We start from the raw sequence: 459,696 nt of genomic DNA, 5'->3' as shown, positions 1-459,696 counted from the left end.
GTGGTGGCACCTTCGGTGCTGGTCATGTGAGTCTCCTAGCTGCGGTAGTAGTCGGCGAGCGCGGTGGCATCGAATGCTCCGCGATCGGTGACGACACTGGTGACGAATTCGGGGGGCGTGGCATCGAATGCCGGGTACCAGGCGTCGGTGACCAGGACGGATGCCGTCCGCCGGCCAAGCACTTCGAGTACCTCTGAGTGGTCGCGTTGCTCAATCACGATGTCCGCACCGGTGGGCGCGCCCCGATCCGGCGACTGGACGAGCGCGTAGTAGGGGACACCGAAGGCCTTCGCCGCCACGGCCAGGCCAAGCGTGCCGACCTTGTTGACGACATGCCCATCCATGCTGACCCGGTCGGCGGCGGTGACGAGGGCATCGATCCGGCCGATGCCGGTTTCGGGTTGCCGCGCGCCGTCGGGCTCAGGTTGCCGCGCACCGTCGGTCTCGGGATTCCGCGTGTCACCGCCGTCGGCTCCGGGATTCGACTGCCGCTCGCGCTCAGCGCGTCCGGCGGCGAGCGCGGCGGCCCCCATTCCGTCAGTGATCAGGGTGACCTGTTCGCCCATTTCACGCAGTGTGTGCGAGGTGAGCCGGGCACCCTGCAGGTAGGGACGGGTCTCGGTGGCGACCCAGCTGTAGCGTCGTCCGGCGCGGGCTGCCGCCTTGACCAGCTCGATCAGGTAGGAGTCCATCCAGCAGTGCGTCAGGATTCTCGAGCCGTCCGGGATCAGGTCGACCGCGGCCTCCGCCAGCGCCCTGCTGCGGGCACGATAGCGCTCGTCGCCGAGTCGGCACGCGCGTTCGGCGAGCGCGACCAGCTCCGCCGTCGTCGTTGCACCGTCGAGGCTGTCGAGGACGAAACGCACGGCCTCCTTGGGATGGTTATTGGTCGGCCGGGCGTTCGCCAGCAGCTCCCCGGCCTCGACCAGGCGTGACCGGGCGTCATCCAGCGGAAGGTCGGCTGCCTGCCGGGCGGCGAGCGCCATCCCCGCGTAGGCGGCGTACAGCGGGCCCGAACTCTGGGTGACCATGTCGCGGATGGCGGCGGCGACCTCGGCGGGATTTGCGCAATCGACCCAGTGCAACTGCTCGGGGAATACCCGGCGATCGAGGATCTGAACTGTGTTCCCGCGCAGCCGAATCGACTGGTCAAGGGTGGCCGTTGGTTCCGGCGCGTTCATCGTTGTGTGTCCACCTTTTCTGCCGAAGCCTTTTCTGCCGGGTCTTTGTCTGCCGGGGTCTTTTCTGCCGCGACCCTTGCGGGAAACATCGCTGTTCGGCCACGTGCCATCACCAGAACGATGAGGGTAATCACATACGGGGCGGCATCGGCGAGCTGCTGCGGGGCGCCGATGCCCTGCAGGCGAAAGCCGAACGCCTCCGCAGCGCCGAAGCCCAGGCAGGCCACGGCGACTCGAAGTGGCCGGTTGACCGCGATCATCACGGCGGCGACGGCGATCCAGCCGCGGCCGGCCGTCATGTTCTCGGTGAACAGACTGACATTTCCCAGCGACAGCTGAGCGCCGGCGAGGCCGCACAGGGCCCCCGCGGCGATAATTGCCGCGATCCGATAGCGCTCGACGCTTAAGCCTAGGGCGGCAACCGCTTCCGGGTGCTCCCCTACCCCGCGCAGCCGCAGGCCGGCAGGCGTCCGGCCAAGCCACCAGGCGACAGCGACGGCGGTCAGCAGGGCAAGGGGTACCAGAGCTGAGTTGCGGCCAAATACCTCGCCGAGGATTGGCACGTCGGCCAGGAATGTCAAGGTGCCCAGGCCGGCAAGGCCCTGTGGGGCGAAGGAGCCGTTGACGTCGAACAACACGCGGATAAGGAAGCCGGTCACACCCAGCGCAAACAGGTTGGTGCCGATCGCGATCACGATCGGATCCGCCTTCCAGCGCGCCGAGCCCACCGCCAGCACGACGGCGAACAACGCGGTGGACAGCACCGCGATCAATACACCAAGCCAGGCACTCCCGGTGTAGTAGCTTCCGGCCACCGCAGCGAAGGCACCCCACAGCATCTGGCCTTCGAGCGCGATGTTGAACACTCCCGCCTGCGCACACAGCGCGCCGCCGAGCGCGGCGTACAGCACCGGCGCGGTGGCGAGCAGAACGGCGGCAACGAAAGCCCAGTTGAACAGGTCCATCAGACATCTCTCCGCATCCGGGCACGGCGCGCCTCGACGACTGTGCGCAGCGCCAACACCGTGACGACGACGGCTTGCAGGACATCCGACAGCTGCCTGGGCACATCGGCCTCTCGCTCCATCCCGCTGCCACCAACCTGCAGGATGGTGAAAACCGCGGCGGTCAGCGGCAGCAGAGCCGGCCGCCCGGCCGCGAGCAGCGCCGCAGCCACCCCGGCGAAGGTGTATCCGGGCGAGATGAGCGCGCCATCGATGAAGCGGTACGGCGGGGCGGCAACGATCATTGCCCCGACGAGCCCCGCCACCGCTCCGGCGACTGCCAGCGAGCCGGTGGCCAGCCGCGAGACGCCTATGCCGCCGTAGGCGCCGAACCGGGCGTTGCTGCCGAGCACCCGCAGCTCATATCCAAGCGCGCTGCGACTGTCGAAAAGCCAGAATGCCACCAGCAGCACGATGATCAGGATCAGGCCGATGTTGGTGTAGCCGAGATCGCCGATCCCAGGCAGTCGCGCGGCTTCCGGAAGCCGGGCGGTCTGCGCCTGGCCGGAGCCAGCCTCACCGATCTGAAAGCGCACCAGATAGGAGGTCAGCGCCACGGCCGGCGTGGAGAGCAGCAGGGTCGTGATGATGATCGGGATGCCGAGCTTACTGCTGAGCGGACCCGCCACCGCTGCCAGCAGGCCACCCGCGACGGCGCCCGCCAGCAGGGCGATCGGGATGACCAGCCAGGCCGGCAAAGGAGCGTAGAGGCCGATCGCCGCCGCAGTGATGCCGCCGAACACCAGCTGGCCGTTGCCGCCGAGATTGTATTCACCCATCCGCAATGGCAGGGCGAATGCGAGGGCCATGCCGCAGATCAGCGTGAAAACGGAGATCGTGTAATCGAGGTTCTCCACCGCCAGCGCGCCGCGAACCATTGCCGGGTACGCCACGAACGGCGAGATGCCCGCGCACAGCATGATCACCGAGCCGATCAGCACGGCCAACAGCACCGCGCCCAGCGGAACCAGGCTAGGGTGCCGAATCAGCTGCCGGAACACGGATCTACCCAGCACAGATTTCGACGGCAACGCTTCTTCGGCGATAGCGTCAGTTTCTTTCAGCTCAGGCATCGACCGCACCCGCCATCGCGCCGCCAATGGAATGGAACGTGGCCTCGGCGCGAGGAAACTCTGCCACGATCTTTCCTTCGAACATCACCAGAATCCGATCGGCAAGCGCGAGTAGCTCGCTGATTTCATGCGAAACCAGCAGAATGCCGCCGGTCGAGTTTCGGTAGTCGATCAGCCGGCGGTGAATCGATTCGATTGCGCCCACATCCACGCCCTGGGTCGGCTGTTCGGCGATCAGTAGCCGTGCCTGGTGTCCGAGCTCCCGCGCAACGACGACTTTCTGCGCGTTGCCGCCGGAAAGCGCCCCGACAGTTGTCTGCTCCGATGGAGTCTTCACCCCGAAGTCGGCGATCAGCTGGCCGGCCCGGCGCGCGAGGTTGCGGCGCGACATCCAGCCCTTACCGAAGAAGCCTTTGCCGGCAATTGGTGGTTGACGATGGTGGCCGAGCGCGAGGTTCTCGGCAACGCTCAGCTCGACCGCGCTGCCTTCGCCGCGCCGGTCTTCGGGGATGACGGCCAGGCCGAGCCCGCGGCGGCGGCGCACCGACTCGGTAGCTACCGAATTTCCGGAAAGCCTGATCGAGCCCGTGACGCTCCGCCGCGGCAAGGTGCCGAGGATGGCCTGGACGAGCTCGTGCTGACCGTTGCCGGAGACGCCGGCAATGCCAACGATTTCACCTGCATGCACGGCGAACGAGGCGGCATCGACCTTGCGCCGCCCACCGATATTTACAGTGAGGTCCGCGACCTCGAGCACCCGCTCCCCACGGTCGCCGCCACCCGGATTCAGCGCAGGGCTGGCGACTCGCCCGGTCATCGCCTCGACCAGTTCTGCCGCGGACGTATCCGCAGTGCGGAACCGGCCGGACACCCTGCCGTCGCGCAGCACTGTGACCTCGTCGCTGACGTCGAGCACTTCGGGGATCTTGTGCGTGACCAGGACGATCGAGCTGCCCTGGTTCGCGGCCCGGCGGATCACCTCGAACAGCGAAGTCACCTCGCCAGGAGTCAGTGACGCGGTCGGCTCGTCAAGGATCAGGACGTCGCTGTTCCGGTGCAGTGCCTTAAGGATCTCGACGCGTTGCCGGACCCCGACCGGCAGGCTGCCCACCCGAGCCGCCGGTTCGACGGCGAGTCCGTACTGGTCGGCGAGCTCGCGGACTCGCCGCTCGGCGGCGGCCGAGTCGAGCTGGCCGAAGCGGCGCGGTTCCGCGCCGAACACCACGTTCTCGGCTACTGTCAGCGAGTCGAAAAGCCGGAAATGCTGATGCACCATGCTTAAGCCCACAGCCATTGCCTGCTGCGGGTTATCGAAACTGACAGCCGAGCCATTCCGTAGGATCTGCCCGCTGTCGGGACGATGAATCCCGTACAGAATCGACATCAGGGTTGACTTGCCGGCCCCGTTCTCGCCCATCAGGGCATGGATGGATCCCCGTCGGAGGGTCAGGTCGACGTTCTGGTTTGCGATGACCGGCCCGAAGGCCTTGCTGATCCCCGCAAGCTCAACTGCTGGGTGGGTCATCCGGCTGTAACAGGGTCTTTCACAGTGATCTTCCCCGCAATAATGTCATCGCGAACCTGCTTCACCTTCTCGATAACGTCCGGGTGATCTGCGATAAGGCACTTCGAATCCGCTACGCCCTCTTCCAGGCCGGTCAGCCCGACGCCGTTCTCTGCAAGGCCGTAAACCTTCACGTCACCGGACTTACCGGCGAGGATGTCCTTGACCGAGTTCTCCAGGGCGACATCCACCCGCTTGATGGAGTTGTCCACGACGTTTCCGGGGGAATCGAGGCACTGGTTTGTGTCGACGCCAAAGGCCTTGACCTTATTTGCCTCTGCCGCCTCGAAGATGCCGTAGTTTCCGCCGGATGCGGCGGCGTTGAGGTAGTCGGCTCCGCTGTCGGCAACGACCTGGGCCTGGGCCTTGGCGCGGGCCTGATCGCCGAACGGGTTGTCGCCGCCGACGTACTGTACGGAAGATTTCACGTCCTTGTTAACGCTCTTGGCGCCATCGAGGAACGGCGTCACCCAGCGGTTCACGAACGGGGTGTCGACCGAGGCAACCGCGCCGACCTTGTCAGCCTTTGTCAGCAGGCCAGCCTCCACGCCGGCGAGGTAATTGGATTCGTACTCCTTGAAACTTGCGCAGGTCAGGTTCTCGGCCGGCTTCTCCGGGCAGGCGTCCACCAGGAGGAATTGCTGGTCTGGGCTGTCCTGCGCTGAGGTATCGAACTGGTCCTGGACGCTGAAGCTGACGCCGATCACGATGTCTGCCTTGGCCCGGACTGCCGCGTCGATGTTCTGCTGGACGCTAGCCGGGTCTTTGCTTTCGTAAACCTTCACGTCGGCGTTGTTGGCCTTGCCGGCAGCTTCCGCTCCGGTCTTGGCCAGCTGGAGAAAGTTGTTGGAACCGATGGCTGTCGGGGTGATCAGGACGATCGACTTCTCTTTGGCTTCGCCAGCTGTCTCGGATGAACTGCTGCAGCCGGAGGTGACGAGCGCCAGGGCGGCTACCGCCGTAACGAGCGCAGCGCGGGTTGAAAACATCATTTTCCTTCAGCGAGACTTGAGAAGCGCACTGCGAAGTTATCGCGCTCCGAGAAAGGTTTTGGGCACAATAATCGTCTGGTATCCATCAGCCGGAGAACCTCAGCAGCGTCACATACTGAAACATTTGTCCCTATCGTGAGACGCAATTGCCATTTTCTTCCCAGGATTAGGCACAATTTGGCTGTGTCCAAGCATCTTCAGGCGCCAGAGCCGTCTCAGCAGCCGAAACATCCCGCCTCCCCTGCCGACTTCACGGCGGCGTGCGCAGGGCTCGCCGCCGTGCTGGCAGCGGATGTCGAATCCCGCGAGCTGGCCGGACTCGCCCCGCATGCCGAGGTGGAGTTGTTTCGCGATGCCGGCATTCTTCCGGCCCTGATTCCTGCCGAACGCGGTGGCATCGGGCTCGGATGGCGCGAGCTGCTGACCGCCATCCGCCCGATCTTGCGGGTCGATGCATCGGTAGGCCACGCGCTCGCTTACCACTACGTGAACTCCTGGCGGATCAACCTGAATCGGAATGCCGATTCGATCGCGGCGCTCGAGCAGGAAACAGCTGCCCGGCAGCTGTTCTGGGGTGGAGCCGGCAACCCACGTGACGCCGGGCTCACCCTGATGCCGGACGGTCGAAACTTTTTGGTCTCCGGTCGCAAATTCTTCGCCACCGGAGCCGAGGTGGCCGACCGGATTACCGCCAGCGGAACCCGAGCCGACACCGGCGAGAAGCTGGCGATCGTCATCGACGGCAGGGGGTCCGGCGTCAGCCATCCGGGCGACTGGGACAACATCGGTCAACGACTTTCCGCATCCGGATCGGTGATCTTCGACAACGCCATCGTGGCTCCGGAGTGCGTGCTCGGCAGCAATGAGCAGACCGGCGACCCGCAGAGCCCGCGCGGTTCGCTATCGATCCTCTTATTCCAGGCAGTGCTGTGCCACCTGCACGTGGCGATCGCGGAAGGCGCCCTGGAGTCCGCCGCTGAATACACCCGAACCAAGACCCGGCCATGGGCGACGTCTGGGGTGGACCTGGCAACCGAGGATCCCTACATCCGGACGACCCACGGTGAGCTCGTTTCCCAGGTGCGCGCCGCGGATGCGCTGACCTGGCGGGCAACCGAACGGCTGATTGCCGCGATGGAGACGGGCTGGGAGTTGAGCGACGACGCTCGAGGTGAGGCGGCAATTGAGATTGCCGCGGCGAAGGTGTCGTCCACCCGCGCAGTGCTGGAGGCGACATCCAAGGCTTTCGAGCTGACCGGAGCACGGGCAACGGCCCGAAGCGCGCAGTTCGACAGGTTCTGGCGGAACGCCCGGACGATCACATTGCACGACCCGGTGGCCTATAAGGCGCAGGAGGTCGGCATCTACGAGCTGACCGGCGTCTACCCGACGCCGAGCGCCTATAGCTAGCAGACTCGGTCGACAGCTGGTTCGCAGCGCCGACAGTTGGTTGAGCGCGTTGACAGCTGGTTCGCAGCACTGAAGAACGCGAGCTTTGTGCTCGGGAGCGGGAAAGAGCGCGAACGCGATGCAAGAACGCGCGCACATTCAGACCCGTTCTTACACCCAGCTCGCGATCCTCGGCCCGACGTTCGTGCTGCCTGGGACGCATAAGCGGCCCCTGTTCGGGGTACGCGGTTGCTGACCAGGCAGCGCTTGCTGCCACCCTCTTACCGCGTGCACAGGAGTCTCAATGTCCAGCTACCATCCGGAGAAAGACCCGCAGAACCCTGATCAGCCGGGATCCGAACAACCGTCAGAGGACAAGGCAGATTCCGCGAATCCCGACCCCGCTAACGACAACATCACCGGACTTGAACCCGGTGGGGGCGTTCCACCGGGCGAGACTCCCCCAGCGGAAGATCAAATGAGTTCGGACCAATGACACACGAACCGCCTAATTGACCCGGCCTGGGCACGAGCACAGATCCCAGCAACACATCAAGCTGTCCTAGCGTCAGCGTGTCCTGCGGCAAGCTGCCTGCATCAGGCCGCCATGGCGAGGCCCGGAACGACATTTGCAGCAGCTAACCGGTCGGTAACCCGGATAATCTCACCATACGAACACATCCGTCCGGCTTTTCACCGCCAGCTCCCGCAAATGTCGGCCCGGCAGCGGGTTAGCCCCGGGTTAGCGACCAGCCCAGACGAGCTGCCGATAGGTGCCGTCCCGCAGATGTCTCCCGGGGAGGTGCGGAGATAATGAATAAATGAGGTTTCGTTTGAAGTCCTGGCCCACCCGAGCCGGAGTGTCAGTGATCGGTGCTGTAATCGGCCTGCTGGGCGGTGTTGCCTACATGGGGGTCTTGGCGATCCAGTCGATCGTCCACGCGCCGGAGGCCAAGCTGTACACCTCAGACGCCGTCCTCGCTATCGTATTCGCCGGCATCGTCGGTGCGGTCTATGGTGCGATTACCGGCCAGGTTGTCCTCGAAGGTTTGAGGTGGGCAGCCCTTCGCGAATTAGGGCTCGGACGTGGCCTCTTGGGCAACGGCGTGATTGCTGCCGTCATCGTCGGGCTGATGTGGGCCGTCCTCGCAATGACGCTCGCTCCGCCTCCGATTGTGGCGGTCGTCGCCACCGCGGTAGCTGCGGGTGCCATTGCTGTCGGAATCGGCCGCGCGATGGTCTCTCCGCTTCACGGTCCCCTGAACCGGAAGTCATTAGCAGGAGCTACACGCCAGTAACTGCGAACCAACCTCCGAACAGGACATTTGCAGCCGCTTACCGGCTGGTAACCCGCATATTCTCACCAGGCGAACACATTCGGCCCGCTTTTCAACGCCGGCTCCTGCAAATGTCAGCCAAGCCCCGGCTCGACCGGCCCAGCCCAGCGCCCAGCGTTAGCGGAGCGCGGCGATTTCGTCGTAGGTCGGAAAGTTCTTCGCGATGCCGCTGCCGGTGAAGTGGCCTACCCAGCCCTCTTCCTCGTGGAAGAAACGCACCGAGATGTATTCCGGCCGGGTGCCCATATCGAACCAGTGCGTGGTGTTTGCCGGGACGGAAATCAGGTCGCCGGCCTCACAGAACACCGCGCTGACAGTGCCATTGCCCCGAAGGTAGAAGATGCCGGAGCCCCGGGCGAAGAACCGATCCTCGTCGTCGTCGTGCTGGTGCTCGTCCAGGAACTTGGTCCGCGCCGCGGCAGCCTGCTCTTCGTATTCAGGATTTCCCTCGGACTGCAGCTTGAGCACGTCGACGAGCGTGTAACCCTCGTTCGCGTTAACGGCGTCGATCTCGGCTTGGTACGCAGCGAGAACTTCCTCCTGGCTCGGGTCGGCGCTCAGTTCCTTGAGTTCCCAGCGTGAGAAACGTGCGCCGAGGCTGGCCAGGTGGGCCGTGATCTCGGCCGCATCGGTTGTGCGCAGCACTGTCGTGCCCGGGTCGGAGTCGGGCCAAACTGTCAACAAGGTCACGGTGCGGTCTTCCTCTAGGTCGGATTGGATCTGCCTCATTGTGCATCACCTACGGAAGTTCCTGCCCGAAATTGGTCGTTGGTTTACGCGCTGGCCGCGAAGTCACGCGGATTTCAGGGCCTTGCGAAGTAACAATTCGTCATGAACTCACGCCGTGCTGGTTCGTCGGCTTAGGGTTAGGCCGCTATTGCCTCACGAGCCACCGGGAAGGAAATGATGAGCGCACCAAGGCAGCTCAGCACTGAAACGGTTGCCGACTACTTGCGGGTCGTGCCCGAGCTGGCTTGCAGGATCGATCCCGAAGCACTGACGTCAATCGACGAGGTCGGTGACGGCAACCTGAACCTGGTGTTCATCGTGCGGGATAGCGCTGGCAGTTCGCTCGTGCTCAAGCAGTCACTGCCGCACGTGCGCACCGACCCCAGTTGGGAGATGACTCGCGAGCGGTCAGCGCGTGAGGCGCGGGTGCTTTCGGTGCACCAGCGTCTGGACGCCGAACACGTGCCGGCACTGCTGCATTTCGACCATGCCAACTATGTACTGGCGCTTGAGGATCTCTCGGATCACGCCGTCTGGCGGGCCGAATTGAACGAGGGTCGCATTCATCCCCAAGCCGCGACCGAGATCGGGCGCTACGTCGCGCGTACCGCCTTCGGCAGCTCTGTTTTCGGCCTGGATACTGCGGAACACAAGAAACAAATTGCTCAGGGCATAAACCCCGAGCTCAGCCAGATCACCGAAGATCTGGTGTTCACCGAACCCTTCATCGAGCATCCGCACAACAGCGTGCTGCCCGGCAATGCCCCGGACGTCGCCGCATTACGGGCAGACACTCTGGCCATCCGGGCGATCGGTGAGGCGAAGCTCGCGTTCATGACCCGGGCCGAATCGCTGCTGCACGGCGACCTGCATACCGGATCGGTCTTCGTGCGCGCCTGCGACGGCAAGCCGGCGTCCGTGCGCGCTTTCGACAGCGAATTCGGTGCCTATGGTCCGACCGGCTTTGATCTTGGCGCACTCTGGGCGAATCTGCTGATCGCCGCCGCCCGGGCAGCCGCCCTTGGCGATTCAGACCGGGCTGCCCGGCTGACCCAGCTGCCCGTGGACCTGATGGACGCCTTCGAGGATGAGTTCAGCTCGCTGTGGCCGGATCGGGTGGATCCGCGGGTGTGGTCACACGATACGCTCCGGCAGTTTCTCGACCGGGTACGCACGGATGCCGCCGTCTTCGCCGGGGCTAAGGCTATCCGCCGTATCGTTGGCTTCGCCAAAGTGGCCGACATCGAGACGCTTGACGAGCGCCGGCGGGAGGTCGCAGCACGGGGCGTTCTGCGCGCGGCGAGGGAGCTTCTGGTCTCCGGTTCGGCGGATGGAATCAGCCGCACGGATGCCGGCGAAGAGGTGGCAATGAAGACTACCCGAAGCCTCGAGATCCTGCTGGAGTGCGCGGATGGCGAATCTCGCGGGACAGCTGCTCGCTGAGCGCGAAGCCGGCGATGGCGGTGATCGCCGCCAGCCTCAGCACAATGAACACTGCGACTGCCCACAGCGGGCCGCCCTTGTTCTCCACGACGTCGCCGTGCTGGTAGAGCGAGAGGCAGATCACGAAGAAGACCTCGATGAGCATCCACGGCAGGTGCAACCGCCAGTCCCGCACGGCGATGCAGGCCAGCGGAACGAACCATAAGGACAGCTGTGGCGGCAGCGACGGAAGCACCAGGAACGTACCGGCGAACAGCAGCAACAAGATCGGCGCGATTCCCCACTGCCGATGGCTTGCCAGTGCGAGCGCCGTGGTCAGGACCAGGGTCGCCGCGATGCCGATTCCGGCAAGTACCAGCCCGATATTCGGCAACGCCGAGATGTGCAACGGAATGAGTGTCCAGACCAGCGAGCCCGGCCCGACCGGGTCGTCCAGCATGCCGGACAGTCGCTGGAAACGATCCGGCGTCAGCAGGAAGCCAATTGCGAGTACGACTGTCGCGGAACCAGCGAGCATTAGTGCCTGTCCGCCGCGTTTAGACCATTGTTTCGCGCTGTGGATGACTATTGCCAAGGCGAAAAGCATCGCCAAGGGTGAAAACAGGGCTGCCAGTCCGATCAATAGTCCGCCAAGCATCGGGCTGCGTCCGCGCCGGGTCGCGCCCAGCCAGAAGATCAGCCCCCACAGCGATAGCGCGATCGCGACGATGGTGAAGGACTGCGGCAGGGCGAGCGGCAGAACGGCGCTGAGCCCGAACGTGGCGAGCTGCCAGCGCCTGTCATCGCCAAGAATCCGAGCGGTTGCCAGCACCGCGAATCCAAGTCCCAGCGCGATGACGAACATCGCGATGACGAAGAACCACCGGCTCTGCGCCGTCAGGCTGCCATCGGGCACCAGGGTGGCCAGGGCCCGGAACAGCAACTCATGACCAGGAGCACCGAATCCGGCCGCCGCACCACTGGCCGTGCCCGAAGCAGGCGATGTGATCACCTGCTCGGAGCTGACCGGGGCGACCAGGAGCTTGTACTGGTCAATCAGCGGGGTCGAGCAGACCCGGGTGAACTTCTTCGCCTCAACCCAGCCGTTGCCGTAACACGGCGCCTGCACGAAAAGGCCGATGCCGAACATGGCCGCCGAGCTCAGCAGGAAGATCTGCGCGCTCTGAAACCAGGTCCTGCTGTAGCTGGCCGCCCGGCTGCCCAGCACGCCGCCGATGACGGGAGACGCCCAGCGCGCGATCGGATCGCGTTGGCTGGGCGGGGTCGGCATCCTCCCAGCCTACCGACCCGGCGTCGGGTCAGCTGTCGTCGGACCGACCCGAAACTGAGCGGTGAGCCCACGCCGACCTACCTCGCAAGCACCGGAAACCGGAGGCTACGTTAGGCGGTTAGCTGTTGCCCCCGGGAAAGACCTCGGTCCGATCAGGATTCGGATTCAGCTCCTTCTTGGGCGGCTCCGGTGGATCTTCGTCCTTCGGCGGCTCCGGCTTCTTCTCGGGCTCCGGATCCTCCTTGGTCGGTTCCGGCTCGGGCTCAGGTTCCTTCGTCGGCTCCTTGGTAGGTTCCTTCGTCGGCTCCTTAGTGGGTTCCCTGGTCGCCTCGGGCTCGGGCTTGGGCTTCGCGGTCTGCTTGGGCTTTGGCGGTTGCGGAGCAGGGAGCGGCCGCTCGGAGGTCTTCACCGTCGGTAGCTTGCCCCGCTCGGGGAACTGCTCGATCTTTTCGCCCTTGAGCGCGTCTTGCATGTACGCGGTCCAGACCTGCACCGGGAACGAACCTCCGGTGATCTCGCTTCGGCCACCCCAGGAGCCCAGGTCGACGTTACCGCCGTCCTTCTTCCGGTAGATCGAAACCGCGGTCGACAGCTGAGGCGTATAACCGGTGAACCACGCCGACTTGTTGTCGTTCGAGGTTCCGGTCTTGCCTGCAGCCGGCCGGCCCAGGTTCCGGGCGTAACCACCGGATCCCGAACTGATGACGTGGCGCAGCGCGAAGCTGGTCTCGGCCATCACCGCCTTGTCGAACTTCCGCTCGCCCTCGACTTCCTTCTTGTAGACCTCGTCGCCCTCGGGGGACTGCACGGAGCGCACGGTGAAGGTTTCGTGCCGCACGCCTTCTGCGGCGAACGTTCCATAGGCGGTCGCCATATCGATGGTGTGCGGGCTGGCCGAGCCGAGCACATTGCTGTCGACGTTCTCGATCTCGGTCGACTCCGGAATTCCGGCCCGGCGGGCGACATCGGTGGTCTTTTCCGGGCCAACCTGAACGTTCAATTGCCCGTAGACGGTGTTCACCGAGCTCTGCGTCGCCTTGAGCACGCTGATCGGGCCATAGCTCGCGTTGCCGAAGTTGTGCAGGCCGCCCTTCCAGTCACCGACCGGAAGGCCATTGGCTCCGTTGTACACATCGTTCAACCGCACGCCGTTCTCCAGCGCCGCCACCAGGGTGAACGGCTTGAACGTCGAGCCTGCCTCTGCCCGGTCGTACGTCGCATTGTTCGACTGCTGCTTCAGGTAGTCCTTGCCGCCGTACATGGCAATCAGCGCGCCGTCCTTGGGATCGACCGAGGCGATTCCGACGTGCACGTTCTTCGGAACGTCGTCCGGCATCTCCTTGACGGCATCCGTCGCTGCCTTCATCGCCTTCTTGTTGAACGTCGTGGTGATCTTGTAGCCGTTGCGATGAATCTCGTCTTCGGACAGCCCGCCGTGCTTCACCAGCTCCTTGAGCACAATGTCGAGCATGTAGCCCTTTTGGCCTGAGAACTGGTTGCTCTTCTTGGCCTTGTCCACCTTCGGGAATTTGGCCTCGGCCCGCTCGTCCGCCGTGATGAAACCCTCTTTTTGCATGCCGTCGAGCACATAGCCGAAGCGGGCTTCGTACGCCTCCGGCTCGTCGGCGGGATCAGCCGCACCGGGACGCTGGATCATGGCGGCAAGCAGCGCGCTTTCGGAGACGTCGAGCTCCGAAGCCGGCTTGTCGAAGTAGACCTGTGACGCCGTTTCAATACCGTAGCTCTGTCGGCCGAAGTAGATCGTGTTCAGGTAGTTGGCCAGGATCTCGTCCTTGCTCAGCTTCTGATCGATCTTCAACGAGATGAACATCTCCTTCACCTTGCGGGTCAGGGTGTGGTCATCGTTGAGGTAGTAGTTCTTCACGTACTGCTGGGTGATTGTGGAACCGCCACCGGCGTATTCGCCACTGACCACGCCGACCACTGCCCGGCCGAGACCGGTAATCGAAATTCCACGGTTCTCGTAGAACGACTGGTCCTCCGCCGCAATGGTCGCCTGCTGCATCTCCTCGGAGATGGCATCGATCTTTACGCTTTCCCGGTTCTGCTCAGAGAACTTGCCGATCACGCTCTTGCCATCGTCGTAGTAGACGGTGGACGTCTGGGCCTTCGCCAGCGGGTTGCCCGTCGGCACTTCCGTCACCGCGTAGCCGATGCAGAACGCGGCCACAACCAGTACGACGGCGCCGAAGATGCCCCAAAGCCACAGCCGCAGTGACGGCAGCCAGCGGGTCCAGCCCGGCACGCCTGCGCGCGGGTAGTTCAGCCAGTTTGCGCGTTGCTCGCCGCGCGCGGCTGCAGCCTTCTTCAACTGCTTGCGGGGGTTGGCGCGCCGAGGCGCCGGTCCGGCGTGATGACTCGTGCGCCGTGCCGATCGATTGCCTGTGCTCACTAACGAAATCCTCTGATGTTGGGTCGGCCCTGATGCCTGCGGTCCGCGACGGTCATTGGCGATCATCACGGGCCATAGCGTGGGCCGGAAGCCAAACCGTTCTTCATCGCCAGGCACTCACAAGCCTGGCCGGGCCGGAACGTCCGACCACGGATCCTAACGTTGTGATAACAGGATAAATGCCGGGACGACGAAAGTCCTAACCTTTGAAATCGCTGACAACGACGTAGCCGGTCAATCTGTGGTGCTTACGGCGGGGTGCAGAGTTGAATAGCTCCGGGGCGCACGGACGTCTGTTGGCCTATGTCCATCAGAGCGGAACAAAGCGCGCGGCGCACGACCTGATCATTGCGGCAACCGCCATGACAACCGGGCGGGTCATCGAAGGCGACTGACCGTGGCGCTCGCTTCGACGACTTACCGTGGCGTCGACTGCCTGGTGCTGGCTTAAGGCTGGGATCCGGCTATGTTCACCAGCCAACTCACGCCGAACTTGTCGACGCACATCCCGAAACTGTCGCCCCACGGAGCTGGGCCGAGCGGCATCGTGACGTTGCCACCGTCGGAGAGCTTGTCCCAGAAACCGCGCAGTTCGGCTTCGTCCTCACCACTGAGCGAGACGGAGTAGTTGCTCCCGGGCGTGTAGTCCATGCCTTGGGGAGTGTCTGACGCCATCAGCACCATGCCGCTATCGGTGGTCAGCATGGAATGCATGATCTTGTCCTGCTCAGCCGGGTCATCGCTGGCCTGAAACTCGCCAAAGGTGCTGCTGGTCAGCTCGCCGCCGAAAACCGACTGATAGAAGGCCATCGCTTGTTTTGCCTCGTCCCGAAAACCGAGATAAGGGTTTAGACGTGTCGCCATGATCCAATCTCCTCGCTCTCCGCCAGTGCTGGTTATAGCAATGCTGGTTTAGATTATCGACCAGCACCGGCCCCAGCGCCAGACTTCCCGGCGGAAAACAGCGGTACGACTTCCGCACGCTGCATGCAACGCCGACCGCCTCTCCGCCGGTGCCGTTGATAGCGAACTGCCGGCTGACCCGACACCGCAGGTCAGTGGCTGCGAGCCAACGAACGTCCGTCGTTAAGTAAGAACGGCAGTGATTGAGTCTGCGTGCCAGTTCCCCCATCCGCCGGGTTAGGCTGCTGGTGTGCTGAAGACGTGGCTGACCCAGACGCTGGACCTGAGTGTCCCAATCATTTCCGCCCCGATGGCTTCCCGGGCCGGCGGCGAACTCGCTCACGCGGTGTCTGCCGCGGGAGGGCTCGGCATGCTTGGCGCCGGCCGGGTCGTCAGTCCGGAATGGATCGCGGAGAATGCAACCATTGCCCGGTATGGCCCGATCGCCAGTAGCACCGACGGCGACGGTGTTCCCTCGAGCCCTGGCACCCGGACCGAGGCTGCTCTCTCGAACCGGAACGCCGGGACCGGCGGCGAAATCACGCCGCTCAGGTTCGGCATCGGCCTGATGACCTGGGCGATCGACGAGGACCGGGCGCTGCTGGACGCAAGCCTGGCCACCGGTCCCGCCCTGATCTCCCTGTCGTTCGGAGATCCGTCGCCATATGTGGAGGATGTGCATTCCGTCGGCTCACTCGCCGCGATGCAGGTGAATACGCTCGCCGACCTCCGGCTGGCCGAGACGGCAGGAATCGATCTGATCATCGTCCAGGGCGCCGAGGCTGGCGGACACACCGGGCAGCGAGCAACACTGCCGTTATTGCAGGACGTGCTGGAGAGCACCGAGCTGCCGGTGGTAGCGGCCGGCGGCATCAGCACCGGACGAGGACTCGCGGCAGTGCTGGCCGCGGGCGCTCACGGCGCGATGATCGGGACCGCGCTGCTGGCCAGCCCGGAGGTTACGATGCCGGAAGGACTGCGGGAACGGATCCTGGCCGCCGAGAGCGATGACACCGTCTACACCAGTGTCTTCGACCTGGCGCAGCGGCAGCCATGGCCCTCCCGCTGGGGCGGCCGGGCATTGCGCAATGAGTTCACCGACCGTTGGCACGGTCGCGGCAGTGAACTGGCGGATGACGCCGACGCAGCCGGCGAAGTGCGAGCGGCGAATAGCTCCGGCGATCCCGGCAACGCCAGTGTCTACGCCGGCGAGGCAGTGGGCGCGGTCCGGGAATCCCTGCCGGCCGGCGAGGTCATTCAGCGGATTAATGCCGAAGCAGAAGCCCGGCTCCGCTCACTCCTGTAGTCCCGGCCCACCCAGGCGAAACGGTCCGGTTTCTGCTTCCCGGTCCGTCATTTGACACAGAACTAGGGCAGAAAGCGGACCGTTTCGCGGTGAGCCGTACGGCGGGCAACTGCTAGCGCTGTTCCTCGGGGTGCTCGGGCGCAGGGTGCTCGGAAGACGCCGGAGCCCGGGCGGCATCCCCAGGCTGCTCGGCAGCGGCATCCGTTGCCGCGGCATCGCCGGCATCCGGGGCCTGCGCCTCGGCTGGCTCTGCAGGTGCCGGGGCAGGTGCCTGCGCAGGGGCAGGTGCCTGCGCCGGGGCAGCCGACCGTGACACAGGAGTTGTCGGTGCGTCGAGGCCGCTCGGAATCGGTGGCATGGCCGGAGGTTCGATAACGTCTTCCAGCGGCGTGTGCTTGGGATTTCGGATGTCCTCAAGCACCGATTCGACCGCATTCGTCGCATCGACCAACGGTTCCGGCGGAGCCGGGCGGCCAACGCCCGAACGCTGCGCCCGGCGTCCGGGAGCCCGCGCGCTCTCATCGTCGCCGGAATCGCCGGAATCGCCGAAGTCGCCGGATTCACTACCCGAATCGCCGGATGTCCTACCGGTAAACATTCCGGACAGACCTGCGCCGCCCGCCGCATTCGCGCCCATTGCGCCGCCGATGCCCTTAATCGCCTCACTGATCTCGGATGGGATGATCCACAGCTTGTTGGACGACCCTTCGGCGAGCTTCGGCAGAGTCTGCAGGTATTGGTAAGCGAGCAGCTTCGGATCGGCATCGCCGGCGTGAATTGCCTGGAACACCTTCTGGATAGCCTGAGATTCGCCATCGGCTCGCAGAATTGCGGCCTTGGATTGCGCGTCCGCATTCAGGATGGCGGCCTTGGCCGCGCCTTCCGCGCTCAGGATGGCTGCCTGTCGTTCGCCCTCTGCGGTCAGAATTTGGGACTGCTTCGTGCCCTCTGCCGTCAGGATCGCCGCACGCCGGTCTCGCTCTGCGCGCATCTGCTTTTCCATCGAATCCTGGATCGAGTGCGGCGGATCGATTGCCTTCAGCTCGACGCGGGAAACCCTGATCCCCCAGCGGCCGGTCGCATCGTCGAGCACGCCGCGAAGCTGGCCGTTGATCTGATCACGGGAGGTGAGCGCCTCCTCCAGGTTCAGGCCACCGACGACGTTACGCAGCGTCGTCGTAGTCAGCTGTTCGACGGCATGAATGTAGTTCGCAATCTCGTAGGTTGCCGCCCGGGCGTCGTTGACCTGGAAGTACACCACTGTGTCGATCGACACCACGAGGTTGTCTTCCGTGATCACCGGCTGCGGCGGAAATGAGACAACCTGTTCACGCAGGTCCAGCAGCGGCAACACCCGGTCGACGAACGGGATGACGACGGAAAGGCCGGGATTCAACGTCCGCTGGTACCGGCCGAAACGTTCGACCACCCCGGCGCGGGCCTGCGGAACGATGCGCAGCGAGCGCGCCAGGATGATGACGACGAACAGCACGACGAGGCCGACGCCTATGGCCGCCCCTAATCCGAAATCCATAAATGCTTCCAATCATTTGTGCCTGCGTTTTGCATCCACTCTTCGCTGAAGGTGATTTCCGCGACGAGGAGTGGATAAGAATCGTGCTAAACGACTTCGTCCCGGCTGACCACCGCCGTCGCGCCATCGATTCGTGCGACGTACACCTTTTCATCCGGTTCGATCACGTCGTCGGACTCCAGCACCCTGGCCGTCCAGACGTCGCCGCCGATCCTGACCAGGCCGGCCGACGAGGTGACCGATTCGATCGCAATTGCCGATGCACCCAGCAACGCGTCAGCATTGGTTCGCTGCAGTGCGGGCCCCTTCCGAAGGTGCTTCAGCGCGACCGGCCGCACCGCGAAGATCATCCCGATAGCGACCACGCCGGCTACCCCAATTTCGACCGGAAGCGGCGCGCCCATCACATCTGCGAGCAAGCCGCCGATCGCGCCGACGGCAAGCATCGCGAACAACAGGTCAAGGGTGACGAGTTCGATGCCGCCGAGAACGACAATCATCGCTAGCCATACGGCCCAGCTGTTGTCGCTCATCCATTCGAGCATCAATACCTCCGACTCAAGGTTCGCTTCGGTTCTTTTATCATGCCCGAATACACATTCGCGATGTGAGTTGGCAGACAATCGGCCGCCGATTGGTATTGAGCCGAAACATTCGAGCGTTGTAGCAAGTTGGGACTGCCGGTCGCCTGGTTTAATCCCCAGGACCGCAACAGGATTGCCCGAAACGTCCGTTAGGAGCTCGCAAAATGGCACGCACAGTCGCTGATCAACTCGTCGAACAACTGCGAAACGCCGGGGTGCGCCGCATCTACGGCATCGTGGGCGACAGCCTCAACCCGGTGGTTGACGCCGTCCGCCGCACCGGCGGTTCGGCCAAGGGCGGCATCGACTGGATCCACGTGCGGCACGAGGAGGCAGCGGCATTCGCCGCGGCGGCGGATGCCCAGCTCACCGGAGAGCTCGCGGTGTGCGCCGGCTCCTGCGGACCGGGCAACCTGCACCTGATCAACGGACTCTACGACGCCCACCGATCAGGCGCCCGGGTACTGGCGATCGCCTCGCACATTCCAAGCACCGAGATCGGCTCCGGCTATTTCCAGGAAACCCACCCTGATCGCCTGTTCAACGAATGCTCGCTCTATACCGAGTTGGTATCGACGGCGGCACAGGCGCCGCGCGTGATGCGATCCGCGATGCAGGCCGCCATCACCCAGGGTGGCGTCGCCGTCGTAACTCTGCCCGGCGATATAGCCGAGTTGGCCGCCATCGGGCCGACGCCTGCGCTCGCATTGCCGGCTACTCCCGCTGTCGTGCCTCCCGAGTCGGAGGTCCGGCGACTGGCCGACGCCATCAACGCGGCCGGCAAGGTCGCGATCTTCGCCGGCCAGGGGGTCGCGGGAGCTCACGATGAGGTGGTTGCGCTGGCAGAGAAGATCGGCGCCCCGATCGGCCACTCCCTTCGTGGCAAGGAGCACATTCAGTACGACAATCCCTTTGACGTCGGGATGACCGGCCTGCTCGGCTACGGGGCGGCGCACGCGGGAATCCACGATGCCGACCTGCTGATCCTGCTCGGCACCGATTTCCCGTATTCGCAGTTCCTGCCGAACGACGTCCGCACCGCCCAGGTCGACATCGATCCGTCGAAACTAGGCCGGCGCACCAAGGTAGAGCTCCCGCTGCAGGGCGACGTGGGCGCGACGCTGCGGGCGCTGACACCGCTCGTCGAGACGAAGACTGACCGAGGCTACCTGCGCAAATGGCTGAAGAAGCACGATGAGCTGATGACGAAGGTGGTCGGCGCGTACACAAAGGATGTCGAGAAGACGACGCCGATCCACCCCGAGTACGTTGCGTCGATCCTGGACCAGGTGGCCGACGACGACGCTGTCTTCACCACCGACACCGGGATGTCGAACGTTTGGACCGCGCGCTACATCAACCCAACCGGTAAGCGCCGATTCATTGCCTCGATGTTGCACGGCTCGATGGCGAACGCGCTGCCGCACGCGATCGGCGCGCAATTCGCAGATCGTCAGCGGCAGGTGATCTCGGTATCCGGCGATGGCGGATTGTCGATGCTGCTCGGCGAGCTACTCACCATTTCCATGTACAAGCTGCCGGTCAAAGTCGTGGTGTTCAACAACTCGACCCTCGGCATGGTGAAGGCCGAGATGCTGGTCGATGGCCTGCAGGACTTCGGCGTCGACGTCCCGATGGTCGACTATGCCGCACTGGCTGGATCGCTGGGAATTCACACCCAGCGGGTGGAACATCCGCGCGACATCCGGCAGGCGCTCGAGTCGGCCTTCACCGTCGACGGTCCCGCCCTGGTCGACGTAGTCACCGATCCCCGGGCGCTGTCTATCCCGCCGACGCTGACCGGTGAGCAGCTCAAGGGCTTCGCGCTGGCAATGAGCAAGGTGGTGCTCAGTGGCGGCGTCGGCGAGGCGGTTCAGATGGCGCGTTCGAACCTGCGCAACATCCCGCGGCCGTAACCCCCGGAGGAACGCGAGCGCTATGCAGGATAGCGCCTGAATTCGCGCGCGATCCTGCATCAAGTTCGCGTCCTCGCCGGGGAGGCGACACAATGTTCGCGTTCCTGCCCCTAGACTTCGCGTTCTACCCGGATGTCGGCGAGCCTCAGGTGCCGCAACTTCTCAGGATTTCGGATGGCGTAGCCCTCGCGGATCAATCCGTCATCAACATCGAAGAACACGACACTATCGATCGCGGAGCCATTGTGGGCGACGACGGCGCTTTGGCCATTGACGTGGCCCAGCGACATCTCCAGATCGGCGACATCCGGCTTTGCCAACACGCCGAACAGCCACCGGATGATGTTGTCTGCGCCGAGCAACGGACGAAGTGCCGCCTTGCGGATGCCGCCGCCATCGGTGATCAGGGTGACGTCCGGCGCCATCAGGCTCAACAGCTCATCGACCGAACCGTTCTGCACGGCTTCGAGAAATCGGACCGTCACCTCGTGGTGTGTCTTCGGACTGACCGGATACCGCGGCGCCCGCTCATGGACGTGGTTCTTCGCCCGATGGGCGAGCTGTCGCACCGCACTTTCACTACGATCCAACGCCTCTGCAATGTCGCCGTATGGGAGGCCGAAGACCTCCTTCAGCACAAATGCCGCGCGTTCCGCCGGCGATAGCGCCGCGAGCACCACCAGCAAAGCCATCGACACGTCGTCGGCGAGTTCCACCTGATGTTCTGCCTCGGCCGCGACGGCGGGCTCCGGCAGCCATGGCCCGATGTATTCCTCACGCCGGCGGGCTTGGTCGCGCACCCGATTCAGTGCCAGCCGGGTCACGGTCTGCAGGAGGTAGGCTCGCGGCATCCGCACCGTGTCAATGTCGACGCCGGACCATCGCAGCCACGCATCCTGCACAACGTCTTCGGCATCATGCACGCTGCCCAGCACCCGATAAGCGGCGCCTACCAGGTCGCCACGGTGGGCGGCGAAGAGCTCCACGTGCCGGCGGGTTCCGCCGGTGTCGGTCGCGTTGTTCCCGGCGGTGTCGGTCCTGTCGTCGTCGAACTCGGCCGCTTCGTGGGTCATCTCATCACCTGTCCGCCAGATCGCAGCTTGCCTTGAAACCCTGGCTTGTTAATCCCATTGCAAAATTAAACCTCGAGCGCTGATTCTCCAGCGCGATCAGCGCGGTCAGCTCGACAACCTGAGCTTCGCTCAGCTCAGCCTGCAGGCGAGAGACCATCTCATCGGTGACCGTGGGCGGACTCTGCGTCATGGCACTCGCGTATTCCATCACCCGGCGCTCGGCATCAGTGTAGACAGCCGACTCTCGCCAATTTGGCACCTCACGGAGTTTAACCGGGTCAACGCCCTGATTGAGATGTTCCCAGACGCCGAAATCCATGCACCAGCTACAGCCAATGTCACCCGCTGACACCATCGTCGCCAGCGCCGTCTGGGTTGGCGTCAAAGATCTCCATCGGCCGACGGTCAGTTCGGTGACGATCATCGTGGTCAGCACCCTGGAGTTATGCATCGAGACCTGCAATGGCTGGAGGACGGCTCCGTACTTGCGGGAACTGAACCATTCCAGCAGTCGGACCTTCGCCGTTCGCGGATGGCTTATCGATACTCGTGGCATTGCCGTCTCCTGTTCACGTGCCATCCGGGATGGACGGCCTATGCCGAGTAGACACGGCCACGGCATAGTTTGTGACATGGCTAATGCGTGCCGCCCGCCGTCGCCCCAGGAAGAACGCGAGCGCTGTGCAGGATAGCGCCTGAATTCAGGCGCGGTCCTGCATCAAGTCCGCGTTCTTGCCGGGGAGGCCACACAATGTTCGCGTCCTCGCTGGGCCCTCGGGCCAAGGCCGGCGCTGCTTAGCCCTTCAGTTCGGGAAAGTCCGAGTCGGAGAACTCGTGGCCGAAGCCCTCGCCGACCGCAGGCTCCGCTCCGCCGTCGGGTCCGATCGAGGAGACGGGTTCCTCAACCGGCGGTGCATGCAATTCGTGCTCGCGGGCCCGCAGTTCCACCCGGCGAATCTTTCCGGAAATTGTCTTCGGCAGCTCGGCGAACTCCAGGCGTCGAATCCGCTTGTACGCAGCCAGGTTCTCCCGGCAGAACCCAAGGATCTTGCGCGCGGTATCTGCCGTCGGCTCGAAGCCGTTTGCCAGCACGACATACGCCTTCGGCACAGCCAGTCGCACCGGATCCGGCGACGGGACCACGGCCGCCTCGGCAACGGCCTCGTGTTCGATCAGCACGCTTTCCAACTCGAACGGCGAGAGCCGGTAGTCCGAGGCCTTGAAAACGTCGTCGGCCCGGCCTACATAGGTGATGTAGCCTTGCGAATCCCGGGCGGCGACATCCCCGGTGTGGTAGAAACCATCGCGCATCGATCGCTGGGTCAGCTCCGGGGCATCGTGATAGCCGACCATCAACCCGAGTGGCCGCTTGCTCAGATCGAGGCAGATCTCGCCCTCGTCGCCGACTTCGCCTGTGGCCGGATCCACCAGCACCACCGGATATCCGGGCATCGGCCGTCCCATCGATCCAGCTTTGACCTGCTGGCCGGGGGAATTCGCGATCTGCACAGTTGTCTCGGTCTGGCCGAAGCCATCCCGGATGGTGACGCCCCACGCCTGCTGCACCCGCTCGATCACCTCGGGGTTGAGCGGTTCACCTGCGCCGACCACCTTCTGCGGCGGCGTGCCGAGCTGACTGAGATCCGCCTGGATCAGCATCCGCCACACGGTGGGCGGCGCACAGAAACTCGTCACTCCGGCGCGTTCCATCTGGGTCATCAGCGCGGAGGCGTCGAACCGCTCATAGTTGTAGAGGAATACGCAGGCCTCGGCGATCCACGGGGTGAAGAAGTTCGACCAGGCATGCTTGGCCCAGCCCGGCGAGGCCACATTCAAGTGAACGTCACCCGGCTCGAGCCCAATCCAGTACATGGTTGAAAGATGGCCGACCGGATACGAGACGTGGGTGTGTTCGACGAGTTTCGCCTGGGCCGTGGTTCCCGAGGTGAAGTACAGCAACAGCGCGTCATCCGCCCTGGTGGCCGCATCCGGCGTGAACTCCAGGGAGGCGCTATCGGCGTCCGCGTAGTTGTGCGCGCCGGACGGTACGGTGTCCGCGCCCACCACGATCAACGAGTAGTCACCGGGAACGTCGTCGAATTTTCCCGCGTCCGGGGCTCCGACAACGGCGAACTTCGCCTTGCCACGGGAAATCCGGTCGCTGAGGTCGGCAGGGCCGAGCATAGTTGTCGTGGGTATCAGCACGGCGCCGAGCTTGGTGCCGGCCAGCATTGTCTCCCAGAGCTCGACCTGGTTACCGAGCATCACGACGATCCGGTCGCCCCGTGAGACGCCAGCTGCCCGCATCCAGTTTGCTACCTGATTCGACCGGGAAGAGAGCTCGGCGAAGCTGCGCTTCGTCTCGCTGCCGTCCTGTTCGACGATCCACAGCGCAGGTGAGTCGTTATCGACGGCTATCTGGTCGAACCAGTCCAGGGCGAAGTTGAACTCCTCGAACTCTGGCCAGCTGAACTCGGCGACCGCCTTGTCATAGTCCTGTCGGTTTGCAACCAGGGCATCCCGAGCAGCCCGGAACTCGTCAGTCACGCTCATCGTGGTCTCCTCACAGCGCGTCGGAAGGATAGTGCTGCTAAGGCTATCGACTCCGTTGTGCCGCCGCTCAGCGCGGGCAATACCGACTCCTACCCTTGGCGCAAACATCTCGTGCCGACCCTCGCCAAAGGACGGGCTGCGATTCGCTCCTCATCCAGACGCTGACCCCGCACGCCGGATGACCGGGCCAGCCGCAGCAGGGTAAGCCCGGGGTCAGTCAGGGACGGGGTCAGTCAGGGACGGCTCACCCCTGGGTCGCCCACCACTCCCGGAGCCGGTCCGCGGCGGCGTCTTCGCCCAGCGGCCCGTGCTCCATCCTCAGGCTCAACAGGTACTTATATGCCTGGCCGACCACCGGGCCGGGTGGAACATCCAGTAGCTCCATGATCTGCCGGCCATCCAGGTCCGGACGGACGGCGTCGAGTTCCTCGCGCTCCTTCAGCAGCACGATCCGCTGCTCCAGGTCGTCATAGGCGAAGGCCAGCCGCTCGGCCTTCCGGCGGTTCCGGGTCGTCACATCGGATCGGGTCAGCGCGTGCAGCCGGCTCAGCAGCGGCCCCGCGTCGGTCACGTAACGTCGCACGGCGGAATCCGACCAGCCGGCGTCACCGTAGCCATAGAACCGCAGGTGCAGCTCGACCAGCCGGGCGACCGCCTTGGTGGTTTCCTTATCGAATCGGAGCGCCTTCATCCGCTTCGCGGTCAGCTTTGCCCCGACCACATCGTGATGGTGGAAGGTCACCGCACCGCCTGGCTCGAACCGTCGGGTGGCCGGCTTCCCCACATCGTGCATCAGCGCGGCGAAACGCAGCACAAAATCCGGCCCGACGATGGCGCCCGGGTCGGTCTTCGCCTCGGCGGTGCTTTCGTAACCGATCGCCTGATCGAGCACGGTCAGCGAGTGCTGATAGACATCCTTGTGCCGATGGTGCTCATCCCGTTCCAGCCTGAGCGCCGACACCTCCGGCAGGACCCGGTCGGCCAGTCCGGTGTCGACCAGCACCTCGATGCCGCGGCGGGCGCCCTTCGCGCAGATCAGCTTGACCAGTTCTTCTCGCACTCGCTCGGCGGAGATGATCTCGATCCGCCCACTCATGGCGGAGATGGCAGCGAGCACGTCCGGATGCAGCTCAAAGCCGAGCTGCGCGGAGAATCGGGCCGCGCGCATCATCCGCAGCGGGTCATCCGAGAACGAACTCTCGGCCGTTCCTGGCGTGCGGATGACGCCACTGGTCAGGTCGTCAAACCCGCCATGCGGATCGACAAAGGTCAGATCCGGCAGCCGAACCGCCATCGCACCGATGGTGAAGTCACGGCGGGAGAGGTCTCCTTCAAGACTGTTACCGAATGCCACGGTCGGTTTCCGCGAATCGGGCTCGTAGGCCTCTGCCCGGTACGTCGTGATTTCGATGATGTCGTCGCCCTTGCGCAGGCCGATCGTGCCGAACTCCCGGCCGATGTCCCAGTGGGTATCGGCCCAGCCCTTGATGACGGACAGCGTCTCGTCCGGCCGCGCATCGGTTGTCAGGTCGAGATCGGGAACCTTCCGGCCGAGGAATGCATCCCGGACCGAGCCGCCGACAAGGGCGAGTTCAAACCCGGCGGCGGCGTACCGGCGGCCAAGCTCTCCGACGACGGGATCGAGCTCCAGGAGCCGGTCGGCGAGACGCGATTGCGCGAGCTTGGGGTCGGGCACGGCCATCGGCGCGCTATCGTCAGAAATGGTGCACTCCGGATCTTGTCTCTCTCGCAGCCTTGGGCGGCTGCTACCCAGGGCGGAACCTGTCTGCATCTACCGTAATGCCCCTGTTGGGGGCGGCCAAGTTACTACAAATGCATCGCCACGGTACTTCGATCCTGCATTCACTCAGGCAAGCCGTTTACAGTAAAAGAATGTCTGCCCCATTGCCGAAGCCGGGACCGCAACGTTCCCGCGTACCAACCGTGGAGGAAACCTCCGCCGGTGGCATAGTCGTAGACTTCAGCTCGCCGCAGCACACCGTCGCGGTGATCGCGCGCTTCAATCGGGCCGGCCGGATCGAGTGGTGTCTGCCCAAGGGCCACCTGGAAGGCAAGGAGTCAGCTGCCGAGGCGGCGGTGCGCGAAATCGCCGAAGAGACCGGGATCACCGGAGACATCGTCGGCAACCTTGGGAGCGTTGACTACTGGTTCTCGGTGGCGGGCTTCCGGATCCATAAAGTGGTGCACCATTATCTGCTGCGCGCCACCGGTGGCCGGCTGACGATAGAGAATGACCCCGACGCGGAAGCGATCGATGTCGCCTGGATCCCGATGGACGAGCTCCCCGCGCGACTGTCCTTCGCCAACGAGCGCCGGATGGTGCTGGCGGCAAAATCCCAGCTGGCAGGACTTCAGTGAACCCAACGCGCCCGCAGCGGATGGTCCGGATGTTCCTGCTGCTGATCATCGGCAGTGCGCTCACTTTCGCTGGCGTTCCCGCCCTTTCCTCTGCCCAGGCCGGGACAACCGCGCCGACCAGAACCGCGACTACCCCGGCCACCCAGACCAACAACACCGCCGCGCAACCCACCGCCACCAAACCGGCCACGAGCTACCTCGAACTCGGTTCGGTCAGTGCCGGAATCAATCCGGACACGAAGCTGGAGGTTTCCGGCCGGATCGTCAACAACAGCGACAGTGACCTGGACAAGCCGCGCCTACGCCTGTTGATGAAGAAGGATCTGCTGCGCAGCCGGGACCAGTTGGCCGACTGGGCTGCCGAAGGCTCGGCCGGTTCGATCATCGCCTCATCGCATCCCAAGCCTGAGAAGGATGAGAAGAAGCCGGAAAAGGGGACGCCTGAGGTTCCTGACAAGATCAAGGCCCACTCAACGCACGACTTCCGGTTCAGCATTGACGCCGACAAGCTCGGACTCCCTACCTTCAACCCGGATTCCAGCTGGGGGCCGAGAGGCATTGCCGTGCAGCTGAGTGGCGATCCCGGTTCGGATCAGGGGTTGCGCAGCTACGCCCCGGGATTCACCACCTGGTACCCGGATCCGAATCTTGTGCCCAGCAAGATCACCACACTCCTTCCGGTTGCCGGGCCTACAGAAGTCGAATCGGACGGCCTGCTGAGTGCCGACAGCCTCGAGGCGGCCGCCGGCCCGGACGGCCCGCTGCAGAATCTCCTCGATGGCACCGGAGCCTCAGATGTCACCTGGTCGATTGATCCGCAGCTGATTCGCTCGATCCAGCAACGGCTCGCCGAGGCAGAGCAGGCCGGCCAAACCGAGGATGGCGAGGCACCGCAAAGTCCCTCGGCCGAAGCCTCCGAGCAGGCAGCCGGCGAATCCGCCGTCGAAGACCTGCCCCAGCTACGCCGCTGGTATACGACGTTTCTCGAACAGAGCAAGAACCGATCATTGATTGCCACGCCCTGGGCGGACCCCGACCTGCGCGCGCTCTCGCACAGCCGACTCGCGGACATTCTCAAACCGGCCGCAAACGAAGGCGACAGCCTCAAGGATGTCTTCCCGGGCATCAGGAGCGACGTGGCGTGGCCGTCGCCGGGCACCGCCGACACCGAGACCCTGGTATCCCTGAGAAAGGCCGGATATCAGAATGTGATCGTCAGCGATGAGCAGCAGCAGTCCCCAGAGAGTTTCACTCCTACCGGTCGTGCCTCGATAGACATTCCGGGCCGGAACATCGACTCGTTGATCACCGACACGACACTGTCCGACCTGCTCGGCCAGCTTGACCCAGACGCACCCAGGGGCGACTCCGCTCAACACCAGTCACCCGTGACCCCCGCCCAGCAGATTTCCCGGATTGCCGCCGAAACCGCGGCCATCTCCAACGAAAGAACATCAGATTCGCGCAGCGTGCTGATGGCGGCTCCTCGTGGATTCTCCGCCGATCCGGCGGTGATCCGGCAGCTTGTCACCACGCTTGAGGATGCGCCATGGATCGAGACGCAAGGCATCGACGACCTGACAGATCTCAACGCGGAGGTCAGCGGAAGCTACGACAGTTCGGCCGACGGCAAATCGCTGCCGGTATCCACCCTGAATGACCTGTCCGAGATCCGGGACGAAGTCAGCAACTACAACTCCGCGCTCGATGATCCGGTCGCCGCGGACACCGAATTCAGGCGCCGGCTGCTGGGATTCAGTGCGACACACTGGGTCGGCAATCCGGAGTGGCCGGCCAAGGTGACAGAGTTCTCGACCGCGACAGCGAAGGCAGCTGGCAGTATCCGGGCGGTCACGGGCAGCACAGTCACCCTGATCACCGGAGACAAGACCGAGATTCCAATTCAGGTGGAGAACGGTTCCGATCGCGAAGCGAACATCAAGGTGGCGCTGGAGGCCCAGACCGGCCAGTTACGGGGCGGGACATCCCAGACGATGGCGATCCAGCCGGGCGGTTCGGCCAGGGTCACTGTTCCGGTGCGCGGAGTGGCGAACGGTGATGTCAAGGTCTGGATCTCGGTTCTGTCGCAAACCGGGAAGGTGGTGGCCGGGCCGGCGGAACAGACTGTGCGGGTGCGCGCCGACTGGGAGAACATCGGCACCGCAATCGTCGGCGGTTTGCTCGCCATCGTTTTGATCGCCGGCATCACGAAGACGGTTATGGGCGGACGGCGCAAGGTTCCCGAAACCCAGCTCGCGGCCGCGGTCGCCGAGTCCGAGAAACGGCTCGACACGGCAGAACTGAAGATCATCGCAGAACGCAAGGACAACGAGTGAGTGGTAAGACAGCAAGTTTCGGCCGCTCATCACTGATCATGACCGCAGGCACCCTGGTGTCGCGAATACTCGGCTTCGTTAAGGCGATCGTTCTCGCCGCCGCCATCGGCTCGACGATCGGCGGCTCGGCGGACGCCTTCGATGTCGCTAACAAGATCCCGAACAACATCTACATGCTGATCGCCGGTGGCGTGCTCAATGCCGTACTGGTACCGCAGATCGTCCGGGCGTCCAAACAGTCTGATGGCGGCAAGAACTACACCGACCGGCTGCTTACCCTTTCGATTTCCGGCCTGCTCATAGTCACATTGATTCTGACCGCGCTCTCCGGGCTCATGGTCAGGGTCTACGCAAGCTCCGGCTGGAGCCAGGATCAAATTGCGCTGGCCACCGCATTCGCCTACTGGTGCATTCCGCAGGTCTTCTTCTACGGCTTGTACACGCTGCTCGGGCAGGTGCTCAACGCCAAGGGCTCCTTCGGTCCATACATGTGGGCACCGGTGATCAACAACATCGTGTCGATCGCCGGCCTTGTCGCCTTCATCGCGCTGTTCGGCCGCGGTGACCAGGGCCAGCACCCGGTTGGCAGCTGGGACGACGGAAAGATCTCGCTGATCGCCGGCACCGCGACCCTCGGCGTCGTGGCGCAGGCCCTGATCCTGATCTGGCCGCTGATGCGCTCCGGGTTCCGTTTCATGCCGAGATTCGGCTTCCGCGGCGTCGGTCTGAGCAGAGCATCAAAGGTTGCGGGGTGGACGTTCGCCGCCGTGCTCATCGGCCAGATCGGCTTCATCGTCACCTCTCAGGTCGCGTCGTCGGCGACATCCCAATCCGGCGAGTCCTCGGCGTCCAATGCGGCGTACACCCTGGGTTTCCTGGTATTCATGCTCCCGCATTCCCTGGCGGCGGTGTCCATCGCGACGGCGCTGTTCACGCCGATGAGCCACGACGCGGCGAGCGGGGACCTCGACGCGGTCCGGCGGAATTTTTCGGCCGGACTGCGAACGGTGGCCGTGGTCAACGTCTTTGCCACGGCGGCGCTCCTGGTGCTCGCCGGGCAGGTGGGGCTGATCCTCGCCGGCGGCACCAGGGAACAGGGCGCGTCCATCGGGATGGTCATCGTCGCCATGGTCCTGGGACTCGTGCCGTTTAGCGCCAACTATCTGATCCAACGGGTCTTCTATGCCTTCGAAGACGCCCGGACGCCTTTCCTGGTACAAATCCCGGTCGTCGTGCTGACCGCTGCCGGTGTGCTGGCCTCGGCAACACTGCCTAAGCAATGGATCGTCGTCGGCATCGGGCTGGCGATGAGCCTCGCCAATACGATTGGCGCGGTGCTTGCCGCCGGACAGCTGCGCCGCCGGCTGGGCTCCATCGACGGCGACCGAATTCTCTCCGCCCACGTCAAACTGGCCTTCGCTGCGGTCTTGTCGTCGGCAGCCGGCGTCCTCTCCCTCTGGCCGCTCGCCGAATTCTCCTGGAGCGGGCGGGCGGGATCGTTCGTCACAGTCCTCATCGTCGGAACCGTGATGGCAATCGTGTACTTCGTTTTCTGCCACGTCTTCCGGGTCAGCGAAGTCCGTGACGTACTCGCAGCTGTTGTGGGCCGTCGCGGCCGTCAAGTTCGTTAGGCTAGAAGCGTTGTACCTGCGTTATTCAAGACAGTGACCGGCAGCAAAATAAAACTATGGAGGTGATTGCCCTGGCTGGCATCACACGGGGCTCGATTATTGGTGGGCGTTACGTCATCTCCGAAATCGAACATCCCTGGATCAGTGAGGACCCGGCCCGCGGCAACGTTTCCACCGCCATCGACGGCATTCTGGACCGTCCGGTACGCCTTTACACCGCAGAGGCAGCACAAAGCGCAGACATTCTGGACGCCGCCAGGCGAGTCGCTTTGCTGAGCGAGCCACGTAGCCCTCGCATCCTCGATGTCGGGTCGGAAGGTGAGCTGACCTATGTCGTGGTTGAGGAAACCGGTGGCCGGCCACTTTCCGACATCCTGTCCCACGGCCCGCTCAGGCCGGAGCAGGCACGCGCCCTCGTCGGCGAGGTCGCCGAAACGCTGGCAAGTTCCTCATCCCGGGGCCTGCACCATGGCCGGCTCCGGCCGTCCAATGTCGATATCGACGACAAGGGCCGGGTGTACGTGCGGGGCATCGGCATCGATACCGCCGCGGCCGATGGCGACGCGCTGGAAGGCGCCCCTGCCAGGCAGCAGGACGCGCTGAGCCTGGTCTCACTGCTCTATGCCGCGTGTACCGGCTACTGGCCCGCCGAACAAGGCATCGACGGCCTCGAAGCGGCTCCGGTGCAAGGGGACGCCATCGCCCCGCCAGGTGATGTGACCCCAGGCATCCCGAATGACATCGACAGTCTTGCCGCCGCCGTTTTCGGCCGTGTCGAGGACGGTCCGCGTACGCCGGCCGAGGTAGCCAGTTATCTGGGGCCTTGGCAGAACGATGAGCTGGAAGCCGTCTTCTCAAAGGGCATCGCCGCCGCCGGCGTCCCGTTCAGGCCGAACCCGATCGAGGAGATTCCTGGCCTGTACGTCGCCGCTGAGGAGGCAGCCAAGGCTGAGGCTGCGGGTCTGGCCGAGCCGCCGCCCAAACAAACTCCGGCGCAGATCAGCGCGATCATCCGGAACGCGGCGAGTAAAACCGGGGATCGGGTATCCGGCTTCACCTCGCGGCCCGGCGCCAAGGGGCTAGCAGCCGGTATTGCCGCCGATCAGGGCGCCGATGCCGAGGACCTGGATGATGCCCTCGCCATGCGGTCGCCGTCCCGCTTCCCGCTAGCCTCCGGCCCGAGCTACCACTCGACCGAACCCGGTGGTTTCTACCAGGCCGAGGACGACAGCGGCGTTCCACCTGACGCCCCGGCCCCCGCTGTCACCCCTCGTCCCGCCAGGCCGCAATCCAAATCGGCTGCACCGTCGGCCGCGACTAATGCCGCAAAGACAGCTGCACCGTCCGCCGCAAGGCCGGCCGGATCTCAAGCACGCGGCAAGACTCCCGCTCAGCCAGTTGCGCCTCCGGTGGCACCGGCAAAGGGTAAGGGCGCGAAGAACGGCCAGCCGGTCAGTCCTGATACCAACCCGATCAAGCGTGCGGTGAAATCGGGCAACCCGGCACGGGCCGCCGCGGCAAAAGCAGCGCTCACCGCAGGATTGGGACCGGAAGAGACCACCTCGGTGCTCCCCGCTGTCGGCGCGCGGTCAGTCGGCTCCGGCGATGGAGTTCCCGGGAAACCGAGTTCCGCCGCAATGAGCGAGGGCGGTAAGCCGAGACGCCTCGCTCCCTCCAGGATCGGTGCCCTGGTTGTTGGCGCGCTCGTGATAGTCGGTGTCGTCATCGCGTTGATCAACCTCTCCTCCATCGGCGGGGACGAGGAACCGACGGCGCAGTCACCGACAGCATCACCGACGGCGAAACCCGCTGAAACGAAGGAGCCTGACGAAGACAAGGCCGAGCCGGAGAAGACCTCGCCCGTGTTCAAGAAGGCAACCTCGATCGACCCCGGTGGCGACGGCAAGGAGTACGAGGAACGGGCCAAGAGCGTGCTGCTGGATAAGAAGGGGGCCTGGAGCACCGAGACGTACAGCTCGGCGGAGTTCGGCGGTCTCAAGAAGGGCCTGGGCCTGTCTCTGTCCCTTGAGGAGAAGACCAAGGTCAGCGCGGTCAAGCTGAAATCCAATACCAAGAGCGGATCCTTCGAGATCCGGGCCTCGGATGACGGCGAATACAAGGGATCGGAGGTCGTCGGCAAGGGTAAGTTCAAGGATGGCACCGTCGAGATTGAATTCGACGAGCCGATCGAAACCGAGCACCTGATTGTGTGGATCACAAAGCTAGGCAAGTCAGAGGGCGGCTACAGCGCCGAGATCTCCGAAGTCGAGCCGATCGGCGTGGGCTGACACCGACGTCAGATTGCTCACAGTCTTGCCGTTTAGCGCACCGGCCGGGAACACAAAACGCACCAGCACAGTTGAGAGTATTACAAGGCAGCTTACGCCGACACCGATCAGCGCAAGAGCACAAACCTAAGGAAGTTTAGTGACCGACAACGCAACAGATGCCAGCGCCATCATTCACGACGTGGTCATCGTCGGATCCGGCCCTGCGGGATACACGGCCGCGATCTACACCGCGCGTGCCAACCTCAAGCCACTGGTCATCGCCGGCTCGGTGACCGCCGGTGGCGAGTTGATGAACACCACCGATGTCGAGAACTTCCCCGGTTTCCCTAAGGGCATTATGGGCCCCGACCTGATGGAAAACATGCGCGAACAGGCGGAGAAGTTCGGCGCCGAGGTGATCTATGACGACGTCAGCGAGTTGACCCTCGATGACTCGGTCAAGACGATCACCACCGCGCTCGGCACCACCGTGCGTGCCCGTTCCGTTATCCTCTCGACCGGCTCGGCGTACCGCGAACTCGGACTGCCTCGTGAAAAGGAGCTTTCCGGCCACGGCGTCAGCTGGTGCGCCACCTGCGACGGCTTCTTCTTCCGCGACCAGAACATCGTCGTGGTGGGCGGCGGCGACTCCGCCCTTGAAGAGGCAACGTTCCTGACCAAGTTCGCTTCCAAGGTCACGGTGATTCACCGCCGGAGCGAACTGCGCGCCTCGAAGGTCATGCAGGATCGTGCCTTCGCCGATGAAAAGATCGAGTTCCTGTTCGACCACGAAGTCGCCGAGATCCATGGTCAGTCGAAGGTCGAGGGCCTCGGAGTACGCAACACGCTGACCGGCGAGCTGTCCACGCTGGACGCTACCGGAATGTTTGTGGCAATTGGTTCCGATCCCCGAGTTTCGATATTCGCGGATCAGCTCACGCTGCGCGACGACGGCTATCTTTCCGTCGAGGGTCGCAGCTCGAAGACCGGGCTGCCCGGCGTTTTCGCTGCCGGCGACGTCATCGACCCGGTTTACCGGCAGGCCGTCACGGCCGCGGGTTCGGGATGCGTCGCCGCACTCGACGCGGAACACTACCTGGCTTCGCTCGTCTAGCCTCAGCCGGGTTACGACTAGACAAGATAACTCCACCAAAAGTAAGGAAAGCGATTATGTCTCAGGAAGTTACCGACAGCACCTTCGACGCCGAGGTTCTGCAGTCCGACAAGCCCGTCCTGGTCGACTTCTGGGCACCATGGTGCGGCCCCTGCCGCCAGGTCAGCCCCGTGGTCGATGAAATCGGTGTCGAGAACGCCGAGAAGCTGCATGTCGTCAAGGTCAACACGGACGAGAACATGCAGACCGCCGCCAAGTACGGAATCACGTCGATCCCGGCGCTGTACGTCTTCAACAAGGGCGAGGTGGTCAAGACGATCATCGGCGCGCGACCGAAGCCAGCCCTGTTGTCCGAACTCACCGAGTTCATCGCTTAGTCCTCGCCTGGGCCGGCTCTGCCCGGCGGTGATGGCCGAACTTCCGTGGAAAGACCGATCCAATGCGCACCAACGCCGAACGTCCCATCGCACTCATCCTGCGGCGCGGAGACCGCAGTTCGGCGCTGCCCTCGATTCGCGAGCAGCTGATTCGTTCCGGGTCGCAGATATCGCACCTTTCCCCGGCCGATGTCGACAACCCAGAGCTGTTCGATGATCACGTCGACGCGGCCGTGCGCGCCTTCCAGCAGGACCGGGGGCTGCTCGTCGACGGCGTGATCGGGCCGCAAACGGTACGCGCGTTGGACAGCGCACACTGGGCGCTTGGCGACCGGATTCTGCGCTTCGATCCGGTTCGCATCCTGCAAGGGGATGACGTGGTATCCCTGCAAAAGCGACTCCGTGACCTCGGCGTGTTCACCGGGCAGGTGGACGGAATGCTCGGCGTGGAAACGGAAGCTGCCTTGCGCGAGCTGCAACGTGGGCTGGGACTTACGGCGGACGGCGTCTGCGGGCCGGCCACGCTTCGCGGAATCTCGAAGCTGGGGCGTGCAGTTACCGGCGGAAATCCATTCGCGATGCACGAGGCCGAACGCGTGGTGAGTGCCGGCTCTTCGCTGGCCGGCAAAGTGATCGTCATCGAGTCCGGCGGCGAAAAGCCGAGCGCAGGCAACGGACTGCTGGAATCCAACGTTGCCGCCGACGTCGCCCGTCGGTTGGAGGGTCGACTCTCTGCCGTCGGCGCCGCCGCAATTGCCACTACCGATGCGAGTGCGATGTCCGCGGCGTTATCCGAAGACGTCGTCGCAGACATCTACCTCTCCATCCGCTGCGATGCGAGTCCGAGTGCCGAGCCGAACGGCTTCGCCACGTTCTACTACGGCAAGGACAACGACGCCGCGGATGCTTCACCGATCGGCGCCTCGCTGGCCGGGCTGATCCAGCGCGAAGTGATCGCCCGCACCGATCTGCTCGACTGCCGCTCGCACGCCCGGTCCTGGGATGTGCTGCGCAGGGTTCCGATGCCGGCGGTCCAGCTGGCGGTCGGCTACCTCTCCAATCCAGGCGACGCGCGTCGGCTTGCCGACCCTGCCTTCCGCGACACCGTTGCCGAAGCCGTTCTCGCTGCCATCCAGCGGCTGTACCTACCCGAAGATGATGATCGCCCCACCGGGACGCTCCGCGTCGATGAGGTGCTTGCCTACACCCGGCGTAAGTAGCCTCAGTGGGCGATGAGCTGTTGTTCGTCCGCTTTGCCGCTGCGACGCCTTGCCAGCCGTGCCGCTCCAGCGTCGCCGCCCAGGGCCGCCAGTACTCCACCCGCATAGGCCACGAGATCGACAGCTGAAAATGTCGTGCCAAGCACAAGCCGAAACGGTGCCCACCACGAGGCAAGCGCTGCGGGCAGGAGGGAGAGCTGAGCCAGTTCGATCAGCACACAGGCCAGAAGGGCGACCGACCCGACCCGAAGAATCGCGGCCCGTGGCCAGGCGAAGGCCAGAATCAGATAGACCAGGACGGCGTACAACCCATCGGCGACCAAACCTGCCGCGGTACCGGATCCGAGCAGGTGAACGGCCAGGCCTGCCGCCGTCACCAGTAGGCCAGTGGCGAACAGCATGGGTCGCCGCATCCCTCTGCCGTGCGCTTCGCCGCTCATCACTGCACTCTAACCTGTGGACTCTGTGCCCGGCATCGGCGGCAAGAAGCGGTAGACCCGCAGGCCGACTAGATGTTGCTGCTCAGAAGGTTGTTCACGGTCGCGAGTGCGCAGCCGGAAGACGGTCAGTGCACGGACGGTGTCTGAAGGACGCGGATGGCGGTGTCCACCCACGCCGAGACGAATGCCGAACGCTCGAAATTGCCTGGGGTCTTCTCGATGAGGGCGTAGAGGATAGGCCACTGGGTCAGAGCACTGATCAGTACCGTCGCGACAGCATCCGGATCCGACACGCTGGACACTCCGCCTGCCACCTGGCCCCTGATCCAGTCGGCCATCTCCGTGTAGACGTTCGATAACACACCATTCCAGAGTCGCTCCACGAGGTCTGGGTGGTGACCGAGGTCGCGAAGGAACACGCGAAGGATTGCCTTGTCCGCGGTCATCGATTCGATCACGCTCGATGCGATGACCTGCAAAGCCTCTCTGAGATCGGGCGGTAGCTCGCGGACAGTTGTGCTGCTGTTCTCGGCCAGGGATTCGAGATAGGCGTCAACCCCGGCTTCGAGTACGGCGTCCTTGCTGGTGAAGTGCTTGTAGAGGGCACCCGATCCACCGGTCAGCCCGGCGGCGATCTGGATGTCCGCCACCGACGTGCCGTCATAGCCGCGCTCAGCGAACAGGTGCATGGCGGCAGCGACTAGCGTGTCTCGTCTTGTTCCCATAAAGTGAGAGAGTAATCACTCTCATAAGACATGGCAAGAAACGGAACATCATGCAGCAGCGTGCGCTAATCATCGTCCTTGCGGTGCTCGGCGCGGTCGCGGTCTGCTCGGGGCTGTACGGGATCATTCTCGGCCCAGCGTTGGCACCGGGTGGCTCGTCGACGTCTTCCAGCGTGGACAGCGAGTACCGCTTCGTCAACGTGTTCTGGCTCGGAGCCGGCGCTGCCTTGTGGTGGTCGATATTCCGCCTCCGTGAACGAAGGGATGTGACGCGGACGATGCTCGCCCTAGCTTTCATCGGCGGATTGGCCCGGCTCCTCTCGGTCTTCGTCGTGGGATGGCCCAACCCGGTGTTCGTTGCCAGCATGGTCCTTGAGCTTGTGGTGGTCCCCTTAATCCTCTGGTGGCACGCGCGCGTTGTGGGCGTCAATGAAACCCGTGAGCCCATCTGTGCATCGCAACGCGCCGCTATCCCCGGAGGGTCGTCGCCGACTGGTTGAACGCTGTCGTTCGCGGCCAATTGCACACATTACCGATGCGAATCACACCCCAACCCGGGAGCTGCCGCGCCTTGTTTTTAGGCCCGCACAAAGGGTTTGGTCGTCATTCCATACCTTTAATACGTCCTAGTTTTCGCGGCTGGTTGCGACTTTCAACCTTTTGGCATGTTACGGTCGATATGTTGTGTTCTGGGGTATTCCCATAGGAGGTTGGATCGGTGGCACCAAATGACGGCACTCAGCTTGATCCCTGGGCTGGCTCATACGCGGCACGCGCAGTCGGTTTGGTGTCATCGGAGGTACGCGCGTTGTTCAGCGTTGCCTCCCGACCGGATGTAGTCAACCTGGGGGGTGGATCTCCCTATGTGAGCGCCCTGCCACTCGACGATATTGCCGAACTGTGCGCTCGGCTCGTCCGGGAGCGTGGCGCGGAAGCGCTGCAGTACGGCACCGGGCAAGGGACCGAGGAACTGCGGGAACAAATTTCGCTGGTGATGGAGCGCGAAGGCATAGTCGCCCATCCCGACGATCTCGTCGTGACCACCGGATCCCAGCAGGCGCTCGACCTGGTCAGCAAGGTCTTTCTCGATCCGGGAGATGTCGTCGTCGCAGAAGGGCCGAGCTACGTTGGCGCCCTCGGCACCTTCACCTCTTACCAAGCGGATGTAGTGCATGTCGAGATGGACGACGACGGCCTCATTCCCGAGCAGCTGGAAGAAACTCTGCGCCGATTGGCCGTTGAGCGACGGCGGCCAAAACTGCTCTACCTGATTCCGAACTTTCAGAATCCTTCGGGTGTCACACTGAGCGGGCCACGCCGGATTCAGATTCTCGAAATAGCCCGCCGACATAAGCTGCTGGTTATCGAAGACAATCCGTACGGGCTGATTTCGTTCGACTCGGAGCCGTTGCCGGCGCTACGCTCGCACGACGAAGACGGCGTAATCTATCTCGGCTCATTCTCGAAGACCCTTGCCTCGGGCCTCCGAGTCGGTTGGGCTGCCGCTCCCCCCGCGATCCGCGAGAAGCTGGTTTCAGCCAGTGAATCAACAGTTCTCAGTCCCAGCATGTTCAACCAGCTCGTGGTCTCAACCTACCTGGCAAACAACGACTGGGACGGCCAGATAAAGGTGTTCCGCGAACTGTATCGTGAACGGCGCGACGCACTATTGCAGGCCCTTGCAGACTTCGTACCGCAGGCAAGGTGGACGCGGCCAGCTGGAGGGTTCTTTGTCTGGATGACACTGCCGACCGGGATGAACTCCAAGCTCATGCTGCCCCGAGCTGTTTCTGAGCGAGTGGCCTATACACCGGGCACCGGATTCTTCGCGGATGGCAGGGGCTCCGGCCACCTGCGGCTGGCGTACAGTGGACCTACTCCGGATCGGATTCGGGAAGGGGTACGCCGCCTGGCAACAGTGATTGACGCCGAGCAGGAGATGCTAACCACCTTCACGGGCGAAGTCCCGATTATTGCCGGTTGATCGACTGCCTAACCGAAAGGGCACCATGCCTGCTGAACCGCATGTCGTGATCATCGCCGGGGGATCGTCCCATGAACGGGAAGTCTCGCAGCGCTCCGGCCGCCGGATTGCCGACGCCCTTCGGCACACCGGTGCGCACGTCGAGACGATCGACGTGGAGACCGGTATGCTCGAACACCTTCGCGACTCGAAACCCGACCTGGTCTGGCCAACCCTGCACGGCGTAATGGGTGAAGACGGTACTATCGCTGATCTGCTCAATCTACTGCGTTTGCCTTACATCGGTTCAAAACCTAGATCAGCCGCGCTGAGTTGGAATAAGAGCTTGGCCAAGAATGCGGTCGAGGCTGCCGGGGTCGCTGTACTGCCCGATGTTGTGCTGCCGAAGAGCAGCTTCCGAGAGCTCGGTGCGACGGCGATCCTTGGAGCCTTGACGTCGGCAATGCCGCTTCCACTTAGTGTGAAGCCGGTGATGGCAGGTTCGTCGCAGGGTTTTACCCTGGTGACGTCCGATCTCGAGCTCACACCGGCAATGGTTACCTGTTTTGGCTACGGCGAAGCTGCCCTGATCGAACCGGCCGTGTCAGGAACCGAAATTTCGGTCGGCGTGCTTGACCTCGGCGACGGCCCGGCCACCTTGCCGGCCGTCGAGATCGAGGCAGTCGGCGGTTCTTATGACTACGATGCCCGCTACACTGCCGGGGCCAGCCGGTTTCATATTCCGGCCCGTGTTTCACGTGAAACATTGTCCACGGTAGCGTTAGCCGCACTCGCTGCATTCCGGGCGCTGGATCTGCGCCATATCGCCCGAATCGACTTCATCGTGGATACGGACGGCCGGGCCTGGTTCCTGGAGGCGGACACCGCCCCTGGAATGACCGAGACCTCCATCCTTCCGCGGGCAATTCTGCAAAACAGCGAGCCTGCTTCGTCTCCCACTCAGGTATTGGCTCCGGTGTATCGCCAGCTGGTGGACACCGTGCTGGCGACTAGCGTCCGTTCCTGAACCTCCGGACCGCACGGCACCCGAGCAAGCGATAGGGCCAGAATGCAGACGCATTCCGGCCCTCCTCGGGTTAGCCGCATCACGGCGGGATACCTACTCCGCGCTGGCCGCAGCCTGCAGGCTCAGCTCGTCCAGTATCCGATGCAGGTCGTCCATGCTGGCGAACTCCACACTCAGCTTGCCCTTCTTCGCGCCAAGGCTGATCTGGACCCTGGTATCCAGCCGGTCACCGAGCCGCACAGCCAGGTCATCCAGCTCAGGATGACGGGTGCCAGCTCTGGGTTTGTTTCGCCGAGCCGGTTCCTCTCTGGACGCCAGCAGCACTTCTTCCTCGGTCGCCCTCACGGATAGGCCCTCAGCGACGATTCGCTGGGCCAGAACCTCCATCGCCGCACCATCGGCGAGACCGAGCAGCGCACGGGCATGGCCCGAGGACAGTACACCAGCCGCAACTCGACGCTGAACCAGTGGCGGCAGCTTCATGAGCCGCAGGGTGTTGCTGATCTGCGGCCTGGAACGGCCGATCCGCTCGGACAACTCGGCCTGAGTACAACCGAAGTCATCCAGTAACTGCTGGTATGCCGCTGCCTCTTCCAAGGGATTCAGCTCGCTGCGGTGCAAGTTCTCCAGCAGAGCATCACGGAGCAGGTTCTCGTCGTCGGTCTCGCGGATTATCGCCGGGATCGTCTCCAACCCCGCCGCCACCGTGGCGCGCCATCGGCGCTCACCCATAATCAGTTCGTACTTTGTCTCACTGGCGGCACTTGGCCGAACCACAATTGGCTGCAGCACGCCGATCTCCTTGATCGAGTGCACCAACTCACTGAGCGCGTCTTCCCCGAACACCTGCCGAGGCTGGCGCGGGTTCGGGACAATGTCCGAGACATTCAGCTCTGCGAACTCGGCCCCGGGAACTGCAACCAGGTCCGCGTCCGATGTTTCACGTGAAACATCGTCTGAATGCCCGTTAGACGATCCGGCGACCGCCTTGCGACTCGCTCCGTCCCCATTCGACGAGCCGAAGAACATATCCGACGGCCGGTCCTTCGGAGCGCCAGCTGGAATCAGCGCGCCCAGGCCCTTCCCGAGGGCCTTTCTCTTTTCACTCACTCTTCGCGCCTCTTTCTGCGATCTCTTCTGCGGCTTCAAGATATGACAGCGCGCCGCTGGATGCCTGATCGTAGGTGATCACCGTCTGCCCGTAGCTGGGCGCCTCGGAGATGCGCACCGAGCGCGGAATAGCGGCATTCAACACTTGCTCGGGAAAATGCTCCCTGACGTCCTCGGCGACCTGCGACGCGAGATTCGTTCGCCCGTCGAACATGGTCAGCAGGATCGTCGATACCGCGAGCTCCGGGTTCAAGTGCTTCTGAATCAATTCAATATTCGACAGCAATTGGCTTAAGCCCTCCAACGCGTAGTACTCGCACTGAATTGGAATAAGGACTTCGCCGGCGGCAACGAACGCGTTGACCGTAAGCAATCCCAGGCTAGGCGGGCAGTCAATGAAAACGTAATCGACACGCTCATCCTGCTCTTCGCATTCTCGCAAGTAGCGGTTCAACGCACGCGCCAATCGCTGTTCCCTGGCCACCAGGGAAACCAGCTCGATCTCGGCGCCAGCCAGGTGGATGGTCGCCGGGGCGCAGCGGAGGTTCGACAGATCCGGACAATCCTGGACGACGTCCTTTAGTTCATAATCGTTGATTACCACGTCGTAGACGCTGTCGACCTCGGCGTGATGTGGGACGCCAAGCGCAGTGGACGCGTTCCCCTGGGGATCGATGTCGATTACCAGTACCCGCAATCCGGCCTTCGCCAGTCCCGCAGCGATGTTCACGGTCGTTGTGGTCTTTCCGACGCCACCCTTTTGATTCGCAACGGTGAAGATCCTCGTGTTCACCGGCCGCGGAAAGCTGCTGCCTTGTAACCGACGCAGTCTCCGGTTGTCCCGGGCGATTTCGGCACCTAACGGCGTGGTTTCATCTAGATCAGGCAAGGAGCTCTCTCCGATTGAGTGTAAATCCCGTGCTGGGAAGTTGGCCGGTTCGGCTTCTGCCATAGTTTCGCGTGCTTTTGTTGAGCCGGTAGCTGCCGCCGGTTCCGCGGAGCTGGTCGGTGAGTTGCCCGTCGGGACGGTCGCGCGCTCTGGCATCTTCACCGAAGCAGCTACTTCAGCCGCGGATGTTTCACGTGAAACATCTTCCGGATGAACGGTCTCTGCCGGGACTGCCACTGCTTCCGATCGAGGCCGGGTCCAGCCAAGAGGGGCCGGACTCACAACTGCCCGATCACCGGGCCATCCAACTGAACCGCGCACCTTCACCCTTTTCTTAATGAACCAGGAACCTTGCCACCATTCTGCCCGACGATGACCTCAACCACCCGAGTGGGTACCTCAAGCAGTCCCGCGCCAACAGTAACAATCTTTTTCTCCGATGCGCCGAATGACCGTAACGCCTGTCCTGCCTTACGAATCTCTTCTTCGGCAGCCTGACCCTTGATCGCCAATAGCCGGCCGCGGGGGCCAAGTAACGGAAGCGTCCATGGCACCAGCCCGGACAGGGCGGCGACGGCACGTGCCGTGGCGACTGAGAATCGTCGCGTTCCTGCAAGCTCTTCCGATCGGGCACGGACGACTTCGACGTTGTGCAAGCCGAGATCGGCCACAACCATCTCCAGCCACTGCACCCGTCGAGCGAGTGGCTCTACCAAGGTGAATGCGGTATCCGGCCTACGGATCGCCATCGCAATCCCAGGCAGACCGGCCCCCGAGCCCACGTCCACTACTGTGTCATCCGCATCGACCAGGTCTGCGACAACAGCGCAGTTCAGAATGTGCCGGTCCCATAGCCGGGGTACCTCCCGTGGACCGATAAGTCCCCACTCGACGCCGGTGGTCGACAGATGACTGGCATACTCACGCGCAGTTGATATCGCATCACGATAGACTTCGCCGGCTACTGTCGGCTCACCTTGGAGCTCTGCAGCGTCCACGTCAGGCAGGGTAGACCACGACGTGTCGATTGTCGCCCTGGCCATCTGATTCGCTCCGAAGCCCGGCATCGGCGACCGCATCGTGAACTACTTTTCGTTCAAAGGCATTCATCGGCCGACAGGCTACCGACTCGGCTCCCGCCTGGACATCGGCAATCGCCTTGTTCGCTATCGTTTCCAGCTGAGTCTTCTGCTCCTGCCGGAAGCCGGCGACATCCAACATCAGACGGCTGCGTTCTCCGGTTGTGGTTTGCACCGTTAGCCGGGTCAGCTCCTGCAACGCGTCGACAACTTCACCCGAACGTCCGACCAACCGGGAAAGATCAGAGTTCTGCTCTTCGGACACAATCGCTACCTGGGCTCGGCCCCCGACGACATCAATATCGATATCGCCATCGATATCGGCAATGTCGAGCAGTTCCTCAAGGTAATCAGCCGCGATCTCGCCCTCTTCCTCAAGAGTCGCCGCAGTCGTCTCGCCATCCACCGCGTCTGGTTCGACGTCTGGTTCCAGCTCCGCTGCCGAGGGCTTGCCTGGTTCTGCCAATGCTGAATCTGTCATGGGGACTCCTTCTGAGGCTTATTCTGCTTCTTGGGCGAGCTCGTCGGCTTGGACTGATTGCCTTTTGGCTTATTTTGCGGCGCTTTGTTCTGGTTAGGCGCCTTTTGACCGGGCTTGTCCGCGCTTGGTCTGCTCTGGTTCGGAGTAGTCGGCGCCGTTTTCGGCTTTACCCGATCTTTTCGCACCGGCTGCTGACGCTGTCCCCGGGGCTGCTCAGGCTCGTCATCGGCTTCGAGCTTTTTCATGCCCGGCAGCGGAGACTTGCCCTTCTTCACCCGGCGCTCCATAAGTGCCTTCTCGGCGGGAGAACCGGGCGATGGCATCCGCTGAATTACGTAGAACTGCTGACCCATGGTCCACAGGTTTGAAACCAGCCAGTAGATGAGCACACCGACCGGGAAGTTGACGCCACCCACCGCGAATACGATCGGGAATAGGTAGAGCATCATCTTCTGCTGCTTCATGAACGGGTTGTTCATTGCGGCTTCAGACATGTTCTTCGCCATGATCTGCTTCTGCGTGATGAACTGCGATGCAGACATCAGCAGGATCATGATGACGGTCAGGATCTTCACGTTGAGGTCAGGGCTGCTCAGGAAGGTTGCGGACAGCTGAGCGCCGAAGATGGTCGAGCTCTCAATTTGTCCAGCGATATCAGCCGTGATCGGGCCGAGTGGATCCAGCTTGCCCGTGGCGATATCGGGCAATGTGTGCAGTACCCGGAACAACGAGAAGAAGATCGGCATCTGGGCCAGGATCGGCAGACAGGACGAGAAGGGGCTTGTGCCGTGTTTCTTGAACAGCGCCATCTGCTCCTGAGCCATTGCCTGCCGGGAGAAGGAGTCAGTCTTTCCCTTGTATTTGGCCTGCAGCTTCTGCACCTCTGGCTGGACGAGCTGCATAGCCCGCTGGGCCTTGATCTGGCGAACGAACAGCGGGATCAGCACGATCCGGATTACGAGCACAAGACCCACGATGGACAGCGACCAGGTCCACCCGGAAGCGGCGTCCATGCCAACATACTTCAGTCCCTCGTGGAAGAAGAACAGTATGTATGCCACTACCCACTTGATCGGGAAGAGAATTGTGTCGAGCCATTCCATCAAATACTCCTAGTGCCGTACGGCGGGCGAACGGTCAGGGGTGAAAAGGACATCCTCTTGGAGTCCTTATGGTCGTTCCGGCACATCGCCGAAGCCCGAATTTCTCCGGGATCGGCAGGCTGTAAGCCTGGTTCGCCGGATGCGGCCGCGATCCGTCTGGACACCAGCTCTGCCTCGGAGCCGTGGACGTGGTCGACGCCACCCTTGCTCCAGGGATTGCACCGCAGCAGACGCCACGCTGTCATGAAAAATCCTTTAAACACTCCATGCACGGCAAACGCGTCGAGCGCATAGGCCGAGCAGGACGGGTAGTACCGGCATACGTTGCCGTAGAGCGGAGATATCACCGTGCGGTATGCCATCAGCAACCAGACGAAAGGGTACCTCGGCGCCCGAAGCAGTCGATTGATCACTGCCGGTCCTCTGCGTTGGCCGAACTTCCCGATTCCGACTGGATCCGCCCGAACCGCTTGAGGCCGCCGAGAACCTCGACCTCGAGATCACCGAATGCCGCATCCGCAGCGCCCGGAAGGGCACGGATAACCAACATTGCTCCTCCAGGTAGTTGATCACGATGTCTGGCTACTATCGCCCGCAATCTACGTTTAACGAGATTGCGGGCGACGGCGTTCCCAACGGCCTTTGATACAACGAAGCCCACGCGCTCGGCGTGGGTCTCGGTGTCGATATACAGATGCACGACAAGGCGCTTGGCTCCAAACCGCTTTCCCTTCCGGAAAACAAGTGAGAAGTCCTGGCTGCGCCTCAAACGGTGTTCTCGCGGGAGCACCTTTCGAACTTATGCAGAAAGTTCGGTGCGACCCTTGCGACGACGTGCGGCCAGGATGGCGCGGCCGGCGCGAGTCCTCATCCGAAGACGGAAGCCGTGCGTCTTGGCGCGACGGCGATTGTTGGGCTGGAAAGTCCGCTTGCTCACTGTGTAACTCCGCTTTTTCGATTGGCCGTGAGGCCGAGGTCATCGGTAATACTGCTGGTCGTACGAGTCAATCACCACGCCACAATCTCCACGAATCTCTACGCAAGCAGGCATCTGACCGCACCGGTCCATGCGAAAAAACCAATCCGCACAGACCTAACAACGGTACGGGGCGGACAGGTATCGGGTCAAATAGCGCCGGGCAAACTCCGCGGCTCTTCGAACCAGCCTACACACTCCACAGAACTTTCCACAGAGGTGGATAGCCAGCCGACCTGTATCGAACTGGCGTTATACACAAACTGTGGAAAACTGTGTGGACATGATCCCGTACCTCATCGACTTCCGAGAGTGAACCACATGCCAGCAGACGACGAATCGATCGACCTGCCCAAGGTCTGGTCAAATGTCCTCACCCGGCTTCTTGCCGATGACAGTATTTCCCGCCAGCAAAAGGGATTCCTGTCCAACGCGAAACCCCGCGGGCTGGTCGGACGGGAAATGGTCGTTCTGCTGGCTCAGAACGAACTCACCAAGTCGACCCTGGAACGCCAGCTCCGCGACCACCTCGGTTCGGCATTCTCCGAGGAACTCGGCTTTCCGGTTTCTTTCGCCATCGCCGTCGAACCCGGCCTCGATGCAGACGAGTTGCCCGCATCTGAGCCAGAACCGGCAAGGCCGACCAGGCCGGAACAGTCCGAAGTACAGCTACCGCCATCAAGGATCCGGCAGGAATCGACCCAAAGCACCGATCCTGCGGCGACACCCACCCGGCTGAACAACAAGTACACCTTCGACACATTCGTTATCGGGGCATCCAACCGCTTTGCGAACGCGGCAGCTGTCGCCGTCGCGGAGGCGCCGGCCAAGGCGTACAACCCGCTCTTCATCTACGGAGAATCAGGTCTCGGTAAAACACACCTGCTGCATGCGATCGGCCACTACGCAATGACGTTGTATCCCGGCATCCGGGTCCGGTATGTGAACTCCGAAGAATTCGTCAACGACTTCATCAACACCATCGGTGACAACAAGACGTCTGCGGCCCTTCGGCCGGCCTTCCAGCGCCGCTACCGGGAAGTCGACATTCTGATGATCGACGATATCCAGTTCCTACAGGGCAAAGACGCAACCATCGAAGAGTTCTTTCACACCTTCAACGCGTTGCACAACGAAGAGAAACAGGTCGTCATCACCTCGGATCTGCCACCCAAGCAGCTGCAGGGGTTCGAAGAGCGGCTCAGGTCACGCTTCGAATGGGGTCTGCTCACTGACGTGCAACCGCCGGACCTCGAAACCCGGATCGCCATCCTCCGTAAGAAGGCAGCCGCTGAGCGTCTCGACGTTCCCCCGGAGGTGCTCGAATACATCGCCAGCCGGATCTCTTCGAACATCCGGGAGCTCGAAGGCGCCTTGATCCGGGTTACCGCTTTCGCCAACCTCAACCGACAACAGGTCGACGTTTCATTGGCAGAAATAGTGCTCAAGGACCTGATCTCGGATGAGAACACCCCTGAGATCACCGCGACCGCGATCATGGGGCAGACCGCGGCCTATTTCAGCCTCACCCTCGATGACCTCTGCGGGGCGTCAAGATCCAGGACACTTACGACCGCCCGGCAGATTGCGATGTACCTCTGCCGTGAACTCACCGATTTGTCCCTGCCGAAGATCGGCCAGGAATTCGGCGGCCGGGATCACACCACGGTGATGCACGCGAACAAGAAGATCAGGGACCAGATGGCTGAACGCAGGGCCATTTTTACTCAAGTCACCGAATTAACCAACCGCATCAAACAACAACATAAGGCCTAAACCCAACTGTTCACATGTGTGGATAACTCTGTGGGTATCCTCTGGATAGATAGCTCCCCGCTATGGACAGCGAGCTAACAGCCGGTGGACGGTTGTGGGCGGAGCAGTGGTCATCCACAGCCACCACCGCGGTGTCCTGCCACCATCCACGCCCTCATCAACACAGCTGGATAGCGGTTTTTTCCCCGGGAGAATGCGGATCTTGAAGCTCCGTCCACAGAATCCACAAGTGCTATTACAACTACGACCTAGCTATAGATTTGTTATTCACAACGCACAAGTTACGCCGAGCTGCTCTCCCCCGGCATTGAGCGTGGGCTGAACTACAAGAGTCTGCCGGTGAGACACTTTTATCTAGCGCTTCCCAACGGCTACAGTCATGCAAGTAGTGTGGCTCCAGACCAGCCATCCCAAACCTGAAAGTCAAAGAAATCCGAGAAGAGGAAAAACGTGAAGCTGCGCGTTGACCGTGATGTGCTCGCAGAAGCTGTTACCTGGGCTGCACGGTCCTTGCCGCAGAGGCCCCCAATGCCAGTGCTGTCTGGTCTCATGCTCGAGGCAGACGTGCAGGGAACTGTGACACTGGCAAGCTTCGACTACGAGGTTTCTGCCAAGGTCGAGTTGGCTGCCGAAGTCAGTGAGGCAGGCAAAGTCCTGGTCTCTGGCCGGTTGCTGGCCGACATCTCCAAGAGCCTGCCTTCGGCTCCGGTCGAGCTGGAAACCAATGGCAGCAAGGTCGAAGTCACTTGTGGTTCGAGCCACTTCACCCTGATGACCATGCCGGTCGATGAATACCCCGCCCTGCCGGAACTCCCCGCTGCATCCGGCATCGTCGATAGTGCCGTGTTCGCAGAAGCAGTCAGCCAGGTCACCATGGCAACCAGCCGGGATGACACGCTGCCGATTCTCACCGGCGTCCGGGTTGAGATCGAGGGCGAAAAGATGACGCTGTTGGCAACTGATCGCTACCGGCTCGCGGTTAGGGAACTCACCTGGCGTCCTTCACGTCCCGATCTGTCTGCCGTCGCCTTGGTCCGAGGACGCACGCTGTCTGATGTCGCGAAGACACTCGGCGGGGACGTCACCGTCGCACTGAGCGAAAACGGTGGACGGGAACTGATCGGATTTTCCTCTGCCGGACGCCAGTCCACATCGCTTCTGGTCGACGGTGACTACCCGAAGGTTCGCTCACTCTTCCCTGAGTCGGTGCCGATCTTCGCCGTCGTTGCGACAGCGCAGCTACTCGAAGCGGTTCGACGGGTGGCCCTGGTAGCCGAGCGGAATACGCCGATCCGGTTCAAGTTCTCGCAGGGAAATCTGACTCTGGAAGCGGGGGCGGGCGATGATGCCCAGGCCTCGGAAGCGGTGGAATCCACCTTGCACGGCGAGGATATCTCGGTCGGATTCAACCCCTCTTTCATCATCGAAGGACTCGGTGCCCTTGGCGCCGACTTCGTTCGGTTCTCCTTCACCACCCCGATGAAACCGGTGGTGATCTCAGGCCAGAAGGCAGCCGAAGGCGAGGATGACATTGGGTATCGCTACCTGATCATGCCGATCCGGATCTGAGTTATATCCGGGTTTCATTCGCCGGCGTGATGCCTGCGGGTGGCAAACCGCAATCCACTTAAAGTGTCCCAAGGATGTGACCGACGACCTTTCGAGGAGATTGAAAATGCAGCTGGGACTGATTGGCCTTGGAAAAATGGGCTTCAATATGCGGGAGCGCCTGAAAAAGGGCGGCATTGAGGTCATTGGATACGACCAAGATCCGGAGATCAGCGATGTGTCGTCGCTCGATCAGCTGATCGAGCGCCTTGAAGGCCCACGGGCGATCTGGGTAATGGTTCCGGCCGGAAATGTCACGTCCTCGGTGATCGAGGAACTCGGGGAGAAGCTCGATCAGGGTGATTTGGTGATCGATGGCGGCAACTCACGGTTCACCGATGATGCCAAGCACGCCGAGCGCCTGGCTGAACTGGGCATCGACTTCATCGATGTGGGTGTCTCCGGCGGCATTTGGGGTCTGGATAACGGTTACGGACTGATGGTCGGCGGCGAAGCAGAAACAGTGCAGCGACTGATGCCGGTATTCGATGTGCTGCGTCCTGAAGGTCCGCGGGAACTCGGCTTCGTGCACGCCGGAGATGTTGGTGCCGGCCACTACGCGAAGATGGTGCATAACGGCATCGAGTATGGTCTGATGCAGGCCTATGCCGAAGGTTTCGAACTGCTTGATTCCAAGGACATCGTCAAGGATGTCACCGGAACCCTGAAGGCCTGGACCCACGGAACCGTTGTTCGATCCTGGCTGTTGGACCTGCTGGTCAAGGCACTTGAGGAAGATCCGGGCCTCGACGACATCGCCGGCTACGTGGAAGACTCGGGCGAAGGGCGCTGGACCGTGATCGAAGCTCTGGACAGCGCTGTTCCCGCTCCCGCGATTACAGCGGCGATCTTTGCCCGGTTCGCCTCCCGGCAGGACGACTCTCCCGCTATGCGCGCCGTCGCGGCGCTGCGTCATCAGTTCGGTGGCCACGCGGTAAAACCCGCCGAATAGGTTCGCACACGATTGGGATTAGTGAAGGGATGACGACGTGCGATGTATGTTTCACAACTCGCGCTGGGTGATTTCCGGTCCTATTCCGCCGTCGATCTGAAGCTCGCGCCCGGCACGACAATTTTCGTCGGAGCAAATGGTCTCGGCAAAACCAATCTGGTCGAGGCTATCGGGTATCTGGCGACGCTGGGCTCGCACCGAGTGTCTTCGGATGTGCCGCTAGTGCGAGCTGAACAAGAGGCAGCCATTATTCGGGCGCAGGTGTTCCGGGGTGAAAGGACGGCTGTCCTTGAAGTTCAGATCAACGTCAAGGGAAGTAATAAGGCCCGGATCAACCGGAATGTGGTTAAGCCACGTGAGTTGTTAGGCATGTTGACCACGGTCTTGTTCGCGCCCGAGGACCTTGCACTCGTCAAAGGTGATCCCGGTGAGCGACGCCGTTTTCTCGATGATCTACTCGTCGCGCGGTCGCCGAGGTTCGCCGCTGTACGCAGCGACTACGAGCGGGTGCTCAAACAGCGAAACGCACTATTGAAGAGCGCGCGGATTGGCGGCAGCTCGGAATCGAAGTCAGCAACACTCGACGTTTGGGATCACCACCTATCCCAGGCCGGCGCCCAGTTACTGGCCGGAAGACTCCGTCTCGTCGACGAACTACGGCCGCATGTCGCTTCCGCCTACGCCCACGTATCCGGCGAGTCGGCTCCGCAGCGCCGGCTTACAGATATCCGGTATAGGAAAAGTACTGAGAGCGGGCCGGCTGATCAGGCAGGTTCCAACCCTGGCGATCCACCGGCAGAAGCTACGCAGACTGCTGAATATCTCGCCGTGGAACTGGCGGAGGCATACAGGCTTGGCCGGCAACAGGAGATCGATCGCGGCAACTCACTCTTTGGACCGCACCGGGACGATCTGGAACTTCAGCTCGGGAACATCCCGGCCAAGGGGTACGCAAGTCATGGTGAGTCCTGGTCATATGCGCTCGCCCTTCGGCTGGCAAGTTTTGAATTGCACAAGGCCGATGCCTTCGGCAAGGAGAACTGGCCGGTTCTGATCCTGGACGACGTGTTTGCAGAGTTGGATGTGCACCGGCGGGCCCGGCTCGCCGGCATGGTGGCGACTGCCGAGCAGGTCCTGATCACGGCAGCCGTCGAGGACGACATTCCGGCTGTGCTTGCCGGTGAACGGGTTCAGGTTCAGTACGGAGCTGTCGGCCCGTGAGTGACACATTTGGACGGCGAGGCAGGAAAAAATCCGATCCGAGCGCGGAGGCGGATTCGTCTCGAGCCGGTTCGCCGACGTCCGGTTCGCCGGCGTCCGAGCCGCCAGAGTCCGAGTCGCAGTCATGGCCGAAGGTTGCCGGACCCAAGTTGCCTACGGAACCTATCGCCGAGATTGAGGCGGACCCTGCCAGTCTGGCGCTGAATCGGGCACGTGCCGCGGCCAAGGAAAAGGGTCTGCGTCCGGGCCGGGCAGGCAAGAAGATTTCCCGGAACTATGGGAGGACTATTCCCGGCAGATCCGGTCCGGGACCGGACGAGCGGGATCCGCAGGCGATGCAGGGCATTATGCAGCGACTGATCGCCGAGCGTGGCTGGTCGACATCTGTCAATGTCGGTTCGGTGATGGGGCGATGGCCGGAAATCGTTGGCCGGCAGGTTGCCGAGCACAGCAAGCCGGTTTCCTTCGATAAACAGGTCCTGATTGTGGCTGCCGATTCAACCGCCTGGGCTACCCAGTTGCGGCTCATGGTGCCGGCGTTGCTGAAGCGCCTTGCCGAGGAACTCGGGGATGGTGTCGTGGAGCAGGTGAAAATTCAGGGCCCAGCGGCGCCCAGTTGGAAACGTGGAAGGTATCGGGTGCACAACACCAGGGGACCTCGCGACACCTACGGTTGATCGGCGAAGTCGCATCCGGCTAATCGCCGCAGAGAGGCGATGAACGCCCTCCGTGCACGATCCAGTCCGTCAATAGGTCCCAAAACGTCAGAAATCTGGGTTTCCGGGCCGCAGAGGACGCATTGAGCTGATCCATTAGGTAGGATGGAACAGGTTCATTTGGTGACTTTAAAGCCTCTCACTGGTTCTTTACCGTGCGAGGGCGTGCGAGGTTGCCCTTATTTTGTCCTGCTTGAGGGCAGGTTTACCGCGAGGAGCACGGCCACATATGGCAGCCGACGAGAACAAGCCGCATTACGACGCAAGTGACATCACAGTTCTCGAAGGATTAGAAGCCGTAAGAAAGCGGCCCGGTATGTACATCGGGTCCACCGGTGAGCGGGGCCTGCACCACCTGGTTTATGAAATCGTCGACAACTCGGTAGATGAGGCGCTGGCCGGCTACTGCTCGCATATCCAGGTCGTCCTCCAGGCAGATGGCGGAGTACGGGTCAGCGATGACGGCCGAGGTATCCCGGTCGCGATGCATCCGGTGGAGAAGATGCCGACCGTCGAAGTCGTTCTGACAAAGCTGCATGCCGGCGGCAAGTTCGGCGGCGGAGGCTATGCCGTTTCCGGCGGGTTGCATGGCGTGGGAAGCTCGGTAGTCAACGCCCTGTCCACCGACCTGCGCGTTCTGATCAAGCGCGATGGTTATGTCTGGGAGCAGGAGTATCAGGTCGGTGCCCCGAGCACGGAGCTCAAGCGCGGCGAAGCCACCCCCGAGACCGGAACTACCGTGACGTTCTGGGCGGACAATACGATTTTTGAAAGCGTTGAGTACACCTTCGAAACCCTGCGGGCCCGGTTCCAGCAGATGGCCTTCCTTAACAAGGGCCTGCGAATCACGCTGACCGACGAGCGGGCGGGTAAGGCAGATGAGGATGAGGACGAGCTGAGCCTCGGTGTGTCCACCGCTGACGAGGCGGGAAACGATGAGGCCCGGGCCGAGCTGAAGCGCAATGTCAGCTACATGTATGAGCATGGCTTGCTCGATTACGTCGCCCACCTGAACAAGTCGAAGAAGGTCGAACTGATCAATGACGAGATCATTGCCTTCGAATCGGAAGACGTTGAGAAGAAGATCGCCGTAGAGATCGCGATGCAGTGGACATCGGCCTATTCGGAATCGGTGCACACCTACGCCAACACGATCAATACCCATGAGGGCGGAACGCACGAAGAGGGTTTCCGCACCGCGCTCACCTCGCTGATAAATACCTACGCCCGTGATCAGAAGCTGCTACGGGAGAAGGATGACAATCTGACGGGTGATGACATCCGTGAGGGGCTAACCGCCGTGATCAGCATCAAGCTCGGCGAGCCCCAGTTCGAGGGGCAGACCAAAACAAAGCTCGGTAACACCGAGGCCAAGGGCTATGTGCAGAAAGTGGTCCGCGACGAGCTGGGACACTGGCTCGAATCCAATCCGGGCCAGGCCCGTGAGGTTGTGCGTAAGGGGATGCAGGCCTCCCAGGCGCGGCTCGCCGCCCGGAAGGCCCGTGAGGCCACGCGTCGTAAAGGACTGATGGAGTCCGGTGGAATGCCGGGCAAGCTCAAGGATTGCCAGTCGAAGGACCCTTCCATCTCAGAGGTGTTCATCGTCGAGGGTGATTCCGCCGGCGGCTCGGCCGTGCAGGGCCGGAACCCGGAGACCCAGGCCATCCTGCCGCTGCGCGGAAAGATCCTGAATGTGGAAAGGGCAAGGCTGGACCGGGCGCTTGGCAACAATGAGGTGCAGGCGTTGATCACCGCCTTCGGAACCGGCATCGGTGAGGAATTCGACCTGGCGAAACTGCGCTATCACAAGATCGTGCTGATGGCCGATGCCGACGTCGACGGTCAGCACATTTCGACACTGCTGTTGACCCTGATTTTCCGCTACATGAAGCCGCTGATTGAACACGGTTTCGTCTATCTGGCGACTCCTCCGCTCTACCGGTTGAAGTGGTCGAATGCGCCGCACGATTACGCCTATTCGGATCGGGAACGCGATGCCTTGCTGACGGAAGGACGCGCCGCCGGCCGCCGGCTGCCGAAGGACCAGGCAATTCAGCGCTACAAGGGCCTCGGTGAAATGAACTACCACGAGTTGTGGGACACCACTATGGACCCGGAACATCGCCTGCTCAAGCAGGTCACCCTGGACGACGCGGCGTCGGCCGACGACATTTTCTCCGTGCTGATGGGTGAAGATGTCGAGGCGCGCAGGAACTTCATTCAGCGCAATGCCAAGGACGTTCGGTTCCTGGATATCTGATCTGCCAGGCCCGTCCATGGGCCAGCAACGCCATTTCAACAAACCAGCACTTTAAGAAGAGGATCGTGTGAGCGAGCAAACCCCACCTGAGGGCACCGAAGAGACCGTGCCGGGCTCGGCTGACGGTGTGATAGCGGCGACGGATCGGGTCGACCAGGTCGACCTGCAGCTGGAGATGCAGCGGTCGTACCTTGACTATGCGATGAGCGTTATCGTCGGCCGCGCGCTACCGGACGTTCGGGACGGTATGAAGCCGGTGCACCGACGGGTGCTGTACGCAATGTTCGATGGTGGCTACAGGCCGGAACGCTCGTTCAACAAATGTTCCCGCGTCGTCGGTGACGTAATGGGCCAATACCATCCGCATGGCGACACGGCGATCTATGACGCCATGGTGCGTCTCGTGCAGCCGTGGTCGATGCGCTACCCGTTGATCGACGGCCAGGGAAACTTCGGCGGGGCAGGCAACGACTCGGCCGCCGCGCCGCGGTACACCGAGTGCAAGATGGCGCCGCTGGCGATGGAAATGGTGCGGGACATTGAAGAAGACACCGTCGATTTCCAGGACAATTACGACGGCCGCAACCAGGAACCGGTCTACCTGCCGAGCCGCTTCCCCAACCTGCTGGTCAACGGGTCTGCCGGTATTGCCGTCGGTATGGCGACGAACATTCCGCCGCACAACCTGCGCGAGGTTGCGGCAGGCGCGCAGTGGATCCTGGCCAACCCGGATGCGACAAAGTCCGAAACGCTTGAAGAACTTCTGACCATCGTCAAAGGCCCGGATTTCCCTTCCGGCGCGCTGATCCTGGGCCGCCGGGGAATTGAAGATGCCTACCGGACCGGGCGTGGTTCGATCACCCAGCGGGCCGTCGTGAACGTGGAGGAAATCCAGGGGCGTACCTGCCTCGTCGTCACCGAGCTGCCTTACCAGGTGAATCCGGACGCCCTGGCCGCGAAGATTGCGGATTACGTCAAGGACGGCAAGGTTGCCGGCATTGCAGATCTGCGGGATGAAACCTCGGGACGTACCGGCCAGCGGCTGGTAATCGTGCTCAAGCGCGACGCTGTTGCCAAGGTTGTTCTGAATAACTTGTACAAGCACACCCAGCTACAGGAGAACTTCTCCGCGAACATGCTGGCGCTCGTCGACAACGTTCCGCGCACGCTCAGCTTGGATGCTTTCCTGAAGCTGTGGGTCGAACACCAGATCATTGTCATCGTGCGGCGTACCCGGTTCCGGCTGCGCAAGGCCGAAGAACGCGCGCACATCTTGCGTGGTTACCTCAGGGCCCTGGACGCGCTCGACGAGGTCATCGCCCTGATCCGCCGCTCGCCGAGTTCGGAAGAGGCACGCAGCGGACTGATGGAACTGCTCGCCGTCGATGAAATCCAGGCGAACGCCATCCTCGATCTGCAGCTTCGCCGACTTGCCGCTCTGGAACGGATGAAGATCCAGGAAGAAGCCGGCAAGATTGAAAAACTGATCGCTGAGTACAACCACATTCTGGCAACTCCTGGCCGGCAGCGCGAGATCGTCAGCGAGGAACTGCAGGAAATCGTCGACCGCTATGGCGACGACCGGCGAAGCGAGATCCTGCTCGGCTACGACGGCGACGTGTCGATGGAGGATCTGATTCCGCAGGAGCAGGTCGTCGTCACGATCACCCGGGGTGGATACGCCAAGCGGACGCGCAGCGACAACTACCGGCAGCAGCATCGCGGTGGCAAGGGAATCAAGGGTGCCAGCCTGCGCGGGACCGACCTGGTGGAGCACTTCTTTGTAACCACTACGCACCACTGGCTGTTGTTCTTCACCAACAAGGGGCGGGTCTACCGGGCCAAGGCATATGAACTGCCCGATGGTAGCCGGGAGTCGAAGGGCCAGCATGTTGCGAACCTGCTGGCGTTCCAGCCCGGCGAGGAAATTGCCCAGGTGCTGGCGCTCACCGACTATCAGCAGTCGCCGTACCTCGTTCTGGCCACGAAGGCAGGTTTGGTCAAGAAGACCCGGCTGACCGAATACGACTCGAACCGTACCGGCGGGGTTATCGCGATCAATCTGCGCGAAACCGCCGACGGCAGCCCGGACGAATTGGTTTCGGCACGTTTGGTCTCGGAGACGGATGATGTGCTTCTGGTATCCCGGAAGGGACAGTCGGTTCGGTTCACCGCCTCGGATGGCGCACTGCGGCCGATGGGTCGTGCGACATCGGGTGTCACCGGGATGAAATTCCGGGATGGCGACGAACTGCTCGCCCTCGACGTGGTCACCGACGATTCGTTTGTGTTTGTCGTCACCGAAGGCGGATTCGCCAAGCGCACTCCGGTCAGCGAATATCGCGTCCAGGGGCGTGGCGGACTGGGAATCAAGGTCGCCAAGCTTGTCGAGCAGCGAGGCGATCTGGTCGGTGGGCTGATCGTGTCGGAGGACGACGAAGTGCTCGTGGTGATGGAACGCGGTAAGGTAGTGCGATCTGCGGTGACTGAAGTTCCTGCCAAGGGACGTGACACCATGGGCGTCGTCTTTGCCAAGCCGGACAAGAATGACCGGATTATCGCCGTCGCACGCGGAGCCGACAACGTGGTGGCCGCTGAAATTGAGACTCAGGCGATTGACAGCGAAAACGGCGACGACGAAGGCGGGAACCTGAGCCCGGATGCGATAGCGTCTGCAGATAGCCCGGTTGACGACACGGTGGAGAACGGTGACCAAACTGTCGAATCGGACGCCGGAACGAACAATGAGACACCAATTGACGGAGGAAGCCAGTGAGTAAGCCATCTGGTGCATCGCGACCGGCCGCTGGCACCACCAACCAGCGTGGCCCTGCCAAGCCGGCAACTGCCCAGCTGCCGAAGGCCAAGCAGTCGACCGCAGCCGCTCGCGCCAGCCAGGCTGAGAATCAGCTCAGCCAGGCGGTCAACGGGAAGCCGGGATCGAAGAGTGCCCCGCAACGCACCAAAGCGCCTGCTCCGCCACAGAACTCACAGCGTCCAGGGACGGCAAAAGCTTCGGTCGGAGGTTTAGGCGTGGAGACGAAGACGAAGTCGACCGGTCCCCGGAAGATCCGGCTCACCGTCAGCCGGGTCGACCCGTGGTCCGTTATGAAGCTGTCGTTCCTGATGTCGGTCGGCATCGGCATCGCGATCGTCGTCGCGGCGATCGTGTTGTGGCTGGTGCTGGATGCGACCGGAGTTTTCGACAAGATCGGCAGCACCCTCGCGGAGATTGCCGGCAGTGAGAACCCGATCAACGTGGTCGAGGCGTTCGCCCTGAGCCGGGTGGTCTCCATTGCGACGGTGATTGCGATTGTCGATGTCATCCTGATTACCGCCTTGTCGACGCTGGTGGCGTTCATCTACAACCTTGGCTCCACCTTGGTCGGTGGCTTCGCCCTGACGCTGACCGACGAATAGTGTGTGCTTGGGGATGATCGATGACCGGTCTCCGATTGGTAATCACGACGAGGATTAGGTAGAGTTTTTCCTCGGGTCATCCCGCACTTCGGGCCTATAGCTCAGACGGTTAGAGCGCTTCCCTGATAAGGAAGAGGTCACTGGTTCAAGTCCAGTTAGGCCCACGGTTGATCTTCTATCTAGTTGGAGAAAACCATGAAGAAACTAGCTCTTGTGGCGTCGCTTGCGGTCGTCGGTCTTACGGTTGTCTGGCAGAAACGCAAGGCACATCGGGTGGATCACGCATTGTGGGCGGATGCGACTGACACGGTAGAATAGCAGTACCTTCGGGGGTATGGCGCAATTGGTAGCGCACCTGCTTTGCAAGCAGGGGGTTAGGGGTTCGAGTCCCCTTACCTCCACCGATGGGAGAAGGGTCAGGGCAGCAGTATCGCCTTGGCTCTTCTTCTATTTATTGGGTAGAGCGGCTCGAACCCTTTAGGTGGGCCCCCGCTGTGAGCGCCAGCGAGCAGTAGGGGATCGAGTCCCCCTTCTCCCACTTACCGAGGAGAGCGGCTCGAACCCCCCCGCTCAACGCGGTAGTCTCAGCGAGGATAGCCGTGGTCGTGCTGAACGCTGTTTACGACTCCACCCACAGCCAGAGATCAGGGTTGGGTTTGTGAGGGCGCCAGGGCCTGGAGTCTCCAACCTCCTCACTGAGATCGAGTTCGGCCCACTCATCCGGACTTAGCTCCCACGCTTCAATCTCTAATCGTTCCCCATGCTCTGGCGTCCTGTAGGGCGTGCGCCGGCCTGCGCGGCGCCGGGCCATGATTTCGAGTGGACCGCCTTTCGCGCCGCTCGGCACACGAAGGCGTGCGAACTCACCTGCTAGGTCGGCTCCGTCATAGACGTGGACCAGCCGTACCGTGCGGGGCCGCTCCCAGCCATAGTGTTCGCTGCTGCCGAGTCTCATCTGGCGGTGCGCCGGGCCCGCATCAGAACGACCGAGTCCATTTGGTCACCAAGGCTTCCGAAGATGATCTTGTCGCGACCGTAGGCGTAAACCTGGGTGCCGCGTGCCTTCCATCGCGCCTCGCTGGGTGCGCCGAGCAGCGCGACGACGTCGCAGGGTGTGGCCCTGGAGAGGTCGATGCCGTCGATCAGCGTCCTTGACAGCTCGCTGTCTGCGCTGGGGTGGATCACAACGCGGACGAGCTTGTCATTGAGGAAGCGGGCATCGAATCCCTCGCGAGGCGACTTGTGCATCTCGTGCCGTCGGCTCTTGCCCTCGCGAAAGGTCTCGACCTCGAGGGGTAGGGCGGTGAGTGCGAGTACGCGCGCCACGCGGTCATCATCGATCGGATGCCCGAGGGCCGCACGGATCAGGTCCACAGCACCGGTAGGTACGGGGGACGCTTCGTATTCGGCCTGGTGCCGTTGCAGTGCCTCGGCGAGCCTCCGATCCCGGTCCCGGTCGGCTGACGCCTGAGCTGATTGCCGTTGGGCTCGCTCCTCGTCGGCTCTGGCGCGAGCCTCGTCGTGGAGTGCTCTCGCCCTGCGGAGCCGCTCAGTTTCCTTTGTCTCGGTCAACGGGGGTGCCGTCACCGGCGTGAGGACGGCCTGCTCGAGATGTAAAGAGCGCAACAGTTCGAGGGCTGGCTCGCTGACCAGTAGTCCGCCTGCACTCATTTCGTTTACATAATCGTCACCGTCGCTGCGCGACCCGATGGGGACTAGTCGCTCCCATCGGTCGGGCAGTTCGTGCTCGTGGAGCATCAGATCCCATTGGGGATTCCAGGAGACGTGAACCGGCTCCAACCGGAAGCCGGTCAGTGGTGAAGCGCGCAACGCATCCGCCAGTCGCCCGGTGACAATCCAGTGGCCGGCCAGGTCGAGCAGGTCGTCACCGAGCCAGCCCTGGAACTCGACGTGTATCCCGTCACCGGCAGCTGGCCCAGACGTTGGCGTGGTCAGGACCGCCGATGCCTCGCCCTCAATGTGTGTATACACCGAACACCTCCCAGCTGAGCCTAGCTAGCTACCGACCGAACTGCCACCACGCGCCACACCGTGGGCCACGAAGGCCACGTGAACGGGGTCCCTTTCGGCGATATTGGGTAGAGCGGTTCGAACCCCTTAGGTGGGCCCCCGCTGTGAGCGCTAGCGAGCAGTAGGGGATCGAGTCCCCCTCTTCTGTGGCAACGACAGGCCAGACCTGTTTGGTTCTACGCGGCGCGGGACGTGCTGCCCGTGCCGTTATTCCGACGACTCTCCGTTGATGGCCGGTCGACAGGCGAGGCGAACGATACTAGCTGCTTCTTTCGAGCTTTGCCCAGCTAGAGCGCGCGCAGCCACTCGACAAGGTCCTTCAACGGCACGGCAGGGTGATGGCGCTTGACGAGCCGGGCCGCATTGATGAGTCCGTCCTCGTCGCGGAGACGCCGCACTTCATCGACATCCTCGAGTGACGACAGTGTGGCGGTGGTACCCCCGTAGTCTGCAACGTAGCGGTGCCGGAGACGCATTGCTGGAGCCAGCACAAAGGCGCCGACCGCAAAAATGAATGCGACAATCACCAGTATCCAGCCAGGTGCCATATCGCCGAGGATCAGGAGCCACACCCCGACGCAGAATGCGATGATGCCAAGGACGAGGCCCGCCCACTGGGCGAAGGAACTGGGGACATCCTTCAGCCGGGGCTGCGCTCGGTCGCTCTCGGTCATGCTCGCACTCTAATCCACTCGCATCTCTCTCGGGAAGAAATCGGAGATGAAGCCGGCCACGGGTCGTTCGCATCATTGCGTGGAAGAGCACTTGGCACGCATACGATCCAATCGCCACGCATCTCGGAGTCGCGCCGCCCGTGGACTCCAGGCACGTCGGGATAGTCGGTGGTAGCTGGGAGCATAGGGATATGGAATTTGCGGAGCAAAGCGAACCCGAGGTACTCGTCGTCGCTGATGCGGCAGCGTGGCGGGAGTGGCTTGACGATCACGAGGGCGTCTCGGACGGCATCTGGTTGCGCTTGGCGAAGAAGGGCGTGGTTACCCCGACATCATTGACGTACGCCGAGGCGCTGGAGGAAGCCCTGTGCAGTGGCTGGATTGATGGCCAGCGCAAGAGCCACGACGAGACGACGTTTCGCCAGCGTTTCACGCCGCGGCGTGCCCGCTCGATGTGGTCGAAGCGGAACGTGGACCATGTCGCCCGGTTACTTGAGCAGGGGCGGATGCGTGCGCGGGGGCTGAGCGAGGTCGAAGCGGCCGAAGGCGACGGCCGGTGGGACCGTGCCTACGCGGGAGCGGCGTCAGCTGCGGTTCCCGATGATCTGGTTGCGGCGCTCGAGGCCAGAGCCGGGGCGTGGCAACGATTTACAGCACTCGGTGGGCAGGAGCGTTACGCGATACTGCATCAGTTGATGACCGCACCCAATGACCAGACCCGCGCTCGACGGCTCGAACGTTTCGTCGAACAACTCAGCGACAGCGAGCAAGGCTGACCCATTCGGTGCCCTCCCCGTCGGGTAGCCGCACCTTCGATCAGCTCATCGATCCGGCACAAGCTGTACGGCTCAGTGCTGGTGCCACGTGAATGCTTCAAACGGCGGGTCCAGCTCGGCCCGGGTCATCCGGTTGGCTGCCGTGGACAGCGTGTAGGTGCCCAGCCCTAGGACGACGTCGAGTGCGGAGCGCGAGGTATATCCGGCGCCGAGGAATGCGGCCAGCTCCTGATCGGAGACATCCCCATTTTTGTCCATTACCTGCAGGGTGAACTGGCGCATCGCCTCCAGTCGCCCATCGGATAGCGGCGCGGCCTTCCGCAGTGCCGAAATCAGCTCGGGATCGGTCCCGGACTTGGCCAGCATCGCCGAGTGCATCGCCACGCAGTAGTGGCATTCAACGCGAGTAGCGATGGTGAGAATCAGCACCTCGCGTTCAAGCCGGCTCAGCGAGCACTTGTTGAAGATGCCATTCAGGGTGAGGAAGCCCTCGAGCAGTTCGGGTGATTCGGCCATCAGGCCAACCGGCCTTGGCACGAAGCCAAAGCTCTTCTCGGCGGCCTGGACACGACCCCGAGCCTGCTCGGGCGCGTTCTCGGATGTGTACGGGGTGAAGACAGCGGCAGTGGACATGGAGACTCCTAATTAGACAACCGAGTTGACTAGTTAACTCTGAGCCGCCGTCGGCCCGAAGTCAACCCCTGTCGCCTTTCCAGCGTTTGGCACAATCTGGGTTATGGTGCTCGCGGTAACTCGCACCGGCTGGCTTGATAGGAGCATGACCATGATCCCCTCTCGCACGGGTTACGAGCTGCCGTTCCTGCTGCTGGGCGCATTCCGGCGAATGATTGATGAACTGCACCGCGAGCTCGCCAATGCGGGCCACCCCGACCTGAGGCCTGTGCACGCCGTCGCCATGCAGACGATCGCGGACTCCGGCAGTCAGGTTAACGAGATGGCAGCAAGCGTGGGAGTCAGCAAGCAGGCGATGGCTAAGACGGTCGCGAAGCTTGAGGAATTGGGATACGTCCGGCGGACAGTCAATCGCGCAGATCGTCGGGCGCGGGTCGTGAGCCTGACCGAACGGGGAACGAACGCTCTCGCATGTTCCGGGGAGATCCTGGTTTCGCTGGCCCAGGCGTACGCGGACAGCGTCGGCGAGGCAGACCTGCTGACTACCACCGATGTACTCCGGAAGGTTCGAGGCGATGCTCCCGCCTTCGAACAACTGATCCGCTGGTTTGGTGATGACTGACCGGAACGAGTTGGGGGGCCGCCGCGTTTGTCCTTGTCAGCACGGATTCGCTTCGCGGGGCAGACACTAGCAGGTGCCTGATGCCAGGCGTACCTTCTGGTCGGGCACCGTGCGGTCGCGTTGCGCGCAATGATCGCCCCTGGCGAGTAGAAGCCCTGGCGCCTGTATCGGGGTGACAGCTGAATCGGCTGCATGGCCGAGAGGACCGGGTGGATGCACCGGGGAGCGTGACTCACCTGATTTTGCACGAGCACCTACTGCACTCCTCCCGGCTCGCAGTCGGCCTCTCATTGCACTTTCAGTTTCGCTAGGTATTATTGCGTTTATTGCGTTTATCACAATAAGAGAAGGATTCGGTGCAACCATGGCTTCGCAGTCCGCTTCCCCGGTGTTCCCGCAGAACAATGATTCCGAGATTGCTCGAGACGCGCTGGTTAGACTCCGTGAGTTCTACAACCGTCACTCCGATGATGAAGGCCCGATAGATCTCGCCGTCGAGGGTGGCGAACATGTCACAGTTCCAAAAGGGGCCGTTGAGATGATGATGCGAGTTCTTGCGAAGATGGCTGCCGGCGAAGGTGTAACGATAGTACCTAGTCATGCTGAGCTGACGACGCAGCAAGCTGCGAACATGCTAAATGTATCGCGTCCGCATCTGATCAAGCTCCTCCAGCAAGGCAAGATAGATTTCAAAATGGTGGGAACGCACAGACGCGTACGCGCAGATTCGTTGCGGAAGTATCTCCGCGCGGATGACTCTAAGCGGCGGGATGCCGCCGATGAACTAACGGCATTGAGTCAGGAGATGGGTCTTCTGTAAGTGTCGTTCAACGTAATCTACGACGCTAACGTCCTGTATCCAAACGTGCTGCGCGACCTGTTGATTCGGGTCGCGCAGGCCGGCTTGGTGCAGGCACGTTGGACTGACGAGATACTAGATGAGACATTTCGAAGTCTTAAATTGAACCGTCCGGACCTCGACAGCAGTAGGTTGGACCGAACACGCCGTCTTATGTGTGAGTCTGTCCGAGACTGCTTGGTGTCCGACTACAGCGCGTTGGAACGACTGTTTGATCTTCCCGATCCGGATGACAGGCATGTCGTTGCTGCTGCAGTCAAGTCACACTCCCAGATCATCGTGACGTATAACCTAAGAGACTTTCCGCAGAGCGCACTAGACATATGGGGCCTTGAGGCCAAACATCCTGACGCGTTCCTTATTGACCAGTTTCATCTGGACTCGCTGACACTACATACCGCTGTCTCACGCATCGCAGATTCCACGAAGTCACCCCCTTTGGATGTTGGCGACATACTGGACAGGCTAGAGGATCTGGACCTCATCGAGACAGCATCGGCACTCCGTCGGTAGCCGCGAACAACCTGATCTCCTGTTGGCTTTGTTCCCTTTCGGGGGCTGTCGACAATTGCTGAGGCTGACCGGCCAGTAACCCAAGGGATCTCACCGTCTGGACTGATTTCAGCAGCGTTTTCGGGCCAGCCTCAGCAATTGTCGTCGGCAATCGCAATCGCAGCCGCAGTCGCCGTAACGATTTGATCGACCCACCCCGGAAGCACTGAACCCGGAAGCACTGCACACGGAAGCACTGAGCCGAGAAACAGCTGAGGCGGGACCGGCGAACTGAATCGCCGATCCCGCCTCAGGTGTTGTGAAAGGTTACTTCTTACCCTTGTCACCCGCGATGTTCGTCACCGTGGTCGCGTTCTTGTTCGTCGCCGGAATGGAAGCCTCTTTCGGCGCGCTCGTCGCCGTATTAGGCTTCACTGCTGAAGTGTCAGCCGAGTCGTCGATCGTCTCACCGGCCTTGTGCTTGGACGGGCTACCGGCCTCGCTGAGCTTGTCCTTGGCGGCTGCCGCGGTCTCCTTGACCTTGTCAGCAGCGTTTCCTGCTGCGTCCTTGGCCGCTTCGGCAGCCTGCTTTGCCTTATCGGCAGGGGACGTGCCGGTTGAACTCACCGGCCGGGCATCCGCGGGACGGTTGCTCAGCGGCGTCGACCAGGGGTCTTCGACCGGCTGTGACTTCTTCCAGGCCACGACAGCCGCGGCGATGCCACCTGCGATCAGGCTGAACCACACCCACTTACCCTTGCCGCCGGAACGGGAGGTCTTCTTCTCGAGCCGCTTGCCAGCCTTGGCGACAGCCTTCTGGGCCTTCTTGATCGCCTTGCTGTCGCCAGTGAGGTTGGCGGCGACGAGTTCGAGCTGTTCGGGGATGGTGAATCGCGAGACGGCTGTTCCGGCCGCAGCTGCCGCCGTGCCGACCTTTTCGGAAAGCCGCGGAAGGTAGTCGCCCGTAATTTTCTGTCCGGCTGCTTCGATCCTCGGCCCGGACCGATCTACAACATCCTGAATCCGGGGGGCGGCGTAGGCGATGCCGGCCTCGACCCGCGGAGCGGCTGCCTTAACGCCCTTCTCCAGGCGGGGAGCCGCCCATTCCTTGACACCACGAGCCGTTTCCCGCGCGCTATCGACGGTTCCGTCCAGGCGGTCCTGGATGCGTGCCTGCTGCTTACGTGCCTCAGCTTCTAAAGTCTTGACTTTTTTCTTTGACATGCCAACCTCCATCGTGGTGGTGCTTGTGGTAACCATCCTGCCTGTTATGCACTCTAGCGGTACAACGGGGTAGCGAAAAGTCTGGTTCCGCGAGGTCAATTCCCGCCATTTCGCCCCAGAAGCGGGACGAGATGAAGACCGAAGTCTATGCGATCGAAGTGTGTTCACGGTTGGCGTATGCGAAAATTGAACAATGACTGCACAAGCGACGCAAACCGCAATCTTGCACACCAACCACGGCGACATCAAGGTTGACCTCTATGGCAACCATGCGCCGAAGACCGTTCGGAACTTCGTCGAGCTGGCGAAGGGCGAGAAAGAATGGGTCAACCCGCAGACCGGGACGCCGACCACTGACAAGTTCTACGAGAACATGATCTTCCACCGGATCATCCCGAACTTCATGATCCAGGGCGGCTGCCCAAACGGGGACGGGCGCGGCGGACCGGGTTACGTTTTCGACGACGAGATCCACCCGGAACTTGGCTTCACCGAGCCCTACGTTTTCGCGATGGCGAATGCCGGCAAGCAGATGGGCCACGGCACCAACGGCTCGCAGTTCTTCATCACCACCGGCCCGACCGAATGGCTGCAGGGCAAGCACACCATCTTCGGCGGTGTGAGCGACGATGAGTCGCGCAAGATCGTTGACGAGCTCAACGACGTCAAGACCGGGGCCGGCGACCGCCCGGTGGAAGACGTGCGACTGATCAGTGTCGACATCGAGGACGCTGCATGACCTCAGGGCCCTATGGGTCACAGGGCACACCCGCGGAGGCCAATCCGCCGGTGTGCCCTCGTCATACTGACCGGATTTCCTACGTTCGCTGCCAACGGTGCGAACGCCCGACCTGCCCCGAGTGCCAGCGGCCGGCAGCGGTCGGCATCCTGTGCGTGAGTTGCGTCGCGGAGCAAGCCGCGCACTCTCGCGAGGCGAAGACCGTCTTCGGCGCGCAGGTGCGCCAGGGCCGTCCGATTGTCACCCTGAGCATCATCGCGATCACGCTCGCCGTGTTCCTGCTGCAGTTCATTCCGGGCATCGATATCACCGATCGCCTGTTGTACGCGCCGGCGTTGACCTTGGTCGAGCCCTGGCGGTTGCTGACGGTGTCGCTGGTGCACTCCACCGGCTTCATTCTGCACGTTGGCCTCAACATGTACGGTCTATGGCTGTTCGGTCAATACCTGGAACCTGCGCTGGGACGTTGGCGTTTCCTCATCCTCTACCTGGTCAGCGCGATAGGCGGCTCAGTCGGCGTGATGGCGCTGGCCGACCCGAACGTCGCCGGCTCGTGGTATCAGCCTGTGGTCGGCGCATCCGGAGCGATTTTCGGGTTGTTCGGCGCAATGTTCGTCATTCAGCGCAGACTCGGCGGACCGGTTAGGCAGATCCTGGTGCTGATCGCGATCAACGCCGTGATCGGATTTGTGGTCCCGGGGATAGCCTGGCAGGCCCACCTGGGCGGCCTGATCACCGGTGCCTTGGCCGCGGCGGTGCTCGCCTACGCTCCGCGGAAAAACCGCACCGCCTTCCAGATCGGCGGAATCGCCGCGGTGTTCCTCCTGCTCGGCGCGGCGATAGCGGCGAAGACCGCCCTGGTTCCAGTCACCGCCCCGCTGATCCTCGGCCTATAACTTCTTCCGAGTTATCCACAGGATTCGTCCACATGGGGAGAAGTTACACACATGTAATTCCACAGCTGTGAATAACTTTTGGCCCGGGTTTCGGACCGGCACTCCGGGACATGCCGCCCGGGGGGCGTAGCGTCACACCGGCTTGGCACCGTCTTCCGCTAGCGCTTTCGATCGATGAAAAGCTCGATGCCGTCGAGAATTCGTTCGAGCCCGAACCTGAAGGACAGCTCTGGGTCGCTGACCGCGTCATAAGCCTCGCCGGCGCTCTGGCCCACCCGTCCGGAGATCGGGTAATGCGTGCCCGCCATTATCCGCTCCAGGATCGGGCTGTTGATCTCCCACCACTGACGATCCGAGATGCCGGACTGTTCCTGAGTGCGACGTGCGTCGATGTCGGCCCTGGCGGCGGTAGCGGCGAAACCGGTGACCAGTGTGACGATCTGGTCCATGTCGATGTCGCCCAGGCCGATCCCCTCGATCGCTGCCAGCTGCCATTCGTATCGGTCTGAGATGTGCGGTCCGATCCACGGCCGGGCCAGGTTCGCCTGCAGCAGCCACGGATGCCGGTGGAACTCATCCCAGTCCAGCCGGGCGATCGCCGTTAGGCGCTCTCGAACGGAGCCTTGGTGTGGCGACAGGGTCTGCTCACCGATTACCTGATCGACCATCAAGCCGATCAACTCAGCCCTGCCCGGGACGTAGGTGTAGAGCGTCATGACCCCCAGCCGAAGTTCCTCGGCAACCTTGCGCATGGAAAACGTGTCAAGGCCTTCGGCGTCCGCAATCGCGATTGCCGCCGTTACTATCTCATCGACCGACACCTTTTGCTTTGGTCCGCGCGAGCCCTGACGGCCCCCGAGCAGCTTGCGCCATAGCAGGGTCAGGGTGCGGTCGGTCTGCTCGGGAAGCGTGGCGTCGTCTGGCATCTTTCAAGTCTACTTCGTTCGGTGTACGATGATCCGTATCCTCTAATTCCGTAAGGGCTACGAAGTAAGGAGAATCATGTCACCCTCCTATGCCGTGGACGCGCTCGGTCTGCAAAAAAGATACGGCGACGTGCAGGCGCTGGACGGCTTCGATCTCGCCATCCGCGCGGGGTCCATTCATGGCCTGCTCGGCCCGAACGGCGCCGGGAAGAGTACTGGCGTGAAGGCGCTCACCACCCTGATCGAGCTCGACGGGGGACGCGCCACGGTTGCCGGGCACGACGTGCGAACGGAGGCGCCGCAGGTGCGCCGGAACATCGGGCTGGTCGGGCAGAGCGCCGCCCTCGACGAGGTCCTGACCGGGCGGGAGAACCTGGTGATGTTCGGTCGGCTGCTCGACCTGGGGAAGCGGGACGCCCAGCGCCGCGCCGACGAGCTACTGGAGACGTTCGACCTCACGGATGCGTCGGGTCGGCCAGTGTCCACCTACTCCGGCGGGATGCGCCGCAGGCTCGACATCGCCGTCGGCCTGATCCTGGCGGCTGCGGTGCTCTTCCTGGACGAACCCACGACCGGCCTGGACCCCCGGGCGCGCAACGAGGTCTGGGCCAGCATCCGAGCCGTGGCCGCCAGTGGAACTACAGTCCTGCTGACCACGCAGTACCTTGACGAGGCCGACCAACTCGCCGATCGGATCTCTGTGATGAACCACGGGAAGGTGGTTGCCGACGACCCGCCCGAGGTGCTCAAGAAGCAGCTGGGCGGCGATCGGGTGGTGATAGCGCTGGCGGACAGCGAACAGCTGGAGCGGACCGCCGCGGCGATGTCGGGTGGGCTGAGCTCTCCGGTCTCGATCGACACGGAGTCCCGCACGCTCACCGTCGAGGTTCCCTCCGGTACCGCGGCGCTGGCGGCCGTGGTGCGTGTTCTGGATGCGCAGCATGTCCAACCGGAGGACGTTTTACTGCGCCGGCCAACGCTCGACGAGGTCTTCCTCGCGCTGACGGACAAGCTGACGGACAAGGAGACACGGTGATGACAGCACGCACAATCGACGGATCCCGGCCGCTGGCCACGCTCCGCCAGGGCTGGATCATCACTCAACGGGACCTGCTGCACTGGGTGCGGCAGCCTTGGACTCCGATCTTCGGCCTGATGTTCTCCATCATGTTGCTGCTGATGTTCGGCTTTCTATTCGGCGGCGCGATCGAGGTTCCCGGCGGCGGCGGGTACATCAGCTTCCTGCTGCCCGGCATGTTCGCGCTTGCGATGATGTTCGGGCTGGAGGCCACAATGTCCGCCGTTGCGGCCGACGCGCGGAAGGGGATCACGGACCGATTCCGATCGATGCCGATGAGCAGCGCCGCCGTCGCACTGGGGCGTGCCGGGGCCGACATGGCGAACTCGGTGCTCGAACTGACCGTGCTGCTTGTCGGTGGCCTGTTGATCGGCTGGCAGGTCACCGGCGGCCCGGGCGGGGCGGCGCTCGCCATCGTCCTGCTGCTATGGCTCCGCTTCGCCTTGTTGTGGGTCGGGATCTTCCTCGGGTTGGTCCTGCGTGGAGAGGGCGCCACGATGGCGGTGCAGGTGCTTGTCTGGCCGATCGGCTTCTTGTCCAACGTCTTCGTTGCGCCGGCAACCATGCCGGCCTGGCTCGCTCCGGTCGCGGAGTGGAACCCGATCTCGGCCACGGCGCTGGCGGCGCGGCAGCTCTTCGGCAACCCCACCGGATCCGACGGTAGCTGGGCCGCGGAAAACGCCGTCCTGCTCGCCGTGGCCTGGCCGCTGGTGATCACGCTGGTGTTCATTCCCATGACTGCCCGTGCCTATCGGCGGCTGCGCAGCTAGCGATGCGTGTTGCCGGCCAAAGCGCCGGTGCAGCAAAGAAGTAGGGGCCTCGCTCTGTGAACTGGTCACTGCGCGAGGCCCCTACTTAGATCGTCTTTACTGCCGCTCCAGGTCGTTACCGCCAGCGGGTGGACATGCCAAAGCCAACGATAATGATGGCGAAGCCGGCCAGCAGGTTCCAGTTACCCCAGCTTTCGACCGGGAAGGCGCCCTGTGAAACGTAGAAGGTAATGATCCAGGCGAGTCCGAGTAACAGGATGCCGAGCATTACCGGCAGGAACCACCGGGCGTTAGGCTTGGTAGACGTGGAGGCGGTCGGCGCTGTATACGCTGACTTCTTCCTCGTTTTGGACTCAGGCACGTCCGACTCCTCACACTGTACGTAAACGGACTTCCCCTGATTCTACTGGCAAAAGGGCAATCGAGCGAAAGGGAGCGGGTGGCAAAACTCTGGAAGCTTCCTGCATCGCGCCTCGGAGTGATGTCGGTCCTCGTCCTCTGTGGCCTGATGTTGGTCACCAGCATCAGGCTTTCCGCCGGAACCGAGCTGCGATCAGAGGATACCGATTTCGCCGACCTCATCCGCGGCCAGTCCCAGCAGGCCAATGAACTCAGCGCTGAGATAGGCGATCTGCAGGCGGAAGTCGACGCACTGACTGCGAAGGAAGCCGTCCGCGATGATGACGTCGCCACCGCGCAGCAACAGTCGGCAGAGCTGGAGACGGCGTCAGGGTTGAGCGACGCCTCCGGGCCCGGGTTGACCGTCACACTGGATGATGCGCCGCGTGAGCGCGCCCAGCCCGACGGTGTCTCGCCCAATGATCTGGTCATTCATCAACAGGATGTGCAGTCCGTGGTGAACGCCTTGTGGGCCGGTGGGGCCGAGGCCGTTTCGATTCAGGGCCAGCGACTCATCACGACATCAGCCGTGCGTTGCGTCGGCAATACCCTACGACTGAATGGCCGGGTATATTCACCGCCCTATAAGATTAGCGCCGTGGGCAGCCAGGGCAGTCTGAGAAGCGCGCTGGACGCTTCACGGGAGATCGACATCTACCTGCAGTACGTAGATCTGGTAGGGCTTGGATGGTCTGTGCAGAATCACTCCGATTTGAAAATGCAACCGTATGAAGGCGGACTCGAATTGCGCTATGCGAAGGTCGCCGGGTAAATGACGGAGCAGGACGCGTTCCCCACACGTCGCCAGCTGCGCGAGCAGGAAAAGGCCCGGCTGGCTAGTCAGGCCGATTCCAGTTCCCCGGCACCGGAGCAATCGCCGCCCGGATCCGATTCTCAGCCACCCGAATGGCCGATGCACGACGTGCCCCAGCCGCCGTCAGCCAGGCCTGCCGGGGGGCCCTCGCAACGGATTCCGACCGATACGCCACAGGGCTATCCGGTCGAGCCCAGTTCACGGGTCAGGGCCCAACCGCGTATGGACGAGTATCAGGAAGCCGACAGCCAGGCTCCTGGCTACCCCGCGCATCCGCCCGAGACCGCGCCGGCAGCGCAGGACTCGGGCACGGGTGAGCTGCCGTTACTTGAGCTGTTTTCCGACCACGGCTCAGGTACAGACGACCGCGGCTCACGTTCCGACGATCCGCGCGAGTCCGACTATTCGGACCAGGGATCGGGCGGGTCCGGCGTTGGACCACCGCCAGCCAAAGCCGGTAGGCGGCAGCCGGAGCCACTTGGCTTCGTGCGTGGCACCATCCGAGGTTTCGGCGAACTCTGCATAACCCTGGGCGTCGTGCTCCTGATGTTCGTGGCCTGGCAGCTTGTCTGGACGGATCTCGACGCTAACCGGGAGAACGAAGAAATTGCCCGCAACCTGACCGACGACTGGTCCGGTGGTGAGGAGCCTAAACCTCCGTCAGATCCGGACACTCCCGTGATAGGTGACGTGCCGGCGGAAAACACGGCGTTCGGCATCGTCTACATCCCCCGCTTCGGCGACGACTACTACCGCACGATGGCGGAGGGCGTTTCACTGGAGCCGGTGCTGAACCGGATGGGCCTCGGCCGATACCCCGATAGCGCCCTCCCCGGCGAGGTCGGCAATTTCGCCGTCGCCGGCCATCGGGTCACCTTTGGCAAGCCGCTGAATCAGATTGCGGAGTTCCGGCCCGGCGACGATATCGTCGTGCAGACCAAGGAAGGCTATTACACCTACACGTTCAGGAACTTCGACATCGTGACCCCGGATAAGGTGGAGGTCCTCGAGGACGTGCCAGCGATGCCTGACGTTAAGGCAAAGGACCGGATCATGACGCTGACCGCATGCAATCCGATGTTCTCCGCCCGGGAACGTTACATTGCCTACGCCGAGATGACGGACTGGCGTCCTGCCGCAGATGGCCCGCCGGACACAATCGCGGACAGTAAGGCATACAAGAAGAACAACAAGGAGGGCAGCTGATGTACGCCTGGCTGTGGAACCATTTGCCGGGCCGTTGGCCTGTCCGTGTCCTGCTCTGTGCGGTTCTCTTCGTGGCCGCGACTCTCGCCCTGATGGAGTGGGTGTTCCCGGAAATCGCGCCCTATATGCCCTTCAACGATGCAACGCTCGATGACGCCGGAGCTTCCTGATGGCCGAGACAACTCAACCAGACGTCCATTTTGCCGAGGCGAGCGAATCGTCGTCTGCCGACGGGCCGCGCATTCTGGTGATCGATAACTATGACAGCTTCGTGTACACGCTGGTCGGATACCTGCAGCAACTCGGTGCCAGGACGACCGTGGTTCGAAACGATGTCTTCGCTCCCGATGAACTCGAATCGAGCATCGCCGACATCGACGGTGTGCTGCTCTCACCGGGACCTGGCGTCCCGGCGGATTCCGGGATATGTCCCGACCTGATTCGGCTGTGCGCTGCGAGGTCGCTGACGCTGATGGGCGTGTGCCTCGGCCACCAGGCGATCGCCGAGGCTTACGGCGCTACCGTGACGCATTCTCCCGAGCTTATGCACGGAAAGACGAGTCTGGTCGTGCACGAGGACGCCGGACTGTTCGCCGGTCAGCCGAATCCGTTCACCGCAACTCGGTATCACTCGCTGGCCGTGGTTGACCAGACCATTGATGAAGACGAGTTCATCGTGACGGCCCGCACCGAGGGCGGTGTCGTGATGGGCATCCAGCACCGCAGGGCGCCACTGCATGGTGTGCAGTTCCACCCGGAGTCGGTTCTCACCGAGGGCGGATACCGGATGCTCGCCAACTGGTTGGAAACCGCCGGGTCGACTACGGCAGTGCAGACATCGGAGGGCATGACGCCGTTGGTGCGTGGATCGGTCACCGTGTCCTGACGGTTGTTATCCGGCAGACGGTCGGCGAAACATCGCACAGCGGTTAGGCCTCTCCTCTTTCGACCCCCTTCACGACCCATCGTGCAGCTATGGTGGGTTCCGCCTAAGTCGAAGCCGCCAGATCTGCCCGAAAGGTTCCCGGCTTTAGCCCGCGTGGGCTGAATGGACAGCAGTTATGGTGTCGATGTGGCCGACAGCCCAGTCTCCCAGCGGCTCCAGCGCAGCCAAGAGCTGCACGCCGGCGGGTGTAAGCGAGTACTCCACGCGGGGCGGGACCTCGTTGAAGCTTCTGCGATTGACTACTCCGTGCTCTTCAAGCTCACGCAGCTGCTGCGTCAGGACCTTCTGCGAGACGCGTGCCAGATTGCGGTGCAGCGCATTGAACCGTTGGGGACTTTCATGCAACTCCCAGAGGATCAACGGCTTCCATTTTCCGCCCACCACGTCCATTGCGGCATCGAGTCCGCAAGTGAAGGGCCCGTAGTCTGTGCTGTCCATTACTTCCTTTCAGGTAAGTACGTACTTTTAAGTAGGTACTTCCCATGTAGATCATATGCCTCAAGACTAGGGCTATGACGAACGCACAACAAGCAACCAAGGCAGCAGGGGTCAGGGAATGGTCAGGTCTCGCCGTTCTTGCGCTGCCCACGCTGCTGCTATCCCTTGACATCACTGTGCTCCACCTCGGTGTTCCCCACATCAGCGCTGCGCTGGAGCCGACCAGTACGCAGCTTCTATGGATTGTCGACATCTACGGGTTCGTCATCGCAGGGCTTCTTGTCACCATGGGGTCACTCGGCGACCGGATAGGACGACGCAAGCTTCTGTTGATTGGCGCTGTTGCTTTTGGCGCTGCGTCAGTGGCTGCGGCTTTTTCAACCACGGCGGAGATGCTGATTGTCAGCCGCGCACTCATGGGTATCGCCGGTGCCACGCTGATGCCCTCGACGTTGGCGCTCATCAGCAACATGTTCCGTGATGGTCAGCAGCGTGGCCTTGCGATAGGCATCTGGGCTACCATGTTCTCCGCTGGAATTGCCCTCGGGCCTATTGTGGGTGGCGCGATGCTGGAGCACTTCTGGTGGGGATCGGTGTTCCTACTGGGCGTGCCTGTCATGATCCTGCTGATTGCTGCCGGTCCTGCGCTGCTGCCCGAGTTCCGAGACGCGACGGCGGGCCTCCCGGACGTGCCGAGCGTCCTGCTGGCCATAGGCACCATGTTTGCCGTCACTTTCGGAATCAAGGAGGCGGCGAGCCATGGCCTCACCTGGGTTGCAGCAGGTTCGGTTGTTCTTGGCCTCATGCTGGGCGTTGCCTTTGTTCGGCGTCAGGACCGGGTTGCGAATCCGCTGCTGGACCTCGGATTGTTCGGGAACCGGTACTTCAGGGTGGCGTTGGCCGTACTCTTCATCAGTACGGCTGCGGTGGGCGGAATTTACCTGTTCCTGACCCAGTACTTCCAGCTTGTCGCCGGCCGATCGCCGCTAGTCTCGGGTCTGCTGCTCCTTCCCGCTGCAGTGGCTTTGATTATCGCCTCGCTTGCAGCGCCGATCCTGGCACGGCGGTTCCCACCAGGGCTTGTGGTGTCCGCCGCCCTCGCGATATCGGCTGCGGGATACGTTGTCGTTGCCCAGGTCGACGGCAATGCCGACATGCCGCTCGCGGTTCTTGGCTTCGTTCTGGTCTACGCAGGAGGAGGACCGGTCACTGCACTGGGTACGAATCTTGTGCTGGGTGCTGCTCCCCCGGAGAAGGCCGGTGCGGCATCCGCCCTCAGCGAGACGAGCACGGAGCTGGGGGTGAGCCTCGGGGTGGCGGTGTTGGGAAGTGTAGGCGCCATCATTTACCGACTCGGAATGTCCGGGGCACCTTCAGAGCAGATACGCGAAACGCTGGCCGGCGCGATCAGCCAGGGCACTCCGGCGATTGTTTCTGACGCCATCACCGCTTTCAGCAACGGGTTCAACGCTGCGGCGTGGATCTGCGCTGGCCTGCTGGCTTTCAGCTCACTCCTGGCGGCTTTGTCCCTGGGTCGAACCAGGGGGTCCGGCGGCGACACCGACACCCCGGTGGGTGCGCAGATAACGACCCTCTGAGCGCGACGGCCGCCGGCGGGCTCGCTGCTGAAGGTCGCCGAACCGCTACGCCGACCCTGCAAAAGGCGAGCCCCCGCGCCCCCGCTATCGACCGGGTCAGCTGCTGGCGGCCTTTACGAAGTCGGCACAGCGCTCGCCGATCATCATCGTCGTGATGTTCGGATTCACAGTCGTCAGCTCCGGCATCACCGAAGCATCCGCTACCCGCAGACCGGTTACTCCCTTGACTCGCAGCTCCGGGTCGAGCGGCGAATGGGAGTCATCGGCAGCTCCCATCCGCACGCTGCCAGCGGGGTGATACACAGTGTTGTGAGTTTTGCGGATGTAGTCTGTGATCTCCTCATCCGACTGCACCTCCGGCCCGGGGTAGAGCTCCTGGCCTGCCCAGTCGGCCATCGCGGGCTGGCTCACAATCTCCCTGGCCAGCTTGATTCCGGCAACCATGACGCGCATATCGTGCGGATCGGTGAAGTAGCGCGGATCGACCCTAGGCTTGTCCCTGGAATCAATGCTGCGCAGGCGGACGGTACCGCGGGATCTGGCGTGAGTCACATTAGGGGTCAGGCAAAAACCGTTCTCCGTGGATGGATATCCCTGCCGGACAGTGTGCATGTCGAAGGGTACCGAACCGTAATGGAACATCAGGTCCGGTCGGTCCAGCCCCTCCTCTGTTGTGGAGAAGATGCCGATTTCCCACCACTGCGTGGAGATCTGCGTCATCGGCTGCTTCGCTTCCCACTGGATGACGCCCTCGGGGTGGTCCTGAAGATTCGAGCCGACACCCGGCGAGTCGACCAGAACGTCGATGCCAATCTCCTGCAGGTGCTCGGCCGGACCGATTCCGGAAAGCATCAGCAACTTCGGGGAATCGATGGCGCCGGCAGAGAGCACGACTTCGCGGTTGGCTGCAATGGTGCGGGTGTGAAACAGGTCCCGGTCCAGCACGTCGACGCCTGTGCAGCGCTGGTTAGCGTCGAAATTCAGCTTTTTAGCCCGGATGCCGGTGAGCAGGGTGAAATTCGGCCTCTCCAGGATCGGATGGAGGTAGCTGACGGACGATGATGACCGCACTCCGTCCTCGCGGACATTGATCTGAAAGAAGTTGGCACCCTTGGTGATGGTGTTGCCGTCGTTGAACTGCACTCGCGGGATGCCGATCGACTCGCAGGCATCGAGCAGGGCGACACCGCAGTTGTCCACGGGCGGTACCTGCCGGAGGTGGACCGGACCGTCGTGCCCGTGGTCATCGCCGGCCTGATCGTTGTTCTCCAGTCGCTTGAAGACCGGGAAGCAGTTTTCCGCCTCCCAGCCGACCGCACCCATTGCCGCCCACTCGTCGAGGTCTTCCCTGGGGGCCCAGAAGGCGATGCAGGAGTTGTGCGAGGAGCAGCCACCAAGCACCTTGGCACGTGCATGGCGCATGAACGAGTTTCCGTTTTCCTGCGGCTCGACCTGGTAGTCCCAGTCGTAACCTGATTCCAGCAGTTCCATCCAGCGGCTGACCTGCAGGATGGCGTCGTCGTCGACGTCCGATGGACCGGCTTCGATCAGGGCAACGCTGACATCCGGGTCCTCGCTCAGCCGGGCGGCCACGGCGGCGCCTGCAGAGCCGCCGCCAATTACCACGTAGTCATAGTTTTCTGGCATCGGTAATTCTTCCTTTCCTCATGTTCAGGACGGATGCGCGGGTTAGTCTGCGTGCGGGGGAAACCAGTTTGTGACCGCTGGGCGCAGGTTCTGGTAAATGTGCTTCGCTTCCTGATACTCCGCGAGTCCCGACGGGCCCAGTTCGCGACCGACGCCGGACTGGCCGAATCCGCCCCACTCGGCCTGCGGCAGATATGGGTGGTAGTCGTTGATCCAGATCGTGCCGTGGCGCAGCCGGCCGGCGACGCGCTGGCACTTTCCGGCGTCCTGACTCCAGACCGCGCCGGCGAGGCCGTAGTTCGTGTCGTTGGCGATCTCGATGGCTTCCTCCTCGGTGCGGAAGGTCTCTACGGTGACGACCGGCCCGAAGCCCTCTTCGACGACCGGTGTGCTACCCCGGCGTACGTTGTCCAGCACGGTGGGCAGGTAGTAGTAGCCGGATTCCAGCTCTCCCTTGCCCCACTCGCCGCCGCAACGCAGTTCGGCGCCCTCCGCGATCGCCTGCTTGACGTACGCCGTGACCTTGTCCCGATGTGCCGCAGAGATCAACGGGCCCGTTTCGGCCTGTTCGTCGAACGGACCGCCGAGCCGGATCTGGCTGGCCCGACGGGTGAGTTCGTCGACGAACCGGTCGTGGATGGATTCCTCGACAAGCAGTCGCGCGCCCGCCGAGCAGACCTGACCGGAGTCCACGAAAGCTGCGTTGAGGGCGTTGTCCAGCGCTGCTTCGAAGTCCGCATCGGCGAAAACGACATTCGGGTTCTTGCCGCCGAGCTCCAGGGCGACCTTCTTGACGGTGGCGGCTGCGCTCGCTGCGATCGTCTTGCCACTGGCGAGCCCACCGGTGAAGGAGACCAGGTCGACATCAGGATGTTCGGAGAGCGGTGCCCCGGCGACGGCGCCTGCGCCGAGCACGAGGTTCGCGACACCTGCGGGAAGGCCGGCCTGGGTGAGCAGATCCATTGTCAGAATGGCGGTGTGTGGGGTGAGTTCGCTGGGTTTCAGCATGAAGGTATTTCCGGCGGCCAGGGCAGGCGCGATCTTCCAGGCGGCCTGTAGCAGCGGATAGTTCCACGGAGTGATCAGTCCACAGACGCCGACCGGTTCGTAAACTATGCGGCTGAGCACATCGTTGCTGCCGGCATCCACCAATCGTCCGGCGTCCTGTCCGGCGAGTTTGCCGAAGTAGCTGAAGCAGTTTGCGATGTCGTCCATGTCGATTTGGCTTTCGACAAAACGCTTTCCGGTATCCAGTGATTCGGCGCGGGCAAACTCATCCTTGCGCTCGCGCAGGAGCTCGGCGACTTTCAATAGCAGGTCGCCGCGCTCCGGTCCCGGGGTGGCAGACCAGCTGCCCGCGTCGAACGCATGGCGTGCCGCCGCAATCGCCCGGTGGACATCCTCGGTCCCGGCCTCAGAGACGGTGGCGACGAACTCGCCGTTCGCCGGGCAGTGGATGTCACGGGTTCCGCCTGCGGTCGCAGGCACCCACTCGCCATCGATGAACAGACTTGCTGGTGAGCTCATTGCTCCTCCTTCTTTGTGGAACTGGGAGATTCAGTGCTCGAGGCTGGCCTCGGGGTCGTCGTCGGCACCGCTCGTCGACTGGGATTCCCGGCCAAGATGCAGGAAGTGCAGGTGGCGTTCGTGCTGATCGAGGATGTCGCCGATGACCTGCTCCTTCGAGTAGCCGGTTATGTCATAGCCTTGCGTTCCTTCGGCCAGGTAAACCTCAACGCGGTAGTACTTGTCTTCGCTGCGCTGGGTTCGGGTGGCGAAGGATGGCGTTTCGAACTCCCCGGGCCACAGTTTGTAGGCAAAGTCATCTTCGTCGCCCATTGAAACCGCGAGGTCGAGGTGGGTCAGACCACACGATTCGAGCACACCCTCGGTGTACTTCACTTCCGCACCTTGCTCGCGCAACTCTTCGGCAACATCGGATAGGGCCGGCCGGCATACATCGTCGATAAACCGCTCGGTCTGGCGTTTGCCCGGGTAGGACATCGACCGCGCCAGCCGTTGGCGCCAGGTGCGCTGGCTGTTGCGGTCGGATGGTGTTGTGCGCTCGGACAATGATCCCGGCAGAGTGCCACGCAGACTATCGAGCTTTCGCCCTTCGATCCGCAGCGCCTTGTATAGGCCGTACATGATGAAGAACATGACGAAGGAGAACGGCAAGCCCATGATGATGGTGGCGTTCTGCAGGGTGGTCACACCACCGACGATGAGCATTCCCAGGGTGAGCAGGCCGGTAGCGGCAGCCCAAAAGATACGCAACCACTTGGCGCCGTCATCCGCGTTCGAGCGCAGCCGTGAAGTGAAGTTCGACATCACCAGGGCACCTGAATCGGCAGAGGTCACATAGAAGAGCAGTCCGGTGAATGTGGCAACGGATGCACTGAACGGCACGCCGGGGTATTGATCGAGCATCGAGTAGAAGGCGCGTTCAGGCTGGTTCATGGCGACTTCACCGAACGCGGTGCCCGCTGCGCCGCCGTTCATCGCGATATCGAGTGCACTGTTTCCGAAGATCGAGATCCAGATCAGGATGAAGAGGAACGGAATGATCAGTACGCAGGCGACGAACTGGCGTATTGTGCGGCCGCGGGAAATTCGGGCCAGGAACAGGCCGACGAACGGCGCCCAGGCGATCCACCAGGCCCAGAAGAACAGAGTCCAGCTATTGAGCCACTCCGTGGGCTGATCGAATGCGAATGTGTTCATCGTCATGTCAGTGAAGTTGGCGACGTAGTCGCCGATGTTCATCACGATGCCGTTGAGCAGGAATAGTGTGTTGCCACTGAACAGAATGAACAGCATGAGCGCGATGGCAAGCACCACGTTCAGCTCGGAGAGTCTGCGAATGCCTTTCTCAACACCGGAGACCACCGAAACTGTCGCCATGATGACAGCGACCGCGATGAGTGCAATCTGAACGCCCACGTTCTCCGGGATGTCCAGCAGGAAGCTGAGGCCGTAGTTGAGCTGCACGACGCCGATGCCGAGCGACGTGGCGATACCGAAGATGGTTCCGAGGACGGCGGCGATGTCGACAGTGTCACCCAGCTTTCCCCAGACCCGCTTGCCGAAGATGGGGTAGAGCGCGGAACGGATGCTCAGGGGAAGGTTGTGACGGTAAGCAAAGTAGGCCAGGGCCATTCCCATCAGTGCGTACATCGCCCATCCGGTGATCCCGTAGTGGAACAGGGTCCAGACCACGGCCTGACGCGCGGCGGCAACACTTTCGCCGTCGCCGGTGGGCGGCGCGAGATACTGGCTCACCGGTTCGGATACCGAGAAGAACATCAGGTCGATGCCGATACCGGCGGCGAAGAGCATCGAGGCCCAGGTGAACATGCTGAACTGCGGCTTGGACTGTTCGGGACCGAGCTTGACCCGGCCGAATCGGGATACCGCGATGAAAACCACGAACACGACGAAGATTGTCGCGGCCAGGAAGTAGTACCAACCGAACCCGCCGGAGATCCACCCAACTGCTGCCGAGATCGCCAGGTCGGCAGACGATGGTGAGATGATCGCCCAGAGCGCGACCGCAACGATGACCGTGGCCGAGCCGAAGAAGACTGTCCGGTTTAGTGTCGACGCCTTCGCCAACGGGTTCTTGGCGGAGGGCGACGTGGGCCCGGCAGATCCGGAATCGATGGTTTTACTCATTTTGTCCTTACGGCTCGGGCCAATGAACGCGATCTCTGATTGCATCGGGGCGTTCTGCGACCTTCGACTATACAACGTCGGTCCGGTCTTGGCGGGCCTGAGCGAAGGGCGCCGTGCTGTATTAGTCCCTCAATAACAGCAGTGAAATCGCCGTCTGACTAGGGGGATAGCAGACTCAGCGTCCGGAGCCGGCGGACAAGCCGACTCGCGATCAGCAGCGAACAGCGCCTCAGTCTTCGGGCGGCACCGGGAGGGTGGGTACCGGAATTGTTGGTGTCTCCGTCTGTGTCGGTTCCGGCTCAGAAGGGCTTGGCTCCGGTTCCGGCTTGACAGCGATCTCGATGGTGATCGTGGTGTGCTGATCGACGGCCTCGCCACCTTCGGTGCTCTGACCGATTACGCTGCCCTCTTCGGCCTTCTCGTCTTCCACGTCCTTGGTCTTGCACTTCAGCTGGTAGTCATCGGATTCCAGGATCTTGCAGGCATCGGACTTGCTACCTTCGCCGGTAACGTTGGGCACCTCGATCTGGCCGTTGGACAGCACCAGGTCCACCTGCTCGTCCGGATCGACCTTTGAGCCCTTCTTCGGGTCGGTGCGGATTACGTTGCCCTTGTCCACATCCGGGCTGAAGTCCTCATTGTTCTTTCCCGCGGTCAATCCAGCCTGTGCGATCAGTTGCCGGGCGTACGTTTCGGTCTGCCCGTTCACGTCCGGAACTTCGATGCTTTCCGGGCCGGTCGACACGAAGAGGGTAACTGTCGATCCTTCGGCAACGGTCGTACCGGCCTCAGGGTCGGTGGCCGCCACGTTGCCTTCGACCACCTCGTCATCGTTGCGTTCCTTCTGAACGACCTTGAGGCTTCTGCCTTCCAGGATTTGTTCCGCCTGGCTGGCGGGAACGTTCACCATGTTGTCGAGCTTAAATGTCACGGGCTCCGGCTCGGCCGTGCTGAGCGCGACCAGCCAGTAGCCGAGTGCGCCAAGCAGCGCGGCGATGAGCACGCAGGCGAGTACGATCATGCCCGTTTTGCGGGTCTTCTTCTTTTTCTCCTCGACGGGCGGCTCGTCATCGCCGGGATTCGCTCCGGCCTCGCCCAACATCATCCGGTCGAAGGTTGTCTCGGCCGGATCGGACTCGGCGGTGCCGTTTGCGCCGTTTGCTGTTTGCATCGGATAGACCGCGGTCGGCTGCTGCGGGAAGGCCTGGGTGGCTCCTGCCGCCCCGGCTGCAGCCGCAGCTCCCGCGGCCCCGCCGACGAGGCCTGCCGCGCCCATGGCGACGGTGGCATCGTCATCCGGGCCGGAAAGGCTCAGCGGACGGCCGTCCCGGGCAGCGAGCACGTCATCGCGGAACTGCGCGGCATCCTGGTAGCGTTCGTCCCGCTCTTTCTTCAGGGCGTGCATCACGACGGCGTCCAATGCCTCGTTGATCGCCGGATTGATCGACGAGGGAGGCTCAGGAACTTCCCGCACGTGCTGATAGGCGACAGATACGGGAGAATCACCGGTGAACGGGGGTTGCCCGGTCAATAGCTCGTACATCAGGCAGCCGGCTGAATAAAGGTCGCTTCGCGCATCGACGAGCTCGCCACGGGCCTGCTCGGGCGAAAGGTACTGAGCGGTCCCGACTACCGCCTGGGTCTGTGTCATCGTGGCGCCGGAATCCGCCAGCGCGCGAGCGATGCCGAAGTCCATCACCTTCACATCGCCATTCGGCGTCAGCATGACGTTTGCCGGTTTGATGTCGCGGTGCACGATGCCCGCCCGGTGGCTGTACTGCAGGGCAGACAGCACGCCTGCCGAAATATCCAGGGCCTCGCGGATCGTCGCGCCGCCCTCGCGCTTGATGATTTCACGCAGGGTTTTGCCCTTGACGTACTCCATCACGATGAACGGCACGTGGATGTCCTCGCCGCCGGCCTCGTGAACGACCTCTTCGCCAGAATCGTAGACCGCGACAATTGTCGGGTGATTCAGCGCAGCTGCAGATTGTGCCTCACGGCGTAACCGAGCCTGGAAAGACGGATCACGGGCAAGGTCGGAACGCAACAGCTTGATGGCGACGGTTCGGCCGAGCCTGGTGTCGAGCCCCTCGTGAACCTCGGCCATGCCTCCACGGCCGAGGATGGATCGAATTTCGTAGCGTCCAGCTAGTACGCGACGATCGTTCATAGTTTCTCCGAATGGGAATTGTTCGTGGTGCCGGCTCCGGTGTTCTCAGCCGTCGTGTCGTTCAGCGAGCCCTCGCCACCACCGTTGCCATTGCCATTCCGGCCGCTGTTATCGCGGCCATTGCCGTTGCCCTCGCCGCCGTCATCGTTATCCGTCTCACCCTCGGTATCCTCCGGAGTGGTCGGCTGCTCGGAGGTCTCGGTTTCGGACGGGTCGGGTTCATTGCCTCGTGATACCTCGACGGTGACGGTTTCGCCCTCGGTAAAGGTGTAGCCGTCGCCTCCGGGGCGGATGCCATCCACGAGACCGAAGTCCCGGTCGCTCTCAACCTGGACCTGCCTGACCTGAAGGCCCTTGGCGATCAGGTCCTGGGCAACCTCGTCGCCGGCCCGGCCGATGTAGTCGTCCGGGTTAATGGTGACGGTCTCATCCGCGGGCTCGGAAGTCTCGGTTTGCTCCGGTTCCTCCGTGGTCTCCTGCGGTGGTGGCGGAGACGAAGGCGATTCCTCTTCCGTTGTCTCGGTCCTGGTCACCACCGTCGTCGGCGCCGACGATGTCTCGGTCGGCGGCGGGGCGGTGGGCTTGAAAACGGTGTTGGCAAGCAGGATGCCGAGCAGTACGAGTAGCAGCAGGATGCCGATCACGATGGCCGCGATCTTGCCCTTCGACATCTTTTTCTTCTCGTCGACCTGCTCGGCGTCTGGGTCGCCGTCGCCATAGACGTCGGAGGCCGCGTATTCCCCGCCGGCTCCGACGACGTCATCGAAATTCTGCGTGTGCCGGCCGCCTGCCGCAGCGCCGGCGGCAGCCCCGGCTCCGAAGGCAGCGGCGGGCACGACGGTGGTGGCCTGCGTCGGACCGCTGTCCATCACGGTCGTGGCCTGGGTCGCACCGCCATCCGTGATCATCTCGGGCACGGCTGACTCCGCGGCGGCGACATCGTTTCGTCGCAGCGCATCAGCGGCGGCGGCCAGACTCCTGGCCTCTTGCGGACGGTCGGTGGGCTTCTTGGCCAGCAGGCAGTCCACCAGGCGTCGCACCGGCTCCGGAACGGAGTCGGGCAGCGGCGGATGGGCTTCGTTGACCTGGGCCATCGCGATGGCGACCTGGCTGTCGCCGGTGAACGGACGTTCCCCGACTAGCGCCTCGTAGGCGATGACACCGAGGGCATAGATGTCCGATGACGGTGCCGCCGGCTTGCCGGTGGCCTGTTCCGGCGCCAGGTACTGCGCGGTTCCCATCACCTGTCCGGTCTTCGTCAGCGGAACCTGATCGGTGACCCGGGCAATGCCGAAGTCGGTGATCTTCACCCGCTCATCCGGCGTAATCAGGATGTTTCCGGGCTTCACGTCGCGATGCACGACTCCGGCCTGATGGGCAGCGTGCAAGGCGAGAGCAGCCTGCGAGACGTAATCCAGCGTGCGGTCGACGCTTAGCTGCGGGTCGCGATCGAGGATGGCGGACAGCGGCTCGCCGGGCACGTACTCCATCACGAGGTACGGCGAATTGTCCTCTTCGCCATAGTCGTAGACGCCCGCGATCCCGGGGTTCGACAGGGCGCCCATATTGCGGGCTTCGGCGCGGAAACGCTCGAGGAAGCTCGGGTCGCCGGTGTATTCCTCTTTGAGGATCTTGGCGGCGACGACTCGAGAAAGAACGACGTCGTCGCCCTTCCACACCTCGCCCATGCCGCCGACGGCGATTCTTTCGGTCAGCTTGTACCGGTTGCCCAGTACTACGCCACTTGCTGGCCTCATTTGTTCAACACCGCCTTGGTAATTGCTGTGGCCACTGGACCGGCGACCTGGGCTCCGGATGCGTCGCTCCCGGCATTACCGCCACTTTCGACGACGACCGCCACCGCGACCTTTGGGTCATTCGCCGGAGCGAACGACGTGAACCAGGCGTGCGGTGCAGCCCCCTCCACGTTCTGCGAGGTGCCGGTCTTGCCGGCGACATCGATACCGGGAATCTTCGCGCTGCGTCCGGTGCCGGAATTCACCACGGACTGCATCATCTCGGTGAGCTGGGCGGCCGTGTCCTCGGAAATCGGCTTGGACAGCTCCGAGGCGCTCGGCTTCTCGATCACGCTCAGTGACTTCTGGGTAGTCACCTGCTTGACCAGGTTCGGCTTCATCAGGGTGCCATTGTTGGCGATTGCCGCGGACACCATCGCGATCTGCAATGGCGTGGCACGCACATCGAACTGGCCGATCGCGCTCTGCGCCGTCTGCGGGGCATTGGGATCATCAGGAAAAGTGCTTTCCGAGACGTTCAACGGAATGTCCAGATCTGTCTCGAAGCCGAACTTCTGTGCCTGCTCGCGGAGCTTGTCCGCGCCGACGTCCATGCCGAGCTGGGCGAACGCGGTGTTGCAGGAGATAGTGAGTGCCTGCATCATCGAGACCTTATCGTTGGGCCCGCAGGCCCGTTTGTTGGAGTTCCGGATCACCGAGGTCGTTTGCGGCAGGTCCAGGGCGGCGGACCCGTTCAGCTCGGAATTCGTGTTGAAGTCACCTGACTCCAGCGCGGTGGCAGCGGTGACAAGCTTGAATGTCGAACCCGGCGGATACAGGTTGCCGGCGATGGCGCGGTTGAAGTACGGCTTGTCCTCGTCGGTGCTCAGCGCCTCGTAGGCAGCCTTGGAGTCCTCGCCGTTATGGGTCGCGATCTTGTTCGGATCGAAGCCGGGCTTGGAGACCATTGCCAGGATCTGCCCGGTCGAAGGATCAATGGCGACCGCTGCGCCCTTCTGACCGCCGAGGGCGTCCCAGGCCGCTTTCTGCGCCTTGGCGTTGATGGTCAGTTCGACCGCCGCGCCAGCCGGCTGTTCGCCGGTGAACAGGTCTGACATCGTTTGGTAGAACAGCGCGTCGTCGGTGCCGGCCAGCAAGTCGTTCTCGGCCTTTTCCAGGCCGGTCGCCCCCTGCAGGATCGAGTAGTACCCGGTGATCGCCGAGTACATCTCGGGGTCGATGCCCTTGCCGCCATAGGTGCGCAGGTACTTGTAGTTGTCGTCGCTGGCGACGGACTGCACGATTGGCTCGCCATCGACCAGGATCGGTCCGCGGTCCCGTCCCAGCTCCTCGTAGAGGGTGCGGGAATTGAATGAGTTGCTGCGCAGGTCGTCAGCGGTGATGAACTGGGTGTACGTCGTCGACGCCAGCAGCAGGGTAAACAGGACGAACGTCACCACGGCGAGATGACGTAATGGCTTATTCAAGGACGTTCACCGCCTGACGTTGGTAGATCGTCGGAGCTGCCGCCCCGACGATTCGGCCTGGCCACACCCTGTGTGCGGCCGCCCTGCGAACGTGCTGCCTTGTGCTGGTAGCCGGCCAGTTCCGCATCGCTGAATTCCTCGCGGCGCCTGGGATCGGTGTCGCCGTCGTTCAGCGCGGTATCGTCCTCCAGGTTTGCCGCGGCACGGCGTTCCTCATCCGGGATGACTCGCAGCACACCGGTCTCGAACTCCGCCGCTGGACGGCGAGCGTTGTCCGAGATCCTCAGCAGCAGGCCGACGATGATCCAGTTGGCCAACAGCGACGATCCGCCGGCGGCGAGGAACGGCGTGGTCAGACCGGTGAGCGGGATCAGCCGGGTGACGCCGCCGACCACAATGAAGCACTGCAGGCCGATCGTGAAGCAGATGCCTGCCGCGAGCAGCTTGCCGAAACCGTCACGAACGCCGAGGGCGATCCGCAAACCGCGTTCGACGAACACAACGTAGAGCATCAGGATGGCGAAAAGGCCCACCAGGCCGAGCTCTTCGCCAAGGGACGGAATGATGAAGTCCGAGTCGGCGAACGGCACGATGTCCGGACGGCCGAGGCCGAGCCCGGTTCCGGTGAGTCCGCCGTGAGCCATGCCGAACAGGCCCTGGACCAACTGGTAGCTGCCGCCGAACTCCTTGTTGTACTGCTCGGGATCGAGAGCGTTCAACCAGCCGTCGATCCGCTGCCCGACGTGGGTGAACAGTTGAGAGGCAAGCACCGCACCGCCGGCGAACAGCAGCAGGCCGATGATGATCCAGCTCTTGCGTTCGGTGGCCACGTACAGCATCGCGACGAACAATCCGAAGAACAACAGGGAGGTGCCCAGGTCGCGCTGGAAAACGAGCACGCCGACGCTGGCGAGCCACGCGATCATGATCGGCCCCATGTCCCGGGCGCGGGGCAGTTGCAGGCCGAGGAACTTCGGCCCGGCGAGTGACAGGGTGTCCCGGTAGCTGACCAGGTAGCCGGCAAAGAAGATGGCGAGCAGAATCTTCGCGATCTCACCCGGCTGGAACGAGAGCGGGCCGACGCCGATCCAGATCCTGGCGCCGTTGATCGTCTTACCAAGGCCGGGAATGAGCGGCAGCAACAAGAAGACGATGGCGGCAAGGCCTGAGGTGAATGTGTAGCGGCGAAGCATCCGATGATCGCGCAAGAACATCACGATGCCGATCGCGACGGCGATGCCGAGCGTCATCCAGATCAGTTGCTTTGCCGCGGTGGCCTCGAAACCGAACCGCTCCTTGGCGATGTCGATCCTGAAAATCATCGCAATGCCGATGCCGTTGAGCATGATTGCGATTGGCACTATGACTGGATCTGCGTACTTTGCCTTCCAGCGCACGGCGATATGCAGCAGGACGGCGAGCAGTATCAGCCAACCGCCGTAGTAGCTCACGTTTGCCGGCACGGTGCCTTCGGTGCCGATGCCGACCAGCGCGTAAGCCCCGACCGAAATGATCAGAGCCATGCAGGTGAGCAGGAGCTCGACGCCGCGGCGGGTCTTAGGACCGCGGGGTCGCGAATCGCGATCCGCCCTGGCCTCATTTGCCCGGTCGCGGGCGGTGCTGCGCTTCTTCGTTAGTGACGACATCACGGTTTCCTCACCCCCCCGGTTGGCCTCTCCCCTGGCGTCATCGACGCTGTCGGGGTGGCGGTCGGGCCCTCGAGGCCGGGTGCCGGTGGATTGTCGGAATTGTTCTTCAGGCTTTCGACTACCTGCCGGGCGGCGTCGAGCGAATCGGCGGGAATCGTCTGCGAAACGCGCTGCTGCGAGTACGTCGGCAACGAGGTGACTGAAACCTCCTGCTCCTCGTACAGGTGGCTGAGCCGGATCGGGCCCAGGTCCTGGGAGACGCCCTGGTAGATGGCGACCTTGCCCTGATGGCTGCCGACGAAGTACTGGCTTTGGGTGTAAGCGTAGGAACCCCAGCCAACCGCGATGGCAAGCGCGACCACGATGCCGATCACAAGCGGCGGCAACCAGCGTCGACGGCGCGGATGCTCGTCGTCCCAGTCGGCCAGATCGTCATCGTCGACGTCGTCATCATGCGGCTTCTTGCCCCGCCGACCGGCCTTCCCGGACCCGGATTCCCGGCCGTCCTTGTCGTCGGCGGGATGACTGCTGTCGTCTTCGGCAGAGAGCTCGACCGGGAGATCGGAGATCGCTCCGGCCGCGGCCTTGGTCTCTGGTACCTCGCCGGTGTGCACCCGGTGGGAGTACGAGGGGTTGATCCGCACTGAACCAACAAGTTCGTGCCGCTCGGTGGCATCGTTTGCATCGGCGACCACGTCGGCCAGGATGACGGTGACGTTGTCCGCGCCGCCGCCTTCCAGTGCCAGGTCCACCAGGCGGTCCGCGCACGCGCCGAGATCCGCGATCTCATGCAGTGCGTTTTCGATGTTTGCGTCCGAGGTGAATCCGGAAAGACCGTCCGAGCACAGCAGCCAGCGGTCGCCGACTTTTGCCTCCCGGATAGACAGGTCGAGTTCGGGCGAGGATCCGACATCGCCGAGCACGCGCATCACGACCGACCGTTGTGGATGCCGTTCTGCCTCTTCCGGTGTGATCCGTCCCTCGTCGACCAACAGCTGTACGAAGGTGTGATCGTGGGTGACCTGGGCCAGTTCGCCGTCGCGCAGCACGTAGGCGCGCGAATCGCCGATGTGCGCCAGCGCGAATCGTCCATCCGCGCGAAGCAACGCCGTCACCGTGGTGCCCATGCCGGCAAGTTCGGGCTGGGCCGCGACCCGCTCGGAGAGTCGGTCGTTCGCGTCCAGGATGGCCAGCCGAAGGTGTTCCAGTGCCTCAAGGCCGTGATCGTCGGAGTCGAGGTGTTCAAGTTCCGCGACGGTGACCGCGCTGGCGACATCACCGCCGGCATGGCCACCCATGCCGTCCGCGACCAGCAGTAGATTTGGGCCGGCGTAACCGGAATCCTGATTGTTGGAGCGCACCGAACCCGTGTGGGAGCGCGCCACGAACTTCAGGGCCGGTGGCGGCGAATTCTGCTGCTCTGGACTCAAGACCTAAGCTCCAGGACGGTCTGGCCGATCCTGATAGGCACGCCGGGAGCGACCGGCACATTGTGCGTGACCGGCGTATTGTTCAGCGTCGTGCCGTTGGTCGAGCCGAGGTCCTCAAGGAACCATTGACCGTGCTGCGGGTAAATCCGGGCATGGCGCGACGAGGAGAAATCGTCGCTGAGAACGAGGGTGCACTCGGGTGCCCGGCCGATCAGGATCGGAACGGTTCCGAGTGCCACGACGGCGCCCTTGAGCGAGCCCTCCGTGACGACTAGCGTGTTGGGCGGCAATTGGCGGTGCGGCGGAGCGGCAGCTGCGGGTGGTGCCGGCTGCGGACTCCGCGGTGCGGGCGCCTCTGCCGGTGCCTCGGCCGACGGGCGTGGTTTGCGGGGGGCTCGTGCGGAGAAGAGGTCCCGGCGGAGCACCGCGGCTACGGACAGCACGAATACCCACATCAGGACAAGAAGTCCCAAGCGGAGTGCGGTTACGGTCAGTTCGCCCATAGTTTTACGTTGGCTTCGCAGTGCCGTTGAGAGTGAAGACGACATCGGTGCGGCCGGCGCTGACCACGGTTCCTTCGGTCAGTGCGACCTTGGTGATCCGCTGGCCATGGATGAATGTGCCGTTGGTTGAACCGAGGTCGACGGCGGTGGCATGTGTGCCTTCGAGCCGAATCTCGAAATGCCTGCGGGAAACTCCCGGGTCGTCCAGCACGATGTCGGCGTCGGTGCCGGAGCGGCCAAAAACGGTGATTGATTTGGTCAGCGGGTGCTGAACGCCGTCAATGTCGACGGCAGCCTGTGGCGTCGCCTGATGTGTCGTGGCAGGAGCCGGGGTGCCACCCGGGTATCCGGTGCCAGGGGGTGTGACGCCGCGGCGCACCGGGTTGCCGGGACGTTGCCGGCCGGCGGCATAAGCGCCCGCCCCGGCGGCTGCTGCGCCGGAGTGGCTTTGCTGTCCGTGTGGATCCGGAATGATCGGGTGCGATCGGGATTGCGGATCGTAGCCGCCGCGATTGGCGGGCTGGGCCGCGGAGGAACCATCGGGGCGCTGAGTTGTCGAGCGCACCCGGTACATGCCGGTGTCGAGGTCGCCGACCTCTTCGAAGTGCACGGTGACCGGGCCGACGAAACTGTAGCCCTGGCTTGCGGCGTGCTCGCCCACGACCTGTCGGAGTTCGCCGGAAAGCGCGTCGGATAGATCCTGGAACCGGTCGAAGTCGTTCTGGGAAAGTTCGATCGTGAAAGAGTTGGCGGTCAGCGTCCTGCCCCGGGAGACGACGGCCGCTCGGGAATCGGTCTCGCGGCGAAGGGCACCGGCGAGCTCGACAGGCTGAACTTCGGAACGGAAGGCTTTGGCAAAGGCGCCATTGACTGCACGCTCGATGCCCTTCTCAAAGCGATCTAGTACGCCCATGGTTCGCCTCCTTCCCAAGCGGATAGCCGTGGTCGTGCTGCACGCTTTTACGGCAGCAATCAGCGACCAGACTGTGTCTGCGGAACTTCAGTCTCATGGATGAAAGTTCTACTATCAACTTCAAACCCTACTTGGCAAGGCTGAGAAATCCCGCAGCGACCGCCAGAATCGGGCGAAATTGTGGTCGCGGATGAGGCGTGGATCACGGCAGGCGAGGCCCTAAACGCAGCTTTGCTGCTGCTTGTATTGCTTCGCTCGTCAGGGCCGATGTGACCTAAGACCGCACGGTGATGCGCCGATTTTCTACTCCACCCCGAAAGATGCTAATGTTCAATCTGCTCGCGCGAGTGGCGGAATTGGCAGACGCGCTGGCTTCAGGTGCCAGTGCTCGAAAGGGCGTGGGGGTTCAAGTCCCCCCTCGCGCACAACAGGGTAGGTTGCTATCTACCTTGAGCGGGTAAACGAAACTCCTCATCGGCTTTAAGTCGGTGGGGAGTTTTTCGTGTGCCGGGCCGGGCCCGACTTCGCTTGTTGCCCGCGGACTTCGCCTGTTGCCCGCGGACTTCGCCGACAAATGCTGCCGCTAGGACGCGCCGAGGCCGGATTTACGCTCGCATGGTGAGATGTCGAAGGTTACCGGCCAGTTAGCTGCTGCATTTGTCGCTCGCTCGCGTCAAGGCCCGACCCGGTAACGCAATCGACGCAGGGACAGCAGCTAGGCAGCTGGAACCGTGCCAAAGGCTCATATCAAGGCCCGTTCGATCGTTTGCGGGTGAGAACAGGAAGCCATCATGATGTCAGTCCAGTGTTGTAGGACAATGCGCGAGGATAGTCCTATGAGTTCGTCAGCGACGGCGTTGCAGTGCCTGACTCCTCGAATGTCGCTCGCCCGTTGCAGAAGCTTTAGTTGTCAACCGCCTATTTGGCCGCTTGCCGGAACGGCGAGTGTGGAGGCGTCCTGCGTCGGGAGCAATTGTATTCCTCAGACTGTTTCGGAAGGGAAGAAGGTTGGGGAAGCGAATGGGAAGATGTCCAAGGATTAGATAGAGGTGCTCCGCGGGCAGGATCGTCCTGTCTGGTTGTGTTCTCATCGAGCATGATGGTGCTCGATCTCGTAGTGATGGGGTGGAAAAGAGTGGTGAGCGAGGCAGTGGAACCGGATCCCGGTGCATTGATCGGCCGGGAGGTTGCCTGGCGACGGCGGGCAGCTGGAATGTCCATGCGAGAGCTCGCATCGAGGGCCAGTATGAGCCAGCCGTTCCTCAGCCAGGTCGAGCGGGGTATCAGCACACCGTCTATGACGTCGGTGTACCGCCTTGCGCAAGCGCTGGGTATCGCCCCTGGTGATCTATTGCCAGCGCCTAAGCCTGAGGTAAGCGTCGTACGAGCGGGTGAAGGGCGACGATTGCCGATTAGCGAGAGCTCGGGTACCGCCGGGATACGGGCACTGCTGCTGGCTGATGCACTTCCGCTGACCGTTCTCGAGTACACCATCACTCCGGAGGAGCATATTGAGGACTGGTATCAGACCGCGGGGGAGAGTGGTCTCTTTGTACTGGAGGGGGGAATCGTCGTTCAGATCAAAGAAGGTTCGCGGTTCGTCCTAGAAGCGGGCGACTTCGTTCATCTTCCTGCGGGGATCTATGACCGATGGGCCCTTGTCGGCGAGGAGCCAGCCCGGGTTCTGTTCGTGATCAGTACATCGTCCCACGGCCCCAGGAGAAGTCAGCACTCGACACCGGCGGAGTAATGGGTCCGCCGTCTCAAGGGTAAGGCCCAATCGTCGCTGAATTCGGCCGAAGCGCTCGCGCATCTTGATAGCTGGTACTTATAATGTGGTTGACATCACTTATAAGTCGCTATAGATTGACTCGTGTGGAAAACAATTTCCACGATGCAAAATCACTCTGAGCTTGTTGTCGAGGGCCCCGATCTAAGGGGGGCACCGGCCTTACGTGAGAGAGGCATTCAGCGATGAGAAGATTTATCTTTCGGCGTCCAAAAGCAGCTGGCGCGAGTCCCGTAGCGCCCGAGGATGAGAAGTACCCCTTCTGGCAGACGCTCGCATACGGCACTCAGCACATCCTCGCTATGTACGGGGGTGTTATCGCCCCTCCGATCATCGTCGGTACGGCAGCCGGCCTATCGGCCGGCGAGATCGCACTTTTGCTCACTGCGGGCCTCTTCGTTTCTGGAGCATCGACGATGCTCCAGACGTTAGGGGTGTGGAAGTTCGGCTCGCGCCTTCCTGTCGTTCAGGGGATCTCCTTCATCAGTGTGTCGACGATGGTGGTGATCGTTTCAGATCAGGGACTGCCAACCCTCTTTGGGGCCATCATTGTTGCTGGGGCTGCAGCATTTTTGGTGGCGCCTCTCTTTGGTGCGGTGATCCGGTTTTTTCCGCCGGTCGTCACCGGGTCGATCATCATCGTTATCGGTATCTCGCTCTTGCCCATCGCTCTTACCTGGATTCAGGGTGGAGTAGGTGCGGAGAACTTCGGCAGCATGTCGAATCTCGGGCTGGCAGGCTTCACCTTCGTAGTCATCATGCTACTGAGCAGGCTTTTTCAGGGAGCCATCTCGCGGTTGTCCATCCTTCTCGGCATTATCATCGGCACCGCTCTGGCTGCCGTGATGGGACAGGCTGACTTTAGTACCGTTGGCGATGGGCCGGTCTTCGCCGTTCCGGGACTGATGCCATTCGGGGCACCGGAGTTCAGCTTCGGCGCCATTGTGTCAATGTTCATCGTCTGCCTCATCATCATGATCGAGACTGCAACCGCAGGGATCATTACTGTCGGCGAGATCATTGGCGCCAAGGTGGACGCGAAACGAATCACCGCTGGCCTCCGGGCTGACATGATTTCAACGACCGTTGCACCGATCTTCGGCACGTTCCCACTCGGCGCTTTCGCTCAGAACGTCGGTCTCGTTGCGCTAACCGGCATTAGGAGTCGGTATGCCGTGGCAGCCGGCGGAGGCGTGATGCTGCTCCTTGGGTTGCTGCCGATCGTGGGCCGCGTCGTGGCCGCCATCCCTTATCCGGTGCTCGGTGGTGCTGGCATCGTACTCTTCGGCACGGTTGCGGCCAGCGGCATCCGGAGTCTTGCCACCGTCCGCTTTGATGGCAACCTGAACCTCGTGATCGTTGCCGTCACCGTGGGAGTGGGCATTATCCCCCAACTCGCTCCCGATTTCTGGAGCAGCGCACCCGGCTGGCTCGCGGTCGTTCTGCACTCGGGTATAACCGCCGCAGCGGTACTGGCCATCTTGCTCAACCTCTTCTTTAACGAATGGTCGTGGGGCAAGCGTAAGGATCCGTCGATCACGGCCGCGGGTGTAGAGGCCGCCGTCGAGGCTCAAGGGAAGACCAATTGACGAGACCCTCGTCCGACAGAACAACACATATTAGGAGATATCGACATGGCTATATTTGAAACAGCGGAGGCGCCACAGCCTGACGCAAGGCCAGATGAGGCTCGATCGTTCGACATGGGTCACATGGACTATGGCAAGTCGGACGTGAGGTTGGTGCGTGTCCACCGCGACGGTAGTCGTCATCGCATTAGTGATGTCCGCGTGGACGTCCTCTTAGAGGGCCGGATCCGACAGGGATACCTTTATGGCGACAACACTGACTGGATGTCTACCGACACGATCCGCAATAGCGTCTATTACATCGCAGACCAAGGCTTTGAATCCAGCATTGAGGAATTCGGCAAGGACCTTGTGCGCCACTACTGCGCGACAGGCCCTCTGACGGATCGGGCCACAGTTTCAATCACCGAGAAACTATGGGACCGAATCCCTGAGGGAACCGATGGACACGACCACGCCTTCGTGAGGGCCGCTGGCCTGCGGACTGCCTCCGTTTCAGGGGATGGAGAGACGTTTCAGATCAACGCCGGCATCACCGACCTGCAGGTGCTCAAGACAACCCAGTCGGGGTGGGAGAACTACCTGAAAAACGATCTGACGACTTTGGCAGAAACAAGCGACAGGATCCTGGCAACCACAGCAACCGCGGAGTGGACTTACTCCCAGAGCTCGGAGGTTGACTTCGACGCGACGTGGACGGGCGTGCGTGAGCAGCTACTTCACACGTTTGGTGATCACTACAGCCCGGGGGCGCAAAATGACATCTATCTCATGGGACGAGCCGTCCTCAAGAAGTACGACGTGATTTCAAAAATCCACATCTCGCTGCCCAACCAACACCACGTTGAGTATGACATGACGCGGTTTGGCCGCAGCAATGAGAAGCGGGTCTACCACGCGACCGCAGAACCTTCCGGCCTGCTGCAAGGGGAGGTTGTCCGTGCCTGAAACCCTGCTGGCCGACACAGACTCCGAGCATCCTGTGTCACTGTCGGTCGATGAGATCAACACGCTGGCCGAGGAGGACTTTGTCCACTTCTTCGGCGACATCTACGAGCACGCGCCATGGATCATGGCGGCGGTGGCCACGTTGCGGCCGTTCGCCTCCCGTGCAGACATGTATATAGCCTCTGCGATGGTGCTGGACGATGCGTCCGAGAAGGACCAGCGGGCGCTCCTGGGAGAACATCCAGAGCTGGCCCGGCCGGACCTCAACGAAGGATCCCTCACAGTCGAGTCGGCTCGCGAGCAGGAGGGCGCGGGCCTGGCCATGCTCGACGGCTCGCTCAAGGGCGAGCTCAACGAGATCGCTCAACGCTACACCCAGCGGCACGGTTTCCCAGGGGTGGTTTGCGTGCGCGAGCACCCCAACACCGCGTCGATCATCGCCGAACTCAACCGCCGCGTGGACCGTCAGACTGCCAAGGAGGTGCAGACTGGTGTAGCCGAAATCAAGAAGATCGCTCGGCACCGCATTATCAGTCGGGTCAGTGAGAAGCCGGGCGGACCCGGGTACCTGACCACTCACGTGCTTGATACCGCCTACGGGACGCCAGGCGCCGGGATGGGGTACGACGTCGCCTACGTCCGTCATGATCGCCGGTGCCCGGTGGCGAGCGGCCGCACCAATAGCGACGGGCGATCAGAGAGCGCCCTCCTCTCAGGGGCCGACTTCATTCCAGGGGAATACGAGATCGTATTCAGAGTTGGCGAGTACTTCTCCGGCTGTGCTGGCTCATCGGGAGGCCGCTACCTCGGCGACGTCCCGATCCGGGTGATCGTGGACGAACCCGATCAGCACTACCACGTGCCGCTGATCGTCTCCAACTGGGGCTACACCACTTACCGGGGCTCATGATGGTGGGGAGAACCTTTACTATCCGGCGGGCACAGGTTGTACACCCAGGTTTCGTGGAACTGGCAGACCTACAGGTCGAGGACGGCATCATTGCCGCCATCGGACCCGAACTTACGGGCGCTGGCGAGGAGATCGACGGTGAGGGACAACACCTGCTCCCGGGCGTCTTTGACTGCCATGTGCACTTCAACGACCCCGGCCGTGCCCACTGGGAGGGATGGCCCACCGGAAGCGCCGCCGCCGCCATGGGCGGCACGACGACAGTACTGGACATGCCCTTCAACTCGTTACCCCCCACGGTCGATCGCGCCTCCTTCGAAGCCAAACTCGCTGCCGCGCGCGGTCGCAGTCTCGTCGACTTCGGGCTCTTCGGCGGATTACACGGTGGCAACCTGGCTCACCTGGAAGAGCTGTCCGATCTCGGTGTCGCCGGATTCAAAGCCTTCATGTGCGACACCGGACTAGACGAATTTCCCGGGGTAACGGAGGATGAACTTTATAACGGAATGCTCACATGCGCGCGACTCGGGCGGCCTGTTCTTGTGCACGCTGAGACGCATCCGGGACCACACGAGAACACAATCGACGGCACGTTGACAGAACAGGTCCGGGGTTATCTTGGCGCCCGTCCCGCCAGCACGGAGACGAAAGCCGTCCGGCGAGCAATCGAGATGGCCGAGGCTACCGGGGCCCGCCTCCACGTCGTTCACCTCTCCACTGGGGAGGGCGCTGCACTGGTCGCCGAGGCGCGGAGGCGCGGAGTGGATGTCAGCGCGGAAACCTGCCCGCACTATTTGACCTTCACCGCGGAAGACGTCGAGCGCCTCGGCGCGCTGGCCAAATGCGCTCCACCGATACGCGACCAGGACAACCGCGAGGCGCTCTGGTCAGCAGTAACCGAGGGCATCATCACCATGGTGGGCTCCGATCACTCTCCAGCAGGCCCGGCGGAGAAACTCGAAGTGCCCTTTGCCGAATCTTGGGGTGGCATCGCGGGATGCCAGTCACTCTTACCCGTCATGCTTACCGAGGGAATGCATGGGCGAGATCTTAGCCTTCCCACCATAGCTAGGCTCCTCGCTTCGGCCCCAGCCGAGCGCTTCGGATTTCCGGCTAAAGCGGGCCTCCGCGTGGGTGCTGACGCTGACCTCGTTCTGGTCAGGCTGAGTGACAAATTTGAACTCTCCGTGGAGGCCCTGCAATACCAGCACCAGATAAGCCCCTACACCGGTCGCACATTCACCGGCAAAATCGCCCGGAGCTGGCGTCGAGGAACCCCGCTCGTGGTCGAGGGGCATCTCATGCCCACCGCCTCGGACGGCAAGTTCCATGCCGCAAGCACTCCCACGCCCCCTGCCCAGCAACGATGTAAGGAGGTAACAGCTGAAACAACCAGCAGAGGCGATGACTCCACGGCCGACACCTGATAGTGAGACGACAAGAAAGTGTCGTCAACGCCGATTCCTCGGGGCCGCCGCACCTGGAGTCGTACGGCTGCAGAGCAAGGGCGCGACTGCCGGGAAGCAAGCCCATCGTCAGTGCCAGTCCCGAAGAGCGCTGGTACGTTCGCCCGACCCTCCTGCACGACAACACCTACAACCTCCCATATACCCGGCACCGAGCGAGCGGCATCTTGCGTCGGTCAGCCAGCGATCAGGGACATCACCGACGTCCCCAACCGGACGTCCAAGCGACAAGGACACACATGAGTCACTACGTAGATGAGAGCGCCCCCGCGTTCACCTTGCTGACTGACCTGGCATCCCGCCAGCTCGGCGCCAGCGTTGTCAGCGCAAACGACGAACTCTTCGCCCAGCGGGAGAACCTCATTAACCCTTGGGCACCATCGTTTGATCAAGCCGACTTCGGTCACAAGGGCAAGGTCTACGACGGGTGGGAAACCCGCCGTAGACGGCAACCGGGCAACGACTGGGCGATCGTACGTTTAGGCACACCAGGCGTAATCCGCGGGGTCGTCGTCGACACTGCATGGTTCCGGGGCAACTACCCGCCTTTTATCTCAATCGAGGCTCTCGCCTCGGATGCCTACCTGTCCGCGGAAGAGCTTGCGACGGCAAAGTGGTCGACGCTGGTGGCCAAATCGACCTCGGTGGGCGACAGTAAAAACTACTTCCAGGTCTCCGACCAACGCTGGTGGAGTCACGTGCGGCTGTCGATCTATCCGGACGGCGGCGTTGCCCGTCTCCGCGTCCACGGCGAAGTCGTGGCCGACCCTCGGTTTCTCAGCGGCACCGTCGACCTGATAGCTGCTGAGAACGGAGGACGCCTTGTGCGCACCTCTGACGCCTTTTATTCGTCCCCGGCGCAGGTCATAATGCCCGGACGAGCCCAAAACATGGGCGACGGCTGGGAAAACGCCCGACGTCGCGAGGATGGCAACGACTTCGCGGTTTTCGCTCTCGGCCATCGCGGCACCATCCGCCACCTCGAAGTCGACACTCAATACTTCGTTGGCAACGCCCCAGGTTGGGCTCGGGTTTCGGCAGCCGACGTTAGCGACGGTGATCTCGACAGTGCCGTCTGGACGGACGTGCTTGCCAAGCGTGCCGTACTACCAGACACCCGCCAGCGCTTCTTGGCTGAGCAATCCATGGAAGCTACACATGTCCGGCTCGACGTTTACCCCGACGGTGGCCTGAGCCGCTTTCGGCTCTGGGGCGAGGTGAGCGATGACGCCCGCGCCGCTGCCGCGGACTGCTGGCGGGCTCACAGCAGTTGAAAGGTATCCCTGGTTTCAGGTAGCTAACGCAACATTGTTGACTAGTCGTCGGTTTAGTTTTTCGGCTCGGGTGTTGAAACCCAAAGATTGACGGGCCGGATGCCGGGACAGTCCATTCACTCAACGATCAGCACGGGTATCTGTCTGCAGATGACCTGTCCATCGGCTCAACCCTCAGGTTTGGGCTATCGCATCCATCTACCGCATTCGGCAAGTGGCAGCTATTCCCGGTGGTGCCGATGATGCCCGTCTCGCCCCGGTCCTGCAGCACAACCCACTCGCCATCGTGATTTTTCGCGTAGCTAATAGTTCCGTCGGTTGTCTGATGGGTGGAGACCACGGTCCATACGTTGATTGCGTCCATGCCACCACGGTGGTGTAATGCCCTTATGCATGTAAACCCTTACGGCGAAGGAGCCGTCAAACTCGGCGTTGTTCTGGCGAACGCGGCACCGACGTCGATGTCGAAGATCAGGTCGTACTGTCAGGAAGCGGGTCTGTTGCTGCCCAACGATTCGATAGATGGCGTTTCCTATGTCAGGGAATTCATCGACGAGTGGGCAACACTTGCAGATATCGCCGAGCCTGAGGGCAGAGCCAATACGCTCAACGCCCTGCTCGCGCTGCATACCCAGACACCAAGCATCACGAACCACGCCGGGGACGGTTGGCATCTGCACTTTCGTTCGCTGGAGCTGCCGAGCCCCCGCGTCATCACCGCCTTCATCAGCGCCGGCACCGCCCTGCACTTCGTCAACCGTGGAATACAACGGCTCAGCCGCTGCGCCGACCTGACCTGCCGCAAGGTGTTTGCCGATTTCTCTCGTCCCGGGTCCCAGCGGTACTGCTCCAACCCATGCGCCAACCGCGACGCTGTCAGGCGTCATCGGTCGCGGCAAGCCCTCGGGCAGGCCCGGTAGACGTAGCCGAGTCCCGGCCGCCGAGTCGCCACAGGTCGCCATCATCGGCGCTACTCGCACGGTCGGCCGACGACACCTAGTCGGTCCGCCCAAAGAGGGGTGGGGGCCTTTGCGAGTTGGTACTGAGGTCTGACGGCAATCAGTTCGTGGGCTGATCACCGCCGGCGCGCACCGAAATAGCGTTAGTTGTATGAACACACGCAGCACGCTCATGAAGGCCCTACCACTCACACTGATCATCGCCGCCGCGGGCGCATCGCTCACAGGATGCGATGTCGCCGACTCACTGCAGGAGCGCGGCAACGGACACACCAAGTCGTATGAGTTCGAAACCGGCGCCGAGGGAAAACAGGCCAAGGCTCTTCCCGCCTGGGTGCCTGACGACGCGAAGCAGATCAAGCAAGTCAAGCGGACCACCGGCAATGAACGCATCATCGTCCTGACCGGCGACCCGAAGGCACTTCCGGAAAGCTGCACCGAGCTTGCCAAGGATGACGCGCCGAAACAGGTCGACGATTCGCTCGACCACGCCACGCTGAAGGCTGACTGGTGGGAACCTGGCACCGAGACGAAGGCCACGGTCGCCTGTGACGACTGGTCGATCGCCATCGATGGCGACACGATTCGGGCCTTCGTCCCTGAGCTGAACGTCGTCGAGATCGAAGACCAGCCCACCGTCTACAAGTAGTACTCCGAAATGCCGGAGAGACGCACACGCACCCAGGCTCTTGTCGGGTAAGGACTCATGACTATTGCACACCAGACGCCCGAGGTAACATCGGGCGCAACTTCACCAGCTCGCATCGTTACCCTCGACGTCCTACGCGGATTCGCCCTGTGCGGAATCCTGTTGGCGAACATCGGCCAGATCACGTTGATGGGTATCGATGTGGCCGAGTACGAGCCGCAAGCGCCGAGCCGTTGGCTTGGGCTGCTGGTCGATGAACGATTCTTCCCGATCTTCTCCCTGCTCTTCGGCGTCGGATTCGCCATGATCCTGGACTCGGCGAAGCGGCGGGGCGTGTCCCCGCGGCTTGTGCTACTACGTCGATTGCTGATGCTGGGCGTCCTCGGTGTGGCTCATCATCTTCTCCAGCCGGGAGAAGCCCTCTTGCCCTATTCCATAGTTGGCATCGTCGTTCTACTCCCGGCCTCATGGCTGCCGAGGATCTGGATTCTGCTGGCCGGTGCCGGTTTGCTTATCGCAAGCGTGGTGGCGGGCGGCGGACTGATCAGTATTCCGGGACTTTTCCTGCTCGGCCTGGCAATCCAGCGGTACGGCGTGATCGGCCGGATAACCGGGAACCGGCGGCTCGCGGCGACCTGCGCCGTCATATCGCTTGCCATCTCGGTACCGCTGTTCCTGGGCCAAGCCACGGCGGAGAACTTGGGCAATGAGACCCTCGCCGGCGCTGCCGGGCTGGCAATCGCGCTCACCTACTGCCTGTTGATTGCTCTGCTGATGCACACTCCGGTAGCAGCCTTCCTTACGCGTGCCCTCGCTCCGCTTGGGCGGCTTGCGCTGACCAACTACATCGCGGCGACCCTGCTCGTTTTGCTCAGCACGACATTCATCGACTACCGAAACTCGTACCCCTGGGGCGCGTATTTCGGCACGGCGGCGGTGATCATCGTCGTCCAGTGGGCGTTCAGCTCGATCTGGCTTCGCTTTTTCAGGTACGGACCACTGGAATGGGCGTGGCGCACCGTCACCTGGTGCCGGCTGGTGCCGATTCGGAATCCCGCCAGCGCCTAGTCCGGAAGCGAAACGGTCCGCAATCTCCTTAAGTAGGCATACCGCGCCGGCATTGTGGACCGTTTCGGGTGAATGCGCCGCCTCAGGCCTCGCTTCAGGCATAGAACGACGGTCGCGCCGGCGCATCGATCGATTGGATGCCGCCCCCCTCGAGGGCCGCGATCCCAGCCTCGCACGCGCGCGAGACGAGATAGCCATCCCACGCGTTCGGACCGTCAACGAGCGTGCCGGCGCGCACCGCGTCGACCCAGCGCTGCACTTCGGCATCGTAGGCGTCGGCGAAACGCGTCACGAAGCTGGTGTGCTCGGCGGTTGAGACCCGGCCGCCCTGCCAGAGCTGCAGGCCCGATGGCTGGCCGATATGGGCGATGCCGCTCTCGAAGACCGCTTCCGCCGCGACCTGGTAGCCGAATTGCACGCTGACATTCATCTCCACGTCGACAAGCACGCCGTTCTCGAGCTCCATCAGGACAAGAATCGGCTCGCGCAGCCTTTCGGGAGCGAGAGTGTTGCGCCGCGGGAACTTCACCTCGACCGTCTTGATCGGTGAGCCCGCCAGCCAGGGCACCACGTCGAACTCGTGCACGACCGAATCGGTGATCAGCATTCGCTGCAGATAGCTCTCCGGCACCGAGGGGTTCCGGTGTATGCAGTGCAGCATGAGCAGTTCTCCCGCGTCGCCCGCCGCGATCACGTCGCGGAGCGCTCGGTACTCCGGGTCGAAGCGGCGCATAAAGCCGACCTGGATGTGAGGCCGATCGAGCTTCTGTTCCTGCTCCAACACGGCCCAGGACGATGTGGAGTCCTGGGTCAGCGGCTTCTCGCACAGGATCGGAAGCCGTGCGTCGAGCGCGGGCTCGAGCACCGGGAAATGGAACTGGCCAGGCGTAGCGACGAGCACGGCATCGACCGTACCGGCGTCGATCGCGTCCTCGATGCGGGTGAAGGTAGCGGTGCCCGGCGCAGACTCCGCCGCCGCTGCCGCGCGGTCCGGGTTGGGCTCGATGATGGCCGAGACGGCGGCGCCGCTGGTCCGGTGGGTGATGCGCGCAATGTGGTCGGCACCCATGGCCCCGGCCCCGACGACACCCACCCGGAGTTCGTTACTCATCCTGCGTTCTCCCGTTCGTTTTAGAGTTCTTGTCCGTCACCGGATGCGTGCGAGGTGCGTGCAGCCGAAGATGTGCTCGCGGGTGCGGCGGGCGATCGGCAAGGGCCGGTCCAGTTCGCAGCCGTACATGTCCTGCTCGATGATCGCGAATATGTCGGTATCGATCTTCGCCGTCTCCTCGATGACGGGTGCCAGCTCGGGCACACCGTGCGGCGGCTCGATCATGATGCCCTGTGCGACTGCGGTAGCGAACGGCACGTCGTTCTTCAGCACGTCGAACAGCAGCGAGGGATCCACCTGCTTGAGATGCAGGTACCCGATTCGTTCCGGACGCTGTTCGATGAGCTTCACGCTGTCGCCGCCGTAGTAGGCGAAATGGCCGGTGTCCAGGCAGAGGTTGGTGTATCGCGGGTCGGTCTCATCGAGAAAGCGCAGCACCTCGCGGGTGGTGCCGATGTGGCTGTCGGCGTGGGAGTGGAACTGCTGCTTCACGCCGAACTCCTCCAGTAGTGCCTTGCCGAGCCGATCGTGGCCGGCGGCTAGCTTCGCCCATTGCTCGTCGGTGAGGGTGCGGGACTCCAGCACCTCGCTCGTCGCGTCGCTACGCCACAGGTCGGGGATCACCACGAGGTGCTCGGCGCCGAGCTTGGCGGCGAGGCCGGCGACGGCGAGCGCCTGGTCCCACGCGCGCTGCCACTGGTCCTCACCCTTGTGGAAGCCGGTGAACACTGTGCCGGCCGATAGCTTGAGACCCCGGGAGCCGAGCTCATCCTCCAGCTGATGCGGATCGGTGGGCAAGTACCCGTAGGGACCGAGTTCGATCCACGAGTACCCTGCGTCAACGACTTCGTCGAGAAAGCGCTGCCACGGAACCTGCTTCGGGTCATCCGGGAACCACACCCCCCAGGAGTCGGGGGCAGTACCGATGCGCAGCCCCGGCTTGCCCGCGGCGGGGCGATTGACGGCGGTGTCTGTCATGGTGTCCTTATCTCTCAATCGGCCGAGAACCTGTCACCCGGCCGAGAATCTCTCAATCAGCCGAGAACCTGTCACCTGGCCGAGAATCTGTCAGTTCAGCCGAGGAGCGGCTTCTGCCGGGATCGCTGTTCGAGGTACTCGCTGCGCGCCCGCTGCGTCGATGGCAGGGTCGATGCCTCCGCGACGGGCACGTCCCACCACCCTTCGCCGTCGGGGGCGTAGATCAGTGGATCGCTGTCGATCTGGATCAGGGTCGACGTATCCGATGCCTTCGCGCGGGCGACCGCGGCCTTCAGGTCGTCGATCGCATTTGGCCCTGACGCCACCTCGATGACGTCCATTCCGTAGCTGCGGGCATTCATCGCCAGATCCACCGGCAGCAACTCGTCGCCCTGGAAGTTGCGGGCCAATGGATCGTAGGCGCGGTACTTCGTGCCGAAGCGCTCGGTTCCCACCGCCTCGGACAGGTGCCCGATCGACGCATAGCCATGGTTCTGAATCAGCACCACGGTGAGCTTGATCCCTTCGGCCACGGCTGTCACGAGCTCGGAATTGAGCATCAGGTACGAACCGTCGCCGACCATCACGATGACGTCGCGGCTGGATCCGTCAGCCAGGGCCCCGCGCTTTGCACCGAGACCGCCGGCGATCTCGTAGCCCATGCAGGAGTAGGCGTACTCGACGTGGTAACCGAGCGGGTCGCGCACCCGCCACAGCTTGTGCAGGTCGCCGGGCAGCGAACCCGCGGCCTGCACGATCACGTCCTCCGGTGCGCTGATCTGCTGCACCGCTCCGATGATCTCTGGCTGACCGGGCACGGCGAGCCCGGATGGCGCGAATGCCGCGTCGACGGCCGCGTCCCAGTCTGCCTTCTCACCTGCGATGCGCTCCGCATAACCGGGCTCGACGCGATGACCGGAGAGTTCCCCGGTGAGTGCTGTCAAGGCCTCGCGCGCGTCTGCGATCACGGGCAGCTGCGTGCCGTGTTTGTAGGCGTCGAACGAGGCGACGTTGACGTTGACGAACGCGATGTCGGGATGCTGGAACGCCGTGCGCGATGCGGTGGTGAAGTCGCTGTAGCGCGTGCCGATCCCGATTACCAGATCGGCATCGGCGGCCAGCCGGTTCGCCGCCGTGCTGCCGGTTGCTCCGACGCCTCCGACGTTCTGCGGGTGATCCCACGCCAGCGATCCGCCGCCCGCCTGCGTGGTGCCGACCGGAATGCCGGTGGCCTCGGCGAAGGTGCGCAGCTGATCCTCGGCCGATGAGTAGAGCACACCGCCGCCGGCGATGATGAACGGTCGCTTCGCCCCGCGGATCGCGGCCACCGCACGAGACAGCGGTCCGTGCTCGGGAAGCGGACGACGGATGTGCCACTCCCGCTCGTGCAGGAACTCCGCGGGCACGTCGAGTGCCTCGGCCTGCACGTCCTCGGGAAGCGCGATCGTGACCGCCCCGGTCTCCGCCGGGTCGGTCAGCACGCGCATCGCGGCGAGTGCGATCGAGAACAGCTGCTCCGGGCGCTGCACCCTGTCGAAGAAGCGAGAGAGTGGGCGGAAGGCGTCGTTCACGGTGATGCCGATATCGTGCGGCAGTTCCAGTTGTTGCAGCACGGGATCGGCCACGCGGGTGGCGAATGTATCGCTCGGCAGCAGCAGTGCCGGCAGCCGGTTGGCGGTGGCCAGGGCCGCACCGGTGAGCATGTTGCTGGCGCCCGGCCCGACGGACGCAGTGGATGCGAAGGTGGCGCGGCGCCGGTGCATCCGGGCGTAGCCGACCGACTGGTGCACCATCGCTTGCTCGTTGCGAGCCTGGTGGTACGGCATCAGCTCGGGGTCGGTGATGTTGGCCTGCTTCAGCGCCTGACCTATCCCCGCCACATTGCCGTGCCCGAAGATGCCGAACATGCCGGGAATAGTGCGTTCGCGCACGTCGCCGTCGACTGTCCACTGGCGGGCCAGGAACTCGACGAGCGCCTGCGCGACTGTCATCCGACTCGTCGTGGTCATCGGCTGGTACCTTCCTGGTCGCTGCCATCCTCTAAGCCGACGTAGGGCAGCCGCGGGTCGACCGCCTCGTCGGTCCAGAGGTCGCGCACCCAGCCGTGCGCCGGGTCGTCGCTGATCAGCCAGGCCCGCTCCGCGCCGGGCCCTGCCATCACGTTGAGGTAGTAGAGGTCATACCCGGGTGCGGCAACGGCTGGTCCATGGAAACCGTAGGGCACGAGTGCGACGTCCCCGGTGCGCACCATCGCGTGTATGTCGATGTCACCCGCGGGCGACGAGTACGTGCTGAACATCCCGAAGGCGGCGTCCGGGTCGGGCGCTGTCGCTCCGCGGGTGGGCTCGGCCTCGAAATAGTAGATCTCCTCGAGCTGTGACTCGTGGCCGGGCACCTGTTCGTCGTGTTTGTGAGGCGGATAGGACGACCAGTTGCCGTGCGGCGTGATTACCTCGCACACGATGAGTCGCGCGGCATCGAGCGTGCCGGGCGTGCCGAAGTTGTGCACCTGACGGCTGGACGTGCCGGCACCGCGCAGTTCCACCGGCGTCTCGGCGGCGGCAATGTGGCGAGTCGGACGAAGGTCGGACGTCGGTGATGTTGCCACGGCGACGCGGCCGGTGCCCGTTATCCTTGCTGTCGCCGCCGCCGAGAGGTAGAGCACGTCGGTGGGGCCGTCGAAAACGCTGGCCCGGCCCGCGAGCTCGGTGACGATCTCGGTGCCCGCCTCGGCGTGCGTCACCGTGAATGAGCCCGCAAGCGGCACGATGATCCGCTCGACACCGTTCGTGTCCAGGGCCACCTGGTCACCGGAGGCGAGTCGGGCGACCCGGAGGCCGGTGTGCTCCCAGCCGGGAAGCGAGCCGTCAATCACGCTCTCCCAACCGTCCTGGGCGAGCGATCCACGCTCGTGGAACCAGCGGGTCATTCCTGTCCCTCCTTCGGGGTAGTTCGGACTGGGACGTTCTAGAAATGTACGAGCCTCGCCGCTGTATTCACGGCGCTCGCAACATCGTCGTCCGGCGGATACAGCAGCGTGCGTCCCACGGTAAGCCCGCGCACGCCGGGAAGCGCCAGGGCGTCCTCCCAGGAGGCGAAGGTCTCGTCGGGCTCGGTACCGGAATCGCCGCCGAGCAGGAGGGTCGGCATCGTCGTCGCGGCCATGACGCGCGCCATGTTCTTGACGACGGGCAGCTTCATCCAGGTGTAGGCACTTGATGCCCCGAGCCCGGACGCGATCGCGACAGACTGGATGACCGCGTCGGTCGACAGATCGTTGGCGATGCGCCCGCCCTGCCAGTAACTCATGAACGGCTCGAGCATGATGGGCAGGCCGGCACGGGCCGACTCAGTCACTGCCCGTGCCGTCGCCTCCAACGTCGGTGCGGTCGCGGCGTCATCGAGCCCCACCCGGATGAGTGTCTTCGCGAAGTCGATGCCAGACGCGATCATGGTGTCGACGTCGTATCCCGTGTAACGGTCGTCGAGCTCGAATGACGCACCGCGGAGGCCGCCGCGGTTCATCGAGCCGACGATGATCTTGTCGTTCAACAGACCGAGAGCGGCGAGGTCGTCGATGATGTCGGGCGTGCCGAGCACGCCGTCGACGCCAGGACATCGCAAAGCGACGGCGAGTCGGTCGAGCAGGTCGTAGCGGTCGGCCATTGCCGTCGAGTTCGATCCGACAGCGAGGGCACCGCGGGCGGGATGGTCGGCCGCGATGATGAACAGCCGCCCGTCGCCCCGCAGTATCTCGCGGCGAGTCCGGGTCGCGAGCGCCTTCGCGATCTCCTCGGGCCGTGACGCACGAAGCGTCCGGAGTTGTTCGAAGTCTGCGGGCGCCAAGGTGCGGTGCGCTCCTGGCCGGGTGCCGGCGGTGGTCATCTCAAGCGCCCAAACCGATGAGTTCGTCGACTTCGGCCGAAGTCGGCATCGCCGTCGAACATTCACGCCGCGATGCCACTATGGCTCCTGCTATGTTCGCGAAACGCAGCGTGCGTTCCAGATCCCAGCCGTTCAGCAGGCCGTGGCACAATGCGCCGCCGAAGGCATCACCGGCGCCCAGGCCGTTGATGACGTCGACTGAGTGCTGTGGCACCTCAACTGTCTCGTCTGCGGTCTTGGCGAGCACGCCTTTCGGCCCCTGCTTCACGATCGCGAGCCGGACGCCGCGCTCCAGTATGGCGTCGGCCGCGCGCTCCGGCTCGGCCTCCCCGACCGCGACCTCGCATTCCTCGCGGTTACCGACGGCGACCGTTGCGTGCTCCAGTACCTTGGCGATCTGCGTTGCCGCCTCGGCGGGAGTCGCCCAGAACATCGGCCGGTAGTCGAGGTCGATGACTGTGTCACCGGCTGCGCCCGCACGGGCGGCGAGCGCGGCGTGATGGCTTCCACGGCTCGGCTCCTGGCTGAGGCCAGTGACCGTGAACCAGAGAATGCGCGCCGTGCGTACTGCCTCGGCGTCGATCTGGGCTTCCGAAATCTCCAGGTCGGGCGCCTTGGGCTCGCGGTAGAAGTACAGCGGGAAATCATCCGGTGGGAAGATCTCGCAGAAGGTGATCGGCGTCTTGTACCTCGGGTCGGTCGCCACGAAGCGATTGTCGACTCCCAACTGGCCGAGCTCCCTCAGCAGATACCGGCCGAATGGATCGTCTCCGACGCGGGAAACAAGCCCGACGCGGTGGCCGTGGCGGGCAGCTGCGACCGAGACGTTCGCTGCGCTGCCGCCGAGATACTTGCCGAAGGTCGAGACGTCCTCGAGGCCGACGCCGTCCTGCAGCGGGTAAAGGTCGACGCCCAGGCGGCCCAGCGCGAGAACGTCAAGAAGAAGAGACTGCTCTGTCATACTCCGTCGAACGACCCTTTCTGGTTCTGGCGGCCGCCTGGTTTTCAATTGTCCTAACAATAACACTTTCGACACAAGCGTCGAGCTCTCGCCATGTCGGCCACTGAAGGAGGACATACGATTGTCGGGACATACTCATCACCGCGTATCGGAGGACGGCATGGCCGCAGGCGAGGTGTTCTGGCCCGACGAGCTGTTTGCCGATCTTGACCGCACCGGCCCGGTGCCGCTTTACTTCCAGGTCGCCAACCGGCTTGAGAGTGCGATCCAAACCGGAACTATCCCAACCGGTGCCCGGCTTGAGAACGAGATAGCGATCGGGCACCGGCTGGGTCTCTCCCGCCCTACGGTGCGCCGCGCGATTCAGGAACTGGTCGACAAGGGATTGTTGGTGCGTCGCCGCGGGATCGGCACTCAGGTGGTTCAGGGTGCGGTCACTCGGCCGGTCGAGTTGACCAGCCTTTACGAAGACCTCACGAGCACTCACCACACGCCGGGGACGGACGTGCTGGTCCACGAGGTGGCGCCGGCGGACGCTGCGGTTGCGCTGCGGTTGGGCATCGACGCCGGGTCGGATGTCGTGCACTTGCGTAGGCGTCGCAGCACCGATGGGGTGCCGGTCGCCGTGCTCACGAACTACCTGCCGATCGAGTTCAGCAACATCACGACGGAGCAGTTGGAGCAGAAGGGCCTGTACCAGCTGTTGCGCGCGCGGGGAGTCGCCATTCGCGTTGCGCAGCAGAAGATCGGTGCCCGCAGTGCACGCGGCGACGAGTGCGAACTACTCGATATAGATCGGGGCGGACCGGTGCTGACGATGGAGCGGGTCGCATTCGATGCATCCGGGCATGCAGTCGAGTACGGCCATCACTGCTACCGCCCCGATATGTACAGCTTCGAGACTACCCTCGTGGCGAAGTAGCGGCCCTCACGCGAAACGGTCCGCTTTCTTGCCCAGGTCGTATGCAATGACCGGGGTGTTAGGGCAGATACCGGACCGTTTCGCCTGAGCCTGCCGGCTGCCTGGAACCACTCAGTGGTGGCCGGCCGGCGTTGTGCCGAACAGCAGGGTGCGCCGCTTGACGTCGTAGAACACTGTGTCTGCAGTGGAGAGGATGTCCTGCAGATTGTCGGCGTCATCGGCATTTATGGTCAGGACCTCTTCCCAGGCTCCCTGATCCAGAACGAGCTGCAGCGTCCAGGTACCCGCTTTTCCGGGATCGCCGGCTACCCAGCTGAACTGATAGTGACTGAGCTGGCGGACCGTCAGACTGTTGTCGGTCACGGGCTGTTTTGGGCTTGATGCCATCTTCTATCGCTCCCTGCCAGCCGAGCGCGTCACCCGGCCGTCTCGTGGATGTGATTGACGCCGGTAGCCATACCCTCAAATGGTCGAGGTAAACCTGAGTCAGCGAATCAAGTGTGAATGTCTTGCGCGGGCCGAAGGATTGTGGTTTATCTTGTGGTAGGTCGAGCAGGTGGCCGAAAACTCAAAGCAGAGGACAAGCCGTGAGCACCGCCGATGAAAGCCGGGCGGGTTCCCAGACCGATGCTCCACCGCCTGAGGACTCGCGTAAACCAGATGCACCGACGGACCTGACTAAACCGTCATGGTCCTACATAATTCGTAAGACTTTCCGTGAATTCACCAAGGATCAGTGTCTCGATCTTGCCGCGAGCCTGACGTACTACGCGACGCTTTCCCTGTTCCCCGCGCTGCTGGCGATAGTGTCACTGCTTGGTGTGGTGGGGCAGGCGCAGCAAACAACCGATGCCGTGCTGGGCCTGCTGTCCGGCTTGGCGCCCGCCGACACCATCAACACAGTGCGTGGCCCGCTGGAATCGCTGACTAGCGCTCCGGCGGCGGGGCTTGCCCTCATCGTGGGAATTGCGGGCGCTCTCTGGTCGGCATCGGGATACGTTGGCGGGTTCGGCCGGGCCATGAACCGGATCTACGAGACGGACGAGGGCCGCCCGGTGTGGAAGCTGCGACCGGTGCAGCTGCTTATCACCCTCGTTATCGTCATCCTGATCGCGATCGCCGGGATTCTGCTGGCGGTCTCCGGCCCGGTGGCGCAGGCGATCGGCGACGCGCTGGGATTGGGCGGCGGAATCTTGCTGGTGTGGAACATCGTCAAATGGCCGGTGCTGCTGATCGTCGTGATCGCCATCGTCGCGTTGCTCTATCACGCAACGCCGAATGTGCGGCAGCCCAAGTTCCGCTGGATCAGTGTCGGAGCGGTCGTCGGGATAATCGTCTGGATCCTTGCCTCGACCGGGTTCGCGTTCTACGTGGCGAACTTCTCCAATTACAACAAGACGTATGGTTCGCTCGGCGGTGTCATTGTCTTCCTGCTGTGGCTGTGGATTACTAATCTGGCGCTACTGTTCGGTGCGGAGTTCGATGCCGAAATCGAGCGGGGACGCGAACTGCAGGCCGGTATTCCAGCCGAGGAGAGTATTCAGTTGCCGCCCCGAGACACCAGGCAGATCAAAAAGGCAGCCAAGAAAGACGAAAAGGATCTCGCCCGGGGCCGCAGCCTGCGTGAACAGGCCGACCGTGGCTCCTCATCGGATGAGCGCGACTCATCCTCGGAGAAATAGCTCACGAGCCCGCGACTGTCCTTGCCGGATGGTGAACCACGTGTTTAGCCGACCCGTTTGCGGGAACGGTACTAGAACCAGACGCTGACGGACCAGGGCAACGGTCGAGATGGCATGTCGGGGAAAGACAGAGGTCATTGCAGAGCCAGGTTCAACGCAATTCACATCCAGCACACGTAGAAGGGTCTCACCGATGGTTCGGGAAGAATCCGGTAGCAAATCCGCAAAGCTGCTGTACCGCCCCATCGGTCTGGTAAGCAGCGTCATCGCCGGCATTCTGGCCGGCCAGGTTTTCAAACAAGTGTGGAAACGGGCCGCTCCCGGCAATAACGAGGATGCGCCAAAAGCTCTCGAGTCTGAGTACCGGGTCCGCGATGTGTTGCTCGCCGCGGCAATTCAGGGCGCCATATTTGGCACGGTAAAAGCGCTCGTTGACCGGGGTGGCGCGCGGGCTTTCCAGAAATGGTTCGGTGAGTGGCCCGGCGATTGAATCGCACCACGCGCCATCAGCTCCCGGCACTAAAAGTGCCGGGAGCTTTTGCGAGTCGCGAAAAAAGTTTCGAGATTGTCGTGACGTTTTGTCGGCGGGCGCGTCTTTACCTATGTCAGCAGCACTCAATCTCGCACTAAAGGAGCAGTTCTCATGGCCGACACCCAGAGCAATACGGTTCGTTCAACGCCGGAGGAGCAGACGCAAAACTCACCGGTCGAGCCGGCCAAAAAGCTCGATGCTCTGCACACCGAACAGGGCGACACAACCATCGCGGAAAGCGTGGTTCAAAAGCTGGCGGGCATGGCCACCCGGGAGGTGCCCGGCGTCTTCGCAATGGGCACAGCCGCGCGGCGGGCGTTCAACAACCTGACCGAGCGTATCCCTGGTTCGCAGACAAACGTCGCCGGCGGAGTATCGGTTGAAAAGGGCGAGCGACAGACCGCAATCGACGTCAGCATCGTTGTCGAGTACGGCACGTCGATTGTCGAGGTGAGCCAGGCAATTCGGCGCAATGTTGTTCAGTCGGTTGAGCACGCAACCGGCCTCGAAGTTATTGAGGTCAATGTGAACGTCACCGACGTCCATCTGCCAGATGAGGACGACGAAGATCTAAACAGGGAGCCAGCCGATCGGCTCGAATGAGATCGTCCCGTCCTCACCTCTTTCGGTGAAGGCTCTACTTACGAAAGGAGAGTCCCATGTCGACTGCGCGCACCGGCCTGTTCGTCGGACTCATATTAGGCCTGGTCGTCGTTTTTGGCGGGTTTGGTGAACTACTCATCGTCGTCCTGTTTGGCGCGGTCGGTCTCGTTGTCGGCCGGGTAATAGAAGGCAAAATCGACCTTCAGGCAATTCTCGGCAGATCCTCCGACCGGAGGTGAACACAGTGTCCATCACCGCAATTCCTCCGGCGCGGGCTGAGGCTGGTTCGCGCGGAAAACTCGTTATTGCCGAAAAGGTGATCGAGAAGGTCGCAAGCCAGGCCGCCGCGGATCTCGCCGATGTCGGTAGTCCTGGCCGGGGGTTCCTCGGAATGGGGCCCCGTCAGGACTTCGATGCCCGGCCAAAGGTGGATGTAGAGCTTTCGGGCAATATCGCCACCATTGCGCTCGACATCGGGGTCAGATACCCGGTTCCGTTGCGAAGTGCCACGGAACGTGTTCGGGAGCAGGTCCGCGAACGAGTGCACGCCCTGACCGGGGTCGAGGTGCGCCAGGTCGACATCGTGGTTTCGTGGCTGCGTCCGCAGGGCAGCGGCGCAGGAACGAGGGTGCTGCTATGAGCACAACGGCAGAAACCCAGAGGCTGCGCCGTCGGCCGAGCCGCGCGATACCGGCAATCATCGTCAGCGTGATCATGATTCTGGCCGGCGCAGGCCTTGCCTGGATGAGTATCGCAAAACTCGTCAACGGGTCGTGGCCGGTGTTCCTTCGCGAACCTCGGAACTGGCTCGCGGAACTCAGCTGGGCCGACCCTGTCGGCTGGGCAATCGGCGGGGCCGCCGCGCTGCTCGGGCTGGTATTGATCCTTGCCGCGCTGATTCCCGGTCAGCCCAACACGGTTCGGGTGACGCACAGGGAGCCTGCGGACGGAGGCTCGGACGTGGCGTCGGACGGAAGCACCAACGGCGCTGAGGACTTCGTTCTCACCCGCAAGGCAATTGCCCGGCTCGCGGCAACCCAGGCGGACCAGATCGACGGCGTCTCTGCTGTTTCGGCAAGCGCCTCGACATCGCGGGTTCAGCTATCCATTTCAACACCGCTCTACGAAACGCGAGCGTTGCACGAGCAGGTGGTCAGCGAAGTGAGCCGTCGGTTGTCCGAGGTTGGGCTCGATCCAGTCCCGCGAGTCACGGCAACGATTCGATCGAAGGCAGCGTCATGACCACGACAGACCTGAAAGGAGGCTCGTCATGCGGCAAACCGTTGGCGCATTGAACCGGACCTGGCTGGCCATTCTCGGCTTCCTCGTTCTGATTGCCGGCGCGCTGTGGCTTCTGGTCGCGAGCGGACAGGCTGCCGCAATTATCGGCGTCCGCGGTCTCGCCGCCGGCCAGGACCGGGTAGTCGGCGCCGATCTGACGACGGTCTTCGATTCACCTATCGCCGCGGTGCTGCTCGCCCTAGCCGGTGTGGTTCTGGTGATCCTGGGACTGGTCTGGATCATCGCCCAGATCCCCAGGAAGAACGAGGCGAAGGCGTATCGCTTGCAGACGGACGCCTCGCACGGCATCACGAACTGTTCACCGAGTGTGATCAACACAGTGGTCGAGGAGCAGATCGAGGGACTGCCCGGAGTATCCAGGGCATCGACAGTTCTGCGTGGCACCTCGACGACTGCGGAACTGACCGTGAAGATGACGGCGGCGGAGCGCGCGGATATTCAGGACATCATCCACCGGATTCGCACCGACATCACCAAGGATCTCTCGACGGCATTGGAGGCGCCGCTGCGGCGGCTCAGCATCCATATCGATGTCGATGCCGGTCGAAAGAACGCAAGATCAGTCACTCTCTAGAAGGGAACACAGCAATGAGCTTCATGGACAAGGCAAAACACAAGGCAGAAGAAGTCGCCGGCAAGGCAAAAGAATCAGCCGGCAAGGCAACAAACAACGACGAGCTCAAGCGTGACGGGCAAACCGACCAGGCCGGCGCAAAAGCGAAGCAGGCCGGGGACAACGTCAAGGATGCAGCCGGAAACGTGCGGGACGCGGTTCGCCGCGACGACCCGGACAAGAACGCGCCATTGCCCTGAGCCTGAGCCTGATCCTGTGAGCTTGAGGGTGGCGCCACGGCGTCACCCTCTTTCGCTACCTTCCGCGTATGCAAACCAAACCTATCGGGCAAGCCGATAGCCATAAGGAGAACTAGCTACATGAGTATCATCGGATTCCTGATCCTTGGCCTTATCATCGGAGCACTGGCCAAGCTTGTCCTGCCAGGGAAGCAGGGCGGCGGCTGGATAGCCACGCTGATCCTCGGAGTTGTCGGGGCGCTTCTCGGCGGCTTCCTCGGGTCGGCGATCTTCGGCGTAGGACTCGAGGAGTTCTGGTCGCTGCAAACCTGGCTGCTGGCGCTCGCCGGCTCACTGATCGTTCTGATCGTTTGGGGGCTCATCCGCGGACGAGCCGGCAGCAGCCGTCGCTAATTTCGACCGGTGTGGCCGCAGAGACTATCTGTGGCCGCACCGTCCACTCCTTTCGAGAAAGAACTCGCCATGATGGCCACTGATCTGCCGTTCGAACACATTGACATCGTCTTCAACCCGAAAAGCAGCGGCGACGCCGAGGAACATGCCCGCAAACTCAGTGAACAGCTGAGTAGCCAGCTGCCCGGGATCCCGGTGTCACTCCACGCCACGGAACGGGCAGGGCATGCGCGGGATATCGCCAGGGACTGTTCGGGCTGGGTGGATAGGCCACTCATCGTGTCGGTCAGTGGCGACGGCGGTTACAACGAGGTGATCGAAGGCATCATGCAGGCGAACAATCCCGGTGCTGTCGCCGCGGTGCTTGGGGCTGGCAACGCCAACGACCACGACGAAAGCACGTCGGAGCAGCCGCTTATCGATTCGATACTGGCCGGGCGCACCAAAAAGCTAGACGTCCTGAAGATGACGCTGGGCACGGGTCAGAAGAAGGTGACGCGTTGGGCGCACTCGTATATCGGACTTGGTCTGACGCCCGCCATGGCACAGGGCATCGAGGCCGGCAACAAGGGCCCGATCAAGGAACTCGTCTCAGCTTTCCGGACGTTCGGCGAGCTCAAACCGTTCACGATTCAGCAGGACCACCGGCAGATTCGGTTGGACAGCCTGATATTCGCCAACATCCCGCGGATGGCCAAGTACGCCAGTCTGAGCGACAGCGGCGAACCGGATGACGGAATCTTCGAGGTGATCACCTTCCCGCACCGTCAGAAAGTCCGTTTGCTGCTCACGGCGCTCAAGGCGGTCACTCGCGGACTGACCGAAGGCACCCGGGCCCGGGACTATTCGTTCGTGACCACGTCGGCGATGGACATCCAGATCGACGGCGAACTACAAAAGGTCGACGCAGGCACCGAGGTGAATATCGGCATCTGCCATCTCGGCATCACCTCGCTGGCCTGACCCAGCTCGCACGGAACGAGCGGCTCAGCCAGCTCCTGACAACACGTGTCCACATGATTCCCGCGGCGGCGCCGCGGGAATCCACATACTTTCCCGCACCCGGGCCAAGGCAAGGCGTCAAAGGAATAGCCTCACAGTGTGCCGCAGTACTGCGGCACACACATTGCACTCCACGTGTTGTTTGTCCCCGATCCGGCTGGCGGCCTCTGCGGTCGGCTCGGCAACGGATGCGGCTCCTAGCCGTAACCTGAGCAAACTCGCGTGCCATTCTTCTGGATGGTGGGATGTACTTGAAACTGGCGAGGATGCGCGGGTTCACCCGCAGGGTGGGGCTCGGCCGACTGACTGGTGACGCCGGTGCGGTGGCGCTGGGACACCTGAGCGCGTTCATTTACCCCATTGTCTCGATCCCGTTCCTCAGCCGACTGCTGGGCTCGCATGATCTGGGCCGGTTGATTTTCGCGATGGCAATCATCCAGGTCGTGATCTACGTCGTCGACTTCGGCTTCGGGATGAGCGCCCTGCGTGCAGTCTCGGTGGCCCGCTCGGCGACCGAGCGCGCGAACATAGTCGGCGCGACGATTTGTGCGAAACTGCTTTTGCTGGCGGCCTGCTCGGTGCTACTCGTGCCGTTGATCTTCCTGATTCCGCAGCTCCGCGCCGACTGGCCGCTGTACCTGATCGGCGTGGCCCTGGTGATTGGTGAGGCGGTGTTCCCCAGCTGGCTGCTGCAGGGGCTCGGCCGGATGAAAACTTTCGCGGTGCTCACCGCGGTGTCCCGGCTCCTTGCTCTGGTCGGGCTGCTGCTGACGGTGCGATCGGCTTCGGACACCGCTCTGGCGATGTTCTGGCAATTCGCCCCGATGGTGATAGCCGCAACCCTCTGCTGGCTGCATCTGCGCAGACTTGGCCTGGCCCAGATCCACCGGCCCTCCCTGGTCCTGGTCAGGAACACCCTCAGGGAAAGCAGCCCGTTGTTCGTGAGTTCGCTCGCCACAATGGTGATCGGTGCGGCCAATGCCGTGGCGCTCGGCGCGCTTTCCTCGATGCAGCAGGTGGCGTACTTCGGCACGGCAGAGCGAATGTCCAACGCTGCCCGTGGCGTACTGAGTGGCGTGCAGGAGGCGATGCTGCCCCGGATGACTGCGACGGAGACCGACGACAGCCACGATGACTCCGCTCTGCGCCGCACTATCATGGTCGCGCTCGCGGGATGTTACGTCGTCGCGGGGCTGACAATGATCGGCACAGCGCACTGGCTGATTCCCTGGTACCTGGGTGCCGGTTTCGACGATGCCGTTCCGGTCGCCCGGTGGTTGGGTGTGGCGCTATGCATCACCGGATTCGCGGCAACCTTCACCCTGGTGTTGGTCGCTCGCAACGAGTTTGGGACATTGTCCCGCGTTATGGCGCTCTCGGCCGTCATCCACCTGGTTATCCTGCCGATCGGCTGCGCGATGTTCGGCGGGATCGGAGCCGCAGGCGCCGTCGTCGGGACCGAGACCTGCCTGGCCGTCATGCTTGCCGTGGCCTATCGCAGAAGCCGGCGCAGGCCAGTAGCTCGACCAAGTGGAGCCGGTGCCGTGACCTTGAAGGAGGAACAATGAGTCCAGCTGTGTCCGTCGTGATGGCGGTGTACAACGGATCGGAGCACGTTGCCCGGGCGATCAATTCGGTACTTGGCCAGACCATCGTTGACTACGAACTGCTGATCGTCGATGACGGTTCGACCGATGACTCAAGTGCCGCGATCGCCGCTGCCCTTGAGGCGAGGACGGCGGCTGAGCGGCAACGGATAAGACTGCTCCGGCATGAGCGGAATAGAGGGTATGACGGCGTTACCGAGACCGCCGTTGCCGCAGCCACAGGCGACTGGGTCTTCTTTGTCGATTCGGACGACACGATCGAACCACAGACTCTTGAGGCGCTGCTGGATTCGGCACTGACCTCTGACTCGCAGGTGGTGATTCCGCAGCAGCGAACGGTGGACGAAGACACCGGCCGGACCGGACTGCTTCGGCAATGGGCGCCGCCGTCCGGGGTCAGCACCGGCACCGAGACGGTCCGGCGATTCGCCCGCGGGGAGCTGGTCTCATCGCAGCACGCGTTGATCAGGCGAAACCTGTTCGAGGACCTGCAGATCGCCTCGGCCAACACATTTTCCGATGTGCTCGTGATGACCCAGGCGTATTGCCGGAGCAAGCGGATCAGTTACCTCACCGAGCCGCTGTACAACTACTCCATCCGGTCCAACTCGATTACCGGCTCGCTGCGCGACACAATCTGGGATCTTCCGGTGGCCGTGACGCAGCTCTATCCGTACGTCGACGCCCAGGTCGAGCCGCGAGAGGCCGCCGAGCTGCGCCGCCGCCTCCGGCATGGGGCGCTCTGGCAAATGGCGAACAAGGCAGCCGCCGAGCCACGCGTCACCCCGCTGGGCCGCGAAGTGACCCGCTGGGTCCGGCAGCACGTGCTCTGGCGGAACTTGCTGTGGTTCGCTGTCCGCCGCAAGCCGATGGTCTTGGTGGTGCTTGGCCTGGTCAAACTGTCCCCAGGCCTGCACCGGCGGCTTTACCGGAGCTACAAAGCCCGGGGTTAGTGGAGTACACGGAACCGACGAAGGCGGTGGAGAACCACTATGAATCCTCAAGTCAGCATCGTAATGCCGGTCTATAACGCCGAATCCTACGTCGGCCGGGCGCTCGACTCGGTCCTGAGCCAGACGTTCACCGACTTCGAACTGCTTGTTGTCGACGACGCCTCGACGGACGGCTCACTGGCGGCCATCCGGAAGGCACTGAGTGCCCGGACGTCGAGCGAACGGGCGCGGGTACAGATCGTCAGCCGGGAGCGGAACCTCGGTTACGGCGCCGCCATGGACACCGGAGTGCGGCGAGCGCGTGGCGGATGGATGTGGTTCGTCGATGCGGACGATGTGGCCGTACCGGAAATGCTTGAACTGCTGCATGCGGCGGCAACCAGGCACGAGGCTCAGATGGCCATCTCGCACATCCAGGCGGTTCATGATCAGACGGGCCGGGACAAGCTGCTACCCCAGCGAATGCCGAGGCGACCGGTCGGCACCGGCGCAGACGCCCTTCGGCGATTCTTGCGCGGAGACCTGGTCGGCTTCCAGACCAACAAGCTGATCGCCCGGCGGATCTGGAATGGCGTGGCAGGGCCGACCGGAAAGACAACCGGAAACGCATATGCGGACATGATTGCGATGGCGCAGCTGCTCCGCAACTGCCAGCGCGTGGCATACGTGAACCGGCCCCTGTACCGGTACACACTTCGCTCCGACTCGGCAACGGGATGCCTTCGGTCCAGCGTCTGGGACCTGACGGACCTGCACAAATCCATCTACCCCGTGATCGACGATGTGTTCTCACCCAGGGCGGCGCGTCAACTGCGGCGCGTCTTCACCTACCGGCAGGTTTACTGGCCTCTGGTCCACAAGGCAGCAGCGCATTCGGACCCTGGCGGCCTGGCCGCGGAAGTGACGCGCTGGGTACGGGTCCGGATCTGCTGGTCGGATCTGGGTTGGCTGATGGCGAGCGGCAGGCTGGTGCTTGTCGGATCGCTGGCCCTGGCAAAGGTTGCCCCGACCATCCACTGCCGACTTTTCCGTTACTACAAACAACGCGCGTCTGCTCCGCGGCAGCCGATGAAGCGGACGCGAGTGGGAGCCCCACGATGACGAAACATCTGAACCCCAGACCTCCCAGGCAGCGCCGCCGGCTACTCCCTGCCGTCTTAGGACGGGATAGAAGCAGGCGGATCCGGAACCTGGTTGCCGGCCTCGCCGTGGTCGGCGCGATCGTTCTCACCGGTTCCGCGTCCATCGTCCGTGCTCCCGGCCAGCCTCCGGAGCAAGCCAGCAGCGCCTCGCCGGCGGTGAACGACGCATTGCCGCCTCTGGATAGCGGAATCGGCTTTGGTTTCACCGGCTCCCTGGACAGCAGACCCGGTGCCGCCGATGACATCGAGAGCTTCAAGCGAGACGTGGATGCCCTGGTGGAGCACGGCCAGCAGTGGATTCGCTTCGGGATCATCGGCTGGCAAGTGGCCCGGGTGAGCGGAGATGATGGCCACCTCGTCTGGGACGAGTCCAGGCTGAAGGTCTTCGATGAAGCCATCGCCTATGCCCGGCAGAAGGGACTGAGGGTCTTTCTGACCACCGCGGACGGGCAGAACGCGGCTGGCACCGCTGAGGCGTACCGAACCTCGATGCGTGAGTACTGGACGACGCTGGCTCGCCGCTACGCACCGAGGGTATCGGTCTGGCAGCTCTACAACGAGGTCGACGGCTCGCACTTCCGCACCGATCAGCAGTTGAAGTCGATGACTCCGGAGTATCTGGCGCAGCTGAAGGCGATGTTGCAGATCGGACGGACGGCGATCAAGGAGGCCAGCCCAGAGACCTTGGTAACCACCAACACGAGCGGCTGGCCCGTCGATGACGCGATGGAGGCGGATTGGAACACATTCTTCGATGCCATCTCCGCCACCTTGGACGTCATCGCCGTCGACGTGTACCCGGCCGACGATACTACCGACATCGAGGGTCTGACCAGCCGCGTCGAGCGGATCAGTCAGCGTTATGACAAGCCGGTGATCGTCGCGGAGGTGGGGCTGCAGACCTGTCGGGGTTGCTGGAGCGAAGCCGACCAGGGAAGATACGTGGCCGCCGCGGTAGAGGCGCTCAAGGAGGCTGAACCGATGGCGATCCTGATCTATCAGTGGCGGGACGGCAAAGACCCCGATGGCCTGAATGCGTTCGGCGTCATCCATATCGACCGGTCGCCGAAGGCCGGGTTCGACCGGATCATGGCCGCAATGCGGGACTGATCCGATGGACCCTGAAACGTCAGCTCCGGCTCATCGATTAAGGCGGTGGAACGATTTTCAGTAATCAGACCAGCATCTACACTCAAGCGTCGGTATCGGACCTGGTGCAGCGCAGCTATGACGTGGTTTTCGTCGGTTCCGGCGTGTCCAGCACCTATACCCTGATCCACTATGCCGATTCACTGCGCCAACGAGTGCGGTGCCGCGAGTCGCGGGTGCTGGTAGTGGAAAAGAGCGGGGATTTCTGGACCGGAGTCGCCTACGGTTCGAGATCTGGAATCGGGTCACTCATCATCAGCCCGCTGAAGGAGTTTCTGCCGCCCGGCGAGCTGGAACGGTTCACCGGCTGGCTAGATCTCAATCGCGACCACGTCTTCGATGAGTTTCGCCTGCGCGGTGGCTGCCTTGCCCAGCGATGGCTGGACAAAAACTCCGCCGCTATCCGGACGGGCGACTGGGAGAACCTGTATATCCCACGCCACGTTTTCGGCGATTTCCTAGCCAACAGGGCCAAGTCGGCAATCGCCGAGGCGAGCGGGAGGGGACTACTCAGCTGTGATCTGCTGACCGCCGAGGTACTTTCAGTGCAGAAGCTGCGCGACTCGTACTTTGTGCAGGCGCGGACAGCCGACGACGCCGAACTCCGGATTGAAACGGCGAAGGTGATCCTCGCCGTCGGAAGCCCGCCCAAACGACAACTTGCGGCGCCGGCCGATTCGGTTGCCGGAGCCTGCCTGATCGCCGACAGCCACGACCCGTGCCTCGACGAAACCACGCGTCGGCTGCTGACGACATTTCAGTCGTTGCCGGCGACCGTCCCGCGGAACGTGCTGCTGGTGGGTTCCAACGCGAGCGCCCTGGAGGTGGTGTACAACCTGTTCAGCAACAGCACTCTGGCGGAGGAGCTCGACACGGTTTACGTCATTTCCCCTAGCGGCGCACCGGACCACTGGACTGAGGCTCGAAACAAGAGCACTGAACGCGGCTTCGAACCCCGCTACATCCGTACACTGGCGCCCGACTATCGGGCGCGGGATATCTACCAGGCCGTGCAGCAGGATGTGGCGCTGGCGAAATCGCAGGGATTCACCCGGGGTGATACTGTCGCGACGATCTCGGCCCTGCTGATGTCCCTGGTGGACGGCTTGAGTCAGGCCGAGCAACGGAAGTTCGTCACCACATACGGCGAGGCGATCGGCAGAATCCAGCGCCGGGCCGGCGGGGAATACAGTGAACTGGCGACCAGACTGATTTCGGAGGGCCGGATCGAATTCATTGCCGGGAAGTTCATTCGGGCAGCGGCCGGCGACAAAGGCGGTATCAGTTTTTGGTACTGCGACGACCGACCCCCGGGTGATCGCCGTCCGCTTGCTGAATGCAGTATTTCGGATGAAAAGGAGCAGCACCCCGCTCAACTGGCGGCGGTGATAAATTGCACGGGATTCCAGGACCTCGGTGAGACATCCTCGACATTGATCCAAAGCCTGATGGCGAGCGGGGTATGCGTGCCGACCGGCTCCCGGCGGGGATTCTCGGTCAATGAGGAGTTCGAATGCGCCGAGGGCCTCTACCTGATCGGGCCGTTACTCGCCGGTAATCTCAATCGGCGGCTTCGGGTCTGGCACGCGGAAAGCTGTTCCCGGCTTTTCCAGTACTCGCTTAACCTGGGGTCGATTCTGGGCGGACTCAGCATCGGAGGATGACTAGCTGCTGCTTCAGTTGTTTTACGCTGCAATCGCATGGAATCCGCAGAATGACAACGGCAAATGTACTGAAACCGCTGTTTTCGCCAATTCGTGGTGCCCGTTAAGGCCGGTGGGGCTAAGGTTCTTCTACGGACACTTGCCGTGCCGATCTATCTTTGGTCCCACCCCAGGTTAGCTAAGGCAGGATTATTAGGGGCATCAGTTGCCGTTTGTTAATCGCGTAAGTGAGCTAGAGCAGATTTCCGCTGTCGCCAGCAACCAGCGCGAAGCTTCGCTGATAGTCGTCGGCGGGCACGGCTACGGCAAGACGGCGCTCCTCGAGGAGGCGGCACGACGGTCGGCGAATACTGTGCACCTGCGGGTAAACGTCACCGAGTCCACTTGGCCGTTTTCCGGACTGTCAGTCATTTTCGCGGCGATCGCAGACGACTGCGGCGTGGATCTGAGCCATGACCTGGATCTTGCCGTGGAGGAAAACACCGACAACTTCGCCGTCGCTTCCCTTGTCCTCAGGCGAATCCAGGAGGCTGCCTTCCCGGCGTTGTGCATCGTGATCGATGACCTCGACCTGATGGACTCCGACAGTCAGACAATCATCGGCTTCCTGTCGCGTCGGGTCCAGGGCACGGGCTTGCGGATCGTTGGTTCCGTCAGTGAACTCAAGCTCGACAGCCCATTCGCGGGTCTGCCGGTCATCGAACTTCAGGAACTGAGCCTGGATGCGTCGCTCGAGCTGATCGAGTCTTGGGCGGGCCCGCAGGCCGACAAGTCCACGGTTAATTCGATCGCCATCGCGGGATCCGGGCATCCGCTGGCCATCGAGGAAGTTCTGGGCGTGCTGCCGCCGCATCAGCTTTCTGGGCGCGATCCGCTATCGCATCCGTTGAAAATCGGGCCGCGAACCATCCAGCAAGTCAGCCCCGGCGTCGCCTCTCTGAGTGAGCAGGGCAAGGAAGTGCTGGCGGAGTTGTCGACCGCAGAATTAGTGCATTCCCGGGCGGTGGAACTTTCCTACGAAGGCGAATGGGAGGGCCTTGGCGAGTTGATCGCCAATGATCTGGTCACCCGGACCGGGAACTATGTGGGCATTCGGCGGCCGATAGTCCGTTCCTGCGTCTACTGGAGCATCACCGCGAAAGACAGGTTCCGGCTGCATCAGTCGATGTGGGAACGTTGCCGCGGCGTCGACCCTCATGGTGCGATCTGGCACAAGAGCTTCGTGACGAGCGATTCCGGTACCCCGGAGGACCTTCTGCGTTCCGGCCTGGCCCTGATCGGGCAGGGCCAGATTGTTCCGGCCGTCGAGTTCGTTGACCGCGCACTGACCCTGAGTGCCGACAATGAACGCCTTGCCGCCGTGCTTGCCGATGTCGCTGAGGCGATGCTCCAGCATGGCGAGTTCGCCCACACGTCGAAGTACGTTCGGCATGCACAGCGAATGACCAACGATGGCGCGGTGCTGCTGCAACTGGCATCGCTGCGTGTCCGGGTGGAGTACAGCCAACTGCAGACGATTACGCCCGGTCTGGTTTACGGCGTCGTCGAGAAGTACGGCGATCGCGATCCAAACATCGCGGCGTATCTGCTCACCCTCCTGGCGCAGTACCACGCCGAGAAGTGGGACGCCGGAACGTGCAGGTTCCTGTTGAAGCGCGCCGAAAGGTACCTGCGACCTGCTTCATCTGACGTCCTCCGGCTGCACGGCATCGTTCGAATCTTCGTCGAAACTCTTGAGGGCGAATCGGCCAGGGCCCGTGACCTCTACGACGAGCTGAGCCGGCACGACCTGTCAACCGTCGACGACTCCTCGCTGGCGATTCTTGGCCGCTGCCTGACCTATTCCGGCTGGTACCACCAGGCGCGTGACCTGTACTCGATAGCGTTCTCCCGCTATCCCGCGACCTCGGTCTGGGCAAAGCTTGGCAACTTCCTGCAGGCCGAGAATGAGATCCGGGCCGGAAGCTACCACCGTGCCGAGGAGGCCATCGAGGCAACGATGAGCGGACCCAGTACCCAGGAGATCTCCCGGACGTTCAGCCGGGTGCTGTACGCCTGGTATTGGCAGGCCAAGGGTGATTCGGAAAAGGCTCGTTCGATAATTGCCGACGCTCACCATCTCACCCATGGTGGCCAGGACCCGGCGGGAGCCGCGCAGCTGTGTGCGCATCAGGGCCGGTTTGCGATGATGCGGGCCGACTACGCGGAAGCCCTGAGGTACCTGATCCGGGCTCGCGACATTGGCATCATGTTCCAGAATCCGCTCCAGCTGCAGTTCGAGGGCGACCTGGTGGAGACGCTGGTGGCGCTGGACCGGCGTCGTGAGGCGACGGAGGTGCTCGACGACTTCGAGGAACGGAACACGACGCACCCTTCGCGGTGGGGCACTCTCGTGCTGGACCGCAGCCGCGCGCTGGTGGCCACGGGTGAGTACTCGCTGCAGCTGTTCCGGAAACTGCTGGCCCGGTTCGGTCCGCAGGATTCCGATTTCGAGAGGGCACGGACATTTTCCTGTTATGGCCGTCGGCTGCGCCAGCTTGACCGGAGTGCCGAAAGCCGCGATTACTTCCTGGCAGCCATCTCGATCTATAACGAGATCGGCGCCATCAGCTGGGCAGCGGAGATTGAGAAACTGATCAGCGGCCGCACGCCGGCTTCGCAGCGAGCCCAGCACCCGATGTTGAGCCGTCTCACGGACGCCGAGCGGCTGGTCGCCAGCCGGGTGGCCGCCGGTGCCCGGAACAAGGACATCGCCGCGGAGCTCTTCGTCTCGGTGCGCACGGTGGAGGTTCGGCTGACCAGCATCTATCGCAAGCTCGGCGTGCACTCGCGCTCGCAGCTGACCGCCCTAATGTCGCAGGACGCCGACCCGATTCGGTCGGGCTGAGCCGTGCGGTTGTCCGACATTTGCAGAAGCTGACCCGCCAGTAACCCCGAATATCTCACGATGTGAGCGATCTCAGGGTGGTTAGAGCAGCTAGCGGCTGCAAATCTCGACCGGAGACGACTATGCACCGCATCGGCTAGGCGATGGCGTGCACCTTGCCATGCTGCCGGGCGTAGCCGACGAGCTGCCGGAGCACCGTGCTGATCTCCCGGTCGGAGAGTCCCGAACCGCTGGGTAGGGTGATGCCGCAGCGGAAGTAGTGTTCCGACGTGCCGTTGAGCATGCTGTTGGCTGACCGCGGCGGCTCGGCCCGGTGCCGACGTGGCTGGGCTGCTGGATTGATCGGACCTGGATCAGCGAAAACCGGCTGCAGGTGCATCGGCTTCCACAGCGGGCGGGTCTCGGTGCCGAGGCCGTGCAATGTCGCCGCGAGCCCGTCCACATCGAAGCCCGCGAGCACAGGGTCCACGATTATCGCGCTGAGCCAGCAATTGTCGCCGACGTCATCCCCGCCGAAGATCTCGATGCCCTGAAACTCTTCGCACACCTGCCGGTAGCGGCGGCGGATGTCGCGTCGTCGTGCCGCGAACTCGGTCAGCCTGGCCAGTTGCGCCCTGCCCAGGGCGGCCAACAGGTTCGAGAGCCGGTAGTTGTAGCCGATGTCGGCGTGTTCGTAGTGACTAACCGGTTGCCGAGCCTGGGTGGCTAGGTAGCGTGCGCGGTCGGCGATCGTCTTGTCGTCACAGACAAGTGCGCCGCCACCGGAGCTCGTGATGATCTTGTTGCCGTTGAACGAGAAGATCGCGCAGTTGCCGAAGCAGCCAGCCGGACGGCCGTTCCGCGACGCGCCAAGGGACTCGGCCGAATCGGCAATGACCGGAACACCATGCCGATCGGCGATCCGGCAGATCGTGTCGTAATCCGCCACTTTGCCCAGCAGGTCAACGGGCACGACCGCCGCTACGCGTCGCCCTTCGGCTCGCACTGTGTCGAAGGCCGCCGCGAGGAGCTCCGGATCCATGTTGCCGGTCTCGTCGCAGTCAATGAAGTAGGGAGTCGCGCCGGTATAAACGACGGCGTTGGCGGTTGCGGCGAACGTCATGGTGGAACAGAAGACCACATCCCCCGGACCGACATCGTGGCAGAGCAACGCCAAATGCAAAGCCGCCGTGCCGGAACTCAGCGCCACCGCATGCTGCCTTCCGGTTGCGACGGCAAGCTCCTGCTCAAACAGGTCGAGTTCAGGTCCGGCCGGCGCCACCCAGCCGGAGCGGAATGCGCGCAGCAGGGCTGCTTCTTCGGCCGGGCCCACCTGGGGTTTCGACAGGCTGATCGCGAAATTCATGAGATTGCCCTCGCATCCCGCGGCAGCAGGCGGCCGTCGAGCAGGAAATCCCTGACCACGGGCAGCACTGCCGAGGTTTCCGGCAGGCTTTCGGGCAGAAGCGGCGGAACGGTCACATGTGAGATCTTCTCGTGCGAGGTGCGCATGCCCATCTCCTCTTCGGTGAACAGGTCTTCGTCGAGCTTTTCGCCGGGACGTAATCCGGTGAAGACGATCTGGCAGTGTTTGTGCGACATCGCGATAAGGCGTTCTGCGATGTCGACGATCCGCACCGCTTCGCCCATATCCAGGACGAGTGCCTCACAGCGGCCGCCGATGACAGCCGCCTGCAGCACCAGCTGGCAGGCCTCGGGAATCGTCATGAAGTACCTGGTGACGTCCGGGTGGGTTATGGTCAGCGGTCCACCGGATTTCAGCTGCTGCTCGAATGAATAGAGCACCGACCCCCTCGAGCCGAGGACGTTGCCGAACCGCACCGACAGGTACGTCTGCCCGGTCGACTCGGCGAATGAGCTGGTCAATTGCTCGGCGATCCGTTTGGTCTGACCGAGCACGCTGGTCGGGTTCGCCGCCTTGTCGGTTGAGATGTTGACGAAGGTGCTCACTCCGGCGTTGGCTGCCGCCCGCAGCACGTTCAGGCTGCCGTGCACGTTCGTTTTCCAGCCTTCCAGTGGGTACTGCTCGAGCATTGGCAGGTGCTTGAGCGCGGCGGCATGAAAGACAACATCCGGCCGCCGGTCGGCGAAGATCTGCTTCATCGTCTCCGCGTCCCTTATATCGGCGAGCACGACATCGGAGGAGTCCAGGAGGGCACGGCCGTAAATCGACAACTGCACGGCGTGCAGGCCCGACTCGTCCCGGTCCAGCATGATCAGCTCGGCCGGATAAAGCCGGTGCAGCTGGCGGCAGAGTTCGCTGCCGATTGATCCGCCCGCCCCGGTGACCAGCACCGTTTTGCCCTGAACGTGCTCCCGGATCCGGGCCATATCGGTTTCCACCGGCTGCCGGCCGATCAGGTCCTCGACGTTGAGGTCGCGGATGCTGCTGACGTCCACTCGGCGATTGACCAGTTCCTCCAAAGGAGGCAGTGTTCGAATCCAGATGCCGGTGCCGGCGACCTGATCGCTGAGCAGCCGGAGCAGCCGGGAATCGGCCTCCGCAATCGCGACTATTATCCCTTCGGCATCGACTGCCTTGGCGACATCGAAAAGCTGGGCCGAGGTTCCCTTGACTGGCACTCCCGATAGTTGCAGGTTCCGCTTGGCATGGTCGTCGTCGATCAGAGCGACCGGCAGGTACGTGCTGCCGTGGGTATGCAGCATCTGCCGAATCAGAATCGCCCCCGCCTCACCTGCTCCGACGATAACGACCCGGCTGCCGCCGGCCGGCCGGCGCCAGCGGTCCAGGTACATCCGAACCGCATGCCGGCTTGCCGACATCAGCACGACCGCGCCGAGCGTGGCCATGATCACCGTCGACTGCCCCAGTCCTGGCCGGCTGATCAACTCGACGCCCTGCAGGCAGATCCCGACCAGTGCGGCGGAAATGGCCACGAAGCGGGTTTCAGCGAAGCCGCCGTACGGATAACGGTTCTGGTAGAGGAACAGCATTGCGCCGATCAACAGCTGCAGCCCGATCGCCATCAGGGCGAAGACGAAAACGCTGGGCCACGGTGCCGTGTACCCGACTGCAATCAAGGTCGCAAGCAGGCACGCGGCCAGCCAGGCCAGAGCGTCCAGCAACCCCTGGACAGCGAACCTGACCGCCGGTGAGTTCGTTTGCAAGCCGCGCCTTTCGATGGCGGCTGCGAACCATGGCCGGTTCATGACGCGGCCTTGGCGAAGAGCGGGACTGCGTTGTGTTGCCGTGGAGTTTTCATGATGGGGCCCTTCGTTGAGACGGCGACCACACCGAGCAGTTCAGCGTCGGCTGCCCTGATGAGATCTGACGACGCCCGGATGGTTGAATAGCGGCTGCGCCGGCTCGGGGCGAGGAGCACGACTCCGTGGCTGATCTGCAGGTAGCTATGCACATTCGGGTCATCGAGCACGGGCGGCGCGGCAATCAGGACGACGTCCGCGTTCGCCGCGAGGTCCCGGAGTGCGGCCCGTAGCGATCTGAGGCCCAGAACTCCGCCGCTCGGCAGCGGAAGCAGCTCGGGAGGCAGCAACTCGGGGTCGGCTCGTCCGGGAGCCAGGCCTTCGGTCTCGATCCGGTCCTCGAAGAAGGCACGAGCGGAAGGATCGCCGGCAACCACCACGCAGTGCAGACCACTTGCCGAAGCGGTGCGGGCCAGTTCCCACGCGGTAGGCGCCGATCCGAGGCTTGGGTTTGCGGAGGTGATCGTGATGACCCGCTGATAGGTTTCGGCGGTGTTCAGTCCGATCCGGGTGTAGAGGGCGGCGATGGAATGCCCGATGGCGTCGGCCTCGTCGTGTCCTGACTTCGGTCGTTCCCGATCTTTCGGTGCTGCCCGGATCAGGTCTGGATGCCCGGGAGGGCCAAGCGTTGCCAGCACTTTGGAATCGGCAGAGTCCGCGAACTCCCGGAGACTTCGCACGTATGGGTTTCGCAGCTCGAAGAAGAGGGTGAGCAGCAGACCGATGGCGAGTCCTCCGATTGCGCCGAGCAGGACTATCGGTACCGGGAAGGGCGGAGCCGCCTGGGTCGGCACGGTTGCCGGGTCGAAGATAGTGACGTTGAGCACCGGGCCACCGGTGCCCTGGTTGTCGAGCTGCGGGGTCAGTTCCGCGAACGAGCGTGCGACGGCGTTGACTACTTCCGCGGCCTCTTCCGGTGAGTTCCAGGTCGCGGTGATTGTCAGAATCACGGTGTCCGGTTCCACCGCGACCTTTATCCGGTTGGCCAGAAACCGGGTGGACTCATCGAGTCCGAGCCGGCTGCGCGCGGCATCGATCACGATGTCCGAGCCAACGAACTCACTGTAGGTGGCGATCCGATCCCGGACGTAGGCATTTCCGGACGACGGTTCGGCGTTCTCCGGGAGGTCGATAGTCAACAGGAGCTGCGTCCTGGCCTCGTACTTCTTCGGCATTGCCGAGCTGACCGCGGCTGACGCGGCCATTCCGATGATGACGCATCCGATCAACACGTACCAGTAGCGGCGTAATGCGGTGAGGACAAACGGGACGTTCATTTCGTCTCCTCGATGGATCCGTGTGTTGGATGGCGTTCCATGCTGCTTATTGAGTCGGCTGCCCCGCTCAGGTTGAGTGAGAGGTACGCCTGAAGCGATCGCTGAGCGAGCGAGCGTTGATCGAAATGAGCCGCGCTGCGGTGCGAGGCGGCGAAGCCCATCTGGACCCGAAGCTCGTCATCGCGCAGCAGGGTGAAGACATGGTCGGCGAGTTCTTCCGCCGTGTCGGCGAGGAATCCGGTGCGCCCATGATCGACGATGTCGGTCACGCCGGTAACCTTTGAGGCCACGATCGGCAGTCCAATCGCCTGCGCTTCCAGGAGAGCGAGTGGCATCCCTTCCCCTCTCGAGGTGAACAGCACCAGATCGGCGGCCGCCAATTTATGGCGCAACTCATCCGGAGCGAGCCAACCGCTGACCTCGACGAACCGGGCATTGCTCCCCAGTAGCTTCCGATCACCTTCGCCGAGCCAGAGGGCGCGAGCCGCGAGATCCGGAACCTCGGCAAGCCGCTCATCCAGCAACTGGATGACGGAGCCGAACAGCGTCGGTGCCTTCTGTTCGGCGATTCGGCCGATGTGCACGATGGTGCGAACCGTGGCTGCCTTGCCGGGCAGGCCCCCGGTCTGTTGTGCGCCGTTCGGTGTCACACCGCCGGCTTGGCCGCCGCTCGGTGTCGAACCGTCGGCTCGTGCGCCGTTCGGTCCGGCGCTATCCTGCCGGGTGCCGTTCGGTGTTCCGCCCTGGTTCCGCGAACCGTTCGGTCGTGCGCTGTCCGGCCGAACCAGGGTGTCGGTCGCGGCCCGGTCTTCGCGGGAGCCGTGGCTCCGGACCTGGTTGCCGGTCGCGGCCTTGGTGCCTTGCTGCGCCACGGCGGCATGTGCCACGGTGCCAATGCGAGCGCCGGCCGGCTGCGACATCCTCGGCGATGCCGACGGTTTCTTGTAGCCGAGGAGTTCCGCTGTGTTGACGGCGTTGGGCAGTACTGCGGTGCGGCTGCCTGGCAGGTACTTGGTGGCGACGTCCCGCTCGGTCTCGGAAACCAGGATCAACTTGGAATCCCAGCGGACCGCCATCCGCTCAAGCGTGAGGTATATGGCGCGTTTGTGCGGGTGCATTCCGGCCTGCGCGAAAGCAAAAGCGTGCGGGCTGTACACAACCCGGGCGCTCCCGCCGACAGCAACCGCGATGAACCGGCCGAGGAATCCGGCCCGGGAGGAATGCAGGTGAACGACATCGCACTGGGTCCGGGCAAGGGTCCGCGACAGACCGTGCACGAGGTCGATCAGCCGTCGAATCGTTGTCGTCGTCGACCACTGCTGGACGTTGACCCGCGGTCCGGTTAGTTGCTGGATCTGCTCCTTGGCGGGCGTATCGCTGCGCGGCACGAAGGCGAAAATGACCTCATGCCGGTCCGGGTGTTCGGCCTGCTGCCGGGCGAGTGTGGTGACGGAGGTCAGAACGCCGCCTGAGCTGGCATCGGTCACGTGAAGGATTCTCATGGCTTTGACTCCGATCGTGATTTGAGCGGTACAAGGGTGAGGAATAGCGGGAGCAACGGGGTCAGGTGTTTGAGGTATGACCCGAAGTCGGGCTCGAAGATTGCCTGCACGAAAACGACGGCGAACAGCAGGGCTGCGGCCCGGGCGGCCCGGATCGTGGCGGGCGCTCCCGGCGGGTACGCGCCGTTGCTCGCTGTGTCGTTGGGCGCTGTGCCGTTGGGTGCGCCTGCGAAATCCGGCCTACCCGCCAGGGTCGTGGCGTTTCCTTCGCGCCGGAGCCGGATATAGCCGACGATCGCGGTGAGCCAGAGGAATGCGATCACCACGGCCGACACCACGTGAAACAGGTTCCCGGTGACAACCAGGGTCACCGGGACCAGCAGCATCAGCAGCAGCGCGGTCGCGTTCACGGCGGCCAGCGCGCCATCAGTCGGCAGCGGATCGACAATGAGCGAGGCCACGTCGTCGTCCACGCGGGAGGCGTTGATCTCCGCGCGGTTGGAGGTGAGGCCAACCGAGAGGACGGTTCGGAACGCGATCTCCAGCAGCGCGTATCCGACGGCTACGGCACCGATCACCAGGAGCGGATTCTTGAGCCTGGGAAGCAAAATCCGCCACACCAGGTACATCCCGGCGATGATGACCCAGTACGGGCGCAGGAACAGCCCGTAACCAACCATCAGCAGGGCCAGGATGGCATCGGCATACGGCTTGCGCGGCATGACGAGCAGCACAAGCACAATCACCAGCGTCAGCACTTCCTTGCTGTACTGGGCTAGGTAGGCGACAGCCAGGACGAAGCTGATGCCGACAACTGCCAGCCCGATCACGCCGAACTGCGCCAGCCGCGACCATCTGGTTGCGGCGAAGACAGCCACGGTGAACAGGACGAGCGAAACCAGGGCGGCCAGCGCCGGCTGTTCCGCGAAGCCCAGGCTGCGGTAGATCGCCGCAATATTCCGGAACGAAGGCGTCTCCTCGGCGGCCAGCGGACTGACAATCGCCTCGGCGATATGGCTGTTATCGAGTAGGAAGCGTTCTGGAAGAACGGTGTAGGAAACTATCGAAAGCATGGCGGCCAGGCCGGCGCAGGCAACGGTGATGATCTGGGCCGGGGAGCCGTAGATCCGACGGGCCGAGAGGCTGGTGGAAAGTGTCGACGTCATGACGCGGCCTGGGGTGGAACCTGCGGGCTGCTGGTCGTCCCGTGCAGCTCGGAACCGTTGCTGGAGGTTGCCACTCGTCGTCCGGAGGTTGCCGTGCGTTGTCCGGCCCCGCTGCCCAGGTCGGCGACGGACTGGCATGCGCTCGCGAAGGAATCCTGCAGCGTTGGGGCATCCCGCCAGTGTTCGGCTGCGGCCTCGGACAGCCGTCGGTAGTGATCCCGATCCTGCCAGGTGGCATTGATCAGGCTGGCGGTCAGCAGGTCGGCGGTGTGATGGATGGCATTTGCGTCGTGCTCGGTGTATTCGGCGATCTGGCCGACCGGCGTCACGACCGGAACCAGACCCAGCTGCATTGCTTCTATGACGGACATGCCGAGGCCCTCGAACTCACTGAGCTGGATGAAGAAGTCGGCGGTCTGTGCGTAAGTCCGCAAGGTTTCCCAGTCCGCGGCCGGCTGCCAGGTCACCAGTTCTGTGACGTCAAGGAACCGAGCCAGCTGTTCCAGGTTCCGCCGCTCGCCGTTGTCCGGTCCGATCAGGGTCAGTCGCACGGGAACGGCACTGATTGCGGCGAGTTCGGCGAGTACCCGCAGTGCGCGGTCGATCCGCTTCTGCCGGGTGATTCGTCCCCAGTAGACGAGCTGTAGGGATCTTTGCGGTGTTTCGGACTCCGGTTCGGCTTGAGCCACCCGGCCCGGGCTGGTCGACGCTGTGCTGGTTGGCTCTGTGCTGGTTGCGGCCAGCGGGCGCCTGGCCAGCAGCGGCACGATGTGCACCACTTTGCCGGCGAGTTCATTCGTCATCGCGCGTCGGGTCGACTCCGCATCGCAGAATACGGCATCGGCGAGCGCGAGGCCGATCCGGTGAGCCAGCCGGTCGAGGCGGTTCTTGAACCGGGTGTTGTGCAGGAAGACGATGAAGGGCCTGCCGGGGCTGAGGATGCGTGCCGCCGACCCGACGAGGACGGAGCGCCACAGCGAGGCGATCACGAGGTCCGGGTTGCTTCGGCGAATCCAGCGCAGGATCGGAATCACCGACAGCGGATTGTTCAGGCCGAGCCCCACGCAATCCGGCGCGTTCAGCACCGCCCCGCTTGTCGTCGCACCAGTGTTTCCGGCTACTCTTCCGGCCGGCGTTTGGGCGGTGTTCCGGGCTGGGGCCAGCGTGGCCACCCGGTACGTCATCCCGTGCGGTGGTTCGGCTCGGAGAGCGTCTGCTGCTACCTCGACGCCGCCCACATTGCTGTTGTGCAGCAGGTGGCAGACCCGAAGTTCTCCTGATGGCGCGGCCGGGCCGGACATCACTGGGCTCCGTCCGCGCCGAGCACAGCCCGGGCCGTTCGGGTCAGGATCCACAGGTCCTTGCCGAGCGACCAGTTGTGCGCGTAGTCGATATCGAGACGTTGTGCAGCCTCCCAGGTCAGCCGTGACCGGCCGCTGACCTGCCACAGCCCGGTCATCCCGGGAAGCACGCCGAGCCGGTGGACCGCGCCGCCACTGTAGAGCGCCACCTCCGACGGGCGTTGCGGTCGAGGCCCGACCAGGCTCATGGTTCCGCCAAGTACGTTGAAGAGCTGCGGCAGCTCATCCAGCGAGTAGCGGCGCATCACGGCGCCGAATCGGGTGATTCGCGGGTCGTTATCGACCTTGAAGAGTGGCTGATCACCCTTTGACTGCTGAGCCAGCAGCGCGTGCAGCTGGGCGTCGGCATTGTCGACCATCGAACGGAACTTCCACATTTTGAACGGTCTGCCATGTCGGCCGATCCGTTCCTGCCGGTAGAAGACCGGGCCTTTGCTGGTGACCTTGACCAGAACTGCCAGGATCAGCAGAAGCGGAGAGAAGAGCAGCAGGAGAAGTGCCGAACCTACGATGTCGAAAGTTCGCTTGGCCGCCCTGACCGCCCAGGGCTGCTGCGGGGCGGAGATTTCCAGCACGGCATGATCGCCGCTCATCACGGCGTGGACCCTGCTTGCCCGCAATGGCCCGCCCGCGATTGCGAACCGGAGGCTGGCCTGCTGTTCCCGCAGTTCCCAGCTGAGCCCCTGCAGTTGGTCCGCGGAGAGCCCAAGCTGGCCGTTGAGTTCGACCGAACAGGCATCGTAGCTCCGTGCGGTCTCGCGGATCTTGGCGATCAGGGCCGCGGAATCCGCCCGCAGTTCGGGTGTCACCTCGAGCCGACGGGCCTGCACGCCGGCGGCGACCGGCGCCTCTTCGGCATCGCCCCCGACGACGAGGACCACCGGTGAGGAGTAGCGGCGGAAGATCGAACGCCCGATCACGCTTCCAGCGGTCAGCGCGCCGACCATAATGAACAGCTGCGCCGGGTGACTGACCAGTCCGGGAAGCGCGGAGGCCACGATGCACAGTGCCAATGTGGTGAATCCGGCGCGGAAACTCACTGATCGGCTGGTTGATTCCTCGCGGCGCGATGAGAGCCCGCCCAGGATCGCCGAGCAAATGAACCATGCGATGACGCACAGGGCAAGTTCCGTGACCGTAAGCAGCGAGCTGTCACGCGAGCCGATGATTATGCCGAGAATCGTGAACAGGGCGACGATGAGGTCGAGGGCGAGGAGTGAGAGCACAAAGCGCTGCGATGACCACAACCGGTGAGTCTTCTTTTCCTGCGGCGGGTTCTTGTCGATCGCCTGCCAGTCGTCGTGCTGAAACACTTTTCGCTGGTCGATGATGTGCGCGGTCGACGGCATCAACGTTGGATGTGTCGGGATCTCTTGCGTTTCTTCGGTCTGGCGGGCAGCTGGGTTTGCGCGGGAGAATCCGGAATTCAAGGTGTCCTCCTAACGGTGCGGGGCTGGCTAGCTGAGCTGTTACTTCCAGACCGTACGACCGCCGCAAGGCGAAGAGACTCGAATGCGGATTGTGGTGTGGTAGCCCGCAGCCAAGACTGCGGAATTGTGGGGAACCGCGAACGCGGGCGTCCCGGGCGGGCGTGCCGGGCGGCTTGGCGGGCTTTGACGGGCGGCTTGCGGGCAGCTTTGGAGGGCGGGCAGGGCGTGCGGGCCTGCCGCGAAGTGCGGTCTACTGTCTACGAAGTCCTTAAGACATGAGTGTCGGTGTTCTGCGACATGACGGGCAGTGTTCAACCGTGTTCCGTCCGGGCTTCAGCTGCTGCGCGGGGACAGCAAAAAGGCCGTCGAAGTCATGCCTCGACGGCCCTTAGTCGCTCAGCTTGCTACCAGGGTTTGGGAATTGTGATGTCCTTCGGGATACCGGCCAGCAGCTGTTCGAGCCACTGCTCCGCCGCGCTGACGGCATCACCGTTGTTGAGGAAGATGATCCCGGCTGCGATCGCGGCGACCGAAATAATCAGCGCGATGACTGAAAGCACCGTGCCGCTCACGGCGAGCGCCTTGCCGGTGATCCGAACGGATCGCGCCGCCCGCGAGCCTGCCATGCCGAGAAAGAGGCCGAAAATGCTCAGGATCAAGGCCAACGGGGACAGCACGACTGTCAAGGCGGAGACGAAAGCCAGTAGACCGAAAATCAGGGCGAAGGCTGCGCTGCCGCTTGTCCGGGCGGGCTTGCCATCGTCATCCGCAGGGGTATGCGTCCGTGGGAATGTCTCTGCGCGGTCCCGGCGGAACAGCGTCTCGTTCTCCGGATCTGCTGACGTCGAACGCGGCGACCGGTCAAGCCGCTGGGTCTCGCCATCCGTTGACGGGCGAGACGAGGTCAGGAGCTGGGTCCGGTCCTGGTCGGTTTCGTTCGGATCGAGTACGTGGGCACCCTTGTTCTCGGCCATGTCACTCCTCAATCGGTTGTGGGGCTGCGCTTGCAGGCTTTCACACCTGAGGCCGGATTCCGGGCAGACGGCATGACTGGGCGTGTCTGCGATCGGGGTGTATCCACGTCGCTAGCGATGAAGCTATACAGGGTTAGTCAGTCCTCGACGACCGGTGTCCTTAGGGAAGTCGGCTTGGGCCTGTCGAAGGCTCCCGGGGCGCAGAACGCGAACTCTATGCGGGTCCGCCGCCTAGAACGCGAAGCCTATGCCGAAACCGCGGGTGAATTCAGGCGTGGTTCCTGCACACGGCTCGCGACCTACGCGAGAGCACGGCGATTGCAGCGTATTCGGCTGCCTAGGATTTGCGCTATATATGCGTAGAGACGCCTCGACATGCCGAGTCCGCCCTCGGAATGGCACGCGCCACCCGTCCACGAGCCCCCGCGCCGCCGCCCCTAGGTGTACTGCCTAGGTAGGTTGGTTGAATTCGTGCGACGACACGGTCTGAATTTACGGGATGAAGAAGGCCTCCCAATGTGGAGTGGAGCTGAGGTCCGAGTGTAAACGGAGCTACTTCACTGCGGGACGAAGTAGCGGAAGCAGGTAGTGGTCGGCGATCCAGGCGATGACGTCGACGACCACAGCGTCGCCGAACCCGAAGAGCTCCTGATTGTCCGTTCGCGCGCGCGTCTTGAACTTGTCGGCACCCATGAGGCGGGCGCACTCGACCGGCGTCAGCCAGCGCACCTTCATCTCTCCACGGTCAGCGATGACCAGGGCCTGCTTCGATGAGCCGCCGCCGGTTGTGACCGTGGTCCTCGACGCAACGGCGCTGGTGACCTCGATCGACTTCGCCGAGGGAGTCCCGACCACCTCACCCAGTCGGCTCGCCACCTGCGTGAAGCATGCCCATGACCGAGCCGTGCTCGAGTGGCGCCGCCAGATCAGCGAGATCGCGGAGGAGGTGCGCGAGGACATCCAGCAGGCGGCGCGAGACTCCGTGCCCGCACATGTCGTCGAGGATGACGAGCCCGGGGAGGCCGGCGATGGCAACTCGGGATTCCCCGAGAATCCGCAGCTCCTCGGCAGGCCAGGCCAGCCCTGAGATCAGGCGCGGGGATCGGGCGCGAGGATCGGGCAGGAGGATCGGGCGCGGGGTCAGGCGCTTCCCACGCCGGTGTCGGGGGCGTAGGCTCGGATGCCTGACCCGATCCGAGGAGTGGATGTCGGTGTTCGGCAAGTTCAAGGAACGACGCGAGGAGCACAGTCGCGAGGCTCGCGGCCCGGTCGCAGCCTGGGCTCGGGAGCAGGGTTGGTACGTCGCCGACCCGCCCGATGCCACGATCCAGTACCCATCGCAGGTGCTAGCGCCGCAGTTGCATCCGAAGGTGTGCAACCTCGTGGTCGGCGACCTGGCCCAGCAGGGCTTCACCGCGCAGTCCTGGGAAGCCGACGCCCCGAACATCGGCGGCTTCGCCTTCAACGGTCGGTGGCACGTGCTCGTGACTGCCGCGCGAGAAAACCTGCCGCGCATGGCAGCGGTCGCCAAGGACGAGATCGGGATGGCCACCACGGCTGTACCCCGCGATCTCGGCGGCGGACCGCTGGTCAAGAGCGGCGAGCTGTCGCACTTCGGAGGTGACCCCGAGGCGCTACAGCGCCTGGCCCCGCTGGGCCCGACGCTGGCGGCGACCCGTATGTGGCTGGTGCTGGCGCCAGGCAGCGTGAGTATCCACGGGCCGGGCGAGCCCGACCTCGACGAGCTGCAGCAACGCCTCCAGCTCACCCGAGATGTGGCGGCCGCCTTTGGAGCCCAGCTCGACTGAGTCCAAATCAACCGAACCGGAGGCTTGGTCTCGGTATGCGCTCGCTCACCACAGGCCACACACCGCCATCGGGAACCAGCCACCCATCCACCGCTTAACCAACGTCCCCGATCAGTACACCTAGGGCCGGCCGCGGCCACCGCACCTAGGGCCGGTGCGCCAGAGCACATGCCGAGACAACCTGCCGCTGGAATGCCCGCCTTAGAGAACGATCCCGGGCCGAGCCTTGGTGGGGTTTCCATCCCGGAGCACCGCCTGGCCGGCGACGAGTACCTCGGAGAACCCGGTGGACAGCTGCCACGGGTCCTGGAAGGTCGACGGGTCGGAGACCGCCTCGGGATCGAAGACGGCGATGTCGGCGACCATGCTTTCGGCCAGGACGCCCCGGTCCGCCAGCTTCAGCCTGCTTGCCGGTAGCGATGTCATTTTCCGAATTGCCTCTTCGAGGCTGAGGACCTTCTCGTCTCGGCTGTAGTGTCCGAGCACCCGGCTGAACGTGCCGAAGTTCCGTGGGTGGGGCTGCCCCTCGCCTTCTGGTCTCATTACCCAGCCGTCGCTGGCGACTGACACCTGCGGATGCCGGAGCACGTTCCGAACATCGTTTTCGCTCATGCCGTGACTCACGATGGCGACGGAAGCCTCATGCGCTTCCAGGATGCGAAGCGTCGCCTCGGCGGCGTCGACTCCTTCCCGCGACCCAATCTCGGCGACCGAGAGTCCGAGCGCCCAGTCGTACTGCCCGGGCGGCAAGGCTGAGATGACGACGCCGTCAGCGATGCCGTCCCGGGCGAAAGCGGCGCGGGTGCCGGCCAGAATCGACGAGCGTTCATCCGGGATTCGCAACCTGGCGAGAAACGCTTCGACCCCGCCATCGAGCGCGGATGTCGGCAGCCGGGTAGTTAGTGTTGTGCTCGAAGCCGTGTATGGATAGACGTCTGCCGTCACGTCGACGCCGCGCGCTCGAGCGGCGTCGATCAGGGCGAGAGCATCGGCGGTGCGGCCGTAATTGGGCTTACTCACCGCTTTCAGGTGTGAAATCTCCAGCCGCGCACCGGCAGCCTCGGCTGCCTCGATCGCTTCGGTGATCGAGTCGAGCAGATTGAACGACTCGTTGCGGATATGCGTCGAGTAGAGCAGATCGCATTCCGCCGCGACCTGGACAAGCGTCCTGATCTCGGCGGCTGATGAATAGGTTCCGGGAGCGTAGATCAACCCGGTGGAGAAACCACGGGCGCCCTGGGATGCCGCGGTCCGGAGCAGCTCGCACATTCCGTCCAGTTCCTCGGTCGTCGGGGCCCGCTCCGCCTCGCCCATGACGGCGAGCCGAAGCGCGTGATGTCCGACCTGGAGGATCGAATTGATCGCTGGACGAGCCTCGTTCTGGGTTTCGGCGAAGCCAGCAGTGTCATGCCAGGCCCAGCTGATCTCGGGACCCAGGAACGACGTCCAACGTTGCAGCCGTTCCATCTCGCCCACCGGGAACGGCGACCAGCCGCAGTTTCCGGTCAGTAGCGTCGTCACGCCCTGATGCAGCTGCGTGGTGGCTTCCGGCCAGCCCTCAAGCGAAAAATCGGCATGGGAGTGCAGGTCGATGAACCCAGGGCACACGACTTTACCCTCGGCATCGATGCCGATCTCTCCTGTTACTGCTTCCGGCGTCACGGCGGTGATCCTGCCCCCGGTGATGCCGACATTGGCCACACGGCCGGCCGCTCCGGTGCCGTCAATAACGGTGCCGTTCGAGATCACGAGGTCGAAGTTCTGCACGGTTATCTCGTTTCAAAGAAGAGGATGATCAGGTACATCACGCAGGCTGGGACGAGCAGCAGCCATCCCGTGATCAGCATGTTTTTCAGGTTCGACGAGCGGGCGAGGCCCATGACGCCGATCATATTGCCGTTCGGGAACGGCCCGTAGGTGTCTGCCTTCGAAGCGAAGAGCAGGACAACGATCCAGGATCCTGCGCTGATTCCGATGGTCCCCGCGAGGTCGCCGAAGACCTTGTCCAACAGGATCACCTGCGCAGCCGTCGCGCCGGGAATGCCGACCCAGCCGAGCAGACTGATCACAATCGTGAACAGGAAGGGCGAACCGGATGCCAGGTTGTCTCCGACGAGTTCCAGGATGACTTCGAAAGGCGCCAGCTTGTCGATGACCTGAAACAGTGCGGCCAGTAGCCAGAACAACAGGAAGATGCTGACCAGGCTGGCGGCTCCCCGGTACATGGCGTTCGCGATGTTGCGGGTAGACATGCCGCCTGCGAGTCCGGTGACGATCCCCAGGATCGGCAGTGCCAGAAGCGGGAAGGTTGTGTCCGCGGCTGCGATCGTCGCATATACAACGGTGATAATAAGCAGACCGAGGAATACGGCTGTGGTACGTCCGGCACCCTTGGGCGGTGCCGCGGATTCGGTGCCGATCTCGTCCTCGGTGTAGAAATCGCCTTGCCGGGCGGTACGGCGTTGCATCCAAGGCACGATGACGAGACCGAGGACCAGCGACAGGATCATCAAAGGCCCGGCGCCGAACAGCACGAACTGAAGGTAGCTGACGTCGGCGGCATCCATGATGGCGACATTTGACCCCGCGAACGGAGCCATTGCCAGCCCGGCACATCCGCCGATGAACATCATCGATGCTGTCGCGGACCGGGTGAACCCCAGGCGAGCCGTGATTGGGAGCAGGATCGGCGCCGCGATTGCAAGCGCTCCGGCCAGCGTACCCAGGCTGGCGACCAGAATCAGGCAAGCCAGCATGACGCCGAGGATGACTGCCAGTTTGCTCTTGCTTCCAAAGACCCGCATCACCCCGTGCACGATTGTCTCGGCAACTCCGGTGAGTTTGAGCACCTCGCCGACCCCTGCGCCAAGAATGATGATCAGGCCGATCATGGTGATTTGATCCGCAAGTGATTCGCCCATCAGGGTGCCTATCCCGAGCGGCGGAAGCTTTGCAATGATCAGCCCCGAAACCAGGGCGATGATCGTACCGATCACGATGTCCATACCGAGCAGGCACAGCACGGCATAGAGCACAATCGGCAACAGACCCCACAAGGTGGGACCTGAGGTCACGAAGGCCGCGTAGATCGATAGCAGAACCCCGACGGCCGCGATCACGTTGACGAGGCGCGTCCGTCCCGGGGTGAGCGCGACGTCGTAGGCGTTCGAGCTTTGGCTGGGTTTGGCTGACTGGGGCGCCGGTGATTCGGCCATGACATTACCTCGGGGAGCGGCGGGTATACAGGGATACGATACGGGAACTTCCTCTGAGTGTTCTGGGTCACCGTCGATATGTCAACGATTACCGCGAAATTCGCGCCGAATACGGCCTGCCGTCTCATCAAACGAGAAACGCTATGCGGAACGTATGTTTCCGAGTGTGCTGCCGGTTAGGAAGATATTCCTAGTTCTTGGCATAGCGCTAGACGTTGGTAGATAGCAATCGACGTCAATCTGGAAGGTCGGCGATCCGCTCCGAGACCCGGCCAAGCACCATCAGCTCGTCGGGGCTCAGGTGGTCGAGGAATCGGCTGCGCACCGAGAGCAGATGGTGATGAGCCGCCGCTTCCAGCACTTTAAAGCCGTGCCTGGTCAGGTGAAGCACGCAGCCGCGAGCGTCCTGAGCATCGGGCTCCTTCTCGATCAACTCCCGGTGTTCCATTCGACTGGCGTGGTGAGACAGTCTGCTTCGGGACCATTCCATTTTGTCCGCCAGATCCTTGAGTTCCCACCTGTGATCTGGCTTTTCAGACAATGTGCTCAGCACCTCGTAGTCGGCCGAGGAAAGGCCGGAGTCGTTTGCCAGGTCCCGCCCCAATCTCGCCGGCAGGGCGGTGAGCAATCGACGGAAGGCGCGCCACGCCTGTTCTTCGTCCTCGCTCAACCAGTTGGTGTCCATGAAGATCATCCTACTAGGTCGTTGACATGTCATCGAAAGCTGTTCTAAGTTGATGACATGTCAACGAAACTTGTAAATCACCCGATCCGTCTCCTCGTCATCGTGGCCAGCACTCGACCCGGACGGCTGGGTCCTGCCGTCGCGGATTGGTTCATCCAGGCAACACAGGTGGATGCCGAACAGGCCGGCATCACCGTCGAGATCGCCGACCTCGCGGAGGTGGCGTTGCCATTTCTCGACGAACCCGAGCATCCGTCTACTGGGGTGTACACCAAGGAGCACACCCGAGCGTGGAGCGGTCTCGTAGACCGTGCCGATGCCTTCGTCGTGATCACCCCGGAGTACAACTACGGAATGCCTGCGGTGCTGAAGAATGCCCTCGACTACTTGTATCGGGAGTGGGCGTGGAAGCCTGTAGCCTTCGTCAGTTACGGCAATACCTCGGCCGGTACCCGCTCGGTACAAATGGCTAAGCAGGTGGTCACCACGTTGAGGATGATGCCGATCGGCGCGACCGTGGCTCTGCGTATTGCCGACAGCATTCAGGACGGTCTGGTCCAAAAGGGCACCAGCCTGGATCAAGCCGCACGTAACGTTCTTGAGGAACTCAGCAGCGTTGCAAGGGCGCTGCGACCGTTGCGTGCGACTCAGAAAGGCGGCAGCCCGAACAGCGACACTCAGGACGGCGACACTGAGGACAGCGACAGCCCGAACAGCGTCACTCCGAACCAGGACGGCGTGACTCCTGGTCCCGTCGACGGCCTCGCCCTTTCGGTCGCCGGCGAGCATGACCTGGCGGAGCTACTGGTACTGCAGCGGTGTTGCTGGGTGCAGGAGGCGCTGGCCAACAACACCCTGGACCTGTGGCCGCTCCGCGAGACGTTAACAGACATCAAGATGTGGGTGACGACTTGGCGGGTGTGGATCGTACGCCGACAAGGTCGACTGGTGGCAGCGGTCCGCGCAAGGACTCAGGATTCAACCTGGGAGATCGGGCGGCTGATGGTCGCGCCCGATCAGGCCGGCAACGGCATCGGATCGTGGCTGCTGGCCCATTCCGAACGCCACGCACCCGACGGAACGTCGACGATCGCCTTGTTCACCGGACAGCACAGCCACCGCAACATCGGCCTGTATCGACGCTCCGGCTACGCAATCTACCCAGCGCCGATGGGTACGGCCGTCGATGCCGTCTACCTCACCAAGGCGGTGTAACGCCGCACTTGGCTTGGCACGACCGGCCAGGACGCGGAGCTCATGACAGGACGCGCGCGTACTCACGCGCGATCCTGCCTGAAGCTCGCGATCTGCGGCGGAGGTGCGCCCAGACGCTGCGCAAGTAGGTGCGCCCAGACGCTGCGCAAGGACGCGGACTGCGCTCAATCGGCTGGGATGGTTAGGCTTGGCAGATGGACGAGCAACGGGTGACACCTGAGCGGATCGAAGACCTGGCCGATGACGAAATCTTCGTGTTCGGCAGCAACGACTCGGGCCAGCATGGCGCCGGCGCGGCGTTACTCGCCTACCAGCGCTTCGGCGCCGTCTGGGGCCAGGGTCACGGGCCGATGGGCCAAAGCTACGGAATTTCGACCATGGAGGGGTTCGAACTCTTCCGTCGTAACGCAGCGGAATTCAATCGCTTCGCCTCCGCCCATCCGGAGCTGACTTTTCTGCTCACCAAGGTCGGCTGCGGAATCGCCGGCTACACCGAGGCGCAGGTGGCTCCGCTCTTCGCCGAGGCGCCGCCGAACGTGGTGAAGCCTGAAGGTTGGTAGACGTCGAACCGGAAAGTTGGTAGTGAAGTGAAGGTCGCGGAAATCCTCTCGCTGGTGGGTAAGCGAAACCTGGTGATCAACCCGGCGAAACGTCGCCTGCTGGCGAGCCACACCGTTGCTGACCTGGAGAAGTATGCCCGCCGCAAACTTCCGCGCTCGATTTTCGATTATCTGCAGGGCGGAGCCGGAGCCGAACGAAGCCTGGCCGCCAATGTGGAAGCCTTTGGCCGCTACTCCCTGGTCCCGCGGTCACTATCCGACGTCTCGAAGGTCGACACATCGGTCGATCTGCTCGGCGAGCAATACGACGCTCCGATCGGCCTGGCGCCGACCGGCTACACCCGGATGCTCGCCCCCGCCGGTGAGCCGGCGGTTGCCGCCGCGGCCGGCGCGGCGAATCTGCCCTACGCGCTGTCGACGATGGCGACCACCACGCTTGAGGACCTGACCACTGCCTGTGCGCCGCGAAATCTCTGGTTCCAGCTCTACATCTTCAAGGACCGGTCGACGACGGAAGACATGATCGCCCGAGCCGATGCCAGCGGATACCGGGTGCTCGAGATCGCCATCGACTCCGCCGTCGGTGGTAACCGGGTGCGTGACCGGCGAAACGGCCTGACCATACCGCCGCAGTTGACGCTCTCCAGCCTGATCGACATTGGACGCAAACCGGGTTACTGGACCGGTGTCGTCACCCAGCCCTCGCTGCGATTCGACAACATCGCGAAGTCAGCGCCCGAGTTTGGCGGCGGCTCCACCGCCTACATCAACGACCAGTTCGACCCCAGCGTCAGCTGGTCGGACATCAGGAAGATCCGGGAGCTCTGGCCGGGCAAGCTGGTGATCAAGGGTCCGGTCAGTCCGGATGACGCGCAGCGCTGCGTCGACCTGGGCGCAGATGGCGTGCAGCTTTCGAACCACGGCGGCCGGCAGCTCGACCAACTGGTGCCGCCGGTCGACATGATCGCCGACGTGCGGAAGGCCGTCGGCGAAGACGTCACGATCCTGATGGATTCCGGTGTGCGCACCGGCGTGGATGTCGCGATCGCGCTGGCACTCGGCGCGGATGCGGTCATGATCGGCCGGCCGTACCTCTGGGGCCTGATCGCCGGAGGGCGAGCCGGAGTCAGCCACGTGATCGGGCTACTGCGCCGGGATCTGGAGCAGACGATGGCGCTGCTCGGCGTGACGACACTTCAGGAGCTACGTGAGCAGGGACCCTCAATTGTCCGCCGGTTCGCCGATCGCTGAGAATCGATGCTCGGGTCGGCCGGTTGTCAGCGGGCCGCCGGCGGTTCTTCGGCTAAAACCCCACGCCCGGATTGAGAACGCCATCGGGATCGAGGGCAGCCTTGAGCACGTGGTTCAGGCCGAGTGCGTCATCGCCGAGGCACTCGGGCAACCACGGCTTCTTGAGCCGTCCGACCCCGTGCTCGCCGGTGATTGTGCCGCCAAGCGATATCGCCAGCCGCATCACCTCGCCGTACGCGAGTTGGGCCCGGCGTGCCTCGTCTGCGTCCATCGGGTCGAAAACCAGGAGCGGGTGGGTGTTGCCGTCGCCGGCATGCGCGATTACGGCGATCGTCAGTCCATGTCCGGCGGCGATCTCGGCGATTCCACGCACCAGGGCGCCGAGTTCCGGCACCGGAACGCCGACGTCCTCCAGCAGCAGCGAGCCCTTCCGTTCGACCGCAGGGATCGCCATCCGGCGGGCGGTGACGAATGCGTTACCTTCCTCCGGGTCGTCGGTGCTGAAGACATCCGAGGCGTTGTTCCGCGCGCAGATCTCGGTGATTCGGTCGATCTCCTCGGCGGCGTAACCTGCCGGCTCATCTGACTGGACGACGAGCATCGCCTCGGCCTGCCGGTCGAGGTCCATCCTTGAGACGTCCTCGACCGCGTTGATCGTGGCCTTGTCCATGAACTCAAGCATCGAGGGCCGCATCGCCTCGGTGATCTGCAGTATTGTCGCGGTGGCGTCGTCGAGCGCGCGGAATGAAGCTACCAGCGTTGACGCCGGACGCTGCGCCGGGATCAACCGCAGGATGATCTGGGTGATGATTCCCAGCGTTCCCTCGCTCCCGACGAAAAGCTTGGTCAGCGACAGGCCGGCGACGTCTTTGAGCCGCGGACCGCCGAGTTTCACAATCCGTCCGTCGGCAAGAACGACCGTCATCCCCAGCACGTAGTCGGACGTCACGCCGTACTTCACACAACACAGCCCGCCGGCGTTGGTCGCGACGTTGCCCCCGATTGAGCAGATCTCGAACGACGAAGGATCGGGCGGATACCAGAGGCCGTGCTCGGCGGCGGCAGCCTTCACCTCCGCGTTGAGCGCGCCCGGTTCGACCACCGCGGTGCGGGTCGTTCGGTCGATCTGGATTGCCCTCATCCGTTCGGTCGAGACCATGATGCAGCCTTCGACCGCAGACGACCCGCCCGAGAGGCCGGATCCGGCGCCCCTGGTAATCACCGGAAGGTGATGTTTGACGGCGAACCGCACCGCCGTCTGCACGTCCTCCGCGCTTTCGACGCGCACGACGGCGAGTGGATAACCGGCATCTGGGTCGTTTGCCCGATCCCATCGGTAGGAAGCCATCTTGTCCGGATCGACGATCACCGCCGAAGCCGGAAGCGCCGACACGAGTGGGGCGATGTCGACATTGCCCCGGTCGACCACCGGCTGCCGAAGGGCCACAGTGCCCACCTTCCTCGCCATGGGATATATGCTGCGCACGCTACGTGAGCGATGGAGAACGTGTCAACGGCGTCGAACCGGAAGCTCCCGGCCGGCGGTGTTTACCTGATCGGGCTGCGAGAGGTCAGGCTAAAGGGCCAGGTATGGCTAGAGTTGTGGCAGGCCTCTGGCTGGAGTTAGGGGAAAGAAGATGATCCAGGAACTGGATGCGCTAGATCAGCGGATCGTCGCGGCCCTGCAGGTCGACGGACGGTGTTCGTGGCGCAAAATGGCCGATGTGCTCGGCGAACCCGAGCGCAACATCAACCGCCGGGCGTCTGCACTGCTGGACTCGAATGTCATTGCCGTCTCGGCGCTCCCGGGCAACCATCCCACCGCTCTGGTTCGGGCACAGTGTGCGCCAGGCACGGTGCGCATCGCGGCAACCGCGCTGGCGAACCGGCCGGATTGCATATTCTCCTATGCGCTGACCGGCGGCGCCGATTGCGTTGCAGAGTTCGAGGTTACCTCGGGCGATCTGTCCCGGCTGGTGCTCGATGAACTGCCCGCTACTGTCGGCGTTGCCAGGTTCTGGACCGACCCCATTCTGCGGTACTACCGCACTGTGCGGGAATGGCGCCCCGGAATTCTCACCGAACGGGAGGCAGTGGGTCTTTCGGACGGACTGCCGGGATTGCCGCCCGAACAGGAGCGGTCGAAGATGCGGCCGTTCTCCGCGCTCGACGAGAAGATTGTGGCTGCCCTGCAGGTTGACGGCAGGGTGGGGTTCGCCGAGCTCGCCCGGCTGACGGGGGCGTCAGAGGCAACCGCTCGGCGGCGGGTGGATTGGCTGCTGCGCGACGGGGGAGTCCGGCTGCGGGTTGTCGTCGACCCAGCCTGCCTGGGCTTGCCGACGGAGGCAATGCTGTGGGTGAAGGTGCACCCGGCGCGGGTAGACCACCTGGCGCGCGGACTGATCGCATCGCCGTGGGTACGGTATGCCGCGGCCCTGGCCGGCGAATTTCAGTTCGTTGCCAATGTGACCGCCCCGGACGAGGCCGCCCTGTACCGGATGGTGACTACCGCGCCCTGGGTCGATGACGTGACGGCGATCGAAACAGATATCGTGCTGCAGGCCGCCAAACGAAGTGGCCGCCTGCTCGGTTGATCCGTCGGAATTCGCCGGATCCTTAGCGAATTCCGCCAAAACGGCCGTTTGACGAAGCTCCTGCTTGCTGGTGACCTGCGTCACCTGCGCACACTTACGCAGAATCCGTTGGACCACTGCGCGAAGGATCGAATCGATGATTGACGCAAGTATCCGGGCCGTCAGGCAAGGTGGCGCTCGCCGCTGGCTCCTCGCTGTCCCCGTCATTCCGGCGCTGGCGCTGCTCAGCGCCGCATGGCTGCCGTTCGTCAACACACCTGACCTCTGGCTGGGGATGCCCCGGCTTATCGTCTGGTGCTCGGCCTGGGTGCTCTTGCTCACGCCGGCACTTGCCGCGGTCGAATACGGCCTGGTGCGTCCGTTCGAAACGGAGGAGGACAAGTGAGCCTCACCTTCTGGGTCGCCATTATCGGCATGGTCGGCATTGCCGTTGTCGCCATCCGCGGTCGTAGCAAGCCGCATACCGACCTGGCCGAGTGGACCGTCGGTAAGCGGAACTACGGGACGCTGACCATGTGGTTCCTGCAGGCGGGCGAAGCGTTCACCACGTTCACCTTCCTCGGTGTTGCCGGCATCGCCTTCTCCGCGGGTGCCGCCTCCAGCTACGCCATTCCGTACATCCCGCTCGGCTATATCGGTCTGTTCTTCATCGGTCCGATCGTCTGGCGCTACGCGAAGGACCGCAGCTACATCACCCAGGCGGATTTCTTCGCCGATCGGTACCAGAGCCCCTGGCTGGGCAAGATCGTCGCCATCTGCGGCGTGGTCTTCCTGCTGCCCTATCTGCAACTGCAGATCACCGGGCTCGGCCTCATCGTGAAGCTGGTCACCGGAAACGCCACCTCCGGCGTGATCTCAATGGTGGTCGCAACGGTTCTGACCGTCGTATTCGTGCTGTGGGCCGGGATTCACGGCCTGGCGCGCACCGCGTACATCAAGGACGCGCTGATGATTGGGGCGATGGCCCTGCTGATCATCGTGATCCCGCTGCACTACGCCGGCGGTATCTCGCATGTCTTCGAATCCGTTGCCGCGATGGACGAAAAGCTGCTCACGATTCAGGCCGGCGAGTACAGCCAGATGTGGTGGCTTAGCAGTATGCTGATCTCCGCCATCGGGTCGGCGTTCCTGACCCTGCCGCACCTGTGGCCGCCGATGCTGGCCGCCAAGAGCGCCCGGGTGATCCGGTCGAACAACGTTTACCTCTCGCTGTACCAGGTCGTCATCATCTTCCCGCTGTTCATCGGGTTCACGGCGCTGCTGGTGCTGCCCCGCGACGCTGCCAGCAATTCGGTGCTGCTGACCCTGGCCCGTGAAGCGCTTCCGGACTGGGTGACCGGCCTGGTGGCCGTGGCTGCGGCGTCGGCGGCGATGATCCCGGCGGCCGCGTTGTGCATCGGGATTTCGACCCTGGTCTCGCACAATTTGGTGCGCACAAAGAGCATGCGGACAAAGCTGCGGATCAACCATTTCGTCGTGGTGATCGCTGCCAGCCTGGCTCTCGTGCTGGGTATCCTGCGGCCTGACCTGCTGGCCAACCTGCTGCTGCTGACATTCGCGGGCCTGTCGCAACTGGCGCCCGGCATCACGGCAGCGTTGCCCAAGCAGCCGATAGCGCAGAAGGCGTCGGTGCTGGCCGGAATCGTTGCCGGCGTCGCGGTTGTCATGCTGTTCACCTTTACCGGCCTGCCGCACGCAGAAATCGATCCCGGAATTCTCGGCCTCGCCGCGAACGTGGTTGTGCTGATGCTCACCGAGGCCGGCTTGCGGGCCACGGGCCGCCGTCCGGTGGCGATCTCGACGCAGCCACTGCGAAGCATTCCCGAGGCGACGGAACACCCTCAAGAAGAAAGTGTTTAAGTAACGGATGAATATTTCCAGCTACAGCACGGCCCGCGAGATGCTTGACGCCCTGGCGTCGAAGGACATCTCGGCACGTGAGCTACTTGCCCTGCACCGCGAGCGGATCGAGGCGGTGAACTGCGAGGTCAACGCGCTGGTCAGCATCGATTTCGACCAGGCCGGCCAGCGCGCAGCCGAAGCCGATGAAGCGGTGGCGCACGGCGCTTGGCTCGGTCCGCTGCACGGCCTGCCCTTTGGGTTCAAGGACACAACAGACGTGGCCGGATGGCGTAGCACGCACGGCTCGCCGTTGATGGCAGATCACGTTCCGGACGCCGATGACCTCATCGCCGAACGGGTGCGCAGCGCCGGAGCGGTGACCATCGCCAAGACAAACGTTCCGGAGTGGGCCGCCGGCTCGCACACGTTCAACCCGATCTTCGGCACCACTCGGAATCCGTACGACCTGTCGCGCTCGGCGGGCGGATCATCCGGAGGCGCCGGGGCGGCGCTCGCCGCCGGAATGTTGCCACTGGCCGACGGCAGCGACATGGGTGGTTCATTGCGAAACCCGGCGTCATTCAACAATGTGGTGGGGTTCCGGCCGAGCCCGGGCAGGGTTCCGACCTGGCCGAACGCGACGCCGTGGGACGCCCTGGCCGTGCAGGGACCGATGGCACGGACGGTTGACGACGCCGCCCTGTTGTTGTCGGTCATCGGCGAGCCGACAACGCGCACCCCGTTGTCGCTTGACTCGCCAGCCGGCGAGTTTGCCCGGTTGTCCGCTGCGCCGCTGGCCGGGTTGAAGGTCGGGTTCAGCACCGATCTCGGCGGGTCGTTCCCAGTTGATTCCGGCGTGCGGAAAATTGTCGAACAGCAGCGCCAGGTCTTTGAATCCGCGGGCGCGCACACCGCCGACGCGTACCCGGATCTGACCGGCGCCGAAGACGCGTTTCGCACTTTGCGGGCGTGGCTGTTCCAGATCGGGCTCGGACCGCTTCTGGCCCGGGATCCGGACAAGTTCAAGGCAACGCTCGCGCAGAACATTCGGGATGGCGAAGCGCTGACCGGCAGCGGCCTAGCTGCGGCGATGGCACAGCAGACGCTGGTCTACCAACGCGCCCGGGAGTTCTTCGCCGACTACGACCTGTTGGTGATGCCGGTGTCGCAGGTGCCGCCATTCGATGCGGCGATGGAGTACCCGGCGGAGATTGCTGGCACGCAGATGTCGTCATATCTGGATTGGATGCGTTCCGCCTACTTCATCACCGTCACGGGCTGCCCCGCGATCTCGGTGCCCGCCGGGTTCACGCCGGAGGGCTGGCCGGTCGGGGTGCAACTCGTGGCTCCGCCGCGGCAGGATCTCCGGCTGCTGCAGATCGCAAAGTCGTTCGAAGAACTGAACCCGGCTGGATTGCGGCGGCCTGACCTGGGCTGAACCCGGCTGCTGGTCGTTCTGGGGCTCGATCTGATCCAGATCCTGAGTCCCGCGAATGACGCCCGGCGACGGGCCGAGCGCTTGATGTCGTTACCTGAAAAATAGTTAACAAAAGTACTCTAGTTGAGTGCTAGACTTGGCGTAAGTGATTTCGACTTGTGAGGCACAAGATGGGATTGCACCACTACGCTCCCGATCGTGAGCACGTCCGCCGTGCCCTCGGCACGTTCGCGGCCGGCGTCACCATCGTCACTACCTTCGATGACGACAGCAACGCCGTCGGTATGACGGCCACCGCCTTCACTTCTGTGTCGTTCACCCCGCCATCTGCGCTCATCTGCCTCAGTCTCTCGGCACGCACTCATAACGTGATTCGTACCCGAGGACGCTTCGGGGTCAATTTGCTCGCCACAGACGGGCAGGAGCTTTGTGACTATTGTTCCGCCCCAGGTGGGGACAAGGTGCTCCCCGTCATGTGGCTCGACACCAAGTCGGCCTGGAATGCGCCGTGTCTGAACAGCGCAATGGTGTTCTTCGATTGTCAGGTGACCGAGGCTATCGAAACCGGAACCCACGTGATCATCATCGGTTCCATCAAGGCGATCGGGCTCTCCGCTCACCGTGACTCCACGGGTCCACTTCTGCATTTCCGAGGCAATTACCGGCGCTTGAGCCCGATCGAGCCCGGAACAAGCCCAGATCCGCTTCCCATCGTCTTTGAGGATTCACTAATCATGGAGGCTCACCAGCAATGACTCGTTCAGGCACGGACTACATAAACGGCCTTCGTGACGGCCGGCAGGTATATATCGATGGCGAGTTGGTCAGCGATGTCACTACACATCCCGGATTCACGGGAGTGATCGGCACGATCGCCGAGTTGTACGACTTCACGAACGACGAAGCGAACAGGGCTGACATGACCTATCCCTCGCCGATCACCGGCGAGCCGGTCAGTCTGTCGTACCTCATTCCCCGTAGCAGTGAGGATCTGAAACGGAGGCGGATAGCCCTTCGGAAGAGCACCGAGAGAAGCTTCGGCCTGGTCGGGCGTGGACCTGAGCACGTGGCCAGCTTCCTGGCCGGTTGGGCTGCGCGTAGCGATATTTTCGCACGCTCCGGTCAACGCTATGCCGACAACATCACCGCGTTCTACGAGTACGCCCGGGACAACGACCTGTTCTGCACCTACGCAATCGTCCCGCCGCAGATCGACCGGTCGAAACCGGCGCATCAGCAGGAGGACAGGTATCTGTACGCGGGTGTCAAAGAGGAACGAGAGGACGGGATCGTCATCTCCGGTGCCCAGATGCTCGCCACAGGCGCGGTTGTCGCCGATTACATCATCCTCAGTTGTATTGTCCCGCTCGTCGAAGGTGACGAAGACTATGCGATTTCGGTTGCCGTACCACTCTCGGCACCCGGCCTCCGAGTGCTCTCACGCCGAAGTTACGCAAGTGCGGCCACGAGTGTGTTCGACTATCCGCTCGCCTCGCAGTTTGATGAGACAGACTCGCTCGTGGTCTTCGACGACGTGTTTGTCCCGTGGAAACACGTCTTTGTCTACCGGGATCGCAAGTTGGTTGCCGATCAATGGAATGAGACGCCGGCGCATCTGCTGGGGAACAATCAGGCGCAGATCCGGTTCACGGCGAAGCTCGACTTCCTCGTGGGTCTCGCTTCGAAGGTCACAAAGATGAATCGTTCCGACAAGGCACCTCCGGTGAAGGGCGCTCTGGGGGAGTTGGCGGCCTACGCATCACTTATCCACGGACAGGTATATGCACAGGAAAACAACGTCGAGATTGACGAGCGTGGAGTGGCATGGCCGGCCCGTGCTGAAAGTTTCGCTGTCATGGTCATCCAATCCGAGCTGTACCCGAAGATGCTGCATATGGTGCGCGATCTGGCCGGGGGAGGCATCATCCAGTTGCCGTCCAGCGTCGAGGACTTCCAGAATCCGCAGAGCCGCGCCGATCTCGACCGATACGTTCAGTCCCCCGGTGTTTCGAGTGTCGAGCGGGTGAAACTACTCAAGCTCATGTGGGATCTCACCGGCTCCGAGTTTGCCAGCCGTCACGAACAGTACGAGATGTTCTATGCCGGTGCGCCGTTCCTCGTCAAGATGCGCATGTTCCAGGTTTACGACTTCAAGCGGGGTGAGGACCTCGTGGATCGAGCGCTCGCTGGATACGACGAGAACGGCCTCGTGCCAGCTCGGAAGCTTGCGCTGCATGATCTTCAGTAGTGCCCTCCTACTCAAGGATTCGATACAGCAACCAGGCCGAGGACTCGGGGTTCGATATGACAAACGATTACAACGTCCGCAAGTGGGTCAGCTACCGGGAGGAGACCGTTCATGATGGAGGCGAGACGCTTGAAACACCATTGATCAGGGCAGCCGTTGGCGTCGTCTTCGCCAACCCGTTCGCAGGAGGATTCACGCAGGACCTGTCCGCGCTCACCGAGCCGAGCCCATGGCTGGCGACCGAACTCGCCCGGCGTGGCCTGGCACTGCTCGACGGCCGAGGCGTTGAAAGTTACGGCAAGGGCGGCATTGCGGGGGTGAACGGAGAGCAGGAGCACGTGGTGGCGTGTGTGACGACCGTCTTCGGCAACGCATTTCGGGATGCCGTCGGGGGCGGGGAAGCCTGGATCTCGTCGATGACGAAAACAGGAGCTGCCGGCACGTCGCTCGACATCCCGCTCGCCCACAAGGACGCGCTCTACGTGCGCTCGCATTACGACGGCATTACTCTCACCACGGCAGACGCCCCCCGGCCCGACGAGCTCTTGATCGCCGTAGCGCTCGCAACCGGTAGTCGCCCGCACGAGCGGGTCGGCGGCGTCCGTGCCAATGAGATCCAGGGCGGCGGACTCCGATGAGTCTCGCCCTGGTGAACATCGGGGACTCGCACGATGGAGGTATGGAGGGAGTCCCCATTGCTGGTGACGCCCTCATCGTCGACGAAGGGGCTATCGCGTGGATCGGGGACTCCAAGGATGTGACCGAACGTGACCACCAGACCGTCATCGATGTCGCCGGAGCTACCGTAACGCCCGGATTCATTGACTCCCACGTCCATACGACCTTCGGTGATTACACCCCACGTCAGCAGACGATCGGCTTCCTGGAGAGCTATCTGCACGGCGGCACTACACGTGTCATCTCGGCAAGTGAGGTCCACGTGCCAGGCAGACCAACATCGGTCACCGGAATTAAAGCGCTCGCGGTGGCGGCAGCCCATTGTTACGCCGACTATCGACCCGCGGGGATGACCGTCCATGGCGGGTCGGTGATCCTCGAACCAGGCCTTACCCCGGCCGACTTCGCGGAACTGAGGAAGGACGGGGTCTGGCTGGCGAAGGCGGGGTTCGGCGCGTTCTCCTCGCCGATGGACTATGTTCCGCTGGTGAACGCGGCCCGCGAAGCCGGGATCACGGTGATGTGCCACACGGGAGGAGGGTCCATCCCGGGCAGCCTCAACAAGATCGGCGTCGACGCACTGCTCGCCATGCAGCCCAACATCGCAGGCCACGTCAACGGGGGCCCGACCGCGCTCAGCAGCGAGGAGAACGAGCGAATCGTCACGGAGGGAGGCAGCATCGCGCTGCAGCTTGTCCATGCCGGTAACCTCCGATCGGCGATCGATATCGCCGGAAGGGCTCTGGAGCACGGAGTCTTCCATAGGGTCATGATCGCGACGGACACACCGACCGGCACCGGAGTGATCCCGCTTGGGATGTTGCGTCAAATGGCAGAGATGTCATCGCTCGGGCCGATAACCGCGCGGCAGGCGATCACCGCATCGACAGGCAACGTCGCCGAACAGTACGGCCTTGATGCGGGCCGTCTAATAGTTGGCGCACCGGCGGACCTGGCAGTTTTGGACGCCCCATTGGGCTGCACCGCCTCGACCGCCTTGGCGGCCATCGATCAGGGCGATGTTCCCGCGGTCGCCGTAGTCATCACCGGCGGGATGGTCAGGTTCACCAAGAGCCGGAACACCCCAGGCCCGATCAAGCCCGTCGCCGTCCGAGACGGTGCGTGATGGCCGAAGCGATGCTGTTTTCACAAATGCGGCCTCCGCGCGGTGAAGAGGCGCGCTTCGAACGGTGGTACGACATCGACCACATCGCCAAGCGCCTCGTGCTCGAGGGTTTTCGCGGCGCTTTCCGCTACTGGCAGTTGCCGCCGGAAGGCAGCACGCACCATCACCTCGCGATCTATGAACTCGAATCGCTGAATGCGGTCGCCACCCCAGAGTACCTCCGTCTCAAGGTGGACCCGGGTGAGGAGACTGAGTACTTCCTCGGTCATGTCTCAGACTTCACCCGGTTCACGATGACGCGCATCACTGACCAGGGTGAGGAGAACGCACGCGGCGCGTTCCTGTCGGTCGTTGCCTTCCAGGTGCCGGGCGAGGACGAGGAGGAATTCGAAGACTGGTACGTCGACGAACACGTGCCCCTCCTCCTCCAGGCCGGCGACTGGCTGCGCGTGCACCGCTACCGAGTCGTTGACGGGGTGGGTGGCCCCTGGACGCATCTTGCCCTCCACGAACTCGCCACCGCGGAAGTGATGCGCTCTCCGGAACGCGCCCGCGCACGGAACGGCCCCAAACGGGATGCCCTCGCCGAGAGGCCCTGGTTCGGGCAGTCCGGCCGCTGGTTGTACCGTCGCGCGGCCGCCCACCAGGCGAAGGGCTGAAGTGATGACGAACGAGTTGCTGCAACTGCCCATCAGTGCGTTGTCCGGGATGATCGCGGAAAGGCGGCTGTCATCGGAAGAACTTGTCAAAGCCTGCTTCGAGCGGATCTCCGAGCGGGAAGCCACCATCAAGGCCTGGGCCCATCTCGACCCAGACCTCGCCCTGGAACAGGCCAGGCGGCGCGACGCGGAGGCTCCGAAAGGGCCACTCCACGGTGTACCGGTGGGGGTCAAGGACGTTATCGACACTCGCGATATGCCCACCCGACGCGGCACGTCGATCTACGCGGACCGCAGGCCAGGTGTCGACGCAACCTGCGTAGCGCGGCTCCGCGAGAAGGGCGCGGTCATTCTCGGTAAGACCACGACCACCGAATTTGCAACCTGGACACCATCGGACACGACGAATCCGCACAATAGCAGCCATACTCCAGGCGGATCCTCCAGCGGTTCGGCCGCAGCCGTCGCGGCTGGCATGGTTCCTCTCGCTCTCGGGACGCAGACCGTTGGATCGACGATCAGGCCCGCCGCCTTCTGCGGCGTGATCGGAATGAAGCCGTCCTTTGGCTTCGTTCCGATGGCGGGGGTGAACGTCACAAGTCAGAGGCTCGATACGATCGGCTTGTTCGCGAAGAAACCCGAAGACCTGGCGTACCTGTACGCCGAGCTCGGTCCATCTCCCGAGTCGGGGCCGACGCCGGACCTCGAGCTGGTTCGGGTGATCGAAACGCCATGGTGGGACAAGGCTGACCAGAACGCCCGGAGTGCGCTCGCCCGCTCGTGGCTGGCGCTGACTGCGGCGGGGTTACGGGTCGAGGCAGCCGAACTTCCAGCCGGCTTCGAAGAGATCCCCGAACTGCAGAACCTCATCGCGCACTACGACATCGCCAATAACCTGCGCCAAGACTATGTTCTGCATGCTTCTCAGTTCAGCGACAATCTCGGGACCAGGATGGAAGAAGGCCTGGCTATCGGACCCCGGAGTTACGGTGAAGCATTGAGACGAGTGGATGTTCTCAGGGCCATGCTTCCGCGCGTGCTGGGAAGCGGTGAGGCAATAGTTATGCCTGCAGCCACCGGCGCGGCCCCGTCCGGTATCGACTGGACGGGTGACCCGGTCTTTTGTCAGCCCTGGTCCATGTTCGGCAATCCAGCCGCGACCGTACCCGCCCACATCGACGCCGCCACCGGGTTGCCCGTGGGTGTACAGCTCGTGGGCCGCTTTGGCGATGACCAGCTCGTGTTGCGGTTAGCGCAGACGCTCCACGCTGCGCTCAACGAGGAATGACGACGATCGCCAGGTCGCCGGCCCCAGCAATCAGCTCCTCTTCGAGGGACCTGAAGCTCGCGCCAGTTAGACCAGAAGCCCGCGGATCGCTTCTGCGACCACAGAATCGGTGGGTTCGCCGACGTAGAACGCGAAGATTGCCAGAGCGGAGGCTCGATCACGAGGATTGAGTCCGCGCTGGAAATAAGCCATCTGGTAGTGCACGCTCTCATCGATCTGCCGAAGCAGCTCGAGTCCCTTCTCGGTCACGCTCGTCAAGGTAACGCGCTTATCGGCCTCCAAGCTTGAACGCTCGATGAGTGACTTGGATTCAAGTTGTTTGACGATCCGTGACCCGAACGCCGGAACGATGTCCAGGCGGTCAGCGAGCGCATGGATAGCGACAGCTCCCGAGGGTGTACCGGCAATTTGGACAAGCGCCTGATGCTCCAATGCGTCAAGGCCATGAGCTTTGGAACTTTCATTGAGGATGCGGAGTACCTTACGCATGACGTAACGCGCCTCCGCGACTCGGGTCAGATACGAGCCGAAATCCTGCTGCCTGACATCTTGGCCAAGATCAACGGAAGTGGCGGGGGCATCAGCCGACATCGCGTCCGCCGCCGCAGCCTGTTCGACCGTGTCCAAGTTCTCCGTGGAGCGATTTCCCGGCATTGCTAACCCTTCCCAGCCATATACCTCATTGAAGATACGCACTTCAGTAAGCAATGTAAAGCAACGCCGCTGCGGATATCAACGGGATGGATGAACGGCATACAGATCATTGCTTTCTCATATTCTCCTCGTTCTTCTACGCTGAAAATGGACTGACAGCCGTGCACGAAAAGAGGACGAAATGGGTGCGTCTCGTCGAGTGCTTGTGGTTGGCGGCGGCATCGGCGGAATGGCATCGGCGGCGGCTTTTGGGCAACGTGGCATGGACGTTCTGCTGATCGAGAAACGCCCTGAGTTCACCGTTCCCGGCGTCGGGCTGGGCCAACCCGCGAACGCTTTGCGTGTTCTGGGCGAGCTCGGGGTTCTCCCGCAGGTTATTGCGGCGGGATTTCAGTATGACTCTATGCGCTACTTCGATTACAACCGCGAGTTGATCGTCGAACACAAGTTCTTGCTCGGTGGTCCCGGCCTGCCGGCGGTCTGCGCGCTATCCCGTTCCGATCTGCACGACATCCTCCTCGATGCGGCGCTGAAGGTCGGCGTGGGGATCGGCCTTGGGACGACGGCGCAGCAAATGGAACAGGAGGGCAACCGCGTTCACGTCGTCTTCAATAACGGGTCAAGTGATGAGTTCGACCTCGTTGTCGGTTTTGACGGCATCCGCTCGACAACGAGAATCTTCGCGTTCGGCGAAGCTTTTGAACCGATCCATTCGGGATACGGCGCCTGGCGTCTGCAGGCACCCCGTCCTCCTGAGGTTGACGCGATGGAGTTCTACCAGGGCCTCGGCAGCAAGACCGGGGCCATGCCACTGAACGATGAATTGATGTACCTCTTCCACATTCGTCCGGAGGACCCCAGCGAGAAGTTGGCACGGGAAGATTATCCGCGCTACCTACGGGAGCGGCTCAATGGCTACGGGGATCACATCGCTGAGGTTCGTGATGCACTCGGTCCCGACTCCGACATCGTCTACAGTCCGCTCGAACCGGCAATCCTTCCGCCACCGTGGTACAGCGGCCGGATTGTGCTCGGCGGGGATGCGGCGCATACCTTTCCCCCGCACCTGACGGAGGGAGCAGGGATGGCACTGGAAGACGGCCTGGTTCTTGCCGACGAGCTCTCGCAGGACAAACCGGTCGAGGACATGTTGGACGGTTACGTGCAGCGGCGGTACGCACGATGTGCGTTCGTCTACACCTTTTCGATGCAGATGTTGCACAGCGAACAGATGGTGAGGACCCACCAGCAGCTGGACGAAGCACGCAGAGAGCTAAAGGCGAACGGCTCAGCCCGGATTGCCGCCTCGGACCGCATCTTGAACCTTCCGGTTCTACCAGCGAAAGGAGCCTTGTTGTGGCGATAGACATCGACCTCGACAAACGCATTGCCTTCCTTACGCTGAATCGGCCGGAGAGCGGGAACCGCCTCGACGCGACCACGCTGGACGAGATCTCACAGGCACTTGCCGAGCTGGCGAACGACACGAATGGCCCGACGGTGTTGGTACTGGGTGCGGCGGGCCCTGACTTCTCACTAGGCCGCGAGCAAGCGCCCGGTGCGGCTCAGACCCCGAAAGCGATTACCGCGGAATTCACCCGTGTTCAGCAGGTGAACGAACAACTGCAGCACTCGCCGTTGGTGACCATTGCCGCCGTACGGGGCCAGGCCGTCGGCGCCGGCCTGTCACTTGCCGGACGTTGCGACATCGTCATCGTCGCTGATGACGCACGCCTTTCATTCCCAGAGATTCCGCGGGGCATTCCGCCCACGATCGTGCTGAGCCACTACCGTTACGTGCTTCCGAGGAACCTTCTCGGGGACCTCATCTTCACCGGCCGCGAGCTATCGGGGTGGGAGGCCGTACCGGCCGGTCTGGCCGCCCGTGCGGTTGCCGATGACGACGTCGAGGCGACTGCCGCCGCCATCGCAGAGCAGATCGCCGGCTACGATCCTCGGACACTTCGGCTGGTCAAGGAGTTCCTCGCGCGAACCGAGAACCTTCCACCCCGGGACGCGCCAGCACTTGGGATCGCCATGTACGCGGTCGAGATGGCCGACAGGAGCCTGCTTCGCAGCTAGGATTCCGGGTAGGAATGCACGTCCACGCGGCGCGAGTTGCCCGCGCTGGATGTCGTAGCCGGCGGAATTCGAGACGGTAAGGCGGAGTTCGATGGATCTGAGACGCGTTGATCTCAACCTTCTCGTCTCCCTCGACGCGCTCCTCCGGGAGCGTCACGTCACTCTCGCGGCCAAAAGGATGTCGGTAAGCCAGCCAGCGATGAGCTCGTCTCTCGCCCGGCTACGCAAGCTGCTGGACGACCCGCTGCTGGTCCGGGCCGGTCGTCAACTGGTCCTCACCTCGTTCGCCGAGGGACTGCGTGAACCGCTCAGGAACATTCTTGAGAACATCGACCTGACTCTTACCGCGAGGCCGCATTTCGACCCATTGGTCGACGAACGCACATTCACGATCGCTGCCAGTGACTACATCACTCTTGTGCTTCTGCGGCAAGTGGTCTCGCGCCTTTCGGCGGTGGCGAGCGGTGTCCGGCTCCATGTTCAGCCTGTGCTGATCGACTACGTAGAGCATCTCCGCCAAGACACTATCGACCTCATTGTTTTGCCACTCGAGGTCGCGGAGGACGTCGACGACATGTCACGCAGTACGTTGTTCATCGACCGTTTCGTCTGCGCCGCGGACGCGAATCATCCAAAAGATCTCAATGGGATCACCACGGAACTCTTCTCACAGCTGCCCTATATTGCCTACCGGGTCAATGGCGGCCCGTCGAACATCGACAAGCAGCTCGATGATCTGGGCGTGGCACGCAGCATCGAGATGACCACGGAGAGCTTCCTGATCGCGCCCTTCATGCTCAACGGCACCAGCTTCATCGCGATGCTTCATGAGCGGCTGGCGAAGGAGGTTCAGGATGTGGCCGGAATCCGGCTGTATGAGCCCCCTGTCCCCGTGCAGCCGATCACGCAGACGCTCTTCTGGCACCCCCGCCGCACCGAAGATCCGGCTCATCGCTGGCTGCGGGAGCTCATCGTCGACGTTGCGCAAAGCTTGGAGACCGAACCGCCAGCCACCGAGGACGCAGCGGGCGGAGCCGGGTTCTGAGCGTTCCACCCACCGTCATCCTCGTCGCCTCGGGCAGCGGAGACACTGAGATCGGATCTACTGCCAAGGATACACCAGCTTGTCATAGTCGACTTCAGCGTTGAAGTCGGTCACTTCTTTCATTGCTGTGCCCCATACCTCAAGGTCCTCGGGTGTCACTTTCACTCGGTATTCGAGGAGTGGAGCCTGGTCAACCAGCTTCGGGTCCTGCTTCGTGAACTCGGCGAGGATCTGCTTGGTCTCATCCTCATTGGCAGGGTCTTTCATCCACTCCACCGACCGTTCCAAGGCCGCCCGGAACCGCTTGATTGCCTCGCCGTTCTTGTCCGCCCAGTCTGGCGTTGTGATCCAGAGTGACTCGATCGTCGTGGGAGCAACGGCTCCTGATGAGAAGGCCACTTCAACGAGTCCACGTCTCTTGGCTTCAGTGATGTAGGGCTCCTGCAGCTCAGCAACATCGATCTGACCCTGTTCGAGTTGGTCGATCATCGCCGGCGTGGCTACCTGGACGGAACGTACGCTCGACGGGTCAACGCCTTCCTTCTTGAGCCAGTAGAGGGTGGCGATATGGTGCGTTCCGGTGAGCGTGGGCCCGGCGAGCACCTTTCCGGCCATGTCTTGGGCAGACTTGATACCTGAATCGGCTTTCGCCATAAGTGTCATAAAAGGGGCTTCGGCACTCGATGCGCCGTTCCCGGCGATCGCCACCGTGTCGAGTCCCTGCACGGAACCACGGATTACCAGCGGTTCGACGCCGAAGCCGACATCGAACTGGTTGCCGAGCGTCTGGGGAACCTTGGAAATATCGGCAACGGCAGTGGCTTTCACGTCCAGTCCGCTGTCTGCAAAGAACCCCTTCTTGTCGGCGACAACAGCTGCTAGCGAGGAGTTGGTGTTGTTCTCGACCAGCCTGAGTGGAATCGTCTCGCCGCTGCCTCCGCTCGACGGTTCGGAGCCGCCCCCGCAGGCGGCGAGCGCGAGCGCCGCGACGGTCACCACGGCGCCAATCCTGATGCCCCGCATCCATCTGCGTGGCTCCGTCGTTGCCTTCATGATGTGCCTCTGTTTCTTTTGATTTCTCAGTGTGGGCGATAACGAAGGAACCAGCTCTCAAGGGCTCCCACGATGACGTTCATGGCGAGGACGAGGATTCCGGTAACGACGAGCAGTCCGTATACCGCCGCCGATTGATAATTCTCAGTTGCCTGCTGAATCTGTCCCCCCAATCCGTTTATCCGCGTGACGATCTCAACGAGAAGAACGATGATGAGGAGGATGGGGGTCGCAAGCCGCAAGCCTTGGAGAATCGCCGGAGTGATCGATGGCAGGAGGACTTTTCTGAACGTGCTTTTCCTATCGAGTCGGAGTACTCGTGCGACGTCGAACAGGATCGGGTCGAGCCCACGCGCTGTGGCGCGCACCTGAAGCAGGATCGGCCAGATCGCGCTTAACACCACCACCCCGACCTTCATGTCCTGGCTGTAACCCGCGATCAGGACGGCGAGGGGAACAATCGCGGCAGGGGGCAGCACTCGGAAGAACTCGAAGATCGGGCCAAACATCCGGTCGAGGACGCGGTAACGGCCGACGAGCGCGCCAAGTATCGTGCCGAGGACCGTGGCGATGGTGACCGAGATGGCGAAAGTCGCGATCGTGTCGAGAAGGGCCGCGGGCAAGGTCCCGTCCGACCACAGCCGAACCAGCTGCTCCACCCAGGAAAGTGGAGGCGGGGCATAGACGCTCTTCGCCGGCCCGAACAACTGCCAGAGCACGAGGATGACGACGAGGGGCAAGAGACCGCGCAACGGCGGGATTGACGGCCGTTTTCCTCCGAAACCGTTAGCGAGGGCGGAGCCGCGCTTGGCGGCACCCCGTCCGGCGCGCCCGGAACGGGCATCCGTCCCCGCGCGATTGATCCGTTCCGTCCCGAGGGCCATCAGGCGTCCTCTCGCAACGAAGCTACGATCCCCGGCCGGACCAATCGGATGAGAACGATGAACAATCGGTTGAGGATCATACCGAGGATTCCGATCGTGATGATATAGGCGAACATATTCGCCGGCTGAAGCGCCTGCTGTTGCATGATCAACTGGAAACCGACGCCCGCCGGATTGCCGACCATCTCCGCGGCAACGGCAAGCGTGAGCGCGAGGCCGAGGGCCAATCGCAGACCCACGATGATCGAACCCGCGGCAGCGGGAAGCATGACCTTGAAGATCGTGTTGACCCGGGAGACCTGAAGAGTCCGGGCAGTGTCGAGGTAGAGGCCCTCAACCCGGCGAATGCCCTCTACTGTGTTGATCAGCACTGGCCACAACGAAGCATAGATTGCGACCACCAACTCCATCTGCAACGAGAATCCCAGCAGTAGCGCGGCCACCGAAACGAAACAAATAGCGGGGATCGAACGAAGGAAATCGATCGTGGCCATGCCGTACTTCCAGCTGGCAGCAGAGATTCCCAGCCAGACTCCGACGACGAGCCCGATCAGGGAGCCAGAGACCCAGCCGATTCCGGCGGCGGTGAGAGTGTGCCCGATGTCCTGGAGCATCTGACCGGATAGAAGCAGCTGGAACCACGAATTGATTACCTCGGACGGCGCCGGAAAGAAGACCAGCGTGACGACGCCGAGCGCCACGACCAGCTGCCAGGTCACAGCGAGCCCGACCAGGAAGAGCATTCCCGGGAGGTTGATGCCTTTGAGCGCGCGTCGCACCCATGACTGGGATGTCCGGACCGAGACGCTCATGGCGCCACCGCGTGAATGGCTTGGTGGACCTTGTGCCTCAGCTTCAAATACTCGTCCGACTCCTTCGTGGTGATCTGGTCGCGTGGCCGGGGCAGGTCGACGCCGATCTCGTGAGTTATCGTCGCTGGCGTCCCATTGATCACGAGGACCCGGTCACTCAGGTACACAGCTTCTTCGATGTCGTGCGTGACGAAGACCACCGTTGCGTTTGTGGCGTCTCGAAGGCGCTGGAGCTCGTCCTGCATCGCCGATTTCGTCATGGCGTCGAGCGCGCCGAACGGCTCGTCCATCAGGAGTACGTCGGGGCGGACTGCCAGAGCGCGGGCGATCTGAACCCGTTGCTGCATGCCTCCCGAAAGGCGCCACGGGTAGTCCTTCTTGCTGCCCGCTAGGCCAACCAGTTCGAGCGCTCGGGAAATCCGCTCGTTCATCTCAGCTCGGGGCACCTTGCCCTCGAGCCCGAGGGCGACGTTTCTGGCTACGGAACGCCATGGGAGTAGCGAAGCGCTGTAGTTCTGGAAGACGAGCACGACGCCCTCGGGTGGCGAGGTGACCTCATCCTCCGCATAGCGGACGAGCGAGCCGGGCGTGGTCGCCACCAGGCCACAGAGTGCTCTTAACAGCGTCGTCTTGCCGGTTCCCGATGGTCCGCAGATCGAAAGGAACTCTCCCTTTCCGACGGTGAAATTGAGTTCACTCAGAATGCTCTTTTTCTCACGACCAACGATGAAGTCGACACCGAGGTTGACGACCTGATAGCTCGGGCTGTTCAAGGTCATGGGCGAAACACTCCTGGATCTGTCGACATTGACAGGACCATCCGGCTGAGTTTGAAGAATGCGACCTTTGCCGCGGCCCGCGAGCTCAGCGCGGTTGCCTCATTCATCCATACTAAGTTGGCCGAATCAATCGGACAAAGTGATTGTTTCTATAATGTTCATAGCTCTGTCTTATGCCTGGCTGGGATTAAGGCGCTAGGCGAAGATTGATGGTCTTCACCTGGGTGTAGCTGATCAGCTCGTCGACTGACTCCTCTTTCCCAATTCCGGACCCTTTGTAACCACCGAAGGGGATGCCCGTGTAGTGCGAGGCGGCGTCGTTGATCCAGATGTACCCGGTGTCCAGCTCGTGTGCGAGCAGGTGGGCCCGTGAAATGGAGTTGCTCCAGATCGCTCCGGTCAGTCCGTAACGCACCGAGTTTGCGAGCCGCACCACTTCTGCCTCGTCCTGCCACCTGAAGGCTGACAAGACCGGGCCGAAAACCTCCTCGCGTGCAATCCCGCTTCCGGGATCCACCTGGTCGAAGACGGTTGGCGACACGTAATAGCCGCGGTCACCCACATTCTCAGGCCGTCCTCCGCCCGTCACCAGTACTGCGCCGTCCTCCCTTGCCATGTCCACGTAGCGCAGCGTCTTGTCGAACTGAGCCTGACTCGCAAGGGTTCCCATCTCCGTCGAGGGGTCCAGCGGATTGCCGATCCGAATTCCGGCAATCAGACGAACTACCTCGTCCAGCAATTCGTCGGCGATGTCCTGATGGACGAAAAGGCGGCTGGTCGAGCTGCAGGACTGGCTCTGCCAGCCACGGAAGTTCATCCCCTTCACAACCCCCTCCGCTGCCGCCGCCATGTCCACGTCGGAGCAAACGATGATCGCGTTCTTGCCACCCAACTCGAGAGAGATGTCCTTGACGGCTACGTCGGCGGCATCCCGCTGAATCGCCCGTCCGGTGAGTTCACTGCCGATGAATCCGATCCTCTTGACATCTGGGTGGCGGACGATCGCTCGAGGGAGATCCGGGCCCTTGCCGACCAGCACGCTTAGTAAACCCTTCGGCAGGACGTCCTGGAAAAGCTCCCCCATCCTCAGGGCCGACAGCGCGCTGTTGTCGGAGGGCTTCAGAATCACTGCGTTGCCGGCGACCAGCGGCGCGGCGATCTTCTGAATGGCGAACATCACTGGATGGTTGAAGGCGACGATCCGCGCGACGACGCCGAAAGGTTCCCGCCGCGTGTAATGCAGATGCGAGGTCATGTCGTTGTATGTCTCACCGGAGAGAAACAGTGCCGCATCCGCCATGAACTCAAGGGAATCGGCCCCCATCTCGACGTCACCCAGCATCGGCGTGTACGCGTTGCCTACGTCGATAGCATCCAGCGCTGCCAGCTCTCCGCTATGCTCCCGCACGATCGTTGCGAGACCACGGACGATCTCGCCGCGCTCCCTGGGGGCACGCCTTGCCCAGTCCCTGGCGGCGGCCTGCCCCAGCCGCACCGCCGCTTCCACGTCCTCCTCTCCGCCGTCGGGCAGCCGGCAGACGACGTCCTCAGTAACCGGGCTGATGTTGTCGTACATCCGGCCGCTTATCGCCGGCCTCGGCTCGCCGCCAACTATCAGGCGCCAATCGTGGGACCGCACCGCATCCGGATCGGTCAGCCGCATACGGCTTGTCTGCTCGCTCATCGTCACTCCTCTTCTCATCCAGTTCATTGCTCTGCTGCATAACCGGCCCGATGCCACAACTGCCTACGGGCTCAATGTGCCTCTCGGCTGATTGCGATACGCGGTGGGCGGGCGGCCGGGTCGACAATTACGTCGATCACGGTCGGACGGCCGGAATCCAGTGCAGCGGCCAGCGTTTCCGCAACCTGCCCCGGCTTGTCGATCCGGTATCCGTCGGCACCGAAAAGCTCGGCAAGCCGAGCGAAGTCGGGATTGCCGTGTTCGACGCCGAACGGCTCCCCGTAAAGCTCGAGACGCTTGCGCTGCGAGCCGAGACTGAAATTGTTGAACACGATGACAACGGCGGGAAGATTCTCCCTCACCATCGTCTCGAGGTCCCCGAGTTGCAGCATGAACTCTCCGTCGCCCACGCACGCGATGACGGTCTGCTCGGGACGCGCGAGCTTTGCCCCCATCGCGTAGCCAAGCGCGCAGCCCAGAGCGCCGAGCGCCGCCGAGACCAGATGCGTTCCTGGTTCACGAACCGGCACTGCGTAGCCGTAAAAGCCGTGATCTCCCGCCCCGTGAGTGAATATGGCGTCCCGCGGCGCCTGCCGGATCAGTTCATTGATGATCTCGGTGGGCTGAACCAGGCTGGAGCCGCCGTCGGAAGCTAGCCATGCTTCGAACCACTCCTGACGGTTTCGGGAGAGCGACGCTACCCACTCGTATCGCGATGCCGGAACGGACGGCTCGGCTATCCCGGGTTGCTGAAGGAGCTGGTGGGTGAAAGTTCCAGCGTCCGACACGATCTCCAAGGTGATTGGCCGCTCCTTGGCCAGGGACGTCGGCTCGATGTCGACCTGAATGACCACCGCCTCCGACGCTAGGAGGGTGCCGCGCGCCGTCTGCAGATCGGAGATCCGCGAACCAATGGCGAGGACGGTATCCGCCTCCGAAACAACCCGATCCGCAGGAGCGTAGCCGAGGATGCCCGATGGGCCGAAGGAGAGTTCATGATCCTCCGCTATCACGCCGCGTGAGGTCGGCGTGTTGACGACCGGGGCGTGCAGCTTTTCGGCAAGCGTGGTGATTGCGTCTGCTGCGCCGGCCGCCACCGCGCCCCCGCCGACAAGGATGACGAGGCGTCGAGCCTTGCCCACGAGACTGGCTGCTTCGACCACAGCCGTCGGATCCGGCCAAACCCGATAGGCGTCGCGTTCGGGTTTTTCCATGATTGGCTCCCCGTCGAACTCCGCGGTCGACACGTCGATGGGGAGGTCAACCTGCGCCACTCCGGGCTTGCCGGAGACCGCGGCCCGCAGGGCTGTGCGCACGGCAGCTACGGCGTGGTCCGGACGCTCGACCCTCGTCTGCCATTTCACAAAGGCGCTCATTGGACGCAGCACGTCCTGGGTCTGCCAGTAGGAGCGTTCCATGGCGATCCGCTCCTGAGTCGCGCTCAGTACCAGCATGGGAACGGAGTCCCGGGCCGCAGCGGCGATCCCCAAACTTGCTGCGAGGGCCCCTGACGCGCCGTGGACAAGCAGGCAGCCGGGCTTCCGGTCGAGCCGGCCCGTCGCGTCGATGATGGCGGCAGCCACCTGTTCATGACGGACCGGTATGTAGCGGGCTTGGCTGCTCGCGGCCACGCCGACCACGTACGGGGCGCTCGTCGAACCCACCATTCCGGCGAAATGCCTGACGCCGGTAGATTCGAGATACTCGAGAACAGCCTGATAGGTCTTCATTCACGTTCTCCCGCTTCCCTCGGTGTGATCTGTGTGAACCGTCCGCCCGTCGCCGGACGGACGGGCTGGCGACTACGTGCAGGCATCAGGATCAGGCAGATACGAGGTGTCGACGAGCGACTTCATATCCACCGTGTTCTCCAGGTAGCCGACCTTCACCATTGCGTCCACCCCAGCCTGAAGAGCTGTAGCGCTGGGGCAGGCATCTGGGTTCCGGTAGTAGTCCTTCTCAGTTCCGTAGAAGAGGTCCAGAACATCCACCGGGGTTTTGGAGACGTCGGAAATGATCTTCATGGCTTCGTCGCGATTCGCCGGGTCATCGAGCCATTTGATACCGCTCACCCAATCCGCCAGGAAGGACTTTGCGGCCTCGGGGTTTTCCTTCAGGAAGTCGTTTCGCGCGACCACGGCGATAGCCGAATTCTCCCCAACCGATTCCTTCGCCGTGGTGAGCACCTTGACACCGCCCTCCTGCATCTCCTGTTCCGAGAAGGGCTGGACCATCGAGCCGACGTCGATCCGTCCGTCCCGTAATGCCTGGCCCATCGCACCGAAGCCGATCTCGACGAACCTGACATCGCTCTCGGGATCGAGCCCCGCCTTGATGAGTGCATTCCTGAAAATGACATCGACGGCGGTACCGACCGAGTTCACCCCGATGTTCTTTCCCTTCAGATCTTTGACCGAGTCGATGCCACTGTCTTCCTTGACAAGGTAGGTGTTCGAGAATTTGCCAGGATAGCCATCGATGAAATGGCCGGCCACAATGGAGAAGCCGTCAGGCACTGCGTTCTGCTGCTGGGCCGAGGCGATTGTGCTGAAGGCGAGCGTGGCAAATTCGACCTCGCCTGCAACCAGTAAGCTCTGCGCCTCGGGAGTACCTTTGGCGAACGTCATCTCCAACCTGTAGTCCTCTCCGTTGCCCTTCACAACGCCCTTGTCCTCCAGCTCGCCGTTGAAGATCGCCGCCTCTTGCTCGTTTGGCGGGAGGGCGCCACCGGTGGAGAAGTGGATATCGACCGGTCCTCCGCCGGCCCCGCTGTTTCCGCCAGGCGAACAGCCGGCGGTGATCAGCAGCATCACCAGACAGGCTGCCGAGAGGCCGAAGGTACGGCGATTGGTTGCCGCACCCGGGCGGACCCCATTCTGTGACTTCGAATGGATTTTCATGGCTGTGTCCTTTCTTGGTGCTGCCGAGCGGGTTTGCTCGGTTGTCGAAGTTGAAATGAGCGGTTCATACCTGGCGGCCTGCTGCTATCTGAATGGCGGACGGGTACTCGCCCACGGGCGCGCAGCCTCGATAACGCGTGCAAGCGCGAGCACGGCTCGGTCCGAGAATCGCTTGCCAACGATCTGAATGCCGACTGGGAGGCCATCTGCCGTGAATCCCGCCGGCACTGAGACTGCCGGATGACCCGAGAGATTGAAGGGGTAGGTATACGGGAACCAGTCCCGGAATGAGGTCGTCGGAACGCCATCGATAACGCTCGGGCCCGTCAGCCCGATCTCGAACGCAGGGACCGAAAGGGTGGGGGTCACGATGAAGTCGTACTCACCCAGCACCCGTTCGGTTTCGACGTAGACCGCGCTTCGTGCCCTGAGTCCCGTCCGCACGTCGTCAACGCCCATCTTCTGGCCAAGCCGGATGTAGTCGACCACTTCCGGGTCCATTCGATCCGCCCACTCGTCGAGTCGGTTGCCGGTTTCGATAGCACGCTTGAACGGAACCAAGATGGAATAGGCGAGAGCTGCCGGGCTCAGATCGATCCCGACTTCCTCGACATCGGCTGTGGAGCCGATATCAGTGAGGGCCTCTCGGACGATGCTGAGCACCTCGGGCTCAATCGTGGCGAATCCGATCGAGGAACTCCATGCCACCGATAGCCGCCCTGCGTGCCTGAGCGGAAGATCGACCGCTGGAACCGACAGGGGATCGTCAGGATCCAGCCCTTCGAGCACGCCGAGCCCAAGCTCCAGATCGTCAACCGTCCTGCTGATCAGGCCGACGTGGAAGAGCTGATCCCAGGGAAAGAGATTCGGTGCGAAGGGGATCCTCCCGCCTGTCGGTTTCAGGCCTGCGACTCCGCACAGCGCTGCCGGCATCCGGATGGATCCAGCTTGGTCGTTTCCGACGGCAAGCGGGCCGAGTCCGGCTGCCACCGCCGCGGCTGCCCCACCGCTGGAGCCTCCGACCACCTTGGTCAGATCCCATGGATTACGGGTGATTCCCAGGAGCGGTGAGTCCACGACGCCCTTGGTTGCGAACTCAGGTAAGGCCGTCTTCCCGATGATCACGGCACCAGCCGCCTTTAGCCGCCGGACGCAGACGGCATCAGAGTCGGGAACGTACTCGGCGAAGACGCGGGAACCATAACTGGTGCGAATGCCAGCCGTCTCGATATTGTCCTTGACTGAAACCGGCACCCCGAGGAGGGGAAATTTCGTGGTCTCCTCGCCCGCGGCGACGACCGAATCCGCTCGCCGGGCTGCGTCAACTGCGCTGGCTGCCACCGTGCAGTAGGCATTGAGCTGGCTCTCGCGGATTCGGTCGATGAGCGCGAGTGTGAACTCGGACGAAGAAAGCTCTCCGCGGCGTATGCGAGCGGCGATCCCGGCAGCTGATTCGAAGAACAGCGTCTCGTCCATCTGATATCAACCATCCCGGGCTCGATCGCTTGCATCCCATGGCAGGAACACGCGCCGGCTCCAGAGCAGGAGTTGATCGAGCAGCACACCGAAGATGAGGACCGCCACAAGCGCGGCAAGCACTGTTGGTGTCTGGAGGAAGCGGTAGCCGTAGATGAGCAGGAATCCGAGGCCACCCCCTCCGCCAACCATCTCGGCCACGAAGGTGACGATGACGGCGAGTGGCAGTGCGACCCGGACGCCGCTGAACACGAAAGGAACTGAGGCGGGAAGGATGACCCTTCTGAACAGAGCGATACCGTGGCTCCCCATCGATTGCGCCGACCACAGTAGCTGTCTGTTCATATTGCGCGCGCCCTCGAATGTCGACACAGCGATAGGAAAGAAGCAAGTGAGCGCCACCAGCCAGATCTTTGACTCGTCGCCGGAGCCGAACCATATGGTGAACGCGGGTAGCAGCGTAATGGTGGGCAGCGGAAACCCAACCGCCACGACCGGATTGAAGAACCAACGCACGGACAACACCCGAGCCATTGCCAGGCCAACCGCCATCCCGACGACCGCGGCGATGAACAGTCCAATGAATGAGCGATAGGTAGTTACCCAAAGCGCCCACGGTAGTTCGCCCGTCACTGTCAGTCTCGCCAGGCGCTGGATGACAACGGAGAATGGCGGAAGGAGGACGGGCGATGTCAGGCCCAGCCGGCTGACTGCTTCCCAGAGCACCGCGACCGCAAGGATCGGAAGCAGGCCGGTGAGCCTGTGCATCGCGAAGGAAACGCCGCCCCTATGCACCGCTCGCACCGTCCTTTTCAGTCCAGCGAAGAAGCCAGCCTTTGAGCGCGAGGAAGAGCTGGTCCAGAACGAATGCCGCGATGATCACGATGAAGATCGACGCGAACATGTAGTTGTAATTGCCCGCTTCTCCGAAGAGGAATATGAACCTGCCGACTCCGACGTAGGATGCGACCATCTCCGCCGAGATGACGATTACGATGCTGAACGCCTGTGCGATCCGAACTCCGTTGAGGATCTGGGGCAGCGCGGCCGGGAAGATGACGGTCCAGAGCAGCCGCCTTTTCGACGTCCCCATCGACTGTGCTGACCACACGAAAACCTCCGGTACCGACTCGGCACCATGGAACGTCGTGATCACGATCGGCACGAATGCGCCGATGAATACGACGAAGATGCTCGACGCATCGCCTACTCCGAGCCAGAGGAAGACGATGGGGATGAGCGCCGTCTTCGGCAAGGTGTAGGTCAGTGCGACGAGTGGATACGACACCGCGTACAGCGCCCGAACCCGGGCCATTGCAAGCCCGAGTGCCACGCCGAGCACCACACCGAGCAGAAGACCTGCTTCGGCCCGGTAAACGGTGACGATCAAGTGATGGAAGATCTCGGCTTCGGCGACGAGATCGGCGCCTGCGCTGACTACCGAGAAGAACGAGGGGACGGTTTTCGGATTCAGGATGCCGGCCCAGGACAGCAGCTGCCAGAGGCCTGCCAGAATGGCCAGCGGAGCACCGTATTTGAGGACGCCAAGCACGGTGCTCGCGGCTTTTGAAGACGGAACGTGCCTCGATCTCGCGGCAGTCCCCGGCAAGTGCTCTGTACCGACCGGCGTTGTCATGGCGTCATCCTGGTGGTGAGTTCCACCTCTTCGCGCACCGATAGCCAGACGTCGTTGCGGATGCTGTTGAACTCGTCGGAGACCATCACGAACTCCCTCGGTTTGCTCCGATCAATATCGACGTCGACCTCGCTTTTCACCCTTCCCGGCCTGGCATACATCACAATCAGTCGCTGTGAGCAGAACACGGCCTCCCCGACATCATGGGTGACCATCAACACTGTTTTTCCGGTCTCCTGCCAGATCCGGAGCAATTGGTCCTGCATGACCTCTCTGGTCTGGGAATCCAGCGCTCCGAACGGCTCGTCGAGGAGCAGTATGTCGGGATCGCAGGCGAGGGTGCGTGCAATGGCAACGCGCTGCTTCATCCCACCGGAAAGCTCCTTGGGGTACCGATGCTCGAAGCCCACCAGTCCGATGTCACGGATGCGCTGCTCCGCTACCTCTCGCTGTTCGTTCTTGGACAGTCCGCGATGACGCAGCCCGTACATGGTGTTGCCAAGCACTGTGAGCCAGGGAAAGAGAGCGTACTCCTGAAAGACGATCCCGCGGTCCGTCCCGGGGCCGGAAACCTCAGAGCTGTTCACCTTCACCGAGCCGCGATCGAACTTGGTGAAGCCGGCGATGATGTAAAGCAGGGTGCTCTTGCCGCATCCACTCGGGCCGATGATCGAGACGAACTCTCCCGGATTCACCGCGAGGGAGACATCCTCGAGGGCGATAACCGGATCTGCACCTTTGGCAGAGAAGACCTTCTGGACGCCGGTAATCTCGATCGCAGCTACCATGCCCAGGCCGCCCTAGTGTAGCGCCCAGCGCAGCCCGGCGAAGCGGTTTTTGTGGGAAAAGGCAGAAGCATCGGAGCCCGCAATCGTCATTGATTACCGAAACTATAGCACTTAACTACCTGACTTACATGTGTATATTTGGATAATATTTGGTTCTTACCGTCATTGATGCGGCTGATATGCGGGCGCGCTTCTGCCAGGGCAGGATCGATCTGGGAGGCTTCCCGGCGTTGGTATCCGGTGAGAGTCAGCAGGTGACACTGCTAATCAAGGGCCGACGGGACCCTTTCACGCTGAGGGCGGCTTGTTTGTCGGCGGTTCCGCCGAGAAAGCGTCCCGCCGCCATCGGTGCCGCTGCCGGGCTGCTCGCTCAGTCGTCGTCTTCGCCGCCAGTAGTGTTCGCGATGACCTCGCCTGAGGCGGCGTCGATCTTGACCGAGTGCTTGGTGCCGCCGCTTCCGGCGAGGTCGCCCTCCCACACCGTCTTGCCACGATAGGTGTCGAGGTTGAGTTCCGTTATCTCGGCGTCGGCGACGGCATCCCGCATTGCCTTGGCGGCCGCACGGTAGTCCAGCTTGGCTGCCTTGACCCGGTCCTGATGCTTCGCTTTGTCCGCTGCGTCGTCATCCTCCTTCGTCGGGCCCTCGGTCACGCTGCCGTCGGACCTGGAGATCAGCATCTCGTGCTCGGTGCCGTCGCTGGTGACGACCTGCACCTCCCAGACCGCGCGCCGCTCTTCGGTCTCGATCGAGATCAGCGTGCTGTCGGGGACCGCCTTCAAGGCGGCCGCTCCCGCATCCTCGAGCGCGAGGGACGCCTCAGCACTGGGCTGCGTCGTCGCCTCACCACTCGTTGGGGCCGAGGAGTCGCCGGTGGCTGTGGTGCTGGTTTCGGACGACGGGGCCGGCTCCGAGCCGTCGTCGTCGCCCGAGTTCCCGCAGCCGGTGAGCGCTACCGCCAGGCAGCTGGCTAGCAGTAGCTTCCGTCCCGGTCGGTGAAGTGCGTCGCCCCAGGACGGTTGTGTATCGGTTCGGCTAAACATTGCCATGTCGATCAGTCCTTCCGCTGGGTGCGCGCAACCGTGCGCTGTTTAGTTACTATCCAAGCTACGCCGGTCGCCCCGGCATCGGCGGGAGCGGGGCCGGGCTGTTTCCAGGCCCGGATCGATTCCGTCGAACTTTCCACGCATGCCGCTTAGGCCAGATGCGCCCCAGGATCGGTTCGTCTGCCACCGGACAAGCACGCAGCCAATACCCGCAGAGCCTATGTGGAAATCCACATTGTGACTTCCGGAGGGCTGTGGTTCACCCTTCAACAACATAGGGTGAAAATCTGCTGGTAGCTAGGTTTACCTGCTGCTAGCTAGGATTGGGAGTGAGGTGAGTCGATGTCGTTCGTCAGCCGAACCAGGGAGCTGGAACAGCTCTCCGCCGTCGTATCCTCACCGCGCGAGTCATCGCTCCTGGTAACCGGGCCCCGTGGCTGCGGTAAGACGGCGCTCCTGGCTGAGGCTGCCGGCCGCCGGATATCCGAGAATGTGGTGCACGTCCGGGTCAATCCGACCGAGGCGACCTGGCCGCTGTCCGGGCTCTCAATGCTTATCGGCGCGGTAGGCGAAACGCGCGACGCCGATCCGGGACGCTATATCGAAAGCCCCGAGGCCGGGAAACCCGACAACTTCATGATCGCGGCGCGGATCGTCCACGACCTGAAAACCGCTGACTCCCCATGGCTGAGCCTTTTCATCGACGACATCGATCAGATGGATCCGGACAGCCAGGCGATCATCGGCTATATTTCCCGCCGGGTCCAGGGGACGGGTCTGCGGATAATCGCATCGGTCCGCAGTGCCTCCGCCGAGAGTCCGTTCGCCGGCCTGCCGACGCTGACTCTCGACCCCTTGGGCCTTCAGGCCTCCATCGAGCTGGCCCGATTATGGGCGGGAGCCGGTGCGGCGATGTCCACGGTGCGTGCCGTGGCGGGAACAGCGGCCGGACATCCACTCGCGATGGAGGAGATTCTCCGCCTGCTGTGCCTGCGTCAGATATCGGGACGCGACCCTTTGGTCCACCCCCTGAAGATCGGGCCGGTCACGATCGGGCAGGTGTGTCCGGACTTTTCGACCCTGAGCCCACAAGGCAAAGAAGTTCTCGCGACCCTCTCGACGGCATATGCCGTCCATTGCCGCTCGATAGAGCGCTCATTCGAGGGGGAATGGGAAGGACTCGGCGAGCTGATCGCCAATGACCTTGTGGTCAGAACCGGAAGGTACGTGCGGATTCGACAACCGATAGTTCGATCGTGTGTGTACTGGAGCATCTCTGCCCGCGAGAGGTTGCGGCTTCATCAGAACATGGTCGAGCAGTCGCTCATCAACGACGGGCTGGCCGTCGCCTGGCACCGCAGTTTCGTCGAGATCGCCGAGCGCACCGCAGACGAGCTGCTGCGCGCAGGATTGACCCTGATCAACGACGGGGCGATCGACTCCGGGATCGAGCACGTGGAGCGAGCTCTCACACTCCGAGCCGAGGATGACGACGTCGCTGCGGTGCTGGCCGACATCGCGCAAGCGTTGTTCGGCCAGGCGGAATTCGCCTACGCGACCACGTGCATCGAGCGAGCACAGCGGATGGCCCGCGACGACGCCGTACAGCTGCGACTCGCTACCCAGCGCATCCGGCTCGACTACACCCAGACGCAGACCATCACGCCCAGCCTCATCCATGGGCCGCTCGATAGCTTTGGCGACTCCGACCATGACGGCGCCGCGCACCTTCTGTCCCTGGCCGCTCTGTACCATGCCGACAAATGGGAGACCGGGACGAGCCGATTCCTGCTTGGCCGGGCACGCCAATACCTGGCGGAAGCATCGCCGGAGACCTTGCAACTGCACGGAGCGGTGGAGGGGTTCATCTGCGTGCTCGAAGGTGATCCGAAACGCGCGCTGGTGTTGTACGACGAGCTAAGACTGCACAGCCTCGCTGACGTGTCGCCAACCGTTCTGATAATCGTTGCCCGCAGCCTCACCTACGCCGAGCGGTACAACACTGCGCGGGATGTCTTTGCCGTTCTGATGTCGCACAGCGCCCAGGTCGCGCCTGTCTGGGCCCGGATCAGCCAGTACTTCCTCGCCGAGACCGAAGTCCGGGCGGGTAACGACCGCCGCGCCCGGGAAGCGATCGAAGCGGCGATGAACACACCGGACGGCCCTGAGATCTATGGAACCCTGAGCCGAGTGCTGTCGGCCTGGTATTGGCAGTCAAAGGGACGGCCGGAGCTTGCTCGCCCGATTATCGACGAGGCGCATCAGCTGACCCACGGCGGCCAACACACCTCGGGCGCCGCCCAACTGTGGGCATCCCAGGGGCGGTTCGCCCTGATGAGGGCGGACTACGACGAGGCGCACAGGTACTTGATGCGGGCCCGCGAGATCAGCCTGACCATCAATAATCCGACCGAATTGCAGTACGAAGCCGACCTGGTGGAAACGCTCGTTGCGCTCGGCCGGCGACCGGCCGCGGCCCAGCTGCTCGAGAGCTTCGAGGAGCGAAACGAAACCAGCCCGTCCCGGTGGGCCACACTTGCGATTGCCAGGTGCCGGGCTCTGCTGGCTACGGGTGAGCTGTCGCTGGCGCTGTATCGGACTGCACTGGAGCAACTATCTCCCGCCGACTCCGAACTCGAACGAGCACGGACGTTGCTTAGTTATGGAAAGCAGTTGTGCGCGCTTGATCATTCGCGTGCGGGTCGTGAGGTGCTGGCCGACGCGAAAACCCACTTCGACGAGATCGGGGCCACCGCCTGGGTCGGGCAAATCGAGCGATTGCTCGATGGCGATGGGCCCGGGAAGCATGCGGGATCACCTCTGGCGCAGCTCACCGAGGCCGAAAGGCTTGTTGCCGAGCGGGTGCGGGCCGGATACCGGAACAAGGACATTGGCGCCGAACTCTACGTTTCGGTGCGAACAGTCGAGGTTCGGCTGACCAGCATCTACCGGAAGCTGGATGTGAAGTCGCGTTCGCAACTGACCGCGCTGATGGCTCGCGATTACCGGGTAACCGCGAACTAGGTGCTGACGGCAGCGGCTGGCGAACTACGCCACGAGCAGGACCCCGCATAGCCCGACCGCGGCAACGAATATGGTGCTGAACGCTGCTAGCAGGAATGGCCTCAGCCCGACCCGCCTGATCACGGAAATGTGCACGCCGGCGCCGAGGGCGAACATTGCGGCGGAGAGCAATGCGGTCTGGGCGATTCTGCCGCCATCGAGCACGGGGTCGGACAGCAGCCCGGTTGTTCGCAGTAGTGACATCGCGATGAACCCGAGCACGAATAGCGGGATCAACGGTGGTCGCTTGCCTCCGGCCGACGCCGTGTTGAGCCGGCGTTGCCGCCAACCGACTATCGCCATTACCGGGGCAAGCATCATCACGCGGGCCAGTTTGACCACGACGGCCAGCCCGAGGGCTGCGCTGCCGACCGCCCCTCCGGCGGCAACGACCTGTGCCACTTCGTGAATCGAAGCACCGGCCCAGAGGCCGGTCTGGGTGTTGCTCAGTCCAAGAAGTTCGCCGGCCAGGGGGACAAGCGGAATCATCAGGGTGCCGAAGATGACCACGAGCGCAACGCTGGTTACCACCTCTTCTTCCTCTGCCTCGACCACGCCGTCCACGGCGGCCACTGCCGCCGCACCGCAGATAGAGAACCCGCAGCCGATCAACAGACGGGATGTGAAGCCAATGCCTAGCAGTCGTCCGATCAGCAGGGTGAAGACGATGCCAAGGCCGACAACCGCGATCACGACGCCGATCATTCCGGCGCCGAGGCCGGCAATTTCATGAAGTGACACCTGAAGGCCAAGTAGCACGACGCCAAGCCGGAGCAGCTTCTTTGCGGCGACGGTTAAGCCGCTCTCCAGTGAGCTGGGCACGGGAAAGGCGTTGCGCATCACCACGCCGAGCACTATCGCGATGAGCAGCGTCGAAACTGTAGGCAGGAAGTGCCCGACAAACAGCGCGATGCCGACCGCGGCAGCGCAGGCCGCTAGTCCGGGCAACACCGCCCAACTCTCGTTCCGCGATGGACTGTCCACGGGGCTGGTGCGGGCTTCACGGCTCATACCTCCACGCTCGCAGCACTGTTGCCGGGGCAGTAGCGGGCAATATCGCATCGGCTCATATCGTATTGATATGACCGCATCGATGCCCTGGCCGGATCTGTCCACACTTGAGCTGTTGGTTGCCGTAGCGGAGCATGGCAGTCTGGGTTCCGGGGCTCGGGCTCTTGGAATGGCTCAGCCAAACGCGAGTCGGGCGATCAAAGGGTTGGAGCGGTCGCTGGGCATTGTGCTCTTGCGACGGACGCCGCGTGGTTCAACTGTCACGCCGGAGGGTGCGACAGTCGTCGATTGGGCTCGAGCGGTGCTCGAGGCCGCCGGCCATCTCTTGCTCGGGGCAGAGTCGCTTGGCGCGCAACACAATTCCCAGCTCCGGATTGCCGCAAGCATGACCGTCGCGGAGTACCTGATGCCCGCCTGGCTGGCAGAACTGCGTCGCGAGCAGCCGGAGCTGAAGATCAAGTTAACCGTGTGCAACTCTTCCGAGGTGTTCGAACGGTTGGCCGACGGTGATTGCGAACTCGGGTTCGTCGAGTCGCCGGGGGTGCCGTCCGGATTGCGCAGCGTCACGGTGGCTCGGGACAGGCTCGTAGTGGTGGTTGGCGCGAGCCACCCCTGGGCGGGTCGACGACGCCCGGTCCGGATAGAAGAACTGGCCTCGACGCCGCTCGTCGTGCGGGAGGCTGGTTCGGGCACGCGGACGGTGCTGGACAGGGCGCTGCGCGGTTTCGATCCTGTGCCGCCCACGTTGGAACTCGGCAGTAACGCGGCTGTACGGGTGAGCGTGAGCTCCGGCATGGCACCGGCTGTTCTGAGTACTCTCGCGGTGGATTCCGCGCTGCGCTCCGGCGAACTGCGGGCGGTGTCCGTTGACGGACTCAACCTCGAGCGCCGGCTGCGCGCGGCGTGGCCGGCTCCGCATCGGCTGGCTGGTCCTGCCGGGGACCTGGTTCGGCTGGCGAAGGAAATCGGCACCCCCTGATCACCAACGATCGCAACTCTGCCAGCTTCACCTGTCGGCGGTCTGCCTCCAGGCGGCCGGAATCCCTAGGAACGGTTGGCGCAACGGATTGGCGCGGCCGGCGCGATGGTGTGCGTCTTCATGCGGGTCGGTCCAGATCGCCTGCAGTCCATTGACGCGTTTGCCGTAGAAGCGGTGTGCCGTCAGAAAACACTCGGAGCGGGCGATGACGTCGACGAACTCGAAGTCAAGGCCCTGAACACGACACGTCATGCCCGCTTCGACGACGTGTCCGTGGCCCAGCACCCACTCGGCCATTTCGTTAAGGATGGGAAACGATCGCTGCATGCTGAGACCGATGATCGCGATCTCCGGATGCTTGCGCAGCGTCAGTCCAACGGTGTAAGCGAAGGGCGGATCATCGTCATAGATACTTTGGATCGCGACGCCGAAGCGGGCGACCATGTCGCGCATGTTTCGGTCAGATTCCGCCAGGATCATGCCATTGCAAATGTCGCACATTTCTCCTCCAAATTTGGTCTTTGCGTCGAATCATGGCACCCGGCACCGACAGTGATTCTGCTCGGTCGAAGCCACTGGCGCAGCCCCGCCTTGACCATTGGAGATGCTGCCAACTGTTGACAGTTACTCTGGACGATGGTGGGATGAACCCAGACGACCGAAAGGACGGCAATGGGGCAGTTCACTCGGGGTGCGCTCGGCCTGCTGGCCGAGCCGCTCGCAATCAGGACATCCAGCACCATCAACCGCTTTGTGACCACGGCGCACGCCGAGCATCTGGCCGACGGCGGGTTGCTCACACCGCATCTGATCGACTATCACGCCCGCCGTGCCGCCGGCGGTGTCGGCCTGATGTTCGTCTTCGGCTCGGGGACCGTGAGCCGGCAGGCGGACAATTCGCACAACATCAGCTTGTGGGACCCGGAGAACGATGGCCGGCTCGCCGAGCTGGCCCGGCGGGTGCACGAATACCCGACATTGTTGATTGCCCAGGCGTCGCACCGCAGCGTCCGCGAGTTTCCTTCCGGCGCCAACCCTTATCTCCAGTCGCCGTCACCGCGTCCGGCATTGAACCGTCTCGGAACACCGCACGTGCTCGATGCCGAGGACATCCGCGGGATTGTCGAAGACTACGTGGCGGCCGCCATCCGCCTGCAGCGCTCCGGGTTCGACGGGATCGAACTCACCGGCCTGGGCAGCCACCTGATGGAACTTTTCTGGAGCCCTGTCTTCAATCGACGAGAGGACGAATACGGTGGATCGTTCGAAAACCGGATGCGCTTCGCGACCACAGTGGTCCACGCGGTGCGATCCGCCGTCGCCGAGGACTTCATCATCAGCTTCCGGTTGAGTGGCGACACCCAGACCGATCAGTTGGGCCTCAGTCCGGAGGACATGGTTGCGATTGCGAAATACCTGAACGGGCTTGAGTGCATCGACCTGTTCAGTGTGAGCGGGGGTAGTGGCGTGTCGCCGGACGCCGCAGCGGGAACGGTGCCGACGGAGGCGTACGACGAGGCCTGCTATGTCCGGCACTCGCGCACGATCAAGCAGGTCGTCGACGTGCCGGTGGTAGTCGCCGGCCGGATACTGACCGCCGAGCGGGCCGAGCAGGTGCTAACCGACGGAGATGCCGATCTGGTGGCGATGACGAGAGCCATCATCGCCGATCCCGATCTACCAAAGAACGCACTAACCAATCGCGGTGAGCTCAGCCGCCCATGCATCTCGATCAACGAGGGATGTCGGCGGGTCACTCTGCATCAGAACCTGGCGTGCACAGTCAATCCCGCGATCGAACTCGGCTACCTGCAGGACCCGCCTGATGTCCTCGAGCCAAAGCGTGTGCTGGTGATAGGCGCCGGACCGGCCGGACTTGAAGCGGCCCGGGTAGCGGCGGCCCGCGGGCACTCGGTGGATGTCCTGGAGAGATCGGATCGGGCCGGTGGACAGGTGAAAATTGCTGCATTGGACCCACAGCGCCCCAATCTCGCCAGGCATGTCGACTGGTCCGTTCGTGAGCTCGCCAGGCTCGGAGTCAACTTGCGGTACAACGCGAATATCACAGATGCTCAGGCCCTCGCCAAGGATTACGACCGGGTGATAGTCGCCACCGGCGCTCGTGCGGTCTTGCCATGGCACCTCTCGTCCCCGGACTCGCGATTGTGTACCGATGTGGATGTCTGGACCGGGCAGGCCGTCATCCCCGCCGAAGGCAGGATCATTGTATTTGACTCCGAGGGCTACGGGCGAGGCGGCCGGGTGGCGAACTACCTGGCGGCGTCGACGGCCGCAGAAGTGATCCTGGCATGCCCGCAGACGGCGCCGCTCGAAAATCTGGAACTGCCGAACAAGCCACCGATACTGCGTGGCTTCGCCCGCAACGACGTCGACGTCCTGACCGATATGGAGCTCGACGAGCGATGCACAGCCGCGCCCGAACTGCGGCATCGATGGTCGGGTATGGCTCGGTCATTGGATGACATGGACCTCGTGGTGTTCGTCGGATATCGCGAGGCTCAAGACGAGATCTTTCGAGGCCTGAAATGCCCGGCGTCCGACGGCTTGGAATCCGGCCCGTTCGTCGAGGTGATCGGCGACGCGAAGGCGCCGCGTCTGATGCGCACTGCGATCAGCGAAGGCGCGCTCGCCGGCTTCGGCGAATAGCTTCCGGGTGTTAGGTGGTCTGAATCACACTTTCTTTATGAAAACTGTTGACAGTTCACAAAGCGGCTGATGCCATAGAGGTAGCACAAGCAATAACTACAGTTCGAGGAGGATTGGCGGATGGGGCGACTGAAGGTCGGCGTCGTAGGGCTTGGCACCATGGGCTCGCAGGTGCTCTGGCAGCTGAGCAAGCGCGGTGTCGATGCCACCGGGTTCGAGACATACTTCCCCGGCCATTCGCGGGGTGCCGCCGGCGGAGAGACCCGGCTCTTCCGCAACATTGAACTCGAAGACCTTCGATACGCCCCGATAGTCGCGCGGGCCAGTGAAATCTGGGACGACCTGCAAGGTGTTTCCGGCCGCGAACTCCGGGTGATATCCGGTGCCCTGGTGATGGGCTCTCCGGCTCATACTCAGATGCAGACCGCGCTTGTCGCCGCTCATCAGTCCGGAAAGCCCTATGAAGTGCTCGACCGTGCTGAGCTGCGTGCCAGGCATCCGCAGTTCGAGGTGGATCCGGGCGACATTGCGATCTGGGATCGCACTGGGGGCTCGATTCGACCGGAACTCACCGTCGCGACCGCTGCCGATCTCGCCGAACAAAACGGTGCGACGATCAACCGGGGCAGCAAGGTGCGGGAGATCAACGAGACGCACGGCGGGGTCACCGTGGTGACCGATGCCGGACGGTTCGACTTCGATCGAGTCGTCGTTGCGGCCGGTGGCTGGATCAACCAGCTGCTGCCCCGGTTCGAATCGCTGATCACGGTCAGGCGGTTGATCTCCGCCTGGTACTTCGGCCGGGACGCGGAATACCTCAAGACGGTGGTGCCGTTCATCCGCACTGCCCCGACCTACTGTTACGGGCTTCCGGTGCCCGATCGCACCGCGATGAAGCTCGGAGTAGGTTATGAAGACCACCTCCCGGCCGACCGGCCCGATGAGGTCGAGCGGATCGCGCGTCCAGACGAGCTGGCCCCATTCGAACGCGTCATCGCCCGTTACATGCCAGGGCTCAACCCTTATCCGATGCGAACGGAGACGTATATCGAGACGTACACGCCCGACCGCCACGAGTGGATCGGCGAACATCCGGACATGGGAAATGTCGTGGTGCTTGCCGGGTTTTCCGGTCATGGCTTCAAAATGAGTCCGGCGATCGGAGAGATCGGCGCTGAACTGGCCATCGACGGAAAAACCGGGCTGGACATCGACTTCTTAAATCACGAGGGGGAGCTGTGAATCGTCAATTCGACAACCGGCGTGCACAGCATAATCGAGCTTTCGACCGGCGCCAGTTCCTTAAATTCGCGGGGGCGGCGGGCGCGGCCGGAGCCGGCACACTGGCATTAGGCGGCTGCGCATCGACTTTTGGCACCCAGCGGGAGAATGCCGTGGTATTTGTCTCCGACGGAGGCGAATACCAGAAGGCTCAACGGGATTTTTGGCTGACGCCTTTCCAAAGGCTCCACCCGGAACTGCGGGTCACCGAGGACGTGCCCAAGAGTTACGCCCGGCTCAAGGCGATGGTCGGCAGTGAGAACGTGCTGTGGGACCTGATGACCGCCACGGGTGACTTCGGCTACGGCAGCGACCGGGACTTTCTCGTCGACTTCACCGGCCGGGGGTTGCCACTTGAGCAGTTGATGCCGGATTACACCCACGAATCGATCGTCGGCCACACGATGTTCTCGAATGTGCTGGCCTTCCGCACCGACAAGTTCGAAGGGAGGAAGCCCGAGGGATGGGCCGACTTCTTCGACCTGGACAAGTTCCCCGGACGACGCGGACTACGGAACTTTCCTTCCGGTGCCGTGCTCGAGATTGCACTCACCGCGGACGGCGTCGCACCGGAGGATCTGTATCCGCTCGATTTCGACCGGGCCTTCGCCAAGCTGGACACGATCAAGGACAACACGGTGTTCTGGACCTCCGGAGCGCAGTCGGCGCAGCTGATCGCCGACGGCGAAGTGAGCATGACCCAGGTGTGGAATGGCCGGGTGTACAACCTGCAAAAGGAGGGTGCGCCGATCGAGATCCAGTGGAATCAGCACTTCATTCAGGCCGATTCTCTCGTCGTTCCGCGAGGCGCAAACGTCGAGTACGCGATGGAACTGGCTAAGTTCTGTCTCTCGGCAGAGAACAACGCCAAGCTGACAGAGGCGATTCCTTATGGGCCGACCAACCAGGAGTCATTGAAGTTCATCAATAAGGCGATGATCGATCACCTGCCGACCAGCTACCTGGACATCGGCATCAATTTCGATAACGAGTGGCTCAATGCGCACCGAGCCGAAGTGGATTCCAGATGGCAGAATTGGGTGAGGACGGCATGAGCAGTGGCGCAAACACCACGAGAAAACAGGTGCTTGAAGGGCACGCCAGCTGGAATGTGCTGATCTGGCCAGCGCTGATCTTTATGGCCGCGCTGTTCCTGCTGCCATTCATTCAGACCGCGGTCCGCTCGCTGACCGATCCTGGTCCGGAAAACTACGGCATCTTCCTCAGCGATCCGATTTACCTCAGATCGCTGCTGACCACCTTCACAACCGCGATAATCGTGACTGTCGTCGCACTGCTGATCGCCTATCCGTACGCGTACCTGATGTATCGGGCGACGCCGAGAATGGCCGGGGTACTCACGCTCCTCGTCATGTTGCCGTTCTTCACCAGTCTCCTGGTGCGCACCTACGCCTGGACGGTGTGGTTGCAGCAAACCGGCATCATCAACTCGGCCCTGCTGAATCTGGGAATCATCGAGTCACCATTGGCGCTGATGCGGAACACGCTCGGAGTCGCGATCGGGATGACGCATTCGCTGCTGCCATTCATGGTGTTCCCGATCTACGCCTCGATGCGCCGGGTGCCGCCGAATCTTATGCCGGCCGCTCGCAGCCTCGGCGCCAATAACCCCCTGGCCTTCCGGACTGTGTTCATGCCGCTGACGACGCCGGGCATCGTTTCCGGTTGCCTGATCGTATTCGTGATGTCGCTGGGCTACTACGTCACGCCGGCTCTGCTCGGGGCGCCGGACAACGCCATGCTCTCCGAGCTGGTGGTGAACCAGGTCGAACAACAAATCGAGTTCGGCACCGGTTCGGCGATTGGCATGGTGTTGCTGCTGGTGACCCTGATCGTGCTGTTCATCGGGACCCGGGTGGTCCGGTTCAAAGACATAGTGACAGGAGGCCGCTAATGCGACGCAATACATCTCTTGGACTGAAGGTTTTCGGTGCCATCGTCGGCGTCCTGCTGATCTTGCCGACGCTCGTCGTGGTGCCGATGTCATTCTCCTCGAGTGCATTTCTCAGTTTCCCGCCGAAGGGACTGTCGCTCGAGTGGTACCGGGTATTCTTCACCGATCCGGTCTGGATGACGGCGGTCGGGCAGAGTCTGCAGATCGCCGTCTGCACCACGATCCTGGCCATAGTGCTCGGCATAATGACCTCGCTTGCCCTGATCCGCGGCCGGTTCCACGGCAAGAGCGGCGTGCAGGCGCTGATATTGAGTCCGATGATCATGCCGCTCGTGGTCCTCGCGGTCGGGCTGTTCTTCGTATACAGCGACTGGAAGATTCTCGGTTCCCTCGGCGGCCTGGTGCTGGCCCACACAGTGGTGGCCTATCCGCTGGTCTACATAGCAGTGTCGACCAGCCTGCAGGGCCTTGATCAGACCCTGGAACAGGCAGCATCGAGCCTTGGCGCAAAGAAGTGGTTTGCGTTCCGGACGATAACGCTCCCGCTGATCGCTCCAGGCGTTCTCACCGGCGCGCTGTTCGCCTTCACCACAAGCTGGGACGAACTTATTCTGTCAATCTTCCTCTCCAGCCCGACCGTCAAGACGCTGCCGGTGGTGATGTGGCAACAGGTCCAGACAGAGCTGTCGCCATCCCTCGCCGTGGCGGCGACCCTGGTGATGTTCACGACAATCGTGCTGATCCTGCTTGCAGCGTGGATCAGCACCCGCAGGAAGGTAGTGAAACTGTGACTGAGACAAACTCCGATGGGTATGGTGGAGCGCTGTGCCTCACCGACATTCGCAAATCGTACGGCGGCCAGCGTGGAGTTGAGTCGGTCAGCCTCGACGTCCGACCCGGCGAGTTCCTGACCATGCTCGGCCCGTCCGGATCGGGTAAGACGACGACGCTGAACCTGATCGCCGGCTTCATTGACGCGGACTCGGGGTCGATAACCCTTGACGACCGGGAACTCGCCGGCATCCCGCCACACCGACGCGAACTCGGCGTCGTGTTCCAGCAGTACGCCTTGTTCCCGCATATGACCGCAGCGGAGAACGTCGGCTATGCCCTGCGCGTCCGGGGCATCAAAGGCGCCGAACGGAGCAAGCTCGTGGGCGACGCGCTCGACCTCGTTCAACTGGGCGACTACGCCAACCGCAAACCCGCCGAACTATCGGGTGGGCAGCAACAGCGGGTGGCGCTGGCACGGGCATTCGTATTCAAGCCGCGCTTGCTGCTGATGGATGAGCCGCTCGGCGCCCTTGACAAAAAGCTCCGCGAAGCCCTGCAGATTGAGATCACCCGAATCTGCCGGGAGCTCGGCGCCACGGTCATCTATGTCACGCACGACCAGGAGGAAGCGCTGGCGATGAGTGACCGGATCGCGATCTACAACGAGGGCAGGATTGAACAGCTTGGCACGGCCGAAGACCTGTATATGCGGCCGAACTCGCTCTTCGTTGCGGACTTCGTCGGCGAATCCACCGTGCTGCACGGAAAGTACGCCGAAGGCTCGCTGACCTACCACGACCAAGTGCTTGTCACCGACGCCACAACGGCTCCGATAGCCGAGGGCTCCAGCGCGGCAGTGGTTCTGCGGCCAGAAAACCTCGCCGTCCTGCCGGCTTCCAGTCGCGAGCAGGTGCCGGCCGGATTCAATGCCATCGAAGCAACCGTCACCGAGTGGATCTATCTCGGTGTGGCGAAGAAATGCCTGCTGAAAGGCCGTGACGGTACAACGATGACGGCACGGGTCCGGTCTGAGGTCGACACCGGCTCGCTGCGTCCCGGAGACCCGGCGATTGTCGCCTGGGACCCGGCGAAGTCGGTTGTGGTCCCGGGCGATGCGCAACGTACGACAAATTCCCAGCCAGACGTAGTTCCCAACCGCTGAAAGGCCAAGTAATGAGCACAAAACCTGTCGTCACATTCGACTGCTACCGGACCCTGGTCGACTTCGACCTGAACCGGGCAACCCTGCCGATTGTGCGTGACCGGCTCGACGAAGTAGGGGTTGACCACGAGGAATTCCTGGACAACCTTAGGGTCATGAGGTTTCAGGCTGTGGCTCAGCCGTACCAGCGGTACGCTGACATCGTGAAGCAGACCCTCGAAATCTGCATGCTGCTTCATGGCGTGCAGTTCCGGGACGATGACTTCGAACAGTTGATGGCGGAAGCAAAGAAGTTCCCCGCGTTCCCTGAGGTGCCGGAAGCGCTCAGGCGCTTGCGGGCCGGTGGATATGAGCTGGCGATCATCACGAACAGCGATGACGACCTGATTCCGTACCACGTCGCGAACATCGGGGTCGACTTCGACTACGTCGTGACTGCGGAGCAAGCAGGAGCATACAAGCCGCGCGAACAGGCGTTCGAACACCTCTTTGACGTACTGCCGCAGAGCCTTGACCAGATTACGCATGCCGCGCAGGGCTGGGAGTACGACATCATGCCGGCGAAGAAATACGGTATTCGGCGCGTATGGGTGAACCGTTACGGCCGGAAGGGAAGCTCCGTTTACCAGCCGTATGACGAGATCAGTGACTTGTCCGGGCTTCCGCCGCTGCTGGGCGTGTGAGGGGATGCCTTGTCTGAACTGACGCTGGCCGTTCTGGTCGCGGACCAGCGGCCGGACCTATCCGGCCTGGCGGATGTCGAGGTTCGTTTCGCCGAGGCTGAGCAACTGCCGGCGGCGCTGGACGGCGCCGACGCCTTTTTGGTGTGGGACTTCTCCGCCCGGGGAATCCCGCAGGCATGGCCGCGTGCCGCGGAATTGCGCTGGATGCATGTGAACAGCGCCGGGGTCGACCGGGTGCTGACCCGGCAGATCGCCGAAAGCAATGTGGTGATGACGAACGCACGCGGGGTGCTCGACGAGACGATCGCGGAGTACGTGCTCGGCTTGGTCCTGGCCTTCGCCAAGGACCTGCCGGGCACCCTGTCCCGCCAGACTGAGCAGGTCTGGCAGCATCGTCCAACGGAACGGCTTCGCGGATCGAAGGCACTCGTGATCGGCCCGGGTGCGATCGGCCGGAAGATAGCGAAGTACCTTTTCGCCCTCGGTCTCGAGGTTGATGCGGTTGGCCGGACCACCCGTGACGGTGACCCGGTGTTTCGCACCATTCACGCGCAGGCCCGGCTTGCCGAGGTCGCAGGCGACTACGATTACCTGATAGTGGCCGCGCCGCTGACCCCCGAAACCCGTGGGCTGGTGAATGCCAGGGTGATCGCGGCGCTGCCGCCGAATGCGCGACTGATCAACGTCGCGCGCGGGCCGATAGTCGATGAGACAGCCCTGATCGAAGCGCTGCGCAGTGGCGCGATATCGGGTGCTGCGCTCGACGTATGCAACGAGGAGCCATTGCCGGCAGGCCACCCGCTGTGGAACTGCCCGAACACGATAATTTCACCGCATATGGCCGGAGACTTCCATGGCTGGCGTGCTGCGCTGCTCGATGTCTTTTTGACCAACCTCGAACGGTTCAGGATGGGCCAGCCGTTGCTGAACGTCGTCGATAAGAAGTCCGGCTACATTTCTTAGAACTAGCGCTGTGTAGAAACTAAGCAGCGTAGAAACTAGGGCAGTATTGAATGGCCCGGCTGAATGGCTTGATTGAATAGCTGGGCTGTAGGTAACGACTGGCTTGTGGGGAGGAGGGCAGATGAAGGGACTGGATAGCGTGGCGCCGATGAGGGCGCAGGGCACCGCTGACCTTATTGCCGACCAGCTGCGTGAACGAATCCTTGACGGAAGTTTCGCCGCCGGCGAGCCAATCAATGAGGTGCATCTCGCCGCGCGACTCGAAATGAGCCGTGGGCCGGTGCGTGAGGCGGTTCAGCGACTGGTCCAGGAAGGCCTGCTGACATCTGTCCGTAACCGGGGTACCTCGGTTGTGCAGCTCGGACAGGCGGATATTGCCGATATCTACCAGGGGCGCGCTGCGGTTGAACGCGAGGCCGCCCGGGTCGTGATCAATCGCGAGCATTCGGAGCTGCTGACAGCCCTCGACGGCGTCATCCTTCAGATGCGGGCGGCACTCAAAGGCCGGAGCTGGGGCGAGGTCGCCCGGGCAGACCTGAAGTTTCATCAGACCATCGTGGATGCCGCGCAGAGCCGCAGGCTGAGCAAGATGTTCTCCACGCTCGTGGTGGAGACACTGCTGTGCATCCACATGTTTGAGAACATCTACGATCCTCCCGAAGGCATCGTCGCGCAGCATCAGCGGTTGATCGATCTGTTGAGAGCAGGTGACGAAGCGGCGTACCTGAGCGAAATCGACTGGCATTTGAAGAACTCGGTGAAGACGCTTTCTGCGGCGGAACCCACCGCGAACTGAGTGCTTTCCGACTGCATTCGGCTCCCGGCCGCGGCTTTACGCTCGAGTGTCTAAGCCGTGGCGGTCTCGGCTGCTGTCACTCCGCCCGACATTTGCGGCCACTAACTCGCCGGTAACCTCTGATATCTCAGCATGTGATTGGGTTCGGATACTGATGGAGCCCTAGCCTCCGCTTTTGTGACCCGGACCGGTCAGATCGACTCCCGGCCTCACCGCGAGCCGAAAGCTTCCCCAGCGTCAGTCCGAACGGATAGTCTCGAGCAGAAGCATCCAAAGACTTTTGCCAGGAGTTACTGTGCCCCCACCCAGCGGACCGACACCCGAGTCGATAATCACCGACGCCGACCGGAATTTTCTGGACCTCGCCATTGAGCAGGCACAGATCGGTTGGGAAGAAGGGGGAGTCCCGATTGGTGCCGCCCTGGTCCATGACGGCGAAGTGCTTGCCGTCGGGCGTAACCGACGGGTGCAGATGGGCAGCGCCATCCGGCACGGCGAAACGGACGCCATCGAGCGCGCGGGTCGGTTGAAGGCCTCGGTCTACCGCAATAGTGTGCTCTACACGACGCTGTCGCCCTGTTATATGTGTGCCGGCACGGCCACCCTCTATGAGATCCCGCGCATCGTGATCGGCGAGAACCGTAGCTTCCAGGCCTCCGAGGCCTGGCTGGCATCCAACGGCGTGCAACTCGATGTCGTCGACGACCCGACCTGCATCGAGCTGATGAACCGGATGATGACGGAGCGGGCGGAGATCTGGAACGAAGACATCGGCGAGGAAGCGTGAGCGAGCCGGGCGCCTCCCCGCGACCGGGTACGGATTCCGGCTCCGGGCCGGGCGCGGTCGGGGAGCCGAACGCCGCGGTTGCCACCGGCCCGGGTGGCAGCGGTTCCGGCCGGGCGATCGACCCGGATTACCCGGTCACCCCGGTGCCATCGACGGCACGCAAGTCGTTCTTCTCGATAGCGGTCGTGCTGCTCGGATTCACGATCTTCACGCCGACCATGCTGGCCGGTGCGGCCATCGCACCTGCGTTCAGCTTCGCCCAGCTGTCGCTGATTGTGCTGGTCGGATCCATGATCCTTGGCGGCTACGTCGCGCTGATGGGGTGGGTCGGCGCCCGCACTGGACTGACAACCGTGGTCATGGCGCGGTACAGCTTCGGACTGGGTGGCGCGAAGCTGGCGTCAATCCTGCTCGGCGGGACTCAGGTCGGCTGGTACGGAGTCGTCATCGGCACGATCGGCGATATGACAGCCCAGGCCTTCGGCTGGGAATCCTGGGGTGCGCGAGCCGCCGTGATGATCGTGACCAGCGCGCTGATGTGCGCCACGGCGTATTACGGCTACCGCGGGATGTACTGGGTTTCGCTGGTGTCCACGCCGCTAATCCTGATCCTCGCCGTCTGGGTGGTCTTTCGCTCACTCCAGGAAGTCGGCGGTATCGACGGTCTGCTCGCCGTTGCGCCGACGACATCGATGTCGGTAACCGTCGCCATCACGACGGTGGTCGGGACGTTCGCCTCGGCCGGTAGCCAGGCGCCGAACTGGACCCGGTTCGCCCGCACCGGCCGACAGGCGATCTGGGCTTGCATTATCGGCTTCCTGATCGGCAACGGCCTGATGATCTACTTTGGCGCCATCGGCGCGATCACCTTCGGTGAAGGCGATTTCGTTCTCGTGCTGTACCAGCTCGGTCTGGTCGCCTGGGGTCTGGTGCTGTTGTTCGGCAATCTCTGGAAGTCCAACGCAGACACGGCCTACGCCTTCGGGGTGGCCGGCGCCGAGCTGTTCAACCGTCCGCATAAGGGACCGTTCGTGATCGCCGGCTCGATTATCGCCACGGTGCTGGCCCTGACCGGCGTGCAGAATCACCTCGTGGGTTATCTCGGCCTGCTCGGAACCTTCATTCCGCCGCTGGGCGGCGTCATCATCGGCGACTTCCTGGCGCGGTGGCGCGGCGGGATTCCGGCTGCTGAAAAGTACCAGCCGCCGAAGGTCTGCTGGCACAATATCGGCATCTATGTGCTCGCCAGCGCGATCGCCTACGTCTCGGGCCTGTTGAGCCTCGGCATCCCTGCGCTGACCGGCATCGTCGTCGCGCTGGTGCTGTCGTATGGCGTGGGCCGCTTGCCGGGCGGCCGAGCAAGCGGTCGCGCTGAGCGCTGGCATAATCGGTGAGGGCGACGGTGCGCGATGAGCTGGTGTCATCCGAGCGGAGCTTGAAGGACGCCACCCGCGCTGTGCCGACCGTGACCATCGACCGGAAGATCACCGGACTGTCGAATGTGACGCTGTCCGCCGACGTTGTCGATGAGCTCCTGCAACTCGACGGCGTGATCGCGCTGGCCACGGAATGACGGCCCCGGGGACGACGGACGGCGCACAACTACCGCCGGTGGTGTTTTTGCACGCCTTTCCGCTGAACGGGCAGATGTGGGATCCAGTGCGCGCCGAGCTTCCGGTCGGCCTCCGGACCCTGGCGCTCGACTTTCCGGGATTCGGCGATAGGCCCGCCTTCGACAGTGACACGCCGCCGGGCATCGCTTCGCTCGCGGATCTGGCCATCGGGCAGATCGAGGCCCTCACCGACCGTCCGGCCGTGCTGGTCGGCCTGTCGCTCGGTGGTTACGTGATGGGCGAACTCGTGGGCCGGCGGCCGGACCTGGTTGCAGGCCTGGTCTTCGCCGATACCAGGCTGAGCGCCGATGCCCCGGCAGAGCAACCACGGAGGGAGGCGATGGCCGGGCAGGTCCTCGCCGACGGACATGTGGGCTCGCTGCTGACCGACTACCTGCCGGCCTGCATGGGGCAGACGACGTTCGCCCAGCGGCCCGCCGTCGTCGACCGCGCCAAGCGGCTGATCCTGCAGGCGAGCCCCGCCGGTGCCGCGTGGACATTCCGGGCGATGTCGGCGCGCGTGGACACCAGTGGCGCGGTGCGCGATTCGGGACTGCCCGGTTGCCTGATCGTCGGCGCCGAGGATGCGTTATGCACCGCCGACGATCGACGGCTGATCAGTGACGCATTGCGGGGCGGTCCCGTGCTCGAGATCCCGCGGGCCGGACACTACAGCGCCATGGAAGACCCACACGGGTTCGCATCCCGGCTGGTCTTGTTCCTGCAGAACACCTATGCCACCGGAGTGCGCACACACGGCTGACGTCATCGCGCTGCGCCGATCCCTGCACCGGCAACCCGGCCCGGCTAGCCTCCGTTGTTCCGGTCGACAGTGTCGGGGGCGAAGAGCCAGCCGACCGCGGCCAGCAGCATGATGACGCCCGAGGCGGCGAAGGCAACTCCATACGAAAACGCCTCGGCAAGCAGCCCGGCAACGATCGGACCGACGATAGCGCCGACATCCGCCACCATCTGGAAAGTCGCCAGCACCTGTCCGCCGCGGGCCTTCTGCCCGATCACGTCGGCGACAGAAGCCTGCTGCGCCGGAGTCAGCAATCCCGAACCGAATCCGGCGATCAGGGTCAGTGCCAGAAATGCCACTATATTGCCGGTGAACCCGACCGCGATGGTGGCGAGGCCGGAAACCAGCAGGCCGCTGAGAATGAATGGTTTGCGCCCGAAGCGGTCGGAGAGCCGGCCGGATTGAAACATCACCGCTGCGTTGCCGAGCGCGAACACGGTCAGCGCGATACCCGCGACCCCGGCAGGCTGTTGGAGCGCCTCAACGACGAAAAGCGGAACCATGGCAACCCGGACGCCCATCACCGTCCAGCCATTCGCGAAGTTCGAGCTCAATGCAGCCCGGTAAGCGGAAGTCCCAAGCGCGGCACGTAGCGGCATCCTGACGGTATCCACCGCGGAATCACGGGCAGCGAAGCTCGACCCCCGAAGGCTGAAGAAGACCACGCCGGCGGCTATCACCAGGGCAATCGCGTAGATCACGAACGGCACCCGCAAGCCGAACCCGATCAGCGCGGCGCCGATCAGCGGGCCGCTGATACTGCCGAGCAGGAAGCTGGTTGCGTAGAGACCGGAGACTCTGCCGCGGCCCTCGGGCGGGCTCATCCGGATGAGCAGGCCTAGAGCGGACACGCTGAACATGGTGGATCCGATTCCACCCAGGGCGCGGAACAACAGCAGTTGCCAGTACTCGCCTGCCAGTGCGCAGGCGCCGGTGGAGAGGGCGACGATGCCGAGCCCCAGCAGATAGACCGGGCGCTCTCCTAGCCGCTGGACAAGTGATCCACTGAGCGGGGCGAAGCAGAGCCGCATGAGTGCGAAGGCGCTGATCAGCGCGCTGGCCGCAGTGATGCCGACTCCGAAGCTCCGGGCATATTGCGGCAGGGCCGGCGCGACGAGGCCGAAACCTATCGCGATGACGAAGGCGGCGCTGACCAGTACCCAGATTTCCTGCGGCAGCGCAGCCCGCGGCGACTGCCTAGACATCAGTGCGCCAAAGCTTCGTGTCGATGGCCGTGCCGGTCAAACCGTGATCAGGAACACCGCGCAGAGCACGGCTCCGGCGATGTTCAGTGCCAGGGCAAGCAGTGATTGTGTGCCACGCAGGCCCGCCGCCTTGTCATTGCGAAACGCCAGCACGCTGAGCACTGCTCCGCCGATGCCGATCAGCAGGCCGATCTGCACGAAGAGCAGGGAAAACAGCACGGCGCCGATGCCCAGTACGAGGCTGATCAATGGAAGCGAACTCGGCCCGCGTTCCGGCTCGGGTTTCTGGACTTGCACGGTACTCCTTCGTCAATGGTGTTTCCAGCCTTTCATAGTGCCACGCCTGGCATGGCTGGTGGGAGGATCGCAGGCCCTGTGCAGGATCGCGGCCTGAATTCGCGTCAGGTCCTGCGCGGAGTTCGCGATCCTCGCCGCGGCCTGCGTGGTGCAGACGCAGTGCCGTAGCCCGGGGATTCTCCGTGTTCTGACCCGAACTGCGTCGGTGCTGACAAGATTAGGTCATGCCGAGGCCCTTTACCCTGACGCAGCTTCGATACTTCCAGGCCGTTGCCGAGCTCGAGAGCATGACGGCGGCCTCGGAACGGCTGCTGGTCACCCAGTCCGCTGTGTCGACGGCGATGAGCCAACTGGAGCAGGCTCTGGGCGTGCAGCTCTTCATCCGACAGCGAACCCGCGCGCTAAAACTCACTCCGGCCGGCCACCGTTTCGTCAATGAGGTGAATGCCTTCCTCGAGCAGGCCGACTCCCTCTACGAGTCGGCCCAGGGCCTGGCCGGCGCACTGGCTGGAAAGCTCAAGGTAGGGGTCTTCGCGCCGTTGGCGCCGTTCCGGCTTCCAGTCATCCTGCAGGCCTTCGAGGAGCAGTACCCCGACATCGAAGTCACGCTCCTGGAAGCCGACCTCGCGACGCTGCATGCCGCGCTTCTCGACGGCGAATGCGAGGTGGCCCTGACCTACGGTCTCGGATTGCCGGCCGGCTTCAGCTCGCAAGTTGTGGAACAAATCCCGCCGCACATCCTTGTCTCGGCCGAGCACCCCGCGGCCAGGCATCCGGAGCGAAAGGTCACGTTGAAGGACTTCGAGCACGAGCCGATGATCCAGCTCAACCTGCCGCACAGCCGCGAGTATTACGAACACCTGTTCCGGCTTTCAGGCATCACGCCAAACGTTCGGCATAGCTTTGCCGGCTACGAGACGGTGCGTTCGTTCGTGGCGATGGGGCACGGATATGCGGTGCTCAATCAGCGGCTGCACGATCTGACCTACGCGGGCGGCCGGACTGTGGCGATCGCGCTTTCCGACGATCTGCCTGCCATCGACGTCATGTTGGTTCGCCCCCAAGGAGTGCAGCCGACCCGTCGCGCGCTCGCCTTTGAGCAGGCGTGCAAGCGACTTTACGGCCGGATTAACCTGGAGCAGGCAGCCAGGGACAGCACTTCGACCGGGGAATCCCCAGCGGCGCATAAACAAAATCTATAAATAACTTCAAAATATTGAATTGGACTTAAGTGACGCCGGTCACTCAGGATTGACCCTAGTCGGCAGCGAAGCCAGGGCTCCGCCGTCGAACCGTCCGCAAACGATCCGTCATCGAGGTTGCTGCCATGAGCGTAAACGAGTCCCCGAGCCCGTCGGTCAACGTGCCGGCACCGGGTAAACCCACCGGAATGCAAAAACGCGTTCTGCTCGGTGGAAGTGTCGGCCAGTTCATCGAGTTCTATGACTTCACCCTCTACGGGCTCTCTGCCGTCATTTTCTCGCAGCTCTTCTTTCCGCCCGGCAACGAGCTCGCCGCACTGCTGGGCACCTTCGCCACCTTTGGTGTTGCGTTCGTGATCCGTCCGCTGGGCGGCTTGTTCTTCGGGGCGCTCGGCGACAAGATCGGACGACGCCGGGTGCTGGCAATCACCTTGTTCACAGTCGGCGGCGCCACCGCCCTGATGGGTGTGTTGCCGACCTACGGCCAGATCGGCGCCTTCGCGCCGGTGCTTCTGGTGCTCTGCCGGCTGGCGCAGGGGTTCTCGGCGGGTGGCGAATCGGTTGGCGGGCCGTCATTTGTTTTCGAACACGCACCGGTCAACAAGCGGGGATTCTGGATCAACATCACGCTCGCCGCAACCGCATTGCCGTCCGTCGTCGCTGGCACGCTGATCCTGATCCTCAGCCAGTCGATGCCCGACGAGAGCTTCGCCAGCTGGGGCTGGCGAATTCCGTTCATCCTCGCGCTGCCGCTGGCAATCTTCGGGGTCTGGATTCGGAACCGCACGGTGGAAAGCGACCTGTTCAAGGAAGCCTTGAAGGAGCAGACCAAGGAATTCAGTCCGATCAGGGAAGCATTCGCAGAGAACAAGCTCCGCATGGTCCAGGTCATCTTCGTGATGGGACTGACCGCAATGGGCTTCTACTTTCTCTCGGCATACTTCGTCACGTACATCCAGACCACCGGAAACCTCAGCCGCGAGCAGGCGCTGCTGACCAACGCCGCGGCGATGGCGCTCTACGCAGTACTGCTGCCGATCGGTGGAATCATCGGCGACCGGCTCGGCCGCAAGCCGATGCTGATCATGGGATCGGCCGCGATCGCTATCCTCGCCATCCCGTGCTTCATGCTGGTCACCAGCGGCAGCCTGCCGCTCGCCTTACTCGGCCAGGCACTGTTCGTGATTCCGCTCTGCCTGTACGGCGGTGGTTGCTACACCTTCTTCGTCGAGATCTTCACGACGAAGACCCGGTTCACCAGCGCGGCGATCAGCTACAACGTTTCCTACGCTGCCTTCGGCGGTACGGCTCCGCTGATCGGCACGGCCATCGTCGGTCAGACCGGCGTCTCGGCGTCACCCGGTTACTACATGGCCGGCGCCGCCGTGATTGTCTTCCTGCTCGTCACGCTGACCAAGCTCCCGGAGACCAGAGGCCGGATGGGCTAGACACTTCCGCACCGGCATTCTGCCGGCGCTTGTTGCCCGATACACCAGCACTCCACCGACGAAGGAACAACTATGGCCTCGACAGCCTTTCTCAAGGATTTCCACCACGTTGCCAGCATCGGCGCCACCGATAACAAGGGTGTCGATCGGCAGGCCGCGACCCCGGAGGACGGCCAGAGCCGAGCCTGGTTCGCTCAATGGATCGAGGATGCCGGGTACGCGCTGCGCGTCGACGGCATCGGCAACATGTTCGGCCTGATCGAGTGGACGCCCGGCGCGCCCTACGTTTTGATCGGCTCACACCTGGACAGCCAGCCGCTCGGCGGCAGGTTCGACGGCGCGTACGGAGTGCTCGCAGCGCTGCACGCCGCTCGACGGGTCGACCAGCAGGTGAAGCAATCCGGACAGCCGCCTAAGTTCAACCTGGCCGTGGTCAATTGGTTCAACGAGGAAGGCGGACGGTTCGCGCCGAGCGTGATGGGCAGCTCGGTCTACGCAGGCCTGTTCGACCGCGAGGAAATGCTTGCAGTCACAGATCTGCGTGGCGCAACAGTGCGCGACGCGCTGAGCGAGATCGGATTCCTCGGCAGCGACGAGGCGCCCGAACCAGCCGGTTACGCCGAGATCCACATCGAGCAGGGCCGGATCCTGGAACGCGAAGGCATCGACATCGGCCTGGTCGATAGCAGCTGGTACACCCAGAAGCTCGATATCGAGGTGCTGGGCGAGCAGTCGCATACCGGTGCCACCGCGATGGCCGACCGACATGACGCCCTGGTGGCCGCGGCCAAGATCGTGTTGATGGTGCACGACATCACCGGCGACTTCGACGACGAGGCACTTGTATCGTCGATTGGCCAGCACGTCGTCGAGCCCAATTCGCCGATTGTCGTTGCCCGACGCGTGCACATGGTGGCGGACCTTCGATCCGGTGATCCGGAGATCGTGCGGACCGCGCGCGCCAAGCTGCTTCGGGATATTGAGGCACTGGCCCGCGAGCACGACATTCTGATCAACGTGAAGGACTTCGACATCCGGCCGATCCGCTATTTCCCGGAAGAGGGAGTCACCCTCTCCGAGAAGGTCGCCGCCAACCTGGGCTTCTCCTCCAGACCGATCCAGACCATGGCCGGACATGACTCCGTTGCGATGAACACGGTGGTGCCGTCGATCATGATGTTCATTCCGAGCGTCGACGGGGTTTCGCACTGCGAACGCGAATTCAGCACGGATGAGGACATGGTGAAGGGACTCGACATGCTCACCGACGTCGCCCTTGAACTCGTGCACGGTGCTCTCGATGCTGACGGCGCACAGGCGTAGAACGGGACTGGGATGAGTGACCTGCACTATCTGGACGCGACGACCGCACTGCGTCTCTTCCGCAGCCGGGAACTTTCGCCGGTTGACCTGCTCGAAGCAATGATCGCCAGGACAGACGCGGTGAATGGCGACGTCAACGCCTTCACCGAGACGCTCTTCGACCAGGCGCTGGTGGCCGCACGATCGGCGGAACGCCGCTACCTGGCTGGCGTTGAGCTGCCGCCGCTGCTCGGGCTCCCGGTGGCGACGAAGGAAAAGCACGCCTTGAAGGGCCGACCAGTCTCACAGGGACTGCTGGCAAAACGCGATGTCATCGCCGACGCCAACCATGTTCTGGTCGACCGGGTGCTGGCCGCAGGCGGCATCGTGCACGCCCGGACGACGACCCCGGAGTTCAGTTGCGCCACGGTGACACATAGCCCGATGTGGGGCGTGACCAGGAACCCATGGAATCTCGACTACTCGCCGGGCGGATCCTCAGGTGGCGCGGGAGCCGCGCTGGCGGCTGGCTGCGCGCCGCTCGCGACCGCATCCGATATCGCAGGCTCGACCCGGCTGCCGGCCTCATTCACCGGCACCGTCGGTTACAAGGCGCCATATGGCCGGATTCCCGGAGCGCCGCCGCTGTCAGCCGATCATTACCGCGGCGACGGACCGATGGCACGAACTGTTGCCGATACCGCCCTGCTGGCCAACGTGATGATCGGAGCCGATGGTGCCGACCACACCTCGCTTGCGCCGTCGGTCTCGATCTCGAGCAGCTCCGCGAATGTGGCGGGCTTAAGGATCGCGTTGTGCGTGCGGCTCGGCAACTATCCGGTCACCACCGAGGTCGAGGAGAACACCCGCGCGGTGGCCAGGGCGCTGACCGACGCCGGGGCGGTGGTTGAGGAAATCGAACTGCCGTGGACGACGGAAGAAATCCGCGAGACGACGTTTACCCATTTCGGCAACATACTGGGCCCGTTGATGGACGATGAGACCGCGGGCACCGACCTGTCGCTGCTGGCCGGCTACACCAGGCAATTTATGGCGGACGCGCGAGCCGCAGCCGGGCGGAACCGGTATGTGGACGCCATCAGGGCCGAGACCCGGATGCAGGCCGAGCTGGCCGCTGCGATGGCGGGCTTCGATGCCCTGCTCTGCCCGACGTCCACGACTCCGGCACTGCGGGCAGAAGAGGAGTACCTGGACGGCATCACGGTCGATGGTACCCGGCTGACGCACTACTGGGAATCGCACCTGACCTCGCCGTTCAACATCAACAATCGGTGCCCCGTTTTGGCAGTGCCGAGCGGTATATCGTCGTCAGGCGTGCCGACCGGCGTGCAGATTGTCGGGCACCCCTTCGATGACGACATCGTCTTCCGGATCGGCGCGGCCGTAGAGCAGGTGTGCCCGTGGGCGGGCCGGCATCCGCAACTGTAGAGTTGCCGGCGTTTTGCAGGGGAGGCGTGACGCTTGTCGCCTGTCGCGGGAGTGCGAGCGGGAATGTCGGTGAAAGCATAGGCTGGACGGCGTGAGCGACGAGACACTCTGGGAAGCACGCAAGCGGGACAACCCCGGCCACTCTGCCTGGTACATCCAACGATTCGAGAAGATGCGGGCCGAGGGCGCCGACCTTGCCGGCGAGGCTCGGCTGATTGATGCGATGGCGGCACGCGGCAGCCGGATCCTCGATGCGGGATGTGGCCCCGGGCGGATCGGCGGAGAGCTCGCTCAGCGCGGGCACCAGGTGGTCGGCGTCGACGTCGACCCGGAACTCATCGATGCCGCCCGCGCCGACCATCCGCAGGTGCAGTGGTTCGTTGGCAACCTCGCCGAACTCGACGTCGCGCAACGAAGCATCGCCGAACCGTTCGACCTTATTGTCTGCGCCGGCAACGTGATGGTCTTCCTGGCACCCGGAACAGCCGGAGAAGTGCTCAGGCGCTTCGAGGCGCACCTTGCCGATGACGGCCGGGCCGTGATTGGCTTCGGCCTCGGCCGGAACTACGAACTCGACGACTTTTTCGCCGACATCGACGCCGCCGGGCTGACGATTGACGGCAAGTTCTCAACCTGGGACCTTCGTCCGCTGCGCGCGGATTCCGACTTCATCGTCACAGTGCTCGCCAAGGCGTAGCCGGCGCTAGGTCAACTGCCCGTGCGTCCGGCCTGGCCGGCGACTGTTGCGTCCTAGCTGGCCGCCGACTGCTTCGTCCTAAGGCCGCAGGTCAGCGTTCATCAGGGGCTGGGAGTGCTGCCTCGACGTGAGCGGGGGCCGTGAGTCCGGGTGCGGCGTCGGTGGTGAGGTAGCTGTGGACGGCGGACGCGACGCCGCTGAGCGGTCGGGGCGGAAGGTATGCGGAGGCTCCAGCGCTCAGCAGCCGGCTGACCGGGCCGGTGTAGTTGACGCCCAGTTCTTCATCATCGATCTCGCTGATGATGACGCGCGCTTGAGGGAATCGGGCTCGGAGGTGTCCGATCAGCTGGAGGCTGATCGGATTCGTGAGCAGCACGTCGGTGCTCTCCGGGGCCTCATTGAGGTCCAGGACGATGTAGTCAGATCCGAACTCGTCGGACAGACGTCGGCGGGCGGAGCCCGACAGCGACATAGCCGTCGCAACCACCGTGACTCCTTCCGGGATCGGGGTTTCCGGCTGAGGCAGTCGAGAGACCGGCAGAACATGCCCTTCCAGGACGGCCGAGCGGAAGGAGAGATACCCGACTTCTTCGCCTCCGCGGAGGACGGCGACCTCGTCTCCCTCGACCATCGCCTCGATTGCCCGCCGAACATCGTCGGGAAGTTCGTCCAGGACCAGAGTCGGTGGTTTGCGTCGTCGCCAGCTCACGCGTTCGGTCCCTCTCCATGCGCTCCGACCTCTTCCGACGTCGATGGCGGTGTTTGCCGGCTGCTGGGGTGCATGGCGACGAAGATGGCCCACTGTTCTGCTCGCGGATCGCGGGGACGTGCCCGGAACTCCTCGAGTAGTTCGTCGATTCGTTCCCGCAGTTCGTCCACTTCTGCCTCCGGCAAGCGGATGGCGAGCCGGCCCATGGTGCGACGCTCAAACGGGGCGGCGTTGAGCTCGGCGACAAAGGCCTCCAGCAGTGGGTTGGTGATGTCTCCGGCATCCATGAACCAGGACTTGCCAGTCGCCCGGTAGGGGATTTCCTGGGCGCCCCGACGGCCACGACGAGCTTCCAAAGCCTCCAGGAACCCGGTGGCGGCCAGCGTGCGCACGTGGTGCAGCGACGTGGCGGGGTTGAGGTCGAGTTCCGCGGCGATCTCCCGGTTGGTCAGCGTCTCGTCCAGGCAGAGGCGCAGGATACGCAGACGAACCCCGGAGCCGAGGGCTTTGGCTTCAGCATCGGTGGCGGCGCGACGTTCGCTGGGAACGGTTGGCTCCATAGCGCCTTCCTGATTCATGGGAAAACCCTAACCAAGTGATTGACAAAAATCAATCAGTGCTGATAGACGTGTGATTGGCGATTGCCAATCACTAAAGAAGAGGCTCAGCCATGCCCCCAAAACCCAACGCCGGTTTCGGTCGCTATCCGATCGCCAGCCTGTGGCGACACCACGACTTCCGCCAGCTCTGGATGGGCGACACAGTCTCAGTGTTCGGAAACCAGTTTGTCCTGTTCGCGATGCCCCTCATGGCGGTGCAGCTGCTGCACGCGGACGCCTTCGAAATGGGCGTGCTGGCCGCTCTGGAGTCGGCAGCTTTCCTCCTCGTCAGCCTGCCGGCCGGGGCCTGGGTGGACCGGTCCCGCAAGAAGTTCGTCATTGTCCTCGGCGACCTGCTCCGCGCCGCGCTCCTGCTAACTCTCCCACTAGCCTGGCTGATCGACTCCCTCAGCCTGCTCCACCTCTACCTCGTCGCTGCCCTCGTCGGCGTCATCACCGTCTTCTTCGACGTCGCCAACCAGTCCTACCTACCCGAGATCGTCGACGGCAACCAGATCGGCGACGGCAATGGCAAGCTCCAGGCTAGCCAGCAGACCGCCACGGTCGTCGGTCCTTCCGCGGCCTCGGCTCTCGTGGGCTGGATCGGGTCGCCGGTAACGATCGCCGTGACCAGCGTATGCATGGCACTCTCCAGCTTGTTCGTCAGCCGGATCCACCACCGGGAGGAGGTGGCCGACCCGCAAGCGCGCCGGCCGCTGGCAACCGAGATCCGCGAGGGACTGACGTTCGTCCTCGGACATTCGTTTTTGCGACGCATTGTCGCTTGCACCGGCACCGCAAACCTCGCCTCCTCCGCGGTCTACGCGATCTTCGTCCTCTACGCCCTGAATACGCTCGGCCTGTCCGAGACCACGCTCGGCCTGGTGATGTCCGTGAGTGCTGTGGGCGGCATTGTCGGCGCCGTCACCGCCTCCCGCTTCCAGCGTCTCGTGGGCGAAGGCCGGTCCATCCCGCTGGCCGCTGCCCTCAGCGGCGTCGCGTTGCTATCCATGCCGCTGGCAAGCACGTTGCTGACGGTTCCCACGCTGGCGGTCGGTGGCTTCATTACTTCGTGGGCGACCGTCGTCTACAACATCACCCAGGTGAGCTTCCGCCAGCGCTTATGTCCCAAGCCCTTACTCGGACGGATGAACGCCTCGATCCGTTTCCTCGTCTGGGGGCCGATGCCCGTCGGCGCCTTCCTTGGCGGCCTGCTCGGACGCCAGCTCGGGATAGTTACGACGCTCTGGATCTTTGCCGCGCTCGCGGTGCTCGCCGCCCTGCCAGTCCTGCTGTCCCCGCTGCTCACCATGCGCGACCTGCCGCGTGAACTAGACGCGCTCGCCGACGAAACCCACCCCTGACCCGGCCGTGCTTCACGTGCCAAGCAAACCGCTAGGTCGCGCCGATCAGGGCAGCGGCTCCGGACGGCTCGGCTGCAGGGTTAGCGGCAGGCCCATAACGGAGATGATCGTTCCGTCACCGACCAAACTGGCCGGGCGGGCCTAACGCTCGGCGGCGCACAGATGCTGACGCTAGCTGCCCGGAGGCAGTCAGGTTCGGCTCACAGTCTGAGATTCCGGCGGTTACCCGCGGGTTGGCCCCGCCTTTTGTCGGCCGATGCCGCTCATGGCACGATCACTGAATGAGCCTTGGAGCAACCGAATTCCGCGCCGGTGTCGACGCCGTCATCCCGCTGCTGCAGCAGATAGAGCCGGCCCAGTGGGACGAGATGGCCTTTCGGCTGACCTGGACCTGCCGGGAAACGGTTGACCACCTCAGCGACGACTTCGCCTTCTACGCCATGCAATTGGCCGGTCAGACGCCGCCGACCAACGACTACCTAAGGGTCATTGAGCCGGCTGCGGAACGCGAGGGCGGGCCGGCCAATGTGATGCGCACCGAGCCGACCGCCGGAACGGCCGGCATCGTGCAGACGCTGGATGCAACGGCGGGGCTGCTTGCCGCCGTGGTAGCGGTCACGCCGGCCGACAAGCGGGGATATCACCCCCGAGGTTTGGCGGATGCTGGCGGATTTGCGGCGATGGGTGCCATCGAGCTCGTCCTGCACGCGCACGACATCCTGCAGACCTTCGACATCCCCTATAGCCCCGCGCCTACCCTGACGTGTGGCATCCTCGACCGGCTGTTGCCGGCAGCTTCGCGCACCGACGATCCGTGGGCAGATCTGCTGGAAGCCTCGGGGCGCGGACCCAGTGGACCGCGGCCTTGGACCTGGGACGCAAACGTCCGGGACTGAATCGCCGCGCCCATCCCGGTTGCAGCAACCCCGCACCACCCCGCGCCCGCACCCCGCTTCAGCTCGACCCGCGGGACCGATATGTTGGGGCCATGACTTCATACAAGACCGTGAACCCGGCTACCGGCGAGACCCTGAAGGAGTTTCCGGAGGCCAGTTCCGCAGAGATCGAAGCCGCGCTGAGCGCCTCTCACCAGGCTTATGCATCGTGGCGCACCACGCCGCTCGAAGACCGATCGAAGGTGCTGAATCGGGTCGCCGAGCTCTACCAGGAGCGAAAGGACGAACTGGCCAAGCTGATCGGCACCGAAATGGGCAAGCCCTTCGGCGAGGCCAAGGGCGAGGTCGACATCGTGTCGAGCATCTACAGCTACTATGCCGCCGAGGGTCCTGGCTTCATGGCGGATGAAGTGCTCAGCGTGAGCGGCGGAGGCGAGGCGCTTGTTCGCTCCGCTCCGGTCGGTTCGCTGCTCGGCATCATGCCCTGGAACTACCCCTACTATCAGGTCGCTCGCTTTGCAGGCCCGAATCTGATGCTCGGCAACACCATCCTGCTGAAGCATGCGCCGAGCTGCCCGCAGTCCGCGCTCGCAGTGGAGCAGATCTTCAAGGATGCTGGTCTGCCGGATGGCGCGTATATCAACATCTTCGCCAGCAACGATCAGGTCGCCGACATCATTGCCGACCCGCGGAACCAGGGCGTCTCCCTGACCGGAAGTGAGCGGGCCGGTTCAGCCGTGGCTGAGATCGCCGGCCGCAACCTGAAGAAGTGCGTGCTGGAACTCGGCGGTAGTGACGCGTTCATCGTGCTCGACACCGACGATCTGGACACTACGGTGAAAATGGCCGCGGCTGGCCGGATGGGCAATGCCGGCCAGGCATGCAACTCGCCAAAACGCTTCATCGTGAACGAAAACCTCTACGACGACTTCGTCAGTAAGCTGACCGAACGGATCGCGAAGGTCACGCCGGGCGATCCAGCAGACCCGGCAACCCGATTCGGCCCGCTATCGTCGTCGGCAGCAGCGGACGGCCTGCTGGAGCAGATCCAGGATGCAGTGGATAAGGGTGCCACCTTGCATCTGGGCGGCAAGCGGCTCGACGGCCCCGGAGCTTTCGTTGAGCCGACCGTGCTGACCGACATCACCCCGAAGATGAGGGCCTATTCCGAGGAGCTGTTCGGGCCGGCTGCAGTTGTGTACAAAGTTGCCAGCGAGGACGAGGCAGTCGAGCTGGCCAACAGCTCCGCCTACGGGCTTGGCGGCGCCGTGTTCAGCACGGATGTCGAGAAGGCGCGGGAAATCGCCGACAGGCTTGATACCGGCATGGTCTGGATCAATGGGGTCGCGGCAAGCCAGGCCGACCTGCCGTTCGGGGGCGTGAAGCGGTCCGGTATCGGTCGGGAACTCGGCAAGTACGGCATGGACGAGTTCGTGAACAAGAAGCTGATCCGCACGGCGAAGTAAGGGCGATAGCGGCTCAGTGGAGACCAAAAGGCCGCCGGCCGAAGTACAGTCCCTGGAAAGCAGGGCGGTTGTACGTAGGTCGGCGGCCTTTGGTGTCGGCGGCGTTTGTACGGCGTCGGGCCTTATCGCCGGCGCAGAGCCGCGGCAATCTCGATGGCGTCGCCGCTCGGCGCGTCCGACTTTCTGTCCGGACTTGCGATGAACAGGTACAGCAGCCCGGTGCCGAGCACGATTCCGAGTCCGATCAGGACTATCCAGTCGTTCACGAATACGCCGGAGCTTCCCGGCCGGGCCAGCAGGAACATGGCGAAGACGCCGTAGCCGAGCGCCAGAATATTGATGGCGAAACCAGCGCCACCCAGGCTGAAGGGACCGGCGGGACGCCATCCCTTGATCCGCTGCCGCAAAGAGGCGAGGACGACAGACTGGAAGGCAACGTAGATGCCAAGCACTGCAAACGCCGTGATCTGGGCGAGTAGCTGCTCCGGGCCAAGATAGATGGTCACGCACAGAATGACCGGAATGGTGCAGGCCACGATCAGCGCGTTCGTCGGTACCTTGCTGCGCGGTGAGACCCGCGCAAGCCAGGCGTGTCCCGGAATCATGCCGTCGCGGGCAAATGAGAAGAGCAGGCGACTGGCAGCCGCCTGCAGGCTCAGCACGCAGGACAGGAACGCCGTCAACGCGACGATCAGGAATATCTTCGCCCCGACATCGCCGAGCGCGGCGGTGAGGATGGCGGGGATCGGATCGATGTCTTCGCCATCGACAATCGCCTGCAGGTTCGGCGCGGCCATCACATAGCCACCGAACGAGAACAGTGCCGAGACCCCGCCCACCAGGATCGTCATCATCATCGCGCGGGGGATACGCCGAGCCGGAGTGGAAACCTCCTCGGCCACGTCTCCGCAGGCCTCGAAGCCGTAGAACAGGAAAAGACCTGCGAGAGCGGCACCGCCGAACGCCGTCAGGTAGGAACCGTCGCCCTGCACGCCCATTGAGTCGAAGAACACCCCGAACTCCTGCTTGCGCTGGAAGATCAGCAGGTACAGCCCTACCGCGATAACACCGATCAGCTCAGCCGCAAGGCCAATTCGGGCGACTCTGGCCAGCATCTTCGTGCCGGAAAAGTTCAGACCAAGCGCGACCACGAGGAAGACCAGGGAAAGTCCTAGGGTCACTTCCTTCGTGACGGCGATATTGAACAGGCTGGCAAGGAAGCCGCTGCCGAACTCGGCGACCGAGGTGATCGTGACGATCATTGCCCAGATATAGACCCAGGCTGCCATCCAGGCATAGCGCCTGCCCCACAGCCGGCGGGTCCACGGGTAGATACCCCCGTGGATCGGGTACTGCGACACGACCTCGCCGAAGACAAGGGCAACCAGCAACTGGCCGGCCCCGACAATGACGATCCAGAAAATCGAGGGCGGTCCCCCGGTGCTCATTGACAGCGCGAAGAGCGAGTACACCCCGACGAGCGGAGAAAGGTAGGTGAAGCCAAGGGCGAAGTTGGCCCACAACGACATGGATCTTTCGAACGAGCCTTCATACCCAAGGACCGCGAGATGCTCGCGGTCGGAGAGACCTTTGGCCGTCGAGGGATCGGTGGAGGGATCTGTGGACATCGTGACCTTCCGGGTCGGACCAGAGGGCCGTTGCGGTCATCGTCGGCCGCGGACACCTCATTGTGCGTGCCCAAAACTTAACACGATATTCAGCTAATACCTATAGAACCAGATGTTTATTCTGAGGGCTGTTGCGAGGGCCCTGCACCAGCACATTGAACGGGGTGCCCAGGCAGGGAAGCAGGCTGCTTTCGGCCGGGTCGGAAACGATGCTGCCTGCCGGGCGTCTTGGATCGGTGGAAATGATCACCCGACCGGTCCGATTCAGCAGGGATGCCGGTGCGCCGAGCCGGAGGAAGATCGGCAAGAGTTCCAGTTCCAGTCGCTTCACGTAGATGTCGGCGCCGACAATGCCGGTCATCTCCCCGTCGACTTCGGTAGGCATGCTGAGGGTGAGGATGTAGTCGCAGGTGCAGAGATGGTCGACATACGGCCCGGTGACATGCCTGCGCCGGGTGGCTTCGGGCGCCGTGTACCACTCGAGGGAACGGAAATCGCCCAGATACTCGGCGTAGCCACGTGTTGACAGGTCGAGCCGGGTCGGCTCGGTTGTGCTTCCGAACAATGGATTCGACTCGAGAGGTCCGAGCCACCAGGAGAAGCGCAGGCCGGGACCGCTGTGGCTGGTGGGCGCGCCGATGAACCCGGCGCCAATCAGCAGCGATCCCGTCGAACCGAGCGTCGGCCCAACGAGTGGATAGACGACGCGGTCGAGCTGTCCGGGGTGCAGCACTGCGCCGGGGTGCAGGCCTGTGGTGGTTTCGATGGCGGAACGCCAAACCGTCAGCTGCGCGAAGACGCGTTCGAAGACTGAGGAAACTGCCGAAACGCAATCCTGCGGGCCCGGATGACGTTCGCTAGGCATCGTCCAGCGCCTCTCGTTCGGTTTGCGCCTTGGCATCCAGCAGCCATTCCGTCATGGACTGAATCTGCCGTCTGACCTGGGAGCGCGCTTCTTCCGGATCGTGATCGGCAATGGCGTCGACGATTCTGACATTGCTGCTGGCGGTCTGCTTCCGCATGCCGGCGTCGCCCATACAGAGCCAGAGCAGCGTCCCGAACTCGGCCTGCAGGCGGATGTTCTCCCGGACCAGCCGGGCAGATTGACTGAGCACCGCGAGCTCGAGGTAGAAGCCCCCGGCATTTCTGTGTCCGTTGGCGCCTGTGCCGAAATCGGCGGAGCGCAGCCAGTCCTTCAGCCGTTCCGTGTCCTGAACCGTGGATCGCTCGGCAGCGAGCTCAACGCTGCCGGCAACGATGGTTGCAAAGTAGGCGGTCAGGTCCGACAGCTCAACCTGCGAAACGTGAAGCAGGCGATCGTGCAGCACGGTATCGTCCGGAGTTTGCGTGGTTGTCACGAAGCTGCCGCCATCACGGCCACGGCGCGTCTCGACCAGCCCGGCGTCCCGGAGTACGCTCAGGCCTTCCCTGGCGGTGATCAGTGCGACGCCAAAGCGTCTGGCCAGCTCGGTCTCATTCGGCAGACGTTCACCGGGGGCGAAGAGGCCGAGCACGATTGCGTCGCTCAGCCGCTGGGCGACCTGTTCGGCCCGCCCGACATCGGCAAGCTGGGCGAAAACGGCTGCGCGGGCTCCGGGCGCCGGTCCGGTTCGGGGCGTCATGACTGCATCGTCCGGCTGAAGGACACGCTTCGGCCAGCTGCTTCCATGCGCCTCACCCTATCTGTCCGCAAGTCATTCCGAGAGCAACGTCCGCCGGGGAGCTCCAGCCGCCGGTGAGCCCTGGGCCGGAAGGGCTATTCGATTTCCTGATACCCCGCATAGCCAGATGGGGCGTTCAGTCCGACGCGGATCTGCACTAAATCTTAGGTAACGCAGATCACAGTGCTAGCAAGGAGTGCAAAATGACCGCAGCAAGCTTCCAGGTGAACGGCCGTACCTACACCGCTCCAGACGGTCCCGTGGTGGTTATCTGCATCGATGGCAGTGAGCCTGAATACCACGAAGCCGCTGTTGCGGCGGGTCGGATGCCGTGGCTGGCCAAGGTGCTGGACGGAACCGGGGCGTCGTGGGATGCGCACTGCGCAGTTCCGACCCTGACAAATCCGAACAATATGTCGATCGCCACCGGCCGGCCGCCCAGGGTGCACGGCATCAGCGGAAACTACTTTTTCGACCGGGACAGCGGCGAAGAGGTGCTGATGAACGATGCGAAGTTCCTGCGCGCCCCCACCATTTTCGCCGCGGCAGCGGATGCCGGCCTGAGCGTTGCCGTCGTGACGGCAAAGGACAAGCTGCGCCGGCTGCTCGGGGCCGGCCTTGTCGAAGTCGGTCTGAATGTCAAAGGTTCCGGCGAGCTGGTCGAGCCGGCGAACACCGGGATCTGCTTCTCGGCGGAGAAGGCGGACGAGGCAAAGCTGTCCGCAAACGGTATCGACAACGTACTGGATCTGGTCGGCCTACCGCTGCCGAGCGTCTACTCGGCGGAACTCAGCGAATTCGCGCTGGCGGCCGGGGTCAGGATTATGCAGGAACGGAAGCCCGACCTGATGTACTTGTCGCTTACCGACTACATCCAGCACAAGAACGCGCCGGGCACCGAAACTGCCAACGACTTCTACGCCATGATCGACTCCTACGCGCAGGCACTGGATGAGCTCGGCGCCGTCGTGGTGATCACTGCGGATCACGGCATGAGTGCCAAACATCATGACGATGGAACGCCCCGGGTGATCTACGTGGAGGACGAGGTCAACGCGGTGCTGGGCCTGGACGGCGAAAGCGGCAAAGGCGAAAACGGCGACGGTGCACGAGTCATCCTGCCAATCACCGATCCCTACACGGTTCACCACGGCGCGCTGGGGTCTTTTGCCAGCGTGTACCTACCCGAAGACAGCGACCGGGACTCCGTGCTTGAGCGACTCAGGAGCTTGCCCGGCGTGCACCGGGTCTTCACCGCGGAAGAGGGCGCCCCGCTGCTCGAGCTGCCGGATGACCGGGTCGGCGACATTCTCGTCCTCGCCGACAAGAACACTGCGCTGGGACGCTACGCGGCCTGGCACGATCTGAGCAACCTTGAAGTGCCGCTGCGTTCGCACGGAGGCCTGGGCGAACTGCGGATTCCGTTCATCATCAATCGGCGGCTGCCGGTTCCGGCAGAGACCGAAGCGACCTCAATCGGCGGCGAGAACGCCGCCGTGCACAACTACGACGCGTACTGGGTGGCCACGACTCACCTGGTGCGTTCAGCAATACCGAGCGAGGCTGCCGTCTAGCCGAACCGGCCTTAACTGAACCGTCCGTTCCATCGCAGCACCAGAAACAGCAGCACCAGAAACCGCACCATCAGAAGTCAGCACCAGGATCCTCATGCACCAGTCCAGCCGCCACCGGCGGAAGGATTCCTCAACCGGTCGACGTCCAACTTCCAGAGGTGTTCACGTGTTCGAACAGCAGAAAGCCCCGGATTCCATGGTCACAGCTGAGGCAACGAGCAGCTGCCGTACCAAACGGCAGGAGTTGCGGAAGTGGCAGTTCCGCATCTTCGCCCTCAGCTGGCTTGCCTATGCTGCCTTCTACTTCCCTCGGTCGGCCTTCTCAGCTGCCAAGGTGGGCATCCTGGACGAGGGCATCATCTCGCGGCAGTCCCTCGGCCTGCTGGACTCCGCCTACCTGGCGGCATACGCCCTGGGCCAGTTCGTCTGGGGAGCATGCGCGGAGCGGTGGGGAACCAGGGTTGTTGTCGCCGGAGGCATGATCATGGCGACGGTGGCCGCCTTCTTCATGGGCATCGGCACCGCGCTCTGGCTTTTCCTGCCGCTGATGATCGTGCAGGGTTTGAGCCAATCGACCGGGTGGGCGGCACTTAGCAAGAACATCGCGACGTTCTTTACCATCAAGGCGCGAGGCCGGGCGATGGGATTCTTCGCCACGAGTTACGCTTTCGGCGGTTTAGTCGGTGCGCCGTTCACCGGTTGGGTTGCCTATTCCATCTTCGACAGCTGGCGTTATGCCTTCATCTCTGGCGCAACGGTAATGGTTTTCGCCCTGGTGCTGTTTCTGATCTTCCAGCGCAACAGCCCGCAGGAGGTTGGGCTTCCCGGTATCGACGAGGATCCAGCGCTGCTGGAGGCAGACCATGTGCGGGTGGCTCAGAAGCCGATCCGCAGCACTGCTGCCCGGCCGAGAATGCAGCTGGGCGATCTACTCGCCGCGGCCCGGCATGACTCGATGGTGCTGCGGCTCGGCATCGTATACTTCCTGCTCAAGCCCGCCCGATACGCGGTGTTGTTGTGGGGACCGGTGCTCGTGATCGAGGCGATGCCCGGAATTGACGTCCTGACTGCGGTGTTCGTACCCATCTCGTTCGGAGTTGCCGGGGTTGTGGCGCCGGTAGCGTTTGGCTGGCTCTCCGACACCATCTTCAAGGGTCGGCGGGTGCCGCCCAGCGTGATCTCCCTGGCCGGCCTGGTAGTAGTGCTCTGCTTGTGGCAGCCGGTGACCGCTACCGGGTCGCTGCTGCTGATCGTCGTATTACTTGCAGCGATCGGACTGGCAGCCTACGGCGCCGACTCGATGGTCTCCGGCGTCGCGGCGGTCGACTTCGGCACGTCGAAGTATGCCGCCGGCGCGGCCGGCTTCATCAATGGCTGCGGATCTGTTGGCGCCATCCTCGGTGGTCTGCTTCCCGGGTTCTTCTCAGGCACCACCATCTTCTACACATTCGCTGCGACAGCGGCGGTGGCGGCGGTAATCCTGATCCCGAGTTGGAATCGCAGGCCGGTCAGCCAATGATGACGCCTGGCGGCTGCTAACTGTCCGAAATACTCCTGGAGGAACGAACCATGCCCACACAAAACTCTGATGTCGTCGTCGTTGGCGCCGGAATCGCCGGTCTGGCCCATGCTCTCGCGGCCAGCAAGGCAGGCCACAGTGTCACAGTCGTCGAACGGGATCAGCGTGCAGTCGGCGCCTCGGTTCGGAACTTCGGGCTGGTCTGGCCGATCGGCCAGTTCGTCGACGGCAATGCCGAGGATTACGACCGAGGATGCCGCAGTAAGCAGGTCTGGACACAGGTCGCCGCGGACACCGGAATGTGGTTCTCCGATCACGGGGCGCTGCACCTGGCGTACGCTCCGGACGAACTGGCGGTGCTCGACGAGTTCGTCGCCAGCACCCCGGAGGCCGCAGCCGACGGCGCGCGGATGCTGACCCCGGCCGAGATCGAGCAACTGAGCCCCTGGGTGAAAACCGCCGGGCTACTGGGCGGCATGCACTCCAGTACCGAAGTCAATGTCGACCCCCGCGTCGCCATCCCGACCGTGGCCAGGTGGCTCGAGCAGAAACATGGAGTGTCGTTCCTCTGGGGCACCGCAGTTCTCGGAATCGAGCTGCCCCGGATCCAAACCTCCCGCGGCGTCATCAACGCCGAGCGGGTAATAATCTGCAGCGGCAATGAGTTCCAGCAGCTCTACCCTGAAGCGTTCGAGGCCACCGCTATCCGTCGCTGCAAGCTGCAGATGATGCGCACCCAAGCGCAACCGGAGGGCTGGAACCTTGGTCCGGCACTGTGCGCCGGCCTGACACTGCTGCATTACGACAGCTTCAAGGCCCTGAGCAGCCTGCCTGCGCTGCGGGAGCGGCTCGACGCGGAGCTACCCTTTCATCGGGCGAACGGCATCCATGTGCTGGTATCCCAGACGGCCGGCGGACAGATCACGATCGGCGATTCGCATCACTACGACCTGACCCAGGATCCGTTCGAGACGCAGGACGTTTTCGACGCGATCCTGGACTACTTTGATACGTTCGTCTCCGTGCCACGCCGGGAGATTGCCGAAACCTGGCATGGCATCTACCCCTCGCTGCCGGACGGCAAACGCTACCTGTTGAGCGAACCCGAACCCGGCGTCAGCATCGTCAATGGCCTGGGCGGAGCCGGAATGACGATGTCGTTCGGCCTGGCACAGGACCACCTGGCCGGCAACCTCGCCGTGACGACCCCGCATGGGGAGCTGGCCGCCGCCCCTTCGCATTAAGCCCCTTCGAACCAAGCCTCTTCGCACCGAGCCACAGTCACGCCAGGCCGGATCAAGCCCGAGGCCGCCCAAGCTCCAGGAGAAAACAATGACCGAGATACTTTCCGATCATCTGCTCAATTACATCGACGGCGCCTGGAAGGCGTCCCAATCTGCCCGAGTGTTCCGCGATGTCAATCCTGCCGACGTGCACGACGTGATCGGTGAGTTCGCCGACTCGACCCGGGACGATGCAGTTGCGGCAGTGGAAGCGGCGGTGGCCGGTCAGCCCGGTTGGGATCGGATCGGGCCGGTGGCGCGTGGTGACGTGCTGTTCGACGTGGCGGAGGTGTTCGCGTCCCGGATCGAGGAGTTCGCAGTCGCGGTTAGCCGTGAGCAGGGCAAATCCCTGAACGAGGCCCGCGGCGAGGCGAAGCGGGCGCTCGATATCCTGCGTTTCACCGCGGGAGAGGGTCGTCGGCTGAACGGTTCGACGTTGCCGGCCGAACAGTCTCGGGTTATCGCAATGACTTGGCGGAAGCCGATCGGCGTCGTCGGCCTGATCACGCCGTGGAACTTTCCGCTGGCCATTCCGATGTGGAAGGTCGCGCCCGCGCTGCTTTCCGGTTGCGCTGCGGTGCTGAAACCGTCGCCGCTGACGCCGTGGACCTCTGCGCTTCTTGCTCAGGCGTTTATCGATGGCGGGGTCCCCGGTGGCGTGCTCAACCTGGTGCAGGGCGACCGCGAGGCGGGCGAGGCGATTGTGGCCCATCCGGAGGTGCGCGGCATCTCGTTTACCGGTTCGCTTCCGGTGGGCCTCGCCATCCAGCAGGCCGTGGCGCCCCGGCTGGCGCGAACCCAGCTGGAACTGGGCGGCAAGAATGCGGCGATTGTGCTCGCCGACGCCGATCTGGATCTTGCCGCGGACGCCATCGTGCACGGCGCCTTCGGTCAGGCCGGGCAGCGATGCAGCGCGACAAGTCGCGTCGTCGTCGACCGATCCGTCCGCGAGGACCTGATCGAGCGGCTGATCCAGCGTGCGGGTCAGCTCAGGGTGGGCCGGCCCGACGATGCCAGAACCGGGCTGGGCCCGGTGGTCAATCAGGAGCGACTGGATGCCTGCCTTCAAGCCATCGATCAGGCGGCTGCCGACGGCGGAAGGATCCGGGTGGGCGGACACCGGGTCCAGGATGGGCTGCCTGATGGCTACTACGTGGCGGCGACCGTCATTTCCGATGTCGCGGCGGACAGCGAATTGGCGCAGGAGGAGGTCTTCGGCCCGGTGCTTGCGGTTATCGATGCCGACGGATTTGACGATGCGATGCGGATCTCGAACTCGGTGAAGTACGGAATGTCGGGAACCATCTTCACCGAGAACCGGGCACACGTCTTCGATGCGCTGGATCGGTTCGAGGCCGGGATGCTGCACGTTAACCGGCCAGGGGTCGGGGCGTGGCCGCATATGCCGCATATGGGAGCGAAGCTATCCCAGTACGGAGCTCCGGAATGCTCACCGGAAGTGTGGGAGTTCTATCTGGAGTGGCGTTCCGCCTGCATTGCCTTCCCCGAGCAGTGAGCCGTCCGTGACATAGTTTCCTCATGGAATTGAGCATTCACCGACTGGGGATCTTCCTGGAGGTGATCCGGTCTGGCAGTATTTCGGCGGCGGCCAAGAAGCTGTACATGAGTCAGCCGTCGGTTTCCAACCAGGTGCGGGGGCTGGAAAGTTCGCTGAATGCCAACTTGCTCAACCGGTCGTCGTCGGGCGCCACGCCAACGGCGGCAGGAGAAATAGTCGCCGGGCACGCCCGCGAAATCTTCGAGCTTCTGGACAGGATCGAGGAGGAGGTGGGCACCGAGCAGGGGCTGAAGACCGGTCGCCTCGCGGTTGCCGGCACGACAACGATCGGCACCTACCTGCTGCCCAGGGCGTTCGCCATCTTCAGCGCAACGGCGCCGGGCATCCGGCCCGAGCTCCGGGTGGGCAATGAGGAAACCGTGGTGTCCTGGTTACTGAAAGGCGAAGTCGGCCTCGGGATTTTCGCCGGTGAGCCAGACGCCGAACATCTGGTCTCCACACCGGTTTTCGATGACTCCCTGATTCTGGTGGCGGCCCCGGCATCGCCGCTGGCCGATAGACGGCTGACGCCGCCGGATCTGCTGCGGGAAAGGTTCCTGATGCGGGAAATCGGCTCAGCGACCAGGCATCTCCAGGAGGACGCTCTCGCCCGGTGGAACCTGGACCACGTCGAATGCTGGACGATGTGGGGGCCGGACACGCTCAAGGAGTCCGTCCGAGCAGGCCTTGGTCTGGCCCTGATGTCAGAGCACGCCGCGCAACTTGAATTGAGCAACGGACTGCTGGCAAAGCTTGAGATAACGCCGGGGCCGCCCTCTCGGCCTGTCTCACTCGTACGCAAGGCGGATCGCGTGCTGTCCCCCGCGGAGAGCGCATTCGCCGAACTGATCAAGTCATTCGGCTCGTGGCCCGAGGAGGGCTAGCGAACTTCGATGCGCGCACCGTGCCCGCTTGAGCGACTGAGTCGTGAGTCGCGGGTCAGTAGTGGGCAATCGAGCGCTTCGGCCAGAGCGACGTACGCGGCATCGTAGGCAGAGACGTTGTCCCGGAGCTGGAATGCGCGACGTCGAAGCACGTCAGCGGCCGGCCAGCGCTGAATTAACAGGTCGTCGAAGTCGGTGAGAAAATCCTCCGCCCTGCTCGCGCTGAGGTGTCCGCCAAGGGTGAGTCCTCTTAGCGCGGAAACGACTTCGAAGTCGACCAGGCTCGGCGCGTGCAGGTCCCCGGTCGCGAGGCAGGCGCGTAATTCGTCGGTACCCGGTGCCGCCGTCAGGGCGTCGACGACTGCCGCACAGTCGACGACCATCATGTGCTGGCCCGTGGCAACTGGTCATCCCGTTCCGACCGGGCCGCATCAAGCACCTGAACCGCCGATACCGTTGCACGCTCTGTCCGGCGAGCGGCTCGCTCCAGCACTTCGCCGACTGTTGGCCGTGCGGCCTCCCGGGAGATGAGATCCAAGAGATAGGTGTTGAGAGACTCGCCGCGGCTGGCAGCATGCGCTTTCAGTGCCCGGCGGGTTTCGTCCGGGACATTCCTGATCTGCAAAAGTGAACCCATGCCATACAGTTTAGATCTTTTAGTATGCAAAGTGCTATGCATCAAAAGATGGGTGTGCGTAGCGATGTTGGTCATGTAGGCGATTCTGCCCGCTCGCACTGACAGTAGTGTTCGAGTGCCAAAAATGCAGAGGCCCTTTCCCAGCAACCAGCTGATGCGTACGGTGGTGAGCATGGCTGACCGGGACGTCCTGAATGAGCTGCTCGACCTTGAACTGATGTCCAGTGTCTATGTCCGCAACGGTGCGGGCTGGAACCTCGCGCTCTACCAGCAAACCCCGGTTCCGGATTGATACCTCTAGATTCCCGAAAGGATCCGAACATGACTGACTTTGTGACATCCGCCAGCGGCGCCCAGATCGCGTTCGACAGGCAGGCCACGGGGCGCCCTTCCACCAGGAAAGGCCAGCCATGACCGCGGTTACCTGCGATATCGCCATCTCGCTCGACGGATTCGTGGCGGGTCCCAACCAGAGCCTGGAGGCACCCCTCGGGGAAGGCGCAGAAGATCGCCTGCATCGGTGGATGTTTGAACAACCCGAAGGCAACGAGGCGGAACTGAAAGCGATAACCTCGGCGGGCGCCTACATCATGGGACGCAATATGTTCAGCCCAGGTCGTGGTGAATGGGATCAGGGCTGGCGAGGCTGGTGGGGAGATGACCCGCCGTACCATGCGCCGGTTTTCGTCCTCACGCATCATGCTCGGGACCCCCTGCCGATGCAGGGAGGGACTACATTCAACTTCATCACTGACGGTATTGATTCGGCGCTGCAGAAGGCCCGGGACGCCGCCGACGGCAAGGACGTGGCGATCGCCGGAGGGGCCGCGACGATTAATCAGTTCCTCGCTGCGGGGCTGATCGACGAATTGAGATTGCACCTCGCCCCGGTCACGCTCGGCGCCGGCGAACGGCTGTTCGAGGGGATAGGCAGTACCGACTACGAGCAAATTACGGCGCGCCAGACCGACATTGTTACGCACTTGACGTACCGGCCCGTTCGCTAGCCTCGACCGCAGAACGGACGCTGTTGCCGGCGAGTGCCGAGGGAAGCCAGCATGCGCTGATCGCGCGGATGCTCCGGCCTTCGACGTCCCTCGGAATCAATCCGGTCCCTTGGAATCAATCCGGCTGTCGCCGGGGTTATGCAGGCGTTGAACTAGAAGCAATCGTCCAAAGGAGTCAGATGATGAAGGCCGTTACCTACCACCGCTACGGAAACCCCGACGTGCTTGGCGTCACCGATGTCGACGAACCAAAGCTCGGTCCCGATTCTGTCAAAGTCGCGGTACGGGCGGCGTCGATCAATCCGGTGGACTGGAAAGTCATGGCGGGCAACTTGGATGGTGTCATCGATGTGTTCTTTCCGGTGATTCCTGCCTGGGACGTGGCCGGAGTCGTTGAGCAGCCGGGACCTGCCGTCACTGAGTTCGCGATCGGCGATGAAGTGATTGGCTATGTACGCAAGGACTATGTTCAGGGTGGCACCCTGGCCGAGAAGGTAGCGGCGCCGGTGCGCACCCTGGCCCGGAAGCCGCGCAATCTCTCCTGGGAGCAGGCCGCCGCTTTGCCCCTGGCCGGTTTGACCGCCTATCAGGTTCTGGTCCACGCCCTCAAGGTCGCCGAGGGAGACACCGTTCTGATCCACGCCGCCGCCGGGGGCGTGGGCTCACTCGCCGTGCAGATCGCCGCGACACGGGGAGCCCGGGTCATCGGCACTGCCTCAGCAGCGAACCACGAGTTCCTGCGCTCCCTCGGTGCCGAACCTGTCGAGTACGGTGCGGACCTCGTCGACAACGTCCGCGGCAAAGCGCCGGTGGGTGTCGACGCCATTTTCGATCTGATCGGCGGCGATACGCTCTCACTCACGCCCAGACTGCTCGCCGATGGCGGACGGGTCGCGTCGATTGCCGACCCGCAGGTGAAGCAGTACGGCGGCAACTATGTCTTCGTCCGGCCAGATGCTTCGGACCTGACCGCGCTCACAGAGCTGGTGGAGGCAGGAGATCTGCGGATCGAGGTGGCCGAATCCTTCCCGCTGAGCGAGGCTGCGGCCGCCTATCGCAAGAGCATGGAAGGTCATACCCGCGGAAAGATTGCCATCACGGTGAGTGAGTAAAGCGCTGACTCAGACGTCGTAGACGTCGGGAATGCCGTTATCGTCGGCGTCGATGCGTTCCTTCTCTTCGACCCGACGGTAGTGGCGATTCCTGATCCGTAACACGACGGTTGCAAGCAGCGCGGCCAGCAGCGAACCGGACAGAATGGCCACCTTGGCGTGGTCATCAAGCGGGGTGCCATGGCCGAAACCGAGCTCGCTGATCAGCAATGAGACGGTGAACCCGACGCCGGCCAGCATAGCGACGCCCAGCACGTCTATCCATGACAGGTCCGGATCGAGCCGGGCCTTGGTTGAGGTGGTGACTATCCAGGTGGCGAGGAGTATGCCCACCGGTTTTCCGACGACTAGAGCGACGATGATTCCGATCGAGATCGGGTCCCTGAGGGCGCTGATGAATCCGGCCGAACCGCCGATCGCAACGCCGGCCGAGAAGAAGGCGAAGATCGGTACTGCGATGCCTGCGGATATCGGCCGGAACCGGTGCTCGAATATTTCAGCGAGGCCGGGACCGGCATTCGGGCCGCCGCCCTTTTTGCTGCGCAGGACCGGGATGGCGAAGCCGAGCAGAACTCCGGCAACCGTGGCATGAATGCCTGAGGTGTGTACGAGAGCCCAGACCACGACGCCGATCGGCAGCAGGACTATCCACGCGGCGGCCGGATGCGTGCCGAAGAAGTGCGCGCATCTTTGCGCGAGGAAAGCGTACAGCGCCAGCGGAATCAAGGCCAAAAGCAATGGAGTGACCTGGATGTCGCTCGAGTAGAAGACAGCGATGATGGCTATCGCGAGCAGGTCGTCAACAACCGCAAGGGTGAGCAGGAAGATCCGCAAAGCGCTTGGCAGGTGTGATCCGATTACCGCAAGCACCGCTACCGCGAATGCGATATCGGTGGCGGTGGGGACGGCCCAGCCGCGCAGAGCTTCCGATCCGCTACCGAGGTTGATTACGGTGTAGATCGCCGCGGGAACGATGACGCCACCCACGGCTGCCGCTACCGGAACTATTGCGCGGTTGAACATGCGTAAATCGCCGGCAACGAACTCGCGTTTCAGCTCCAGGCCGGCGAGGAAGAAGAAGATCGCCAGCAGTCCATCGGCCGCCCAGGTGCCGAGGCTGAGTTTCAGGTGCCATGGCTCAAAACCGACGGCAAAGTCTCTGAGCGAGAAATAGACTTCCGACGCTGGAGAATTCGCACACACGAGAGCAAGCACCGTGGCGGCAAGTAACAGGGCGCCGCCGACGGTTTCCTTACGCAGAATCGCCGTCAGTCGGAGGTATTCCGGGTAGCTGCCCCGACGGAAGACTTGGGTGAGGGCCGCGGCCGGCGGTCCAGCGGGTAGATCGGGCATAAAGAGTCCTTGTTGCGTAGACAGACGTTATCGAATGCCGACCAGACTTCCCGGCTCACCAGTTACGACGATACAGGTTCGGCGGTGGTCTGGGCCATCCGACTCGTGCCGCAGGGTGCGATCACCAACGTCGCCGGCTGTGCCGAAACCTGACGCTTTCCTTGACCGGCGCACCCCGAGCGACGAGCATGGGAACCAGCAGTCGAGGCTGTGGCGCCAACCGGAGCCAGCAGCACGATTTGTGTCGGAGGAGGAACCGCAGATGTCTTTTCCACCCGCAGAACCGCAGCCCGGGCCATTCCCTGGTCCCGATCCGGTCCCAAATCCGGGTCCTGCTCCAACACCGCCGGGACCCGGTCCGACCCCGCCCGAACCCAGCCCTGGCTCACCGGAGCCGGGCCCAGCCCCGACCCCGCCCGAGCCCAGCCCTGGTCCACCGGCGCCGGGAGGTGTCCCGCCTGAGCCCAGCCCGGGGCCGGGGCCATCCCCAGGTGAGCCGGAACCACAGCCGGTGCAGCCGCCGCCGATGTAACTGAATCAATGCCGGTGTCGCGATAGCGCATGCGATGGCCGCGGTGAATTGGCTGGCGAGCCGTTCCGCCATCCGATGCCGTGAGTTCGGCACGCCGATCGTGCTCTCTCATCGCCTATAGCCCCGGCGCTAGATTTCCGGATACGGCACAATCGGTGTGCCAGGTGCGCGGCGCCGTCGATGAGGATGTGAGAATCTTCAAGGCAGTGAACCGGCAGATACCGGGATAGTCCATTCAAGATCGGCAGGTGCCTCAAGTGATTTTCATAGTCGTCAGGTTCAAGACGAAGCCAGACTGGTCTGAGCGTTGGCTGGACCTGGTCCACGACTTCACCGAAGCCACCAGAGACGAACCCGGCAACCTGTGGTTCGACTGGTCGAGGAGTATCGACGACCCGAGTGAGTTCGTTCTGGTCGAGGCGTTCCGGGATGATGCTGCCGAGGCACACGTGAACAGTGCGCACTTCCAGACGGCGATGCGCGAGATGCTCCCGGCGCTCGCCGAGACTCCTCGGATCATCAACACCACGGTCGATGGCGATAGCTGGTCCCGGATGGGTGAACTCAGCGTCGACTGAGCGCCCGCAGTCCGGTCGCGGATTCGAAAGAGCCGATGTCGACTAGACCGCAGTCAGGTGCGGTCAATCAGCAAGCCGAACCCCTACTGCTTCTGGACCGTGATCGTCCAGGAGGCATCGCCGGCCTTGGCGAAGTTGGTCACCGGGTAGCCGCTTTCGGCCGCCCAGCGCGGAATGGCCTCGGTGGCCTGTGTGCAATCGAAGTTGATCACGAGTTCATCGCCGATCGCGAGGTCGTCAATCGCAGACTTGGCCTCGATCAGCGGAAATGGGCAGACCTGGCCGTCGGTCTCGAGCTTTACCTGCATGGTTGTTTCCTTATCAGTAGCTATGACAGTTGGGTGGCTCAGACCGAGACGCCCGAGGTGGAGGAGGTCGGAGTGGACGCCGGACGCTTGCGCATCAGGGTCAGCTTCGCAGCGACTCCCGTGCCGAGAATCATGAAGCCGAGCGCCGTCCAGCCCTGGAAGCTGAACTGTGCCGTCTGAACCATCGCGTTACCGATCGTGCAGCCTCCGGCCAGCGCGGCGCCGATTCCCATCAGCGCGCCCCCGCCGATGCTCTTGATGATTGTGGTGGCGTCTGGAACCCGGATCCGGAATTCGCCGCTGCCCTTTGCCGCGATGAACGATCCAAGCAGGATCCCGACGACGAGCAGTACGCCCCAATCGACAAGTTCCGGATCGCCGGTGACCAGGAACGATACGAGCTTCGATGACGGCGTCGTAATTCCCAGGCCATCGTTGCGACCTGTCGCCGCGCTGAGCGGCCAGGCCACGGTCGCGATGACGCCGATGATGGCGGCGGTTCCGAAGGCTCCCCACGGCTTCTCGAAGAGCACATGCGCCAAGCCCGACTTGGACGCCGGCAGTGTGGCGATCTTGACCTTTGGCTTGCTCAGGTGGTGCCGCACAGCCAGTCCGACCGCTACGACCAGAACGGCGACGAGCACCCACGGCGAAATGCCCAGCGAACCGTAAATTGTGCTGGCGTCGATGGTTATGCCGCGCATCGATGTGTTGAATCCGGACAGCGGCCCTGTCTTCATGATTGCGGAGAACAGCGCGTACATGATCAGGGCGAACCAGCTGCCGACCAGGCCTTCACCGGCGCGGTAGTAGGTCCCCGTGGCGCAGCCGCCGGCAAGGATGATTGCGAAACCGAAGATGAAGCCGCCGACGATTGTCGCCAGCCAGGGGAACGCCTCGGCTTCCAGGGTGATGACACCCAGTGCCTGCAAGGCGAAGAGTCCCACGCTGTGCACGGCGACGATAACGAGGAACGCGGTGAACCAACGGGAATTCCGGGTGGTCCACAGGTCGCGGAAAGCACCGGTTACGCAAAAGCGACCGCGTTGAAGGACGAAGCCTAGTACGGTGCCGACGATGAGTCCTGAAATGAGCAAGGTATGGCCTTTGTCTAAAATCTGGGAGCGGGCAGCGGTGACCGCTGGATGTCCAGTGGCGGTAAACGCGAGGAATTGGTAGAGCTGGCGAATGCGTCGCAGCGACGCGGATGGCGCGAGAGTCGCGCGGAGTCAGGGAGTTACCGACAGATTGCGGTGCAGGTGCGCATCAAGTCGATATGATGACGCGCGAACAGCAGGAGGGTACGGGAAGTGTGCCGTGGATGTCGCACGCTTACCTCCTGAATAGTTCGACCAACATCAAGTGTGATCAGCGGCGAATGCGATGTCAAAGCCAGGCGTAATATTCCGCACTATTGCAGATACCTCCGATTAGGCTGAATCACATGGCTCTGGCGCGCTTCAAGGATCTCTGCATCGATGTCAACGACAGTCGCCGGATGACCGTATTCTGGTCGGCCGCGCTCGGGTTGACCCCGCGCACCTCGGATCAGGCGCGCGGTGCGGATGGCTCGCCTGTCCTGCTGCGGGGACCGACGCCACAGCACGGCGTGTGGATCAATACCGTGCCCGAGCCTCGAACTGTGAAGCAACGGGTGCACATCGATGTGCATGGTGCTTCCGTTGCCGAGCAGGAGACCCTCGGCGCCAGGGTGTTGCCCGGCTGGGGACCTTTCTCGTGGACTGTGATGGCGGACCCGGAAGGCGGGGAATACTGCCTGTTCGAGCGTGAACACGTGCCTGGCTACCGGCTCTACGAACTGAGTGTGGACAGCCTGAATCCAGAGCCGATCGCCGCATGGTGGGCAGGGGTGTTCGACGCGACCATCACTAGGGATTCCGATGGTGAGCCCGCCGTCAGCGACATTCCTGGTGCGCCTTTTGGCTCTTTCGTTTTCGGCCAGGTAGCCGAGCCAAAGAGGGCCAAGAACCGAATCCACTGGGACGTGCTGGTCGACGACGCCGGGGCGATCGAAACCCTCGCCAGGAAGGGAGCGGCAATGGTGCGTCAGCAGGATGACGACATCGACTGGACCGTGATGGCCGATCCGGATGGCAACGAGTTCTGCGTGTTCGTCGACGGTTAGCGACCGCTTCGCCGTAGTCTTGCGCCCTACTCGGATGCGTCGATCAGCGAACGCTCCCTGGAGTGTTCCGGCTGGGTGCAGTTTCTACCGCTTCCGCAAAATTGTCGTAGGTGTCGTAACCCCGATCGGTGAAGCTGATGTTTTAGCCTAAATGCGATGACCAACACAGAAGTGACCGATAAAGGCTGGGCGGAGCAGACCCGCAAGGCATATGACCAGGTGGCAGACGACTATGCGCAGCTGCTGCGTACGGAGCTTGCCCAAAAGCCGCTCGACCGGTCACTGCTTTCCGCTTTCATCGAGTTGGCAGGTCCGTCACCGGAGCACCCAATTGCGGATCTGGGTTGCGGTCCAGGCCGGGTAGCCGGATACCTGAACTCATTGGGTGCGGAAGTATTCGGCATCGATCTGTCGCCGGGGATGATCGCCGCAGCGACACGCGATCATCCCGGCCTGCGGTTCGAGGTCGGAACGATGACAGCCCTCGATATCGCCGACAGCTCGGTTTCCGGCATCGTCGCGTGGTACTCGATCATCCATCTGCCGCCAGATGAGCTGCCGGGCGTATTCGCCGAATTCGCGCGGATCCTCGTCCCAGGTGGTCCGATCATTCTGGCGTTCCAGGTCGGCAACGAGGTGGTGCACCTGGAGCAGGGGTACGGCCATCCGCTCTCACTCGATGCTTACCGGCTATCGCCGGAACGCATCTCCGACCTTCTTTCCGAGGCCGGGTTCAAGACCGCGTCGGCCACCGAGCGGGAGCCGATCGCCCCGGAGAAGAACCGCCAGGCCTACCTGATCGCGAACCTAGAGCGGTAGCCGAAATACCCAGAGCAGGATGTCTTCATCCGCGACGTACCAGTCTCTTTCCGGAACGCGGACGAACCCGAGCGAACTGTAAAGCGTGTGTGCCCGGGTCATGTTCGTGGCACTGGTCAGACTGACAGCCTCGATGCCGTCGAGGGACCGCGCGTACGCGATGATTTCTTTAACCAGAGTCCGGCCGACGCCGCCGCGCTGTAAGGCAGGATCGACAGCAAGCATCCGGAACTCCAGCTCGCCGTCGGCAGCGATATCTGAGTAGGGCTGGCCGGCGAACGTCAGGGTAACCGAGGCGACGATTGTGTCGAGTGATTCAGCGACCCAGACAACCGCATGCTGTCCTCGGTGCTCCACGTCTTCAAGCACGTGCAGGTACGGGTGATCCGACTCGAAGTACCCCGCCTTCACGTAGGCATCCCGGGTGATCCTCCTGACTTGTGCGTAGTCCGCGGCTGTAGCCGGCCTGATGCTGATGCTCACGAGCGTCCCGCCCTGACCGGTGCCTGCGACTCGGCGCGGGTGGCTTCGACATAGCTCGCCAACGGAGCGAATGCCGGCTGGGATGACGGATCGCCGACCGCATCGGCGCCCACGGCGCTGGCAACCGCCAGCGCATGCTCATATGCCAGCCCCTGCCGGAGCGCTAGCACCAACGCGGCGCAGAACGCGTCTCCGGCGCCGACCGTGTTGGCCACGGGCACCGGCAGCGCCGCTGCGCTCGCCAGCTGCTGGCCGCGCTCGTAGATTGCCGAGCCGTTCTTCCCGTACGTCACCGCCACCAGGCGGGCATGCGCAAGTTCCGGGATCATGGCGTACTCGGTCTCATTCACGATGACCAGGTCGCATCTGTCCAGGAGTTCGGTGGGCAAGGACATCGCCGGTGCAGCGTTCAAGGCGAAGTAGCCTGGCGCGCGCCGCGCTGCTTCCAGCACCACGGCGAGACCCACCTCGAGCTGGCAGAGGATTGCCTCGTCGGCCGCGAAGTCGACGCCTTGCAGCGACACTTCCTGATTGGCGCCGGGGCAGACGACTATCTGGTTCTCGCCATGGCTGTCCACCAGGACGAGGGCGGTTCCGGTGGGTGCGTCCACCGAGGCGACATCCCCGGTATCGACGCCCGCATCGCCGAGTGCCTGCAGAAGCGCTCGGCCGCTGTCGTCATCGCCAACCGCTCCGATCATCCGCGAGCCGCCGGCGAGCCGCGCGGCGGCGACGGCCTGATTAGCGCCCTTCCCGCCGGGTTGGTGGCGAAGGACGGCGTCGCCGATGGTTTCCCCGGGGCTCGGCAGGCGGGCGCCGGTTGCCGTGATGTCGAGGTTGATGCTGCCGACAACCGTGAGGGCATGGCGCGGTGAATCGTTCATGAGGTTCCTCATTTTCTAAAAGTTTGTTCGCCGACGTCGGGTCAGGCTTGTACGGACTGGATGACGGCCAGATGACCGGCCCTCGCGGCGACCAGGCACTTGGCCAGATAGAACGGGTGCCCGCCACGACGTACGTACTGGGTCATCACCAGGACCGGGTCGGTCGCCCGAAGCGCCAGGAGCTTCGCGCGGCTCGGCCCGACCGTGCTCAGGCCGATGTCGCACTCACCCGGGCCGAGTGCAGATGCCGATCGTCCAAGCAGGGCGGAAAGCAGTGTGGATCCGTCGTCCGTGCCGGGATCGAAGGAAGTGACCTCGTGGTGTGCGGAGATATGTTCCTGCAGGTGGGCAATCGGCTCGCCGTCCCTGAGAAGAACCGTCTCCCACATCCAGCAGTCGGCGCCGGGCTGGATTCCGACACCGGGAGCGACGAATTCAGACGCCGGCTGAAGCACTGTCGAAACCCGCTTCACGTCGAGCTGTTGGCCGGTTCCGCTGAGTAGCCGGTCGAAGGGGCGAATTCGCTCGATACCGATCCGGGGCAGTGAATCCGCAACGAATCGTCCCACCCCGCGCCGGGTCCTGGTCAGTCCGTCCTCTTCGAGGAGCATAAGCGCCTCCCGGATCACCGTCCGGCTCACCTCCATCATCGCGCCGAGCTCGGTCTCAGTCGGCAGCAGCGAACCGGGGGGCAGCAGATTGGTGCGGATGGCTTCTGCGATTCGTGAATACGCCGCCACCCGCAACGGAAGCCCGGGCTGCGGGTTGATGGGGGAGGAGAGGAAAGGGACGGCATTGTCATTCACTTAAGGGCCTCACTCAAGATCGGTACCGCTACTCTATCCTACGGGTTGCACATGCGTGTAATACCTGCTTGTATAACAACTCACGTCACGGCATCGCAGGGTGCGGTTGAACAAAGGAGTTTGATGTGAACACCCAGAGCACCGCGAATTCGGCCGTAACGCCGGACGCAAAGCCTGCCGCTGCGCAGCAGCCGCGGCTTTCCGGCTCTCGTGCCGCGCTGCTGATCACCGCGCTGGTAGTGGCTGTGCTGTCCTTCCAGCTCAATGCCAGCATGATCACACCAGCGCTTCCGCAGATCGGCGAGTATTTCGGCGCGAACGCGGGAAGCGTGGGACAGGTCCAGTCGATGTTCTTCCTTGCCGGAGCCATCTCCGGGCCGATCATGGGTCGGTGGAGTGACTTCATCGGCCGGCGCACAGCGTTACTGCTGGTGCTGGCCGTGATGGCCGCCGGAACCATTTTGTGCATTGCCGCGCCAACATTGCCGCTGCTGGTGGCAGGCAGGTTCCTTCAGGGAGTATCAAGCGCCGTCTTTGCCCTGGCCTACATTGTGCTCAACGAGAACCTGAATGCCGGGATCTTCGGCACCTCGGTCGGCATCCTCGCCGCCGTCAACGGGGGAGTTGGCGGTGTCGATGGCTACTTCGGTGGCCTGATGGCCGAAACGTTCGGATTCCGGTCGATCTTCGTGGTAGTGCTGATCCTGACCGCAATTGCGGTCGGCTGCGTGATCAAAGTCGTTCCCGGCGGCCGGCCGAGCGGCTCGCGCGGCGGGATGGACTGGTGGGGAGCCGGTGCGCTGTCCCTGTTCCTGGTGGCAATCACCTACTTCGTCTCCCGGGGCTCCACGGCCGGTTGGGCGGATCCCGGCACGCTCGCGCTGCTGGCCGCTGCGGCCGCCTCGTTCGCGGCGTTCTGGCTGATTGAGAAGAAGCGCAGCCATCCGCTGATCGCCGTCCACCACCTGCGCTCGCGCCAGGTATGGCCGGTGATTGCGACCACAGTGCTGACCCTCGCCGGAATTTTCGCGATCATCAACTTCACCGTGGTGCTGCTCAGCCAGGACGACACCAACGGGTTCGGCCTGAGCTCATCCATCTCGGCCCTGCTGTTCCTGACACCGGCCGCCCTGATCGGAGTCTTTGCCGCGCCGCTGGCCGGCTGGATCGCGGATCGTCGAGGCTGGATCGGGACACTGCGGGTAGGGACAGCACTGAGCCTGGCCGGCGCAGCGGCGGCGGCCCTGTTCGCCGATAACCAGTGGGCCGTCTTCGCCGCGATCGCGTTCCTCGGCATCTTCTACAACGGATTCTTCCTAACCGCGATCAATGGGCTTTCCGTGCTGCTTTCCCCCAAAGACGCCCCCGGCACATTGCCCGGAATCAACGGAGCATCCTTCGGCATCGGCGCCAGCCTCGGCGTGGTGATCGTCGCACCGTTCGCAGGCCTTGGAACGTCCGGTGGGTACGTCGCGGCGCTGTGGATCTCAGTCGGCATCACCGCCATCGCCTTCATCGTCAGCCTCTTCGTCGCGGCGCCGAAGGGTGAACGGGTCTAATCCCGGCGCGGGCCGAAATCGTGAGCCGTAAACCTGCCCGGCATCCGGCGTTATCCACCGAAACGAGAGAAATCAACATGACTGAACAGACTGCCCCGCCCTTCTATCTCGATTGCGACACCGGCATAGATGACGCTCTTGCCCTCGGCTACATGCTTGCATCGCCGGAAGCAGACCTGATCGGTATCGGCACGGTCAGCGGCAATGTGAGTGCCGCGGATGGCGCCAGGAACACCCTTGACCTGCTTGAACTCGCCGGGCACTCCGGCATTCCGGTCGCCCTCGGCGCGCACGATCCGCAAGCCGGGTCCTTCGGCGGAGGTGCTCCGCACGTTCACGGGCGCAATGGTGTGGGTGACGTCGAGCTGCCCGCCTCGAAGGCCGAGCTTGCACCGGAGACGGCGGCGGAACTACTGATTCGCCTGGCACACGAGAATCCCGGTCGGCTGAGAGTCCTTGCGGTTGGGCCGCTGACCAATATCGCTGAAGCGCTGCGCCTGGAACCGGAACTACCCCGGCTGGTCGAAGACATCACCATTATGGGAGGCGCCGCGCTGGCGCCAGGGAACATCACGACGGTGGCCGAGGCCAACATCGCCAATGATCCAGAGGCGGCGGCAGACGTTTTCGCCGCGGAATGGAACGTGACCCTGGTGCCTCTGGACGTCACGATGACCAACGTGCTGGAGGAAAGTCAGCGGCAAGAGTTGCTGTCCGAAGAGCATCCCTTCCCCAAGGCGCTCGGCGATATGCTCGGCTACTACTTCCAGTTCTACCTGAACCAGTTCGGCCGGGCTTGCTCCGCGCTCCACGATCCACTTGCGGCCGCCATCGCGGTCGGCGGTATTCAGGTGGACACCGCGCCCGTGGTTCACGTCGAGGTCGATGCGACGTCGGGACCTGGCCGGGGTCAGACGATCTGCGATATGCGCGGCCGCTACATGGGGTATCCGGAACAGCCTGGCGCTCGCTGCCGTGTCGTGCTCAGCCTCGCAGAGGAATTCCCGCCGCATCTGGTGGACACACTGCGGTCAGGCTGGGCGCAGAGCGGCCGTGAACCGGAAGAGCTTGCGCTGGCTGCCGGTTAGACGGGTCGTCGGGGTCGTAATGGACGAGGCCTCCCTCCGCGGGTAGGCGCCCTCCCCCCGCGCGCGGAGGGAGGGCATTTCCCGGCTACTTCCAGAATCCGGTATGGGCCTCGGCGGCTTCGTCTTCCAGCAGCGGGCCAACTACCTCGATCTCGCGCTGGCCCCGGGCGAATACCTCGCGGCATGGCAGGGCGAACGTGGGGTTCTCCGGGTTGTCGCCGGTCAATCTCAGCAGTGCGTGCTCGGAGAGTGCGTAGACAACGCGTCCGATCCCGGTCCAGTAAATGGCACCGGCACACATGGCGCACGGTTCTGCACTGGTGTACAGCGTCGATTGAGCCAGCTGGTCCGGCGTCAGCTTAGTGGCTGCTTCCGCAGCCGCTGTCAGCTCGGCGTGTTGGGTGGGATCGCCCTCCGGAGGCATCGAGTTGTTGCCCCGGGCTGAGACGACCAGCCCGTTCTGATCGGCCACGAGCGAGGCGAACGGATGGCGGCCGCGATCCTTGGCCTCCTGAGCCATGGCGATGGATTTTCTGATCAGTTCCAGATCCCGCGACGATAATTCTGTCTCGGTCTGGACTGGCGAACCCAGGCCGCTCGCGTCCTGTGTTGCTTCTTGCTGCACCGGCATATCTGTGATCTCCACATCATCTAGCTGAGTTGATTTTTCATTGCGATTGATGATCGCGTTCAGTGCCACGGCGGTGATTCCGCCGAGGAATATTCCGCTGCTGAGTACCAGCTGCAACGGTCCACGAACCTGTTCAAAGAGGGTGGTGGAAGCGACTGGCAGAACACCGACGCTGATCGAGACCGCCGCGATCAGGCCGTTGTGGGTGCCCGCATACTTGACCCGGGCAAGCTCCTGAATCCCGGCCGCCGTGGTCATGCCGAACATGACAATGGCACTGCCGCCAAGCACGGCCGGCGGGATGGCGGCGATGATGGCCCCCAGCTTCGGAAAGAGTCCCATCAGGATCATGATGACGCCGGCAGCAGCGACGACGTAGCGGCTCCGGACCCGGGTGAGAGCCACCAGTCCGGTGTTCTGACTGAAGACGTTCAACGGGAAGCTGTTGTACATGCCGCCCAGGAATGTGGAAAGACCGTCGGCCCGCAGTGCGTTGGTCAGTCGTCGGCGATCGATCTTCATATCGACCATCTTGCCGAGGGCAAGGACGTTCCCGGTTGACTCGGCCATGATGATCAGCATGGCCAGTGTCATAACAAGGATTGGAACAACTGAAAACTGAGGGATTCCCAATGCCAGCGGCGCGCTGAGACCGAACCACGAAGCTTCTGCCACTGAAGAGAAATCGGTGGCGCCGATTGCGATGGCGACGGCCGTTCCGACGATCAGGCCGAAGATTACCGAGAGGCTGCTGATGAATCCTTTGAACTTGACCGAGACGAAAATGGTGACCACCACGGTGAGCAGCCCGAGTGTAAGGTTGCGCGGGCTGCCGAAATCCGCAGCGCCCACGCCTCCGCCGAGCCAGCCTGCGGCAGCGGGCATCAGGGCGATGCCCACGATGGTGATCAGGCTGCCGATCACGACCGGGGAGAAGTACCGCAACAGCCGGCTGAATATGGGAGCGAGGCCAATGGTGATCAGGCCGGCGGCGATGACGGACCCGAAGACGAAAGGCAAGCCGTACTGCTGGCCGATCAGCAGCATCGGCGAGAGCGCAATGAATGACGTTCCCTGAATGAAGGGCATCCGGGCGCCGAACTTCCACACCCCAATTGTCTGAATCAGTGTCGCCACTCCTGAGGTGATCAGGTTTGCGTTGATCAGCAGGATCACAGCGCTCTGGTCGAGCCCGAGGGTCGAGCCCAGAATCAACGGCACGGCAACGGCGCCGGCGTACATAACCAGGACGTGTTGCAGTCCCAGCGTGACAAGCCGCCGTACCGGAAGCACTTCATCGACTGGATGCGCGGCGTGACCGGGAGGTTTCAGTCCCATTCGGGTCTTCGTAAAGCTCATGATGGTTCTCCGTATTTCGGTTAAGGAAATCGTTGCCATTTCGGTTCGTGGTGACGACCGTGCTTTAGGAACTGGGGTGCCCCCGAGCTTACGAAGCGTTTCTCGATGGAAAAAGTGAGTTACTATCGCAAAAATCGATAGATGGAGTCAGCAATGCGTATTTCACTGGAGCGGCTGGAAGCGTTCGTGGCTTCTGCCCAGACAGGCTCGTTTTCCGCTGCTGCACGCCGGCTGAACAAGACTCAATCGACGATCAGCAATGCGATCGCGACTCTGGAGATCGACGTCGGAACCGACCTTTTCGACCGGTCGACCCGCGCGCCGACGCTGACCGCTGCGGGGGAGCGGTTGCTGCTGGAAGCACAGACAGTGATCGACCGATGCATCGCATTTGAAAATCATGCTGACAGTTTGTCCGTGGAAGAAACCACGGAACTGACTATCTCCGTCGATGTGCCGGGTCGGGTTCTGCTGCCTGTCTTCAACGACTTCGCGCGCAAGTATCCGTACGTTAACCTCACGGTGCAGAGTTCGCTGAACACCGGCATATCGGAGTCGGTGCTGATCGGCTCGGCGGCCCTTGGCGTGTCATTCTCCGAGCCGCGCTATGACAAGGCCCTGGAATTCAAACAGCTGGGAAAGCTGATTCTGATCCACGTTGCGGCGCCGGGACACAGCTTGTGCCAGCAGGAATCCGTGAGCTTCGCTGACCTGCGGGCAAACAGGCGTCTGGCTCACTCGGCCCAGTTGGATTCATTTCCCACAATGGAATACCTGCGGTGTGCCCAGACGTGGCAGATCTACGGGCAGCAACCGCTGATCGAAATGACCAAAGCAGGTCTGGGCTGGGCCACCATCCCGCGGCAGCTCATCCTGGATGAGCTGGCGGCCGGCGAGCTGGTCGAGCTGCAGCTGGAAGCATATCCGCACACTGATTGGCTGGTCGGGGTCGACCTGCTGTGGAGCCGGGCGCGCAAGCTTCGGGCGCCAGAACTGTGGCTCAAAAACAGACTGCTTGCGTTCAAGGTTTCGGAGCTGAGCCAACGAGGGCAAGCGACCACGTTCTGATCGCCGATTTCCTTTCCCGCCGCACTGATTGCGCAATGTGACGCTTCCTAACGCTGTGTGACCTATTCCCACAGCGCGGGGCCACGGTGCTCATACGCTCGTCCCACAGGCACGCAGCTGTTCGACGCGGCCTGCACCTTCTTACCGAAAGGACGAGTCATGGCTCGAACCAAGCGATCGAAGTTCCTTCTAGCAGGCGTCGCCATAGTGGCGGCGGCATCGCTTGTTGCCGGATGCTCCACGTCGTCCGCGTCATCGGATGGCGCATCCACCGGCGAGCCGAAGACCGGCGGCACGCTCACCTACCTGGAGCATCAGCCGCACACCGGGCTGTATCCGCCGACTGCCGGGTTCTACCCCAACGGCGGACTGGTCAATAACATCACGGATCGTTTGGTCTACCAGAACCCGGAATCGCTCAAGTTCGAGCCGTGGATAGCGACCAGCTGGAAGGTCAACGACGACGCCACCGAGTACACCTTCAAGCTGCGCGACGGCGTGACATTCTCAGATGGCAGCCCGCTCGACGCCACGGTTGTTGCGAAGAACTTTGACCTCTACGGCTCAGGAGATCCGAAGCGGGCGCTGATCGTGTCGGAGGCGATCAACAACTACGACCGCAGCGAGGTCGTCGACAGTTCGACCGTCAAGTTCCACTTCACTCGCCCATCGCCGGGCTTCCTGCAGGCTACCTCCACGATAAATTCCGGACTGCTGTCATCGAAAACGCTCGACCGGAAGTTCGAGGACTACGGGGCGGGCAACTCGAAGGACATCATCGGCTCCGGTCCTTTCGTCATCACGGATGAAAAGGTCGGCACTGAACTCACCCTGGCTGCCCGGAAGGATTACGACTGGGCGCCGCCGTCGGCTGAACATCAGGGCCGGGCGTACCTCGACACCATCAAACTGATCGTCACCCCGGAAGACAGTGTGCGGGTCGGGTCGCTCGTCGCGGGCCAGGCCGATGTGGTCAGAAACGTCGAAGCTCAGGACGAAAAGCAGGTCGAAGCCAAGGGGCTGGAGGTCTACGCGCCGCAGACAAAGGGAGTCAACAATTCGCTCAACCTGCGGTTCCGGCACCCCTTCCTTTCAGACCTCAAGGTGCGGCAGGCGCTTGTCGCCGGCACGAACCGCCAAGAAGTCGTGGACACGATCTACAGCCCGAAGTACCCGCTAGCAACGTCGGCACTGAGCAAGTCCGCCGAGGGATACAAGGACCAGTCGGCACATCTCGCCTACGACCCGGATAAGGCCGCCCAACTTCTGGATGCCGCAGGCTGGAAAGCCGGGAGCGACGGAATCCGCGAAAAGAACGGCAAGAAACTGACCCTCGTCGTCAACGAGGCGGCTCCCCAGCCCAGGTCATTCGAGGCTTTGACCCTGATCAGTCAGCAGTGGAAGAAGATCGGCGTCGATCTGAAAATTCTGAAGGCAGACGCTGGAACCTATGCCGAAGCGATCCTGGACAAGGACCAGGTGCAGGTTTACCACTCAATGGTCGGCCGGGCAGATCCCGACGTGATCAAGAGCCAGTTCTACTCGAAGAACCGCAACACGCTGCTCAACTTCGAGGCCAAGTCCAACAGCGTCGGGGACAAGAAACTCGAGAAGTTGCTCGAGGGCGTGGCTGGAGAACCGGACGAGAAGAAGCGGATCGCTAACGACCAGGCAGTTCAGGACTACCTGGCCGAGCAGTCCTATGTGATTCCGCTCTTCGAAGAACCGCAGGTCTACGGCGCCGCGAACCATGTCAAGGGGCTCGGCTTCGAATCAGTCGCACGCCCATCGTTCTACGGTGTGTGGCTCGACAAGTAGCGGGCCAGGACTGCCGGGTCCGCTGTGCGCGGACCCGGCAGAGAGAGGGGATAGCGATGAGCTACGTTTTCAGGCGGGTAGGTCAGGCGGTCATTGTGCTGCTGGCAGCCTTCACCGGCGCCTTCATCCTGCTGCAGGCGCTGCCGGGCGACGCGATCATGATCAAGTTCGAGAACCCGGAACTGGGGTTGTCGGCTGACCAGATCCAGAACATCCGGCTCAGCTACGGAATCGACACGCCCCTCGTCATTCAATACGTTCATACGCTCGCCGGATTCATCACCGGAGACTTCGGGTACTCGATCAACAGCGGAACGGCGGTGCGGTCACTCCTGGCCGAGGTCCTGCCCCAGACCGCCAGGCTGGCCGTGCTTGGTTTCCTGGCAGCGGCGCTTCTTGCCGTCGGGATCGCATTCGCATCGACATTCTCCCGGTTCGGCTGGCTGCGCAAGTTCCTCCGCAACCTTCCATCGCTGTTCATTTCCGTGCCCGTCTTCTGGCTCGGCATCATGCTGATCCAGATCTTTTCGTTCAAGCTGGGGCTTATCCCGGCGGTGGGTGCCGGGCCGGCCCAGGCGCTGATCCTGCCGGTGGCAACGCTAGCCGTACCGATTGCCGCCCCACTGGCTCAGGTCCTCACCCGCAGCATCGACGAGATCAACGCCCAACCTTTCATTGCCGTCGTGCAGGCCAAAGGCGCGCCACCCGGATGGATTCTATGGCGGAACGTGGCGAAAAACGCCGTCCTGCCGACACTCACGATTGCCGGCGTCCTGTTCGGCGAACTCATTGCCGGGGCGGTCGTCACGGAGACGGTGTTCGGCCGGGCCGGCATCGGGCGGCTCACCGAGCAGGCGGTTGCGAGTCAGGACACGCCCGTGCTCCAGGCGATCGTCATTCTCTCCGCGTCGGTATTCGTCCTGGTGAATCTCACGGTCGATCTTCTGTACCCACTGCTTGATCCGCGGTTGAAGACGAAAGTAGGTGCCGCGACATGACCATCCAGACCAGCACGGACTTACCGACTGCTGGCGCGGCAACTGCCCTGGCCGAAACCGGACTGCCGGCGGAACCTCGGCGGCCGCTCGGGAAACCAAAGATTGGCAGGCGGCTGCGGCGACTCAGGCCGGGACTGGTGCTTTCAGCCCTCGTTATCGCCGTCGTGATTCTTTGGGCACTTCTGCCCGGGATTTTCACCCGGTACGACCCGGTTGCCGGATCTGCAGCGGAAGCATTGCAGGTCCCGAATGCAGCGCACTGGTTCGGGACGGATGCCACGGGCCGCGACGTGTACTCCCGTGTCGTCTACGGTGCCGTGCATTCCCTGCTCGGTGCGCTGATCGCGGTTACCGTGGGGCTCGTCGCCGGTACCGCTGTCGGCGTCCTGGCCGGCTCGCTCGGCAGGGTCGTCGACGACGTGCTGATGCGAATTGTCGATGTGCTGCTGGCGATCCCAGGTTTGCTGCTCTCGCTCAGCATCATCATTCTGCTCGGATTCGGCACCGCGAACGCAGCGTTTGCGGTCGGGGTGACCAGCATCGCGACGTTTGCCAGGCTTGCCCGTTCCGAAGTGGTCCGGGTCCGCCGAAGCGACTATGTCGAGGCCGCTTTTGGCAGCGGCGGCAGGTTCTCGACCGTGTTGTGGCGGCACATTCTGCCTAACTCGCTGACCGCGGTGATCGCGCTTGCCGCACTTCAATTCGGCAGTGCGATCCTGCAGATCTCCACGCTCGGATTCCTCGGATACGGTGCTCCGCCTCCGACACCCGAATGGGGGCTGATGATCGCCGAGGGACGCAATTACGTCGCGACGGCCTGGTGGCTAACGACGCTGCCGGGCGTCATCGTCGTCGCCGTCGTGCTGGCGGCAAACCGAATCAGCTCCGCACTTTCCAACCGTTAGGTGAGACTCGTGACAAATCAGTTACCCGCGCCCCTGCTGGACGTCGCGAACTTGTCAGTTTCCTATCACGGCAGGTACGAGTCGACCCGGGTAGTGCACGATGTGGCGTTTTCGGTTCAACCCGGCGAGGTCGTGGCCGTCGTGGGCGAATCGGGGTCGGGGAAGACGACAACGGCGCAGGCGATCATCGGCCTGCTTGCCGACAACGGCCGAACCGACAGCGGCTCGATCGCCCTCGATGGCACCGACATCGCCGGCTGGAGCTCGCGGCGGCTGGAGGCGATACGCGGAACGCGGGTCGGCCTGATTCCGCAGGATCCCAACAATTCGCTGAACCCGGTGAAACGGATCGGCGAAAGCCTTGCCGAGGTGTTGCGGATCCACAAATGGGGCGACCGGAAGCAGGTCCAAGCCCGGGTGATCGAGCTGCTGGAACGCGTCGGCATCCCCGAACCGCACGAGCGAGCCCGGCAATACCCGCATCAGCTATCGGGCGGGATGAAGCAGCGCGTGCTGATTGCCAGTGCAGTTGCGCTGCAGCCGGCGCTGATAATCGCCGACGAGCCCACCAGCGCCCTCGACGTCACCGTGCAGCGCCGGATACTCGACCTGCTCGACGATCTGCGCCGTGAGTCCGGCACCGCGCTGTTGTTCGTCACGCATGATCTCGCGGTCGCCGCCGAACGTGCGAACCGGATCATCGTGATGAAGGATGGCCGGATCCAGGAACAGAATGTGGCCGCCGAAATCCTGAACCGGCCGCAGAGCGAGTACACCAGGACGCTGATCGACGACGTCCCGTCATTCGCGGTCGGCTCACCTGCTCGCGATGTCGGCCCGGTCACCGCCGCTGGCCCGGTTGCCGCCGCCGACACCGCCGCCAAAGCTCCGCCTGCCGCTGTGACCGTGACGAACCTCGTGCAGGAGTTTTCCCGAGGCCGAAAAGATCAGCCGTTCCGCGCGGTGGACAATGTGTCGTTTTCAGTCGCATCGGGCACAACGCACGCCATCGTGGGGGAATCAGGATCAGGAAAGACGACGCTTGCCCGTGCCGTGCTCGGATTCCAGCGCGCAACCTCCGGAAGCATCCAGGTGGGCGGCCACGACGTGCTTTCCCTGCGCGGCGAAAGCCTGCGCAGCTTTCGCCGCGTGGCACAGCTGGTCTACCAGAATCCCTTCAGCTCACTGGATCCGCGACAATCCATCGACCGAATCATTGCCGAACCACTGGTCAACTTTCGGATCGGGTCCAAACGTGAACGCGCCGCGAAGGTCGCCGAGTTCATCGACCGAGTTGCGTTACCGTCCGGAATAGCCGCGCGACATCCGCGCGAACTTTCCGGAGGACAGCGGCAGCGGGTCGCGATCGCCAGAGCCCTGATCGTCGAACCCGAGGTAGTGGTACTTGACGAAGCGGTTTCCGCCCTCGACGTCACGGTGCAGGCACAGATCCTGCAGCTATTGGAAATGCTGCAGGTCGAGTTCGGACTGACCTACCTGTTCATCTCCCACGACCTCGCCGTGGTCCGCCAGATCTCGGACACGGTGTCAGTCATGAGGGCAGGCCGGGCCGAAGAGCACGGCGCCACCGCAGAAATCTTCGACCGGCCGCGCTCGGAATACACCAAGGAACTGCTGGCCGCCATCCCCGGCAGAGGGATCACCCTCAACGCCGCCGCGATCAGCTAGCCGCACCCCGATAGGAGAAAAAATGTCGCAACCTCGAATCGGCTTCTTCAGCCGACTCCTCGATGACGTGTCGCCGTCGAGGCGCTACACGTTCGCTACCGAGCAGATTCAGCAGGCCGAACGTCATGGCTTCGCCTCTGCCTGGGTAGCCCAGCACCACTTCAAGGGTTCGGAAGGCGGGCTGCCCGCCCCGCTCGTGTTCCTCGCACATGTCGCCGCGAGAACGACGTCGATCCGATTGGGCACCGGCATCATCACGCTGCCGCTGGAAGACCCGATTCGGGTGGCCGAGGATGCGTCGGTTGTCGACCTCCTGTCCGGCGGGCGGCTCGAACTCGGCTTCGGTTCCGGTGGCACACCTGCGTCGTTTCAGACGTTCGGTCTTAATTTTGACGACCGAAGGGAGATCTTCGCCGGCAAACTTCAGGTTTTGGCAGACGCGCTGGATGGCAACGACTTCGGTGCCGGTGAGGCCAGGGTCTACCCCGCGGCCTCTGCGTTGTCCCGGCGTCTGTGGCAGGCCACGTTCTCTGAATCCGGCGCCACACGAGCCGGCGAGCGGGGCGATGGGTTGATGCTTTCCAGGACCCAGCCCCGGCCGAAGGACAATCAGGAGCTGAGCCTCGTCGACATCCAGAATCCGATGATCGACCGCTACCTGGAATCGCTGGCCCCTGGTGTCAGCCCGCGGATCCTCAGCTCGCGAACGCTCTTCGTCGCGGACGACCGATCGGAAGCGCTTCGGTTTGCCGACGCCGGACTACGAAACGCGGTGGCCTCGGTCGGGGCATTCGACTCTTCGCTGGCGGATGCCCCACTTGCCGAGATCATTGCCGCGACCGATACCCATGTGGGCACGCCGGACGACGTAATCGAGTCGCTTTCCTCGGACAGCTCGCTGGACCGGGTCACGGACATAACTTTTCAGGTGCACTCGGTGGATCCTCCGCACGAACACATTCTTCGGTCGATCGAGCTGATCGCTCACAAGGTGGCACCGCACTTCGGCTGGCGGCTCGAACGACCGCTCGGTCAACAAATCCTCGACGAGACGGAGGCCCGGGTATGACTGGAACACCCGACATTATCGACGCGCTGGCTGGGATCACTCCCGGAAGCGTGCTGGACGAACTGCGCGCTCACCGATTGGACGTTCGAGACAACGCGCAACAAAGTTATCTTGCGCTGTTCGAGCCGGATGACGACGCCGGCTTCTCCATCCCGGAACGCTTCCTGATCGCCGCCTTCGTTGTTGGGCTGCACGGCGAGTCAGCGGCCAGCGAGTTTTATCGAGCCGAACTCGGCGCTCGGGCCACGGCGGAGACTACGGAAGCCATCGGCAGCGAAATCGATCGAGGCAGCACATCGGGACCCTACGGAACCTACCGCGAACCCGGCCTGGCGCAGGAAAGCCGGCCCGGCCCCGCGTTCCGGATCTCTGATCCGGGGCGCCAGACCTTTGGTGACCGGATCTCTGCAGGGCTGGAGCACGCCCATCATCTGGTTTTCCACCCGCGTGATTCCCGGCCGGAGCTGCTTGACCAGTTGTTGCGGGCTGGGTGGACAACGACCCAGATCGTCACCCTGTCACAGGAAGTCGCCTTCCTGACCTTCCAGATCCGGGTCGTTCACGGCCTGAGACAACTTGCGGACAAGCGGAAAGTGAGCGCGGTATGACGACAACAGCGGATCAGCTGATCTCCTATCAGGAGCTGGATCGGCCCGAGCAATTCACCCAGGCAAATCTCGACTGGGTACCTTGGCTCGAGCCCATTCCGGAAGCAGAGCTGACAGACGTCCATTACGCTGCTCTGGTGCAGAGAGGGCGAGCTGGGTCGCCCTATTTCAGGCTCCTGGTGCGTGATCCGCACGTTCTGGAAGCCCGGACGAAAACCGACAATGACATTTTCCACAACACGGCGGACGGGTTGCCGCGCGCCGAGCGGGAGCTGTCGGCAGCGGTGACATCCCGGGTCAACGGATGTGTCTTCTGCGCCTCGGTGCATGCCCGGTTCGCGAGCAGCTTCTCGAAGCGCTCGGCAGACGTGCAACGCCTGCTCGAAGACGTCGACAGCGATATCGATGTCCGCTGGAATGCCGTGAGAACGGCCTCGTCGGCATTGACGAAAACGCCGGTGGAGTTTGATGGCGCCAATATCGACGAGTTGAGCGAGGCCGGACTGAGTGATCTCGAGATCGTGGACGTGATCAACGGCGCATCGTTCTTCAATTGGGCCAATCGGCTGATGCTGTCGTTGGGCGAACCGGTTAACCCGCCGGAATAGCTCACCAACGGGCGAATCCGAGCGGTTTCATCTGGCCGGCTACCGGCTTCGAAGCACGGTGATGAACTCATCAGCCCGGGCAAGATTCAGTTCGAGTTCGTCCCGCTTCTCTTCCGCCATGGCTATGTACTCGCCGAGCCGGGCACGGGCGGCTGGCTCTGCCTCGGCAACCGCGAGCCGATCGACCAAATTCAGCAACTCCGCCATCTGGTCGAGGGTGAAACCGAGCGGCTTCATTCGGCGGATGACCATCAGCCGGTTCAGGTCGGAGCTGGTGTAGACGCGGAAACCCCCGTCGGTGCGTGCGCTGGCCGGAAGCAGCCCGATTTCGTCGTAGTGCCGGATTGTGCGCAGCGAAAGACCGGTGCGCTCGGCGACCTCGCCGATATGCATAGTGGTCCTGTCCCGCAGATTCTCCGTCATCCCGTCCTTCGTCATGACTTCAACCCTACCCTGACGTTAGGGTAGGGTTGCGGGGTCAATGGGCCGATGCCCTGCCCGATCTCGATAGGAGCCTGATGGCGCCCGCTGCCGACCCTACTGTTGCGTCCGAGCAATTGACTCCGGAGCAACGGCAATCCGTCTGGGTGGCGCTGCGTTCGCCCCGGCTCCTCAAAACCGAGTTCCTTGCCGGGCTTGTCGTCGCCCTGGCACTCATCCCGGAGGCCATCGCCTTTTCGATCATTGCCGGGGTCGACCCGCGGATCGGTTTGTTCGCCGCCTTCACGATGGCTGTTTCGATCTCTTTCCTTGGTGGGCGGCCGGCGATGATCTCCGCCGCCACCGGTGCCGTCGCCCTGGTAATTGCGCCGCTGATGAAAAGCCATGGCCTCGACTACCTGATCGCTGCCGTTATCCTGGCCGGCTTGTTCCAGGTGGTGCTGGGGTTGGTGGGCGTGGCGAAACTGATGCGCTTCATTCCGCGCTCGGTGATGGTCGGCTTTGTCAACGCGCTCGCCATCCTGATCTTTCTCGCCCAGGTTCCCGAACTGCTCGGCGTTCCCTGGCTCGTCTATCCGTTGGTTGCGCTAGCGCTTGCCATCGTCTTCGGGCTTCCACGGTTCACGAGAGTGGTTCCGGCACCGTTGGTCGCCATCATCGTGCTGACCCTGATCACCGTCTTCGCCTCTGTGTCGGTGCCGACGGTAGGCGACAAGGGCCAGCTGCCCGAAAATTTCCCGCAGTTCTTTGTGCCGGACGTTCCCTTCAGCTTCGAGACTCTGCAGATCATTGCCCCGTTCTCGCTGGCCATGGCCCTGGTTGGACTGCTCGAATCGTTGATGACCGCCAAACTCGTCGACGACATCACCGATACTCGTTCGCACAAGACCCGTGAGGCGTGGGGGCAGGGCGTGGCGAACATTATCACCGGCTTCTTCGGCGGGATGGGTGGCTGCGCGATGATCGGGCAGACGATGATCAACGTCAAGGCCTCCGGAGCCCGGACCCGAATCTCGACCTTCCTGGCCGGCGTCCTTCTGTTGGTCCTGGTCGTCGTCCTCGGCGACATTGTCGCCCTGATCCCGATGGCTGCACTGGTCGCGGTGATGATATTTGTGTCGATCGCTACCTTTGACTGGCACTCGATCCGGCCAGGAACAGTGAAGTCGATGCCCAAGAGTGAGACCGCGGTGATGGTGTCCACCGTCGTGGTTGTCGTCGCCACGCACAACCTCGCCATCGGGGTGATCGTCGGGGTGATTGTGGCAATGGTGGCCTTCGCCAGGCGGGTTGCGCACTTCGTCACGGTGGATCGCAGCCTTTCGGCTGTTGATGGCGAAGAGCGCGCTACGTACGTAGTGAATGGAGAATTGTTCTTCGCGTCCTCGAACGACCTGTACACCCAGTTCGAGTACGCCGCAGATCCGACGACCGTCGTCATCGACATGCACGACTCGCACCTCTGGGATGCCTCCACGATTGCGGCGCTCGACAGTATTACCGAGAAGTATCACCAGTACGGCAAGGCCGTGGAGATCGTCGGGCTCAATGATGCGAGCACTCTGATGCGTGAACGGCTGAACGGCTGAACGGCTGAGCGGCGGGTTCGGCGCCGGCCACTGAGTTGGCTGTCGGTACCGCCCAGTAGGTTGTTGATAGTGGTTCGAACCGATCAGAGGAGTGTTGCATGACAAGGCTTGGCGGCTCAGATCTCGATATTTTTCCGCTCGCACTTGGCGGGAACCCGTTCGGCTGGACGGCGGATCCGGTGACCTCGCACGGCATCCTCGATGCGTTCGTCGCCGGTGGCGGCAATTTCATCGACACCGCCGACGTCTACTCCGCCTGGGTGGACGGAAACTCCGGCGGAGAGTCCGAGAGCATTATCGGCGACTGGTTTGCTGCCCGTGGCCGACGGGACGACGTCATTCTTGGCACCAAGGTCAGCGCACATCCGCAATTTCGCGGCCTGGGAGCCGGCAATATCCAGGCCGCGGCGGATGCCTCCCTGGCACGATTGAAGACCGACTACATCGATGTGTACTACGCACATTTCGATGACCAGGACACGCCGCTGACCGAAACGGTCGCAGCCTTCCAGAACCTGGTCTCCGCCGGAAAGATCCGCTACGTCGCTCTCTCCAACTACAGTGCGGAGCGGATCGACGAGTGGATCTCGATCGCGCGCGGTAACGGCTTCGATCTCCCGGTGGCGCTGCAGCCGAACTACAATCTGGTGAACCGGGCCGAGTTCGAATCGACCCTGCGGCCGGTGGCGGAGAAGCACAACCTTGGCGTCGTTCCGTATTACGCCCTTGCCAGCGGCTTCCTGACCGGAAAGTACCGAACAGCTGACGATCTCGAAGGCTCCGCCCGGAAGAGCGGGGCAGCGGCTTACCTGAATGAACAGGGCCTCAGGGTGGTCGATGAGCTTGCCGAGATTGCGGCTGGTCACAGTGTCGAGTTGGCTACCGTTGCCCTGGCCTGGCTACGGGCGCAGTCGACGATCGCCGCGCCGCTTGCCAGCGTCAGCAAGGTTGACCAGCTCGATGCCATACTCGCGTCGGCGACTCTCGAGCTCACCGATGAGGAGCTTGGCCGCCTCGACCAGCTGTCGGCAGAGCTCGGTAATTAAACTTCGTCGCCCGATAACCCTTGCAGCTGTGATGGCCGTTGTGCTCGTCGTTGGCGGTGCTGGGTTCGGGATCTATAGGCATCTTTCCAGCCACTGCGGCTTTGGCTCTCTCTCACCTGCGGGAGCTATCGAGGGACTGATGAAAGAAGCCCAGCGGCCGGGTTACGGCAACGCTGAACGATACTCGCAGTGCCAGGCACCCTTCCCTGACAGTGAGTTGGCGGCGCTGGAGCGCCTCCTTGCTGACAGTGACGGGAAGGAACTCGTCGTTGAGGAGTCGTTTCACGAGGGATCGAACTTCTTCTACGACGTGAAAGCTGACGGCCGGGTGATTGTCGAAGCACTGGTGCTTCAAAATCCACCACGGCATTCGACCGTGACCCAGTTCACGGTGAACTGAATCCTGGAAAGTGGGCTATCCGGCTGGGTCAGTCCAGGCCGAGCACCGCCACTAGCGCTGCGTCGACGGCGCGGAGCTCAGAGGCGTTCAACCTGCCGGCGAATTCGCCCAACCGGACCTGAGGGTCGACTACCGACAGTTGCTCGACCATGACCCTGGTCTTCACACCATCGATCTCGACCTCAGGTCGAAACGAGGCTTCGCGCCGTCCGGTGGAGGTCGGCGCGACAAGCCACGTAGATAGGGGAAGGTCGTCGGACTGAACCACTACCGCGAAACGGGCACCGGTTTGTTCGTGCCCGCGCGCGTCTCTCGGCGCTTTGAGTCGGTAGAGGTCACCACGCACGGACGTCATCCATCTCTGCCGCCAGTGCGCGGGCGGCGGCGGAATCCTCAGGGTCGTCTCTCAGCGCTTCGGCTTCGGCGCGAAGCCGCGCTCGCCGGTGTGCCCGCTCGGCCTCCAGGATTGCCGCGCGCGCGGCCTCCGAACGGGACATCCCCTCCCGGGTCAGTTCCTCCAGTGCTCGTTCGACCGCAGAGTCAGTGCGAATCGTAAGCGTACTCATATTACAAATTGTACGACACTCAGCCGCGGAGCTCCTCGAACTCGATCCGGAACTTTTCCAGTCGTTCGGGCAGCACGTCGACCCCGAAGCCGGGACCGGTAGGCACGGCGACCTCGCCGTCGCTCATCACGATCGGCTCGCTGATGTCTTCGGCATAAAACCGGTCCGAACCCGAGATGTCGCCGGGAAGCGTGAACCCAGGCAGGCCGGCGAGTGCCGCATTGGCCGCCCGGCCTATTCCGGTTTCCAGCATCCCGCCACACCACACCGCGACTCCGTGCGCCTGGGCCAGATCATGAATCCTGCGCGCCTCCAGGTAACCACCGACCCGCCCGGGTTTGATGTTGATCACCGCGGCGGCTCCGATGACGATGGCGTCCGCCGCCGTCTGAGCGGAGACGATTGATTCGTCCAGGCACATCGGGGTGGTCATGATCCGGGCCAGCTCGGCGTGCTGACGCAGGTCCTCCTCTCCCAGCGGTTGCTCGATCAGCAACAGGTTGAACTCATCCAGCCGCTTCAGGTGTGCGGCATCGGCGAGGGTGTAGGCGGCGTTCGCGTCGACCTGAAGCAGGAGGTCATCGCCGAATTCCCTGCGCACTGCCGCGACCGGTTCCAGGTCGATGCCGGGCTTGATCTTCAGCTTGATTCGCGCGTATCCCTCGTCCAGGTAGCCGCCCACCGTTTTCACCATGGCCGGGACTGAGTCCTGAATACCCACCGATACTCCCGAGGGGATCGTCTTCCGTGCCGTGCCGAGGTAGCCGGCAAATGACTGACGCCGCGACCGTAGCTGCGCGTCGAGGATGGCCATCTCCAGCGCAGATTTAGCCATCCGATGCCCGACAATTGGCGCAAGCAGACCGGCCACTGTTTCAGCCGTCACATCCGCTTCGGCAAACAGACGAGGCGCCAGCCACTTCCTGATCACGTGTGCGGCTCCCTCGAGGTACTCGGAGGAATACAGCGGTTCGGCCATCGCGACACACTCGCCCCAGCCGGTCACCAGCTCGTCGTCCACCCGGCATTCGGCTTCCAGCAGCAGAGCGTTGCGCGCGGTCTGGGTCGAAAACGACGTGGTGAACGGTGACACCAGGGGCATCTCGATCCGATGCAGGGTCAGTTTGGTGAGTTTCATGCCTTCCGTTCCAAAAGGTAGGTTCCGTTTTTCTCGAAGTCGACAATGCGCCATCCCTCGTCGAGCAGCCCGGTCAAAGCGTCGCGAAGAGCGATACGCCATTGTCGGGCCAGGTCCGGATCGGCCTTTCGGATCGCCTCGATGTCCCGGGGCAGCTCAACCCGTGCGGTGCTGCCGGCATCGGCATCGGCATCGGGAAAGGCATCGGCAACGGCAATTCGCGCGGGCCGCGGTGTCTCTCCGGAGCCTACGCTGAGCACATCGACCTGCCGCTGGCTATCCGGGCGCGAGGGAGGTGTGCGGTCTAGCCGCCAGGTGACCAGCATCCGGTCCGAGGGCTGACCGGAGTTGATTCCGTCTTTCATCTCGCCATAGAAATCCACGTAATACGCCGTGGCCTCAACTCTGAGCTGATGCAGATTGAAATACGCATTTCGGCTGACCAAGGGGTCGAAGGTCCACGTCATCTCGGTGATTCCGCGATCGAGACACCACGCTTTCTGATGCAGTTTGAGTGCTTTGCCGATTCCACGGCTGGCAGCATCGGGCAGCACCCCCACAATGTGCGAGTGCAGGTTACGGCCGGGCGGAGCACCGAAAAAGCCAATTCCCGCTCCCACCGGCTCCCCATCGGCGAGAGCAACCGACACGTAGTTTCCGGCATGGGCCAGCGCGACCACGAGGCCCTGGTCCAGATGGGACTTTCCGGCGCCGATTTCCCAGACCCGGTCGAGCAGGGCAATGATCTCGCGTGCACCGTCGGCGGTGCGAACTTCACGAATCTCGATCCCGGTTGCCGTTGCCGCCGCTGTTGCCTCCTCGCGGGCGGTGATTGCGACCTCCCGTACGACGACCCCGTCGCGCGTCGACTGCCCGGTCGATGTCATGATGTCCTGTCTCTTGATGCCCTGCTGCGAAAAGCCGCTCCTGAACAGAATTGCCGACATCGCCAGCGAGCTCATCGTCGAGTTGAATCAAATTGCTGATTGGTTCTTGTGGCATTGGACAGTACTGACCTACGAGGGTGATCTGTCTGGCAGCATCGTGACGAGGACCAGCCGCAATCTGGCCCCGAACGCCGGCGAGCGGCGGGCGGTTCTTATAGTCGACATCCGGATGGAGGCTCAAATGGCCAAGCTGATCTACTCGGCAATCGAATCGCTCGACGGCTACGTGGCCGATGAGGATGGAAACTTCGACTGGAGCGAGCCGGACGAGGAGGTGCACCGCTTCGTTAATGATCTTGAGCGCCCAGCTGGCACGTATCTGTACGGCCGCCGGATGTACGAGATGATGATCTATTGGGAGACGGCGCACACTCTAGCCGACGAGCCCCCGTTCGTTCGTGACTTCGCGGAGTTGTGGCAGGCTGCCGACAAGATCGTGTATTCCTCCAGTTTGCAATCGGTATCGACCGGGCGGACCCGACTCGAGCGAGCCTTCGACCCTGAGGCTATCCGGCAGCTGAAAGCCACAACGGACAGCGACATCCTGATCGGCGGTCCCGGCCTCGCAGCCCAGGCGATCGAGGCCGGACTGGTCGACGAGTACCACCTGTTCCTCACCCCCATCGTTATCGGAGCAGGCAAGCGGGCCCTCCCCGATGGCGTTCGGCTGGAGCTGGACCTACTGGAACTACGCCGTTTCGGCAACGGCGTGATCTTCCTCCGCTACCGCACCGCGAGCTGAGGGCGCGAAACCAATTACCTCGACGGCCGCTTAGCCCAAACCGCTAGCCGAGTCGTTGCCGTTTCTGATACTCCAGCAATCGAAGCTGCAGCATCAACGCGAAGCGGGTGTCCGGATCTGAGAGGTCGATTCCACCAATGGCAGCGATCTTGCGCAGCCGGTAGCGAAACGTGTTGGGGTGCACATGCAGTGCGGCGGCAGCGGTGGCAACGTCCCCGAACTTCTCCAGATACACCCCGAGGGTGCCGACGAGTTCGCCCATGCCCTTGGCATCTTCGCTGATCAGGGCGTCCAGCGGATGAGTGATCGGCTCGTTCCGGGCCGCCATCGCATCAACCAGTTCGAGCAGGAGCGAATCCACCTGCACGTCTCGCCAGTAGGCGACCTGGCGAACTGCGCTTGCCGTGTTCGGCTGCTGAAGGACATGGCAGGCGGCGTCCGCCTGTTTGCGGGATCGTGCCAGGGAGGTGACGTCAGCCATCAGGTCTCCGATGCCGATCCTGAGGTGCCCGGCATCCGGGACCCGGCGCAGCAGATCGGCGGCTATCCGCCGGGCATCGTTGGCATGTCCGGATTCGAGGTGCTCGGTGGCGGCAGCTCCCCGACCCGCGGAGGCTCCCCGGTGCGCGGCGGAGGCTCCCCGACCCGCGGCGAAGCCATTTCCGGGTCCGGCGGCCGACGGAATGACGGCGTAGAGAGTGCCGCCGACCGGGGATACAACGGCCTTGGGACTCACCGAGCTGATGAATGTGGACAGCAGCTTTGCGAGCGATCGGAGCGCCGTGTCTTCCCTGCCTCCTGCCGTGTCCGTCCCGGTTCGCGAGATGGCCATCACGAAACAGCGTGAGCCTGCGATTCCCAGTTGCTGTGCGGCTTCTATCGCCGGGGAGCCGCCTTCGACCAGCCGGGACACCAACGATGACCGCAGCCGGATGCCGGCGTCTTCGGCGAGCTTGCCGTGCATCATGGTGAGCGCAACGACGTTCGATCCTTCAACGAACCCCTGCTCCTGAGCGGCAGAGAGCGGTCCGTCCACGATGGCCCAGATTGTGCCCAGGGTTTCTTCGCCGGTGCGGATCCGCATCACGGCTCGGGGCCGACTGCCTTCCACGTCGGGCAGCACGAAGACCGGCCGGGCCGAGGCGAAAACGCTCTTGAACACCCCGGCCTGCTCAAGTTTCTCGTTGTGCCGCTTGGAAACCTGGCGGCCGAGGATGCTTTGCTTCCGCGGCTCGTCGGCCTTGTCATGGTCGGAGGAGAACGCCAGAATCCGGGAAGACATGTCCTCGACGGTGACCGGCCCGCCGAGCAGGCTCGAAAGCGAATTGGCGACGTCGAAAAGATCCGCGTCGCCGTCCCCGACCAGATCCATCTGTTCGCCCCGGCTGTACAGATGCTCGATGTCGGAGTTGATGATCGTTGCCAGCCGGATCCAGGAAACCCCCGGGCTGAGGCAGAGCAGTACCAGGTTGCTTGCAATCAGCGCCGCGGTGATCTCAGGATCTGTCTCAATCGGTGAACGTACAACGAGCGCTGTGGCCTTTACCGCTCCGCCGTGCTGGATGGCCGCGACGATATCGGCGCTTTCGTGCAGGCCGATGCCGAGCACCAGAGCGCCTGCATCCTGCTCCCCCTGATCAAGGCTGTCGCTCGTGGTGACCGAGAGTATCGGTGCGTCCGGATCGTAGTGGCCGGCAGAATAGGTCAGCAGGGCAAAGCTCAGCCGTTCCAGAACGCTGCCGATGGTTAATGCCAAACCCGACTCCTTCGTCCGATCAAACAATAATGAGTTGTGGCTATTGGAACTCCAAACGATGCCTGCCCCGCGCAGGTAGGACACACTTGCGATTAACGCCCGCGTTGTGAAGGAGTGTAGCCGGATGGGTAATCACATGGACGTGGTGATCCGTGGTGGCACCGTCGTCACCGCCGATGGCCGGGCGGAATGCGATGTCGGCATCGCCAATGGCCGGATTAGCCAGCTCGGCGGGGAGATGACGACCCGCAGCACGCTTGACGCCCGGGGCGCCTACGTCGTGCCGTCCGCGGTGGATCCGCACGTTCACCTCTGTGCGCCGGAAGTCCTGGCCAGTGAAACCCCTGAGTTCGTCGACGACTTCTATACCGGTTCGCTGGCCGCGATTGGCGGCGGTGTGGGGACCATTGGACAGATGAGCTTTCCGTTCGCTGACGATGAATCATTGCGGGCGGCGGTTTCGCGGGACGCGAGCGCAGCTGGACAGGAAGCCGCGGTGGACTACTTCCTGCATCCGGGCATTACCGATGCGGGCGCCGAGACCCTCGAGCAGATATCGGCGCTGGCGAGCGAGGGCTATTCGAGCCTGAAGCTGCCGATGCTCGCCTTCGACTGGGGTGCCCGAAACCTGGTGGAGGCGGTGCAGCGGGCCGCGGATGCCGGAATGTTGACCATGGTGCATTGCGAAGACGAGGCGCTGATCCGGTTCTGCACAGCTCGACTGGAGGCGCAAGGCAGAGACGGCGTGGAGAATTATCCGCTGTCCCGTCCGGACGTGACCGAACGAGCCGCGGTAGAACGTGCCATCGCCATTTGTGAACTCACCGGCGCACAGCTGGACATAGTGCACCTCTCATCGGCGAGCGCGCTCGCGGTCACCCGCTCCGCTACGCTGCGCGGACTTCCGGTGTACGTCGAGACCAGACCGATGTACCTCTACCTCACCGATGAGGTGCACTCCCAGCCGGATGGCGGCAGGTTCGTCGGAATGCCTCCGCTGAAGAAGCAGGCGGACGTCGACGCCTTATGGGCTGGGCTTGCCGACGGTTCTATCCAGACCATTGGAAGCGATCATGCGCCATGGACGCTTGAGCAGAAAACCGCTCCGGGGCTCACCGTGTCGACGGTGCCCAGGGGCGTTCCCGAGCTGGAAACCTTCCTGCCGATGCTGTTCACCTTCGGAGTTCTCACCGGTCGGATATCGCTGGAGCGGATGGTCGCAGTGACCGCCACGAATGCCGCAAGGCTCTTCGGCCTTTACCCGAAGAAGGGATCGATCTCGGTGGGAGCGGATGCCGACCTGGTGGTGCTCGATCCCGGGAAGACCAGGGTGATTGACGGTCGCACGATGCACTCGAAGGCAGGCTATTCACCGTACGACGGCTGGGAGGCGCGAGGATGGCCGCGATTCGTGCTCAGCCGTGGCGACCTGGTGCTCAGCGACGACACGGTGACGGCCTCGGCCGGGCGCGGCCTGGAAGTTCCGCGGGGCGCACGCTTGGCTCCATCACCATCGCCTGCCTATCCAGTACCAGCCACGTGAGGGGAAGAATGTCGGACAGCTTTCGGGACAGATCCAGTGCCATCGAGGCGGAGGCAGGAGTCACCGGGTACGTGCACGCGGTCGACATCGATACCGGCGCCGACTGCGGAAACAGGTCCGATGAACTGGTAGTCGCGGCCAGCATATTCAAGTTGCCGGTGCTGATCGAAGTCTGCCGGCGAATCGCCGATGGTTCGCTCAGCGCGACGCAGAGCGTGCATATCGCGGGCGACTTCATGCGGACCGATGGCGACGCCGGGCTTTCAGTCATGCGCGACGACATCTCGGTGTCACTTCGCGACCTGGCGTATCTGATGATGTCGGTCAGCGACAACCGGGCAACGGACATCCTGATGCGGATGGTGGGAATCGACGCGATCAACGCGACGACCTGCGGGTTCGGCCTGTCGAAAACCGTTCTGGTCGCCGACTGCGCCGGGCTGTTCCAGAGCATGCTGGACGAGACCGGGGTGCCGGTTGGCGATCCGGCATGGGCACATCCCGGCGAGGCGCTGCGTGAACGTTTGCAGAGCATGAGCGTTGTGACCCCCGAGGCAACGAACCGGACGACGCCGCGAGAGACGACGCAGTTGCTGTCCGCGATCTGGCGCAACCAGGTGCTGCGGCCGGAGGCGTGCGCTGAGGTGCGCAGGATCCTCGGACTGCAGGTCTGGCCACACCGGCTGAGGTCCGGGTTTCCGGATTCACGAATAACAGTCAGCGGCAAGACCGGGACGCTGACCTACGTTCGCAACGAGGCCGGAGTCGTCGAGTATCCGGATGGCGGCCGGTACGCGGTTGCGGTCTTTCTGCGGGAGGCAAGTGAAGAGCCACGAAATCCCCGTGCGGATGCCGCCATCGGCCAACTTGGCCGAGCAGCCGTGGACCAGCTCCGAGGTGAGTCGTGAAGGTATACATTTCGGTGGACATGGAAGGCGTTGCCGGGGTGGCCACGCTGGATCAGATCGCCCGCGGTGGATTCGGCTATCCAAGGGCTCAGGAGCTGATGACGGCAGAGGCGAATGCCGCCATCCAGGGAGCGTTCGACGCTGGTGCCACCGAGGTGCTGGTGAATGACAGTCACGGCACGATGGACAACCTGTTGCATGAGCGGCTGGATGCCAGGGCGCGACTGATCTTCGGTACACCGAAGCTGGACTGTATGGCCGAGGGCATCACCGCCGATCATGACGTCGCGCTATTCATCGGTTACCACGCTCCGGCCGGCGGTCCGGGTGTGCTGGCCCACACTTTTTCGGCACATTTTGGCCAGGTCAGGGTCAACGGGCGGCAGGTCTCCGAAGCCGAGGTGAACGCCTTACAGCTCGCGGCCGTCGGCGTCCCGCTCGGCCTAGTCGTGGGCGACGACGTCACCGCGAGCCTTGTTCATCGGGAGTTCCCGGGCACCGGCACGGTAGTTGTCAAACATTCCCTGGGCTGGTCTGCGGCGAATTCCGTGTCTCCCGGGCAGGCGCGGGCACTGATCACGGCCGCTGCCGCCGAGGCGGTTCGGAACGCAGAGGAGCTGACCCCTCCGACGCTGCCTGATTGGCTTGTGCTCGAGGTGGATCTACCGAACGAGACGGCAGCCGAGCTGGCGGAAGCCATTCCCGGCGCAGAGCGAACCGCCATCCGCACGATCCGACGGGAAGTGTCTGATCCGGCGGAGCTGCTGGGCATGATTACTGTCTTGTACCAGCTGTCGGCTTCGGCAGTCGCCGCCCGACAGTCGATGATCACCAGGAGGTGAGGGCTTGCCGAGGCGTCCGTTCAGCGAAGGGGTACGTCGATTACCTGGATTGTCGGTTAGGCCAATAGGTGCATCGATGTTTGGTTGAACGTGCCAATGCTTTTCATTCCTGTCGGATGTGAAGCTGAGATTGGGCCGGGCATGGCCCGCAAAGCCTGGGACGACATCAAGTATCGGGAGAACTGATGGAACTCAAGAAGATTGCAGCAATCGCGACCGCAGGCGTTCTGGTGCTTTCCGGATGTTCAGGCGGTGGCGGCAGTGGAGCCGCTGCGCCGTACGCCACCGACGGTGTTTTCACATACGGCCTCGATGCCGATCCGGGTACGCTCAGCCCGTTCATGACCACTTCCGACGCCGCCCGGGAAATTACTCCGTTCCTGTACGACAATCTTGTGTACTTCGATGGCGAGACGGGCGAGCCGAAGTCCTGGCTGGCCGAATCCTGGGAAGTGACGCCTACCTCGGTGAAATACACGCTGAAGGACGGCGTGACCTGTCAGGACGGCTCGAAGCTCACGCCGGAAATTGTGGCGAACAACTTCAACTGGATAACCGATCCGCAGAACAAGTCAGCGATCAACGGCGTGCTGGTACCACCCGATGCCACTGCCGAATTCGATGATCAGGCCGGAACCGTCACGGTCAGCGTCAAGGAACCGACGTCCTTCCTGCTAACCCAGACCGGTGCGCTGGAGATCCTGTGCCAGTCGGCGCTCGACGATCCCGACAGCGTGGCGAAGGCTTCGAACGGAACCGGAATGTACGAACTGACCGAGGCGGTGCCAAACGATCACTACACGCTGACCCGGCGCGACGGCTACACCTGGGCGCCCGAAGGGGGTAATTCCTCCACAACTGAGGGTGCTCCCAAAGAGGTGGTGGTGCGGGTTGTCGAAAACGTCAGCACCTCGGCAAACCTGCTGTTGTCCGGCGAACTGAACGCCGCAACGGTCAAGGGGCCGGACGAGGACCGGGTTGCCGAGAAGACAACCGCCGAGCGGACCCTGTCGCTGATCATCGGTCAGTTCTACTTCAGCCAGCTCAAGGACAAGCCGACGGCTGACCAGCGGGTGCGCGTCGCCCTGACGAAAGCCCTTGACCTCGATGCCCTCACCAAGGTGATCACCGCGGGCAAGGGCTACCGGGCAGAGCGTCTGGCCACGATGCGGCCGAACCCGTGCGAGTACGACGCCACGAAGGATGCCGTTCCCGCCCACGACGTCGATGCCGCGAAGGCGCTACTCGATGATGCCGGCTGGACCGTCGGATCGAACGGCGTGCGGGAGAAGGACGGAAAGTCGCTCGATTTGACCCTGCTGTACAGCGAGGATTCCGATGCGAAGTCGGCCGCGATGGAACTGGTCAAACAGCAGCTCAAGGAGATCGGCGTCAACATCAAGCTGGACGGCGGCGACAGCAACTACCTGCTCGACCACCTGTACACCAAGGAGAATCTCGGTAGCTTCGATCTGGCGTCATCCACCGTCAACGCCTGGCTGCCCAGCATTATGATCCCGTGGAACACCGGCGATCTGCCGCCCGGTGGCCGTAATGCCGGTGGGATCGATAACAAGGTCTACAACGCCAAGATCGCCGAGGCCGGGAAGATTGCCGGCGAGGCCTCCTGCGACACCTGGCAGGCGGCCGAACAGGCCCTGTACGAGAAGGCGGACACTATCCCCTACGCCGCGCAGGATCAGGTGACGTATTTCAACGGCGCGGAGCTCGCCCTGAAGAACCACATTGGCGGGATCTCCGTGCGGGTCAGGGAATAAGGGGCAGCGGATCAGATGACCAATCCGATCCTGGCGGCACGGCCCGTGCCGCCGAAGCCCGCCGGATCCAAGCCGTTGACCCGGAACCCATGGTTCGCGTACGCCGGGCGCCGGCTGGGGCACTTCGTTGTCTCGGTCATCGTGCTGGTGACGGCCGCCTTCCTGATGGTTCAGCTGATTCCAGGTGATCCTGCCCAGGCATCGGCCGGTCCGAATGCTCCGGCCGAACTTGTTGAGCAGCGGCGGGAGGAACTCGGGCTGAACCTCCCGCTCTGGCTGCAGTACCTGCAGTTCTGGCGTGGTCTCTTCACGGGCGATTTGGGTGAATCGATCGCCTTGCGCATTCCGGTGACCGACGTGATGGCGAGCCGGCTGCCGGCAACTCTCGAACTTGCGGGGTTGGCGGTCGGCGTGGTCCTGGTTGTCGCAATTCCGTCCGGACTTATCGCCGGCGCGCTGACCCGCGGAGGACGTCGGCGCGGTGTCGAGCTCGCCTACACCTCGTCCACCGGGGTTCTGGCCGTGATACCGGAATTCCTGCTCGGCGTCGTGCTGGTGTATCTGTTCTCGGTCTCGTCCCAGCTGCTTCCGGTCGCCGGACGGAGCGGGCCGGCTTCGTACGTTCTGCCGGTAGCTGCTCTGGCAATCGGGAGCGCCGCGGCGCTGTCCAGAATTGTCCGGGCGGAAACCCTGACCGTGCTGGATAACGATTATGTCCGGACGGCGAGAGCGAAGCGGATGCCGGCCTGGCGGCTCTACCTGAAACACGTGCTGCCCAATCTGATGACCTCGACCTTGACGATCGCCGGTTTGCTGCTCGGCGGAATGATCGCCGGAACGGTGCTGGTCGAGAACATCTTTGCCTGGCCGGGCCTCGGCATGACGATCGTGCAGTCGATCCAGGGCAAGGACTATCCGCTGGTCCAGGTGATCGTGATCTTCTACGGCGCGGTGATCCTGCTGATCAACCTGCTGATCGACATCATCCTGATTCTGATCGATCCTCGCTCGGCGCTGAAGGAGGGATGAGCGTGACCCGGACCCTGACGACACGGCAACGATTGCTGCTGGCGCTGCGAACCCCGCTCGGACTCCTGACGGCGGTCAGCTTCCTGGCGCTGCTCGCGCTTGCCATCGCCGCCCCGCCGTTGTGGGGTGCGGCGGCATCGCACTCGGACCCAATCCAGATTTCGCAGGGGCCCAGTGCGCAACATATCTTCGGCACGGATGCCGGCGGGCGCGACATTCTGCTACGTACCCTTGTCGCCACCCGGCTGTCGGTATCGATGGCGTTGGCGGCGACGGCGATCGGGGTGACCGCGGGTATTTTCCTCGGCTGCCTGCCGACATTGCTGCGTCCGCGGTTAGGCCGGCTGGTCGTCTCGCTGATCAATATCGCGGTGGCGTTTCCCGCTTTGCTGCTCGCCATCGGACTCTCGGTCATTCTCGGTCAGAGCGCCATCGGTGCGGTGCTCGCCATCGGATTCGCGATGGTGCCCAACTACGCCCGGCTTACCTACACGCTCAGCGCCTCGGTATCCGGTCGGGACTTCATTGCCGCGGCCAAGGTGCTTGGCGTGTCCCGGCCGTCGATTATGCTGCGCCACATCCTGCCGAACATCCGCGATCCGCTGATCGTCAATGCGAGTATCAGCGCTGGTGTCTGCCTGGTGTCGTTCGCAGGATTATCGTTCCTCGGCCTCGGCGTACAGGTGCCCGGCTACGACTGGGGCCGAATGCTGAGTGAGGGAGTGGACCGGATCTTTGTCAGCCCCACGTCCGCGCTGGTGCCCGGCATCGCCATCATCGTGTCCGGTCTGATCTTCACCCTGCTCGGCGAGGTGCTGGCCAAGTCGCTGACCGGGGCAAGTTCCCGGTCGGTTCTTGGCCGGAGCCGCCGTGGCGGTCGCAGACTGGGCGATGCCGGGGATGGGGGCGGCCAGAGCGGTAGCGTCGCGGGTGGCACTGCCGGGGGCGGCGATGTGGGTGGTGTTTCGACAGACGGCCTCGGCGCTGCGGCAGAAGCCGAGCAGGCCGTGCTCCGGGTGCGAAATCTCAGAGTTGCCGCTCCGGAGAAGGGCGCCTGGCACTACCCGGTCAAGGGCATTTCATTCCATGTCGACCGTGGCGAGATTGTCGGGTTGGTGGGGGAATCGGGCTCGGGCAAGAGCCTGAGCGTGATGTCGGTCGCCGGGCTGGTTGAGGAACCGCTGGAGGTCACCGCCGATCAGATTCGCTTCGATGGCACGGAGCTGGTCCGGAATGGCAAATTGCGAATACCGGCCAAGAATCGGAAGCTCGCCCGGCAACTCGGCACCAGGCTTGCCATGGTGTTCCAGGACCCGATGTCGTCGCTCAACCCGGCGCTGAAAGTGGGCAGTCAGGTCGCGGAAATCGGAGTGCTGCACGAAGACCTGAGCCGGAAGTCCGCGATGCAACGAGCCCAGGATCGGCTTGCGGCGGTTCGGATCCCCGATTCGGAGCGGCGGGCCGGCCAGTACCCGCACGAGTTTTCTGGCGGCATGCGGCAGCGAGCAATGATCGCGATGGGGTTGATGGGGAACCCTGCGCTGGTGATTGCCGACGAGCCCACTACGGCCCTTGACGTGACGGTTCAAAAGGAGGTCCTGAGACTGCTCAAGGTGATCCGGGACGACAACGACACCGCCGTGTTACTGATCTCGCACGACATCGCGGTGGTCACGGCGCTGTGCTCGCGGGTCCTGGTGATGTACCGGGGCCGGATCGTTGAAACCATTTTGGTGGCCGATCTCGTTGCCGGCAAGGCGCGGCATCCATATACCCAGGCGCTGCTCGCGTCGGTTCCGGCGATGGACAGCGATCGCAGCCGACCGCTGATGACGATACCGGAAGGCCAGTCGTTCGGCGACGATTCGAGCCCGGACGCTATATCGGGCGAGACCTCGCCGCCGTCCTCGGACGCGCCCTCGGCGGCAGACGGGAACTCGGCGGCTGACGGGACGTCTCCCTCGGCGACGACTTCGGAGCGGGTGGTTTCGTGAGCAGCCTGGAGTTCAGCGATGTGACCGTCACCTTCGGACACGGTTCCAGTTCATTTGACGCCGTCCGGCGGGTGAGCCTGGTGGTGCCTGAGGGTGGGATCCTTGGCCTGGTTGGCGAGTCTGGCTCGGGGAAGTCGACGCTCGCCCGTGCGGCAGTCGGGCTGGTGGAGCCAAGCAGTGGCGACATCCTGCTCGACGGATCGCCGGTCACCCATGCGCGAGGCGTTGCTGCCCGCCAGCGCCAGCGTATCCAAATGATCTTTCAGGATCCGCAGTCATGCCTTGACCCAAGGCGAACAGTCGGCCAGTCCGTTGATGAGTCGTTAACCGCCCTGGACCGCCGGCGGAGACAGCGGCCGCGGCCTGTCGTAGACCGCGACACCGAGATCGCCCGGCTGCTGGAAACGGTCAACCTCGACCCTGACTACGCCCACCGCCTCCCGGGAGCTCTTTCCGGCGGCCAGCGGCAACGGGTGGCTATCGCCCGCGCATTGGCGGCTGGCCCTGATGTCCTGCTGGCGGATGAGATTACGTCGGCGCTCGATGTCTCGGTGCAGGGTTCGGTGCTGAATCTGCTCAGGGAGCTGCAGGAAGCGCTGCAACTGACGGTGCTGTTCATCAGCCATAACCTGGCCGTCGTGCGGCATGTCTGTGAACGGGTGGCCGTGATGCTGCATGGCGAAATCGTCGAAGAGGGCCACGTGCTGGACGTGCTGGAAGATCCACAGCACGAGTACACCAAGCGACTATTGGCGGCGGTGCCGCAGATTGGCGTGCCGCTGTTTCCGGCGGACTCGCGGTGAGGGGAGACGGTCCGGGGAGCAGCCTTTCCCGACGAGTGGCATTGCCTTACTAGTGGGTCTGCGGGCGCTTCAATTCCCGTGAGCGTCGGGTTCGCGCGAAGACCGTGACCGCGTAGCTGATGGCCCAGAGCGACCCCAGGACTGGGACGACAAAGGCGATCAGGACCGTGCCAATATTTGTCCAGCGCGAGCTGCCCTTGAAGAGGCTGGCGAGGGCGGCCACAGCGCCGAGAGCCCACAAGATCGTCAGCAGCACTTCGATGGTGTTGAATCCCAGCACTCGTCCTCACGATCTCGGGTAGCCGGAGCGTTGACCGCGCCGTTAGGACTCTCTACGGTAGCCGGTCCGACACCTACCTGATCAAGGTGCTGATTCGATCGATTGAATCGCCTTGCGGCCTCGTTTTCGGTTATCAGATCGGGGCGCGTCTCGGTTTCGGTTGTCAGAAGGGTGGGACGTCTGGCAGCGCGAGGTTGAGGTCGTGGAGGGGTTCGCTTTCCAGTGGTTCTGGGGTGACCCAGTATTGCCGGTGGTGTGGGTCGGTCCAGCGGAAGACACCGTTGTCTGGCTGTTCGAGTTTCCATTGTCCGAATGTTTTTAGCCGGTGATGCCCGCGCGAGAGCGGGCCCATGTTCGCTGCGGTGGTCCGGCCCACCGGAAACGGAACAGTATGGTCCAGGTCGCATTTGTGTGCCGGGACGGTGCAGCCGATGAAGATGCAGTGTTGGCTGCGGGCGATCACGTAGCGTTTGAGTTCTTCGGGCGGACGGTACTCGCTGCTGTCGATGTGGAGGACGGTTCCGTTGATGGGGTCGGTGATGATCCGCCGCCAGGTGGCGTCCGCAGCGAGTCTGACTGCGAGTATTGGTGGGATCACGCCGTATCCGGCCAGGATCGCCGCACCGGCTGGTTCCTCGTCACTAGCCGGCCGCTCCCCGGTGGGTGGGCCGGTCGAGATTGCGTTCCTGGAAGCGTCAGCCCCAGTAAAATCGCCGGCAGGAACATCCGAGCTGCTGCTAGAGGTACCACTCGCACCGGCTGCGCTGCCGCTGGCGGTCGCGCCTCCCGCAGTTGAATGCGCGTCATTGCCGCTGCCCGTCATGCCGTCGTCCGGCCGACCTCCCACGGCACCCTTCTGATCGTCGCCACTTCCAGCCCCGCCAGAGCCAACACCTGTCCTATCGCCACCTTCGCGGGCGGCGAGGTCGTCCAGGGTTTGGGCTAGCAGGGTGGCGGGGATGGTGACGTTCAAGGTGGTGGTTAGTGCTCTGCCGGCGGGTTCGGTGTAGCCGGCGAGACCGGCCAGGGCGAGGTCGACCAGGGCATCGGCACGCCGTTGCGACACTGTGGTCTCCGGCGGGCCGGTGTGGGCGAATGTGGTCAGGCAGTTGTACACGATTTCCGCGGCATCCGCGGGCAAATAGGCTTCCAGGATCGCCATCCCGTCCGGACACGCCTGCTTCTTCACGCACCGTCTCGTGAGGGCCTGTTCGTGTCGGTCGCTGAGGATCTCCGGGCACAGATTCGCGCAATACCGTGCCGCGAGGCGCCGGGTTTTCGCTACGGTGAGTTCCGGGATTTTCGGTAGCAGCCACATCTCGAACGCCGACGCCTGATAGGCGTCGAAGTCTTTCGAGTTCTCATCCAGCACCGCGACCTGGCTTGAACTGAGCACCGCGGCACGGTGCAGGACGTGCGTACTCGGCAGCCGGTCGATCACCCGGGACGCCTGATCGATCCGGCGTTTAGCGTGCCCATCGGTCCATTTCAGGGCGGCGGTGACTTCCATCCGGGCGAACCGCTCCAACTCCTCCACCCCAGGCCGGGTACTCCCTGCCGGTTGGGCGCGGTACACCCGGGCCGCGGCAGCAGCGGCGTTCGCCCGGTGGTCCGCCAGCTGGTCGTCCTGGCGGGCCCGGGCGCTGGCGGACACGCGTTCCCAGGCCCGGATCACGTCGACCCGGAGTTCCTCCGGCAGGTCCTCCGCCTCATCGAGCCGCTCCAACAAGACGACGTACTCACCGAAGTCACAGGCCAGGGAGCGGTCCAACACGCTCCGCAACAGTCTCAGCGAATCCGCGCTCACCACCCCAGACACGGCCTCAGCCACCGCACCCTCGACCAGCAACCAACACTCATCAACGGTGACATCACTGGCAGCAACGCCGAGCGGCGCCGAGCCGACGCCATCAACCGCCGGACGACTGTCATCCCTGCGGTTATGCGAAGCACCATTGCTTTCCATAACCCCATGCTCCCACCCAGCACTGACAGTCACTCGATGGCTGCGACTCAAGCAGCGATTGACAGTTACAGCTTGTCTTCGAAGTCAGCTCTTCGCCGCGGCCCCCGGCTATAAGGCGGGGACATTCGGACTCTGCTTTACGGGAGCCTGGCCGGGACGGCTGTTCAACTTCTGCCGCGTCGTAGCCCGGGGTTTTCAGCTCCCGCCGTCCAGGCCGGCTCAGAATCGCAAGCTGCGCAGCCTTCGTCTCGGCATCTGACAGCCTGGACGATGATTTAGCTAACCGAGTTAGCTAAATCTGCGATACCATCGAGCCATGGTTGCCAGGGAGAGCGATCGGGTGCCGACCAGCTATTGGTATGCCGATAGGGACGGCGCCGCCGAACCTGCCGTCTTGGTGCTCCGGGCATTGCGCCGCTTCCACGCTGCCGACTCCGCAATGCGTGAACGTCTCAGAGTCGAGATGGACATGAATGAAAGCGACCTGCGCGCTCTGCGTCACCTGATCTCGGCCGAACCGAGCGGACGTGCAATCGCTCCAAAGGACCTGGCACGCTTACTTGGAATTTCGTCTGCGGCTACCGCGAAGCTACTTGCGCGTCTGGTTGGCTCGGGGCACCTTCGCCGCGAAGTTAACCCCAATGATCATCGGGCGCAGCTGCTGCACGTCACGCCGGCCGCCCATCTCGAGGTGCGGAAAACCCTCAGCTCCATGCATGAACGGATGCTTGCCGTCGCGGAGAACCTGACCCGTGACCAGCAGGAAACCGTGATCAACTTCCTGAATCTGTTGAGCGCCGCAGTTGACGCTCCCAAAGAGGTAGCAGCGCCCGGCACGCTGCCCCCGACCGTGCCGCTTGGCACGGAATCGCCCGGATCGAAAGGAACACGAAATGACACAAGTCATCGAAACAATCGACGTTGACGTCCCGGTCAGCGTTGCCTACAACCAGTGGACCCAGTTCGAATCATTTCCCCACTTTCTCAACTTCGTTGAATCGGTCACCCAGATCGACGACACGCACACACACTGGAAGGTGAAAATCGCAGGCGCCGAGCGTGAGTTCGATGCTGAGATAACCGAGCAGAACCCCGACGAGCGCGTTGCCTGGAACAGCATCGGCGGCGAAGAGAACCACGCCGGTGTCGTGACATTTCACAAGCTCAGTGATGCAACGACCAGGGTGACCGTGCAGCTCGACTGGGCGGCGGAAGGCGCGCTGGAAAAGCTGGGTGCCGCCTTCGGAGTCGACGATCGCGCGATTAAGAAGGACCTTGCCAGTTTTAAGGACTTCGTCGAGGATCCAGCCAATCAAAATGGTGGATGGCGCGGCCACGTTGGCTAGTGGCTTTCCTATGGTGAGGGTCGCGGGCCGGTGGTCCGCGGCCCTCACCGCATCCCGCTCCGCGGGCCAGGCTGGATCGCGATCATGAGGCTTTGGTCCGTACATCCCCGCTACTTCGATCGCCAGGCACTCACCGCATGCTGGCGGGAGGCACTGCTTGCGCAATCGGTGCTCGCGAAGCCGGCAGGCGGTTACAGCAACCACCCGCAGCTGGAACGGTTCAGGGCTCAGGCCGAGCCGGCCGCCGCCGTCGCGAGCTATTTAGCCGGCATCGCAGATGAGGCGGACAGCCGCGGCTATCGTTTCGACCGCGGGAAGATCAATCGGCAACCGCAACCTGGCCCGCTGATCCCGGTTACCTCAGGCCAACTGGGCTATGAATGGTCCCATCTTCTGGCCAAGCTCAACACGCGGAGCCCCGACGTCGCCAGGCGCTGGGTCGACGAAGCCAGCCCGGCCCCGCATCCGCTTTTCACCACAATCCCTGGCCCGGTCTCCAGCTGGGAGCGAGTGCAGGAGTGAACTCAGCGCCGGCGGGGAATTCGCGATCGTGAGCTCCGCCGGAGCGGCAGAACTTTGCTTATGAACCGCTCAGTTCGACCGACCGGTGGAACTCTTGCCCGAGTGGCCCGACCCGGACTCCCTCAGCCAGTCGTGTCCAGCTCAAATCGGCCGGGTTCGCCGCCATCGGACCGGGAGCCTGGGCAACCAGCACGGCTCCGGCAATAGGTTGGAAGTCGCCGCGGAAATGCACGGAGCTCTTGACCACCACAACGTTCTGCGCTTCGGGCGAAACGCCGACCATTGCGAACTGATTGCGGTCCATGATTTGCGCCTTCCGCGTCGTCACGACAACGCCAACCTCTCGGCTGAGCAATAGCGCGCTTGGGCCCAGGTGCAGCTCGTTTCCGTGCATCATAGGACCGTCGAACCGGCAGTACCCGTCCGAGAGTTCGGCTACGGTGAACTCGTGTTCCAGGGGCGCGTCCCCGCTATACGGCGAACCGGGGAAGCGCGCCGTCATCGTCGCGCCGACCCCAACCTCGTGCGCATGTGCTGCCACCGTGGGATCGCAGATTGCCCCGAGTACCGATTTTGCGATGTTGTGTTTCAAGAGGGATCTGAGCATCCCGGTGGTTGTCGCCTCACCGCCGGCGCCGGGATTATCCTGAGTATCGGCGATCACGATCGGCCGAGTTCCGGAAGCAAGCAACTCGCTTGCGCGCTGCATGGCGCCATCCGGGCTCAGGAGTTCAGGCACAAAGTCGCCCTCGTGGCGTGCCACCCGCGCAGCAAGTTCGTCTACGAAGGCGTCCAATCGTTGAGCGTCTGGACCGTATCCCCAGACGACCGGTGAGCAATCCGGGATATCGGCGGCCGGGAACCCCGCGCCGAACGACAGGTCGTATCCGTCGGTCAGCGGGCCGTCCAGTGTTGCATAGATGCCTCGTGCTGGTTCCAAGTTTGTGCTTCCGGCGTTAATCGGGATCAGGAAGGGAATTCGACGCCATGCGCAGTGCAGTTCTTCGCCACGATGTAACCGTTCCAGCAGCTCAACGCTTCTTTTGCCTGTCTCAGCCATGTCCACATGCGGATAGGTGCGGTAGGCCGTCATCGCGTCGGCTATCTCGAACATCGTGCTGCTCATGTTTGCGTGCAGATCCAGGCTCACGACGATCGGGACATCGGGACCGACAATGCTCCTAACCCGTCGAAGAACCTCGCCCTCCGCATCGTCGTAGTCGTCGGTCACCATTGCGCCATGCAGGTCCAGGTACACGGCGTCCGGCGCGTGGTCCCGGCACCCCTGGGTGATTTCGCCGACCAGTAGCTCGAAGGCCCTTGAGGTGACTGGCGCCGAAGGAGATGCCGCGCACCACAAGACCGGGATCAGCTCGTGCGATCTCTCGTCCATCGCCTTGATGAACCCGCCGAGCGGGATGTTGACCGCCGCCAGTTCAAAGAGCTCCTCGCCTCGACGCAGGGCCGGAAACCCTTCGCCGTTGACGAAGTTCTCGTAGTCAGCAGGTCGTTGGGCAAAGGTGTTCGTCTCGTGCAGGAATCCCGCGATCAGAATGCGCATGGTTTTAAGGCCTTTCAGGGGTCTTCGGTGCTGCTGGTGTCGCCTGCCAGGCCGGAATCACGATATCCGGTGTTTCAGCGCTGGTAGCTGCGATATGAACAGGGAAATCACGCCGATTAGCAGGAAGCCGACCATCGTCATCAGGCCCGCCTGGGTGCTGCCGGTAGATTCCTTGATCAGTCCGATCACGTAGGGGCTGACGAAGCCTCCCAGCAGGCCAATGCTGTTGATCAGGGCGATGCCGCCGGCTGCGGCAGTCCCCTTGAGCCGCTCGGACGGCATGGCCCAGAACACTGTGTAGGAAACCCACAGACCGGTTGTGGCCAGGATGATCGCGGCGAAGGAGACAAAGAACTGGTCGTGTAGGAGGGCAGCGGCAGTCAGGCCGAGACCGGCGAGGATAGCGGGGATGATCACGTGCCATGTACGTTCGCCTTTTGCATCTGATCGCTTGGCAATCCAGATCATGAAGATGATGGCGAAGATGTACGGGACCGCCGAGTACAGTCCGATGGTGGTGATGTCAGTGACGCCATTCTCAGACAGTATGGTCGGCAACCAGAAGCTCACCGCGTAGATGCCGCTGATCAACGAAAAATAGCCGATCGCCATCAGGTAGATCACGGGATCGCGAAGCGCCGCGGCGAAACTGTGGCTGCCTTCAGCGTCTTTGCTGCGGACCTCGGCAGCGATGATCTGCTTCTCCTCTGGCGTTAGCCATGTCGCCTTGTCGGGACCGTCATCGAGGAACTTCCAGACCAGGAATGCCAGGATGATGCAGGGGATCCCTTCGAGGAGGAACATCCATTGCCAGCCCGCGAGGCCACCGACGACGTGCAGGCGACCGATGATGAAGCCGGAAACGGGGCCGCCGAACATCGAACCGATCGGACCGGCCAGCATGATGATAGCCATGGCGCCGGCCATCTTCTTGGTCGAATACCAGTAGGTCAAGTAGAAGATGATGCCGGGTGCGAAGCCGGCTTCGAAGATGCCCAGCAGGAAACGGACAATGTAGAAAGCAGTCTCGTTCTTCACGAACATCATCGATGCAGACGTCGCGCCCCACAGGATCATGATCCGGAAAATTGTCTTCTTCGTCCCGATCTTCTGCAGCAGCAGGTTGCTGGGCACCTCGAAGATGACATAGCCGAGGAAGAACAGTCCGGCTCCCAGGCCGTAGGCCGCCTCGGACAGGCCGATGTCTTTCGCCATCTCGAGCTTGGCGAATCCGATGTTGACCCGGTCGAGGTACGCAAAGATGTAGCAGATCAGCAACAGCGGCAGAATTCGCCGAGTCACCTTTCGGTACAGTCGCTCGGTTGCTGCGTTCGTTCCTTTGACAGCTTTGTCGATTGTCATCTGGCGCCCTTATGCCTCGTCGTGTGAAACCTGGTATGACCCTATGATCGGTTTGACGAAGTGTCGGCTAAATGCAGGAAAATGGCGTACCAACCGAGAAATCTAGGACAAAAACAGGGTGAATTAGCCTAAGTTGTAGCTATGTTGCAATCCACACATCCCGACGAGAGAGACATCGAACTGGTGGATGCCCTGCAGCTCAATGCCAGGGCCAGCTGGTCCGTCGTCGCGCGCGTCGTCGATGCCTCCACCGTGACGCTGGCGCGGAGGTGGGAACGTCTGACCAATGATCGGCTGGCATGGTCGAGTATCTCGCTGACTGCACAGGCTTCGCAGGGCGCGGTGATCGAGCTCGAATGCAGCCACGGCAGTGAGGAAGCGATTGCGATGCTGCTGGCCGAACGGCCGGAGGTCATCACGGTCGGCGTCTCAACCGGCGAATTCAAGGTGCACGGCATACTGCTGACCACTGATCTGGCCTCGATACATAATGCCCTGGCTCGGGCGATACCCGACGACCCTCGCATTCTCCGTTCGCGGGTGCACGCTTTCGGAAGCATGTTGGGCGGTGTCCTTTGGCGCGAGGGCGTGATCTCGCCACAGATGACCAGGTACGTAAAGGATGATGCCGACCAATTGCGGGCAGCGACGCCATTGCTCGGAATAGAAGATCGAGCAGTGTTTCTGGCGTTGGCTCTGGATGGCAGACGATCATTCACCGAACTCGCCGCATCGCTTGGCAAATCTGAGTACGCGATCAAACGTAGGATCAATCGTCTCTCCCGCGCAGGCGAAATCGGGTTCCGGTGCGATATCGCTCGCCCGGTCTTCGGGTATCCGCTGGGTGCTGTAGTTCAGCTCCAGGTTCCGGACGACGAGATCGCTTCCATAGGTTCGGCCATCGGCGGGTGGAAGGAAACCCGTTTTTGTGCAGAGGTGACGAGCCCGGCGAATCTGCTGCTTATCGTCGGTGTCCGGTCAATGGAACATCTGCAGACGGTCTTCCGCCGGGTGCGGACCAGGTATCCATCCGCTTCCATCCTGGACCGTCGACTGATTACCCGGCAGGTCAAGGTGTATGGACGGATTCTTGATCAACTTGGCCGCTGTGAGCGCGCCATACCGGTCGATCCCTGGGCTGGGTCAGACGGCTGGTCTGTCCCTGTCGACCGCGGCAGACCTGACAAAAACGAACGCCCACCGCCCTCGCCGGGCTTCCCGGAATACGGCCGCAGCTCGTCCAGTTGATTCGGATAGATCGCGCGTACCGCAGATCAGCAGAAGCACCGGCGAGGAGAATGTGATGAAGGCAGTCAAGTTTGCTCAGTACGGGGGACCGGAGGTCCTGAAGGTCGTCGAGACAGAGGAACCGCATCCTGCGGCCGGGCAGGTCCGAATCGCGGTGCGCGCCGCCGGGGTCAATCCCATCGACTGGAAGATACGCTCCGGCGTGATGGCGGCCGGCCATCCGCTTGAGACACCGGCCGGAGTCGGGATGGATGCCGCCGGCGTCGTCGATGAAATCGGTGATGGCGTCGACTCCGTTGTCCCTGGCGATGAGGTTTTCGGCCACGCTGTTTCCGGCGCAGCGGCCGAGTTTGCCGTTCTTTCGGACTGGGTGGAAAAACCCGCCGGACTCTCATTCGAGGAAGCGGCAGGCTTTCCGATGCCGGCCGAAACGGCGCGCCGCGCATTGAATCTGCTGCCGGCCCGTTCCGGTCAGACTCTGATCGTCAACGGTGCCGCAGGCGGGGTCGGCCTGGCCGCCGTGCAGTTCGCGCTGGCCGATGGGCTCATGGTGATCGGAACGGCGAGCGAGCGGAATCATGAGTTCCTTCGGTCCCTTGGCGCAATACCGGTCAGCTACGGCGAAGGGCTGGTCGATCGGGTGAATGAGATCGCACCACGGGGTGTCGATGTCGCCTTCGACGCTGTCGGCTCCGGAACTCTCCCCGAGCTTATCCAGATCACCGGGAGTCCCGATGCGGTGATCACCATCGCCGACGCGGATGCGGCCAGGCACGGCGTGCGGTTCACCTCCGGTGGAGAGGGACGAGCGCCCGAGGGACGGGCAGATGCCGCGGCGCTCTTCGAGCAAGGAAAGTTCACGCTGCCGGTCGCAGAAACTTTCCCGCTCGAAGACACTCAGACCGCGCATGCCAAAAGTGAAGAAGGGCATGTGCTCGGCAAGTACATCCTCACGGTGAGCTAGCCGGGCAAATGCGGCGAGCCGGCCGGGTAAACGCGAAACGGTCCGCTTTCTCGCTCCGGCAGCTGGAAAAGCGGACGGAATAAAGCAGAAAGCGGACCGTTTCGCCGGTGGCGCTTAGTCCTGGCGGGGCTCCCCATCGACCCGGCGTCGGAGACCCCACGGGTTCTGGTCAGAGACGGCCGGCGGCATCAGCGATGCCGGCATGTTCTGGTAGGCGACCGGACGCTGGAACCGATAGATTGCCAGCGTGCCGACGGAGGTGGTCCGTGGATCAGAGGTGGCGGGGAAAGGCCCGCCGTGCACCATGGCATGATTCACCTCGACTCCGGTCGGCCAGCCATTGAACAGGATGCGGCCGACTCGACGTTCGAGCACGGGCAGTAGCCGCTCGGCGATGGCTGCATCCTGGTCCGTGACGTGCAGGGTGGCGGTGAGCTGGCCCTGGATCGCCGAAACTGCGGTCACCAGTTCGTCCACGGAGTCGTAGCGCACGATGAGCGACGCCGAGCCGAATACCTCCTCCTGTAGTTCGATTTCGTTGGCGAACACATCGAGCTCAGTCTCGAACAAGGTTGGACTTGGCGCGTTCTCGGTATCGCCCGGCGTGCCTTCGGCAATCAGTGAGACACCATTGATTCCGCCAAGTCGATCGATCCCCGCTGCGCAAGCGGCGGCGATTCCGGGCGTCAACATGGTCTGGCCCGCAGTCACTCCAACGGTTGAGACTGCCGCGGAAACGAAGCGGTCGCCATCCGCGCCATTCGGCACGAATACCAGGCCGGGATTGGTGCAGAACTGGCCCGACCCCATGGTGAGTGATCCGACGAAATCCGCGCCAAGTTTTTCGGCATCGGAGGCTAGCGCGCCGGACAGCAGGAAGACCGGATTGATCGACGACATCTCGGCATACACCGGAATCGGCTCCGGTCTGGCGGCGGCGGTTTTCATCAGCGCGGTGCCGCCGGCCTGTGAGCCGGTGAAGCCGACCGCCTTGATCCGCGGATCGGATACCAGTGCCTGGCCGACGGTCTTGCCGGAACCATAGATCAGCGAGAAGGTGCCGGCCGGCAGACCGCTCGCCTGAACTGCCTCCGTTATCGCCTGGCCCACGAGTTCGGCCGTGCCGGGATGTGCGTTATGAGCCTTGACGATCACGGGGCACCCGGCGGCAAGTGCGGATGCGGTATCGCCACCGGCGGTTGAAAACGCCAACGGAAAGTTCGAGGCACCGAAAACGGCAACCGGCCCGACCGGAATCTGGCGCTGACGGATGTCGGGGCGGGGGGCCGGCTGACGATCCGGCTGAGCGGGGTCCACCCGAACCTCCTGATGGTCACCGGCTCGGACGGTCTGGGCGAAGAGGCGCAGTTGGCCGGTGGTGCGCCCGCGCTCGCCCTCGAGCCGGGCGGCTGGCAGGCCGGTCTCGGCGACGCCGCGTTCGGTGATCTGCTCCGCGCGGGCCTCGATGTTGTCGGCAATTCGTTCCAGGAACTCCGCGCGTTCTTTGGGCGTGGTGGCTCGGTAGCTGTCGAAAGCTTCTGCGGCCGCGGCGGCCGCGGCATCAAGCTGGTCGGCGGAGATGAAAGAAAAACCGGGGTCGAGCGACTTGCCGGTGGCGGGGTCGACCGCCTGCGTCGAGCCCTCAGTGCCGGGAACTGACTGACCGGCGATGAGTGAATGACCGTTGATTGTCATGGGTACTTCCTTCAAATCGACGATGATGAGGTACCCGATGAGTGTTTCACATCGAAACTGCGCTATGTAACATTGCACTACGCTCGGGTTTTCAGCACGCTGGACTCGAACCGGCGACACAGCATGAGGAGGACGTTTCGGTGACAAAGATCGTCATCGTCGGCGCCGGCATTATTGGTGCCGCCTGTGCCTATTACTTGTCGAAAGAACGGTTCGATGTCACGGTGATCGACCGTGGGCAGCCTGGCTCCGGCACGACCAGTCGCTGCGAGGGCAACTTGCTGGTCTCCGACAAGGGTGCGGGCGCCGAACTCGAGCTGATGAAGCTCAGTCGCTCGCTATGGCTCGAAATCGGCGCCGAACTCGGCCGCGAAACGATCGAGCTGGAAGAGAAGGGCGGCCTGGTCGTGGCGACTTCTGCCGCCTCGCTCGATCCGCTGAACGAATTCGCCCAGGCGCAGTCCCGAGCCGGGATCGCCGTCGAGCCGCGAACCAGCATGCTCGACCTCGAGCCGCATCTGAATCCCGAGCTGCCGGGCGGCGTGTTCTATCCCGAAGACATGCAGGTTCAGCCGGTGCTGGCGGCGAACCAGATGCTTGCTGCCGCCCGCAATCGCGGCGTCCGCTACCTCGGTGCGACTGAAATGCTCGGAGTGAAGACCGATGGCTCCGGCGCGGTTGCCGCGGTTCGCACGAATCGTGGCGACATAGCTGCCGACATTGTCGTCAATGCCGCCGGGACCTGGGGCGGTACCGTGTCCGAGGCGCTGGGCGCTCCCGTTCCGGTGTTGCCGAGGCGCGGGTTCGTGCTCATCACCGAGCCCTTGCCGAAGGTGGTCAACCACAAGGTCTATTCGGCGGACTACGTCGCCAATGTCGCCGCGTCGACAGCAGGGTTGCAGACATCATGCGTGGTCGAAGGAACCCAGGGCGGCACCGTGCTGATCGGCGCCAGCCGGGAGCGGGTGGGATTCGACTCATCTCTTCGGGCCGACATCGTGGCTACCCTCTCCCGGCAGGCAATAGCACTGTTCCCGATGCTCGCGCAGATCAACCTGTTGCGGGTCTACCACGGATTCCGGCCCTATTGCCCGGACCACCTTCCCGTTATCGGCGCCGACCTCCGCACGCCGGGCGTTTATCACGCCTGTGGGCACGAGGGTGCCGGAATTGGCCTGGCTCCGGCAACCGGGTATGCGATTACCCAGCAGATTCTCGGTGGTGCACATCAGCAGAGCGCTCGGGAGTCGGGAGTTGATTATGTGGCGTTCCGACCGGATCGGTTCGATCCGGAGACTGCTGTCGCGACGGCGCAGGCGGAGGCTCCGCTGCTTCCGGACGCTCCAACTGCTGCCGCAATCGCGCAGACGATCACAGCCGGCCAAGCCAAGGAGGCTAATCAGTGACTACATTCAGCTTCGACGACAGGGACGTGCCGTTCCGACCCGGTCAGACAATTGGCGGTGCGTTGATGGCCGATGGCACGGTCAGCTGGCGTTCAACCCGGAATGCCGGGAAACCCAGGGGACTCTTCTGCGGCATCGGGGTGTGCTTCGACTGCCTGCTGATCGTTGACGGCCAACCGAATGAGCGCGCCTGCCTTGTGCCGGCCCGCAACGGGATGTCTGTGCAGAGTCAGGAAGGAACCGGCCGCGATGACCAAGCCGTTTGATCTTGCCGTGATCGGTGCCGGTCCCGCCGGATTGGCCGCGGCGGCCACCGCGGTTCGGGGTGGCTTGCGGATCGCCCTCATCGACGCCGGCTCGGCGCTCGGCGGCCAGTTCTGGCGGCAACCCGCGCCGGTGGACGCGGGCGGGCCGCGACGGGACGACGAAGCGGAACGACCGGCGGATGGCGCCAGCAACGGACCGGCGGATGGCGCCGATCACGAAAAGGCGACTCGCGCCATGCCATTGACGGAACGGGAAACCGCCTCGCTGCACCATGACCTGGACACCTTCCACCAGTTGCGCGCGACGCTGCGCGCCGCCGAAGCCACCGGGCAGCTCGCGCTCTTCCAGAACCATCACGTCTGGACGATTAGCCGGGACGGCATCCTCAGTATCCGGATGGTGGATCGTTCGGCCGGTCCGGGCAACGATGTCGAACGGATCGTTCTGAGTCGCCGACTCATCCTTGCCACCGGCGCCTTCGATCGCCAGCTGCCGTTTCCAGGCTGGGATCTGCCGGGCGTGATGACTGCCGGCGGCCTGCAGGCTCTGCTGAAGGCCAACGCCGTCAGCGCCGGAGCGCGGATCGCCATAGGTGGAACCGGGCCGTTTCTGCTCCCGGTCGCAGCGGGGTTGGCCGAACGCGGTGCGGACGTCGTCGGCGTCTTCGAATCCGCGCCGGTCACTAACTGGAGTCGTCACCTGCGCGAGCTGGCCTCGAATCCGGCCAAGCTCATCGAAGGCGCGCACTATGCCGCGAGTTTCGTCCGGCACCGGGTGCCCTACCGGTCGCAAACAATGATCGTCGAAGCGCATGGCACCGATCGAGTTGAGGCGGTCACGGTGGCCCGGCTCAGCCGCGGCGGCGCTATCCGGCCGGGAGGCAGACGGAGGGTTGCGGTCGATGCGGTCGGCGTCGGCTGGGGATTCACCCCGCAGCTCGACCTTGCCGTGGCGTTGGGCTGTGAGCTGCGCGCCGACATTGACCGCTCGATGGTTGTCAGTGTGGATGCCGAGCAAATGACCAGTGTTTCCGTCGTTTTCGCCGCCGGTGAGCTGTGCGGCGTCGGCGGATCGCAGCTCGCGGTGCGCGAGGGTCAGCTGGCAGGCGAGGCCGTGTGCCGCAGCCTTGGTCTGCCGCCGGTGGTGGCGACGCGACGTGAGCGCCAGATCCGCGCAGAGATCGCGCGGCTGCGCCGGTTCGCCGTCGCCATGCATACGGCACATCCGGTGCCGGCCGGCTGGAGTCAGGCGTTGCGGGCAGATACCACGATCTGTCGCTGCGAAGAGGTTCCCTATTCGGCCGTGGTGGCAGCCTGCGAAGCGCACGGCGCCCGCGATTCCCGGCAGATCAAGCAGCTGACCCGGGCCGGAATGGGGTGGTGCCAGGGCCGGATCTGCGGTTTCGCTGCGGACTGCCTGGCTGCCGAACTCAACGGTGAGCCGATGACGCCGTCCGCTGCCGGGCGTTCGGTCGCGGTGCCGGTCCGGCTGGGAGCGCTGGCGGCAACCGAGTAAAAATACTTCTGGCGCTTTTGGCACAGTGTTATGTAATATTGCACAAGCGAGAGAAGGTGAACCCAGCTTTCCCGCCTTGAGACCCGATTATCCGAAGGAGCATAGCGTGGCGGACAAGAAGCCCTGGCACGGAGTACTGGTAGCGACGAGCCTGCCGTTCAACGAAGATTTCAGCGTCAACTTCGACGCATATTCCAACAACATCGCCTGGCTAGCTGAACAGGGTTGCGACGGCGTGACGCCCAACGGCTCGCTCGGCGAGTACCAGTCCTTGACCGTCGAAGAGCGTGACCGGGTCGTGCGGACCGCCGTCGAAGCAGCGCCGGCTGGGTTCTCGGTGATGCCGGGAGTCGGCGCCTACAGTGGACTCGAGTCGAAGCGGCACGCCCAGTTCGCCAAGGACGCCGGCTGCGAGGCCGTGATGGCGTTGCCGCCGAACTCCTACCGTGCAGACGAGCGGTCGATCCTGCAGCACTTCGAGCTGATCGCAAGCGTCGGCCTTGCGGTGACCGCCTACAACAACCCGATCGACACCAAGGTCGACCTGACTCCGCAGTTGCTCGCCAAGCTGGCGCACGAGGGATTCATCGTCGGGGTCAAGGAGTTCTCCGGAGATGTACGCCGCTGCTACGAAGTCAGCGAGCTCGCTCCCGAACTCGACCTGATGATCGGCACCGACGACACCGTGCTCGAGGTCGCCATAGCCGGCGCCAAGGGCTGGGTCTCCGGCTACCCGCAGGTGTTCCCGAAGGCAAGCATCGAACTCTACAATGCCGCGATAGCTGGTGATCTGGAGAAGGCCTTGCCGCTGTACCGCCAGATGCATCCGGTGCTGCGCTGGGATTCGAAGACCGAATTCATCCAGGCGATCAAGCTTGGACAGGAAATGATCGGTCACTTCGCCGGTGTCTGCCGCCCGCCTCGCCAGCCGCTGACTGCCGAAACCGAGAAGATCGTCCGCGAGGCCACTCAGGCCTGCATCGACGCAGGGCTAAACTAACCTGCCATGCGCTCCCAAGTCGTTTATCACGCGGTGGATTCGCACACCGAAGGAATGCCCACCCGGGTGATCACGGGCGGTGTCGGGGTTTTGCCGGGTGCGTCGATGTCCGAGAAGCGGCAGAACTTCCTCGCCGACTCTGATCACCTTCGCACGCTGCTGATGTACGAACCCCGGGGCCACTCCTCGATGTCGGGTGCGATCCTGCAGCCGCCAACCAGGCCGGACGCCGATTTCGGCGTGCTGTACATCGAGGTGTCGGGATGTCTGCCGATGTGCGGCCACGGAACGATCGGCGTGGCAACCGTGCTGGTGGAGACCGGGATGGTCGAGGTGCGGGAACCGGAGACGCTGATCCGGCTCGATACCCCGGCCGGCCTGGTCGAGGCCCGGGTGCGGGTCGAGAATGGCGCTGCGAAGTCGGTCACTATCCGGAACGTGCCCTCGTTCGTCTACACGCTCGACCAGCGGGTAGACGTCGATGGATTCGGTTCGGTCGGTTACGACATCGCCTACGGCGGGAACTTCTACGCCTTCGTCAAGCTCGAGGACCTGGGCATCGGCTTCGATCGGGCAAACAAGGGGCAGATGCTCGATGCGGGCTTAAGCATCATGGCCGCAATCAACGAGCAGAATCCGGTCCGGCATCCGGAGAATCCCGAGATCAACGAATGTCATCACGTCTATCTAGAGGCACCGGGGTCGACGGCACGGCATTCCAGGCATGCGATGGCGATTCATCCTGGCTGGTTCGACCGTTCGCCTTGCGGCACCGGGACCAGCGCCCGGATGGCGCAACTAGCCGCGCGGGGTCAACTCGAGCTGGAGACGGACTTCGTCAACGAATCGTTCATCGGCAGCCAGTTCACCGGCCGGCTGGTTGGCCGCACCACGGTCGGCGCCTTCGATGCCGTGGTGCCGACCGTGACCGGGCGGGCCTGGATCACCGGGACGGCGCAGTACATGCTCGATCCCGAGGATCCGTTTCCGGCCGGCTTCCTGCTGTGACGGGCCGATCTGTGACGGGTCGATTCGTAATGGATCGATGCCGTGACAGGTCGTTCCCGGTGTGTACCTCGCGGCGCACGTAATTATTAAGTTTTGACTACGAGAGACCGACTCAGACTAGAACCAGCACGTCACCGGCGTTAACTTAGTGCAATGTCACACAGCGCTGTATCGGCGCGAATGAGCGTCGATAGTCCTGAAATGAAGTCCGATACCCCTGCAAAGAAGCGGAGTACACCATGATGTTCAGAAGAAGCGTACGGATGACGCAGCTGGCTGCTGCGGCTGCCCTGGTCCTGGGGCTGAGTGCCTGTGGCGGCGGAGGCCTCACCGCCGACTCGGGCGGCGAAGCCGACGACTCGGGCCCGATCAAGCTCGGCATGCTCACCCCGACCTCGGGCTCATCGGCCGCGATCGGCCCCTATATGAAGAATGGCGCGCAACTCGCGATCGATGAGATCAACGAGAAGGGCGGCGTCGACGGCCGGCAGCTCGAACTCATCGTCGAGGACGAAGCCTGCGACCCGAAGACCGCCGCGGCCGGCGCCTCGAAACTGGTCACGGAGGGTATTACCGCCTCGGTCGGCGGCTACTGCTCCAGTGCGACCCTGCCGACGCTATCGATCTTCGACAAGGCCGGCATCCCGATGCTGATTCCAGCAGCTAATTCGAACGACCTGGTCGACCAGAAGCTGCCCAACGTCTTCCTGGTCAACGGCACCGGTTCTCAGCAGGCGGAAAGGGCTGTCGAGGAAATCAAGGCCGAAGGCTCGAAGTCGGTTGCGCTGATCGACGACAACACCTCGTACTCGAAGGACATCACCACCAAGACCGCCGAGAGCATCGAAGCTGACGGCAGCACGAAGGTCGTGAACAAGCAGTCGATCACCGCAGGCGAATCCGACTACTCCGCAGCCGTCACTTCAGCGGTGAAGGCAAAGCCGGACTTCGTCTACTGGACCGGCTACTACCAGGAAGGCGGACTACTGATCAAGCAGTTCCGCGAGGCCGGTTACGACGGCAAGATCATGGTCGCCGATGGGTCCGTGGACAAGCAACTGATCGAGATCGCCGGTCAGGACAACGCTCAGGGTGTGCTTGCCACCATGACGCAGACCCCCGAGACCATCGGCGACCAGGCCTGGGTCGACAACTACAAGAAGAAGTTCAACGCCGATCCAGGGCCGTACTCCACCCAGTCGTACGACGCGGTTCGGATTGCCGCGGAAGCGATCAAGAACGCGAAGTCGACCAAGGGTGAGGACATCACCAAGGCACTCGAGGCCATCGACGGCTTCGAAGTCTTCTCCGGGCCGCTGAAGTTCACGCCGGAACACACGCTGTCAGCCGGCGGCTTCGAGATTCTCGTTGTCAAGGACGACAAGCTCGTACTGAAGAAGTAATTCACCTACCGGGAGGGCCCGATCGAGAAACGATCCGGGCCCTCCACCGGGACCAAACGAGCCGTTCGAGAAAGTCAGCGGCCGTAGGAGTGACATGGATCATCTGGTTCAACTAATCCTGAACGGACTCTTCGTCGGTTCGTTCTACGCGCTCGTCGCCCTCGGCTACTCGATGGTGTACGGCATTATCAAATTGCTCAACTTCGCTCACGGCGACATCTACATGCTTGGCGCCTTCGCCGGGTTCGCCATCCTCACTTTCGGTGGCGGTGCCTTCGCCGGTGGTGGTTCGCTGCTGACCCTGGTCATCGTGATGATCATGGCTATGGCGCTGACCGGCTCGGCCGGGCTGGTGCTGGAACGGGTCGCATATCGGCCACTTCGGGGCGCGCCACGGCTCTCGGTGCTGATAACCGCGGTCGGTGCAAGCTTCGCGCTCGAATATGGCATCGCGCTCTGGGCCGGCCCGAATCCCAAGGTGTACGCGGTGCAGCTGGAAAGCAGCACGCTGAACTTCCTCGGCGCGCGGATCACGATCAACCAGATCGTGATGATGCTGATCGCCGTTGCGCTGATGGTCGGCCTCGACCTGCTGATCAACAAGTCCAGGTCCGGGCGGGCGATGCGTGCAATCTCGCAGGACCCGAAGGCATGCCTGTTCATGGGCATCAACGTCGACTCGGTGATCGCGCGCACCTTCTTCATCGGTTCCGCCCTGGCTGGCGCCGCCGGTGTGATGGCTGGCGCGTACTACGGCAAGATCGACTTCCTGATGGGCTTCCTGATCGGCCTGAAGGCATTCACCGCGGCAGTGATCGGCGGCATCGGCAACGTGCGCGGCGCGGTGCTCGGCGGCGTCGTGCTCGGCCTGCTCGAATCGTTCGGCACCGCCTTCCTCGGCAGCGAATGGCGCGATGTTTTCGCCTTCGGCTTCCTGATCCTCTTCCTGACGGTGAAACCCACCGGCCTACTTGGTGAGAAAGTAACGGAGCGTGTCTGATGGGTACCGATAACCAGAACGCCTCGGGGTTCGTACAAGCGGTGGAAGAGCGCGGCGGCTCGGTCAAAGCCGGGGTCGGTACCGGCCTGACGCCGGGCGGACCGGGCAGCTCTTCCGGGCCGGGAGGCGATTTCGGTGGCACCCGGGTGCACCGGCAGACCGCTGCGTCCCGCTTCATCGCCAGCCCCTGGTTTGCCTGGGGAGTTATGATCCTGGCCATTGCCGTGCCATTCATCAGTTCCTCGTCCTACACGATCCGGATCTCGACCGACGCGCTGATCTTCGTGATGCTCGCGGTCGGGCTCAATATCGTGGTTGGGTATTGTGGCCTGCTCGACCTCGGCTACGCTGCCTTCTTCGCCATCGGGGCGTACACCTCGGGCATCCTCTCCACGGTGCTGGGCTGGCCGATCATCGCGACGATTCCAGCCGTGATCGTGGCGGCCGTCGTCGCAGGCCTGATCATCGGCGGACCGACCCTGCGGCTGCGCAGCGACTATCTGGCAATCGTGACTCTTGGCTTCGGCGAGATCATCCGGATCACGGCGAACAACCTGGATTTCACCGGCGGGCCCAACGGCATCTTCGGCATCCCGGGCTTCGGCGAGTTCGGCCTGCGCCCGGATGTCGCGCTCTACTTCGTCACCGTGATCATTGTCGGATTGGCGGTGCTTGCCTCTGCAAGGCTGGGCAGAAGCCGGATCGGCCGCGCCTGGCGCTTCGTTCGTGAGGATGAGGACGCCGCCGAGGCGATGGGGATCCACACCTACCGGATCAAGTTCGCCGCGTACATCGGCGGAGCCATCTTCGGCGGCATCGCCGGCGTGATCTTCGCGGCGCACCAGACCGCGATTTCGCCGATGAGCTTCACCTTCCTGTGGTCGGCGCTGATCCTGATGGCCGTCGTTCTCGGCGGCATGGGCTCGACCCCGGGCGTCGTGATCGGTGCGCTGATCATTTCGCTGCTGCCCGAGCTGTTGCGTGGCGCGGAGAACTGGCGGTACTTCATCTTCGGCATCGTGCTGATCGTGATGATGGTGTTCCGTCCGCAGGGAATCTGGCCCTCGAAGGTGAGCGAGCGCGTATCGAAGATCGAGAAGAAACGCACCAAACAGCGGGAGAAGGAGCTGGAGCGATGAGCGCTGCGACAGAAACCAGGACCCCGCTGCTCGAGGTATCCGGAATGCATGTCGCCTTCGGCGGTGTGCGCGCGGTCAGTGACCTGTCCTTCAATGTCTACGTTGGCGATGTGCTCTCCGTAATCGGGCCGAACGGCGCAGGCAAGACCAGTGCCTTCAATTGCATCACCGGGTTCTACAAGCCCAATCACGGAACAGTGACGTTCGACGGCCGCCGGATCACCGGTAAGCGGCCGGCCGTCATCGCCTCGTACGGGGTGGCCAGGACCTTCCAGAACCTGCGCCTGTTCGGCGAGCTGACTGTGCTGGACAACGTTCGGGCCGGCATGCACGTCCGAATCAAGCAAAGCGCGCTGGACGCCATCCTGCACACCCCGCGCTTTCACAGGTCGGAACAGCAGGCGACAGACGAGGCGCACAAGTGGCTCGACTTCGTCGGCGTGATCTCCGACCGCGCCTCGGAGGTGCGGAACCTGCCGTACGGCGAACAGCGACTGGTGGAGATCGCCCGCGCGCTGGCCAGGGAGCCCAAGATGCTGCTGCTGGACGAACCTGCGGCAGGACTCAACCACGGCGAGAAGGAGAAGCTGCTCGAACTGCTGAACCGGATTGCGCAGCTCGGCACCGCCGTCGTGCTGATCGAACATGACATGGGACTCGTGATGGACGTATCGCGGCGGATCGTGGTGCTGAACTTCGGCAAGGAAATAGCCGAGGGCACGCCGGCCGAGATCAGGTCGAACCCGAAGGTGATCGAGGCCTACCTCGGCGCCGAGGATAGCGAAACGCAGCAGGAGGCCGCCGCGATCGCCGCGGAAGGCGCGGCGGAAATGAAGGAGGACTCATGACCACCGTGCTCACGCTCAAGGACCTCAACGTTGCCTACGGCAAGGTCGTCGCGCTGCGTGATCTGAGCATCAGTGTCGAGGAGGGCGAGATCGTTTCGCTGCTCGGCAACAATGGCGCAGGCAAGTCTTCCACGCTGTCCACCATCTCCGGCGTGGTGCGGCCGAAGTCGGGCGTCGTTGAGGCATTCGGAAAGGACATCAGCAGGGCCAGCCCGTGGGACATCGTCGAGCGCGGAATCGTGCACGTACCCGAGGGTCGCAGGATCTTCTCCCGGCTGACAGTGCACGAGAACCTGCAGATCGGTGGTTACACGGTCAAGGACACCAGGCTGATCGACAAGCGAATCGCCGAGGTCTACGATCTGCTGCCCCGGATGGCGGAGCGGCGCACGCAGACCGGCGGAACGCTTTCCGGCGGCGAGCAGCAGATGCTGGCAATCGGCCGCGCTATGGTCACCGGGCCGAAACTGCTGATGCTCGACGAACCATCGATGGGGCTGGCCCCGCTCGTGGTGGCGCAGATCATGGAGGTAATCCGGACGATCAACGCCCGGGGCACTTCGGTGCTGCTGATTGAGCAGAACGCCCGCTCGGCGCTGAAGGTGGCGCACCGTGGGTATGTGATCGAATCGGGGCATGTGTCATTGGAAGGCACCTCGGAGCAGCTGCAGCAGGACGGCCGGGTTATCGATGCCTACCTCGGAAAGTAGATTTCAATCTCGGAAAGTAGGGGAGCTCAGGTGACTGAAACCTACTCGACCGTCGATTATCACACCGGCGGTGAGCCGTTCCGGATTGTCACAGCCGGTGCGCCCGACATCCCGGGTGCGACAGTGGCAGAGCGCAGGATGAACGCGATCGACGATGACGTCATCCAGCGGACGCGGAAGGTGCTCTGTTCCGAGCCTCGCGGTCATGCCGACATGTACGGGGGATTCCTGACCCCGCCGGATGACGACGGTGCCGATTTCGGCGTGCTGTTCTGGCACAAGGACGGATTCTCCACAGCATGCGGCCATGGCACCATTGCGCTCGGCGTGTGGGCGGTCGAATCCGGCAGGGTGTCGGCTGATCCGGATGGAAGCACAGATGTTGTCATTGACGTGCCCTCCGGCAGGGTCACTGCCCGGGTGACCTGCCTGGGCGGACAGGTCGAGTCGGTCGCCTTCGTCAACGTGCCCAGCTGGGTTGTGGCCCGGGACGTCCCGGTGGCGACATTGCGTGGCGACCTGAGTGTCGACGTGTCGTTCGGCGGCGCGATCTACGCCAGCCTGCCGGCATCGGCGGTGGGCCTTTCGGTGACACCGGAAGACTACCCGGAGCTGATCCGCATCGGCCGCGAGATCAAGCACCTGCTCAATTCCCACGAGGTGGCGCGGCATCCGGATGACGAGCGGCTCTCCGGCATCTACGGCACGATTCTCTATGACGACTTTTCCGCCGATGGCGTGGTGCATCAGCGTAACGTCACTGTGTTCGCCGATGGCGAGGTGGACCGTTCGCCGTGCGGCTCGGGCACCTGCGCCCGGCTCGCCCTGCTGACCGACGCCGGCACGCTCGCACCTGGCGAACAGCTGGTGCACGATTCGATCGTTGGCAGCAGGTTCCTCGGCCGGGTGCTGTCCGGTGGCCGGGCGCAGGCGGGCGCTGCGACCACCGATGCCCGTGTCGCTGAACCGGTGATACCGGAGGTGGTGGGGATGGCGTACAGAACGGGCGAGTCGACGTTCAGCGTCGATCCGCGCGATTCGATCACGCCGGGTTTCGTGCTGCGATGAGGTGCAAAGTAGCGCGCAGCTGTTGCGCGGAGGTTGCTGATACAGCAGTGTATGCGGGGCGGGATGCCGGTCGACTATCGTTGTGGAGTCGGACCGATCGACTGGCGCTTCGACGGTCGGCAATGGCACGTTTTCTGGCGGTCGACAATGGTGAGCTTTCGAAGGAAGTGCATGCATGAGTACCCGATCTGACCTGCCCCGCGCCACATCCGCGCCGACGGAGTCGACCGGGTCCGACTCTGTCGAAGAGCTCTCGCTGCCGACGTTCAACAACCGGATGAGCCTCCGCCAGCACGTGGCCGAAGCACTTCGGGCGTCACTGGTGTCAGGGCATATGCGTCCGGGGGTGCTGTACTCGGCGCCCAAGCTGGCGGCCCAGTTCGGCGTCTCCGCGACGCCAGTCCGCGAGGCGATGCTGGACCTGGTGAGTGAGGGTCTGGTTGAAGTGGTGCGGAACAAGGGCTTCCGGGTCACCGGGGTCAGCGGGCATGAACTCGATTCGCTGGCGGAACTGCGCGCCATGATCGAGGTGCCGACGATGGCCCTGGTTGCCGGGAAGTGTGAAGGCAGTCTCGCCAAGGCGGTTTCCGCCCTGCGACCAAAGGCTCGGGCCATCGTGAAGGCAGCGGACAAGAAGGATCTGGTCGGCTATATCGAGGCCGATACCGAGTTTCATTTGGCGTTCCTGTCGCTGCACGGCAATGAGCGGCTGGTCGAGGTGGTGCACGACCTGCGATCCCGGTCAAGGCTCTACGGACTGGAGACGTTGGCAAATGCAGGCAAGCTCGGCATCCTCGCCGCCGAGCACGAGCAGATGGTGGATGCCGCTCTGCAGAAGGACGTCGAAGGCATGCGCCAGCTGGTGAGTCAGCATCTTGGTCACGTTCGTTCAATCTGGGCGGGCGACGCGGGATGACGCGGATCGCCGGCGGGTTCCGTCGCGCGTCCGGCGGGACCTCCCGCGCATCCAGCGGGATCGGCAATGCGCTCTAGTCCGGTCATGCTCCGGCTGCGCGATGGCGAACGCGAGATGCTTGCCGGCGATCGCGGCGAAGCTGTGGCGATGGCAATGCGGGTGGTCGTAAGCCTGGCCAGGGCGCGGGAAGCCTCCGAGCTCATCGACGTAACCCGGGCGCACATCGACTCATGCCTGTTCCACGGCCGTGCCGGCCTCGACTTCGCCCGGAAGCTGCGCGATCTCGGCGGCCAGGTGGCAATTCCGACCACACTCAACGTTGGCTCGCTGGACCTGATGCACCCGGACCTGATCCGTGACGACCCGGCGCGATATCCCGGGATCAAAACCGAGGGCAGGGAGCTGATGCAGACCTATCTCGAGCTGGGCGCCCGGCCGACCTGGACCTGCGCGCCCTACCACGTCGAGTCACGACCGGCATTCGGCGAACATATCGCCTGGGCTGAATCGAATGCGATTGTCTTCGCCAATTCGGTATTCGGCGCACGCACTGACCGGTACGGGGATTTTCTCGACATCTGTGCGGCAATCACCGGCAAGGCGCCGAGGGCCGGTCTGCATCTGGACCAGAACCGGCGAGCCGAGATTCTCTTCGACTGCGAAGACCTACCCGCGGCGGTGTTCCAGAACGAGATCGGATACGCGCTGCTCGGCTACCTGGCCGGCCTGCACAGCGGAGGCAAGGTGCCGGTGTTCAGCGGGCTGCCGGACACGACCACGGAAGACCAGCTCAAGGCACTCGGCTCGACCAGCGCGTCATCCGGTTCGGTGGCGCTGTTCCACGTGGTCGGCGTGACCCCGGAAGCGCCCAGTCTGGCGGTGGCGATGCAGGGCCAGGAGCCGGAGCTGACGGTGACTGTCACTGTAGACATGCTCAGGTCGGCCAGGCGGGAACTGACCAGCGCGAGCGGCGATCGACTCGACGCAGTCAGTGTAGGCACCCCGCATGCTTCATTGGCCGAGATCCGGGACGCCGCCGAGGCACTCGTCCGTTCCGGCGATATCCATCCGAGCGTCGATTTCTACATCTCGACCGGCCGCGCTGTCTACGCGCTCGCGCAGGAGGCAGGCTATGTCGAGGTCATCGAACGGGCGGGCGGACGGCTCGTGGTCGACACCTGCACCTATGTGACGCCGATCCTCAAACCTGGCACGCGGACTGTGCTGACGAACTCGGGCAAATGGGCGCACTACGCGCCGGCAAATCTCGGCGTGGACGTTGCGTTCGGGTCGCTGGAGGATTGCGTGCGTTCGGCGTGCGCCGGAAGGCTGATGGTTGATGACGCCTGGTGAGATCCGCTGCCGGACGCTGAGCCCGGGTCAGGCGAGCGGGAAGGTGGTTCGGCTCGGGCAGCCCCTGTCGTTCTGGGGCGGGGTGGATCATGCCGGGGCGGTGAGCGATCGGCACCATCCGGACTGCGGCACTTCGCTTTCCGGCAAGATCCTGGTGATGCCGAGCGGCCGCGGTTCGTCGTCATCGTCAAGCGTTTTGGCAGAGCTGGTGCGGGTCGGCGTCGCACCGGCTGGCATCGTACTTGGCCTGCCGGACGCGATTATTGCCCTGGGCGCCATCGCCGCCGCCGAACTTTATGACATCCGGGTGCCGGTTGTCGTGGTCGACCCGGCGGACAGCGAACGGTTGAGCTCCGATGCCGTGGTGACCGTGGTTGCCGGTCAGGATTTCGGCGTGATCAGCGGCCAGCTTGGCTTAGTTGACGATGCTCTTCCTGCGAAACTAGTCGAGAAGTTGCAAACGTAGGAGCGAACGATGAACCCGCCGGAATCAGAACTGCTCGCTGTCGCTGCCGGCTGGGCAGAGGCGATCATCGCCAACGATGCCGAGCGGATCGCCGGGTTCATGGCGGAGGAATGGGTGATGGTCTCTGACTCGGGGATTTCATCCAGGGTGGACTTCCTGGCCCTGGTTTCCTCCGGCGACCTGACCCACTCGGCATTCGCCCAGCAGGGCGAGGCCAGGATTCAGGTCTACGGCGATACCGCCATCTTCACCGCCCGGGTGACGAACACGGCGCATTATCTGGGCGAGCAGTTCGACGCTGATGAGTGGACGACGGACGTTTTCGTGCGGCGCGACGACAGTTGGCTCTGTGTGCTGAGCCAGATCACCGCGGCCGTCATCAGCTGACTGTTGTGCGTTCGTCCGCCGCGCCCGCCGCCGAACTCGGCACGATGGCAATGAAACGGTCACGCGGATGCCTGCTGAACCGGAGCCTTAGCTGACCGCTGCGCGACAGGATGATGGCGATCGTCAGCGCGGCCAGCAGCGGCACGGCACCGGCGATCGTCATCGCCCCCTGGGGCCCGAGCCATTCGCTGAGGTTGCCGATCACCAGGCCGCCGATTGCCTGACCGCCGAGCAGGACCAAGATGTACACGGACATAACCCGGCCGCGAATCGAGGCGTTCGACGACATCTGCACCAGGGAGTTTGCGCTGGTGAGGAAGACCAGGTTCAGCAAGCCGATGGCGATCAGTGCGCTCGCGAACGCGTTGTGAGCGGTCAGGGTGCTGGCGATGATCTCGGCCAGGCCGAAGCCGAGCGCGGTGAGCACGACAGCCCGGAGTCGCACCCGGAAAATCCGGGTCGATATCAGGGCGCCGGCCAGGGCGCCAAGGGCCACCAGGGAATTGAACAGCCCATAGCCCTTCGCGCCGGTGTTGAAAATGTCATCGGCAAAGGCCACGAGCAGAACCGGCATTCCCATCGCGAAGACGGCGATGAACCCGGCCATGATGACGGACCAGAAAATCGCCGGTTTGCTCAGCACGTACCGCAGGCCTTCCCGGAGCTGACCTCTGGCCCGGGGAGCAGGTTCAATCCGGTTCAGCTCGCCGGTGCGCATGAGGGTAAGTGCCCCGACGACGCCGAGGCAGGCGATGGCGTTGAGGGCAAACGCCCATCCCGCACCGACCGTGCCCATCAGCACGCCGCTGAGAGCGGGGCCGATGAGTCCGCCGATCTGGAAGATAGACGAGTTCATGCTGATGGCGTTCTTCAGGTGCCTGGTGCCGACGAGTTCGGTGACAAATGCCTGGCGGGTGGGATTGTCGACGACGGTCACCAAACCGAGCAGGAGTGCTACCAGGTAGACGTGCCAGACCTGCACGCCGCCGGAGAGCGCCAGGACAGAGAGGACGGCGGCCAGGAGCGCGGCGGTGCCCTGAGTGATCATCAGCAGGGTGCGTTTGGAGTAGCGGTCCGCGATCACGCCGCCATACAGCCCGAGGACGAGCATCGGCAGGAACTGGATGAACACAGTGAACCCGACGGCCGCAGCGCTGCCGGTGAGGTCCTTGACCAGCCAGTCCTGCGCGATTCTCTGCATCCAGAGCGCTGTGTTCGCGACCAGTTGCGAGCTGGCGAAGACCCTGAAGTTGTGAACGGAGAAGGCCGAGAAACTGGCACTCAGTGGCGGGCGTTCGGTGACGATCGGGATTGGAACGGTTTTGATGGCGGACAGGTGGGCTGACGCTGGGCGTGCGGTGGCCAAGGTTCTTTCCAGGGTAGGGGTGAATTGGAGATTGGGGACTTCGTGCCGTGTTGGCTTCCCGCCTCCAAGTCTAAGGAGGAGTGGGCTATTAGTGAACTAAATTGAGGCTATAAGTACTATTGAGAAACGTAATGAAAGGACGAAGATGTTCGATCCGACACTGCTCAGGACGTTTCTTGCAGTCGCCCAGACACTGAGCTTCACTAAGGCGGCTGGACAGTTGCGGCTCAGCCAGCCCACCGTCAGCCAGCACATCCGAAAGCTCGAAGTCGCCGCCGGACGAGCACTCGTCCATCGGGACACCAGGGACGTGACACTTACCGACAACGGCGAGGCGATGGCAGGATTTGCCCGGACGATTCTCGCCGCGCACGACCAGGCGGATAGCTACTTTTCCGGTTCGGCAATGCGCGGCCGAATCCGGCTGGGCTGCGCAGACGATCTCGCCCTTACTCAGTTGCCGAAGTTCCTCCGGGAGTTCCGGCAGCTGCACCCGCAGATCAACCTTGAGCTGACCGTGACCCAGAGCGGACCGCTCTATCGGAATCTGCAATCTGGGCAGTTCGACCTGATCTACGTGAAACAGTCGCCGGGCGGCGGTGAAGGCACCGTCGTTCGACGCGACCACATGGTGTGGATGGGCACTCCGCAGGCAACAGTTCCCGCAGATGGCCCGGTGCCGTTAATCGCGTATCGCAATCGGAGCTTCAGTCGAGCCCTGGCGATGGATGCGCTTGAAGCAGCGGGTCGGACCTGGAAAATTACCTGCAGCACCCGTGAGGTCAACGGTGTTCTGGCCGCGGTGCGCGCCGGCATCGGGGTGGCTGTGTTCCCACGGACGCTGATTCCCGATGACTTGGCTGAGCTTTCCGTTCAGGCGAACCTGCCTGAGCTTGGAGACGTGGAGTTCGTTCTGCTCACGAACCCGCTGGCGCCGAAAGAGCCGCTGGACGCGCTGGTGAATGCAATCCTGTCCCGGCCGCAGAAGGGGTAGAGGCTCTACTTTTTCGCCGGTCGGGCGCGGACATGCACTCTTTCCCCCTGCGGCCCGAACAGGCTGAAGAACTCCACGGCCTCGGTGCCTCCTCGTCCGAACCAGTGCGGTGTCTGGGTATCGAATTCGGCCGCCTCACCCGAGCTCAGGATGATGTCGTGCTCGCCAAGGATGAGGCGCAGCTTGCCGCGAAGCACGTATACCCATTCATAGCCCTCGTGACGCTGCGGGGTGGGCTCGCCCTGCGGTGTCTCGGCGGAAATGAGGTGTTTGAAGGCCTGCAGGCCACCGGCGCCGGTTCGGCTCAGTGGCAGGATCGTCTGCCCGTGGCGACTTATTGGCCGCAGATGGATTCGCGGATCGCCGGTGTTCGGTGCGCCGACGAGCTCGTCCAGCGGGACTCCGTGTGCCCGGGCAAGGGGGAGTAGTAGTTCCAGGTTCGGCCTGCGCTGCCCGGACTCCAGCCGGGACAACGTGCTGACCGAGATTCCCGTGGTCGTCGAGAGGTCCGCCAGGGTTACGCGCCGTTGCAGGCGCAGCGCCTTTAACCTCGGGCCGACGGCGTCGAGGACCTGCTCGGTTGATTCACTCATCCCGCTAGTTTGCCACTTCGGCAACTAAACTTGCCAGTCGATGCCGAGCTGACGGACTATCGATGTAGAGGCCACGAGGGGTACGGGGCCGCGATAACGGAGGTAGTTGGCGATATGTATGACGTAGTAATTGTTGGCGGCGGGGCGGCCGGTCTCAGTGCGGCGATGACGCTCGGTCGCTCCCGACGGTCCGTTGCTGTGATCGATGCAGGCGAACCGCGCAATGCGCCGGCCGCCGGAGTGCACGGATTTCTCAGCCGGGATGGCATGAATCCGCTCGAGCTGCTGAGGGCCGGCCATGCCGAAGTGGCTGCCTATGGCGGGCAGATGATGAATGGCAAAGCGACCAGCATCACGCGCAGCGATGCGGATTTCGAGGTAGCCGTAGATGACGGCACCGTGGTTCGTGGACGTCGACTGCTTGTCACCACGGGACTCATCGACGAGTTGCCTGCCGTTTCAGGGCTGCGTGAACGCTGGGGCAAAGACGTGCTGCACTGCCCCTACTGCCACGGCTGGGAAGTTCGTGACCAGGCAATCGGAATTCTGGGCAGCGGGCCGATGGCCGTGCATCAGGCGCAGATGTTCCGGCAGTGGAGCGACAACATCACCCTTTTCCTCAACACCGCACCTCAGCCGAACGATGACGAGTGGGAGCAGCTCGCCGCACGCGGAATCTCTGTCGTCGATGGAAAGGTTGCCTCACTGAACGTCGCGGATGACGTGCTGACCGGCGTCGTGCTGGATGATGGGTCCACCCACCCGGTGCAGGCGCTCGCCGTTGCACCACGCTTCATGGCACGGGCAGATCTGCTGGCCGGCCTTGGCCTGCAGGTCGCCGACCATCCAATGGGGGGTTGCTTCGTGGAATCGGATCCTAATGGGCTTACCACGGTTCCCGGCGTCTGGGTGGCCGGTAACGTCGCCGACCTCAGAGCCCAGGTGATGGGCGCCGCAGCGAGCGGCGTGCAGGCGGCCGTCGCAATAAACAGCGATCTCATCGCCGAGGACATTGACGCGGCCGTAGCTACACGCCTCGACAACTACTCGGCCAAATCGGAGGCGCGCAACACGGAACGAGTTCTCGGAGATCGCCGCCATGGCGTCGAGTCGATGGTCAAATGACGGACCGCTGTCGCCTTGTGGTGTTCGGAGTCGCTCAGCCGTGGAAGGCAAGGAACGGGACGACGGCCAAGAGGGTGGCGATCATGACTCGTCTGAGCTGATCTGGCGAAACCGCACGCGCGATCTTCCAGCCGATCAATACGCCGCACAGTTCCGGAACGCCGACAACGATCGCCAGTGGCCAGTCGATGGATCCCTGGCTGAGGTAGCCGACGGTGCCGACTCCGGAGATGATCACGGATTGCGCCTGCGCAGCCGCCAGAGCTGGGAGCATCGGAGTGCCAATAGCGACGAGCAGCGGCACTGTCAGCAGGGGGCCGCCGACTCCGAACATGCCACTAGCGACGGCAACCGCAATGCCGCCGCCGATCAGCAGCGACATGGAGTGCCTCGGGTGACCCTGAGCCTCTGCACTGGAGTTCCGGTGCCGGAGCCAGGTGAGTACCGCGATGAAGGTCAGGAATAGGCCAAGCAGGATGCCGAACAGCTTCGACGGCACCACGAAGTTGACCAGGACGCCGACGGGGGTCCCGATCAAAGCTGTGCCGGCGAGGATGAGGGCGATGCGACGGGTATTCGCCTCACGCAGGTGGCCCGAGCGGAAATAGGCGAAGGTGCCAAGCGAGCCGGTGGCGATGTGGGTGACTATCGCTGTTCCGGCCACGGTTGCTGGCGGCAGGTCCGTGAACAGAAACAGGCCCACGGTAGCGAGCACGCCACCGGGTCCTACCGCGGTGATTCCGATGCCGGCAATCAGTCCGAAACTGGCCAGGAGAACGAGCGCCACAATAGGGTCAGTCACGCGTTGTACCTCCGTAGGCCGCGTACGCGGTTTCGCCCGCGCTCACGGAGTTCTCCGCGCTCACGGAGTTCTCCGCGCTCACGGAGTCGATGCCGCAGGTCCAGCGGCGCGATGTAGAACACTGTTGAGTGAGATTCGATCGCCGCGAAGATAGATCAACTCCAGGTCCACGGGGCGGGAGTCTGCGAGCCGAGTGAGCCGGTCGATCTGAAACACTGCCGCATCCGGCTCGATCTCCAGGGTGCTTGCGGTGGCCACATCTGCGTTGACGGCGTGCACAGTCACCTCCGCCGTGCCGAGTGAGGTACCGCTGGTCTCTTCGATGAGTGCGAATACATCGCGGGACTGCAGGTCCTCGTCCAGGAGTGCTATTCCGATGTCGGCCACGATGTAGGACAGGTCGAGCGACAGTGGCTGGCCGGCCAGGGTTCGCAATCGCTCAAGATAGAGGGCGCGCTCGCCTTCGACAAGACCCAGCCTCGCCGCGACCTCGGGCGGTGGAAGTTCGAGACGGGCGGTGCGGACCTCGTTGGTGATTGTGCCCTGCTCGGTCAGGGTCTCGGCGAGACCTGCCAGTCGGTCGAGACTGTGCTCGAATTTGCGTGCGACGACCCGGGTGCCAAGTCCTGGTCTGCGAACTACGAGCCCTTCCGCGGAGAGTAGCCGCAGAGCTTCCCGGACTGCATTGCGGGACGCTTCAAATTCCCCGGCGAGTACCTGCTCGTCGGGTAGTACGCCGGACGCGAATGCGCCGCCCACTACTTTCTGTCGCAACCGATCCGCGATCACCCGTGCCCGATCGGCGCGCAACCGGGTCGGCCCGCGGGCTCCCGAGTCATTGCTAGACATAATTCTCCCGTTGTCGTGCGAAGTTACGCCATAGTTGCGCCACTAACGATCTCAAGGTTACGCCATAGTTGCGCCATCTGACTGAGTCGGGGTGGCCACGGCCTCGCTATCGCAGAGGGCACCGGGACGACGCGTCGCGCTATCGCGCGTAACCCCCGGCCTTCAGGCCGGCCTCGATCTCGAACCTGTTCCGCAACGGATCCCTTCCCGCTAGCGCATACAGCAGCGGAAACAACAGTCCGTATCGACGCCACTGCTCGCGGTGTACTCGCTCATGCCCAAGCACGGCAGGGCTCACGGTGCTGCGGGTGAAATAGCAGGAACCGATGCAGATGCCGCCCCGGCCGAAGGCCCAACCGGGCATTCTGGTGAATATCCAAAGGCCCTTCTCGTGCGTCACTTTGCCGCGGCCGAGTGTCAGGCCCCAGACGAAACCGAGGATGGTGGCCAGGGCGGCGCCGGTGTGGCTGATGGGGGAGTCGAGAAAGACCTGGGGGATGTGCGCGTCCAGCTTGTGTCCACGCGCGACTCTCATGTCGGCTTCGAGACTCCAGTCGGCCCGGCGCTCGGGACTCATGTGCGCTCCAGTTCGACGGCCGCCCAGGAAACTAGTCGCGGCAGCGGGGTAGCTTTGCCTGGAGCCTACTCCGACTGAGTGGTATGCATTTCAAAGAAGGCCTCCCCAAACTGCCGCCCGATGTCTACGCTTGATTGCATGTGTAGAAACATTCGTACCCTGCATAACTTCGAGCCACCGGCAACGGATGACGAAGTGCGGGCAGCCGCGCTGCAGTACGTCCGCAAGATCAGCGGATCGACGAAACCGTCGCAGGCCAATGCGGAAGCTTTCGACCGGGCGGTGGATGATATCGCCGAAGTGTCCGCTCGGCTGCTGAGCGAACTTGTCACTTCCGCGCCGGCGAAGGACCGCGAAGTCGAGGCCGCGAAGCACAAGGCTCGATCCGCCCAACGCTTCGCTTCCTGAACCGTTTCACTGCCGTAAGGCAATCAGCTGATCGCCTACGATCCTCGTCTCATCGATGCCGCGAAGCTATACGACCTGAACGTTGTGTCGCCGGCATAGGTAGTGCTCCTCGACTTAGGCGCGCACGACTTCGACTCCGGCGGTCTCGAACCGGGCGACCATTGAATCCGGGGCGGACTGGTCCGTGACCAGGTGCCAGCCGGCCGGCAGCTTCGCCCAGGCATGAAACGGGGACTCGCCGAGCTTGTCCGCATGTGCCAGGACGTAGACTTCCCGTGCCCGGCCCGCCATCAGTTCTTTGAGTCGGGTCTGTTCCAGTTCTGCCTCGCAGATCCCATGCACCGGGTGTACGCCGTCGGTGCCCAGGAAGACCCGGTCGAATGTCATCCGTTCCAGCGCCGCCTCGGTGAGTGGCCCGACGAATCCCTGGCTGATGTGCCGCAGCCGGCCGCCCAGGCATTCGACCTCGACCTCGTCGACGTCTGCCAGCTCATTCAGGGTCGTCAAACCGACAGTGGCAACCCGGATACTTGTCGCCGACCGCAACTCGTGCGCGAGAGCTCCAACTGTAGAACCGGCATCCAGCAGGAGCGTTTCGCCCGACCGCACCTGCATCCGAGCCCAGCGTGCGATGGCTTGTTTGGCGAGGTAGGCCTCGCCGAGGCGTTGCCGGAGGGTAGCTTCGGGATGCGCGGTCACCGAGATTGCACCGCCGTAGGTCCGGGCAAGCCGGCCCGCGTCGGTCAGCAAGGCGAGATCGCGGCGAATCGTCGATGCAGTGACCGCGAACTTTCGGGACAGGTCGTCCACGTTGGCGGGGCCGGTCTCGGTCGCCAGACGCACTATCGCATCCCGGCGCGCCTTCGATCCGAGCTGCATGGCCTCCCCCTCGGCGGTAACGGTCCTTTCTTTATGCATGCGGCGAGCCTATCGGGTCGCCATCTCGGCCGCCTGGCGGATCGCCTCGACCATGCTCGCCGGATCGGCGGTGGCAGTGCCGGCGATGTCGAAGGCCGTGCCGTGGTCGACGGACGTCCGGATCACCGGCAGCCCGACCGTGATGTTGACCCCGGCTTCGATGCCGAGCACCTTGATCGGACCGTGCCCTTGGTCGTGATACATCGCGACGATCAGATCGTAGTCACCCCGGCCGGCAAGGAAGAACGCTGTGTCTGCCGGCAATGGGCCGACGGCGTCAATGCCAGCTGCGCGGGCAGCCTCTATACCGGGCGTTATCTTTTGCGCCTCCTCGTCATAACCGAACAGTCCGTTTTCACCGGCATGCGGGTTAATGGCACAGACACCGATCTTCGGCGCCGGGTTTCCCGCTCGGCGCAAGGCTTCGTCGCCGCGACGGATTGTCCGTTCCACCAGGCCAGGCTCGATCTTCCCGACTGCATCGATCAACCCAACGTGGGTTGTCACGTGGATGACCTTGAGTCGTGGCGTCGAGAGCATCATCGATACCTCGTCGGTGCCGGTGAGGGCGGCGAGCATCTCCGTATGACCCGGGTAATTGTGCCCGCCGGCATGCAGGGCCTCTTTGTTCAGCGGAGCCGTACAGATGGCCTGGACCTCGCCAGCTACCGCAAGCTCCGCTGCGACCCGTACGTAGTGGTACGCGGCGTCTCCGGCGAGCGGGGAAACTTCCCCCCACGGTAGATCTTCTGGTAGTAGCCCGAGGTCGATCACGTTCAACCTCCCAGGCTCAAACACTGCATCCGAAATGCTCTCGACCGCCGCGATCTTTAGATCGACACCCAGGCCCTTCGCCGCAGCGTGCAGGCGCGAGGTGTCCCCAATCACGACCGGGCGGCAAAGGGTGGCGACGACGGGGTCCAACAGTGCCCCGACCGTTACTTCGGGTCCGATTCCTGCGCCGTCGCCCATGGTGATGGCAACAATTGGTAGGTTCATGAGTGAGTCTTTTCCTTGATAGTTGGTGCGGCGGTAGTGAAGGCACGAAGGACCCGGATCAGGCTGTCGATTTCGCCGAAGCTGCCGGGACGAGTGATGATCTTCTGGACGCCGCCCGGCAATTTCGCGGATTGCGCGAGAGAGAGCACCGCGCCGTGATGCACCTCGTGCACTGGCTCGAGCTCTGTCACCGCCATGGCATCGAGTACTCGTCGTGCCGTTTCTCCTCCGGTCAGAAACAGGTCATGTTCCATTGCTACGGGGGCGACCAGGTCGGCAAGCGAGCGGGCGAACTGGCGGGCCGACTCTGGCGCGATTCCGTCGATCGCGAGCCTCACCAGCACAGGGCCGGTCAATAGTTCGTCGTGCAGAGTCTTTCGCCAGGCCTCGCGCGTCCCCTCGCCGGCTGAGTTCGCGAGCAGTGCGGCATGGACAAGGACGGTCGCCACGCCTTCGCGGGCGAGCAGCTCACCCTGCTCAAGCGCCGCAATCGACGCCGAACCCACCAGGAACAACGGGTACGGACGGGGCGATCCGTCTATTGAGGGGAATATGGCGGATGAGCAAGGCCCCGTCGTCGACGAATCGGCCGCCAGGAGTTCGGACGCCACGGCGGTGGCGAGGCCGGCGGAGCCGATCACAACCGGGTCAGGAAGAGTGAGCGCGCTTTTCGCGATCCTCTGCAGATCGTCATCGTTGACCGCATCGCATATTGCAACGAGGCCCTTGTTGCGCAGTTCACGCAATTCGCCGAGAAGGTGGCCGGAGCGGACAACGGATAGCGGTACGACATGTGGGCCGACCACGCGACCGGCTAGCGGCTCGAACAGGTCGCGCACCGAGTCCGGTGGGTTGGTCGGCTCCGCTCGCCAGAGACCGGTATCCCTTAGCGGAACATCGTTGACGATTGGACGACCGTCGATGATGGTTCGTCCCAACGCCGGCAGAGCTGGCGCGAAGATAGCGAACCCATCGCTAAGCTTGCTCAGCTGCGCAACCTCGGCTGCGATATTGCCGCGGAGCAGGGAGTCGACTTTCTTGAAGATAAGTCGAGAACTGCCCGGTTCTTCGCTGTTGTTCACCGACGGTGCAGCCGAGCCCGATGCCGGATCCTTGTTCGATCCACGCAGGGCGCTTCGCAACCGGGCGACAGCGGTATCCTCGTCAGCCGTGCGCGAATCGGTGTCGAAAATTTGCAGGGCCTCTGAGGTGTCCCTGGGACGCTCGACTTCGTGCCGGGTGAGCTCGATAGTGATCCGACCCGGTAGGCGTAGAAAGGCAGCAGCAGTTTCGGCTGCGCCGGACAGATCGTCGGCAAGAACCAGGACCTTCACCGTGCCCTCGCCTTCGAATCGACAAACCAAACGCTTGAATTACGCAACTAAGAATTGCAGAGTTGCGCGAAACACGCAACTGTGTCACTGTGATCCAGACAACTTTCATCCACGCCGTTCTACACCCGTAACGGCATCAGCGGGAGGTCAGAGATGACCGTGGGCAGAATAGAAGTTCCCGGAGTGGAAATTCCGCTATCGACTTTGGTGCTCGGCACGATGACTTTCGGGGACACCCTTGAAGCATCACAGGCAGAAGGCATGTTCGAAGCCGCCATCGAGGCCGGTATCACCGGAATCGACACTGCGAATGGTTACGCCGCCGGTAGGGCGGAAGGCATTCTCGCTCCGCTCGTAGCCAGGCACCGGGATTCGATCGTGCTCGCCACCAAGGCAGGAATGCCGCATCCGGATGCCGGTGATAGTTCGCCGCTCTCTGCGGCGGGATTGCGGTCGAGTGTTGAGGGGAGCCTTCGGCGGCTCGGCGTCGAGACTATCGACCTGTTCTACCTGCACCAGCCTGATCGCCTCGCGCCGTTGGAAGAGACGCTCGCCACCGTGCGCGACCTGGTCGGCGAAGGAAAGATCAAGGCGCTTGGCGTCTCGAACTTCGCGGCGTGGCAAATCGCCGACGTGATCAGAGTCGCTGAGCAGGTCGGCGCCCCGCGACCGGTGGTGGCACAACAGCTGTACAACCTCGTCGCCAGGCGTCTCGACGAGGAGTATGCCGAGTTCGCTCGCAACCATGACGTCTTAACCATCGTGTACAACCCGTTGGGCGGCGGTCTGCTCACCGGTCGCCACGCTTTTGAGAATGCCCCGGAGACCGGGCGGTTTGGCGACTCGAAGCTCGCTGAAATGTACCGGCAGCGATATTGGAACCAGCAGCTGTTCGATGCGATTGCCCAGCTGTCCGTCATCGCATCGGGCGCAGGTGTCAGCCTTGTCGAACTGTCCCTTCGCTGGCTGGCAGGCAGTTCGGTTCCCGACGCGATCCTGTTGGGCGGCTCAAAGACAACACAGCTGATGGACAACATCGAGGCGGTCGGCCGCGGGCCATTGCCGGCTGATGTCGTCGCGGCGTGCGACGAGGTCGGCGCGGCCCTTCGCGGTCCGATGCCCGCCTACAACCGATGATGCCCATTAATACTGGGGCCGATGCGCCACAACCTCACCACAGAGAAGACCTCACCACAGAGAAGACAAGGACCCAGAAATATGACTCCAATGGAATTCGCCCGCAAAGTTCGCGCTCGCGAACAGACCGTCGGCTATTGGATCGTGATGGACGCCCCTGTGGGCACTGAGCGAATCGCCCGACTCGGCTACGACTACGTTTGCCTCGACGCGCAGCATGGCCTGATGGGCTATTCCGGTCTGGTGGCTAATCTGATGGCCGTCGATGCTGGTGGCAAGTCCGTAGGCATGGTGCGGGTAGAGGAGAACGGCGTGACGCCGATCGGGCACGCGCTCGACGCCGGCGCCGCTGGGGTAATCGTCCCACTGGTCAACTCAGCCGATGAGGCAGCCGCCGCGGTGTCCGCCGCCAAGTACCCACCGCTCGGAATCCGTTCCTATGGACCGATGCGTTCCGGGCTGCGCGTCGGTCCGACGCCTGCTGATGCCAACGATCTGACGGTTGTCCTTGTCATGATTGAAACCCCTCAGGGTCTGGAAAACGTGGAAGAGATTTGCGCAACCCCTGGCCTGGACGGCGTCTACGTCGGGCCCTCGGACCTTTGCCTCGCGGTCGGTGGTGCGTTCCCAGGCGATCCTGCCGTGTCGGATGAGTTCGACGCCGCGCTCGAACGCGTCAGCAAAGCTGCGGCTTCTGCTGGAATTGCCGCTGGCATTCACAACCCGGACGGAACTACCGCGGCCAAGCGACTTGCCCAGGGTTACACCTTCGCCACCGTCTCCTCGGACGTGGTCCACCTCGAGCGGGCAGCCGCCGACCATCTGGCCGCTGCCAAGGCATAGCCGCAGACCAGTCGGCCCCGACGTGCCGACGACGCCGATATTCCGGTCCACGTAGCCATGCCCCTGTCCTCGCACCACCCGTACTCGCCTCCAACTGGATTGGATCCCCATGTCAGAGTTGACATCCGCTAAGCGCAACCCGCTCCAAACCCCGGTCGACCCGTATCAGCTCGACCCTGCAGACGCGGTCGAGCCGCCGACAACATTTCGCGGGCGGCTGAAGTATCTGGGGCCGGGCCTGGTTATCTCGGCGGCGGTAATCGGTTCCGGGGAGCTGATTACGACCACGGCGCTGGGCGCCAAAGCAGGTTTCGTCCTGTTGTGGCTGGTGATCATCAGTACCGCGATCAAGGTCTGGGTGCAGATGGAACTTGCGCAGTGGACGATCCTCAACGGTAAGACAGCGCTCGAGGGATTCAGCCAGGTCGGCACCAAGGTTCGTGGTGTCGGCTGGATCAACATGCTCTGGATTCTGATGGACTTCGCCAAGGTTCTGCAGCGCGGCGGCATAATTGGCGGCACAGTGGCCGCATTGAGCATCATGGCCCCGGTGATTGGCGAACCACTCGGCCAGCCATCGCTGATCTTCTGGACGGTCGTTACGGTAGCGCTCGTCATTACCCTGCTGTCCACCAGCAAGTACGGGATCGTCGAACGATTCTCTCTCGTCGCGGTCGTGCTGTTCACCGTCATCACTGTCGGGCTCGCATTAGCCCTGCCGCTGACCGATTTCGCCTACACCGGCGCCGACCTGGCCAGCGGGCTTAGCCTCGCCATCCCGGCCGGCACTATCGGTTTCGCAGTCGCCATGTTCGGAATCACCGGAGTCGGAGCGGATGAGATGACTACCTACACCTACTGGTGCCTGGAAAAGGGGTACGCCCGGTGGACCGGTCCGGATGACGGCAGCGAAAATCGTGCCCGCCGCGCGGAAGGCTGGATCAGGGTGATGCGCACCGACGTGCTCGTATCCTGGATCGTCTCTACTCTGTGCACGCTGTCGTTCTACATCATCGGTGCGGCGATCCTGCATCCGCAGGGACTGGTGCCCGAAGGCAACGAGATGATCACCACGTTGTCGAGAATGTACACCGACACGATGGGCGGCTGGGCGATGTGGGCATTCCTGATCGGTGCGGTCGCCGTGCTCGGCTCGACCTTCGTCGCCTCAAGCGCAAGCGTGCCCCGACTCTGGACGAACACGCTCGGTTTGCTCGGGGTGATCGACTGGAAGGATCTGAAGTCTCGCCAGCGCACCATCCGGGTACTTACGATTGTTTTCCCGATCATCTGGGCCATCAGCTTCCTCCTCATTCAGTCGCCAGTCATCATGGTGCAGATCGGCGGTATTGCGAGCGGGATCTTCCTGATTGCGGTGGTGATCGCCGTCTGGCGTCTGCGTGCGACAGAGGTGGCACCTCGCTTCAAGCGGAACCGGGTTTTCACCATCGCGTTGGTACTCAGCAGTTTCGCCATCGCGGCGCTGGGCATTTACTCCACGCTGAAGGTGTTCGGCGTTGGAATTGGAGGAGAGTGAGATGCCTCCTCTCGGCCCCGTAGTGGTAACAACCCCGTCGTTCGCAAAGCACTCGAAGCGACCGATCGAAACCGCGAAGCAGGAAGACCTGGGCCTGGTGTGGAAGACGGAAGGGCACCCGCTGTCTGGCCAGGACCTGGTCAGTGTGATCGGCGACGCGGAAGGCGTGATTGTCGGCCTCGACAGCGTCGATCGTTCGGTACTTGAATCCGCCCCAAGCCTGAAAGTGGTGGCCAAGCATGGGGTGGGGACCGACAATATCGATCTGTTGGCAGCCGCGGACATGGGCATCGCGGTCGTCAATGCCCCGGGTGCCAATGCAGATGGGGTGGCAGACCTGACGATGGGGCTGTTGCTTTCCTCGGCACGCAGAATTGTCCAGGCGGACGCTTCGCTGCGTGCGGGGCAGTGGACAACATTCTTTGGGCAGGAACTTCGCGGCAAGACCCTGGGGATCGTGGGCTTCGGACGAATTGGGCGCTGCGTGGCTCAGCGGGCTCACGGGTTCGGGCTGACACTGGTCGGCTACGACCCGTTCGTACCGGCAGCGGACTTCGACGCTGCCGGCGTCCGCTCGGTCTCACTTGAGGATTGTGTTGCGATCAGCAATTTCGTCACACTGCATATGCCGTTTGGGCCGGGCGATCAGCCGCTGCTCACCAGGGACCTGCTTGAGATGATGCCCCGAGGCGCCGGACTGGTCAATGCGGCGCGTGGTGGCCTGGTGGACGAGACGGCACTGGCGGAGCTGCTGCACGCAGGCCACCTGGACTTCGCCGCGCTGGATGCCTTCGGCACCGAGCCCCTGCGTGCCGATGACCCGCTGCTCACGGCTCCGAATCTCGTGCTGACACCGCATATCGGCGCCTTCAGTGACGGCGCGAACGCTGCTATGGGCGAGGCGGTTGTCCGGGATGTCGCCCAAGTGCTTCGGGGAGGGCAACCGGTTAACCCGGTGCAGGGATAGATCTGCGGCTCACTCTGATGCCGAGTTCGAGTGTTAATTACCGCGCCAGCGGTGCAGGAGTCCGCCAGTCAAGAACCAAGGGAAACTCCGCGAACCTCACTCCTGATCATAGGTCGGGGCCTCGGCGAAGACAGCCGTCGCCGAGTTGACGAAGGCGTCCACCCGACGAGTAAGCCTATGCCGGCTCGGGGTGACAGCGATCACGCCTAGGGGCTCATAGTTGCCCTCGAGTTCGGCGGCGGAGTAAGCGAGACCCTCGTAACTGGTCGTCTGGCGGGTGCGCTGGGTGAGCAGCGAGTATCCGACCCCGCGTGCCACAAGCCCGCGGAGCACCTCGTAGTTTCCGGTGCGGTAACGCACATTGGGGGTGAGCCCCTCCAACTCGAAAAGGGAGAGGAAGTACTGGTCGGCAGGCTCGAGTCCGAAGAGGATCAACGGGTCCGCCGCGAGATCCGCGAGTGCGACCGGGCCGCACCCGGTCAGCCGGTGCTCAGGAGGCAGCAACGCGTATGGCGGGATGGAGCCCAGAGGCGTCGACTGTCCGATCTCGGAGAGGTCGTCCTTGAACCGGTAGTCGTAGAGGACCAGGACGTCATAGCGACCCAGGGTCAGGTCTTCGAGCAACTCGCTGCGGGAACCCTCCGCGAACTGCACATCGACGCCGGGGTGCTTCGTGGCGAAGTCGGCCACGACGCGCGGCAGCAGCAACGGGGCGATTGTCGAGTAGCACCCGACACTCAGGGTGCCGGAGAGGTCGTCGCCCAGTATGGCCGCGTTGCGCTCGAGATCTGCTGCGTCCCGCAGGAGGAACTGGGCCTGGCTGAGCACTGCCCGCCCTTCCCGAGTCAGCGAGAGGCCGCGTGCATGCCGGACGAACAGCTTCACGTCGAGCAGTCGCTCCAGGTCTGCGATCGCGTTGGACACCGCAGACTGGGACAGGTAGAGCTGCTGCGCTGCCGCAGTGACGGTACCTTGGTCCGCAACCATCGCGAAGTACTCGAGCTGTCGAAGGGTGATGATCACGGCGTCTGCCCCCTCGCCGACGAAACGGGACGCCCCACCCCGCCACGGATGCGGCGGGCCCGGACGACAGTGTCCGACCTACGGTATCGGACAAACAGCTGGGTCAGCCCCGGTCTCGACTGGCTGAATCGACGCGGGTGTCCGATTCGTGGAGCAGATTCACGCCGCGGGTCTCCGGGATGGTGGAGATGGTGATCAGGCCGACCGCGCCCACCGCCATCAGGGTGAAGGCGGGCACCATTTCATTGCCCGTCACCCCGATCAGCCAGGTGTTCACGTACGGCAGAGTCCCGGCGAAGAAGGCGCCGGCGACACTGTAGGCCATGGACAGGCCGCTCTGGCGGGTGCGGGTTGGGAAGAGCTCGGCAACGGTGGACGCATGCGTGCCGAGGATGAGGGCCAGGATAGCTGCCAGCCCGAAGGTCGAGAGGAACCCGGCCGTCACTGTGCCCTGATTCATGTACGCGAAAAGAGGATAAGCAAGCAGGACAAGGAGCACGCCCGCGGTGGTCAGCACCGGCTTGCGCCCGAATCGGTCGGAGGCGATCCCCGAGAGCGGAATGATCGCGATCGCCGTCAGCGATGCCACCGTGGAAAGCACCGCTGCCTCTCCGGCCGTCAGACCGACCAACTGCTCCTGATAGGTGATGAGGTAAACGAGCACCACGTAGAACGTGCAGTTCATGAAGATCTCGATGCCGATCGTCTGAAAGAACTGCTTGCTGTTCCGGCGGAACACCTCGCGAATGGGCGCGACCGGCACGGTGTCGAGCGCCTGGAGTGCCTGGTATTCGGGAGTGTCCTCGATCTTCATCCGGATGTAGAGGCCCACCAGCGCCAGGGGCACTGTGATGAGAAATGGCAAGCGCCACGCCCAGGAATCGATCTGCTCCGGCGTGAAGATAGCGAACATCCCGGCCACGACCATCGACGCCAGTAGGAAGCCCAGCACCGAACCGAACTCGATCCACGAGCAGCCGAAGCCGCGCCGTTTCGGCGGCGAGTACTCCGCCAGGAAGGCCGCGGCTGAGCCGAACTCGCCGCCGGCGGCAATCCCCTGGATGATGCGGGCAACGACGAGCAGGATTGGTGCCCAGATGCCGATCGAGTCGTAGGAGGGGAGCAAGCCAAGCAGGAGCGTTCCCGAAGCCATCACGACGATGACAAGGGACAGTGTCTTCTTGCGCCCGAGGGTGTCGCCGAGGTGTCCGAAGAGAATCGACCCGATGGGACGGACGAAGAAGGCGATGGCGAACACACCGAAGACGGACAGCAGTGCAGCCGTCTCGTCCTGCTGCGGGAAGAAGATGCCGGCGATCGTCGTCGCCAGGTAGGCGTAGATCGCCCAGTCGAACCAGTGAACGAGCACCCCGATGGCCCCGGCGGCCACGTTCTTTTTGAGCCCCTTGCGGGCACTTTCGTAGTTCATGCTTGCGATGTCGTCCATGTCTCCTCCTCGTGATCACGGACCGGCCAGTCGCTGGCTCGTTGGTGTTCAACACTAGGGCGCGGTACAGGTAACGACCATCAACTTATTCAGAAGGACCTATCGAATCGATCCATGTCAGACAGCGGATCCTGACCCAGGGCGCGTCCTGGCCGTCATCCGTGCGACAGGAGATCGCGGCACTCGTCGACGAACGCCTGGCCCTTGCGAGACAGCGGTTCACCGTTCCGGTGGGCCACGCCGACCTGGAGGTAGGACCTCACGCCGGCAATGCGGAGCCTGACGATGCGGCCGCCGTCGTTGGTCAGGTCATGGGCGGGTCTCTGGTTGAGGATGGTGTAGCCATGCCCGCGGGCCACCATGGAGCGCACGACCTCGTAGCTCTCAAACCTCTGGTGAACCTGAGGCCGGAGGTGCGCGTCGTGGAAGATCGAGAGGAAGTAGTTGGTGCTCTTCCCCATGTCCAGCAGGATGAGGGGCTCGGAGACCAACTCTTCCAGCGAGACCGACTCTCGCCCGGCCAGATGGCTGTCCTCCGAGACAGCGGCGTACAGGGGAGCCTCGCTCAGCTGCACAAAGTCGATGTCGCGACCGTAGTCGAAGCCGTAGGTCAGGACGACTTCCATCTCTCGCTGATGCAGCAGCTGCTCCACCTGCTCACCTGTCACCTCCCGGATCCTCACGTTCAGGTCAGGGTAGTTGGACCGGAGTCTTTCAAAGACCTTCGGGAGCCAGAACGGCGCGAGGGTAGTGAAGCAGCCGGCGACGAGGGAACCCGTCAGTCGTTCCGGCTCGAGGGAATCGATGGCGTCATCGACGGCGTTAAGGATGCCCAGAGCGGCCGCGTAGAACGTCCGCCCCTGTTCGGTCAGCACCACCCCTCGGGTTCGCTGCCTGATAAAGAGCTTGCAGCCGACCGTCGTCTCCAGCTGCGCGATCGCGGTGGAAACGGCGGACTGGACCACGTACATCTCCGCCGCCGTCGCGGTCATCGATCCGAGCTCGGCTGTCCGCACGAAGTACCTGATCTGGCTGAGTGTGAGGGCGCTCTGGGCCTTTGGCATAACTCCCCGGCTCTCTAGGCTTCACGGATGTAGCGGGCGGTGCGGCCGTCTGCCTAGGCCTTGCACATGTGCTATCGATCCCACAAGGCAGCTTACATCTGTATTTTTGATGGCCATCCTCATTAGCCGCTATTTGCCATCCGTTTCACGCCGACCCGAGACTTAGAGACACGGGGCTATAGGAGTGGAGACAAGGATGTCGAACCAAGAGATTGAAGTCCTCATCGTCGGCGCGGGTCAGGCCGGTGTAGCGATGAGCGAGCACTTGAGCAACCGCGGTGTGCCGCACCTGGTTCTGGAGCGGGACCGGATCGCCGAGCGGTGGCGCTCAGGGCGGTGGGACTCCCTGGTGGCGAACGGGCCGGTCTGGCACGATCGTTTCCCAAACCTGGAGTTCAGCGATGTCGCCCCCGACGCCTTTGCCTCGAAGGAGCAGGTAGCTGACTACTTCGTGAAATACGCAGAGAAGATCAACGCGCCGATTCGCTGTGGCGTCGAGGTGACTTCCGTTCGTAAGAACGTCGGCCGGCCCGGCTTTCACCTGGAGACGTCGGAGGGAACCATCGACGCACGCTACGTGGTGGCCGCAACCGGCCCCTTCCAGCGGCCGGTCATCCCGGCTCTCGTTCCCCACGAGGCGGACATCCAGCAGATCCACTCCAGCTCCTACCGCAACCCGCAACAGCTGCCCGAGGGTGCCGTCCTCGTGGTCGGAGCCGGGTCCTCTGGGGTGCAGATCGCCGATGAACTCCAGAATTCGGGTCGACAGGTCTACCTTGCAGTAGGCCCACATGACCGGCCTCCGCGTAGCTACCGCGGGCGTGACTTCGTCTGGTGGCTCGGAGTCCTCAACAAATGGGATGCCTCCGCCCCGCCGCAGGGCGCCGAACACGTCACGATCTCGGTCAGCGGGGCCAACGGCGGCCACACAGTCGACTTCCGCAGCCTCGCCGCAAGCGGCATCCAGCTCGTTGGCCGTGCCCAGTCATACCAGAGCCCGACCATGCGCTTCGCACCTGATCTCGGCGACAACATCGCCAGGGGCGACGCCAATTACCTATCGCTGCTCGACGAGGCCGACGCCTACATCGAACGTAACGGCCTCGATCTCCCCGAGGAACCGGAGGCCCGCAACCTGGGGCCCGACGCGGAATGCGTGACGAACCCACTGCTCGAACTCGATCTCGCTGACGCCGGAGTCACGTCGATTGTCTGGGCGACCGGCTTCGCCGTCGATTACAGCTGGCTGAATGTCGATGCGACGGACGAGAATGGCCGGCCGAAACACCAGCGCGGCGTGTCGTCCGAGCCCGGTGTCTACTTCCTGGGATTACCTTGGCAATCGAGGCGCGGTTCGAGCTTCATCTGGGGGGTCTGGCACGATGCCAATTACCTGGCCGACCACATCATGATCCAGCGGGGATATCTGGACTACGGACCTTCAGATGCGACTCGGTCTACGCAGGCGAGGCAGCCATCCGGAACAACCCCTTCCGAAACCTTTAAAGAACAAAGGATCCGCTGATGAAACACACCAGAATTCGCCCGTTCAACACCAAGAAGACCTATCCGGAACAGAGCCTGGACAACGACCTGTGCCAAGCCGTGGTAGCCAACGGTGTGGTCTATCTCCGGGGACAGATCGGCCAGGACCTCGACAGTCGGGAGTCGGTCGGCATCGGCGATGTCGAAGCGCAGGCCGAGAAAGCCATGAGCAACATCGCCATGCTCATGGAGGAGGCCGGCGGCACTCTGGAAGACATTGTCAAGGTTGTGGTCTACCTGACCGACATCCGGTACCGGGAGCCGGTGTACCGCACCATGGGCAAATGGCTCAAGGGCGTCTACCCGGTCTCGACTGGTCTCGTCGTCGATGCACTGGCGCGGCCCGAATGGCTGGTTGAGATCGACGTGACCGCGGTTCTGTCGGGAGAGGCGGACGCATGACGTTCAGCATCGCGGGAACCGACGCCAGTGGTCGATTCGGAATCGCGGTCTCATCATCCTCGCCGGCAGTCGCGGCGCGGTGCATCCACCTTCGTGACAACGTCGGCGCCGTGAGCTCACAGAACATCACGGACCCTCGACTCGGCGACATCCTGCTGTCGTACCTCGAAGATGGCTTGTCGGCATCGGAGTCGATCGACCGGCTGGTCTCGATGGAGGAGACGCGGGACTATCGGCAGCTCGTTGTCCTCGACTCCCAAGGGCGATCTGCCGTCTTCAGCGGATCCCACACTTTGGGCACGTATGGGAAAGCCAGTGGCTCGCTGTGCGTGAGTGCAGGCAACATGCTGGACAACGAGCATGTGCCGTCGGCAGTCTGTGATGCATTCGACGCGACTGCCGGAGACCTGGAGGTTCGCCTCGTGGCGGGACTCCGGGCCGGGCTCCTGGCCGGGGGTGAGGCGGGACCGGTTCACTCTGCCGGCGTTTCAGTCGTCTCGGGCCACGGATGGCGAGACACGGACCTGCGTGTGGACTGGCACGACGACCCCGTCGGGGAACTCGAGCGGCTCCTCCAAGTCTGGATGCCGCAGCGGGAAGACTACGTGGCCCGCGGGCTGGATCCCGCATCGGCGGGCGGATACGGAGTTCCTGGCGATGATCGATGACGAGAACCTGCGCGGCGATGATTCTGACCGTTCCCGTGTAGCGGCGCGTTCCCGTGTAGTGGCGAATGTTGCCGCCCACGCGGCTGCCCTGGTCGAACTGTCCGAGCGACTCCATGCGCACCCGGAGCTTGGTTGGCAGGAACACCAGGCGGCCAGCTGGACGGCAGAAACGCTGTCCAGCCACGGATTCGCCGTCACGAGGGCGTACCTGGGCTTCCCGACCGCCATCCACGCCGTGGCCGGGAACGGCAGCCACCGGATCGGTTTGATGGCCGAGTACGACGCGCTTCCCGGGCTCGGCCACGCCTGTGGGCACAACATCATCACCGCGATCTCGGTCGGGGCTGCTATCGCTCTGTCCGAGTTCGCCGACGAACGTGATCTCACGATCGAGGTTTATGGCACCCCAGCCGAGGAAGGCGGGGGTGGAAAGATCGAACTTCTGAACAAGGGTGCGTTCGTCGACCTCGACCTCGCGATGATGGCGCACCCGAGCCCGGTGGATTCTGCCGAGGCACGTCCTTTTGCCGTCTCCCACAGCCACATCGAATATCAGGGAAAGTCAGCGCACGCCGGCGCTTACCCGGATCGAGGGGTGAACGCGAACGACGCGTTCCTCGTCGCCCAGGTCGCCCTTGGACTGCTCCGCCAGCAACTGCCCGCCGGAACTCGCGTCCACGGATTGCAGACCCGGGGAGGCGAGGCGCCCAATGCGATCCCGGAGAAGACCGAGGGACGTTGGTACGTCCGCGCCGAGACATTGGAAGACCTGAAGCGCCTCCAGCCCCGCATCGATCGCTGTTTCGAGGCCGGAGCTTTGGCAACTGGATGTGAGCTGACCAGCACGCCGGAGTCTGAGCCGTATTCGGAGTTTCGTACTGACAATCGAGCGTTGGAACTCTATCGGGAGCATGCCCGGGGCCTCGGCAGAAACTTCGACGCACCGGCCGAACAAGCGACGATGAATCGCGCCTCGACCGATATGGGCAACGTCTCCCAGGTCGTGCCGGCCATCCATCCATATATCGGTCTTGGATGCTACCCAGCGGCGAACCACCAGCCGGAGTTCGAGGCCTACTGCATCGGGGAGGCGGCCAACCAAGCGATCACCGATGGAGCCACTGCCCTTGCCCTCACAGCTCTCGACTACTTCGCAGCCTGACGTCCACGCCTCGGGGCCTCGCGGCCTAGCTCCGCACGTCCTCCAGCTTGAGCATCTTCCCGATGACATGGTCCAGCTCGCTGTCGTCGAAGATCTTCTTCCAGTCATCCTTGATGATGGTGTCCTTGCCGTACTGGATGGCAATCTCGCAGGCCTCGGAGAACGGGTTGGAGCCGCGCAGCGCGTTGGTCAGCGCAATCTGCACATGACCGAACAGGATGGCCTTCGCGGCGGCTTCCGGCACTCCGACTGTGTGCACCGTCTCGTGCAGCGCCTCGTTCAGCAGTGTGCCGATCATGCAGGCAACCGTCTCGACCAGTGTTGGTTCCAGCACTGCCAGCTGCTTGACGGTAACCCAGTGCACGTCGATAACCGGTGCGTAGATCACTTTGATCACGTCCTCGACAGCCTGCTGCTTCGCGGCATCACCGGTCTCGATCGCCGCCACGACGTTCTGCGGCGCGGCGGCGCCGCCGAAGGTGTCTTCGTACTCTTCCTTTGTGTAGCGCTCCAGGAATACCGATGGATGGCAGGGATGGGCGACGGCCGGGGTGACGTCCTCACGCTGCGCCAACAGTCCCGCATACGCCGCCGCCGGATCCAGGGTGAGCAGGGTGGAACCGCCCTTCATCTGCGGCACAACTTCCTGAGAGACGACGCCGAGCACCGTATCCGGCACGGCCAGGATCACCACATCCGCGCCGTCGATGGCGGCCGCGGTGTCGGTGATCTCGCGTCCTTCGCCCAGCACTCGCTCCTGGCCGGCTGGCGAGTTCTCGCTGTAGCGCACCTGATAGGCACTCTTCTGCAGGTTTGCGGAGACGCGCATCCCCATTTTTCCGCCGGCTCCGATCACGGTGACGTTCACTTGTGCTGCAGACATTCTCACTTGCTCCTTAGGTAGTCGATGCTCTGCTGGGTCCATTGGTTCTCCAGCCGGATTGTCTCTTGTTCGGAGCCCTGCCACGGCAGCCAATGCTCGATGATCTGATTGATATCGCGGGCCGCGGGCTGAATGGCTGCTGCCATGTAGTCGTAGTCGAGGAGCCCCTCGCCGAGCGGCGCGCCGGTTAGGCTGAAACCGACCCAGCCGTCCCTGCGTTGGAAGGCGAAGTCCTTGACGTGCATATTGAGCACGTGCGGGGCGACGGCGTCGATGACCGCGGTCGGCGCTTCGAGTGCGGCGACTGTATTGGCGGGGTCGCTGCAGATGCCTAGCCGGGGGTCGTCGATGCGGCGAATCACCTCGAGCACGTCCGCGGTCGGTACCTGCTCATACGTCTCGATGGCTATTCGCACATCTGCCTCGTTGAACTCCGGCAGAACGTCGGCAAGAACTGACGTGGCCTCGTCGATGTCCGGCGTATGGTCGGGTACCGCGAACATCGTGCGCAGCAGAGGCGCCTCCAGTAGCTCGGCAATGTGCAGGAACCGGCGCAGGTGCTCCGGTCGAATGCCCTTTGTGCCGAGTTCCAGGCTGATACCGAGCGAATCGGCGAGGTTACGGATCTCGGCAAGTTCCGGGTCGGTCATTGCCTCGATCGGCTGGTAGTCGCAGATCTGGAAGACATCAATGCCCAGCTCCCGGGTCTTCTCCAGTGCCTGCGGCAAGGTTAACGGCGCCGACATCCGATCGGACATCTGCCAGAAGAATGCGTAGCTGCTCAGACCGATCGCACTCATCGTGATCCCGCAGACGACTGCACGTCCGCAGACGATGTCGCATCCTCGGCGACCCGGCCGCGCCGGGAAAGTACTGTCATCAGCAGCGCCGACAGCAGCATGAACCCGCCGACAACGAACATCGGCACGATGTATGCACCGGTCAGGTCCTTCAGTGCGCCGGTGACGTATCCAGCCGCGAATCCGGCGACATTGCCAACCGTGTTGATCAGCGCGATGCCGGCGGCGGCCGCGGCACCGGTGAGGAACCTGGTTGGTATGGTCCAGAAGTTGGGCAAGGCGGCGAATATCGCGCATGCGGTCACTGTGATCACGGCCACGGTTGCCGCAGGACTGTTCATGAACAATGCGACCGGTATGCTCAGGCCGCCGACGATCGCAGGCACCACGATGTGCCAAGTCCTGACCCCGCGCCGGGTGGCGTCCCTGGACCAGAAGTACAGCACGAACGCGGCAGGCAGATAAGGAATGGCCGTGATCAGCCCCTTCTGGAAGACATTGAAGGACGTGCCGAATTGCGATTCGAAGCCTTCGATGATGGTGGGCAGGAAGAATCCCAGCGCGTAAAGACCGTAGATGAAGCCGAAGTAGATCAGGGCCAGCATCCACACCCGTCCGTTGGCAAGTGCCTTCAGTGCGCCACCGTGCGTGTTCGAGGCTTTCGCTGCCGACTCCTTTTCCAGTGCGGCGGTGAGCCAGGTCTTTTCGTCCGCGGTCAGCCACTTGGCGTCGGCCGGGCGGTCGGCAAGGTAGAACCACGCCACGATGCCGATGACGATCGCCGGGATTGCGACGCCGAAGTACATGAAGCGCCAGCCCTCCAGGCCGAAGAAGACGCCGTGCTGCTCGATTAGCAAACCGGCCAGCGGAGCGCCGATCACGGTAGTGAGCGGCTGGGCCAGATAGAAGAGGGCAAGTACCCTGCTGCGGTGTTTGGCCGGCACCCACAGGCTGAGGAACAGGATGGCGCCCGGGAAGAATCCGGCTTCGGCCACGCCGAGCAGGAAACGCAGGATGTAGAGGCCCTCGGAGTTCTGCACCCAGGTGAAGAGCAGGGAGACGATTCCCCAGGACACCATGATGCGGGCCAGCCAGCGGCGGGCGCCGAACCTGTGCAGGGCGACGTTACTGGGCACTTCCAGCAGGATGTACCCGATGAAGAACACGCCGGAGGCGAAGCCGAATTGCGCCGCGGTTAGGCCGAGATCCTGGTTCATTCCGTTCGGGGCGGCGAACGAGATCGCCGTCCGATCCAGGTAATTGATGAAGAACATCAGGGCGACGAACGGCACTAGCCGGATCGCCACCTTTTTGATTGCCGATCTTTCGACCGCTGACTGTGTGGTGTCCACGTTGACTCCCTCAGATTTGGCTGAGCCACCCACCATGTACGCGTCGATAGCGGCGGATGCCCGTTCTGTTCGCTGCGGCGTCGTCGAGTCGATCCGGCGAGCTACCTGGGCACAAACATAAGCCTGATTCAGCAATTGGTCAACCGGTTGACTGAAATAAGGGTCTTTGGCAGGCCGCAAGTTGGTACTGTTATCCGGTGACCATGAGGACTCCGGATGTCGCCGCCGCGCGGATCAGTGCTGCCCTCGGCACGGTGCAGAGCGGTTCGGCTGTGTCCGAGGTAGCCGAGCGGCTGATGGCGTATTTCACCAGCGGCGACGTTGCGCCCGGGACGCGCCTGCCGTCTGAGCGACAGCTGTCCGCCTCGCTGGGCGTTGGCCGCTCCGCCGTGCGGGAGGCGCTCGCCGCGTTGGAGATCCTCGGTATCGTGATTGTTCGTCCGGGATCGGGCACCTATCTTCGCGATGGCGTCTCTGAACTGCTACCGCGCACGCTGAGCTGGGGTTTGATGCTCGGCGAGCCGCGGACCCGGGAGCTGGTCGAACTGCGCAGCGGGCTCGAGGTGCAAGCCGTCGAACTCGCCGCGACCCGGATTACCGACGAGTCGCTTGTGACGCTCTCCGACTGCCTGGACTCGATGGCCCACAGTGGGCGTGATTTTTCCGCGTTCGTCGAGGCTGATTCCTTGTTTCATCGCGAGATCGCGGTCAGTTCCGGCAATCAGGTGCTACAGGAGCTACTGCAGAGCATCCGCTCCTTGCTGCGAATCTGGGTGGACCGCGCGCTGCAGGACAGCGGACATGCAGAGATCGCGGTGCAGGAGCACGCCAAGGTGCTCGAAGCGCTGAAGGAGCGGGACCCGGACGCTGCTGCCGCGGCAATGACGAAGCACATGGCGTCTGCGTCCAAGCGGCTGCTGGCGGACTTCGACGCCACGACCTAGAGCGTTTTTGCTGGCGGACTTCGACGCCACGACCTAGAGCGTGTTTTTGCTGGCGGACCAGCCTGATTTCAGCAGCGATGTCAGAGCAGTGACGTAGGGTACCGGCATGCATATCATTCTGGTTCCTGGTTTCTGGTTGGACGGTTCATCGTGGTCGGAAGTCACTCCGCCACTCGTTGCGGCGGGACATCAAGTCCATCCACTCACACTGCCCGGATTGGAGGCGGCGGACGCTTCCCGAGCCGGCATCGGGCTACGGGAGCACATCGACGCTGTGGTTTCGGCGATTGACGCAATCGATGACCGGGTGGTCCTGGTTGGTCATTCCGGTGGTGGTGGCATCATCCATGGCGCCGTCGACGCTCGCCCCGACCGGGTGATCCGCGCCGTGTATGTGGACAGCGGGCCGCTGGGTGAGGGTGGCGTGATCAATGATGAGCTTCCCGCCGACGGCGATGACGTTCCGCTGCCGCCGTGGGAGCAGTTTGAGGACGCCGATCTTACCGATCTCACCGAGGAGTTGCGGGCGGCATTCCGGGCGCGCGCCGTGCCGGAGCCGCGGGGAGTGGCGTATGACCAGCAGCACCTGAGCGACGAGCGCCGCTACGGCGTCCCCGCGACGGTGATTGCATGCGAGTTCCCGTCCGCACAGCTGCACGAGTGGATCGAGGCCGGTCATCCCTTTGTCGCCGAACTCGGCCGGATCAAGGATGTCGAGTACGTCGACCTGCCCACCGGTCATTGGCCGCAGTTCACCAGGCCGGCCGAACTCGGCGCGGCGATACTTGCCGCCGTCGATCGCACGGCCGGCTAGTCAGGGCGGCGTGAGGCGCGGCGCAGGGCGGCATGCGACCATGACGTCAGCCTAGGTACGACGGTTCGGCGGCGGCATCTCATTATTTTTCTGCCCGCCACCTGACCAGGGCCGAACTGGTATACACGATAGGGATGTCTACTTTCTCCGCTGAATCCAGTCATGCCCGCTCCAATCCAGTCGCCGAGCCTCGCGCCATCCGCGTGCTGCGCCACGTCTGGATCCCGCTCTCCGACGGGACCCGGCTCTCGGCCAGGATCTGGCTGCCTCAGGACGCCGAGGAACACCCGGTCCCCGCCGTCCTCGAGTACATTCCGTACCGGAAAAATGACATGACCGCCGGCCGGGACAACACAATCCACCCGGTCTTTGCCCAGGCTGGCTACGCCGCGATCCGGGTGGACATGCGCGGCTGCGGCGACTCCGACGGCACGATGGCCGACGAGTACGCGCAATCAGAGCTGGACGACGGCCTGGAGATCCTGAGCTGGATCGCAGGCCAGAGCTGGAGCGACGGCGGCGTCGGCATCATCGGTAAATCCTGGGGCGGATTCAACGGGCTGCAGATCGCCGCGCTCCGGCCGCCGGAGCTCAGGGCGATCATCACGATCTGCTCCACCGACGACCGCTACGCCGACGACGTTCACTTCAATGGCGGCGTCATCATCGGTTCAGAAATGCTCTCCTGGGCGTCGACGATGTTTGCATACAACGCGCGGCCGGCCGACCCCCGCATCGTCGGCGAGTCCTGGCGCGAGCAGTGGCATCGGCGGATGAACGAGCCGCCATACATCGATACCTGGCTGCAGCACCAGCGGCGTGACGACTACTGGAAGCACGCCTCGGTTTGTGAAGACTATTCCGCGATCGAAGTGCCGGTGCTCGCAGTCGGTGGCCTGTACGACGAATACCGCACCACGCTGTTCCGGTTGCTCGACAACCTGAACGCCCCGACCCAGGCGCTGCTCGGTCCCTGGGCCCACAACTATCCGCACCAGGGAAATCCTGGCCCCGCCATTGACTTCCTACCAGAGGCCGTCCGCTGGTGGGACCGCTGGATGAAGGGCATCGACAACGGCGTAGCCGAACAGCCTCGGCTGCGCGCCTTCATCCCGAACAGCGCCCGACCGGGCAAGGATATCGCCGAGCGCCCCGGGCGTTGGATCGCCGAGCAGCAGTGGCCGAGCAACAACATCGCGGATGCGCGGTTCTCACTGTCCGAGGCCACGCGTAACGGTTCACCGACAATGTCCAGTACCGAATCAATTGGCTCGGCCGCGGGCAGCTGGCTGCAGTTCGGTGAGGTCGCCGGGCAGCAGACCGACCAGCGGGAAGACGACGCGGAGTCGTTTACCGCGACCTGGCCAGAGCTGGAGTCCCCGCTGGAGTTCGTTGGCACACCCGCCGTGAACCTCACCCTGCGTTCGGACACGCCACGCGGTCTGGTCGCCGTCCGGCTATGCGACGTCGGACCGGACGGAACCTCCCGGCTGGTCACCGCCGGGATGTTCAACCTGACCCACGCCGAAAGCCACGAGCACCCGGAACCGCTGGAGCCCGGCTCCCGATTCGCCGTCCGGATACCGCTGCTGGCCAGCGGTCACCGCTTCCTCGAAGGACACCGTGTCCGGGTATCGATCTCGGCGAGCTACTGGCCCTGGGCGTGGCCGACGCCCGAAGAAACCAAGGTCACCCTGGACCTTGCCGTAGACGACGGACTGCTGCTGCCGGTGCGGCAGAATAGCGATGACTCCTACACCCAGGACGAGTTCCGCGCACCCACGCCGCCCCCGCCCAACCCGATCCAGGTCGACGGCGTTCCGATGACCCGGACACTTGCGACGAACCTGGTCACCGGCGAGACCGACCTGGTGCTGAACAACGAAGCACGTCAGCACGACAGCCAGGACGGCTTGGTCTACTACACCTGGGATCAGGACCGGTACCTGCGCACCGCCGGCGATCCGCTGTCCGCGGTGGCTGAATGCCGCCGGGTCGAACACTTCAGCCGGCCAGCCGTGCCCGGGGCTCCGACCCCGAACGCGCCGTCGGAGATCAGCCAGGCGGAAGCATCGGCAGGGTGGGACGCCAAGCTGTGCACGTTCAGCAGGATGACCGGCGACAAGGACTTTTTCTTTATCACGAACGAACTGGTGGCTTACGAAGGCGACCAGCAGGTGTTCTCGCGCAGCTGGTCGACGACGATCCCGCGGGACCTGAACTAATCGAAACGGAGACTCAATGCGGGAATTTTCTAGGCGCGCACTTCTGCGATCCGGAGCGCTCGCGACGGCGTCACTCGCCCTCGCTGGCTGCGCCGGTCAGGACAAACCTGGCCCGAGCGACGCGATAACCGTCGGCTCCAAGGGCTTTGCCGAATCCTGGATCACCGGTGAGCTCTACGCTCAGGCGCTGCGAGCCCTGGGCTTGCAGGTGACCCTGAAAACCAACGTCGGATCCAGCGAGATCATCGATCAGGCGCTGACCTCCGGACAGATCGACCTTTACCCGGAGTACACCGGCGTGATCGTGATGTCCCTGGCCGGGCGGGAAGAGCTGCTGGCCACCGGCGCGGAAACCTACCAGGTGGCCAAGGAGTTCGAGGCCTCGCGCGGAGTCACCCTGCTCGAAGCCACGCCATTCGAGAACAAGAACGCGATCGCGGTCACTAAGGCCTTCGCCGACGAGCACGGACTGAAGACGATCGACGATCTCAGGGGCATCGGAGACTTCGTCTACTCGACCTATCCCGACAACGTGTCCGGCGGTCAGGGTTACGAGGCGATCGTGCGCGAGTACCGGCTGCCGAACATGAAGCTGAAGACGCTCAGCATCGGCCTGAACTACCAGGCGATCGAGCGCGGGGAGATCCAGGCCGCCGACGTCTTCACAACCGATCCGCAGCTGTTGCGCTCAGACCTGGTGGTGTTGGAGGACACGCTGAACCTGTTCGGCTTCCAGAACGTGGCACCGGCGATCCGCAGCGACGTGCTGGAACGGCATGGTTCGGAAGTGTCCGACGTGCTGAACCGGATCAGTGAACTGCTGACCCTGGAAGCGATCCAGACCATGAACGCGGCATCGGCTGTCAATCGGCTGGACCCGTCCCAGGTAGCGAAGATGTTCCTCGACGCCAACGACCTCCTTTAGAAAGGGTCATCATGACTGAACAATCGAATGACCTGCGTACAGCTTCGTCGATTATTTTCGACCAGGCCACCAAGCTCTACCCGGGCCAGGCGCAACCGGCGCTCGATGCGCTGAACCTGATTGTCGACGCCGGAGAACTGGTCTGCCTGGTCGGGCCGTCCGGAGGTGGCAAGACCACGGCGCTGATGCTGGTCAACCGGCTGGTCGAGCTGAGCTCGGGCGACATCCGGCTGGGCGACAAGAGCATTGGCTCCCTGGATGCGATCGCGCTGCGCCGCGAGATCGGTTACGTCATCCAGCAGACCGGTCTGTTCCCGCATATGACCATCGCGGAAAACATCGGTCTCGTGCCGCAGATCCTCGGCTGGGACAAGAACAAGATCCGTAACCGGGTGCACGAACTGCTGGAGCTGGTCGGCCTGACGCCGACCGCCGACATCGCCAAGCGCTACCCGGGCCAGCTGTCCGGCGGCCAGCAGCAGCGGGTCGGCATTGCCCGGGCGCTTGCCGCCAACCCGCCGGTGATGCTGATGGATGAACCATTCGGCGCCCTGGACCCGATTACCCGCACGCACGTGCAGGACGAGTTCTTGGCCCTGCATCACGAGATCGGCAAGACGACGCTGTTCGTCACGCACGATATCGACGAGGCGATCAAGATGAGCGGCCGGATCGCGATCCTCAAGCCGGGTGGAAAACTCGCGCAGTACGACACCCCGGACGCTATCTTGTCCCGGCCGGCCGACGACTTCGTGGAGAAATTCGTCGGAGCCGATCGCGGGCTGAAACGACTGTCGCTGATTCAGGTCGGGTCGATGCTCGCCGATTCAGCATCCGCAACCGGGCAGGCATCCGCAACCGGGCAGAGCGACCCCGGCCTGGCGGGCTGGCCGCGGATCCAGCATGACGCCAGCGCCCGGACGGCGCTATCGCTGCTGCTCGCGGCGGAGACCGACGGCGTGGTGGTGACCGATGGCGGTGATTCGGCTATCGGTGCCGTGACGCTGAAGGATTTGACCTCTATCGCGGGGTCGACGGTATGAGCGCCGCTGCCTTGAGCGCGGCATCGGCTGCGTCTGGCCTGTTATCGGCGCCGGCTGCCGTAACCGCGGCGTCGCCGGTGATTCCGGATTACGGCGATGCCAGCCAGTGCGTGCAGAACAACGGGCTGTTCTGCGGTGACTGGTTCGTGCAGCAATGGCCGGTGATTTTCGCGCCGGCCCTGCTGAGCCACATCATGATGACCCTGATTGCGGTCGTGATCGGGTTCATCATTGCGTTCGCCGCCGCGCTGTACGCGCATCGGATGCAGTGGTTCGCCGGGCCATTCGGCGCGGTGTCGGCGTTCCTGTACACGCTGCCTCCGCTGGCGCTGTTCCAGTTGCTGGTGCCGATCACCGGACTGACGCTATTGACGGTGGAAATCGCCCTCGTCGCTTTCACCCTGATGATCCTGTTTCGAGCCACGATCGCCGGGCTGAACAATGTCTCGCCCGACGTCCGGCGAGCGGGGGTGGGCATGGGGCTGACCCGGGGACAGATTCTGCGCCGGATCGAGCTACCGCTCGCGATTCCGTCGATCATCTCCGGGTTGCGGATTGCAACCGTGCTCACGGTCAGCATCGCGACCATCGCCGCCTTTGTGATCGACACCGGTCTGGGATCGCCGATCCTGAAGGCGATCTCGTCGCCGTTCAACACGCAGTTTATTGGCGCCGGCGCACTCGCGGTGCTACTGGCGTTTGCCTTCGACGGCGTTCTGGCCCTGCTCGGCCGGCTGCTGTCACCATGGACGAAAGCGAGGGCATGATCGTGGTATTTCTCGATTCGTTTGTTTTCATGGGTAGCCACTTCGGCTTGCTGCTGGAGAAGACCGGTTCCCATCTGTGGTTGAGTTTCGTGGCCATGGTCGTTTCGATGCTGATCGCGATTCCGATCGGACTATGGCTGGGCCACATTCACAAGGGTGAGTTCCTCGCGGTGAGCGTGTCCAATATCGGCCGCGCGCTGCCCAGCCTGGCATTGATCGCGATTCTGATCGGCATCGTCGGCATCGGGTTCTCGAACGTGCTGATCGCACTGGTGCTGCTCGCCGCGCCGCCGATTCTGACGAACACGTTCGTCGCGGTGAATTCGGTCGACCGGGACATCACCCGGGCCGGCCGAGGGATGGGTTTGCATCCGCTGCAGATCCTGACCCGGGTGGAGCTGCCACTGGCGTTGCCGATCATCTTCAGTGGCCTGCGCACCGCGGCCGTTCTGGTGGTCAGCAGCGCGACGCTGGCAACCGTCGCAGGTGGCGGCGGGCTCGGCGACATCATCCTGAACCAGGTCGCCTATGGGCTGGAGGGCGTGATCGCCGGAGCGCTCTGGGTCGCTGCGCTGGCGATCCTGACCGATCAGTTCTTTGCTGTGCTGCTGCACCTGCTGACCCCGAAGGCGCTGCGCGGATCCAAGCGGGAAGACGAAGAGCGGGCGCGGGTGAACGTCGCGGAGGTGTAGGGGCGGGAGTCTGGCACCTACGTCAAACGAGGTTGGGCCGCCGGGCCCATCGATCTGGGTGGATGACGAGCGACTACGATACGCAGCAGGGCAGCCTTAGTGGATGTCCTCCACGCCTTGAATTTCATCTAAGTTCAAACTGTAGAAGGGACCCTTCTATTGCCTCGCTCTGAAAGGACGCCTTCAGATCCTCACGCCGACCGCGGAGATTGGGACCCTTCTGATTTGACTGGGTGCTCAGGGATCTACCGACTGGTGTATAGAGGATCGCCCGTGCGGGCGCTGCTCGAAGATCGGTGGAACGTTGGGGAAATCGTGATTGAGCAGACCATGCAGCAGCTTCGTCTCCAGTATACGGATATTAGTCACGTGCCCGGAGAGTGCCCCTCGATGTACAAGGTGATGCGACGCGAGTGGACGAAGCCGAATCAGTTCTTGACAGTTGTTCAGGTTCCGCTAGTATTCCCGGCGACGGAGCCACCGGCTGATTGCTTTGCTGCAGCCCGAAGGCGTGCTCGTTCGGCTGTTGCGCTTGTCGCGGCCTCCTTGGACGAGCGGATTGTCGACCGGTTTCTGGGAGAAGTTGCGACGGTCGAGCTTTCGACTGGCCAAGTTGTTGATATTGATGTGGCCATGGGAGTTCGAGATTTCGATACAACCCTAGAATCGGAAACGTCTCCTCGTGCTGTTCTGGAATCACTTGCCCAGATGAATTTGAGGGAGGACCCGGTGCTCGCAGCTGCCCTTCGCTGGTACCTTGCCGCTCTCGATCTCAGAGTGACCGCGGCTGGGTTCGTTCTCCTTTGCACGGCCTGCGAAGCCTTGGTGGATCCGCTGCCGAAGAAGAATAAGTCGTTCAACAGTAATGCACTTGAAAGAGCCCTTAATGGAACGGGTAGCAGCTTCAGCACGAGCGAGATCGCCACTGTGGTGAGAGCGCGCGCACGGCTAGTGCACCACGGCGAGGAAGATCACGAGGACCTGTTTCCAGCGTGGTACGCCCTCGAGGCAATTACCAGAACTTTGCTGATGCACCGATCTGAGGTCGAGCCAGGGTGGCCTGCACGAGTGCGGTTCGCATCCGATGGGTCTTACAAGGAGTACATCGCTAGGGACTACCAGTCTCCCCCGGTCAAGCTGCGTTTGAAGGCTCTGCTGAGTTGGGGACGGAGACGGCGTCGCTGATTCCCTGCGGCGCAGGACCACCGCTGAGTATCTGCTTCCGATTGGTACTGTAGCCCCCACCTCGTTAGTCTCCGCTGCTTCGGCCAGTCCCGAGCAGATGCGCCGTTCGACTATAAACGGAGACGATTCTGCCTGGGTCCTTCAGCCCAGCGCCGATGCCTGAGGCATGATTAGAGCCATGTCTGTCTTCTCCAGCGAGGCATCTTTTGGCGCCATTCTCGACATGCTCTACCACGGTTCGCTGGACGAACGAGACGAACGAGAAGAAGGAGGCAAGTTCGAACGCCTAATTCGCGTCTACCTGCAAACCGATCCGACCTATGCGGCCCAGTTCAACGACGTGTGGCTATGGGAGGACTTGCCCGGTCGGCACGGCAGGGGCGACACAGCATCGACATCGTCTTGCAGGAAGGCGGTACCGGCAATCTCACTGCGGTGCTCTTGTCCTCAACAAGAAGGGACGGAGCTAGAGATCCTCTCCGAGGAAGAGTTCCTCTTGGGGGAGGAAGGCGAGAATGGATGTACGACGAACTGTTATGCGTGAGCCGGCACCCGCGCGTCCGTTTACGTATACCCGATACCTGCTAGCGCGAATACAAACGTGACAACGCGCGTAAGAGACGGTTCTGCTCGGAAACTATCGTAGTCTGAAGGAGAGCGTTCATGAGGGAAGATATCGAGGAAGTTCTCAAAAACTGGGCGGAGTCGGCTAAACAGACTCCTATTAAAATGTCGACGCGACGATTCATTACTCACTGGGGAAGCCAGCGGCGAGGCGCGCAGGTGACTCAGCGAATTGGGGAAGATCTCAAATCTTACGGTCTCACCACGGACCCGTGGTTTGAATATGGTTGGATCGATGATGAGGTTTCGATCGTCATCGATGAGAGCGACGACGGTGAGAACGACCGGGTTGAAGGTCCTCATGAGTTCCAAGAGACCAATCGAATAGCATCAACCGTGGCTGGTGCGCTGCGAGTCGGGCAAGTTCCTTCCGCATCAGCTGACCTCGTTAGTATTACTCCAAGTTCCTCTCTGGCCGAAGCGCAATCTCTGATGATGCGACACGATTTTTCCCAGCTTCCTGTTTTATCGGGCGACAGGGATATTCGAGGGATGATTAGCTGGGAATCTCTCGCGCAGTTTCGAATGCATCGCGGAGCGACAATGGCGCTATCCGATTGCATTACGCCGGTTAGTACGGTGGAGCTAACGGACGACTTGTTACCGCTAGTTCCTCAGATCATCCGTGATGGGTATGTCCTTGTATTGGCGCGTAATCGAACTCTCTCTGGAATCGTTACAACAGCGGATTTGAGTGAAGCGTTCTCCAGTATGGCCGGCCCGTTCCTTCTCGTGGGTGAATGCGAACGCTACTTGCGGGTAGTCGTTGATCGGTACTTCGAAACGTCAGCCCTCGTAGCTGCCGCTCGACCTGGAAATGCCGACCGTACTGTGAAGTCGTCCGCAAACCTGACCTTCGGCGAGTTAGCTCGGCTATTTGAGCCAGTCGAGAGCTGGTCTCGATTTAACTGGGAGATTGATCGTTCGGTCTTCTTGGCTGCTCTTGAAGAGGCAAGAGTTTTGCGAAATGAAGTAATGCACTTTAGTACCGATGCTATCGATCAGTCGTCTCTATATGAACTGGCAAACCTGGTGAGGTGGCTGAAGATCCTCAGTCACTGAGCGGCCGCCTGGACTAGTGGCAAGCGAGTCTCAACCACTCGGTTATGCTCACGAATCAGGAAACCGGCGATAGTAGATGCTTAAGACAGCAACCTTGGTGGAGCCCCAATGCGTCTCATCGATGACCGTGTCATCATCTCGGCAAGCGACGTCGTCGATTCCGCGACGTGTGAGTTCGCGCTGCTGCGGAAACTCGATGGACTCCTAGGTCGTGCACCGAAGACAGAGACCGAGCCCGATGAGATGCTCGCGCGCACCGCAGAATTGGGTGCTGGGCACGAGCAGCGGGTGTTGTCCGCCTTCAGGGAGAAGTACGGCATTTGGTCGCCGGATCGAGCTGGCGGCGTCTACGAAGTCACCGGCGGTTCCGGTGGCGGCCTCGGCTATCTGCAGAAGCTGCACGATGAGACGTTGAGGGCGATCGAAATCGGGGCCGACGTCATCTACCAAGCGGCGTTCTTCGACGGCGAATTCAACGGACGTGCCGACTTCCTGGTCCGCGAAACAAACGCGGCCGGACATAGCCAGTACGCGGTCTACGACACCAAGCTCGCCCGGCACGCCAAGGTGCAGGCGCTGATCCAGCTTGCCGCCTATGCCGACCAGCTGCATCGCGCACGCATCCCAGTGGCTCCCCAAATGCACCTGCTGCTTGGCGACGGTTCGACGGCATCGTTCCCGGTGGCCGATATCGTTCCGGTCTACCACGAGCGCCGCCGAAACCTGCTGGCCGTTATCAAAGCGCATTGCCGGCAACCGGCCGTGACCTGGGGGGACGGTGACATTGCCGCGTGCGGCCGTTGTGCCACCTGTGAAGCGGAGGTGGAAAGGCACCGTGACCTGCTGTTGGTAGCGAACATGCGTGTCTCGCAGCGCAAGAAACTGATCAGGGCCGGCATCGGCACCATCGATGATTTCGCCGCCAGCCCGAATCCAGTCAGGGGAGTCGCAGCCTCGTTGTGGCACCAGGCCCGAATGCAGTGCGGCACGGCCGAAGCCGACGGCTCGATCGGTGGGGTGTCCTACTCGGTCCACGACGCCAACCGGCTGAAAATGATTCCGCCGACCAGCCCCGGCGACATCTTCTTCGACTTCGAAGGCGATCCACTCTGGACCGACGGACGCACGAATGACTGGGGTCTGGAGTACCTGTTCGGCGTGGTCGAACAACCCGACAAAGCCGGGGACAAGCCAATCTTCAAGCCGTTCTGGGCTCACGACCGCATCCAGGAAAAGCAGGCGCTGAAGGACTTCCTCGATTACGTCGTCGCGCGTCGGCAGGCGCACCCCGACATGCACATCTACCACTACGCGCCCTACGAGCGCACCGCGCTGCTGCGGCTGGCAGCCCGGCACAACTACGGGGAAGACATCATTGATGACCTGCTCCGCGGCAACGTGCTGGTCGACCTATATGCCGTGGTGCGAAAGACCCTGCGAATCTCTGGCAACTCCTACAGCATCAAGAAGCTCGAACCGCTCTACATGGGCGAGGACCTGCGCGATGCCGACGTCAAGGACGCCGCGGCATCAGTAGTCGCCTACGCCAACTACTGCCAGGAACGAGAAGCAGGGAACTCCCAGGCGGCAGAAACCCTGCTGCACGGCATCACCGAATACAACGAAGACGACTGCGTCTCCACGCTCCGCCTGCGCGATTGGCTGCTGAGCCTGGCAGACCAGAACGGCGTGCAGGTCGAGGCGCGCGGCTCACACACCATTGCTGGCGCGGAAAGCGAACTACCCGCAGGATCTGAAGAAGAGCCGGTGCATGATCTGGCTGACCGGCTGTTTGAGGCTGCCGGTGAACCGAGCGAACCCAGGACACCCGACCAGCAGGCAATTGCCTGCGTCGCGGCGGCAATCGACTTCTACAAGCGCGAGGCGAAGCCATTCTGGTGGGAGCACTTTAACCGGCTGAGCGCTCCGATCGATGAATGGGAACAGAACCGGGATGTTTTCGTCGTCTCGGAACCTTCCGCGCTGCTGGGCGGCTGGGAGAAGGAAACCCCGCGTAAGAATCCGTCTCGTCGGCTGAAACTGACCGGGACCTGGGCTGAAGGTTCCACCGTTACCGTGGGTAGCCCCGTTTGGGGGCTATATGATCCGGCGCCGGAAGGGTTGAAGGTTGGCTCGGATGCCGGAGTTGGCTGGGGACAAGGCTTCACCGTGGAGGCAATGGCGACCGACGCGCTCGGCCGCGACTTGCTGACGCTTCGCGAATCATTGCCGAAAGTCGTCGGAGAGTACTCTGACTTTCCGTTCGCGATCGTGCCCGGCGGGATCATCCAGACCAAGTGGCAGGAAGAGTCGGTTCGGCGCTTCGCCGAGTTGGTCGCTGCAAGCCTGTCAGACCTGCCGGCCGACTGCGCGTTGGACATTCTCCGACGCCAGCCGCCACAACTGCAGGATGCCGAGCCGCTGCCCGTCGTCGTCGGCGGGGACTACATCGCGGCGCTGACAAACGCCATCCGGCAACTCGACCGTTCCTACCTCGCTGTGCAGGGCCCACCCGGGACTGGAAAGACGTACACCGGGTCGCACGTGATCGCGGCGCTGGTCAGCGACGGCTGGCGGGTGGGCGTTGTCGGGCAGTCGCATGCTGTGGTCGACAACATGCTGCGCGGCGCGATTAAGGCAGGTGTCGACCCGGACCGGATCGGGAAGAAGTCCAAGGCGGGCGATGAGCGGCAGTCACCGTGGCGCGAGCTGTCCGCGAACGGCGATTGGGCCGACCTGCTCTCCGATGGCGGCTGCCTGATCGGCGGCACGGTCTGGGACTTCGTGAACCCGAACCGCTTCGACAGTGAAGTGCTGGATCTACTCGTCGTCGACGAGGCCGGTCAGTTTTCGCTTGCCAATACGATCGCCGTCTCGCGGGCCACGACTCGGCTGATGCTGCTCGGGGATCCGCAGCAGCTTCCGCAGGTCAGCCAGGGGCGCCACCCGGAACCGGTCAATGAGTCGGCGCTCGGCTGGCTGGCCGAGGGGCACGACACGCTGCCGCCGGAATACGGGTACTTCCTCGCCAACTCGTGGCGGATGCATCCGGCGCTATGCGCCCCGGTCTCCGACTATGCCTACGACGGGCGGCTCGAGTCCCAGGATGCGGCCACCCATCGGTATCTCGACGTAATCGAGCCGGGAATCCACCCTGTATTCGTGAATCATCTGGGCAACGCCACCTCGTCGGACGAAGAGGCGGTCGAGGTGGTCCGGCAAGCGACGGCTCTGTTGAACGGAAAGTGGACGTCGGATGCCGAGGCCGAACCGCGCCAGATGACGCAGCACGACGTGCTGGTGGTCGCCGCCTACAACGCCCAGGTCGGAGCCATCCGGCACGCCCTCGATGCTGCCGGTCTCGGCGAAATCCGGGTCGGCACCGTCGACAAGTTCCAGGGGCAGGAAGCGGCCGTGGTCATCGTCTCGATGGCGGCTTCCTCCGCCGACGAGGTGCCGCGCGGCATGGAGTTCCTGTTGTCCCGGAACCGGATCAACGTCGCGGTGTCTCGTGGGCAATGGGCGGCAATCATTGTGCGCTCGCCGGCGCTGACCGAGTACCTGCCCGCGACACCGCATGGGCTCGCGGAGCTGGGCGCGTTCATCGGGCTGTGCGGGGCTAGGCGAACCGTTCCCGGGCACGCTCGTCGGTAGTTCCGTTGAAGCTAAATCCGACCACACTACTGGGCCACATTGCCGGAATGACGGCATAGATTTCTGGGCCCGCGTTTGATCACGACGGCCAGTTCAGTTGGTGAAGATTCCTGAGATCTGTGTGAGACTGCCGATGAGGTGGTACTTGAGCCGCTCGAGTGCTTCGTCGACATTGAACTCGGCCAGGGCCTCGGCTATATGGGCATGCTCGTCGATGGCGTCGCAGGGCCGCCGACGGACAGCACCGAACATAGCGATCCCGATGCGAACTTGCCGATCATGCAAGGTGTTGTAGAGCTGAGCGAACTCGGTGTTTCCAGTCGCTTTGACGATAGTCCAATGGAATTCCTTGTCGATGCGGATCATATCGACGATACGGTTTGGATCCTCGTTGAGGACGGTTCGTTGCTCCTCCACGAGCCGGAGCAGTTCGTCGGTGACCATGATCCGCTCCGCACAGATCCTCTCGACCCCGTGGCCTTCCATTACGAGGCGTGTCTCCGCCTGCTCTCGAATATTGCGCAGCGTGATCTCTGGAACTACCGCTCCGCGGCGCGGCAGGATATCGAGGAGTTTCTCGCTGTGCAGACGGAAGAACGCTTCACGGACTGGGGTCCGGGACACGCCGGTGGCAGTGGCAACCTCGGACTCGGTGATGATGGCGCGTGGCGGGAGCTCAAGCGTCACAATGAGGTCCTTGAGATACCTGTACGCATGGTCCGCTGCTGTGACGGAGGGATCCCGAACGCCCGGTGGCAGCGTGGTCGACGTCGTCCAACCACCGAACCGGGCGCTCGCGGTGTCGTGAATTTGGTTCATCTACTCATTGTGGGGCACCGGGAGAAACCGTGAACCTGCGATTGATCAAACTCGGATTGGTCGCACGGACCTGAGCCACTCGTTCCGTCATGATCGTGGCCGTTGCAATCGCCATTGCCGATTCCCCGGCGTTGGCGACGACTACGCCCATCGGGTCGACGATCATGCTCTGTCCCGCACAGGACGGGCCTGTCTGCCCACAGCCGGCGAAGTAGACGGTGTTCTCGATCGCTCGGGCGCGGATGAGGGTTTCCCAGTGGAACTCCTTGGCGGGCCCCGCCACCCACGCGGCAGGAAGAGCAACGAGGTCGACACCACGATCTGCGACCCATCGAAATATTTCGGGAAAGCGGAGATCGTAACAGGTGAGGGCGCCGATCGTGACCCCGCCGATGGTGAAGACGAGCGGGGAGTCGATCTCGGCCGGGGTGACCTTGTCCGATTCCTTGTATCCGAAGGCGTCGTAGAGGTGGATCTTCCGGTACACCCCGTCGAGCTCGCCGCCGGGAGTGACATGTACGAGCGTGTTGAAGGGTCGGTCGGTGCCATTGTCCTCGGTAAAGCCGACGAGGACGTGGACGGAATGAGTCTTCGCCGCGTCCTTGACGGCGGTGACGAATCCACCGTCAAGCGGCTCGGCGTAGTGGACGTCAGGTGCTTCCTTGCCCGGGTCAGAGTACATCGCATTTTCGGGCAGGACGACTAGCTGCGAGTTAGCGCTCGCCTCACCAATGAGAGTCGTTGAGGCCTTGGTGTTCGCGGCGACGTCCCGACTCGCTTCGTATTGGGCAACGGCCACAGTTATAGCACTCATGCCACGGAGCTCCCTTCCTTGAAACGGGCGGCGGCACCGGACCATTCGGCCAGCGAGGTGCCATTCCTGATCTGGTCCTTGAGCGCGGGTTCGGCTTCTTCCTTCTCCTTAAGGATCGCGACGACCTCGTCGATCTCGTCCTCCTTGAGCACGGCGATGCCATCGGAATCGGCGAGGATCGCGTCGCCCGGCACGATCACGGTCCCGCCTACGGTGACGGGGACATTGATGCTGCCCTCGACGCCAAGGATTCGGGTTGTTCTAGCCGACACGCCGCACGAGTAAACAGGCAGACCGAGTTCACGGACTTCGTCGAAGTCGTTCATCGCGCCTGCGAGTACGACGCCTTCGGCCCCGCGGGTTCTCGAGGTAAAGGCGACCATTCCGCCGAAACTCGATCGATCATCTCCGGATTGCTCAACCACGAGGACGTCACCTGGGCGCAGGTAGTCGGCAGCCACATGGAGGGCGGTTGAATCAAGGTGGGGCAGACGGACGGTCACGGCCGTGCCTGCGAAGGAGATGGGGCGGAAGTTCGGCGTGAGGCCGAGGACGAAGCCATAGTCGCGGAGGTGGCCGAGCGTCGAGGTCTGGACCTCGAGAAGGGCGGCGCGCCGCTCAGCGCTGATCTGAGCGGGCATGGGATTGTCGGTGAACATCGGTGTCCTTTCGCAGGGGGTGAAGCCGGCGTCGTTGTCGGCGATTCCGACAACGATGTCGGTTCAAGAGAAACCGTGGATTGTGGTGCTTCAAGTGACCAGGCTTGCTGCACGAAACGGTGTGTACGTTCGGTATACACGTGATGTACACGGTAGCCGACCAGTTCATCATGGGGAAGAGGGAAACGGAAAAAAGCCCTTGCCCTCGCTCCACGCCTCTGTGTAGCATCGTCGCAACCAGGCATTGCTGGCATGAAGCGGAACCAGGATCACAGGCATCGGAGCCTGTCGAACCGAAGGAGTTCCGTCATGTCAACGAAGACACTTCTCGCCGCGGCTACGCTTGCGGCGTCCCTAACCGCTGTTGTCGGATGCAGCGGGCCAGATTCCGGGGCCGACGCGAACACCGAGGTCAATATCCTCGGTTATGCCGCACTGTTCGAAGACAAGTACACCGAAGCGGTCATCTCGAAATTCGAGTCCGAACACGAGGACATTACCGTCAACTTTGTCCCCGCGCAGAACAGCGCAGAAATGCTCGGAAAGCTTCGGAGTGAGAAGTCCAATCCCACGATCGACGTCGCGATCCTCGATACTTCGGTGGCCAATACTGGGGTCAGGGAAGGCGTGTTCTCCAAGATCACCGAGGAAGAAGTCCCTAATCTTGCCAATGTCGTGGACATGGGAAAGAACCCGGACGGTTACGGGCCAGCCGTCACGTTCGACAACCTCACTGTGCTGTACAACACGGAGAAGGTGAAGCAGGCTCCGACCGGAACCGAGGATCTGTGGAATGCCCCGAACAGCACGGTGGCCATACCAGCGCCGCCGGACATCCAAGGCATCGCGCTTACCGTGCTTACTGCGAACAACCTCGGCGACGACTACAAGAAAGACATCGGGCCTACGATCGAGAGACTCGGCCAGCTCGCTCCGAAGGTCAATACTTGGGACCCGCAGCCAGACGTCTACCAGACGGTGACCTCCGGCCAAGCCTCGTATGCGATCGGCTGGAACGCTCGTTCGCAGATCTTCAGCGACGAGTCCAACGGAGCATTGGGCGTCGTCCAGCCGGCTGATGGGATCGCCTTCCAAATCAACACGATCAATGCCGTGGAAGGGGCAACGAACCCTGATGCCGCGCGAGAGTTCATCGATTTCGCACTGTCGAAGGAAGCGCAGGAGTCATTCGCCTCGGCGATGTTCTACGCCCCGACCGTATCCAACGTCGAACTCCCTGCTGACGTGCAAGAGCGCGTCGCAAGCCCGCAGGACCCCAACATCGTCGACATCGACTGGGTCTGGATGGCCGACAAGCGCGACGCTTGGACCGACCAGTGGCGCCGGGGAGTGATCGGAGGATGAGTCAAACCATGAATGCCGATACAGCCCATCTCTCAATCCGCGGGCTGCGAAAAACCTATCCGAATACGGCCAACCCCGCAGTTGACGACGTCAACCTCGATGTCGACAAGGGCGACCTCGTTGCCCTCCTCGGGCCATCCGGCTGCGGAAAAACGACGACCCTACGGATGGTGGCAGGACTCCTCGCCCCCACCGCAGGACAGATCGTGGTCAACGGCAGGAACGTCGTCTCCACCCCCGTCCACAAACGCGGCATGGGAATGGTATTCCAGTCCTACGCGCTGTTTCCCCACATGAACATCGCCGAGAACGTCGCATTCGGGCTGCAGATGCGCAAGATGCCGAAAGCAGCGACCAAGAAAAAGGTCACCGAGACCCTCGACATGGTTCAACTCGGCCACCTGCGCGCACGGCGCCCCTCGGAACTCTCCGGCGGACAGCAACAACGCGTAGCCCTGGCCCGGGCGCTCGTCATCGAACCGACCCTGCTTCTCCTCGACGAACCGCTCTCCAACCTCGACGCGAAGCTGCGTGAGGCAATGCGGCACGAGATCAGAGCAATTCAGAAGCGATCCGGGACGACGACACTGTTCGTCACCCACGACCAGGACGAGGCCCTCGACATGGCCGATCGGATCGCAATCCTCAACAACGGGGTAATTGAGCAGTACGCCGCTCCCACCGAGGTCTACGATCGGCCAGCCACCCGGTTCGTCGCCCACTTTGTGGGAAAGGCGAACTTTCTCGACGTCACGGGGGCTACAGCGAGCGCGCCGGACCGCTACCGGGTGATGACCCCGAGCTTCGGGACGCTCGAGGTGCCCGGGGTGAGGGGGCTCGACCTGAGCAAGGCAAGCCTGGTCGTCCGCCCACACAGGATTGCGGCCGCCCGGGTCACCGAGACAACGGGAGACGATCTCCCGAACGGCATCGGTGAAGTCATTGAAACCAGCTACACCGGCAACGTGCAAAGCTACTCAGTGCAACTCACCGGCGGGCCCGTGATCCGGGTCGACCAGCTCACCGACTCCGTGCGTGGTCTGCGCCTAGGAGACTCTGCGCGGATCTCCTTCCACCCAGACGAGGCCTACCTCGTGGCGGACAGGTGAGGAGATGGCGATGACTATGACACGCGTAGGCGCCCCTGACCGACCCGAAGGATTCCGGCAGCGGGCGAAGTGGGAGCTCCTCGGTCTGCTATTGCCCGGCGTCCTCGGGCTACTCCTCGGATTCATCCTCCCCATTCTCGTGATGCTGCGAATGTCGCTGAACACGAACGCCGCAGGCGGGCAGCTAGTGAGTTCCTTCAGCCTGGCCTCGTACCAAGCCGCACTTGCCGATCCCTTCTACTGGCAGGTCATCGGGAACACGCTGTTACTGGGGTTGGGCTGCGGGCTGATGGCAACCGTCCTCTCCTACCCGCTCGCCCTGTTCCTCATCCGCACCACGTCGAAGTGGAAGGGCGTGCTCATCGCGCTCGCGATCGCGCCTCTGCTGACCTCGGCGGTGGCGAGAACCTACGGCTGGATCGCAATTCTCGGCGATCAAGGCGTCATCAACGACGCGCTCTTATCGATCGGGTTCATCGACACGCCGTGGCGCCTGAGTAACAATCTGTTGGGTACGACGATCGCTCTCGTGGAAATCCTCATGCCCTATTCGATTCTCGCTATGGTCTCCGGGTTCGGGCGGATCAACTCGTCGCTCGAGGACGCGGCCGGGTCGCTCGGGGCGTCGAAGCTCAAGACCTTCTTCCGGATCACTCTGCCGCTGTCCCTGCCGGGCGTGTTCACGGGGTTCCTTCTCGTGTTCGTGCTCGCAATCAGCTCTTTCGTCACACCGCGGCTGCTGGGCGGCGGACGCGTGTTCATTCTGGCGACCGAGGTGTACAACGAGGCGACGCAGACACTGAACTGGCCGCTCGCCTCGGCACTTTCCGTCATCCTGCTCGTGGTGTTCGGGGTACTCGTGGGGATATATCAGCGCGCCATTGCCAAGTTCGAGGACAGGTGAGACCCAGTGTTCAAAGTGTTAAACCGAACCGTCATCACGATCATTTATCTCTTCCTGCTCGCCCCGATTATCGCGGTGGTGCTCATCTCGTTCAATGGCTCGGCCAGGCTTTCGCTTGATCTCGGGGCGCCGTCCTTCCAGTGGTACGTGAGCATGCTGACCAATCAGGGGTTCATTGAAGGGGCAAAGGTCAGCTTCATCACCGCGGTGGCCGTAGCGAGCGTCGTCCTCGTCATCGGGGTGCCGATAGCGCTGGCGATAGCGCGATACGAGTTCAAGGGGAAAACGCTGATCTCAGGACTGTTCCTGTCCCCACTGCTCGTGCCTACGGTGGTTTTAGGGCTCGGGTTACTGCTCGTGTTCCAGCCAATCGGCTTAACGGGAACCTACCTGGGAATCGTCATCGCGCACTTCGGGATCACGGTGCCCTATGTCATCCGGACCACCCTCATGAGTCTGACAACTAGCGATGTCTCCTGCGAGGAGGCGGCGAAAGTTCACGGGGCGAATAGCTGGACGACGTTTCGGCGAATCACTCTGCCAATCATCTCCCCAGGGCTCATCGCTGGCGGAGTAATGGCCTTCATCATCTCCTTCGACGAGGCCGTCATCTCCCTCTTCGTTGCCGGCTCCGGCCGGACCACGCTACCGGTCGAGATGTTCCGTTATCTGCAATACCGGTCCGACCCGGGAGTCGCCGCGCTGTCCGTCATCCTGATCGCGATCTCCGTGGTTATCGTTATCGTGGTCGAGAGGGCCGTCGGATTGCGAAGGGTGATGAATAGTTGAGCGGGGTCGCGACGGCGGTCGTCGACGTGCAAATTGCCACTAATTGCACTTGGATGCGTCCGCTGGCGGGCTTGATGAAACGGGATGCTCAGCTTGAAGCATCGGCCAATAGAAGACGAGAAGCGACGCTAACGGCAGAAACCTACCGTTCGATCACCCGGTTGATGACGCGCGCCGCCTCCACGAGTTCGGCGCTATCAAGCGACAGCGGCGTCGGAGAGCCGACGACCTCAAGACCCTCGCGACTCCAGAATCCATACGTTGCCCAACGAGGATCGCGGTACGACCACCAGCTGATCCCGTCGTATCGGCCGGAATCGTACACGGCCCGCGCCCACCGCTGAGTCAAGGTGCGATCTTTGCTGACGACGGAGCTTGGCTGCAATCCCCAGTCGATCAGCGCGAACGGATCGTCCAAATTCAGTACCTCGGGTTCGCCTTCGTATTCAATCAGCGCGAGGGCGCTCCCGGCCGGGGTCGCGGGAGGTGGCTGCAGGACGGCCGGCGTCCACCGGGCGTAATTTCCTAGCCGCTCGGCGATCGCGGCATCTGGAGAATCGGCTGCGTAGAACGAGAGGTAGCTCCCCTCGGGGTCGTCGATTCGGCCGAATCCTTGCTCAGGCCAGACGTAAAGCGGGTGGCCATTGTCGGCAGCGGTGCGGGCGCTGGGGGAGAAGACACTTGCCCTCCAAAAACGCACCTATCCGTAGGCTTCCTGCTCATGGGCGCGAATCGCCTCAATCACTTGCTCACTGCCATGATTTCGGTAGACGTCGATCGGACGTGCGCCCAGTAGGGCGTTGGCGCCGCCCAACCAGAGTGACGCCTGCTCGGGCGTGAAAGCCGCTAGCAGGTGACCCACCAACCCCTCGAGATCCGCCAAAGCCCTTCTGTTGTTGGTATCGGGGCTACCCTCGCCACGAGCCCAACGACCGGGGCGATCTTTCGCAACTCCAAGAATGTCGGCGACCGCGTTGTTGCCCAGAGTCTCTATCAACCGGGTCACTGTTGCGGCTGGGCCGTAAGTGGCCGCGCCATGCTCCTTGATCGTGACCTTCTCGGCCGAAGGCCGTGAACTGCCGCGAGACGGAATCCGATGCCGCTGGGTCCGCGCCGTAACCGCGCCCTTCGGTGCGATGACGACACCATCACGCATCGGCAGCACGTAATCGTGGCCAAGCGATCGAACTATGACGGTACTTTCGACTGCTTCTCCGGCAGGAGTGTCTTCCGGAGAATCTCCGGAGGATCGGGACGCTGGAGTGGACATGTCCCAACAATAATTGTTGGGAAGGAGTATGTGCAATAGCGATCCAAGCGTCGTCGGCCCGAAGCCTAGCGCCGCAAAACCTCCGGCGATAGGTTGAGGTGATGGACTATCGCAGCCTCGGACGAACCGGAATGCACGTAAGCCCGCTCTGCCTGGGAGCGATGATGTTCGGGGCCTGGGGGGAGCCCGACCATGATGCCTCGGTCAGGATCATCCACCGGGCCCTCGACGCGGGGATCAACTTCATCGACACCGCGGACGTCTATTCACAGGGCGAGTCCGAAGAGATCGTCGGAAAGGCCCTCGCCGCCGGCCGCCGAGACGACGTCATTCTGGCGACGAAGTTTCACAGCCCGATGGACGTCGCGATGGGCGAAAGTGGCGGCGATCCCAACAAGCGTGGCAACTCCCGCCGCTGGATCATCCGGGAGGTCGAGAACAGCCTGCGGCGTCTCGGCACCGACTGGATCGATCTTTATCAGGTGCACCGCCCTGAGCGTGAGACCGAGGTCGAGGAGACCCTTTCGGCGCTGACCGACCTGCGGCAGCAAGGAAAGATCCGTGCGTTCGGCTCGTCGACCTACCCCGCCCACCAGATCGTCGAAGCACAGTGGACGGCCCAGCAACGCGGGCTCGGCCGCTTCGTCACCGAGCAACCGCCGTATTCGATTCTGGTCCGCGGTGCCGAAGCCGACGTGCTCCCCGTCGCCGAGCAGTATGGGATGGGCGTCATCCCATGGAGCCCGCTGGCTGGTGGCTGGCTCACCGGCCGTTACCGGAAGAGTCAGGAAGTGCCGGACAGCCATCGGGCCAAGCGAACCCCTTGGCGTTACGACATGTCCGCCCCCGGGAATCAGCGCAAGCTCGACGCCGCGGACGACCTCGCCCTGCTCGCCGAAGAGTCCGGGATCTCCCTGATCCACCTGGCCCTGGCATTTGTGATGCAGCACCCCGCGGTGACGGCGCCGATCATCGGGCCGCGCACCATGGAGCAGCTCGAGTCCCAGCTGGGCGTGGTCGACGTGACCCTCACGGCAGACATCCTTGACCGGATTGACGAGATCGTTCCGCCCGGGGTGACGCTGTCTGAAGGCGACAAGGGCTATGTAGCACCAGCATTGACGGACCCATTCCTCCGGCGTCGTCGAACGCCCTGATCGGCAGTCGAACGCCCTGCTAGAACGTAACGGTCCAGTTTGTTCCTAAGGGCCGCGTACATGGGAGGCGTCTGGAAGCACAAAGCGGACCGTTTCGCCTGCTAGCCGACCGTCGCCGAGGCAAGCAGCGCTGCGGCCACTTCCTCGGCCGCGCGCTCGCCGGAAGAAATTGCGCCATCGATATAGCCATTCCACTCGGTGGCTGTCTCGGTTCCGGCCCAATGGATCAGCCCCGCCGGTGTCCGCCAACCCGCTGTCCCGTGCTCGAACCAGGTTCCCGGTGCAGGGACTGCCGCGTATCCGCCGCCGGTCAGCTGGTCGGTCGGCCAAACCTTCTCGGCATAATCGACTACATCGGCGGCCGCTTCGCCGAAGACATGACGGAGTGTGTCGACGACGGCGGTGCGGCGGTCCTCCGGTTCCAGAGCGAGCCAATTGCGCAGCCGGTCGCCGTACACGAACGCAACCAGGACTCCCTGTTCGGCGTCCGGCGGTGAGTTATCGAAGACCACGCCGACCGGATGCTGGCCGTAGAGTGTGGCCTGGCCGGACAATCCGTCTGCGCGCCAGAAAGGCGTGGAATAGACGGCATGCACCTTCGCGACATCCCCCATCGGGCTGCGATGAATCCAGCGGTCGCGGGACATTGGCAAAGGCGGGTCGAACTCGAGTTTTGCGGTCGCCGGTGGCGGCGTCGCCAGCACGACCCGGTCGGTGTGCACCGATCCGTCGCGGGTGTGCACGATTGCGGTGTCGTCCCGGTGTTCGATGCCCAGCACCCTGGTGCCGAGACGCAGCCGGTCGCCGAGCGCCGCGGCGACCGCAAGCGCCGGATCCTGTGCCCCGCGGACGAACCGGCGCTCCTGCGCGCAGCCCTCTGTCTCCATCAGCTGCTCGTAGCTGCCTGCGCTGGCGATATAGAACAGCAGGTGAAACAGCGACAGGTCCCGCGGCTCACACGACCACACGCCCTGCACCGCGAGCGCCACCCGTCGTCGTGCGTCCCCTGAACCTACGGTGCGGTCCAGGAATGAATACACAGTCTCGCTATCCCACTTCTCAAGCTCCGGCGTGCTCGACGGATCGTCGAGCACGATCCGGCTCGAGAGATCGTTCAGTCGATCGATCGCCTCAAGATACTCCGCCATGCCGGCGCCCTGATCCGGCCCGATTCCCGTGTAGCGGCTCTTCGAGCCGTCCAGCCAGATATCGACGTGTTCGCCGACGTTCCAGGTCGGAAACGTTGGGCAATCGAACCTCTTGGCCCAGGCGTTGAGTCGCTGCTGCGTTGGTCCGACCCACTGCCCACCGTGGTCGACAACGATCGACGATCGTTGCTCGGACAGTACCCGGCCGCCGACCCGATCCGAGGCTTCGAGCAGGAGCACATCTATGCCTCGATCCTGAAGGCTCAAGGCCGCGGACAGGCCGGCGTACCCTGCTCCGACCACTACCGCGGGAACATGGCTGGGAAGTTCAGGACGTGGTTGCATGGGCCGATTGTTGCCGTAGATTGACTGGTCCGTCAAGTATCTATTCCCGTTCTCTCGGCTCAATCTCAGCTTCCAACAAGTGTTGGCAAACCCCTTGACAAGGTATGAGCTGCATCACACATAATCAATAACTAACGGGTCAGTCAACTATTGAGGTGAGGATCTGATGGACGCTGAGAGATTTGAGCGGGAGTTGGAGCGCAGGGTCGCGCTGCTCGAAGATGCCGACAGTGGGGAGGCCATCCTGCCGCCGCTTCCGGCTCGGGATCTGTGGCTTGCCGTCGCCGGCCTCGTCGTCATCTCGGTGTTCATGATCTGGTGGGGGTACCTCGGATGAGCGAGACGACACAGGGCCGGATCGACGAAGTCGCGGTCGATGCCTCGCTCAACGAACTACCACTGCTGCGCCGCGAACGGATCTGGGGTTTCTGGGACTATTCGTCGGTCAACGTTGGGCTGGCGATCGCAACCTGGGCCTTCCTGCAGGGCGGTGCGGTCGCCTACTACGTCGGAGTCAAGGCGGCGATCGCCAGCATCGTGATCGGCTATGGAATCAGCGTCCTGCTAGTTGCTTTGGCGCCGTGTATCGCTTCCGGCCGGTACGGCATCGAGCAGTTCGTCGGTCTGCGGAGCATCTTCGGCGCCAATGGCGCGCGAATCCTGATGATCTTCATGGCCGCACTGCTTGCCGCTGCCTGGTCCGCGGTGCTCGCCATCATGTGCGGACACGCGCTGGTGAACGTAAGCAACCAGTTGTTCAACACGAACATCAGCCTCAACAGCGTGGCCGTCAGCGTCGTTGCGCTCGCAGCCATCGTCGTCTCCTGGGTCATTCTGGCCCGCGGGCCCGTGTCGATCGAGTGGGTGAACAAGATCGTTGCCCCCGGCCTAGCGATTGTCACCGTCGGCATGCTGGTGCTTGTCTTCATGCACACCAGCTGGTCGGAGCTTGCCGCGATTGAGCCGCTCGCGCCGCCGGAGGACAAGCACCTGAACTTCATCCTGGCGATAGAGCTCAATATTGCGGGCGGCTTCGCCTGGTGGCCTAATATCGGCAACCTGTCCCGGCTGACCCGTTCGACCCGCTCGGCGTTTTGGCCGAACATGCTCGGCCTCTTTTTGGCCTCAGTTGTGGCGGCCATCGTCGGCGCTTTTGCTGCTCTGGCGCTGTCCTCGGACGACCCGACGGTCTGGATGGTGCCGCTCGGCGGCGCGGTTCTCGGCGTCATCGCCCTGGCCTTCGTCGGCTTCGCCAACCTCACCAGCATCGTGTCGCAGGGCTATTCCTCGATGATCGCGCTGAAAGGAGGCGGAGGTCGGCTGCTGCGGGCGGTCCCGTGGCCGGTCCTCGCGGCCTGCATCCTCGCGCCTGCCGCCGTCATCGTCTTCTTTCCGAGCGCGGTCTATGACAACTATTCCCGGTTCGTCTCATGGGGTGCGATCGTGGTGGCTCCGCTGTGCGCGGTCCAGATCGTTGACTTCTTCCTGTTGCGCCGCAGTCGCCTGCACCTGAGGGATCTCTATCACGAGGATCAAACATCGCGTTATCGGTTCTGGCGCGGTTACAACCCGTTCGCCCTCTTTTCGGTGGCCGCGGGCGCCGTCACCTATGCCTTGCTGCTCAATCCGGTCAGCTATGAACCGTCGTCCGCGTTCGAGTATCTGACCGCGTCGATGCCTGCATTCGTCGTCGCCGGGGTGCTGCATTACGTGCTCACCCGGGTATGCGTGCAACGGCTCGGCAAGGGCGGGTACTGATGCACGGCGATCGGGTCACCTTGACAGACCGGCTTGGTGGCGCCATTAGCGACACCGCCCGGCACGATGCCGTTAGCGACACCGCCGGCGACGCCGTCCGCTATGAAACGGACGGCCCGGTCGGACGATTGACCCTGAACAGGCCCGGACAGCGGAATTCGTTCACCGACGAACTGTTGCGCAGCTTGCTTCGCGCCGTGGAGCGGGCAGTCTCGGATGACACCGTGCGGGTGCTGCTGTTGACCGGCAGTGGCTCAGCCTTCAGTGTCGGCGGCGACCTCAATGAGTTCGCGGCCGGAAAGTTCAGGCCGGAGGGCGTCCCGATCACCGCCTCGGTCGAAAGGTTGCGCCGCTTCATGCATGCCTCGGAGCTACTTCGGCGAAGCGACAAGGTCACTATCGCCGCGGTCAATGGCGCCTGCGCCGGAGCCGGTTTCTCGATAGCCGCGGCGTGCGATATCCGGGTGGCATCCACGGATGCGGTGTTCCGGACGTCATTCCTCGATGCGGGCCTGTCTGGCGACTTCGGCGGAACCTGGTTGTTGACCAGGCTGCTCGGCGAAGCCCGGGCCAGGGAGCTTTACCTGCTAAACGACAAGATCACCGCCGAGCGAGCTCAGAACATCGGACTGGTTTCCTGGACCGAAGCGCCCGAACGGTTCGGTGTCAGGGTGTCCGTGCTGGCCGCGTCCCTGGCCGGAAAGGCTCCGATCGCCTTGCAGGCGATCAAAAGAAACTTCAACGACCTGCCGATCGACTTCGCCGACGCCTGCGATCTCGAAGCACGCCGTCAGATCGAGTGCGCATATACGGCCGACGCCGTCGAGGCGGCCCGGGCGTTCCTGCAGAAACGGCAGCCGGTGTATGTCGGCGGCTAGCAGCACCAGGACCCAAACCGAACAGCACCACACGAAAGTTGCCATGTTTTCAGCAAATCGAGGAATTTTGCATGTATCCGGATAGCCGAGCGCCGATAACTGGAGCTCAGCGTTCCGGTACACCACTCGGGGACTTAAGCGCATTCAGCGATCCAGCATCGGTCGCCATCGTCGGGGCCTCCGAGAATCAGGCGAAATGGGGCTACTGGCTGGCCAGCGGGGCGCTGACCGGCAGGCATCGCCGCACGGTTCACCTAGTCAACCGGCGTATCGACTCGCTTTTCGGTCAACGTTCATACCCGAGCCTCTCCCAGCTGCCGGACGTCCCCGAGCTGGTTGCGCTCTGCATACCGTCGACCGATATCGCCGACTGTGTGTCGGAAGCGCTGCCACTCGGCGTACGCGGATTCCTTGGCATTGCCTCGGATATTCCGAATGAGCCACAGCTGGCGGCAAGCATTAGGGCGCACGGCGCGCGGCTGGTCGGCGCCAACAGTCTGGGAATCTTCGACTCGTCCACGGAACTCCAACTGGCCTGGGGGCAGTTCACCCCCGGCCCGATGGCCATCGTCTCCCAGAGCGGGCAACTGGGGTCGGAGCTGGCGGTGCTGGGCGCTCGCAGCGGCATCGGTGTATCCAGGTTCGTTTCGATCGGGAATCAGACGGACGTCACCGCCGCCGAACTCCTGAGCGAGTTGGCCGAGCACGAGCCGACGCGCATCATCGCGCTCTACCTGGAGAGCTTCACCGATGGCGAACTCCTGTTCGAGACACTGCGGACCTTGCGTGCATTGGGCAAGCCGACGCTGTTGCTCACAGTGGGGGCCAGCGCCGCGAGCAGTCGACTGGCCCGCTCGCACACCGGCTCGTTGACCTCGGCGCTGGATGTGGTTGACGCGGCGTGCCGGGCCGCCGGGGTGTTGCGGGTAAGCACTCCTTCCGAGCTGATTGACGTTGCTCGTAGCTATCTGGCCGCACCATCGCTAGCCGGCTCCCGGATCGGGATCATCGCGGACAGCGGGGGACAGGCCGGCATCGCCGCCGACGTGGCCAGTGCCAAGGGGCTCGCCGTTCCGGCCTTCGACGATGCCGTGACCGCAGTCCTTGAAGATGTGCTGCCGCCAGGTGCATCCAGCAGCAACCCGGTCGATCTGGCCGGGGTCGGTGAACGCGACCTGTCCAACTACGTGACCGTGGTCGAACGGTTGCTCGGGTCCGACCAGATCGATGCAGCGCTGCTGACCGGATACTTCGGCCGGTACGGCACCGACAATCCTGACCTGGCAGAACATGAGGTCGACATCGCGAAACGGCTTGCGGCCGTGGCCGGCGCCGCGGGCAAGCCGCTGATCGTGCACAGCATGGCCGCCGACGCTACGCCGGCCGAGACGCTGTGGGCCGGCGGCGTCCCGTGCTTTGGCGCAGTTGAGAAAGCGCTGGCCGCGACGTCAGGGCTTGCCGGTCTGAACCGCAAGGCCCGCACGCCGGTAGCCATGTCGATTCCGGATTCGAACCCTGCGCTCCGGACCGGCTATTGGGCCGCCCGGGAGCTGCTGGCCGGAATCGGCGTGAGCTTTCCGCGGGGCTTCCCGGCCGCGACCGAGCAGCGAGTTGCCGAGCTGATATCCGACATCCGGGCGCCGTTCGTGCTTAAAGCCGGCTGGCTCGAGCACAAGAGCGAGGCGGGCGGAGTCGCGGTCGGCATCGAGGATCGCGTCCGCCTGGTCGAACTGTTCCAGGGTATGCGGGGCCGGCTCGGCGATGGCGAATACGTGATTGAGGAGCAGGAAACCAGTGATTCGGGAGTTGAAATCCTGGTCGGTGCCCGACGTGAAGCCGGGCTGGGTCCGATCATCGTGGTGGGCGCTGGCGGAACGGACGCCGAGGTGCACCGCGACGTGACCATCGAACTGGCTCCGGTGTCCGCCGACACGGCACTGGAGATGATCGATCGGCTGCGTTGTTCTGCGTTACTGGCCGGATGGCGCGGAAGACCCGGGGTCAACACGGCCGCGCTTGCGACGCTGATTTCAAAAGTTTCCCAGCTGATTGCCGCGCGTCCCGATATCGCCGAGATCGAACTCAACCCGGTACTGGTCACGCCCCACGCGGCGGTCGCCGTCGACGCGCTAATCGTCCCGGGCGGAGAACTAGCGCCCGACACAGTTCCGGTCGGAGCAGCCGCCCGGCAACCGGAATATTCGAGACCTGCCCACGAACACAACGAAGGAATAATGCAATGACCATTCTCGACACTTCAACTGAATTTGACGGTCAGGTCGCACTTGTCACCGGCGGCGGCTCTGGCATCGGACGCGCCATCGCGGTCCGCTGGGCGGCTGCAGGCGGCACAGTAGCGGTGATGGGCCGTCGGTCGGAACCACTCCAGGAAACCGTTCGGCTGGCCGAAGAGGTTGGCGGTGCCGCCGAGGCTATCCAGTGTGATGTCCGCGATGCCGACGCAGTCGACGCCGCCATCGACGGACTGGCCGAACGCCACGGCAGGCTGGACGCACTGGTGAACAACGCCGCCGGAAACTTCGTCACCCCGAGCGAGAACCTGTCGCCGAACGGTTGGAAAGCGGTGGTCGATATCGTGCTGAACGGCAGCTTCTACTGCACGAGAGCCGCGTCCCGGCACATGTTGCCGGCCGGCCGCGGGTCGGTGCTCAACGTCATCGCCACCTATGCCTGGCATGGGCACCCTGGGACGGTGCACAGCGCCGCCGCCAAGGGAGGCGTTGTCGCGATGGCCCGGACACTGGCGTCTGAGTGGGGAGCCCGCGGCGTCCGGGTTAACTGCATCGCCCCCGGCCCGACCGAGACCGAAGGCGCCGGTCAGGCTCTGTGGCCCAACGACGAGGCCCGCGCCCGGGTGCTGTCCAGCGTGCCGGCCGACCGCTTCACCACGCCGGACGAGGTCGCCGAATCGGCGGCATTCCTGCTCGGAGACCGCGCGGCGTACATCACCGGCGAGGTGCTGGTTGCTGATGGCGGGCAGTGGCTGGGTAAGGCCGTATACACGAATCCCTAAAAGATCACAGACTTACCGCTCATCACTTTGGAGGTTGCACCATGACTATTACCACCGCCGCTCACTCGCAGGCATTGACCAGTGAACAGGAGCAGATCGTTGCGCTTTGCCGGGATTTCGCAACGAGGGAGATCCGTCCCCGCGGTCGCGAGGTCGACGAGAACGATGTCGTCTGCCCGGTCGACATCTTCCAAAAGGCCAGCGAGGTCGGCATCACCGATTTCATGATTCCGGAGGAGTTCGGCGGCGGCGGGATGACGGATGTCGTCACCCAGTGCCTGGTCCAGGAAGAGCTGTGCTGGGGAGATCCCGGGATTGGCAACCTGGTGTGTTCGAACGGTTTCTTCGCCGACCCGATCATGGTGCTCGGCAACGACGAGCAAAAGCGCCGCTGGCTGACGCCGCTGACCGGGCCCGGTGCCCCGTTGACTGCACTGGCGACGACCGAACCAGGCGCCGGATCCGATGCCGCATCGATCGTCACCACCGCCCGGAAGGTCGACGGCGGGTATGAGATCAGCGGCCAGAAGACGTGGATCGGCAACGCCGGTCTGGCCGAGTTCTACGTCGTCTTCGCGAAGACCGATCGGAGCAAGCGCTCCGGCGGAGTCTCGGCTTTTCTGATCGGCAAAGATGCGCCCGGCATGACATTCGGCGAACCGATGAAGAAGATGGGGCAGCGCGCCATCGTTAACCGGGAAATCTACTTCGACAAGGTGTTTGTGCCGGAGTCCGACCGGCTGGGTACGGAAGGCCAGGGGTTCTACGGACTGATGGGCACGTTCGACATCTCCCGAGTCGTGCTCGGCGCGGCGGCGGTGGGCGCGGCACGAGCGGCCTATGAGTATGCACTGGACTATGCCAAGGTCCGCGAGCAGTTCGGTGTGCCGATCATCGAGCATCAGGCGGTCGCGTTCCGGCTTGCCGAGATGGCGACCCGGATCGAGTCGGCCCGGCTGCTGGTGTTCCACGCGGCTCGCGCCATCGACGCGGGGGAAGATGCCCGCAAGCTGGCCGCGATGGCGAAACTAACGGCATCCGAGACCGCCATGTTCGTCACCCACGCCGCTGTGCAGACGCTCGGCGGCTGGGGATACTCCCGTGAGTACCCGGTGGAGAAGTGGATGCGCGACGCCAAGCTGGAGGAGATTGAGGAGGGCACCTCCGACATCATGAAGCTCATCATTTCCCGCAACCTCGGTTGAGGGCCTGTCACTGGCGGTGCCCTCCGCGCGGCGGCCGGCGGTTCTTGCGGCAGCATTCACCCGGCCGGTTAGTTAATAATTGGCTTGAGCGTGAGATCGTTTCCCGGAAACACCGGGAGTCCACGCCGAGGAGAGTCGATGCCACGCCCGAACGTTGAAGCCGAACGCCGCGAGCAGATCCTCAGCGCGGCGTGCGTCGTACTCGCCGAGGTGGGACTGCAGAACTTGCGCCTGGCGCAGGTCGCCAAGGCCGCCGGGGTGAGTTCAGGAACGATTCACTACTACTTCGAGACCAAGCAGGACGTGGTCAGCGCGGCGTTCGAGTTCAATATGAGCAATTCGCTCGAACGCCGGCAATCGATCCTGGCCTCCGAGCAGAACCCGCTGGAGATGCTGCAGGAGCTGGTGGAGTCGTATCTTCCAGCTGATTCCCGCTCGCTTCAGGCATGGCGGGTGTGGGCCGAGCTGTGGGCGGAAGGCATGCGCCTGGATCCCCTGCAAGAGGTTAACGAGCGGCTGTACGGGCAGTGGCGCGATATCGTGACGGACGTGCTGCGCGCAGGTCAGCGCCAGGGCCTGGTGAAAGAGGGGGATCCGGTTCGATTCGCCAACATGCTGGTGGGCATGGTGGATGGGCTCGCGATGCAAGTGCTGCTGCACTCACCGAATATGGACCTGAAAAACATGCGGGAGACCTGCAATGCGCTGATCGGGCTGTTCGCGGCTCGGTAGACGCAGGCTCGTGCGGATGTCGGGTTCTACCCACTCAGCCACCGGCCGCAGCGCCGGCTTGGCCGAACAGAGGCTCAGGGCCAGGCTCCATCCGCTGTAACTGCCAGGACAGGCAGACTGTCGCGACGGTCTTGCCTTCGATGCGGACCAGCGCGCTGACCGATCCGCCATCCGGCTTATCGCCAGCGAAGTCTGTGAAGCCCGCGGCGACCAGGTCTGTGGCGAAAGCGACCTTGCGGTGACCCTAGATCAGGATAGGTCGATCTGAATTTCCCGCTCCATGGTTTGCTTGACGAAGGACGCGAGCCCGAGGCGTTCGACGTCCCCGATCTTCAGAGCTCGTTGGATCAGGAACCCGTCGGCAACGGTCAGAATTCGCTGGGCAGACATCTCCGGGTCCACGCAACGAAAAATTCCGGCTTCGGCACCTCGTCGGAGGATCGAAGCCAAGGCGGCTACTCCCGAGTTCATCATTTCGTGTGCCGCGTCTCGAAGGCCGGCTCGTCGGCTCGCTGCGAGCCAAGCGCTGAGCCAGATCGCGAGAGCGGGGTCTCGGCACGGATCTATGCTGCGTTCGAAGAAGACGCGAACGGCGCGGTGGGGCTCGAGCTTGTCAAGACCATCGTGGAGCCACTCGAGATCGGTGGTCGCGATGCGGCGGAATGCCTCAGTAACGAGGCTATCGATCGAAGGAAAGTAGTGGTGGATCAGGCCCGAGGTCACCTCGGCCCTCTTAGCTACATCTCGAACGGTAAGGCGGTCCAGCCCTTGATCGCTGGCGATATCGATCGCGGCTGCAATTAGTTCCTCACGGCGCTCGGCCTTCGATCTATGCCGTTGACGGGTCGACACCATGGAATGAAGTGTAGCTGAGCAGGCGTCCAACATCTCTCAATGTTCGTCTCTGCCAGGTGTTGACGAGGTCCTCCAGCGTGTAGTTGACTATGTGTCCAATGGTCGAATTGACCATGTGTCCAACTGACTGCACCATGGATCAAAGGAGCGAAATGGCCAGCAGCACTCCAGCCTCGCAGCGTCGCAAGGTTGCGGCAGCATCATTCATCGGTACTTGCATCGAGTGGTACGACTTCTATGTCTTCTCCGTCGGCGCATCATTAGTCTTCGCTACGGTGTTCTTCCCAACCGTGGACCCCATCGCAGGGCTAGCAGCGTCGTTCGCAACTTACGCGGTCGGTTTCTTCGCCAGGCCCCTCGGCGCAGCGATCTTCGGCTCGATCGGCGACAGGCTCGGTAGGCGGCGTGCTCTCGTCATGACGCTCGTGCTGATGGGGATCACCACATGTCTTACTGGCTTGTTGCCGGTCTATGACGAGATCGGTCCGTGGGCCCCTATTCTGCTGGTCACGCTTCGCATCATCCAGGGAGTTGCCGTCGGCGGAGAGTGGGGCGGCGCTGTGCTCATGGCCGTCGAACATGCGCCTGAAGAATCGAAAGCCTTCTACGGCGGCTTCGTGCAGCTCGGTAATCCGGCGGGCGGCATGCTCGCCACGGGAGTGTTCTCGTTCTTGTCCCTGTTTGGAGAGGAAGCCCTCCTCAGTTGGGCTTGGCGCGTACCGTTCCTCATTTCCGCCGTGCTCATCGTCGTCGGTCTCGTCATTCGAACCAAGGTCGAGGAATCCCCCGTCTTCGAGAATTCGTCGACACCGCAGATGCATCCTCTCCGAGACGCCATCGTGCACAACTGGCGACCGCTCCTGCTCGCGATCGGCATCGTTGCGGTCCCGAGCGGTGGCTACTACATCACCAGCACCTACTTCACCTCATTTGCTACCGAGGACGGCGGGCTCAACATGACACTCGTCCTGAACATCCTCACCATCGGCTCGTTCGTCGAACTCATCGCCACCATTCCGACCGCCTGGCTCGCAGACAGGTTGGGGAAGATCCGGGTCCTCGTCGCCGGCATAGTCGGGCTCGGCGTATTCGGCGCGATCACATTCCTCGTCGTTGCATCGGGTACCGGAGGTCCATCGCTCCTGATCGCCGTCTTCGTGCTGCTGCGTCTTGCGGGCTGCAGCGCCTACGCCGCGCTCGCAGGGGTTCTCGCGCAGATGTTTCCACCGAAAGCGCGCTACACCAGCATCTCGCTCGGTTACCAGGTTGGCGCGGCAATCTTTGGCGGCCTCTCGCCACTCGCGGCGACGCTTCTCGTCGGCGCCACCGGAAGCGTTTGGGCTGTAGTCGGTCTCCTCGCCGTCCTCTGTATGCTCGCCGCGGCATGTGCGAGCGCTGCCCCGCAACTGCGCGACAAGTTGGCGGACCCAGCGCCCCCTGCCGAGCCGAGATCGACTCGCGCGGAGTTCGGGAAGTGATGCTGAAGGCGGTGGCACCGTGGTTCATCAGGGAAAGCTACGACAACGGCATCACCAGAATCGTGGAGCCGCATGTTCACCCCTTGCTCCGAGCGAGCATCTGGCACATTCGGGGAGAACGAGACCTCTGGATCGACGCCGGAACCGGGATCGCCTCGCTTCCGACCGCGTTCCCTGAGCTGTGCGAACATGATCCGCTGCTCGTGCTCACCCATGCGCATGTGGATCATGCGGGAGGTGCAGACGCGTTCGATCAGGTGTTCATGCACGCTTTCGAACTCGATGCGCTTCCGACGGTCTCCTCGATGCCCCTCGACGCAGCGACTGTTGTAAAGCGCCTGGGGATAGGCCGTGAGCCGCTGGGAGAGGAGCTTCCCGAAATGCTCGTTGATGCCGTTCCTCCGGGGCCCGAAGTCCAGGCGATCTCGGGTGCCGGACCCACGACACCGATGCGAACCATCGTCGAGGGCGACCAGATCGACCTTGGTGACCGAACATTCACGGTGCGTGAACTGCCCGGTCATACGCCGGGGAGCATCGGGCTCCATTGTAGAGAGTCACGGATCCTCGTTACCGGCGACGCGCTCTATGAGGGAACCCTCATCGACGACCTACCGACATCGGACGGTGTCGCGTATGCGCAGACGATGCGCACCATCTTGAGCCTCGACATCGATCTAGTCCTGCCGGGACATGGGCCTCCGCTCGCAGGGATGAAAGCCAAAGTCATCGCTCAACGCTACCTCGACACACGACCACATTCAGGAGAATAACTTGCATCTTCTTGACCGCGCCGACAGCGCACTTCTCATTATCGACCTCCAGCCGAATTTCTACCCTTCCCGAAGGCGCGATGTAGATCGCTCGGTTCTTACCCGGGTGAGTGACAACGCGACCTGGCTCGCGGCGGTCGCAGCAGCTCTGGACGTGCCCACGATCGTCACCGAGGAGGACCCGGTACGAAACGGTCCCACTCATCTGTCAGTGCTCAGCGCGCTCGGGCAAGGCTCGCAGGTACTGGAGAAGACATCGTTCGGTGTGGCCGGTCAGGCGGAGGTGCTGTCCGCGCTCGAGGAGGCGGGAAAACGCACCGTCATCATCACCGGGGGAGAGACAGATATCTGCGTGTCCCACTCCGCACTGGGACTGAAATTGCTCGGCTATCGCGTCGTGGTGGTCTCCGATGCCGTATTTTCTCCCGGCGTCGCACACGAACACGGGCTTCGCCGACTGGGAAGTTGCGGGGTTGAGCTCTTGTCGGCCAAGCAGGTGTTCTATGACTGGCTCCCGCAGCTCGATGCAGTCCGCGCCTTCCGGGCTTCGTATCCTGAACTCGCTGAGCCCATCCACTTCAACCTCTAGCAGACCCCGGTACGGATTCTTCTCGCGTATGGAGCGTACCCGTCGAGGGTGCCACGGGGAACGTTCGAGTGTGCTTCGAGAGAAGGGTCAAGAGACTTCAGCGGTGCGGCTCAAGGGTGCGCCCGGAAAGGTCTGGCAATGAACCCGGGCCTGGTACGGGACCGCGCCACCCTATTCGCCGCCGACGGCTAGGCCCTGCAGCGCTCGCAGGACTACGAGCAGGATACGTGCGGCCGCGCCGGTTCTACGTGGCGCGGCCGGCATTGGCGGCGAGTGGGGATGAGGTTGTCTACCCGGGCTGGGCGATGAGGGCGCTCGAGTGGGCGGGGCCGCCATCCCACCAGGCCGAGTACTGCTTCGTCGTACTGCACGGTGTCAGGCGTCGCTGGTCCTGGCGGAGGCTGCCGATTCAAAATCGAAATAATATCGAACTAACTATAGGCGATCTGGCTAAGAGGCGCATAACATGGAGTATGACAAGCAAACATGCCGTTAAAGAAGTATTGTGAACGACGAAAAGGCCTCGGCCGAAGTTGCAGAGAGTGAGTCGAAAGCTTCGTTCCCAGCCGTACCGGCACGCCCCTCGATGCCCGACTGGTATCACGACTTACTGGCGTCCGTTGTACGACGGGTTGCAGTTGGACGCTCCAAGGCAATCGCCGCCGCAAGCCAGGAGATGCTCATGACGTATTGGGCCATTGGGCGCGACATCTTGGAGCGCCAAAGTGAGGAGGGGTGGGGTGCAAGAGTCGTCGACAGGCTGTCCGGTGACGTGCGGTCTCAGTTCCCGGGTAGTAAAGGCTATTCTCCTCGAAATCTGAAGTATATGAGGGCGTTCGCCGCTGCATGGCCGGACCAGGCAATTGTGCAAGCGTCTCTTGCACAATTGCCCTGGTACCACCAAATCGCATTGCTCGAGAAGCTCAACGACCCCGAGACACGTCTGTGGTATGCGGCAGTAGCCGTCGACGGAGGCTGGTCCCGCAACCTCCTCATCCAACAGATCGGGTCCAAGCTCCATGAGCGATCTGGTGAAGCAGTCACGAATTTTTCAGCAACGCTGCCTCCAGCCGATTCGGATCTGGCGCTGCAGGCGATGAAAGACCCGTACATCTTCGATTTCCTCGCGATGGCCGACCAGCGCAACGAGCGAGAGCTGGAGGCTCAACTTGTTAGCCAGGTCGAGAAGTTCCTACTCGAACTCGGCCAGGGATTCGCCTTTGTCGGGCAGCAGGTGCGGCTTGTCGTTGGCGACGACGAGTTCTTCGTCGACCTGCTCTTCTATCACCTCAAACTGCGTTGCTATGTCGTCATCGAACTCAAGGCGACCAAGTTCGAGCCGAGCTATGTGGGACAGCTTGGGATGTACATGAGCGCTGTGGATGACCTTCTGGCTCATCCCGACGACAAGCCGACGATTGGGCTTCTGCTGTGTAAGAGCAAGAACAGCGTGGTAGCCGAATATGCATTGCGGGGTTTCACGATGCCGATGGGCGTCGCCGAATGGAAGACCGAGGTCGTCGAGTCACTGCCGGAGGAATTCGCCTCAAGCCTGCCCAGCATCGAAGACCTCGAGGCTGAGCTCGCGACGCTGTCCGCGGATACAGAGCCGACAACCAGGGAAAAATAGCCCTTTGTGCACTTCGCACAGGTGGCCCCGGATGCTTCGACTAAATGCCTATGTTCCCGGTTACATCGGCTACCTACGCTGGACCTAACCCACTCACATTCGAGGAGTTAGTCCGATGGCCGAGAAAACCAGTCCGGTGCATGCTGTGGAAGAAAAGCTTGCCGTAGACGACTATGCATTGCAAAGAGTCCCACAGTCTGCGCGCTATGGCTGGTTCCAGGTCGCGGTGCAACGATTCGGTCAGATCTCCGCGCTTTCCCAATTCCTGCTTGGCGCGACGCTGGGCTTCGGGATGAATTTCTGGTCTGCATTTTGGGCGATCACCGTCGGTGCTGTGATCCTGGAAGCGGTGACCATCCTGGTCGGCGTGATCGGCATGCGCGAGGGCCTCAACACCTCGGTCATCGCCCGCTGGACCGGCTTCGGCGCAGGCGGGTCCGCACTTCTCGGCCTAGCTATCGGCATCAGCCTGATCGGCTGGTTCGGCGTGCAGTCAGGGGTATCCGCCGCCGGACTTGCCACGCTATTGCCGATCTTCCCGGTCTGGCTGTGGTCGCTGATCTTCGGACTCGTTGTGACCGCCATCGTGCTTCGCGGATTCCATTCCATGCAGTGGGTCGCAAATATCACCGTGCCGTTGTTCCTAATCCTGGTCGGCTGGGCATTCATCTCGGAACTGCAGAATCACTCGCTTGCCGAACTGGTCTCCTCGGCGCCCGCGGGCCCACAGCTGACGTTCGTCGCCGGCACCACGCTCGTGGCCGGTGGATTCATCGTGGGCGCCGTGATCACGCCCGATATGACCCGGTTCAACCGATCGGTCGGCGACGTCGTGAAGCAGACGGTGCTCGGCGTTACCCTCGGCGAGTACGTTATCGGCCTGTCCGGCGTCCTGCTCGCCCACGCGGTGAAATCGGCGGACATCATCAATATCGTCACCTCCTCAGTCGGCTGGGTCGGCGTGCTGATCATCCTGCTGGGCACGTTCAAGATCAACGACTGGAACCTCTACAGCTCCGGTCTCGGCGTGGTGAACTTCATCGACCGGGTGTTCGGGCGCAAGGTGAATCGTGCAATTGTCACTCTGGTGATCGGCATCGTCGGTTCGCTGCTGGCGGCCGGCGGGATCCTGCAGAATTTCGTTGGCTTCCTCAGCATCCTTGGCGTTGCCTTCCCTCCCGTGGCGGGCATCATGATTGCCGAATACTTCGTGGTGAAGAAGTGGCGCCCGCAGCTCGTGGCCGCCCGGGAAGCAACCCCGCCGCACTCGCCGACCTGGGTTCCGGCCACCATCGTGATCTGGCTCGCGTCCGCGTTGATCGGGCACTTCGTTTCAGTTGGCATCCCATCGATCAACTCCGTGCTCGCGGCGTTCCTGCTCTATGTGATCGCCGGGAAGCTCGGCCTCGTTCGCGGTATCGGACAGTCCGCCACCGAGCACGATGCGGCCAGAACCCATGGCTGAGCGGAGCGCCAGGAGGCGTAACCGGTAGCACCACGCGGCCGGAGGCCACGGCGCCAAGCGGCCGGAAGGCGACAGCGCCAGGCGGCGGGAAGGCACAGCGCCAAACGACTGACAACAATACCGACAGACACATACCGACAGCGACGCAGCTAGTAGAGACAGCAGGAAAGGGTAGACAATGCGGATCGGAATCGACGTAGGCGGCACCAACACGGACGCCGTGCTGATGGAGGGAAACACCGTCGCGGCCGGGATCAAGCGATCCACCACGAGCGACGTCACCTCCGGAATCGTCGCGGCCCTGGAAGGCCTGCAAGAACAACGCGCCTTCCACCCGGATGAGATCGACGCCGTGATGATCGGCACGACGCACTTCATCAACGCGCTGATCGAACAGAACGGGCTCGCCCCCACGGCGGCGGTCCGGCTGGGTCTTCCCGCGACCGCCTCGCTGCCGCCGCTGGTGGACTGGCCGCAGGGTCTGGTGCGCGCGATCGGTGGGCGCGCCTACCTCGCCCATGGCGGACACGAGTTCGACGGCCGGACGATCTCGGACCTCGACCGGGACGAGTTGCGACGGCACGCCGACGACATCCGCTCGCACGGCATCAAGTCGATAGCGATCTCCTCGGTGTTTTCGCCGATCAATTCGGAGTTCGAAATCGAGGCCGCCGAGCTCTTCCGGGAGGAACTGGGGGACGACGTCGCGCTGTCGCTCTCGCACGAAATTGGCCGGGTCGGGCTGCTGGAGCGAGAGAACGCGACCATCATCAATGCCGCGCTGCGCGACCTCGCCGACCACATAGTCGACGGTCTGGCGAAGTCAGTCAGCGGCGGCGGCATCGTGGCCCCGCTGTTCCTGAGCCAGAATGACGGAACCCTGATGGATATCGACTTTGCCCGCCGGTACCCGGTTGCGACGTTCGCATCGGGTCCCACCAACTCGATGCGCGGCGCCGCGGTGCTTTCCGGCCTGGACACCTGCGCGGTGGTAGACGTCGGTGGCACCACGAGTGACATCGGGGTGCTCAACCAGGGATTCCCTCGCGAGGCGAGCGGCGAAGTCTCGGTGGCCGGGGTGCGCACCAACTTCCGGATGCCGGATGTGCTGTCGATCGGCATCGGCGGCGGCTCCCGGGTCGTTGACGCAGGCGAACGCGTCGGCCCGGATTCCGTCGGGTACAGGCTGATTTCCGAAGCGTTGGTGTTCGGCGGCTCGACGCTGACCGCCACCGATGTCGCCGTCGCGCTCGGCCGGGCCGACATCGGAGACAAGAGCCTGGTGTCCGGGGTGGACACGGCCACTGCGAATCGCGCCATGGACCTGGTGGCCGAGAAATTTGCCGACGTCGTGGAGCGGATGCGTACGTCGTCGGACCCACTGCCGGTCGTGGCCGTCGGCGGAGGCTCCATTCTGGTACCCGACGAGCTGCCCGGGCTGGGCACTGTGCACCGGCCGGAACATTTCTCGGTGGCCAACGCGATCGGCGCCGCCATCGCACAGGTCAGCGGCGAAGTTGACCGGGTGTACGCGATCTCGGAGGGCAAGCGCAGTCAGGTCGTCGACGAAGCTCGCCAGGAGGCGATGGACCGCGCCGTCGCCGCCGGAGCCGAGCCCTCCAGCGTGGCGATTGTGGACTTTGACGAGGTGCCGATTCCGTACCTGCCGGGCAATGCGACCCGGATCCGGGCCAAGGCCGTCGGCGATCTGGCCCTGGGAGGACTGCGATGAACGCCGATAAGACTGCGATGAACGCCGAACGGACGGCTGCGATGACCGCCGAACGTACGATGAGTACCGACAAAACCCGGAGATCGCAGATCGACGCCGACTGCGGCAACCTTGCCCGCGGCGCCGCCATCCTTGGCACCGGAGGCGGTGGCGACCCATACATCGGCCGGCTGCTGGCCGAAGCCGCTATCCGTAAGCATGGCCCCGTCCCTCTGGTGGCCGTCGATGACCTGGACCCCGACGCCGTGGTGATTCCGGTCGCCATGATGGGCGCGCCGACCGTGATGGTTGAGAAGCTGGCCTCGCAGGGCCAATTCGCCCAGGCGGTGAATTCGCTGGCTCGCTACCTGGGTGTCACCCCGACGCATATTGCCTGCATCGAGGCAGGCGGAGTGAACTCGACCATCCCGATCGTGGCTGCCGCGGAACTCGGGCTGCCGCTGATAGATGGTGACGGGATGGGTCGCGCGTTCCCGGAAATCCAGATGGTGTTGCCGTCCATTTACGGTGTGCGGGCCACCCCGATGTCGATCTGCGACGAAAAGGGCAACAGCGGAATCTTCGATACGGTGGACAACGCCTGGGCCGAACGACTTGCCCGCCCGGCCACCGTGGAAATGGGCTGCTCGACCATCATCAGCACGTACGCGATGTCCGGGGCGCAGGTCCGCGAATCGTACGTGCCAGGAACGCTGTCGTTATGCGATCAGCTGGGGGCCGAGGTGATGTCGGCCCGCGCCGCACATCGTGACCCGGTGGCCGCCGTGGCCGAACTGCTGCATGGCCGCTTGCTTGCCGGCGGCAAGGTGACCGACGTCGAACGCCGTACCACTTCAGGGTTCGCCCGCGGTCGGGCGACCATAGAGGGTGTCGGTCCCGATGCCGGCCGGTCGGTCGTCCTGCAGTTCCAGAACGAGCATTTGCTGGTGGAACTGGATGGAACCGCCGAGACGAGCACTCCCGACCTGATCATGGTTCTGGACGCCGAAACGGCTGAGCCGGTCACGACTGAGTCGCTGCGTTACGGCATGCGGGTACGGGTGGTGACCGCGCCGAGCGATCCGCGCTGGCACAGCGACGAGGCGCTCGCCCTGGTCGGCCCGCGGTACTTCGGTTACGAGCTGGACCCGGTCCGGTTCGATGGAACCCGGGGGGTGGCGGCATGACCTGGACACTTGACCTCGGTGACCTTGACGACCTGGCCCGCGGGGCAGCATTGCTGGGCACCGGCGGCGGGGGAGACCCGTACATCGGCAAGCTGCTGGTGGCCGAGGCGATCCGGGCGAACGGGCCGATCACCATCCTGGATCCGGAGGAACTGGAAGACGACACCTTCGTCATCCCGACCGCACAGATGGGCGCGCCCACGGTGGTGCTTGAACGCATCCCGTCCGGCGCCGAGCCGGAACTCGCGCTCGCGGCGCTGGAGCGTCACCTTGGCCGCAAGGCCGGAGCCACCATGCCGATCGAATGTGGCGGCATCAATTCGATGATCCCGCTGGTGGTTGGCGCGCGCACCGGTCTGCCGGTCGTCGACGCCGACGGGATGGGACGCGCCTTCCCGGAACTGCACATGGAGACATTCTCGGTGTACGGGGTCTCCGGTTCTCCGATGGCGATCGCGGACGAGCGGGGGCACAGCGTCGTGATCGACACGGCGGAAGACAACCGGCAGATGGAGTGGCTTGCCCGGGGGATCACCATCCGGCTCGGCGGCGTCGCGCACATCGCCGAATACCCGATGACCGGCCGCCAGGTGAAGGACACTGCAGTGCCTCGAACCATAACCCTGGCCCTGCAGGTCGGCCGGGCGATTCGCCGCGCCCGCGAAACGCATGTCGTGCCGACGGACGAACTGGCCAGGACGTTGTCGTCAACGCTGTACTCGAACTTGCGGGTGCTGTTCGAGGGCAAGGTCGTCGATGTGGAACGGCGCACCACCGAGGGATTCGCCAAGGGCCAGGCGACCGTGCAGAGCGCGCCCGGCCAGCCCGAGCTCAAGATCACCTTCCAGAACGAGAACCTGGTCGCCGTGCTGGGCGGGAAGACTCTCGCCGTGGTTCCGGATCTGATCTGCGTGCTGGACGCCGAGAATGCCGAGCCGATTACGACAGAGCGACTCCGCTACGGGCAGCGCGTCCGGGTGATCGGCATCTCGACACCCGACATGATGCGCACTCCCGAAGCACTGGCAACATTTGGTCCGGGGTGCTTCGGTCTCGACGATGAATTTGTGCCGGTGGAGCGGCTGTCGGAGCGGGAATCTGCCAGCATATAGGTATGGTCGCGCAACGGCGCTCGGAACTCGACGACATCAGCGAACTCGATGGCATCAACCAGCTCAGCCAACCTGACCTGGACGCGCTGGCCCTCGGCGTGACGCTGCTCGGCTGCGGCGGAGGTGGTCGGGTCGAGCAGATCGTCGCCCAGCTGCGACATGTCGACGATGGGCCGCTGGCCACGCTGGTAAGCGCCGATGATCGACAGCTCGGACTGCGTCACGTGATGGCGGTCGGCTTCCTTGGCTCGACCATGGTGATGGATGAGAAGCTGCCTGCCGGGGACGAGCTCGCCGGTGCCGTGGGAGCGATTGAACAATGGACCGGAGTGACGGCTGAGGCTCTGATGCCTTCCCAGATCGGCGGGGTATGCGGCCTGGCAGTGATTTCGGTGGCACGTCAACTTTCGCTTCCCGTCATCGACGCGGATCTCGAAGGCCGCTCGGTTCCCCGGCTCGACCAGTTCTCGATTGCCGTCGCCGGACGGACCACAGTGCCCTTTGCGATAACCGGACCGAATGGCCTCAAGCTGGTCCTCGACGCGGCGGACCCGCCTCAGGTCGAGTCCGTGATCCGCGCCGCGGTGACGCAGACTGGCGGCTGGAGTGCCTTCGCACTGGGGCCGGTGCCATTCGACGAACTCGCCGGATTCGCCATTCTGGGCAGCATGTCACGGGCGCTGGCGTTGGGCCGGATAATGCTGACAACTACTGGGGGCAGCCCGGAGTCCATCGGCGCGGCGCTCGGCGGTCGGACGCTCTGCGTCGGACGCGTGATCGCGGTTTCCCGGCTGGCGGACATCAGCAGCTTCGTCCGCGCCAGTTTCGCCATCCTGGATTTCCGTGACGGCGCAGTGGTCCGGGTCGAAGCCGGTAGCGAGTACCTGATGGTGCTGACCGACGGCGAACCGGTTGTCACCTGCCCGGACATCATTTCGGTGCTCGACGCCCGAACCCATGAACCAATTGATGCCGGAGAGCTCGGCGACGGGCGTGAGATCGTGGTGCTGACGGTACCCGGCCCGCGATGGTGGACTTCGACGCCGGAACGGATGGCGCACGTGGGCCCGCGGGCATACGGCATCGATTGCGACCCGATAGTTGCGGAGACTGCGTGAGCGTTTCACTGCACAGCCTGTTGGCGCATCCTGCGCTGGCGGATATGAAACTGGCGGCGGGCGAGCCCGATCAGCAGATCAGCGCCGTCTGGGGAGTTGCGGGCAGCCTTGAGCAAGTGACCGCGACCCTGACTCATTCCCCCAGCCGCGACCTCACCGGCGTGCTGCTGGTTTTGCTGTCACCGGTCCGCCGGCTCGACTGGCGTTTCGACACGCTGCTCCGCCGAAGCGCCGGGCACGGCATCACCGCGGTGTTGTTTGCCGAACCGGATACGACCAGCGTGTCGTTGGATCCTGGTGCGGCTTTGCTGGCCGCCCGGCTCAAGATCGCAGTCCTCACCTCCGTCGACCCGTGGCAAGCCAGCGTTTCCGTGCACGAACTGCTCGGTTCCGCCGACGCTGCCGTTTCCCGGACAACACTTCAGGTCGCGCGGATCGGGCTGCAGGCCGGAGAAGAACTGGAGGAGGCCCTGCATCTGCTCGAATCCGAGTTGGGGCGAGCACTGGTTTTGATTGACGGCTCCGGCGAGATCCTGAGATCGGCCGAGCAGTTCGACGAAGCCGACGCGCTGGCGCTGCGGGAGCTCGGCCGGCTGCGCTCCCCCTGCTCGCTGCCGCTAGGCGGCGGGCGAAGCCTGGTCGCGGCACCGGTTGGCACCGGATTCGGTCCGCGTTCCTGGATCGGCGCCGTCGTACAGACGGAACTTCAGACCGAGCTGGCCGCTACCCTGGCCGCGCTGGAGGTCGCCTCGGTCGTCGTCGGGCATCGGCTTGTGCTGCGGCGGTTGGTCGATGAGCGGGATGCGCGGCATCGAACCGCCCTGCTGGATGAACTGCGCGATGCCGAGCTGGACGTGCAGCCGGGCTTGTTGCAGCGCGCGGTGGAGGCCGGATGGCGCTTGCACGATTGGCACGTCGGAGTCCGGCTGATCGCCCAGGATGCAGTCGACGTGGTCTCGCAACGTGTCGAAGTGCAATCTGCGTTTGCCGCCGAAGGACTCGATGTGGAAGTCGTGGAGCAGGTCGATGGCTGGGTGCTGTGGACGTCGAGCATCGACGAGCCCGATCCGGTTCAATTGGCCGACATATCCTCGCGGTTCCGCCGCGGCCAGGGCCATCTGCGCAAGTCGATCGCAACGTTTACCGGGGTCGGTCGTGCCCATGCCGGGGCCGTGGGCCTGATGCGTTCCCTGGCGGAGGCCGGTGACGCGGCCAGGCTGGCGGGCACAAGGCCGCAAAGCGGATACTTCCTGCACGTCGACCGGCTCGGACTGGCGCAACTCCTGCTCGCCTGGACCCGCACCGATACGTTTCAACCGGCGGCGGCCCAGCTACTCGAGCCGTTGCGCGATGCCGGCGGCGACCTGCAGGTCACTCTCGGCACCTACCTCGACACCGAATCGTCCCTGGCCGAAACCGCCGCGATCCTCGGCATCCACCGCAACACGGTCGCCGACCGGATCGCCCGGTCTGAACGCCTGCTCAACGTAGACCTCGGCGATCCGGAGACCAGGCTCGCCCTGCACCTGGCCTGCCGGAGTGTGAAGCCGGGGTAAAGGCGGGATCACGCGGCGGCTGCCACCACGTCGATCTCGAACCCGAGTTTCGCCTCGACGACCCGGAGTTTCGCCTCGACGAACCCGAGCCGGTCGGCCCTGCCCGTCATCGTCATCGCTTCAGCAGCTCGGCGAGGCGCGGTAACTGCGACTCGTCCTCAAGTGCCGAGCCTACGGCGACCACACGGACACCTGCGTCGAGAAAGGCGCTGGCGTTAGCCGCGTCCATTCCGCCCGTCGCTACGAACTTGGCCGCCGGGAACGGTCCGCGCATCGCGCCGAACCAGCCGGTGCCGAGAAGTGAAGCCGGGAACGCCTTGAGCCACGTCAGGCCTTCCGTCATGGCGAGCTGTACCTCGGTCGCCGTTGCCACGCCTGGAAGCGGCGGCAATCCTGCTTTGCTCGACGCGCGCACGACGTCGACGTCGAAGCCCGGGCTCACCGTGAACTCGGCTCCGGCTGCCGCTGCTTGCGCCACGTGTTCGGCCGTCACGACAGTGCCCGCGCCGACGAGCTTGCCGCGGCTCCGAGCGGCGTCAGACACCACGCGGAGCGCCTCGATGTCCTCGGCCGTCTGGATCGGGAGCTCGACGACGTCGATGCCGAGGTCCCAGGCCGCAGTTGCGACGGCGAGGCTGCGCTGCACGCCCATTCCGCGCAGGATCGCCATGAGTGGCGCTGTGTCGAAGAGTGCATCGAATTCGGAGTTGCTGGCCATGTTCAGCCTTTCTTAGCTAAGGGCTCGGTGATGAAATCGCTCGTCGACTGCAGTACAAGCCTGGCCTGGTTGTGGCCGGCGAGCAGACGATCGGTTGCTGCGGCACCGCCGAGTGCGGCGGCCAGATATCCGGCGGCGAACGCATCGCCGGCGCCGACCGCCTCGACGACGTCTGTCGGAACCGCGGGCACGAACACGCGTTCGTCGCCCTGGAACTCGGTGGCGCCAACGTCGCCGTCCTTGACGACCAAGCGGTCGGGCTCGGGAAGCAGTCTGCGCACCTCGTCCGCTGAGTCGCAGCCCCATAGGGTTTGAGCTTCGTCGAGCCCGACGAACACGATGTCGGCGCGGCCGGCAAGTGACAGCAGGGCCGGGGCTGCGGCGCCGAGGGACCATAGGGACGGACGATGGTTCACATCGAAGCTCAGAACCGTGTCACTCTCGGCCACGCGGTCGCAGACTGTATCCACGAGGGCGGCGCAGCTCGATGAGAGCGCCGGGGTGATGCCGGACAGATGCACGATGTCGGCATCCTCGAGTGGAATGCCTGCGATCGACGCAGGCCCCATCCGGGATGCTGCCGATCCGGTTCGGTAGTAGAGCACGGTGCTGCCTGGGTCCTTGAAGTACACGCCCGTCGGTGCTTCAGTATCCGATGTCACCCATCGGGTATCGACGCCGCGACTCGCGACGGTTGCGCGGAGGCGCTGGCCGAGGACGTCATCTCCCACGGCGCTGACCCAGGCAGCGTGCACCCCGAGGTGGGTCAGGTGCGAGGCCACGTTCGACTCGGCACCTCCAGCATCGAGGCGGAAATCGGTCGCCGTCGCGAGTGGTTCGGGCGTGGCCGGAGTGACAAGCACCATTGTCTCGCCGATGGTGATTACACGTGGGACAGCCTCAGTGGTCATGCAACCACTATGCACGCAGTGTGCAACTCACGCAATCTATGTTGCAATATATGCAACATGCCTCGCGGGCTTGCTCCGTCCGGTTGGCCCGGATAGCGTGATTCAGGTATGCAACACCCTGTGCGATAGATGCACAAACGAGGCGAGAAGGTCGCGATGACGAGGTCACTATTTCTTGACGATTTGGCTGAGGAGGTCCTCTCGGCACGCGACAAGGGTCTTCCGGCCCGCGCGGTCGGGATGACCGTGGCTGAGTTCCTTGGAAGTGACCCGCGGCTCGGCGAGTTTTGGACGCCGCTCGTGGTGCTCGACGCCGACGCCATGCGGAACAACCTTGACGTCATGGCGAAGTGGACCCGCCAACGTGGACTCGAGCTTATGCCGCACGGTAAGACCACGATGGCGCCGGCGCTGTGGCAGAAGCAGCTTGACGCCGGCTGCCTTGGCATCACGTTGGCGACGATGGGCCAGGTGCGCACCGCGCGATCGTTCGGGCTGGACTCGATCATGCTTGCGAACTCGGCCGTGGACGAGCGCTCCCTGCGCTACCTCGCCGGTGAGCTGGCCGATCCTACACTCCGCTTCGTCTGCTGGGCCGACTCGGTCGCGACGATCGAGGCCATGGAACTCGCGCTTCGCGACGTCGACCTTCCGCGCCCCATCGACGTGTGTGTTGAGCTCGGAGCCGCGAACGGTCGCACCGGCGCGCGCTCCGTCGAAGCTGCGGTCGAGGTCGCGCGGCGTGCGACAGCGTCCGATGTGGTTCGACTCGCCGGCGTCGCTGGTTACGAGGGAAGCCTCGGCCACGATCGATCGCAAAGCTCACTCGACGCGGTGCGGGCGTATCTGCAGAGCCAGATCGAGCTGCACCGGGCGCTCGGAGAACTCTACGACGACGGTGAAATCTATGTCACCGCCGGCGGCAGCGCCTATTTCGATATCGTGGCCGACGTCTACGCTGACTCGATTGCGGCCGACTCCCGAACTCGCTGGACGCTGCGCTCGGGTGCCTACATCACGCACGATGATGGTTTCTACCGCGGCATCTCTCCGCTTGACGGTGCCGGAACGAACGTCGAGAAGCCGCTGCGTTCCGCGATGCGCGGCGTGGCCCGCGTCGTGTCCCACCCCGAGCCGCGCCTTGCGCTGCTCGATGGCGGCAAGCGCGACTTTCCGTTCGACGAGGGGCTGCCGGTTCCGCGAGCGACCGCGGCGGGACTCGGGCGAGAGTGGGCGACACTCGACGGCACGACCATAACGAAAATGAACGACCAGCACAGCTACCTGAGCGTGAGCGGGCAGGACGTCGCGCTCGGCGAGGTGGTCGCGCTCGGCCTCTCGCACCCGTGCACCACTTTCGACAAATGGCATTATCTGCCCGTCGTCGAATCGAGTGAGTCCGACCGAGTGGTTGATCTCGTTCGCACCTTCTTCTAGCGCGGGGCGCTTCTAGCGCGCGTGCGAGTGATCCGACACTGGCTGAGTTAAGGAGCAGTGCATGCGACTGGTATTGCAGGGTGGGACCGTCGTCGACTTTCATGCGGAAGCTCACGTCGTCCTGGGCCAGCTCGATCCGCTGGAGCGTGCAGGCATCGGCGCGCATCCGCACCCGCGCGCTCGTGGCACCTTCGCCCGGTATCTTCGCGAGTATGTGCGCGAGACGAATACCTGGTCATGGCCGGATGCTGCCTCGCACCTGTCAGCTGCGCCCGCCGAACGCTTCTCGCTCGGCCGCCGGGGCCGCGTTGCGCCGGACTGGGCCGCCGACCTCATCGTGGTTGACTCCGATACGGTCGCTGACACCGCTACCTATGACTCGCCGCTCGGCGAGGCTGTCGGCATCGACGACGTGCTGGTCGCGGGCGTGCCTGTGCTCGCGGGTGGGCAACTGCGACCCGAGCTGCCGGGCCGTGGTTTGCGGCGAGAGAACGCGTGGGGCTAGGGACATGCAGCATCCAGACGTTGGCAGGGGCATGCAGGAGGACGAATGTCGCAGAGCGTGAAGCGGGCCGCCCGGATTATCGATTCGATTGCCGCCGAGCCGAAGTCGGTCGTGCGGCTTGCCGAGGAGTTCGCTCTGCACCGGTCGACGATGTTCAGAGAGTTGCAGGCCCTTGAAGAGGTCGGCTACGTACGCCGCCGCAAGGACGGCACGTACGCGCTCGGGTTTCATCTCGTCGCGCTCGCGCAGAACTCGCTGGAGAGTGTCGACCTTCGCGAGGCCGCATCCGATCAGCTGCGTCGACTGCACAAAGTCGTCGGCAACACCGTGCACCTGGCGGCGCTTATGGAGAGCTCCATTATCTACGTCGACAAGGTCGAAGATGCGAGCGGAGTGCGGATGTATTCGCGCATCGGCGCTCCCGTCCGGCCGCACTGCAGCGGTGTCGGTAAGGCGATTCTCGCTAACCTGGACCAAGCGGGGCGCGACGCGGTGCTTGCGGCGACAGACTGGAAGAAGTACACCGAGAGCACCATCACTACGCGCGACCAGCTAGACGTCGAACTGGCAACGATCGCGGAGCAGGGGTGGGCGGCAGATGACGGCGAGTTCGAGGACTTCGTGAACTGTGTCGCGGTGCCCATCACCAGCTCGGCCGGGGTCGTCGGGGCGCTGTCGGTGACCGCCATCCGGATGGCGCACGACCTCGAGCAGCTGAAGGCACGCATCCCGCTGATGCAGCGGACGGCCGCGCAGATTTCACGCGAATTGGGTTGAGCCCCAGCCTGCACGTCCGTTTATGCGAACGGTCCACTTCCTCGTTCCGGTATGGCCAAATATGTGCCGACGTTAACGACTCAGCGGACCGTTTCGCAGTCGACCATTGCTACGCGGCCAACGATTCCTGTGGCTCAGGATCGGCCGCGAACCAGGCCCCGGCCGCGGAACTAGCGGTCGGACCCGGTGCCACCGGCTCGGGAATGATCGGGAGCACAAGTGTCGGGGCAATATCCGCCGTGCCGGCCGAACTCTTATCCGCAGCAGCCTTCTTTGCGCGCCGGACCAGCATCAGCCATGCCTGCACGCCGATCAGTATCCAGAGTCCGTTCACGGCGGCCGACGGCCAGGCCTGACTGATCGCGGCGCTGCAACACAGTAGGATCGAGCCGCCGATATTGAGACCCTGAAAGAGGGGCGAATTGGGGCCGATCCGGCCGTTGCTCAGGAGCGCGTAACCGCTGACGGTGCACAGCGCACCGAGCCAGCCGAAGCCGGAAAGCAGCATGGAAATATCCACGATAGTGGGACCTTCAGTGGGAAACGCCCGGGACATTCACGGGCGGGTGGAAGAGTGAACACTCAAATCATCGAACAGTTTCGGCTTTAGCACAATTGAATAAAAGTGAACTCGGGGTTTAGAGTTACTAACCGTGCAGATTGACCCGCGAAGGCTCTCGTTCCTACTCGCCGTCGCTCGGCACGGTGGCATCCTTGCCGCCGCCGAGGCGCTCTTCGTGACACCCTCGGCGGTGTCCCAGCAGATCACCCGGCTCGAACGGGAACAAGGCGTCGAGCTGCTGGATCGGGGTCCGCGTGGAGTCGAGCTGACCGCATCCGGACGGGTTCTGGTCGAGGCGGCCGAGAATATCGAGCGCGAGCTCGCCGACGCCAGGCGGCTGCTGGCCGAAAGCGAGGGCACTCTCACCGGAAACGTGGTGATCGGCGCTTTCCAGACGGTCATCGTGAGCATACTGGCCCCGATGCTTCCGGAACTGGCCGATCACCTGCCGGGGATCGATATCGACATCCGCGAGATCGCCTCCGAACGGTTGCCGCGCAGTCTCCGCGCAGGGGAGGCCAACCTGGTCATCCTGGAACGTGACCTCGAGGCGGATGAACCGGCGCCGGCAAACACCCGGGAGGTGCCGTTACTCGACGAACCGTGGCGGCTCGTCGTGCCGGCCGACTCAATCGCAGATGTCGGACTGCCCGAGCTGGAGAGGCTGCCCTGGCTCGGCATCGCTCCGGGTGGCGCGTCGGCCCGGGCGGTTGAACGGGTCAAGGCAAATCTCAAGCTGTCGACTTCCACGGTGCACAGCTATTTTGACTTCGGCTCAGCATTGGCGCTCGTGGCGGCCGGTCATGGCGTGACATTGCTCCCCGCCCTCGCGGTGCAGGGGTACCTTCCGGAGGGGGTCGCCGTAATCGATCTGCCTGGCCTGGGCAGCAGACGGTTGGTTGTGCGTCATCGGGCGACCAAGCGCGAGCCGTCGGCGGCCACGACGGCAGTGATCGAGGCGATCGTCAAGAGCGTCGAGGCAATGGACCTCAGCCGCCACTAGCCTTGCGGCAGCCTCGACGGCCACCAGATCGCCCGGCCGATGTCGTAGCCGAGCGCTGGAACCAGGAGGGACCGGACGATGATCGTGTCCAGCAGCACCCCGAATGAGACGATGAACGCGATCTGCGCCAGGAACAGAATCGGAATCACCGCGAGCGCCGCGAACGTTGCGGCCAGCACGATTCCTGCCGAGGTGATCACGCTTCCGGTCAGTCCCAGTCCGCGGAGCAGCCCGGCCCGCGTGCCGATCTGCATTGCTTCTTCGCGTACCCGGGTCATCAGGAAGATGTTGTAGTCGACACCGAGCGCGACCAGGAACACGAATCCAAAGAGCGGAACTGCGGCATCTGCTCCCGGGAAGTCGAAAATGTGGTTGAAAACGAGCGCCGCGATGCCAAGCGAGGCGGCGTAGGAGAGCACCACGCTGAGGATCAGCAGCACCGGAGCGAGGATCGAACGCAGCAGCAACATCAGGATCAACAGGATCACCGCCAGCACAATGGGGATGATCTTCAACAGATCGCTTTGCGCCGTGGTGTTGGTGTCCAGCGCGATCGCGGTGACCCCGCCCACCAGCACGCCGGGATCCTGCTGCGGCAGCGTGCGGCGCAGCGTGCTGACCACATCCTCGGCGGTCTGGGAATCCGCCTCGGAGTCCAGCACCGCATTGATCAGTACCTTCCCGCCTTCGGTTACCGGTTCGGCCGGCTGTTCTGGGTTCGGCTCCCCGGGCTCCCCGGGCTCCCCGGGCTCCCCGGGCTCCCCGGGCTCCCCGGGCTGCTGCGGCGCGGCGTCGCCGGCGTACAGCGTCGCGGAGCTGACGCCGGGCGTGTTGCCGACCGCGCTCAGCGTGGCTTCCGCCTTCGAGGCAGCGGCGATGATCACCACCGGGCTGCCGGAGCCTTCCGGGAAGTGCCTGCCGAGCACCTTCTGACCATCGACAGCCTCGGATTGGGCGAGAATGACGTCGGTCTGTGAAACTCCGTTCGCGTTCAGCTGGGGCAGACCCAGGCCGCATGCGCCAAGGATGACAACCGATGCCAGCCAGGTTGCGCGCGGCCGGCGGGAAATCAGCGTTCCGACTCGTCGCCACAGTCCGCGGATTCCCTCCAGCCCGCTAATGTCCTGTTCGCGACGATGCGAGTGCGAGTGGGCTCCGTACTTCGGCCGGAACGGCCAGAAAGCTATCCGGCCGAAGAGTACCAGCAGCATCGGTAACAGGGTCAGTGTTGCCAGCAGCGCGAAGACGATGCCGATCGCCGCGATCGGGCCAAGGCTCTTGTTCGAGTTCAGGTCGGAGAACAACAGGCACAACAGGGCGAGGATCACGGTGGCGCCGGATGCGGCGATAGGTTCGACGGCCGCACGCCAGGCCCGGGCAACCGCGGCCCACTTCGATTCGACGTGTTCGAGCGATTCCCGGTAGCGCGCGACCAGGAGCAGCGAATAGTCGGTCGCGGCGCCGATCACCAGAATCGAGAGTATGCCCTGGCTCTGTCCGCTGAGGGTGATCCAGCCCCAGTCGGCGAAGGAATAGACCAGCAGAATCGCGGCAGCAAGCGCGAACATCGACGTCAGCAACACCAGGAACGGCAAAACGACCGAGCGGTAGACCAGCAGCAGGATGAGGAACACCGCCGATGTCGCGACGAGCAGAAGCAGGCCGTCGATGCCGCCGAACGCGCTGACCAGGTCGGCGGTCAGCCCCGCCGGGCCGGTGACGTATCCGTTGGAGGACTTGGCGAGATTGGCGGCCAGAACGGATCGCAGCCCGGCGACCACTGTATCCACCTCGTCGGTGTCATCGATGGGCACAATGAACTGGATTGCCAGGCCATCGTCGGAGGGGATCGGACCTGCGACGGCGGTCTCGGCTTGCGGACCCGGTGCCCGCACGCCGGCGACGGCGCCGAGCTTCTCTGCGAGCTGGGCGTAGGAAGCCAGCTCGCTTCGAGGGATGGCCGTCTCGGATTCAATAACTACCACCGCAGGGATAGCGTCGGAGCTGGTGAACCGCTGTTGCCAGTCGCGCACCTCGGTGGACTCGGCGCTGGCCGGGAGGAAAGTCGCCTGGTCGTTACTTGAGACGGACGAGAGTTTGCCGAACGTCGGTCCGCCGAAACTCGCCGCCACCAGCCAGATCAGGAGCAGTGCGGCAGGCAGGACGACACGCAGCCAGCGGGGTGGCGCCCAGTCGTGACGTGGTCGGTTATCGAACATCGCTAGGAACCCTTCTTAAGACACATAAAAGATCAGCAGCATCGTGATCAGGAACCCGACGACGTAATTGATCCACAGAAACTGCTTCCACCCGCGGTTTGCCCGCTCCGACGCTTCGTCGGAGAGTGAAACGTAGGGCAGAGCGACCGCAACATAGCCGAGCACGAGCGGCGTGGCCAGTAGACCCGGCCACCCCGCCCACAGCACCAAGCTGCCTGCAGCGACCCAGACGACGACGGCGAAGCGCACCGCCCACTTGGCTCCCAGAGCCGTAGCTATCGAGTGGATGCCGGCGGCGCGATCCGGGAGGACGTCCTGCACCGCACCGAAGGCGTGGCTGGCGATGCCCCACAGCAGGAAGCCGGCCAGCAGCAGTAGGAGTCCGGGCGTAACCGGGGCGCCGGCAAGCGCAAGCCCGTAAACCGCAGGACTGACGAAGTGCGTGCTCGACGTGATCGAATCCAGGAACGGGACTTCCTTGAAACGCAGTCCGGGAACCGAGTACGCGGCCACCGCAAACAGGCTGATGCCGAGCACGCTCCAGGAGAGCGGATTGCCGAGCACAAGCAGAACGATGACGAAGGGAAGGCAGACGGCGACCGCGCTGATGATCGTGACCCGGTGCGTGCTGCGACTCAGCAGTGCGCCCTCCAGCCCGCCCTTGCGCGGGTTGGCGAGATCCGACTCGTAGTCGAATACATCGTTGATCCCATACAGGGCCAGGTTGTACGGCACCAGAAAGAAGATGGCTCCCACGATCAGGGCAAGATCGATCTCTCGCGTGGTCAGGAAGTATGCCGCCGCGAACGGGAATGCAGTGTTGACCCAGCTGACCGGCCGGGAAGCCTGTAACAACTGGAAAAGGATATGCCGGCGGCGCTCAGCGGTCATCCTTGCCTCGCCTTCCGAACAGATGCCAGAGCGCGGGGAGCAGGATGAGGCCGGCGATCGGGTAGGCGAAATCCTCTACCGGGGCCAGGCCGACGGCAAGCCCGGACAGTGTTGACTGCGCATAAGCCATCAAGCCGGCATGGATCATCACGTTGTCGAAGACAGCGGTGAGGATGATCAGGACCCCTCCTGCGCAGGCGACCGGTCGCCACCACCGGGTCAGCACGGCTCGGGGATTCGGGGCAGCCCTGACAGCCGCCGCCAACAGAACGACCGAGACTCCGAGGAACGCCAGGCTGAGCCAGAGGTACGTCATCTGCGGTGACCTTCCCGCCGGCTCAGGATCCGCTCGGATCCCGGGATCAGGACCATTGTCAGGTAGCAGAGGAATATCAGGAAGAACGGCTCCTCGAGTGGGAGTTCCGGGGCGATCAGGATTCCGGTCATCAGCTCTGTGTCGCCGCGGAAGAATATGCCCAGCCGAATGCCCAACAGGTCCCAGGTCAGGAAAAACAGCAGCCCGATTGCGAGCACGAGACCTGCCCGGCGAGCGTCCCTCCAGAAGAACAGCCGGTAGCGTCGGTCGATCAACGCCATGCACGCTATTGCGACCAGCAGAACAAGGAGATAGCCGGAGTTCACAACGGTTCCTCCAGCGGCATTGAGCTGGTGTCGCCGCGAAGCCTCTTGACCACGAGCTCCGCGCTTATCAGGCACATCGGCAGGCCTATTCCCGGCACTGTGGTTCCTCCGGCGTACAGCAGTCCCGTGACCCGGGAGGAGATGTTCCTGCCCCGGAAGAACGCACTTTGCCGCAGCGTGTGGGCGGGACCAAGCGCGCTTCCCTTCCAGGAGTTGAAGTCCCGGGCAAAGTCCGCCGGCCCGACCGTTCGGCGCAGCACAATACGTTCGGCCAGGTCGGGGATTTTTGCCCAGCTGCCAATCTGGCGAATGGCCTCATCTGCGGCCGCCTCGATTATCGGGTCGCCAGTGCCATCTTCACCGCCGCTGCCCAGGTCAGGATCGGCCGGAACCGGAACCAGCACGAAAAGGTTCTCGTGACCCGACGGTGCGACACCCGGATCTGTCGCGCTGGGCCGGCAGACGTAAATCGAGGCCGGATTGGGTATCGATGTCGGCGGGTTGAAGATCTGGGCGAAGTTCTCCGTCCAGTCCCGGGTGAAGAACAAGCTGTGATGGGCCAGCTGGTCAAGTTCCCCGTGAACACCGAGGTAGAGAAGAATCGCACCCGGCCCCGCGACGCGGTTGTTCCACCATTTCTGTGGCCTGCTCCGCAGTTTTTCGGGCAGCAGTGTGGTCTCGGTGTGATGCAGATCGGCGGCAGAGACAACGATGTCGGCGTCGAGGTGGCTCGAGCTGCCATCGGCGTCAACATACCGAACGCCGGTGACCGTGGGCCGCTGCCCGTCATCGGTTGTAATTGCCGTTGCCCTGGCCCCGGTGACGATCTCCACCCCTTCGCGGGCAGCCAGGCGGGCGATGCTTGCGATCACTTCACGGAAGCCGCCGCCGGGATAGTAGACGCCATCCTCCAGATCGAGATGACTCATCAGGTGGTACATGCTCGGAGTCATCGAGGGCGAGGAGCCGAGGAAGACAGCGGGGTACCCGAGGATCTGGCGAAGTCGGCGATCGGTCACGTGTCCCGCGGCGAACCGGTCCAGCGGCTGCAGCAGCAGACGGGCCAGTCGGGCGGCCCGGCTGAGTACTTCCGGCGCGAGAAAGGAGCGGTACGAGGCGAAGGTGGTGTACAGAAACCGGCGGATCGCAATTCGGTAGGCGTCTTTCGCCGAAACGAGATAGCGGTCCAGCGAGGCGCCCGCACCGGCCTCGATCGCCTCGAATGTCTGCAGGTTTAGCTGCTTGTCCGCGCTGATGTCGACCGGATGCGGATGGCCTTCGAAGAAGACCCGGTAACCGGGGTCGAGTCGGGTGGATGGGAACTCTTCGGCCGAAGACGACCCCAGAAGCCGAAAGAAGTGGTCGAAGACGTCAGGCATCAGGTACCAGGACGGCCCGGTGTCGAATCGGAACCCGTCGCGATCCCAGCTTCCCGCCCGTCCGCCGAGCTCGTCGCGTGCTTCCAGCAGAACCACACGAAGACCCTCGCGGCCAAGCAGCGCGGCGGTGGCTAGCCCGGCGATTCCGCCGCCGATCACGACGGCGGTCGGCGATGTGTTCACGGCGTCGGTCCGGGATGTGTTCACGGCGTCCGGCATAACGCCCTGCTGGCAGCCGCCCGGACCAGGATTCTGAGTTTCAGCGCATTCGGTACCCGGGTGCGGGACGGGCGCATGAGGTCGCGAGCCGGCGTCATCCGAAGCCGCTCGGACAGTTCGCTGAACAGGCTGTGTGCGGCGGTAACCGCTGCCCGGGATCCGCGCGGTAGTTCCGGGATAACGGCTGCGGCCGCCTTCAGGTCGGCATCGATGTCTGCCACGAGCGCGCGCTTCTCCCGTTCTGTGATGGTCGTCGCGTTCATTCCCGGCAAGTAGTTGCGGCCAAGCTGATTCCAGTCGGCCGGCAGATCGCGGAGGAAGTTGATCTTCTGGAACGCCGCGCCAAGTCGACTGGCGCCGAACTCCAATCGTTGTCGTCGAGCGAGGTCCGGTGCCTCCTCCTTGAGAAAGACCCGAAGGCACATCAGCCCGACGACCTCGGCGGATCCGTAGATATAGTCGCGCAGTTCGTCCTCGGTCAGGTCGGCGGGAGACAGGTCGCGGCGCATGCTGGCAAAGAACGGGGCGGTGAGGTCCGGGGAGATGCCTGCCGTCCGTGCCGTGAGGGCAAACGCGTGAACAACGAGGTTCGTGCTGAAGCCATCACGCAGGGCGCGGACTGTTTCGTTTTCGAAAGCATCGAGCAGCTCCCTTTGGGCGGACGGGTCGAGGCCGGCTTCGTGCGCTGCGCCATCCACGATCTCGTCGGCGACCCGCACCAGTCCGTAGATGTTCTCGATGTCAGGCCTGATCCGGCGATCCAGAAGTCGTGCGGCCATGCCGAAAGAGGTCGAGTAGTTTCGGATGATTGGCGCGGAACTGCGCTGTGCCACCCGGGAATAGAGCGCCAGGTCACTCGGCGTGCCGGAGGGTCGCAGTCGAGGGCTCATACCGACCGCTGCGCCGCATCCCGTGCCACCTGACGCAGGCGTAAGCGAAGGTTGCCCGGCAGGTCCACCGACTCGAGGAGCGTTAGTGCCTGCTCGGTGTGGTCAGCGATCAGCTTCTCCACGAAAGAACGTGCGCCGCTCTGCTCCACAAGGGATCGCAGGTGGGCGTGGTCGGCATCGGTCAGCTGCGGCCGAGCCAGGAGCTCGTTCAACTCACGCTGGTGAATCGAGAGCCGCGCGTAGGCCAGCAGTGCTGTGACCTTGCCCTCGCGCAGGTCACTGGTGCTGCTTTTGCCCGTCGCGGCTTCGTCGCCGAATACGCCCAGCAGATCATCGCGAAGTTGGAACGCAATGCCGACCCGACGACCGAACTCGCCGAGTGTCCGGAGAACGAAACCGCCGGAATCGGCCAGGATGGCGGCCGCCTTCAACGGTCCTTCGAACGAGTAGCAGGCGGTCTTGTGCTCCGTCATCGCCAGCACGGCTGGCAGCTCGGGCGACTCCACCTGACTGCTGAACGCGACATCGGCATGCTCGCCGGCGGCAGTGACGAAGACGCACCGGTCAAGCAGATCAAGCATTGCCGCACGCCGGGCCTCCGGGATGGCGAGACTCGCCACCATCATCTGAGCCGAGTGAATCAGCAGATCGCCGGCAAGGATGGCGGAAGCCTGCCCCCACAGCTGTGCGTCGGCCGAACCCACTCCACGGTCGGCCGCTCCGGAAGCGAAGGCGCCGATCAGATTCGGCCGGCCTCGCCGGATGAGATCGCGATCGATGACGTCATCATGAAGCAGGAACGCGGTGTGCAGCAGCTCGAAAGCCGTCGCAGCCTGGACCGCATTTTCGGTGTCGTCCCCGCCTAGTTCCTGGTAGGTGCCGATCAGCAGCGCGGGACGGATCTTCTTCCCACCATCGCTGGCCTGGCGGGCCGCCTCCCATAACGCCTGGTATTGGGGGCCATACGGTGTTGCCAGCCGGATTCGTTCATCGAAGAACAACTTGAGGCTGAGCATGACTCGCAGCGAAAGATCCGGCCCAGAGAAATGGGAGAGTGTCAGGCTCATTCGGGCAGCCTTTGAAGGGTTGCCGGCGGGCGCGGCAACGTGTCTTCGCCGGAACCGCCGAACATTGGGAGCAGTCCCGCCTGAAGCACCAACCAGGGACTGAAGGCCCAGGGGCTGAGCCGGATTGCGGCGCCGAGCTCGCCTGGGTCCACCCAGGCCAGGTCCATCACTTCGGTATCACGGGGCGCCGGCATCGCGCTGCATTGTGCGATGTAAACCGGGCACACCTCGTTTTCGACTACTCCGGACGGATCAGTCGCGTGATATCGGAAGTCGGGCAATGCGAGCTCGATGCTCGACAGGCGAAGTCCGAGTTCATGTTGTGCTCGGCGCTGCACCGCGGAAACTACCGGCTCGCCGGGTTGTGGATGACCGCAGAACGAATTGGTCCACACTCCCGGCCAGCTGATCTTGGACAGTGCCCGACGGGTAACCAGTGTCTGCCCTTGGTGGTTCAGGAGGTGGCAGGAGAAGCCCAGATGAAGTGGGGTATCGATTCCATGGCTGGCGACCTTCGGAGCCGTGCCGACCGGCTTCCCGCTGGCATCGAGCAGGACGATCCTCTCGGTTGCCGGAAGAAGATTCATCGCAAAACCCTTTGTTTACTAGCTAGGCTATTAAATAACCTAGCATGCATCATCTGTGGGTTTATAGTATAGGCATGGCGGAAGATGGCAATCGAGCACGGCGAGTCGCCGGTTCGATGCTCGATCCGCGGGTGATCGATCCGAACCAGGAGCTCGTCAACTACGCCGGAATGGACGAGGCCGAGATCCTGCAAATCGTCCGGGTGCTTACCGGGATAAGGGAATGGCGCGAGGCCGAGCAGCGGCTGAGCGTCAAGTCGCAGAATGACATGAGTCTCAATGAGACGGATATGAAAGCGCTCCGGTTCATCGTCGTTGCCAAGAATCAGGGTGTCGTTGTTACTCCCGGGGCGCTCGCGGAACACTTGCGGATTTCCACCGCTTCGACGACCAAGTTATTGGACCGCCTCGCCGGTGCCGGACACATAGAGCGGTCCCCGCACCCCAGCGATCGCCGGGCGCTGATGATCACGATTACCACAAGCACGCACGAAGAAGTCAGGGAATCCGTCGGCAAAAATCATGCGCGCCGATTCGAGGTCGCCGCGCGGCTTACCCCGGAAGAGCGGGAAGTCGTGATCAGGTTTCTGGGCGAGCTCAGCGATACCGGCAGGGAGTTCGTGGACGAAACGGATAGGTCGGATTAGGCGGGGAGGTTCCCGCCCGGCGGCTACGTGCGCACCTCCAGCTGGAGGGCAAGAGCGAGCTCTTCGGCTGCACTGATCACTTCGTCCTGCCAAGGTTTCAGGGCGTGGGCCGGCGAATTTTCGAAGCTGACCGCAAAAGGATCGCCGACGCCGGTATCCACTCCGGACAATGCCTCCAGGACGGCGAGTCCACAGAAGGGCACATAGACCGGGGAATAGCCGCCTTCGTGGGAGAACACCAGCCGGCCATCGCATGCATCGTCGGCGAGCTCCACCAATTGCTGCGCCATATCTCGGTATGCGGATGCGGTGACTGCCATTCGGCCCAGCGGGTCGGCTGCCCCCGCGTCAAAACCACTCGAGACCATGATCAGGTCAGGCTTGAATGCCGTGATGGCCGGTCCCGCAATGCGGCGAATCGCCTCGGTATAGGCTTCGTTGCCACAACCCGCGGGGAGCGGAACGTTGATGCACGTACCACGGGCTGACGCGCTTCCTTGTTCTTCGATGGTTCCGGTGTCCTGGGGAAACAGGCTGTCCTGGTGTAGCGAGATGGTTAGAACGTTCGGATCATCCCAGTAGATGGCCTGCGCGCCATTGCCGTGGTGGACGTCGTAGTCGACGATCGCCACGCGTTCGATGTTATGCACGACCCTGGCATGTTCGATGGCGATCGTGACATTGCTGAAGAGGCAATACCCCATTCCGGTCTCCGGGCGTGCGTGATGTCCGGGGGGACGGACCAGCGCATAGGCGTTGTCGGCCTCTCCGCTGAGAACGGCGTCGACGGCGGTTATTGCGCCGCCGGCCGCAAGCAGCGCGATGTCGTAGGATCCCGGCCCGAACGGGGTGAATCCGTCGCCACCGTCGCCGCCGCCGGCGGAGCTGTCACGCTTGATCCGAGCGACGTAATCGGCAGTGTGGATTCGCCGGAGTTCTGCTTCGGTCGCCGGCCGGGGGCTGAGCCTTACCAGCGAGTCGATCAATCCGGAGACCGCAACGAGGCCGTTGAATCGAGACTTCGATTCGGGGTTCTCGAAGTTCTGATAGGGCTGAATCATCCCGCCGGACGGCAGAAGTCCTGCATGGGTTCCGGTATCGTGCCACGCGAATCGTTCGTGCCATACGTAGCCAGTGCGTTTCATTGCGTTGTTTCCGTTCAGGGTCGTTTTGAGTTCCGGGTGGTTTCAGCCTGCATCGGGGACGCCTAACCGGCCTTCGGTGGTTCGGGTTGAGTCAGAGATATCTGAGTCGAGGTGGAGGTCGTCAAACAGCTGGTCCACGCGGTTTCGCTCCTCGGTGCTGACCGGTATGACGTAGGCGCAAGTAATGTAGATGCCGAGATTGACGACCAGGGCGGCAACACCTGAGGTCAGGCCACCAAGCCACGGGATCGAAATCGGATAGAACCATTGCAAAATCGCTGCAGTGACGAAGCCGCCGATCATCGCGGCCGAAGCACTCGTTGCGTTGCCGCGTCGCCAGAAGATTCCGAGGAACAATGTGGGGGCGAGCTGGCAGATGCCCTGGTACGAGACCATCGCGAGAATGATCAACCCTGAACTCATGTTGACGGTCGCGAACGCGCCGGCGGCGGCGAGGACGGTCAGCAGTGCCACCGTGATTTTGCCAATTCGTGCATCTTCTATCCGTCGCCCAGTCGCAACCCCGATGACGTCGTTGGCCGTCTGTGCTCCCAACGCCTGAAGGTTGGCTCCGACGTTACCCATCGTCGCCGCCACGACACAGAGGCCGGCCGCGGTGACGAGTCCGACCCCACCCACCCCCGCGGTTATGAACCACACGTTGTCGGGCGCCTCTGCGACGCCTGGAAGAGATGACGCCAGTAGTGCCAGCAGGGAAAGTGCCGAGCCGAACACGAACAGGATTGGGGCAGCCTGGATCGCCGAACGCCTGATGGTTCCGGTGCTGCGTGCGGTGAACAACCGGACGAAGATATCCGGCCAGCACCAGCCGCCCAGCGCTCCGGTGAGAACGAGAGACATTAGGTAGAGCGGCCCGAGCGGGCTGCCCGGGCCGGGCAGGACATAGAATCCGGGATCAACGTCCGTGAATCCATGCCCGTTCGTTACCAGCCAGACCAGGAGACCAAGGATGATGGCCGTGCCGAAGAAGTAGGCCACGATTCCCTGAACCATGTCGGAGATGACTACGCCGCGCATACCGAACCGGATTGTCCAGACCTGCCGAAGCGCAATCACTGCGACGCCAATGATCACTGCGGCTACGGAGCCGACAGCCCCGAACGAGAGGTAGGAGAAAACTAAACCCAGCGACTGCATGCCGAGCACAATCCAAGGGAATGAGGCGATTATGCCGATCAGCGCGGCAATCACCCGGACCACCTTGGAGTTGTAACGCAACCCCAGGAGGTCGGCTTGGGTGCGCAGATCGAATTTCCGTCCCCATTCGTGAACCGGCTTCGCCAGCCAGAACATCAGGACGACCGCCAACAGGGAGTACGGCACGAAATAGAATCCGAGAACGCCCGAGCTGGCAGTAAGGCCCGCGAACGAGATAAAGATCGTGCCCGGAAGCCATGTATTAACGAACGCCATTGCCCCGAAGAACGAACCAAACGAGCGTCCGGCTGTCGCGTACTCCGAGAATGTCGCGTCTATTCGACGTGTTCGCTCGAGCACAACCACAATGACCAGGAAGAACACGGCGACCCCGCCGTAACCGATGACCATACCCATTTCAGGCAGCCGCCTTCCGGTCGATTGCGAACATCGCGAATAGCGATGCCATGACGCAGAAGCCGGAGCAGAGGAAATACCCGACCGAAGACGCCGGGTTGCCGTTCCCAAATGCCCAGTGCATTGGCGGCAGAAGCAGGATCAAGGCGTCGGCGGCAATCAAAATGACGAGCGACCGCGGTATCGGCCGGCGGTGCGTAGCGCGTTCGGATTTCGACATAATTGACCCTTCGGGCTCGGATGCGTCCGGTGCTGATACTGGTGCCGGAACGTTCCGGCTTACAAAAGAGCCTGAAGTGTTCTACGTCACACGTCAAGAGGTACTGGTGAGTAAGTTATTTTGCGAACGCAGGCCGTGGATGCCGCAGATGGGCGGATCACGATGAATTCGGCCGGCTCGTATGATGAGCGAATGAAGAAGACCGCGGTGACGATCGTCGACATCGCTAACGAGCTTCGGCTATCCAAGACGACAGTCTCCGATGCGCTAATCGGCTCCGGCCGGGTCTCCGAGTCGACGCGTCGGCGGGTGGCTGAGGTGGCAGGCCGGATGGGATATGTGTCGAATCGCGCCGCGCGCCACCTCCGCGGGAGCCAGACCGGTTCGATCGGGCTGTACGTCCCAAAACAGGTGCGTAACCTGGCCTTCTATATGGAGTTTGCCTTCGGCGCCGCCGATCAAGCCTCTCTCGCCGAATACGATCTCACACTCTTTGGCCGTGAACCGAAAGCGCACGCCTCGTTTCCGGTCGACGCGGCGATTGCCGTCGACCCGCTGCCAGGTGACCCGATGCTGGAGCGATTGCTTGCGGCCAAATTTCCATTAGTTACGGCGGGACGCCTACTTGGGAATGATAGGGCGACGGGAACTGCCGGGACCGATGTTCCGGCCGGTGTTATCGAGATTGACCATCGGCGAACCACGACCGAGATACTCGACGGACTTGCACACATCGGCGTTCGTCGTCCGGCATTTTTGGCACCGGATTCCCGGTTCGGTTCTTCCTTCACTGTGGACACAATCGGCGCCTACCGGAGTTGGTGCGCTGACCGTAATACAGAGCCGCTTACCCTCCCTTTGACTGTCACTCCCACGGACAGCGAGTTGTTCATAGCCGTCAGGACCTTGATCGGTGACTCAGGGGTAGACGGGCTCGTTTGTGCGGCGCAAGGGCTCGCCGGCCGCGCGGCTGTCTTCCTGCCACAGCTGGGGCAGGAACTAGGCAGGAGCATTCAGCTCGCTTCACTTGTAGGTGACCCGGTGACAGAACTTCGAAATCCTGCCATCAGCAGCGTCGACCTCAGGCCGCGGGAATTCGGGGAGAACGCAGTGGATTTCCTGCTGGAGATTCTGAATGGCACCACTCCGCCGTCGCCACACCGGAGGGAGAATGCTGAAGTGCGGCTAGCTGAAGGCCACTCACACAGTGAGCTGAAGTGAATTTTCCCGGCTTCCGGTCGCAGGGCTTCCTGCCATCACATTGAATGCGCGGTCTTCCGGTGTGATTGTCACCGTCGCCAGCGTTGACCATCGCTGCCCGAGGGGTGCTCCGGCGGCGGGCTGGCAACATAGCTCGGCGCCGTCGTCCTCAGTCGAGTGCAGATAGGCGTGCAGCTCGCCGGTCGACACCGGGTGGAAATCTTGGCCGGTGCGCGTTTCCAGCAGAGCAAGCCGCTGCTGGCTGTCCGGTTCGTAGACGCCGGCTTTCTCCCCGAAGCTCAGCTTCGGATCCAGGAAGTGGTTGGTGTGTAGCAGGCGATGGTTCTCCGGGACGAGCTTCCCATGGCCAGCGGGACTCAGCTCGACCGTCACGGCGGAAGCGCGGTCGAGCACGGTGATTGCCGACGAGGTCCTCACCGGCGCAAGCGAGAGGATGTCGACCGCCTCCGCGACCGAACCTGCGCCACCCAGCACCCTGGCAGCGACAACATGGACCGGCACGCCGCCGGACTCGTCCCTGGAATGAGCCAGAATGTTGAACATCACTCCCAGACCTGCGCTGTTCAGGCCGATCTTTCCCAGGATGCCGTACTCGGTCAGCCCGACGTGGGTAAATCGCTGGCCGGTGATCCTCTGCACGTGCCAGCTTTCCGAAAGCTCCTCGTGCCAGTCCCAGGTCTGAGCGCCGAGGGTACGTGGCTTGGTGCTGACCACTGTCGAACACTCGCCTGGACGTGCGCCGAGCGCGGCGGAGAGGATCTCGGTTCGGGAGTTTAACGCGGCGATCTGCCACACCTCGAGCCCCGAGCCCTCGGCTGTCCCACGGATTTCCTCGCCGGCTTCCGGTGCCCATCGGTCAATCGCATCGAGGCATCGTAACGCGCCTGAGCGAATCTGCTGATCGGCCAACCGCAGGGCGTGGAACAGCCGCTCGTAACGCTGCACTGTCAACGTCAGGGCGGCGCGGCTCAGCTCTCCCCGGAGTTTTCCGCGCAGCCGGTCATCGGGCTCGTCGATCTCGAGCAGTTCTGGTGTGACGTCTTCCGCGCGGGTCATGAATCGAGTTCCTTGTTCAGTGTGAGCATTCTTCCGGTCTCCGGTTTCCAGCCCCGCCGGGGCACCGAGTCCTTCAGTAGCTGGGTGTAGGGATGTTCTGGCCGGTCCAGCACGTCATCGGTCCGGCCGGCTTCGACAATTCGGCCGCGGCGCATTACCGCCACCGAATCGGCGAGCTGGCGGACGACGGCGAGATCATGGGTGATGAAGAGATAGGTCAGCCTCTTCTGTTGCTGAAGTTCGCTCAGCAGGTCGAGAACTTTCGCCTGGACCGAGACGTCGAGCGCGGCAACCGCCTCGTCGAGGACGAGCACGCTGGGTTCCGCCGCGAGTGCCCGCGCGATGGCGACCCGCTGCCGCTGACCACCGGACAACTCGCTGGGCAGAGCCGATAGATGGACGGGAGTCAGGCCGACCTGCTCGAAAAGCTGGGCACACAGTGCCTTCCGCTCAGCCGCCGACAGCGAAAAATGCGCCCTCAGCACCTCGTCGACTGCCACCCGCGCCGGCAGTCGCCGATTGAGCGAGCCCTGCGGATCCTGAAAGACCATCTGGACCAGTTTCGCCCGCCTGCGGCGTTCGCTGCGGGTCGGCCTGGTCCCGATCGGGTTGCCGCCGATGCTGACACTGCCCGCGTCCGCGGACTCCAGCCCGACGATGATCCTGGCCACTGTGGTTTTTCCGGAGCCCGATTCGCCGACCAGTGCCGTGCAACTGCCCTGCGGAACCGCGAGGGAGACGTCATTCACCGCGCGCAGCTGCTGCTTCCTCCGGCCAGAGCCGGTGCTGAATGACTTTGAAAGCCCTGAGATCACGATCTCGCTCACTGCTGCCGTTCCTTTCTGGCGTCGATGCTGGGCCGTGCACTCATCAGCTGCCTGGTGTACGCGGCCTGCGGCCGGTCATAGAGGTCGGCCGGGGTCGCCGTCTCGACTATCTCACCGTCCTTCATCACCGCGATCCGGTCGCAGACGGCCGCAGCGAGATCCAGGTCGTGGGTGACGAAAATCATCGACATATGCAACTCCCGTCGCATCCCGTCGAGCAAAGCCATCACTTCTGCCTGGGTTGTCACATCGAGTGCGGTGGTCGGCTCATCGGCCAGCATGAGTTGCGGGTTTCCGCTGACAGCGCCGGCAATGGCAACCCGTTGCAACATGCCGCCGGACAGCTGATGCGGATAGGACTTCAGGCACCGATCCACATCGGCGATTCCAACCTGGTCCAGCAGTGCACGCGCTTTGCGTATGGACTCGTCAAGAGGTCCGCCACGCGCCTCCCGCATGCCTTCGAGCAGGAAGCGCTGCACCGGGAGTACCGGGTTGAGCGCGGCATGCGGGTTCTGCGCGATCATCGCCGTGCGGTGAGCACGCATCCGCCGCAGCTCCTCGCCGCGCAGTGCCAGCACATCTTCGCCGGCCAGCCGGATCGAACCGGTCACCCGGGCTGCGGCAGGCAGCGAACGGACGATGCACCGCATCGTCATTGACTTGCCCGAACCGGACTCGCCCACCAGGCCGAGTGCCTCGCCCTTTCCAACCTCAAGCGAGATACCGCGGAGGATTTCGGCCGTCCCGATCTGCAGTCGCAGTGAATCAATCGTGAGCATCATGCCCTCCCTGCGGCGCGGCGTCCGCCAAGACGCTCGCCAAGATAACCGGCGCATGCCACCGTGATCACGATGCAGGTTCCGGCCAGAACGCTTTCAGCGGGATAGCCGGCCTGCAGCGAGGCCTGCCCGTTGGACACCATCAGCCCCCAGTCCGCTTTGGGTGCCTGCACACCCAGGCCGAGGAACGATAATGCCGCGAGGTCGATCATCGCGTATCCGAAGTTGATCGTGGCGCCGGTGAGGATCTGCGGACCGACATTGGGCAGCAGGTGCCGGCCGGCGATCACCACGCCGGGAATTCCCTGCAGTTCCGCGGATCGGACGTAGGAGAGCCCTCTCTCACGCAACGAAACGCTCCGGATCACCCGGGCGGTATACGGAATATACGCGACCGAGAGTGCCAGGGATGCCGTGAGCATGCCGGAGCCATAGATCGCCGTGACGAGCACCGCGAGCAACAAGTTCGGGAAAGCGAACAGGAAGTCGAGCACCCGGCTGATCGCCGCGTCCACCCAACCACCCCACCAGCTGGCGATGAGCGCGAGCATGGTGCCGCAACTTGCCGTGACCACGACGACGATCAGCGCGCCGAGAAGCGTTGAACGGGCGCCGTAGAGCAACCGGCTGAACAGATCCCGGCCGGCCTGATCGGTTCCCAGCAGGTTGCCGGGGCCCGGGCCGAGGTAGCGCTTGAGCACGCTGCCCACGGTTGGATCGTGCGGGGTGAGCAGCGGCGCGAGGATAGCCGCGACGATTATTAGGGCCAGGATGACCGCCGCTATCGTCCCGACTATGCCGAGCGAGGAACGGCTGCGCTGAAGTGTCTGGACGATCATGCCGCAACCCCCGTCAGCCTGACCCGTGGGTCGATCAGGGCATAGAGCAGGTCGACGATCAGGTTGATCACGCCGAAGGCGGCGACCAGGATAATGGCGACGGCCTGCACAATGGCGAAGTCTTTCTTCTGTACTGCGTCAACGAGCATGGATCCGATTCCGTCCAGGGTGAAGGCGTACTCCACCACGAAGGCTCCAGCGATCAGTCCGGCAATATGCACGCCGACGATCGTTGTCACCGGAAGCATCGAGTTGCGGACGATGTGCCGTTTGATAATGATTCCCCGCGGCACGCCGCGGATCCTTGCCGATTCCACGTGCTCGCTTTCGCTTTCCTCCCGGATCGCGGTGCGGGTGATCCGGGCGACGACTGCCATTGAGGGCAGGGCGAGTGCAAATGCCGGCAGCACGAGGTGCCACAACTGGTCGAGGAAGCCCTCGCCCGAACCGAATACCGGGAACCAGCCGAGGCCGACGCTGAAGATCGACATCAGGATCAGCGCCGCGAAGAACGTCGGCACGGCGAAGCCGAGGTTGGAGAAGATCACCACAGCTGAATCCAGCGGCCCGCGCCGTATCCCGGCAATCGTGCCGAGCCCGATCCCGGCGACCACGATGATCAGCGCGGCAAGCACAACCAGCAACAGGGTGGTCGGCAGTTTTTCTGCCAGCAGGTCACCAACAGGCTGACGGTTCACCAGGGAGCGGCCGAAATCGCCGGACAGGACCCCGGACAACCAGTTCCAATAGCGAAGCAGGAATGGGTCGTCGAGCGAGTACTGTCGTCTGATTTCAGCCAGCACCTCCGGTGTCACGGTGCGGCCCTGCACCAGGAACGACTCTGGTTTGCCAGGTGCCGCGTACATCGCGGCGAACACAACGAAGCTGGAGGCTACCAGCACTCCGAGGAGTGCCAGTAGCCGGCGGATGATGAACATCATTTCGCTGCTGCGCCCAGATCTGCTGCCCACGGGTAGTACAGGTAGACGAACGATGCCGGAACCCCGGTAACCCGGTCATTCAGGTACAGCCGGACCGCCGGATCCACCACAGGGATCCAGGGAACGTCGTTTATGGCCAGGCTCTCGATCTGGGCGACCTTCGTGGCTCGTTCGGCGTCGTCGGTGATCACGGCGGCCTCGTCGAGTAGCTTGTTGATCTCCGGGTTGTCGTAGCCGGAGTAGTTCTGTGAGCCGTCCTTGCCCACGATCGTCCTGAGGTACGCCAGCGGATCGGGGACGTCCATGTAGTTGGTGGTCATGAATGCTCCGTAGCCTTCGCGGGCCGCGGGGTCGGAGAAGAACGCTCCGTACTTGGCGCTGGGCAGTCCTACCGGTTCGATCTTCAAACCGAGTTCGGTTGCGACGTTCGACATTTCCGAGATGATGTCGGCGTAAAACGTGCGCTCGCTGGGGTAGGCGATCCTGATCGGCTCCGACGTGTCGATCTTGGCCTTGGCGATTTCGGCCTTGGCCGCCTCGAGGTCCGGCTTTCCGGCAGGAAGCTTCTCCCGAGCGGCACCGAAGATGTCGGCCCCGTAGGACCAGCCGTTGTTGGGAACCAGGGATCGGGACGCGGTGGCGGTGCCCTCGAAGACGGTGGCGGCGATAGCCTCCCGGTCCAGGCCGGAGTACAGTGCGCGGCGAACTGCCGGATCGTTGAACGGTCCCTCACCTGTGCCGATGGCCCCGACGAGCTGAAGCGACTTGCCGTAGAGGAGCTGGCCGGAGGTCGAACCCGACAGCGAGCTGACGGCGCTCAGCGGAACGTCATAGGAGCCGTCGATCTCGCCGGTCGTCAGCGCGTTCGAGATCGCCGACGGATCGACGATGAAGCTGATCTTCAGGCTCTTGGTTTTGGCCTGCTTCTTGGTGTTCCAGTAGTTTGCATTCTTCTCCAGGGTGATGCTCTGGCCCTGGTCCCAGCCGGCAACCGAGAACGGCCCGGTGCACATAACCTTCTCCGAGGGAGTGCCGAAGTCGGAGCCTGCTTCCTTGCGCTGCTTCTCCTCGATGACTGAACCGAGCGGCGTGACCATGTAGGAGTTGAAAGAAGCGTCGGCCTTCTTCAGCTTGACCGTCACCTGATGGTCCCCGGAGGCCTTGACCGACTCAATGTTCCCGCTCACCGCGCCGTCCGCCCAGTAACTGCCCTCCTTGGGGTCCAGGTGCCGGTTCAGGCTGTAAGCCACATCGTCGACGGTCATGGCCTGGCCATCCCAGAACTTCACGCCATCGCGAATCGTGTACACGTAGGTTTTGTCATCCGGCGTGTCGACCTTCGTTGCGAGGTTAGGCGAAATCGAGTAGTCCGACTCCAGCTTCATCAGGCCTTCGCAGAGGTTGGCCACCACAGTGTTTTCCGGATAGTTGAACGCCTTGATCGGATCAAGCGAGGCTGGCTCGCCGAACGGTAGGTTCCACGTGGCGGCATCAAGTTCTCCGGCCGCGGCCGGAGTCGTTACCAGGAGGTCGCCGGCTGCCGGGCCGGATGCCTCCGGGGCATCCTTGCCCGAGCAGCCGCTGAGGGTGAATAGCGCGATGGCGGCCGCGGCGGTGACCTTTTTCTTCATTCTCAAACGCCTTTGTTCGAAGCTTGTCGATCGGATGGATGTGACGCTACTTACAAAAAACGTTTTATGTAAGGCCTGTCGCTCGTCGTTACCAAAACGTTTTATTGTTGAGTAACAATAGGACGCATGAGAGTTCGACGAGTCACCATCCACGATGTTGCGGTCGAGGCGGGAGTGTCGATCACCACGGTTTCCCACTCGCTGAACAACAAGGGCACGATCTCCGAGGCGACCCGGCGCCGGGTCGTCGAGACCGCGCTGGCGATGGGGTATGAAGCCGACGCGCTTGCGCGCGGGCTGCGCAGCAGCAAGATCGGCGCCATCGGACTGGTGCTTCGGCCGTTGGACACGCTTGGCACCTACCGGCCCGAAGGCGTGGACTACTTCATGCGGCTGGTGGGTGCGGCCGCCGTCAGCGCGCTGGACCGAGGGTTGAGCCTGATGCCGGTGCGCGACCTGACCGAGGGAAGGAACCCGCCGCTGGCGCTATCCCTTGACGGATACATTGTCGGAGATCCGATCGAGAACGATCCGGTGATCGATATCCTGTTGGAGCGGGACATTCCGGTCGTCGGGATTGGGCGCGATGTGGGCCGGCCCGACTTCAGGGACTGGGTCGGCGCCGAGGAAGCCCACGACACCGAGCGAGTCCTCGACCTGCTGTGGGGCAAGGGCGCCCGCCGGATAGTCCTTGTTCGGGGAACCGACGCGAATTCCTGGAACATTGACACAACCGAGGCCTATCGTGCGTGGACGCGGAAGCGCGGAATTCCCTGCGTGATCGAATCGCAGCCGGAGGCCGCCGGCGCCGAGGGGGGCAGGAACGCCGCCGAACGTCTCTTCTCCGGTCCGGTTGCACCGGATGCCGCCTACTGCCTGACCGGACGACATGCCAGCGGGCTGGTCGCCGAACTTCAGCGCCGTGACATCGACGTGCCGGCCGACGTCCAGGTTGTTGCCGGATCCGATTCTGAGCAGTCCCGGGACTCTGTCCCGCCAATCACTGCGCTGGACCTCGTGCCGGAAGAGATCGCCCAGGCGGCAGTCGAGCTCCTGGCCGATCGGCTGGAGGGCAGCAAGCTGCAGGCGCCGATGTCGGTCGCCCCGCGGCTCATCCTTCGCGGCAGCACGCGGTGAGCGGCGGCGTTTTGGCGGCTCCACAGCGAGAGAGATCGAGATTTGCGGCCGCTAACCCGCGGGCAACCGCCGGAATCTCAGCATGCGAGCGAAAAATGGGCCGCCGAAGGTGCTAGCCGCCGCATTTGTTGCCGCCAAGCCGCCAAGCCGTCCGTTTTCCGCCAAGCCGCCGAATGCCACGATGAAGTCTCGCCTGTCTGCTCCCACGCTGCGCTCACAGCAGCAACTTGAGCCGGTGTTGATCGTCCTTGTCGAGCAGTGGGCCGTAAATGGCGTAGAGCGATGATTTCGCCAGTTCGGCAGCCTTGTCCCCATTGTGAGACTCGATGGCTGCGAAGATCTGCCGGTGCAGGTCGATAAAGTCCGCCCGCAGGTTGGCGGTGTTGGTTGCGTTTTCGATGGTGCTGGCGACCAAGTCGATGATCACCTGATTGATAACGGAACCCACGACATCCAGGAACGCGTTGCCGGCCGCGTCCCGCACCGCCTCATGAAAATCGGCGTCCGCCTGAGAGAAGCCCTCGACGTCGTCGACATCGGCGTCAGCCATTTTCGAGATGGCCTGCGTCATCCGGGACAGGTGATCCTCGGTACGCAGATGCGCGGCGAGGAAATTGGCCGCGCTGCCGCTGACCATTCGGTATTGCACCAGGTCGACCAGGCTGATCTGTTCAACCCGGATCGCTCCGTTCAGCATCCGCGCGAGTCCCCGGACGTTTGACGGCGTCACCTGTGGGCCCCTTGGACTCCCGGGCTGTGTTTTCACCAGCCCCATGCTTTCCAGGATTCTCAGTGCCTCGCGGACCGTGGAGCGCCCCACCTGAAACTGGTCGACGAGCGCGCGCTCGCTTGGCAGGTGTTCGCCCGGTCTGATGTCGCCGCGGTAGATCGCCGCCTCGATCTGTTCGACGACGCGCTCGTATGCGCGGGACTTCTCCACTGGCTGAAACATTGAGACTCTCCGTTGTGGTGCAGGTCACAAAAGTGTAACCAGATTGCGCGAGGGGTTGACCACCGCACCGCTTGGCCGAAAACTATGTATTAAACCTAGCAGCTGGTCAGACCAGTTGCTAGAGTCGGGGGAACCGGCGGGAAACCAGACATGAAATGGATGACTCGATGACTCCTTTGGCCACTCGTGAGAACCAATCCGAGGAAGACATGGCTGCAGATCCAAGTGAGACCGTGGTGGAACTCCGCGGAGTGTCGCTTGACTATGGCAACAACCGGGTTCTCGATCATTTCGATCTCCGGGTGCAACGCGGTGAGCTCGTAGCACTGCTCGGTCCAAGCGGCAGCGGAAAGACCACGGTGATTCGCACCATTGCGGGGTTCCTGGATCCGAGCGAAGGACAGGTGCTGCTCGCGGGCAGCGATGTGACCTACAAGCCGGCTCATCGGCGCGGAGTCGGCGTCGTCTTTCAAAGCTATGCGTTGTTTCCGCACCTCAGCGTGTTCGACAACATTGCCTATCCGCTCCGTGGACGCCGGGTCGGCCGCTCGGCACTCAAGAAGCGCTGCGATGAACTGATCGAACTGGTTCGCCTCGGCGATCAGGAACATAAGAAGCCGGCAAAACTCTCCGGGGGCCAGCAACAGCGGGTCGCCCTGGCCCGTGCGCTTGCCATGGATCCTGAGGTGCTGTTGCTGGACGAGCCGCTGTCGAACCTGGACGCCAACCTGCGCCGCGATGTCGGCGAGGAAATCCGGCGGCTGCAACAGCGCACGAATACCACCGCCATCATGGTCACCCACGACCGCCAGGAAGCGTTCGGCATGGCCGACCGGATTGCGGTGCTGCGGGGCGGAAAAATAGAGCAGCTCGGCACGCCTCGTGAACTCTATCGCTCGCCGGCAACGCGATTTTTGGCCGAGTTCGTCGGCGAATCGAATATAGTCGTCGGCCGGATCATATCCACCGAGTCCGATGGCGAGAAGTCGCGCGTTCTGATCGATTCCGAGATCGGCGAGCTGCGCGTGGACGGCTCCGGGAGTCCAGGCAAGATTGTCGAGATCCTGATCAGACCGGAGGACCTGAGCTTCCAGGCCGATGCCACGGGCCTCAACACCATCACCGCGACGCTCAAAGAAACCTTCTACTACGGCAGCAATGTGGTCGCCACCGTTCAGGCAGGCAATAAGCAGCTGTCGTTGATCGCCTCGGGCTCGTCGTTCGTTCCGCCCGACATCGGCCACCAGGTCCGGCTCAGCATCGAGCCGGGCGACTGCATACTCCTGGACGGAGCAAGCTAGTGGCGCTCGACACGCTGACTCCGGAGACGCCGGAGATCAAACCCAGACCGGCTGAGGCTCGGCCGCCGAAGGGCAGAAAGTCCATGTGGCTACTGCTTCTCCCGATGCTGGTGGTCTTCGCCGCAGGCTTTGCCCTTCCGCTGCTCAACGTTGCCCGGTTCTCACTCGACCGGTTCGATGCAGCGCAGGGCGGCCAGGTGCCAGCCTGGTCTATGGAACAGTTCCTCGCCGTGTTCAGCAATGAGCTGTACCGGGAACTGATTTTCCGGACCTTCGGCCTGGCTCTGGCCACCACGCTGATCTCGATTGTGCTCTGCTATCCGCTGGCGCTTGCCGTCACCCGGGGACCGCGCAGGCTTCGCGGCATCCTGATGGCGGTCGTGATGACACCGCTGATGGTCAGCGTCGTGGTCAAGACTTTCGGCTGGTCTGTGCTGCTCAGCGGCGACGGCATCCTGCAGCAGGCGCTGAACGCAACAGGGCTCGATATCCGCCTGCTGTTCACCCCTGTCGGCGTCACCATCGGCCTGGTGCACACATATATGCCGTTCATGGCGCTGAGCCTGATTGCCGCACTTGCCGCCATCGACCGCCGGACCGAGGAGGCGGCAACGTCGCTCGGCTCGCCCCCGTTCAAGGTGTTCCTCAAGGTGACGCTGCCGCAGACCGTCAATGGCCTTGCAGCGGGATCGGTGCTGACCTTCGTGACCAGCATGAGCGCCCTGGTGACGCCGCAGCTGCTTGGCGGCGGTCGGGTGAGCACGATCGTCACCGCGATTTACGACCAGGCGACCAGCGGACAGAACTGGCCGCTCGCCTCCGCGCTCGGGGTTGTGCTGCTGATCATCACCTTCATCATGCTGTCCCTCCAAGCCCTGGCGGTGCGACGTGCCACAAACTGACCAGCTACCCACCAGGCCGACGGAAGCGAAAACCAGGCCCGGTCGCAAGCCGCGGCTCAGACTGGGAAGCGTCATCTTCGCAATCGCGGTAACGCTCATCGTGCTGTTCGTGCTTGCGCCGCTCCTGGTTGTCGCCGCAAGTTCCGTGACGTCGAGCGGCTACCTGAAGTTTCCGCCGCAGGGCTTCTCTCTGCAGTGGTTCGGTGCGGCCGCGGAAAATTCGAAGTTCGTCGAATCGTTCTCCACCAGCATCCGGCTTGCGCTTGGCACCATGATCATCAGCGTGGTGTGCGGGGTGCTCGCTGCGTACGCCATCAACCGGTACCCGGGGCGAATTGCCAACTTCCTCGAGCAGCTGTTCCTCTCGCCGCTCATGCTCCCGGCGGTCGTCTTCGGGCTTGGCTTCCTCTTTGTGCTTTCCGCCTTCGGATATCGCGGGTCGTTCTCCGGTGCTTTGCTCGCACACGTCATCGTGGCGTCGCCATTTGTGATTCGCTCGACCCTGGCCGGCTTCCGCAGCATGGATTCCCGGCTCGAGGAGGCCGCCCGTTCGCTCGGAGCCGGGCCGCTGCGCAGCTTCTTCACCGTGGTGCTGCCGGGTGTCGCAGGCAGCGTCAGTTCCGGCGCGATCTTCGCCTTCGTCATCTCCTTCGATGAAGCGGTCGTCACACTCTTCCTCACTGGGCCAGGCTTCGAAACCCTTCCGGTCACGATTTTCACCTATGTGCAGTACTCCAACGATCCGACCGTGGCCGCTGTGTCGACAGTGCTGCTGATCTTCTGCGCCGTGCTTGTGGCTGTGATGATGCGGCTGGGAAAGGACGGCGATGAACGCTGACCAGCATCGAAAGGTCGCAGTCGTTACCGGGTCGTCGTCCGGAATCGGCCGTGCCACCGCAGAACGCCTGGCCGAGGAAGGCTACGACCTGATCCTGCACGGGCTCAACGACGGCGCAGGGATAGCCGAGGCTGTGGCCGCCGTTCGCTCGCGCGGCGCCGACGCGCGCTATGCCGTCGGAGACATCCGGGACCCGTCGACTCCGGCGGCGGTTATTGCGCTAGCGGAGCAGTATTACGGCCGCCTCGACGCGCTCGTCAACTGCGCGGGTGCCGGGTTGACGAAGCGGTTCACCGCGATCACCGCGGAAGAATGGGGCGGAATCATCGACATGCACCTCGGCGCGGCGACGACGACCTGCCGGGCCGCGTATCCGATGCTCCAGGCCAGCCGGGGCGCGGTGGTCAACGTCTCTAGCCTCGCCGCCACGGTCGGACTGCCCGGCCGGGTCGGATACGGCACCGCCAAGGCAGCGCTGGAGGGCTTCACCCTCAATCTGGGCTGCGAATGGGCCCCGGAAGGAATCCGGGTCAACGCGGTAGCGCCGGGCACGATACTCACCCCGCTGGTCAGCGCCAACTTCGACAAGGGGCTGCTCGACGAACGCGAGGTTCTGCAACGCACGCCGATGAATAGACTCGGCGAGCCGTCCGAGGTAGCCGCCGTCGTGTGGTTCCTGCTATCGAACAACGCGTCATATATGACTGGTCAGACCCTGCATGTCGATGGCGGCTGGTCCAGTTGGGGAGGCTGGTCATGATCCATCGCACCGCGAAGGAGATCCGGGCCGACGTGCTCGACGGCCGTAGCACGGCCGTGCAGGTGACCGAGGAGACCCTGGCGAAGATCGCGGACGCTGAGGATTACCTGCACGCGTTCCTCACAGTCGCCGGAAGTCACGCGCTCGACCAGGCAGGGCGGCTGGAGCAAAGGGCGGCCGCTGGTGAGGCGCCGGGGCCGTTGTGGGGGGTGCCGTTCTCGGTCAAGGACACCTACGACACCGCGGGCGTGCGAACCACCTACGGCTCCAGGGTCTTTGCCGACCACGTTCCCGACCGCGACGCCGAACTTGTCCGCCGGGTGCGGCAGGCCGGGGGAGTCCTGGTGGGAAAGACAAACACTCCTGAGTTCGCGATTTACATCAGGACGGTCAACGAGTTGCAGGCGGAGACAGTCAACCCGTGGGACCACGCCCGAACCACCGGCGGCTCCAGCGGGGGAGCGGCGGCCAGTGTCGCGGCGGGTCTGACTCCGATCGCGATCGGAAGCGATGGTGGCGGATCGGTGCGGATTCCCGCGGCACTTTGCGGCGTGGTGGGGCTGATGCCCTCCCGTGGATCGATCCCTCGGGGCGGGGGGCATATCGGCACCAGGCGGTTTTCCTCGGCGGGCCCTCTGGCGGCCGATGCCGGCGACGCGTTAACCCTGTGGCGGGTGATGGCCGGCCCCGACCAGGCCGACGGCCTGTCCCGCGGTCTGCTGCCCACCGGGGTGACGCACGCCGATCCGCCCGGAGCGCCGCGGATGCGCTGGATCGCGGAAAGCGGTGTGCCCGGCGGTGAGGCCGACGTCGTCGAAACCGTTCAGTCCAGCGCGGAGCTGTTCGCGCACGAGCTGAGGGTGCCGCTGGAGGTTTCCACGCGAAGCATGCAGGCGGCGCGGTTCTCAGAGGCGTTCTACGCCATGATGCAGGCCGACCGGCTCTCGACCGGCGGACGGGAACTGCTCGACGATCCGGCCACCAATTCGCTCTTGACCGGATATGGCAGGCACCAGTTCGAGCGGGCCGCCGCCATCGACGGCGCCGCCTATTCGGCCGCCGTCGAGGTCCAGCTTTCCGCAACCGAGCACCTGCTCGGCCTGCTGGACGAGGTCGATGTCTTGCTGACGCCGACCCTGAGCTTTGTCGCTCCGCTGATTCCGAGCGGCGAACAACCCTTGCCGGAGGATGCCCGACGTGGCTTCGTTGCCTTCACCTACCTGATGAACTACACCGGATTCCCTGCCGTCACAGTGCCCGCCGGCCTGGTGCGGGGACTGCCGGTCGGGCTGCAGATCATCGGCCGGCCCGGGTCAGAGGAGTATCTACTCGACCTGGCAGGCAGGTTCCAGCGCCAGGTGTACCGGATGCCTGACGTTCGCCCGCTTTCCCGACTCGGAGGACACGAATGACAACCAGGACGCCCGTTCTGCTCACGTTCGACATGGACGCGGAGACGCTGTGGACCGCGCGAGATCCGGACGGCGCGAACAAACCGGTGTGGGTATCCCAGGGACACTACGGCCCGAAAGTCGGCCTGCCGCGAATCCTCCGCCTGCTGGAGAAGTACGGCGTCACGGCAACCTTCTTCGTTCCGGGCCAGGTGATCGAACGCTACCCGGCGGAAATCGAGAGCATCCTTAGCGCCGGCATCGACATCGAGCATCACAGCTACTCGCACACGTGGTCGGACGGGCTGAGCCGGGACGCCGAAGCCGAGGAATTCCAGAAGGGCTTCGATGCCATCGTCAGTGCCACCGGACGCAAACCACTGGGCTGGCGATCGCCAGCGGGTGAGCTGACGCCGCACTCGGTCGGGCTGATGGAGCAGTACGAATTCAGCTTCTCCTCCAACCTCTTCGATTCCGACACCGCGCATTTGCTGAGCGACGCCGGGAGGGTGACCGACATCGTTGAGCTACCGTTCGCCTGGGCGCTCGATGACGCTCCGTTCTTCCTGTACAGCAATCGGTTGCAGGGCCGGGTGATGTCGGCGCCGAGTGCTGTCGCCGAGACCTGGATCCGGGAGTACGACGGGATCAGCACGGAACCGGGCGCACACTTCATGCTGGGCATGCATCCACAGGTGATCGGCAGGCACTCCCGGTTGTGGGCGCTGGAGGAAACCATCAGGCACATTGTGGATGCCGGCGACGGAGAGTTCGTCTCCTGCGCGGACTATGCGGCGCGGGTTCGTCCCGGTCTGGTCGAAGCGAACACGCCATGACCACGTTCAGCGAAAAGGTAGCGGTGGTGACCGGCGGCGCGAGCGGCATTGGCGCGGCAGTCGTCAGTCAGCTGCGGGCTGCAGGAGCCGAGGTGGCAGTCGCCGATCTAACGCCCACCAGGGGATACCCCGCGGTGGACGTGTCCGACACTGGCAGCGTGCTGCAGTTCGCCGACCTGGTCGCCGACCGATTCGGCAGGTGCGATGTGCTGATCAACTGTGCCGGCATCGTCACAGTTGGCACGATAGAGCAGCTGGACGAAGCCGATTGGGACCGGTCGTTCGCCGTCAATGTGCGTGGAGTGTGGCAGATGGCCCGGCATCTGCTGCCGCTGATGCCGGAACACTCAGCGATCGTCAATGTCGCCTCGGGAGCCGGGCTGCGGGCGATACCGGCGCTACCGGCATATGTCGCGTCCAAAGCCGCGGTCGTCGGGCTGAGTCAGGCGATGGCGATTGATCTGGCCGAGCGCCAGATCCGGGTGAACTGTGTGTGCCCCGGCCTGGTGGACACACCGCTGGCGGCCGCGACCCAGGAGGCCAGGCCCGATCATGTCCGGGAGGCAGTTGCCGATTACCAGAACTACCTGATCAAGCGTTCCGCCTCTCCAGATGAACTCGCCGGCAGTATCTGTTTTCTTGCCTCCGATGCGGCGGCCTACATCACCGGAAGCACTCTGGCCGTGGACGGCGGCCGCACCCTGCACTAACAGAAAAGCGTTACTGGGCGCTCACGTAGTTCCACTCTCGCTAGTACCACTCACGTAGTCACCACTCACAAGGAGAAGGACCAATGACAAGCACATTCGACAGGCGCGAATTGCTTCAGCTCGCCGGGCTCTCGGCGGGGGCGATCGCCGCGGGCGGGCTGCTATCTGGATGCCGCTCCGGGGAATCCGGCGGTTCTGGCGGTGGCGACGCCGGCGGCGGCAACAGGCTGCAGATAAACAGCTTCGGCGGAACATTCCAGGAGGCTATTCAAAAGACGGTGGTCGATCCTTTCGAATCGAAGTTCGACGCCGAAGTCTCGGTCACGACGGCGATTTCCAGCGAGGCGCTCACCCGGCTGAAATCATCGCCGGAAGGCAAACCCGCGCTGGACGTGGCGTACATGGACCTGGCGGTCATCTACCAGGCAAAGGAAGCCGGCCTGCTGCAACCGATTGACGCCAGTAAAGTGCCGAGCATCAAGGACCTGTACCCGCTGGCAGTCGACGAACAGGGCTTTTGGGTTGCCGAACTCGCGTCGATGACGGGCATCGCCTACAACACGGAGAAGGTCAAAACACCGCCGAAGTCGTGGCAGGACCTGTGGGATTCGAAGTATGAGAAGAAGGTCACGATCAGTGACGTGGCGGGCACCGCCGGCTACCAGTTCCTGGTGCAGGCGGCTCGGATGAACGGCGGCGACGAGGGCAATATCGATCCGGGATTCAAAGCGATGAGCGACCTCAAGCCGAACATCGTGTCGATCTACAAAACGCCGGATGAGGCCAGCCGCCTGCTGTCCAGCGGTGAGGCCTGGCTTGGCCCGTGGTACGCCGACCGGACCAGCGCGGCCAAATCGAGTGGCGCGCCGGTGGCGTTCGCCGAGCCCGAGGAGGGTGCAATCGCCGTGCTGTCAGCGATGTGCATTCCGAAGGGGACATCGGTGCTTGATCTCGCGCACAATTACATCGACTTCCAGCTATCGGCCGAGGTCAACAAGGAATTCGTCACCACGGTTGCCGAAGGACCGACTAACTCGAAGGTGAAGATCGAACAGGAGTTCCTTGACAACAACTACGTTCCCTACGGCGAGGAGCAGATCAGCTCGCTGATCAACCTGGACAGCGAGAAGATCTCGGCCTCGCTGTCCGAATGGATCACCCGGTGGGCCTCGGAGGTGGCGAACTAGGGCTGGGCTCGCCACACGGACGGCACAGTGTCTGCGGTCCACCCGTTGATACTTGTTGAATTGTCGACTACTCTTCGCCCATGCCAGCCAAGCACACGCCGGGCAAGCATAAGAGCGCGCGCCGCCGGGCGACGGAGGCGGCGTGGATAGTTGTGGCTGTCGTCATTGCGGTTGTCGGCGGTCTTGGCGTGTGGTCGTTCACGACTCGGTCGGCGGACGACGCCAGCTCATCCGCCGATCCCGCAGCGACAGGTTCGAGCACCGCCGGCAATGGAGGGGCAACGTCAAACCCGTCCGCGGGCACTGAGGCAAGGGACACCCGATTGGCGGACTGCAGACGAGACATCGCCGCCGGTGAAATAGCGGTTGAGGCCGCATCCGCCAGTTACCGTGACTGGAGCAGCCATGTAAACGCCGAACGGGATCATCAAAACGGTAAGAGAACGCTGGCCGAAACCGAGGAGCTGTGGGCAAAAAGCAGGGCCAACGGTGACGAGGACGTCAGCAGGTTTAAGGATGCCGAAGCTGCTTTGCAGGCCGCAGGCGATGGCTGCGGGAAATTGGCGAGTACCGAGGATGGAGGCGGCGCGGAAGCGGACGATGCCGCCGATAAAGACGACAATGCAATCGGCAAGTGCCTGCGCCGGGACACCGCCATCGACAAGGTTGTGTCGGCGGGCACCCAGGTCAACTCCCAATGGGAAAGCCACCTCAGGAAGATGAAGACGAAGTCCGCCGTCGATCCGATGACCTACCACCGCGAATGGCTGGACGCCGTCGAGAAAGCGGTTCCCATCCTGGAGGACTTCCGGGCGGCACAGTCGTCACTGGACGAGGTGCCTGCCTGTCCGGCCGCTTAGCCTCCTCCGTCGGCGCGGGATGCGGGGCGGCTGCTGCTAGCCCGGCTCCCGGTGAGGGGCGCGGACTTCGTTCCTGCACGGGCTTCGCGATCCGCAGATAAGGCTTGCACAGAGTTCGCGGTCCTCACGGGCCGCTACTATCTGCTGGCCACTCGATCCGCGAGCTGCAGAAGTGCCCGGGCGCGCTGGACAATTGGCTCGTCCACCATTTTGCCGTCGAACTGAATGGCCCCGATGCCCGATTCCGCGGCGGCATCGAATTCGGCAAGCATCCGGCGTGCCAGTTCGACCTCGTCCGCGGTCGGAGAGAAGCCCTCGTTGATTATCGGCACCTGGCTGGGGTGTATTGCGCTCGCGCCGACGAAGCCCTGCCGCCGAGAGTCGAGCACCGTCTGCCGGAAGGCATCCTGATCCTGATAGTTCGCGATCGAACTCACCAGCCCGATCGGGAGAACGCCAACAGCCCGCGCGGCGAGAACCGTCATCTGGTTGGGCACGAGTTGCAGGTCCGGCTCCGGCGGGATGCCGCTCGAGGTGGCGAAGTCCTCGGAGCCAAGGGTCAGCGCAACCACCCGCGGCGATGCGCCGGCGATCTCCTGCAATCGCCAGAAGCCCGCCACGGTTTCGACCATCGCCACGAATCGCACCGTGCCTACGGGCATCCCGGCGGCCGACTCCAGCTCGGTCACCACCTCGTCGATGATCCGCAGATGGTCCGCGCTGGCTACCTTCGGCAAGGCCAGCGCTCGAACCCCGGGCCGGACGGCGACTTCGAGATCTCGGATCGCTATCCGCCACGGCCGGTTGATCCGCACCACGACGTCGACGCCGTGACCGGCCACCTCGTCGATTGCGGCCGGAAGCAGGCGGCGGGCCGCATCCTTTTCGCCAGGCGGGATGCTGTCCTCCACGTCCAGCTGGATGGCGTCCGCGCCGCGGGTGTGGGCCTTCTCGACGAACCGGCGCGAGGTTACCGGCACGTATAGCAGCGACCTCCAGAAGATTCCGTCGTCCCCAGTCATCCGAATACTCCGTTCTCGTTCAGTTCGTCCCAGTCGGCATCGGGCACCAGCTCGGTGACGATGTCCTTGTTGTGCTGGCCGAGCGCCGGCGCGGGGGCACGGATGCCGCCCGGTGTTCCGCCCATCCGCGGAACCACCGCCTGCATCGGCACTGAGTTTGTTCCGTCCGCATCCGGCCCGTTCGTCACGACATCACGGGTCCTGAAATACTCCGTCTGCATTAGGCCGGCAATATCCATCACCGGGGCGACGGTTACCCCGGCCGCGCGCATCCGGGCAAGGTTCACCTCAAGTGTGTGTGCGCCGAAATAGTCGCCGAGGATTGCGTCGAGTTCTCCGACATGGCGTAGCCGGGCGGCATTGTTGCCGAATCGGGGATCATCGATGAGTTCCGGTCGGCCGATAGTCCGGAAGATCCGCTCGGCCATCGTCTGAGTGGAGCCGGAAAGCGCCAGCCACTGCCCGTCGGCGGCTTGGTATACGTTGCGCGGCGCGCTGGACGTCGAGCGGCTGCCCGTCCGCTCCGGCACCTTTCCGGTCAGCTGGTAGGCGGCGGCCTGCGGACCAAGCACTGAAAACAGCGGCTCGAACAGCGACAGATCGATCACCTGGCCGGGGCCACCAGCCTCGACATGGCGCAGCGCGGCGAGCACCGAGAATGCTCCGTAGGTTCCGGAGATCATATCGGCCAGGGCTCCTGGGGGCAGCACCGGCTCCCGGTCGGCGAAGCCATTCATGGCTGCCAGTCCCGACATCGCCTCGATCAGGGTGCCGAAGCCGGGTTCGGTGGACATCGAACCGGTCTGGCCCCAGCCGGAGATGCGTGTCACGATCAGTTTTGGATTGCGTTCCAGCAGGGTCGCAGGGGCGAGGCCAAGACGCTCCAGAGTTCCCGGCCGGAAACTCTCCACCAGGACATCGGCGACCTGCACCAGCCGAAGCAGGAGCTGCCTGGCCTGCTCGTTCTTCAGGTCAAGGGCGATGCTGCGCTTGTTGCGCGCGTACACCTTCCAAAAGATCTCCGAATCCTTGACGGTCCAGTTGCGCAGCGTATCGCCACGCCCGGGTTGCTCGACCTTGATCACTTCGGCGCCGAAGTCGCCCAGCAACATGGTCAGCTGGTTGCCGGCGACCAGCCGCGACAGGTCGAGCACCCTGACGCCGGCCAGCGGCCCGGCGCTAGAAACCGAACCAGCCCCCGGAGCCGAACCCGATTCCTGACCGCCGTCGCTCATGAAACCACCTCGGCCACTGGATCATTGGCGAGTTTCTCCTTCGGGATCTCCTCGGCGAAGACGAAGACGCCTTCGGCAGGAACGGTGAGCCACACCTGGTCGTCGGTCAGTTTCCGATCGCCCTCGGCAAACATCAGCTGCCCGGCGGCCATTAGCTCGAACTCGTAGCGTGCTCCCACGTAGGAGACCTTCTTGAGCTCCGCCGGAATCGCATTGACCGAAATTGCCGGAACGTCCGTGCGCGGCGGGGTTACCTTGAGCAGCTCGGACCGGACGCCGACGGTGACGCTGGTGCCCCTGGCGAACTGCTGATCCGATTGGACCCGGATCGCGCCCTTGCCGTCGAGCAGGTCGACGACGAGGGTTCCGTTCTCGTTCTCCAACACCTGGGCCCGGAAGAAACTGCACCGGCCGATGAAGTCCGCGACCGCGAGGCTGCTCGGATGGTCATAGATTTCGTTTGGCGTGCCGACCTGCAGCATTTCGCCCTCGCCCATCACTGCCAGCCGATCCGACAGTGAAAGAGCCTCCAGCTGGTCGTGCGTAACGTAAATCGTGGTGATGCCCACGCTCTGTTGCAGATCCTTGAGCCAGGCCCGGGCCCGATCGCGCAGCTTGGCGTCCAGGTTCGACAACGGCTCGTCGAGCAGCAGGACCTTCGGCGAATACACCAGTGCCCTTGCCAGTGCTACGCGCTGCTGCTGTCCGCCGGACAGCTCATGCGGATAGCGCTTGCGATAGGGCAGCAGGCCGACCTGGTCGAGTGCGTCGCCGATCCTGGCGTCCTGCTCCGCCCTGGCGACCTTCCGGATCTTCAGCGGCATCGCGAGGTTCGCTTCAACGGTCATATGCGGCCATAGCGCGTAGGACTGGAAGACCATGCCCAGATTGCGTTCCTCCGGGGTGAGGAACCGGTGCCGGGCGGCATCCACGAAAACCTCGGAGCCGACCCGGATGACGCCGCCGGATGGCTTTTCCAGTCCGGCGATCGATGACAGTGTCGTCGTCTTGCCGCACCCACTCGGGCCGAGCAGGGTGAAGAACTCGCCATCGTTGACGGTGAACGAGACGTCCTTGACGGCCGCCTGCCCGTTGAACTCCACCCGCAGTCCCTCGACGATCAGATCAGGCATATGAACGCACCTTCAATACTCTTCCGGCAATGATGACGACGATTGCGGTGATTCCGATCTGGATGCACGACAGGGCCGCCACCGAACCGCTGTTGCCGTTGAGCCACAGCTGCAGGGTGGTGGTACCGATCACCTGGGAGTCGGCGCTGGCCAGGAACACCGCTGGGGTGAACTCCTTGAACATCTGCACGAACAGCAGCACGAATGCGGAGAACATCGCCGGCACTATCAGCTTGAACAGGATGCGACTGAACGTCCGCCACCAGTCCGCGCCCAGGGTTCGGGCGGCGTTGTCGAGCTCCTCGCCGATCTGCATCACCAGAGGAGCGATGGCGCCGAACGCGGCCGGAATCGACCGGGTGCTGAACGCGATGATCAGTGCAATCAGGGTGCCGTTGATGGCGTTCAGTGGCCCGATCAGCGCGAACGCCCAGAAGAAACCGATGCCGATGATCAGGCCCGGCATCACCTGCGGGGTGAGCGAGGTGAACTCGAGCACCTTGGTGAATCGGAACTTCGAGCGCCGGGCCACCAACACCACGACGGACACGAACAGCGTCGTGATGATCGCCCCGATCAGGGCCACGATCATCGAGTTCTTGATCGAGTCGACATACGCCGGGTACTGGAACACCAGGATGAAGTTGTCCAGGGTCAGCAGGGTGAGCGGGTTGACCAGCGGGGTGAGCAGCTGGGTGAATGCCCGGAGCACTAGGCCGAGGATTGGAAGCAGCGGCCCGAAGACGATGTAGAGCACCGCGAAGATGAAGCCAACCCAGCGCAGGCCACCGATATCCAGCAGACGAGGACGGCTCGCCTTGCCGCTGACCGCAACGAACCGGCGGGCGTTTCGCAGCGAGAGCGCCTGGATCGTGATCAGAATGGCCATCACCGCCAGGGTGACGACCGATGCCGCTCCGACTATGCCGTAGTCCGGGTCGGACTTGGCCAGTCCGTTGATGTAGATGAAGCTGGAGAACAGTTCGATGCCTTCCGGGCGGCCGAGCAGCAGCGGGATGCTGAGTTCCTCGATCGAGGTGCTGAAAATGAGTAGCGCCGAATACAGCACGGCCGGGCGGACCATGGGCAGCACGACAGTCCAGAGGATGCGCAGCGGGCCGGCGCCGCACGTTCTGGCAGCGGCCTCCAGCTGCGGATCGGCAAGTTTGAGCGCGCCGGAGCAGTAAAGATAACCGATCGGCACCAGGGTGATCGCTTGTGCGAGAGCCATCCCTGGAATCGAGTACAGGTTCCACGGCACGGTGCCGAAAACGGCTCGGGCCGCAATGCTGACGAAGCCGGAAGGCCCGTACATCAGGATGTAACCGAACGCCATCACCAGCGGGGAGATATAGATCGGCCACAGCAGTAGCGAACCCAGCACCCGTCCGCCGGGCACCCGGGTGCGGACGACAAGCACCGCGAGCACCAGGGACAGGCCGACGGCGATCACGGTGGTGAGTGTGGCGAAGTACAGGCTGTTCAGCACCACCTTGCCGAAGCCGGCCGTTGTGAACAGCCGGACATAGTTGTCCGGTGTGAAAATCTTGCCGTCGGCATACAGTGCCCGGTCCAAAAGCGATTGGTAGACAGTTGGCGCGAGCGGTGCCAGAACCAGGAGGACGGTGAGGACGAAGACGCCGTACTGGATCCAGGTCGCCTTGCCCTGGCCGAGAAGCCGATGGTAGCGAGGGGCCGGTAGCTCACCGGCCCTCCACGGCGTGGGGGCTTGCGTGCTCATGACCGCCTCCGGCTCCGACTGCGTGATGGGTGCTGGTCAGGCATCGGATCAGCCCTCCATGCCGGCGTTCCACTTGTCGATGAAGGCCTTTTCGTCGGCCTTGCTGATCGGGTCGTAGCCGACGGTGACGATGTTGTCCTGACCGACTTCCTCCACGATGGCGTTGTAGTTGCGCGGAGCCTCGTCCTTCGTCACGTCTTCCCGATACGGGGTGAATCCGCCCTGGAAGACCGAAATCTGGCCGGCGTGCGAGAGCAGGAAGTCGAGCATCAGCCGTGCCGCGTTCGGTTCCGGCGCGGTCTTGGGAATCGACATGCCCCGCAGGAACATCGGGGTGCCGTCGTCGATGTAGCCCCAGCCGAGGATCGCGCCGGACTTCTCTGCTTGCGGAATCACCACGGTGGACGAGAGGAAGAAACCCGCCAGGTATTCGCCGGAGTTGATCTTCTCCACCATCGGGCCCGACGATTGCTCGGCCCGTACGAACGGCAGTAGCTTGTTCAGGGTGTCCCAGCCCTGAGGCCGTTGCTTTGCCCAGTTGTATTCGATCGAGTAGCCGAAGCTGTTCTGGACATCGTAGGTGGTGATCTTGTCCTTGTAGGCGTCTGGATCGCTCTCGGCGAGAGTTGCCAGCGAGGCCAGCCCGGTTGGGTACTGATCCTCCTGCAGCAGGGTCTTGTTGTATCCCATCAGGATCGGGTCGGCTGAGAACGTGTAAAGACCCGGCAGCGGCTGGCCCATATCGGGCAGCTTGTCCGTCTCCGGTGATTCGTAGTCTGCCGCGGCCTTCTTGCTCTCGATGTAGTCGATCCAACTGGTCGGGTCGCCGGAAACCATCAACGAGGCGGGCGAGGTGCCGCTGGCCGACTCGCTGTAGTACTTCTGAAACACCTCCGCGCTGTCCAGGTTGTTGGTCGAAATGGTCAGCCATGGATACAGGGCGTTGAAGGCGTCTGAGATCGGCTTCCAGTTGTACTCGGCCATATTCGAGTAGATGGTGAGCTTCTCTTCCTTCTTGGAGCCCTCAACGATGGAGTCGTAGTCATCCGGATAATATTCCGGTCGGTCCTCTTTGGGCACAGTCTTCTCGCCCCCGGATCCCGAATCGCCACCCCCGCCGCAACTGCTGAGCGCTCCGACGCCGACGATCGAGGTTCCGGCCCACAGCGCTCCGCGGATGAACCTGCGCCGATCGAGCGAGGTACGGATGGCTGCCAGGTTGATATCGCGTGCCGATTCCTTGGACATCAGCTTGCCCTTTCGTGTGTTGTGCTCTGTGGTGTGTCCTGAAGGCAGGTCGTGAAGAAGTCAGATATTGCCGGAACGAGCCCGGCCAGCTGGTGCTGAACGCCGGGCACGATGTCGAGTCGGGCCCGGACCCCGTGATCGCGGAAGCTGGCATGAAGCCGTCTGGCATGCTGCACCCGGTCGCCATGCTCAGCTGTCCCGACATCGTCGGCGCCGACGACGACATGCGTCACGACGTCGCGGATTCGGGCCCGGTCGATGACTTGACCGAACAGTACGGCGATATTGCCGGTGCCGTGCCACCAGTCCGCGCTGTCGTCGAGCGGCGTGATCCGGCCCGGAGCCGCGATGCTGACCGCGGCGACGCGATCGGAATGCAGGTAGAGAAACCGATGCGCGAACTGAGCGCCGCCGGAAAACCCGCACAGGTAGATGTCGGACCGTGGCAGCCTCAGTCGTCGTCCGGCCTCGTCGACCATGCTCAGCAGCAGCTGATCGTAGCGGGGGAGCCCGGCCTGCAACAGCTTGTACCCGTCGACGTCGTCGGCCGCCTGGATCCCGGCCGGAAACAGCGGAGCCAGGATCACAAGGTTATTGGCGGCAGCAAACGGGATGAATGCCTCGCGGGTGCCGATGACATCGCGTTCGGTGCCATGGATAGCGACGAGTAGGCCTCGAGGCGGCTCGGCGTGCTGGGGGTGGAACAGGCAATACGAGAATCGCTGGTCGCTAGGCAAGGCGTAGATCGCCGTGCGACCACCTTGGTCACTCCAGGTGTCTGGCGTAAATGCCACCGTTCGCTGCCCTCCGCCGTTGGAAGTTCGCTTAAAAGGGATCATCCTCCCTCTATTTATAAAATGTCAATGATGAATTATGATCATGAGCCAAGTGGTGTTGGCCGAAGCCTAGGATGTTGCCATGACGTTGAAACCGATGGTCGTGCGCACCAAGAGCGAGGCCGCATATGACGCCCTGCGCGAAGCCATCTTGGACCGGCGATTGGAGCCCGGTCAGCGGGTCACACTGACGGAACTGGCGTCCGACCTGGGCATGAGCCTTACTCCGGTGCGGGAGGCGCTTCGGTTACTGGCGAGTCAGGGGCTGGTGCATCAGGACTCGAATCGGGGCACCTGGATCACCGAGTACTCTCGGGCGCGGGCCGAAGAGGTGTACCGGCTAAGGCTATTGCTGGAGCCCTATGCCATCGAGCTTGCGGCCGCGAAGATGACCGACGATGACCTGGCGGGTATCGATCAGGCCCTGCAGGACTTCGATGCGGCGTGCTCGGAGGCGCGCTACAGCGATCTGCCCGAGCTCAACGCTGTGTTGCACAAGCGCATCTACCGGGTGGCCGGCGCCGGGCTGATGCTTGAGTTCATCAACCGGCTGTGGGAAAGCATCCCGTATCAGTCGATGAGCGTCGTCACTCACCACGAACGATCGGCCAAAGAACACCACCTGATCGTCGACGCGCTGCACAGTCGGGACCCGGCGGCGGCTGCGAAAGCGCTACGCGACCACATCACGCACGCGCGCAGCGAAACGATGGAACGGCTGGAGAACTATTCGACGGATGCGGATTCGTAGCGGGTCTCGCGAGCCGCGCCAGACGTCTCGCGATCCGCGCCAGACGCAATCCAGAGGCCGGGCGCCCGCGTCAGGGACCTGAGGCTCGGACTAGGGAAGGATGACCAGTGGCAAAGGTGACGATTATCGGTGCCGGAGCGATGGGTTCCGTTTACGCGGGCCTTATGCAGTACGCCGGCCATGAGGTGCACGGCGTCACGCTCTGGGAAGACCACATTAACGCGGTGAATGCCAATGGCCTGCGGGTGCATGGCATCAGCGGCGATCGCACTGTGCGGCTCGCATCCATGTCGGCAAGCACCGAAGGGATCGGTAGATCGGATCTGGTCGTCATCGCCACTAAGTCCTTCGATGTCGAGGCGGCTGCTGCCTCGGCGCGTGGCCTGATTGGCCCCGGCACGGTCGTGCAAACCATCCAGAACGGGCTCGGGTCCGCCGACCGGGTGGCCGCGATTATCGGTTCAGATCGGCTAGCGATTGGCGTGGTCGGCGGCTTCGGAGCGTCGGTGCCCGAACCAGGCGTAGCGCATCACAACGGGATGGAAATGATCCGGTTCGGCAGCTACCGGGAATTGCCCCGCGAAGACCTCGCCGCAGGTGCGCAGGTGTGGGAATCGGCCGGGTTCACCACCAGGCTGTTCGACGACACGGCCCAGATGGTCTGGGAGAAGCTGATTATGAATGTCGCCTTCTCCGGCACCTGCTGCCTGACCGGGATGACGATCGGCCAGGTGATAGCCGATCCCGATGCCTGGCGCGTTGCTTCCGCCTGCTCCGCCGAGGCAGTGGCGGTGGCGAGTGCCGCGGAGGTAACGCTCGATGTCGGCGATCCGATTCGGCACGTGCGTACGCTTGGCGGCAAGATCCCGGATGCCCGGCCTTCGATGCTGATCGACGCTTCGCTGCGCCGTCGGTCCGAGGTGGATGCGATCAACGGCTCGATCAGCACCTTCGGCGAGCGGCTCGGCGTTCCCACGCCGACGAACGATGTCGTCGTGGCGCTGATCAAGGCGCGAGAATCGACGTACCTCTGAAGCCTCGATTGAACCATCGACGCAAAACCTGAGCGCCGTGCAGGAACGCGAGCGGAGACACTCGTGTTCCTGCCCGGACTTCGCTGACGCCACGCTGACGCCGTCCGCACCCGCAATCCAGCGGCAGTACGGCGATGCGTATGCAGTGCCGCTGAAATTTCTGGGTTAGAAGGAGCCAGCCTGTAAGTCACACTGCGAATCTATTTCTCAATTTTGATAGAACTTACACCCGCTTCGGGTCTACGCTGAGGCAACTTCATGCGGAGGGTGTGGCAATGCTGCCGGATTCGTCAGAATCAAACCCGATGACTGATATCAGTCGCCGGTTACGTTCTACCCGGTTGAACCGCGGCCTGACCCAGTCGGAGCTCGCGCTCAAAGCCGGATTGAGCCCTTCATTCATCAGCCAGTTCGAGCGTGGTCAGTCGGACGCGAGCATGAGTTCGCTGAGCCGGATCTGCACCGCGCTGGGAATCACCTTCGGCGATTTGTTCAGGTCTGAGCAGGTCCTGCCGAATCTGATCCGTCGCCGTGACCGCCGGCGGATCGACCTGAAGCAGGCTGGATCGAAGTATGTGATCTCCAGACCGGGGATGGCCGGCGTCGACGTCTGCTGCATCGAGTTCAACGTTGGCGGATCGACCGGCGAGGCGTATTCGCATCTCGGAAAGTCCGAGCTGGTGATCTGCATCAACGGCGTCGTCGGCGTCGAGCTGGACGGGGAGCTCCAGCTACTTAACCGCGGCGATTCGGTCGACTTTCAGTCGACGGTGTCACACAGGATAAGCAATCAGGGTTCAGCAAGTGCAGAGTTCTATTGGATTACGCAGGAACTAGACCTCAGTGGTCGGAACGGGGCACCATCGTGAGAACCAGCAAATCCGGAGTCGTTGCCGTCATCGCATCAGTAGTTTTCCTAACGTCTGCCTGTATGCAGGGCGGCGCGGGAAATCAGACCGTCGATCAGAAAGCCTTCGAGAAGGCGCCGGTCGGCACGGTTGAAGAGGGCGCGCTCGATGGCACAACCATGACATTCACCTCATGGGGCGGGGAGTTTCAGAAGGGCCAGGAAGAGGCATTCGGCACGCCGTTCGCTGAAAAGAGCGGGGCCGAGGTTCTGTTCGACGGGCCGACCGACGTTGCAAAAATCAAGGCCCAGGTCGATGCCGGTAACGTCTCCTGGGACGTCGTCAACGCAAGTCCCACCATGAACACGGCGCACTGCGACGAACTGTTCGAGCCGCTCGACTGGAACCTGATCGACACGTCGAAGCTGCCGGAATCGACGCCGAAATCGAAGTGCTATGTACCTTCGCTGAGCTACGGCTACACCTTCTTCTATAACGCCGATAAGTACGGTGATAACCCACCGAAGAACTGGGCCGACTTCTTCGACACCAAGAAGTTCCCCGGCACCCGTGCCGTAGATGGCAGGCCGGTGCCGACCGCCGGCACTTATGAGGCCGCGCTTTTGGCCGACGGAGTCGCCACGGACGACCTGTATCCGATCGACACCGACCGGGCGCTGAAGAAGTGGACAGACATCCAGGATTCGCTGAAGTACTGGAGCTCGGGAGCGGAACAGACCCAGATGGCGCAATCCGGTGAAGCCGATATGGTCTTCGGCTGGAGTGGGCGCATCTACGAAGCCAATCAAAGCGGCGCGAACTTCAAGCCGGTCTGGGACAAGGCATTTATCGCCTCCGACAGCTTCTCCATTGTGAAGGGCTCGAAGAACAAGGTCGCCGCTCACGCGTTCATCAACTATGCGTTGGGCGCCGATCAGCAAAAGAAGATGGCCGAGCTGACCAGCTACTCGCCGGTCAATGTCGATTCGAAGCCGGTCATTCCCAAGGAAGCCGAAGAGTTCAACGTGTCATCCGAGGCTGTAGCCAAGGTCTCGATCCCGCAGAACTCCGAGTACTGGGGCAAGAATCTCGATGAGCTGGGCAAGGCCTGGTCGGACTGGCTGAGCTGATGGCGGTGACCCTGACGGCGACCGACAAGGCGCCACCGTCTGATGGCGCCGCGGCCCGTAGGCCGGTGCCCGAGGCGTCGGCCCGGAACGGATTCAGGTTGGTGGTCCCGGCCGTCATCGTTGTTGTTCTGGTGTTCGTCATCCCGGTGCTCTACATCGTGTGGCAAAGTGTGTCGGACCCAACGATCGGGTTGCAGAACTACGCGTGGCTCCTGACGAGTTCCACAAACCTGCAGGTGCTCGGGCGGACGATCGTGGTGGCCATCGGCGCCACCCTGATCACCGCGGTCGTCGGCTATCCCTACGCCTATCTGATGAGTACCTCGGGCCCGGTTCTCCGCGGGATTATGATGGCCCTAGTACTGCTGCCGTTCTGGACCAGCCTGATGGTTCGCGCCTTCGCCTGGGTGATCATCCTGCAGAACAACGGGGTGCTGAATGCCATTCTTCGTGGGATGGGCGCGCCGGGAGTCAGCCTCCTGGGCACCACGACGGCGACGCTGATCGGGATGTGCCAGGTCCTGATGCCATTCATGGTGTTGCCGATGGTCGCCGTCATGCAGTCGATCGATCATCGGCTGCCGCTGGCGGCACAGGTGATGGGTGCATCCCCGCAGAAGGCGTTTCGGACGGTCTACTTTCCCTTGTCACTGCCAGGAGTGTTCGCCGGGTGCCTGATGGTCTTCATCCTGTCGCTTGGCTTCTACATCACGCCGGCGCTGCTCGGCTCGCCTAGGGAGCAGCTGTTGCCCAACGCCATCTACGCGCAGGTTCTCGAGTTGCTGAACTGGGGACATGGCGGTGCGATGGCAGTTGCCCTGCTGATGATAGTCGGCGTGCTGTTGGCTCTGGTGGCACTCCTTGGCAGAGTGTTTGGCGTCCAGATCGGCAAGCTGGGAGGGACCGGGCTATGAGACTCTCCAGAGTTGTCCTTCTGCTGGTCTGCGGACTGATCGCGTTGTGGCTCGTCGCGCCCACCCTGGTGGTGATCCCGCTGAGTTTCACTTCGCAGCAGTCGCTGGCCTTCCCGCCGACCGGCCTCTCGCTGCGCTGGTACGAGAACTTCTTCGCCAGTCCGCAGTGGATCGGAGGCCTGCTCAACTCGCTGCAGATCGGCCTGATGGTCGCCGTGATTGCGACAGTCATCGGCACCGCGGCTGCCTACGGCCTGATGAAGATCGCCGGTTTCAGGAAGGCCGCGAGCAACAACCTGCTGTTGCTGCCGATGCTCGTGCCTGGAGTGATCTTCGCCGTCGGCGTGTATGCGATCTTCCTGCGGCTGCACCTGGTCGGAACGCTGCCGGGTTTCCTGCTGGCGCACACTGTATTGGCGATTCCGTTCGTGGTTGTTCCGGTGACCTCGGTTCTGGCCAGCTACGACGAGCAGCTGGAACGGGCCGCCTGGGTCTGCGGGGCCGGCAAGCTGAAGGCATTCCTGTCCGTTACCCTTCCGGTGATCGCTCCCGGTGTCACAGCCGGTTTCCTGTTCGCGTTCATCACCTCGTTCGATGAGGTGATCGTCTCGCTGTTCATCTCGAATCCCTACCTGCAGACACTTCCGGTCCGAATGTTCACCAGCCTGCAGCGCGAGGTCGACCCGACCATTGCCGCTGCTGCCACCATCATCATGCTGATCACCACGGCGGCCGCGGCTGTTGGTGTGCTCGCACGCGCGAAACGGAGCAAAACGAATGTCTGAGGCGATCAAGGACGAGGCCCTAGCGACTGGTGCCGCCCCGTCGGCGAGCCAGGGCGCGGCGCTGACACTGGACAATGTCAGCAAGAACTTCGGCACCTTCGCCGCGGTGAAGGGCGTTTCGATAGATGTCCGGCCGGGGGAGTTCGTCACGTTCCTCGGTCCGAGCGGCTCGGGAAAGACCACGAGCCTCAACATGATTGCCGGGTTCGAGACGCCGAGTGCCGGCGATATCCGGTTGGACGATCGGTCGCTGGTCACGCTGCCGATCAGTCGCCGAAATATCGGCATGGTCTTTCAGGGCTACGCGCTGTTCCCGCATATGTCCGTCGAGGACAACATCGGCTATCCGCTGAAGCAGCGCAAGGTTGGCCGGGCGGAGCGCCAGCGCCGGGTGACCGAGGTGCTCGACAAGGTGAACCTCGAAGAGTTTCGCAAGCGGATGCCGGCCCAGCTCTCCGGCGGCCAACGGCAGCGGGTGGCCCTTGCCCGCGCCATCGCCTACCAGCCGCCGTTGCTGTTGATGGACGAGCCGCTCAGCGCCCTGGACAAGGGGCTCCGGGAGCGGCTGCAGCACGAGATCCGCTCGATTCATCAGGATCTCGGCACCACTGTCGTCTACGTCACGCACGATCAGGACGAGGCGCTAGCACTCTCCGACCGGATTGTGGTGTTCAACGAGGGCCGGACCGAGCAGACCGGAACACCGGCAGAGCTCTACGCGCATCCGGACAACCTGTTCGTGGCGAAATTCCTCGGTGAGTCCTTGCTGCTCGAAGGGGAGGTGGCCCGGGATGGCGGCGGAAGCACCGTGTTCCGGACGGCTGCCTTCCAGATCCCGGTCGAGAACCCGCGCGCCCTCGATGGACGGGTCCGGCTGATGGTCCGGCCGGAAAAGATCGGTATGGCCGACGCGGACGGCGGCGCGGACGGCGTCCCGTCCGGTCACGCTCGAGTGCCGGCACGAGTTGAAAGCTCGACCTACCTCGGGCATACCAGCCGATACGCCGTCACTGTCGGCGACGCGGGCGGCGGAATCGTTCGTATCGCCAACGATGACCCAACAGGGGATGCCGCAGGCCGCAATGTCTCGCTCACCTGGGCGGTGACGGACGCGATCCTGCTTCCGGATACGCCCGAATCAAGCCAGCAACCCGGAGAGTGAATCGATATGCGTAATGGATTTGGATCGTTCTGGCTCGATAGCACTGTCGACAAGGGAACGCCCCGACCGCGGCTGGAGGATGACGTCCATGCGGATTACGTCATCGTGGGTGCCGGGTATACCGGCCTCTGGACCGCGTACTGGCTGGCCAGGGAATCGCCTGGCGCGCGGATCGTCATCCTGGAGCAGGACCGGGTGGGTTACGGGGCGTCGGGCCGGAATGGCGGCTGGATCACCGGCAAAACAGTGGGACTGCGCAAGAACCTGGTGAAGAGCGCCCGCGGTCGTGAGGCCGTGCTCGAGATGGAGAAGTACTGCCACAAGGCCGTGTTCGAGATCGCGGACCTCTTCGAGACCAACGGCATCGACATCGGCGCAGCCCGTAGCGGTTGGATGCAGATCGCCCGGACCGAAAGCGAACTGGCCCGGCTGCGACATCACGTCGAGGATGACTATTCCTGGGGCCTTGTCGATGACGACATTCGCCTGCTCGGCGGGAAGGAGACCAGGGACCGGATCAACGTCCCAGGCGCGGTTGGCGCCATCTACAGCCCCTACTCGGTGCGAATGAATCCGGCGAAATTGGCCTACGGACTGGCGAAGCTGTGCACGGATCTTGGCGTGACGATCTACGAGAACTCCCGGGTTGAATCGCTGCACGACGGTACCGCGACGACTTCCCGTGGCTCGGCGTCGGGAGAAATGGTCGTGCTTGCCACCGAGGGCTACACCTCGCAGCTGCCGGGTATGAAGCGGGACCTGCTTCCGATGATCTCGTCGATGGTGGTGACCGCGCCGCTGAGCGACGAGGAGTGGTCGAAGATCGGCTGGGAGAACTCGGAGTGTATGAGCGGCGCTCAGCACATGTACTTTTACTCGCAACGTACCGCCGACGGGCGGATCGCGCTAGGCGGTCGCGGTATGCCCTACCGGTTTGGCTCCCGGCTGGACGAGAACGGCCGGCTGGATCGCAGGACCCAGCGTCAGCTCACCAGCACCCTGCGCGGCCTCTTCCCCCAGGTGGCCCTGGAGTTCGAACACTCTTGGTGCGGCGTGCTCGGCGTGACCCGGGACTGGTCCCCATTCCTTGACGTGCAGCGGGTGCAAAAGCTCACCAGGGTGGGCGGATACGCGGGCCAGGGCGTCACGTCGGCATATGTTGCCGGCCGCTCAGTGACCGATCTGCTGCTCGATCGCGATACCGAGCTGACCCGATCGTCATGGGTGCGTCCGCTGCCAGGAAAGTGGGAGCCCGAGCCGGTCCGATGGATCGGGTCCAATGCGATGTACGGGATGTACCGGGTCGCTGACCGGATCGAACGCCGGCGCGGTGGCCCGGAAACCTCGATCGTTGGCACGGTGGCGAACAAGCTGGCCGGCCGCTGAGAAGCCTGGGGCACTCAAGCTCGCCTTGATTTCGAAAGCCCAACCTTTCCGTCGGCGTAGCAGCTTTACCGATTTGGAGCAGCTTGAACTACCGATCTGGAGGAGGATAAGTTACCGATTTGGAGCCAGTCGGCACCTGGACAGGCGCGTGACGCCGGAGGTCACGCGCCAATCCGACGGTCCGACCTATTCCTCGGCCCGGTAGGTGACAGCGCCGCCGACCAGTGTGAGGCTGACCGGCAGGTCGACGAGGGCATCCGAACCCACCAGCACCGGATCCTCTGCCCAGACGGCGAGGTCGGCCTTGTAGCCGACCGCTATCCGGCCAAGCGTGTCCTGGTCACCCTGCGCCCGAGCCGAGCCGGTGGTAAATCCGGCCAGGGCTTCCAGCGGGTTCAGTACCTGAACTGGCTCGAAGACCGGTGCATCAGGGTTTCCTGGTGTCCGGCGCAGCCGTGCCCACGCCATCCCGAGCCGGGCGTCCAGCTGGGCCACCGGCCAGTCGGAGCCTAGCGCCAGTGGCACCCCGGCGTCGTGAACGTCACGGGTGCGCCAGGCGCGGCTGGTCCGCTCGGGACCCATCCGGGCTGCCCAGGCATCGGACCCGTCTGCCTTGCGCCACTGCAGGTGCAAAGGCTGCATCGAAGCGGTGATCCCGTGCTCGGCCAGCCGGGCCAGGTCTTTGTCTGCCAGGCACTCGAGGTGCTCGATCCGATGTGGCGCTCCGCCGCGCGAGGTGACACCGGCGGCAACATAGGCATCGATCGCGGCGCCGATCGCCCGGTCGCCGATGGCGTGGGTGGCGATCTGGAAGCCGGCCTCACTGTATTGCCGAACCACGTCTGCGTAGTCGGCCGGGTTCGGCCAGAACGAATCCAGGCCGCCGCCGAGGGCGTCGGGTTCGTAGAGCCAACCGGTGCCGGAATCAATCACCCCGTCGGCGAACATCTTGATCAGGCCGCCACGCCAGCGCTCGCCGCGGCGGTCCCGCATCGAGATGAACTCCGCGATGCCGGCCGCATCGCGCTCCGGTGCATGACCTAGTGCGTGGACCAGGCGGACCGGCAGGCCGTCGCCGGTGGCGGCCAGCTCATCGAGCATATCCAAGCTGGAGCCGGCGCCGTCCATCACAGCACCGCCGGTGATCCCCGAGGCGTTGAGCCGACGCAGCACGTCCTGGCTGCGGCGGACGACTTCGGCACGGGACATCGCCGGCGCACCTGCGAGCACAGCGTCGTACGCCGAGGCTTCCCGCAGCTCGCCGGTCGGAACGCCGTCCTGGTCCACCACGATCTGCGAGGCGTCGCCGAACGTAACGGATCCGGTTATGCCGGCCGCGCGCATCGCTGCAGGCGTGGCCAGTGCGGTGTGCATGTCGAAAACGAAGATGAAGGTCGGCGAGCCCCGGACGGCATCCTCAATCAGTGCTGCCGTAATGGGCTGGCGGCCGAAGACGTCATAGTCGAGATTCCAGCCGCGCAGCCAGGCGCCGGGCTCCTGCGTGAGGATCCGGTCGGCCTCCGCGCGCAGCAGGGCGAGGAATGCCTCCATCGTGGTCACGCCGGCGAAGTCGATGCCTTCAGTGGATTTCGCCCCCATGAACGGGTGGATATGACCGTCGATAAGCCCAGGTGTCACTGCGTGCCCGCCGACATCGATCAGCTCCGTGCCGGCACCACGATACTCCGCGACGTCGCGCTCATTTCCGACGGCGATTATGGTGTCGCCGCTGATCGCGAGCGAGCTCGCAACCGGATTGCGTGGATCGAGGGTGCGGACCTTCGCATTGACGATGATCTTGCTGGCGGTTGTGCTCTGTTGGGGCACGGAAATGACTCCTTACAGTAGGGGGCGATGGCAGGCAGCGGATGGTCAGGAGACTTCGAGCTCTTCGCGCTCGGAGAAGTCCATCATCGGCGGCTTGCGGCGGAAGAACCTGGTGCGGACCGCCAGAATGACGGCTCCGACGAGCATCCAGCAGAGCCCGACGACGAAGGTGAAGCCGGTCAGCGACGTCCACAGCCACAGGGTCAGCGCGAAGCCGACCGCCGGCAGCAGGCCGTAGCGGAACAGATCGAGCGGCGACCGGCGTCGCTGGTCGAACAGATAACTCTTGATCACGGAGAGGTTCACCATCGAGAAAGCGGCAAGCGCGCCGAAGTTGATGATCGTCACGGCCGCGTCCAGGCTGATGAAGAGCGCTACGAGCGAGAACGCCGAGACGACGATGGCTGCGAAAACCGGGGTGCGAAAACGCGGGTGCAGGTAACCGAACGGCCTCGGCAGAATCCCGTCGCGGCCCATCGAATAGAGAATCCGGGAGACACTGACCTGGGAGGCTGCGCCGCAAAGTATTGTCCCGACGATGTAGACCACCACGAACAGGGCCTGCAGGGCGGAACCGCCCACTCGTTGCATCATCTCGAGGCCGGCGGCGTCGAGATTGGTGATCTGCCGCCAATCCGGATAGACCAGCGAGCCGGCCAGAGCCACCACGAAGAACGTGCCGCCACCGATCAGCGTGGTGAGCATGATCGCCCGGGGAATGTCCTTTTTCGGCCGTCGTGCCTCTTCGGACAGGGTGGACACCGCGTCGAAGCCGAGGAAGGCCAGTGCGAGCACCGCCGCCCCGGCAAAAATCGGGCCGATACCGCCCTCGCCGGGAACCAGCGGGGTCAGAAGGGAGACTTGGGCGTCGGCGGAGGAGGCGAACCGAATGGAGAAAACCACGAAGAGTACGGTGATCAGCACCCCAAGTCCGACGGCGAGGAAGTTCAGCTTGGCGACGATCTTGATGCCGACAATGTTGAGTCCGAGCACGATGAGTAGCCCGGCCAGGGTAAACACGAACTGTGGAATCGCGGGGAACTGGGCGTTGAGGTAGATGCCGATCAGCAGGAAGTTGATCATCGGCAGGAAGAGGTAGTCGAGCATGAGCGTCCAGCCGGTCAGGAACCCGATGTTTCCGCCGAAGGACTGCTGGGAGTAGGTGTAGGCCGATCCTGCGACAGGGAATTTCACCGCCATCCGGCCGTAGGAGTAGGCGGTGAACAGCATTGTGGCAGTCGCAAGGATGTACGCGGCCGGGAGGTGGCCGTCGGTGATCTCTACGCCGGGCCCATACACGGTGAAGACCGCGCCGAGGCCAAGGTAGGTGAGGCCGAAGATGGTCAGCCCGGTGAGGCCAAGAGAGCGTCGCAGTCGTGGCCGCTCCGATGCGGTACGAGGCGGGACAGCGTTGGCGGTCATTGCGATTTCCTTAACGGTAGAAGCGAAGACGGAACCGCTGGACAAAAATTAATGTCTTTAATTACTTCGAGGAGTGTAACTGTAGTGCAGGTCACATCACAACAACCTCGGGAGAATTCGTGACGACCAAAGAAGTCGGTCGAAGGAGGGCTGGCCGGCCGAAAACCTCGCTGCTCAGCCGGGAACTGATCATCTCCACCGCCTTTGAGGTGCTGCAGGCGACCGGTGCCGACGGCTTCACGATGACCCGGCTGGCAGAAGCGCTGGGCGTGCAGACGCCTGCGCTGTACAACCATGTGGCGAACAAGAATGCGGTGCTGAACGGGATGCGCGGTCGGATTTCTCGGCGGATGGAGCCGGACGTTTTTGCTCGGTTGCCCTGGGATGAGGCAATGATTGCCTGGGCGAGGTCGTACCGATCGGCATTCGCCGCCCATCCGGAAATCATCGCCTTGCTGGCTATGCTGCCAATCGACGGTGAGCGGAATGTGGTTGAGAACTACGAGGCGGTCAGCAGTGCGCTGGTGCGGGGTGGATGGCCGGAAACAGAGATCGTCTCGACAATCGTCGCGACGGAATCCTTCATTATCGGGTCAGCGTTGGATGCGCTGGCCCCAGTTGGCAACATGGACCCGAAACCGCACACAGACCTGGCCCCGACACTCGACCGGGGGCTGCGGGAGCGGAAGGCCCAGGCGGACGGCGCAGGGGTGAGCGAGGCCGCCCTCACATTTGAGATCGGGCTTGAGGTTCTGATTGACGGTCTGCGAGCTCGGCTGAAGCGGCTCACTGCCTGATCGCGGTCGGACGCCGCCTCAGTCGTGGCTAAGGCAGACGAGTCGTGGGTTGTTTCACACGACTCGTCTGCCTTAACCACGAGTCACTGCACGACGGGGGCCGCAATTGCGCGAGCCGCTGCCAGCACGATGTCCGGGTTCGTCACGAAGTATGCGTCCGGATCCGCTCCATCGTTTGAACCGAGCGAAATCCGGCTATTCCCACGGCTGAAGATCTGCTTGGCCGAGAGGTGAACAGCGCCGAGTCCGGATTCTCGAAGGACGGCTATGTCATCGGGGTGTACCCCGCCTCCGGCCATTATCTGAATCTCTCCGGCGGCGACGTCAACGAGTGCGCGCAGCACCTCGAGCCCCTCCACGGCACGTCGAGCCTGCCCGGAGGTCAGCACCCGATCCACGCCGATTCCGGCCAGGGACCTGAGGCAGCCCACCGGGTCCGCGGAGTGATCGATGGCGCGGTGAAATGTAACCTCGACATCCGGGTTTATCGCCTTCGCCGCGTCGGCCAAAGCCCTGGTCAGGGTGAGATCCGCCGTGCCGTCTTCGCGTAGCGCGCCGATCACAACGCCATGCACGCCCTGCCGAACGAGCGCGGCTACCTCGCGGAGAGCGATCGCAGCCTCCGCGTCGTCATAGACGAAATCACCGGGGCGCGGTCGTATCAGGGCGTGAATGCCGAAAAGCCGTCCTTCGACAGCGTTGAGCACAGCCTCGCTCTGGCCCTCGGACGGTGTGAGCCCGCCAAGTTCCATAGCCGTGCAGAGTTCCGCACGGTCAGCGCCGGCGGTGCAGGCGGTGAGTGCGCCGGCGGCGCTGTTGACCGCAATCTCCAGGTCGGGCTGCCGCATGGTCAAATGTCCTCATCCGCGGCCGGCACGATTCGGGCCGACAGATCGGGGGCGTCGAAATCAACGTCGAACGGGTACATCGGCCTGCTGATGCGGTGGTGGCCCAGCCGAAGCAGGTCCTGGTCAACTCCGCCGGGAGTCAGTGCCAGCATCCAGTCGGCCGCCATGTCGAATAGCTCGGGTTCCAGGTAGCCGATCTTCACGATGACGATATCGGCGGAACGAGGATCGAGGCCCAGCTGGGAGAAATCACGCTCCAGGTGGTACGGCTTTCGGCTGCCGGTGATGATCACGCTCAGACCGCCGACTCGGACGACCACCTCGGTACCGGCGTGCTCGTCTCCGTGACGAATGTGCTCGACGATTCCAGTCAGCATCGCCGGGCCCGCCGGCCCGGCGTCGACAATCGCCCCAACGCTCAGTGAAACGGATCCGCCAATGCCGGCTTCCACACATTGCTCGACGGCGTGCGGATCCGGAATCGAGGCATAAATGGCAGTGACAGCACCACTGACCAGGTCGTCATGCATCAGCAATTCGCGAAGCGTCCAGGTGACGTCACCGGCGCCTCCGGCAGTCGGGTTATCGCCCGAATCGCTGATGAAGTACGGGCGCTTGTCGCTGCGCAGCGCGGTTTCAAGGCACAGATCGAGAGAGCCGGCCGGCGCAACGAACGAGAAGTCTTCATGTCGCTCCCAGACGGCCTGTGCGATCTTCTCGGCTTCCGCGCTGATCAGCCCGGCATCGTCGCCGGTCACCATGACGACCGCGCAGTTCCGGGGTTCATCGGCCCAGGCGTAGCCGATCCAGATCGCCGCGTCCAGCACGCCTGGCAGCGCCTCTGTTCTGGGCACCATGTCGTACAGACTTCGCGCCGGCTCGATCCGGGTACTCGTCTTTTCGCCGGGCAGGAGGATGGGGATCGGTATCCACGCCTTGCGCGGACGGCGTTCCTTCGCGGGTAGTGCGAGACGGTCGAGCAGATTGCGCACGGCGCGTTCCTTGGTTTCCAGCGCATCTTCGTGCGGCGCCATCCGGTAGCACGTCAACAGGTCGAGGGCGTGCGCCAGACGCCAGCTGACGTTACCGTGCAGGTCCATGCCGGTGCTGATGATTACGTCGGGACCGACCACATCTCGAATGGCCACCGCAAGATCGCCCTCGGCGTCATCCATGCCGATGACGCTCATCGCGCCGTGAATGTCGAAGACCAATCCATCGAGCCTCCCGGCGTCCTTCAGCCCGCCGAGGATCTCCGACTTGAGGTCTTCGTAGTCCTCGCGCGGCACCGGACCTCCGGGGATTCCCCGGCCTTGCAGGATCGGGACCCATTCCGCAGCATCGTGCAATGCCCCGCCGGGCTGCCAGAACGGCCGTCCGTCGAGAATCTCGGCGCCGCGTTTGGGCGACAACATCGCCGTCGTCGTCCGTGCTGGTGAGAAGGTGCTGGCCTCAAGACTCAGGCCGGCTATTGCGATTCGCGGAAGTGTAAGCGACACGTGATTTTCCTGTCGGTTGATGGGCGCGGGGCAGCGATGGCGAAAGCTAGTGCGAATAAGTGTCAAACGCGGCGTGGAGTGCGAGCCGGCCCGCACCGGCAAGTCCGGAGTCTGCTCCGAGAAGCGAAGTCCCGATCACGAGGTGCTTGGTCACCAGGGGATGACACCCCTCGTAGAGCTGGCTCCTGAACGATGCAACGAAAGGCTCGAGGGTGGAGAAAGTGCCGCCGAGAAGCACCGCCGACGGGTTGAAGAAGTTGACGATCGCTGACATGACCGAGCCCAGGTGCCGTCCGGAGTCTCGGACAAGTGCGGTCGCCTCGGGATGCGCGTCCTCAACCAGGGCGACTATGTCGCTTGAATCGTTGATGGTGGTGCCGCGCTCGCCCAGCATCCGCGCGACGGCGGCTCCTGACGCAATAGTTTCCAGGCAGCCACGGTTACCGCAGGAACACGGGTAGCTGCCCGCGGCCGGAGTCCGGGCGTGAGTAATGTCGCCCGCTGCTCCGTTCGCGCCCTGATAGATCTGGCCATCGATAATCAGGCCCGAACCAATAGCAGTTCCGGCCTTGACCACAATCATCTGGCGGTGCTTGTTCGGCTGCGCGGAGTACTCCCCAACGGCCATAGCGTTCGCATCGTTTTCGACAACCGTCGTCGTCTCGAACCGCTCCGCGAGTGCATCGCGAAACGGGAACCTGTGCCAGCCCGGCATCCGCGAGGGAGAGTCGACGAAGCCGCCCTCGACATTGACTGGGCCCGGCAGAGAAATGCCGAGACCCATCAACGTGCGCCCCGGGCGATCTGTGATCAGCTGGTCAAAGGCAATGCCTAATGTGGCAAGACAGGCTTCAGGACCCGACCCGATGTCAAAGGGCAGGGTCTTTGACGCTTCCAGTTTCCCGTCGGCGGACATTATGCCGACTCGCAGGTGATGCCCGCCCAGGTCGGCGCATGCCACGTAGTTCGACTGTCCGCCAAGGGACAGTATCCGAGGGCGGCGTCCGCCAGTTGAATCACCTTCACCCGCTTCTGTCAGAGCACCTGAACGGACGAGGCCGGCCACTGCCATCGAGATTGACGAGGGCGCCATCCCGAGAACCGAGCACAGTTCGGCGCGGGAATTTGCCCGCCCGGATGCCACGAGAGCCAGCACCCTGGCGCTGACGCTTTTCGACGCTGTCCCAGCACGGCGATCAAGCGTCGTTCTTTTTTCAGTCATGAATTAAGTATCCCGACTTTCTGTGATTCAAAGTCAAGTAGTTAGAGGTAAGTATTTGTTTTGCGATCGATGCTGTCAAACACGACTGGACAGAGCCCTTCGCTAGTTCGATGCTGGCCCCGGTATTCCAGTGCTTGTTGGTTATATCTGCCTGCCGACTTCTGCTATTTTTGAAATAACTTTCTTTTTACAGAAGCTGTTGACTTTCTTCATTAACTCGCCGTTAACTAAGTGTCGGGACGCGCCGTCCCATCGTCAACTTTGAATTGCACTGTCGCCCCTCGAAGGTCGGTGGGCGTTGCGTGAACTGGAGGACTAGCGTGGCTTTCCGTAACAGCTTCGGCAAGAAGACGCGTAGCGTGCTGGCTGCGTCTGCGGCTCTTGCTTTGGGATTAATGGCAGGTTGCTCAAGCTCCGGGGCCGACAGCGACACGCCTGCCAAGGATTCGGTGAGCTACGCCTGGCCGGTAGCGCAAACACCGAACTGGATCATGCCGCTGGGTACCGCCGGACACACGTCGACGATAAATACCTCGCTGATCGACAGCATGTGGGTACCGCTCTTCGCATACAACACGGCGAGCGGAAGCATGGCCTGGGATAAGAAGGCGAGTTCGGCGAAGAGCTACAAGTTCTCCGACGACGGAAAGACTGTCACGATCACGCTCAACAAGATGAGCTGGACGGACGGCAAGCCACTAACCAGTCGCGATGTCGAATTCTGGTACAACCTGGTCAAGGCGAACAAGGAAGAATGGGCGAACTATTCGCAAACCCGGATCCCGGACAACATCTCGGACTTCACCACCGTTGACGAGCAGACATTTTCACTGACCTTCGACAAGGCCTACAACCAGGACTGGCTTGTGTCGACACAATTGGCTGTTGTCCGGCCGATGCCACAGCACGCCTGGGACAAAACGGGCGACGGCGAGACCCCCAGTGACCTGGACCGCACCACAGACGGCGCGAAGAAAGTCTTCGCCTACCTTAAGGCCGCCGCGGAAGACATGGGCAGCTATTCCACGAACAAGCTGTGGAAAACAACTCTCGGGCCCTACGCGCTGGGTTCATTCGACGCCTCAGGGAAGGTCGTGCTCTCGAAGAATGAGAAGTACGATGGCGCCGATCCGGCAAAGATCAAGACAGTTAATCTGCTTCCTTACACCTCGGCGGATGCTGAGCAGAACGCCCTACGGAGCAAGTCGCTCGACTACGGCTACATAACGGCGTCCGCAATGCCGCAAAAGGACCAATTCGAGCAGCAGGGATACGCCGTCACTCCGAAACCGGGCTGGTCGGTCACCTATATGCCGTACAACTTCAACAACCCGACAATGGGCAAGGTCTTCTCCCAGCTATACGCCAGGCAGGCCATCCAGAAGTCGGTCGACCAGAAGAGCATCTCCAAGGTCGTATGGAACGACAGCGCCCAGCCCGGTTACGGACCGGTCCCGCAGGGAAACAAGTCCGATTTCCTCTCCACCGAGCAAACCGGAAATCCGTACCCGTTCGACACCGGCGCCGCGCAGTCGATACTGACCGAACACGGTTGGGTCATCGGTGACGATGGCGTCGCAGTCTGCGACGATGCCGGCTCCGGTGAGACGCAGTGCGGCGAGGGAGTGGCAAAGGGGACGAAATTCGAGGTCACGGTACTGACCCAGAACGGGTCAACCGAGACTGACAACATGATGAACGAAATCCGGTCCTCGCTGTCGAAGACCGGCATCAAGATGACGGTGCAGGCGGCTCCGGTCAATTCGGTGCTCGCCCAGGCGCAGGAATGCAAGTCGTCTGACCCGGCGTGCAAGTGGCAGATGTCATTCTTCGGCACATCGGGCAGTTGGTACTTCCCCGCGTATCCGACCGGCGAGAAGATCTTCGGCACGGGTGGCAAGTCCAACTTCGGCGGCTACTCGAATCCTGAAGCTGACAAGCTGCTTGATGCCGCAATGATGTCGAACGATGGCTCCGCAATGCAGAAGTACAGCGCGCTGCTGGCCAAGGATTTGCCGGTTGTCTGGATGCCAAACCCTGTCTACCAGGTAGCCGTGACCGGTAGCGGCCTGAAAGGCACGGAACAGGACGTCGATCAGATCTACCCGCAGCGCTGGTCCTGGTAATCAGGACAGTCAGCTTGCCGGCCCGCCGTCTGCAGAGAGAAAGAAACGCCAGTGGACATACTTCGCTTCATGCTTGGCCGCATCGGGCAGGCGTTGGTGGTGGTCTTCGTCGTCACCATTATCGTCTTCCTGCTGCTGCACGCACTTCCGGGCGGGCCGGCCCGCGGTGTGCTCGGAGTGCAGGCAACCCCTGAGCAGATTGCGCTCTTCAACACCGCTCAGGGCCTGGACAAGCCGCTTGTTGTGCAGTACATCGACTATCTCGGCCGGCTGCTGCAGGGTGATCTGGGCACGTCGTATGTCCTGAACGCCTCAGTGTCCGACATGCTCGTCCAGCGGCTACCGAAAACGCTGCTGTTGTCGGTGCTCTCGGCGGCGGTAGGGCTGGCAATTGCGATCCCGGTTGGGCTGTGGCAGGCATCCAGACGGGGCAAACCTTCGGACTACGTACTGACCGCCCTGTCGTTTGTCGCTTATGCGACGCCGGTCTTCTTCCTGGGACTGGTGCTGATCGTCGTGTTCAGCCAGGTCTTGCCCATTCTGCCGTCCCAGGCTCCGCAGGGTGACACGATCTGGCAGATTCTCGGCGATCCTGCTGCACTCATTCTTCCCGTTGCAGCCGGCTCGCTCGGGATGGTCGCCGTCTTCAGCCGATACATGCGCAGTTCGACCCTGGACAACCTGTCCGAAGATTATGTGCGGACCGCGCTCGCCAAGGGGACGCCAATGCGAAAAGTTCTGCAACGCCATGTCTTTCGAAACTCACTGACGGCGATCACCACGATGCTCGGGTATTACATTCCGGTTCTTTTTGGCGGGGCGCTGGTCGTCGAGCAGCTCTTCAACTTTCCGGGGATGGGCCTGCTCTTCTGGAGCGCGGCCCAGGCTCCCGACTTTCCGATCCTGCTCGGCTGCGTCCTGGTTATCTCAATCGCAACGGTAGTCGGAAGCCTGCTAGCCGATCTTGCGCAGGTTCTCATTGATCCACGGGTGAAGGAGGCTCGATGAGCGGCGTACCGATTGAAGTTGTGCAAGCGCACAACGACCTGCCGGTGAACGTCGGCAACGCGCGGATGATGTTGCGCCGGTTTATCCGCAACAAGCTTGCCGTCGCCGGTTTCGCCATCGTCGTGCTTGCGTTCGCCTTTTCATTCCTTGGCCCGCTGCTGTATCAGACCGACCAGATGCACGTGGATCTTGCCTCAGCCAACCAGGCACCCGGACCAGGGCATCCGCTCGGCGCGGACGCGGTGGGATTCGATCAGCTCGGGCGAATGATGGTCGGCGGGCAGACGTCCCTGGTTATCGGACTTGCGGCTGGCCTGCTGGCGACGTTGATCGGCGCAGTGTGGGGCTCGATCGCCGGGTACGCCGGAGGCTGGGTGGACTCGGCAATGATGCGGCTCGTCGACAGCGGTATCGCGATACCCGCGCTCTTCATTCTGCTGGTCATCTCGGCGATCACCTCGCCGAACAGCGCGACGATGATTCTGGTTGTGGCCTGTCTCTCCTGGCTCGTGCCCTCACGGCTGGTTCGGGCGGAAACGCTTTCGCTCAAGAACCGGGACTACGTGCTGACGCTCAGGGCGATCGGCGGATCGCACTTCCGGGCCATCGGCAGACATATCCTGCCGAACACGGTGAGCACGCTCGTTGTCAACGCAACGTTTCAGGTCGCGGACGCGATTCTGTTGGTGGCGTATGTCAGCTATCTCGGCATGGGCGTCCAACCGCCGGCCACGGACTGGGGCGGCATGCTGTCTGCCGGTCTCACCGCGGTCAACTCAGGATCGTGGTGGCTGATAGGTCCGCCGGGTGTTGCGATCATCCTCGTGGTCTGCGCGTTCAACGCGATCGGCGACGGACTCCGCGACATGTTTGATGTGAAAGGCCAGTGATGACTGAGAACGTCCTTGAAGTGTCGGGATTGCGGGTCGAGTTTTCAACCGAAAGCGGGACGATCACCGGGGTCGACGGTGTAGACCTCGAGATCGCGCCGGGCGAGGTTCTGGCGTTGGTCGGTGAGTCCGGCTCGGGGAAGAGTACTGTCGCCCTGTCGATCATGGGACTGCTGTCCCGCAATGCTAGCGCCAGCGGAGAGGTCCGCGTTTCCGGCGAGCGGATCAATCCGGATGACCCCATTTCGATGTCGGCCAAACGCGGTTCGCTGATGGGGATGGTGTTTCAGGAACCGTCGACTGCGCTCAACCCGCTGCACAGGATTGGCGACCAGATCGCGGAGGTAGTTCGTAATCACGGAACCGCAGGCAGGTCGGCAGCTCAACAGAGGGCCGTTGAGCTCTTGCGTCTGGTTGGCATCCCGCAACCGGAGATCAAGGCCCGCGCCTACCCCCATCAGCTATCCGGCGGACAGCGGCAACGCGTCGTCATCGCTATCGCCATCGCGAATTCCCCCAAGCTGCTGGTTGCCGACGAGCCGACAACCGCCCTCGACGTCACTGTGCAGGCGGAAATTCTCGATCTGCTCCGGGACCTGGCCGAACGAACCGGTACTTCGGTCCTACTCGTCACGCACAATATGGGAGTCGTGGCGGACTTCGCCGACCGGGTCGCGGTGATGCTGAACGGCGAAATAGTGGAGTCCGGCACCGTCGACGATGTCCTGCTGCGCCCTGAGCACGATTACACAGTGAAGCTGCTCGCGGCCGTACCGCGGTTGCGCTGGGACGTTGTCGAAGAATCGCCGGCCCGGAAGACCGATGACGTGGAACCTGCGGACGCCACCGTGATTGAGCTCGAGAACGTTTCTGTGGTCTATGGCAGGGGCCGCAAGGCTTTCCGTGCCCTTGACGGCGTCTCATTCGGCGTGAAGAAGGGCACCACGCTCGGGCTGGTCGGTGAATCCGGTTCCGGGAAGTCGACGGCCGGCCGTACGGCGATTGGCCTGATCAAACCCTCAAGTGGAGCCGTGCGCCTGTTCGGTCAGGATTTCGCTTCCCTGCGCAGGCCCGAGAGACGACGGCTGCAATCGAAAATCGGCATAGTGCTTCAGGATCCGGTGGCATCACTTGATCCAAGAATGGGAGTGCTGGACTGCGTCGCCGAACCGCTCCTGGTGCATGGCCGCCCAGTTGCGGATTCCAGTCGCTCGGCCGGCCGTTATTCCAGGAACGATGCCCGGCGCGCCGTCGCCGACATGCTCGACGCCGTGCACCTGCCGGCCGGTGTGATCAGCCGGTACCCGCATGAACTGTCCGGAGGTCAGCGGCAACGGATCAGCCTCGCCCGGGCGCTGATTCTCGATCCGCAACTTCTAATCGCCGATGAGGCAACCTCGGCCCTCGACGTGTCGGTGCAGGCGAGCGTGCTTGGCATTCTGTCCGAACTACAACAGCGGCTCGGCTTTGCCTGTTTGTTCATCTCCCATGACCTGGCCGTTGTTCAGGAAATGGCTCAAAACGTCGTGGTGTTGCGTAACGGACGTGTTGTCGAAGCCGGACCGACCGCGGCAACACTCGTCAGGCCGCAGGATGACTACACTTCCGCCCTGCTGGCGGCAGTTCCGGTTCCAGACCCGGTTGCGCAGCGTGAACGCCGGCTTGCCCGACTTCGTGACAAGACGCAGTTCGATCAGGCGCAGGGTGACCGCGTCTCGTGAAATCCATACTTCTCGGCGTCGATGTGGGTGGGACGACGACACAGGTGGTTGCCTGTACGCAGGACCTCGTCGTCATCGACCGCGAGTCGGTCCGTACTCCGGCGCGAACGGGCGGTTCGGCGATGATGGACGCAATCACTGACCTTATCGCCCTGCTCCTGAACCGGAACCGCGCGACGGCGTCGGCTATCGGAGTGGGCGCGGCCGGAGTAGTCGATCAGCGGACGGGTGCCGTGCTGGTGGCAAGCGATTCTTTCGTTGATTGGGCCGGGACGCAGGTTGCCACCGAACTCAGTGTGCGGTTCGACGCCGGAACCGTGCTTGAAAACGATGTCAACGCCTTCGTTGCCGGCGAAGTCGCAGTCGGTGCGGCCCGAGGTTGCGGGCAGGTTTTCGGAATGACCCTTGGCACCGGAGTTGGCGGGTCACTTATGGTCGACGGCATGCTCTGGCAGGGAGCACACGGCGCCGCCGGCGAAATCGGGCATACCCCGGGATTCGGCGACCTGCCGTGCACCTGTGGGGGCAAGGGGCATCTTGAGACCATTGCATCTGGGCGATCGATCGCGCGGAGGTACGAACGGCTCACCGCCCGTGCCGAAGGCGTTTCGGCGGCAGAGGTCGCGGCGCTGGCCCGGACCGGAGATGGCGTAGCGGGTGAGATCTTCGCCGATGCCGGAGCCGCCGTCGGCCGAGGTGTGCTCATGGTCGCCGGGTTGCTCGACGTGGACACCGTCGTAGTTGGTGGCGGTGTGAGCCAGGCATGGGACCTTCTCGAGCCGACCCTCTCAAGGGAACTCCGGGAGGAGCCCCCGGTGAGTGGCGCCAAGATTCGGGTTCTGCGGGGTGAGCTTGGAACAGACGCCGTCGCCCTCGGCGCGGCTTCGCTTGCGGCGTCGAAATTCCTGGCGACTAGCGAAGGCCGAGCTTCTTCCAGATGACCGTCAGGTCTGCGGCTCGGTGGGGCTGAGTTCCGCGTAGGCATCGCGTAGCTCGATGAAGGCGTCGTTATCCCAAGCGACCGGATTTCCCGCGAGCGCCGGTGCGAGGCGATCGAGGGAATGATGCAGCCCAACGAGATCGCCGCGCTCGATGGCCATATCCAGGTCAGGGATGAAGTAGGTAGCGCGGAGTCGAGTGCCGTCAGCGGTGGCCTCCAGTTCCCAACGCATCCACGAGCCCGGACTGGTGTGGGTGTGCTCGAGCAGCGTCGGTGCTGCGAGTCGCACGATCACGAACTCAAGGGTCGGGAAGTCGGTCTCTGGCCAGTCGAAGACGATCTTGCCGCCCTCACGGAGGTCGACGGTGATATCCGCGGTGAACGGTGGCCACCAGTCGGCAAGGCGCGCAGGTTCCGTGATCGATGCCCAGACCTCGTCGATCGGGAAGGCGAGTGAGCGGTCGAAGCGAACAATGCCGCCGTCGGGAGTGCGCTCGATCGTGCCATTGGGACTGGGACTCATGGTTGCTCCATTGTTGTGTGGTTGTTCGCGGTCGGATTCGCGGTGCGTTCGAGATGCCGTTCGAGGGCGTCCAGGCGGCCGGCCCATTCCGCTCTGTACGGTTCGAGCCACTCGTCCAGCTCTTTCAACGGCTCTGGGCGGAGGCGGTAGAGCCGCCGCTGCGCCTCACGCCGGACTTCGACGAGCCCGGCGTCTCGCAGCACCTTGAGGTGCCGCGAGACACCGGGCTGGTGCATGCCGACGATCTCGACGAGGTCACCGACCGAGTGCTCACTACCGCGGACGGCGTCGAGGATGCGGCGCCGAGTTGGCTCGGCGATAGCTTCCAGCACGGCGGTCGATGTCATAGCCCCACCATACGATATGGCGTATATATGCGCAAGCGAATATTCGAGGGCCGGGGGATGCAAGCAATGTCGCCCGGAGTTTTTACTCCTTGACTGCTCCGCCAAGCACGCCCTCGATGAACTTCCGCTGGAAGATCAGATAGACGATCACCACCGGCGCGGCGATCAGCAGGGCGGCGGCGGCCAGCTGGGCGGTGTCCGAGCTGTGCTGGCCCTGGAAGAAGGCAAGGCCCAGCGGCACTGTCCGGTATTGGTCACTGCTGACCATCACCAACGCGAGCAGGAACTCGTTCCATGTCCACATGAAGACGATGACAACCATGGTGGTGATTGCCGGACGGCCCAGGGGCACCAGGATCTGCAACAGCGTCTTCCATGAGTTGCAGCCGTCGAGCCGCGCGGCCTCGACGATCGACTTCGGCGCGGCTCGAAAGTAGGTGCGCATCCAGAACACACCGAAGGCCAACGACTGGGCTGTCTGCGGAATGATCAGCGCCCAAAGGCTATCGGTCAGCCCGTAGCCGCGCAGGTTGAAGTACAGCGGAATGATCACCGCTTCCTGCGGCAGCATCAGCCCGAGGACGAACAGATAATAGAGCACCGTTGACCCCGGAAAGCGCATGGTTCCGAAGGCGTACGCCGCGGGAATCGAGAGCAGACAGGTTGCCACAACGACTGTCACCGTGACCAGCGCCGAGTTCCCGATGTATCCGCCGAAGTGCCCGATCGTCCAGGCGTCAACAAAGTTCTGCCAGTGGAAGCCGTCGAACTTCAGCCCGGTGTCGAGTGAGTTCGGGTCGCCGACGGCGTTACTCAGGATGACGACGATCGGCATCAGGAACGCCAGCGAGAAGAGTGCCAGGATGATATGGGAGAAGGTCTTCTCTGCGGAAGAGATCATCGCGTCCGGCCCTCGATTGTCTTGGCGACCACTGTCGTGATGATCAGGATCACCGCTGTGAGCGTGACGCCGATGGCAGTCGCGGAGCCAACCTGGTTCGTCTCGAAGGCGCGACTGTAGATTTCGTACGAGGGCACCGAGGTCGCCTTACCGGGACCCTGGCTGGTGGTGATGTAGATCAGGTCGAAGTTTCGCATTCCCGAGATGATCGTCAGCGTCGAGGCGACCGCGACATGCGGGCGCAGCGCGGGCAGGGTCACTGCGAAGAACTCACGAACCGGGCCGGCGCCATCGATGCGCGCGGCCTCGAAGAGTTCCTTGGGGATTTGCTGGGCGCCAGCGATGAACAGCACCATGCACAGTCCCGTTTGCACCCAGGAACCGATCACCCCGACGGCCGGAAGCGCGAAGGTGTAGTCGCCAAGCCAGGCACGGCTCACGCCGTCAAGCCCGATGGCATTGAGCGTCTGGTTGATGAACCCTTCCGGGGCGAGCATGTAGCGCCAAGCCACTCCGACGACGACCATCGCGAGCACCTGCGGCATGAAGATGATCGTGCGGTAGACAGACATGCCCCGAAGGGTCGCCCTCGATACGATGCCCGCGATGATCAGGCCGATCGCCACCGGGACCACGGCATAGAAGATCAGCAGGAAGATCGAATGGCCAAACGCGTTGCGGATGTCGGGGTCCGTGAAGACATCGGCATAGTTGCTGAAGCCGGTCCAGGTCGCCACCGTCAACCCGTCCCAGTCGAACAGCGAGATCCAGATCGACTGGCCGAACGGGTAGAGCAGGAAGAAGCCGTAGAGCAGGAGCGCGGGCAGGATGTAGACCAACCCGATCGTCCGGGGCTCACCTGGCGCCGAGTCCCCCTTTCGCCTGGACGGCGTTGTGGGCCTGGCCTTTTCGGCCGGCTTCTTCCGTTTGGACGGCATCAGCTGACTATTTGTTGCCATCCTGGAAATCCCGGTAGTCCTTGTTCAGATTCTTGGCGAACTCGTCGGGGCCGACCCGGCCGTCGATCAGCAGCTGCAGCTGCTCGCTGCTTGTGTCGAAGAATGAGGGCGATGAGTAATCCAGGTAGGGGACCAGGCCATCGTTTTCGGACAGTTGCTTCCAGCCGGCGAACATAGCTGCCTGCGGCGAACCCTCTGGCAGCTTTTCGGCCTCCTTGCCGGGAACTATCGGCAGGATCCCGTTCGTGGTCATCACGTCGGCAGCTTCGGCGTTGCTGATGAAATCGATGTACGCGGCGGCCACGTCATCGTGCTTGGACTTCGAGGTGATCGACCAGGCGAGTCCTTCGCCGCCCGTGGTCACCGGACCTGCGGCGCCATCCTTAGCCGGGGGCGGCATGAAGCCGAGCTTGTCACCGAGGGTCGGTTCGACCTCGGGCAGCTCCCAGGTTCCGGTGATCAGGTAGGCGCCCTTGCCGTCGGCGAATTGCTTGGCCGCGTCGTCATAGCCCAGGCCATTTGCCGATTCCGGGATGTAGCCGTCTTTTGCCCAGGACGCCAGGGTCTGGGCGGCCGATGTGGTCTGATCCGTCTCGAAACCTGGGCCCGAGCCGTAGATGGTGTCGCGGATGTCCTGCGGATTGCCGGCGTTGGCCTGCAGGGCTCCGAAAGTATGGATTGCCGGATACTTGTCGAGGTTCCCGAACTGGACCGGAAGCTCGCCCTTGGCCTTGAGGGCGGGCATCGAAGCCAGGAACTCTTCCCATGTTTTCGGTTCGGCGACTCCGGCCTTCTTCAGGATGTCCTTGTTGAAGTAGATGCCGATGTACTCACCGGCCTGGGAGAGGCCGTACAGATTGCCGGAGCCGAACGACTTCTTGTCCGCGCTCACCCGGTTCAGGTCGAGCAACGGTTTGGGGAACCGGTCCTCCCAGCCAAATACAGTGGCGTAGTCGTCCATCGGCCGAAGCAGGTCGGCCTGGGCGAAACTCACCATCGAACCGTAGCCCTGGTTCGCCTGGACCACATCTGGCGGGTTGTCATCGCTGATCGCCAGCTTCAAGGTGGTGCGCAAATCCGAGAAGCTGCGCGAAGTGCGCTCGATCTTGATGTTCGGGTACTTCTTTTCAAAGGCGGCGTTGAGCGCCTTCAAGGTCTTGTCCTGGCCGCCGCGAACTTCCTGATCCCAGACCCGCAGGGTGACGTCGCCTGCCTGTGCGGGGTCGGGAACGTCTTTCACCTGGGTAGCTGATTCCTTCGGCCCCGATCCGCCGGATGAGCCAGGAACGCACCCGGCGACGCCCAGGGCGACCGCGAGGGATGCGATGGCCCCGAGGGCGCCTAAGCCTAGTCTTCTGCGGGTTGCGGCGGTTCTCATAGAAACTCCTGTGTGACGAGTTAGCCGTTGAAAGGATGAAGCGGTGGGCTGAACATTGAAAGGTTACTGCCGAAATCCGACGGTCGGGATGGCGCGGCGCGGACGACGGCGACTTCGCAGGTCGGGCACGAGGTCCGGGATGAAGCCATACGCGGTCTCGAACCCGACCGAGCCCTTCGCTTGATGCCGCTGGTACCAGTCACCGACCTCGAAGATGCTTGGTGCGGAGAACGATCCGCCCATCCACTGCACGGAGAGGCCTGCGGCGACGGTGCCAAGGGTTACTGCCGAGCGAACGTCGAGCTCGGAAATCAGGCCGACCATGACGCCGGCGGCGAAAATATCTCCGGCGCCGGTTGGATCGACCGACTGTACGTCAATGCCCTGCACCTGCACGATGTCGCCGGTTCCGCCATCCACCGCAATCGCTCCGTCTTTTCCCTGCGTGACGACGGCAAGTTCGACGTGATCGCTGAGCCTTCTAGCGGCATCGAGCGCGTTATCGGTTTTCGTGAAGGCCATCGCCTCCGCGGCATTCGGCATGAACACGTCAACGTAGGCAAGATCGGTGAGATTCGTCAGATCCCACTTCTCGCTCGAATCCCAGCCGGTATCAGCGAACACCTTCGCCCCGCTGCTGCGGGCCTGCGCCAGCCAGGGAACGCTCATTCCCGATTCGATCGAGGCGAAAAACGCCTTCGACTGCGGGATCGCCTCGGGGTTTGCTACCCCGACCTTGCTCACGTGCCCGTGCGAGATCATCGTTCGGTCGCCGTCGTAGGACAGGGACACCGTCACCGGCGTGTGCGCACGGTACTTGCGGATCGAGCCGCTGAGATCGATCGACTCACCGACCTCGAGGCTTTCATGACAGAAGTCCCCGTAGAAGTCGTCACCAAAGATCGTCGCCAGCGATGTTCTCGCCCCGAGCCGGCTGGTGGCGACCGCCATGTTGGCTACTCCACCTGGGCAGCAGCCCATCGCGTCGGCCCAGGTCTCGGTGCCGAGCACGGGAGCGTGCGGCAGGCCAGCGAAGACCAGATCCATGAAGAGCGAGCCGGCAAGAAACACGTCGTACGTCTCGTCGTATGCCTCGCCCGGGTATGCCGTGGAGGTCGCGTCGGACGGGCGGCTTGTGGCGGCGTTTCCGGGGCTCACTTCGCCTCGACGGCTCGCAACGGAACTGCCGTGATCGACTCCGGTCGGGTTCCGACTCTCCGGTGAGCTGACGTCCATGAGCTGAAGAATTGCATAGGGCGTCAGAGAATGTCAATACATACTCAAGTTCAATCAATTTACGTCATGCTTTGGTATATCGTGACGGTATGTTGCGAGACCAGCGCCATGACGAGCTGATCAGGGCCCTGACCCAGCACGGAGCCATGGCGATCAAGGATGTGGCCGCGGTGCTCGGCGTCAGCGAAGCCACTGCCCGACGTGATATCGGTCTGCTCGCCGACGACGGCCGGTTGACCAGGGTGTACGGAGGCGCCGCGATCAAGGCGCCGAACGAGGTCCCATTCGCCTACGCCGAGTACACCGACCACGGCGAGAAGCAGCTGATGGCGCAGGCCGCGAGTGATCTGGTGTCCGATGGCGACACCCTCATCCTGGATATCGGGACCACCATGCTGGAGGTCGCCAGAGCGCTCTCCGGCAGGCCGGTCACCATCATCACCAGCAATATGGCGGTTTACGAGATCCTGAAGCAGGACAGCAAGACGGAGTTGCTGTTCCTCGGCGGGCTGCTGCGGCGAAACTACCACTCGACAGTCGGCTTCCTGACCGAGAACGCCCTGCGGCAGGTGCACGCCGATCTTGCGTTCCTTGGCACGAGCGGGGTCACCCGGCGCGGTCAGGTCGTGGACACAACGCCGGTTGAGGTCTCGATAAAGCAGCAGATGCTGCTTGCTGCTGATCGGGCCGTGCTGGTGGCGACTGCGCGGAAATTTCCAGGCCGCGGGCACGGTGTTGTCTGTGAAGCGGAGCGGATCTCCACTCTGGTCACCTCCACCGAGACCGATCAGGCCTATTTCGAACCATTTGCAGACAGCGGAACCGAGGTAATCACGGCATGAAGATGACAATCCTGGGCGGCGGAGGATTCAGGGTGCCTCTGGTCTACGGCGCCCTGCTGCGCGAGAACGAGGAGTTCGACAATCCGTGCACGGATGTCGTCCTCTATGACGAAGACCTCGACCGGGTTCGGAAAATCGAGGCGGTGCTCCGCGGCCAGGCCGCGGCATCGGCCGACGCTCCCCGGGTGACGAGCACCGATTCGCTCGACGAGGCGCTGGCCGGCACCGACTTCATCTTCTCCGCCATCCGGGTAGGTGGGCTCGACGGCCGTTCGAGCGATGAGCGCAGCTGCCTCGATCACGGTGTGCTCGGTCAGGAAACCACGGGGGCAGCGGGGCTGCTTTATGGCCTGCGCACCCTGCCGGAGGTGCTTCGAATTGCGCATCGGGTAGCCGAAATCTGCCCGGACGCGTGGTTCATCAACTTCACCAACCCGGCCGGAATGGTGACCGAGGCGATGTCGGCGATCCTCGGGGAACGGGTCATCGGCATCTGCGATTCGCCCATCGGCCTGTGCAAGCGGGTCGCCCGGGTGCTTGATGTCGATCCCGAGCTGGTGACTTTCGACTATTTCGGCCTGAACCACCTCGGCTGGCTTGGCGGAGTCATCACTGGAGGACATGACCTGCTGCCGGGACTGTTGCAGAGACCAGAACTGCTGGATCGGTTCGAGGAAGGCAAGCTCTTCGGCGCCGATTGGCTGCGGACGCTGGGCGCCATCCCCAATGAGTATCTGCATTATTACTACAACACCCGAGACGCCATCGAGGCGCTTGGCCATGCGGGTTCGAGCCGCGGCGAGTTCCTGGCCAACCAGCAGCAGCGGTTCTACCAGGCGAGCGAAACCGGGCCCGAAGCGGCGTATCAGCTCTGGCAGAGCGTGCGGCGCGAACGCGAATCGACCTACATGGCGGAGAGTCGCGAGGCGACCGGCGGCTGGGAGCGGGACCAGGAAGACCTCAAGGGCAACGGCTATGAGGGAGTAGCACTGACCTTGATGCGGGCGATTGCGCAAAACGAACCCGCCGAGCTGATCCTGAACGTGCCAAACAACGGCAGCATCGAGGGGCTGCCGGACGACGCGATAGTCGAAGTGATCTGCGATGTGGACGCGCGGGGCCCCAGACCGAAATCGACCAGCGCGCCGAACCTGCATCAGCTGGGTCTGATGCTGACGGTCAAGTCGGTGGAGCGCGATGTCATCGCCGCGGTCCGGGAGGACGATTCCGGGCTGGCATGGCGCGCTCTGGGCACCCACCCGCTCGTCGATTCGACCCGCGTCGCCAGGGCGCTGCTGTCTGGGCACTGACCTCCGGGTTTCGAAGCGGTCAGATCGCCCGGGAACTTTCCCAAACCCGGACTTCGGGAATAGTCGGCAGGCCTGTGTCGCTCTACGCAATGGACCGCAGACGCAGCACCCGCAGGGGCGCAGCTCACCCGCATGGGAAGGAAATACATGTCACGCATCGTCATCGTCGGAGGCCACGGCAAGATCGCCCTCCGGCTGGCCAGGATCCTCAGCTCACAGGGCCACCATGTCACCTCGCTGATCCGTAACCCGCAGCACAGCGGCGACGTCGAGGCCACCGGTGCGACGCCGGCGGTTGCCGATGTCGAGCATCTCTCCACCGAAGAGATCGCCGAGGCAATAGCCAGTCACGATGCCGTCGTCTGGTCCGCGGGCGCCGGTGGGGGTAGTCCGGAACGCACGTACGCCGTCGACCGAGACGCCGCCATCCGCTCGATCGACGCGGCTGCTGAGGCCGGTGTCGATCGCTACCTGATGATTTCGTACCTTGGCGCCGGCCACGACCACGGTCTGGCGGAATCTGACTCGTTCTATCCGTATGCCGAATCGAAGGCGGAAGCGGACGACCACCTGCGCCGCAGCACCCTGACCTGGACGATCCTCGGCCCGAGCACGCTCACTCTGGACGCCGCGACCGGGAAGATCGAGGTCGGCACGGACCTTGAGCCGGGCCGCGTTTCGCGTGACGATGTCGCGCAGGTCGCGGCAGTGGCGCTGGAAAGCCCCGCCACGATCGGCAAATTCGTTGGCTTCAACTCCGGCGATGTGCCGATCGAAGAGGCGCTGCGTTCGGCCTAGCCATCGTTCCTCGATGTCCGAGTTCCGTAAGGTAAAACGGCCTGGAATCTTACGAGACCCGGACATCGCGGCAAGGAAGAGCTGAACGGCGATGAGAGCATGGGGCTATGGCGGTCAGTTTCGAATGCAGCACCCGATCGACGCTCAGCCAGCAACGTCTCTTCGACCTCAGCCGGGACATCGATGTCCATGTTGATTCCATGTCGGACTCGGGCGAGAGAGCAGTGGCCGGCGTGCAGAAGGGACTCATCGGAGCGGGCCAGCAGGTCACTTGGCGCGCCTGGCACTTCGGTCTGCCACTGCGAATGACGAGCAAGATCACCGAGATGCACGAGCCGGACTCGTTCACAGATGAGCAGGTTCGCGGGCCGTTTCGATACTTCCGGCACATTCACGAAGTCCATCCCGACGGAAGCGGGTCTGTGCTGATCGACCGGGTGTCGTTCGCCGCTCCGTTCGGGGTGCTCGGTCGAATCGTCGAACGTCTGGTCCTCGGCAGCTATATCCGCCGCCTGATCGAGAAGCGCAACCGGTTTCTCCGGGGCGTCGACGACTACTGAGGCCGGTTCTGCGCAATGCGCCGCCCACTCGTGGCTAAGGCATGCGAGTCGTGCAAAAGATCCCACGAGTCGACGACAAAGCCAAGTTTCGCGGACGAGGGGAAGGACGTCGAGCGGCAAACTTCGCTATTGACACGGCAACCTGCCGCCCGATAGCGTCTCAGCATCAGGGTAAGACTGGAGACCACCTGTCGGTGTCTCCGTCTGCCCTGTTGTTGTTTATGGCGCTAGTTTCGGACCTCCGACACGGTTTCCCGACAGAGAGGTCGGATTGGTGCCAAACTACGTTCTCAGAGGCGTCGGAGACGTCGTCGCATACATTGATTCACGCCCGAAGATAGTCGGCCGGGCGGGGGTGATCTGGTGGCTCGCACTGGGCGGCCTGTTCCTGGACGCCTTCTCGAACTCTGCGCTGAGCGCGGGTTTGGGCACAATGACCGGCGATCTCGAATTGAGCGCAACCCAGGTCGCAGTGCTTACCTCGCTGGCGTCGTGGGTGGCCATCGCCTTCAACCCCATCGGCGGCTGGATGGCGGACAAGTGGGGCCGGATTCCGCCCCTGGTTCTCGCGAAGGCGTTGGCACTTGTCGGTGCCGCGTTGGCCGCACTCGCTCCGACGTTCGAGTTCGTTTTGGTCGGCCGGTTCTTTGTCGGGGCCGCCTACGGCATCGACTTCGCCATCGCCATGGCGCTGCTGGCGGAATTCACGCCGGCCAGATTCAAGAGCCGGCTGAACACCTGGCAGGGAATCTGGTACACGGCGGTGAGCACCAACCTGCTGCTGGCTATCGCCTTCTACAATCTCGGCGTCGGTGAGGCAATCTGGCGCTGGGCAGTCGGCTCGGCCGGGGTTTTTGCCCTGCTGATGCTCCTGCTGCAGGCAACACTGATGGTCGAAAGTCCTACCTGGCTGGCGCGGAAGGGCTACCTTGAACGGGCGACCACTTCGATGAGGAAGATCTATGCCGAGGACTTCACCGCGGCACCGGTCGAGGACCGGCTGCCGATCCTGAATCAGGCGACCAGGGGCTTTGCCAATGTCGCGCTGATCTTTAGAGGCAGCTATCTGCGCCGAACGGTGCTCGCAGCAACGGTCCAGATCGGGCAGTCCATCCAGTACTTCGCCGTCGGCTGGTATCTGCCTATCATCAGCCTCTCGCTGTTCGGCAAGGACTTCATCGTCGCCACTGTCGGGTCTCTCGTGTTCAACCTCTTCGGCATCATCGGCGGCTTCATGTCGCCCGTGATCGGAAAGAAGTTTGGCCTCCGAAAGGCATCCGCGGCTGGATTCGGAGTGGTTTTCGTCATCCTGGTCATTCTTGGGCTTGGATTCGACTCGCTTCCACTGTGGCTGGCATTCGTTCTTCCCTCGCTGTTCATCCTCTTCCACTCGGGTGGCCCAGGGGCCAATGGCAAGAGCTTGTCGTCGCTTTCGTTCCGCAGCGAATTACGCGCCAGCGCAAATGGTGTCATCGGAGCGCTAGGCAGTGTCGGCGCGGCCCTCGGTCTGCTCGTTTTCCCGATCCTGAAGGAAGACCTTGGGCTTGGCCCGACATTCCTGATCCTGTCGGTAGTGCCACTCGCCGCGTTCATCATCTGCTCTGTCATCAAGTGGGATCCCACCCGTGCGGCGATCAGCCCGGATGAGGAGCTCGATGCTCCGCAGTTCAAAGCGGATCGGGCGGTCACGTTTGAATCCGCCGGTAAATAGACGAGCCACCGAGAAGCAGGCATTGAACGGCAGAAAGGTAATCGAATGAGTATCCCGGCGATCCTGAGCGTCGACGAGGGAACAACCGGAACGCGCGCGGCGTGGGTGACGGCCGATGGCTCCGTGCATGGAACGGAGTACCGGCCGCTGGGAGTCAGCAGTCCGCGAGCCGGAGTCGTCGAGCAGGATGCAAACCTGATCCTGTCCCGGACGATCGATGCCTGCCGGACGGTTATCGCCCGTGCATCGGCGGAGGACGTTCATCTAGTCGGCATGGCCATCGCAAGTCAGCGCTGCACCGCGGTGCTTTGGGACTTACAGACTGGGACCGCGATCGTGCCGGCGATGGTGTGGCAGGACAGCCGCTACGCTGAGGAGCTCGCCGCACGCGGCCCTGCCTGGGATGATTTCCTTATTCCACGGGTCGGCCGCGCTACCGGCGTCCGTTCGCCGTACCTGTGGGCCGCGCATCACCTGCGCGAAACGGCGGAGGTTGCCGAGGCATACCGGGACAAGCGGCTCGGGTTCGGAACCATTGACACCTGGCTTCTGTGGTCGCTGACCCGAGAACGTACCTACGCCACGACATCGACCAACGCGACGTCCAGCGGAGCGTATCGCTTGGCAGACCACAGCTATCAGTCTTCGTGGATCGAGGAACTCGGGTTCCCGGCCGACCTGCTACCCGAATTACGGCAGGACGCTGATCACCTCGGCACAACCGACTCGGAAAGGCTGGGGATTTCAGTCCCGGTTTTGGCCGCAATCGGCGATCAGCACGCCGGCACACTGGGCCTTGGCTGCCTACGCCAGGGCCAGGCCATGTGCGTGCACGGCACGGGGAGCTTCGTGGATCTGGTGACGGGCACCGAACTGCCGAAGAACCCGGGACTGCATGAGGGTGCACTGACCCTCACCGCCTGGCGGAGGCGGAACCAGTCGATGTACGCGGTGGAGAGCTTCACCGCAACCACCGGATCCGCACTCAACTGGGCCTGCGGAACCCTGAACTGGTTCGACTCGGCGGAAATGATCAGCACGCTTGCAGCGACGGTTTCCAGCGCGAACGGCGTGATGTTCATCCCCGCACTCACCGGATTGCGGACCCCGGTGATCGAGCCAAAAGTCCGGGCATCGCTGACCGGTATGGCCACATCGACAACTCGCGCTGAGGTTGCGTTCGCGATCCTGGACGGCATCGCCCAGTCGGTCGCGACGAGCATCCAATCCGCCGAGGAGGTAGCCGGAACACCGGTGAGCGAAGTTGTCGTCGGCGGGGGCCTCTCTGCCAGCGACACCCTCGTCCAGCTTCAGGCCGATCTGACCGGGCTCCCGATGCGCCGCCTCCCGGCATCGGACAAAGCCAGCCTGCGGGGAGCAGCATTCCTGGCGGGATCCGAGGGGCTGCTCTGGGACTCACTGGAAGATGCTGTCGCGACCATCGGCGAAGGCGTCAGTTTTGAACCGGGAACATCGCCGGCTGATCGAGTGGAGCGACGCGAGGCCTGGCAGGCGCGTGTCGATTCCGAAGTACGTCTAGTCCGCAACAAGTAACGCGTAAGGAAGTAGTAGTAAATGATTGGATTGCCCTCGCGGAAGCCACAGGCTGAACGCGCACGGCTGACATCTGAGACGCCGCTGGATCTCCGGCGCGCAGATCAGATCGCAAAAATCGACGGTGCGACCTTCGACATGATTGTCGTCGGCGGCGGCATAACCGGCGCATACACCGCTATGGACGCGGCATTGCGCGGCTACAGCGTCGCTCTGCTGGAAAAGGACGACTTCGCATCCGGAACATCATCGAAGTCGTCGAAAATGATTCACGGCGGCCTGAGGTACATCGAGCAGGGCAACCTGCCACTGGTTCGCCACTCACTGCTGGAACGACAACGTCTGCGTAAGAATGCCGCGCACCTTGTGCAGCGGCTGCCTTTCCTGTTCCCGGTGCTGTCGCGCAACGGCGTATTTGACCGCCGACTTGCCGCCGGTTTCGAGAGCCTGCTGTGGACGTACGACCTCGCCGGCGGCTGGCGCGAGGGCGTTCTGCACCAGAAACTGACGAAAAACGAAGTCCTCTCGCATTGCCCGACCTTCAAAGGAGACGACCTCGACGGCGGCTTCATGTACTACGACGCCCGCGCCGATGACGCCCGGCTTACCCTCGCGCTGGCTCGCACGGCAGCCTTCCATGGTGCCGCCGTGCTGAACGGGGCCAAGGTCACCGACATCGTCCGCAGCAACGGCAAGGTTCACGGCATCGTCGCCGAGGTCGGCAACCAGGAGATCAGAGCGAAATCAGGTGTGGTCATCATGGCGACCGGAGTCTGGCTCCGTGACTGGACCGGTGCCGGCAAGGATGTCGACGCGCCCAATATCCGCCCGGCCAAGGGTGTGCATGTGGCCGTGCCCTGGATGAAGATCCGAAATGACTGCACGGTGACAATTCCGGTGCCTGGGCGCAATCGACGAGCAACGATTACCCGGTGGGGTGAAACGTCCTATCTCGGCACCACGGACGAGGACTACACCGGAGATCTCGACGACGTGAACTGCACGAGGGAAGAACTCGACTTCCTGCTCGATGGCGCCCGGTCCGCGCTCAATGTCGACATCGAGCCGGAGGATGCACTCGGCAGCATTGGCGGGTGCAGGCCACTCGTCGCGCCGCCTGGTGGCAAGACCCTTGAGGTGAAGCGCAATCACGAAATCCGGACGGACCATGACGGCCTGGTGACCGTGGTGGGCGGAAAGCTGACCACCTCGCGGCATATGGCTGAGCAGACCGTCGACGCAGCCCAGAAGGTTCTTGGACAGAAACGGCGATGCAGGACCAAGAACGCCCGCCTTCTCGGGGCCGCCGGCTATGACGCCGAAGCCATCGTCGCTTCGGGCGGTCTCGCCTCACACCTTGGTGAGAGGTACGGAACCGAAGCACGGTTCGTCGGCGACATCCTTGATGCGCGGCCAGAGCTCGGAAAGCCGGTCGTGCAGGGCCTGCCGTTCCTTGAGGCCGAAGTCGTCTACTCCGCACGTCATGAGTTGGCCCGCAGCGTTGACGACATATTGTCCCGGCGGACACGAGCCAGAATCATGGCCCGCGATGCCTCAGCCAGGGCAGCGGCCAGGGTCGGCGAGTTGCTCGGCTCCGAGCTGGGATTGTCAAAGACCGAGGTCGCCCGTCAGGTGACCGAATATGAAAAACACACCGCGCACGAACGCGCAGTTCTGATGGGGGAGTCCAAGTGATCAGCAAAGAGGCAGTCAAGCGCGGCTACAATCGCGGCAATTACACGGTCGGCGCCCCGACCCAACCGGCATACGCTCAGGACTTCGATACCGTCGTCGGTGAGGCGTCCTTCCAGACCTCCCCGGTCCGGGTTGAGGAAGCGACGATCGAGGCGCTTCAGACAGCGGCGGACGAGGTCATCGTCGACCCCATCGAGGTGATCAGGGGCACCCGGGATTGGTGGGCGGGCAGCATGGTCGCGGAAACCGGCGGTTCACCGGCGACCCCGACCGCCGTCATCGTCAAGGTCTCTTCCACCGAGCAGGTACAGGCTGTGATGCGGATCGCCGATCAGGCCGAGGTCCCCGTCACGGTCTCGGCCGGACGCAGCAACGTGACCGGTGCGGCACTGCCGGTGAACGGTGGGATCGTGCTCGATGTCTGCGGCCTGGACAGGTTCGGCAGCTTCGATCAGGAGAGCCAGATCATCGAGGTCGAGGCCGGTGTGTTCGGCGACATCTTCGAAGAAACCATTCAGCGCGAATACGGCATGACCATGGGCCACTGGCCATCCTCCTACGGCATCAGCACTGTCGGCGGCTGGGTGGCCTGTCGGGGCGCAGGTCAACTATCAACTCGTTACGGCAAGATCGAAGACATGGTTTACGGCCTGGAGGTCGTATTGGCAAACGGTGATCTGATTACAGTAGGCGACAGCGCCCGCGCCGCCGTCGGCCCAGACCTTGCCCAGCTCTTCATCGGCTCGGAAGGCACGCTTGGCGTGATAACCCGAGTCAGGTTCAAACTGCATCGACTACCCGACTACGGCCGCGCCATCGCCTACGGCTTCGAGAGTTTTAGCGCTGGACTCGAAGCGTGCCGGCAGATTCTGCAGCAGGGCGCGAATCCGGCCGCGCTCCGCCTGTACGACGAACTGGAGAGCGGCGTGCAGTTCGACCTCCCCGAAACCAACGTCCTTCTGATCGCAGACGAAGGGCCGCGCGAGCTCGTGGATGCAGGTCTCGCGATTTGTGAGCGGGCCTGCGATCCGACCGGTGTCCGGCTCGGAGCCGACGGCATCTTCGAAAAGTGGCTCGACACCCGGTACCTCACCGGGAAGAGCGCCGAGGGCTTCACGAAGGGACCGGGCTTTGTCGGCGACACGCTGGAGATGATCGGACGCTGGCGGGATCTTCCTGCCATTTACGATGAGGTTGTTGCTGCGATCAACTCGATCCCGGGGACCCTTGCCGGCTCGGCGCATCAGTCGCACGCCTACGTTGACGGGGCGTGCCTTTACTTCTCCCTTCGAGGCAACGTGGATGTCGATCGGCGGGCGGAGTGGTACAGGACGGCCTGGGACGCGGCGAACGCAGTGATTCTGAAGTATGGAGCAACGCTTAGCCACCACCATGGCGTGGGACTGTTGCGCGCGCCGTACATGAAGGAGTCGCTGGGAGGAGGCCTCGATGTCATGCGTTCGATCAAGGAAAGCCTCGACCCGAAGGGCCTTTTGAATCCCGGCAAGCTCGGTCTGTGATCTCACCCGACCCCGTGCGCTTGGCGGCCGGGATTAAGGATGTCGAAATGCTCACCTTTCCGGATTCACTTGAGCGGGCGTTCAGCAGGAATCCAGTTGTTGCCGCACTCTACGGCAGGGAGCAGCTGATCAAGTTCCTTGATTCCACCTCTGATGTCTGCATCATCGCGAATGTGGCACTTCAGGATCTGGGGCCCCTGGTCGGCGCGCTGTCGGCGAACGACAAGTTTGCCTTCGTGAACATCGACAGCTGCAGTGGCCTGGCGCAGGACAAGGGAGCCGTCGAGTACCTGAAGAAAATAGGTGCTCCCGGCATCGTGACCACCAGGGTGTCGCTGATTCAGAAAGCCAACAGCCTCGGCATGGTCACGATGCAGAAGGTATTCGTCACGGACCGTTCGAACCTGCCGCGCAGCGTCACCGCGGTTGAGCAGAGCCGTCCGCACCTGGTTCAGCTAATGCCCTGGCCGGTCGTGCCGTATATCGAAAAAGAGGAACTCCGTGCGCTGTCGCCGTTCATCGTCGGCGGATTCGTTGCCGGCAAGTCGGATGTCGCGGCCGCGCTGGCTGCCGGGGCCAAGGGAGTGTCGACCAGCGACATCGGCATGTGGGTGCGCCGCGAGGCGTAGCCCGGTGCTTGTGCCGCTGCCTCGCTCGAACAAGGGAAGAAGCATGTCAACGTTTCATCAGGTTATCGCCCACTACTACGTGAAAGACGGAGAAGCTCGACGGGTTCTTGCGCTGCTTGCCGGCCTCGCCGCGGCGAGCCGTGCGGAACCTGCCAACCTGTCATACGACTACTACCAGGGAGTCGAGGACCCGAACCACATCGTGATTCTCGAGCGGTACGTGGATGCCGCCGGATTCGCGGCGCATCGCGAATCTGAGCACTTCCGCTCGATTGGGTTCGAGCAGATCATTCCGCTGCTGGAAACACGTCAGGTGGAGGAGTACACCGCCTAGTGGTCCGCCCACTCGTGGCTTTGTCGTCGAGTCGTGCGTAAGATCCCACGAGTCGACGACAAAGCCACGTTTCGCGGACGAGGGGCAGCCGTCGAGCGACGGGAAACGATTCTCAGACCTTGAGTGTGAGGTCTTCGGCGATGGTCTTCGCTGCCTGGCGAAGCAATGGGACAGCCTGGGCTGAGAACTTGTCATCGACCCTCGAGACCGGGCCGGACACCGAGATCGCCATCGGAGTGGGAGAGCCCGGCACCGCCATCGAGAAGCATCGGACGCCAAGCTCCTGCTCCTCCTCGTCGATCGAGTAACCGCGCTCGCGAATCTGCCCGAGGTCGGTCATCAGGTCATTGACGTTGCCGATGCTGTTCGGCGTCGGAGTCGGCATGCCGGCGTGCGTCACGATGTTGCGTACTGTGTCGTCGTCCAGCTGGGCCAGGATGGCTTTGCCCACGCCGGTGTCGTGCAAGTGCGCGCGGCGGCCGACTTCGGTGAACATCCGCATCGAGTGCGGTGAGGGCACCTGAGCGATGTACACCACCATGTCGGAGTCGAGGATCGCCATGTTGGCGGTTTCACCCAGCGCATCGACAAGCATCTTCAGCTGCGGCCGGGCGAGTGAACCCAGCTGTTTGTTCGCCACCTCGCCAAGCCGGATCAGGCTCGGCCCCAGCGAGTACCGTCGATTGGGCAGCTGCCGGGCGTAGCCCAGCGAGACCAGGGTGCGCAGCAGTCTGTGGATGGTCGGAAGTGGCAGGTCGGTGAAGGTGGAGAGCTCGCTCAGCGTGACTTCGCCGCCGGCGTTGGTAATGAGTTCAAGAAGCTCGAACGCGCGCTCGACCGATTGCACACCGCCGGTGACTTTCTGGGCCATGGACTCACTCTCAGATCAACGAACAGCGACTACTGACAAAAACTCTTCATCTAGTGGAAACGTCTCCGCCTCTCCAACATACCCCACGAGCGGAAGCTAATTCCGTAGATCGGAAACTTCTTCCCGTCTGGTGGCTTGAAATTCCGTCAGACAAACAATAATATCCGTATTATGGAAGTCAATCGAACCGGTTGACCGGACATATATGGAGGATCAATGGCGAGTCCCAGCCCCGGCTACTCAATCACCCTTCGTGTGGAAGCTCCCGCGAGCTTCACCGCGACCAGCGAACTGGCCGCTGCCGTCGCCTCGGCCGGCGCCGCCATCACGGCCCTCGACGTCGCCGAATCCCGGCACGATTCAATGGTCGTCGACGTCAGCTGCAACACCGTCGACGCCGATCACGGCGAACGGGTCCGCGACGCTCTCGACGCCCTCGAAGGAGTCACCGTCCACAAGGTCAGTGACCGCACATTCCTGATGCACCTCGGCGGAAAACTCGAGGTCGTCTCCAAGGTCGCACTTCGCAACCGGGATGACCTTTCCCGCGCCTACACCCCGGGTGTTGCCCGAGTCTGCCTGGCAATCGCCGAGAACCCCGCGGATGCGCGCCGACTGACCGTGAAGCGCAACACCATCGCAGTGGTCACGGACGGCTCCGCCGTTCTGGGGCTGGGAAATATCGGTCCGGCCGCCGCGTTACCGGTGATGGAAGGCAAGGCCGCGCTGTTCAAGCAGTTCGCCGATGTCGATGCCTGGCCGGTGTGCCTTGATACACAGGACACCGAGGAAATCATCAGCATCGTCAAGGCGCTGGCCCCGGTCTACGGCGGCGTCAACCTCGAAGACATCGCCGCTCCGCGCTGCTTCGAAATTGAAAACCGGCTCCGCGAGGAACTGGACATCCCGGTCTTCCACGACGACCAGCACGGCACCGCCATCGTCACCCTGGCGGCGCTGAAGAATGCGCTCCGGGTCGTGAACAAGTCGATAGACGAGGTGCGGATCGTGGTCTCCGGCGTCGGAGCCGCAGGCACCGCCATCGTCGGCCTGCTCAAGGCGGAGGGCGCCGAACACATCATCGCGTGCGGACGCAACGGCGCCATCACGGCAGAAACCGCCGGCGACAACGAGTCCAAGCAGTGGTTGGCCGAGAACACCAACCCGGAGAACTTCTCCGGCAGCCTGCACAAGGCACTGATCGGCGCAGACGTCTTCATCGGGGTCAGTGCGCCCAACGTCCTGGACGAGAGCCACATCGCCTCGATGGCGAAAGACGCCATCGTGTTCGCGATGGCCAACCCGGATCCGGAGATCGACCCCGTTATTGCCGCCCGGCATGCCGCGGTCGTCGCCACCGGGCGGAGCGACTTCCCGAACCAGATCAATAACGTGCTCGCCTTCCCAGGGTTCTTCCGCGGACTGCTGGATGCCGGCGCATCCGACATCACCCCGAATATGCTGGTTGCGGCGGCGGAGGCGATTGCGGCTCGGGTCAGCGACGACGAGCTCAACTCGAGCTTCATAGTCCCGAGCGTTTTCGATCCACAGGTTGCACCTGATGTGGCGGCCGCGGTCGCCGCGGTTGCGCACGCAAACAACAAGTAAGGCAGTGACATGACAGTTACACTCACGGACAACTCGCCTATCGACGGCGCCGACACGATCCTCACGCCCGAGGCGTTGGATTTCGTGGAGAAGTTGCATGCCAGATTCGCTGCGACCCGCAACGAGTTGCTGGCCCGGCGCGTGGAGGATCGGCGGGCGGCCGCGGCAGGCGGTGGACTGGACTTCCTCACCGCGACCAAGGACGTGCGCGAAGGTGACTGGACGGTCGCTGCCGCGCCGGAGAAACTTACGAATCGCCGGGTTGAAATGACTGGCCCGGCCTCCCCGGTCAAAATGGCGATCAACGCCCTGAACTCGGGGGCGAAAGTCTGGCTGGCCGATCTCGAAGACGCCAGCACGCCCACCTGGCCGAACGTCATCGACGCGCAGCTCAACCTGCACGGTGCCGCGCGCGGTCAGCTGAGCCACACGGGCAAGAACGGTAAGCAGTACGCATTGCGCACGGATGCCGAGCTGGCGACCGTCGTCGTCCGCCCGCGCGGCTGGCACCTGAATGAGAATCACGTCCGGATTGACGGTGAGCCAGGAATCGGCGCCCTCGTCGACTTCGGGCTGCACTTCTTCCATAACGCCGAGCATCTGCTCGCCACCGGCAGTGGCCCGTACTACTACCTGCCGAAGCTTGAAAGCCATCTCGAGGCTCGGCTGTGGAACGACGTTTTCGTCTTTGCCCAGAATGAGCTTGGAATCGAGCAGGGCACGATTCGCGCCACCGTGCTGATCGAGACCATTCCTGCCGCATTCCAGATGGACGAGATCCTGTACGAGCTGCGCGATCACGCTTCTGGCCTGAACGCTGGCCGCTGGGACTACCTGTTCAGCATCATCAAGTACTTCCGGGAGGCCGGGGCCGCTTTCGTGATGCCAGACCGGGCGAGCGTTGCGATGACGGCTCCGTTCATGCGGGCGTACACCGATCTGCTGGTCAAGACCTGCCACCGTCGCGGGGCATTCGCGATGGGCGGCATGGCGGCGGTGATCCCGAATCGCCGGGAACCCGATGTCACCGCCCAGGCCTTCGACAAGGTACGGGCGGACAAAACCCGCGAAGCCAAGGATGGCTTCGATGGCTCCTGGGTCGCCCATCCCGATCTGGTGCCGATCTGCCGTGAGGTGTTCGATTCGGTCCTCGACGAGAAGCCCAACCAGCTCGACAGACTGCGTGAAGAGGTGAGTGTGACTCCGGCTCAGCTGCTGGACGTCAGCTCCGCCGACGGCAGTGTCACCGAGGCCGGGCTGCGGTCGAATCTGTATGTAGCCGTCGCATATACCGCCGTCTGGCTGTCCGGAAATGGCGCCGTGGCGATTCATAACCTGATGGAAGACGCCGCCACCGCTGAGATCTCCCGTTCACAGGTCTGGCAGCAGATTCACAACCAGGTGGTGCTGTCCGACACCTCGCACCTGGTCACCGTCGACCTGGTCCGCCAGCTGCTTGCCGAGGAGACCGAACGGCTGCGCGGCGAGGTCAGCGAACAGACCTTCGCCGACTACTACGTGCCGGCCAGCAAGCTGATTGACGAGCTGGTGACGGGCGATGACTTCGTCGAGTTCCTCACGCTTCCCGCCTACGAACTGGTGTCCTGATGGCGCCCCGACTGGCGCTCGCCGAGGCGGACCTGGCCCGGATCGACGCAACATTGCGCGGCACCGATGACCTGCTCGACTCCGCGTACCCGGGGGATGACGGCAGTCGGCAGCCGGTGCACACGGTGTATGTTCCTGCCGATACCTTCACCCCCGGCCTGGCCGCTGACTGGGGCAGGGCGGCCCTGGCTGCAGCCGAGGAGGCCGGTGGCCTGGAGGCGCTTGCGGCCAGCCTGGGTCTGACAGGCACGGCGAGCGCGGAGAAGGTAGCCCGCAAGCTGGAAGCGGAGCCGATCGAAGATCTCCGGCTGGACTTCGAAGATGGCTACGGAGACCGTCCGGACGACGAGGACAACGACGTCATCCAGGCAGCCCGGCAGGTGAACGAGGCGGTGCGGAACGGAACCGCGCCGCCCTACATCGGAATTCGTTTCAAGTGCTTTGAGGCGGCCACCCGGGCGCGTGCATTGCGCACGCTTGACCTCTTCATCGGCGAGCTGATCGAGACTGGAGGGCTGCCAGACGGCCTGGTGCTGACCCTGCCTAAGGTCAGCACCGTCGAACAGGTCGAAGCCATGGTCGACGCCTGCTCGCGACTTGAGGCGGTGCACGGCCTGACCGAGGGCCGGCTCCGGTTCGAGGTGCAGATGGAGACACCGCAACTGGTGCTCGGCGCCGACGGCACCGTGCCGCTGGCCAGGGCGTTGCATTCCGGCGCCGGCCGAGTGTCGGCCCTGCACTATGGCACCTACGACTACAGTGCGTCGCTACAGATCGCCGCCCGTTATCAGTCCATGGAGCACCCAGCCGCCGATTACGCCAAGCAGGTGATGCAGGTGGCCGTCGCCGGGACGGGCGTCCGACTGTCGGACGGCTCGACCAACGTGCTCCCGGTCGGATCGCCGGAGAACAGGTCGAACGCGTGGAAGCTGCATGCGCGGCTGGTACGGCGTTCACTGGAACGGGGCTACTACCAGGGCTGGGACCTGCACGCGGCGCAGTTACCGAGCCGCTACCTGGCAACGTACGCGTTCTACCGGGACGGATTCAGTGCCGCCGCGCTGCGGCTGAAGAACTACGTGCACAAGATCGATGGCGACGTGCTCGACGAGCCGGCCACGGCCCGGGCGCTTGCCCAGTTCATTCATCGCGGAGTGCTGTGCGGCGCCCTCGATGATGACGAAGTTCGGCGCGATGCCGGCGTCGACTCATTCCAGCTCGCCGCGATCGCGCATCCCAAAACCGCTATGAAAAGTGAGGACATCGTTGTCTAACTCCCGCTACTACGCGCCCACTGCCGGGCATCCGGCGCAGACCGAACTGCTGACCGGCCGAGCCATCGTCACCGAGGCGTACACCGTCATCCCGCGTGACGTGATGCGCGACATTGTGACGAGCGTTCTGCCGGGATGGCGCGACACAAGGACCTGGATTCTCAACCGGCCCGTTGCCGGCGGCGCGACCACATTCGCCCAGTATCTGGTCGAGGTGGCCCCCGGTGGAGGTTCGGACCGGCCGGAGCCGCAGGCCGGCGTCGAATCGTTCGTCTTTCTGCTGGAGGGCGAGCTGACCGTCGTCATCGACGGGACCAGGCATGTGCTGGCCCCGGGTGGCTTCGCCTTCCTGCCGCCGGACGCCGAGTGGCAGGTGTCCAACGATGCCGGAGAACTAGCGAAGTTCCAGTGGATCCGCAAACGCTACCAGCCGTTGGAGGGCCACACGCCGGCACCACTTGTCGGTAATGAGCAGGACGTGGAACCCGGGTCAATGCCGGGCACCGACAACAAGTGGCGCACAACCCGGATGCTGCCAGTCGAAGACCTTGCCTACGACATGCACATCAACGTCGTCACCTTCGAACCTGGCGCGGTTATTCCCTTTGCCGAAACCCACGTGATGGAGCACGGCCTCTACGTGCTCGAGGGCAAGGCTGTGTACCGGCTCAATGACGACTGGGTCGAGGTGCAGGAGGGGGACTACCTCTCGCTGCGGGCGTTCTGCCCCCAGGCCTGCTACGCCGGCGGTCCGAGCAACTTCCGGTACCTGCTTTACAAGGATGTGAACCGGCAGATCGTGCTGTAGCGCCGGCCGTACGAACCGCTCCGCCCCGGGACTCATGTCGCAAGCCCCGGGGCGCAGCTTTTCTCTGCCGGTTGAGCTGGGAGCTGCTGAGGGGCCGTTGTCTCCTGACGACATTTGCAGGTTCTAGGTCCTCGTAGGCGGCGGAATTCGTTCACAGTGTGAGATCAGGGCGGTTACTCAGCAGTCAGCTCCTGCAAAAGTCGGCTGTTACCGGCGACGTGGCCGGGTCGGTTCTGATCTGCTCACAGTCGTCCGGAATTCTCCGCCGTCGGCGCCGGCTCGTCGGCACAAGTGGCATGGTGGCCGCAGGCTTCCACAGTTTCGGCTGGCCGCAGGTGGTGCGCCTGTCCATCGGGCCACGATGCGAGGCATGGACGTTCTCACTGGCCTGGCCGCGCTCGGTGGCGCCGGAAGACGACGAGATCTGCTCGGCATCCCGGGCGTCACGGACTCTCGGATCGAAGCGGCGCTGCACGGCGGCGCGATCATCAGGGTCGGCCGCGGCAAGTATGCGCTACCTGATGCCGCGCCTGCCATCACCCAGGCCGTGATGGCCTCTGCCAGGCTGAGCTGTGTTTCAGCAGCGGCTCACTATCGATTGCCGCTGGTCACCGGGCGCGAGACCATTGCGAGCATCCGACGACTGATCGCGACGACCGCCGGGACTGCCCGGTTCGACCCGGGAGAGACCGCCTCAGGCGGCGTGCACCTCGCCTGGTCCAGCGAACGTCCGGTTCCCGGCGCCATCGCTCATCGTCAGCAGGACGAATCGGATGGGAACTTTGCCTCTGCGCTGGATTGCGTCGTTCACGCGCTGCGCTGTCAGGGCCGATTGGTCGCGCTCGCCATCGCAGATGCGGCCGTGAACCAGGGGCTCGTATCGTTTCCCGCACTCACGGCACGTCTTCGAGACCCGGCGGCGGCCGACGCACGGATAACTGTAGGCCTCATCGATCCCGCCGCCGCGTCCGTGCTGGAAACCGTGGCCCGGTACGCCTTGCTGATCTCGGGGCTGAGCTTCGTCTCACAAGTGGAAATCTATGCGGTGGGGCATGTCGACTTTGTGATCGAGGGAATCATCGCGGTTGAGGTGGATGGCGCGGCGTTTCACTCCGATCGCCGTTCGTACCGTGCCGACCGGCGGCGTCACAACCAAGCACAGCTGGCTGGATATCTTCTACTGGCATTCACGTACGAGGACGTCATGTTTGACCCCGCAAGCATGATCGCCTCGATCAAGCGGCTGCTGAACCTGCATAGACGACGGTCCTGACCCTTGGCGGTAGGCGAAGCTGGCGCGACATTTGCGGGTTCTACGCCCTCGTAGCTGACCGAATCCGCTCACAATGTGAGACCAGAGCGGTTACTCATCAGTCAGCTCCCGCAAAAGTCGCCGCGCTGACCGAGATCGAGGGCGACCCGCGTGGTTCGAGCGCCCGCTCATACCTGCTCCGCTGCCGCTCCGCCGGGCAAACCATCGCACAACCCGTTGACAGGCCGCGGCAACACTAGCTAATCTTTCATCAGACAGAAAAGAACTTCCATAATGCGAAATCGGCACGGATGACCGCAGGGTCAGGCGCGATTCAGGCCGTCGGGCTCGAATCGGGCACACGGAAGCCGCGCACCGAGCACATAGAAAAGAGGAATACCCATGTCGTACACAGTCAACTGCTCAATCCTCCTCACCGAGCTGCCGCTGCTCGAACGGCCAGCCGCGGCCAAGGCCGCAGGATTCGACGGCGTGGAATTCTGGTGGCCGTTCGCGAGCTCCGTCCCCGGCGACGCCGACGTGACAGCTTTCGAACGCGCCATCACCGACGCAGGCGTCCAACTCACCGGTTTGAACTTCAACGCCGGTGACATGCCGGCCGGCGATCGCGGACTCGTGTCCTGGCCGTCGCGTCGGGACGAGTTCCGGGACAACCTCGACGTGGTCGCCGGCATCGGCGAACGCCTGGGCTGCACCGCATTCAACGCGCTTTACGGCAATCGCACCGACGAGGCATCGGCAGAGGAGCAGGACGAGCTCGCGGTCGAGAACCTGTTCCTTGCCGCGAAAGCGGTGTCCGGCATCAGCGGCACAGTGCTGCTTGAGCCGGTCAGCGGTGCTGAGCGCTACCCGATCAAGACCGCCGACCAAGCCCTGAGCGCCATCGCGGCGGTGAAATCACGCGGAGCGGAGAACATCGGCCTGCTCGCCGATTTCTACCACCTGTCAGTCAACGGTGACGATGTCGCGGCAGTGATCGAAGCACATGCGGGAGAATTCGCGCACATCCAGATTGCGGACAATCCGGGCCGGGGCGCCCCCGGCACCGGCGAACTTCCGCTCGGCGAATGGGTGAACAGGAGCCGGGAACTCGGCTACCAGGGCCCGATCGGACTTGAGTACAAATCGGATTCGGCAAACGCGTTCAGCTGGCTGATCCGCTAGCCAGGTAAAAGCCTCAAACGCATACCGGACAAAAGCGTCAACCGAATAAAGCAAAGGACAAGCAACCATGGCACACGTAGGATTTATCGGACTCGGAATCATGGGCCTGCCGATGGCCGTCAACCTGATCAAGGCCGGCCACATCGTAACCGGATACAACCGGAGCCAGGAAAAGATCGACAAGCTCGTTGCCGAGGGCGGCAAGGGCGCGAACAGCATTGCTGACGCGGTCAAGGACGCCGATGTCGTGATCAGTATCGTGCCGGATTCGGCCGACGTCGAGGCCGTGGCCCTTGGCGATGACGGGCTGCTGGCCAACGCGGCCGCCGGCACATTCTGGATCGATGCGAGCAGCATCCGTCCCGACGTCAGCGTACGGCTGGCCGCGGCAGCCAAAGAGGTTGGAATCCGGGCGGTCGACGCTCCGGTATCCGGTGGTGAACAGGGCGCCATCGAAGGCAGCCTTTCGATCATGGTCGGCGGTGACAGCGCCGACGTCGAGGCGGTGCGCTCGGTGCTTGAGGCGGTCGGTAAGACCATCGTGCACGTCGGCCCAACCGGATCAGGACAGACGGTCAAGGCTGCGAACCAGCTGATCGTGGCCGGAACAATCCAGCTCGTCGCCGAATCGCTGGTGTTCCTTGAGGCACACAACGTCGACACTGAAGCAGCCATCAAGGTGCTGGCCGGAGGATTGGCCGGTAACCGGATCCTCGATCGCAAGGCCGAGTCGATGGCGGCGCGCAGCTTCGAGCCCGGATTCCGGGTCGACCTGCACCACAAGGATCTCGGCATCGTCACCTCGGCTGCCCGGGAAGCCGGAGTCGCCATTCCGCTTGGCGCGCTCACCGCACAGCTGATGGGCGCCCTGCGTGCAGAGGGCCACGGCTCCCTCGACCATTCGGCCCTGCTGCTGCTGGTCGAGCAGCTCTCCGGCCGCAGCCGCTAACCGACAAACGAGACATCCTAGGAGAATCTGATGGCTAAAATGCGCACGGTCGACGTGGCAGTCGCCATACTTGAAAAGGAAGGCGCAACCGAGGCCTTCGGGCTGCCGGGTGCCGCGATCAACCCGTTCTATTCCGCGATGCGTGCCCATGGCGGCATCCGGCACACCTTGGCACGGCACGTTGAGGGTGCCTCGCATATGGCCGACGGTTACAGCCGGGCAGCGGCAGGCAATATCGGCATATGCATCGGCACCTCCGGTCCGGCCGGCACCGACATGATCACCGGCCTGTACGCCGCCTGGGCCGACTCGATCCCGATGCTGTGCATCACCGGACAGGCTCCCGTCGCCAAGCTGCACAAGGAAGATTTCCAGGCCGTCGACATCCAGACGATCGCCGCACCGGTGAGCAAGATGGCGATGACCATCCTGGAACCCGCGCAGGTGCCCGGTGCATTCCAGAAGGCATTCCAGCTGATGCGCTCCGGGCGTCCGGGGCCAGTGCTGCTGGACCTGCCGATCGATGTGCAGCTGGCCGAGATCGAATTCGATCCCGAAACGTACGAACCGCTCCAGGTGCAGCGGCCGCGAGCCACCCGCAAGCAGGCCGAAAAGGCCCTGGACATGCTGACCGCTTCCAAGCGGCCGCTCATCGTGGCCGGCGGCGGAATCATCAATGCGGATGCCTCCGATCAGCTGGTGGAGCTGGCCGAGCTGCTCAACGTTCCCGTCGTGCCGACTCTGATGGGCTGGGGAACGATTCCGGACAGCCATCGGCTGATGGCCGGCATGGTTGGCCTGCAGACCTCACATCGCTATGGCAACGAGTCATTCCTTGCCTCAGACTTCGTGATCGGGATCGGCAACCGGTGGGCTAACCGGCACACCGGCGGCCTGGACAAGTACACCGCCGGCCGCACATTCGTGCACGTCGACATTGAGGGAACGCAGATCGGCCGGGTCTTCGCACCGGACTTCGGCATTGTCTCCGATGCCGGCGCAGCGATTGAGGCCATCCTCGATGTCGCCCGCGAACGGGACGCCCGGGGCGAACTGCCGGATTACTCGGCATGGGCGGAAGAATGCTTCGCCCGCCGGGGCAGCCTGCAGCGCAAGACGCACTTCGACAATGTGCCGATCAAGCCGCAGCGCGTCTATGAGGAGATGAACCGCTCGTTCGGCGAGGACGTCACCTACGTTTCGACGATCGGCCTCTCCCAGATCGCCGGCGCGCAGATGCTGCACGTTTTCGGTCCGCGCCGGTGGATCAACGCGGCCCAGGCCGGACCACTCGGCTGGACAGCTCCAGCGGCGCTCGGCGTTGTGCGCGGGAAGCCGGGCGAGACAGTCGTCGCGCTCTCCGGGGACTACGACTTCCAGTTCATGCTGGAAGAACTGGCCGTCGGCGCCCAGTTCCAGCTGCCGTACATCCACGTGGTGGTCAACAACTCCTACCTCGGGCTGATCCGACAGGCACAGCGCGGGTTCGAGATGGACTTCCACGTTTCGCTGGCGTTCGACAACGTCAATTCGCCGGAGACCAACGGCTACGGCGTCGACCACATCAAGGTGGCCGAGGGGCTCGGCTGCAAGGCGATTCGGGTTGAGGACCCCAATGACCTGTCGGCGGCCTTCGACAAGGCGCGCGCGCTGATGAGCGAGTACCACGTTCCGGTCGTCGTCGAGGTCATTCTGGAACGGGTGACCAATATTTCGATGGGAACCGAGCTGGACAATGTCAACGAGTTCGAGCCGCTTGCCGAAAGGCGGGCTGATGCCCCGACAGCGCTGGTCTCGCTTGCCGACTAACGGACGCCGGCTGCGTATCGTCGTTGCGCCGGACAAGTTCAAGGGTTCGCTGCCCGCACCCGAGGTCGCCGAGGCGCTCGGGCGCGGGCTGCGCGCCGGCGGTGATGTCGATGTTGTCGCCGTTCCGGTCGCCGATGGCGGCGAAGGAACGCTGACCGCGGCGCTGAGCGCTGGTTACCGCCCCCACCGGGTGGTGACCAGCGGCCCGACCGGAGCCCTGGTTGAGTCTTCGATCGCGATCGACGGCCCGCGGGCGGTTATCGAGATGGCAGGCAGCTGCGGTCTCGACCTGCTCGCCGGCGGACCGACCTCGCAGACCGCGCTCAGGGCGGACAGTTACGGACTCGGTGAATTGATCGCCGCAGCGCTGGACCAGGGCTGCGCCGACTTGGTGATCGGCATCGGCGGCAGCGCCGGCACGGATGCGGGCGCGGGGATGTTGACGGCGCTCGGAGCGAGGCTGCTGGACGAACATGATGAGCCGGTGCCGCCAGGAGGCGCCGGTCTTGCGGCGCTGGGCCGTATCGACCTGGATCGGCTGGATCCCCGGCTGACCTCGGCCACGATAACCCTGGCTGCGGATGTCGAGAACCCGCTGCTCGGCAGTGATGGGGCGGCGGCGGTGTTCGGTCCGCAGAAGGGCGCCACCGGAAACGATGTGGCCGTGCTCGAGGCGGGGCTCCGGCGGTTTGTCGATGTGCTCACCGATACCGATGTGCTCACCGATACCGGAGCGCTCGCGGCGACCGGTGCGCTTGCCGAAGGCGTAGGGCGCGCGGCCGCGGGTGCAGGAATGCCGGTGGCGAAAGTTGCCGAAGCTCCGGGCGCCGGTGCGGCTGGTGGGGTCGGTTTTGCCGCAATGGCATTCCTCGGCGCGCAGCGGCGGCGGGGCATTGACGTCGTTATCGAGCTGACCGGTCTGCGTGAGCAGCTGGACGGTGCAGACCTGGTGATCACAGGTGAAGGCAGCGTCGACGCGCAAAGCCTGCAGGGCAAGGCTCCGGTGGGGGTCGCCGCGGTGGCGGCCGAGGTCGGTGTTCCGACTATTGTGGTTGGCGGCCGTCTGTCCCTGGCGCCACAGCAGCTGCGCGCGGCCGGGTTTGCCGCAGGTTATGCGCTGATGGATCTGGAGCCGGATGCCGGCGCAAGCATGGACAATGCGGCGGAGCTGCTCGAACGCATTGGTGCGATGATCATCACGGATGCAGTACGGCAGGAAATTGCAATCGCCGAGCCGGTCGCCGCAGGCGCCGCGCCGGCAAGCAGCCTCGGCAATGACGCCAGGCAAAAGCTGGAATGAAAGGAACGCCAATGGCGCAAGAGGCAGAATACGACCTGGTCGTGCGTGCGGCCCGAGCGGTAACCCGATCCGGAATCGGACCGGCCGAACTAGGAATCACTGACGGCACGATCGTGGTCGTGAATCAGCCGGGGTCAGGCATCCGCGGAACGCGAGAACTGGATCTTGCCGCCGATGAGACGTTGATCCCCGGCCTGGTTGACAGCCATGTCCACGTCAATGAACCGGGGCGCACCGAATGGGAAGGCTTTGCCTCCGCAACCCGGGCTGCCGCGGCGGGTGGAGTGACCACCATCATCGATATGCCGCTGAACTCGATTCCGCCGACCACCACTGTGGCAGCCCTGGATGAGAAGCGTGACGCGGCTCGGGACCAGGCGTTCGTCGATGTCGGTTTTTGGGGCGGAGCCGTGCCGGGCAATCTTGCCGACCTCCGGCCACTGCACGAGGACGGCGTGTTCGGCTTCAAATGCTTCCTGCTGCACTCCGGTGTCGACGAGTTCGGCTTCCTCACCGCGGACGAGCTCGAGGAGGACCTGGTCGAACTGCGGAAGTTCGATTCGCTGATGATCGTGCACGCGGAGGACTCTGCCGTGATCGAGCAGGCTCCGGAAGCCAGCGGCACCGGCTACCGGGACTTCCTGGCGTCCAGGCCGCGGAAGGCCGAAAATGCCGCAATCGCCGAGGTGATCGACCGTGCACGGCGCACTGGCGCCAGGGCGCACATCCTGCACCTTTCGTCATCGGACGCGCTCGGCATTATCGCGGCGGCGAAGCGGGACGGCGTCCAGCTCACTGTCGAGACCTGTCCGCACTACCTCACGTTGCTCGCCGAAGAGATCCCGGATGGAGCCACTGCGTTCAAATGCTGCCCACCGATCCGCGAGGACGCCAACCGCGAGCTGCTCTGGCAGGGACTGACGGATGGAACCATCGACTGCATCGTGTCCGACCACTCGCCCAGCACCGCCGAACTCAAGGGTGTTGACCACGGCGACTTCGGCACCGCATGGGGCGGCGTCGCCTCGCTGCAACTCGGCCTGCCCCTGATCTGGACCGAGGCCAGACGTCGGGGAATCGATCTGGCGCAGGTCGTGGACTGGATGTCCCGGCGCCCGGCGGAGGTGGCCGGCGTGCAGCACAAGGGCCGGCTCGCACCGGGCTTTGACGCCGACTTCTCAGTGCTTGCCGCAGACGAGACGTTCCGGGTGGACGCACATCGCCTCTTTCACAAGAACCCAGTGAGTCCGTACCAGGGCAAGGAACTGGTGGGTGTGGTCCGCCGGACGTTCCTGCGTGGCAACGAGATCGACGGTCAGGCCCCCGCAGGTCGGCTGCTGCGGCGGGACGCGATTGGTTCCGTGGCTACGGGAGGGGATCGAGCTCACACCACTGCGCGATGAAGAGCGCGATGGTCTTGGTGATGTTACGGACCGATTCGACGTGCACTCGCTCATCGAAGGCGTGAATGTCCAGTGATCGGGGACCGTAGGTCAACGTCGGCATGTTCCCGTAGTTCGTGTACACCCGGCCATCCAGATACCCGGGTGTGGTGAAGGTTTCCAGCGGAGCGCCGAAGACTTGCTGGTGAGTTTCCGCCAGCAGCGATTCGGCCGCGCCGTCTTCTTCCAGGCGATAGCCCTCGGCGAAGAATCCGGATCGTTTCAGCGTAGGCAGCCTTGCTTCTGACCCGTGCCGGTCGATGGCCGCCTGCCGGACGAACTCCTGGATTTCGGCCCAGGCCTGATCTGCGGGTACGCCGGGATAGATCGCGGCGCGTACCGAGATTTCACACCAGGCCGGGACGCTCGACGGCCAGTCCCCGCCCTTGATCAGCCCGACGTTGAAGTTGATCGGATGCTCAACCCGGTCGAAATCCGGCTGTTCGTCTTTTCGGGCGTTCCATTCCGCCTCGAGGCGGCGCAGGTCCGCGATCACATCGTTGGTGGCGTCGAATGCGTTGAATCCTTCAGCCATCTCCCGGACATGCGTCGGTTTGCCTTCGACCCGAACCGTGAACCAGATGACGCCGACGTTGGCCCTGACCAGGGCGTTCTCCTCCGGTTCGGGAATGAGGACGGCATCGGCCGTGTAGCCGCGGAGTAGTGCGGACAGTGCGCCGTTGCCCGTGCTCTCTTCTTCCACCACGGACTGGAAGCAGACCGGCGCGGCCGGTGCGTATCCAGCGGCCCGGATCGCGTCGAAGGCGAAGAAGTTGGCGGCCAGCCCGGCTTTCATGTCGCCGGCGCCGCGGCCGTAGAGCCAGCCGTCCTGGACGTAGGTTTCGAAGGGTGGCCGGGTCCAGTTCTCCTCAGGCCCGGTCGGTACGACGTCGACGTGCCCCTGCAGGATCAGGGAGCGGCCGCGAGTCTCCGGCGGCGTGTAGGTTCCGACCACGTTGAAGTCTTCGTCGTAGGGGACGGTCATCGGCCCGAACCCAGGGTGGTCCTCGATGTCTTCGGCGTCGATTCGCCAGCGGTCGGTTGCCAGGCCGCGATCTGACATCTCCTGTAACAGCCGATCCTGGATCGCCAGTTCTCTGCCGCGCAGCGATGGGTATTGGATGAGTTCGTGCGTGAACTCGAGCTGGCGATCGAAAGCGGCATCGACGGCATCGGCTATCTTGCTCGCGATTTCAGGGTTCATCTAAGTCTTCTTCCTGGTCAGCTGATCTCGTCGGCCTGCGCCAAAGCCCGGTCGTCCTTGTTGATCAGCCGCATTGCGATGAACGCTCCGATCAGTGAAACCAAGGCGATCAGCGCGAGCAGTGAGGCGGGTCCCCAGGACTGGTTATCCGACTTGCTGAGGATCAAGGTGGCCAGGGCGGGCATGAATCCGGCAATCACACCGGCCAGGTTTGCCGAGAGTCCGAGGCCGCTGTAATGCAGCCGCGCGGGGAAAATTTTTGCCAGCAGAGCGCCGATTGGTGCGTACGGGATGGCGCCGAGCCCCAGTGCCAGGATCATCGCCAGGGTGATCAGGCCGGCACTGCGGGTATCCACCAACCAGAAGATCGGGAACGCGACCGCAAGACATGCCACGTAGCCGATCACCACGGTCGGGCCCGCGCCGATCCGGTCGGCCACCCGGCCGGAAATGACTGTCATAACGATCTGTGCCAGCGCCCCGATGGTGATGGCGCCCAGGATGGTGGATGACGGCAGACCAAGTGCGGTGGTGGCATAACTGATCATGAACGTGGTCAAAAGGAAGAACCCAGCGTTATTGAACAGGTAGGCGGCGATCCCGATCAGCAGGCGGCCTGGGGTGGTGCGGAAAACCTCGACCACCGGCAGTCGCTCCTGCTTTCCGGCCGCCGCAAGCTGGCGGAAGATCGGGGTTTCTTCGACCTTGAGTCGAATCCACAGCGCCACAAGCACCAGAACGATCGAGGCGAGGTAGGGCAGCCGCCATGCCCATTCCAGGAATGCATCGTTGGGCAGCGAAGCCACCAGCGCGACGGCGCCGGAAGACAGTAGGGTGCCGCTGGGTGATCCCAGCTGAACAACGGCGGCATAGAAGCCGCGCTTCTTGATCGGCGCATACTCGATCGCGAGCAGCGTGGCCCCACCCCATTCGCCGCCGGTGGCCACGCCCTGCACGGCCCGAAGGATCGTCAGCAGGATAGGAGCGACGATGCCAGCGGTTTCGTAGGTTGGAAGCGCGCCCATCAATGTCGTGGCAATGCCCATCAGCGAGATGGTTGCCACCAGTGCGCCGCGCCGGCCGTAGCGGTCGCCGATATGGCCGAAAATCACCGCGCCGATCGGCCTAGCGATGAAGCCAACGCCGAAGCTCAGGAAGGCTCCGATGGTGCGCAGTACCGGGTCATCGCCGGAGAAGAAGAGCGGGGCGAAGACAATCGCTGCGGTAGTGCCGAACAGGAAGAAGTCGTACCATTCCAGAGCGGTGCCCAGATAGGCGGAGAATGCAATCTTTCGCAGCTGCCGGGGATCCGGCGGTTCAATAACGCTGTTGGTGTTGGCGCTGGTGCTCATCAGAACCTCCGAGACGGAATGCCAACTCGACTCGCCTGAGGGGCCGAGGCAGTTCTGCTAAGAGGTTAGCCCAGATTCTGTCCTGTGGGCAGACTTGTTCCCGGAGGTCGTTTCCTGATGGACGGCGGGCTCGGACGCCGTGGGGCGTCGGATCGACGGATGCGCGAGGATGGTTCCGTGACGCTTACGCCATCCGTCGAATCAATGCTTCGCTCCAATGCTCAGAGCGTCCGCTCTCCTCTGAACCTGCGCTCGAGCCTCGTTCTCTTGGCCGTCCTTGTGCTGGTCACGCTCCTGACTTTTGGGACCGTTGTGCTTGCCATCTTTCTGGTTCCCGGCGTTCGGCAGGTCGGTCCTGCGCTACTTGGTGCAGTGCTTCCAGTTCATGCCGCGCTACTCTTGCTCGTCATCCACCGTGGGCTGCGAAGGGCGGGGACCGGGTGGCGGGAGCTGGGCTTCACCCGACCGACAGTGCGCATCTTCCATCTGTTGTGGCAGATTCCTCTGGTTCTCGTCGCGCTGGTCACGGTCCAGTTGCTGACATTCGCGATCACCGGCGATTCCCCAGCACCTGAGGGTGGCGGGGGAGTCGAGTCGCTAGTCGCCGGCACCGGTCCGCTGGTCGCTCTCGCGGTGTTCCTGGGAGTCGCGATACTTACCCCTTTGTGGGAGGAAGCGATATTCCGGGGTATAGTTCACGGCGGCCTGAGGCGTCGTCTCGGGCGGCTCGGCGCTTCTTTTATCAGCGCAGCGATCTTCGCCGCCGCGCATGGCGTGCCGATTCTCCTGCCCTACATGGTGACACTCGGCTTGGCCTTGGCCCTTCTTCGAGAGTTCCATAAGACCCTTTGGGCCCCGGTAATCATGCATGCGCTCCTGAACAGCCTTGTCACCGGGACGCTAGTCGTGTCCGTGCTGACTTAACCGGCACGGCTAGCGATGCTCAATTGCCTGGGCAGCGGCGCATGCAGGGGCCGACTCTGGTCATTGCTTTGGGCTCCGGCGCAGGGACGCGCACTGTATGCAGGAACCCACCTTGAATTCACGCGCGGTCCTGCACCGCGTTCGCGTTCCTGATAGAGCGGCGGCGGGTGGCTCAGCCGACGCCGAGGGTCTCGCGCAGCCGGGCGACATGGCCCTTGGCGTCGACGCCGTATTCCGCCAAACGAACTGAACCGTCCGGATCCACAACCACGGTCGACCGGATGGTGCCGGTGACAGTTTGGCCGTTGAGCTGCTTCTCGCCATAGGCGCCCCACGCCTGGGCGGTCGCGTTGCTCGTATCGGACAGCAGTGGGAACGTCAGGTGCTGGTCAGCCGCGAACTCCTGCAAGGCCCCGGTGGAATCCGAGGAAATCCCCACAACGGCGTAGCCGGCGGCAACGAGTGAGCCGAGGTTGTCGCGAAAATCGCAGGCCTCGGTCGTGCAACCTGGGGTCGCCGCCTTCGGATAGAAGTAGACCACCACGCCACGGCCGGCGTAGTCGGAGAGGGAGACGTCATCCCCATTTGCGCTCGGCAGGGTGAAGTCGGGAGCTGGGGAGCCGACTACCAGTCGATCTGACATTGCTGTCCTTCCGTTCGGGTGGTTGGAACTGTCGTTCGCCTAAGCGCGAGCGCTGCCGCCAACCGCGAGTGCCAGTCGTTCGCGGCTAGCCGCGAGAGCTGCCGCCAACAGTGAGTGCCGATTCGCAAGAGCCGCGGCAATGGTTCGGGGCCCGCAGCATCGAGTCAACACCAGCCGCATTGACAGAACAAGTCCGTGCAACGTTGACTGTATCGTACTGAATGGAAAAAGTAATCCACATTACGGAAAACTTGTAGTTTGCTGTGCATACATCCCCTCGATGGAGAGGTCGAACGTGACGACTATTGATGATTACTCGACGATCCTGGCCGGCTCGGCGGCATTTAGTACCGATCGCGATCCGGAGGAGACGGCCGAGTGGACCGAATCACTTGACCAGCTGATCCGGACCCACGGCACCTCGCGGGCGCAGTTCATCATGCGATCCCTGCTGCAGCGGGCTGGCGCGAAAAGCGTGCGGATGCCGATGGCCACCACGAGTGACTACGTCAACACCATCCCGGCCGATCAGGAGCCGGAGTATCCGGGCGATGAGGAGATCGAACGACGCTACCGGGCGTGGCTGCGCTGGAATGCCGCGGTGCTCGTACACCGGGCGCAACGCCCTGGAATTGGCGTCGGCGGCCACATCTCGACCTATGCGGGAGCGGCAACGCTTTACGAAGTGGGTCTCAATCACTTCTTCCGTGGCAAGGATCATCCGGGTGGCGGCGATCAGGTGTTCTTCCAGGGACACGCCTCGCCCGGGATGTATGCCAGGGCATTTTTGGAGGGGCGCCTCGGCGCGGCAGATCTCGATGGCTTCCGGCAGGAAAAGTCCCAGGAGGGACATGCCCTGTCGTCATACCCTCATCCGCGATTGATGCCGGAGTTCTGGGAGTTCCCCACGGTCTCCATGGGCATCGGCCCGATGAACGCCATCTATCAGGCGCAGGCCAATCGGTACCTGCAGAACCGGGGGCTGAAAGACACCTCCGAGCAGCACGTATGGGCTTTCCTCGGCGATGGCGAAATGGATGAGCCGGAAAGCCGTGGCTTGTTGCAGCTCGCCGCGAACGACAGGCTGGACAACCTCACCTTCGTGGTTAACTGCAACCTGCAGCGACTTGATGGACCGGTTCGCGGCAACGGCAAGATCATCCAGGAGCTCGAGGCGTTCTTCCGCGGAGCCGGCTGGAACGTGATCAAGGTGATCTGGGGTCGGGAATGGGACGATTTGCTGTCTCAGGACGCCGAGGGCGACCTGGTCCGGATCATGAACGAAACTCCGGATGGCGATTATCAGACTTACAAGTCGGAAGACGGTGGCTTCGTCCGGGAGAACTTCTTCGGCAAGACCCCGCACACCAAGGGCCTGGTCGACGATCTCAGCGATGCCGAGATCTGGGGCCTGAAGCGCGGCGGTCATGACTATCGCAAGGTGCACGCCGCATACAAGGCGGCGATGGAACATGAGGGGCAGCCCACCGTCATCCTGGTCAAGACGGTGAAGGGCTACGGGCTCGGCACCAATTTCGAAGGCCGGAACGCCACTCACCAGATGAAGAAGCTGACGTTGGCCGACCTTAAGAATTTCCGGGACCACCTGCGGATCCCGATCGATGATGCCGAGCTTGAGGCTGATCCTTACGCGCCCCCTTACTACCACCCGGGGCCGGATGCGCCCGAAATCAAGTACCTGCTCGAACGCAGGCGGGAACTTGGCGGCTTCGTGCCGGAACGCCGGAATTCTCCCACGGCGATTGAGCTTCCTGGCGATAAGGCCTACGAGATGGCAAACCGCGGTTCGGGCAAGCAGTACGCCGCCACAACGATGGCCTTCGTGCGCCTGCTGAAGGACCTGATGCGGGACAAGGAATTTGGCCGCCGGGTGGTGCCGATCGTTCCCGATGAGGCCCGGACCTTCGGGATGGATTCATTCTTTCCGACCGCGAAGATCTACAACCCCAAGGGGCAGAACTACCTCTCGGTGGATCGAGAGCAGATGCTGGCGTACAAGGAGTCACCGCAGGGCCAGATCCTGCATTCCGGAATCAACGAAGCCGGATCGATCGCTGCCTTCACCGCGGCGGGAACGGCATATGCCACTCACGGCGAGCCGCTGATCCCGGTGTACGTCTTCTACTCCATGTTCGGCTTCCAGCGCACCGCCGATTCAATCTGGGCCGCCGCCGACCAGATGAGCCGGGGCTTCCTGATCGGCGCCACCGCCGGCCGGACGACGCTTACCGGCGAGGGCCTGCAGCACGCCGACGGGCATTCGCCATTGCTGGCCTCGACCAATCCGGCCGTTGTTACCTACGACCCGGCGTACGGCTACGAAATCGGCCACATCGTCCGCGATGGACTTCGCCGGATGTACGGCGAAGACTCGACCGACCGCAACCTGATCTACTACCTGATGGTCTACAACGAACCGATCATTCAGCCGCCTGCGCCGGCTGACCTCGACGTCGAAGGCGTGCTCGGTGGAATCTACCGGCTTGCAGGGGCGCAGACCGAGGGCCCGCGGGTCCAGTTGCTGGCCTCGGGCGTGGCGGTGCCCTGGGCGCTTGAGGCGCAGAAACTGCTTGCCGAGGAATGGGGTGTCGCCGCAGATGTGTGGTCGGTGACGTCCTGGAACGAGCTTCGGCGCGACGGCCTGGCGGCGGAAGAAGAATCGTTTGCCAAACCAGGGACCGAGCCGCGTGAGCCGTTTGTGCGACGTCAGCTCGCCGGTGCCGAAGGGCCGGTCGTGGCAGTGAGCGATTACATGAAGGCGGTGCCGGACCAGATCAGGCAGTTCGTGCCGAACGATTTTTCCACGCTTGGTGCGGACGGCTTCGGCTTCTCAGATACCAGGGCCGCGGCCCGGCGCTACTTCAAAATCGACAGCCACTCGATTGTTGTGCGGGCACTGGAGATGCTGGCCCGCAGGGGCGAGGTCAGTCCGGAACTGGCGGCACAGGCGCATACCCGGTACCGGCTTGACGAGGTCAATGCGGGCACCTCGGGCGTAGCCGGCGGTGACGCTTAAGCTGGGAGCTTTCGGCTGGTGAGGTTCCAGCTGTGGAGAGTCGTTAGTAAGCCAGGCATGCCGGTATTCTAGTGCTAGAATACCGGCATGCCTGCTGCTCTTACTCCCGCGGAGCTGACCATCCTCGGCCTGCTCGCCGAACAGCCTCGTCACGGCTATGAATTGGAGCAGATCGTCGAGCAGCGAGGCGTCCGGCAGTGGACGGCGCTCGGCTTTTCCTCGATCTACTATCTGCTGGACAAGCTCGCCAAGCGTGGGCTGATCGAGCGTACGGGTCATGCCGGGGGAAAGACGCGAGCCACATTCGGGGTCACGGCGCAGGGATATGAGCTCTGCGCCAAGGCGTCGCTCGAATACCTTTCAACTGTCAGCCCGCTGCATGCCAACGTGCTCGTCGGTATCGCAAACAGCCCCGGACTACAGGATGACGACGTTATGAGCGGGCTTACCCGCCGAGCCGAGGGCTTGCGAGCTCAGCTCGATGAGGTTCGCCGGGCCCGGGCCAGCCAGCAGCCGCTGCCCTTCGCCGCTTCCGCGATCTTTGACTACAGCGAGACGATGCTCGAGGCGGACGCCAAATGGACCGACGCCACTCTCACCGAACTCACGAAGGAGATCGCGATGGAGAAGTACGACATCAAGAAGGCGCACAAGGGGTTGTACGCTCCGAGTTCAAAGGACTTCGCCCTTGTCGATGTGCCCGAGTTCCGCTATATCGCGGTCGACGGCCATGGCGATCCAAACACATCGACGAAATACGCGGCGGCGATCGAAGCACTCTACGGCGTCGCCTACGTGCTGAAGTTCGAGAGCAAGAACGCGCTCGGGCGTGACTTCGTAGTCGGCCCGCTGGAAGGATTGTGGGGATCAGACGACGTGTCGTCCTTTGTTAGGCGGGACAAGGACGCGTGGAACTGGACCATGATGATCGCCCAGCCGGACTGGATCAGTTCGGATATGGTCACTGCGGCCATCGAGAAGGCATCGGCCAAGAAGGAGAACGCGGCGCTCGGCGACCTTCGGATCCTGACTCTTACCGAGGGCGCGAGCCTCCAGATCCTGCACATCGGCTCATATGACGACGAGACGCCGACGCTCAGCCGGCTGCACAGCGAGTACATGCCAGGGCATGACTTCACGTTCAACGGCCTCCACCACGAGATCTACCTCAGCGACGCACGCCGGACGGCGCCAGAGAAACTCAGGACGATCCTCAGGCAACCGGTAAAGCCGAGCTGACGAGCAGCTCCGCCAGTCCCATCTGGCTGGCCCAGCCTCGGCTTCAACCCCTCAGCCTTCGCGGCGCGGTGCAAGTAGCGGCGCAAGTAATGGTGGCGCTTTGTGATTGGGTAGTAGTGTGCCCCAGTCTCAAGCCCGTCGTTCCCTCGCCTGCCGTCAAGGAGTCTGAGTAGCGTGATCAGTCCATGAGCACATCCAATCCGGCCGATGACCTGACCGGGATCGTCGGAGTCGCGGCGCGGGCGATCGACTCCCTGGGGGAAGTGGGGGTCGGGCTGTTCACCCTGCTGGAAACGGTCTTTCCACCTATTCCCAGTGAGGTAATTCTTCCGCTTGCCGGTTTTCTCACCCGGCAGGGCAGCATGAACATCGTTCTTGTTTTCATCACCAGCACAATCGGCGCATACCTTGGTGCATTGTTCCTCTATGCGCTGGGCGCCAAGCTGGGCCTTGAGCGTTCCATCCGCTGGCTGTCGAAATTGCCGCTGGTGGACAGGGAGGACTTTGAAAAGTCCGCCGCGTGGTTTGAACGCCACGGCAGATCCGCCGTGTTCTTCGGCAGGCTCCTGCCGGGTGTGCGCAGCCTGATATCCCTGCCCGCTGGGGCCGAACGGATGAGCCTGGCCACCTTCAGTATCTTCACGCTTGCCGGCAGCGGGCTATGGAACGCCCTGCTGATTGGGTTGGGCGCGCTACTCGGCGAACAGTATGAAGTCATCGACAAGTACTCCCGCTTCCTCAACTACGCGGTCTACGCTGCGTTGGCCGGCCTCCTGGTGTGGCTAATCGTCAGACGGCTCAAAAAACGACGGAAAGCCGGCACGTCCTGACCACCGGGCACTGAAACAGCGGAGCAACCATGCTGATCACGACACATTACGGTTCGGCCAATTACGCAGCCATGCCGTGGAAGAACGGTGGCGGAACAACCATCGAACTTGCCCGGGACACGGCCGATGGGGACTACGCCTGGCGGATTTCGATCGCAGACATCACCGTGGAAGGACCGTTCTCCACGTTCCCGGGTATGGCTCGGATTATCAGTGTGCTGGAAGGCGGCGGCATGCGCCTGATCTCCGACGGTCAATCAAGCGGTGACCTGTTGCCATCTCAAAGCCATGCCTTTGACGGTGGCAGCAGCACAACCTGCACGCTTCTCGACGGCCCGATCCGCGATTTCAATCTGATCTACCGGCGGGACAGGTTCGCCGCACGGATGGAATGGATCGGGTTTCCGGCGGCCAGGACTTTCCTCAGTTCCGCGGACACGATGCTGGTCTATTGCCATGGGCCGGAAACGCTCGTCCGGGTAGCGGCCGGCCAGGAGATTCTCTTGGCCAGGGATGACCTGCTCCGGATCGAAAACCCCGGTGGGCCTGCGCAACTGTCGATTCGCGCGGCAAACGAAGGACCGGAAAACGAAGGACGCTGCGCCGTGGTGGAGCTCTGCAGTCTTTGAGCAGGCCTGCGCTCCGCCCACCCCGCACGCCAGAGCCGAGCGAGGCTAGTGCGGAGCCGACCGTGCATTCCGGGTGGCACGAGGCGCGAAATTCACCATAGCCCTGGCCCGGTCGGTGAGTCGGAACGCTTCCGGCCAGACTATTTTTATCGAAACCGGCCGGACCGCCGTGATGGGCTTTACATGAAACGGCAGTCCTTCATAGGACGTGTCGAGCGCCGGACGCTGTACCAGGATCGAGTAGCCCAGCTTCCGGCCGACCAGCGAGCGGGTGAGTTCGAAATCAGTTGTGCGGTAGCGGATGTTCGGGACGACATTGGCCTGTTCGAACAGTGACATCGTGTGGGAACTGCTGGGCGGAGCGTCCAGGAGAATCAGTGGATCCTCGGCAAGCTCGGGCAGTGATACCTCGGCGCGGTCCGCCAGCCTGTGCTCCCGAGGCAGCAGGACATGAATCGGCGCCTTGAACAGCTCCACGCTGTGCAGCCCCGGGCGCAGGTCCATGTCGTACACCACTGCCAGATCCAGCTCGCCGCCGAATAACCGGTCCTGCAATACGTCCTGCGCGGCCTCGACGAAATCGAGCTGAACCTTGGGGTGATCCGCGGCGAATCCTTCCAACAGAACCGGCAGGATTGTCGGCGCGACCGTCCGATAGCACCCTACGACCAGGGGCCCGGCGAGCTCGGTGCCTCCGCTCGACGTACTGAGTTCGAGTTCCTCGGCCGCATCGAGCAACCCCGGCGCACGCGAGTAGAGAAACGTCCCCGCCGGAGTGAGCGTGACGCCATGCGCTTTCCGCCGCACGGTCAATTGCACCTTGAGAATCCGTTCGAGCTCGGTTACCGCCGCGGAGACCGCGCTCTGGGAAACGTGTAGCTTGTCGGACGCCGCGGAGATCGCCCCGGTTTCGGCCACAGCCACGAAATAGCTGAGTTGGCGAAGGGTAAAGCGGGACACTAACGCCCTCCTAACTCTATTTATTAGGGGATATAGCCCGTTTTAATGCATTTTACCTGAGGTATTCCCGCTGGCAGACTCGGGATGAGAGCTGAGTCACACCTGGTGAGGCGCAGCAGATGCAACAGGCGAAGGCGCCAGCAGACAAGGAGTCAAAGATGACGCAGGAAGCCACCGATGCTCGTGCCGTGCCGACCGCGGACTGGGTCAGCATTGCCGACCTGCATCGGGATCCTTTTCCGATCTACCGGACACTGCGCGAAGAGGCTCCGGTGCACTGGGTGCCGGCGATCAACCGTTACCTCGTGACGAGTTACGAAGCCTGTCACATCGTGGAAAACGATCAGGAGGTTTTCTCCGCGAACGAGACCGACTCGCTGATGAAGCGGGCGATGGGGCACTCGATGCTCCGCAAGGACGATCCGGAGCACCAGGCCGACCGCAAATCCTATGGCTCGGTCCTGCGCCCGAAAGCGATCAAGCAAACCTGGGACGCCATCTTCCGGAACAATAGCGACAAGTTCCTTGCCCGGCTCAAGGCGGAGGGCCCCGGCGCAGATCTGATCTGGGAGTACGCGGCGCCATATGCTGCCGAGAACCTCCGGCAGATCATGGGATTCCACAACGCTAGCCAGGAAGACATGCAGCGGTGGTCCCAGACCATGATCGACGGCACCGGCAACTATGCCGATGATCCGGAAGTGTGGGCGAAATCCGAGAAGTCCTCCGCGGAAGTCGACGCAGCCATCGATGAGATCCTGCCCCGGCTGCGGAAGAACCCGGACAGCAGCCTGTTGGCCGGCCTTGCCAGCATGCCTATCCCGTTGGATGCGATCCGCGCCAACATGAAAATGACCATCGGCGGCGGCCTCAATGAACCGCGAGACGTACTCGGAGTTGCGGTGTGGGCGTTGCTCAGCAACCGGGGTCAGCTCGATCAGGTCACTGCCGAACCAGCGTTGTTCCCAACCGTGTTCGAAGAGTCGGTCCGCTGGATCGCTCCGATCGGGATGTATCCACGGGAAACCACGCGCAATACGGAGCTCGAAGGGATGCAGCTGCCCGCCGGTGCCCGCCTCGGTGTCGCTGTCGGCGCCGGAAACCGCGATCCGAAGGTGTTCGACGATCCCGAGGTGTTCGACATCAACCGGCCAAAGAAACCTCATCTCGCCTTTGGCGGCGGCAACCACTTCTGCGCCGGCGCCTGGGTGGCCCGTGCCTCGGTAGCCGCAATCGCCTTACCGCAGCTGTTCAATGCGCTGCCGAACCTTCGCCTGGACCCGGACCAGCCCGCAACCGAAGCCGGTTGGGTCTTCCGGGGAATGACATCGCTGCCCGTTGTCTGGGACCAGCCCTAAAACGCCGGACAGCACAATAGACAAGGAACGATAATCATGGCAAAGCTCAGCTTCCACCACAACGACGGCAACGTGGATGTACTCGATGTCGACACCGGCGCCTCCGTGATGCGTGCCGCCGTCACCAACGGTGTGCCCGGCATCGTCGGTGAGTGCGGCGGCAATGCGATGTGTGCGACCTGCCACGTCTATGTTCGCGAACCGTACCTGGCCAGCCTTCCCGAGATCAGCGATGACGAAGAGGAAATGCTGGACTGCACCGCCGCGCCACGAGACGAGGCGCGGAGCCGTCTCGGCTGCCAGCTCGTGCTTGACAATGGCCTCGCGGAACTCGAAGTCGATGTACCGGACAACCAGGTTTGATCGGGGTACGCCATGGAAAACATCGTCATCGTCGGTAACGGCCAGGCCGGCGTCCAGCTGGTCGACTCACTGCGAGCTGAAGGCTATGCCGGCAAGATCACGCTGCTCGGCGAGGAGAACCAGCTGCCCTACCAGCGGCCGCCGTTGTCCAAGGACTACTTAGCGGCTGGCAGCCAGCCGCAATCGCTGCCACTTCGCGCCGCCAGCTTTTACCGGGACAACACCGTCGATTCCAGGCTCGGCGTACAGGTGATCGCTGTGGATCGCCGGACCCGTACGGTGCGCCTCGGCGACGGCTCTGAGGTCGAGTATTCAAAACTGGTGCTGGCCACCGGCGCTGCCAACCGCGAGCTGACGGTTCCGGGCAGCGATCTTGCCGGAATCCACGGCCTGCGCACGCTGGCCGATGCGGAAGTGGTCCATGCCCGGCTCGACACCGTGCGGTCCATCGTCGTCGTTGGCGCCGGGTTCATCGGTCTGGAGTTCGCGGCCGCAGCCCGTCAACGCGGTATCGACGTAACAGTCCTGGAGTTCGCGGACCGTCCGATGGGCCGGGCGGTGTCGCCGGCAATATCGGAGTACTTCGCCGACGCCCATCGCCGCGCCGGCGTCAATCTGCAACTCGGCGACGGCATTGCATCGTTCGAAGGACGCAACGGGCATGTGACCACCGTGGTCGGCACGACAGGACGGAGCTATCCGGCTGACTTCGTGTTGGTCGGTATCGGGGTCGAACCGCGAACTGAGCTCGCTTCGGCCGCGGGTCTGCCGGTGCAGAACGGAATCACCGTGGACGCCGCCATGTGCACCATGGATCCGGACATTTTCGCCCTGGGAGACTGCGCCAACTACCCGAATCGTCATGCGGGAGCGCGAACCCGGCTGGAATCTGTGCAGAACGCAACCGACCAGGCCCGGCATACTGCAAAGG

429 protein-coding genes, 3 tRNA genes and 1 pseudogene (2 of these 433 running past the window's edge) are annotated in these 459,696 nt (G+C 63.2%); 263 read left to right on the top strand and 170 right to left on the bottom strand.

Features of this window, described 5'->3' with window-relative positions:
• The 6 genes in view from LWF01_RS17305 to LWF01_RS17280 are tightly spaced (at most 9 nt apart) and all read right to left on the bottom strand, a layout consistent with a single transcriptional unit that may run on beyond the window.
• Positions 1 to 26, bottom strand: partial view of a nucleoside hydrolase gene (locus LWF01_RS17305; protein WP_349638614.1) — the beginning only. Its footprint begins 964 nt before the window's first position; only the first 26 of its 990 coding nucleotides appear in the window; its start codon is at positions 24 to 26; its stop codon lies beyond the left edge, outside the window.
• 9 nt (positions 27 to 35) lie between these two features.
• Positions 36 to 1,181 carry a translation initiation factor eIF-2B alpha/beta/delta subunit family protein gene (locus LWF01_RS17300; protein ID WP_349638613.1) on the bottom strand — a complete coding sequence of 382 codons (1,146 nt, stop codon included), beginning with the start codon at positions 1,179 to 1,181 and terminating at the stop codon, positions 36 to 38.
• A complete protein-coding gene (locus LWF01_RS17295; protein WP_349638612.1) occupies positions 1,178 to 2,146 on the bottom strand; it encodes an ABC transporter permease in 969 nt (322 codons plus the stop codon). The genes LWF01_RS17300 and LWF01_RS17295 overlap by 4 nt, the downstream gene beginning before the upstream one ends.
• The gene (locus LWF01_RS17290) at positions 2,146 to 3,258 is read right to left on the bottom strand and encodes an ABC transporter permease (RefSeq protein ID WP_349638611.1); all 1,113 of its coding nucleotides are present in this window, start codon (positions 3,256 to 3,258) and stop codon (positions 2,146 to 2,148) included. Before LWF01_RS17290 ends, LWF01_RS17295 begins: the two co-directional genes overlap by 1 nt.
• Complete coding sequence (locus LWF01_RS17285; RefSeq protein ID WP_349638610.1) at positions 3,251 to 4,783, bottom strand: ABC transporter ATP-binding protein; 1,533 nt, start codon at positions 4,781 to 4,783, stop codon at positions 3,251 to 3,253. The genes LWF01_RS17290 and LWF01_RS17285 overlap by 8 nt, the downstream gene beginning before the upstream one ends.
• Positions 4,780 to 5,814, bottom strand: a complete 1,035-nt coding sequence (locus tag LWF01_RS17280; protein WP_349638609.1) for a BMP family ABC transporter substrate-binding protein — start codon at positions 5,812 to 5,814, stop codon at positions 4,780 to 4,782. Before LWF01_RS17280 ends, LWF01_RS17285 begins: the two co-directional genes overlap by 4 nt.
• Before the next feature lie 183 nt (positions 5,815 to 5,997).
• Between LWF01_RS17280 and LWF01_RS17275 the strand changes: the two genes are divergently transcribed.
• The 3 genes from LWF01_RS17275 (at position 5,998) to LWF01_RS17265 (ending at position 8,501) form a co-directional block, all read left to right on the top strand.
• Positions 5,998 to 7,224 (top strand): acyl-CoA dehydrogenase family protein, encoded by a 1,227-nt coding sequence (locus tag LWF01_RS17275; protein ID WP_349638608.1) that lies wholly within the window; start codon positions 5,998 to 6,000, stop codon positions 7,222 to 7,224.
• 283 nt (positions 7,225 to 7,507) lie between these two features.
• Entirely contained in the window at positions 7,508 to 7,699 is a 192-nt protein-coding gene (locus tag LWF01_RS17270; protein WP_349638607.1) for a DUF6480 family protein, read from the top strand.
• 325 nt (positions 7,700 to 8,024) lie between these two features.
• Positions 8,025 to 8,501 carry a hypothetical protein gene (locus tag LWF01_RS17265; RefSeq protein ID WP_349638606.1) on the top strand — a complete coding sequence of 159 codons (477 nt, stop codon included), beginning with the start codon at positions 8,025 to 8,027 and terminating at the stop codon, positions 8,499 to 8,501.
• Positions 8,502 to 8,657: 156 nt separating this feature from the next.
• Here the strand turns inward: LWF01_RS17265 and LWF01_RS17260 are convergent, their stop codons facing one another.
• Positions 8,658 to 9,269, bottom strand: coding sequence for a 1,2-dihydroxy-3-keto-5-methylthiopentene dioxygenase (locus tag LWF01_RS17260; RefSeq protein WP_349638605.1), 612 nt, complete (start codon positions 9,267 to 9,269; stop codon positions 8,658 to 8,660).
• Positions 9,270 to 9,446: 177 nt separating this feature from the next.
• Between LWF01_RS17260 and mtnK the strand changes: the two genes are divergently transcribed.
• Entirely contained in the window at positions 9,447 to 10,712 is a 1,266-nt protein-coding gene (mtnK, locus tag LWF01_RS17255) for an S-methyl-5-thioribose kinase (protein ID WP_349638604.1), read from the top strand.
• Here mtnK and LWF01_RS17250 read toward each other — a convergent pair.
• The 3 genes from LWF01_RS17250 to LWF01_RS17240 form a co-directional block, all read right to left on the bottom strand.
• On the bottom strand, positions 10,645 to 11,982 hold the full coding sequence (locus tag LWF01_RS17250) for a hypothetical protein (RefSeq protein ID WP_349638603.1): 1,338 nt from the start codon (positions 11,980 to 11,982) through the stop codon (positions 10,645 to 10,647). The two genes, mtnK and LWF01_RS17250, sit on opposite strands and share 68 nt — an antisense overlap.
• A gap of 118 nt (positions 11,983 to 12,100) precedes the next feature.
• Positions 12,101 to 14,395: a transglycosylase domain-containing protein gene (locus LWF01_RS17245; protein WP_349638602.1), complete on the bottom strand. Its 2,295-nt coding sequence runs from the start codon at positions 14,393 to 14,395 to the stop codon at positions 12,101 to 12,103.
• A gap of 447 nt (positions 14,396 to 14,842) precedes the next feature.
• Complete coding sequence (locus LWF01_RS17240) at positions 14,843 to 15,259, bottom strand: VOC family protein (RefSeq protein WP_349638601.1); 417 nt, start codon at positions 15,257 to 15,259, stop codon at positions 14,843 to 14,845.
• A 289-nt stretch (positions 15,260 to 15,548) separates the two neighbouring features.
• Here LWF01_RS17240 and LWF01_RS17235 point away from each other — a divergent pair, with 289 nt between their 5' ends.
• The gene (locus tag LWF01_RS17235) at positions 15,549 to 16,604 is read left to right on the top strand and encodes an NAD(P)H-dependent flavin oxidoreductase (RefSeq protein ID WP_349638600.1); all 1,056 of its coding nucleotides are present in this window, start codon (positions 15,549 to 15,551) and stop codon (positions 16,602 to 16,604) included.
• Positions 16,605 to 16,716: 112 nt separating this feature from the next.
• Here the strand turns inward: LWF01_RS17235 and LWF01_RS17230 are convergent, their stop codons facing one another.
• The gene (locus LWF01_RS17230) at positions 16,717 to 18,138 is read right to left on the bottom strand and encodes an SPFH domain-containing protein (protein ID WP_349638599.1); all 1,422 of its coding nucleotides are present in this window, start codon (positions 18,136 to 18,138) and stop codon (positions 16,717 to 16,719) included.
• An 86-nt stretch (positions 18,139 to 18,224) separates the two neighbouring features.
• Positions 18,225 to 18,671: an NfeD family protein gene (locus tag LWF01_RS17225; protein ID WP_349638598.1), complete on the bottom strand. Its 447-nt coding sequence runs from the start codon at positions 18,669 to 18,671 to the stop codon at positions 18,225 to 18,227.
• Positions 18,672 to 18,886: 215 nt separating this feature from the next.
• Between LWF01_RS17225 and LWF01_RS17220 the strand changes: the two genes are divergently transcribed.
• Positions 18,887 to 20,638, top strand: a complete 1,752-nt coding sequence (locus LWF01_RS17220; protein WP_349638597.1) for a pyruvate dehydrogenase — start codon at positions 18,887 to 18,889, stop codon at positions 20,636 to 20,638.
• 110 nt (positions 20,639 to 20,748) lie between these two features.
• Here the strand turns inward: LWF01_RS17220 and sigJ are convergent, their stop codons facing one another.
• The 4 genes from sigJ to LWF01_RS17200 all read right to left on the bottom strand — a co-directional run bounded on the left by sigJ (position 20,749) and on the right by LWF01_RS17200 (position 25,966).
• On the bottom strand, positions 20,749 to 21,711 hold the full coding sequence (sigJ, locus tag LWF01_RS17215) for an RNA polymerase sigma factor SigJ (protein ID WP_349638596.1): 963 nt from the start codon (positions 21,709 to 21,711) through the stop codon (positions 20,749 to 20,751).
• A 4-nt stretch (positions 21,712 to 21,715) separates the two neighbouring features.
• The gene (locus LWF01_RS17210; protein WP_349638595.1) at positions 21,716 to 22,135 is read right to left on the bottom strand and encodes a carboxymuconolactone decarboxylase family protein; all 420 of its coding nucleotides are present in this window, start codon (positions 22,133 to 22,135) and stop codon (positions 21,716 to 21,718) included.
• A gap of 371 nt (positions 22,136 to 22,506) precedes the next feature.
• A complete protein-coding gene (locus LWF01_RS17205) occupies positions 22,507 to 24,264 on the bottom strand; it encodes an AMP-binding protein (RefSeq protein WP_349638594.1) in 1,758 nt (585 codons plus the stop codon).
• Between the two features lie 244 nt (positions 24,265 to 24,508).
• Positions 24,509 to 25,966, bottom strand: coding sequence for a CCA tRNA nucleotidyltransferase (locus tag LWF01_RS17200; RefSeq protein ID WP_349638593.1), 1,458 nt, complete (start codon positions 25,964 to 25,966; stop codon positions 24,509 to 24,511).
• Between the two features lie 191 nt (positions 25,967 to 26,157).
• Here LWF01_RS17200 and LWF01_RS17195 point away from each other — a divergent pair, with 191 nt between their 5' ends.
• From LWF01_RS17195 to LWF01_RS17165, 7 genes are all read left to right on the top strand, one after another.
• On the top strand, positions 26,158 to 26,643 hold the full coding sequence (locus tag LWF01_RS17195; RefSeq protein WP_349638592.1) for an NUDIX hydrolase: 486 nt from the start codon (positions 26,158 to 26,160) through the stop codon (positions 26,641 to 26,643).
• Positions 26,640 to 28,979: a DUF6049 family protein gene (locus LWF01_RS17190; RefSeq protein WP_349638591.1), complete on the top strand. Its 2,340-nt coding sequence runs from the start codon at positions 26,640 to 26,642 to the stop codon at positions 28,977 to 28,979. Before LWF01_RS17195 ends, LWF01_RS17190 begins: the two co-directional genes overlap by 4 nt.
• Positions 28,976 to 30,610, top strand: a complete 1,635-nt coding sequence (murJ, locus tag LWF01_RS17185; RefSeq protein ID WP_349638590.1) for a murein biosynthesis integral membrane protein MurJ — start codon at positions 28,976 to 28,978, stop codon at positions 30,608 to 30,610. The genes LWF01_RS17190 and murJ overlap by 4 nt, the downstream gene beginning before the upstream one ends.
• Positions 30,611 to 30,666: 56 nt before the next feature.
• The gene (locus tag LWF01_RS17180; protein ID WP_349638589.1) at positions 30,667 to 32,898 is read left to right on the top strand and encodes a protein kinase family protein; all 2,232 of its coding nucleotides are present in this window, start codon (positions 30,667 to 30,669) and stop codon (positions 32,896 to 32,898) included.
• 139 nt (positions 32,899 to 33,037) lie between these two features.
• Entirely contained in the window at positions 33,038 to 33,994 is a 957-nt protein-coding gene (gene trxB / locus LWF01_RS17175) for a thioredoxin-disulfide reductase (protein WP_349638588.1), read from the top strand.
• 56 nt (positions 33,995 to 34,050) lie between these two features.
• Positions 34,051 to 34,371, top strand: coding sequence for a thioredoxin (gene trxA, locus LWF01_RS17170; RefSeq protein WP_349638587.1), 321 nt, complete (start codon positions 34,051 to 34,053; stop codon positions 34,369 to 34,371).
• Positions 34,372 to 34,433: 62 nt separating this feature from the next.
• The gene (locus tag LWF01_RS17165; RefSeq protein ID WP_349638586.1) at positions 34,434 to 35,591 is read left to right on the top strand and encodes an N-acetylmuramoyl-L-alanine amidase; all 1,158 of its coding nucleotides are present in this window, start codon (positions 34,434 to 34,436) and stop codon (positions 35,589 to 35,591) included.
• A 2-nt stretch (positions 35,592 to 35,593) separates the two neighbouring features.
• Here the strand turns inward: LWF01_RS17165 and LWF01_RS17160 are convergent, their stop codons facing one another.
• Together LWF01_RS17160 and LWF01_RS17155 are read right to left on the bottom strand one after the other, a co-directional pair.
• Positions 35,594 to 36,031, bottom strand: a complete 438-nt coding sequence (locus LWF01_RS17160; protein WP_349638585.1) for a ribosomal maturation YjgA family protein — start codon at positions 36,029 to 36,031, stop codon at positions 35,594 to 35,596.
• Between the two features lie 125 nt (positions 36,032 to 36,156).
• Entirely contained in the window at positions 36,157 to 36,756 is a 600-nt protein-coding gene (locus LWF01_RS17155) for a TetR/AcrR family transcriptional regulator (protein ID WP_349638584.1), read from the bottom strand.
• Between the two features lie 50 nt (positions 36,757 to 36,806).
• On the opposite strand from LWF01_RS17155, the pseudogene LWF01_RS17150 reads away from it, so the two are divergent.
• The 3 genes and pseudogenes from LWF01_RS17150 to LWF01_RS17140 form a co-directional block, all read left to right on the top strand.
• Positions 36,807 to 37,106, top strand: a pseudogene (locus LWF01_RS17150) (DUF4345 domain-containing protein); the annotation flags it as partial.
• Positions 37,107 to 37,474: 368 nt separating this feature from the next.
• Complete coding sequence (locus tag LWF01_RS17145) at positions 37,475 to 38,740, top strand: aminotransferase-like domain-containing protein (RefSeq protein ID WP_349638582.1); 1,266 nt, start codon at positions 37,475 to 37,477, stop codon at positions 38,738 to 38,740.
• Between the two features lie 25 nt (positions 38,741 to 38,765).
• Entirely contained in the window at positions 38,766 to 39,746 is a 981-nt protein-coding gene (locus LWF01_RS17140) for a D-alanine--D-alanine ligase family protein (RefSeq protein ID WP_349638581.1), read from the top strand.
• A gap of 93 nt (positions 39,747 to 39,839) precedes the next feature.
• Here the strand turns inward: LWF01_RS17140 and LWF01_RS17135 are convergent, their stop codons facing one another.
• From LWF01_RS17135 to rpmH, 8 genes are all read right to left on the bottom strand, one after another.
• Complete coding sequence (locus tag LWF01_RS17135) at positions 39,840 to 40,856, bottom strand: ParB/RepB/Spo0J family partition protein (protein ID WP_349638580.1); 1,017 nt, start codon at positions 40,854 to 40,856, stop codon at positions 39,840 to 39,842.
• On the bottom strand, positions 40,849 to 41,745 hold the full coding sequence (locus LWF01_RS17130; protein ID WP_349638579.1) for a ParA family protein: 897 nt from the start codon (positions 41,743 to 41,745) through the stop codon (positions 40,849 to 40,851). Before LWF01_RS17130 ends, LWF01_RS17135 begins: the two co-directional genes overlap by 8 nt.
• Positions 41,746 to 42,068: 323 nt before the next feature.
• Positions 42,069 to 42,743 carry a 16S rRNA (guanine(527)-N(7))-methyltransferase RsmG gene (rsmG, locus tag LWF01_RS17125; protein WP_349638578.1) on the bottom strand — a complete coding sequence of 225 codons (675 nt, stop codon included), beginning with the start codon at positions 42,741 to 42,743 and terminating at the stop codon, positions 42,069 to 42,071.
• A gap of 1 nt (position 42,744) precedes the next feature.
• Positions 42,745 to 43,305 (bottom strand): Jag family protein, encoded by a 561-nt coding sequence (locus LWF01_RS17120; RefSeq protein ID WP_349638577.1) that lies wholly within the window; start codon positions 43,303 to 43,305, stop codon positions 42,745 to 42,747.
• Positions 43,302 to 44,408: a membrane protein insertase YidC gene (yidC, locus tag LWF01_RS17115; protein ID WP_432761974.1), complete on the bottom strand. Its 1,107-nt coding sequence runs from the start codon at positions 44,406 to 44,408 to the stop codon at positions 43,302 to 43,304. Before yidC ends, LWF01_RS17120 begins: the two co-directional genes overlap by 4 nt.
• Positions 44,408 to 44,821, bottom strand: a complete 414-nt coding sequence (gene yidD / locus LWF01_RS17110) for a membrane protein insertion efficiency factor YidD (RefSeq protein ID WP_349638576.1) — start codon at positions 44,819 to 44,821, stop codon at positions 44,408 to 44,410. The genes yidC and yidD overlap by 1 nt, the downstream gene beginning before the upstream one ends.
• Positions 44,818 to 45,198, bottom strand: a complete 381-nt coding sequence (gene rnpA, locus LWF01_RS17105; protein WP_349638575.1) for a ribonuclease P protein component — start codon at positions 45,196 to 45,198, stop codon at positions 44,818 to 44,820. Before rnpA ends, yidD begins: the two co-directional genes overlap by 4 nt.
• Before the next feature lie 9 nt (positions 45,199 to 45,207).
• Positions 45,208 to 45,345 (bottom strand): 50S ribosomal protein L34, encoded by a 138-nt coding sequence (gene rpmH / locus LWF01_RS17100; protein ID WP_034225701.1) that lies wholly within the window; start codon positions 45,343 to 45,345, stop codon positions 45,208 to 45,210.
• Positions 45,346 to 45,705: 360 nt separating this feature from the next.
• On the opposite strand from rpmH, the gene dnaA reads away from it, so the two are divergent.
• The 11 genes from dnaA to LWF01_RS17045 all read left to right on the top strand — a co-directional run bounded on the left by dnaA (position 45,706) and on the right by LWF01_RS17045 (position 57,738).
• Positions 45,706 to 47,160 carry a chromosomal replication initiator protein DnaA gene (gene dnaA, locus LWF01_RS17095; RefSeq protein ID WP_349638574.1) on the top strand — a complete coding sequence of 485 codons (1,455 nt, stop codon included), beginning with the start codon at positions 45,706 to 45,708 and terminating at the stop codon, positions 47,158 to 47,160.
• 450 nt (positions 47,161 to 47,610) lie between these two features.
• Positions 47,611 to 48,729 (top strand): DNA polymerase III subunit beta, encoded by a 1,119-nt coding sequence (dnaN, locus tag LWF01_RS17090; protein ID WP_349638573.1) that lies wholly within the window; start codon positions 47,611 to 47,613, stop codon positions 48,727 to 48,729.
• A gap of 106 nt (positions 48,730 to 48,835) precedes the next feature.
• Positions 48,836 to 49,720 carry a phosphogluconate dehydrogenase (NAD(+)-dependent, decarboxylating) gene (gene gnd / locus LWF01_RS17085; RefSeq protein ID WP_349638572.1) on the top strand — a complete coding sequence of 295 codons (885 nt, stop codon included), beginning with the start codon at positions 48,836 to 48,838 and terminating at the stop codon, positions 49,718 to 49,720.
• A gap of 42 nt (positions 49,721 to 49,762) precedes the next feature.
• Complete coding sequence (gene recF / locus LWF01_RS17080; RefSeq protein ID WP_349638571.1) at positions 49,763 to 50,941, top strand: DNA replication/repair protein RecF; 1,179 nt, start codon at positions 49,763 to 49,765, stop codon at positions 50,939 to 50,941.
• Entirely contained in the window at positions 50,938 to 51,618 is a 681-nt protein-coding gene (locus LWF01_RS17075; RefSeq protein WP_349638570.1) for a DciA family protein, read from the top strand. Before recF ends, LWF01_RS17075 begins: the two co-directional genes overlap by 4 nt.
• A 268-nt stretch (positions 51,619 to 51,886) precedes the next feature.
• Entirely contained in the window at positions 51,887 to 53,917 is a 2,031-nt protein-coding gene (gene gyrB, locus LWF01_RS17070; RefSeq protein WP_349638569.1) for a DNA topoisomerase (ATP-hydrolyzing) subunit B, read from the top strand.
• A gap of 67 nt (positions 53,918 to 53,984) precedes the next feature.
• Positions 53,985 to 56,693, top strand: a complete 2,709-nt coding sequence (gyrA, locus tag LWF01_RS17065; RefSeq protein WP_432761973.1) for a DNA gyrase subunit A — start codon at positions 53,985 to 53,987, stop codon at positions 56,691 to 56,693.
• Entirely contained in the window at positions 56,690 to 57,337 is a 648-nt protein-coding gene (locus LWF01_RS17060) for a DUF3566 domain-containing protein (protein WP_349638568.1), read from the top strand. Before gyrA ends, LWF01_RS17060 begins: the two co-directional genes overlap by 4 nt.
• A gap of 90 nt (positions 57,338 to 57,427) precedes the next feature.
• Positions 57,428 to 57,501: transfer RNA gene (locus LWF01_RS17055), tRNA-Ile, on the top strand.
• Between the two features lie 31 nt (positions 57,502 to 57,532).
• On the top strand, positions 57,533 to 57,655 hold the full coding sequence (locus tag LWF01_RS17050) for a DLW-39 family protein (protein WP_349638567.1): 123 nt from the start codon (positions 57,533 to 57,535) through the stop codon (positions 57,653 to 57,655).
• 10 nt (positions 57,656 to 57,665) lie between these two features.
• Positions 57,666 to 57,738 (top strand) — tRNA-Ala (locus LWF01_RS17045).
• 550 nt (positions 57,739 to 58,288) lie between these two features.
• Here the strand turns inward: LWF01_RS17045 and LWF01_RS17040 are convergent.
• Positions 58,289 to 59,329, bottom strand: a complete 1,041-nt coding sequence (locus LWF01_RS17040; protein ID WP_349638566.1) for a hypothetical protein — start codon at positions 59,327 to 59,329, stop codon at positions 58,289 to 58,291.
• A gap of 326 nt (positions 59,330 to 59,655) precedes the next feature.
• On the bottom strand, positions 59,656 to 60,042 hold the full coding sequence (locus LWF01_RS17035) for a hypothetical protein (RefSeq protein WP_349638565.1): 387 nt from the start codon (positions 60,040 to 60,042) through the stop codon (positions 59,656 to 59,658).
• 191 nt (positions 60,043 to 60,233) lie between these two features.
• On the opposite strand from LWF01_RS17035, the gene LWF01_RS17030 reads away from it, so the two are divergent.
• A complete protein-coding gene (locus LWF01_RS17030) occupies positions 60,234 to 60,818 on the top strand; it encodes a YdeI/OmpD-associated family protein (protein WP_349638564.1) in 585 nt (194 codons plus the stop codon).
• 72 nt (positions 60,819 to 60,890) lie between these two features.
• On the opposite strand, the gene LWF01_RS17025 is transcribed toward LWF01_RS17030, so the two are convergent.
• Positions 60,891 to 61,451, bottom strand: a complete 561-nt coding sequence (locus tag LWF01_RS17025; protein ID WP_349638563.1) for a carboxymuconolactone decarboxylase family protein — start codon at positions 61,449 to 61,451, stop codon at positions 60,891 to 60,893.
• A 151-nt stretch (positions 61,452 to 61,602) separates the two neighbouring features.
• Here LWF01_RS17025 and LWF01_RS17020 point away from each other — a divergent pair, with 151 nt between their 5' ends.
• The 3 genes from LWF01_RS17020 to LWF01_RS19290 all read left to right on the top strand — a co-directional run bounded on the left by LWF01_RS17020 (position 61,603) and on the right by LWF01_RS19290 (position 63,445).
• Entirely contained in the window at positions 61,603 to 62,073 is a 471-nt protein-coding gene (locus tag LWF01_RS17020) for a MarR family winged helix-turn-helix transcriptional regulator (RefSeq protein WP_349638562.1), read from the top strand.
• Positions 62,074 to 62,437: 364 nt separating this feature from the next.
• On the top strand, positions 62,438 to 62,893 hold the full coding sequence (locus LWF01_RS17015) for an excisionase family DNA-binding protein (RefSeq protein ID WP_349638561.1): 456 nt from the start codon (positions 62,438 to 62,440) through the stop codon (positions 62,891 to 62,893).
• Entirely contained in the window at positions 62,894 to 63,445 is a 552-nt protein-coding gene (locus LWF01_RS19290; protein ID WP_432761972.1) for a PIN domain-containing protein, read from the top strand.
• Between the two features lie 306 nt (positions 63,446 to 63,751).
• Here LWF01_RS19290 and LWF01_RS17010 read toward each other — a convergent pair whose 3' ends face one another.
• On the bottom strand, positions 63,752 to 64,648 hold the full coding sequence (locus LWF01_RS17010) for a hypothetical protein (protein WP_349638560.1): 897 nt from the start codon (positions 64,646 to 64,648) through the stop codon (positions 63,752 to 63,754).
• A 193-nt stretch (positions 64,649 to 64,841) separates the two neighbouring features.
• Between LWF01_RS17010 and LWF01_RS17005 the strand changes: the two genes are divergently transcribed.
• Positions 64,842 to 65,387, top strand: coding sequence for a peptidylprolyl isomerase (locus tag LWF01_RS17005; protein WP_349638559.1), 546 nt, complete (start codon positions 64,842 to 64,844; stop codon positions 65,385 to 65,387).
• Complete coding sequence (locus LWF01_RS17000; protein ID WP_349638558.1) at positions 65,384 to 66,283, top strand: rhomboid family intramembrane serine protease; 900 nt, start codon at positions 65,384 to 65,386, stop codon at positions 66,281 to 66,283. Before LWF01_RS17005 ends, LWF01_RS17000 begins: the two co-directional genes overlap by 4 nt.
• Positions 66,284 to 66,441: 158 nt before the next feature.
• On the opposite strand, the gene LWF01_RS16995 is transcribed toward LWF01_RS17000, so the two are convergent.
• Complete coding sequence (locus LWF01_RS16995) at positions 66,442 to 67,209, bottom strand: TetR/AcrR family transcriptional regulator (RefSeq protein ID WP_349638557.1); 768 nt, start codon at positions 67,207 to 67,209, stop codon at positions 66,442 to 66,444.
• Between the two features lie 76 nt (positions 67,210 to 67,285).
• Between LWF01_RS16995 and LWF01_RS16990 the strand changes: the two genes are divergently transcribed.
• Together LWF01_RS16990 and LWF01_RS16985 are read left to right on the top strand one after the other, a co-directional pair.
• On the top strand, positions 67,286 to 68,245 hold the full coding sequence (locus LWF01_RS16990) for an ATP-binding cassette domain-containing protein (RefSeq protein ID WP_349638556.1): 960 nt from the start codon (positions 67,286 to 67,288) through the stop codon (positions 68,243 to 68,245).
• Positions 68,245 to 69,057, top strand: a complete 813-nt coding sequence (locus tag LWF01_RS16985) for an ABC transporter permease (protein WP_349638555.1) — start codon at positions 68,245 to 68,247, stop codon at positions 69,055 to 69,057. Before LWF01_RS16990 ends, LWF01_RS16985 begins: the two co-directional genes overlap by 1 nt.
• A 115-nt stretch (positions 69,058 to 69,172) precedes the next feature.
• On the opposite strand, the gene LWF01_RS16980 is transcribed toward LWF01_RS16985, so the two are convergent.
• Positions 69,173 to 69,418, bottom strand: a complete 246-nt coding sequence (locus LWF01_RS16980) for a cell division protein CrgA (RefSeq protein ID WP_349638554.1) — start codon at positions 69,416 to 69,418, stop codon at positions 69,173 to 69,175.
• 78 nt (positions 69,419 to 69,496) lie between these two features.
• On the opposite strand from LWF01_RS16980, the gene LWF01_RS16975 reads away from it, so the two are divergent.
• From LWF01_RS16975 to LWF01_RS16960, 4 genes are read left to right on the top strand one after another with little or no spacing between them, the layout of a single operon-like run.
• Positions 69,497 to 70,228, top strand: a complete 732-nt coding sequence (locus LWF01_RS16975) for a DUF881 domain-containing protein (RefSeq protein WP_349638553.1) — start codon at positions 69,497 to 69,499, stop codon at positions 70,226 to 70,228.
• Positions 70,229 to 71,476: a class E sortase gene (locus LWF01_RS16970; protein ID WP_349638552.1), complete on the top strand. Its 1,248-nt coding sequence runs from the start codon at positions 70,229 to 70,231 to the stop codon at positions 71,474 to 71,476.
• A complete protein-coding gene (locus LWF01_RS16965) occupies positions 71,476 to 71,646 on the top strand; it encodes a hypothetical protein (protein WP_349638551.1) in 171 nt (56 codons plus the stop codon). The genes LWF01_RS16970 and LWF01_RS16965 overlap by 1 nt, the downstream gene beginning before the upstream one ends.
• Complete coding sequence (locus tag LWF01_RS16960; RefSeq protein WP_349638550.1) at positions 71,646 to 72,362, top strand: anthranilate synthase component II; 717 nt, start codon at positions 71,646 to 71,648, stop codon at positions 72,360 to 72,362. Before LWF01_RS16965 ends, LWF01_RS16960 begins: the two co-directional genes overlap by 1 nt.
• 144 nt (positions 72,363 to 72,506) lie before the next feature.
• Here LWF01_RS16960 and LWF01_RS16955 read toward each other — a convergent pair whose 3' ends face one another.
• Positions 72,507 to 72,860: a winged helix-turn-helix transcriptional regulator gene (locus tag LWF01_RS16955; RefSeq protein WP_349638549.1), complete on the bottom strand. Its 354-nt coding sequence runs from the start codon at positions 72,858 to 72,860 to the stop codon at positions 72,507 to 72,509.
• 74 nt (positions 72,861 to 72,934) lie between these two features.
• Between LWF01_RS16955 and LWF01_RS16950 the strand changes: the two genes are divergently transcribed.
• The gene (locus tag LWF01_RS16950; RefSeq protein WP_349638548.1) at positions 72,935 to 74,458 is read left to right on the top strand and encodes an MFS transporter; all 1,524 of its coding nucleotides are present in this window, start codon (positions 72,935 to 72,937) and stop codon (positions 74,456 to 74,458) included.
• A gap of 96 nt (positions 74,459 to 74,554) precedes the next feature.
• On the opposite strand, the gene LWF01_RS16945 is transcribed toward LWF01_RS16950, so the two are convergent.
• The 10 genes from LWF01_RS16945 to LWF01_RS16900 form a co-directional block, all read right to left on the bottom strand.
• Entirely contained in the window at positions 74,555 to 76,105 is a 1,551-nt protein-coding gene (locus LWF01_RS16945) for a GMC family oxidoreductase (RefSeq protein WP_349638547.1), read from the bottom strand.
• A 42-nt stretch (positions 76,106 to 76,147) separates the two neighbouring features.
• Positions 76,148 to 77,632: an aldehyde dehydrogenase family protein gene (locus tag LWF01_RS16940; RefSeq protein WP_349638546.1), complete on the bottom strand. Its 1,485-nt coding sequence runs from the start codon at positions 77,630 to 77,632 to the stop codon at positions 76,148 to 76,150.
• Between the two features lie 30 nt (positions 77,633 to 77,662).
• Positions 77,663 to 79,780, bottom strand: coding sequence for a choline BCCT transporter BetT (betT, locus tag LWF01_RS16935; protein ID WP_349638545.1), 2,118 nt, complete (start codon positions 79,778 to 79,780; stop codon positions 77,663 to 77,665).
• 229 nt (positions 79,781 to 80,009) lie between these two features.
• A complete protein-coding gene (gene pknB / locus LWF01_RS16930) occupies positions 80,010 to 81,953 on the bottom strand; it encodes a Stk1 family PASTA domain-containing Ser/Thr kinase (RefSeq protein WP_349638544.1) in 1,944 nt (647 codons plus the stop codon).
• Positions 81,950 to 83,710 carry a serine/threonine-protein kinase gene (locus tag LWF01_RS16925; RefSeq protein WP_349638543.1) on the bottom strand — a complete coding sequence of 587 codons (1,761 nt, stop codon included), beginning with the start codon at positions 83,708 to 83,710 and terminating at the stop codon, positions 81,950 to 81,952. The genes pknB and LWF01_RS16925 overlap by 4 nt, the downstream gene beginning before the upstream one ends.
• Positions 83,707 to 85,176: a peptidoglycan D,D-transpeptidase FtsI family protein gene (locus tag LWF01_RS16920; protein WP_349638542.1), complete on the bottom strand. Its 1,470-nt coding sequence runs from the start codon at positions 85,174 to 85,176 to the stop codon at positions 83,707 to 83,709. Before LWF01_RS16920 ends, LWF01_RS16925 begins: the two co-directional genes overlap by 4 nt.
• Entirely contained in the window at positions 85,173 to 86,822 is a 1,650-nt protein-coding gene (locus LWF01_RS16915; RefSeq protein ID WP_432761971.1) for an FtsW/RodA/SpoVE family cell cycle protein, read from the bottom strand. Before LWF01_RS16915 ends, LWF01_RS16920 begins: the two co-directional genes overlap by 4 nt.
• Complete coding sequence (locus LWF01_RS16910) at positions 86,822 to 88,255, bottom strand: PP2C family protein-serine/threonine phosphatase (RefSeq protein WP_349638541.1); 1,434 nt, start codon at positions 88,253 to 88,255, stop codon at positions 86,822 to 86,824. Before LWF01_RS16910 ends, LWF01_RS16915 begins: the two co-directional genes overlap by 1 nt.
• Positions 88,252 to 88,758 carry an FHA domain-containing protein FhaB/FipA gene (locus tag LWF01_RS16905; protein WP_349638540.1) on the bottom strand — a complete coding sequence of 169 codons (507 nt, stop codon included), beginning with the start codon at positions 88,756 to 88,758 and terminating at the stop codon, positions 88,252 to 88,254. Before LWF01_RS16905 ends, LWF01_RS16910 begins: the two co-directional genes overlap by 4 nt.
• A 4-nt stretch (positions 88,759 to 88,762) precedes the next feature.
• Positions 88,763 to 89,671, bottom strand: a complete 909-nt coding sequence (locus LWF01_RS16900; RefSeq protein WP_349638539.1) for an FHA domain-containing protein — start codon at positions 89,669 to 89,671, stop codon at positions 88,763 to 88,765.
• A gap of 341 nt (positions 89,672 to 90,012) precedes the next feature.
• Here LWF01_RS16900 and LWF01_RS16895 point away from each other — a divergent pair.
• The 11 genes from LWF01_RS16895 (at position 90,013) to LWF01_RS16845 (ending at position 100,323) form a co-directional block, all read left to right on the top strand.
• Positions 90,013 to 90,096 (top strand) — tRNA-Leu (locus tag LWF01_RS16895).
• Between the two features lie 713 nt (positions 90,097 to 90,809).
• Positions 90,810 to 91,421, top strand: a complete 612-nt coding sequence (locus LWF01_RS16890; protein WP_349638538.1) for a helix-turn-helix domain-containing protein — start codon at positions 90,810 to 90,812, stop codon at positions 91,419 to 91,421.
• Positions 91,422 to 91,645: 224 nt separating this feature from the next.
• Positions 91,646 to 93,049, top strand: a complete 1,404-nt coding sequence (locus tag LWF01_RS16885; protein ID WP_349638537.1) for a nucleobase:cation symporter-2 family protein — start codon at positions 91,646 to 91,648, stop codon at positions 93,047 to 93,049.
• 45 nt (positions 93,050 to 93,094) lie between these two features.
• Positions 93,095 to 93,997 carry a factor-independent urate hydroxylase gene (pucL, locus tag LWF01_RS16880; RefSeq protein WP_349638536.1) on the top strand — a complete coding sequence of 301 codons (903 nt, stop codon included), beginning with the start codon at positions 93,095 to 93,097 and terminating at the stop codon, positions 93,995 to 93,997.
• Positions 93,990 to 94,907 carry a 2-oxo-4-hydroxy-4-carboxy-5-ureidoimidazoline decarboxylase gene (uraD, locus tag LWF01_RS16875; protein WP_349638535.1) on the top strand — a complete coding sequence of 306 codons (918 nt, stop codon included), beginning with the start codon at positions 93,990 to 93,992 and terminating at the stop codon, positions 94,905 to 94,907. The genes pucL and uraD overlap by 8 nt, the downstream gene beginning before the upstream one ends.
• Before the next feature lie 53 nt (positions 94,908 to 94,960).
• On the top strand, positions 94,961 to 96,334 hold the full coding sequence (allB, locus tag LWF01_RS16870; protein ID WP_349638534.1) for an allantoinase AllB: 1,374 nt from the start codon (positions 94,961 to 94,963) through the stop codon (positions 96,332 to 96,334).
• Positions 96,335 to 96,612: 278 nt separating this feature from the next.
• On the top strand, positions 96,613 to 97,647 hold the full coding sequence (alc, locus tag LWF01_RS16865) for an allantoicase (protein WP_349638533.1): 1,035 nt from the start codon (positions 96,613 to 96,615) through the stop codon (positions 97,645 to 97,647).
• Between the two features lie 86 nt (positions 97,648 to 97,733).
• On the top strand, positions 97,734 to 97,937 hold the full coding sequence (locus tag LWF01_RS16860; protein ID WP_349640949.1) for a hypothetical protein: 204 nt from the start codon (positions 97,734 to 97,736) through the stop codon (positions 97,935 to 97,937).
• 99 nt (positions 97,938 to 98,036) lie between these two features.
• Positions 98,037 to 98,567: a CGNR zinc finger domain-containing protein gene (locus LWF01_RS16855; protein ID WP_349638532.1), complete on the top strand. Its 531-nt coding sequence runs from the start codon at positions 98,037 to 98,039 to the stop codon at positions 98,565 to 98,567.
• Between the two features lie 190 nt (positions 98,568 to 98,757).
• Positions 98,758 to 99,255, top strand: a complete 498-nt coding sequence (locus LWF01_RS16850) for a hypothetical protein (RefSeq protein ID WP_349638531.1) — start codon at positions 98,758 to 98,760, stop codon at positions 99,253 to 99,255.
• 57 nt (positions 99,256 to 99,312) lie between these two features.
• On the top strand, positions 99,313 to 100,323 hold the full coding sequence (locus LWF01_RS16845) for a DUF418 domain-containing protein (protein WP_349638530.1): 1,011 nt from the start codon (positions 99,313 to 99,315) through the stop codon (positions 100,321 to 100,323).
• 94 nt (positions 100,324 to 100,417) lie between these two features.
• Here the strand turns inward: LWF01_RS16845 and LWF01_RS16840 are convergent, their stop codons facing one another.
• The 6 genes from LWF01_RS16840 to iolC all read right to left on the bottom strand — a co-directional run bounded on the left by LWF01_RS16840 (position 100,418) and on the right by iolC (position 107,258).
• Positions 100,418 to 101,434, bottom strand: a complete 1,017-nt coding sequence (locus tag LWF01_RS16840; protein ID WP_349638529.1) for a Gfo/Idh/MocA family protein — start codon at positions 101,432 to 101,434, stop codon at positions 100,418 to 100,420.
• A gap of 36 nt (positions 101,435 to 101,470) precedes the next feature.
• The gene (locus LWF01_RS16835) at positions 101,471 to 102,412 is read right to left on the bottom strand and encodes a sugar phosphate isomerase/epimerase family protein (RefSeq protein WP_349638528.1); all 942 of its coding nucleotides are present in this window, start codon (positions 102,410 to 102,412) and stop codon (positions 101,471 to 101,473) included.
• A gap of 95 nt (positions 102,413 to 102,507) precedes the next feature.
• Positions 102,508 to 104,421, bottom strand: coding sequence for a 3D-(3,5/4)-trihydroxycyclohexane-1,2-dione acylhydrolase (decyclizing) (gene iolD / locus LWF01_RS16830; protein WP_349638527.1), 1,914 nt, complete (start codon positions 104,419 to 104,421; stop codon positions 102,508 to 102,510).
• Entirely contained in the window at positions 104,418 to 105,341 is a 924-nt protein-coding gene (iolB, locus tag LWF01_RS16825; protein ID WP_349638526.1) for a 5-deoxy-glucuronate isomerase, read from the bottom strand. Before iolB ends, iolD begins: the two co-directional genes overlap by 4 nt.
• A 38-nt stretch (positions 105,342 to 105,379) precedes the next feature.
• Positions 105,380 to 106,297, bottom strand: coding sequence for a class I fructose-bisphosphate aldolase (locus LWF01_RS16820; protein ID WP_349638525.1), 918 nt, complete (start codon positions 106,295 to 106,297; stop codon positions 105,380 to 105,382).
• Between the two features lies 1 nt (position 106,298).
• Positions 106,299 to 107,258 (bottom strand): 5-dehydro-2-deoxygluconokinase, encoded by a 960-nt coding sequence (iolC, locus tag LWF01_RS16815; RefSeq protein WP_349638524.1) that lies wholly within the window; start codon positions 107,256 to 107,258, stop codon positions 106,299 to 106,301.
• A 160-nt stretch (positions 107,259 to 107,418) separates the two neighbouring features.
• On the opposite strand from iolC, the gene LWF01_RS16810 reads away from it, so the two are divergent.
• Complete coding sequence (locus LWF01_RS16810; protein ID WP_349638523.1) at positions 107,419 to 108,180, top strand: GntR family transcriptional regulator; 762 nt, start codon at positions 107,419 to 107,421, stop codon at positions 108,178 to 108,180.
• Between the two features lie 111 nt (positions 108,181 to 108,291).
• Here the strand turns inward: LWF01_RS16810 and LWF01_RS16805 are convergent, their stop codons facing one another.
• Positions 108,292 to 108,543 (bottom strand): hypothetical protein, encoded by a 252-nt coding sequence (locus tag LWF01_RS16805; RefSeq protein ID WP_349638522.1) that lies wholly within the window; start codon positions 108,541 to 108,543, stop codon positions 108,292 to 108,294.
• Between the two features lie 224 nt (positions 108,544 to 108,767).
• Between LWF01_RS16805 and LWF01_RS16800 the strand changes: the two genes are divergently transcribed.
• The 16 genes from LWF01_RS16800 to LWF01_RS16725 all read left to right on the top strand — a co-directional run bounded on the left by LWF01_RS16800 (position 108,768) and on the right by LWF01_RS16725 (position 123,909).
• On the top strand, positions 108,768 to 109,862 hold the full coding sequence (locus tag LWF01_RS16800; protein ID WP_349638521.1) for a YihY/virulence factor BrkB family protein: 1,095 nt from the start codon (positions 108,768 to 108,770) through the stop codon (positions 109,860 to 109,862).
• Positions 109,863 to 110,055: 193 nt separating this feature from the next.
• Positions 110,056 to 110,352, top strand: a complete 297-nt coding sequence (locus LWF01_RS16795; protein ID WP_349638520.1) for a DUF4235 domain-containing protein — start codon at positions 110,056 to 110,058, stop codon at positions 110,350 to 110,352.
• Between the two features lie 153 nt (positions 110,353 to 110,505).
• Entirely contained in the window at positions 110,506 to 110,997 is a 492-nt protein-coding gene (locus LWF01_RS16790; protein WP_349638519.1) for an Asp23/Gls24 family envelope stress response protein, read from the top strand.
• A 56-nt stretch (positions 110,998 to 111,053) separates the two neighbouring features.
• Entirely contained in the window at positions 111,054 to 111,236 is a 183-nt protein-coding gene (locus tag LWF01_RS16785) for a hypothetical protein (RefSeq protein ID WP_349638518.1), read from the top strand.
• Between the two features lie 5 nt (positions 111,237 to 111,241).
• On the top strand, positions 111,242 to 111,637 hold the full coding sequence (locus LWF01_RS16780) for an Asp23/Gls24 family envelope stress response protein (protein WP_349638517.1): 396 nt from the start codon (positions 111,242 to 111,244) through the stop codon (positions 111,635 to 111,637).
• Entirely contained in the window at positions 111,634 to 112,239 is a 606-nt protein-coding gene (locus LWF01_RS16775) for a DUF6286 domain-containing protein (protein WP_349638516.1), read from the top strand. Before LWF01_RS16780 ends, LWF01_RS16775 begins: the two co-directional genes overlap by 4 nt.
• 28 nt (positions 112,240 to 112,267) lie before the next feature.
• Positions 112,268 to 112,873: an alkaline shock response membrane anchor protein AmaP gene (amaP, locus tag LWF01_RS16770; protein ID WP_349638515.1), complete on the top strand. Its 606-nt coding sequence runs from the start codon at positions 112,268 to 112,270 to the stop codon at positions 112,871 to 112,873.
• A gap of 14 nt (positions 112,874 to 112,887) precedes the next feature.
• A complete protein-coding gene (locus LWF01_RS16765; protein WP_349638514.1) occupies positions 112,888 to 113,112 on the top strand; it encodes a CsbD family protein in 225 nt (74 codons plus the stop codon).
• Positions 113,113 to 113,232: 120 nt separating this feature from the next.
• Positions 113,233 to 113,505, top strand: a complete 273-nt coding sequence (locus LWF01_RS16760) for a GlsB/YeaQ/YmgE family stress response membrane protein (RefSeq protein ID WP_349638513.1) — start codon at positions 113,233 to 113,235, stop codon at positions 113,503 to 113,505.
• Positions 113,506 to 113,574: 69 nt separating this feature from the next.
• Positions 113,575 to 114,468, top strand: coding sequence for a diacylglycerol/lipid kinase family protein (locus LWF01_RS16755; RefSeq protein WP_349638512.1), 894 nt, complete (start codon positions 113,575 to 113,577; stop codon positions 114,466 to 114,468).
• Between the two features lie 305 nt (positions 114,469 to 114,773).
• Entirely contained in the window at positions 114,774 to 116,075 is a 1,302-nt protein-coding gene (locus LWF01_RS16750; protein WP_349638511.1) for an oligosaccharide flippase family protein, read from the top strand.
• The gene (locus tag LWF01_RS16745) at positions 116,072 to 117,067 is read left to right on the top strand and encodes a glycosyltransferase family 2 protein (RefSeq protein ID WP_349638510.1); all 996 of its coding nucleotides are present in this window, start codon (positions 116,072 to 116,074) and stop codon (positions 117,065 to 117,067) included. Before LWF01_RS16750 ends, LWF01_RS16745 begins: the two co-directional genes overlap by 4 nt.
• 39 nt (positions 117,068 to 117,106) lie before the next feature.
• On the top strand, positions 117,107 to 118,168 hold the full coding sequence (locus LWF01_RS16740; RefSeq protein WP_349638509.1) for a glycosyltransferase family 2 protein: 1,062 nt from the start codon (positions 117,107 to 117,109) through the stop codon (positions 118,166 to 118,168).
• Positions 118,165 to 119,319, top strand: coding sequence for a cellulase family glycosylhydrolase (locus LWF01_RS16735; protein ID WP_349638508.1), 1,155 nt, complete (start codon positions 118,165 to 118,167; stop codon positions 119,317 to 119,319). Before LWF01_RS16740 ends, LWF01_RS16735 begins: the two co-directional genes overlap by 4 nt.
• Positions 119,320 to 119,423: 104 nt before the next feature.
• On the top strand, positions 119,424 to 121,022 hold the full coding sequence (locus LWF01_RS16730; RefSeq protein ID WP_349638507.1) for an FAD/NAD(P)-binding protein: 1,599 nt from the start codon (positions 119,424 to 119,426) through the stop codon (positions 121,020 to 121,022).
• 205 nt (positions 121,023 to 121,227) lie between these two features.
• Complete coding sequence (locus tag LWF01_RS16725) at positions 121,228 to 123,909, top strand: LuxR C-terminal-related transcriptional regulator (protein WP_349638506.1); 2,682 nt, start codon at positions 121,228 to 121,230, stop codon at positions 123,907 to 123,909.
• Between the two features lie 136 nt (positions 123,910 to 124,045).
• Here the strand turns inward: LWF01_RS16725 and LWF01_RS16720 are convergent, their stop codons facing one another.
• The 9 genes from LWF01_RS16720 to LWF01_RS16680 all read right to left on the bottom strand — a co-directional run bounded on the left by LWF01_RS16720 (position 124,046) and on the right by LWF01_RS16680 (position 135,720).
• Positions 124,046 to 125,254 carry a DegT/DnrJ/EryC1/StrS family aminotransferase gene (locus LWF01_RS16720; protein WP_349638505.1) on the bottom strand — a complete coding sequence of 403 codons (1,209 nt, stop codon included), beginning with the start codon at positions 125,252 to 125,254 and terminating at the stop codon, positions 124,046 to 124,048.
• Complete coding sequence (locus LWF01_RS16715; RefSeq protein ID WP_349638504.1) at positions 125,251 to 127,038, bottom strand: polysaccharide biosynthesis protein; 1,788 nt, start codon at positions 127,036 to 127,038, stop codon at positions 125,251 to 125,253. The genes LWF01_RS16720 and LWF01_RS16715 overlap by 4 nt, the downstream gene beginning before the upstream one ends.
• A gap of 38 nt (positions 127,039 to 127,076) precedes the next feature.
• Positions 127,077 to 128,411, bottom strand: a complete 1,335-nt coding sequence (locus tag LWF01_RS16710; protein ID WP_349638503.1) for a hypothetical protein — start codon at positions 128,409 to 128,411, stop codon at positions 127,077 to 127,079.
• On the bottom strand, positions 128,408 to 129,898 hold the full coding sequence (locus tag LWF01_RS16705) for a glycosyltransferase (protein ID WP_349638502.1): 1,491 nt from the start codon (positions 129,896 to 129,898) through the stop codon (positions 128,408 to 128,410). The genes LWF01_RS16710 and LWF01_RS16705 overlap by 4 nt, the downstream gene beginning before the upstream one ends.
• A gap of 11 nt (positions 129,899 to 129,909) precedes the next feature.
• On the bottom strand, positions 129,910 to 131,079 hold the full coding sequence (locus LWF01_RS16700) for a hypothetical protein (RefSeq protein ID WP_349638501.1): 1,170 nt from the start codon (positions 131,077 to 131,079) through the stop codon (positions 129,910 to 129,912).
• Entirely contained in the window at positions 131,076 to 132,380 is a 1,305-nt protein-coding gene (locus LWF01_RS16695) for a glycosyltransferase family 4 protein (protein WP_349638500.1), read from the bottom strand. The genes LWF01_RS16700 and LWF01_RS16695 overlap by 4 nt, the downstream gene beginning before the upstream one ends.
• Positions 132,380 to 133,870 carry an exopolysaccharide biosynthesis polyprenyl glycosylphosphotransferase gene (locus LWF01_RS16690; protein ID WP_349638499.1) on the bottom strand — a complete coding sequence of 497 codons (1,491 nt, stop codon included), beginning with the start codon at positions 133,868 to 133,870 and terminating at the stop codon, positions 132,380 to 132,382. The genes LWF01_RS16695 and LWF01_RS16690 overlap by 1 nt, the downstream gene beginning before the upstream one ends.
• Before the next feature lie 404 nt (positions 133,871 to 134,274).
• Positions 134,275 to 134,844 (bottom strand): hypothetical protein, encoded by a 570-nt coding sequence (locus LWF01_RS16685; protein ID WP_349638498.1) that lies wholly within the window; start codon positions 134,842 to 134,844, stop codon positions 134,275 to 134,277.
• Positions 134,845 to 135,396: 552 nt separating this feature from the next.
• Positions 135,397 to 135,720, bottom strand: coding sequence for a DNA cytosine methyltransferase (locus tag LWF01_RS16680; protein WP_349638497.1), 324 nt, complete (start codon positions 135,718 to 135,720; stop codon positions 135,397 to 135,399).
• Positions 135,721 to 135,724: 4 nt separating this feature from the next.
• Between LWF01_RS16680 and LWF01_RS16675 the strand changes: the two genes are divergently transcribed.
• Positions 135,725 to 135,931, top strand: a complete 207-nt coding sequence (locus LWF01_RS16675) for a hypothetical protein (RefSeq protein ID WP_349638496.1) — start codon at positions 135,725 to 135,727, stop codon at positions 135,929 to 135,931.
• 118 nt (positions 135,932 to 136,049) lie between these two features.
• Positions 136,050 to 136,652 carry a hypothetical protein gene (locus LWF01_RS16670; protein WP_349638495.1) on the top strand — a complete coding sequence of 201 codons (603 nt, stop codon included), beginning with the start codon at positions 136,050 to 136,052 and terminating at the stop codon, positions 136,650 to 136,652.
• Between the two features lie 201 nt (positions 136,653 to 136,853).
• Here LWF01_RS16670 and LWF01_RS16665 read toward each other — a convergent pair whose 3' ends face one another.
• The 3 genes from LWF01_RS16665 to LWF01_RS16655 all read right to left on the bottom strand — a co-directional run bounded on the left by LWF01_RS16665 (position 136,854) and on the right by LWF01_RS16655 (position 140,552).
• The gene (locus LWF01_RS16665; protein ID WP_349638494.1) at positions 136,854 to 138,419 is read right to left on the bottom strand and encodes an N-acyl-D-amino-acid deacylase family protein; all 1,566 of its coding nucleotides are present in this window, start codon (positions 138,417 to 138,419) and stop codon (positions 136,854 to 136,856) included.
• 2 nt (positions 138,420 to 138,421) lie between these two features.
• Positions 138,422 to 139,867 carry a Na+/H+ antiporter NhaC family protein gene (locus LWF01_RS16660; protein ID WP_349638493.1) on the bottom strand — a complete coding sequence of 482 codons (1,446 nt, stop codon included), beginning with the start codon at positions 139,865 to 139,867 and terminating at the stop codon, positions 138,422 to 138,424.
• Between the two features lie 235 nt (positions 139,868 to 140,102).
• Positions 140,103 to 140,552 carry a MarR family winged helix-turn-helix transcriptional regulator gene (locus LWF01_RS16655; RefSeq protein WP_349638492.1) on the bottom strand — a complete coding sequence of 150 codons (450 nt, stop codon included), beginning with the start codon at positions 140,550 to 140,552 and terminating at the stop codon, positions 140,103 to 140,105.
• Between the two features lie 57 nt (positions 140,553 to 140,609).
• On the opposite strand from LWF01_RS16655, the gene LWF01_RS16650 reads away from it, so the two are divergent.
• The 3 genes from LWF01_RS16650 to LWF01_RS16640 all read left to right on the top strand — a co-directional run bounded on the left by LWF01_RS16650 (position 140,610) and on the right by LWF01_RS16640 (position 143,578).
• Positions 140,610 to 141,767 (top strand): bifunctional NAD(P)H-dependent oxidoreductase/GNAT family N-acetyltransferase, encoded by a 1,158-nt coding sequence (locus LWF01_RS16650; protein ID WP_349638491.1) that lies wholly within the window; start codon positions 140,610 to 140,612, stop codon positions 141,765 to 141,767.
• A gap of 194 nt (positions 141,768 to 141,961) precedes the next feature.
• Entirely contained in the window at positions 141,962 to 142,327 is a 366-nt protein-coding gene (locus LWF01_RS16645; RefSeq protein ID WP_349638490.1) for an A1S_2505 family phage non-structural protein, read from the top strand.
• Positions 142,328 to 142,354: 27 nt separating this feature from the next.
• On the top strand, positions 142,355 to 143,578 hold the full coding sequence (locus tag LWF01_RS16640) for an alpha-hydroxy acid oxidase (RefSeq protein WP_349638489.1): 1,224 nt from the start codon (positions 142,355 to 142,357) through the stop codon (positions 143,576 to 143,578).
• Positions 143,579 to 143,630: 52 nt separating this feature from the next.
• Here the strand turns inward: LWF01_RS16640 and LWF01_RS16635 are convergent, their stop codons facing one another.
• Positions 143,631 to 145,046, bottom strand: coding sequence for an FAD-binding oxidoreductase (locus LWF01_RS16635; protein WP_349638488.1), 1,416 nt, complete (start codon positions 145,044 to 145,046; stop codon positions 143,631 to 143,633).
• Between the two features lie 169 nt (positions 145,047 to 145,215).
• Between LWF01_RS16635 and LWF01_RS16630 the strand changes: the two genes are divergently transcribed.
• From LWF01_RS16630 to LWF01_RS16585, 10 genes are all read left to right on the top strand, one after another.
• On the top strand, positions 145,216 to 146,172 hold the full coding sequence (locus tag LWF01_RS16630; protein WP_349638487.1) for an Lrp/AsnC family transcriptional regulator: 957 nt from the start codon (positions 145,216 to 145,218) through the stop codon (positions 146,170 to 146,172).
• Between the two features lie 136 nt (positions 146,173 to 146,308).
• The gene (locus tag LWF01_RS16625; protein ID WP_349638486.1) at positions 146,309 to 146,557 is read left to right on the top strand and encodes a hypothetical protein; all 249 of its coding nucleotides are present in this window, start codon (positions 146,309 to 146,311) and stop codon (positions 146,555 to 146,557) included.
• Complete coding sequence (locus LWF01_RS16620) at positions 146,554 to 148,032, top strand: sodium:solute symporter family protein (RefSeq protein WP_349638485.1); 1,479 nt, start codon at positions 146,554 to 146,556, stop codon at positions 148,030 to 148,032. Before LWF01_RS16625 ends, LWF01_RS16620 begins: the two co-directional genes overlap by 4 nt.
• A gap of 7 nt (positions 148,033 to 148,039) precedes the next feature.
• Entirely contained in the window at positions 148,040 to 149,452 is a 1,413-nt protein-coding gene (locus LWF01_RS16615) for an amidase (protein WP_349638484.1), read from the top strand.
• 170 nt (positions 149,453 to 149,622) lie between these two features.
• Positions 149,623 to 150,207 (top strand): flavin reductase family protein, encoded by a 585-nt coding sequence (locus LWF01_RS16610; protein WP_349638483.1) that lies wholly within the window; start codon positions 149,623 to 149,625, stop codon positions 150,205 to 150,207.
• The gene (locus LWF01_RS16605) at positions 150,204 to 151,700 is read left to right on the top strand and encodes a 4-hydroxyphenylacetate 3-hydroxylase family protein (RefSeq protein WP_349638482.1); all 1,497 of its coding nucleotides are present in this window, start codon (positions 150,204 to 150,206) and stop codon (positions 151,698 to 151,700) included. The genes LWF01_RS16610 and LWF01_RS16605 overlap by 4 nt, the downstream gene beginning before the upstream one ends.
• Entirely contained in the window at positions 151,700 to 152,338 is a 639-nt protein-coding gene (locus tag LWF01_RS16600) for an amino acid synthesis family protein (RefSeq protein ID WP_349638481.1), read from the top strand. The genes LWF01_RS16605 and LWF01_RS16600 overlap by 1 nt, the downstream gene beginning before the upstream one ends.
• Positions 152,335 to 153,504 (top strand): amidohydrolase family protein, encoded by a 1,170-nt coding sequence (locus tag LWF01_RS16595; protein ID WP_349638480.1) that lies wholly within the window; start codon positions 152,335 to 152,337, stop codon positions 153,502 to 153,504. Before LWF01_RS16600 ends, LWF01_RS16595 begins: the two co-directional genes overlap by 4 nt.
• The gene (locus LWF01_RS16590; protein ID WP_349638479.1) at positions 153,504 to 154,163 is read left to right on the top strand and encodes a hypothetical protein; all 660 of its coding nucleotides are present in this window, start codon (positions 153,504 to 153,506) and stop codon (positions 154,161 to 154,163) included. Before LWF01_RS16595 ends, LWF01_RS16590 begins: the two co-directional genes overlap by 1 nt.
• Before the next feature lie 4 nt (positions 154,164 to 154,167).
• Complete coding sequence (locus LWF01_RS16585; RefSeq protein ID WP_349638478.1) at positions 154,168 to 155,451, top strand: amidase; 1,284 nt, start codon at positions 154,168 to 154,170, stop codon at positions 155,449 to 155,451.
• 66 nt (positions 155,452 to 155,517) lie between these two features.
• Here LWF01_RS16585 and LWF01_RS16580 read toward each other — a convergent pair whose 3' ends face one another.
• Entirely contained in the window at positions 155,518 to 156,159 is a 642-nt protein-coding gene (locus LWF01_RS16580) for a MarR family winged helix-turn-helix transcriptional regulator (RefSeq protein ID WP_349638477.1), read from the bottom strand.
• Positions 156,160 to 156,286: 127 nt separating this feature from the next.
• Here LWF01_RS16580 and LWF01_RS16575 point away from each other — a divergent pair, with 127 nt between their 5' ends.
• From LWF01_RS16575 to LWF01_RS16565, 3 genes are all read left to right on the top strand, one after another.
• Entirely contained in the window at positions 156,287 to 157,471 is a 1,185-nt protein-coding gene (locus LWF01_RS16575) for an FAD-dependent monooxygenase (protein ID WP_349638476.1), read from the top strand.
• Complete coding sequence (locus LWF01_RS16570) at positions 157,462 to 158,187, top strand: enoyl-CoA hydratase/isomerase family protein (protein ID WP_349638475.1); 726 nt, start codon at positions 157,462 to 157,464, stop codon at positions 158,185 to 158,187. The genes LWF01_RS16575 and LWF01_RS16570 overlap by 10 nt, the downstream gene beginning before the upstream one ends.
• Positions 158,188 to 158,278: 91 nt before the next feature.
• Positions 158,279 to 159,232 carry a LysR family transcriptional regulator gene (locus tag LWF01_RS16565; RefSeq protein ID WP_349638474.1) on the top strand — a complete coding sequence of 318 codons (954 nt, stop codon included), beginning with the start codon at positions 158,279 to 158,281 and terminating at the stop codon, positions 159,230 to 159,232.
• A 57-nt stretch (positions 159,233 to 159,289) separates the two neighbouring features.
• Here LWF01_RS16565 and LWF01_RS16560 read toward each other — a convergent pair whose 3' ends face one another.
• The 12 genes from LWF01_RS16560 to LWF01_RS16505 all read right to left on the bottom strand — a co-directional run bounded on the left by LWF01_RS16560 (position 159,290) and on the right by LWF01_RS16505 (position 172,292).
• Positions 159,290 to 160,285, bottom strand: a complete 996-nt coding sequence (locus LWF01_RS16560) for an ABC transporter substrate-binding protein (protein WP_349638473.1) — start codon at positions 160,283 to 160,285, stop codon at positions 159,290 to 159,292.
• Positions 160,286 to 160,311: 26 nt separating this feature from the next.
• Positions 160,312 to 161,169: an ABC transporter permease gene (locus LWF01_RS16555; RefSeq protein ID WP_349638472.1), complete on the bottom strand. Its 858-nt coding sequence runs from the start codon at positions 161,167 to 161,169 to the stop codon at positions 160,312 to 160,314.
• On the bottom strand, positions 161,169 to 161,981 hold the full coding sequence (locus tag LWF01_RS16550) for an ABC transporter permease (RefSeq protein WP_349638471.1): 813 nt from the start codon (positions 161,979 to 161,981) through the stop codon (positions 161,169 to 161,171). The genes LWF01_RS16555 and LWF01_RS16550 overlap by 1 nt, the downstream gene beginning before the upstream one ends.
• Positions 161,978 to 162,760, bottom strand: a complete 783-nt coding sequence (locus tag LWF01_RS16545; RefSeq protein ID WP_349638470.1) for an ABC transporter ATP-binding protein — start codon at positions 162,758 to 162,760, stop codon at positions 161,978 to 161,980. Before LWF01_RS16545 ends, LWF01_RS16550 begins: the two co-directional genes overlap by 4 nt.
• Before the next feature lie 187 nt (positions 162,761 to 162,947).
• On the bottom strand, positions 162,948 to 164,444 hold the full coding sequence (locus tag LWF01_RS16540) for an aldehyde dehydrogenase family protein (RefSeq protein WP_349638469.1): 1,497 nt from the start codon (positions 164,442 to 164,444) through the stop codon (positions 162,948 to 162,950).
• Positions 164,445 to 164,515: 71 nt separating this feature from the next.
• Complete coding sequence (locus tag LWF01_RS16535) at positions 164,516 to 166,174, bottom strand: thiamine pyrophosphate-binding protein (RefSeq protein WP_349638468.1); 1,659 nt, start codon at positions 166,172 to 166,174, stop codon at positions 164,516 to 164,518.
• Between the two features lie 72 nt (positions 166,175 to 166,246).
• Positions 166,247 to 167,344, bottom strand: coding sequence for an ABC transporter substrate-binding protein (locus LWF01_RS16530; RefSeq protein WP_349638467.1), 1,098 nt, complete (start codon positions 167,342 to 167,344; stop codon positions 166,247 to 166,249).
• 84 nt (positions 167,345 to 167,428) lie between these two features.
• The gene (locus LWF01_RS16525; RefSeq protein ID WP_349638466.1) at positions 167,429 to 168,820 is read right to left on the bottom strand and encodes an amidase; all 1,392 of its coding nucleotides are present in this window, start codon (positions 168,818 to 168,820) and stop codon (positions 167,429 to 167,431) included.
• Between the two features lie 6 nt (positions 168,821 to 168,826).
• Positions 168,827 to 169,615, bottom strand: coding sequence for an ABC transporter permease (locus LWF01_RS16520; protein WP_349638465.1), 789 nt, complete (start codon positions 169,613 to 169,615; stop codon positions 168,827 to 168,829).
• Positions 169,608 to 170,456: an ABC transporter permease gene (locus LWF01_RS16515; RefSeq protein WP_349638464.1), complete on the bottom strand. Its 849-nt coding sequence runs from the start codon at positions 170,454 to 170,456 to the stop codon at positions 169,608 to 169,610. Before LWF01_RS16515 ends, LWF01_RS16520 begins: the two co-directional genes overlap by 8 nt.
• The gene (locus LWF01_RS16510; protein WP_349638463.1) at positions 170,453 to 171,244 is read right to left on the bottom strand and encodes an ABC transporter ATP-binding protein; all 792 of its coding nucleotides are present in this window, start codon (positions 171,242 to 171,244) and stop codon (positions 170,453 to 170,455) included. Before LWF01_RS16510 ends, LWF01_RS16515 begins: the two co-directional genes overlap by 4 nt.
• Positions 171,245 to 171,614: 370 nt before the next feature.
• Complete coding sequence (locus tag LWF01_RS16505; RefSeq protein ID WP_349638462.1) at positions 171,615 to 172,292, bottom strand: PepSY domain-containing protein; 678 nt, start codon at positions 172,290 to 172,292, stop codon at positions 171,615 to 171,617.
• A gap of 339 nt (positions 172,293 to 172,631) precedes the next feature.
• Between LWF01_RS16505 and LWF01_RS16500 the strand changes: the two genes are divergently transcribed.
• A complete protein-coding gene (locus LWF01_RS16500; protein WP_349638461.1) occupies positions 172,632 to 175,313 on the top strand; it encodes a LuxR C-terminal-related transcriptional regulator in 2,682 nt (893 codons plus the stop codon).
• 24 nt (positions 175,314 to 175,337) lie between these two features.
• Here LWF01_RS16500 and LWF01_RS16495 read toward each other — a convergent pair whose 3' ends face one another.
• Positions 175,338 to 176,363, bottom strand: a complete 1,026-nt coding sequence (locus LWF01_RS16495) for a YeiH family protein (RefSeq protein WP_349638460.1) — start codon at positions 176,361 to 176,363, stop codon at positions 175,338 to 175,340.
• A 70-nt stretch (positions 176,364 to 176,433) separates the two neighbouring features.
• Here LWF01_RS16495 and LWF01_RS16490 point away from each other — a divergent pair, with 70 nt between their 5' ends.
• On the top strand, positions 176,434 to 177,342 hold the full coding sequence (locus LWF01_RS16490) for a LysR substrate-binding domain-containing protein (RefSeq protein ID WP_349638459.1): 909 nt from the start codon (positions 176,434 to 176,436) through the stop codon (positions 177,340 to 177,342).
• A 27-nt stretch (positions 177,343 to 177,369) separates the two neighbouring features.
• Here LWF01_RS16490 and LWF01_RS16485 read toward each other — a convergent pair whose 3' ends face one another.
• Entirely contained in the window at positions 177,370 to 177,822 is a 453-nt protein-coding gene (locus LWF01_RS16485; protein WP_349638458.1) for a DUF4262 domain-containing protein, read from the bottom strand.
• Between the two features lie 192 nt (positions 177,823 to 178,014).
• On the opposite strand from LWF01_RS16485, the gene LWF01_RS16480 reads away from it, so the two are divergent.
• The 13 genes from LWF01_RS16480 (at position 178,015) to LWF01_RS16420 (ending at position 190,746) form a co-directional block, all read left to right on the top strand.
• A complete protein-coding gene (locus LWF01_RS16480) occupies positions 178,015 to 180,009 on the top strand; it encodes an oxidoreductase (protein WP_349638457.1) in 1,995 nt (664 codons plus the stop codon).
• 120 nt (positions 180,010 to 180,129) lie between these two features.
• Entirely contained in the window at positions 180,130 to 181,251 is a 1,122-nt protein-coding gene (gene solA, locus LWF01_RS16475; protein WP_349638456.1) for an N-methyl-L-tryptophan oxidase, read from the top strand.
• On the top strand, positions 181,248 to 182,345 hold the full coding sequence (locus LWF01_RS16470; protein WP_349638455.1) for an ABC transporter substrate-binding protein: 1,098 nt from the start codon (positions 181,248 to 181,250) through the stop codon (positions 182,343 to 182,345). The genes solA and LWF01_RS16470 overlap by 4 nt, the downstream gene beginning before the upstream one ends.
• Positions 182,318 to 183,205, top strand: coding sequence for an ABC transporter permease (locus tag LWF01_RS16465; protein WP_349638454.1), 888 nt, complete (start codon positions 182,318 to 182,320; stop codon positions 183,203 to 183,205). Before LWF01_RS16470 ends, LWF01_RS16465 begins: the two co-directional genes overlap by 28 nt.
• Positions 183,205 to 183,996: an ABC transporter permease gene (locus LWF01_RS16460; RefSeq protein ID WP_349638453.1), complete on the top strand. Its 792-nt coding sequence runs from the start codon at positions 183,205 to 183,207 to the stop codon at positions 183,994 to 183,996. Before LWF01_RS16465 ends, LWF01_RS16460 begins: the two co-directional genes overlap by 1 nt.
• On the top strand, positions 183,993 to 185,141 hold the full coding sequence (locus LWF01_RS16455; RefSeq protein ID WP_349638452.1) for an ABC transporter ATP-binding protein: 1,149 nt from the start codon (positions 183,993 to 183,995) through the stop codon (positions 185,139 to 185,141). Before LWF01_RS16460 ends, LWF01_RS16455 begins: the two co-directional genes overlap by 4 nt.
• An 11-nt stretch (positions 185,142 to 185,152) precedes the next feature.
• Positions 185,153 to 185,824, top strand: coding sequence for a haloacid dehalogenase type II (locus LWF01_RS16450; protein WP_349638451.1), 672 nt, complete (start codon positions 185,153 to 185,155; stop codon positions 185,822 to 185,824).
• Between the two features lie 9 nt (positions 185,825 to 185,833).
• Positions 185,834 to 186,787: a D-2-hydroxyacid dehydrogenase gene (locus tag LWF01_RS16445; protein ID WP_349638450.1), complete on the top strand. Its 954-nt coding sequence runs from the start codon at positions 185,834 to 185,836 to the stop codon at positions 186,785 to 186,787.
• Between the two features lie 121 nt (positions 186,788 to 186,908).
• On the top strand, positions 186,909 to 187,583 hold the full coding sequence (locus LWF01_RS16440; RefSeq protein WP_349638449.1) for a GntR family transcriptional regulator: 675 nt from the start codon (positions 186,909 to 186,911) through the stop codon (positions 187,581 to 187,583).
• Positions 187,584 to 187,878: 295 nt separating this feature from the next.
• A complete protein-coding gene (locus tag LWF01_RS16435) occupies positions 187,879 to 188,370 on the top strand; it encodes a nucleoside deaminase (protein ID WP_349638448.1) in 492 nt (163 codons plus the stop codon).
• A complete protein-coding gene (gene codB / locus LWF01_RS16430) occupies positions 188,367 to 189,764 on the top strand; it encodes a cytosine permease (protein WP_349638447.1) in 1,398 nt (465 codons plus the stop codon). Before LWF01_RS16435 ends, codB begins: the two co-directional genes overlap by 4 nt.
• A complete protein-coding gene (locus LWF01_RS16425; protein WP_349638446.1) occupies positions 189,761 to 189,943 on the top strand; it encodes a hypothetical protein in 183 nt (60 codons plus the stop codon). The genes codB and LWF01_RS16425 overlap by 4 nt, the downstream gene beginning before the upstream one ends.
• Before the next feature lie 38 nt (positions 189,944 to 189,981).
• Positions 189,982 to 190,746 (top strand): alpha/beta fold hydrolase, encoded by a 765-nt coding sequence (locus LWF01_RS16420; protein ID WP_349638445.1) that lies wholly within the window; start codon positions 189,982 to 189,984, stop codon positions 190,744 to 190,746.
• Positions 190,747 to 190,790: 44 nt separating this feature from the next.
• Here the strand turns inward: LWF01_RS16420 and LWF01_RS16415 are convergent, their stop codons facing one another.
• Positions 190,791 to 191,990 (bottom strand): MFS transporter, encoded by a 1,200-nt coding sequence (locus tag LWF01_RS16415; RefSeq protein ID WP_349638444.1) that lies wholly within the window; start codon positions 191,988 to 191,990, stop codon positions 190,791 to 190,793.
• Positions 191,991 to 192,026: 36 nt separating this feature from the next.
• Complete coding sequence (locus LWF01_RS16410; protein WP_349638443.1) at positions 192,027 to 192,287, bottom strand: hypothetical protein; 261 nt, start codon at positions 192,285 to 192,287, stop codon at positions 192,027 to 192,029.
• Between the two features lie 224 nt (positions 192,288 to 192,511).
• Here LWF01_RS16410 and LWF01_RS16405 point away from each other — a divergent pair, with 224 nt between their 5' ends.
• From LWF01_RS16405 to LWF01_RS16385, 5 genes are all read left to right on the top strand, one after another.
• Positions 192,512 to 193,489, top strand: a complete 978-nt coding sequence (locus LWF01_RS16405; protein ID WP_349638442.1) for a LysR family transcriptional regulator — start codon at positions 192,512 to 192,514, stop codon at positions 193,487 to 193,489.
• A 125-nt stretch (positions 193,490 to 193,614) separates the two neighbouring features.
• The gene (locus tag LWF01_RS16400) at positions 193,615 to 194,937 is read left to right on the top strand and encodes an MFS transporter (protein ID WP_349638441.1); all 1,323 of its coding nucleotides are present in this window, start codon (positions 193,615 to 193,617) and stop codon (positions 194,935 to 194,937) included.
• 72 nt (positions 194,938 to 195,009) lie between these two features.
• Positions 195,010 to 196,260 (top strand): M20 family metallo-hydrolase, encoded by a 1,251-nt coding sequence (locus tag LWF01_RS16395; protein ID WP_349638440.1) that lies wholly within the window; start codon positions 195,010 to 195,012, stop codon positions 196,258 to 196,260.
• Between the two features lie 12 nt (positions 196,261 to 196,272).
• Positions 196,273 to 197,688: an amidase gene (locus tag LWF01_RS16390; RefSeq protein ID WP_349638439.1), complete on the top strand. Its 1,416-nt coding sequence runs from the start codon at positions 196,273 to 196,275 to the stop codon at positions 197,686 to 197,688.
• 91 nt (positions 197,689 to 197,779) lie between these two features.
• Positions 197,780 to 198,385 (top strand): class I SAM-dependent methyltransferase, encoded by a 606-nt coding sequence (locus LWF01_RS16385; protein ID WP_349638438.1) that lies wholly within the window; start codon positions 197,780 to 197,782, stop codon positions 198,383 to 198,385.
• Between the two features lie 91 nt (positions 198,386 to 198,476).
• On the opposite strand, the gene LWF01_RS16380 is transcribed toward LWF01_RS16385, so the two are convergent.
• Both LWF01_RS16380 and LWF01_RS16375 read right to left on the bottom strand, forming a co-directional pair.
• Positions 198,477 to 199,094: a response regulator gene (locus tag LWF01_RS16380; RefSeq protein ID WP_349638437.1), complete on the bottom strand. Its 618-nt coding sequence runs from the start codon at positions 199,092 to 199,094 to the stop codon at positions 198,477 to 198,479.
• Positions 199,091 to 199,672, bottom strand: coding sequence for an ArsR/SmtB family transcription factor (locus tag LWF01_RS16375; protein ID WP_349638436.1), 582 nt, complete (start codon positions 199,670 to 199,672; stop codon positions 199,091 to 199,093). Before LWF01_RS16375 ends, LWF01_RS16380 begins: the two co-directional genes overlap by 4 nt.
• A 92-nt stretch (positions 199,673 to 199,764) precedes the next feature.
• Between LWF01_RS16375 and LWF01_RS16370 the strand changes: the two genes are divergently transcribed.
• From LWF01_RS16370 to LWF01_RS16360, 3 genes are all read left to right on the top strand, one after another.
• Positions 199,765 to 201,057, top strand: a complete 1,293-nt coding sequence (locus tag LWF01_RS16370; protein ID WP_349638435.1) for an MFS transporter — start codon at positions 199,765 to 199,767, stop codon at positions 201,055 to 201,057.
• 281 nt (positions 201,058 to 201,338) lie between these two features.
• Positions 201,339 to 201,953 carry a DinB family protein gene (locus LWF01_RS16365; RefSeq protein WP_349638434.1) on the top strand — a complete coding sequence of 205 codons (615 nt, stop codon included), beginning with the start codon at positions 201,339 to 201,341 and terminating at the stop codon, positions 201,951 to 201,953.
• Positions 201,954 to 202,045: 92 nt separating this feature from the next.
• Positions 202,046 to 203,419, top strand: a complete 1,374-nt coding sequence (locus tag LWF01_RS16360; protein ID WP_349638433.1) for an NAD-dependent succinate-semialdehyde dehydrogenase — start codon at positions 202,046 to 202,048, stop codon at positions 203,417 to 203,419.
• Positions 203,420 to 203,541: 122 nt separating this feature from the next.
• Here the strand turns inward: LWF01_RS16360 and LWF01_RS16355 are convergent, their stop codons facing one another.
• The 3 genes from LWF01_RS16355 to LWF01_RS16345 form a co-directional block, all read right to left on the bottom strand.
• Positions 203,542 to 205,047: an APC family permease gene (locus LWF01_RS16355; protein ID WP_349638432.1), complete on the bottom strand. Its 1,506-nt coding sequence runs from the start codon at positions 205,045 to 205,047 to the stop codon at positions 203,542 to 203,544.
• A gap of 100 nt (positions 205,048 to 205,147) precedes the next feature.
• Complete coding sequence (locus LWF01_RS16350) at positions 205,148 to 205,912, bottom strand: cache domain-containing protein (RefSeq protein WP_349638431.1); 765 nt, start codon at positions 205,910 to 205,912, stop codon at positions 205,148 to 205,150.
• Complete coding sequence (locus tag LWF01_RS16345; protein WP_349638430.1) at positions 205,905 to 206,669, bottom strand: FadR/GntR family transcriptional regulator; 765 nt, start codon at positions 206,667 to 206,669, stop codon at positions 205,905 to 205,907. The genes LWF01_RS16350 and LWF01_RS16345 overlap by 8 nt, the downstream gene beginning before the upstream one ends.
• 242 nt (positions 206,670 to 206,911) lie before the next feature.
• Between LWF01_RS16345 and phnA the strand changes: the two genes are divergently transcribed.
• The 5 genes from phnA (at position 206,912) to LWF01_RS16320 (ending at position 213,526) form a co-directional block, all read left to right on the top strand.
• A complete protein-coding gene (gene phnA / locus LWF01_RS16340) occupies positions 206,912 to 208,282 on the top strand; it encodes a phosphonoacetate hydrolase (protein WP_349638429.1) in 1,371 nt (456 codons plus the stop codon).
• 166 nt (positions 208,283 to 208,448) lie between these two features.
• Positions 208,449 to 209,801: an MFS transporter gene (locus LWF01_RS16335; protein ID WP_349638428.1), complete on the top strand. Its 1,353-nt coding sequence runs from the start codon at positions 208,449 to 208,451 to the stop codon at positions 209,799 to 209,801.
• Positions 209,802 to 209,851: 50 nt separating this feature from the next.
• Positions 209,852 to 211,045 carry a TIGR03364 family FAD-dependent oxidoreductase gene (locus LWF01_RS16330; protein WP_349638427.1) on the top strand — a complete coding sequence of 398 codons (1,194 nt, stop codon included), beginning with the start codon at positions 209,852 to 209,854 and terminating at the stop codon, positions 211,043 to 211,045.
• Between the two features lie 88 nt (positions 211,046 to 211,133).
• Entirely contained in the window at positions 211,134 to 212,600 is a 1,467-nt protein-coding gene (locus tag LWF01_RS16325) for an aldehyde dehydrogenase family protein (RefSeq protein WP_349638426.1), read from the top strand.
• Between the two features lie 23 nt (positions 212,601 to 212,623).
• A complete protein-coding gene (locus LWF01_RS16320) occupies positions 212,624 to 213,526 on the top strand; it encodes a LysR family transcriptional regulator (protein WP_349638425.1) in 903 nt (300 codons plus the stop codon).
• Here LWF01_RS16320 and LWF01_RS16315 read toward each other — a convergent pair.
• Both LWF01_RS16315 and LWF01_RS16310 read right to left on the bottom strand, forming a co-directional pair.
• On the bottom strand, positions 213,523 to 213,912 hold the full coding sequence (locus tag LWF01_RS16315; RefSeq protein WP_349638424.1) for a type II toxin-antitoxin system VapC family toxin: 390 nt from the start codon (positions 213,910 to 213,912) through the stop codon (positions 213,523 to 213,525). The genes LWF01_RS16320 and LWF01_RS16315 overlap by 4 nt on opposite strands.
• Positions 213,909 to 214,163: a FitA-like ribbon-helix-helix domain-containing protein gene (locus tag LWF01_RS16310; RefSeq protein ID WP_349638423.1), complete on the bottom strand. Its 255-nt coding sequence runs from the start codon at positions 214,161 to 214,163 to the stop codon at positions 213,909 to 213,911. The genes LWF01_RS16315 and LWF01_RS16310 overlap by 4 nt, the downstream gene beginning before the upstream one ends.
• Positions 214,164 to 214,287: 124 nt before the next feature.
• Here LWF01_RS16310 and LWF01_RS16305 point away from each other — a divergent pair, with 124 nt between their 5' ends.
• The 3 genes from LWF01_RS16305 to LWF01_RS16295 all read left to right on the top strand — a co-directional run bounded on the left by LWF01_RS16305 (position 214,288) and on the right by LWF01_RS16295 (position 216,282).
• Positions 214,288 to 214,455: a hypothetical protein gene (locus LWF01_RS16305; protein ID WP_349638422.1), complete on the top strand. Its 168-nt coding sequence runs from the start codon at positions 214,288 to 214,290 to the stop codon at positions 214,453 to 214,455.
• A 118-nt stretch (positions 214,456 to 214,573) separates the two neighbouring features.
• Positions 214,574 to 215,170, top strand: coding sequence for a dihydrofolate reductase family protein (locus LWF01_RS16300; RefSeq protein WP_349638421.1), 597 nt, complete (start codon positions 214,574 to 214,576; stop codon positions 215,168 to 215,170).
• 182 nt (positions 215,171 to 215,352) lie between these two features.
• Complete coding sequence (locus tag LWF01_RS16295; protein ID WP_349640948.1) at positions 215,353 to 216,282, top strand: NADP-dependent oxidoreductase; 930 nt, start codon at positions 215,353 to 215,355, stop codon at positions 216,280 to 216,282.
• A gap of 9 nt (positions 216,283 to 216,291) precedes the next feature.
• Here LWF01_RS16295 and nhaA read toward each other — a convergent pair whose 3' ends face one another.
• Together nhaA and LWF01_RS16285 are read right to left on the bottom strand one after the other, a co-directional pair.
• Positions 216,292 to 217,635 (bottom strand): Na+/H+ antiporter NhaA, encoded by a 1,344-nt coding sequence (gene nhaA, locus LWF01_RS16290; RefSeq protein WP_349638420.1) that lies wholly within the window; start codon positions 217,633 to 217,635, stop codon positions 216,292 to 216,294.
• 62 nt (positions 217,636 to 217,697) lie between these two features.
• Positions 217,698 to 218,279 (bottom strand): hypothetical protein, encoded by a 582-nt coding sequence (locus tag LWF01_RS16285; protein WP_349638419.1) that lies wholly within the window; start codon positions 218,277 to 218,279, stop codon positions 217,698 to 217,700.
• Positions 218,280 to 218,424: 145 nt separating this feature from the next.
• On the opposite strand from LWF01_RS16285, the gene LWF01_RS16280 reads away from it, so the two are divergent.
• On the top strand, positions 218,425 to 218,745 hold the full coding sequence (locus LWF01_RS16280) for a putative quinol monooxygenase (RefSeq protein ID WP_349638418.1): 321 nt from the start codon (positions 218,425 to 218,427) through the stop codon (positions 218,743 to 218,745).
• Between the two features lie 83 nt (positions 218,746 to 218,828).
• Here LWF01_RS16280 and LWF01_RS16275 read toward each other — a convergent pair whose 3' ends face one another.
• Both LWF01_RS16275 and LWF01_RS16270 read right to left on the bottom strand, forming a co-directional pair.
• Positions 218,829 to 219,053 carry a sulfurtransferase TusA family protein gene (locus LWF01_RS16275; RefSeq protein WP_349638417.1) on the bottom strand — a complete coding sequence of 75 codons (225 nt, stop codon included), beginning with the start codon at positions 219,051 to 219,053 and terminating at the stop codon, positions 218,829 to 218,831.
• 38 nt (positions 219,054 to 219,091) lie between these two features.
• Positions 219,092 to 220,150: a YeeE/YedE family protein gene (locus LWF01_RS16270; protein WP_349638416.1), complete on the bottom strand. Its 1,059-nt coding sequence runs from the start codon at positions 220,148 to 220,150 to the stop codon at positions 219,092 to 219,094.
• Between the two features lie 347 nt (positions 220,151 to 220,497).
• On the opposite strand from LWF01_RS16270, the gene LWF01_RS16265 reads away from it, so the two are divergent.
• Together LWF01_RS16265 and LWF01_RS16260 are read left to right on the top strand one after the other, a co-directional pair.
• Positions 220,498 to 221,199, top strand: coding sequence for a VOC family protein (locus LWF01_RS16265; RefSeq protein ID WP_349638415.1), 702 nt, complete (start codon positions 220,498 to 220,500; stop codon positions 221,197 to 221,199).
• A gap of 156 nt (positions 221,200 to 221,355) precedes the next feature.
• Positions 221,356 to 222,018 (top strand): class I SAM-dependent DNA methyltransferase, encoded by a 663-nt coding sequence (locus LWF01_RS16260; RefSeq protein WP_349638414.1) that lies wholly within the window; start codon positions 221,356 to 221,358, stop codon positions 222,016 to 222,018.
• On the opposite strand, the gene LWF01_RS16255 is transcribed toward LWF01_RS16260, so the two are convergent.
• From LWF01_RS16255 to LWF01_RS16245, 3 genes are read right to left on the bottom strand one after another with little or no spacing between them, the layout of a single operon-like run.
• Entirely contained in the window at positions 222,007 to 222,501 is a 495-nt protein-coding gene (locus LWF01_RS16255; protein ID WP_349638413.1) for a GNAT family N-acetyltransferase, read from the bottom strand. The genes LWF01_RS16260 and LWF01_RS16255 overlap by 12 nt on opposite strands.
• Positions 222,498 to 223,385, bottom strand: a complete 888-nt coding sequence (locus tag LWF01_RS16250; protein ID WP_349638412.1) for a ribokinase — start codon at positions 223,383 to 223,385, stop codon at positions 222,498 to 222,500. The genes LWF01_RS16255 and LWF01_RS16250 overlap by 4 nt, the downstream gene beginning before the upstream one ends.
• Before the next feature lie 41 nt (positions 223,386 to 223,426).
• Positions 223,427 to 224,191 (bottom strand): GntR family transcriptional regulator, encoded by a 765-nt coding sequence (locus tag LWF01_RS16245; RefSeq protein ID WP_349638411.1) that lies wholly within the window; start codon positions 224,189 to 224,191, stop codon positions 223,427 to 223,429.
• A gap of 125 nt (positions 224,192 to 224,316) precedes the next feature.
• Between LWF01_RS16245 and LWF01_RS16240 the strand changes: the two genes are divergently transcribed.
• Both LWF01_RS16240 and LWF01_RS16235 read left to right on the top strand, forming a co-directional pair.
• Positions 224,317 to 225,750: an MFS transporter gene (locus LWF01_RS16240; protein ID WP_349638410.1), complete on the top strand. Its 1,434-nt coding sequence runs from the start codon at positions 224,317 to 224,319 to the stop codon at positions 225,748 to 225,750.
• 77 nt (positions 225,751 to 225,827) lie between these two features.
• Entirely contained in the window at positions 225,828 to 226,838 is a 1,011-nt protein-coding gene (locus LWF01_RS16235; protein WP_349638409.1) for a nucleoside hydrolase, read from the top strand.
• A gap of 85 nt (positions 226,839 to 226,923) precedes the next feature.
• On the opposite strand, the gene LWF01_RS16230 is transcribed toward LWF01_RS16235, so the two are convergent.
• Positions 226,924 to 228,828 (bottom strand): solute carrier family 23 protein, encoded by a 1,905-nt coding sequence (locus LWF01_RS16230; RefSeq protein WP_349638408.1) that lies wholly within the window; start codon positions 228,826 to 228,828, stop codon positions 226,924 to 226,926.
• 153 nt (positions 228,829 to 228,981) lie between these two features.
• Between LWF01_RS16230 and LWF01_RS16225 the strand changes: the two genes are divergently transcribed.
• The 8 genes from LWF01_RS16225 to LWF01_RS16190 all read left to right on the top strand — a co-directional run bounded on the left by LWF01_RS16225 (position 228,982) and on the right by LWF01_RS16190 (position 237,591).
• Positions 228,982 to 229,896, top strand: coding sequence for a LysR family transcriptional regulator (locus tag LWF01_RS16225; protein WP_349638407.1), 915 nt, complete (start codon positions 228,982 to 228,984; stop codon positions 229,894 to 229,896).
• A 159-nt stretch (positions 229,897 to 230,055) separates the two neighbouring features.
• Positions 230,056 to 231,714, top strand: a complete 1,659-nt coding sequence (locus LWF01_RS16220; RefSeq protein ID WP_349638406.1) for a TIGR04028 family ABC transporter substrate-binding protein — start codon at positions 230,056 to 230,058, stop codon at positions 231,712 to 231,714.
• A 56-nt stretch (positions 231,715 to 231,770) separates the two neighbouring features.
• Positions 231,771 to 232,712: an ABC transporter permease gene (locus LWF01_RS16215; RefSeq protein ID WP_349638405.1), complete on the top strand. Its 942-nt coding sequence runs from the start codon at positions 231,771 to 231,773 to the stop codon at positions 232,710 to 232,712.
• Positions 232,709 to 233,617, top strand: a complete 909-nt coding sequence (locus LWF01_RS16210; protein ID WP_349638404.1) for an ABC transporter permease — start codon at positions 232,709 to 232,711, stop codon at positions 233,615 to 233,617. The genes LWF01_RS16215 and LWF01_RS16210 overlap by 4 nt, the downstream gene beginning before the upstream one ends.
• A 9-nt stretch (positions 233,618 to 233,626) precedes the next feature.
• Complete coding sequence (locus LWF01_RS16205; RefSeq protein ID WP_349638403.1) at positions 233,627 to 235,306, top strand: dipeptide ABC transporter ATP-binding protein; 1,680 nt, start codon at positions 233,627 to 233,629, stop codon at positions 235,304 to 235,306.
• A 22-nt stretch (positions 235,307 to 235,328) separates the two neighbouring features.
• Positions 235,329 to 236,375 (top strand): putative FMN-dependent luciferase-like monooxygenase, encoded by a 1,047-nt coding sequence (locus LWF01_RS16200; RefSeq protein ID WP_349638402.1) that lies wholly within the window; start codon positions 235,329 to 235,331, stop codon positions 236,373 to 236,375.
• Entirely contained in the window at positions 236,372 to 236,983 is a 612-nt protein-coding gene (locus tag LWF01_RS16195; protein WP_349638401.1) for a CMD domain protein, read from the top strand. Before LWF01_RS16200 ends, LWF01_RS16195 begins: the two co-directional genes overlap by 4 nt.
• On the top strand, positions 236,980 to 237,591 hold the full coding sequence (locus LWF01_RS16190; protein ID WP_349638400.1) for an alkylhydroperoxidase domain protein: 612 nt from the start codon (positions 236,980 to 236,982) through the stop codon (positions 237,589 to 237,591). Before LWF01_RS16195 ends, LWF01_RS16190 begins: the two co-directional genes overlap by 4 nt.
• A 39-nt stretch (positions 237,592 to 237,630) precedes the next feature.
• On the opposite strand, the gene LWF01_RS16185 is transcribed toward LWF01_RS16190, so the two are convergent.
• Positions 237,631 to 238,029: a MerR family transcriptional regulator gene (locus tag LWF01_RS16185; RefSeq protein ID WP_349638399.1), complete on the bottom strand. Its 399-nt coding sequence runs from the start codon at positions 238,027 to 238,029 to the stop codon at positions 237,631 to 237,633.
• Positions 238,030 to 238,109: 80 nt separating this feature from the next.
• Between LWF01_RS16185 and LWF01_RS16180 the strand changes: the two genes are divergently transcribed.
• The 3 genes from LWF01_RS16180 to LWF01_RS16170 all read left to right on the top strand — a co-directional run bounded on the left by LWF01_RS16180 (position 238,110) and on the right by LWF01_RS16170 (position 241,067).
• Complete coding sequence (locus tag LWF01_RS16180; RefSeq protein WP_349638398.1) at positions 238,110 to 239,621, top strand: SulP family inorganic anion transporter; 1,512 nt, start codon at positions 238,110 to 238,112, stop codon at positions 239,619 to 239,621.
• 98 nt (positions 239,622 to 239,719) lie between these two features.
• Entirely contained in the window at positions 239,720 to 240,667 is a 948-nt protein-coding gene (locus LWF01_RS16175; RefSeq protein WP_349638397.1) for an aldo/keto reductase, read from the top strand.
• Entirely contained in the window at positions 240,627 to 241,067 is a 441-nt protein-coding gene (locus LWF01_RS16170; RefSeq protein WP_349640974.1) for a hypothetical protein, read from the top strand. The genes LWF01_RS16175 and LWF01_RS16170 overlap by 41 nt, the downstream gene beginning before the upstream one ends.
• A 28-nt stretch (positions 241,068 to 241,095) precedes the next feature.
• Here LWF01_RS16170 and LWF01_RS16165 read toward each other — a convergent pair whose 3' ends face one another.
• Genes LWF01_RS16165 through LWF01_RS16150 form a run of 4 tightly spaced genes read right to left on the bottom strand, consistent with a single transcriptional unit; the run spans position 241,096 to position 243,733 of the window.
• Positions 241,096 to 241,422 (bottom strand): type II toxin-antitoxin system PemK/MazF family toxin, encoded by a 327-nt coding sequence (locus tag LWF01_RS16165; RefSeq protein WP_349638396.1) that lies wholly within the window; start codon positions 241,420 to 241,422, stop codon positions 241,096 to 241,098.
• On the bottom strand, positions 241,403 to 241,633 hold the full coding sequence (locus LWF01_RS16160; RefSeq protein ID WP_349638395.1) for a hypothetical protein: 231 nt from the start codon (positions 241,631 to 241,633) through the stop codon (positions 241,403 to 241,405). The genes LWF01_RS16165 and LWF01_RS16160 overlap by 20 nt, the downstream gene beginning before the upstream one ends.
• A 19-nt stretch (positions 241,634 to 241,652) precedes the next feature.
• Entirely contained in the window at positions 241,653 to 242,771 is a 1,119-nt protein-coding gene (menC, locus tag LWF01_RS16155; protein WP_349638394.1) for an o-succinylbenzoate synthase, read from the bottom strand.
• Positions 242,768 to 243,733 carry a GNAT family N-acetyltransferase gene (locus tag LWF01_RS16150; protein WP_349638393.1) on the bottom strand — a complete coding sequence of 322 codons (966 nt, stop codon included), beginning with the start codon at positions 243,731 to 243,733 and terminating at the stop codon, positions 242,768 to 242,770. Before LWF01_RS16150 ends, menC begins: the two co-directional genes overlap by 4 nt.
• A 166-nt stretch (positions 243,734 to 243,899) precedes the next feature.
• Here LWF01_RS16150 and LWF01_RS16145 point away from each other — a divergent pair, with 166 nt between their 5' ends.
• Positions 243,900 to 244,460 (top strand): dihydrofolate reductase family protein, encoded by a 561-nt coding sequence (locus tag LWF01_RS16145; RefSeq protein WP_349640947.1) that lies wholly within the window; start codon positions 243,900 to 243,902, stop codon positions 244,458 to 244,460.
• Between the two features lie 43 nt (positions 244,461 to 244,503).
• On the opposite strand, the gene LWF01_RS16140 is transcribed toward LWF01_RS16145, so the two are convergent.
• Complete coding sequence (locus tag LWF01_RS16140) at positions 244,504 to 246,216, bottom strand: PucR family transcriptional regulator (protein WP_349638392.1); 1,713 nt, start codon at positions 246,214 to 246,216, stop codon at positions 244,504 to 244,506.
• Positions 246,217 to 246,340: 124 nt separating this feature from the next.
• On the opposite strand from LWF01_RS16140, the gene LWF01_RS16135 reads away from it, so the two are divergent.
• From LWF01_RS16135 to LWF01_RS16105, 7 genes are all read left to right on the top strand, one after another.
• Entirely contained in the window at positions 246,341 to 247,759 is a 1,419-nt protein-coding gene (locus LWF01_RS16135; RefSeq protein ID WP_349638391.1) for an amidohydrolase family protein, read from the top strand.
• Between the two features lie 8 nt (positions 247,760 to 247,767).
• Entirely contained in the window at positions 247,768 to 248,667 is a 900-nt protein-coding gene (locus LWF01_RS16130; protein WP_349638390.1) for a serine hydrolase, read from the top strand.
• Entirely contained in the window at positions 248,664 to 249,509 is an 846-nt protein-coding gene (locus LWF01_RS16125) for a M55 family metallopeptidase (protein WP_349638389.1), read from the top strand. Before LWF01_RS16130 ends, LWF01_RS16125 begins: the two co-directional genes overlap by 4 nt.
• A gap of 185 nt (positions 249,510 to 249,694) precedes the next feature.
• A complete protein-coding gene (locus LWF01_RS16120) occupies positions 249,695 to 251,287 on the top strand; it encodes an ABC transporter substrate-binding protein (RefSeq protein WP_349638388.1) in 1,593 nt (530 codons plus the stop codon).
• Positions 251,288 to 251,302: 15 nt separating this feature from the next.
• Positions 251,303 to 252,316, top strand: coding sequence for an ABC transporter permease (locus tag LWF01_RS16115; RefSeq protein ID WP_349638387.1), 1,014 nt, complete (start codon positions 251,303 to 251,305; stop codon positions 252,314 to 252,316).
• Complete coding sequence (locus LWF01_RS16110; protein WP_349638386.1) at positions 252,313 to 254,310, top strand: dipeptide/oligopeptide/nickel ABC transporter permease/ATP-binding protein; 1,998 nt, start codon at positions 252,313 to 252,315, stop codon at positions 254,308 to 254,310. The genes LWF01_RS16115 and LWF01_RS16110 overlap by 4 nt, the downstream gene beginning before the upstream one ends.
• Entirely contained in the window at positions 254,307 to 255,113 is an 807-nt protein-coding gene (locus tag LWF01_RS16105) for an ABC transporter ATP-binding protein (RefSeq protein WP_349638385.1), read from the top strand. Before LWF01_RS16110 ends, LWF01_RS16105 begins: the two co-directional genes overlap by 4 nt.
• Before the next feature lie 49 nt (positions 255,114 to 255,162).
• Here LWF01_RS16105 and LWF01_RS16100 read toward each other — a convergent pair whose 3' ends face one another.
• Both LWF01_RS16100 and LWF01_RS16095 read right to left on the bottom strand, forming a co-directional pair.
• Positions 255,163 to 255,393, bottom strand: coding sequence for a hypothetical protein (locus LWF01_RS16100; RefSeq protein WP_349638384.1), 231 nt, complete (start codon positions 255,391 to 255,393; stop codon positions 255,163 to 255,165).
• Positions 255,394 to 255,556: 163 nt separating this feature from the next.
• Positions 255,557 to 257,359 carry a DUF222 domain-containing protein gene (locus tag LWF01_RS16095; protein WP_349638383.1) on the bottom strand — a complete coding sequence of 601 codons (1,803 nt, stop codon included), beginning with the start codon at positions 257,357 to 257,359 and terminating at the stop codon, positions 255,557 to 255,559.
• Between the two features lie 316 nt (positions 257,360 to 257,675).
• On the opposite strand from LWF01_RS16095, the gene LWF01_RS16090 reads away from it, so the two are divergent.
• From LWF01_RS16090 to LWF01_RS16080, 3 genes are all read left to right on the top strand, one after another.
• Positions 257,676 to 258,284 carry a MarR family winged helix-turn-helix transcriptional regulator gene (locus LWF01_RS16090; protein ID WP_349638382.1) on the top strand — a complete coding sequence of 203 codons (609 nt, stop codon included), beginning with the start codon at positions 257,676 to 257,678 and terminating at the stop codon, positions 258,282 to 258,284.
• The gene (locus tag LWF01_RS16085) at positions 258,253 to 258,705 is read left to right on the top strand and encodes an SRPBCC family protein (RefSeq protein WP_349638381.1); all 453 of its coding nucleotides are present in this window, start codon (positions 258,253 to 258,255) and stop codon (positions 258,703 to 258,705) included. Before LWF01_RS16090 ends, LWF01_RS16085 begins: the two co-directional genes overlap by 32 nt.
• Before the next feature lie 84 nt (positions 258,706 to 258,789).
• Complete coding sequence (locus LWF01_RS16080; RefSeq protein WP_349638380.1) at positions 258,790 to 259,227, top strand: pyrimidine dimer DNA glycosylase/endonuclease V; 438 nt, start codon at positions 258,790 to 258,792, stop codon at positions 259,225 to 259,227.
• A 58-nt stretch (positions 259,228 to 259,285) separates the two neighbouring features.
• On the opposite strand, the gene LWF01_RS16075 is transcribed toward LWF01_RS16080, so the two are convergent.
• Positions 259,286 to 260,788: a M81 family metallopeptidase gene (locus LWF01_RS16075; protein ID WP_349638379.1), complete on the bottom strand. Its 1,503-nt coding sequence runs from the start codon at positions 260,786 to 260,788 to the stop codon at positions 259,286 to 259,288.
• 57 nt (positions 260,789 to 260,845) lie between these two features.
• Positions 260,846 to 262,150: an MFS transporter gene (locus LWF01_RS16070; RefSeq protein WP_349638378.1), complete on the bottom strand. Its 1,305-nt coding sequence runs from the start codon at positions 262,148 to 262,150 to the stop codon at positions 260,846 to 260,848.
• Positions 262,151 to 262,291: 141 nt separating this feature from the next.
• Here LWF01_RS16070 and LWF01_RS16065 point away from each other — a divergent pair, with 141 nt between their 5' ends.
• Both LWF01_RS16065 and LWF01_RS16060 read left to right on the top strand, forming a co-directional pair.
• Entirely contained in the window at positions 262,292 to 263,398 is a 1,107-nt protein-coding gene (locus LWF01_RS16065; protein ID WP_349638377.1) for an Lrp/AsnC family transcriptional regulator, read from the top strand.
• Positions 263,399 to 263,453: 55 nt separating this feature from the next.
• A complete protein-coding gene (locus LWF01_RS16060; RefSeq protein WP_349638376.1) occupies positions 263,454 to 264,362 on the top strand; it encodes an NADP-dependent oxidoreductase in 909 nt (302 codons plus the stop codon).
• Positions 264,363 to 264,476: 114 nt separating this feature from the next.
• Here the strand turns inward: LWF01_RS16060 and LWF01_RS16055 are convergent, their stop codons facing one another.
• Positions 264,477 to 266,057 (bottom strand): aldehyde dehydrogenase (NADP(+)), encoded by a 1,581-nt coding sequence (locus LWF01_RS16055; protein WP_349638375.1) that lies wholly within the window; start codon positions 266,055 to 266,057, stop codon positions 264,477 to 264,479.
• Positions 266,058 to 266,197: 140 nt separating this feature from the next.
• Here LWF01_RS16055 and LWF01_RS16050 point away from each other — a divergent pair, with 140 nt between their 5' ends.
• From LWF01_RS16050 to LWF01_RS15980, 15 genes are all read left to right on the top strand, one after another.
• Positions 266,198 to 267,463: an NAD(P)/FAD-dependent oxidoreductase gene (locus tag LWF01_RS16050; RefSeq protein WP_349638374.1), complete on the top strand. Its 1,266-nt coding sequence runs from the start codon at positions 266,198 to 266,200 to the stop codon at positions 267,461 to 267,463.
• Complete coding sequence (locus tag LWF01_RS16045; RefSeq protein ID WP_349638373.1) at positions 267,460 to 267,729, top strand: (2Fe-2S)-binding protein; 270 nt, start codon at positions 267,460 to 267,462, stop codon at positions 267,727 to 267,729. The genes LWF01_RS16050 and LWF01_RS16045 overlap by 4 nt, the downstream gene beginning before the upstream one ends.
• Complete coding sequence (locus LWF01_RS16040; RefSeq protein WP_349638372.1) at positions 267,713 to 269,245, top strand: FAD/NAD(P)-dependent oxidoreductase; 1,533 nt, start codon at positions 267,713 to 267,715, stop codon at positions 269,243 to 269,245. The genes LWF01_RS16045 and LWF01_RS16040 overlap by 17 nt, the downstream gene beginning before the upstream one ends.
• 106 nt (positions 269,246 to 269,351) lie before the next feature.
• Positions 269,352 to 270,245 (top strand): dihydrodipicolinate synthase family protein, encoded by an 894-nt coding sequence (locus LWF01_RS16035; protein WP_349638371.1) that lies wholly within the window; start codon positions 269,352 to 269,354, stop codon positions 270,243 to 270,245.
• 6 nt (positions 270,246 to 270,251) lie between these two features.
• Positions 270,252 to 271,253: a proline racemase family protein gene (locus LWF01_RS16030; RefSeq protein WP_349638370.1), complete on the top strand. Its 1,002-nt coding sequence runs from the start codon at positions 270,252 to 270,254 to the stop codon at positions 271,251 to 271,253.
• A 263-nt stretch (positions 271,254 to 271,516) separates the two neighbouring features.
• Positions 271,517 to 272,656, top strand: coding sequence for a branched-chain amino acid ABC transporter substrate-binding protein (locus LWF01_RS16025; protein ID WP_349638369.1), 1,140 nt, complete (start codon positions 271,517 to 271,519; stop codon positions 272,654 to 272,656).
• A gap of 94 nt (positions 272,657 to 272,750) precedes the next feature.
• A complete protein-coding gene (locus LWF01_RS16020) occupies positions 272,751 to 273,656 on the top strand; it encodes a branched-chain amino acid ABC transporter permease (protein WP_349638368.1) in 906 nt (301 codons plus the stop codon).
• Positions 273,656 to 274,795 (top strand): branched-chain amino acid ABC transporter permease, encoded by a 1,140-nt coding sequence (locus LWF01_RS16015; RefSeq protein WP_349638367.1) that lies wholly within the window; start codon positions 273,656 to 273,658, stop codon positions 274,793 to 274,795. Before LWF01_RS16020 ends, LWF01_RS16015 begins: the two co-directional genes overlap by 1 nt.
• Positions 274,792 to 275,643 (top strand): ABC transporter ATP-binding protein, encoded by an 852-nt coding sequence (locus LWF01_RS16010; protein ID WP_349638366.1) that lies wholly within the window; start codon positions 274,792 to 274,794, stop codon positions 275,641 to 275,643. Before LWF01_RS16015 ends, LWF01_RS16010 begins: the two co-directional genes overlap by 4 nt.
• Complete coding sequence (locus LWF01_RS16005) at positions 275,640 to 276,353, top strand: ABC transporter ATP-binding protein (protein WP_349638365.1); 714 nt, start codon at positions 275,640 to 275,642, stop codon at positions 276,351 to 276,353. Before LWF01_RS16010 ends, LWF01_RS16005 begins: the two co-directional genes overlap by 4 nt.
• 30 nt (positions 276,354 to 276,383) lie before the next feature.
• Positions 276,384 to 277,421, top strand: coding sequence for a proline racemase family protein (locus LWF01_RS16000; protein WP_349638364.1), 1,038 nt, complete (start codon positions 276,384 to 276,386; stop codon positions 277,419 to 277,421).
• A gap of 175 nt (positions 277,422 to 277,596) precedes the next feature.
• Positions 277,597 to 278,337 carry a GntR family transcriptional regulator gene (locus LWF01_RS15995; RefSeq protein WP_349638363.1) on the top strand — a complete coding sequence of 247 codons (741 nt, stop codon included), beginning with the start codon at positions 277,597 to 277,599 and terminating at the stop codon, positions 278,335 to 278,337.
• A gap of 66 nt (positions 278,338 to 278,403) precedes the next feature.
• Positions 278,404 to 279,690 (top strand): aconitase X, encoded by a 1,287-nt coding sequence (locus LWF01_RS15990; RefSeq protein WP_349638362.1) that lies wholly within the window; start codon positions 278,404 to 278,406, stop codon positions 279,688 to 279,690.
• Positions 279,677 to 280,156, top strand: coding sequence for an aconitase X swivel domain-containing protein (locus tag LWF01_RS15985; protein ID WP_349638361.1), 480 nt, complete (start codon positions 279,677 to 279,679; stop codon positions 280,154 to 280,156). Before LWF01_RS15990 ends, LWF01_RS15985 begins: the two co-directional genes overlap by 14 nt.
• Positions 280,157 to 280,165: 9 nt before the next feature.
• A complete protein-coding gene (locus LWF01_RS15980) occupies positions 280,166 to 280,543 on the top strand; it encodes a nuclear transport factor 2 family protein (protein ID WP_349638360.1) in 378 nt (125 codons plus the stop codon).
• Here LWF01_RS15980 and LWF01_RS15975 read toward each other — a convergent pair.
• A complete protein-coding gene (locus LWF01_RS15975) occupies positions 280,536 to 281,909 on the bottom strand; it encodes an MFS transporter (protein ID WP_349638359.1) in 1,374 nt (457 codons plus the stop codon). The two genes, LWF01_RS15980 and LWF01_RS15975, sit on opposite strands and share 8 nt — an antisense overlap.
• Positions 281,910 to 282,054: 145 nt before the next feature.
• Here LWF01_RS15975 and LWF01_RS15970 point away from each other — a divergent pair, with 145 nt between their 5' ends.
• Positions 282,055 to 282,903, top strand: coding sequence for a LysR family transcriptional regulator (locus LWF01_RS15970; RefSeq protein WP_349638358.1), 849 nt, complete (start codon positions 282,055 to 282,057; stop codon positions 282,901 to 282,903).
• Between the two features lie 5 nt (positions 282,904 to 282,908).
• Here the strand turns inward: LWF01_RS15970 and LWF01_RS15965 are convergent, their stop codons facing one another.
• Positions 282,909 to 283,496: a helix-turn-helix domain-containing protein gene (locus LWF01_RS15965; protein ID WP_349638357.1), complete on the bottom strand. Its 588-nt coding sequence runs from the start codon at positions 283,494 to 283,496 to the stop codon at positions 282,909 to 282,911.
• Between the two features lie 114 nt (positions 283,497 to 283,610).
• On the opposite strand from LWF01_RS15965, the gene LWF01_RS15960 reads away from it, so the two are divergent.
• Positions 283,611 to 284,621, top strand: coding sequence for an NAD(P)/FAD-dependent oxidoreductase (locus tag LWF01_RS15960; protein WP_349638356.1), 1,011 nt, complete (start codon positions 283,611 to 283,613; stop codon positions 284,619 to 284,621).
• 34 nt (positions 284,622 to 284,655) lie between these two features.
• Here LWF01_RS15960 and LWF01_RS15955 read toward each other — a convergent pair whose 3' ends face one another.
• The 3 genes from LWF01_RS15955 to LWF01_RS15945 form a co-directional block, all read right to left on the bottom strand.
• Entirely contained in the window at positions 284,656 to 285,423 is a 768-nt protein-coding gene (locus LWF01_RS15955; protein ID WP_349638355.1) for a sulfite exporter TauE/SafE family protein, read from the bottom strand.
• A 78-nt stretch (positions 285,424 to 285,501) separates the two neighbouring features.
• Positions 285,502 to 286,272 carry a GntR family transcriptional regulator gene (locus tag LWF01_RS15950; RefSeq protein WP_349638354.1) on the bottom strand — a complete coding sequence of 257 codons (771 nt, stop codon included), beginning with the start codon at positions 286,270 to 286,272 and terminating at the stop codon, positions 285,502 to 285,504.
• Positions 286,273 to 286,411: 139 nt separating this feature from the next.
• Positions 286,412 to 286,849, bottom strand: coding sequence for a Fe-S oxidoreductase (locus LWF01_RS15945; protein ID WP_349638353.1), 438 nt, complete (start codon positions 286,847 to 286,849; stop codon positions 286,412 to 286,414).
• Between the two features lie 138 nt (positions 286,850 to 286,987).
• Between LWF01_RS15945 and LWF01_RS15940 the strand changes: the two genes are divergently transcribed.
• On the top strand, positions 286,988 to 287,257 hold the full coding sequence (locus tag LWF01_RS15940; protein WP_349638352.1) for a DUF2277 domain-containing protein: 270 nt from the start codon (positions 286,988 to 286,990) through the stop codon (positions 287,255 to 287,257).
• Positions 287,258 to 287,371: 114 nt separating this feature from the next.
• Here LWF01_RS15940 and LWF01_RS15935 read toward each other — a convergent pair whose 3' ends face one another.
• The 3 genes from LWF01_RS15935 to LWF01_RS15925 are packed head-to-tail and all read right to left on the bottom strand — an operon-like array spanning position 287,372 to position 290,508.
• Entirely contained in the window at positions 287,372 to 288,175 is an 804-nt protein-coding gene (locus LWF01_RS15935) for a DeoR/GlpR family DNA-binding transcription regulator (RefSeq protein ID WP_349638351.1), read from the bottom strand.
• A 9-nt stretch (positions 288,176 to 288,184) separates the two neighbouring features.
• Positions 288,185 to 289,174: a 4-hydroxythreonine-4-phosphate dehydrogenase PdxA gene (pdxA, locus tag LWF01_RS15930; protein WP_349638350.1), complete on the bottom strand. Its 990-nt coding sequence runs from the start codon at positions 289,172 to 289,174 to the stop codon at positions 288,185 to 288,187.
• Positions 289,171 to 290,508: a four-carbon acid sugar kinase family protein gene (locus tag LWF01_RS15925; RefSeq protein WP_349638349.1), complete on the bottom strand. Its 1,338-nt coding sequence runs from the start codon at positions 290,506 to 290,508 to the stop codon at positions 289,171 to 289,173. The genes pdxA and LWF01_RS15925 overlap by 4 nt, the downstream gene beginning before the upstream one ends.
• 153 nt (positions 290,509 to 290,661) lie before the next feature.
• Here LWF01_RS15925 and LWF01_RS15920 point away from each other — a divergent pair, with 153 nt between their 5' ends.
• The 4 genes from LWF01_RS15920 (at position 290,662) to LWF01_RS15905 (ending at position 294,992) form a co-directional block, all read left to right on the top strand.
• On the top strand, positions 290,662 to 291,645 hold the full coding sequence (locus tag LWF01_RS15920) for an aldo/keto reductase (protein ID WP_349638348.1): 984 nt from the start codon (positions 290,662 to 290,664) through the stop codon (positions 291,643 to 291,645).
• An 81-nt stretch (positions 291,646 to 291,726) separates the two neighbouring features.
• Positions 291,727 to 292,488, top strand: coding sequence for an HpcH/HpaI aldolase family protein (locus tag LWF01_RS15915; RefSeq protein WP_349638347.1), 762 nt, complete (start codon positions 291,727 to 291,729; stop codon positions 292,486 to 292,488).
• A gap of 109 nt (positions 292,489 to 292,597) precedes the next feature.
• Entirely contained in the window at positions 292,598 to 294,025 is a 1,428-nt protein-coding gene (locus tag LWF01_RS15910) for an Nramp family divalent metal transporter (protein WP_349638346.1), read from the top strand.
• A 1-nt stretch (position 294,026) separates the two neighbouring features.
• Positions 294,027 to 294,992: a phosphoglycerate dehydrogenase gene (locus LWF01_RS15905; RefSeq protein WP_349638345.1), complete on the top strand. Its 966-nt coding sequence runs from the start codon at positions 294,027 to 294,029 to the stop codon at positions 294,990 to 294,992.
• Between the two features lie 96 nt (positions 294,993 to 295,088).
• Here the strand turns inward: LWF01_RS15905 and LWF01_RS15900 are convergent, their stop codons facing one another.
• From LWF01_RS15900 to LWF01_RS15890, 3 genes are all read right to left on the bottom strand, one after another.
• Positions 295,089 to 296,015 (bottom strand): LysR family transcriptional regulator, encoded by a 927-nt coding sequence (locus tag LWF01_RS15900; protein WP_349638344.1) that lies wholly within the window; start codon positions 296,013 to 296,015, stop codon positions 295,089 to 295,091.
• Between the two features lie 103 nt (positions 296,016 to 296,118).
• Entirely contained in the window at positions 296,119 to 297,462 is a 1,344-nt protein-coding gene (locus LWF01_RS15895) for an MFS transporter (protein WP_349638343.1), read from the bottom strand.
• Between the two features lie 155 nt (positions 297,463 to 297,617).
• Entirely contained in the window at positions 297,618 to 298,526 is a 909-nt protein-coding gene (locus tag LWF01_RS15890; protein ID WP_349638342.1) for a LysR family transcriptional regulator, read from the bottom strand.
• 196 nt (positions 298,527 to 298,722) lie between these two features.
• Between LWF01_RS15890 and LWF01_RS15885 the strand changes: the two genes are divergently transcribed.
• Genes LWF01_RS15885 through LWF01_RS15870 form a run of 4 tightly spaced genes read left to right on the top strand, consistent with a single transcriptional unit; the run spans position 298,723 to position 302,303 of the window.
• Entirely contained in the window at positions 298,723 to 300,051 is a 1,329-nt protein-coding gene (locus LWF01_RS15885; RefSeq protein WP_349638341.1) for a flavin-containing monooxygenase, read from the top strand.
• On the top strand, positions 300,051 to 300,473 hold the full coding sequence (locus tag LWF01_RS15880; RefSeq protein ID WP_349638340.1) for a RidA family protein: 423 nt from the start codon (positions 300,051 to 300,053) through the stop codon (positions 300,471 to 300,473). Before LWF01_RS15885 ends, LWF01_RS15880 begins: the two co-directional genes overlap by 1 nt.
• Positions 300,470 to 301,141 (top strand): DUF1028 domain-containing protein, encoded by a 672-nt coding sequence (locus LWF01_RS15875; protein ID WP_349638339.1) that lies wholly within the window; start codon positions 300,470 to 300,472, stop codon positions 301,139 to 301,141. Before LWF01_RS15880 ends, LWF01_RS15875 begins: the two co-directional genes overlap by 4 nt.
• A complete protein-coding gene (locus tag LWF01_RS15870) occupies positions 301,131 to 302,303 on the top strand; it encodes a M20 family metallopeptidase (protein ID WP_349638338.1) in 1,173 nt (390 codons plus the stop codon). Before LWF01_RS15875 ends, LWF01_RS15870 begins: the two co-directional genes overlap by 11 nt.
• A 25-nt stretch (positions 302,304 to 302,328) precedes the next feature.
• Here LWF01_RS15870 and LWF01_RS15865 read toward each other — a convergent pair whose 3' ends face one another.
• From LWF01_RS15865 to LWF01_RS15855, 3 genes are read right to left on the bottom strand one after another with little or no spacing between them, the layout of a single operon-like run.
• A complete protein-coding gene (locus LWF01_RS15865; protein ID WP_349638337.1) occupies positions 302,329 to 303,186 on the bottom strand; it encodes a phosphogluconate dehydrogenase C-terminal domain-containing protein in 858 nt (285 codons plus the stop codon).
• A gap of 2 nt (positions 303,187 to 303,188) precedes the next feature.
• Positions 303,189 to 303,986, bottom strand: a complete 798-nt coding sequence (locus tag LWF01_RS15860; protein ID WP_349638336.1) for a sugar phosphate isomerase/epimerase family protein — start codon at positions 303,984 to 303,986, stop codon at positions 303,189 to 303,191.
• Positions 303,983 to 305,338, bottom strand: a complete 1,356-nt coding sequence (locus LWF01_RS15855; RefSeq protein ID WP_349638335.1) for an MFS transporter — start codon at positions 305,336 to 305,338, stop codon at positions 303,983 to 303,985. The genes LWF01_RS15860 and LWF01_RS15855 overlap by 4 nt, the downstream gene beginning before the upstream one ends.
• A 203-nt stretch (positions 305,339 to 305,541) precedes the next feature.
• Between LWF01_RS15855 and LWF01_RS15850 the strand changes: the two genes are divergently transcribed.
• The 11 genes from LWF01_RS15850 to LWF01_RS15800 all read left to right on the top strand — a co-directional run bounded on the left by LWF01_RS15850 (position 305,542) and on the right by LWF01_RS15800 (position 319,273).
• On the top strand, positions 305,542 to 306,282 hold the full coding sequence (locus LWF01_RS15850) for a FadR/GntR family transcriptional regulator (protein ID WP_349640946.1): 741 nt from the start codon (positions 305,542 to 305,544) through the stop codon (positions 306,280 to 306,282).
• Positions 306,283 to 306,388: 106 nt separating this feature from the next.
• Complete coding sequence (locus LWF01_RS15845) at positions 306,389 to 307,096, top strand: alpha/beta fold hydrolase (RefSeq protein ID WP_349638334.1); 708 nt, start codon at positions 306,389 to 306,391, stop codon at positions 307,094 to 307,096.
• 134 nt (positions 307,097 to 307,230) lie between these two features.
• Positions 307,231 to 309,321: a CocE/NonD family hydrolase gene (locus tag LWF01_RS15840; RefSeq protein WP_349638333.1), complete on the top strand. Its 2,091-nt coding sequence runs from the start codon at positions 307,231 to 307,233 to the stop codon at positions 309,319 to 309,321.
• A 16-nt stretch (positions 309,322 to 309,337) separates the two neighbouring features.
• A complete protein-coding gene (locus tag LWF01_RS15835; protein WP_349638332.1) occupies positions 309,338 to 310,246 on the top strand; it encodes an ABC transporter substrate-binding protein in 909 nt (302 codons plus the stop codon).
• Between the two features lie 11 nt (positions 310,247 to 310,257).
• Positions 310,258 to 311,289, top strand: coding sequence for an ABC transporter ATP-binding protein (locus LWF01_RS15830; RefSeq protein WP_349638331.1), 1,032 nt, complete (start codon positions 310,258 to 310,260; stop codon positions 311,287 to 311,289).
• Positions 311,286 to 312,056: an ABC transporter permease gene (locus LWF01_RS15825; RefSeq protein WP_349638330.1), complete on the top strand. Its 771-nt coding sequence runs from the start codon at positions 311,286 to 311,288 to the stop codon at positions 312,054 to 312,056. Before LWF01_RS15830 ends, LWF01_RS15825 begins: the two co-directional genes overlap by 4 nt.
• Positions 312,035 to 312,748 carry an ABC transporter permease gene (locus tag LWF01_RS15820; RefSeq protein WP_349638329.1) on the top strand — a complete coding sequence of 238 codons (714 nt, stop codon included), beginning with the start codon at positions 312,035 to 312,037 and terminating at the stop codon, positions 312,746 to 312,748. Before LWF01_RS15825 ends, LWF01_RS15820 begins: the two co-directional genes overlap by 22 nt.
• A 273-nt stretch (positions 312,749 to 313,021) precedes the next feature.
• The gene (locus LWF01_RS15815) at positions 313,022 to 313,933 is read left to right on the top strand and encodes a hypothetical protein (RefSeq protein WP_349638328.1); all 912 of its coding nucleotides are present in this window, start codon (positions 313,022 to 313,024) and stop codon (positions 313,931 to 313,933) included.
• 178 nt (positions 313,934 to 314,111) lie between these two features.
• Positions 314,112 to 314,477, top strand: coding sequence for a PDDEXK family nuclease (locus tag LWF01_RS15810; RefSeq protein WP_349638327.1), 366 nt, complete (start codon positions 314,112 to 314,114; stop codon positions 314,475 to 314,477).
• A 119-nt stretch (positions 314,478 to 314,596) separates the two neighbouring features.
• Entirely contained in the window at positions 314,597 to 315,619 is a 1,023-nt protein-coding gene (locus LWF01_RS15805; RefSeq protein ID WP_349638326.1) for a CBS domain-containing anti-phage protein, read from the top strand.
• Positions 315,620 to 315,727: 108 nt separating this feature from the next.
• Positions 315,728 to 319,273 carry a TM0106 family RecB-like putative nuclease gene (locus tag LWF01_RS15800; protein WP_349638325.1) on the top strand — a complete coding sequence of 1,182 codons (3,546 nt, stop codon included), beginning with the start codon at positions 315,728 to 315,730 and terminating at the stop codon, positions 319,271 to 319,273.
• A 93-nt stretch (positions 319,274 to 319,366) separates the two neighbouring features.
• Here LWF01_RS15800 and LWF01_RS15795 read toward each other — a convergent pair whose 3' ends face one another.
• Genes LWF01_RS15795 through LWF01_RS15785 form a run of 3 tightly spaced genes read right to left on the bottom strand, consistent with a single transcriptional unit; the run spans position 319,367 to position 321,565 of the window.
• The gene (locus tag LWF01_RS15795) at positions 319,367 to 320,092 is read right to left on the bottom strand and encodes a GntR family transcriptional regulator (RefSeq protein WP_349638324.1); all 726 of its coding nucleotides are present in this window, start codon (positions 320,090 to 320,092) and stop codon (positions 319,367 to 319,369) included.
• Positions 320,093 to 320,096: 4 nt separating this feature from the next.
• Positions 320,097 to 320,906 (bottom strand): carbon-nitrogen hydrolase family protein, encoded by an 810-nt coding sequence (locus LWF01_RS15790; protein ID WP_349638323.1) that lies wholly within the window; start codon positions 320,904 to 320,906, stop codon positions 320,097 to 320,099.
• The gene (locus tag LWF01_RS15785) at positions 320,903 to 321,565 is read right to left on the bottom strand and encodes an RraA family protein (RefSeq protein WP_349638322.1); all 663 of its coding nucleotides are present in this window, start codon (positions 321,563 to 321,565) and stop codon (positions 320,903 to 320,905) included. The genes LWF01_RS15790 and LWF01_RS15785 overlap by 4 nt, the downstream gene beginning before the upstream one ends.
• Positions 321,566 to 321,874: 309 nt before the next feature.
• Here LWF01_RS15785 and LWF01_RS15780 point away from each other — a divergent pair, with 309 nt between their 5' ends.
• From LWF01_RS15780 to LWF01_RS15765, 4 genes are read left to right on the top strand one after another with little or no spacing between them, the layout of a single operon-like run.
• On the top strand, positions 321,875 to 322,930 hold the full coding sequence (locus LWF01_RS15780; RefSeq protein WP_349638321.1) for an extracellular solute-binding protein: 1,056 nt from the start codon (positions 321,875 to 321,877) through the stop codon (positions 322,928 to 322,930).
• An 8-nt stretch (positions 322,931 to 322,938) separates the two neighbouring features.
• Positions 322,939 to 324,039 (top strand): ABC transporter ATP-binding protein, encoded by a 1,101-nt coding sequence (locus LWF01_RS15775; protein WP_349638320.1) that lies wholly within the window; start codon positions 322,939 to 322,941, stop codon positions 324,037 to 324,039.
• Positions 324,040 to 324,049: 10 nt separating this feature from the next.
• A complete protein-coding gene (locus LWF01_RS15770; protein WP_349638319.1) occupies positions 324,050 to 324,943 on the top strand; it encodes an ABC transporter permease in 894 nt (297 codons plus the stop codon).
• Positions 324,944 to 324,949: 6 nt separating this feature from the next.
• Positions 324,950 to 325,732, top strand: coding sequence for an ABC transporter permease (locus tag LWF01_RS15765; RefSeq protein ID WP_349638318.1), 783 nt, complete (start codon positions 324,950 to 324,952; stop codon positions 325,730 to 325,732).
• Between the two features lie 142 nt (positions 325,733 to 325,874).
• Here LWF01_RS15765 and LWF01_RS15760 read toward each other — a convergent pair whose 3' ends face one another.
• The gene (locus LWF01_RS15760; RefSeq protein WP_349638317.1) at positions 325,875 to 326,432 is read right to left on the bottom strand and encodes an RES family NAD+ phosphorylase; all 558 of its coding nucleotides are present in this window, start codon (positions 326,430 to 326,432) and stop codon (positions 325,875 to 325,877) included.
• Positions 326,433 to 327,002, bottom strand: coding sequence for a hypothetical protein (locus tag LWF01_RS15755; RefSeq protein WP_349638316.1), 570 nt, complete (start codon positions 327,000 to 327,002; stop codon positions 326,433 to 326,435). It lies immediately after the preceding gene.
• Between the two features lie 101 nt (positions 327,003 to 327,103).
• Between LWF01_RS15755 and LWF01_RS15750 the strand changes: the two genes are divergently transcribed.
• Complete coding sequence (locus LWF01_RS15750; RefSeq protein ID WP_349638315.1) at positions 327,104 to 328,159, top strand: aldo/keto reductase; 1,056 nt, start codon at positions 327,104 to 327,106, stop codon at positions 328,157 to 328,159.
• Between the two features lie 101 nt (positions 328,160 to 328,260).
• Here the strand turns inward: LWF01_RS15750 and LWF01_RS15745 are convergent, their stop codons facing one another.
• Positions 328,261 to 329,652: a flavin monoamine oxidase family protein gene (locus LWF01_RS15745; RefSeq protein ID WP_349638314.1), complete on the bottom strand. Its 1,392-nt coding sequence runs from the start codon at positions 329,650 to 329,652 to the stop codon at positions 328,261 to 328,263.
• Positions 329,653 to 329,818: 166 nt separating this feature from the next.
• Between LWF01_RS15745 and LWF01_RS15740 the strand changes: the two genes are divergently transcribed.
• The 7 genes from LWF01_RS15740 to LWF01_RS15710 all read left to right on the top strand — a co-directional run bounded on the left by LWF01_RS15740 (position 329,819) and on the right by LWF01_RS15710 (position 337,259).
• Positions 329,819 to 329,989 (top strand): hypothetical protein, encoded by a 171-nt coding sequence (locus LWF01_RS15740; RefSeq protein ID WP_349638313.1) that lies wholly within the window; start codon positions 329,819 to 329,821, stop codon positions 329,987 to 329,989.
• Positions 329,986 to 331,410: a cytosine permease gene (locus LWF01_RS15735; RefSeq protein WP_349638312.1), complete on the top strand. Its 1,425-nt coding sequence runs from the start codon at positions 329,986 to 329,988 to the stop codon at positions 331,408 to 331,410. The genes LWF01_RS15740 and LWF01_RS15735 overlap by 4 nt, the downstream gene beginning before the upstream one ends.
• Positions 331,410 to 332,288: an enoyl-CoA hydratase/isomerase family protein gene (locus LWF01_RS15730; protein ID WP_349638311.1), complete on the top strand. Its 879-nt coding sequence runs from the start codon at positions 331,410 to 331,412 to the stop codon at positions 332,286 to 332,288. The genes LWF01_RS15735 and LWF01_RS15730 overlap by 1 nt, the downstream gene beginning before the upstream one ends.
• Positions 332,289 to 332,359: 71 nt before the next feature.
• Entirely contained in the window at positions 332,360 to 334,531 is a 2,172-nt protein-coding gene (locus tag LWF01_RS15725; RefSeq protein ID WP_349638310.1) for an acetate--CoA ligase family protein, read from the top strand.
• Complete coding sequence (locus LWF01_RS15720; RefSeq protein WP_349638309.1) at positions 334,528 to 335,322, top strand: SDR family oxidoreductase; 795 nt, start codon at positions 334,528 to 334,530, stop codon at positions 335,320 to 335,322. The genes LWF01_RS15725 and LWF01_RS15720 overlap by 4 nt, the downstream gene beginning before the upstream one ends.
• 41 nt (positions 335,323 to 335,363) lie before the next feature.
• Complete coding sequence (locus tag LWF01_RS15715; RefSeq protein WP_349638308.1) at positions 335,364 to 336,527, top strand: acyl-CoA dehydrogenase family protein; 1,164 nt, start codon at positions 335,364 to 335,366, stop codon at positions 336,525 to 336,527.
• Between the two features lie 138 nt (positions 336,528 to 336,665).
• A complete protein-coding gene (locus LWF01_RS15710) occupies positions 336,666 to 337,259 on the top strand; it encodes a TetR/AcrR family transcriptional regulator (RefSeq protein WP_349638307.1) in 594 nt (197 codons plus the stop codon).
• Positions 337,260 to 337,508: 249 nt separating this feature from the next.
• On the opposite strand, the gene LWF01_RS15705 is transcribed toward LWF01_RS15710, so the two are convergent.
• The gene (locus LWF01_RS15705) at positions 337,509 to 338,114 is read right to left on the bottom strand and encodes a TetR/AcrR family transcriptional regulator (RefSeq protein ID WP_349638306.1); all 606 of its coding nucleotides are present in this window, start codon (positions 338,112 to 338,114) and stop codon (positions 337,509 to 337,511) included.
• A 152-nt stretch (positions 338,115 to 338,266) separates the two neighbouring features.
• On the opposite strand from LWF01_RS15705, the gene LWF01_RS15700 reads away from it, so the two are divergent.
• From LWF01_RS15700 to LWF01_RS15655, 10 genes are all read left to right on the top strand, one after another.
• Positions 338,267 to 339,592 carry an MFS transporter gene (locus tag LWF01_RS15700; RefSeq protein WP_349638305.1) on the top strand — a complete coding sequence of 442 codons (1,326 nt, stop codon included), beginning with the start codon at positions 338,267 to 338,269 and terminating at the stop codon, positions 339,590 to 339,592.
• Positions 339,592 to 340,365 carry an MBL fold metallo-hydrolase gene (locus tag LWF01_RS15695; RefSeq protein ID WP_349640945.1) on the top strand — a complete coding sequence of 258 codons (774 nt, stop codon included), beginning with the start codon at positions 339,592 to 339,594 and terminating at the stop codon, positions 340,363 to 340,365. The genes LWF01_RS15700 and LWF01_RS15695 overlap by 1 nt, the downstream gene beginning before the upstream one ends.
• Position 340,366: 1 nt before the next feature.
• A complete protein-coding gene (locus tag LWF01_RS15690) occupies positions 340,367 to 340,954 on the top strand; it encodes an isochorismatase family protein (protein ID WP_349638304.1) in 588 nt (195 codons plus the stop codon).
• Positions 340,955 to 341,630: 676 nt separating this feature from the next.
• Positions 341,631 to 342,584 carry a PDDEXK nuclease domain-containing protein gene (locus tag LWF01_RS15685; RefSeq protein ID WP_349640944.1) on the top strand — a complete coding sequence of 318 codons (954 nt, stop codon included), beginning with the start codon at positions 341,631 to 341,633 and terminating at the stop codon, positions 342,582 to 342,584.
• Between the two features lie 115 nt (positions 342,585 to 342,699).
• Positions 342,700 to 344,049, top strand: coding sequence for a purine-cytosine permease family protein (locus LWF01_RS15680; RefSeq protein ID WP_349638303.1), 1,350 nt, complete (start codon positions 342,700 to 342,702; stop codon positions 344,047 to 344,049).
• A gap of 178 nt (positions 344,050 to 344,227) precedes the next feature.
• Complete coding sequence (locus LWF01_RS15675; protein ID WP_349638302.1) at positions 344,228 to 345,781, top strand: hydantoinase/oxoprolinase N-terminal domain-containing protein; 1,554 nt, start codon at positions 344,228 to 344,230, stop codon at positions 345,779 to 345,781.
• Complete coding sequence (locus tag LWF01_RS15670; protein WP_432761970.1) at positions 345,778 to 346,947, top strand: S-methyl thiohydantoin desulfurase family protein; 1,170 nt, start codon at positions 345,778 to 345,780, stop codon at positions 346,945 to 346,947. Before LWF01_RS15675 ends, LWF01_RS15670 begins: the two co-directional genes overlap by 4 nt.
• Entirely contained in the window at positions 346,944 to 348,059 is a 1,116-nt protein-coding gene (locus LWF01_RS15665) for an S-methyl thiohydantoin desulfurase family protein (protein WP_349638301.1), read from the top strand. Before LWF01_RS15670 ends, LWF01_RS15665 begins: the two co-directional genes overlap by 4 nt.
• Before the next feature lie 2 nt (positions 348,060 to 348,061).
• Positions 348,062 to 349,177, top strand: coding sequence for a DUF917 domain-containing protein (locus LWF01_RS15660; protein ID WP_349638300.1), 1,116 nt, complete (start codon positions 348,062 to 348,064; stop codon positions 349,175 to 349,177).
• Positions 349,174 to 350,733 carry a PucR family transcriptional regulator gene (locus tag LWF01_RS15655; protein WP_349638299.1) on the top strand — a complete coding sequence of 520 codons (1,560 nt, stop codon included), beginning with the start codon at positions 349,174 to 349,176 and terminating at the stop codon, positions 350,731 to 350,733. The genes LWF01_RS15660 and LWF01_RS15655 overlap by 4 nt, the downstream gene beginning before the upstream one ends.
• A 112-nt stretch (positions 350,734 to 350,845) precedes the next feature.
• Here the strand turns inward: LWF01_RS15655 and LWF01_RS15650 are convergent, their stop codons facing one another.
• Both LWF01_RS15650 and LWF01_RS15645 read right to left on the bottom strand, forming a co-directional pair.
• A complete protein-coding gene (locus tag LWF01_RS15650) occupies positions 350,846 to 351,451 on the bottom strand; it encodes a bifunctional 4-hydroxy-2-oxoglutarate aldolase/2-dehydro-3-deoxy-phosphogluconate aldolase (RefSeq protein WP_349638298.1) in 606 nt (201 codons plus the stop codon).
• A gap of 2 nt (positions 351,452 to 351,453) precedes the next feature.
• Positions 351,454 to 352,362, bottom strand: coding sequence for a sugar kinase (locus LWF01_RS15645; RefSeq protein WP_349638297.1), 909 nt, complete (start codon positions 352,360 to 352,362; stop codon positions 351,454 to 351,456).
• A 156-nt stretch (positions 352,363 to 352,518) separates the two neighbouring features.
• Here LWF01_RS15645 and LWF01_RS15640 point away from each other — a divergent pair, with 156 nt between their 5' ends.
• The 3 genes from LWF01_RS15640 (at position 352,519) to LWF01_RS15630 (ending at position 355,081) form a co-directional block, all read left to right on the top strand.
• Entirely contained in the window at positions 352,519 to 353,799 is a 1,281-nt protein-coding gene (locus LWF01_RS15640; RefSeq protein WP_349638296.1) for an alanine racemase, read from the top strand.
• 61 nt (positions 353,800 to 353,860) lie between these two features.
• Complete coding sequence (locus tag LWF01_RS15635; RefSeq protein WP_349638295.1) at positions 353,861 to 354,304, top strand: amidohydrolase family protein; 444 nt, start codon at positions 353,861 to 353,863, stop codon at positions 354,302 to 354,304.
• Between the two features lie 45 nt (positions 354,305 to 354,349).
• On the top strand, positions 354,350 to 355,081 hold the full coding sequence (locus LWF01_RS15630; protein ID WP_349638294.1) for an IclR family transcriptional regulator: 732 nt from the start codon (positions 354,350 to 354,352) through the stop codon (positions 355,079 to 355,081).
• A gap of 109 nt (positions 355,082 to 355,190) precedes the next feature.
• Here LWF01_RS15630 and LWF01_RS15625 read toward each other — a convergent pair whose 3' ends face one another.
• Positions 355,191 to 355,601: a CBU_0592 family membrane protein gene (locus LWF01_RS15625; protein WP_349638293.1), complete on the bottom strand. Its 411-nt coding sequence runs from the start codon at positions 355,599 to 355,601 to the stop codon at positions 355,191 to 355,193.
• Positions 355,602 to 355,734: 133 nt separating this feature from the next.
• On the opposite strand from LWF01_RS15625, the gene LWF01_RS15620 reads away from it, so the two are divergent.
• On the top strand, positions 355,735 to 356,646 hold the full coding sequence (locus tag LWF01_RS15620) for a LysR family transcriptional regulator (protein ID WP_349638292.1): 912 nt from the start codon (positions 355,735 to 355,737) through the stop codon (positions 356,644 to 356,646).
• On the opposite strand, the gene LWF01_RS15615 is transcribed toward LWF01_RS15620, so the two are convergent.
• Genes LWF01_RS15615 through idi form a run of 8 tightly spaced genes read right to left on the bottom strand, consistent with a single transcriptional unit; the run spans position 356,643 to position 364,540 of the window.
• A complete protein-coding gene (locus LWF01_RS15615; RefSeq protein ID WP_349638291.1) occupies positions 356,643 to 358,865 on the bottom strand; it encodes an MMPL family transporter in 2,223 nt (740 codons plus the stop codon). The genes LWF01_RS15620 and LWF01_RS15615 overlap by 4 nt on opposite strands.
• 15 nt (positions 358,866 to 358,880) lie before the next feature.
• Positions 358,881 to 359,756, bottom strand: coding sequence for a prenyltransferase (locus tag LWF01_RS15610; protein WP_349638290.1), 876 nt, complete (start codon positions 359,754 to 359,756; stop codon positions 358,881 to 358,883).
• Positions 359,746 to 360,072, bottom strand: coding sequence for a lycopene cyclase domain-containing protein (locus tag LWF01_RS15605; RefSeq protein ID WP_349638289.1), 327 nt, complete (start codon positions 360,070 to 360,072; stop codon positions 359,746 to 359,748). The genes LWF01_RS15610 and LWF01_RS15605 overlap by 11 nt, the downstream gene beginning before the upstream one ends.
• Positions 360,069 to 360,353: a lycopene cyclase domain-containing protein gene (locus LWF01_RS15600; RefSeq protein ID WP_432762029.1), complete on the bottom strand. Its 285-nt coding sequence runs from the start codon at positions 360,351 to 360,353 to the stop codon at positions 360,069 to 360,071. Before LWF01_RS15600 ends, LWF01_RS15605 begins: the two co-directional genes overlap by 4 nt.
• Positions 360,354 to 360,394: 41 nt before the next feature.
• On the bottom strand, positions 360,395 to 361,996 hold the full coding sequence (gene crtI / locus LWF01_RS15595) for a phytoene desaturase family protein (RefSeq protein WP_432761969.1): 1,602 nt from the start codon (positions 361,994 to 361,996) through the stop codon (positions 360,395 to 360,397).
• Positions 361,981 to 362,886 carry a phytoene/squalene synthase family protein gene (locus LWF01_RS15590; protein WP_349638286.1) on the bottom strand — a complete coding sequence of 302 codons (906 nt, stop codon included), beginning with the start codon at positions 362,884 to 362,886 and terminating at the stop codon, positions 361,981 to 361,983. Before LWF01_RS15590 ends, crtI begins: the two co-directional genes overlap by 16 nt.
• Complete coding sequence (locus LWF01_RS15585) at positions 362,883 to 363,953, bottom strand: polyprenyl synthetase family protein (RefSeq protein ID WP_349638285.1); 1,071 nt, start codon at positions 363,951 to 363,953, stop codon at positions 362,883 to 362,885. Before LWF01_RS15585 ends, LWF01_RS15590 begins: the two co-directional genes overlap by 4 nt.
• The gene (gene idi, locus LWF01_RS15580; RefSeq protein ID WP_349638284.1) at positions 363,950 to 364,540 is read right to left on the bottom strand and encodes an isopentenyl-diphosphate Delta-isomerase; all 591 of its coding nucleotides are present in this window, start codon (positions 364,538 to 364,540) and stop codon (positions 363,950 to 363,952) included. Before idi ends, LWF01_RS15585 begins: the two co-directional genes overlap by 4 nt.
• Before the next feature lie 74 nt (positions 364,541 to 364,614).
• On the opposite strand from idi, the gene LWF01_RS15575 reads away from it, so the two are divergent.
• A complete protein-coding gene (locus tag LWF01_RS15575) occupies positions 364,615 to 365,187 on the top strand; it encodes a MarR family winged helix-turn-helix transcriptional regulator (protein ID WP_349638283.1) in 573 nt (190 codons plus the stop codon).
• A 23-nt stretch (positions 365,188 to 365,210) separates the two neighbouring features.
• On the opposite strand, the gene LWF01_RS15570 is transcribed toward LWF01_RS15575, so the two are convergent.
• From LWF01_RS15570 to LWF01_RS15560, 3 genes are read right to left on the bottom strand one after another with little or no spacing between them, the layout of a single operon-like run.
• Positions 365,211 to 366,332, bottom strand: a complete 1,122-nt coding sequence (locus LWF01_RS15570; protein ID WP_349638282.1) for a class II histone deacetylase — start codon at positions 366,330 to 366,332, stop codon at positions 365,211 to 365,213.
• 42 nt (positions 366,333 to 366,374) lie between these two features.
• Positions 366,375 to 367,907, bottom strand: a complete 1,533-nt coding sequence (locus LWF01_RS15565) for a sodium:solute symporter family protein (RefSeq protein ID WP_349638281.1) — start codon at positions 367,905 to 367,907, stop codon at positions 366,375 to 366,377.
• Position 367,908: 1 nt separating this feature from the next.
• Positions 367,909 to 368,127, bottom strand: coding sequence for a hypothetical protein (locus LWF01_RS15560; RefSeq protein WP_349638280.1), 219 nt, complete (start codon positions 368,125 to 368,127; stop codon positions 367,909 to 367,911).
• A 192-nt stretch (positions 368,128 to 368,319) separates the two neighbouring features.
• Between LWF01_RS15560 and LWF01_RS15555 the strand changes: the two genes are divergently transcribed.
• Positions 368,320 to 369,348 carry a LacI family DNA-binding transcriptional regulator gene (locus tag LWF01_RS15555; protein WP_349638279.1) on the top strand — a complete coding sequence of 343 codons (1,029 nt, stop codon included), beginning with the start codon at positions 368,320 to 368,322 and terminating at the stop codon, positions 369,346 to 369,348.
• Here LWF01_RS15555 and LWF01_RS15550 read toward each other — a convergent pair.
• The 6 genes from LWF01_RS15550 to LWF01_RS15525 are packed head-to-tail and all read right to left on the bottom strand — an operon-like array spanning position 369,328 to position 375,424.
• A complete protein-coding gene (locus tag LWF01_RS15550; RefSeq protein ID WP_349638278.1) occupies positions 369,328 to 370,404 on the bottom strand; it encodes a C45 family autoproteolytic acyltransferase/hydrolase in 1,077 nt (358 codons plus the stop codon). The genes LWF01_RS15555 and LWF01_RS15550 overlap by 21 nt on opposite strands.
• A complete protein-coding gene (locus LWF01_RS15545; RefSeq protein ID WP_349638277.1) occupies positions 370,401 to 371,231 on the bottom strand; it encodes an ABC transporter ATP-binding protein in 831 nt (276 codons plus the stop codon). Before LWF01_RS15545 ends, LWF01_RS15550 begins: the two co-directional genes overlap by 4 nt.
• A complete protein-coding gene (locus LWF01_RS15540) occupies positions 371,228 to 372,013 on the bottom strand; it encodes an ABC transporter ATP-binding protein (protein ID WP_349638276.1) in 786 nt (261 codons plus the stop codon). The genes LWF01_RS15545 and LWF01_RS15540 overlap by 4 nt, the downstream gene beginning before the upstream one ends.
• A complete protein-coding gene (locus tag LWF01_RS15535) occupies positions 372,013 to 372,852 on the bottom strand; it encodes an ABC transporter permease (protein ID WP_349638275.1) in 840 nt (279 codons plus the stop codon). The genes LWF01_RS15540 and LWF01_RS15535 overlap by 1 nt, the downstream gene beginning before the upstream one ends.
• Complete coding sequence (locus tag LWF01_RS15530) at positions 372,849 to 373,793, bottom strand: ABC transporter permease (RefSeq protein WP_349638274.1); 945 nt, start codon at positions 373,791 to 373,793, stop codon at positions 372,849 to 372,851. Before LWF01_RS15530 ends, LWF01_RS15535 begins: the two co-directional genes overlap by 4 nt.
• A complete protein-coding gene (locus LWF01_RS15525) occupies positions 373,790 to 375,424 on the bottom strand; it encodes an ABC transporter substrate-binding protein (protein ID WP_349638273.1) in 1,635 nt (544 codons plus the stop codon). Before LWF01_RS15525 ends, LWF01_RS15530 begins: the two co-directional genes overlap by 4 nt.
• A gap of 126 nt (positions 375,425 to 375,550) precedes the next feature.
• Here LWF01_RS15525 and LWF01_RS15520 point away from each other — a divergent pair, with 126 nt between their 5' ends.
• A complete protein-coding gene (locus LWF01_RS15520; RefSeq protein ID WP_349638272.1) occupies positions 375,551 to 376,561 on the top strand; it encodes a LacI family DNA-binding transcriptional regulator in 1,011 nt (336 codons plus the stop codon).
• A 214-nt stretch (positions 376,562 to 376,775) separates the two neighbouring features.
• On the opposite strand, the gene LWF01_RS15515 is transcribed toward LWF01_RS15520, so the two are convergent.
• Positions 376,776 to 377,513, bottom strand: coding sequence for a FadR/GntR family transcriptional regulator (locus tag LWF01_RS15515; RefSeq protein ID WP_349638271.1), 738 nt, complete (start codon positions 377,511 to 377,513; stop codon positions 376,776 to 376,778).
• 209 nt (positions 377,514 to 377,722) lie between these two features.
• Between LWF01_RS15515 and LWF01_RS15510 the strand changes: the two genes are divergently transcribed.
• The 9 genes from LWF01_RS15510 (at position 377,723) to LWF01_RS15470 (ending at position 386,298) form a co-directional block, all read left to right on the top strand.
• A complete protein-coding gene (locus LWF01_RS15510; RefSeq protein ID WP_349638270.1) occupies positions 377,723 to 378,814 on the top strand; it encodes an ABC transporter ATP-binding protein in 1,092 nt (363 codons plus the stop codon).
• Positions 378,814 to 379,716, top strand: coding sequence for an ABC transporter permease (locus LWF01_RS15505; RefSeq protein ID WP_349638269.1), 903 nt, complete (start codon positions 378,814 to 378,816; stop codon positions 379,714 to 379,716). The genes LWF01_RS15510 and LWF01_RS15505 overlap by 1 nt, the downstream gene beginning before the upstream one ends.
• Positions 379,703 to 380,554, top strand: coding sequence for an ABC transporter permease (locus LWF01_RS15500; protein ID WP_349638268.1), 852 nt, complete (start codon positions 379,703 to 379,705; stop codon positions 380,552 to 380,554). Before LWF01_RS15505 ends, LWF01_RS15500 begins: the two co-directional genes overlap by 14 nt.
• On the top strand, positions 380,544 to 381,314 hold the full coding sequence (locus tag LWF01_RS15495; RefSeq protein WP_349638267.1) for an SDR family NAD(P)-dependent oxidoreductase: 771 nt from the start codon (positions 380,544 to 380,546) through the stop codon (positions 381,312 to 381,314). Before LWF01_RS15500 ends, LWF01_RS15495 begins: the two co-directional genes overlap by 11 nt.
• A complete protein-coding gene (locus LWF01_RS15490) occupies positions 381,311 to 382,726 on the top strand; it encodes an amidase (RefSeq protein ID WP_349638266.1) in 1,416 nt (471 codons plus the stop codon). Before LWF01_RS15495 ends, LWF01_RS15490 begins: the two co-directional genes overlap by 4 nt.
• The gene (locus tag LWF01_RS15485) at positions 382,723 to 383,541 is read left to right on the top strand and encodes a polysaccharide deacetylase family protein (RefSeq protein WP_349638265.1); all 819 of its coding nucleotides are present in this window, start codon (positions 382,723 to 382,725) and stop codon (positions 383,539 to 383,541) included. The genes LWF01_RS15490 and LWF01_RS15485 overlap by 4 nt, the downstream gene beginning before the upstream one ends.
• A complete protein-coding gene (locus LWF01_RS15480) occupies positions 383,538 to 384,251 on the top strand; it encodes an SDR family NAD(P)-dependent oxidoreductase (protein WP_349638264.1) in 714 nt (237 codons plus the stop codon). The genes LWF01_RS15485 and LWF01_RS15480 overlap by 4 nt, the downstream gene beginning before the upstream one ends.
• Positions 384,252 to 384,334: 83 nt before the next feature.
• Positions 384,335 to 385,438, top strand: coding sequence for an ABC transporter substrate-binding protein (locus LWF01_RS15475; RefSeq protein WP_349638263.1), 1,104 nt, complete (start codon positions 384,335 to 384,337; stop codon positions 385,436 to 385,438).
• A gap of 80 nt (positions 385,439 to 385,518) precedes the next feature.
• The gene (locus LWF01_RS15470; protein WP_349638262.1) at positions 385,519 to 386,298 is read left to right on the top strand and encodes a hypothetical protein; all 780 of its coding nucleotides are present in this window, start codon (positions 385,519 to 385,521) and stop codon (positions 386,296 to 386,298) included.
• Between the two features lie 137 nt (positions 386,299 to 386,435).
• On the opposite strand, the gene LWF01_RS15465 is transcribed toward LWF01_RS15470, so the two are convergent.
• The 6 genes from LWF01_RS15465 to LWF01_RS15440 are packed head-to-tail and all read right to left on the bottom strand — an operon-like array spanning position 386,436 to position 393,471.
• A complete protein-coding gene (locus tag LWF01_RS15465; RefSeq protein ID WP_349638261.1) occupies positions 386,436 to 387,320 on the bottom strand; it encodes an HpcH/HpaI aldolase/citrate lyase family protein in 885 nt (294 codons plus the stop codon).
• The gene (locus tag LWF01_RS15460) at positions 387,317 to 388,555 is read right to left on the bottom strand and encodes a CaiB/BaiF CoA transferase family protein (RefSeq protein WP_349638260.1); all 1,239 of its coding nucleotides are present in this window, start codon (positions 388,553 to 388,555) and stop codon (positions 387,317 to 387,319) included. The genes LWF01_RS15465 and LWF01_RS15460 overlap by 4 nt, the downstream gene beginning before the upstream one ends.
• Positions 388,552 to 389,688 (bottom strand): ABC transporter ATP-binding protein, encoded by a 1,137-nt coding sequence (locus LWF01_RS15455; protein WP_349638259.1) that lies wholly within the window; start codon positions 389,686 to 389,688, stop codon positions 388,552 to 388,554. Before LWF01_RS15455 ends, LWF01_RS15460 begins: the two co-directional genes overlap by 4 nt.
• Positions 389,681 to 391,429: an ABC transporter permease gene (locus LWF01_RS15450; protein ID WP_349638258.1), complete on the bottom strand. Its 1,749-nt coding sequence runs from the start codon at positions 391,427 to 391,429 to the stop codon at positions 389,681 to 389,683. The genes LWF01_RS15455 and LWF01_RS15450 overlap by 8 nt, the downstream gene beginning before the upstream one ends.
• A gap of 48 nt (positions 391,430 to 391,477) precedes the next feature.
• Positions 391,478 to 392,677: an ABC transporter substrate-binding protein gene (locus LWF01_RS15445; RefSeq protein WP_349638257.1), complete on the bottom strand. Its 1,200-nt coding sequence runs from the start codon at positions 392,675 to 392,677 to the stop codon at positions 391,478 to 391,480.
• Positions 392,677 to 393,471 (bottom strand): alpha/beta hydrolase, encoded by a 795-nt coding sequence (locus LWF01_RS15440; RefSeq protein WP_349638256.1) that lies wholly within the window; start codon positions 393,469 to 393,471, stop codon positions 392,677 to 392,679. The genes LWF01_RS15445 and LWF01_RS15440 overlap by 1 nt, the downstream gene beginning before the upstream one ends.
• 124 nt (positions 393,472 to 393,595) lie before the next feature.
• On the opposite strand from LWF01_RS15440, the gene LWF01_RS15435 reads away from it, so the two are divergent.
• The 8 genes from LWF01_RS15435 (at position 393,596) to LWF01_RS15400 (ending at position 401,523) form a co-directional block, all read left to right on the top strand.
• A complete protein-coding gene (locus LWF01_RS15435; RefSeq protein WP_349638255.1) occupies positions 393,596 to 394,264 on the top strand; it encodes a GntR family transcriptional regulator in 669 nt (222 codons plus the stop codon).
• Between the two features lie 107 nt (positions 394,265 to 394,371).
• Positions 394,372 to 395,298 carry a ketopantoate reductase family protein gene (locus LWF01_RS15430; protein ID WP_349638254.1) on the top strand — a complete coding sequence of 309 codons (927 nt, stop codon included), beginning with the start codon at positions 394,372 to 394,374 and terminating at the stop codon, positions 395,296 to 395,298.
• Positions 395,299 to 395,603: 305 nt separating this feature from the next.
• The gene (locus LWF01_RS15425) at positions 395,604 to 396,167 is read left to right on the top strand and encodes a helix-turn-helix domain-containing protein (protein ID WP_349638253.1); all 564 of its coding nucleotides are present in this window, start codon (positions 395,604 to 395,606) and stop codon (positions 396,165 to 396,167) included.
• A gap of 62 nt (positions 396,168 to 396,229) precedes the next feature.
• Positions 396,230 to 397,276: an ABC transporter substrate-binding protein gene (locus LWF01_RS15420; RefSeq protein WP_349638252.1), complete on the top strand. Its 1,047-nt coding sequence runs from the start codon at positions 396,230 to 396,232 to the stop codon at positions 397,274 to 397,276.
• Positions 397,276 to 398,190, top strand: coding sequence for an ABC transporter permease (locus LWF01_RS15415; protein ID WP_349638251.1), 915 nt, complete (start codon positions 397,276 to 397,278; stop codon positions 398,188 to 398,190). The genes LWF01_RS15420 and LWF01_RS15415 overlap by 1 nt, the downstream gene beginning before the upstream one ends.
• The gene (locus LWF01_RS15410; RefSeq protein ID WP_349638250.1) at positions 398,187 to 398,975 is read left to right on the top strand and encodes an ABC transporter permease; all 789 of its coding nucleotides are present in this window, start codon (positions 398,187 to 398,189) and stop codon (positions 398,973 to 398,975) included. The genes LWF01_RS15415 and LWF01_RS15410 overlap by 4 nt, the downstream gene beginning before the upstream one ends.
• Positions 398,968 to 400,137, top strand: coding sequence for an ABC transporter ATP-binding protein (locus LWF01_RS15405; protein ID WP_349638249.1), 1,170 nt, complete (start codon positions 398,968 to 398,970; stop codon positions 400,135 to 400,137). Before LWF01_RS15410 ends, LWF01_RS15405 begins: the two co-directional genes overlap by 8 nt.
• A 6-nt stretch (positions 400,138 to 400,143) precedes the next feature.
• On the top strand, positions 400,144 to 401,523 hold the full coding sequence (locus LWF01_RS15400; protein ID WP_349638248.1) for an NAD(P)/FAD-dependent oxidoreductase: 1,380 nt from the start codon (positions 400,144 to 400,146) through the stop codon (positions 401,521 to 401,523).
• Between the two features lie 186 nt (positions 401,524 to 401,709).
• On the opposite strand, the gene LWF01_RS15395 is transcribed toward LWF01_RS15400, so the two are convergent.
• A complete protein-coding gene (locus tag LWF01_RS15395; protein ID WP_349638247.1) occupies positions 401,710 to 403,350 on the bottom strand; it encodes an amidohydrolase in 1,641 nt (546 codons plus the stop codon).
• A 45-nt stretch (positions 403,351 to 403,395) separates the two neighbouring features.
• A complete protein-coding gene (locus LWF01_RS15390) occupies positions 403,396 to 404,772 on the bottom strand; it encodes an APC family permease (RefSeq protein WP_349638246.1) in 1,377 nt (458 codons plus the stop codon).
• A 119-nt stretch (positions 404,773 to 404,891) separates the two neighbouring features.
• Between LWF01_RS15390 and LWF01_RS15385 the strand changes: the two genes are divergently transcribed.
• Positions 404,892 to 405,569, top strand: a complete 678-nt coding sequence (locus LWF01_RS15385; protein ID WP_349638245.1) for a TetR/AcrR family transcriptional regulator C-terminal domain-containing protein — start codon at positions 404,892 to 404,894, stop codon at positions 405,567 to 405,569.
• An 83-nt stretch (positions 405,570 to 405,652) separates the two neighbouring features.
• Here LWF01_RS15385 and LWF01_RS15380 read toward each other — a convergent pair whose 3' ends face one another.
• From LWF01_RS15380 to LWF01_RS15370, 3 genes are read right to left on the bottom strand one after another with little or no spacing between them, the layout of a single operon-like run.
• Positions 405,653 to 406,417: a copper homeostasis protein CutC gene (locus LWF01_RS15380; protein WP_349638244.1), complete on the bottom strand. Its 765-nt coding sequence runs from the start codon at positions 406,415 to 406,417 to the stop codon at positions 405,653 to 405,655.
• 2 nt (positions 406,418 to 406,419) lie between these two features.
• Positions 406,420 to 407,916, bottom strand: a complete 1,497-nt coding sequence (locus tag LWF01_RS15375) for a M81 family metallopeptidase (RefSeq protein ID WP_349638243.1) — start codon at positions 407,914 to 407,916, stop codon at positions 406,420 to 406,422.
• Positions 407,917 to 407,962: 46 nt separating this feature from the next.
• Positions 407,963 to 409,138 carry an ROK family transcriptional regulator gene (locus LWF01_RS15370; RefSeq protein ID WP_349638242.1) on the bottom strand — a complete coding sequence of 392 codons (1,176 nt, stop codon included), beginning with the start codon at positions 409,136 to 409,138 and terminating at the stop codon, positions 407,963 to 407,965.
• Between the two features lie 449 nt (positions 409,139 to 409,587).
• Here LWF01_RS15370 and LWF01_RS15365 point away from each other — a divergent pair, with 449 nt between their 5' ends.
• From LWF01_RS15365 to LWF01_RS15345, 5 genes are read left to right on the top strand one after another with little or no spacing between them, the layout of a single operon-like run.
• Positions 409,588 to 411,264: a peptide ABC transporter substrate-binding protein gene (locus tag LWF01_RS15365; protein ID WP_349638241.1), complete on the top strand. Its 1,677-nt coding sequence runs from the start codon at positions 409,588 to 409,590 to the stop codon at positions 411,262 to 411,264.
• A 51-nt stretch (positions 411,265 to 411,315) separates the two neighbouring features.
• Entirely contained in the window at positions 411,316 to 412,272 is a 957-nt protein-coding gene (locus tag LWF01_RS15360) for an ABC transporter permease (protein WP_432761968.1), read from the top strand.
• Positions 412,269 to 413,162 carry an ABC transporter permease gene (locus LWF01_RS15355; protein WP_349638240.1) on the top strand — a complete coding sequence of 298 codons (894 nt, stop codon included), beginning with the start codon at positions 412,269 to 412,271 and terminating at the stop codon, positions 413,160 to 413,162. Before LWF01_RS15360 ends, LWF01_RS15355 begins: the two co-directional genes overlap by 4 nt.
• Positions 413,162 to 414,883 carry a dipeptide ABC transporter ATP-binding protein gene (locus LWF01_RS15350; RefSeq protein ID WP_349638239.1) on the top strand — a complete coding sequence of 574 codons (1,722 nt, stop codon included), beginning with the start codon at positions 413,162 to 413,164 and terminating at the stop codon, positions 414,881 to 414,883. The genes LWF01_RS15355 and LWF01_RS15350 overlap by 1 nt, the downstream gene beginning before the upstream one ends.
• Positions 414,880 to 415,824: an ROK family protein gene (locus tag LWF01_RS15345; RefSeq protein WP_349638238.1), complete on the top strand. Its 945-nt coding sequence runs from the start codon at positions 414,880 to 414,882 to the stop codon at positions 415,822 to 415,824. The genes LWF01_RS15350 and LWF01_RS15345 overlap by 4 nt, the downstream gene beginning before the upstream one ends.
• Positions 415,825 to 415,827: 3 nt before the next feature.
• Here the strand turns inward: LWF01_RS15345 and LWF01_RS15340 are convergent, their stop codons facing one another.
• The 6 genes from LWF01_RS15340 to LWF01_RS15315 form a co-directional block, all read right to left on the bottom strand.
• The gene (locus LWF01_RS15340) at positions 415,828 to 416,346 is read right to left on the bottom strand and encodes an SRPBCC family protein (protein WP_349638237.1); all 519 of its coding nucleotides are present in this window, start codon (positions 416,344 to 416,346) and stop codon (positions 415,828 to 415,830) included.
• A complete protein-coding gene (locus LWF01_RS15335) occupies positions 416,343 to 416,693 on the bottom strand; it encodes an ArsR/SmtB family transcription factor (protein ID WP_349638236.1) in 351 nt (116 codons plus the stop codon). Before LWF01_RS15335 ends, LWF01_RS15340 begins: the two co-directional genes overlap by 4 nt.
• A gap of 82 nt (positions 416,694 to 416,775) precedes the next feature.
• Positions 416,776 to 417,594 carry a carbohydrate ABC transporter permease gene (locus tag LWF01_RS15330; RefSeq protein ID WP_349638235.1) on the bottom strand — a complete coding sequence of 273 codons (819 nt, stop codon included), beginning with the start codon at positions 417,592 to 417,594 and terminating at the stop codon, positions 416,776 to 416,778.
• On the bottom strand, positions 417,591 to 418,553 hold the full coding sequence (locus tag LWF01_RS15325) for a carbohydrate ABC transporter permease (RefSeq protein ID WP_349638234.1): 963 nt from the start codon (positions 418,551 to 418,553) through the stop codon (positions 417,591 to 417,593). Before LWF01_RS15325 ends, LWF01_RS15330 begins: the two co-directional genes overlap by 4 nt.
• Entirely contained in the window at positions 418,540 to 419,931 is a 1,392-nt protein-coding gene (locus LWF01_RS15320) for an ABC transporter substrate-binding protein (protein WP_349638233.1), read from the bottom strand. The genes LWF01_RS15325 and LWF01_RS15320 overlap by 14 nt, the downstream gene beginning before the upstream one ends.
• Before the next feature lie 63 nt (positions 419,932 to 419,994).
• Entirely contained in the window at positions 419,995 to 421,167 is a 1,173-nt protein-coding gene (locus LWF01_RS15315) for a carbohydrate kinase family protein (RefSeq protein WP_349638232.1), read from the bottom strand.
• Positions 421,168 to 421,256: 89 nt separating this feature from the next.
• On the opposite strand from LWF01_RS15315, the gene LWF01_RS15310 reads away from it, so the two are divergent.
• The 10 genes from LWF01_RS15310 (at position 421,257) to LWF01_RS15265 (ending at position 432,120) form a co-directional block, all read left to right on the top strand.
• Positions 421,257 to 422,009 carry a DeoR/GlpR family DNA-binding transcription regulator gene (locus LWF01_RS15310; protein WP_349638231.1) on the top strand — a complete coding sequence of 251 codons (753 nt, stop codon included), beginning with the start codon at positions 421,257 to 421,259 and terminating at the stop codon, positions 422,007 to 422,009.
• Positions 422,006 to 423,319, top strand: a complete 1,314-nt coding sequence (locus tag LWF01_RS15305; protein ID WP_349638230.1) for a family 4 glycosyl hydrolase — start codon at positions 422,006 to 422,008, stop codon at positions 423,317 to 423,319. Before LWF01_RS15310 ends, LWF01_RS15305 begins: the two co-directional genes overlap by 4 nt.
• A gap of 147 nt (positions 423,320 to 423,466) precedes the next feature.
• Positions 423,467 to 424,117, top strand: coding sequence for an SDR family oxidoreductase (locus LWF01_RS15300; RefSeq protein ID WP_349638229.1), 651 nt, complete (start codon positions 423,467 to 423,469; stop codon positions 424,115 to 424,117).
• A gap of 107 nt (positions 424,118 to 424,224) precedes the next feature.
• The gene (locus LWF01_RS15295) at positions 424,225 to 424,677 is read left to right on the top strand and encodes an SRPBCC family protein (protein ID WP_349638228.1); all 453 of its coding nucleotides are present in this window, start codon (positions 424,225 to 424,227) and stop codon (positions 424,675 to 424,677) included.
• 274 nt (positions 424,678 to 424,951) lie between these two features.
• Complete coding sequence (locus tag LWF01_RS15290) at positions 424,952 to 426,388, top strand: MFS transporter (RefSeq protein ID WP_349638227.1); 1,437 nt, start codon at positions 424,952 to 424,954, stop codon at positions 426,386 to 426,388.
• 45 nt (positions 426,389 to 426,433) lie between these two features.
• Positions 426,434 to 427,942, top strand: a complete 1,509-nt coding sequence (locus tag LWF01_RS15285; protein ID WP_349638226.1) for an FGGY family carbohydrate kinase — start codon at positions 426,434 to 426,436, stop codon at positions 427,940 to 427,942.
• A gap of 21 nt (positions 427,943 to 427,963) precedes the next feature.
• Positions 427,964 to 429,637: a glycerol-3-phosphate dehydrogenase/oxidase gene (locus LWF01_RS15280; protein WP_349638225.1), complete on the top strand. Its 1,674-nt coding sequence runs from the start codon at positions 427,964 to 427,966 to the stop codon at positions 429,635 to 429,637.
• Positions 429,634 to 431,157: an FAD-binding oxidoreductase gene (locus tag LWF01_RS15275; RefSeq protein WP_349638224.1), complete on the top strand. Its 1,524-nt coding sequence runs from the start codon at positions 429,634 to 429,636 to the stop codon at positions 431,155 to 431,157. Before LWF01_RS15280 ends, LWF01_RS15275 begins: the two co-directional genes overlap by 4 nt.
• A gap of 47 nt (positions 431,158 to 431,204) precedes the next feature.
• Positions 431,205 to 431,786 (top strand): glycerol-3-phosphate responsive antiterminator, encoded by a 582-nt coding sequence (locus LWF01_RS15270; protein WP_349638223.1) that lies wholly within the window; start codon positions 431,205 to 431,207, stop codon positions 431,784 to 431,786.
• Between the two features lie 43 nt (positions 431,787 to 431,829).
• Positions 431,830 to 432,120 carry a putative quinol monooxygenase gene (locus LWF01_RS15265; RefSeq protein WP_349638222.1) on the top strand — a complete coding sequence of 97 codons (291 nt, stop codon included), beginning with the start codon at positions 431,830 to 431,832 and terminating at the stop codon, positions 432,118 to 432,120.
• A 112-nt stretch (positions 432,121 to 432,232) separates the two neighbouring features.
• Here LWF01_RS15265 and LWF01_RS15260 read toward each other — a convergent pair whose 3' ends face one another.
• Positions 432,233 to 432,991, bottom strand: coding sequence for an IclR family transcriptional regulator (locus LWF01_RS15260; RefSeq protein ID WP_349638221.1), 759 nt, complete (start codon positions 432,989 to 432,991; stop codon positions 432,233 to 432,235).
• A gap of 216 nt (positions 432,992 to 433,207) precedes the next feature.
• On the opposite strand from LWF01_RS15260, the gene LWF01_RS15255 reads away from it, so the two are divergent.
• From LWF01_RS15255 to allB (LWF01_RS15210), 10 genes are all read left to right on the top strand, one after another.
• Positions 433,208 to 434,599 carry an NAD-dependent malic enzyme gene (locus tag LWF01_RS15255; RefSeq protein WP_349638220.1) on the top strand — a complete coding sequence of 464 codons (1,392 nt, stop codon included), beginning with the start codon at positions 433,208 to 433,210 and terminating at the stop codon, positions 434,597 to 434,599.
• Positions 434,600 to 434,608: 9 nt separating this feature from the next.
• The gene (gene aceB, locus LWF01_RS15250) at positions 434,609 to 436,207 is read left to right on the top strand and encodes a malate synthase A (RefSeq protein ID WP_349638219.1); all 1,599 of its coding nucleotides are present in this window, start codon (positions 434,609 to 434,611) and stop codon (positions 436,205 to 436,207) included.
• A complete protein-coding gene (locus LWF01_RS15245) occupies positions 436,207 to 437,481 on the top strand; it encodes a DUF6986 family protein (protein ID WP_349638218.1) in 1,275 nt (424 codons plus the stop codon). Before aceB ends, LWF01_RS15245 begins: the two co-directional genes overlap by 1 nt.
• Complete coding sequence (locus LWF01_RS15240; RefSeq protein ID WP_349638217.1) at positions 437,474 to 438,289, top strand: bifunctional allantoicase/(S)-ureidoglycine aminohydrolase; 816 nt, start codon at positions 437,474 to 437,476, stop codon at positions 438,287 to 438,289. Before LWF01_RS15245 ends, LWF01_RS15240 begins: the two co-directional genes overlap by 8 nt.
• A gap of 370 nt (positions 438,290 to 438,659) precedes the next feature.
• On the top strand, positions 438,660 to 439,562 hold the full coding sequence (locus LWF01_RS15235) for a DUF559 domain-containing protein (protein ID WP_349638216.1): 903 nt from the start codon (positions 438,660 to 438,662) through the stop codon (positions 439,560 to 439,562).
• Positions 439,563 to 439,943: 381 nt separating this feature from the next.
• Positions 439,944 to 440,726 carry a hydroxypyruvate isomerase family protein gene (locus LWF01_RS15230; protein ID WP_349638215.1) on the top strand — a complete coding sequence of 261 codons (783 nt, stop codon included), beginning with the start codon at positions 439,944 to 439,946 and terminating at the stop codon, positions 440,724 to 440,726.
• 67 nt (positions 440,727 to 440,793) lie between these two features.
• Complete coding sequence (locus LWF01_RS15225; RefSeq protein ID WP_349638214.1) at positions 440,794 to 441,675, top strand: 2-hydroxy-3-oxopropionate reductase; 882 nt, start codon at positions 440,794 to 440,796, stop codon at positions 441,673 to 441,675.
• A gap of 30 nt (positions 441,676 to 441,705) precedes the next feature.
• On the top strand, positions 441,706 to 443,484 hold the full coding sequence (gene gcl, locus LWF01_RS15220; RefSeq protein ID WP_349638213.1) for a glyoxylate carboligase: 1,779 nt from the start codon (positions 441,706 to 441,708) through the stop codon (positions 443,482 to 443,484).
• 10 nt (positions 443,485 to 443,494) lie between these two features.
• Entirely contained in the window at positions 443,495 to 444,784 is a 1,290-nt protein-coding gene (locus LWF01_RS15215; RefSeq protein WP_432762028.1) for a glycerate kinase, read from the top strand.
• Between the two features lie 11 nt (positions 444,785 to 444,795).
• Positions 444,796 to 446,187, top strand: coding sequence for an allantoinase AllB (gene allB / locus LWF01_RS15210; protein ID WP_349638211.1), 1,392 nt, complete (start codon positions 444,796 to 444,798; stop codon positions 446,185 to 446,187).
• Here the strand turns inward: allB (LWF01_RS15210) and LWF01_RS15205 are convergent.
• The gene (locus LWF01_RS15205) at positions 446,150 to 447,430 is read right to left on the bottom strand and encodes an ArgE/DapE family deacylase (RefSeq protein WP_349638210.1); all 1,281 of its coding nucleotides are present in this window, start codon (positions 447,428 to 447,430) and stop codon (positions 446,150 to 446,152) included. The two genes, allB (LWF01_RS15210) and LWF01_RS15205, sit on opposite strands and share 38 nt — an antisense overlap.
• Before the next feature lie 17 nt (positions 447,431 to 447,447).
• Positions 447,448 to 448,782 carry an MFS transporter gene (locus LWF01_RS15200; RefSeq protein ID WP_349638209.1) on the bottom strand — a complete coding sequence of 445 codons (1,335 nt, stop codon included), beginning with the start codon at positions 448,780 to 448,782 and terminating at the stop codon, positions 447,448 to 447,450.
• 177 nt (positions 448,783 to 448,959) lie between these two features.
• Between LWF01_RS15200 and LWF01_RS15195 the strand changes: the two genes are divergently transcribed.
• Positions 448,960 to 449,706, top strand: coding sequence for a CPBP family intramembrane glutamic endopeptidase (locus tag LWF01_RS15195; RefSeq protein WP_349638208.1), 747 nt, complete (start codon positions 448,960 to 448,962; stop codon positions 449,704 to 449,706).
• A gap of 172 nt (positions 449,707 to 449,878) precedes the next feature.
• On the opposite strand, the gene LWF01_RS15190 is transcribed toward LWF01_RS15195, so the two are convergent.
• A complete protein-coding gene (locus tag LWF01_RS15190; protein WP_349638207.1) occupies positions 449,879 to 450,349 on the bottom strand; it encodes a peroxiredoxin in 471 nt (156 codons plus the stop codon).
• 295 nt (positions 450,350 to 450,644) lie between these two features.
• On the opposite strand from LWF01_RS15190, the gene aceE reads away from it, so the two are divergent.
• The 4 genes from aceE (at position 450,645) to LWF01_RS15170 (ending at position 456,084) form a co-directional block, all read left to right on the top strand.
• Positions 450,645 to 453,386, top strand: coding sequence for a pyruvate dehydrogenase (acetyl-transferring), homodimeric type (gene aceE / locus LWF01_RS15185; RefSeq protein ID WP_432761967.1), 2,742 nt, complete (start codon positions 450,645 to 450,647; stop codon positions 453,384 to 453,386).
• Between the two features lie 87 nt (positions 453,387 to 453,473).
• On the top strand, positions 453,474 to 454,625 hold the full coding sequence (locus LWF01_RS15180) for a GyrI-like domain-containing protein (protein WP_349638205.1): 1,152 nt from the start codon (positions 453,474 to 453,476) through the stop codon (positions 454,623 to 454,625).
• 185 nt (positions 454,626 to 454,810) lie between these two features.
• Entirely contained in the window at positions 454,811 to 455,455 is a 645-nt protein-coding gene (locus LWF01_RS15175; protein WP_349638204.1) for a DedA family protein, read from the top strand.
• Positions 455,456 to 455,484: 29 nt separating this feature from the next.
• Complete coding sequence (locus LWF01_RS15170; protein ID WP_349638203.1) at positions 455,485 to 456,084, top strand: HutD/Ves family protein; 600 nt, start codon at positions 455,485 to 455,487, stop codon at positions 456,082 to 456,084.
• Positions 456,085 to 456,129: 45 nt separating this feature from the next.
• Here LWF01_RS15170 and LWF01_RS15165 read toward each other — a convergent pair whose 3' ends face one another.
• Positions 456,130 to 457,044: a LysR family transcriptional regulator gene (locus tag LWF01_RS15165; protein WP_349638202.1), complete on the bottom strand. Its 915-nt coding sequence runs from the start codon at positions 457,042 to 457,044 to the stop codon at positions 456,130 to 456,132.
• 158 nt (positions 457,045 to 457,202) lie between these two features.
• Between LWF01_RS15165 and LWF01_RS15160 the strand changes: the two genes are divergently transcribed.
• The 3 genes in view from LWF01_RS15160 to LWF01_RS15150 are tightly spaced (at most 36 nt apart) and all read left to right on the top strand, a layout consistent with a single transcriptional unit that may run on beyond the window.
• Complete coding sequence (locus tag LWF01_RS15160; protein ID WP_349638201.1) at positions 457,203 to 458,402, top strand: cytochrome P450; 1,200 nt, start codon at positions 457,203 to 457,205, stop codon at positions 458,400 to 458,402.
• A gap of 36 nt (positions 458,403 to 458,438) precedes the next feature.
• Positions 458,439 to 458,765 carry a 2Fe-2S iron-sulfur cluster-binding protein gene (locus LWF01_RS15155; protein WP_349638200.1) on the top strand — a complete coding sequence of 109 codons (327 nt, stop codon included), beginning with the start codon at positions 458,439 to 458,441 and terminating at the stop codon, positions 458,763 to 458,765.
• Positions 458,766 to 458,777: 12 nt separating this feature from the next.
• Positions 458,778 to 459,696 carry the 5' portion of an NAD(P)/FAD-dependent oxidoreductase gene (locus LWF01_RS15150; RefSeq protein ID WP_349638199.1) on the top strand. 320 nt of this gene lie beyond the right edge of the window, so only the first 919 of its 1,239 coding nucleotides appear in the window; the start codon lies at positions 458,778 to 458,780; the stop codon falls past the right edge of the window.

Source organism: Saxibacter everestensis, assembly GCF_025787225.1.
In the GTDB taxonomy this organism is placed as follows: Bacteria; Actinomycetota; Actinomycetes; order Actinomycetales; family Brevibacteriaceae; genus Saxibacter; species Saxibacter everestensis.
This window is presented reverse-complemented; position numbering and strand designations above follow the sequence as displayed.

Coding starts and splice junctions, on each gene's coding strand:
- LWF01_RS16250 (WP_349638412.1), bottom strand. CDS start 223,385: ATGAACGATTCACCGCGCCATGCCCTCACGGTTGTCGGCAGCATCAAC.
- LWF01_RS15225 (WP_349638214.1), top strand. CDS start 440,794: ATGGCACACGTAGGATTTATCGGACTCGGAATCATGGGCCTGCCGATG.
- LWF01_RS16965 (WP_349638551.1), top strand. CDS start 71,476: ATGTACGCCTGGCTGTGGAACCATTTGCCGGGCCGTTGGCCTGTCCGT.
- sigJ (WP_349638596.1), bottom strand. CDS start 21,711: ATGACCCACGAAGCGGCCGAGTTCGACGACGACAGGACCGACACCGCC.
- LWF01_RS16275 (WP_349638417.1), bottom strand. CDS start 219,053: ATGCAGGTAAAGCTCGAGACCGACGGCCAGGTCTGCCCATTTCCGCTG.
- LWF01_RS16020 (WP_349638368.1), top strand. CDS start 272,751: ATGGATCATCTGGTTCAACTAATCCTGAACGGACTCTTCGTCGGTTCG.
- LWF01_RS16070 (WP_349638378.1), bottom strand. CDS start 262,150: ATGACAATCGACAAAGCTGTCAAAGGAACGAACGCAGCAACCGAGCGA.
- LWF01_RS17140 (WP_349638581.1), top strand. CDS start 38,766: ATGCCTGCTGAACCGCATGTCGTGATCATCGCCGGGGGATCGTCCCAT.
- LWF01_RS17020 (WP_349638562.1), top strand. CDS start 61,603: ATGATCCCCTCTCGCACGGGTTACGAGCTGCCGTTCCTGCTGCTGGGC.
- LWF01_RS16945 (WP_349638547.1), bottom strand. CDS start 76,105: ATGCCAGAAAACTATGACTACGTGGTAATTGGCGGCGGCTCTGCAGGC.
- LWF01_RS15320 (WP_349638233.1), bottom strand. CDS start 419,931: ATGAGAACCGCCGCAACCCGCAGAAGACTAGGCTTAGGCGCCCTCGGG.
- LWF01_RS15735 (WP_349638312.1), top strand. CDS start 329,986: ATGAGCGAGACGACACAGGGCCGGATCGACGAAGTCGCGGTCGATGCC.
- LWF01_RS15450 (WP_349638258.1), bottom strand. CDS start 391,429: ATGAGCACGCAAGCCCCCACGCCGTGGAGGGCCGGTGAGCTACCGGCC.
- LWF01_RS15180 (WP_349638205.1), top strand. CDS start 453,474: ATGCCTGCTGCTCTTACTCCCGCGGAGCTGACCATCCTCGGCCTGCTC.
- LWF01_RS15170 (WP_349638203.1), top strand. CDS start 455,485: ATGCTGATCACGACACATTACGGTTCGGCCAATTACGCAGCCATGCCG.
- LWF01_RS16350 (WP_349638431.1), bottom strand. CDS start 205,912: ATGCCTAGCGAACGTCATCCGGGCCCGCAGGATTGCGTTTCGGCAGTT.
- LWF01_RS16040 (WP_349638372.1), top strand. CDS start 267,713: ATGACCAAGCCGTTTGATCTTGCCGTGATCGGTGCCGGTCCCGCCGGA.
- LWF01_RS15470 (WP_349638262.1), top strand. CDS start 385,519: ATGCCAGCCAAGCACACGCCGGGCAAGCATAAGAGCGCGCGCCGCCGG.
- LWF01_RS17120 (WP_349638577.1), bottom strand. CDS start 43,305: ATGACAGATTCAGCATTGGCAGAACCAGGCAAGCCCTCGGCAGCGGAG.
- LWF01_RS16660 (WP_349638493.1), bottom strand. CDS start 139,867: ATGGCCGAATCACCGGCGCCCCAGTCAGCCAAACCCAGCCAAAGCTCG.
- LWF01_RS17250 (WP_349638603.1), bottom strand. CDS start 11,982: ATGCCGACCCCGCCCAGCCAACGCGATCCGATCGCGCGCTGGGCGTCT.
- LWF01_RS16560 (WP_349638473.1), bottom strand. CDS start 160,285: ATGAAGGCAACGACGGAGCCACGCAGATGGATGCGGGGCATCAGGATT.
- LWF01_RS16940 (WP_349638546.1), bottom strand. CDS start 77,632: ATGAGCTCACCAGCAAGTCTGTTCATCGATGGCGAGTGGGTGCCTGCG.
- LWF01_RS17010 (WP_349638560.1), bottom strand. CDS start 64,648: ATGTCAAAGAAAAAAGTCAAGACTTTAGAAGCTGAGGCACGTAAGCAG.
- LWF01_RS15680 (WP_349638303.1), top strand. CDS start 342,700: ATGGCCGAGAAAACCAGTCCGGTGCATGCTGTGGAAGAAAAGCTTGCC.
- LWF01_RS16355 (WP_349638432.1), bottom strand. CDS start 205,047: ATGTCCACAGATCCCTCCACCGATCCCTCGACGGCCAAAGGTCTCTCC.
- LWF01_RS15985 (WP_349638361.1), top strand. CDS start 279,677: ATGACGCCTGGTGAGATCCGCTGCCGGACGCTGAGCCCGGGTCAGGCG.
- LWF01_RS16025 (WP_349638369.1), top strand. CDS start 271,517: ATGACGCAGCTGGCTGCTGCGGCTGCCCTGGTCCTGGGGCTGAGTGCC.
- LWF01_RS15700 (WP_349638305.1), top strand. CDS start 338,267: ATGGCCAGCAGCACTCCAGCCTCGCAGCGTCGCAAGGTTGCGGCAGCA.
- LWF01_RS16345 (WP_349638430.1), bottom strand. CDS start 206,669: ATGACGCCCCGAACCGGACCGGCGCCCGGAGCCCGCGCAGCCGTTTTC.
- LWF01_RS15205 (WP_349638210.1), bottom strand. CDS start 447,430: ATGAACCCTGAAATCGCGAGCAAGATAGCCGATGCCGTCGATGCCGCT.
- LWF01_RS16190 (WP_349638400.1), top strand. CDS start 236,980: ATGACGACAACAGCGGATCAGCTGATCTCCTATCAGGAGCTGGATCGG.
- LWF01_RS16235 (WP_349638409.1), top strand. CDS start 225,828: ATGACTGAACAGACTGCCCCGCCCTTCTATCTCGATTGCGACACCGGC.
- LWF01_RS17295 (WP_349638612.1), bottom strand. CDS start 2,146: ATGGACCTGTTCAACTGGGCTTTCGTTGCCGCCGTTCTGCTCGCCACC.
- LWF01_RS15550 (WP_349638278.1), bottom strand. CDS start 370,404: ATGACCCGCGCGGAAGACGTCACACCAGAACTGCTCGAGATCGACGAG.
- LWF01_RS16605 (WP_349638482.1), top strand. CDS start 150,204: ATGACTCGTTCAGGCACGGACTACATAAACGGCCTTCGTGACGGCCGG.
- LWF01_RS15850 (WP_349640946.1), top strand. CDS start 305,542: ATGAGGACTCCGGATGTCGCCGCCGCGCGGATCAGTGCTGCCCTCGGC.
- LWF01_RS16175 (WP_349638397.1), top strand. CDS start 239,720: ATGACAAGGCTTGGCGGCTCAGATCTCGATATTTTTCCGCTCGCACTT.
- LWF01_RS16055 (WP_349638375.1), bottom strand. CDS start 266,057: ATGACAATCAACGGTCATTCACTCATCGCCGGTCAGTCAGTTCCCGGC.
- LWF01_RS15710 (WP_349638307.1), top strand. CDS start 336,666: ATGCCACGCCCGAACGTTGAAGCCGAACGCCGCGAGCAGATCCTCAGC.
- LWF01_RS17000 (WP_349638558.1), top strand. CDS start 65,384: ATGACCTCAGGGCCCTATGGGTCACAGGGCACACCCGCGGAGGCCAAT.
- LWF01_RS16755 (WP_349638512.1), top strand. CDS start 113,575: ATGATGGCCACTGATCTGCCGTTCGAACACATTGACATCGTCTTCAAC.
- trxA (WP_349638587.1), top strand. CDS start 34,051: ATGTCTCAGGAAGTTACCGACAGCACCTTCGACGCCGAGGTTCTGCAG.
- LWF01_RS16005 (WP_349638365.1), top strand. CDS start 275,640: ATGACCACCGTGCTCACGCTCAAGGACCTCAACGTTGCCTACGGCAAG.
- LWF01_RS15305 (WP_349638230.1), top strand. CDS start 422,006: ATGAAGATGACAATCCTGGGCGGCGGAGGATTCAGGGTGCCTCTGGTC.
- LWF01_RS16915 (WP_432761971.1), bottom strand. CDS start 86,822: ATGTCGTCACTAACGAAGAAGCGCAGCACCGCCCGCGACCGGGCAAAT.
- LWF01_RS15280 (WP_349638225.1), top strand. CDS start 427,964: ATGATTGGATTGCCCTCGCGGAAGCCACAGGCTGAACGCGCACGGCTG.
- LWF01_RS15605 (WP_349638289.1), bottom strand. CDS start 360,072: ATGACGTACCTCTGGCTCAGCCTGGCGTTCCTCGGAGTCTCGGTCGTT.
- LWF01_RS16460 (WP_349638453.1), top strand. CDS start 183,205: ATGCGACGCAATACATCTCTTGGACTGAAGGTTTTCGGTGCCATCGTC.
- LWF01_RS15990 (WP_349638362.1), top strand. CDS start 278,404: ATGCGCTCTAGTCCGGTCATGCTCCGGCTGCGCGATGGCGAACGCGAG.
- LWF01_RS16115 (WP_349638387.1), top strand. CDS start 251,303: ATGACCAATCCGATCCTGGCGGCACGGCCCGTGCCGCCGAAGCCCGCC.
- LWF01_RS17240 (WP_349638601.1), bottom strand. CDS start 15,259: ATGGCGACACGTCTAAACCCTTATCTCGGTTTTCGGGACGAGGCAAAA.
- mtnK (WP_349638604.1), top strand. CDS start 9,447: ATGAGCGCACCAAGGCAGCTCAGCACTGAAACGGTTGCCGACTACTTG.
- LWF01_RS15770 (WP_349638319.1), top strand. CDS start 324,050: ATGACTATGACACGCGTAGGCGCCCCTGACCGACCCGAAGGATTCCGG.
- LWF01_RS16370 (WP_349638435.1), top strand. CDS start 199,765: ATGCCCCCAAAACCCAACGCCGGTTTCGGTCGCTATCCGATCGCCAGC.
- LWF01_RS16790 (WP_349638519.1), top strand. CDS start 110,506: ATGGCCGACACCCAGAGCAATACGGTTCGTTCAACGCCGGAGGAGCAG.
- LWF01_RS16360 (WP_349638433.1), top strand. CDS start 202,046: ATGACTTCATACAAGACCGTGAACCCGGCTACCGGCGAGACCCTGAAG.
- LWF01_RS15755 (WP_349638316.1), bottom strand. CDS start 327,002: ATGTCCACTCCAGCGTCCCGATCCTCCGGAGATTCTCCGGAAGACACT.
- gnd (WP_349638572.1), top strand. CDS start 48,836: ATGCAGCTGGGACTGATTGGCCTTGGAAAAATGGGCTTCAATATGCGG.
- LWF01_RS16030 (WP_349638370.1), top strand. CDS start 270,252: ATGCGCTCCCAAGTCGTTTATCACGCGGTGGATTCGCACACCGAAGGA.
- LWF01_RS16500 (WP_349638461.1), top strand. CDS start 172,632: ATGTCGTTCGTCAGCCGAACCAGGGAGCTGGAACAGCTCTCCGCCGTC.
- LWF01_RS16820 (WP_349638525.1), bottom strand. CDS start 106,297: ATGACCACCGCCGGCACCCGGCCAGGAGCGCACCGCACCTTGGCGCCC.
- LWF01_RS15525 (WP_349638273.1), bottom strand. CDS start 375,424: ATGAAGAAAAAGGTCACCGCCGCGGCCGCCATCGCGCTATTCACCCTC.
- LWF01_RS15870 (WP_349638338.1), top strand. CDS start 301,131: ATGATCGATGACGAGAACCTGCGCGGCGATGATTCTGACCGTTCCCGT.
- LWF01_RS16990 (WP_349638556.1), top strand. CDS start 67,286: ATGTCACCCTCCTATGCCGTGGACGCGCTCGGTCTGCAAAAAAGATAC.
- LWF01_RS16575 (WP_349638476.1), top strand. CDS start 156,287: ATGGGTGCGTCTCGTCGAGTGCTTGTGGTTGGCGGCGGCATCGGCGGA.
- LWF01_RS15510 (WP_349638270.1), top strand. CDS start 377,723: ATGGCTGCAGATCCAAGTGAGACCGTGGTGGAACTCCGCGGAGTGTCG.
- LWF01_RS15640 (WP_349638296.1), top strand. CDS start 352,519: ATGACGAGGTCACTATTTCTTGACGATTTGGCTGAGGAGGTCCTCTCG.
- aceB (WP_349638219.1), top strand. CDS start 434,609: ATGACAGTTACACTCACGGACAACTCGCCTATCGACGGCGCCGACACG.
- LWF01_RS15570 (WP_349638282.1), bottom strand. CDS start 366,332: ATGAAACGCACTGGCTACGTATGGCACGAACGATTCGCGTGGCACGAT.
- LWF01_RS16210 (WP_349638404.1), top strand. CDS start 232,709: ATGACCATCCAGACCAGCACGGACTTACCGACTGCTGGCGCGGCAACT.
- LWF01_RS16955 (WP_349638549.1), bottom strand. CDS start 72,860: ATGGACAGCACAGACTACGGGCCCTTCACTTGCGGACTCGATGCCGCA.
- LWF01_RS16775 (WP_349638516.1), top strand. CDS start 111,634: ATGAGCACAACGGCAGAAACCCAGAGGCTGCGCCGTCGGCCGAGCCGC.
- LWF01_RS16080 (WP_349638380.1), top strand. CDS start 258,790: ATGAGGCTTTGGTCCGTACATCCCCGCTACTTCGATCGCCAGGCACTC.
- LWF01_RS16785 (WP_349638518.1), top strand. CDS start 111,054: ATGTCGACTGCGCGCACCGGCCTGTTCGTCGGACTCATATTAGGCCTG.
- LWF01_RS15970 (WP_349638358.1), top strand. CDS start 282,055: ATGTTCGATCCGACACTGCTCAGGACGTTTCTTGCAGTCGCCCAGACA.
- LWF01_RS16540 (WP_349638469.1), bottom strand. CDS start 164,444: ATGAGCGAGCAGACAAGCCGTATGCGGCTGACCGATCCGGATGCGGTG.
- LWF01_RS16765 (WP_349638514.1), top strand. CDS start 112,888: ATGAGCTTCATGGACAAGGCAAAACACAAGGCAGAAGAAGTCGCCGGC.
- LWF01_RS15255 (WP_349638220.1), top strand. CDS start 433,208: ATGGCGAGTCCCAGCCCCGGCTACTCAATCACCCTTCGTGTGGAAGCT.
- LWF01_RS16845 (WP_349638530.1), top strand. CDS start 99,313: ATGACTATTGCACACCAGACGCCCGAGGTAACATCGGGCGCAACTTCA.
- LWF01_RS16120 (WP_349638388.1), top strand. CDS start 249,695: ATGGAACTCAAGAAGATTGCAGCAATCGCGACCGCAGGCGTTCTGGTG.
- LWF01_RS16320 (WP_349638425.1), top strand. CDS start 212,624: ATGGAATTGAGCATTCACCGACTGGGGATCTTCCTGGAGGTGATCCGG.
- LWF01_RS17015 (WP_349638561.1), top strand. CDS start 62,438: ATGGCTTCGCAGTCCGCTTCCCCGGTGTTCCCGCAGAACAATGATTCC.
- LWF01_RS16885 (WP_349638537.1), top strand. CDS start 91,646: ATGAGAAGATTTATCTTTCGGCGTCCAAAAGCAGCTGGCGCGAGTCCC.
- LWF01_RS15830 (WP_349638331.1), top strand. CDS start 310,258: ATGACTGAACAATCGAATGACCTGCGTACAGCTTCGTCGATTATTTTC.
- betT (WP_349638545.1), bottom strand. CDS start 79,780: ATGAGTAAAACCATCGATTCCGGATCTGCCGGGCCCACGTCGCCCTCC.
- LWF01_RS16065 (WP_349638377.1), top strand. CDS start 262,292: ATGTTGCAATCCACACATCCCGACGAGAGAGACATCGAACTGGTGGAT.
- LWF01_RS15860 (WP_349638336.1), bottom strand. CDS start 303,986: ATGAGTGCGATCGGTCTGAGCAGCTACGCATTCTTCTGGCAGATGTCC.
- LWF01_RS16505 (WP_349638462.1), bottom strand. CDS start 172,292: ATGGCAATGTTTAGCCGAACCGATACACAACCGTCCTGGGGCGACGCA.
- LWF01_RS17280 (WP_349638609.1), bottom strand. CDS start 5,814: ATGATGTTTTCAACCCGCGCTGCGCTCGTTACGGCGGTAGCCGCCCTG.
- LWF01_RS16145 (WP_349640947.1), top strand. CDS start 243,900: ATGGCCAAGCTGATCTACTCGGCAATCGAATCGCTCGACGGCTACGTG.
- LWF01_RS17260 (WP_349638605.1), bottom strand. CDS start 9,269: ATGAGGCAGATCCAATCCGACCTAGAGGAAGACCGCACCGTGACCTTG.
- LWF01_RS16265 (WP_349638415.1), top strand. CDS start 220,498: ATGGCTCTGGCGCGCTTCAAGGATCTCTGCATCGATGTCAACGACAGT.
- LWF01_RS16515 (WP_349638464.1), bottom strand. CDS start 170,456: ATGACAACGCCGGTCGGTACAGAGCACTTGCCGGGGACTGCCGCGAGA.
- LWF01_RS15420 (WP_349638252.1), top strand. CDS start 396,230: ATGCAGGGCGGCGCGGGAAATCAGACCGTCGATCAGAAAGCCTTCGAG.
- iolD (WP_349638527.1), bottom strand. CDS start 104,421: ATGACCACGACGAGTCGGATGACAGTCGCGCAGGCGCTCGTCGAGTTC.
- LWF01_RS16165 (WP_349638396.1), bottom strand. CDS start 241,422: ATGACGTCCGTGCGTGGTGACCTCTACCGACTCAAAGCGCCGAGAGAC.
- LWF01_RS17025 (WP_349638563.1), bottom strand. CDS start 61,451: ATGTCCACTGCCGCTGTCTTCACCCCGTACACATCCGAGAACGCGCCC.
- LWF01_RS16160 (WP_349638395.1), bottom strand. CDS start 241,633: ATGAGTACGCTTACGATTCGCACTGACTCTGCGGTCGAACGAGCACTG.
- pdxA (WP_349638350.1), bottom strand. CDS start 289,174: ATGAACCTACCAATTGTTGCCATCACCATGGGCGACGGCGCAGGAATC.
- LWF01_RS16655 (WP_349638492.1), bottom strand. CDS start 140,552: ATGGACACCAACTGGTTGAGCGAGGACGAAGAACAGGCGTGGCGCGCC.
- LWF01_RS15790 (WP_349638323.1), bottom strand. CDS start 320,906: ATGAGTGCTATAACTGTGGCCGTTGCCCAATACGAAGCGAGTCGGGAC.
- LWF01_RS15880 (WP_349638340.1), top strand. CDS start 300,051: ATGAAACACACCAGAATTCGCCCGTTCAACACCAAGAAGACCTATCCG.
- LWF01_RS15965 (WP_349638357.1), bottom strand. CDS start 283,496: ATGAGTGAATCAACCGAGCAGGTCCTCGACGCCGTCGGCCCGAGGTTA.
- LWF01_RS16565 (WP_349638474.1), top strand. CDS start 158,279: ATGGATCTGAGACGCGTTGATCTCAACCTTCTCGTCTCCCTCGACGCG.
- LWF01_RS16060 (WP_349638376.1), top strand. CDS start 263,454: ATGAAGGCAGTCAAGTTTGCTCAGTACGGGGGACCGGAGGTCCTGAAG.
- LWF01_RS15945 (WP_349638353.1), bottom strand. CDS start 286,849: ATGAGTCCCGAGCGCCGGGCCGACTGGAGTCTCGAAGCCGACATGAGA.
- LWF01_RS15915 (WP_349638347.1), top strand. CDS start 291,727: ATGACTCCAATGGAATTCGCCCGCAAAGTTCGCGCTCGCGAACAGACC.
- LWF01_RS17195 (WP_349638592.1), top strand. CDS start 26,158: ATGTCTGCCCCATTGCCGAAGCCGGGACCGCAACGTTCCCGCGTACCA.
- LWF01_RS15465 (WP_349638261.1), bottom strand. CDS start 387,320: ATGACTGGGGACGACGGAATCTTCTGGAGGTCGCTGCTATACGTGCCG.
- LWF01_RS17225 (WP_349638598.1), bottom strand. CDS start 18,671: ATGAGCGACAACAGCTGGGCCGTATGGCTAGCGATGATTGTCGTTCTC.
- LWF01_RS16310 (WP_349638423.1), bottom strand. CDS start 214,163: ATGGGTTCACTTTTGCAGATCAGGAATGTCCCGGACGAAACCCGCCGG.
- LWF01_RS15390 (WP_349638246.1), bottom strand. CDS start 404,772: ATGACCGCCAACGCTGTCCCGCCTCGTACCGCATCGGAGCGGCCACGA.
- LWF01_RS15155 (WP_349638200.1), top strand. CDS start 458,439: ATGGCAAAGCTCAGCTTCCACCACAACGACGGCAACGTGGATGTACTC.
- LWF01_RS15730 (WP_349638311.1), top strand. CDS start 331,410: ATGCACGGCGATCGGGTCACCTTGACAGACCGGCTTGGTGGCGCCATT.
- iolC (WP_349638524.1), bottom strand. CDS start 107,258: ATGACAGAGCAGTCTCTTCTTCTTGACGTTCTCGCGCTGGGCCGCCTG.
- LWF01_RS16925 (WP_349638543.1), bottom strand. CDS start 83,710: ATGAGGCCAGCAAGTGGCGTAGTACTGGGCAACCGGTACAAGCTGACC.
- LWF01_RS16950 (WP_349638548.1), top strand. CDS start 72,935: ATGACGAACGCACAACAAGCAACCAAGGCAGCAGGGGTCAGGGAATGG.
- LWF01_RS16400 (WP_349638441.1), top strand. CDS start 193,615: ATGAGCGTAAACGAGTCCCCGAGCCCGTCGGTCAACGTGCCGGCACCG.
- LWF01_RS15670 (WP_432761970.1), top strand. CDS start 345,778: ATGAACGCCGATAAGACTGCGATGAACGCCGAACGGACGGCTGCGATG.
- LWF01_RS15535 (WP_349638275.1), bottom strand. CDS start 372,852: ATGATCGTCCAGACACTTCAGCGCAGCCGTTCCTCGCTCGGCATAGTC.
- LWF01_RS15460 (WP_349638260.1), bottom strand. CDS start 388,555: ATGAGCGACGGCGGTCAGGAATCGGGTTCGGCTCCGGGGGCTGGTTCG.
- crtI (WP_432761969.1), bottom strand. CDS start 361,996: ATGCCGGACGCCGTGAACACATCCCGGACCGACGCCGTGAACACATCG.
- LWF01_RS15960 (WP_349638356.1), top strand. CDS start 283,611: ATGTATGACGTAGTAATTGTTGGCGGCGGGGCGGCCGGTCTCAGTGCG.
- LWF01_RS16395 (WP_349638440.1), top strand. CDS start 195,010: ATGGCCTCGACAGCCTTTCTCAAGGATTTCCACCACGTTGCCAGCATC.
- LWF01_RS15660 (WP_349638300.1), top strand. CDS start 348,062: ATGGTCGCGCAACGGCGCTCGGAACTCGACGACATCAGCGAACTCGAT.
- LWF01_RS15160 (WP_349638201.1), top strand. CDS start 457,203: ATGACGCAGGAAGCCACCGATGCTCGTGCCGTGCCGACCGCGGACTGG.
- LWF01_RS16365 (WP_349638434.1), top strand. CDS start 201,339: ATGAGCCTTGGAGCAACCGAATTCCGCGCCGGTGTCGACGCCGTCATC.
- LWF01_RS16645 (WP_349638490.1), top strand. CDS start 141,962: ATGGACGAGCAACGGGTGACACCTGAGCGGATCGAAGACCTGGCCGAT.
- LWF01_RS16555 (WP_349638472.1), bottom strand. CDS start 161,169: ATGGCCCTCGGGACGGAACGGATCAATCGCGCGGGGACGGATGCCCGT.
- amaP (WP_349638515.1), top strand. CDS start 112,268: ATGCGGCAAACCGTTGGCGCATTGAACCGGACCTGGCTGGCCATTCTC.
- LWF01_RS16995 (WP_349638557.1), bottom strand. CDS start 67,209: ATGCCAGACGACGCCACGCTTCCCGAGCAGACCGACCGCACCCTGACC.
- LWF01_RS15355 (WP_349638240.1), top strand. CDS start 412,269: ATGAGCGGCGTACCGATTGAAGTTGTGCAAGCGCACAACGACCTGCCG.
- LWF01_RS15695 (WP_349640945.1), top strand. CDS start 339,592: ATGCTGAAGGCGGTGGCACCGTGGTTCATCAGGGAAAGCTACGACAAC.
- LWF01_RS16260 (WP_349638414.1), top strand. CDS start 221,356: ATGACCAACACAGAAGTGACCGATAAAGGCTGGGCGGAGCAGACCCGC.
- LWF01_RS15485 (WP_349638265.1), top strand. CDS start 382,723: ATGACAACCAGGACGCCCGTTCTGCTCACGTTCGACATGGACGCGGAG.
- LWF01_RS15285 (WP_349638226.1), top strand. CDS start 426,434: ATGAGTATCCCGGCGATCCTGAGCGTCGACGAGGGAACAACCGGAACG.
- LWF01_RS15615 (WP_349638291.1), bottom strand. CDS start 358,865: ATGTTCGATAACCGACCACGTCACGACTGGGCGCCACCCCGCTGGCTG.
- phnA (WP_349638429.1), top strand. CDS start 206,912: ATGACCGCAGCAAGCTTCCAGGTGAACGGCCGTACCTACACCGCTCCA.
- LWF01_RS16325 (WP_349638426.1), top strand. CDS start 211,134: ATGACCGAGATACTTTCCGATCATCTGCTCAATTACATCGACGGCGCC.
- LWF01_RS15775 (WP_349638320.1), top strand. CDS start 322,939: ATGAATGCCGATACAGCCCATCTCTCAATCCGCGGGCTGCGAAAAACC.
- LWF01_RS15530 (WP_349638274.1), bottom strand. CDS start 373,793: ATGATGTTCATCATCCGCCGGCTACTGGCACTCCTCGGAGTGCTGGTA.
- gcl (WP_349638213.1), top strand. CDS start 441,706: ATGGCTAAAATGCGCACGGTCGACGTGGCAGTCGCCATACTTGAAAAG.
- LWF01_RS16375 (WP_349638436.1), bottom strand. CDS start 199,672: ATGAATCAGGAAGGCGCTATGGAGCCAACCGTTCCCAGCGAACGTCGC.
- LWF01_RS16685 (WP_349638498.1), bottom strand. CDS start 134,844: ATGGCCGAGAACAAGGGTGCCCACGTACTCGATCCGAACGAAACCGAC.
- LWF01_RS15425 (WP_349638253.1), top strand. CDS start 395,604: ATGACTGATATCAGTCGCCGGTTACGTTCTACCCGGTTGAACCGCGGC.
- LWF01_RS15810 (WP_349638327.1), top strand. CDS start 314,112: ATGTCTGTCTTCTCCAGCGAGGCATCTTTTGGCGCCATTCTCGACATG.
- LWF01_RS15495 (WP_349638267.1), top strand. CDS start 380,544: ATGAACGCTGACCAGCATCGAAAGGTCGCAGTCGTTACCGGGTCGTCG.
- LWF01_RS15260 (WP_349638221.1), bottom strand. CDS start 432,991: ATGGCCCAGAAAGTCACCGGCGGTGTGCAATCGGTCGAGCGCGCGTTC.
- LWF01_RS15675 (WP_349638302.1), top strand. CDS start 344,228: ATGCGGATCGGAATCGACGTAGGCGGCACCAACACGGACGCCGTGCTG.
- LWF01_RS17230 (WP_349638599.1), bottom strand. CDS start 18,138: ATGGATTTCGGATTAGGGGCGGCCATAGGCGTCGGCCTCGTCGTGCTG.
- LWF01_RS15235 (WP_349638216.1), top strand. CDS start 438,660: ATGGACGTTCTCACTGGCCTGGCCGCGCTCGGTGGCGCCGGAAGACGA.
- LWF01_RS15800 (WP_349638325.1), top strand. CDS start 315,728: ATGCGTCTCATCGATGACCGTGTCATCATCTCGGCAAGCGACGTCGTC.
- LWF01_RS16285 (WP_349638419.1), bottom strand. CDS start 218,279: ATGAGAGAGCACGATCGGCGTGCCGAACTCACGGCATCGGATGGCGGA.
- LWF01_RS16525 (WP_349638466.1), bottom strand. CDS start 168,820: ATGGACGAGACGCTGTTCTTCGAATCAGCTGCCGGGATCGCCGCTCGC.
- LWF01_RS15310 (WP_349638231.1), top strand. CDS start 421,257: ATGTTGCGAGACCAGCGCCATGACGAGCTGATCAGGGCCCTGACCCAG.
- LWF01_RS15200 (WP_349638209.1), bottom strand. CDS start 448,782: ATGAGCACCAGCGCCAACACCAACAGCGTTATTGAACCGCCGGATCCC.
- LWF01_RS15400 (WP_349638248.1), top strand. CDS start 400,144: ATGCGTAATGGATTTGGATCGTTCTGGCTCGATAGCACTGTCGACAAG.
- LWF01_RS16090 (WP_349638382.1), top strand. CDS start 257,676: ATGGTTGCCAGGGAGAGCGATCGGGTGCCGACCAGCTATTGGTATGCC.
- LWF01_RS16670 (WP_349638495.1), top strand. CDS start 136,050: ATGTCGGTGTTCGGCAAGTTCAAGGAACGACGCGAGGAGCACAGTCGC.
- LWF01_RS16465 (WP_349638454.1), top strand. CDS start 182,318: ATGGCAGAATTGGGTGAGGACGGCATGAGCAGTGGCGCAAACACCACG.
- LWF01_RS16650 (WP_349638491.1), top strand. CDS start 140,610: ATGTCAACGAAACTTGTAAATCACCCGATCCGTCTCCTCGTCATCGTG.
- LWF01_RS15980 (WP_349638360.1), top strand. CDS start 280,166: ATGAACCCGCCGGAATCAGAACTGCTCGCTGTCGCTGCCGGCTGGGCA.
- LWF01_RS17205 (WP_349638594.1), bottom strand. CDS start 24,264: ATGAGCGTGACTGACGAGTTCCGGGCTGCTCGGGATGCCCTGGTTGCA.
- gyrB (WP_349638569.1), top strand. CDS start 51,887: ATGGCAGCCGACGAGAACAAGCCGCATTACGACGCAAGTGACATCACA.
- LWF01_RS15610 (WP_349638290.1), bottom strand. CDS start 359,756: ATGACCGCTGAGCGCCGCCGGCATATCCTTTTCCAGTTGTTACAGGCT.
- LWF01_RS16130 (WP_349638390.1), top strand. CDS start 247,768: ATGTCGGACAGCTTTCGGGACAGATCCAGTGCCATCGAGGCGGAGGCA.
- LWF01_RS16735 (WP_349638508.1), top strand. CDS start 118,165: ATGACGAAACATCTGAACCCCAGACCTCCCAGGCAGCGCCGCCGGCTA.
- LWF01_RS15740 (WP_349638313.1), top strand. CDS start 329,819: ATGGACGCTGAGAGATTTGAGCGGGAGTTGGAGCGCAGGGTCGCGCTG.
- LWF01_RS16295 (WP_349640948.1), top strand. CDS start 215,353: ATGAAGGCCGTTACCTACCACCGCTACGGAAACCCCGACGTGCTTGGC.
- LWF01_RS16610 (WP_349638483.1), top strand. CDS start 149,623: ATGGGATTGCACCACTACGCTCCCGATCGTGAGCACGTCCGCCGTGCC.
- LWF01_RS15705 (WP_349638306.1), bottom strand. CDS start 338,114: ATGGTGTCGACCCGTCAACGGCATAGATCGAAGGCCGAGCGCCGTGAG.
- LWF01_RS17200 (WP_349638593.1), bottom strand. CDS start 25,966: ATGGCCGTGCCCGACCCCAAGCTCGCGCAATCGCGTCTCGCCGACCGG.
- LWF01_RS16840 (WP_349638529.1), bottom strand. CDS start 101,434: ATGAGTAACGAACTCCGGGTGGGTGTCGTCGGGGCCGGGGCCATGGGT.
- LWF01_RS15480 (WP_349638264.1), top strand. CDS start 383,538: ATGACCACGTTCAGCGAAAAGGTAGCGGTGGTGACCGGCGGCGCGAGC.
- LWF01_RS16075 (WP_349638379.1), bottom strand. CDS start 260,788: ATGCGCATTCTGATCGCGGGATTCCTGCACGAGACGAACACCTTTGCC.
- LWF01_RS15635 (WP_349638295.1), top strand. CDS start 353,861: ATGCGACTGGTATTGCAGGGTGGGACCGTCGTCGACTTTCATGCGGAA.
- LWF01_RS16585 (WP_349638478.1), top strand. CDS start 154,168: ATGACGAACGAGTTGCTGCAACTGCCCATCAGTGCGTTGTCCGGGATG.
- LWF01_RS17035 (WP_349638565.1), bottom strand. CDS start 60,042: ATGACCGAGAGCGACCGAGCGCAGCCCCGGCTGAAGGATGTCCCCAGT.
- LWF01_RS16085 (WP_349638381.1), top strand. CDS start 258,253: ATGACACAAGTCATCGAAACAATCGACGTTGACGTCCCGGTCAGCGTT.
- LWF01_RS16985 (WP_349638555.1), top strand. CDS start 68,245: ATGACAGCACGCACAATCGACGGATCCCGGCCGCTGGCCACGCTCCGC.
- LWF01_RS15805 (WP_349638326.1), top strand. CDS start 314,597: ATGAGGGAAGATATCGAGGAAGTTCTCAAAAACTGGGCGGAGTCGGCT.
- LWF01_RS16510 (WP_349638463.1), bottom strand. CDS start 171,244: ATGGTAGCTGCGATCGAGATTACCGGCGTCCAGAAGGTCTTCTCTGCC.
- LWF01_RS15230 (WP_349638215.1), top strand. CDS start 439,944: ATGTCGTACACAGTCAACTGCTCAATCCTCCTCACCGAGCTGCCGCTG.
- LWF01_RS15325 (WP_349638234.1), bottom strand. CDS start 418,553: ATGGCAACAAATAGTCAGCTGATGCCGTCCAAACGGAAGAAGCCGGCC.
- LWF01_RS16635 (WP_349638488.1), bottom strand. CDS start 145,046: ATGGCGAGGAAGGTGGGCACTGTGGCCCTTCGGCAGCCGGTGGTCGAC.
- LWF01_RS15645 (WP_349638297.1), bottom strand. CDS start 352,362: ATGACCACTGAGGCTGTCCCACGTGTAATCACCATCGGCGAGACAATG.
- LWF01_RS16305 (WP_349638422.1), top strand. CDS start 214,288: ATGCAGAGGCCCTTTCCCAGCAACCAGCTGATGCGTACGGTGGTGAGC.
- LWF01_RS16015 (WP_349638367.1), top strand. CDS start 273,656: ATGGGTACCGATAACCAGAACGCCTCGGGGTTCGTACAAGCGGTGGAA.
- LWF01_RS15600 (WP_432762029.1), bottom strand. CDS start 360,353: ATGGCGTTGATCGACCGACGCTACCGGCTGTTCTTCTGGAGGGACGCT.
- LWF01_RS17155 (WP_349638584.1), bottom strand. CDS start 36,756: ATGGGAACAAGACGAGACACGCTAGTCGCTGCCGCCATGCACCTGTTC.
- LWF01_RS16225 (WP_349638407.1), top strand. CDS start 228,982: ATGCGTATTTCACTGGAGCGGCTGGAAGCGTTCGTGGCTTCTGCCCAG.
- LWF01_RS16710 (WP_349638503.1), bottom strand. CDS start 128,411: ATGAACGTCCCGTTTGTCCTCACCGCATTACGCCGCTACTGGTACGTG.
- LWF01_RS15845 (WP_349638334.1), top strand. CDS start 306,389: ATGCATATCATTCTGGTTCCTGGTTTCTGGTTGGACGGTTCATCGTGG.
- LWF01_RS15715 (WP_349638308.1), top strand. CDS start 335,364: ATGACTATTACCACCGCCGCTCACTCGCAGGCATTGACCAGTGAACAG.
- LWF01_RS17300 (WP_349638613.1), bottom strand. CDS start 1,181: ATGAACGCGCCGGAACCAACGGCCACCCTTGACCAGTCGATTCGGCTG.
- LWF01_RS15370 (WP_349638242.1), bottom strand. CDS start 409,138: ATGACTGAAAAAAGAACGACGCTTGATCGCCGTGCTGGGACAGCGTCG.
- LWF01_RS16300 (WP_349638421.1), top strand. CDS start 214,574: ATGACCGCGGTTACCTGCGATATCGCCATCTCGCTCGACGGATTCGTG.
- LWF01_RS16855 (WP_349638532.1), top strand. CDS start 98,037: ATGCATGTAAACCCTTACGGCGAAGGAGCCGTCAAACTCGGCGTTGTT.
- LWF01_RS15575 (WP_349638283.1), top strand. CDS start 364,615: ATGGCGGAAGATGGCAATCGAGCACGGCGAGTCGCCGGTTCGATGCTC.
- LWF01_RS17290 (WP_349638611.1), bottom strand. CDS start 3,258: ATGCCTGAGCTGAAAGAAACTGACGCTATCGCCGAAGAAGCGTTGCCG.
- LWF01_RS15720 (WP_349638309.1), top strand. CDS start 334,528: ATGACCATTCTCGACACTTCAACTGAATTTGACGGTCAGGTCGCACTT.
- LWF01_RS16095 (WP_349638383.1), bottom strand. CDS start 257,359: ATGGAAAGCAATGGTGCTTCGCATAACCGCAGGGATGACAGTCGTCCG.
- LWF01_RS15995 (WP_349638363.1), top strand. CDS start 277,597: ATGAGTACCCGATCTGACCTGCCCCGCGCCACATCCGCGCCGACGGAG.
- LWF01_RS16440 (WP_349638449.1), top strand. CDS start 186,909: ATGAAGGGACTGGATAGCGTGGCGCCGATGAGGGCGCAGGGCACCGCT.
- LWF01_RS15455 (WP_349638259.1), bottom strand. CDS start 389,688: ATGCCTGATCTGATCGTCGAGGGACTGCGGGTGGAGTTCAACGGGCAG.
- LWF01_RS15475 (WP_349638263.1), top strand. CDS start 384,335: ATGACAAGCACATTCGACAGGCGCGAATTGCTTCAGCTCGCCGGGCTC.
- LWF01_RS16135 (WP_349638391.1), top strand. CDS start 246,341: ATGGGTAATCACATGGACGTGGTGATCCGTGGTGGCACCGTCGTCACC.
- LWF01_RS16700 (WP_349638501.1), bottom strand. CDS start 131,079: ATGACGTCGACACTTTCCACCAGCCTCTCGGCCCGTCGGATCTACGGC.
- LWF01_RS15415 (WP_349638251.1), top strand. CDS start 397,276: ATGGCGGTGACCCTGACGGCGACCGACAAGGCGCCACCGTCTGATGGC.
- alc (WP_349638533.1), top strand. CDS start 96,613: ATGAGTCACTACGTAGATGAGAGCGCCCCCGCGTTCACCTTGCTGACT.
- LWF01_RS15910 (WP_349638346.1), top strand. CDS start 292,598: ATGTCAGAGTTGACATCCGCTAAGCGCAACCCGCTCCAAACCCCGGTC.
- LWF01_RS15840 (WP_349638333.1), top strand. CDS start 307,231: ATGTCTACTTTCTCCGCTGAATCCAGTCATGCCCGCTCCAATCCAGTC.
- LWF01_RS17210 (WP_349638595.1), bottom strand. CDS start 22,135: ATGATCGTCACCGAACTGACCGTCGGCCGATGGAGATCTTTGACGCCA.
- LWF01_RS16625 (WP_349638486.1), top strand. CDS start 146,309: ATGATTGACGCAAGTATCCGGGCCGTCAGGCAAGGTGGCGCTCGCCGC.
- LWF01_RS15585 (WP_349638285.1), bottom strand. CDS start 363,953: ATGAGCCTGACACTCTCCCATTTCTCTGGGCCGGATCTTTCGCTGCGA.
- LWF01_RS15630 (WP_349638294.1), top strand. CDS start 354,350: ATGTCGCAGAGCGTGAAGCGGGCCGCCCGGATTATCGATTCGATTGCC.
- LWF01_RS16485 (WP_349638458.1), bottom strand. CDS start 177,822: ATGATCCTGGCGGAATCTGACCGAAACATGCGCGACATGGTCGCCCGC.
- LWF01_RS15750 (WP_349638315.1), top strand. CDS start 327,104: ATGGACTATCGCAGCCTCGGACGAACCGGAATGCACGTAAGCCCGCTC.
- yidC (WP_432761974.1), bottom strand. CDS start 44,408: ATGGAATGGCTCGACACAATTCTCTTCCCGATCAAGTGGGTAGTGGCA.
- LWF01_RS15935 (WP_349638351.1), bottom strand. CDS start 288,175: ATGCATAAAGAAAGGACCGTTACCGCCGAGGGGGAGGCCATGCAGCTC.
- LWF01_RS17285 (WP_349638610.1), bottom strand. CDS start 4,783: ATGACCCACCCAGCAGTTGAGCTTGCGGGGATCAGCAAGGCCTTCGGG.
- LWF01_RS15265 (WP_349638222.1), top strand. CDS start 431,830: ATGTCAACGTTTCATCAGGTTATCGCCCACTACTACGTGAAAGACGGA.
- LWF01_RS16760 (WP_349638513.1), top strand. CDS start 113,233: ATGAGTATCATCGGATTCCTGATCCTTGGCCTTATCATCGGAGCACTG.
- LWF01_RS15270 (WP_349638223.1), top strand. CDS start 431,205: ATGCTCACCTTTCCGGATTCACTTGAGCGGGCGTTCAGCAGGAATCCA.
- LWF01_RS16550 (WP_349638471.1), bottom strand. CDS start 161,981: ATGAGCGTCTCGGTCCGGACATCCCAGTCATGGGTGCGACGCGCGCTC.
- LWF01_RS16850 (WP_349638531.1), top strand. CDS start 98,758: ATGAACACACGCAGCACGCTCATGAAGGCCCTACCACTCACACTGATC.
- LWF01_RS16195 (WP_349638401.1), top strand. CDS start 236,372: ATGACTGGAACACCCGACATTATCGACGCGCTGGCTGGGATCACTCCC.
- LWF01_RS15340 (WP_349638237.1), bottom strand. CDS start 416,346: ATGAGTCCCAGTCCCAATGGCACGATCGAGCGCACTCCCGACGGCGGC.
- LWF01_RS16590 (WP_349638479.1), top strand. CDS start 153,504: ATGGCCGAAGCGATGCTGTTTTCACAAATGCGGCCTCCGCGCGGTGAA.
- LWF01_RS15560 (WP_349638280.1), bottom strand. CDS start 368,127: ATGTCGAAATCCGAACGCGCTACGCACCGCCGGCCGATACCGCGGTCG.
- LWF01_RS17220 (WP_349638597.1), top strand. CDS start 18,887: ATGGCACGCACAGTCGCTGATCAACTCGTCGAACAACTGCGAAACGCC.
- recF (WP_349638571.1), top strand. CDS start 49,763: ATGTATGTTTCACAACTCGCGCTGGGTGATTTCCGGTCCTATTCCGCC.
- LWF01_RS16745 (WP_349638510.1), top strand. CDS start 116,072: ATGAGTCCAGCTGTGTCCGTCGTGATGGCGGTGTACAACGGATCGGAG.
- LWF01_RS16185 (WP_349638399.1), bottom strand. CDS start 238,029: ATGACGAAGGACGGGATGACGGAGAATCTGCGGGACAGGACCACTATG.
- LWF01_RS15520 (WP_349638272.1), top strand. CDS start 375,551: ATGAGAGTTCGACGAGTCACCATCCACGATGTTGCGGTCGAGGCGGGA.
- LWF01_RS15565 (WP_349638281.1), bottom strand. CDS start 367,907: ATGGGTATGGTCATCGGTTACGGCGGGGTCGCCGTGTTCTTCCTGGTC.
- LWF01_RS15665 (WP_349638301.1), top strand. CDS start 346,944: ATGACCTGGACACTTGACCTCGGTGACCTTGACGACCTGGCCCGCGGG.
- LWF01_RS15890 (WP_349638342.1), bottom strand. CDS start 298,526: ATGCCAAAGGCCCAGAGCGCCCTCACACTCAGCCAGATCAGGTACTTC.
- LWF01_RS15445 (WP_349638257.1), bottom strand. CDS start 392,677: ATGTCCAAGGAATCGGCACGCGATATCAACCTGGCAGCCATCCGTACC.
- LWF01_RS16230 (WP_349638408.1), bottom strand. CDS start 228,828: ATGAGCTTTACGAAGACCCGAATGGGACTGAAACCTCCCGGTCACGCC.
- LWF01_RS16630 (WP_349638487.1), top strand. CDS start 145,216: ATGATCCAGGAACTGGATGCGCTAGATCAGCGGATCGTCGCGGCCCTG.
- LWF01_RS16595 (WP_349638480.1), top strand. CDS start 152,335: ATGAGTCTCGCCCTGGTGAACATCGGGGACTCGCACGATGGAGGTATG.
- LWF01_RS15820 (WP_349638329.1), top strand. CDS start 312,035: ATGGACGAAAGCGAGGGCATGATCGTGGTATTTCTCGATTCGTTTGTT.
- LWF01_RS16330 (WP_349638427.1), top strand. CDS start 209,852: ATGCCCACACAAAACTCTGATGTCGTCGTCGTTGGCGCCGGAATCGCC.
- LWF01_RS16480 (WP_349638457.1), top strand. CDS start 178,015: ATGGGGCAGTTCACTCGGGGTGCGCTCGGCCTGCTGGCCGAGCCGCTC.
- LWF01_RS16615 (WP_349638484.1), top strand. CDS start 148,040: ATGAATATTTCCAGCTACAGCACGGCCCGCGAGATGCTTGACGCCCTG.
- LWF01_RS15895 (WP_349638343.1), bottom strand. CDS start 297,462: ATGGACGACATCGCAAGCATGAACTACGAAAGTGCCCGCAAGGGGCTC.
- LWF01_RS16740 (WP_349638509.1), top strand. CDS start 117,107: ATGAATCCTCAAGTCAGCATCGTAATGCCGGTCTATAACGCCGAATCC.
- LWF01_RS15920 (WP_349638348.1), top strand. CDS start 290,662: ATGACCGTGGGCAGAATAGAAGTTCCCGGAGTGGAAATTCCGCTATCG.
- LWF01_RS16960 (WP_349638550.1), top strand. CDS start 71,646: ATGGCCGAGACAACTCAACCAGACGTCCATTTTGCCGAGGCGAGCGAA.
- LWF01_RS16545 (WP_349638470.1), bottom strand. CDS start 162,760: ATGACCTTGAACAGCCCGAGCTATCAGGTCGTCAACCTCGGTGTCGAC.
- LWF01_RS15725 (WP_349638310.1), top strand. CDS start 332,360: ATGTATCCGGATAGCCGAGCGCCGATAACTGGAGCTCAGCGTTCCGGT.
- LWF01_RS15555 (WP_349638279.1), top strand. CDS start 368,320: ATGAAGAAGACCGCGGTGACGATCGTCGACATCGCTAACGAGCTTCGG.
- LWF01_RS16905 (WP_349638540.1), bottom strand. CDS start 88,758: ATGGGCGAACTGACCGTAACCGCACTCCGCTTGGGACTTCTTGTCCTG.
- LWF01_RS16695 (WP_349638500.1), bottom strand. CDS start 132,380: ATGTCCGGCCCGGCCGCGCCATCAGGAGAACTTCGGGTCTGCCACCTG.
- LWF01_RS16795 (WP_349638520.1), top strand. CDS start 110,056: ATGGTTCGGGAAGAATCCGGTAGCAAATCCGCAAAGCTGCTGTACCGC.
- LWF01_RS16835 (WP_349638528.1), bottom strand. CDS start 102,412: ATGACAGACACCGCCGTCAATCGCCCCGCCGCGGGCAAGCCGGGGCTG.
- LWF01_RS17160 (WP_349638585.1), bottom strand. CDS start 36,031: ATGAGCGGCGAAGCGCACGGCAGAGGGATGCGGCGACCCATGCTGTTC.
- LWF01_RS15825 (WP_349638330.1), top strand. CDS start 311,286: ATGAGCGCCGCTGCCTTGAGCGCGGCATCGGCTGCGTCTGGCCTGTTA.
- LWF01_RS16415 (WP_349638444.1), bottom strand. CDS start 191,990: ATGTCTAGGCAGTCGCCGCGGGCTGCGCTGCCGCAGGAAATCTGGGTA.
- menC (WP_349638394.1), bottom strand. CDS start 242,771: ATGAAACTCACCAAACTGACCCTGCATCGGATCGAGATGCCCCTGGTG.
- pucL (WP_349638536.1), top strand. CDS start 93,095: ATGGCTATATTTGAAACAGCGGAGGCGCCACAGCCTGACGCAAGGCCA.
- LWF01_RS15745 (WP_349638314.1), bottom strand. CDS start 329,652: ATGCAACCACGTCCTGAACTTCCCAGCCATGTTCCCGCGGTAGTGGTC.
- LWF01_RS16490 (WP_349638459.1), top strand. CDS start 176,434: ATGACCGCATCGATGCCCTGGCCGGATCTGTCCACACTTGAGCTGTTG.
- LWF01_RS16110 (WP_349638386.1), top strand. CDS start 252,313: ATGAGCGTGACCCGGACCCTGACGACACGGCAACGATTGCTGCTGGCG.
- LWF01_RS15540 (WP_349638276.1), bottom strand. CDS start 372,013: ATGCTCACGATTGATTCACTGCGACTGCAGATCGGGACGGCCGAAATC.
- LWF01_RS15950 (WP_349638354.1), bottom strand. CDS start 286,272: ATGTCTAGCAATGACTCGGGAGCCCGCGGGCCGACCCGGTTGCGCGCC.
- LWF01_RS17265 (WP_349638606.1), top strand. CDS start 8,025: ATGAGGTTTCGTTTGAAGTCCTGGCCCACCCGAGCCGGAGTGTCAGTG.
- LWF01_RS15380 (WP_349638244.1), bottom strand. CDS start 406,417: ATGCGGCAGCCCGACCTGGAGATTGCGGTCAACAGCGCCGCCGGCGCA.
- LWF01_RS16810 (WP_349638523.1), top strand. CDS start 107,419: ATGGCCGCAGGCGAGGTGTTCTGGCCCGACGAGCTGTTTGCCGATCTT.
- LWF01_RS15175 (WP_349638204.1), top strand. CDS start 454,811: ATGAGCACATCCAATCCGGCCGATGACCTGACCGGGATCGTCGGAGTC.
- solA (WP_349638456.1), top strand. CDS start 180,130: ATGGGGCGACTGAAGGTCGGCGTCGTAGGGCTTGGCACCATGGGCTCG.
- LWF01_RS15865 (WP_349638337.1), bottom strand. CDS start 303,186: ATGTCTGCAGCACAAGTGAACGTCACCGTGATCGGAGCCGGCGGAAAA.
- LWF01_RS15300 (WP_349638229.1), top strand. CDS start 423,467: ATGTCACGCATCGTCATCGTCGGAGGCCACGGCAAGATCGCCCTCCGG.
- LWF01_RS16010 (WP_349638366.1), top strand. CDS start 274,792: ATGAGCGCTGCGACAGAAACCAGGACCCCGCTGCTCGAGGTATCCGGA.
- LWF01_RS15405 (WP_349638249.1), top strand. CDS start 398,968: ATGTCTGAGGCGATCAAGGACGAGGCCCTAGCGACTGGTGCCGCCCCG.
- LWF01_RS16720 (WP_349638505.1), bottom strand. CDS start 125,254: ATGAATTTCGCGATCAGCCTGTCGAAACCCCAGGTGGGCCCGGCCGAA.
- dnaA (WP_349638574.1), top strand. CDS start 45,706: ATGCCAGCAGACGACGAATCGATCGACCTGCCCAAGGTCTGGTCAAAT.
- LWF01_RS16970 (WP_349638552.1), top strand. CDS start 70,229: ATGACGGAGCAGGACGCGTTCCCCACACGTCGCCAGCTGCGCGAGCAG.
- LWF01_RS15905 (WP_349638345.1), top strand. CDS start 294,027: ATGCCTCCTCTCGGCCCCGTAGTGGTAACAACCCCGTCGTTCGCAAAG.
- LWF01_RS16450 (WP_349638451.1), top strand. CDS start 185,153: ATGAGCACAAAACCTGTCGTCACATTCGACTGCTACCGGACCCTGGTC.
- LWF01_RS15245 (WP_349638218.1), top strand. CDS start 436,207: ATGGCGCCCCGACTGGCGCTCGCCGAGGCGGACCTGGCCCGGATCGAC.
- LWF01_RS16535 (WP_349638468.1), bottom strand. CDS start 166,174: ATGAAGACCTATCAGGCTGTTCTCGAGTATCTCGAATCTACCGGCGTC.
- LWF01_RS15875 (WP_349638339.1), top strand. CDS start 300,470: ATGACGTTCAGCATCGCGGGAACCGACGCCAGTGGTCGATTCGGAATC.
- LWF01_RS15940 (WP_349638352.1), top strand. CDS start 286,988: ATGTGTAGAAACATTCGTACCCTGCATAACTTCGAGCCACCGGCAACG.
- LWF01_RS16220 (WP_349638406.1), top strand. CDS start 230,056: ATGGCTCGAACCAAGCGATCGAAGTTCCTTCTAGCAGGCGTCGCCATA.
- LWF01_RS16215 (WP_349638405.1), top strand. CDS start 231,771: ATGAGCTACGTTTTCAGGCGGGTAGGTCAGGCGGTCATTGTGCTGCTG.
- LWF01_RS15785 (WP_349638322.1), bottom strand. CDS start 321,565: ATGTTCACCGACAATCCCATGCCCGCTCAGATCAGCGCTGAGCGGCGC.
- allB (WP_349638211.1), top strand. CDS start 444,796: ATGGCGCAAGAGGCAGAATACGACCTGGTCGTGCGTGCGGCCCGAGCG.
- LWF01_RS16390 (WP_349638439.1), top strand. CDS start 196,273: ATGAGTGACCTGCACTATCTGGACGCGACGACCGCACTGCGTCTCTTC.
- LWF01_RS17050 (WP_349638567.1), top strand. CDS start 57,533: ATGAAGAAACTAGCTCTTGTGGCGTCGCTTGCGGTCGTCGGTCTTACG.
- LWF01_RS16900 (WP_349638539.1), bottom strand. CDS start 89,671: ATGGGCGTACTAGATCGCTTTGAGAAGGGCATCGAGCGTGCAGTCAAT.
- pknB (WP_349638544.1), bottom strand. CDS start 81,953: ATGAACGATCGTCGCGTACTAGCTGGACGCTACGAAATTCGATCCATC.
- LWF01_RS15780 (WP_349638321.1), top strand. CDS start 321,875: ATGTCAACGAAGACACTTCTCGCCGCGGCTACGCTTGCGGCGTCCCTA.
- LWF01_RS17165 (WP_349638586.1), top strand. CDS start 34,434: ATGCGCACCAACGCCGAACGTCCCATCGCACTCATCCTGCGGCGCGGA.
- LWF01_RS15190 (WP_349638207.1), bottom strand. CDS start 450,349: ATGTCAGATCGACTGGTAGTCGGCTCCCCAGCTCCCGACTTCACCCTG.
- nhaA (WP_349638420.1), bottom strand. CDS start 217,635: ATGCCCGATCTACCCGCTGGACCGCCGGCCGCGGCCCTCACCCAAGTC.
- LWF01_RS15295 (WP_349638228.1), top strand. CDS start 424,225: ATGGCGGTCAGTTTCGAATGCAGCACCCGATCGACGCTCAGCCAGCAA.
- LWF01_RS16530 (WP_349638467.1), bottom strand. CDS start 167,344: ATGAAAATCCATTCGAAGTCACAGAATGGGGTCCGCCCGGGTGCGGCA.
- LWF01_RS15515 (WP_349638271.1), bottom strand. CDS start 377,513: ATGTTTCAGCCAGTGGAGAAGTCCCGCGCATACGAGCGCGTCGTCGAA.
- LWF01_RS16750 (WP_349638511.1), top strand. CDS start 114,774: ATGCGCGGGTTCACCCGCAGGGTGGGGCTCGGCCGACTGACTGGTGAC.
- LWF01_RS17005 (WP_349638559.1), top strand. CDS start 64,842: ATGACTGCACAAGCGACGCAAACCGCAATCTTGCACACCAACCACGGC.
- LWF01_RS15490 (WP_349638266.1), top strand. CDS start 381,311: ATGATCCATCGCACCGCGAAGGAGATCCGGGCCGACGTGCTCGACGGC.
- LWF01_RS17180 (WP_349638589.1), top strand. CDS start 30,667: ATGGAGGTGATTGCCCTGGCTGGCATCACACGGGGCTCGATTATTGGT.
- LWF01_RS15330 (WP_349638235.1), bottom strand. CDS start 417,594: ATGATCTCTTCCGCAGAGAAGACCTTCTCCCATATCATCCTGGCACTC.
- LWF01_RS15435 (WP_349638255.1), top strand. CDS start 393,596: ATGACGTTGAAACCGATGGTCGTGCGCACCAAGAGCGAGGCCGCATAT.
- LWF01_RS15650 (WP_349638298.1), bottom strand. CDS start 351,451: ATGGCCAGCAACTCCGAATTCGATGCACTCTTCGACACAGCGCCACTC.
- LWF01_RS15685 (WP_349640944.1), top strand. CDS start 341,631: ATGCTCATGACGTATTGGGCCATTGGGCGCGACATCTTGGAGCGCCAA.
- LWF01_RS15590 (WP_349638286.1), bottom strand. CDS start 362,886: ATGAGCCCTCGACTGCGACCCTCCGGCACGCCGAGTGACCTGGCGCTC.
- LWF01_RS17270 (WP_349638607.1), top strand. CDS start 7,508: ATGTCCAGCTACCATCCGGAGAAAGACCCGCAGAACCCTGATCAGCCG.
- LWF01_RS16405 (WP_349638442.1), top strand. CDS start 192,512: ATGCCGAGGCCCTTTACCCTGACGCAGCTTCGATACTTCCAGGCCGTT.
- LWF01_RS15410 (WP_349638250.1), top strand. CDS start 398,187: ATGAGACTCTCCAGAGTTGTCCTTCTGCTGGTCTGCGGACTGATCGCG.
- LWF01_RS15835 (WP_349638332.1), top strand. CDS start 309,338: ATGCGGGAATTTTCTAGGCGCGCACTTCTGCGATCCGGAGCGCTCGCG.
- LWF01_RS16180 (WP_349638398.1), top strand. CDS start 238,110: ATGGCGCCCGCTGCCGACCCTACTGTTGCGTCCGAGCAATTGACTCCG.
- LWF01_RS16150 (WP_349638393.1), bottom strand. CDS start 243,733: ATGAGCTCGCTGGCGATGTCGGCAATTCTGTTCAGGAGCGGCTTTTCG.
- LWF01_RS15315 (WP_349638232.1), bottom strand. CDS start 421,167: ATGGACGTCAGCTCACCGGAGAGTCGGAACCCGACCGGAGTCGATCAC.
- iolB (WP_349638526.1), bottom strand. CDS start 105,341: ATGACCCGCTGGTTCCACGAGCGTGGATCGCTCGCCCAGGACGGTTGG.
- LWF01_RS15885 (WP_349638341.1), top strand. CDS start 298,723: ATGTCGAACCAAGAGATTGAAGTCCTCATCGTCGGCGCGGGTCAGGCC.
- LWF01_RS15335 (WP_349638236.1), bottom strand. CDS start 416,693: ATGACATCGACCGCCGTGCTGGAAGCTATCGCCGAGCCAACTCGGCGC.
- idi (WP_349638284.1), bottom strand. CDS start 364,540: ATGAATCTTCTTCCGGCAACCGAGAGGATCGTCCTGCTCGATGCCAGC.
- LWF01_RS16495 (WP_349638460.1), bottom strand. CDS start 176,363: ATGAGCCGTGAAGCCCGCACCAGCCCCGTGGACAGTCCATCGCGGAAC.
- LWF01_RS15795 (WP_349638324.1), bottom strand. CDS start 320,092: ATGAACCAAATTCACGACACCGCGAGCGCCCGGTTCGGTGGTTGGACG.
- LWF01_RS16315 (WP_349638424.1), bottom strand. CDS start 213,912: ATGATGGTCGTCGACTGTGCGGCAGTCGTCGACGCCCTGACGGCGGCA.
- LWF01_RS17030 (WP_349638564.1), top strand. CDS start 60,234: ATGGAATTTGCGGAGCAAAGCGAACCCGAGGTACTCGTCGTCGCTGAT.
- LWF01_RS16200 (WP_349638402.1), top strand. CDS start 235,329: ATGTCGCAACCTCGAATCGGCTTCTTCAGCCGACTCCTCGATGACGTG.
- LWF01_RS15350 (WP_349638239.1), top strand. CDS start 413,162: ATGACTGAGAACGTCCTTGAAGTGTCGGGATTGCGGGTCGAGTTTTCA.